The 452473-nt window shown below is 63.8% G+C and carries 425 protein-coding genes, 4 tRNA genes and 16 pseudogenes (2 of these 445 cut by a window edge); 273 read left to right on the top strand and 172 right to left on the bottom strand.

What is annotated here, in order from left to right:
- Positions 1-4233 carry the 5' portion of a DUF3320 domain-containing protein gene (locus tag ACVJ19_RS05450; RefSeq protein WP_453955140.1) on the bottom strand. The gene continues 1707 nt to the left of window position 1, outside the view, so the window shows 4233 of its 5940 coding nt (coding positions 1-4233); its start codon is at positions 4231-4233; the stop codon falls past the left edge of the window.
- 700 nt (positions 4234-4933) lie between these two features.
- On the opposite strand from ACVJ19_RS05450, the gene ACVJ19_RS05445 reads away from it, so the two are divergent.
- Positions 4934-6265: a tyrosine-type recombinase/integrase gene (locus ACVJ19_RS05445; RefSeq protein ID WP_014492323.1), complete on the top strand. Its 1332-nt coding sequence runs from the start codon at positions 4934-4936 to the stop codon at positions 6263-6265.
- Here the strand turns inward: ACVJ19_RS05445 and ACVJ19_RS05440 are convergent.
- Entirely contained in the window at positions 6210-6575 is a 366-nt protein-coding gene (locus ACVJ19_RS05440; RefSeq protein ID WP_014492324.1) for a hypothetical protein, read from the bottom strand. The two genes, ACVJ19_RS05445 and ACVJ19_RS05440, sit on opposite strands and share 56 nt — an antisense overlap.
- A gap of 318 nt (positions 6576-6893) precedes the next feature.
- Between ACVJ19_RS05440 and ACVJ19_RS05435 the strand changes: the two genes are divergently transcribed.
- The 8 genes from ACVJ19_RS05435 to ACVJ19_RS05400 all read left to right on the top strand — a co-directional run bounded on the left by ACVJ19_RS05435 (position 6894) and on the right by ACVJ19_RS05400 (position 11285).
- Positions 6894-7265, top strand: coding sequence for a hypothetical protein (locus ACVJ19_RS05435; RefSeq protein ID WP_014492325.1), 372 nt, complete (start codon positions 6894-6896; stop codon positions 7263-7265).
- Complete coding sequence (locus ACVJ19_RS05430; protein ID WP_354269432.1) at positions 7228-7698, top strand: hypothetical protein; 471 nt, start codon at positions 7228-7230, stop codon at positions 7696-7698. The genes ACVJ19_RS05435 and ACVJ19_RS05430 overlap by 38 nt, the downstream gene beginning before the upstream one ends.
- Before the next feature lie 74 nt (positions 7699-7772).
- Entirely contained in the window at positions 7773-8882 is a 1110-nt protein-coding gene (locus ACVJ19_RS05425; protein ID WP_354268734.1) for an IS630 family transposase, read from the top strand.
- A gap of 49 nt (positions 8883-8931) precedes the next feature.
- Positions 8932-9141 carry a hypothetical protein gene (locus ACVJ19_RS05420; RefSeq protein ID WP_014492327.1) on the top strand — a complete coding sequence of 70 codons (210 nt, stop codon included), beginning with the start codon at positions 8932-8934 and terminating at the stop codon, positions 9139-9141.
- Positions 9142-9429: 288 nt separating this feature from the next.
- Positions 9430-9615 carry a hypothetical protein gene (locus tag ACVJ19_RS05415; RefSeq protein ID WP_018641664.1) on the top strand — a complete coding sequence of 62 codons (186 nt, stop codon included), beginning with the start codon at positions 9430-9432 and terminating at the stop codon, positions 9613-9615.
- 222 nt (positions 9616-9837) lie between these two features.
- Positions 9838-10281, top strand: a complete 444-nt coding sequence (ybgC, locus tag ACVJ19_RS05410) for a tol-pal system-associated acyl-CoA thioesterase (RefSeq protein WP_011089947.1) — start codon at positions 9838-9840, stop codon at positions 10279-10281.
- A gap of 53 nt (positions 10282-10334) precedes the next feature.
- The gene (locus ACVJ19_RS05405; RefSeq protein ID WP_453949928.1) at positions 10335-10739 is read left to right on the top strand and encodes a YbgC/FadM family acyl-CoA thioesterase; all 405 of its coding nucleotides are present in this window, start codon (positions 10335-10337) and stop codon (positions 10737-10739) included.
- 78 nt (positions 10740-10817) lie between these two features.
- Positions 10818-11285, top strand: a complete 468-nt coding sequence (locus ACVJ19_RS05400) for a nuclear transport factor 2 family protein (protein ID WP_271503989.1) — start codon at positions 10818-10820, stop codon at positions 11283-11285.
- Positions 11286-11405: 120 nt separating this feature from the next.
- On the opposite strand, the gene ACVJ19_RS05395 is transcribed toward ACVJ19_RS05400, so the two are convergent.
- Both ACVJ19_RS05395 and ACVJ19_RS05390 read right to left on the bottom strand, forming a co-directional pair.
- Positions 11406-12125, bottom strand: a complete 720-nt coding sequence (locus tag ACVJ19_RS05395; RefSeq protein WP_453949929.1) for a type 1 glutamine amidotransferase — start codon at positions 12123-12125, stop codon at positions 11406-11408.
- Between the two features lie 29 nt (positions 12126-12154).
- Positions 12155-13081: a LysR family transcriptional regulator gene (locus tag ACVJ19_RS05390; RefSeq protein ID WP_453949930.1), complete on the bottom strand. Its 927-nt coding sequence runs from the start codon at positions 13079-13081 to the stop codon at positions 12155-12157.
- 151 nt (positions 13082-13232) lie between these two features.
- Here ACVJ19_RS05390 and ACVJ19_RS05385 point away from each other — a divergent pair, with 151 nt between their 5' ends.
- The 9 genes from ACVJ19_RS05385 to ACVJ19_RS05345 all read left to right on the top strand — a co-directional run bounded on the left by ACVJ19_RS05385 (position 13233) and on the right by ACVJ19_RS05345 (position 22226).
- Complete coding sequence (locus tag ACVJ19_RS05385; protein WP_453949932.1) at positions 13233-14189, top strand: N-carbamoyl-D-amino-acid hydrolase; 957 nt, start codon at positions 13233-13235, stop codon at positions 14187-14189.
- Positions 14190-14239: 50 nt separating this feature from the next.
- The gene (locus ACVJ19_RS05380; protein ID WP_453949934.1) at positions 14240-15067 is read left to right on the top strand and encodes an ABC transporter substrate-binding protein; all 828 of its coding nucleotides are present in this window, start codon (positions 14240-14242) and stop codon (positions 15065-15067) included.
- The gene (locus tag ACVJ19_RS05375) at positions 15064-15921 is read left to right on the top strand and encodes an amino acid ABC transporter permease (protein WP_453949935.1); all 858 of its coding nucleotides are present in this window, start codon (positions 15064-15066) and stop codon (positions 15919-15921) included. Before ACVJ19_RS05380 ends, ACVJ19_RS05375 begins: the two co-directional genes overlap by 4 nt.
- Entirely contained in the window at positions 15918-16682 is a 765-nt protein-coding gene (locus ACVJ19_RS05370) for an amino acid ABC transporter ATP-binding protein (protein ID WP_453949936.1), read from the top strand. Before ACVJ19_RS05375 ends, ACVJ19_RS05370 begins: the two co-directional genes overlap by 4 nt.
- 16 nt (positions 16683-16698) lie before the next feature.
- Positions 16699-17514, top strand: a complete 816-nt coding sequence (locus tag ACVJ19_RS05365) for an ABC transporter substrate-binding protein (protein WP_453949937.1) — start codon at positions 16699-16701, stop codon at positions 17512-17514.
- The gene (locus tag ACVJ19_RS05360) at positions 17501-18385 is read left to right on the top strand and encodes a polysaccharide deacetylase family protein (protein ID WP_453949938.1); all 885 of its coding nucleotides are present in this window, start codon (positions 17501-17503) and stop codon (positions 18383-18385) included. Before ACVJ19_RS05365 ends, ACVJ19_RS05360 begins: the two co-directional genes overlap by 14 nt.
- Before the next feature lie 8 nt (positions 18386-18393).
- Complete coding sequence (locus tag ACVJ19_RS05355) at positions 18394-19050, top strand: aspartate/glutamate racemase family protein (protein WP_453949939.1); 657 nt, start codon at positions 18394-18396, stop codon at positions 19048-19050.
- A 222-nt stretch (positions 19051-19272) separates the two neighbouring features.
- Complete coding sequence (locus ACVJ19_RS05350; RefSeq protein ID WP_453949940.1) at positions 19273-20856, top strand: ABC transporter substrate-binding protein; 1584 nt, start codon at positions 19273-19275, stop codon at positions 20854-20856.
- Positions 20853-22226, top strand: a complete 1374-nt coding sequence (locus ACVJ19_RS05345) for an amidohydrolase family protein (protein ID WP_453949941.1) — start codon at positions 20853-20855, stop codon at positions 22224-22226. The genes ACVJ19_RS05350 and ACVJ19_RS05345 overlap by 4 nt, the downstream gene beginning before the upstream one ends.
- A gap of 237 nt (positions 22227-22463) precedes the next feature.
- On the opposite strand, the gene ACVJ19_RS05340 is transcribed toward ACVJ19_RS05345, so the two are convergent.
- Complete coding sequence (locus ACVJ19_RS05340; protein ID WP_453949943.1) at positions 22464-23363, bottom strand: LysR substrate-binding domain-containing protein; 900 nt, start codon at positions 23361-23363, stop codon at positions 22464-22466.
- Positions 23364-23638: 275 nt separating this feature from the next.
- Between ACVJ19_RS05340 and ACVJ19_RS05335 the strand changes: the two genes are divergently transcribed.
- The 10 genes and pseudogenes from ACVJ19_RS05335 (at position 23639) to ACVJ19_RS05290 (ending at position 33560) form a co-directional block, all read left to right on the top strand.
- Positions 23639-24673 (top strand): ABC transporter substrate-binding protein, encoded by a 1035-nt coding sequence (locus ACVJ19_RS05335; protein ID WP_453949944.1) that lies wholly within the window; start codon positions 23639-23641, stop codon positions 24671-24673.
- 23 nt (positions 24674-24696) lie between these two features.
- Positions 24697-25738 (top strand): annotated as a pseudogene (locus tag ACVJ19_RS05330) (ABC transporter ATP-binding protein).
- Positions 25735-26610, top strand: a complete 876-nt coding sequence (locus tag ACVJ19_RS05325) for an ABC transporter permease (RefSeq protein ID WP_453949946.1) — start codon at positions 25735-25737, stop codon at positions 26608-26610. Before ACVJ19_RS05330 ends, ACVJ19_RS05325 begins: the two are co-directional and overlap by 4 nt.
- Positions 26607-27413 (top strand): ABC transporter permease, encoded by an 807-nt coding sequence (locus ACVJ19_RS05320; RefSeq protein WP_453949947.1) that lies wholly within the window; start codon positions 26607-26609, stop codon positions 27411-27413. The genes ACVJ19_RS05325 and ACVJ19_RS05320 overlap by 4 nt, the downstream gene beginning before the upstream one ends.
- 8 nt (positions 27414-27421) lie before the next feature.
- Positions 27422-28558: an NAD(P)/FAD-dependent oxidoreductase gene (locus ACVJ19_RS05315; protein WP_453949948.1), complete on the top strand. Its 1137-nt coding sequence runs from the start codon at positions 27422-27424 to the stop codon at positions 28556-28558.
- Between the two features lie 27 nt (positions 28559-28585).
- A complete protein-coding gene (locus tag ACVJ19_RS05310) occupies positions 28586-28882 on the top strand; it encodes a (2Fe-2S)-binding protein (RefSeq protein WP_018641635.1) in 297 nt (98 codons plus the stop codon).
- Entirely contained in the window at positions 28879-30297 is a 1419-nt protein-coding gene (locus ACVJ19_RS05305; RefSeq protein WP_453949949.1) for an FAD/NAD(P)-dependent oxidoreductase, read from the top strand. The genes ACVJ19_RS05310 and ACVJ19_RS05305 overlap by 4 nt, the downstream gene beginning before the upstream one ends.
- The gene (locus ACVJ19_RS05300) at positions 30294-31415 is read left to right on the top strand and encodes an NAD(P)/FAD-dependent oxidoreductase (protein ID WP_453949950.1); all 1122 of its coding nucleotides are present in this window, start codon (positions 30294-30296) and stop codon (positions 31413-31415) included. Before ACVJ19_RS05305 ends, ACVJ19_RS05300 begins: the two co-directional genes overlap by 4 nt.
- A gap of 12 nt (positions 31416-31427) precedes the next feature.
- Positions 31428-31775, top strand: a complete 348-nt coding sequence (locus tag ACVJ19_RS05295) for a RidA family protein (protein ID WP_314962422.1) — start codon at positions 31428-31430, stop codon at positions 31773-31775.
- A gap of 171 nt (positions 31776-31946) precedes the next feature.
- Positions 31947-33560: an ABC-F family ATP-binding cassette domain-containing protein gene (locus ACVJ19_RS05290; protein WP_453949951.1), complete on the top strand. Its 1614-nt coding sequence runs from the start codon at positions 31947-31949 to the stop codon at positions 33558-33560.
- A 141-nt stretch (positions 33561-33701) separates the two neighbouring features.
- Here the strand turns inward: ACVJ19_RS05290 and ACVJ19_RS05285 are convergent, their stop codons facing one another.
- Positions 33702-35030 (bottom strand): dicarboxylate/amino acid:cation symporter, encoded by a 1329-nt coding sequence (locus ACVJ19_RS05285; protein WP_456739357.1) that lies wholly within the window; start codon positions 35028-35030, stop codon positions 33702-33704.
- 125 nt (positions 35031-35155) lie between these two features.
- Here ACVJ19_RS05285 and ACVJ19_RS05280 point away from each other — a divergent pair, with 125 nt between their 5' ends.
- The 9 genes and pseudogenes from ACVJ19_RS05280 (at position 35156) to ACVJ19_RS05240 (ending at position 47638) form a co-directional block, all read left to right on the top strand.
- Positions 35156-36475 (top strand): solute carrier family 23 protein, encoded by a 1320-nt coding sequence (locus tag ACVJ19_RS05280; RefSeq protein WP_453949952.1) that lies wholly within the window; start codon positions 35156-35158, stop codon positions 36473-36475.
- Between the two features lie 245 nt (positions 36476-36720).
- Entirely contained in the window at positions 36721-37557 is an 837-nt protein-coding gene (locus ACVJ19_RS05275; protein ID WP_453949953.1) for an SDR family oxidoreductase, read from the top strand.
- A 132-nt stretch (positions 37558-37689) separates the two neighbouring features.
- Entirely contained in the window at positions 37690-39489 is a 1800-nt protein-coding gene (locus tag ACVJ19_RS05270) for a cation:proton antiporter domain-containing protein (protein ID WP_453949954.1), read from the top strand.
- A 75-nt stretch (positions 39490-39564) separates the two neighbouring features.
- Positions 39565-40386 carry an NAD-dependent protein deacetylase gene (locus tag ACVJ19_RS05265; protein WP_453949955.1) on the top strand — a complete coding sequence of 274 codons (822 nt, stop codon included), beginning with the start codon at positions 39565-39567 and terminating at the stop codon, positions 40384-40386.
- A 142-nt stretch (positions 40387-40528) separates the two neighbouring features.
- Complete coding sequence (locus tag ACVJ19_RS05260) at positions 40529-42613, top strand: hydantoinase/oxoprolinase family protein (RefSeq protein WP_453949956.1); 2085 nt, start codon at positions 40529-40531, stop codon at positions 42611-42613.
- A gap of 2 nt (positions 42614-42615) precedes the next feature.
- Positions 42616-44274, top strand: a complete 1659-nt coding sequence (locus ACVJ19_RS05255; protein WP_453949958.1) for a hydantoinase B/oxoprolinase family protein — start codon at positions 42616-42618, stop codon at positions 44272-44274.
- A 393-nt stretch (positions 44275-44667) separates the two neighbouring features.
- Positions 44668-46387 (top strand): annotated as a pseudogene (locus ACVJ19_RS05250) (outer membrane protein assembly factor BamB family protein).
- Positions 46388-46476: 89 nt separating this feature from the next.
- Positions 46477-46818, top strand: coding sequence for a c-type cytochrome (locus ACVJ19_RS05245; RefSeq protein WP_453949960.1), 342 nt, complete (start codon positions 46477-46479; stop codon positions 46816-46818).
- Positions 46819-46870: 52 nt separating this feature from the next.
- Positions 46871-47638, top strand: a complete 768-nt coding sequence (locus tag ACVJ19_RS05240) for a substrate-binding periplasmic protein (protein WP_453949961.1) — start codon at positions 46871-46873, stop codon at positions 47636-47638.
- Between the two features lie 214 nt (positions 47639-47852).
- Here ACVJ19_RS05240 and ACVJ19_RS05235 read toward each other — a convergent pair whose 3' ends face one another.
- A complete protein-coding gene (locus tag ACVJ19_RS05235; protein WP_453949963.1) occupies positions 47853-48497 on the bottom strand; it encodes a glutathione binding-like protein in 645 nt (214 codons plus the stop codon).
- A gap of 105 nt (positions 48498-48602) precedes the next feature.
- Between ACVJ19_RS05235 and ACVJ19_RS05230 the strand changes: the two genes are divergently transcribed.
- On the top strand, positions 48603-49265 hold the full coding sequence (locus ACVJ19_RS05230; protein ID WP_453949964.1) for a TetR/AcrR family transcriptional regulator: 663 nt from the start codon (positions 48603-48605) through the stop codon (positions 49263-49265).
- 191 nt (positions 49266-49456) lie between these two features.
- Here ACVJ19_RS05230 and ACVJ19_RS05225 read toward each other — a convergent pair whose 3' ends face one another.
- Positions 49457-51424, bottom strand: a complete 1968-nt coding sequence (locus ACVJ19_RS05225) for a cache domain-containing protein (protein WP_453949966.1) — start codon at positions 51422-51424, stop codon at positions 49457-49459.
- A 365-nt stretch (positions 51425-51789) separates the two neighbouring features.
- On the opposite strand from ACVJ19_RS05225, the gene ACVJ19_RS05220 reads away from it, so the two are divergent.
- A complete protein-coding gene (locus ACVJ19_RS05220) occupies positions 51790-52893 on the top strand; it encodes an IS4 family transposase (RefSeq protein ID WP_453947895.1) in 1104 nt (367 codons plus the stop codon).
- A gap of 224 nt (positions 52894-53117) precedes the next feature.
- Here ACVJ19_RS05220 and ACVJ19_RS05215 read toward each other — a convergent pair whose 3' ends face one another.
- Entirely contained in the window at positions 53118-54083 is a 966-nt protein-coding gene (locus tag ACVJ19_RS05215; RefSeq protein WP_453949967.1) for a 2-hydroxyacid dehydrogenase, read from the bottom strand.
- A gap of 144 nt (positions 54084-54227) precedes the next feature.
- Between ACVJ19_RS05215 and ACVJ19_RS05210 the strand changes: the two genes are divergently transcribed.
- The 4 genes from ACVJ19_RS05210 (at position 54228) to ACVJ19_RS05195 (ending at position 57056) form a co-directional block, all read left to right on the top strand.
- Positions 54228-54596, top strand: coding sequence for a YciI family protein (locus ACVJ19_RS05210; protein WP_453949968.1), 369 nt, complete (start codon positions 54228-54230; stop codon positions 54594-54596).
- Positions 54593-55879 carry an RNA polymerase sigma factor gene (locus ACVJ19_RS05205; protein ID WP_453949969.1) on the top strand — a complete coding sequence of 429 codons (1287 nt, stop codon included), beginning with the start codon at positions 54593-54595 and terminating at the stop codon, positions 55877-55879. Before ACVJ19_RS05210 ends, ACVJ19_RS05205 begins: the two co-directional genes overlap by 4 nt.
- Before the next feature lie 189 nt (positions 55880-56068).
- Positions 56069-56608: an SRPBCC family protein gene (locus ACVJ19_RS05200; RefSeq protein ID WP_453949970.1), complete on the top strand. Its 540-nt coding sequence runs from the start codon at positions 56069-56071 to the stop codon at positions 56606-56608.
- Positions 56609-56642: 34 nt separating this feature from the next.
- Positions 56643-57056: a VOC family protein gene (locus ACVJ19_RS05195; RefSeq protein ID WP_453949971.1), complete on the top strand. Its 414-nt coding sequence runs from the start codon at positions 56643-56645 to the stop codon at positions 57054-57056.
- A 106-nt stretch (positions 57057-57162) separates the two neighbouring features.
- Here the strand turns inward: ACVJ19_RS05195 and ACVJ19_RS05190 are convergent, their stop codons facing one another.
- From ACVJ19_RS05190 to ACVJ19_RS05175, 4 genes are all read right to left on the bottom strand, one after another.
- Positions 57163-57513, bottom strand: a complete 351-nt coding sequence (locus ACVJ19_RS05190) for a hypothetical protein (RefSeq protein ID WP_453949972.1) — start codon at positions 57511-57513, stop codon at positions 57163-57165.
- 427 nt (positions 57514-57940) lie between these two features.
- Entirely contained in the window at positions 57941-58426 is a 486-nt protein-coding gene (locus ACVJ19_RS05185; RefSeq protein WP_453949973.1) for a hypothetical protein, read from the bottom strand.
- A gap of 114 nt (positions 58427-58540) precedes the next feature.
- Positions 58541-58978, bottom strand: a complete 438-nt coding sequence (locus tag ACVJ19_RS05180; protein WP_453949974.1) for a hypothetical protein — start codon at positions 58976-58978, stop codon at positions 58541-58543.
- 162 nt (positions 58979-59140) lie between these two features.
- On the bottom strand, positions 59141-59929 hold the full coding sequence (locus tag ACVJ19_RS05175) for an SDR family NAD(P)-dependent oxidoreductase (RefSeq protein ID WP_453949975.1): 789 nt from the start codon (positions 59927-59929) through the stop codon (positions 59141-59143).
- 342 nt (positions 59930-60271) lie between these two features.
- Between ACVJ19_RS05175 and ACVJ19_RS05170 the strand changes: the two genes are divergently transcribed.
- The 8 genes from ACVJ19_RS05170 (at position 60272) to ACVJ19_RS05135 (ending at position 65694) form a co-directional block, all read left to right on the top strand.
- Positions 60272-60637: a nuclear transport factor 2 family protein gene (locus ACVJ19_RS05170; RefSeq protein WP_453949976.1), complete on the top strand. Its 366-nt coding sequence runs from the start codon at positions 60272-60274 to the stop codon at positions 60635-60637.
- Between the two features lie 87 nt (positions 60638-60724).
- The gene (locus ACVJ19_RS05165; RefSeq protein WP_453949977.1) at positions 60725-61378 is read left to right on the top strand and encodes a glutathione S-transferase family protein; all 654 of its coding nucleotides are present in this window, start codon (positions 60725-60727) and stop codon (positions 61376-61378) included.
- A gap of 158 nt (positions 61379-61536) precedes the next feature.
- Positions 61537-61941 (top strand): YciI family protein, encoded by a 405-nt coding sequence (locus ACVJ19_RS05160; RefSeq protein ID WP_453949979.1) that lies wholly within the window; start codon positions 61537-61539, stop codon positions 61939-61941.
- A 60-nt stretch (positions 61942-62001) separates the two neighbouring features.
- On the top strand, positions 62002-62367 hold the full coding sequence (locus tag ACVJ19_RS05155; RefSeq protein WP_453949980.1) for a hypothetical protein: 366 nt from the start codon (positions 62002-62004) through the stop codon (positions 62365-62367).
- A 193-nt stretch (positions 62368-62560) separates the two neighbouring features.
- The gene (locus tag ACVJ19_RS05150; RefSeq protein ID WP_453949981.1) at positions 62561-63310 is read left to right on the top strand and encodes a TetR/AcrR family transcriptional regulator; all 750 of its coding nucleotides are present in this window, start codon (positions 62561-62563) and stop codon (positions 63308-63310) included.
- Positions 63311-63431: 121 nt separating this feature from the next.
- Positions 63432-63923 carry a DUF2852 domain-containing protein gene (locus ACVJ19_RS05145; RefSeq protein WP_453949982.1) on the top strand — a complete coding sequence of 164 codons (492 nt, stop codon included), beginning with the start codon at positions 63432-63434 and terminating at the stop codon, positions 63921-63923.
- A 268-nt stretch (positions 63924-64191) separates the two neighbouring features.
- Positions 64192-64959 (top strand): serine O-acetyltransferase, encoded by a 768-nt coding sequence (locus ACVJ19_RS05140; protein ID WP_453949984.1) that lies wholly within the window; start codon positions 64192-64194, stop codon positions 64957-64959.
- A 24-nt stretch (positions 64960-64983) separates the two neighbouring features.
- Positions 64984-65694, top strand: a complete 711-nt coding sequence (locus tag ACVJ19_RS05135; RefSeq protein ID WP_453949985.1) for an SDR family NAD(P)-dependent oxidoreductase — start codon at positions 64984-64986, stop codon at positions 65692-65694.
- A 16-nt stretch (positions 65695-65710) separates the two neighbouring features.
- On the opposite strand, the gene ACVJ19_RS05130 is transcribed toward ACVJ19_RS05135, so the two are convergent.
- From ACVJ19_RS05130 to ggt, 3 genes are all read right to left on the bottom strand, one after another.
- The gene (locus ACVJ19_RS05130) at positions 65711-65998 is read right to left on the bottom strand and encodes a hypothetical protein (RefSeq protein WP_453949988.1); all 288 of its coding nucleotides are present in this window, start codon (positions 65996-65998) and stop codon (positions 65711-65713) included.
- Between the two features lie 276 nt (positions 65999-66274).
- Complete coding sequence (locus tag ACVJ19_RS05125) at positions 66275-66793, bottom strand: DUF2231 domain-containing protein (RefSeq protein ID WP_453949989.1); 519 nt, start codon at positions 66791-66793, stop codon at positions 66275-66277.
- A 293-nt stretch (positions 66794-67086) separates the two neighbouring features.
- Positions 67087-68823 carry a gamma-glutamyltransferase gene (gene ggt, locus ACVJ19_RS05120; protein WP_453949991.1) on the bottom strand — a complete coding sequence of 579 codons (1737 nt, stop codon included), beginning with the start codon at positions 68821-68823 and terminating at the stop codon, positions 67087-67089.
- Between the two features lie 732 nt (positions 68824-69555).
- Between ggt and tolQ the strand changes: the two genes are divergently transcribed.
- The 8 genes and pseudogenes from tolQ to pdeM all read left to right on the top strand — a co-directional run bounded on the left by tolQ (position 69556) and on the right by pdeM (position 78679).
- Positions 69556-70272, top strand: coding sequence for a protein TolQ (gene tolQ / locus ACVJ19_RS05115; protein WP_018641591.1), 717 nt, complete (start codon positions 69556-69558; stop codon positions 70270-70272).
- A gap of 145 nt (positions 70273-70417) precedes the next feature.
- The gene (gene tolR, locus ACVJ19_RS05110; RefSeq protein WP_453949992.1) at positions 70418-70870 is read left to right on the top strand and encodes a protein TolR; all 453 of its coding nucleotides are present in this window, start codon (positions 70418-70420) and stop codon (positions 70868-70870) included.
- A 4-nt stretch (positions 70871-70874) separates the two neighbouring features.
- The gene (locus tag ACVJ19_RS05105) at positions 70875-71834 is read left to right on the top strand and encodes a protein TolA (protein WP_453949993.1); all 960 of its coding nucleotides are present in this window, start codon (positions 70875-70877) and stop codon (positions 71832-71834) included.
- Positions 71835-71875: 41 nt separating this feature from the next.
- Positions 71876-73225, top strand: coding sequence for a Tol-Pal system beta propeller repeat protein TolB (gene tolB, locus ACVJ19_RS05100; RefSeq protein ID WP_453955141.1), 1350 nt, complete (start codon positions 71876-71878; stop codon positions 73223-73225).
- Positions 73226-73476: 251 nt separating this feature from the next.
- Positions 73477-73863 (top strand): annotated as a pseudogene (locus ACVJ19_RS05095) (class I SAM-dependent DNA methyltransferase); the annotation flags it as partial.
- A gap of 116 nt (positions 73864-73979) precedes the next feature.
- Positions 73980-75209: an ABC transporter substrate-binding protein gene (locus tag ACVJ19_RS05090; RefSeq protein WP_453948264.1), complete on the top strand. Its 1230-nt coding sequence runs from the start codon at positions 73980-73982 to the stop codon at positions 75207-75209.
- A gap of 161 nt (positions 75210-75370) precedes the next feature.
- A pseudogene (locus tag ACVJ19_RS05085) lies at positions 75371-77954 on the top strand (ligase-associated DNA damage response DEXH box helicase).
- A gap of 53 nt (positions 77955-78007) precedes the next feature.
- On the top strand, positions 78008-78679 hold the full coding sequence (pdeM, locus tag ACVJ19_RS05080) for a ligase-associated DNA damage response endonuclease PdeM (RefSeq protein WP_453948262.1): 672 nt from the start codon (positions 78008-78010) through the stop codon (positions 78677-78679).
- Positions 78680-78980: 301 nt separating this feature from the next.
- On the opposite strand, the gene ACVJ19_RS05075 is transcribed toward pdeM, so the two are convergent.
- A complete protein-coding gene (locus ACVJ19_RS05075) occupies positions 78981-79844 on the bottom strand; it encodes a LysR family transcriptional regulator (RefSeq protein WP_453955076.1) in 864 nt (287 codons plus the stop codon).
- A gap of 110 nt (positions 79845-79954) precedes the next feature.
- Between ACVJ19_RS05075 and ACVJ19_RS05070 the strand changes: the two genes are divergently transcribed.
- Positions 79955-80866 carry a DMT family transporter gene (locus ACVJ19_RS05070; RefSeq protein WP_453948261.1) on the top strand — a complete coding sequence of 304 codons (912 nt, stop codon included), beginning with the start codon at positions 79955-79957 and terminating at the stop codon, positions 80864-80866.
- Positions 80867-81040: 174 nt separating this feature from the next.
- On the opposite strand, the gene ACVJ19_RS05065 is transcribed toward ACVJ19_RS05070, so the two are convergent.
- Together ACVJ19_RS05065 and ACVJ19_RS05060 are read right to left on the bottom strand one after the other, a co-directional pair.
- Positions 81041-81808 (bottom strand): TIGR02186 family protein, encoded by a 768-nt coding sequence (locus ACVJ19_RS05065; protein WP_453948260.1) that lies wholly within the window; start codon positions 81806-81808, stop codon positions 81041-81043.
- Entirely contained in the window at positions 81808-82725 is a 918-nt protein-coding gene (locus ACVJ19_RS05060) for a sulfite exporter TauE/SafE family protein (protein WP_453948259.1), read from the bottom strand. The genes ACVJ19_RS05065 and ACVJ19_RS05060 overlap by 1 nt, the downstream gene beginning before the upstream one ends.
- 261 nt (positions 82726-82986) lie before the next feature.
- Between ACVJ19_RS05060 and ACVJ19_RS05055 the strand changes: the two genes are divergently transcribed.
- Complete coding sequence (locus tag ACVJ19_RS05055; protein ID WP_453948258.1) at positions 82987-84288, top strand: LssY C-terminal domain-containing protein; 1302 nt, start codon at positions 82987-82989, stop codon at positions 84286-84288.
- 40 nt (positions 84289-84328) lie between these two features.
- Here ACVJ19_RS05055 and ACVJ19_RS05050 read toward each other — a convergent pair whose 3' ends face one another.
- Both ACVJ19_RS05050 and ACVJ19_RS05045 read right to left on the bottom strand, forming a co-directional pair.
- On the bottom strand, positions 84329-87763 hold the full coding sequence (locus tag ACVJ19_RS05050; protein ID WP_453948257.1) for a hypothetical protein: 3435 nt from the start codon (positions 87761-87763) through the stop codon (positions 84329-84331).
- 357 nt (positions 87764-88120) lie between these two features.
- Positions 88121-88711 (bottom strand): PadR family transcriptional regulator, encoded by a 591-nt coding sequence (locus tag ACVJ19_RS05045; RefSeq protein WP_456739356.1) that lies wholly within the window; start codon positions 88709-88711, stop codon positions 88121-88123.
- Positions 88712-88918: 207 nt separating this feature from the next.
- On the opposite strand from ACVJ19_RS05045, the gene ACVJ19_RS05040 reads away from it, so the two are divergent.
- The 5 genes from ACVJ19_RS05040 (at position 88919) to ACVJ19_RS05020 (ending at position 95063) form a co-directional block, all read left to right on the top strand.
- Complete coding sequence (locus ACVJ19_RS05040) at positions 88919-89305, top strand: nuclear transport factor 2 family protein (RefSeq protein WP_453948256.1); 387 nt, start codon at positions 88919-88921, stop codon at positions 89303-89305.
- A 40-nt stretch (positions 89306-89345) separates the two neighbouring features.
- Positions 89346-91136, top strand: coding sequence for an acyl-CoA dehydrogenase C-terminal domain-containing protein (locus ACVJ19_RS05035; protein ID WP_453948255.1), 1791 nt, complete (start codon positions 89346-89348; stop codon positions 91134-91136).
- 9 nt (positions 91137-91145) lie between these two features.
- The gene (locus ACVJ19_RS05030) at positions 91146-91433 is read left to right on the top strand and encodes a hypothetical protein (protein WP_453948254.1); all 288 of its coding nucleotides are present in this window, start codon (positions 91146-91148) and stop codon (positions 91431-91433) included.
- A 49-nt stretch (positions 91434-91482) separates the two neighbouring features.
- Positions 91483-92691, top strand: coding sequence for an acetyl-CoA C-acetyltransferase (locus ACVJ19_RS05025; protein WP_260386835.1), 1209 nt, complete (start codon positions 91483-91485; stop codon positions 92689-92691).
- A gap of 155 nt (positions 92692-92846) precedes the next feature.
- Complete coding sequence (locus ACVJ19_RS05020; protein ID WP_453948253.1) at positions 92847-95063, top strand: FAD-dependent oxidoreductase; 2217 nt, start codon at positions 92847-92849, stop codon at positions 95061-95063.
- A 350-nt stretch (positions 95064-95413) separates the two neighbouring features.
- On the opposite strand, the gene ACVJ19_RS05015 is transcribed toward ACVJ19_RS05020, so the two are convergent.
- From ACVJ19_RS05015 to gstA, 4 genes are all read right to left on the bottom strand, one after another.
- Entirely contained in the window at positions 95414-96448 is a 1035-nt protein-coding gene (locus ACVJ19_RS05015; RefSeq protein WP_453948252.1) for an IS110 family RNA-guided transposase, read from the bottom strand.
- Positions 96449-97035: 587 nt separating this feature from the next.
- On the bottom strand, positions 97036-97344 hold the full coding sequence (locus ACVJ19_RS05010) for a hypothetical protein (protein WP_453948251.1): 309 nt from the start codon (positions 97342-97344) through the stop codon (positions 97036-97038).
- A 196-nt stretch (positions 97345-97540) separates the two neighbouring features.
- Positions 97541-97885, bottom strand: a complete 345-nt coding sequence (locus tag ACVJ19_RS05005; protein ID WP_453948250.1) for a hypothetical protein — start codon at positions 97883-97885, stop codon at positions 97541-97543.
- A gap of 114 nt (positions 97886-97999) precedes the next feature.
- Positions 98000-98614 (bottom strand): glutathione transferase GstA, encoded by a 615-nt coding sequence (gene gstA / locus ACVJ19_RS05000; protein ID WP_453948249.1) that lies wholly within the window; start codon positions 98612-98614, stop codon positions 98000-98002.
- Positions 98615-98740: 126 nt separating this feature from the next.
- On the opposite strand from gstA, the gene ACVJ19_RS04995 reads away from it, so the two are divergent.
- The 3 genes and pseudogenes from ACVJ19_RS04995 (at position 98741) to ACVJ19_RS04985 (ending at position 101388) form a co-directional block, all read left to right on the top strand.
- Positions 98741-99238 carry a MarR family winged helix-turn-helix transcriptional regulator gene (locus ACVJ19_RS04995; RefSeq protein WP_018644966.1) on the top strand — a complete coding sequence of 166 codons (498 nt, stop codon included), beginning with the start codon at positions 98741-98743 and terminating at the stop codon, positions 99236-99238.
- A 99-nt stretch (positions 99239-99337) separates the two neighbouring features.
- Complete coding sequence (locus tag ACVJ19_RS04990) at positions 99338-100708, top strand: glutamate--cysteine ligase (RefSeq protein WP_453948248.1); 1371 nt, start codon at positions 99338-99340, stop codon at positions 100706-100708.
- A 112-nt stretch (positions 100709-100820) separates the two neighbouring features.
- Positions 100821-101388, top strand: a pseudogene (locus ACVJ19_RS04985) (PAN domain-containing protein).
- Positions 101389-101512: 124 nt separating this feature from the next.
- Here the strand turns inward: ACVJ19_RS04985 and ACVJ19_RS04980 are convergent.
- Positions 101513-101899, bottom strand: a pseudogene (locus ACVJ19_RS04980) (nucleotidyltransferase family protein); the annotation flags it as partial.
- Between the two features lie 90 nt (positions 101900-101989).
- Here ACVJ19_RS04980 and tnpA point away from each other — a divergent pair.
- Genes tnpA through ACVJ19_RS04960 form a run of 4 tightly spaced genes read left to right on the top strand, consistent with a single transcriptional unit; the run spans position 101990 to position 105013 of the window.
- The gene (gene tnpA / locus ACVJ19_RS04975; RefSeq protein WP_424578819.1) at positions 101990-102412 is read left to right on the top strand and encodes an IS66-like element accessory protein TnpA; all 423 of its coding nucleotides are present in this window, start codon (positions 101990-101992) and stop codon (positions 102410-102412) included.
- The gene (tnpB, locus tag ACVJ19_RS04970) at positions 102409-102765 is read left to right on the top strand and encodes an IS66 family insertion sequence element accessory protein TnpB (RefSeq protein ID WP_018273742.1); all 357 of its coding nucleotides are present in this window, start codon (positions 102409-102411) and stop codon (positions 102763-102765) included. The genes tnpA and tnpB overlap by 4 nt, the downstream gene beginning before the upstream one ends.
- A gap of 50 nt (positions 102766-102815) precedes the next feature.
- The gene (gene tnpC / locus ACVJ19_RS04965) at positions 102816-104366 is read left to right on the top strand and encodes an IS66 family transposase (RefSeq protein WP_035681142.1); all 1551 of its coding nucleotides are present in this window, start codon (positions 102816-102818) and stop codon (positions 104364-104366) included.
- Positions 104363-105013 carry a UPF0149 family protein gene (locus ACVJ19_RS04960; protein WP_063712394.1) on the top strand — a complete coding sequence of 217 codons (651 nt, stop codon included), beginning with the start codon at positions 104363-104365 and terminating at the stop codon, positions 105011-105013. The genes tnpC and ACVJ19_RS04960 overlap by 4 nt, the downstream gene beginning before the upstream one ends.
- Positions 105014-105062: 49 nt before the next feature.
- Here the strand turns inward: ACVJ19_RS04960 and ACVJ19_RS04955 are convergent.
- The 4 genes and pseudogenes from ACVJ19_RS04955 to ACVJ19_RS04940 form a co-directional block, all read right to left on the bottom strand.
- Positions 105063-105248, bottom strand: a pseudogene (locus tag ACVJ19_RS04955) (nucleotidyltransferase family protein); the annotation flags it as partial.
- A gap of 120 nt (positions 105249-105368) precedes the next feature.
- Positions 105369-106145 (bottom strand): signal peptidase I, encoded by a 777-nt coding sequence (gene lepB, locus ACVJ19_RS04950; protein WP_271583129.1) that lies wholly within the window; start codon positions 106143-106145, stop codon positions 105369-105371.
- Positions 106142-107569, bottom strand: a complete 1428-nt coding sequence (gene tldD / locus ACVJ19_RS04945) for a metalloprotease TldD (RefSeq protein WP_453948246.1) — start codon at positions 107567-107569, stop codon at positions 106142-106144. The genes lepB and tldD overlap by 4 nt, the downstream gene beginning before the upstream one ends.
- Before the next feature lie 328 nt (positions 107570-107897).
- Positions 107898-108434 (bottom strand): invasion associated locus B family protein, encoded by a 537-nt coding sequence (locus ACVJ19_RS04940; protein ID WP_453948245.1) that lies wholly within the window; start codon positions 108432-108434, stop codon positions 107898-107900.
- Positions 108435-108881: 447 nt separating this feature from the next.
- On the opposite strand from ACVJ19_RS04940, the gene coxB reads away from it, so the two are divergent.
- From coxB to ACVJ19_RS04895, 9 genes are all read left to right on the top strand, one after another.
- Entirely contained in the window at positions 108882-109721 is an 840-nt protein-coding gene (coxB, locus tag ACVJ19_RS04935) for a cytochrome c oxidase subunit II (RefSeq protein WP_453948244.1), read from the top strand.
- A gap of 89 nt (positions 109722-109810) precedes the next feature.
- Complete coding sequence (gene ctaD, locus ACVJ19_RS04930; RefSeq protein WP_453948243.1) at positions 109811-111439, top strand: cytochrome c oxidase subunit I; 1629 nt, start codon at positions 109811-109813, stop codon at positions 111437-111439.
- A 61-nt stretch (positions 111440-111500) separates the two neighbouring features.
- Entirely contained in the window at positions 111501-112445 is a 945-nt protein-coding gene (locus ACVJ19_RS04925) for a heme o synthase (RefSeq protein ID WP_453948242.1), read from the top strand.
- A gap of 7 nt (positions 112446-112452) precedes the next feature.
- Positions 112453-112617, top strand: coding sequence for a hypothetical protein (locus tag ACVJ19_RS04920; protein ID WP_018644977.1), 165 nt, complete (start codon positions 112453-112455; stop codon positions 112615-112617).
- A 5-nt stretch (positions 112618-112622) separates the two neighbouring features.
- Positions 112623-113273: a cytochrome c oxidase assembly protein gene (locus ACVJ19_RS04915; RefSeq protein WP_453948241.1), complete on the top strand. Its 651-nt coding sequence runs from the start codon at positions 112623-112625 to the stop codon at positions 113271-113273.
- Positions 113274-113351: 78 nt separating this feature from the next.
- Entirely contained in the window at positions 113352-114248 is an 897-nt protein-coding gene (locus tag ACVJ19_RS04910) for a cytochrome c oxidase subunit 3 (RefSeq protein ID WP_453948240.1), read from the top strand.
- Between the two features lie 96 nt (positions 114249-114344).
- Positions 114345-114743, top strand: a complete 399-nt coding sequence (locus ACVJ19_RS04905; protein WP_453948238.1) for a DUF983 domain-containing protein — start codon at positions 114345-114347, stop codon at positions 114741-114743.
- Positions 114740-115492 carry an SURF1 family protein gene (locus tag ACVJ19_RS04900; protein ID WP_453948237.1) on the top strand — a complete coding sequence of 251 codons (753 nt, stop codon included), beginning with the start codon at positions 114740-114742 and terminating at the stop codon, positions 115490-115492. The genes ACVJ19_RS04905 and ACVJ19_RS04900 overlap by 4 nt, the downstream gene beginning before the upstream one ends.
- 119 nt (positions 115493-115611) lie before the next feature.
- Entirely contained in the window at positions 115612-115980 is a 369-nt protein-coding gene (locus ACVJ19_RS04895) for a nuclear transport factor 2 family protein (protein WP_260386818.1), read from the top strand.
- Between the two features lie 7 nt (positions 115981-115987).
- Here ACVJ19_RS04895 and ACVJ19_RS04890 read toward each other — a convergent pair whose 3' ends face one another.
- Positions 115988-117322 (bottom strand): ATP-binding protein, encoded by a 1335-nt coding sequence (locus ACVJ19_RS04890; RefSeq protein ID WP_453948236.1) that lies wholly within the window; start codon positions 117320-117322, stop codon positions 115988-115990.
- A gap of 86 nt (positions 117323-117408) precedes the next feature.
- Here ACVJ19_RS04890 and ACVJ19_RS04885 point away from each other — a divergent pair, with 86 nt between their 5' ends.
- The 6 genes from ACVJ19_RS04885 (at position 117409) to ACVJ19_RS04860 (ending at position 124580) form a co-directional block, all read left to right on the top strand.
- Positions 117409-118053, top strand: a complete 645-nt coding sequence (locus tag ACVJ19_RS04885) for a response regulator transcription factor (protein ID WP_453948235.1) — start codon at positions 117409-117411, stop codon at positions 118051-118053.
- Positions 118054-118876: 823 nt separating this feature from the next.
- A complete protein-coding gene (gene ltrA, locus ACVJ19_RS04880) occupies positions 118877-120253 on the top strand; it encodes a group II intron reverse transcriptase/maturase (protein ID WP_028144467.1) in 1377 nt (458 codons plus the stop codon).
- A gap of 222 nt (positions 120254-120475) precedes the next feature.
- Positions 120476-121894 (top strand): threonine synthase, encoded by a 1419-nt coding sequence (gene thrC, locus ACVJ19_RS04875; protein ID WP_453948234.1) that lies wholly within the window; start codon positions 120476-120478, stop codon positions 121892-121894.
- Entirely contained in the window at positions 121891-123180 is a 1290-nt protein-coding gene (locus ACVJ19_RS04870; RefSeq protein ID WP_453948233.1) for a M16 family metallopeptidase, read from the top strand. Before thrC ends, ACVJ19_RS04870 begins: the two co-directional genes overlap by 4 nt.
- Positions 123181-123219: 39 nt before the next feature.
- Positions 123220-123807: a GNAT family N-acetyltransferase gene (locus ACVJ19_RS04865; protein WP_100177964.1), complete on the top strand. Its 588-nt coding sequence runs from the start codon at positions 123220-123222 to the stop codon at positions 123805-123807.
- 119 nt (positions 123808-123926) lie between these two features.
- A complete protein-coding gene (locus ACVJ19_RS04860; RefSeq protein WP_453948232.1) occupies positions 123927-124580 on the top strand; it encodes a hypothetical protein in 654 nt (217 codons plus the stop codon).
- Between the two features lie 58 nt (positions 124581-124638).
- Here ACVJ19_RS04860 and dapE read toward each other — a convergent pair whose 3' ends face one another.
- From dapE to rpmH, 13 genes are all read right to left on the bottom strand, one after another.
- Entirely contained in the window at positions 124639-125805 is a 1167-nt protein-coding gene (dapE, locus tag ACVJ19_RS04855) for a succinyl-diaminopimelate desuccinylase (protein ID WP_453948231.1), read from the bottom strand.
- Positions 125720-126079 (bottom strand): hypothetical protein, encoded by a 360-nt coding sequence (locus ACVJ19_RS04850; protein ID WP_453948229.1) that lies wholly within the window; start codon positions 126077-126079, stop codon positions 125720-125722. Before ACVJ19_RS04850 ends, dapE begins: the two co-directional genes overlap by 86 nt.
- A 332-nt stretch (positions 126080-126411) precedes the next feature.
- On the bottom strand, positions 126412-127257 hold the full coding sequence (gene dapD / locus ACVJ19_RS04845; protein ID WP_453948228.1) for a 2,3,4,5-tetrahydropyridine-2,6-dicarboxylate N-succinyltransferase: 846 nt from the start codon (positions 127255-127257) through the stop codon (positions 126412-126414).
- Between the two features lie 243 nt (positions 127258-127500).
- A complete protein-coding gene (locus ACVJ19_RS04840) occupies positions 127501-128193 on the bottom strand; it encodes a pyrimidine 5'-nucleotidase (RefSeq protein ID WP_453948227.1) in 693 nt (230 codons plus the stop codon).
- Positions 128194-128538: 345 nt separating this feature from the next.
- Positions 128539-129579 carry an IS110 family RNA-guided transposase gene (locus tag ACVJ19_RS04835; protein WP_453948226.1) on the bottom strand — a complete coding sequence of 347 codons (1041 nt, stop codon included), beginning with the start codon at positions 129577-129579 and terminating at the stop codon, positions 128539-128541.
- Positions 129580-129919: 340 nt separating this feature from the next.
- On the bottom strand, positions 129920-131023 hold the full coding sequence (locus ACVJ19_RS04830) for an IS4 family transposase (protein WP_453947895.1): 1104 nt from the start codon (positions 131021-131023) through the stop codon (positions 129920-129922).
- A gap of 114 nt (positions 131024-131137) precedes the next feature.
- The gene (locus ACVJ19_RS04825; RefSeq protein ID WP_453955075.1) at positions 131138-132124 is read right to left on the bottom strand and encodes a DUF1036 domain-containing protein; all 987 of its coding nucleotides are present in this window, start codon (positions 132122-132124) and stop codon (positions 131138-131140) included.
- Positions 132125-132333: 209 nt separating this feature from the next.
- Positions 132334-133221 carry an acetylglutamate kinase gene (gene argB, locus ACVJ19_RS04820; RefSeq protein WP_211413000.1) on the bottom strand — a complete coding sequence of 296 codons (888 nt, stop codon included), beginning with the start codon at positions 133219-133221 and terminating at the stop codon, positions 132334-132336.
- Between the two features lie 219 nt (positions 133222-133440).
- Positions 133441-133809, bottom strand: coding sequence for a DUF423 domain-containing protein (locus tag ACVJ19_RS04815; RefSeq protein ID WP_453948225.1), 369 nt, complete (start codon positions 133807-133809; stop codon positions 133441-133443).
- A complete protein-coding gene (gene yihA, locus ACVJ19_RS04810; protein ID WP_453948224.1) occupies positions 133809-134462 on the bottom strand; it encodes a ribosome biogenesis GTP-binding protein YihA/YsxC in 654 nt (217 codons plus the stop codon). The genes ACVJ19_RS04815 and yihA overlap by 1 nt, the downstream gene beginning before the upstream one ends.
- Before the next feature lie 111 nt (positions 134463-134573).
- On the bottom strand, positions 134574-136424 hold the full coding sequence (gene yidC / locus ACVJ19_RS04805) for a membrane protein insertase YidC (RefSeq protein WP_456739355.1): 1851 nt from the start codon (positions 136422-136424) through the stop codon (positions 134574-134576).
- A gap of 16 nt (positions 136425-136440) precedes the next feature.
- Positions 136441-136848, bottom strand: coding sequence for a ribonuclease P protein component (gene rnpA, locus ACVJ19_RS04800; RefSeq protein ID WP_453948223.1), 408 nt, complete (start codon positions 136846-136848; stop codon positions 136441-136443).
- A 27-nt stretch (positions 136849-136875) separates the two neighbouring features.
- A complete protein-coding gene (gene rpmH / locus ACVJ19_RS04795) occupies positions 136876-137010 on the bottom strand; it encodes a 50S ribosomal protein L34 (RefSeq protein WP_008542748.1) in 135 nt (44 codons plus the stop codon).
- A 364-nt stretch (positions 137011-137374) separates the two neighbouring features.
- On the opposite strand from rpmH, the gene ACVJ19_RS04790 reads away from it, so the two are divergent.
- The 3 genes from ACVJ19_RS04790 to ACVJ19_RS04780 all read left to right on the top strand — a co-directional run bounded on the left by ACVJ19_RS04790 (position 137375) and on the right by ACVJ19_RS04780 (position 139712).
- Entirely contained in the window at positions 137375-138874 is a 1500-nt protein-coding gene (locus ACVJ19_RS04790; protein WP_453948222.1) for an ATP-binding protein, read from the top strand.
- A 251-nt stretch (positions 138875-139125) separates the two neighbouring features.
- A tRNA-Arg gene (locus ACVJ19_RS04785) sits at positions 139126-139202 on the top strand.
- A gap of 126 nt (positions 139203-139328) precedes the next feature.
- The gene (locus ACVJ19_RS04780) at positions 139329-139712 is read left to right on the top strand and encodes a hypothetical protein (protein ID WP_028160146.1); all 384 of its coding nucleotides are present in this window, start codon (positions 139329-139331) and stop codon (positions 139710-139712) included.
- A 51-nt stretch (positions 139713-139763) separates the two neighbouring features.
- On the opposite strand, the pseudogene ACVJ19_RS04775 reads toward ACVJ19_RS04780, so the two are convergent.
- The 4 genes and pseudogenes from ACVJ19_RS04775 to ACVJ19_RS04760 all read right to left on the bottom strand — a co-directional run.
- Positions 139764-140837 (bottom strand): annotated as a pseudogene (locus tag ACVJ19_RS04775) (recombinase family protein); the annotation flags it as partial.
- A gap of 98 nt (positions 140838-140935) precedes the next feature.
- Entirely contained in the window at positions 140936-141148 is a 213-nt protein-coding gene (locus ACVJ19_RS04770) for a hypothetical protein (protein ID WP_155256169.1), read from the bottom strand.
- Between the two features lie 49 nt (positions 141149-141197).
- Complete coding sequence (mobF, locus tag ACVJ19_RS04765; RefSeq protein ID WP_304491843.1) at positions 141198-143846, bottom strand: MobF family relaxase; 2649 nt, start codon at positions 143844-143846, stop codon at positions 141198-141200.
- A 556-nt stretch (positions 143847-144402) separates the two neighbouring features.
- Complete coding sequence (locus ACVJ19_RS04760) at positions 144403-144939, bottom strand: DNA methyltransferase (protein ID WP_453948221.1); 537 nt, start codon at positions 144937-144939, stop codon at positions 144403-144405.
- Positions 144940-145393: 454 nt separating this feature from the next.
- Here ACVJ19_RS04760 and ACVJ19_RS04755 point away from each other — a divergent pair, with 454 nt between their 5' ends.
- Complete coding sequence (locus ACVJ19_RS04755) at positions 145394-145945, top strand: GFA family protein (RefSeq protein ID WP_453955074.1); 552 nt, start codon at positions 145394-145396, stop codon at positions 145943-145945.
- 138 nt (positions 145946-146083) lie between these two features.
- On the opposite strand, the gene ACVJ19_RS04750 is transcribed toward ACVJ19_RS04755, so the two are convergent.
- The 5 genes from ACVJ19_RS04750 to ACVJ19_RS04730 form a co-directional block, all read right to left on the bottom strand.
- The gene (locus tag ACVJ19_RS04750; RefSeq protein ID WP_155256171.1) at positions 146084-146479 is read right to left on the bottom strand and encodes a hypothetical protein; all 396 of its coding nucleotides are present in this window, start codon (positions 146477-146479) and stop codon (positions 146084-146086) included.
- 196 nt (positions 146480-146675) lie between these two features.
- Positions 146676-148385: a type IV secretion system DNA-binding domain-containing protein gene (locus ACVJ19_RS04745; protein WP_196236593.1), complete on the bottom strand. Its 1710-nt coding sequence runs from the start codon at positions 148383-148385 to the stop codon at positions 146676-146678.
- Between the two features lie 8 nt (positions 148386-148393).
- Positions 148394-149068, bottom strand: coding sequence for a hypothetical protein (locus ACVJ19_RS04740; RefSeq protein WP_028160157.1), 675 nt, complete (start codon positions 149066-149068; stop codon positions 148394-148396).
- The gene (locus ACVJ19_RS04735; RefSeq protein WP_453948220.1) at positions 149061-149957 is read right to left on the bottom strand and encodes a hypothetical protein; all 897 of its coding nucleotides are present in this window, start codon (positions 149955-149957) and stop codon (positions 149061-149063) included. Before ACVJ19_RS04735 ends, ACVJ19_RS04740 begins: the two co-directional genes overlap by 8 nt.
- A 312-nt stretch (positions 149958-150269) precedes the next feature.
- Positions 150270-151832 (bottom strand): hypothetical protein, encoded by a 1563-nt coding sequence (locus tag ACVJ19_RS04730; protein WP_456739354.1) that lies wholly within the window; start codon positions 151830-151832, stop codon positions 150270-150272.
- A 434-nt stretch (positions 151833-152266) separates the two neighbouring features.
- On the opposite strand from ACVJ19_RS04730, the gene ACVJ19_RS04725 reads away from it, so the two are divergent.
- On the top strand, positions 152267-152581 hold the full coding sequence (locus ACVJ19_RS04725; RefSeq protein WP_453948218.1) for a hypothetical protein: 315 nt from the start codon (positions 152267-152269) through the stop codon (positions 152579-152581).
- A gap of 253 nt (positions 152582-152834) precedes the next feature.
- On the opposite strand, the gene ACVJ19_RS04720 is transcribed toward ACVJ19_RS04725, so the two are convergent.
- Together ACVJ19_RS04720 and ACVJ19_RS04715 are read right to left on the bottom strand one after the other, a co-directional pair.
- Complete coding sequence (locus tag ACVJ19_RS04720) at positions 152835-154316, bottom strand: DUF3987 domain-containing protein (protein WP_028160161.1); 1482 nt, start codon at positions 154314-154316, stop codon at positions 152835-152837.
- 1343 nt (positions 154317-155659) lie between these two features.
- Positions 155660-156025: a hypothetical protein gene (locus ACVJ19_RS04715; protein ID WP_028160162.1), complete on the bottom strand. Its 366-nt coding sequence runs from the start codon at positions 156023-156025 to the stop codon at positions 155660-155662.
- A gap of 89 nt (positions 156026-156114) precedes the next feature.
- On the opposite strand from ACVJ19_RS04715, the gene ACVJ19_RS04710 reads away from it, so the two are divergent.
- From ACVJ19_RS04710 to ACVJ19_RS04675, 8 genes are all read left to right on the top strand, one after another.
- Entirely contained in the window at positions 156115-157716 is a 1602-nt protein-coding gene (locus ACVJ19_RS04710; RefSeq protein ID WP_259181255.1) for a recombinase family protein, read from the top strand.
- Positions 157716-158600, top strand: a complete 885-nt coding sequence (locus ACVJ19_RS04705) for a ParB/RepB/Spo0J family partition protein (protein WP_049826508.1) — start codon at positions 157716-157718, stop codon at positions 158598-158600. The genes ACVJ19_RS04710 and ACVJ19_RS04705 overlap by 1 nt, the downstream gene beginning before the upstream one ends.
- Positions 158600-159499: a plasmid partitioning protein RepB C-terminal domain-containing protein gene (locus ACVJ19_RS04700; RefSeq protein ID WP_028160165.1), complete on the top strand. Its 900-nt coding sequence runs from the start codon at positions 158600-158602 to the stop codon at positions 159497-159499. The genes ACVJ19_RS04705 and ACVJ19_RS04700 overlap by 1 nt, the downstream gene beginning before the upstream one ends.
- Before the next feature lie 628 nt (positions 159500-160127).
- The gene (locus ACVJ19_RS04695; protein WP_453948217.1) at positions 160128-162137 is read left to right on the top strand and encodes a ParB/RepB/Spo0J family partition protein; all 2010 of its coding nucleotides are present in this window, start codon (positions 160128-160130) and stop codon (positions 162135-162137) included.
- A gap of 682 nt (positions 162138-162819) precedes the next feature.
- Positions 162820-163131: a DUF736 domain-containing protein gene (locus tag ACVJ19_RS04690; protein ID WP_028160167.1), complete on the top strand. Its 312-nt coding sequence runs from the start codon at positions 162820-162822 to the stop codon at positions 163129-163131.
- Positions 163132-163498: 367 nt separating this feature from the next.
- Positions 163499-164695 (top strand): hypothetical protein, encoded by a 1197-nt coding sequence (locus tag ACVJ19_RS04685; RefSeq protein WP_028160168.1) that lies wholly within the window; start codon positions 163499-163501, stop codon positions 164693-164695.
- Between the two features lie 1308 nt (positions 164696-166003).
- Positions 166004-166483 (top strand): phasin family protein, encoded by a 480-nt coding sequence (locus ACVJ19_RS04680; RefSeq protein WP_208084300.1) that lies wholly within the window; start codon positions 166004-166006, stop codon positions 166481-166483.
- Positions 166484-166812: 329 nt separating this feature from the next.
- Positions 166813-167127: a hypothetical protein gene (locus ACVJ19_RS04675; RefSeq protein ID WP_080751929.1), complete on the top strand. Its 315-nt coding sequence runs from the start codon at positions 166813-166815 to the stop codon at positions 167125-167127.
- Positions 167128-167533: 406 nt separating this feature from the next.
- Here ACVJ19_RS04675 and ACVJ19_RS04670 read toward each other — a convergent pair whose 3' ends face one another.
- On the bottom strand, positions 167534-167824 hold the full coding sequence (locus ACVJ19_RS04670) for a DUF1488 domain-containing protein (RefSeq protein WP_453948216.1): 291 nt from the start codon (positions 167822-167824) through the stop codon (positions 167534-167536).
- Between the two features lie 860 nt (positions 167825-168684).
- On the opposite strand from ACVJ19_RS04670, the gene ACVJ19_RS04665 reads away from it, so the two are divergent.
- The 3 genes from ACVJ19_RS04665 to ACVJ19_RS04655 all read left to right on the top strand — a co-directional run bounded on the left by ACVJ19_RS04665 (position 168685) and on the right by ACVJ19_RS04655 (position 171092).
- Complete coding sequence (locus tag ACVJ19_RS04665; protein WP_041955390.1) at positions 168685-169068, top strand: response regulator; 384 nt, start codon at positions 168685-168687, stop codon at positions 169066-169068.
- A gap of 98 nt (positions 169069-169166) precedes the next feature.
- The gene (locus ACVJ19_RS04660) at positions 169167-169943 is read left to right on the top strand and encodes a sensor histidine kinase (protein ID WP_453948215.1); all 777 of its coding nucleotides are present in this window, start codon (positions 169167-169169) and stop codon (positions 169941-169943) included.
- A gap of 159 nt (positions 169944-170102) precedes the next feature.
- The gene (locus tag ACVJ19_RS04655; RefSeq protein ID WP_453948214.1) at positions 170103-171092 is read left to right on the top strand and encodes an integrase core domain-containing protein; all 990 of its coding nucleotides are present in this window, start codon (positions 170103-170105) and stop codon (positions 171090-171092) included.
- Positions 171093-171281: 189 nt separating this feature from the next.
- Here the strand turns inward: ACVJ19_RS04655 and ACVJ19_RS04650 are convergent, their stop codons facing one another.
- Complete coding sequence (locus tag ACVJ19_RS04650; RefSeq protein ID WP_092218763.1) at positions 171282-171587, bottom strand: GlsB/YeaQ/YmgE family stress response membrane protein; 306 nt, start codon at positions 171585-171587, stop codon at positions 171282-171284.
- Positions 171588-171805: 218 nt separating this feature from the next.
- Positions 171806-172069, bottom strand: coding sequence for a hypothetical protein (locus ACVJ19_RS04645; RefSeq protein WP_092218765.1), 264 nt, complete (start codon positions 172067-172069; stop codon positions 171806-171808).
- Positions 172070-172148: 79 nt separating this feature from the next.
- On the opposite strand from ACVJ19_RS04645, the gene ACVJ19_RS04640 reads away from it, so the two are divergent.
- The 4 genes from ACVJ19_RS04640 (at position 172149) to ACVJ19_RS04625 (ending at position 176682) form a co-directional block, all read left to right on the top strand.
- Positions 172149-172667: a hypothetical protein gene (locus ACVJ19_RS04640; protein ID WP_041955320.1), complete on the top strand. Its 519-nt coding sequence runs from the start codon at positions 172149-172151 to the stop codon at positions 172665-172667.
- Between the two features lie 1005 nt (positions 172668-173672).
- A complete protein-coding gene (locus tag ACVJ19_RS04635) occupies positions 173673-174047 on the top strand; it encodes a CsbD family protein (protein WP_038954960.1) in 375 nt (124 codons plus the stop codon).
- A 65-nt stretch (positions 174048-174112) separates the two neighbouring features.
- Positions 174113-174361, top strand: a complete 249-nt coding sequence (locus ACVJ19_RS04630) for a hypothetical protein (RefSeq protein WP_018643669.1) — start codon at positions 174113-174115, stop codon at positions 174359-174361.
- 524 nt (positions 174362-174885) lie between these two features.
- Complete coding sequence (locus ACVJ19_RS04625) at positions 174886-176682, top strand: Spy/CpxP family protein refolding chaperone (RefSeq protein WP_453948213.1); 1797 nt, start codon at positions 174886-174888, stop codon at positions 176680-176682.
- A 74-nt stretch (positions 176683-176756) separates the two neighbouring features.
- Here ACVJ19_RS04625 and ACVJ19_RS04620 read toward each other — a convergent pair.
- From ACVJ19_RS04620 to ACVJ19_RS04610, 3 genes and pseudogenes are all read right to left on the bottom strand, one after another.
- Positions 176757-178360: pseudogene (locus ACVJ19_RS04620) on the bottom strand (ABC transporter ATP-binding protein/permease); the annotation flags it as partial.
- A 136-nt stretch (positions 178361-178496) separates the two neighbouring features.
- Positions 178497-179219, bottom strand: coding sequence for a Crp/Fnr family transcriptional regulator (locus tag ACVJ19_RS04615; RefSeq protein WP_453948212.1), 723 nt, complete (start codon positions 179217-179219; stop codon positions 178497-178499).
- An 821-nt stretch (positions 179220-180040) separates the two neighbouring features.
- Positions 180041-180571: a PRC-barrel domain-containing protein gene (locus ACVJ19_RS04610; protein ID WP_271500640.1), complete on the bottom strand. Its 531-nt coding sequence runs from the start codon at positions 180569-180571 to the stop codon at positions 180041-180043.
- Between the two features lie 431 nt (positions 180572-181002).
- On the opposite strand from ACVJ19_RS04610, the gene ACVJ19_RS04605 reads away from it, so the two are divergent.
- The 6 genes and pseudogenes from ACVJ19_RS04605 (at position 181003) to ACVJ19_RS04580 (ending at position 184181) form a co-directional block, all read left to right on the top strand.
- The gene (locus ACVJ19_RS04605) at positions 181003-181353 is read left to right on the top strand and encodes a phasin family protein (protein WP_038954963.1); all 351 of its coding nucleotides are present in this window, start codon (positions 181003-181005) and stop codon (positions 181351-181353) included.
- Positions 181354-181478: 125 nt separating this feature from the next.
- Entirely contained in the window at positions 181479-181721 is a 243-nt protein-coding gene (locus ACVJ19_RS04600; RefSeq protein WP_354268619.1) for a hypothetical protein, read from the top strand.
- A 279-nt stretch (positions 181722-182000) separates the two neighbouring features.
- A pseudogene (locus tag ACVJ19_RS04595) lies at positions 182001-182078 on the top strand (hypothetical protein); the annotation flags it as partial.
- Between the two features lie 100 nt (positions 182079-182178).
- Entirely contained in the window at positions 182179-182406 is a 228-nt protein-coding gene (locus ACVJ19_RS04590) for an exopolysaccharide biosynthesis protein (protein WP_161533471.1), read from the top strand.
- A 285-nt stretch (positions 182407-182691) separates the two neighbouring features.
- The gene (locus ACVJ19_RS04585; protein ID WP_020607910.1) at positions 182692-182871 is read left to right on the top strand and encodes a hypothetical protein; all 180 of its coding nucleotides are present in this window, start codon (positions 182692-182694) and stop codon (positions 182869-182871) included.
- A 554-nt stretch (positions 182872-183425) separates the two neighbouring features.
- A complete protein-coding gene (locus tag ACVJ19_RS04580; protein WP_453948211.1) occupies positions 183426-184181 on the top strand; it encodes a DUF1236 domain-containing protein in 756 nt (251 codons plus the stop codon).
- A 443-nt stretch (positions 184182-184624) separates the two neighbouring features.
- On the opposite strand, the gene ACVJ19_RS04575 is transcribed toward ACVJ19_RS04580, so the two are convergent.
- Entirely contained in the window at positions 184625-184867 is a 243-nt protein-coding gene (locus ACVJ19_RS04575; protein ID WP_453948210.1) for a hypothetical protein, read from the bottom strand.
- A gap of 247 nt (positions 184868-185114) precedes the next feature.
- Between ACVJ19_RS04575 and ACVJ19_RS04570 the strand changes: the two genes are divergently transcribed.
- Positions 185115-186269, top strand: a complete 1155-nt coding sequence (locus ACVJ19_RS04570) for an AI-2E family transporter (protein WP_020607911.1) — start codon at positions 185115-185117, stop codon at positions 186267-186269.
- A 731-nt stretch (positions 186270-187000) separates the two neighbouring features.
- Here the strand turns inward: ACVJ19_RS04570 and ACVJ19_RS04565 are convergent.
- The 3 genes from ACVJ19_RS04565 to ACVJ19_RS04555 form a co-directional block, all read right to left on the bottom strand.
- Complete coding sequence (locus ACVJ19_RS04565) at positions 187001-187201, bottom strand: hypothetical protein (protein ID WP_453948209.1); 201 nt, start codon at positions 187199-187201, stop codon at positions 187001-187003.
- A gap of 384 nt (positions 187202-187585) precedes the next feature.
- Complete coding sequence (locus ACVJ19_RS04560) at positions 187586-188263, bottom strand: Crp/Fnr family transcriptional regulator (protein WP_453948208.1); 678 nt, start codon at positions 188261-188263, stop codon at positions 187586-187588.
- Positions 188264-188815: 552 nt separating this feature from the next.
- Positions 188816-189019 carry a hypothetical protein gene (locus tag ACVJ19_RS04555; RefSeq protein ID WP_453948207.1) on the bottom strand — a complete coding sequence of 68 codons (204 nt, stop codon included), beginning with the start codon at positions 189017-189019 and terminating at the stop codon, positions 188816-188818.
- Between the two features lie 591 nt (positions 189020-189610).
- Between ACVJ19_RS04555 and ACVJ19_RS04550 the strand changes: the two genes are divergently transcribed.
- Positions 189611-190132, top strand: coding sequence for a hypothetical protein (locus ACVJ19_RS04550; protein ID WP_453948206.1), 522 nt, complete (start codon positions 189611-189613; stop codon positions 190130-190132).
- A gap of 13 nt (positions 190133-190145) precedes the next feature.
- Positions 190146-190517, top strand: coding sequence for a hypothetical protein (locus tag ACVJ19_RS04545; RefSeq protein WP_018643682.1), 372 nt, complete (start codon positions 190146-190148; stop codon positions 190515-190517).
- A gap of 41 nt (positions 190518-190558) precedes the next feature.
- On the opposite strand, the gene ACVJ19_RS04540 is transcribed toward ACVJ19_RS04545, so the two are convergent.
- Positions 190559-190789: a hypothetical protein gene (locus ACVJ19_RS04540; RefSeq protein WP_453948205.1), complete on the bottom strand. Its 231-nt coding sequence runs from the start codon at positions 190787-190789 to the stop codon at positions 190559-190561.
- An 83-nt stretch (positions 190790-190872) separates the two neighbouring features.
- Between ACVJ19_RS04540 and ACVJ19_RS04535 the strand changes: the two genes are divergently transcribed.
- Complete coding sequence (locus ACVJ19_RS04535; RefSeq protein WP_018643684.1) at positions 190873-191118, top strand: DUF2061 domain-containing protein; 246 nt, start codon at positions 190873-190875, stop codon at positions 191116-191118.
- A gap of 1353 nt (positions 191119-192471) precedes the next feature.
- Here the strand turns inward: ACVJ19_RS04535 and ACVJ19_RS04530 are convergent.
- Entirely contained in the window at positions 192472-193617 is a 1146-nt protein-coding gene (locus ACVJ19_RS04530; RefSeq protein ID WP_456739520.1) for an alpha,alpha-trehalose-phosphate synthase (UDP-forming), read from the bottom strand.
- 486 nt (positions 193618-194103) lie between these two features.
- On the bottom strand, positions 194104-194352 hold the full coding sequence (locus ACVJ19_RS04525; protein ID WP_453948204.1) for a hypothetical protein: 249 nt from the start codon (positions 194350-194352) through the stop codon (positions 194104-194106).
- 209 nt (positions 194353-194561) lie between these two features.
- Between ACVJ19_RS04525 and ACVJ19_RS04520 the strand changes: the two genes are divergently transcribed.
- On the top strand, positions 194562-194837 hold the full coding sequence (locus ACVJ19_RS04520) for a hypothetical protein (protein WP_018648614.1): 276 nt from the start codon (positions 194562-194564) through the stop codon (positions 194835-194837).
- Between the two features lie 28 nt (positions 194838-194865).
- Here ACVJ19_RS04520 and ACVJ19_RS04515 read toward each other — a convergent pair.
- Positions 194866-195203: pseudogene (locus tag ACVJ19_RS04515) on the bottom strand (IS701 family transposase); the annotation flags it as partial.
- Positions 195204-195389: 186 nt separating this feature from the next.
- On the opposite strand from ACVJ19_RS04515, the gene ACVJ19_RS04510 reads away from it, so the two are divergent.
- The 3 genes from ACVJ19_RS04510 to groL all read left to right on the top strand — a co-directional run bounded on the left by ACVJ19_RS04510 (position 195390) and on the right by groL (position 198094).
- A complete protein-coding gene (locus tag ACVJ19_RS04510) occupies positions 195390-195659 on the top strand; it encodes a hypothetical protein (RefSeq protein ID WP_092216775.1) in 270 nt (89 codons plus the stop codon).
- Between the two features lie 340 nt (positions 195660-195999).
- Complete coding sequence (locus ACVJ19_RS04505; RefSeq protein ID WP_453948203.1) at positions 196000-196314, top strand: co-chaperone GroES; 315 nt, start codon at positions 196000-196002, stop codon at positions 196312-196314.
- A 139-nt stretch (positions 196315-196453) separates the two neighbouring features.
- A complete protein-coding gene (gene groL, locus ACVJ19_RS04500; protein WP_453948202.1) occupies positions 196454-198094 on the top strand; it encodes a chaperonin GroEL in 1641 nt (546 codons plus the stop codon).
- Between the two features lie 607 nt (positions 198095-198701).
- On the opposite strand, the gene ACVJ19_RS04495 is transcribed toward groL, so the two are convergent.
- The 4 genes and pseudogenes from ACVJ19_RS04495 to ACVJ19_RS04480 all read right to left on the bottom strand — a co-directional run bounded on the left by ACVJ19_RS04495 (position 198702) and on the right by ACVJ19_RS04480 (position 202034).
- Positions 198702-198866, bottom strand: a complete 165-nt coding sequence (locus tag ACVJ19_RS04495) for a DUF3309 family protein (protein WP_018646276.1) — start codon at positions 198864-198866, stop codon at positions 198702-198704.
- Positions 198867-199362: 496 nt separating this feature from the next.
- On the bottom strand, positions 199363-199722 hold the full coding sequence (locus ACVJ19_RS04490) for a hypothetical protein (protein WP_453948201.1): 360 nt from the start codon (positions 199720-199722) through the stop codon (positions 199363-199365).
- A 964-nt stretch (positions 199723-200686) separates the two neighbouring features.
- Positions 200687-201551, bottom strand: a pseudogene (locus tag ACVJ19_RS04485) (transglutaminase family protein).
- Positions 201552-201833: 282 nt separating this feature from the next.
- A complete protein-coding gene (locus tag ACVJ19_RS04480; RefSeq protein WP_453955322.1) occupies positions 201834-202034 on the bottom strand; it encodes a hypothetical protein in 201 nt (66 codons plus the stop codon).
- Between ACVJ19_RS04480 and ppk2 the strand changes: the two genes are divergently transcribed.
- Positions 201945-202634, top strand: coding sequence for a polyphosphate kinase 2 (gene ppk2 / locus ACVJ19_RS04475; RefSeq protein WP_453948199.1), 690 nt, complete (start codon positions 201945-201947; stop codon positions 202632-202634). The genes ACVJ19_RS04480 and ppk2 overlap by 90 nt on opposite strands.
- Positions 202635-202652: 18 nt before the next feature.
- Here ppk2 and ACVJ19_RS04470 read toward each other — a convergent pair whose 3' ends face one another.
- The 3 genes from ACVJ19_RS04470 to ACVJ19_RS04460 form a co-directional block, all read right to left on the bottom strand.
- Complete coding sequence (locus ACVJ19_RS04470) at positions 202653-202847, bottom strand: hypothetical protein (protein WP_038935057.1); 195 nt, start codon at positions 202845-202847, stop codon at positions 202653-202655.
- Between the two features lie 604 nt (positions 202848-203451).
- On the bottom strand, positions 203452-204420 hold the full coding sequence (locus ACVJ19_RS04465) for a hypothetical protein (protein ID WP_456739353.1): 969 nt from the start codon (positions 204418-204420) through the stop codon (positions 203452-203454).
- A gap of 49 nt (positions 204421-204469) precedes the next feature.
- Positions 204470-207322 (bottom strand): penicillin-binding protein 1A, encoded by a 2853-nt coding sequence (locus tag ACVJ19_RS04460; RefSeq protein ID WP_453955073.1) that lies wholly within the window; start codon positions 207320-207322, stop codon positions 204470-204472.
- Between the two features lie 181 nt (positions 207323-207503).
- On the opposite strand from ACVJ19_RS04460, the gene ACVJ19_RS04455 reads away from it, so the two are divergent.
- Complete coding sequence (locus tag ACVJ19_RS04455) at positions 207504-208082, top strand: hypothetical protein (RefSeq protein ID WP_453948197.1); 579 nt, start codon at positions 207504-207506, stop codon at positions 208080-208082.
- A 1054-nt stretch (positions 208083-209136) separates the two neighbouring features.
- On the top strand, positions 209137-209982 hold the full coding sequence (locus ACVJ19_RS04450) for a class I SAM-dependent methyltransferase (RefSeq protein WP_453948196.1): 846 nt from the start codon (positions 209137-209139) through the stop codon (positions 209980-209982).
- A gap of 351 nt (positions 209983-210333) precedes the next feature.
- Here the strand turns inward: ACVJ19_RS04450 and ACVJ19_RS04445 are convergent, their stop codons facing one another.
- Positions 210334-210636, bottom strand: a complete 303-nt coding sequence (locus ACVJ19_RS04445) for a LysR substrate-binding domain-containing protein (protein ID WP_453948195.1) — start codon at positions 210634-210636, stop codon at positions 210334-210336.
- Between the two features lie 807 nt (positions 210637-211443).
- On the opposite strand from ACVJ19_RS04445, the gene ACVJ19_RS04440 reads away from it, so the two are divergent.
- Entirely contained in the window at positions 211444-211674 is a 231-nt protein-coding gene (locus ACVJ19_RS04440; RefSeq protein ID WP_018646781.1) for a hypothetical protein, read from the top strand.
- Between the two features lie 195 nt (positions 211675-211869).
- On the opposite strand, the gene ACVJ19_RS04435 is transcribed toward ACVJ19_RS04440, so the two are convergent.
- From ACVJ19_RS04435 to ACVJ19_RS04425, 3 genes are all read right to left on the bottom strand, one after another.
- Entirely contained in the window at positions 211870-212190 is a 321-nt protein-coding gene (locus ACVJ19_RS04435; RefSeq protein ID WP_453948194.1) for a hypothetical protein, read from the bottom strand.
- A 54-nt stretch (positions 212191-212244) separates the two neighbouring features.
- A complete protein-coding gene (locus ACVJ19_RS04430; protein ID WP_453955072.1) occupies positions 212245-217068 on the bottom strand; it encodes an NAD-glutamate dehydrogenase in 4824 nt (1607 codons plus the stop codon).
- Between the two features lie 288 nt (positions 217069-217356).
- The gene (locus tag ACVJ19_RS04425) at positions 217357-219654 is read right to left on the bottom strand and encodes an MHYT domain-containing protein (RefSeq protein WP_453948193.1); all 2298 of its coding nucleotides are present in this window, start codon (positions 219652-219654) and stop codon (positions 217357-217359) included.
- A gap of 389 nt (positions 219655-220043) precedes the next feature.
- On the opposite strand from ACVJ19_RS04425, the gene ACVJ19_RS04420 reads away from it, so the two are divergent.
- Positions 220044-220946, top strand: a complete 903-nt coding sequence (locus ACVJ19_RS04420; protein WP_453948192.1) for a hypothetical protein — start codon at positions 220044-220046, stop codon at positions 220944-220946.
- Positions 220947-220994: 48 nt separating this feature from the next.
- Here ACVJ19_RS04420 and ACVJ19_RS04415 read toward each other — a convergent pair whose 3' ends face one another.
- Positions 220995-221348, bottom strand: coding sequence for a hypothetical protein (locus tag ACVJ19_RS04415; protein WP_453948191.1), 354 nt, complete (start codon positions 221346-221348; stop codon positions 220995-220997).
- A 74-nt stretch (positions 221349-221422) separates the two neighbouring features.
- Positions 221423-222199: an IclR family transcriptional regulator gene (locus ACVJ19_RS04410; protein ID WP_453948190.1), complete on the bottom strand. Its 777-nt coding sequence runs from the start codon at positions 222197-222199 to the stop codon at positions 221423-221425.
- Between the two features lie 198 nt (positions 222200-222397).
- On the opposite strand from ACVJ19_RS04410, the gene ACVJ19_RS04405 reads away from it, so the two are divergent.
- The 3 genes from ACVJ19_RS04405 to ACVJ19_RS04395 are packed head-to-tail and all read left to right on the top strand — an operon-like array spanning position 222398 to position 226337.
- The gene (locus ACVJ19_RS04405; protein ID WP_453948189.1) at positions 222398-223189 is read left to right on the top strand and encodes an enoyl-CoA hydratase/isomerase family protein; all 792 of its coding nucleotides are present in this window, start codon (positions 222398-222400) and stop codon (positions 223187-223189) included.
- A 3-nt stretch (positions 223190-223192) separates the two neighbouring features.
- Positions 223193-225280 (top strand): acetate--CoA ligase family protein, encoded by a 2088-nt coding sequence (locus ACVJ19_RS04400; RefSeq protein ID WP_453948188.1) that lies wholly within the window; start codon positions 223193-223195, stop codon positions 225278-225280.
- A gap of 22 nt (positions 225281-225302) precedes the next feature.
- Positions 225303-226337 (top strand): tripartite tricarboxylate transporter substrate binding protein, encoded by a 1035-nt coding sequence (locus ACVJ19_RS04395; RefSeq protein ID WP_453948187.1) that lies wholly within the window; start codon positions 225303-225305, stop codon positions 226335-226337.
- A gap of 59 nt (positions 226338-226396) precedes the next feature.
- On the opposite strand, the gene ACVJ19_RS04390 is transcribed toward ACVJ19_RS04395, so the two are convergent.
- Positions 226397-227641 carry a WD40 repeat domain-containing protein gene (locus ACVJ19_RS04390; protein ID WP_453948186.1) on the bottom strand — a complete coding sequence of 415 codons (1245 nt, stop codon included), beginning with the start codon at positions 227639-227641 and terminating at the stop codon, positions 226397-226399.
- 218 nt (positions 227642-227859) lie between these two features.
- Positions 227860-228651: a phytanoyl-CoA dioxygenase family protein gene (locus ACVJ19_RS04385; RefSeq protein ID WP_453948185.1), complete on the bottom strand. Its 792-nt coding sequence runs from the start codon at positions 228649-228651 to the stop codon at positions 227860-227862.
- A 310-nt stretch (positions 228652-228961) separates the two neighbouring features.
- Between ACVJ19_RS04385 and ACVJ19_RS04380 the strand changes: the two genes are divergently transcribed.
- Together ACVJ19_RS04380 and ACVJ19_RS04375 are read left to right on the top strand one after the other, a co-directional pair.
- Positions 228962-229627 carry a class I SAM-dependent methyltransferase gene (locus ACVJ19_RS04380; RefSeq protein ID WP_453948184.1) on the top strand — a complete coding sequence of 222 codons (666 nt, stop codon included), beginning with the start codon at positions 228962-228964 and terminating at the stop codon, positions 229625-229627.
- 13 nt (positions 229628-229640) lie between these two features.
- A complete protein-coding gene (locus ACVJ19_RS04375; protein ID WP_453948183.1) occupies positions 229641-230684 on the top strand; it encodes a zinc-binding dehydrogenase in 1044 nt (347 codons plus the stop codon).
- A 306-nt stretch (positions 230685-230990) separates the two neighbouring features.
- On the opposite strand, the gene ACVJ19_RS04370 is transcribed toward ACVJ19_RS04375, so the two are convergent.
- On the bottom strand, positions 230991-231434 hold the full coding sequence (locus tag ACVJ19_RS04370; RefSeq protein ID WP_453948182.1) for a DUF2846 domain-containing protein: 444 nt from the start codon (positions 231432-231434) through the stop codon (positions 230991-230993).
- A gap of 241 nt (positions 231435-231675) precedes the next feature.
- On the opposite strand from ACVJ19_RS04370, the gene ACVJ19_RS04365 reads away from it, so the two are divergent.
- The gene (locus tag ACVJ19_RS04365; RefSeq protein WP_453948181.1) at positions 231676-232188 is read left to right on the top strand and encodes a hypothetical protein; all 513 of its coding nucleotides are present in this window, start codon (positions 231676-231678) and stop codon (positions 232186-232188) included.
- 78 nt (positions 232189-232266) lie between these two features.
- Here ACVJ19_RS04365 and ACVJ19_RS04360 read toward each other — a convergent pair whose 3' ends face one another.
- The 4 genes from ACVJ19_RS04360 to ACVJ19_RS04345 all read right to left on the bottom strand — a co-directional run bounded on the left by ACVJ19_RS04360 (position 232267) and on the right by ACVJ19_RS04345 (position 235159).
- Positions 232267-232548 carry a helix-turn-helix domain-containing protein gene (locus tag ACVJ19_RS04360; protein ID WP_271505497.1) on the bottom strand — a complete coding sequence of 94 codons (282 nt, stop codon included), beginning with the start codon at positions 232546-232548 and terminating at the stop codon, positions 232267-232269.
- Positions 232549-232613: 65 nt separating this feature from the next.
- Positions 232614-232919 (bottom strand): type II toxin-antitoxin system RelE/ParE family toxin, encoded by a 306-nt coding sequence (locus tag ACVJ19_RS04355; RefSeq protein ID WP_453955071.1) that lies wholly within the window; start codon positions 232917-232919, stop codon positions 232614-232616.
- A gap of 89 nt (positions 232920-233008) precedes the next feature.
- Entirely contained in the window at positions 233009-234031 is a 1023-nt protein-coding gene (locus tag ACVJ19_RS04350) for an LLM class flavin-dependent oxidoreductase (RefSeq protein WP_453948180.1), read from the bottom strand.
- A gap of 9 nt (positions 234032-234040) precedes the next feature.
- A complete protein-coding gene (locus ACVJ19_RS04345; RefSeq protein ID WP_453948179.1) occupies positions 234041-235159 on the bottom strand; it encodes an AraC family transcriptional regulator ligand-binding domain-containing protein in 1119 nt (372 codons plus the stop codon).
- A 187-nt stretch (positions 235160-235346) separates the two neighbouring features.
- On the opposite strand from ACVJ19_RS04345, the gene ACVJ19_RS04340 reads away from it, so the two are divergent.
- The gene (locus ACVJ19_RS04340; RefSeq protein ID WP_453948178.1) at positions 235347-235694 is read left to right on the top strand and encodes a hypothetical protein; all 348 of its coding nucleotides are present in this window, start codon (positions 235347-235349) and stop codon (positions 235692-235694) included.
- Positions 235695-235746: 52 nt separating this feature from the next.
- On the opposite strand, the gene ACVJ19_RS04335 is transcribed toward ACVJ19_RS04340, so the two are convergent.
- The 4 genes from ACVJ19_RS04335 to ACVJ19_RS04320 are packed head-to-tail and all read right to left on the bottom strand — an operon-like array spanning position 235747 to position 237499.
- Positions 235747-236430: a class I SAM-dependent methyltransferase gene (locus tag ACVJ19_RS04335; protein WP_453948177.1), complete on the bottom strand. Its 684-nt coding sequence runs from the start codon at positions 236428-236430 to the stop codon at positions 235747-235749.
- 26 nt (positions 236431-236456) lie between these two features.
- Positions 236457-236915 carry an Rrf2 family transcriptional regulator gene (locus ACVJ19_RS04330; RefSeq protein ID WP_453948176.1) on the bottom strand — a complete coding sequence of 153 codons (459 nt, stop codon included), beginning with the start codon at positions 236913-236915 and terminating at the stop codon, positions 236457-236459.
- Between the two features lie 13 nt (positions 236916-236928).
- Positions 236929-237132: a hypothetical protein gene (locus ACVJ19_RS04325; RefSeq protein ID WP_453948175.1), complete on the bottom strand. Its 204-nt coding sequence runs from the start codon at positions 237130-237132 to the stop codon at positions 236929-236931.
- 1 nt (position 237133) lies between these two features.
- Positions 237134-237499 (bottom strand): hypothetical protein, encoded by a 366-nt coding sequence (locus ACVJ19_RS04320; RefSeq protein WP_453948174.1) that lies wholly within the window; start codon positions 237497-237499, stop codon positions 237134-237136.
- Between ACVJ19_RS04320 and ACVJ19_RS04315 the strand changes: the two genes are divergently transcribed.
- Positions 237459-238544, top strand: coding sequence for a ClC family H(+)/Cl(-) exchange transporter (locus ACVJ19_RS04315; RefSeq protein ID WP_453948173.1), 1086 nt, complete (start codon positions 237459-237461; stop codon positions 238542-238544). The genes ACVJ19_RS04320 and ACVJ19_RS04315 overlap by 41 nt on opposite strands.
- Before the next feature lie 350 nt (positions 238545-238894).
- Positions 238895-239752 carry an HD domain-containing protein gene (locus ACVJ19_RS04310; RefSeq protein ID WP_453948172.1) on the top strand — a complete coding sequence of 286 codons (858 nt, stop codon included), beginning with the start codon at positions 238895-238897 and terminating at the stop codon, positions 239750-239752.
- A 257-nt stretch (positions 239753-240009) separates the two neighbouring features.
- Here ACVJ19_RS04310 and ACVJ19_RS04305 read toward each other — a convergent pair whose 3' ends face one another.
- Complete coding sequence (locus ACVJ19_RS04305; RefSeq protein WP_453948171.1) at positions 240010-240474, bottom strand: MaoC/PaaZ C-terminal domain-containing protein; 465 nt, start codon at positions 240472-240474, stop codon at positions 240010-240012.
- A 291-nt stretch (positions 240475-240765) separates the two neighbouring features.
- Positions 240766-241065 carry a hypothetical protein gene (locus ACVJ19_RS04300; protein WP_018642713.1) on the bottom strand — a complete coding sequence of 100 codons (300 nt, stop codon included), beginning with the start codon at positions 241063-241065 and terminating at the stop codon, positions 240766-240768.
- Between the two features lie 526 nt (positions 241066-241591).
- On the opposite strand from ACVJ19_RS04300, the gene ACVJ19_RS04295 reads away from it, so the two are divergent.
- Complete coding sequence (locus ACVJ19_RS04295; protein ID WP_453948170.1) at positions 241592-242257, top strand: pyridoxamine 5'-phosphate oxidase family protein; 666 nt, start codon at positions 241592-241594, stop codon at positions 242255-242257.
- A gap of 306 nt (positions 242258-242563) precedes the next feature.
- Here the strand turns inward: ACVJ19_RS04295 and ACVJ19_RS04290 are convergent, their stop codons facing one another.
- Entirely contained in the window at positions 242564-243073 is a 510-nt protein-coding gene (locus ACVJ19_RS04290; RefSeq protein WP_453948169.1) for a lipocalin-like domain-containing protein, read from the bottom strand.
- Between the two features lie 752 nt (positions 243074-243825).
- On the bottom strand, positions 243826-245847 hold the full coding sequence (locus ACVJ19_RS04285) for a YgiQ family radical SAM protein (RefSeq protein ID WP_453948168.1): 2022 nt from the start codon (positions 245845-245847) through the stop codon (positions 243826-243828).
- Positions 245848-246040: 193 nt separating this feature from the next.
- Between ACVJ19_RS04285 and ACVJ19_RS04280 the strand changes: the two genes are divergently transcribed.
- Together ACVJ19_RS04280 and ACVJ19_RS04275 are read left to right on the top strand one after the other, a co-directional pair.
- Positions 246041-246226, top strand: coding sequence for a hypothetical protein (locus tag ACVJ19_RS04280; protein WP_453948167.1), 186 nt, complete (start codon positions 246041-246043; stop codon positions 246224-246226).
- Positions 246227-246406: 180 nt separating this feature from the next.
- Complete coding sequence (locus tag ACVJ19_RS04275; RefSeq protein ID WP_453948166.1) at positions 246407-246571, top strand: hypothetical protein; 165 nt, start codon at positions 246407-246409, stop codon at positions 246569-246571.
- Positions 246572-246577: 6 nt separating this feature from the next.
- On the opposite strand, the gene ACVJ19_RS04270 is transcribed toward ACVJ19_RS04275, so the two are convergent.
- Both ACVJ19_RS04270 and ACVJ19_RS04265 read right to left on the bottom strand, forming a co-directional pair.
- Positions 246578-247258 carry a GntR family transcriptional regulator gene (locus ACVJ19_RS04270; RefSeq protein ID WP_453948165.1) on the bottom strand — a complete coding sequence of 227 codons (681 nt, stop codon included), beginning with the start codon at positions 247256-247258 and terminating at the stop codon, positions 246578-246580.
- 12 nt (positions 247259-247270) lie between these two features.
- A complete protein-coding gene (locus tag ACVJ19_RS04265; RefSeq protein WP_453948164.1) occupies positions 247271-248683 on the bottom strand; it encodes an FAD-binding oxidoreductase in 1413 nt (470 codons plus the stop codon).
- 178 nt (positions 248684-248861) lie between these two features.
- Here ACVJ19_RS04265 and ACVJ19_RS04260 point away from each other — a divergent pair, with 178 nt between their 5' ends.
- From ACVJ19_RS04260 to ACVJ19_RS04220, 9 genes and pseudogenes are all read left to right on the top strand, one after another.
- Entirely contained in the window at positions 248862-249746 is an 885-nt protein-coding gene (locus ACVJ19_RS04260; RefSeq protein ID WP_453948163.1) for a dihydrodipicolinate synthase family protein, read from the top strand.
- Between the two features lie 203 nt (positions 249747-249949).
- Positions 249950-252287: pseudogene (locus ACVJ19_RS04255) on the top strand (TonB-dependent siderophore receptor).
- A 2-nt stretch (positions 252288-252289) separates the two neighbouring features.
- Positions 252290-253486, top strand: a complete 1197-nt coding sequence (locus tag ACVJ19_RS04250) for a PepSY-associated TM helix domain-containing protein (RefSeq protein ID WP_453948161.1) — start codon at positions 252290-252292, stop codon at positions 253484-253486.
- Positions 253487-253594: 108 nt separating this feature from the next.
- The gene (locus ACVJ19_RS04245) at positions 253595-254905 is read left to right on the top strand and encodes a DUF1963 domain-containing protein (protein WP_453948159.1); all 1311 of its coding nucleotides are present in this window, start codon (positions 253595-253597) and stop codon (positions 254903-254905) included.
- A 96-nt stretch (positions 254906-255001) separates the two neighbouring features.
- A complete protein-coding gene (locus ACVJ19_RS04240) occupies positions 255002-256234 on the top strand; it encodes a rhodanese-like domain-containing protein (protein ID WP_453948157.1) in 1233 nt (410 codons plus the stop codon).
- A gap of 323 nt (positions 256235-256557) precedes the next feature.
- Entirely contained in the window at positions 256558-257802 is a 1245-nt protein-coding gene (gene serA / locus ACVJ19_RS04235) for a phosphoglycerate dehydrogenase (protein ID WP_453948156.1), read from the top strand.
- A gap of 110 nt (positions 257803-257912) precedes the next feature.
- Complete coding sequence (locus ACVJ19_RS04230; RefSeq protein WP_453948155.1) at positions 257913-258932, top strand: patatin-like phospholipase family protein; 1020 nt, start codon at positions 257913-257915, stop codon at positions 258930-258932.
- Between the two features lie 3 nt (positions 258933-258935).
- The gene (locus tag ACVJ19_RS04225) at positions 258936-260390 is read left to right on the top strand and encodes a GntP family permease (protein WP_453948154.1); all 1455 of its coding nucleotides are present in this window, start codon (positions 258936-258938) and stop codon (positions 260388-260390) included.
- A 146-nt stretch (positions 260391-260536) separates the two neighbouring features.
- Positions 260537-262144, top strand: coding sequence for a tannase/feruloyl esterase family alpha/beta hydrolase (locus ACVJ19_RS04220; RefSeq protein WP_453948153.1), 1608 nt, complete (start codon positions 260537-260539; stop codon positions 262142-262144).
- A 178-nt stretch (positions 262145-262322) separates the two neighbouring features.
- Here ACVJ19_RS04220 and ACVJ19_RS04215 read toward each other — a convergent pair whose 3' ends face one another.
- Together ACVJ19_RS04215 and ACVJ19_RS04210 are read right to left on the bottom strand one after the other, a co-directional pair.
- On the bottom strand, positions 262323-263945 hold the full coding sequence (locus ACVJ19_RS04215) for a DHA2 family efflux MFS transporter permease subunit (RefSeq protein ID WP_453948152.1): 1623 nt from the start codon (positions 263943-263945) through the stop codon (positions 262323-262325).
- Positions 263887-265137, bottom strand: coding sequence for an HlyD family secretion protein (locus ACVJ19_RS04210; RefSeq protein ID WP_453948151.1), 1251 nt, complete (start codon positions 265135-265137; stop codon positions 263887-263889). The genes ACVJ19_RS04215 and ACVJ19_RS04210 overlap by 59 nt, the downstream gene beginning before the upstream one ends.
- Positions 265138-265227: 90 nt before the next feature.
- Here ACVJ19_RS04210 and ACVJ19_RS04205 point away from each other — a divergent pair, with 90 nt between their 5' ends.
- The 7 genes from ACVJ19_RS04205 (at position 265228) to ACVJ19_RS04175 (ending at position 272914) form a co-directional block, all read left to right on the top strand.
- Positions 265228-265887, top strand: a complete 660-nt coding sequence (locus ACVJ19_RS04205; RefSeq protein ID WP_453948150.1) for a TetR/AcrR family transcriptional regulator — start codon at positions 265228-265230, stop codon at positions 265885-265887.
- Positions 265888-265932: 45 nt separating this feature from the next.
- On the top strand, positions 265933-266382 hold the full coding sequence (locus tag ACVJ19_RS04200; protein ID WP_453948149.1) for a MarR family winged helix-turn-helix transcriptional regulator: 450 nt from the start codon (positions 265933-265935) through the stop codon (positions 266380-266382).
- A gap of 10 nt (positions 266383-266392) precedes the next feature.
- The gene (locus ACVJ19_RS04195) at positions 266393-267163 is read left to right on the top strand and encodes an enoyl-CoA hydratase (RefSeq protein WP_453948147.1); all 771 of its coding nucleotides are present in this window, start codon (positions 266393-266395) and stop codon (positions 267161-267163) included.
- Between the two features lie 122 nt (positions 267164-267285).
- Positions 267286-269367, top strand: coding sequence for a methyl-accepting chemotaxis protein (locus ACVJ19_RS04190; protein ID WP_453948146.1), 2082 nt, complete (start codon positions 267286-267288; stop codon positions 269365-269367).
- Between the two features lie 121 nt (positions 269368-269488).
- Positions 269489-270427, top strand: coding sequence for a dihydrodipicolinate synthase family protein (locus ACVJ19_RS04185; RefSeq protein ID WP_453948145.1), 939 nt, complete (start codon positions 269489-269491; stop codon positions 270425-270427).
- 415 nt (positions 270428-270842) lie between these two features.
- The gene (locus tag ACVJ19_RS04180) at positions 270843-272243 is read left to right on the top strand and encodes a selenium-binding protein SBP56-related protein (RefSeq protein ID WP_453948144.1); all 1401 of its coding nucleotides are present in this window, start codon (positions 270843-270845) and stop codon (positions 272241-272243) included.
- Positions 272244-272326: 83 nt separating this feature from the next.
- Positions 272327-272914, top strand: a complete 588-nt coding sequence (locus tag ACVJ19_RS04175; RefSeq protein WP_453948143.1) for a hypothetical protein — start codon at positions 272327-272329, stop codon at positions 272912-272914.
- On the opposite strand, the gene ACVJ19_RS04170 is transcribed toward ACVJ19_RS04175, so the two are convergent.
- Genes ACVJ19_RS04170 through ACVJ19_RS04160 form a run of 3 tightly spaced genes read right to left on the bottom strand, consistent with a single transcriptional unit; the run spans position 272898 to position 275494 of the window.
- Positions 272898-273623, bottom strand: a complete 726-nt coding sequence (locus tag ACVJ19_RS04170) for a DUF1045 domain-containing protein (RefSeq protein WP_453948142.1) — start codon at positions 273621-273623, stop codon at positions 272898-272900. The genes ACVJ19_RS04175 and ACVJ19_RS04170 overlap by 17 nt on opposite strands.
- Before the next feature lie 18 nt (positions 273624-273641).
- Positions 273642-274835 carry an alpha-D-ribose 1-methylphosphonate 5-triphosphate diphosphatase gene (locus ACVJ19_RS04165; protein WP_453948141.1) on the bottom strand — a complete coding sequence of 398 codons (1194 nt, stop codon included), beginning with the start codon at positions 274833-274835 and terminating at the stop codon, positions 273642-273644.
- Complete coding sequence (locus ACVJ19_RS04160) at positions 274832-275494, bottom strand: chloramphenicol acetyltransferase (protein WP_453948140.1); 663 nt, start codon at positions 275492-275494, stop codon at positions 274832-274834. Before ACVJ19_RS04160 ends, ACVJ19_RS04165 begins: the two co-directional genes overlap by 4 nt.
- A gap of 174 nt (positions 275495-275668) precedes the next feature.
- Between ACVJ19_RS04160 and phnC the strand changes: the two genes are divergently transcribed.
- The 4 genes from phnC to phnE (ACVJ19_RS04140) all read left to right on the top strand — a co-directional run bounded on the left by phnC (position 275669) and on the right by phnE (ACVJ19_RS04140) (position 279287).
- Complete coding sequence (phnC, locus tag ACVJ19_RS04155) at positions 275669-276478, top strand: phosphonate ABC transporter ATP-binding protein (RefSeq protein ID WP_453948139.1); 810 nt, start codon at positions 275669-275671, stop codon at positions 276476-276478.
- 66 nt (positions 276479-276544) lie between these two features.
- A complete protein-coding gene (gene phnD / locus ACVJ19_RS04150; protein WP_453948138.1) occupies positions 276545-277480 on the top strand; it encodes a phosphonate ABC transporter substrate-binding protein in 936 nt (311 codons plus the stop codon).
- Positions 277481-277557: 77 nt separating this feature from the next.
- On the top strand, positions 277558-278442 hold the full coding sequence (gene phnE, locus ACVJ19_RS04145; protein WP_453948137.1) for a phosphonate ABC transporter, permease protein PhnE: 885 nt from the start codon (positions 277558-277560) through the stop codon (positions 278440-278442).
- A 29-nt stretch (positions 278443-278471) separates the two neighbouring features.
- Positions 278472-279287: a phosphonate ABC transporter, permease protein PhnE gene (phnE, locus tag ACVJ19_RS04140; RefSeq protein ID WP_453955070.1), complete on the top strand. Its 816-nt coding sequence runs from the start codon at positions 278472-278474 to the stop codon at positions 279285-279287.
- A gap of 163 nt (positions 279288-279450) precedes the next feature.
- Here the strand turns inward: phnE (ACVJ19_RS04140) and phnF are convergent, their stop codons facing one another.
- Complete coding sequence (gene phnF / locus ACVJ19_RS04135) at positions 279451-280182, bottom strand: phosphonate metabolism transcriptional regulator PhnF (protein ID WP_453948136.1); 732 nt, start codon at positions 280180-280182, stop codon at positions 279451-279453.
- Positions 280183-280352: 170 nt separating this feature from the next.
- On the opposite strand from phnF, the gene phnG reads away from it, so the two are divergent.
- The 11 genes from phnG (at position 280353) to ACVJ19_RS04080 (ending at position 289052) form a co-directional block, all read left to right on the top strand.
- Positions 280353-280766, top strand: coding sequence for a phosphonate C-P lyase system protein PhnG (gene phnG / locus ACVJ19_RS04130; RefSeq protein ID WP_453955068.1), 414 nt, complete (start codon positions 280353-280355; stop codon positions 280764-280766).
- A gap of 4 nt (positions 280767-280770) precedes the next feature.
- Positions 280771-281379, top strand: a complete 609-nt coding sequence (phnH, locus tag ACVJ19_RS04125) for a phosphonate C-P lyase system protein PhnH (protein WP_456739352.1) — start codon at positions 280771-280773, stop codon at positions 281377-281379.
- A 4-nt stretch (positions 281380-281383) separates the two neighbouring features.
- On the top strand, positions 281384-282487 hold the full coding sequence (locus ACVJ19_RS04120; protein ID WP_453948135.1) for a carbon-phosphorus lyase complex subunit PhnI: 1104 nt from the start codon (positions 281384-281386) through the stop codon (positions 282485-282487).
- Positions 282484-283380 (top strand): alpha-D-ribose 1-methylphosphonate 5-phosphate C-P-lyase PhnJ, encoded by an 897-nt coding sequence (locus ACVJ19_RS04115; protein ID WP_453948134.1) that lies wholly within the window; start codon positions 282484-282486, stop codon positions 283378-283380. Before ACVJ19_RS04120 ends, ACVJ19_RS04115 begins: the two co-directional genes overlap by 4 nt.
- A complete protein-coding gene (phnK, locus tag ACVJ19_RS04110) occupies positions 283373-284170 on the top strand; it encodes a phosphonate C-P lyase system protein PhnK (RefSeq protein ID WP_453948133.1) in 798 nt (265 codons plus the stop codon). Before ACVJ19_RS04115 ends, phnK begins: the two co-directional genes overlap by 8 nt.
- 8 nt (positions 284171-284178) lie before the next feature.
- The gene (gene phnL, locus ACVJ19_RS04105; RefSeq protein ID WP_453948132.1) at positions 284179-284877 is read left to right on the top strand and encodes a phosphonate C-P lyase system protein PhnL; all 699 of its coding nucleotides are present in this window, start codon (positions 284179-284181) and stop codon (positions 284875-284877) included.
- A gap of 5 nt (positions 284878-284882) precedes the next feature.
- Positions 284883-286040: an alpha-D-ribose 1-methylphosphonate 5-triphosphate diphosphatase gene (locus ACVJ19_RS04100; protein WP_453948131.1), complete on the top strand. Its 1158-nt coding sequence runs from the start codon at positions 284883-284885 to the stop codon at positions 286038-286040.
- Positions 286037-286633, top strand: a complete 597-nt coding sequence (phnN, locus tag ACVJ19_RS04095) for a phosphonate metabolism protein/1,5-bisphosphokinase (PRPP-forming) PhnN (RefSeq protein ID WP_453948130.1) — start codon at positions 286037-286039, stop codon at positions 286631-286633. Before ACVJ19_RS04100 ends, phnN begins: the two co-directional genes overlap by 4 nt.
- Positions 286634-286657: 24 nt before the next feature.
- On the top strand, positions 286658-287269 hold the full coding sequence (locus ACVJ19_RS04090) for a pyridoxamine 5'-phosphate oxidase family protein (RefSeq protein WP_453948129.1): 612 nt from the start codon (positions 286658-286660) through the stop codon (positions 287267-287269).
- A gap of 586 nt (positions 287270-287855) precedes the next feature.
- Positions 287856-288077: a hypothetical protein gene (locus tag ACVJ19_RS04085; protein WP_453948128.1), complete on the top strand. Its 222-nt coding sequence runs from the start codon at positions 287856-287858 to the stop codon at positions 288075-288077.
- A gap of 21 nt (positions 288078-288098) precedes the next feature.
- Positions 288099-289052, top strand: coding sequence for an aliphatic sulfonate ABC transporter substrate-binding protein (locus ACVJ19_RS04080; RefSeq protein ID WP_453948127.1), 954 nt, complete (start codon positions 288099-288101; stop codon positions 289050-289052).
- Positions 289053-289278: 226 nt separating this feature from the next.
- On the opposite strand, the gene ACVJ19_RS04075 is transcribed toward ACVJ19_RS04080, so the two are convergent.
- The 4 genes from ACVJ19_RS04075 to ACVJ19_RS04060 all read right to left on the bottom strand — a co-directional run bounded on the left by ACVJ19_RS04075 (position 289279) and on the right by ACVJ19_RS04060 (position 292989).
- On the bottom strand, positions 289279-289782 hold the full coding sequence (locus ACVJ19_RS04075; RefSeq protein WP_453948126.1) for a DUF6496 domain-containing protein: 504 nt from the start codon (positions 289780-289782) through the stop codon (positions 289279-289281).
- Positions 289783-289850: 68 nt separating this feature from the next.
- Positions 289851-290633, bottom strand: coding sequence for an alpha/beta fold hydrolase (locus tag ACVJ19_RS04070; RefSeq protein ID WP_453948125.1), 783 nt, complete (start codon positions 290631-290633; stop codon positions 289851-289853).
- A 4-nt stretch (positions 290634-290637) separates the two neighbouring features.
- Complete coding sequence (locus ACVJ19_RS04065; RefSeq protein ID WP_453948124.1) at positions 290638-291933, bottom strand: O-acetylhomoserine aminocarboxypropyltransferase; 1296 nt, start codon at positions 291931-291933, stop codon at positions 290638-290640.
- Between the two features lie 264 nt (positions 291934-292197).
- Positions 292198-292989 carry an IclR family transcriptional regulator gene (locus tag ACVJ19_RS04060; protein ID WP_453948123.1) on the bottom strand — a complete coding sequence of 264 codons (792 nt, stop codon included), beginning with the start codon at positions 292987-292989 and terminating at the stop codon, positions 292198-292200.
- Between the two features lie 132 nt (positions 292990-293121).
- Between ACVJ19_RS04060 and ACVJ19_RS04055 the strand changes: the two genes are divergently transcribed.
- Genes ACVJ19_RS04055 through ACVJ19_RS04030 form a run of 6 tightly spaced genes read left to right on the top strand, consistent with a single transcriptional unit; the run spans position 293122 to position 297739 of the window.
- Positions 293122-294087 (top strand): Bug family tripartite tricarboxylate transporter substrate binding protein, encoded by a 966-nt coding sequence (locus ACVJ19_RS04055; protein WP_453948122.1) that lies wholly within the window; start codon positions 293122-293124, stop codon positions 294085-294087.
- A gap of 3 nt (positions 294088-294090) precedes the next feature.
- Positions 294091-294708, top strand: coding sequence for a flavin reductase family protein (locus ACVJ19_RS04050; protein WP_453948121.1), 618 nt, complete (start codon positions 294091-294093; stop codon positions 294706-294708).
- 55 nt (positions 294709-294763) lie between these two features.
- Positions 294764-295624: a fumarylacetoacetate hydrolase family protein gene (locus tag ACVJ19_RS04045; protein ID WP_453948120.1), complete on the top strand. Its 861-nt coding sequence runs from the start codon at positions 294764-294766 to the stop codon at positions 295622-295624.
- A gap of 2 nt (positions 295625-295626) precedes the next feature.
- Complete coding sequence (gene hpaH, locus ACVJ19_RS04040; RefSeq protein WP_453948119.1) at positions 295627-296430, top strand: 2-oxo-hept-4-ene-1,7-dioate hydratase; 804 nt, start codon at positions 295627-295629, stop codon at positions 296428-296430.
- Positions 296431-296455: 25 nt separating this feature from the next.
- A complete protein-coding gene (locus tag ACVJ19_RS04035) occupies positions 296456-296851 on the top strand; it encodes a RidA family protein (protein WP_453948118.1) in 396 nt (131 codons plus the stop codon).
- Positions 296852-296863: 12 nt separating this feature from the next.
- Positions 296864-297739 carry an amidohydrolase family protein gene (locus tag ACVJ19_RS04030; RefSeq protein ID WP_453948117.1) on the top strand — a complete coding sequence of 292 codons (876 nt, stop codon included), beginning with the start codon at positions 296864-296866 and terminating at the stop codon, positions 297737-297739.
- A 170-nt stretch (positions 297740-297909) separates the two neighbouring features.
- Here the strand turns inward: ACVJ19_RS04030 and ACVJ19_RS04025 are convergent, their stop codons facing one another.
- Entirely contained in the window at positions 297910-298917 is a 1008-nt protein-coding gene (locus ACVJ19_RS04025) for an LLM class flavin-dependent oxidoreductase (RefSeq protein ID WP_453948116.1), read from the bottom strand.
- A 318-nt stretch (positions 298918-299235) separates the two neighbouring features.
- On the opposite strand from ACVJ19_RS04025, the gene ACVJ19_RS04020 reads away from it, so the two are divergent.
- The 9 genes from ACVJ19_RS04020 (at position 299236) to ACVJ19_RS03980 (ending at position 306132) form a co-directional block, all read left to right on the top strand.
- Positions 299236-299739, top strand: coding sequence for a Twin-arginine translocation pathway signal (locus tag ACVJ19_RS04020; RefSeq protein WP_453948115.1), 504 nt, complete (start codon positions 299236-299238; stop codon positions 299737-299739).
- Positions 299740-299752: 13 nt separating this feature from the next.
- The gene (locus tag ACVJ19_RS04015; RefSeq protein ID WP_453948114.1) at positions 299753-300391 is read left to right on the top strand and encodes a ferric reductase-like transmembrane domain-containing protein; all 639 of its coding nucleotides are present in this window, start codon (positions 299753-299755) and stop codon (positions 300389-300391) included.
- A gap of 100 nt (positions 300392-300491) precedes the next feature.
- Positions 300492-301259, top strand: coding sequence for a class I SAM-dependent methyltransferase (locus tag ACVJ19_RS04010; RefSeq protein ID WP_453948113.1), 768 nt, complete (start codon positions 300492-300494; stop codon positions 301257-301259).
- A 163-nt stretch (positions 301260-301422) separates the two neighbouring features.
- Entirely contained in the window at positions 301423-301893 is a 471-nt protein-coding gene (locus ACVJ19_RS04005) for a Crp/Fnr family transcriptional regulator (protein ID WP_453948112.1), read from the top strand.
- A 602-nt stretch (positions 301894-302495) separates the two neighbouring features.
- Positions 302496-302792, top strand: a complete 297-nt coding sequence (locus tag ACVJ19_RS04000; protein ID WP_453948111.1) for a hypothetical protein — start codon at positions 302496-302498, stop codon at positions 302790-302792.
- A gap of 324 nt (positions 302793-303116) precedes the next feature.
- Positions 303117-304445 carry a hypothetical protein gene (locus tag ACVJ19_RS03995; protein WP_453948110.1) on the top strand — a complete coding sequence of 443 codons (1329 nt, stop codon included), beginning with the start codon at positions 303117-303119 and terminating at the stop codon, positions 304443-304445.
- A gap of 3 nt (positions 304446-304448) precedes the next feature.
- Positions 304449-304730, top strand: coding sequence for a hypothetical protein (locus ACVJ19_RS03990; protein WP_453948109.1), 282 nt, complete (start codon positions 304449-304451; stop codon positions 304728-304730).
- 79 nt (positions 304731-304809) lie between these two features.
- Positions 304810-305358, top strand: coding sequence for a hypothetical protein (locus ACVJ19_RS03985; RefSeq protein ID WP_453948108.1), 549 nt, complete (start codon positions 304810-304812; stop codon positions 305356-305358).
- Positions 305359-305370: 12 nt separating this feature from the next.
- Positions 305371-306132 (top strand): metalloprotease, encoded by a 762-nt coding sequence (locus ACVJ19_RS03980; RefSeq protein ID WP_453948107.1) that lies wholly within the window; start codon positions 305371-305373, stop codon positions 306130-306132.
- A 784-nt stretch (positions 306133-306916) separates the two neighbouring features.
- Here ACVJ19_RS03980 and ACVJ19_RS03975 read toward each other — a convergent pair.
- The 4 genes from ACVJ19_RS03975 to ACVJ19_RS03960 form a co-directional block, all read right to left on the bottom strand.
- Positions 306917-307885: an IS110 family RNA-guided transposase gene (locus tag ACVJ19_RS03975; RefSeq protein ID WP_453948106.1), complete on the bottom strand. Its 969-nt coding sequence runs from the start codon at positions 307883-307885 to the stop codon at positions 306917-306919.
- A 456-nt stretch (positions 307886-308341) separates the two neighbouring features.
- The gene (locus ACVJ19_RS03970; protein ID WP_038952271.1) at positions 308342-309610 is read right to left on the bottom strand and encodes an IS256 family transposase; all 1269 of its coding nucleotides are present in this window, start codon (positions 309608-309610) and stop codon (positions 308342-308344) included.
- Between the two features lie 1256 nt (positions 309611-310866).
- Positions 310867-311223 carry a PRC-barrel domain-containing protein gene (locus tag ACVJ19_RS03965; protein ID WP_271579190.1) on the bottom strand — a complete coding sequence of 119 codons (357 nt, stop codon included), beginning with the start codon at positions 311221-311223 and terminating at the stop codon, positions 310867-310869.
- 380 nt (positions 311224-311603) lie between these two features.
- Positions 311604-311804 carry a hypothetical protein gene (locus ACVJ19_RS03960; RefSeq protein ID WP_453948105.1) on the bottom strand — a complete coding sequence of 67 codons (201 nt, stop codon included), beginning with the start codon at positions 311802-311804 and terminating at the stop codon, positions 311604-311606.
- Positions 311805-312343: 539 nt separating this feature from the next.
- On the opposite strand from ACVJ19_RS03960, the gene ACVJ19_RS03955 reads away from it, so the two are divergent.
- The 3 genes from ACVJ19_RS03955 to ACVJ19_RS03945 all read left to right on the top strand — a co-directional run bounded on the left by ACVJ19_RS03955 (position 312344) and on the right by ACVJ19_RS03945 (position 314377).
- The gene (locus ACVJ19_RS03955; protein WP_453948104.1) at positions 312344-312544 is read left to right on the top strand and encodes a hypothetical protein; all 201 of its coding nucleotides are present in this window, start codon (positions 312344-312346) and stop codon (positions 312542-312544) included.
- A gap of 18 nt (positions 312545-312562) precedes the next feature.
- Positions 312563-312979, top strand: a complete 417-nt coding sequence (locus ACVJ19_RS03950) for a hypothetical protein (RefSeq protein WP_271579188.1) — start codon at positions 312563-312565, stop codon at positions 312977-312979.
- 558 nt (positions 312980-313537) lie between these two features.
- The gene (locus ACVJ19_RS03945) at positions 313538-314377 is read left to right on the top strand and encodes a sensor histidine kinase (protein WP_453948103.1); all 840 of its coding nucleotides are present in this window, start codon (positions 313538-313540) and stop codon (positions 314375-314377) included.
- Between the two features lie 602 nt (positions 314378-314979).
- On the opposite strand, the gene ACVJ19_RS03940 is transcribed toward ACVJ19_RS03945, so the two are convergent.
- Positions 314980-315552, bottom strand: a complete 573-nt coding sequence (locus ACVJ19_RS03940; protein ID WP_271579186.1) for a LabA-like NYN domain-containing protein — start codon at positions 315550-315552, stop codon at positions 314980-314982.
- A 543-nt stretch (positions 315553-316095) separates the two neighbouring features.
- On the bottom strand, positions 316096-316284 hold the full coding sequence (locus ACVJ19_RS03935; protein WP_038960217.1) for a hypothetical protein: 189 nt from the start codon (positions 316282-316284) through the stop codon (positions 316096-316098).
- A 99-nt stretch (positions 316285-316383) separates the two neighbouring features.
- On the opposite strand from ACVJ19_RS03935, the gene ACVJ19_RS03930 reads away from it, so the two are divergent.
- Complete coding sequence (locus ACVJ19_RS03930) at positions 316384-316746, top strand: PRC-barrel domain-containing protein (RefSeq protein WP_271579185.1); 363 nt, start codon at positions 316384-316386, stop codon at positions 316744-316746.
- 76 nt (positions 316747-316822) lie between these two features.
- The gene (locus ACVJ19_RS03925) at positions 316823-317200 is read left to right on the top strand and encodes a response regulator (RefSeq protein ID WP_271579184.1); all 378 of its coding nucleotides are present in this window, start codon (positions 316823-316825) and stop codon (positions 317198-317200) included.
- Positions 317201-317275: 75 nt separating this feature from the next.
- On the opposite strand, the gene ACVJ19_RS03920 is transcribed toward ACVJ19_RS03925, so the two are convergent.
- Positions 317276-317572, bottom strand: a complete 297-nt coding sequence (locus ACVJ19_RS03920; protein WP_271579183.1) for a hypothetical protein — start codon at positions 317570-317572, stop codon at positions 317276-317278.
- An 829-nt stretch (positions 317573-318401) separates the two neighbouring features.
- Here ACVJ19_RS03920 and ACVJ19_RS03915 point away from each other — a divergent pair.
- Complete coding sequence (locus tag ACVJ19_RS03915; RefSeq protein WP_271579182.1) at positions 318402-318569, top strand: hypothetical protein; 168 nt, start codon at positions 318402-318404, stop codon at positions 318567-318569.
- 18 nt (positions 318570-318587) lie between these two features.
- Here ACVJ19_RS03915 and ACVJ19_RS03910 read toward each other — a convergent pair whose 3' ends face one another.
- Complete coding sequence (locus tag ACVJ19_RS03910) at positions 318588-318836, bottom strand: hypothetical protein (RefSeq protein WP_271579181.1); 249 nt, start codon at positions 318834-318836, stop codon at positions 318588-318590.
- Positions 318829-319059, bottom strand: coding sequence for a hypothetical protein (locus ACVJ19_RS03905; RefSeq protein WP_453948102.1), 231 nt, complete (start codon positions 319057-319059; stop codon positions 318829-318831). The genes ACVJ19_RS03910 and ACVJ19_RS03905 overlap by 8 nt, the downstream gene beginning before the upstream one ends.
- Positions 319060-319269: 210 nt before the next feature.
- Between ACVJ19_RS03905 and ku the strand changes: the two genes are divergently transcribed.
- The 3 genes from ku to ACVJ19_RS03890 are packed head-to-tail and all read left to right on the top strand — an operon-like array spanning position 319270 to position 321091.
- Complete coding sequence (ku, locus tag ACVJ19_RS03900) at positions 319270-320196, top strand: non-homologous end joining protein Ku (RefSeq protein WP_271579179.1); 927 nt, start codon at positions 319270-319272, stop codon at positions 320194-320196.
- A gap of 20 nt (positions 320197-320216) precedes the next feature.
- Positions 320217-320462 carry a hypothetical protein gene (locus tag ACVJ19_RS03895; protein WP_271579178.1) on the top strand — a complete coding sequence of 82 codons (246 nt, stop codon included), beginning with the start codon at positions 320217-320219 and terminating at the stop codon, positions 320460-320462.
- A 17-nt stretch (positions 320463-320479) separates the two neighbouring features.
- Positions 320480-321091, top strand: coding sequence for a cell envelope biogenesis protein TolA (locus tag ACVJ19_RS03890; RefSeq protein ID WP_453948101.1), 612 nt, complete (start codon positions 320480-320482; stop codon positions 321089-321091).
- A gap of 129 nt (positions 321092-321220) precedes the next feature.
- Here ACVJ19_RS03890 and ACVJ19_RS03885 read toward each other — a convergent pair whose 3' ends face one another.
- The 3 genes from ACVJ19_RS03885 to ACVJ19_RS03875 all read right to left on the bottom strand — a co-directional run bounded on the left by ACVJ19_RS03885 (position 321221) and on the right by ACVJ19_RS03875 (position 322662).
- Positions 321221-321547, bottom strand: coding sequence for a hypothetical protein (locus tag ACVJ19_RS03885; protein ID WP_271579176.1), 327 nt, complete (start codon positions 321545-321547; stop codon positions 321221-321223).
- Positions 321548-321629: 82 nt separating this feature from the next.
- Positions 321630-322118, bottom strand: coding sequence for an Hsp20/alpha crystallin family protein (locus ACVJ19_RS03880; RefSeq protein WP_453948100.1), 489 nt, complete (start codon positions 322116-322118; stop codon positions 321630-321632).
- Positions 322119-322200: 82 nt separating this feature from the next.
- Positions 322201-322662: an Hsp20 family protein gene (locus tag ACVJ19_RS03875; protein ID WP_271579174.1), complete on the bottom strand. Its 462-nt coding sequence runs from the start codon at positions 322660-322662 to the stop codon at positions 322201-322203.
- A 381-nt stretch (positions 322663-323043) separates the two neighbouring features.
- On the opposite strand from ACVJ19_RS03875, the gene ACVJ19_RS03870 reads away from it, so the two are divergent.
- Together ACVJ19_RS03870 and ACVJ19_RS03865 are read left to right on the top strand one after the other, a co-directional pair.
- On the top strand, positions 323044-323268 hold the full coding sequence (locus ACVJ19_RS03870; RefSeq protein ID WP_271579173.1) for a hypothetical protein: 225 nt from the start codon (positions 323044-323046) through the stop codon (positions 323266-323268).
- Entirely contained in the window at positions 323265-323474 is a 210-nt protein-coding gene (locus ACVJ19_RS03865) for a hypothetical protein (RefSeq protein ID WP_271579172.1), read from the top strand. Before ACVJ19_RS03870 ends, ACVJ19_RS03865 begins: the two co-directional genes overlap by 4 nt.
- Positions 323475-323478: 4 nt before the next feature.
- Here the strand turns inward: ACVJ19_RS03865 and ligD are convergent, their stop codons facing one another.
- Positions 323479-324399, bottom strand: coding sequence for a non-homologous end-joining DNA ligase (gene ligD, locus ACVJ19_RS03860; protein ID WP_453948099.1), 921 nt, complete (start codon positions 324397-324399; stop codon positions 323479-323481).
- 110 nt (positions 324400-324509) lie between these two features.
- Between ligD and ACVJ19_RS03855 the strand changes: the two genes are divergently transcribed.
- A complete protein-coding gene (locus tag ACVJ19_RS03855; RefSeq protein WP_271579170.1) occupies positions 324510-324695 on the top strand; it encodes a DUF3606 domain-containing protein in 186 nt (61 codons plus the stop codon).
- Positions 324696-324710: 15 nt separating this feature from the next.
- On the opposite strand, the gene ACVJ19_RS03850 is transcribed toward ACVJ19_RS03855, so the two are convergent.
- On the bottom strand, positions 324711-325607 hold the full coding sequence (locus tag ACVJ19_RS03850) for a 3'-5' exonuclease (RefSeq protein ID WP_453948098.1): 897 nt from the start codon (positions 325605-325607) through the stop codon (positions 324711-324713).
- A gap of 367 nt (positions 325608-325974) precedes the next feature.
- On the opposite strand from ACVJ19_RS03850, the gene ACVJ19_RS03845 reads away from it, so the two are divergent.
- Positions 325975-326241 (top strand): hypothetical protein, encoded by a 267-nt coding sequence (locus tag ACVJ19_RS03845; RefSeq protein ID WP_271579168.1) that lies wholly within the window; start codon positions 325975-325977, stop codon positions 326239-326241.
- Positions 326242-326268: 27 nt separating this feature from the next.
- On the opposite strand, the gene ACVJ19_RS03840 is transcribed toward ACVJ19_RS03845, so the two are convergent.
- A complete protein-coding gene (locus tag ACVJ19_RS03840) occupies positions 326269-326535 on the bottom strand; it encodes a hypothetical protein (protein ID WP_271579167.1) in 267 nt (88 codons plus the stop codon).
- Positions 326536-326649: 114 nt separating this feature from the next.
- A complete protein-coding gene (locus ACVJ19_RS03835; protein ID WP_456739519.1) occupies positions 326650-327096 on the bottom strand; it encodes a 5'-nucleotidase in 447 nt (148 codons plus the stop codon).
- Positions 327097-327402: 306 nt separating this feature from the next.
- Between ACVJ19_RS03835 and ACVJ19_RS03830 the strand changes: the two genes are divergently transcribed.
- The 5 genes and pseudogenes from ACVJ19_RS03830 (at position 327403) to ACVJ19_RS03810 (ending at position 332705) form a co-directional block, all read left to right on the top strand.
- Complete coding sequence (locus ACVJ19_RS03830) at positions 327403-327771, top strand: hypothetical protein (RefSeq protein ID WP_453948096.1); 369 nt, start codon at positions 327403-327405, stop codon at positions 327769-327771.
- A 958-nt stretch (positions 327772-328729) separates the two neighbouring features.
- Positions 328730-329650: pseudogene (locus ACVJ19_RS03825) on the top strand (IS110 family RNA-guided transposase); the annotation flags it as partial.
- 264 nt (positions 329651-329914) lie between these two features.
- Positions 329915-330631, top strand: a complete 717-nt coding sequence (locus tag ACVJ19_RS03820) for an SOS response-associated peptidase (protein ID WP_453955067.1) — start codon at positions 329915-329917, stop codon at positions 330629-330631.
- Positions 330632-330641: 10 nt separating this feature from the next.
- Positions 330642-331685, top strand: a complete 1044-nt coding sequence (locus ACVJ19_RS03815; protein WP_453948095.1) for a 5'-nucleotidase — start codon at positions 330642-330644, stop codon at positions 331683-331685.
- Between the two features lie 741 nt (positions 331686-332426).
- Positions 332427-332705: an excisionase gene (locus ACVJ19_RS03810; protein ID WP_453948094.1), complete on the top strand. Its 279-nt coding sequence runs from the start codon at positions 332427-332429 to the stop codon at positions 332703-332705.
- Between the two features lie 224 nt (positions 332706-332929).
- Here the strand turns inward: ACVJ19_RS03810 and ACVJ19_RS03805 are convergent, their stop codons facing one another.
- Both ACVJ19_RS03805 and ACVJ19_RS03800 read right to left on the bottom strand, forming a co-directional pair.
- Positions 332930-334555 carry a hypothetical protein gene (locus ACVJ19_RS03805; RefSeq protein ID WP_453948093.1) on the bottom strand — a complete coding sequence of 542 codons (1626 nt, stop codon included), beginning with the start codon at positions 334553-334555 and terminating at the stop codon, positions 332930-332932.
- Between the two features lie 94 nt (positions 334556-334649).
- A tRNA-Thr gene (locus ACVJ19_RS03800) sits at positions 334650-334724 on the bottom strand.
- Between the two features lie 316 nt (positions 334725-335040).
- On the opposite strand from ACVJ19_RS03800, the gene ACVJ19_RS03795 reads away from it, so the two are divergent.
- From ACVJ19_RS03795 to ACVJ19_RS03785, 3 genes are all read left to right on the top strand, one after another.
- On the top strand, positions 335041-335253 hold the full coding sequence (locus ACVJ19_RS03795; protein ID WP_453948092.1) for a hypothetical protein: 213 nt from the start codon (positions 335041-335043) through the stop codon (positions 335251-335253).
- Between the two features lie 38 nt (positions 335254-335291).
- Positions 335292-336995: an FAD-dependent oxidoreductase gene (locus ACVJ19_RS03790; protein WP_453955066.1), complete on the top strand. Its 1704-nt coding sequence runs from the start codon at positions 335292-335294 to the stop codon at positions 336993-336995.
- A 223-nt stretch (positions 336996-337218) separates the two neighbouring features.
- Positions 337219-337527, top strand: coding sequence for an EthD family reductase (locus tag ACVJ19_RS03785; protein WP_035706504.1), 309 nt, complete (start codon positions 337219-337221; stop codon positions 337525-337527).
- 372 nt (positions 337528-337899) lie between these two features.
- Here the strand turns inward: ACVJ19_RS03785 and ACVJ19_RS03780 are convergent, their stop codons facing one another.
- Entirely contained in the window at positions 337900-338928 is a 1029-nt protein-coding gene (locus ACVJ19_RS03780) for an IS110 family RNA-guided transposase (protein ID WP_453948091.1), read from the bottom strand.
- A gap of 320 nt (positions 338929-339248) precedes the next feature.
- On the opposite strand from ACVJ19_RS03780, the gene ACVJ19_RS03775 reads away from it, so the two are divergent.
- Together ACVJ19_RS03775 and ACVJ19_RS03770 are read left to right on the top strand one after the other, a co-directional pair.
- Positions 339249-339755 (top strand): hypothetical protein, encoded by a 507-nt coding sequence (locus ACVJ19_RS03775; RefSeq protein ID WP_453948090.1) that lies wholly within the window; start codon positions 339249-339251, stop codon positions 339753-339755.
- A gap of 143 nt (positions 339756-339898) precedes the next feature.
- Positions 339899-340723: an alpha/beta fold hydrolase gene (locus tag ACVJ19_RS03770; protein WP_453948089.1), complete on the top strand. Its 825-nt coding sequence runs from the start codon at positions 339899-339901 to the stop codon at positions 340721-340723.
- A 196-nt stretch (positions 340724-340919) separates the two neighbouring features.
- On the opposite strand, the gene ACVJ19_RS03765 is transcribed toward ACVJ19_RS03770, so the two are convergent.
- Positions 340920-341561, bottom strand: coding sequence for a TetR/AcrR family transcriptional regulator (locus ACVJ19_RS03765; protein WP_453948088.1), 642 nt, complete (start codon positions 341559-341561; stop codon positions 340920-340922).
- A gap of 88 nt (positions 341562-341649) precedes the next feature.
- Here ACVJ19_RS03765 and ACVJ19_RS03760 point away from each other — a divergent pair, with 88 nt between their 5' ends.
- From ACVJ19_RS03760 to ACVJ19_RS03710, 11 genes are all read left to right on the top strand, one after another.
- A complete protein-coding gene (locus ACVJ19_RS03760; protein ID WP_453948087.1) occupies positions 341650-342588 on the top strand; it encodes an SDR family oxidoreductase in 939 nt (312 codons plus the stop codon).
- A gap of 26 nt (positions 342589-342614) precedes the next feature.
- Positions 342615-343274, top strand: a complete 660-nt coding sequence (locus tag ACVJ19_RS03755) for an NAD-dependent epimerase/dehydratase family protein (RefSeq protein ID WP_453948086.1) — start codon at positions 342615-342617, stop codon at positions 343272-343274.
- 81 nt (positions 343275-343355) lie between these two features.
- Complete coding sequence (locus ACVJ19_RS03750; RefSeq protein WP_453948085.1) at positions 343356-343805, top strand: DUF2948 family protein; 450 nt, start codon at positions 343356-343358, stop codon at positions 343803-343805.
- A gap of 117 nt (positions 343806-343922) precedes the next feature.
- Complete coding sequence (gene hisD / locus ACVJ19_RS03745) at positions 343923-345218, top strand: histidinol dehydrogenase (RefSeq protein WP_453948084.1); 1296 nt, start codon at positions 343923-343925, stop codon at positions 345216-345218.
- Positions 345215-345709, top strand: a complete 495-nt coding sequence (locus ACVJ19_RS03740; RefSeq protein ID WP_453948083.1) for a UPF0262 family protein — start codon at positions 345215-345217, stop codon at positions 345707-345709. Before hisD ends, ACVJ19_RS03740 begins: the two co-directional genes overlap by 4 nt.
- Before the next feature lie 5 nt (positions 345710-345714).
- Entirely contained in the window at positions 345715-346182 is a 468-nt protein-coding gene (locus ACVJ19_RS03735) for an arsenate-mycothiol transferase ArsC (protein ID WP_080135151.1), read from the top strand.
- Between the two features lie 154 nt (positions 346183-346336).
- Complete coding sequence (locus ACVJ19_RS03730) at positions 346337-346966, top strand: Maf-like protein (RefSeq protein ID WP_453948082.1); 630 nt, start codon at positions 346337-346339, stop codon at positions 346964-346966.
- Between the two features lie 155 nt (positions 346967-347121).
- Positions 347122-347304 carry a DNA gyrase inhibitor YacG gene (gene yacG, locus ACVJ19_RS03725; RefSeq protein WP_080135149.1) on the top strand — a complete coding sequence of 61 codons (183 nt, stop codon included), beginning with the start codon at positions 347122-347124 and terminating at the stop codon, positions 347302-347304.
- 186 nt (positions 347305-347490) lie between these two features.
- Positions 347491-347566 (top strand) — tRNA-Phe (locus ACVJ19_RS03720).
- A 232-nt stretch (positions 347567-347798) separates the two neighbouring features.
- Positions 347799-348431, top strand: coding sequence for a DUF1326 domain-containing protein (locus ACVJ19_RS03715; RefSeq protein WP_453948081.1), 633 nt, complete (start codon positions 347799-347801; stop codon positions 348429-348431).
- 54 nt (positions 348432-348485) lie between these two features.
- Positions 348486-349262: a DUF2182 domain-containing protein gene (locus ACVJ19_RS03710; RefSeq protein ID WP_453948080.1), complete on the top strand. Its 777-nt coding sequence runs from the start codon at positions 348486-348488 to the stop codon at positions 349260-349262.
- A 336-nt stretch (positions 349263-349598) separates the two neighbouring features.
- On the opposite strand, the gene ACVJ19_RS03705 is transcribed toward ACVJ19_RS03710, so the two are convergent.
- Complete coding sequence (locus tag ACVJ19_RS03705) at positions 349599-352088, bottom strand: bifunctional diguanylate cyclase/phosphodiesterase (RefSeq protein WP_453948079.1); 2490 nt, start codon at positions 352086-352088, stop codon at positions 349599-349601.
- Between the two features lie 388 nt (positions 352089-352476).
- Here ACVJ19_RS03705 and ACVJ19_RS03700 point away from each other — a divergent pair, with 388 nt between their 5' ends.
- The gene (locus ACVJ19_RS03700; RefSeq protein WP_453955065.1) at positions 352477-353280 is read left to right on the top strand and encodes a substrate-binding domain-containing protein; all 804 of its coding nucleotides are present in this window, start codon (positions 352477-352479) and stop codon (positions 353278-353280) included.
- A 47-nt stretch (positions 353281-353327) separates the two neighbouring features.
- Here the strand turns inward: ACVJ19_RS03700 and ACVJ19_RS03695 are convergent, their stop codons facing one another.
- Positions 353328-354338, bottom strand: coding sequence for a 2Fe-2S iron-sulfur cluster-binding protein (locus ACVJ19_RS03695; protein WP_453948078.1), 1011 nt, complete (start codon positions 354336-354338; stop codon positions 353328-353330).
- A 54-nt stretch (positions 354339-354392) separates the two neighbouring features.
- Entirely contained in the window at positions 354393-356135 is a 1743-nt protein-coding gene (locus tag ACVJ19_RS03690) for an ethylbenzene dehydrogenase-related protein (protein ID WP_453955063.1), read from the bottom strand.
- A 580-nt stretch (positions 356136-356715) separates the two neighbouring features.
- Here ACVJ19_RS03690 and ACVJ19_RS03685 point away from each other — a divergent pair.
- The gene (locus tag ACVJ19_RS03685; protein ID WP_453948077.1) at positions 356716-356961 is read left to right on the top strand and encodes a hypothetical protein; all 246 of its coding nucleotides are present in this window, start codon (positions 356716-356718) and stop codon (positions 356959-356961) included.
- A 159-nt stretch (positions 356962-357120) separates the two neighbouring features.
- Positions 357121-358440: an aminotransferase class V-fold PLP-dependent enzyme gene (locus ACVJ19_RS03680; RefSeq protein WP_453948076.1), complete on the top strand. Its 1320-nt coding sequence runs from the start codon at positions 357121-357123 to the stop codon at positions 358438-358440.
- 89 nt (positions 358441-358529) lie between these two features.
- On the opposite strand, the gene ACVJ19_RS03675 is transcribed toward ACVJ19_RS03680, so the two are convergent.
- Complete coding sequence (locus ACVJ19_RS03675) at positions 358530-360650, bottom strand: ATP-binding protein (protein WP_453948075.1); 2121 nt, start codon at positions 360648-360650, stop codon at positions 358530-358532.
- Positions 360651-360786: 136 nt separating this feature from the next.
- Between ACVJ19_RS03675 and ACVJ19_RS03670 the strand changes: the two genes are divergently transcribed.
- The 3 genes and pseudogenes from ACVJ19_RS03670 (at position 360787) to ACVJ19_RS03660 (ending at position 363467) form a co-directional block, all read left to right on the top strand.
- A complete protein-coding gene (locus ACVJ19_RS03670; protein WP_453948074.1) occupies positions 360787-361458 on the top strand; it encodes an FABP family protein in 672 nt (223 codons plus the stop codon).
- Positions 361459-361477: 19 nt separating this feature from the next.
- Positions 361478-362188, top strand: coding sequence for a RibD family protein (locus ACVJ19_RS03665; RefSeq protein ID WP_453948073.1), 711 nt, complete (start codon positions 361478-361480; stop codon positions 362186-362188).
- A 9-nt stretch (positions 362189-362197) separates the two neighbouring features.
- A pseudogene (locus ACVJ19_RS03660) lies at positions 362198-363467 on the top strand (flavin monoamine oxidase family protein).
- 48 nt (positions 363468-363515) lie between these two features.
- On the opposite strand, the gene ACVJ19_RS03655 reads toward ACVJ19_RS03660, so the two are convergent.
- The 7 genes from ACVJ19_RS03655 to ACVJ19_RS03625 form a co-directional block, all read right to left on the bottom strand.
- The gene (locus tag ACVJ19_RS03655) at positions 363516-363818 is read right to left on the bottom strand and encodes a hypothetical protein (protein WP_453948072.1); all 303 of its coding nucleotides are present in this window, start codon (positions 363816-363818) and stop codon (positions 363516-363518) included.
- Positions 363819-363979: 161 nt separating this feature from the next.
- Entirely contained in the window at positions 363980-364549 is a 570-nt protein-coding gene (locus ACVJ19_RS03650; RefSeq protein WP_453948071.1) for a cysteine hydrolase family protein, read from the bottom strand.
- A 294-nt stretch (positions 364550-364843) separates the two neighbouring features.
- Positions 364844-365191, bottom strand: coding sequence for a DUF3088 domain-containing protein (locus ACVJ19_RS03645; protein WP_453948070.1), 348 nt, complete (start codon positions 365189-365191; stop codon positions 364844-364846).
- A gap of 21 nt (positions 365192-365212) precedes the next feature.
- Entirely contained in the window at positions 365213-367069 is a 1857-nt protein-coding gene (locus ACVJ19_RS03640) for a sensor histidine kinase (RefSeq protein ID WP_453948069.1), read from the bottom strand.
- A 142-nt stretch (positions 367070-367211) separates the two neighbouring features.
- Positions 367212-367802 (bottom strand): hypothetical protein, encoded by a 591-nt coding sequence (locus tag ACVJ19_RS03635; RefSeq protein ID WP_453948068.1) that lies wholly within the window; start codon positions 367800-367802, stop codon positions 367212-367214.
- Positions 367803-368025: 223 nt separating this feature from the next.
- Positions 368026-369339 (bottom strand): tetratricopeptide repeat protein, encoded by a 1314-nt coding sequence (locus ACVJ19_RS03630; RefSeq protein ID WP_453948067.1) that lies wholly within the window; start codon positions 369337-369339, stop codon positions 368026-368028.
- Positions 369340-369354: 15 nt separating this feature from the next.
- The gene (locus tag ACVJ19_RS03625; protein ID WP_453948066.1) at positions 369355-370365 is read right to left on the bottom strand and encodes an aldo/keto reductase; all 1011 of its coding nucleotides are present in this window, start codon (positions 370363-370365) and stop codon (positions 369355-369357) included.
- A gap of 286 nt (positions 370366-370651) precedes the next feature.
- Between ACVJ19_RS03625 and ACVJ19_RS03620 the strand changes: the two genes are divergently transcribed.
- Positions 370652-371692, top strand: a complete 1041-nt coding sequence (locus tag ACVJ19_RS03620; RefSeq protein WP_453948065.1) for an IS110 family RNA-guided transposase — start codon at positions 370652-370654, stop codon at positions 371690-371692.
- 330 nt (positions 371693-372022) lie between these two features.
- On the opposite strand, the pseudogene ACVJ19_RS03615 reads toward ACVJ19_RS03620, so the two are convergent.
- Positions 372023-372447: pseudogene (locus ACVJ19_RS03615) on the bottom strand (PaaI family thioesterase).
- A gap of 67 nt (positions 372448-372514) precedes the next feature.
- On the opposite strand from ACVJ19_RS03615, the gene ACVJ19_RS03610 reads away from it, so the two are divergent.
- Complete coding sequence (locus tag ACVJ19_RS03610) at positions 372515-373147, top strand: NUDIX hydrolase (protein ID WP_453948064.1); 633 nt, start codon at positions 372515-372517, stop codon at positions 373145-373147.
- Between the two features lie 56 nt (positions 373148-373203).
- Complete coding sequence (locus tag ACVJ19_RS03605; protein ID WP_453948063.1) at positions 373204-374418, top strand: hypothetical protein; 1215 nt, start codon at positions 373204-373206, stop codon at positions 374416-374418.
- A 189-nt stretch (positions 374419-374607) separates the two neighbouring features.
- Here the strand turns inward: ACVJ19_RS03605 and ACVJ19_RS03600 are convergent, their stop codons facing one another.
- Positions 374608-374910 carry a hypothetical protein gene (locus tag ACVJ19_RS03600; RefSeq protein ID WP_453948062.1) on the bottom strand — a complete coding sequence of 101 codons (303 nt, stop codon included), beginning with the start codon at positions 374908-374910 and terminating at the stop codon, positions 374608-374610.
- A 194-nt stretch (positions 374911-375104) separates the two neighbouring features.
- On the opposite strand from ACVJ19_RS03600, the gene ACVJ19_RS03595 reads away from it, so the two are divergent.
- The 5 genes from ACVJ19_RS03595 to ACVJ19_RS03575 all read left to right on the top strand — a co-directional run bounded on the left by ACVJ19_RS03595 (position 375105) and on the right by ACVJ19_RS03575 (position 380437).
- The gene (locus ACVJ19_RS03595; RefSeq protein WP_453948061.1) at positions 375105-375584 is read left to right on the top strand and encodes a hypothetical protein; all 480 of its coding nucleotides are present in this window, start codon (positions 375105-375107) and stop codon (positions 375582-375584) included.
- A 382-nt stretch (positions 375585-375966) separates the two neighbouring features.
- A complete protein-coding gene (locus ACVJ19_RS03590; RefSeq protein WP_453948060.1) occupies positions 375967-376914 on the top strand; it encodes a TAXI family TRAP transporter solute-binding subunit in 948 nt (315 codons plus the stop codon).
- Positions 376915-377130: 216 nt separating this feature from the next.
- The gene (locus ACVJ19_RS03585) at positions 377131-379239 is read left to right on the top strand and encodes a TRAP transporter permease (RefSeq protein WP_453948059.1); all 2109 of its coding nucleotides are present in this window, start codon (positions 377131-377133) and stop codon (positions 379237-379239) included.
- Complete coding sequence (locus tag ACVJ19_RS03580; protein WP_453948058.1) at positions 379200-379619, top strand: DUF1850 domain-containing protein; 420 nt, start codon at positions 379200-379202, stop codon at positions 379617-379619. Before ACVJ19_RS03585 ends, ACVJ19_RS03580 begins: the two co-directional genes overlap by 40 nt.
- A gap of 11 nt (positions 379620-379630) precedes the next feature.
- A complete protein-coding gene (locus ACVJ19_RS03575) occupies positions 379631-380437 on the top strand; it encodes an SDR family NAD(P)-dependent oxidoreductase (protein WP_453955062.1) in 807 nt (268 codons plus the stop codon).
- Positions 380438-380657: 220 nt separating this feature from the next.
- On the opposite strand, the gene ACVJ19_RS03570 is transcribed toward ACVJ19_RS03575, so the two are convergent.
- Together ACVJ19_RS03570 and ACVJ19_RS03565 are read right to left on the bottom strand one after the other, a co-directional pair.
- Positions 380658-381428: a hypothetical protein gene (locus ACVJ19_RS03570; RefSeq protein ID WP_453948057.1), complete on the bottom strand. Its 771-nt coding sequence runs from the start codon at positions 381426-381428 to the stop codon at positions 380658-380660.
- Positions 381429-381680: 252 nt separating this feature from the next.
- Positions 381681-383258, bottom strand: a complete 1578-nt coding sequence (locus ACVJ19_RS03565) for a cation:proton antiporter (protein WP_453948056.1) — start codon at positions 383256-383258, stop codon at positions 381681-381683.
- A gap of 81 nt (positions 383259-383339) precedes the next feature.
- Between ACVJ19_RS03565 and ACVJ19_RS03560 the strand changes: the two genes are divergently transcribed.
- From ACVJ19_RS03560 to ACVJ19_RS03540, 5 genes are all read left to right on the top strand, one after another.
- The gene (locus tag ACVJ19_RS03560) at positions 383340-384104 is read left to right on the top strand and encodes a tetratricopeptide repeat protein (RefSeq protein ID WP_453948055.1); all 765 of its coding nucleotides are present in this window, start codon (positions 383340-383342) and stop codon (positions 384102-384104) included.
- A gap of 110 nt (positions 384105-384214) precedes the next feature.
- A complete protein-coding gene (locus tag ACVJ19_RS03555) occupies positions 384215-385597 on the top strand; it encodes a tetratricopeptide repeat protein (protein WP_453948054.1) in 1383 nt (460 codons plus the stop codon).
- 344 nt (positions 385598-385941) lie between these two features.
- A complete protein-coding gene (locus tag ACVJ19_RS03550) occupies positions 385942-387864 on the top strand; it encodes a propionyl-CoA synthetase (protein WP_453948053.1) in 1923 nt (640 codons plus the stop codon).
- Positions 387865-388019: 155 nt separating this feature from the next.
- Positions 388020-388289 (top strand): hypothetical protein, encoded by a 270-nt coding sequence (locus ACVJ19_RS03545; RefSeq protein WP_453948052.1) that lies wholly within the window; start codon positions 388020-388022, stop codon positions 388287-388289.
- A 190-nt stretch (positions 388290-388479) separates the two neighbouring features.
- Entirely contained in the window at positions 388480-389226 is a 747-nt protein-coding gene (locus ACVJ19_RS03540) for an OmpW/AlkL family protein (RefSeq protein WP_453948051.1), read from the top strand.
- 37 nt (positions 389227-389263) lie between these two features.
- Here ACVJ19_RS03540 and ACVJ19_RS03535 read toward each other — a convergent pair whose 3' ends face one another.
- On the bottom strand, positions 389264-390220 hold the full coding sequence (locus ACVJ19_RS03535; RefSeq protein WP_453948050.1) for an IS481 family transposase: 957 nt from the start codon (positions 390218-390220) through the stop codon (positions 389264-389266).
- Positions 390221-390408: 188 nt separating this feature from the next.
- Positions 390409-391104, bottom strand: coding sequence for a DUF1013 domain-containing protein (locus ACVJ19_RS03530; protein WP_453948049.1), 696 nt, complete (start codon positions 391102-391104; stop codon positions 390409-390411).
- 254 nt (positions 391105-391358) lie between these two features.
- Here ACVJ19_RS03530 and ispH point away from each other — a divergent pair, with 254 nt between their 5' ends.
- The 3 genes from ispH to rnhA are packed head-to-tail and all read left to right on the top strand — an operon-like array spanning position 391359 to position 393778.
- The gene (gene ispH / locus ACVJ19_RS03525) at positions 391359-392327 is read left to right on the top strand and encodes a 4-hydroxy-3-methylbut-2-enyl diphosphate reductase (RefSeq protein ID WP_453948048.1); all 969 of its coding nucleotides are present in this window, start codon (positions 391359-391361) and stop codon (positions 392325-392327) included.
- Positions 392328-392333: 6 nt separating this feature from the next.
- On the top strand, positions 392334-393317 hold the full coding sequence (locus ACVJ19_RS03520) for a homoserine kinase (RefSeq protein ID WP_453948047.1): 984 nt from the start codon (positions 392334-392336) through the stop codon (positions 393315-393317).
- Complete coding sequence (gene rnhA, locus ACVJ19_RS03515) at positions 393314-393778, top strand: ribonuclease HI (protein ID WP_453948046.1); 465 nt, start codon at positions 393314-393316, stop codon at positions 393776-393778. The genes ACVJ19_RS03520 and rnhA overlap by 4 nt, the downstream gene beginning before the upstream one ends.
- Before the next feature lie 208 nt (positions 393779-393986).
- Here rnhA and ACVJ19_RS03510 read toward each other — a convergent pair whose 3' ends face one another.
- The 6 genes from ACVJ19_RS03510 to ACVJ19_RS03485 all read right to left on the bottom strand — a co-directional run bounded on the left by ACVJ19_RS03510 (position 393987) and on the right by ACVJ19_RS03485 (position 401628).
- Positions 393987-394472: a peroxiredoxin gene (locus ACVJ19_RS03510; protein ID WP_011084135.1), complete on the bottom strand. Its 486-nt coding sequence runs from the start codon at positions 394470-394472 to the stop codon at positions 393987-393989.
- Between the two features lie 108 nt (positions 394473-394580).
- Positions 394581-395135, bottom strand: coding sequence for a DUF924 family protein (locus ACVJ19_RS03505; RefSeq protein WP_453955061.1), 555 nt, complete (start codon positions 395133-395135; stop codon positions 394581-394583).
- 18 nt (positions 395136-395153) lie between these two features.
- Positions 395154-396839, bottom strand: coding sequence for a long-chain-fatty-acid--CoA ligase (locus tag ACVJ19_RS03500; RefSeq protein WP_453948045.1), 1686 nt, complete (start codon positions 396837-396839; stop codon positions 395154-395156).
- A gap of 191 nt (positions 396840-397030) precedes the next feature.
- On the bottom strand, positions 397031-398506 hold the full coding sequence (locus ACVJ19_RS03495) for a D-alanyl-D-alanine carboxypeptidase family protein (RefSeq protein WP_453948044.1): 1476 nt from the start codon (positions 398504-398506) through the stop codon (positions 397031-397033).
- Positions 398507-398696: 190 nt separating this feature from the next.
- Entirely contained in the window at positions 398697-400493 is a 1797-nt protein-coding gene (locus ACVJ19_RS03490) for a glucan ABC transporter ATP-binding protein/ permease (protein WP_453948043.1), read from the bottom strand.
- 85 nt (positions 400494-400578) lie between these two features.
- On the bottom strand, positions 400579-401628 hold the full coding sequence (locus ACVJ19_RS03485; protein ID WP_453948042.1) for an ABC transporter substrate-binding protein: 1050 nt from the start codon (positions 401626-401628) through the stop codon (positions 400579-400581).
- 225 nt (positions 401629-401853) lie between these two features.
- Between ACVJ19_RS03485 and ACVJ19_RS03480 the strand changes: the two genes are divergently transcribed.
- From ACVJ19_RS03480 to ACVJ19_RS03450, 7 genes are all read left to right on the top strand, one after another.
- The gene (locus ACVJ19_RS03480; RefSeq protein WP_453948041.1) at positions 401854-402228 is read left to right on the top strand and encodes a hypothetical protein; all 375 of its coding nucleotides are present in this window, start codon (positions 401854-401856) and stop codon (positions 402226-402228) included.
- 129 nt (positions 402229-402357) lie between these two features.
- Positions 402358-402762, top strand: a complete 405-nt coding sequence (gene hisE / locus ACVJ19_RS03475) for a phosphoribosyl-ATP diphosphatase (protein WP_453948040.1) — start codon at positions 402358-402360, stop codon at positions 402760-402762.
- 36 nt (positions 402763-402798) lie between these two features.
- Positions 402799-403401, top strand: a complete 603-nt coding sequence (locus ACVJ19_RS03470; RefSeq protein ID WP_453948039.1) for a YqaA family protein — start codon at positions 402799-402801, stop codon at positions 403399-403401.
- 154 nt (positions 403402-403555) lie between these two features.
- Entirely contained in the window at positions 403556-404095 is a 540-nt protein-coding gene (locus ACVJ19_RS03465; RefSeq protein WP_453948038.1) for a hypothetical protein, read from the top strand.
- Between the two features lie 36 nt (positions 404096-404131).
- Positions 404132-405532 (top strand): aspartate ammonia-lyase, encoded by a 1401-nt coding sequence (locus tag ACVJ19_RS03460; RefSeq protein ID WP_453948037.1) that lies wholly within the window; start codon positions 404132-404134, stop codon positions 405530-405532.
- Positions 405533-405717: 185 nt separating this feature from the next.
- Positions 405718-406686, top strand: a complete 969-nt coding sequence (locus ACVJ19_RS03455; protein WP_453948036.1) for an NAD(P)H-dependent flavin oxidoreductase — start codon at positions 405718-405720, stop codon at positions 406684-406686.
- 213 nt (positions 406687-406899) lie between these two features.
- Entirely contained in the window at positions 406900-407679 is a 780-nt protein-coding gene (locus ACVJ19_RS03450) for a thioesterase family protein (RefSeq protein WP_453948035.1), read from the top strand.
- 364 nt (positions 407680-408043) lie between these two features.
- On the opposite strand, the gene ACVJ19_RS03445 is transcribed toward ACVJ19_RS03450, so the two are convergent.
- Positions 408044-409606, bottom strand: a complete 1563-nt coding sequence (locus tag ACVJ19_RS03445) for an AMP-binding protein (protein ID WP_453948034.1) — start codon at positions 409604-409606, stop codon at positions 408044-408046.
- Positions 409607-409714: 108 nt separating this feature from the next.
- Between ACVJ19_RS03445 and ACVJ19_RS03440 the strand changes: the two genes are divergently transcribed.
- The 4 genes from ACVJ19_RS03440 to ACVJ19_RS03425 all read left to right on the top strand — a co-directional run bounded on the left by ACVJ19_RS03440 (position 409715) and on the right by ACVJ19_RS03425 (position 412687).
- Complete coding sequence (locus tag ACVJ19_RS03440; protein ID WP_453948033.1) at positions 409715-410680, top strand: NAD(P)H-dependent flavin oxidoreductase; 966 nt, start codon at positions 409715-409717, stop codon at positions 410678-410680.
- A gap of 156 nt (positions 410681-410836) precedes the next feature.
- Complete coding sequence (locus tag ACVJ19_RS03435) at positions 410837-411085, top strand: hypothetical protein (protein ID WP_453948032.1); 249 nt, start codon at positions 410837-410839, stop codon at positions 411083-411085.
- A 133-nt stretch (positions 411086-411218) separates the two neighbouring features.
- On the top strand, positions 411219-411932 hold the full coding sequence (locus ACVJ19_RS03430) for a hypothetical protein (RefSeq protein ID WP_453948031.1): 714 nt from the start codon (positions 411219-411221) through the stop codon (positions 411930-411932).
- A gap of 89 nt (positions 411933-412021) precedes the next feature.
- Positions 412022-412687: a hypothetical protein gene (locus ACVJ19_RS03425; RefSeq protein WP_453948030.1), complete on the top strand. Its 666-nt coding sequence runs from the start codon at positions 412022-412024 to the stop codon at positions 412685-412687.
- Between the two features lie 3 nt (positions 412688-412690).
- Here ACVJ19_RS03425 and ACVJ19_RS03420 read toward each other — a convergent pair whose 3' ends face one another.
- Together ACVJ19_RS03420 and ACVJ19_RS03415 are read right to left on the bottom strand one after the other, a co-directional pair.
- Positions 412691-414271 carry a GMC family oxidoreductase gene (locus tag ACVJ19_RS03420; RefSeq protein ID WP_453948029.1) on the bottom strand — a complete coding sequence of 527 codons (1581 nt, stop codon included), beginning with the start codon at positions 414269-414271 and terminating at the stop codon, positions 412691-412693.
- Between the two features lie 181 nt (positions 414272-414452).
- On the bottom strand, positions 414453-414677 hold the full coding sequence (locus ACVJ19_RS03415) for a cysteine rich repeat-containing protein (RefSeq protein WP_212341155.1): 225 nt from the start codon (positions 414675-414677) through the stop codon (positions 414453-414455).
- Positions 414678-414912: 235 nt separating this feature from the next.
- On the opposite strand from ACVJ19_RS03415, the gene ACVJ19_RS03410 reads away from it, so the two are divergent.
- Positions 414913-415203: a hypothetical protein gene (locus ACVJ19_RS03410; RefSeq protein ID WP_453948028.1), complete on the top strand. Its 291-nt coding sequence runs from the start codon at positions 414913-414915 to the stop codon at positions 415201-415203.
- A gap of 135 nt (positions 415204-415338) precedes the next feature.
- Here the strand turns inward: ACVJ19_RS03410 and ACVJ19_RS03405 are convergent, their stop codons facing one another.
- The 3 genes from ACVJ19_RS03405 to ACVJ19_RS03395 form a co-directional block, all read right to left on the bottom strand.
- Positions 415339-417279 carry a sensor histidine kinase gene (locus ACVJ19_RS03405; RefSeq protein WP_453948027.1) on the bottom strand — a complete coding sequence of 647 codons (1941 nt, stop codon included), beginning with the start codon at positions 417277-417279 and terminating at the stop codon, positions 415339-415341.
- Positions 417276-417959 (bottom strand): response regulator, encoded by a 684-nt coding sequence (locus tag ACVJ19_RS03400; protein ID WP_211402892.1) that lies wholly within the window; start codon positions 417957-417959, stop codon positions 417276-417278. The genes ACVJ19_RS03405 and ACVJ19_RS03400 overlap by 4 nt, the downstream gene beginning before the upstream one ends.
- Before the next feature lie 88 nt (positions 417960-418047).
- Positions 418048-418281: a hypothetical protein gene (locus ACVJ19_RS03395; protein ID WP_453948026.1), complete on the bottom strand. Its 234-nt coding sequence runs from the start codon at positions 418279-418281 to the stop codon at positions 418048-418050.
- An 81-nt stretch (positions 418282-418362) separates the two neighbouring features.
- On the opposite strand from ACVJ19_RS03395, the gene ACVJ19_RS03390 reads away from it, so the two are divergent.
- The gene (locus tag ACVJ19_RS03390; protein ID WP_453948025.1) at positions 418363-418866 is read left to right on the top strand and encodes a DUF6314 family protein; all 504 of its coding nucleotides are present in this window, start codon (positions 418363-418365) and stop codon (positions 418864-418866) included.
- 27 nt (positions 418867-418893) lie between these two features.
- Here the strand turns inward: ACVJ19_RS03390 and ACVJ19_RS03385 are convergent, their stop codons facing one another.
- Both ACVJ19_RS03385 and ACVJ19_RS03380 read right to left on the bottom strand, forming a co-directional pair.
- Positions 418894-419196: a hypothetical protein gene (locus tag ACVJ19_RS03385; RefSeq protein WP_453948024.1), complete on the bottom strand. Its 303-nt coding sequence runs from the start codon at positions 419194-419196 to the stop codon at positions 418894-418896.
- 193 nt (positions 419197-419389) lie between these two features.
- Positions 419390-419474, bottom strand: a tRNA-Leu gene (locus tag ACVJ19_RS03380).
- A gap of 159 nt (positions 419475-419633) precedes the next feature.
- On the opposite strand from ACVJ19_RS03380, the gene ACVJ19_RS03375 reads away from it, so the two are divergent.
- Positions 419634-420185: a disulfide bond formation protein B gene (locus tag ACVJ19_RS03375; protein WP_453948023.1), complete on the top strand. Its 552-nt coding sequence runs from the start codon at positions 419634-419636 to the stop codon at positions 420183-420185.
- A 115-nt stretch (positions 420186-420300) separates the two neighbouring features.
- On the opposite strand, the gene ACVJ19_RS03370 is transcribed toward ACVJ19_RS03375, so the two are convergent.
- Together ACVJ19_RS03370 and ACVJ19_RS03365 are read right to left on the bottom strand one after the other, a co-directional pair.
- Positions 420301-421386, bottom strand: coding sequence for an AbrB family transcriptional regulator (locus ACVJ19_RS03370; RefSeq protein ID WP_453948022.1), 1086 nt, complete (start codon positions 421384-421386; stop codon positions 420301-420303).
- Between the two features lie 102 nt (positions 421387-421488).
- Positions 421489-421773, bottom strand: a complete 285-nt coding sequence (locus tag ACVJ19_RS03365) for a PsiF family protein (protein WP_453948021.1) — start codon at positions 421771-421773, stop codon at positions 421489-421491.
- Between the two features lie 223 nt (positions 421774-421996).
- Here ACVJ19_RS03365 and ACVJ19_RS03360 point away from each other — a divergent pair, with 223 nt between their 5' ends.
- On the top strand, positions 421997-422488 hold the full coding sequence (locus ACVJ19_RS03360) for a hypothetical protein (RefSeq protein WP_453948020.1): 492 nt from the start codon (positions 421997-421999) through the stop codon (positions 422486-422488).
- Positions 422489-422539: 51 nt separating this feature from the next.
- On the opposite strand, the gene ACVJ19_RS03355 is transcribed toward ACVJ19_RS03360, so the two are convergent.
- Positions 422540-423088: a TetR/AcrR family transcriptional regulator gene (locus ACVJ19_RS03355; RefSeq protein ID WP_453948019.1), complete on the bottom strand. Its 549-nt coding sequence runs from the start codon at positions 423086-423088 to the stop codon at positions 422540-422542.
- 99 nt (positions 423089-423187) lie between these two features.
- Here ACVJ19_RS03355 and ACVJ19_RS03350 point away from each other — a divergent pair, with 99 nt between their 5' ends.
- From ACVJ19_RS03350 to ACVJ19_RS03330, 5 genes are all read left to right on the top strand, one after another.
- Complete coding sequence (locus ACVJ19_RS03350) at positions 423188-423616, top strand: acyl-CoA thioesterase (RefSeq protein ID WP_453948018.1); 429 nt, start codon at positions 423188-423190, stop codon at positions 423614-423616.
- Between the two features lie 3 nt (positions 423617-423619).
- Complete coding sequence (locus tag ACVJ19_RS03345) at positions 423620-424096, top strand: PaaI family thioesterase (RefSeq protein WP_453948017.1); 477 nt, start codon at positions 423620-423622, stop codon at positions 424094-424096.
- A 44-nt stretch (positions 424097-424140) separates the two neighbouring features.
- Positions 424141-424524 carry a CidA/LrgA family protein gene (locus ACVJ19_RS03340; protein ID WP_453948016.1) on the top strand — a complete coding sequence of 128 codons (384 nt, stop codon included), beginning with the start codon at positions 424141-424143 and terminating at the stop codon, positions 424522-424524.
- Entirely contained in the window at positions 424521-425240 is a 720-nt protein-coding gene (locus ACVJ19_RS03335) for an LrgB family protein (protein WP_453948015.1), read from the top strand. The genes ACVJ19_RS03340 and ACVJ19_RS03335 overlap by 4 nt, the downstream gene beginning before the upstream one ends.
- Positions 425241-425328: 88 nt before the next feature.
- Positions 425329-425991, top strand: coding sequence for a DsbA family protein (locus ACVJ19_RS03330; RefSeq protein WP_453948014.1), 663 nt, complete (start codon positions 425329-425331; stop codon positions 425989-425991).
- A gap of 94 nt (positions 425992-426085) precedes the next feature.
- Here the strand turns inward: ACVJ19_RS03330 and ACVJ19_RS03325 are convergent, their stop codons facing one another.
- The 4 genes from ACVJ19_RS03325 to ACVJ19_RS03310 all read right to left on the bottom strand — a co-directional run bounded on the left by ACVJ19_RS03325 (position 426086) and on the right by ACVJ19_RS03310 (position 430069).
- Positions 426086-426292 carry a hypothetical protein gene (locus tag ACVJ19_RS03325; RefSeq protein WP_026312539.1) on the bottom strand — a complete coding sequence of 69 codons (207 nt, stop codon included), beginning with the start codon at positions 426290-426292 and terminating at the stop codon, positions 426086-426088.
- An 82-nt stretch (positions 426293-426374) separates the two neighbouring features.
- Positions 426375-427445, bottom strand: coding sequence for a carboxylesterase family protein (locus ACVJ19_RS03320; protein WP_453948013.1), 1071 nt, complete (start codon positions 427443-427445; stop codon positions 426375-426377).
- 51 nt (positions 427446-427496) lie between these two features.
- Positions 427497-428984, bottom strand: coding sequence for a hypothetical protein (locus tag ACVJ19_RS03315; protein ID WP_453948012.1), 1488 nt, complete (start codon positions 428982-428984; stop codon positions 427497-427499).
- A gap of 113 nt (positions 428985-429097) precedes the next feature.
- Positions 429098-430069 (bottom strand): S1C family serine protease, encoded by a 972-nt coding sequence (locus tag ACVJ19_RS03310; RefSeq protein WP_453948011.1) that lies wholly within the window; start codon positions 430067-430069, stop codon positions 429098-429100.
- A gap of 288 nt (positions 430070-430357) precedes the next feature.
- On the opposite strand from ACVJ19_RS03310, the gene ACVJ19_RS03305 reads away from it, so the two are divergent.
- From ACVJ19_RS03305 to ACVJ19_RS03265, 9 genes are all read left to right on the top strand, one after another.
- Complete coding sequence (locus tag ACVJ19_RS03305; RefSeq protein ID WP_453948010.1) at positions 430358-431776, top strand: M20 family metallopeptidase; 1419 nt, start codon at positions 430358-430360, stop codon at positions 431774-431776.
- Positions 431777-432038: 262 nt separating this feature from the next.
- Entirely contained in the window at positions 432039-433829 is a 1791-nt protein-coding gene (locus tag ACVJ19_RS03300; RefSeq protein WP_453948009.1) for a peptide ABC transporter substrate-binding protein, read from the top strand.
- 29 nt (positions 433830-433858) lie between these two features.
- Positions 433859-434818 (top strand): ABC transporter permease, encoded by a 960-nt coding sequence (locus ACVJ19_RS03295; protein WP_453948008.1) that lies wholly within the window; start codon positions 433859-433861, stop codon positions 434816-434818.
- Positions 434784-435701 carry an ABC transporter permease gene (locus tag ACVJ19_RS03290; RefSeq protein ID WP_453948007.1) on the top strand — a complete coding sequence of 306 codons (918 nt, stop codon included), beginning with the start codon at positions 434784-434786 and terminating at the stop codon, positions 435699-435701. Before ACVJ19_RS03295 ends, ACVJ19_RS03290 begins: the two co-directional genes overlap by 35 nt.
- Positions 435701-436696 carry an ABC transporter ATP-binding protein gene (locus tag ACVJ19_RS03285; protein ID WP_453948006.1) on the top strand — a complete coding sequence of 332 codons (996 nt, stop codon included), beginning with the start codon at positions 435701-435703 and terminating at the stop codon, positions 436694-436696. The genes ACVJ19_RS03290 and ACVJ19_RS03285 overlap by 1 nt, the downstream gene beginning before the upstream one ends.
- On the top strand, positions 436693-437661 hold the full coding sequence (locus ACVJ19_RS03280) for an ABC transporter ATP-binding protein (protein WP_453948005.1): 969 nt from the start codon (positions 436693-436695) through the stop codon (positions 437659-437661). The genes ACVJ19_RS03285 and ACVJ19_RS03280 overlap by 4 nt, the downstream gene beginning before the upstream one ends.
- Positions 437662-437884: 223 nt before the next feature.
- Complete coding sequence (locus tag ACVJ19_RS03275; protein WP_453948004.1) at positions 437885-439021, top strand: TRAP transporter substrate-binding protein; 1137 nt, start codon at positions 437885-437887, stop codon at positions 439019-439021.
- A 113-nt stretch (positions 439022-439134) separates the two neighbouring features.
- Positions 439135-439803, top strand: coding sequence for a TRAP transporter small permease subunit (locus tag ACVJ19_RS03270; protein ID WP_453948003.1), 669 nt, complete (start codon positions 439135-439137; stop codon positions 439801-439803).
- On the top strand, positions 439800-441683 hold the full coding sequence (locus ACVJ19_RS03265; protein ID WP_453948002.1) for a TRAP transporter large permease: 1884 nt from the start codon (positions 439800-439802) through the stop codon (positions 441681-441683). Before ACVJ19_RS03270 ends, ACVJ19_RS03265 begins: the two co-directional genes overlap by 4 nt.
- A 466-nt stretch (positions 441684-442149) precedes the next feature.
- Here ACVJ19_RS03265 and ACVJ19_RS03260 read toward each other — a convergent pair whose 3' ends face one another.
- Positions 442150-443187: a helix-turn-helix domain-containing protein gene (locus tag ACVJ19_RS03260; protein WP_453948001.1), complete on the bottom strand. Its 1038-nt coding sequence runs from the start codon at positions 443185-443187 to the stop codon at positions 442150-442152.
- 333 nt (positions 443188-443520) lie between these two features.
- Between ACVJ19_RS03260 and ACVJ19_RS03255 the strand changes: the two genes are divergently transcribed.
- Positions 443521-446973 carry an autotransporter domain-containing protein gene (locus tag ACVJ19_RS03255; RefSeq protein ID WP_453948000.1) on the top strand — a complete coding sequence of 1151 codons (3453 nt, stop codon included), beginning with the start codon at positions 443521-443523 and terminating at the stop codon, positions 446971-446973.
- Positions 446974-446986: 13 nt separating this feature from the next.
- Here ACVJ19_RS03255 and ACVJ19_RS03250 read toward each other — a convergent pair whose 3' ends face one another.
- The 3 genes from ACVJ19_RS03250 to ACVJ19_RS03240 form a co-directional block, all read right to left on the bottom strand.
- Complete coding sequence (locus ACVJ19_RS03250) at positions 446987-448891, bottom strand: sensor domain-containing diguanylate cyclase (protein WP_453947999.1); 1905 nt, start codon at positions 448889-448891, stop codon at positions 446987-446989.
- A 176-nt stretch (positions 448892-449067) separates the two neighbouring features.
- A complete protein-coding gene (locus ACVJ19_RS03245; RefSeq protein WP_080135072.1) occupies positions 449068-449289 on the bottom strand; it encodes a dodecin in 222 nt (73 codons plus the stop codon).
- Between the two features lie 160 nt (positions 449290-449449).
- Entirely contained in the window at positions 449450-450712 is a 1263-nt protein-coding gene (locus tag ACVJ19_RS03240) for a glycosyltransferase family 87 protein (RefSeq protein ID WP_453947998.1), read from the bottom strand.
- Positions 450713-451038: 326 nt separating this feature from the next.
- Here ACVJ19_RS03240 and ACVJ19_RS03235 point away from each other — a divergent pair, with 326 nt between their 5' ends.
- Both ACVJ19_RS03235 and ACVJ19_RS03230 read left to right on the top strand, forming a co-directional pair.
- Positions 451039-452040, top strand: coding sequence for a glycoside hydrolase family 16 protein (locus ACVJ19_RS03235; RefSeq protein WP_453947997.1), 1002 nt, complete (start codon positions 451039-451041; stop codon positions 452038-452040).
- A gap of 2 nt (positions 452041-452042) precedes the next feature.
- On the top strand, positions 452043-452473 hold the beginning of the coding sequence (locus tag ACVJ19_RS03230) for a GH1 family beta-glucosidase (protein ID WP_453947996.1). Its footprint extends 1030 nt past the window's final position; the window shows 431 of its 1461 coding nt (coding positions 1-431); the start codon lies at positions 452043-452045; its stop codon lies beyond the right edge, outside the window.

Genomic DNA, 452473 nt, shown 5'->3' with positions numbered 1-452473 from the left:
TTCGTGACGGCTTCGGTAATGCCAGCGCAGATGACGAACCGGCAGCCCGGAGGCTTTTGCTTCGTCGAGAATGCTTTCGAGGTCGCGGTCGTGCTCCGGTATGCCGCCGTCGCCGTCGTCGGCGCGGCCGAAGAAGTTGGTCGGTGGCAGCTGCTTGGGGTCACCGACGATGATGGTCTGCTTACCGCGCGCGATGGCGCCAACGGCATCCCAGGTGGCGATCTGGGACGCTTCGTCGAAGATCACGACATCGAACAGCGCCTGATCGGGCGGCAGATATTGCGCGATCGAGAGCGGCGACATCATCACGCAAGGCGCCAGCTTGCTGAATGTCCCCGGCATGGCCGCGACCATCTCTCGGATCGAGCGGCTTGGCCGCTGCAGACCCATCTGATGACGCAGCTGACCGAGCTCCGACTGCCGGGAGACGGCTTCGGAAGACGGCAGGCCGTGCGCCAGCGCGCTGACGATTCGGGCGCTGGCATGGCTGCGTACGAGATCATCAATGGCCCTGAAGTCGATGATGGCGTTTTCGTGCTCGAAGCGCCGAAAATTGCGCAGCTCGGGGCTCTCGTCGATAGCCAACGGCAGCCACCAGCGCGCATAGCCTAGCCGGAATGCCGCAACGCTCCGATCCGGGGGCACTGCGTTGTTCTCGATATCTTCAACCAGGGGACCGAGCCCGCGGGCCATCGCGCGTTTTCGAACCGCGCACCAGGACGACCAGTCGCGAAAGAGCGAGCGCGCTTGCTCGAGATCGTCCATCTGCCGGGCCACGCTGCCGAGGAAGTCGTCGCTTTCGCCGTTGAGTGGCAAACCGGCAATGGCCTCGAATGCGTGGATCGCCTCCTGGAGGTCCTGATAACGTGCCAGATATTCCTTGGCGGCTGACAGCTGCGGTTGGTTGATTTGTCCCTTGAGACCGCCCGCAATACTGGCCGCGACCCTTTGGACGTCGCCGGCAAACTCGCCCAGCTGCACCAGCGAAGTGCGAAGCCGCTCCGCTTTCTGCATGTGGCTGGCCAGCGCCTTGCAGTCCGTATCGAGGCCTGCGAAGCGGAGCGAGGTCTGTGCGACCGCATTGTTGTCAATCGAGCGATGCGTCGCCTGCATTTGGCGAAGCAGCGTTAGGTCGGTGTTCGGGTTGGCTGTCTTGGTTCCGGCATACGATCCGAGCAGGCGCCGGACGCGCCGCGCGGATAGCCAGGACTTAGGCCAGATGGCAGCATTGGCTTCGTGCCAGTCGCGCTCGATATCGGCCAGTGGCATGCGAGCCACGACATCAGGAGCGTAACGTGCGGACAGGCCGGTTTCGTTCTGGCGATAGGTCGCGATTGCGGCATCGAGTTCGGCCAGCGCGCGCGTCAGCATTGCGAAGTCGCGATGCAGGATGACCGTTAGATCCTCGCCTGCCGAGGCGACAAGGTCGCGGGCGAGATCGGCGAAATATCTCAATCCGTCGACGCGGCAGTCGTGCAGGTCTTGAAGACCAAGACGGGGGCTTACCGCAATCAAGGCTGCCTTTGTCGCTGTCGCCGCATGCCTTAGCTCTCGCGCCGCGGCGATCAGCCTTTCCTGCCAGCCATTACTCCATTCGTCGACATGAACGAGGCGCAGGATGGGACGGATCGTGACGGCGGCATATGTTCGTCCAAGACGATCGGCGAGGTCTTCCAACTCGGCATAGCTGGCGGCATCGTGGGTGTCCTTGCTAGGCCACTGAAAGCCCGGCGCATGATCGTCGTGCCCCGATGTGGCGATCCCGATCGCTATGTAAGGCGTCAATTCGTTGGACGATTTGTGGTGCAAGGCGGCGACATATGAATTCAATTCGTCGCGCCGGACTTGCAAGCGGTCGTTGAGCGTGACCCATTGCGATCCGGTCTGCGGGCCGCGCTTCTCCCATGAATTCTTCAACTGATTGAAGAAGTGTTTGCGATCTGCTTTGTTCGAATGCAATTCGAGGCAATGATCGCCGAGGCCGTGCTCGCGCAGACGGCGATGAACGACATCGAGAGCGGCGGTTTTTTCCGCGACGAACAGCACCGTCTTGCGCCCGGCAAGGCACATTGCGATCATGTTGGCGATCGTCTGGCTCTTGCCGGTGCCGGGCGGTCCAACGATCACAAAATCCCGCCCCTGCGCGGCGGCGAGACTAGCTGCGACCTGCGAAGAATCTGCTGGCAGCGGCATGACGAGGTCGGCGCAAGAATAGTTGCGATCGATATCGATCTCGTTGGGGAACGGTTGGTCGGCTCCATCGAATGCGCGCTCGGGATTGTCGATCAGATGCTTGACGACGCGATTCTGCCGCAGCCCTGCGACGCGATCGGTGAGATCCTTCCACATCAGGTATTTGGCGAAAGAAAAGGTCGATAGGGCTATATCGTCAGCAACCTCAAAGCCGGGCACGTCACGCACCGCCCGGCGCATATGCGTCAGCAGCTGTGCGACATCGATGCCATTGTCGTCTGCCGGCAGACCGTCGCGAAAGTCCGGCAGGTTGAGGTCGAAGTCCTTCTTCAGGAATTGCAATAGGGTAGCGTTGAGACGCGGTTCGTCCTCGTGAAACTTGAGGCGAAAGCGATCGGATGCGCCCGATCGCTCAAGCTTGACGGGCAGTAGAAGAATTGGTGCACGATAAACCCGTTGGTCGGTCGGTGTCTTTTTCCATTTGAGAATACCAACGGCGAGAAAGAGCGTATTGGTGCCGCCTTCGGCTAGATCGCTTTTGGCAGAGCGAAAGAGTTCAGTCAGGCGTGCGGACAGGTCCTTGGCATCGAGCATCGACGAGAGTTCGTCGCGCTGCAGCGCCTCCGCAGCAAAGATCTGGTGTAGATCCTGGCCGCGACGCTCGCGGTGTAGCGAGGCATCGCGTTCACCCAGCGGATTCTGTTGCGGAAGGGAAATCAGTTTGATAGCGGCGCCATCCGCCAAACGATCTTCGAGATAGGCGACGTCGGGGCAGACAAACGGAACCGATCGCTTGCCTTCTGTGAAGTTGAGCAGGCGGTTGCGCAGCGACAGATCAAGCAGGCGCGATTGCCAGCGTTCGATGCGGCCCGCTGCGGTGGTCGGCTTCACGTCCACGATGTCGGCCGGCGCGAGAATGTCGGGCTCCGCCGGCAGCGGGATGTCCTCGAATGTGCCGCCATCTTCGGTAGCGGTCGCCACGCGGGCTTCATGAGACGCTAGCGGCATGATGCCCGACGACCGCGATCGGGCGATATCGATTGCGGCTGAGAAGGGCTGCGCAGCGTCATCGCCTAATTTGGCCTCGCCGTTCTTCTTGGCCTGTTCGAACATCATGGGCGGTTTATGCGTGACCCCGGTGGTCTCGAACACCACAAGCTCGCGCGCCGCAATACCCTTGCGTAGCTCGGTGACATCGTCCTCCACCGTCTTGGGGAGCGTACGCTTAACCAGCCAAACGCCGACCAGACTATGCCCATTCAGTAACACGGTCACCGCGTTCAGCCCGACCGCCTCCAGCGCCGCGGCGAAGAGCAATGTAGTATCGAGGCAGGTCGCGATGGTATCTTGAACGATCTTGCTCGGCCCGCGGACTTTTTGCCCGCGTGATTCGAAACTCGCAGGTGGCTCCGCATAATGGAGGCCAAGTCCAGCGACCGCCGAGTAGATGGCTGCTGCCAACATATAAGCGCGCTTTGGATCGTTGCTCTGATAGCCGTCGAGCGCCGACGAATGTCCGTGTGCGGCAAGCCGTTCCGCCGCAGATTTCAGAATGCGGAAGATAGCTGGATCGTTCGGCATGACGAAGGCTGGAAGTAGCTGCGCCATGTCTGACACGCCGCCCCATTCGTCTCGGGCCAGAAGGCGGACCGGAACGACCGTCTCGGTGAGCAATTCTTCGCCTCGGATTAGGCGGAGTTGGATATCGCCGCTCTCGGCTTCGTCGAGGTTCGCGAGATAAGCAGGATCCAGATCGATGCGGCGGTCGGTCAGGGCGATCTCGTCGCCTGCTAGCAACCGGTCGATCGTCCAAGTCTTAGGCCTGAGGAATGGAGGGCTGGCGCTGAACTCAAGCCTGAGGCGCTCGAGTGCATCTGTGGTCGGATTCCGAATGGCGATACTTCTGACAACGGGGAAGGAGTTTTGGTGCGATGCAAACGTAAATTTGGTCGCAAGATCGGCGATCACGGCGATCTTGGGTTCTTCCGGTGTCTCAATCGAAATTTCGTTCGCCGAACCATCCAAGTGTGAGCCGCTCATTGCCCCGCCCAGCCAAGCCTTCAATGAAAACCTTTCTGATATTATAGGCTTGATCGCAAGCTGAGATTCAACTTTTACGAGCTGAAGCACGCTGCGCGCGAAATTGTCGTAACCCGAACAGCGCTAGTGCCACCACGGTCTATCTTCTATTGGGCTCCGATATCGCGGCGAATCGTAGGAAGAGGCCGGCGCGTGTGCCATGCCTCCTCCCGACCATGCCATCATGCCCCTGTTTTGCCCGACGGAGCAAGAAAAATTCGGAAAATTCGTAACCCCTTGATCCGACTGAGGTCGGCTACTGTGCATGGGGTTGTTTTCGACGTTTTTGATTTGGACGGTTCCGAACAGCCGTCAGGCCTGGATGTTCGTCCGCAACCGGCAGGAGTTCAGGAGGATGGATGGTGGGCGCACAAGGGATCGAACCTTGGACCTCTCCCGTGTGAACCACAATCTGTAGACCCGAGCTAACCAAATCCGGCCATAGTTGAGGTGTAAAAACTCCTTAAATTAATGAGAGTTATGGCCTACTGCGGCTATAAGAGCCCATACCTGACCTTACTACATTTTGTATGCCCCCGTTGTGCCCGCCGCGGATATTCCCTTGGGGCACACAAACGGGGGAGGTCTGAGACCCGGTTCTGTTCGAGGCTCACCGCCCTTCTTGCGGGGCACACTGGGGCACAGAGAGAGGGAAGGAATCATGACGGAGCCGGCCAACCAGCTGACACTCACCGATGCGGTGATCCGCAACGCAACGCTGCCGCCGGGTAAGGCGCAGCATTATCTCCACGACGACAAGCTGCCCGGCCTCGCCTTGCGCATGCGCGCCACCGGCGGCCGGACCTGGGTCTACCTCTTCACCAAGCCGGGGGTGAGGGGGACCCAGCGCAAGACCCTCGGCGCGTGGCCCAAATATAATGAGAAGGCCGCCCGCAAGGCCGCCACCATCGCCGCAGGCGAAGTCGTCAAGGGCTTGGACCCGAACGACGCGAAGCGCGAGGCGAGGCGGCAACAGGCAGCCGAGAAGCAGCGCACCACGCTCGCGACCCTCATTGTTGAAGATGGTCCTTACCAGACGTCTATGACCGAACGTCAAGTCGTCAACTGGAAGCCAGCAATGTCGGCGCTGCGGCGCGGGCTCAAGGATCACGCCGAGAGCGGCGTGGGGGACCTGACGCGACGGCAGATCATGGCTGCGGTCGATAAGATTGCCAAGACCGGCAAGCGTGGTGCAGCCAAGGACTTGCGCAAGCACGTGCATACTTTGCTCGAATGGTGCGTCGGTGAGGGCTATGTCGAGCACAACGTGCTCGCCGGCTATCGCGCGCCCAAGGAAACCCGCGCGCAAAGGGTCGGACGCCGAACGAAGGGCCGCGCGCTGACCGATGAGGAAATCATCAAAGTCTGGGATGCATCCGGCAAGCTCGGGGCTTTTGGTCTCCTGGCTCGCATGTGCCTGCTCGGTGGCCCGCGCCGCAGCGAGCCTACCATGATCGAGTGGCGAAAGCACATCATGGATGACCGTATCACCTTCGATGCGGCGTGGACCAAGATGGGCCTGCACCACGACGTGCCGCGCACCCACCTCGCAAACGAGGTGCTCGCGGCCGCCAAACACTTCCAGCGCGCAACGTCCGACTATGTCTTCCCGTCACCAAAGACCGGCGGCCAGATGTCCGGGTTCACCAAGATGGTCAACCGCCTGGTCAAGGAAGCGGGTGTTGCCAAGTTTACCATGCATGACCTAAGGCGCAGCTTACGAACCGTCATGTCTCGCTGCGGCTACGACAACGAAATCCAGCGGCTGTGTGTCGGGCAAAGGCCAAGCGGAATCGATCAGGTCTACAATCACGACGAACAGTGGATCATCCGCAAAATGGCGTTCGAAGCGGCTCACGACTACATTGCGGAGTTGGTCGGCGCGAAACGGGTCGGCAAAATCGTGCGCCTGCAGCGGACGAATCCGCTTGACCCGATCAAGGCCGAGCTCCTCGGCCGTCTCCGTGAGCATTATGCGGCTGAGGCATCTTAGTGGTCTTATCGCACTTGGCCAGATAGTCGCGTACCGCATCGACACGATAGAGGGGGCGGCCATCGACGTAGCGCCATTTCAGCGGGTGGCTCGGATTGCGCCGCCACTGCTCCAACGCGCCGGGCGTACGCCGGATGACCGCGGCCGCCTCAAATGCCGTCAAATTAGAGCTGCCCGGCAGCGTATCGATATCGAACGTCGCGGGCGGCGGCATGCCACGGTTCTTGCGACGGCGATTCGCCCGCGGTATTTTGCTGGAACCTGCCGACCCAAATGCCTCGATCCCAATCTTTTCGTCTTTGCCGCGCATGCCTCCGCCCCGAACCATGATCGGTCTGGGCAATAAGATCGTAGGCTGCTCCGGCAAGAAAGAAACCAAGTGCGCAGGTATGGTTGCTGGGTAGCTGTGGCGTACAAATAGGACGAACCGGTTCCAGCCCGGCAGACCTTCGGCCTCATAACCTGAAGGTCATAGGTTCAAATCTATCCCCGCAACCAAATTTCTGATGTAATACAACGGGTTGGGCGAAAGCCTAACCCTTTAATTTTTCGTAAATGGCCTAGCACGCGCCTAGCACAAAATTCGACTTTTTGGTTCCCTGCGCTAAAATGCACGTGGAGGTGCATGATGGCCAGGCACGAGCTTCTAGGTGGTCTGATTCAGGTATACCGGCGAAACGGCCGGTATTGGCACTGTTCGGCCTCCATCGACGGCCGCCAACACCGCAGCACGACCGGAGAGGAAGATCTCTCCCTCGCCAAGCAGTTTGCGGAGGACTCGTTTATCGGTCTTCGTGGGAAGGCGCGGGAGGGGCTGTTGGTGAATGAGAAGACCTTTCGCCAAGCCGCTGACCAATTCCTGAAAGAGTATGAGGTGATCACCGAGGGCCAGCGCAGCGAGCGCTGGGTCCAGGGTTACGAGATCAGGCTTCGCCTGCACCTGTTGCCGTTCTTCAGGCAAGGTGCAGGAATATCGCCTACACCGGATCGCAACGTCTAAGACCGGCAAGGCGCCCGCGCGCAGCACTATCCACGACGAGGTCGTGACGTTGCGGCAGGTGTTGAAGACTGCCATTCGCCATGAATGGCTCGCGCGCCTGCCGGACTTCTCTCCTCCTTATAAGACTTCGGGGAAGGTGGTGCATCGGCCGTGGTTCAGCCCCGAGGAATACAAGCAGCTCTACGAAACCACGCGGGCGCACGCGAAGGCCAGCCAGATCCACCACCGTTGGAGTGCCGAGCAATTGCATGATTACGTCCTGTTCTTGGCCAACACCGGCTTGCGGCCGGATGAGGCCAAGAACCTCCAGCATCGCGACGTGACCATTGTTGAGGACGAACGTAGCGGCGAGCGCATCCTGGAAATCGAGGTGCGCGGCAAGCGGGGCGTCGGCTACTGCAAGAGCATGCCGAGCGCGGTGCGACCCCTATGAGCGGCTGCTAGTCATCTGGAACGCAAGTTCGTCACATTAGTTGATAGCTCGAATCTTTGTAGAGGAGAGCGCTTGTGGGGAATGCAGGAGTGAGAGGCCGGCCGATCGCGTCGTTAGTGCTCAGTCCGCAGGAGCGCACGTACCTAGAGAGGCAAGTTCGTCGTCATCGTGTTGCACGGTCGCTATCTGAGCGATGCCGCGCGATCCTGCGATGTGCGGATGGCCTGCCAAGCAAGTCTGTGGCTGCCGAACTCGGCATCCATGAACACACCGTTGGCAAGTGGCGCCGTCGATTTTTGAAGGATCGCTGTGATGGCCTGCTTGACGAAGCCCGCCCTGGCCGCCCTCGCACCATCGATGACGATCAGGTTGCTGAGGTAATCGAGCGGACATTGCGTACGACGCCGGCCGACGCGACGCACTGGTCGATCCGCTCGATGGCTGCGGAAACTGGCTTTTCCCACACCACGATCCGCCGAATGTGGTCGGCGTTCGGCTTGCAGCCGCACCGTAGCCAGACATTCAAGTTGTCGAGCGATCCGCTGTTCGTCGACAAGGTACGCGACATCGTCGGCCTTTACCTGTCCCCGCCGAACCGAGCCCTTGTCCTCAGTATCGATGAGAAAAGCCAGATTCAGGCACTCGATCGCGAGCAGCCGGTCTTGCCTATGATGCCCGGCATACCGGAGCGTCGTACGCACAGCTATGTGCGGCATGGTACGACCACGCTGTTTGCCGCGCTCGATGTCGCCTCGGGGTTCGTCATCGGCAAATGCTACAAGCGCCACCGGGCAGTCGAGTTCTTGAAGTTTTTAAAAGAGATCGATGCTCAAGTTCCTGAAGGCCTCGATGTCCATATCGTCATGGACAACTATGCCACCCACAAGACACCCAGGATCAAAGCGTGGCTCGCCCGTCGGCCGCATTATCATGTCCACTTCACGCCGACTTCCGCGTCATGGATCAATCAGGTCGAACGTTGGTTCGCTGAGCTCACCCGAAAGCAGATCCAGCGAGGTGTTCACACCTCCGTCAGGCAGCTCGAGGCTGACATCCGTACCTTCATCGACCTGCACAACAAAAATCCCAAGCCCTTCAAATGGACCAAGTCCGCAGACCAGATTTTGGCTTCCGTCAAACGCTTCTGCCACAAAGCCCAGCAAACTTTATGTGGCGAACTTTAGATTCACGTGACTAGGCCGCGCGAAATACGTGAAGCAGGGCAGAGCGCGGGTGCTGGCGAAGCTGCCGCCCTCTAACGAGCCGCCGCAGTTGCCCAAGCCGACCGACCACGTGTTTCCGGGCAATCACATCAAGATGTTCAATGCCCTGCTTGATAGGAGCGAGTTGAAGCTGGATCGGGATGGCAATCGGCGGACCGCATACAGCCTGCGGCATACCTACATCTGCATGCGCCTGATGGAAGGGGCGGACAGCTACTAGATAGCGAAGAACTGCCGAACCTCAGTGGAGATGATCGAGAAGTTCTATGCGGCGCACATCAAGAACAGGCTCGATGCTTCCGCCATCAATGTGCGTCAGGCCAAGCCCGCTCCTCGCAGGCAGTTGAGTGAGGTCTTCTGCTTTTGTCGCCTTGTAGACCCTTCTGGACCAAGATCGGCGCGCGGCCTGGCAACAGGACGGCAAGGGCTTCAACATCCAGTTGAGCTGCCTGCCATTGAACGGCCGCCTCGTGGTTCGCGAACCCAAGGCCGACGCGGAGGCGGGGCAATGAGCCCAGCCGCCACGCGGGGCTACGACGTCGGCTTCAAAAGCTGGATGACATACGAAACCCTCGTGCTCGCCAGCAGCGAGCACGAGGCCATCGCCAAGGGCAAGGCCATTTACGGCCTCGCCGGCCTCGGCGATTTTTCGTTCAGCGATTGCGGCGAAGGACTGGCTCGCCTAGGTTCATGAGCCGGAGGCGCATTCATGAACGTCGTCCTCAAGCCGGGTACGCGTTGACGATAGATCTCCGACATATTCATCCGAAGTCGATGGCAGCAGCGCGACGCCTGCCGCATTCAGGCGGTTGCCTCAGCTTCCGGCAGCAGGAGCCAAGCTCAAGACGATTGCTCAGAAAACCGCCTCTGTGCAAGACAATGGGTCCCTGTACGCGCAATAAGAGGAAACCGCGCTGTGACACTCTCTCTTGACGGCGAAATTCGAGACGGACGGCATTACATGCAGGTCCGCGTCTATTTCGAAGATACCGATTCCGGCCAGATTGTTTATCACGCGAATTTTTTGCGTTTCATGGAACGTGGCAGAACGAATTACTTGCGCCTGCTCGGCACCAATCAGCAAGCGCTGCTCGAGGAAACGCGGAACGATGCGCCGGGCTTCGCCTTCGTTGTCCGTTCGATGACAATCGATTTTCTAAAACCGGCAGTCTTGGACGACCTGCTTGACATTGTCACGGTCCCGCAAGAGGTGAGAGGCGCGTCGATTGCCTTGCTGCAGGAGTGCAGGCGCGGGGGTGATCTCTTGGTCTCGGCGCGTGTACGGGTCGCGTTTATCTCAGGCGGAAAAGCGCAGCGCATCCCAAAGGCTCTGAGGCTTGCTATGGAAGAGCACAGATAAATCTGCCTTTCGTTCACGCTTTAACGCTCCAGCGACCCAATGAAATCAATGCGTTGGCCTTTTGTTGCGATATCGTCAAGTCAGAGTTTTCCGGCATCGTCTATCACGCCAACTATCTGCGCTACATGGAGCGCGGGCGGACCAATCATCTCAGGCTGATGGGCGCCGAGCAGCAGGCGCTGTTTGACCAGCCGGAGACGGAAGGCGCCGGTTTCGCTTTCGTCGTGCGCTCGATGCATCTCGACTTCCTCAAGCCCGCGCGGATGGACGACGTGCTCGACGTCGTGACCTGGCCGATCGCGGTGAAGGGCGCCTCCATCATGCTGGCGCAGGAGGTCAGGCGGGCTGAGGACGTTCTGGTCAAGGCCGAGGTGCGGGTCGCCTTCATCAGCGGCGGCCGCGCCCAGCCGATCCCGAAATCGATCCGCGCCTTGATGAAGGCCGATCTGGTTTCGTGATCGTCCGATAGGGCATGGCCTCTCGACTCCGCGGCATCCCGGCGTAGATTGCCGCTCCCGCCAACCGATGAGGCCACCATGTCGCGCCCGCCGCTTCCGCCCTTTACCCGAGAAACCGCCGCGCAGAAGGCGCGCATGGCCGAGGACGCCTGGAATTCACGCGATCCGGTGCGGGTCTCGCTCGCCTATACCGAGGACAGCCGCTGGCGTAACCGCTCCGAGGTGTTTCAGGGCCGCGAGGCCATCGTCGCCTTCCTCACCCGCAAATGGGAGAAGGAGCAGGATTACCGCCTGATCAAGGATCTCTGGGCCTTCGACGGCAACCGCATCGCGGTGCGCTTCCAGTACGAATGGCACGATGCAAGCGGCCAGTGGTACCGCTCCTACGGCAACGAGCAGTGGGAGTTCGACGAGCACGGCCTGATGAAGCGCCGCGAGGCCTCGATCAACGACATCGCGATCGCGGAGAAGGACCGCCGCTTTCATTGGGCAGCGCCCGGGCCGCGGCCGGCCGATGTGCCGGGGCTGGGGACTGATCCGTTCTGAGCCGCGCAAGCAACTCTCAATCCTCATGGTGAGGAGCCGCGAAGCGGCGTCTCGAACCATGCAGGCCCTGCTGCTGCATCCGGGCCTTCATCCTTCGAGACGCGCGCGAGAGCGCACTCCTCAGGATGAGGGGAGAGATTTGCGCGCCAAAAATCGCGTAATCGCCCCACCGAGCTTCGCGTTGTCCATCGGCTCGGCCAGCGACGCCCGCGCAGTGGCCACGACATCCTCCGGCGCCTTGCCGTCGCGCAGGTCGCAGCACACTTGCGCGAACTCTACATCGAACTCCGGATGCGGCTGCACGGTCAGCGTTGCGCCGTTGGCATAGAGCAGGCCGGCATGCGGGGTGAACTCGGAGGAGAGAATCGTCAGCGCGTCGTTTGGCGGTTCGATCACCTGGTCCTGATGTGAGGCGGCGATGGCGACTGCGTCGCCGTCGACGACGCCGTTCTCCGGCAACACCTGATAGACGTGTCGGCCGATACCCCAGCCCTTCTCGGATTTGCGCACGGTGCCGCCGAGCGCTTGCGCAATCAGCTGATGGCCGAAGCAGACGCCGACCATCGGTGTCTTGCTGGTGTAGGCTTTGCGGACGAAGTCCTCGAGCGGCGCGATCCAGTCGAGCCCGTCATAGACGCCGGCGGCTGCGCCCGTGATCAGCACCGCCTCGAGCTTGCCGGGATCGGGAAGCGCATCGCCGTTGGGGATGCTGACGACCTCGACCGTCGTCGCCGGATCCTCGGTGCGGATCATCCGTTCGAACATGTCCGGAAACGAGCCGTGGTGCTCGCGATATTTTGCCGGGACCTGTCCGGTCTCGATGATGGTGATGCGTGCCATGTGCCCCCCGGGTAAAAAGGTTGCGAAGCTCAGTCGCTTTCTGCCCCATGTTGCTGGTGTGGCGCTGTGCGCTCCAGCAGCGCGCTTTCCTTGCGCACTTCGTTGAGGAAGGCCTTGGCGAGGCGCGACAGTGGCTCGGCCTCCGACCACAGCATATAGGCGACCGCGTGGGTCGTTGGCGTGAACGGCCGCACGACGAGGCCGCTGCCGCCGTTCTGCCGCGGCGAGAACGGGTCGACCACGGCGGCGCCGACGCCGGCAGCTGCCAGCACGCAGGCCGTGTTGCAGTAACGCACCTCGACGGTCGGCTGGAATGGCGCGCCGGCGCGGGCAAAACTGTCGCGCACGGCCTCGCCGAGCCGCGTGCCGCGCTCGAGCCCGATGAAGGGCAGGCCGGACAGGTCCGCGGCCGAGATCGCCGGCCGGTCGGCAAGCGGGTGCTGCGGCGGCAGCACGCAGACCATCTCGCCGGTATGCACCACCTCATGCGCGATGCCGGGATGATGCGTCAGGCCGAGCGCGAAGCCGAGCTCGGCGACGCGGCTGAGCACGCCCTCGATGATGCCCTCATAGCGCCGTACGTCGAAGAACACGCGCGTCTCCGGGCGGCGGCGCAAAAAGGCTGACAGCGCGGAGGGAATGATGCTGTAGGCGAGCGGCGGCGTCGCCACGATCGCGAGATGCCCGGAGCGGTTCTCGCGCAGATCGCGCACGCGGCTCTCGAGCTTGGCGTGCAACGCGAAGATCGCCTCGCTCTCCTTGTAGAGCGCCATCGCTTCCGCGGTCGGAAACAGGCGGTTGTTGACGCGCTCGAACAGCGCAAAGCCCGCCTGCGCTTCCATCGTCTTCAGCGCGTTGCTGACCGCGGGCTGCGACAACGCCAGTTCGTCCGCCGCCGCCACCGTGGTGCGGTGGCGGATGACGGCGCGGAGGATCTCGAGCTGGCGCAGGTTCATATCACTGCCGGTTATACTCAGGGCCAAAACATCATAGCAGAACGAATTGATTTTGCAGCCCCGCTCACCCGTAATGACAGCGGATTTGCGCGTCGCATCAAAGGGTTCGTTCGCCCAATGAGGCAGCACTGCGCACAGATTGGAGGCAATCTTGGTTCGTGTCCTTCGCGCCGCCGCCGCCCAGATGGGGCCGACGCAAAAAGCAGATTCGCGCGAGCAAACGCTGGCGCGGATGCTGGCGCTGCTGGAGGAGGCCGCGGGCCGCGGTGCCAGCCTCGTGGTGTTTCCGGAGCTTGCCTTCACCACCTTCTTCCCGCGCTGGCTGCTCGAGGGCGAGGCGCTCGACCAGTATTTCGAGCGCGGCATGCCGAACCCGGCGGTGGCAAAGCTGTTCGACCGCGCGCGTGCGCTCCGCGTCGGCTTCTATGTCGGCTATGCCGAGCTGACGCCGGACGGCCGCCGCTACAATTGCGCCGTCCTGGTCGATCGCGACGGCGAGATCCTCGGTCGCTATCGCAAGGTGCACCTGCCGGGCTCGGTCGAGCCGCGCGAGGGCGCACGCTACCAGCAGCTCGAGAAGCGCTATTTCGAATATGGCGACCTCGGCTTTCCCGCCTTCCGCGCCGGCTCGGCCTGGGCTCACGCCATCATGGGCATGATGATCTGCAACGATCGCCGCTGGCCGGAATCCTGGCGCGTGCTCGGCCTGCAGGGCGTCGAGCTCGTCTGCATCGGCTACAACTCGGCGGCCTACGATCCGAACGGCGGCACCACCGAAGACGGCGCCTTGCGCACCTTCCACTCGACCCTGGTGACGCAGGCCAACGCCTACATGAACGCGACCTGGGCGATCTCGGTGGCAAAGGCAGGCCAAGAGGATGGCTCCGGGCTGATCGGCGGTTCCTGCATCGTCGATCCCAACGGACGCATCGTCGCGCAGGCCCAGACGCTGACCGACGAGGTGATCGTCGCCGACCTCGATCTCGATCTCTGCCGCCAGGGCAAGGACAAGATGTTCAACTTCGCCGCCCACCGGCGGCCGGAGCAATACAGAGTGATCACCGAGCGCGCCGGCGTGATCGAGCCGGCCGTTCTCGACGCCGACTGACAAGTGGCACGGCGCTGGCAAAGGTAGCTGACATGGGCAAAGGAGCTGACATGACACGCCTCTCATTTTCTCTCGCTGTTGCCGCGCTGGCTGCGGTGACCTCCGCGCGAGCCGCAGAGTTGCCGGCGGAGATCAAGCAGGCGGGCACGCTCAAGCTCACGGTCAACTCGACCTACGCGCCGATGGAATATCGCGATCCCGCGACCAACGAGCTGGTCGGGCTCGACATCGACCTGGCCAATGAGCTCGCCAAGCGGCTCGGCGGCCTCAAGATCGTCTGGAGCGAGACGCCGTTCGCCGAGTTGATCCCGTCACTTCAGACCAAGCGCGCTGACTTCATCATCTCCGGCATCTCGGACCGCGCCTCACGGCGCGAGACCGCCGATTTCGTCGATTACCTCGCGACCGGTCCGCAGTTCTTCGTGATGGCGGACAACGCCGCCAAGGACGCGACCGATCTGTGCGGCAAGAAGGTCGGCACCACCCGCAGCACCAGCTTCCCGGTCGAGATCGAGAAGTGGAGCAAGCAGAATTGCGAGCCGGCCGGCAAGCCGGCGATCCAGTACGTTCCGGGCGAGAACTCGATCGACGTCCGCAACCAGCTCAAGCAGGGCCGCATCGATGCCGCCGTGCAGGGCAGCGAGACGCTGCCCTATGCGCAATCCCAGGAGCCCGGCAAATACCGCATCGTCGGCGAGGCCTTCGCCAAGGGCTATCAAGGCATCATGTTCCGCAAGGACGATGCGGCCTTGCGCGAGGTCGTGACCGAGAAGCTCGCCGCCATGATCGCCGACGGTTCCTACAAGGCCATCCTCGACAAATGGGGCCTGGGCGCGAACGCGGTGGCCCAGCCCATGCTGAACGCGGCGCCGCAATGAAGCCGGCGCCGGCACTCGCGGAGGGGTTTCCCGATCTGTCGGGAATGCGGATCGCGCGTGAGCCGCACTGGTTTCGCTGGATCAGCGCGGCGCTCATCATTCTGGTGCTGGCGGCGATCGTGCGCGCGTTTGCGAACGGCCAGATCGAGTGGTCCTATGTCAGCCGCTTCCTGACCGTGAAGGCCATCCTCGAAGGCATCGTCAACACCATGGTGATGGCGGTGCTGGCGATGATGCTCGGCATCTTTCTCGGCATCGTCGTCGCGATCATGCGACTGTCGCCCAATCCGGTGCTGAAGTCGGTGGCCGCCGGCTACACCTGGCTGTTCCGCGGCACCCCGCTGATCCTGCAACTGCTGCTGTGGTTCAACCTCGCGCTGGTGTTTCCGACCATCGGCATTCCCGGCCTGTGGAGCGCGCGCGCCGTCGACGTCATGACGCCATTTCTCGCCGCGCTGCTCGGGCTCGGCATCAACCAGGGCGCCTACACATCCGAAGTGATGCGCGCCGGCATGCTGTCGGTCGACGTCGGGCAATATGAGGCGGCGCAGGCGATCGGCATGGGACGGCTTCGCGCGCTGCGCCGGATCGTGCTGCCGCAGGCGATGCGGGTGGTAATCCCGCCGCTCGGCAACGAGTTCATCGGCATGGTGAAGGCCACCTCGCTCGCGAGCGTCATCCAGTATCCGGAACTGCTGCACAACGCCGAGAACATCTACTACGCCAATTCCCGCGTCATCGAGCTCCTGATCGTCGCCGGGCTCTGGTACCTGCTCGTGGTGTCGATCCTGACACCGCTGCAGATGCTGCTCGAACGCCGTTTTGCACGCGGCACATTACGGCTGGCGCGATGACAAAACCCCTCGTCGCGATCCGCTCCGTCAGCAAGAGTTTTGGAGAGTTCCAGGCTCTCAGAGGCGTCTCGCTCGACGTCTGGCCCGGCGAGGTGATGTGCCTGATCGGCGCCTCCGGCTCAGGCAAGACCACGCTGCTCCGCTGCATCAACCAGCTCGCCATGATCGATGCCGGCGGCATCTGGCTCGACGGTGAGTTGCTGGGCGTGCGCGAGCACGGTGGGAAGCTTCATCGCCTCTCCGAGCGCGAGATCGGGCGGCAGCGTCTGAAGACCGGCATGGTGTTCCAGCGCTTCAACCTGTTTCCGCACAAGACGGCGCTCGAGAACATCACCGAAGGCCCGACCCAGGTGCAGGGGCGTAAGCTAGATAAGGTGCGCGCGGAGGCGCTCGAACTGCTCCGTCGCGTCGGGCTGGCGGCCAAGGCGGACTCCTATCCGGCACAACTCTCCGGCGGCCAGCAGCAGCGCGTCGCGATCGCGCGGGCGCTCGCCATGAAGCCGATGCTGATGCTGTTCGACGAGCCCACCAGCGCGCTCGATCCCGAGCTCGTCGGCGAGGTGCTCGCGGTGATGAAGGAGCTGGCCAAGAGCGGCATGACCATGATGGTGGTGACGCACGAGCTCGGCTTCGCGCGCGAGGTCGCCGACCGCGTCGTCTACATGGACCATGGCGCAATCGTCGAGCAGGGCCGCGCGTCCGACGTGTTGGGCGCGCCGCGCGAGGAGCGCACCAAGGCATTTCTTTCGGCAGTGATCTGACATCGGGGGTGTGGTGATGAAGAGACTCTTGCTTGCGGCGGCGTTCCTGGGCGCCATGAGCGCATCGGTGATGGCGATCGAGCTGCCGCCGGAGATCGTCAAACGCGGCAGCCTCAAGGTGGCGGTGGTGCCGAACTATCCGCCGATGGAGTTCCGCGATCCCGCCACCAATGCGCTGTCCGGATTCGACATCGACCTCGGCGAGGCGATCGGCCGCAAGCTCGGCGTCAAGATCGAATGGACCGAGACCAGCTTTGCCGAATTCATGCCGTCGATTTCGACGGGGCGGGTGGATGCCATCCTGTCCGGCTTCACCGACTATGCGAGCCGGCACGAGATCGCGTCCTTCGTCGATTATCTGCGCAGCGGTCCAAAATTCTTCGTGCAGCAGTCCCGTGCGTCCGAGTTCAAGGACATGGCTGCGCTGTGCGGCAAGAAGGTCGGCGCCAGCCGCCGGACGATGTTTCCGGCAGAGATCGACAAGTGGAGCCAGAAGAACTGCGGCAGCAATCCGATCCAGTTCGTCGGTACCGACGGTTCGGCAGATGCGCGCACGCAGCTCAGGCAGGGCCGTATCGACGCCGCCGTGCAGGGCAACGAGACGCTGCCTTATCTGATGGACCTCGAGCCGGGCACCTATGCGCCGGTCGGCGATCCCTTCGCGACGCAGTTCACCGGCATCGCGCTGCCGGTCAAGGAAAAGGCACTTCAGCAGGCCATTCTCGAGGCCGTCGATGCGCTGATCGCCGACGGCACCTATCGTACCCTGCTCGCCAAGTGGAAACTCAACGACAACGGATTAGAGAAGGCGACCATCAATGCTGGACAGTAAGGCACTCAAGAGCATCCCGCTCGTCCCGGCCAACACCGCCGATCCCGCGCCCGAATATCCCTGGCCGAAGCCGTACAAGTCGGCGATGTTCCTGTCGTTCGACGTGGACGCGGAGAGTGCGTGGACCAGCAAGGACGCGGTGCATGCGCAGCGGCTCATCACCATGAGCTATGGCGGCTACGAGGCGCGCGTCGGCACGCCGAAGCTGCTGGAACTGCTCGACCAGCTCGATCTCAAGGCGACGTTCTTCGTCACGGGTTGGTCGGTCGATGCGCACCCTGCGATGGCCGAATCGATTCTGAAGGCCGGCCACGAGATCGGCCATCACGGCTATCACCATCTGCTGCCCGATCCCGGCGATCCCTGGATCGAGGAGGAGCTGGAGCGCGGTTTCGAGGCGCTGAAGCGCCGGCTTGGCGTCAAGCCGACCGGCTATCGCGCGCCTTACGGCGAGTTCACCGAGGAGCTGCGTGTCGCGCTGGTGCGCCACGGCATCGTCTACACGTCCTCGTTCCGCGACGACGTCAGGCCCTATCGTCATCGTCTTGCCGACGGCAAGCCCGGCACGATCGAGCTGCCGGTCACCGCGAGCTATGACGACTGGATGCACGGCCTCTCCGCGCGCTTCAGCCCGCGCTCGATCTTCCCCAAGGAGCATGTGCTCTCGATGTGGAAGGACGAGCTGGATGAAGTCCGCGACTGGGGCGCGATGGTGACGACGGTGCTGCATCCGCAGTGCAGCGGCCGTCCGATGCGGCTGCGGCTGCTGCGCGAGTTCCTGACTTACGCAAAATCGTACCCGGATGTCTGGATCACCACGGGCGAGAAGATCGCGGAAAACTTCCTGCGCCACGAAGCGGCCAACCGCTGAGCCGTGCCATGACCCGTCGCCGCATCCTCGTCATCAACCCCAACTCCGCGGCGTCGGTGACGGCGGCGATCGACGACGCGGTCGCGCCGCTGCGCATCACCGGCGGGCCGGAGATCGAGGTCGTGGGTCTTGCCGAGGGCCCGCCGGGCATCAGCTCGCAGCGCGACGCCGACAGCGTCGTCATGCCGCTGGTCAACCGCGTGTCGCACGACGATGCGGATGCCTTCGTGCTGGCCTGCTTCAGCGATCCCGGCCTGCACGCGGTGCGCGAGGCCGCTAGTGGACGCCCCGTGCTGGGCATCGCCGAATGCGGCATCTTTCGTGCGCTGATGCTGGGCGAACGCTTTGGCGTCATCGCGCTGTCGCCGTCGAGCATCCGCCGCCAGCAGCGCATGGCGCGGGTGATGGGCGTCGATAGCCGCTATGCCGGAAGCTGGTCGGTCGGCGCGAGCGCAGCGGAGACGGCAGGCGCAGACATCCGCGGCCGCTTGATCGATGCCGGGCGTGCACTGGTCACCCAATGCCGCGCCGATGTCGTGGTGATGGGCTGCGCCGGCATGGCTTCGCATCGCGCGGCGATCGCGGAGGCGATCGGCGTGCCCGTGGTCGAGCCGGCGCAGCAGGCGGTCGCGGCCGCGATCGGCGCGGTCTTGCTCGGCAGGTAGGCGGCAAGTCATGAACCTCGGCTTTTCCCACATCGCTGGCGGCGCACTCGCTGCAACCTCTCCCGCTTGCGGGAGAGGTCGCGCCGCAGGCGCGGGTGAGGGCTCTCTCCTCTTGGGGCCCTCGCTTGCGGATGCACCCTCTCCCCGACCCTCCCCCGCAAGCGGGGGAGGGAGCGCAGCGACGCTGCGGCTGCATATCACGTCCCTTAGGAGCCTCTCGTAATGTCCATCTCCCGCCGTTCGCTCCTCAAGGCTGCTGCCACAGTGCCGGCGCTGTCGCTGCCGGGCATCGTCCGCGCCGAATCTCAATCCACCCTGCGCTTCATTCCCGTCATCGACCTTGCCTTCGTCGATCCCATCTACTCGACCGCCCAGGTGTCGCGAAACCACGGCTTCATGGTCTACGACACGCTCTATGGCATGAGCTCATCGCTGCAGGTCTCGCCGCAGATGCTGTCGGGCCACGCTATCTCCGGCGACCAGCTCCAGTGGGACCTCAGCTTGCGCGACGGCCTGTTCTGGCATGACGGCGAACGCGTTCTGGCCCGCGACTGCGTCGCGAGCATCCGGCGCTGGGCGGCGCGCGACGGCTTTGGCGGCGAGCTGATGGAGGCGACCGCGGAGCTGTCGGCCGCCGACGACCGCACCATCCGCTTCCGTCTCAAGCGACCGTTCCCGCTGCTGCCGCAGGCGCTCGGCAAGGCCGCGATCAACGCCTGCTTCATGATGCCGGAGCGGCTGGCGAGCCAGGACCCGTTCAAGCCGCTCACCGAGGTCATCGGCAGCGGCCCGTTCCGCTATCTCGCCGACGAGCGCGTGCAGGGCGCGCGCAACGCCTATGCCAGGTTCGAGCGCTACCAGCCGCGCACCGACGGTAAGCCGGATTGGACCGCGGGTCCGAAGGTCGTGCACTACGACCGCGTGGTCTGGACCACCACGCCCGATGCCGGCACCGGCGTTGCCGCGCTCCAGACCGGCGAGCAGGACTGGCAGGAAACCACGCCGCATGATCTCTTGCCGGTGATCAAGGCCGCTGGCGACATCGAGACACGCATCCTCGATCCCCGCGGTTATGCCTGCATGCTGCGCCTCAATCATCTGCAGCCGCCGTTCGACAATCCCGCCGTGCGCCGCGCGCTGCTGGGCGCGATCGACCAGTCCGCGTTCATGACCGCGGTCGCCGGCACCGATCCGGCCTTCCAGGTTTCACCGATCGGCTATTTTGCCCCAGGGACGCCGATGGCGAGCGACGTCGGCCTCGGCGTGTTCCGCGGGCCCCGCGACTACGCCAAGGTCAAGGCTGATCTGAAGGCCGCCGGCTACAACGGCGAGAAGATCGTGCTGCTCGTCCCCACCAACTCGCTCGCGCAGAAGCCGCTCGGCGAAATCGCGGTGGACTCACTGCGCAAAGCCGGCATGAATGTCGAATATGCCGGGCTCGATTTTGCGGTCGTGCTGCAGCGCCAGCTGAAGAAAGATCCGATCGGGCAGGGCGGCTGGAGCGCGGCGGTCGGCAATTGGCAGGGCATCGACTGGCTCAACCCGGCGGGCAACACCAACATCCGCGGCGAAGGCAAGGTTGCTGGCTGGTATGCGAGCGAGAAGATGGGAGGCTTACGCAGCCAGTGGCTGGCGGCCTCCGAGCTCGCCGAGCAGCAGCGCATCTGCCGCGAGATCCAGGCGGTCGCGTTCGAGGAAATCCCCTATATTCCGATCGGCCTGTACAAGCAGCCGACCGCCTATCGCAAAGCCATCACCGGCATTCTCGACGGCACCGCCGTGTTCTGGAACGTACGCCCCGCATGAGCACCACAGCAATTTTCGGCAGCTATGTGCTGTCACGGAAAAACGGCGCGCAGGACGTGCTGCGCGACCATTGGGTCCTGGTCGAAGGCAAGAGGATCGCGGCGATCACACGTGACAAGCCGCGTGCGGATCAGGTCTACGATCGACCTGGCCGCTTCGTGCTGCCGGGCCTGTTGAATCTGCACAATCACTGCTTCTCGGAAGCGGTGGCGCGCAGCCACAGTGAGGACGGCAACGGCCGCAAGAACAACCAGAGCATCGTCTATACGGTGCTATTGCCGCTGACCAAGCGCGGCGCCGATATCTTGTCGGCGGAAGAGCGCATGGCGGTCGCGCGGCTCGGCATCCTCCAGCTTCTGAAGGGTGGCGCCACCACGGTGATGGAGCCGTTCCGCAATTCGATTCCGGAGATGTTCGACGCCGCGGAGGAAATGGGCATCCGCTTCTACGGCGCGCCCTATCTGTTCTCGACGTCGGATGCCAAGGCTGGCCCCGACGGTGTGGTCCGCTATTCCGGCGATGATGGCACCGCCGACATGGCGACATGGGATGCGCTTTACCAGCGCTGGAACAATCGCGGCGACGGTCGCATCAGTCTTGCGATGAGCCCGCATGCCACCGATACCTGCGGTCCTGATCTGCTGCAGGCCTGCGCCGCGCGGGCGCGCGAGCTTGGCGTGCCCATCACGACGCATATGGCGCAGAGCCGCGCCGAGGTCGAGACCATCGGCAAGCGCTATGGCGGCCGCACGCCGGCGCAATACCTGGACTGGCTCGGACTGCTTGCGCCCGACCTGATGGCGGCCCACTGCATGTTCAGTAGCGACGATGATCTCAAGCTGATGGCCGCGCGCGGCATGACCGTTCTCAATTGCCCGCGCGTGTTCGCGCGTGCCGGCATCACCGCCGCCTTTAGCCGCTTCGCCGAGCATGGCGTGCGGACTGTAGTCGGCACCGACGGCTACAACATGGATTTGCTCGGCGAGCTCAACGCCGCCTCGCTGATCTCCAAGGTCACCTCGGCGCGCGCCGATGTCGCGAACTCGCCGGAGCTGATCGAGGCGAACACGGCAGTCGCGGCCGACGTCATCAAGCGGCCGGATCTCGGCCGGATCGAGCCGGGTGCGACCGCCGATCTCACCGTGGTCGATCTCACCCATCCGCATCTTCAGCCGCTGTTCGACCCGCGCCGCGCGCTGATCGCGCTCGCCAACCGCGCCAATATCGACCAGGTCATGGTCGACGGCCGCGTGCTGGTCGATGAGGGACGCTATCTCGGCGCGGATGAGGCGGCGATCACGGCGGCCGGCACTGCCGCGATCGGCAAGATCTGGGATCTGCCGGAGGCGCAGGCGGCGTTCAACGGCTGAGCGTCGCCGCTTGGATTCGCGAGTCGGATAGGCGGTCACGCGCGGCAACGCCGTGCCCGGCCCCTCACCCGGATTGCACCGGACAATGCTTCGCATCGCCGGAGCAATCCGACCTCTCCCCGCAGAAGGGCGGAGAGAGGTTGAGAGTGAGGGACGCGCCGCTCTCTCGCTCCCTCGCCCCGTTCTTACGGGGAGAGGGTGGGGTGAGGGGCTGCCTCCGCGATTGAAACCCTCAATCTAATCCTCAAACTCCAGCAGCGCCTTGCGCATGGTCTCCACCAGATCCAGCGCCACCGGCGACGGACTGCGCTGCGCCGGAAACACCGCGGAGAATTCGAAGTCGATGCGCGGCATGAAGCGACGCACGACGACGCCGCGCGTTGCAAATTCCTGCGCGGTGAAGGGATCGCAGATCGAGACCCCGAGCCCCGACGACACCATGCCGCACATGATCTCCGACAGCGTGGTCTCGACCCTGAGCACGCGGCGGACATCATGACGGTGGAAGACCTGATCGACGAGATGCCGGCTCGATGATCCCGCCGACAGCGAGATGAAGGTCTCGCCCTCGAAATCGCGCGGCTCCAGCACCTCCTTCTCGGCCAGGCGATGGCCGGTCGGCAGCACCGCGCCGCGCGCCAATGCCGGCAGCCGTTGGCTCGGCAGGCCGGAATGCGCGATCGGCACTTCGGCAAAGCCGATGTCGCATTGGTTGTTCAGCACCCAGTCGACCACGATCGGCGAGATCACGCCGAAGAAGGCGAGGTTGAGATTCGGCCGCTCCATCAGGAAATGTCCAGCGAGCCGCGGCAGATATCCATTCGCCAGCGCCGGCAGCGCGGCGATGCGCAACGAGCCGGTGCGGCGTCCCCGGATTTCCTCGGCCGCCGCCGTGATGCGTTCGAGGCCGACAAAGGAGCGCTCGACCTCGGTATAGAGGGCCATGGCCGCGGCGGTCGGCACGAGACCGGTGCCGCGCCGCTCGAACAGCTCCATCTTCAGCAGCGCCTGGACGTCGCGCAGCAGCCGGCTCACCGCCGGCTGCGTCACCGCCATCAGCTTGGCGGCCTCGGTGACGCTGCCGGTCAGCATCGTCGCCCGGAAGGCCTCCACCTGCCGCGAATTGATCCGCGCCATCCCAGATTCCAATCATAACATTTCGGCATGCAAAGGGTGCCATTATTCATTGGACGATGGAAGTATAGGTTGCGATCTTTTTAATCAGGACTGGAGACAGCCCGCTTTTTCGGCAGATTGGAGGGGTTCAAACCTCCAGATCGCGCCAAAATCCGCCGAATGGGGGCCGGAGCCCTAATCGGAAACGGATTGGCGCGGAAGGAGATGCGGAAGGCGCTTCAGCCAGCGAGACTCGTCGGCACGTCACCTCATTCCGGTATTGGAGATCGGTCCATATGAAGACTCTTCGCCTCCTGACAGCGGTCAGCATCGCGGCGCTCATTGCCGCCCCGTCGGTCGCCTCGGCCCAGCAGAAAACGCTCTATGTCGCCGGCTACGGCGGCTCGTTCGAGAAGACCATCCGCGACGAGGTGATCCCGGCCTTCGAGAAGGAGAATGGCGTCAAGGTTGAATACGTCGCCGGCAACTCCACCGACACGCTGGCGAAACTCCAGGCGCAGAAGGGCAACCAGCAGATCGACGTCGCCATCGTCGACGACGGCCCGATGTACCAGGCGATCCAGCTCGGCTTCTGCGGCAAGCTCGATGGCCTGCCGGCCGATCTCTACGACACCGCGCGCTTCAAGGACGATCGCGCCGTCGCGATCGGCATTGTCGCCACCGGCCTGATGTACAACACCAAGGTGTTCAAAGAGAAAGGCTGGGCGCCGCCGACCTCGTGGAACGATTTGAAGGATGCGAAATACGCCAAGCAGCTCGTGATCCCGCCGATCAACAACACCTATGGTCTCGAAGCGCTGGTGATGCTGTCGAAGATGAATGGCGGCGGCGAGACCAACGTCGATTCCGGCTTCAAGATCTTCAAGGAGCAGATCAATCCGAACGTGCTGGCCTATGAGCCGTCGCCGGGCAAGATGACCGAGCTGTTCCAGTCGGGCCAGGCCGTGATCGCGGTGTGGGGCACCGGCCGGGTGCAGAGCTTTGCCAATACCGGCTTCCCCGTCGACTTCGTCTATCCGAAGGAAGGCGCGGCGACGCTGTTGACCACCGCATGCCCGATCACCAAGCCGAATGCCTCGCCGCTCGCTGCGAGCTTCGTCAAGATGCTGCTGGATCCCAAGATCCAGCTCGTGATGCTGAAGGACTATGGCTACGGCCCGGTGCTGAAGTCGCTGGTGATCCCGCCGGAGCTCGGCAAGATGGCGCCGATCGGCGAGCGCGCGGCGAAGCTCTACAATCCGGACTGGACCGTGATCAACGAGAAGCGCGAGGAGTGGACCAAGCGCTGGAATCGCGAGGTCGAACGCTGATCGGTCGCAGCGGAGACAGCGTCATGGCCTATCTCGAGCTCGATCGGGTCGCAAAGCAGTTCGGCGCACAGACTGTGGTCGAGGACTTCAGCCTGTCGGTGGGGAAGGGGGAGTTCATCTCCTTCCTCGGCCCGTCCGGCTGCGGCAAGACCACGACATTGCAGATGATCGCGGGCTTCCTCGATCCGACGCGCGGCGCGATCCGCCTCGAGGGTAAGGATCTGACCGCGATCCATCCGGCCAAGCGTGGCCTCGGCATCGTGTTCCAGAGCTACGCGCTGTTTCCGCACATGACCGCGGCGGAGAACGTCGCGTTCGGCCTCGAGATGCGTGGCGTGCCGCGCACTGAAAGGGCCGAGCGCGTCCGCGCCGCGCTCGCGATGGTGGGGCCTCGCCGGTTATGAGGACCGCCATCCGCGCCGCATGTCCGGCGGCCAGCAGCAGCGCGTGGCGCTGGCGCGGGCGCTCGTGATCAAGCCGAGCGTGCTGCTGCTCGACGAGCCGCTGTCCAATCTCGACGCGAAATTGCGCGAGGAGATGCAGATCGAGCTGCGCCAGATCCAGCGCACCGTCGGCACCACCACCATCCTCGTCACCCACGACCAGAACGAGGCGATGTCGCTGTCCGACCGCATCGTGGTGATGAGCCAGGGCAAGATCGAGCAGATCGGCACGCCGCAGGAGACCTATGAGAAGCCGGCCTCGGCCTTCGTCTCGCAGTTTTTGGGCAAGACCAACGACTTTGCCGGGACGATCGACCGAACCGTCGTGCCGACGCAGCTGGTGGCGGGCTCCTGGCGCGCGCCGGCGCCGGCCGGGCTCGGCGGTCCCGTGACCGTCAGCGTTCGCCCCGAAAGAATCGGCTTTGGCGATACAGGGCTGAGCGCAAAAATCATCACGCGCATCTTCCAGGGCAATCACTGGCTGTTCCAGTGTGACAGCGAATGTGGCCCGGCGATCGTGATCCGTCAGAACGACGGAAAAGCGCAGCCTGCCGAAGGCGACGCCGTTCGCCTGACCTGGCGCTCCGAGGACATGAGCGTGCGCGCGAGGGCCGGCGCATGAGCGCGGCGGCCGAGGAGCGCAGTGCACGTGCGCCGTGGGCGCTGACGGCGCCCGCCTTGATGCTGTTCGTCGGCGTGCTGCTGATCCCGCTGGCGATGACGGTGATGCTGTCGTTCCACGATTGGGGCCAGTACAAGGGCATCGAGCCGGTCTTCATCCTCAAGAACTGGCACGAGATCGCGACCGATCCCTATTACGCCGAAATGTTCTGGCGGACGTTTCGGATAGCGATCCTGACCACGCTGCTCACCGCATTGCTCGGCGCGCCCGAAGCCTACATCCTCAACCGCATGAGCGGCCGCTGGAAGAGCTTCTTCCTGCTCGTCATCCTCGGGCCGCTGCTGATCTCCGTCGTCGCGCGCACGCTCGGCTGGGCGCTGCTGTTCGGCGGCAACAACGGCCTCGTCAACAAGCTCTTGATGTCGCTTGGTGCGATCCGTTCGCCCATTCCCTTCATGTTCACCGAAACCGGCATGGTCATCGCGCTCGCACATGTGATGATGCCGTTCATGGTGCTGTCGGTGTGGGCGGCGCTGCAGCGGCTCGATCCGCAGATCGAGAACGCCGCGATGTCGCTGGGTGCAGGACCTTTCACCATCATCCGCCGCATCATCATGCCGCAGATCCTACCGGGCGTGCTGTCGGGCGCGATCATCGTGTTCTCGCTCTCGGCCAGCGCCTTTGCGACGCCCGCAATCATCGGCGGCCGCCGGCTCAAGGTCGCGGCGACGCTCGCCTATGACGAATTCCTCAACACGCTGAACTGGCCGCTGGGGGCTGCGGTCGCGACGCTGCTGCTGGTCGCGCTGGTGCTGATCGTCGTCGGCAGCAACGCGCTGATTGAGCGCCGCTATGCCGAGGTGTTTCGATGAGACAAAACGGCCCGCTCGCGCTGATCTTCCATACGATCTTCGTCATCGTGATGGTGGCGCCGATCCTGGTGGTCTGCCTCGTCGCCTTCACGCCCGAAGGCTTTCTGTCGCTGCCGACCAACGGCTTTTCGCTGCGCTGGTTCAGGACCATCGCGAACTACCCCGAATTCATCCATGCCTTCTGGGTCAGCCTCGGGCTAGGCGCGCTGTCCTCCCTCGTGGCGCTCTTGTTCGCCGTGCCCGCGGCGCTGGCGATCGCGCGCTATCGCTTCCGCGGCCGCGATATGCTTGCGGCGCTGTTCCTGTCGCCACTGATGATCCCGCATGTCGTGCTCGGCATCGCTTTCCTGCGCTTCTTCACCTCGGCCGGCCTCGGCGGCAGCTTCGCGGCGCTGATCATCGCCCACGTCATCATCGTGTTTCCGTTCGCGCTGCGGCTGACTTTGGCTGCCGCGACCGGCATGGACCGCACCGTCGAGATGGCCGCTGTCTCGCTCGGCGCCGGCGGCTGGACGTTGTTCCGCCGCGTGACCTTGCCGCTGATCCTGCCCGGCGTCATCAGCGGCTGGGCGCTCGCCTTCATCCAATCCTTCGACGATCTCACCATGACCGTCTTTCTCGCGGCGCCCGGCACCGAGACGTTGCCGGTGCGCATGTTCCTTTACATCCAGGACAACATCGATCCGCTGGTGACGTCGGTTTCGGCCTGCGTGATTGCGATCACCATGACCGCCCTCATTCTGCTCGACCGCTTCTACGGGCTCGACCGCGTGCTCGCCGGCAAGGGCGATACGGGACGATAGGAGAACTCATGCCAGGAGAATACGACGTCGCCGTCGTCGGCGGCGGACTGCTCGGCTCCGCCATTGCCTGGGGCCTCGGCCGGCTCGGCAAGAGCGTCGCCGTGCTCGACGAAGGCGATATCACCAAGCGCGCCTCGCGCGCGAACTTTGCGCTGGTGTGGGTGCAGAGCAAGGGGCTCGGCATGCCCGCCTATACGGTGTGGACCGTGCAGGCATCGCAGGCGTGGGGACGGCTTGCGTCCGAGCTGAAGCAGCAGACGGGGCTCGACGTTTCGCTGCAGCAGAACGGCGGCTTCCATCTCACGCTCGGCGAGGACGAATTCGGCCAGCGCACCGAGCTCGTCAAGCGCATGCACAACCAGACCGGTGCGGCCGACTACAAGATGGAGATGCTGCGGCCCTCCGAGGTCAAGAAGGCGCTGCCGCTGATCGGGCCCGAGGTCTCCGGCGGCAGCTATTGCCCGCTCGACGGCCACGTCAATTCGCTGCGCACATTCCGCGCGTTCCACACGGGCTTCAAGGCGTTCGGCATCGACTATTTTCCGGAGCGTCCGGTCTCGGCGATCAGCAAGAGCGGCGGCGAGTTCCGCCTGACGACGCCCAAGGGCGAGCTGCGCGCCGCCAAGATCGTGCTTGCCGCCGGCAACGCCAACCAGACGCTGGCGCCGATGGTCGGCCTCTACGCGCCGATGGGGCCGACCCGCGGCCAGGTGGTCGTGACCGAGCGCACCATGCCCTTCCTGCCGCATCCGCTGACCACGATCCGCCAGACCGACGAGGGCACGGTGATGATCGGCGACAGCAAGGAGGACGAGCTCGACGATCGCACGCTGAAGCCTTCGATCAGCGGCGTCATGGCCGATCGCGCGCAGCGGATGTTCCCGCATTTGTCGCGGCTCAACGTGGTCAGGAGCTGGTCCGGCATTCGCGTCATGCCGCAGGACGGCTTTCCGATCTACGACCAGTCGGAGACGCATCCAGGCGCCTTCGTCGCCTGCTGCCATTCCGGCGTGACGCTCGCCTCCAACCATGCCTTCGAGATCGCGCGCATGGTGGCGCAGGGCGCGCTCGAGCCCGAGCTGGTCGGTGCGTTCTCGGCCAGCCGCTTTGGTAGCGCGGGCGCTGCGAACAGCAGCGGGTACTAGAGATATCAAGGAGCCAAGAGGCATCCCATGTTTAGACGATCCGAACAGGACAAACGCCCTCAGGTGCAGATCTTCGTCGACGGCGTTGCCGTTGCGGCGCGCCAGGGCGACACCGTTTCCGCCGCGCTATTGGCATCCGGCCAGGATGCACGGCGTTCCACCGCGGTGAGCGGCGCACCGCGTCTGCCCTATTGCATGATGGGCGTGTGCTTCGACTGCCTCGTCACCATCGACGGCGTCGGCAATCGCCAAGGCTGCCTCGTGCCTGTCGCTGAGGGCATGCAGATCGAAATCCAGAAGGGCAAGCGGGAGATCGGAAGATGACTGGGGCTCCCAAGCGCGAAGACTATGACGTCGTGGTGATCGGCGCCGGGCCTGCCGGCCTTGCCGCCGCCGCGACCTCCGCCGAAGCCGGCCTGTCGACGCTGCTGCTCGACGAGAACATCGGTCCCGGCGGGCAGGTGTTTCGCGCCATCTCATCGACGCCGGTCACCGAGCGCAACCAGCTCGGGGCCGACTATTGGGTCGGTGCCGATCTCGTGCAGTCGCTGCGCGCAAGCAAGGCGGAAGTCATCCAGCGTGCGACGGTCTGGAGCCTCGACCGCAATCTCGACATCGCCGTCTCGATCGGCGGCGCGTCCGCCTTCGTCAAGGCCAAGCGCGTGATCCTTGCGACCGGCGCGCTGGAGCGGCCGTTCCCGATTCCCGGCTGGACGCTGCCGGGCGTGATGACCGCGGGCGCGGCGCAGACCATGCTGAAGTCGTCAGCGCTGGTGCCGGACGGGCGCACGGTGATTGCAGGGCAGGGACCGCTGCTCTGGCTGCTCGCCGCGCAGATTTTGCGGCTTGGCGGCCGCATCGATCGCATTCTCGACACCACCGAGCGCGGCAACTACTTCGCCGCGCTGCCCCACGCCTTCGCGTTCCTGACCTCGCCCTATTTCGCCAAGGGCCTCTCCATGATGCGTGAGGTGAAGGCGAAGGTGCAGGTCGTCTCGGGCGTCACCGAGCTTGCGGCCTCCGGTGATGGTCAGCTCGCAAGCGTGAGCTATGTCGCCGGCGGCAAGCGCGAGACCATTCCTGCGGATCTCCTGCTGCTGCATCAGGGCGTCGTGCCCAACGTTAATCTGGCGATGGCGGCTGGCGTCGAGCATCGCTGGGACGATCTGCAATTGTGCTGGTCGCCGGTGCTGGATGCGAGCGGCAATTCGTCGGTCGCCGGCATCGCGATCGCCGGCGATGGCGCCGGCATCGGCGGTGCCAATGCCGCCGTGGTGCGCGGTCGCATCGCCGCGCGCGCCGCGGTGGAGGCACTGGCGCCCGCGGCTGCCGCAAAACTTCCAGCAATGGCAACGCTCCGCTCCGATCTCGCCAAGGCCGAGCGTGGCCGCCTGTTCCTCGACACGCTGTTCCGCCCAGCGCCGCAGTTCCGTATTCCCAAGGGCGACACCATCGTCTGCCGCTGCGAGGAGGTGACGGCCAAGGACGTTCTCGACTCCGTCGCGATCGGCGCGACCGGGCCGAACCAGCTCAAGGCCTATCGCCGCACCGGCATGGGCCCGTGCCAGGGCCGGCTCTGCGGCCTCACCGTCACCGAGCTGATGGCGCAGGCGCGGGGCAAGAGCCCGCAGGAGATCGGCTATTACCGGCTGCGTGCGCCGGTCAAGCCGATCACGCTCGCCGAGCTCGCCGCCGTTCCGAAGAGCGAGGCTGACGTCAAGGCCGTGGTGCGCGGATGACCCGGAATGTGGATGCGATCGTCATTGGCGGCGGCATCCACGGGTGCTCGACCACGCTGCATCTGTGCCTCGCCGGCCTGAAGCCGGTGCTGATCGAGAAGGACTATGCCGGCCGCCACGCCTCCGGCGTCAATGCCGGCGGCGTCCGTCAGCTCGCCCGGCACATTCCCGAGATCCCACTCTCGATCCGTTCGATGGGCATCTGGGAGAAGATCACCGATCTCCTCGACGACGATTGCAGCTTCGAGAGCTACGGCCAGGTGCTGGTCGCCGAGAACGAGGACGAACTCGCCGTCTGCCGCGCGCGCGTCGCCGAGCTCAATGCGCTCGGCTTCACCCATGAGGAGCTGATCGACGCCGCCGAATTGCGCCGGCTGGTGCCCGCGGTGGCCGAGACCTGCCCCGGCGGCGTGGTCTCGCGCCGTGACGGAGCGGCCAATCCGGCGCAGACGACGACGGCGTTCCGGCGCAAGGCCGAGCAGCTCGGCGCCACCGTGCGCGAGGGCATGGCCGCCGCCAACATCCGCTACAGCGACGGCCTCTGGCACGTCGATGCGGGTTCGGAAAGCTTTGCCGCGCCGGTGCTGGTCAATGCCGCCGGCGCCTGGGCCGGCAAGATCGCGGCCGATCTCGGCGAGCCGGTGCCGGTTGAGACCGTGGCGCCGATGCTGATGATCACCTCGCGCGTGCCGCACTTCATCGACCCCGTCGTGATCCTGCGCGGGCGAAAGCTCTCCTTCAAGCAGTTCAAGAACGGCACCGTGCTGATCGGCGGCGGCCATCTGGCCACGCCGTACCAGGATCGCAACGAGACGGTGCTCGACTGGAAGAGCCTTGCGACCAGCGCGCAGACCGTGTTCGAGCTGTTCCCGGTGATGCGCAGCGCGACCATCGTCCGCGCCTGGGCCGGCATCGAGGCGAAGATGAAGGACGATATTCCCGTGTTCGGGCCGAGCTCGCGTCACAAGGGCCTCTATCACCAGTTCGGCTTCTCGCTGCACGGTTTTCAGCTCGGTCCCGGTGCCGGCGCCGTCATGGCGGAGCTGATCGTCAACGGCGGCACCCAGACCCGCGTCGGCGATCTCGGCATCGACCGCTTCCATCCTTCCACGCTCTAAGAAGAGGACATCATGAGCATCACCCGCAGCATCCGCACGCCCATCATGCACCGCGCGGTCGAAGCCAACGGCTTCGTCTTCGTCGGCGGCACCATCGCCGACGACACCAGCGTTTCCATGGGCGACCAGACCCGCAACATCCTCGGCAAGATCGCCGGCTATCTGAAGGAGGCCGGCACCGACAAGAGCCGCGTCGTCAGCGCCTCGATCTTCGTCACGGATCTCTCCAGGAAGAAGGAGATGGATGCGGCCTGGACCGAGTTCTTCGGCGACAATCTGCCGACCCGCGCGACCGTCGGCGTCGCCGATCTCGGCGGCGGCGCACTGATCGAGGTGGTGGTCACCGCGCTCAAGGGTTGATCGCGCACGGCGACGAAGGACGACAGCGCCTCTCGCGCTGTTGTCTCCTCGCGCCGTGCCTTGATCTCGCCCTTCGATGGGACTACTTAAGGAGTTCCTCAACCAGGATATTCGCAGCCATGGATTTCACCCCGACCGCAACGCTCATCCGCCTTGCCCCCGGGGAATTCCATGCCTGCTTCAATCATCCTGTCGAACCTGTCGCTGTCCACGCCTGACGGCCGTCCTGTTCTCTCCAACATTGATCTGACATTCGCGGCCGAGCGGATCGGTCTCGTCGGCCGTAACGGCGTCGGCAAGACGACGTTGCTTGCGTCGATCTCAGGGGAACATGCCCCCCAATCCGGGCGCGTTCTGGTCAACGGCACCATCGGCCTGCTGCGCCAGGACGTGCAGATCCTCAACGGCGCGACCGTGGCCGATCTGTTCGGTGTGCGGCCGGCGCTGGAGCTGCTGCGCCGCGCCGAGCGGGGCGATGCCTCAGCCGACGACATCGCTGCGATCGACTGGACGCTCGAAGCGCGGCTCGAGGCAGCCCTGGCGCGGGTCGGGTTCGATCTGGCTCCCGATACGGAGCTCGCCTGCCTGTCCGGCGGCCAGATCACGCGGGTTCGCCTCGCGGCGCTGGTGTTCGCCGAGCCCGACTTCCTCCTGCTGGACGAGCCCACGAACAATCTCGACCGGGACGGACGCAAGGCCGTGACCGATCTCCTCGCCGCCTGGCGCGGCGGAGCGATCGTCGTCAGCCACGATCGGGATCTGCTCGATACGATGGATGCGATCGTCGAGCTGACGTCGCTCGGCGCCACGCGATACGGCGGCAATTGGAGCAGTTTTCGCGCACAGAAGGCCGTCGAGCTCGCGGCCGTGAGGCACGACCTCGCGCATGCCGAAAAGCGCCTGTCCGAGATCGACGACAAGGCGCAGGAGGCAGCCGAGAGGAAAGCGCGCAAGGACAGTGGTGGGAAGAAGAAGCGAGCCAAGGGCGACATGCCACGCATCCTCGCCGGCGCGCGCAGGGATCGCAGCGAAGACACCGGCGGCAAGGCCGCGCTGATCGCCGAGCGGCGGCGTGCAGAGGCGCTCGAGGCTATCGATACGGCGCGCCGGCGCATCGAGATTCTCCAGCCGCTGTCGGTCAAGCTGCCTGCGACTGGCCTGCCGGCGGGCAGGGAGGTGCTTTCGCTCGACCGGATCAGCGCGGGCTATCGGCCGGAGCGGCCGGTCTTGCGCGATCTTTCACTTGCCATTGTCGGACCGGAACGGGTCGCGCTGGTCGGCCCGAATGGTTCCGGCAAGACGACGCTGCTTAAACTCGTCGCGGGCGAGCTGCGCCCGCTCTCGGGCACCGTGAGGGTCAGGCCGGACTTCGCGTTGTTCGACCAGAAGGTCAGCCTGCTCGATCCCGCGATCTCGATCCTGGAGAATTTTGGACGTCTCAATCCGAAGGCGGGCGCGAATGAATGCCATGCCGCGCTGGCGCGGTTCATGTTTCGCGCCGATGCTGCCTTGCAGATCGTCGGACATCTCAGCGGCGGGCAGATGTTTCGCGCCGGCCTTGCCTGTGTGCTGGGCGGGCAAATGCCGCCGTCTCTGCTGATCCTGGACGAGCCGACCAACCATCTGGACATCGAGTCCATCGAGGCCGTTGAAGCAGGCTTGAGAGCATATGACGGCGCGTTGCTTGTCGTCAGTCATGACGAGGCATTCTTGCAGGCGATCGGAATTACGTGGCGGCTTGATCTCGCCGCCGAAGGTGATTCCAAAGGCCCGTCATCCGAATAATAAAAACCCGACGCGCTGCCCCCAGCGCGTCGGGTGGAAAAATAACTATCAATCAGTGATCCCAACACCACTGTTGTGACGCGTATCGCGCCAAATTTCTACTCCGGGAAACTACCGCGGCGGAACCGGACTGTTGTGGCCTCATGCGTTGCCGCCCGGCTCCAGCGCCTCACCGATCTCCAGCGGATGCGCCATGGTCTCGTGCAGCGCCTCGCGGTCGAGCTCGCCTTCGGAGATGCTGATGACGACGCAGGCGACGCCATTGCCGATCAGATTGGTCAGCGCGCGGCACTCGCTCATGAACTTGTCGATGCCGACCAGGATCGCGATCGACTGGATCGGGATGTCAGGGACGATCGATAGCGTCGCGGCGAGCGTGATGAAGCCGGCGCCGGTCACGCCGGAGGCGCCCTTGGAGGTGATCATGGCGATGCCCAAAATGCCGAGCTCCTGCCAGATGGTGAGATGGGTGTTGGTCGCCTGTGCCAAAAACAGCGTCGCCAGCGTCATGTAGATGTTGGTGCCGTCGAGGTTGAAGCTGTAGCCGGTCGGGATCACGAGGCCGACCACCGAGCGCGAGGCGCCGAGGTGCTCCATCTTCTGGATCATCTGCGGCAGCACCGTCTCCGAGGATGAGGTGCCGAGCACGATCAGGAGCTCGTCCTTGATGTAGGCGATGAAGCGCAGGATCGAGAAGCCGGCGAGCCGCGCGATCGCACCGAGCACGATCAGCACGAACAGGATGCTGGTCAGATAGAACGTGCCGATCAGGGCGGCGAGATTGAGCAGCGAGCCAAGGCCGTAGGCGCCGACGGTGAACGCCATCGCGCCGAAGGCGCCGATCGGCGCGACCCGCACGATGATGCGGATGATGCCGAAGAACATCTTGGCCGCCTTGTCGATCGCCTCCGCAATGGGCTCGCCGGCCTTGCCGAGGAAGGCGATGGCGAAGCCTGACAGAATCGAGATCAGCAGCACCTGGAGCAGGTCGCCGCGCGCGATCGCGCCGAGATAGCTGTCGGGAATGATCGCCATCAGATGGGCGACGATGCCCTCTTCCTTGGCCTTGGTGACGTAGGTCGCGACCGAGCTCGGGTCGATCGTCGCGGGGTCGATGTTGAAGCCGTGTCCGGGCTGGAGGATCTCGCCGACCAGCAGACCGACTGCGAGCGCGACGGTCGAGACCGTCTCGAAATAGATCAGCGACTTCAGCCCGACCCGGCCGACCCGCTTGAGATCGCCCATCGAGGAGATGCCGTGCACCACGGTGCAGAAGATGACAGGCGCGATCATCATCTTGATCAGCGCGATGAAGCCGTCGCCGAGCGGCTTCAAGGCCTTGCCGAGATCGGGATAGAAATAGCCGATGAGCACGCCGAGCACGATCGCGATCAGCACCTGGACGTAAAGGATCTTGTACCAGGGCTGGTGCCGGCGGTGGACGGCTGGCTGGATCGCAATCTGTGTCATAAAGTGAGCCCTGGAACGTATTGATCTTGCATGATTTGCATCATGTGATGGGCGCCGCAGAAGCGACAATCACATTTTTGTCGGATCGCACGAACATCGATCGTTGCACCGCAACTGGGGGAAACATGACGATCGCAACAGGCTCGGACGAGCAGGCACAGGGCTATTTTCCACGTTGGAAACTCAAGACGTCGGGCGTGATCATGCCGGAGGAGCGGCTGTCATGGGGCCAGACCATCATCTCCGGTCTCCAGCATTGCGTTGCGATGTCGGGCGCTACGATCATCGCGCCGCTGCTGATGGGGTTCGATCCCAATGTTGCGGTCCTGTTCTCCGGCGTCGGCACGCTGATCTTCTTCGTCATCGTCGCCGGACGCGTGCCGAGCTATCTCGGCTCGAGCTTCGCCTTCATCGCCGTCGTCATCGCGGCCACCGGCTATGCCGGGCAGGGGCCGAACCCGAACATCTCCGTTGCGCTCGGCGGCATCATCGGGGCCGGCGTACTGTACGGCCTGATTTCGCTGATCGTGATGTGGTCCGGTGTCGGCTGGATCGAAAGGCTGCTGCCGCCGGCCGTCACCGGTGCTGTCGTCGCCGCGATCGGCCTCAACCTTGCGCCGGTGGCGGTCAAGGCGGTGAGCGCCAATGCGTTCGACACCTGGATCGGGCTCGCGACCGTTCTGATCATCGGCGTAGTTGCCGTGGCGGCTCCAGGCCTGTGGCGCCGCCTGCCGATCATCCTCGGCGCGATCGGCGGATATCTCCTGTACCTGCTGTTCGCGAATGGCCTTGGCTTCGGCAAGCCGATCGACTTCGCCCAGCTTGCGGCCGCGCCGTGGCTCGGCCTGCCGAACTTCACGACGCCGACCTTTCAGGCCGATGCAATCTTTCTGATTGCGCCGGTTGCGGTCATTCTCGTCGCCGAGAACCTCGGGCACATCAAGGCCGTCGGCGCCATGACGGGCCGGAGCCTCGATGCGTATCTCGGCCGTGCCCTGTTCGCCGACAGCCTCGCGACGATCGTGGCGGCCTGCGGCGGCGGCACCGGCGTCACCACCTATGCCGAGAACATCGGCGTCATGGCGGCGACGAAGGTCTACTCGACCCTGCTGTTTGCGTTTGCGGCCGCGGTGTCGATCCTGCTCGGCTTCTCGCCGAAATTCGGCGCGCTGATCCTGTCGATCCCGGGTCCCGTCATCGGCGGCCTCTCGATCGTGCTGTTCGGATTGATTGCGGCGATGGCGGGCCGGATCTGGGTCGAGAACAAGGTCGACTTCGCAAACCCTGCGAATCTCATCACCGTCGCCGTGGCGCTGACCGCGGGCGCCGGCGACCTCACGCTCAAATTCGGCGCATTCACGATCGGCGGGATCGGCACCGCGACCTTCGGCGCGATCATCCTCTACCAGATTCTGACCTCGCCGCTGGCGCGGCGCGCGGAGTGAATCCCAGCAATGCGCCACACATACGAGCGTCATGCCCCGCGAAGGCGGGGCATCCAGTACGCCGCAGCTTTTCGGTTCGATCACGAGCGTCACGGCGTACTGGATCGCCCGCCCCAGTGCGCAAGCGCGCACAAGGCGGGCGATGACGGCGGAGAATGGGGCTTTAGCCCGCCTAGCAGCACTGCGTCAGCGGGATGGAACAAAACGGCGGTTCCATCCATGATGACGCATCCCGGAGAGAACACATGCCGCAAACCGAACGCTCAACCTCTTTTCCCTCCCGCCTCGTCGGCCAATACGCCCTCGTGACCGGCGCCTCGCAAGGCATCGGCCGCGCCGTCGCCATCCGGCTGGCGCAGGAGGGCGCGACTGTCGCCATCAACTATTTCGATCACCCTGGGAGGGCCGAGGAGACGCTCGCCCTGGCGCGATCGGCATCGAGCGACCGTGGCCACGGCAGGCTCGATCACATCATCGTCAAGGCCGACGTCGGCAATGAGCAGGAGATCGCCGCGATGTTCGAGACGGTTTTGGCGCGCTTCAAGCGCCTCGACTGTCTCGTCAACAATGCCGGCTTCCAGCGGGAATCGCCGAGCGATGCGCTCGACGTCGAAACCTATCGCCGCATCATCGACGTCAATCTCAACGGCGCGGTGCTCTGCGCGCAGAAGGCGCTGGCGCATTTCGTCGCGCGCGGCGGAGGCGGCAGCATCATCAACTGCTCCAGCGTCCACCAGATCATCCCGAAGCCGGGCTATCTCGCGTATTCCATCAGCAAGAGTGGTATGGCCGGTCTGACGCGGACGCTGGCGCTGGAGTTCGCCGGTCGCGGCATCCGCGTCAATGCGGTCGGTCCCGGCGCGATCGACACGCCGATCAACGCAGCCTGGACCGGGGATCCCGAAAAGCGCGCAGTCGTCACCAGCCACATTCCCATGGGCCGCGTCGGCACGCCGGAGGAGATCGCCGCCGTGTTCGCCTTCCTCGCCTCGGATGATGCCAGCTATATCACCGGGCAGACCATCTATGCCTGCGGAGGTGTGACGCTGTTTCCGGAGTTTCGCGAGAATTGGGCGAGCTGAACGTCAGCTTCGGACCACGCGTGCCCCGCGCGGGGATAGACGGGCAGGGCCGGTTGGGAGACTGCGGCGCCGTGTGCTATCGACCGTGAACGACGCTGCCGGTATTGGCAGGCGCCGACACATGACGGGCTCGTGACCACAACCATCAACATCAATGCCTACAGCGACGCGCTGGTGGTCCTCGGGACGGCCGGCGTCGTGGTGCCGATTGTCCGCCGTTGGGGCATCAATCCCGTGCTGGGCTATCTCGGTGCCGGCGCCATTCTCGGTCCGCTCGGGCTCGGCTCGGTCGTAAAGGACCTCCCGTTCCTGTACTGGTTCACGGTCACGGACGCGCAGAACGTCGAGGGGATTGCCAATCTCGGCATCGTGTTCCTGCTATTTCTGATCGGGCTCGAGCTGTCTTTCCGCCGGCTCGTCACGATGCGGCGGCTGGTGTTCGGGCTTGGCGGCCTGCAGGTGCTGGCGACGTCCGCCATGATTTTCGGCGCGACGCTTCTCGCCGGGCAGGGCTCCGATACGGCCGTCATCCTCGGCGCGAGCCTTGCGCTGTCCTCGACGGCGATCGTGCTCGAGCTGCTGTCCGCTGAGAGGCGGCTTTCCACCACTGCCGGGCGCGCCAGCTTCTCGGTGCTGCTGGCCCAGGACCTTGCAGTGGTGCCCATTCTGGTATTCGTCTCGGTGCTCGGCGCAGGCAGCGGCGGCTCCGTTGTGGCGCACATCTCCAGCGCGGTCCTAAAGGCCGCGCTGGCGGTCGCTGTCCTCACGCTGCTCGGACGGCTGCTGATGCGTCCGCTCTTCCAGATGGTTGCCGGCACCCATTCGACGGAGTTGTTTGTCGCTGCGACCTTGTTCGTCATCGTCGGCGCGGGGCTTGCCGCGCACCAGGCCGGTCTGTCGATGGCGCTCGGAGCATTCGTTGCAGGACTGATGCTCGCGGAAACGGAGTATGGCAAGGCCATCGAGGCCGCCGTCGAGCCGTTCAAGGGCCTGCTGCTCGGCATCTTCTTCTTCACCGTCGGCATGGCCATCGACTTCCGTGTGTTCATGCGCGAGCCTGGTTGGCTGCTGGCCGCCGTGATCGGCATTCTCGCCGGCAAGGCGATCGTGCTCATCATCCTGGGCCGCCTCTTCAGGCTCTCATGGCCGGCGGCAATCGAGATCGGATTCCTGCTGGGCCCCGTCGGCGAATTCGCGTTCGTCAGCATCGGAATGGCGGCGGCCGGCGGGCTGATCGAGCCTCGCGTGTCGAGCTTTGCTGTCGCCATCACCGCCGTGACGATGGCATTGACGCCGCTTCTGGGCATGCTCGGACGACGATTGGCCGCGAAGCTGGGTCCCGAGCGCACGCCCGATCCCGAACTGGCGGTTCGGCCACCCGGCGACCGGGCGCAAGCCATCGTGGTCGGCTACGGCCGCGTTGGAAAAGTCGTCTGTTCGCTGCTGACCAGCCATGGCCTGGACTACATCGCGGTCGATCATGAGGCCGTCAGCGTGGCGCGCGACCGCCGCGACGGTCACAAGGTCTACTTCGGTGATGCCACGGAACCGGGCTTCCTCGAAGCTTGCGGCCTGATGCAGACGACCGGAGTGATCATCACCATCCAGTCGCGAACAGCGATCGATGCCGTCGTCGAGCGAATCCGCGCGGTGCGACCGGATGTGCTGATCGTTTCACGCGCGAGGGACGCCGATCATGCCCGCCACCTCTATGCGATCGGCGCAACCGATGCGGTGCCGGAAACCATCGAGGCAAGCTTGCAGCTTTCCGAAGCCGCGCTGGTCGGCCTCGGAGTCGCGGCCGGGCAAGCGATCGCCTCGGTGCACGAGAAGCGGGACGAATTTCGGCTGACGCTGCAGCAAGCCGCTCGCAAGGCAGGACAAGAGAAGCCTCGTCCGCTCGATCGCACGGGGCGCCGGTCCCCGCGATAGCCGCCAGCCCGGCGGCCGTGCGCTGCGGACTGTCGTGATCTGGCGAAACACGCCCGCACGAACTACATTTGCGCCATGACGAATGCATCGCTTGCAAACCCTCCGCTCCAGGATTTCGTCGGCCGGCACGAAAATCTGTTCGTGCTGACCGGCGCCGGCTGCAGCACCAATTCGGGCATTCCCGATTACCGCGACAGAAACGGCAACTGGAAGCGGACCCAGCCGGTCAATTTCCAGGCCTTCATGTCGGACGAGCCCACGCGCCAGCGCTATTGGGCGCGCAGCCTGATCGGCTGGCGGCGGTTCGGCCAGGCGAAGCCGAACGATGCGCACCGCGCGCTGGCCCGGCTCGAAGCGGATGGCCGCTGCGGCATGCTGCTGACCCAGAACGTCGACCGGTTGCATCAATCCGCCGGCCACCGGCAGGTGATCGATTTGCATGGCCGGCTCGATCTCGTCCGCTGCATGGGCTGCGGGACGAAGACGCCGCGGAGCGAATTCCAGGATGCGCTCGGCCGCGTGAACGCGGAGTGGTTGACGCTCGATGCCGCCGATGCGCCGGACGGCGACGCCGATCTGGAGCACGCGGAGTTCTCGTCGTTCAAGGTACCTCCTTGCGAAGCCTGCGGCGGCATCCTCAAGCCCGACGTGGTGTTCTTCGGCGAGAACGTGCCGCGCGACGTGGTCGCCGCGGCGCAGGACCATCTGGCGCAGGCCGACGCCATGCTGATCGTCGGTTCGTCATTGATGGTCTATTCCGGATTTCGCTTCGTGCAGGCGGCCGCGAAACGGCAGATTCCGATCGCCGCGGTCAATCTCGGGCGTACCCGCGCCGACGATCTCCTGACGCTGAAGGTCGAGGAGCGCTGCGAAGCGGCGCTTGCATTCCTGCTCTGATCGCGCAGGCGCCGAACACGCCTTGCCTATTGCACAGGTGCCGCGCAGAATGGCCGGGAACAGCGTTGCCGGCATGCCTCATGGCACGGAAATTGCTGCGTTTTTTGGACCCTGTCTTGACGATCAGCACGGAGAATTTGGAATGCTTGAGGGAGCCGAGGTGCGGCTTGCCGTGGATATCGGTGGCACGTTCACCGACATCGTGCTGGACGTGGGCGAGGTGCGCAAGACGCGCAAGGTGCTGACCACGCCGCAGCGCCCCGAGCAGGCGGTGCTGGACGGCATGCGTCTCATCCTCGCCGATGCGCGCGCCCATATCAGCGATATCGACGTCTTCATTCACGGCACCACGCTCGCGACCAACGCGATCATCGAGCGCCGCGGCGCCAGGACGGCGCTGATCGCGACCGACGGCTTTCGCGACGTGCTCGATATCGGCACCGAGAGCCGCTACGACCAGTACGATCTCAGCATCGACAAGCCGAAGCCGCTGGCGCCGCGCAGCCTCCGCTTTACCGTACCCGAGCGCATCGACGCCCACGGCACCGTCCGCCTCCCGCTGGACGAAGCCTCGGTGCGCGCACTCGCGCCGAAATTGCAAGAGCTGGGCGTCGAGAGCGTCGCGATCGCCTTCCTGCACTCCTATGCCAATCCCGAGCACGAGCGCCGCGCGGCCGCGATCATTGCAGAAGAGATGCCGGGCATTTCGGTGACGGTGTCATCGGCCGTGTGCCCCGAGATCCGCGAATATGAGCGCACCTCCACGGCGGTCGCCAACGCCTATGTGCAGCCGCTGATCGACGGCTATCTCGCCCGCATGGCCGATGCCTTGCAGGTCGAGCAGTTTCGCGGCGCGATCTATCTCGTCACGTCGGGCGGCGGCGTCACCTCGATCGAGACGGCGCGGCGCTTTCCCGTGCGTCTCGTCGAATCCGGTCCTGCCGGCGGCGCAATCTTCGCGGCGCAGATCGCGGCACGGCTAGGGGAGAGCAAGGTGCTGTCCTTCGACATGGGCGGCACCACGGCAAAAATCTGCCTGATCGAAAAGTACCAGCCCGAGACCTCGCGCGTGTTCGAGGTCGATCGCGCCGCGCGCTTCCTCAAGGGCTCCGGCCTGCCGGTGCGCATCCCCGTGATCGAGATGGTCGAGATCGGCGCAGGCGGCGGCTCGATCGCCCATGTCGATGCGATGAAGCGCGTTACCGTCGGCCCGGAGAGTGCCTCGTCGGAGCCGGGCCCCGCCTGTTACGGTCGCGGCGGCCAGCGTCCGGCCGTGACGGATGCGGACGTCGCGCTCGGCATGATCGATCCCGATGCCTTTGCGGGCGGCACGATCAAGCTCGACCCGGAGCTGTCGAAACAGGCGCTGCTGCGCGATGTCGGCGAGGCGCTCGGCCTGTCGGCGGAAACCGCGGCCTATGCCGTGCACGAGGTCGTTTGCGAGAACATGGCGAGCGCGGCGCGCGTGCATGCGGTCGAGCGCGGCGCCGTGGTCGGCCAGCACACGCTGATCGCCTTCGGCGGTGCGGCGCCGCTGCATGCGGCGCGCGTTGCCGAGAAGATCGGCGTCTCCCGCGTGATCGTGCCGTCGAATGCCGGCGTCGGATCGGCGGTCGGATTCTTGGCGGCCCCCATCGCCTACGAGCTGGTGCGCAGCCGTCACGTCCGGCTCGACGATTTCGACACCAAGGCTGTCTCCGATCTCCTACAGGAGATGGCGAACGAGGCGCGTGCGCTGGTCGAACCTGGTGCTGCCGGCGCGCCGGTGCGCGAGCGCCGCGCCGCCTTCATGCGCTATGTCGGCCAGGGCCACGAGATCACCGTCGAGCTGCCGAACCGGCCGCTGACCTCGGCCGATCTCGCCGGCCTGCGCCAGAACTTCGAGACCGACTATTCGGCGATGTTCGAGCGTCCGATCCCGGGCGCGGCGATCGAGGTGTTGAGCTGGTCGGTGCTTGCCACCACCGAGGCGCGTAATCCGCCGGCCGTTGCGGCGGTCGCGCGCAAGCCCGCGGCCAAGGCATCCGGCAGCCGCAAGTTCTTCGACGGCAGGGCCGGCGAGGTGATCGAGATCCCGCTCTATCGTCGCGAGGACATGGCGCCGGGCGCGACCATCGCGGGCCCCGCCGTGATCGCGGAGGACGAGACCTCGACCTTCGTCTCCACCAGTTTTGACGCGCATATCGACGGTGCCGGCAGCATCGTCATGGAACGAAAGGCGGCCTGATCATGAGCAAGGCAAGCGGCGCGAGCCTGATCGACCTTCAGATCATGTGGCACCGGCTGATCGCCGTGGTCGAGGAGCAGGCGCAGGTGCTTTTGCGCACCGCGTTCAGCCCGATCGTGCGCGAATGCGGCGACCTCTCGGCCGGCGTGTTCGACCTCAAGGGGCGGATGCTGGCGCAGGCGGTGACCGGCACGCCCGGCCACGTCAACTCGATGGCGGAATCGGTCAAGCACTTCATCGATCACTTCCCGATCGCGACGATGAAGGAGGGCGACGCCTACATCACCAACGATCCCTGGATGGGCACCGGTCATCTCAACGACTTCGTCGTCACCACGCCGTGCTTCAAGGACGGCAAGGTCGTCGCGCTGTTCTCCTGCACCAGCCATCTGATGGACATCGGCGGCATCGGGTTCGGGCCTGATGCCACCGACGTGTTCATGGAGGGGCTCTACATCCCCATGCTGAAGCTGATCGACCAGGGCGTCGTCAACGAGACGCTGATGGCGATGATCCGCACCAATACGCGCCTGCCGATCGATACCGAGGGCGACACCTATTCGCTGGCCGGTTGCAACGACGTCGGCTGCGAGCGCCTGGTCGAGATGATGACCGAGTTCGGCATCGACACGCTCGACGAGCTCGGCGATTACATCTGCCACCGCTCGCGCGAGGCGGTGCTGGCCGAGATCGCAAAGCTGCCGAAGGGAAGCTGGCGCAATACGATGGTGGTCGACGGCTATGACGCGCCGGTCACGCTGGCCGCGACGCTGACGATCTCGGACAAGGGCATTCACGTCGATTTCGACGGCACCTCGGCCGCGTCGAAATTCGGCATCAACGTGCCCCTGTCCTACACCACGGCCTACACCGTGTTCGGCCTCGGCTGCGTCGTCGCCGCGCAGATCCCCAACAATGCCGGCTCGCTCTCGCCGCTGACGGTGTCGGCGCCCGCGGGTGCGATCCTCAATGCGCCGAAACCGGCGCCGGTCGCCTCGCGCCACATCATCGGCCAGATGCTGCCCGACGTCGTGTTCGGCTGCCTGCGCCAGATCATTCCCGAGCGCGTGCCGGCGGAGGGCACTTCGTGCCTATGGAATCTCGTCGTCCGCGGCGAGACCCGCTCGGGCGCCGGTGGTAATTATGGGTTCTCGATGGCGGTGACCTCCAATGGCGGCACCGGCGCGCGTTTCGGCAAGGACGGCCTCTCCGCCACCGCCTATCCCAGCGGCGTGCGCGGCACGCCGGTCGAGATCGCGGAGACGCAGACGCCGCTGATCTTCTGGCGCAAGGAGCTGCGTCCGGATTCCGGCGGCGCGGGGCGCACCCGCGGCGGGCTCGGCCAGATCATCGAGGTCGGCAGCGGTGTCGATGCGCCGTTCGACATCCTCGCGGCGTTCGATCGTATCGATCATCCGCCGCGCGGCCGCGATGGCGGCCAGAACGGCGAGGCCGGCTATGTCGGCCTCAAGTCCGGCAAGAAGCTGCGTGGCAAAGGTTTTCAGCAGGTGCCGCCGGACGACCGGCTGGTGGTGATGACACCCGGCGGCGCCGGCATCGGTGATCCCGGGGAGCGCGATCGTGCGGCCGTCAAGGACGACATCGCGAGAGGTCTCGTGTCTTCGGAGAACGCGGTCAAGGTTTACGGGTACGCGCGTTGACGCCAACGCACCGATCGGCTTCGTGCTGCTGCTGACGCTGCGGCCGGACATCGTCACGATCCTGCCGCGTATGCTTTACGGATAGCCGTTTCGGTCCGGTGGAGATCGAACGGTCAGCGCTGCTGTCGTTTCAATTTGCCCCCGCGCCAATTCGCCCCCCGCGCGCATTCCGTCTTTGCACGTTTCGTGATCCGTCGTACGCTGTGCGAGCAGACGTGCAACAGCAATCACGGCAGTGAACGTGGCTCCCTTGGCGACATGCGCCGAGAGAGGGGGCATCTGTTGGCAGCTCATGTCCGATGGAGGACAGTCGACGCGTACTGAACTGCAAACATTCCTCGCAGCGGCGTTCACGAGACGCAATCAATAAACACCAAGCGGGAGGAAGTGCATATGAGGAAGCAGTGGCTCAACTCGGGCTTGCCTGTTCTCGCCGTTGCGGCATTCGCGGCGTCGGCGGCGCTGGCCCAAGCCGTGGATACGGCCCGGATCGAGGCCGCCGGCCAGAACGACTGGCTCACCTATCACGGTTCATACAAATCCCATCACTATAGCCCGCTCGCGCAGATCAACGCGAACAACGTCGGCAATCTGAGCGTAGCCTGGATGCACATTCCAGGACGATCGACGCGCGGCCTGCAGTCGATGCCGCTCGTCGCCGACGGCGTACTGTACTACTCGGGTTCCTACAGCCGTGTCTTCGCGCTGAACGGTGCGACGGGCGAGGTCAACTGGTCGTTCTTTCCGGAACTGGATGAAGCGCTCATCAGCCGGCAGACCCACTCTCCCCTACAATCGCGGCGTAGCTCTCGGCGAAGGCAAGGTCTTCGTCGGCACGATGGATGGTCGTGTCTTCGGGCTGGATGCGAAGACCGGAAAAGTCCTCTGGGAGACCAGGCTGATCGACTCGCAGAAGCTCACGGTCGGCTTCACCGGCGCGCCGCTTTACGCGAAGGGCAGCGTGATCATCGGCGCGCAAGGCGGCGAATGGCCGGGCCGCGGCCCGATCTTCGCTCTTGACGCCACCACCGGAAAGAAGAAGTGGGAGTTCCTGACGGTCGCGGGTACCGACGAAGCCATGAAGACCTGGGGCAACGATTCCTGGCGCACCGGCGGCGGTGGCGGCTGGATGCCGGGCACCTACGATTCCGAGACCAACACCATCCTGTGGGGCACCGCAAATCCGGCGCCGCTCTACGACTGGTCGGGCGCCGACTACAAGACGCAGGGCGCGCGTCCCGGCGACAATCTCTACACGAGTTCGGTGATCGGCCTCGACATCGATTCCGGCAAGCTGAAATTCTACCATCAGGAACTCCCGCACGATGCCTGGGACTTCGACAGCGCCGTCGGCGAGTTCGTGATGCTCGAGCGAGACGGCCAGAAATACGTGGTTCATCCGAACAAGGGCGGCTTCGTCTTCGTCTACGACCGCAATCTCGGCGTGAAGAACGTCTGGCGGCTGGTCGAGAACATCAACTTCGTCAAGGATATCGATCCCAAGACCGGCGCGTTGATCGGCCGTCGCGATTTCCCGGTCGGAAAGGTCACCGAACCGCCGCTGTGTCCGTTCATTGGCGGCGGCATCAGCTGGAACGCCGGCTCGTACAGCCCGAAGACCGGTCTCTACTACAAGATCGGCCAGGAATGGTGCATGACGCTCGATATCCAGAAGACGACGCCGGTCACCGCGCCGCAGGTTCAGCTCAACATCGGCGCCGATTTCAAGATGGCGCCGCCTCCGGGCGGTGAGATCTATGGACACCTCGACGCGCGCGACCCCATCACGGGGGCAAAGAAATGGGAGGTTCGCTACCCCGAGCCGCCGCTCGGGAGCGTGCTGTCGACCGGCGGCAATCTGGTGTTCGTGCCTGATTCCCGCGGCGTCCTTCACGCCTACGATGCGGAAACCGGGGCCGAGCTGTGGAAGCACAACAATGGCACCGGCCACCAGGGCGGCATCGTCAGCTACTCCACGGGCGGCAAGCAATATATCGCCGTGACAGCGGGCTTTGGTGGCATGCTGGCGGACGAATATGCGCCGAACTTCGGCGGCGTCTACAAGAGCATGCCGCGTGACGACGGCGCGCTCATCGTCTTCAGCCTGAAATAGCCTGCCGCAAACATCGGTCATGGAGCGGGCGCTGGGCCCCTCCGTGACCGGTCGAAGCGGCCGTGCGTGATTTCAGGAATGGAGCGGACGTGTTGAGACTGCATTTGAAGACGATTCCTGCGGCACTGGGCGCCTCGCTGCTGTGCGCCGTGACGGCGCAAGGGCAATCCGCCACGCCTGCGCCGGAGAACGGGACGTTCGAGGTCGAACAGGTGTTCGCGGGGACCTGCGGCTTCTGTCACTCCGACGGCGGCCGGGCGCCCGGCAAGGGGCCGCAACTGATGAACTCGCCGCGCGACGACGACTTCCTTCGCAGCCGTATCAAGCACGGCAAGCAGGGCGCGATGCCGGCATTCGACGGCGCCTTCACCGACGCCCAGATCGACCAGATCCTCAAATACATCCGCGCCTTGAAGCCGCGCGAGGGTTGAACCGCCAGGACCCGATTCATCAAGACCCGATCCATCCGGATGAGAACACGGAATGAAGGCATCCGTCCCGGCCATCGTCGCTGCCGCCATCGTTCTGTCGGGACCCGCGCAGGCGCGAACCCTTGAGGCGATCCGTTCGAGCGGCGTGATCGGGCTGTGCGCGCATCCCAATTCGCTTCCCTTTGCGCGCAAGGCCGGCGATCCGCCCGGCTTTCAGGTCGAGTTCGGTCGGGTGCTGGCACGCGAGCTCGGTGTCTCGCTGAGGCTCGACTGGATCATCACGCAATATCAGATGCGCAGCGCCGGCTGTGACATCCTTCTGGACGTCATCGCGGACCGCGAAGCGCAGGGCGAAACCCGCCTGAGGATCTCGAAACCGTATTATCGCACGGGCGTCGCGCTCGCGGTGCCGTCATCCAGCACGCTCACCTCGTTCGGGAGCCTCAACGAGGCGACCAGGGTGGGCGTGCAGGTTGGATCGATCGCAGCCATGATCATCGGTCAACGACGCGTGCCGACCTCGACCTTCGGCTTCGAGAGCGACAGCCTAGAGGCCGTGTCGAACCATGAGATCGATGCCGCCGCCGTCACGCCCACCGCGGCGAGCTATTTCAACCTGACGCATCCGGACAAGGCGCTTCGGATCCTGGATCGCGACGAGAGCGTCGTCGATCTCAACTGGAACGTCGCCGTCGGCATGATCCGTCCGGACGATGCGTTGCGCGAAGCCATCGACGGAGCAGTGGAGCGGCTGCGAAGCGACGGCACGATCGACCGGATCTACGGCCGCTACGGGATCGTGCTGCAGGCGCCGAGATAATCGAGCACGACGGAACGGCTTTGGTTGGATCGATTGCCGCGGCTCGTTCACCTCTCCCGCTTGCGGGAGAGGTCGCGCCGAAGGCGCGGGTGAGGGCTTTCTCCTCGTGGGGATTGTCCCGTTGGAGAAGCACCCTCTCCCCAACCCTCTCCCGCAAGCGGGAGAGGGAGCGCACCTCCGTCGTTGCAGCGATCGAGCCTCATTTCATCGCGCTTCAGGCCGCCGCCTTCTTCCGCGCGAGCTCGGCCTTGTACAGCTCGAACTCCTCCGCAATCGCCTTGGCAACCGAAGGCCGCTGACGCAGGCGCTCGTAATACGCCTTCACGTTCGGCCATTTCGCGAGCTCGATCGGCGGCGTCGCCATGGTCCAGTTGATGACCGTGACGAGATAGGCATCGGCCACGCTGAAGTGGTCGAGCAGGAACTCGCGACCCTTCAGGTAGTCGTCGAGATAGTCGAGCCGCGACAGGTTCTTCTCCAGCACATAGGCTTTCGCTTCCTGCGGCGCCTTGCGATCCAGCACGGGGATGAACAGGCCCTTGTGCAGCTCGGTGCCGATGAAGCAGAGCCATTGGTGCAGCCGGGTGCGCTCGATACCTGCCGTGGCGCCGAGGCCGGATTGCGGAAAACGGTCCGCGACATATTGCAGGATCGCGGCGTTCTCGGTCAGCACCACGCCTTCGTCGGTGCGCAGCGTCGGCACGAGGCCGATCGGGTTGACGGTGCGGAAGTCGGAGCCGTCGTTCAGCACGGTCTTGGTCGGCGGATCGACTTCGAGATAATTCGCCTCGGCGCCGGCTTCATACAATGCGACGCGCGTCGCCATCGAACAGGCGAGCGGCGAGAAATAGAGATCCATCTGTAGCCTCCTTGGGCATTCCTCTTTGGGTGTCGCTCAACCTGGCCAGATTGATTTTTGTACCATCTTGCATAATATATCCGCGGTCAAGGATTATTTTGCGAAATGGTACAAAAATCAAAGCCGCCAGCTGCTGCCAATCAGCCCGAGCGCCGCGGCGAACCTAAGCGCCGCGGCCGTCCCCGCGCCTACGAGCCCGACATCGCGCTCGGCAAGGCGCTCGATCTGTTCCGCAAGCAGGGTTTCGCGGCCACCTCGCTCGACGATCTCAGCGAAGCGACCGGTATGAACCGGCCGAGCCTCTACGGCGCATTCGGCGACAAGCGCGAGCTCTACATCAAGAGCTACCAGCGCTATCGCGAGGAGGCGGCCTCCTCCATGGTCGAGATCTTTCGCCAGGAGATGCCGCTGCGCCAGCGGCTGGAGCGCATCTACGCTTCTGCGCTCGACATCTATCTGTCCGGCGACACCGGCCCCCGCGGCTGCTTCACGGTCGTCACCGCGGCCTCCGAGGCCGTCGGCGATCCCGAGATCCGCGCCATGGTGCTCGACGGCCTCACCGGGCTCGACAAGGCGTTTGCAAGCTGCTTCCGCCGCGCCAGGGAGAAAGGCGAGTTGCTGGAGAGCGCCGATCCGGTCGCCCTGGCGCAGCTCGCCTCCGCCACCATCCACACCATCGCCATCCGCTCGCGCGCCCGCGTCCCGCGCAAGGAGCTCGAGGCGATCGTGAAGGGCGCGATCGATGTGATGGTGGGGGCGGGACGATAGTGAGTATGTGGCGCAAGCCCCCTCCCCAACGTCGTCCTGGACAAGCGCAGCGAAGCGGAGCGCAGATCCAGGACCCATAACCACCGAATTTGGTTTGGCGAAGACTCGGGGTGACCGGCTCGCGCCGCAACTTCTCCCTGGGGTAATGGGTCCTGGCTTTCGCCAGGACGACATCTAATTTGCAGCCCCGCTTACGCCGCGCGGATCTGCGCCAGGAACCGGTCGACCTCATCCCGCAGCCGCTGCGACTGCTTCGACAGCTCGATCGCCGAGCCCAGCACTTCCTCGGCCGCCGTGCCGGTGGCTGCGATGCCGTCGGTGACACCTGCGATGTTCTGGGAGACCTCGCCGGTGCGGGCCGCGGCCTGCTGGACGTTCTGTGCGATCTCCTGCGTCGCCGTGCCCTGCTGCCCGACGGCAGCGGCGATCGCCGCGGAGATTTCGTCGACCTGCTGAATCGTCGTGCAGATCGACTGGATGCCGTCAACCGCGCCTGATGTCTCGCCCTGCACGGCCGTCACCTGCGCGCCAATCTCCTCCGTCGCTTTCGCGGTCTGGGTCGCAAGTGCCTTCACTTCGGAGGCGACCACGGCGAAGCCGCGGCCGGCTTCGCCCGCGCGCGCCGCTTCGATCGTCGCATTCAGCGCGAGAAGATTGGTCTGGCCCGCAATGCCGTTGATGAAGGAGACGACGTCGCCGATCTTCTGCGCGGCATCGGCGAGGCTCTGCACGCGCGCGTTCGACTGCCTTCCGTCGCTGGCGGCCTTGCCGACCACCTCGGTCGCATGCGCCAGCCGCCGGCTGATCTCGGTCATCGATGACGACAATTCTTCCGCGGCCGCCGCCACCGTCTGCACGTTCTCCGAAGCGAGGGCCGAGGCCGACGATACCGTGCGGGTCTGCTCACGCGACTGCGCGACGATGGCCGACATCGAGCGCGCGGTGTGCTCCATCTCGACCGCCGCGGCGGACACCGTGGTGACGACGTCGCGGATGCTGGCCTCGAAATTGTCGGCGAGCGCGGCAAAGGCGCGCCGCTTCTCAGCTTCCGACTGCGCCTTGGCCTCGAGCTGCTCGGCCTGGAGTTTCGCAAAATTCACCGCGTTGTCGCGGAACACCGCAACCGCCTTCACCATCGCGCCGACCTCGTCGTTCGCCTTGCTGACGGGCACGTCAACATCGAGACGTCCGTCCGCGAGCTCGCGCATCACTGACGTGATCGACAGGATCGGCCGCGAGATGCTGCGGGCGATGAGATAGCCGACGATCGCGGCGAGCACGAGCCCCAGCGCGGCGATGCCGATCGAAAGCCACCAGGCGCGGTCGGCGGAAGCCTCGTAATCGGCATTGTCCATCACCAGCTCGACCGCGCCGAGCGGCTTTCCGGAAAAGTCCTTGATCGGCCCGAGCAGCGCGGCGACCGGCACGTTGTCGAGCTTGGCCTGCCGCACCGTAAAATCGCCGCCGGTGGCGCGGCCGTAATCGGCCGCGTCGAAGAAGCTCTTGCCCTTCAGCGTGCCGCCGAACAGCTTGAAATTCGAGCCGTCGGCGAGGTGGAAGGCGACGTCCACATGGCGGTTGGTCCTGAAGTCGTCGAAGAAGGGCTGGCCGAAGCTCAGGCCGAATTCGACGGTGCCGAGATGCTTGGCCCCTTGCACGATCGGCACCACGCCGCGGATGCCGAGCCCCGCCACGCCGCCCTCGAGCCCGACCACGACCTTGCGGTCCTGGTTGGCGGCGACGACGGTCTTGCGGAAGCCGGAGAGGTCGTCGCCGAATTTCGCCGGCTGATGCACGCGCAGGAAAGAGGTCGCCGGCGGTACGTGGAACTGGAATTGGTCGACGCCGTAGTCGGACTTGATGGCGGCAAACACCGGCCCGAACAGACGCACCAGCGCCTCGCGGTCCTGCTTCGCCATCGCCTCCTGCGTCGCCGGCATGGCCGCCACCACGGCGCTCATCGCGGCGGCGCGATGCGACTCCTCCGCGATGCGCGATAGCAGGGCATCGTAATGGCTGCGCAGCTCGCGCTGGTCGGCGCGGTCGATGATCCCTGCGATGATCCACATCGCGCCCAGCACCGCGATCAGCGCGGTCGCCGCCGCCGTCGCCGCCAGCGCAACCGTGATCCGCATCCTGAGGCCGAGGCTCGCGCGCATGTCCGACTCGTTCTTTGAGCGTTGGTTAAGAACGCCTATCAATTTCTCGCTAAGAGAGGGTGAACGGGGCGGGCGCGCGGGTTGGTTGTGGGGGGCGGGCTGCCCGCCAAAATACCGGTGTCGTCCCGGCCCCCGTGCGCAATTGCGCACTAGGCCGGGACGACACAGGATTTGTGGGGCGAATTATCTCCCCAACGTCGTCCTGGCGAAAGCCAGGACCCATAGCCACCGAATCTGGTTTGGCGAAGACTCGGAGTTGCCGCCGTCGCGCCGCAACTCCTCCCTGGGGTAATGGGTCCTGGCGTTCGCCCATGGGCGCTAAAATAGGATTTGCGCATTGGATTGGCTTGTGATTCCAAATTGGGATGGCACACGAATCGCTTGTGAACGAGGACTGGGCGCGTGTTGTCGCCCGGCTTGGCGGCGCCGAAGCGCTCAACGTTAGCGCGCGCGAGACGAAGGCGTTTGTCCGCCCGCGGGAAATCAGCAATGCGGTGGATTTGCTGCGCTTGATCCTGGCGTATTGCCTTGGCGAGCGAGGTCTGCGGTTGACGGCGGCATGGGCCACGTCGGTGGGCCTTGTCGATATCTCCAACGTGGCTCTGTTGTATCGGTTGCGTCAGTGCGGAGATTGGCTGGCGAAGTTGATAGGCCAAGCACTGGCGAGCGGTGCGCCGAAGGCGAGCCACGGCCGCCTGATCCGCATTGTTGACGCCACGACGGTCCCGAAGGCTGGGACGAGCGGCAGGAACAAGAACGCGGTGTGGCGCATACACAGCGCGTTCGATCTTCCGCAGGAGCGCTTTGGTCACTTCGAGCTGACCGATCAGCGAGCGGGCGAGACGCTGGACCGGATACCGGTGATTGCCGGCGAAATCCGTCTTGGCGACCGCGCTTATCTGCAACCGGAGCGCATGGCACGTCTCGTCGATGCCGGCGCGGACTTCGTGATCCGGTCCGGCTGGAAGAGCGCGCGTTGGGTTGATGCCAAAGGTGGTCTGGTCGATCTGACGGCCGAACTGCGCAAGGCTTCGGCATGTGGCCTGATCGATCGACCGATCTGGATAAAACGCAAGTCTGGCGCACCGCTGCTCGCTCTGCGTCTGGTTGCCGTCAAGAAGCCGGCGCAAGCGGCCGCGGTCGCACGACGCAAGGCGCGCCGAACGGCCCAAAAGGGAGGCCACCAGCTCTCCAGGCAAACACTTGACGCTGCAGATTGGGTGATCCTGGTGACCTCGCTCGCACCGGAGGACTTCTCAACGAGCGATGTCCTTGCCCTCTATCGGCTGCGATGGCGCATTGAACTCGGCTTCAAGCGGCTCAAGAGTTTGATTGGCCTGAAGGGCCCTCCCGGAACTGACGAGCGGTCCGCCAGGCCCCACATCCTCGCTCATCTGCTGATCATTCTCCTGCTCGAGCCACTCGTCGACGAACTCGAGGACTCTCCCCGCTTGGCCGAGGCCGCCTGACCCGTCCAGGGACCTGGCGTCTGCTCCGCCAACTCGTCGCCTCGCTCCGACAAGCAATCATGCCCCAACCCGCGATTGCTTGCCTGCGCAGACTTCGCTCCACGCTCGGACGGCATCTACACGAACCACCAAGACGAAAACGTCGCTATCAAGCAATGCAACTATTTTAGCGCCCATGGGCGTTCGCCAGGACGACACCGGAGGTGTGGCGGCCGCGTGTGGCCCTAATACCCCCTGACCCGATCCACCACATTCTCCAGCGCGCCACCCGCCTCGAATCTCGCGATCTGCTCGGCGACGTAGGCCGAGATCGCTTCCGCGTCGGTGTCGGCGGCGTTGTGCGGGGTCAGCAGCACCTTGGGATGGGTCCAGAACCGGCTGTCCTTCGGCTGCGGCTCCTGCACGAAGACGTCGAGCGAGGCGGCGCCGAGCGTGCCGTCATCGAGGCAGGCGAGGATGTCGGCTTCGTTCTGCAGGCCACCGCGGCCGGCATTGATCAGCACCGGCGCGCCGAGCGGGCTGGTGCGGTTGAGCTTTGTGAAGACGTCGCGGTTGAGGATGCCGTGCGTGTCTGATGTCAGCGGCAACAGGCTGACGAGGATGTCGGTTGTGCGCAGGAACGCGTCCATCCCTGCAGTGCCATGGAAGCATTCGATGCCCTCGATCGTGCGCGGGCTGCGGCTCCAGCCGGTGACGCGGAAGCCGAGCCGCCGCAGCACGTCGGCCGCGTCCGCGCCGAGGGTGCCGAGCCCCATCACGCCGACGGTGACGGCGCTCGCCGGCCACTGATATTTCGGCTCCCAGCGCTTGGTGCGCTGCGAGTCCCGCATGTACAGCTCCTGGCGGTGGTGCATCAGCACGTGCAGCACGACATATTCGGTCATGCGGTTGGTCAGGTCAGGCACGGCGACCCGGACCAGCGGCACGTCGGGCAGGCTCTTGTCGGCCATCAGCGCATCGACACCGGCGCCGAGATTGAAGATGGCCCGAAGATTGGGGAACGAGCCGAGATCGCCCGGCACCGGCTTCCACACCGCCGCATAGTGCACCTCGGCCGGATCGAGGGAGGCATCGGGCAGCAGCACCACGCGGCGGCCGCCGCAGACCGAATCGAACCGGGCCTTCCAGCGCTCCGGCAGCCAGTTCTGCTGCGTGCTGTTGATCAGGACGGCCAATGTGCCCAGGGTCATTCGAAGTGCCTCATAAGGTTCCGCTTTTGAAGGCCCTCCTTGGCACGATCTGCCGGATTTTTCTTGCAAAATTTTTCCGCAGCCCTGTCGGGGCAAGGCATAGTGGATCGTCTTCAGAACAAGAGGCCAGGGAAGGTGCTGCCCATGCTTTATGCGATTCTTTGCTATCACGATGAGGACTTCGTCGGCTCCTGGAGCAAGGAGCAGGACGAGGCCGTGATGAAGAAGCTCGCCGTGGTGCAGGACAAGCTCACCCAGCAGGGCCGGCTCGGGCCGGTGGCGCGGCTGCTGCCGACCACGGCGGCTGCGACCCTGCGCAAGGAGGACCCTCCGCTGGTGCTCGATGGTCCCTATGCCGAGACCAAGGAGCAATTGCTCGGCTTCTACATCGTCGATTGCAAGAACCTCGACGACGCGCTCGACGTCGCGCGCGAGCTGGGCGCGGCCAATCCCGGCGGCGCCTATGAGGTGCGTCCCGTCGGCGTGTTCCGGCCCGGAGGAAACCTGACGTGAGCGAGACCGAAACCGCCTGGATCGAGACTGCGCTGACCTCGGCGCGACCCCAGGCGGTGGGCGCGCTGCTGCGCTATTTCCGCGATCTCGACACCGCCGAGGAAGCCTTCCAGAACGCCTGCCTGCGCGCGCTGAAAACCTGGCCGCAGAACGGGCCGCCGCGCGATCCCGCCGCATGGCTGATCATGGTCGGCCGCAACGTCGCGATCGACGAAGTGCGCCGGACCCGCAAGCAGCAGCCGCTACCCGAGGACGACCAGGCGATCTCCGATCTCGACGACGCCGAGGGCGCGCTCGCCGAACGGCTCGACGGCTCGCATTATCGCGACGACATCCTGCGGCTGATGTTCATCTGCTGCCATCCGCAGCTGCCGGCGACGCAGCAGATCGCGCTTGCGCTGCGCATCGTTTCGGGCCTCACCGTGAAGCAGATCGCACGCGCCTTCCTGGTCTCGGACGCGGCGATGGAGCAGCGCATCACCCGCGCCAAGGCGAAGGTTGCCGAGGCGGGGACGCCGTTCGAGGCACCCGGCGCCGTCGAGCGCTCCGAGCGGCTCGCTGGCGTCGCGGCGATGATCTACCTGATCTTCAACGAGGGCTATTCGGCGAGCGGCGATACCGCCGAGATCAGGAAGCCGCTGTGCGAGGAGGCGATCCGGCTGGCGCGGCTGCTGCTGCGGCTGTTCCAGAGCGAGCCTGAAATCATGGGGCTCACGGCGCTGATCCTGTTGCAGCATGCCCGCAGCGCCGCGCGCTTTGCAGCGGATGGCTCGCTGATCCTGCTCGACGACCAGGACCGTACGCTGTGGAATGGCGCCATGATCGCGGAAGGCCTCGCCTTGATCGACAAGGCGATGCGCCATCGCCGCAGCGGGCCGTACCAGATCCAGGCCGCGATCGCCGCGCTGCATGCGCGCGCGTCGATGCCGGAGGAGACCGACTGGGCCCAGATCGACCTGCTCTATGGCGCGCTCGAGGTGATGCAGCCTTCGCCCGTGGTGACGCTCAACCGCGCCGTCGCTGTCTCCAAGGTGCGCGGGCCGCAGGCCGCGCTCGACCTGATCGAGCCGCTGGCGCCGAAACTCGCCAACTACTTCCATTTCTATGGCGTGCGCGGCGCCTTCCTGATGCAGCTCGGTCGCAATGACGAAGCTCGAATCGCCTTCGACCGCGCCATCGCGCTGGCCAACACCTCCGCCGAAGCCGCCCACATCCGCATGCATCTCGACCGGCTGATCCGAGATAGCCAGCCGAAGTCAAAGGAAAGCGCGAAGGCGAAGTGACGGCGATTCTCGTCATTCCGGGGCGATGCGAAGCATCGAGCCCGGAAACTCGAGATTCTCAGGTGCGCAATTGCGCACCAGAGTTCGGTCCTGCGGACCGCCCCGGAATGACGGGCAAGAAAATCTCACTTGCTCTTGTCGGCCCCCGCCGTTCCCCTTCGTCTTATTCCCGTATCCAGGGAGCCATTCATGCTGAAAGTCTTTTCCATCATCGCCATCGTGCTCGCCGTCGGTATCGCCGGTGTCCTCGTCTTCGCGCTGACAAAACCCGACACCTTCCGCGTCGAGCGCAGCCTCGCCCTGAAGGCACCGGCCGAGGCGATCTATCCGCTGGTTGCCGATTTCCATCGCTGGACCAGCTGGTCGCCCTATGAGGGGCGCGATCCCGCGATGAAGCGAACCTTTGCCGGAACTGCGGCAGGAAAGGGCGCGACCTATGCTTGGGACGGCAACAACAATGTCGGCGCCGGCCATATGGAGATCCTCGAGGCGAGCTCGCCGTCAAAGCTCCGCATCAAGCTCGATTTCGAGCGGCCCTTCGAGGGCCACAACACCGCCGAGTTCACCTTTGTGCCGCAAGGCGATGCCACTCTGGTCACATGGGCGATGTATGGTCCGGCCCCGTTCCTGTCCAAGGTGATGCAGGTCTTCATCAACATGGACAGCATGATCGGCAAGGATTTCGAAGCCGGCCTTGCGAGCCTGAAAAAGCTCACCGAGAAACAATGAGCCTCACTGCCCAGGGAAGAAGAGGAGAGAAACCATGCTCAATCCCTATCTGTTCTATCAGGACACCTGCGAAGCGGCATTCACCTATTACGCCAAGGTGCTCGGCGGCAAGATCGACGCGATGCTGCGTTCCTCGGACGCGCCGCCGGATATGCCCGCCGCACCCGGCCGCGAGAACATGATCATGCATGCGCGGATGACGTTGCCCGGCGGAGCCGTGCTGATGGCTTCCGATACGCCGCCCGAGCATTTTCACAAGCCGCAAGGCTTCTCGATCTCGCTGACGATCGCTGATGTCGCGGACGCCGAGCGCAAGTTCAACGCGCTCGCTGAGGGTGGGGCGGTCACCATGCCCTTCAGCAAGACCTTCTGGGCCAAGGGCTTTGGCATGTGCGTCGACAGGTTCGGCATTCCCTGGATGGTGAACTGTCCCGCAGAAGGAATGTGACAGCCACGATCAGTTGAAATACCGGGGGGCGCGCCTCTCTCGATGATTGCGGGTGAGGGGCGCGCCCAGGCCGGGCACGTCATGCGCCGATCGGCCTACGCGCCTCTCAGCGGATCGATCCGGTCACGTCTTCGCCAGGCGGCGAGGGTTGAACACAGCGGGGGCAGATCACAAGCTTGGTGCCGAGCTGCTTGTCGTTCTCCGCTTCGATCTCGTCGTGGACCGCCCACCACGCCTCGGAGTACGGACGCAAGGTGGCGAGCACCCTTTCCCGCTCCTGATTGGGATTGTCCTGCGCTGGCAGGGGAGTGGCGGCGCGCCGCTTTGTGGCGTGAGTGCGATTCGGGTTCTGGCCGAGGCCGTCCCATGCGATCGGACGACGCTCCTGCGCCGGTGCGTCCGCGCATCCCATGAGCGCTGCGCAAAAAGTGAGCAAGAAGAAGCCGTGTCGCATCATGCCGGGCCTTTGGAGCGGTACGCGACACGCAAATTCCGCGTGGGAAGTATTGCATCGCGCCAGTTAAATGGAACTTAAGGGAAACGACGTGGCCGGCACGGCCGAATAAGGAATCATGCTCTCGCATCACATTGCGAGAGCAGTGAGGCCGCTTCGTGGAAAGGTGCGGCCCGCATCGCACAATAACTGGCGCAATAATAGGCTGTGAACTCAGCGTCAAAATCGCTAATCATTCCTTCATAAATTCTACAAACTGGGATGGGCGTGACTTGGAAGGGAGCGACCGATGGCAGCGGCGCTACAGATCAACTTTGCACTCTGGGGTATGCTCATCTGCGCAAGCATGGAAATGGCGCAGATGATCCAGAGGTTCTATTAGAACCGACGCAGCGTGAGACCGGCGCAATGCCGTCGGCGCGCTTGCCCGTCAGCTCACGAGCAATGCGATGAGCGTGAAGCTGACACTTGCGATGACAAGCATCGAGACGATGTAGTTGCGCGGTCGCGCCGTCCGGGATGGCACCGGTCGCGGCGGCGCGATGCCGTGCCAAGCAGATGGCGACGGCGCGTCTGCACCCGAGCCGACATATTTCACATAGAGCTCGAGCAGCCGCAGCTCGGATGCGAGGTCCATCAGGCCCTCGCGGTCGCGACGTGACAGCAATTCGAACTCGACGGTTTCCTCGGAGCTCAGCGGGCCGAGGACGATTCGCCCCTGGTCCGACAGGCGGTAGCGGAAATCGATGGGGTGCATAGGGTGCGACGCGCTTGAAAATGAGCAATCTTGAAAAAGCAAAATCATTCCAGTCTGTGACCGCTGCTGAGATTGTGATGCCGCCGCGGCCTCAGTCTGGCCATATTCATCATAGACCGCCGAGAAAGGGGCTGCAAACCGCGTAAATTGTGCAGCCATTGCAAAGCGGTTGAGCGGATTCAGGGGCCGCGGAGGGGGAATTTCGCCGAACTGCCTAATCGCCGCACAGTGGCGGACGGATCGCAATCACACGGCGCTCGCGCCGCCCAGGCGTCACCGGCAGCGCGGATAGATTGCGGCGAGATCGCGCCCCTTCAGCAGCAGTAACCGCGAGGTGAGACCGCCGCGGCGGCTGATCCAGTCGCGCACCGGCCCGGGATAGGCAGCAAGCACTGCTTCGGATGCCTCCGGCTCGGCATAGATGCGCCCGCGCCGGTCGATCGAACGCGCGGCGTGGAAGCCGAGCACGGCGCGCCTCGTGACGCAGATGCGCTCGCCCGGCACGATGCTCAGCACCAGCGTGCAGGCCGACAGGCAGGGACCGTCGATCACCACGCGCTCGCCGGTCTCGCGCACCTTCTCGAACAGATCGAGGAACGGCCCGACCTGTCCGCCCGGTGACTGGATGATGCGGATTTCGGCGGCCGCGGGCGTGGCGGCGAGCAGGGCGGATGCGAGGATCAGGGCCTTGAGCGAGGTGACGCGTCGCATGAACTCTCCACCAACTCGGTTTCGTAGGGTGGGTTAGCCTACGGCTGCGCGAAGCGCAGTCCGTTGGCGTAACCCACCATCTTTCCCGCCGCGTGAAAAGAGGTGGGTTACGCCCGGCGCCTGCGCTTCGCGCGCCGCAGTGCTAACCCACCCTACAAGGTTCTACCCGTTCCGCCTTTGCCCGCGCAGCGTCGGCAGGCCGATGCCGGCTGCATCGAAGCCGCCATCGACGGCCAAAATTTGGCCGGTGATGTAGCTCGCGCTGCCTGAGCACAGGAAATAGATCGCTTCGGCGAGCTCCTCCTCCAGGCCGTAGCGGTTGAGTGGAATGGCGTCGTGATAATCGGCGCGGATCTCTTTGGTATGCACCTGCTTGGCCATCGCGGTGTCGACCGGCCCGGGCGCGACCGCATTGACGCGGATGTTGAGCGAGGCGAGTTCGACCGCCAGCTGCTTCGTCAAATGGGCGAGGCCAGCCTTGCTGGTGCCGTAGGCCGAGCGCAGCGTCGAGGCGCGCACCGCCGAGATCGACGTGATGTTGACGATGGCGCCGCCATCGCTGTCGCGCATCAGGGGCACCGCGGCCTTGGTGCAGAGGAACGGGCCGGTGAGGTTGACCTCGAGCACGCGGCGCCAGTCGGCATCCGACGTCTCCATCAGCGGCGCGAACACGGCGATGCCGGCATTGTTGACGAGCGCGTCCAGCCGGCCGAACCGCCGCTCGATCGCCGTCATCGCGGCGCCGACCGCCACCGCGTCGGAGACGTCGCAGGTCAGCGCCAGCGTCGCCTCGTCCTGGCCGATCTCCGCGACCGCGCGGCCGAGCAGCTCGCCCTCGATATCGAGCAGCGCCACGCGCCAGCCCTCGCCAAGAAACTTCTTCGCGGTCGCAAGCCCGATGCCGCGCGCGGCTCCGGTGACGAGGGCGACTTTTTGCGGGGCTTGCGGCATGGGCTGGTCTGTCCTGTGTAAAGGGGGGCACACGTGAGTGCGGGCTCCTTATTACTGCGCTTTGGTCCCGGCGAGAAAGGCTTATGCCAATGGAGCTGCGTTCTCGCGCTCGAACAGTCGCCCCGTCCGCCGTCGCGATGCTCTGCCCCTCGACCGCGGCGGTGACCACCGCAAGGCCACGCCCGGCTTCCCCGCGCGTTGAGGTCGAAGATTGAATTATCGGTGATCCGGATCCAGATTTCCCTTACTTTTCGCGTCGTGTTGCCGCAGTCCGCGCGCGTTGTCGGCGCGGCCGGTCGGGAATCGTCTTGCATCAGGGGATGCTTGCCGCGGAGATAATCGATGCCTGATGACCATGAGCGCATGATCCGGAACCTGTTTGCCGCCTATCTCGCCAACGACCGGCAACGGGTGAGCGATGCGCTCGCCAACGACTTCCGCTTCACCAGCCCGTTCGACGACGACCTCGACAAGGCGGCCTATTTCGAACGCTGCTGGAGGAACACGGGCTGGATCGCGCGGCATGACATCGAGCGGATCTTCGTCCGGGGCGATGAGGCCTTTGTCACCTATTGCTGCTTGGCAACGGATGGCAGGAGCTTTCGCAATACCGAGTTCTTCACCTTCGCCGGCGGCAAGGTCCGGCGCATCGAGGTCTATTTCGGCGCCGCCCGGCAGGATGGCCGGTTCCTGCCGCAGCCGCGCTAGCGCGGCGCGATGATCTCCCAAATAGCTTTTGTCACCATGTCGGTCCTATAAGACCTCGTTCGTCTTGAAGGGATATCAGGAGGAGCCATGTCGCTGACACTGCATTTCCATCCGCTATCGTCGTTTTGCTGGAAGGTGCTGATCGCGCTCTACGAGAACGGCGTGTCGTTCACGCCGAACCCGGTGGACCTGGCCAATCCCGCCGAGCGTGAGGCCTTTCTGAAGCTGTGGCCGATCGGCAAGTTCCCGGTGCTGGTGGATGCCGTGCGGCGCGAGACGGTGCCGGAGTCGAGCATCATCATCGAATACCTCGATCGCCACTATGCCGGCCCCACGCCCCTGATACCGACGGACCCGGACCTCGCGCTGCGGACCCGTCTATGCGACCGCCTCTACGATCTCTACGTCCACCTGCCGATGCAGCAGATCGTTGGCGATCGGCTGCGGCCGCACGACAAGAGGGATCGGTTGGCTGTGGAAGCGGCGCGAGGTCGCATACGCTCCGCCTACACAATGCTCGATCAGCGGATGGCGACCGGACCTTACGCGACGGGTGAGGCCTTCACGATCGCGGACTGCTCGGCGCTGCCCGCCTTGTTCTATGCCAACAAGGTCGAGCCGATCGGCGCTGACCGCCCCAATATCTCCAGCTATCTCGAGCGGCTGAAAGTACGCCCATCTGTGATGCGGGTCTTGAGAGAAGCCGAGCCCTATTTCGGGATGTTCCCCGAGGAGGGGTGAGATTTCCCGCTGCTGCCCGGCCGCCAGTCCTTTCCGCGTCGGGGACCCCCGCAAAGATTTTTTCTGCGGCATGTCGGTTCCCCGGGCGTTCATTCGTCTTGATGAGGAGGGCGGGGCGGCTCGCCGCCGCTCTCCCGACAGTGAAAGCAAGGAACACCATGCGATTCATGATGTTGATGATTCCGCTCGGCTACGAGAGCGCCCCGGCGGACGTCCAACTCGATCCCGAGCGCGTCGCCGCGATGATGCGCTACAACGAGGCGCTGAAGGATGCCGGCGTGCTGATCACGCTGGACGGTCTGCATCCGCCGTCGATGGGCGTGCGCGTGTCGTTTGCGACCGGCGAGCCTGTTGTGACCGACGGTCCCTTCACTGAAGCCAAGGAAGTTCTGGGCGGCTACTGGATGATCGAGGTCGCTTCGCGCGCCGAGGCGATCGCCTGGGCCAAGAAGTGCCCGGCCTCGCCGAACGAAATCATCGAGATCCGCCAAGTGCAGGAGATGAGCGACTTTCCGCCGGAAGTGCAGGCGGCCGCCGCCGGCTTCGACGATCTGAAGAAGTAGTCATCGCGGTCGCGAAGACATCGCGGCCGTCGTCCAGCGATCAACAAGGGAGAAGAACCGATGAGCACCGAACACAAATTCCTTGCCGTCTATCTCGGCAGCATGAGCGGCGAAAAAATGAAGGCCTGGCAGGCGATGCCCGAGGCGGAGCGGAAGGCCAAAGAGCGCGAGGGCATGGCCGCCTGGCACGGCTGGGTCGAGAAGCACAAGGACGTCATCGTCGAGCTGGGCGGCCCGCTCGGCAAGACCCGCAGGATCGACGCAAGCGGCATCACCGAGATCAGCAACGCGCTGACCGGCTTCACGGTGGTGCGGGCCGCCTCGCAGGAGGAGGCTGCAAAGCTGTTCGAGAACCATCCGCATTTTGCGATCTTCCCGGGCGAGGCGATCGAGGTCATGCCCGTGCTGGCGATTCCGCAGATGTAGCCTCGACCAGTTGGCCGTCATTCCGGGGCGGTCCGTAGGACCGATCCCGGAATCTCGAGATTCTCAGGTGCGCAAGTGCGCACCATAGTTCGGCTCCTTGAGCCGCCCCGGAATGACTGCGGAAAATACGGGGTTAATCACGCGCGATTCCCGCTAGTGACCTTCACGCCCGGCTCATGTAAAAGCCGTTCACATGAGCTGGCGCAAGGAGCGCCGCGCCGAGCGCGGCTATCACCACGGCAATCTGAAGGAAGCCCTGTTGCAGGCCGCCCTCGGGCTGATCGCCGAGAAGGGGGCGGCCGGCTTCACCTTCGCCGATGCCGCGCGCATGGCCGGCGTCAGCGCGGCGGCGCCCTACCGGCATTTCCGCGATCGCGACGAACTGCTGTCCTCGATCGCCCAGCGCGGCTTCGAGCAGTTCGAGGCGCGGCTGACCGCGGCCTGGGACGACGGCCGTCCCGATACGGTCACCGCGTTCGAGCGCGTCGGCAGGGCCTATCTCGCCTTCGCCCGCGAGGAGCCGGCCTTCTACAACGCGATGTTCGAATCGGGCCTGCCGGTCGATGCCAATCCGGCGCTGCAGGCCGCCAGCGAACGCGCCTTCAACATCATCCGCGCCGCGGCCGAGCGGCTTGCCGCGCTGGCTCCGCCCGGCACGCCGCGCCCGCCGGCGATGATGATGGCGCTGCACATCTGGTCGATGGCGCATGGCGTGGCCTCGCTGTTCTCGCGTGGCGACGCCGCGCGGCGAAAGCTGCCGATGTCGCCGGACGAGCTGCTCGAGGCCGAGGTGCTGATCTATCTGCGCGGGCTCGGCTTCCCGACCGATCGCCGACCGCCGGCCAAGGGCGCCGAGCCGCCGCCGGTGCCGCCGGAGGCCTCCTCCGGTTCTGGCGTGCCGCCCGGCGGCGCTCCAGGTGGTCCCTGGGGCAAGCCGAAATAAAGTTGCGCAAATAATTCCGCGGCCCTGTCAGGCGGCCAGCTTGACAAAATCGCGGGATGGTCTAGCTATGTAAATGTTATTTACATTCACAACGGCGCTGGTGCCGTGATGGAGATGGGAAATGGCCTACACCGCTGATGTCAATCGATGGCGCGGCCCTTCGGACCAATACCAACAGTACGAGCGTCCCCGCATGCTCGACACACCCTGGCATCCCGGCTGGATCGCCGTGACCATCCTCGGCTTCATCATCTGGTGGCCGATCGGACTTGCCCTTCTCTTTTTCACACTCGGGAGCAGAAGAATGTCGTGCTGGAGCAACCAGGATCGCTGGCAGAACAAGATGGAGCGGATGCAGTACAAGATGGACCGCATGCGCGACCGCATGGAGCGCCGCGGCTTCGGCTTTGGCTTCGGCCCGCCGTCCTCCGGCAACCGCGCCTTCGACGAGTACCGCAGTGAGACGCTGCGCCGGCTCGAGGAGGAGCAGGTCGAGTTCAAGAACTTCCTCGACCGTCTGCGTCACGCCAAGGACAAGGAAGAGTTCGACCAGTTCATGGCGCAGCACAAGACGCGTCCGACCCCTCCGCCGACCGATCAGCAGCAAGGCTGATCTGAAGGTTCGCACCTCTCAAAGCCTTCAGGCGCATGCCCCCAAAGTCCTGATGGCCCCGAGCCGCCCGTCTGCGCAACCCGCAGGCGGGCGGTTTGGTTTTTCATCTCTCCCCGCAGCGGGCGGCTGGCTGTATGCGCTCGGCCTGCGCAGGCGGGCGCAGTCAGGCCGCGGCCCCGAGCGGCGTTACGTCCCCCCGGCATCACTGGCGCCTTGATCCGGACCGCCTATATTCGCCGTCACAAGCGCGGGCGGAGCGGAGGCGACGATGGCGGAAGCTGCGATCATGGCGAGCGACAGCCTCTGGCGGAGGATCCGCGGCGAGGCGCAGCGCGCGATCGCTGCCGATCCCGTGTTCGGCAATGCTGTTGCCGGCGTCATTCTCGCTCATGACGATCTTGCCGCAGCCCTGGCCGATCTGATCGGGCAGCGACTTGGCAGCGGCGCCACTGAGCGCGCGCGCTTCACGTCCTTTGCCCGCGACGCCTTTCGCAGCCAGCCGGATCTGATCGAGACCGCTGCCTGCGACTTGCAGGCCATCGCATTTCGCGATCCCGCCATCGCCGAGCTGCTGCCGCCCTTGCTCCACTACAAGGGCTACGTCGCGCTGCAGGCCTGGCGCGTCTCGCACTGGCTCTGGCATCGCGGCCACATCGATGCGGCGCTGCTGTTTCAGAACGAGGCGTCGAACGTCTTGCAGGTCAGCATCCATCCGGCCGCCAGCATCGGATCGGGGGTCTATCTCGACCACGCCACGGGCATCGTCATCGGCGCCAACGTCGTCATCGGCGACGAGGTCACCATCCTGCAGAACGTCAGCATCGGCCGTCGCAGCGAGCTGCCGCCGCGCTCACCTCGCATCGGCCGCGGCGTCTACATCGGCGGCGGTGCGACCATCCTCGGCGACATCAGCGTCGGCGATTTCGCCAAGATCGGCGCGGACACGCTTCTGACGTCGGACGTGCCCGCCGGCTGCACCGCGGTCGGCAACCCCGCGCGATTGACCAACTGCCCCGAGCCCGCATCAGTGGCCTGATCCCATCACGCTTCGGAGACACCCATGAAGACGGCAATCGTGATCGGCGTCGGCCCGGACCGCGGGCTCGGGGCCCGGCTCTGCAAGCGCTTTGCGGCCGACGGACTCAAGGTGATCGTGGCGGGCCGGACGCTGTCGGCGTTGCAGGCCGTTGCGGACGACATCACCAGGGCGGGCGGCGCGGCTGCGCCCATCGTCGCGGACGCGACCAGCGAGCGTGACATCGTCGCTCTGTTCGATGCCGCCGGCGAAGACCTCGATCTCGCCATCTACAACGCCGGCAACAACACGCCCGGCAAGATCATCGACATGGACGCCGACTATTTCGAAAAGGCCTGGCGCGTCGTGTGCTTCGGCGGATTCCTGTTCGGCCGCGAGGCGGTCCGCCGCATGGTGCCGAAGAAAACCGGCACGCTGCTCTTCACCGGCGCCAGCGCCTCGCTCCGCGGCCGCTCCGGCTACGGTGCCTTCAACTCGTCAAAGGCCGGCCTGCGCACACTGGCGCAGGCGATGGCGAAGGAATATGCGGGCGACGGCATCCATGTCGGCCATGTCGTGGTCGACGGTGCCATCGCCGGCGACAAGATCTTCTCGCGCTTTCCGGACGCGGCCGGCCGCGAGGACAGCCTGATCGACATCGAAGGCATCGTCGACGCCTTCGCCTTCCTCTACCGCCAGCCCGAACGCGCCTGGTCGTTCGAGCTCGATGTGCGGACCTCGAAGGAGAAGTGGTAGGTCGCGGTCCGACGGATCAGGCGGCAGCCTTGTTCTTGATGGCGCCAATGATCGCGGTGAGTATCGCCCCGCCGGCGCCACCGGCGACAATCTGTGACACGACGCCGCCAACGCTGAGATTTCCTGATTGCGCCGCGGCCATGACGGACGGAAGCAACAACGTCACGATCTGGCCGAGCACGCCACCGCCGACCAGACCGGAAATGACGTTTCCAGCCATTCCGAGATCAAATGTCGGCGAAGACTTGCCCGCGCCAATTCCACCAAGCGCGCCTGAGACGAGGTTGATCAGAATCTGCTCCATGGGGATCTCCCGTATGACGGGCAGCTCATCAGCCACTACCATCGGTTGACGAGCGGCCCATCCGGCACTCTCAGGCGGTTTGCGGACAAAAACAATAGAGCTGTGTCGCCGATCGCAAGGGGAAATTCCGTCGCGCGTGGCACAAACTGCATAACGATGCTTCCGACTCCGCCCTTGCCAAATTTCGGATTCGGCGTGTGTGATGCGTCCCGCTCGAAATGCGCCGCGAGAACGCCAACCCGAGCCCGATCAGCGGCCTGCGGCGTCATCACGCCATCAGGCGGCGCGGCGATGGCTCTCGCCGCCATGTTGCGGCTCGACCGGCTCCGAGCTCGTCTGGCCCGGAGCGTCCAACACCGCAACGTGATGGCGATAGACCATCGCCCAGCCCTTCCATCCCGTGAATAGCAGGATGCCGACGACGATCAGCGACAGCACCACGCCCCAGGGCTTGATCGCGGCCTCGCTGCCTTGCGCATAGCGCAGATAGAAGTTGATCAGCGCCAGCACGACGGCCGCAAGATTGCCGACCATGTGGTACCAGGCATCGCTGAGACGGCGGATGCGCGGCTCGCTCAGGAAATCGGTAAAGCCGGCCGCGGCGGCAGCCAGCGCCATGACGATGCCGGCGCCGATCAGCCACATTGCGGCCCTGGCCCAGAAGCCGTCGCCGGTTCCAATGAAGGCGAGATCGGCGATGGGTGCGCCGACCAGGAACGCCACGGGGAACGGGATGATCATGGGGTGGAGCGGATGGTCGCCGATGGCGGCCGTCGTCTTGGGGTTGATGCTCATGGCAATGCCTCGCCGAAAGTGATTTTCCGGACAATTTTTGGGGCGAGGGGAGGTTCCTCCGGTCGTACCGTGCACGCGGAACTCTCGTGCCCGGACGCAGCGCAGCGTCCCTTCGACGATGCGCTGCAGAGCCGGGGCCCCTCTCGCCTCAGGTCGCGCAGTGCTCCTGTAGGGTGGGCAAAGCGACTTGTCCGCCATAGCTCGAAGAGCGACGGCGGAAGCGTGCCCACCGCGACCGCATCTACAGAAGCGGTGGGCACGGCGCTTCGCGCCTTTGCCCACCCTACGAGGTCTCAATACCCGGCCGCCAGCCCGCTGTTGCGGCGCGGATCGTTCGCACCGTAGTAACGATTGTTGCCGACCTGCTTGCCGTCAAGCGACGGCGCGCCGACGATGATGACCGCGAGATGGTTCGCAGGTTGCGGCGGCCCGAATTTGTGGCCCATGCCCTCCAGAATCTTGCGCGTGTCCGGCGATAGCGCGTAGTTCTCGACATTGGTCAGGTCAGGCAGCCACTGCTGGTGGATGCGCGGCATGTCGACGGCTTCCTGCGCGTTCATGCCGTAGTCGATGGCGTTGATCATGGTTTGCAGCACGGCCGTGATGATGCGGCTGCCGCCGGGCGTGCCCACCACCATCACCGGCTTGCCGTCCTTGCTGACGATGGTCGGGCTCATCGAGGAGAGCGGCCGCTTGCCGGGCGCGATGGCGTTGGCCTCACCCTGCACCAGGCCATACAGGTTCGGAACGCCAACCTTGGCGGTGAAATCATCCATTTCATCATTGAGCAGCACGCCGGTCTTTGCAGCCGTCACCTTGGCGCCGAACCAGTCGTTCAGCGTGTAGGTGACAGACACGGCGTTGCCGTCCTTGTCCGCGATTGAATAGTGCGTGGTGTTGCTGCCCTCGTGCGGCGCGACGCCCGGCTTGATGTCCTTGGACACGCCGGCCTTGTTCGGGTCGATCACGGCGCGGATCTTGGCCGCGTAAGCCTTGTCGAGCAGGCGGTCGAGCGGATTCGTCACGAAGTCGGGATCGCCGAGATAGCTGTTGCGGTCGACGTAAGCGTGCCGCATCGCTTCGATCTGCACGTGCATGGCAGCTGCGGAGTGATAGCCCAGCTCCTTGAGCGGATAGCCTTCCAGGATATTCAGGATTTCGCAGATGATGACGCCGCCCGAGCTCGGCGGCGGCGCGGAAACCACGTGATAGCCGCGATAGTCGCATTCGACAGGTGCGAGCTCGCGCGTCTTGTAGCCGTCGAGGTCGTCCTGCGTCAGCAGGCCTTTGCCGGCCTGGCTGGATGCCACGATGGCGCTGCCGACCCAACCCTTATAGAAGCCGTCGGTGCCCCTGCTGCTGATCTCGCGCAGGGTTTTCGCCAGCTCGGATTGCACCAGCCTGTCGCCTACGCCGAATGGCTGGCCGTTGTTGAGGAAGATGGCGCTGGATGCCGGATCGTCCTTGAAATCGTCGGTTGCCGTGCGCAGCAGGTCGATGTCGCCCTGGTCGAGCACAAATCCCTGTTCGGCGAGCTGGATCGCGGGAACGAGCAGGTCGGCGCGCTTCATGGTGCCGTATTTTTCGCGCGCATATTCCATACCCGAGACGGACCCCGGCACGCCCACGGCCAGATGCCCCTTGGTCGAGATGCCCTTGATGACGTTGCCGTCCTTGTCGAGATACATATTGGCCGTCGCCCCCTTGGGGGCCGTCTCGCGGAAATCGAGGAAGGTCTTGCGGCCGTCGGCGAGCTGGATCGTCATGAAGCCGCCACCGCCGAGATTGCCGGCCGCCGGATAGACGACGGCAAGGGCATAGCCGACGGCCACGGCAGCATCGACGGCATTGCCGCCGCGCTTGAGTACCTCGACACCCACCTGTGTCGCCAGATGCTGTGCCGACACCACCATGCCGTTTTCCGCGGCGACCGGCGCAACCGATGCCGCGCGCGCGAGGCTGGATGTAACGAGGCAGATCGAGACGACCGCGGCGGTCATCCACCGCACATTTGTTTGTGGTTTCGGCATGGGGGGTTCCTCAGGCTGGCCGGTGATATCGGCACGTTGTTGTCCGCGAACGGACCCTATCAGCTAGCACCCGCTGAGGGAGCATGAGGATGGGGTCGAGCTGTGGAGCAAACTGCGCTCCGGTTCCCCGCGAGGGGAGGGCTATCGCAGATGGCTTCTTGGTGACGGGCACAGCAAGCGCCTCGTCCTTCGAGACGACCGCTCGGCGGTCTCCTCAGGATGAGGCTAAGCAGCATTGGCCCCGTTGAAATTGCCGCCGCGCACTCCGCCCTCATCCTGAGGGCCCGCCATCGGCGGGCGTCTCGAAGGATGGCTGCGGGCGAGCCCTACCCACGAGGGGGGCGGGAACCTGTCTCGCGCGGGGCATGCGCTCCGCCCAGATCAGCCGCCGTGCAGTGCCTCCCGCCGCGGTAAAACGGCCATCCCCCTGGGCTGCCTACCTTTCCCGCAGCCAAATTCGCCGCCGGTAACCCCGCATTAACCATCGGCGGGCTCTGGTAAGGGTGGACAGGCGTGCCCGGAGCCCGAAGTCAAGGCCTGGGGTCAAGGCCCCTTAGTTTTGACATCTTGGCAGGGAATGCAGGCGGCCGGCTTTGGACGAGCCCTGCACCCCAGATTGACAAGGCTTTGAGCGGGCTTGCCGGCCGCGCGGTTGGCGCGGCGGTTGGGGAACCGGCGGTCATTTACTGGCCGGGACAAGAGGTTGAAGATCGCCTTGAGAGGATATCGCTTATGAATCCGGCCGACGTGGCTCAGTCAGCCCTTCCGGTTGCCGCTTCCGCGGACGTGTCGCTGATCGCGCTGTTCTGGCAGGCTCACTGGATCGTGAAAGCGGTGATGCTGGGACTTCTGTCCTGCTCGGTCTGGGTCTGGGCGATCGCCATCGACAAGATCTTCCTGTTTGCCCGCACCCGCCGCTCGATGGACCGTTTCGAGCAGGCCTTCTGGTCGGGCGAGTCGATCGAGGAGCTCTATCGCACGCTCTCGGCCAAGCCGACGCATTCGATGGCGGCCTGCTTCGTGGCGGCGATGCGCGAGTGGAAGCGCTCGTTCGAGAGCCACGCCCGCTCGGTCGCGGGCCTCCAGATGCGCATCGACAAGGTCATGAACGTCTCGATCGCCCGCGAGGTCGAGCGGCTGGAACGCCGCCTTTTGGTGCTCGCCACCGTCGGCTCCGCCGGCCCATTCGTCGGCCTGTTCGGCACGGTCTGGGGCATCATGTCGAGCTTCCAGTCGATCGCGGCGTCGAAAAATACCTCTCTCGCGGTGGTCGCCCCCGGTATAGCCGAGGCGCTGTTTGCGACCGCCGTCGGCCTTATCGCCGCCATTCCTGCCACTATTTTCTACAATAAGTTCACGTCCGAGGTGAACCGGCAGGCCCAGCGGCTCGAGGGCTTCGCTGATGAATTTTCAGCCATTTTGTCCCGTCAGATCGACGAGCGGGGCTGACGGACGGCATGTATAGAGCGTTTTCGAGCGAAGTGCGTACCGGTTCGCGTAAAGAAAACGCGTCAAAACAAGGATACAGAGCCTCGCTCCGATTCCATCGGAACGGAAAGGTCTTTAGTGTGAAGGGCAATTTGGGCACGCGATCATGGCCATGAACGTTGCGAGTTCGTCCGGAGGCGGCGGGCGCCGTGGCCGGCGCAAGCCCGTCGTGGCCGAGATCAACGTCACGCCGATGGTCGACGTGATGCTGGTGCTGCTCATCATCTTCATGGTGTCGGCGCCGATGCTGACGGTCGGTGTGCCGCTCGACCTGCCGCAGACCGCGGCCAAGAGCCTCGAAAACAACGACCAGAAGCCGCTGCAGATGTCGGTCGACATCAAGGGCAAGGTGTTCATCAACGACGTCGAGGTCGCGATCAACGAGCTGGTGCCGAAGCTGAAGGCGATCACGGATGCCCGCGGCGGGCTCGAGGAGCGCATCTATCTGCGCGCCGACAAGAAGGCGGATTACGGCACGGTGGCCAAGGTGATGGGCCTGTTGTCGGGTGCCGGATTCAAGAAGCTCGCCCTCGTCACGGAAGCGGATCAGGGGTCCTAGGCCGGTGAAGGTGAACGTCGACAAGACACTCGTTGCGTCGATTGCCCTCCATGTCCTCGTGCTTGGATGGGGCCTCGTCACCTTTAGCAGCAAGGCCTACATCGCGCCGGAGGAGTCGCTCCCGGTCGACATCATCTCCACCGATCAGCTCGCCAAGATGATGGCGGGGCAGAAGACCGGCAAGAAGGAAGAGCCGAAGCCCAAGGTCGAGAAGATCGCCGAAGCCAAGCCGGAAGAGGATGCCGTCGGCAAGGTCACCGAGAAGAAAGAGCTGATCAAGACCAACTCGACCCCCGAGCCGCCGCCGAAGCCCGTCGAGAAGCCCGTCGAGAAGAAGCCCGAGCCGCCCAAGCCCGTTGCCGAGGCGAAGCCGAAGGAAGAGCCGAAGCCGCAGGAAAAGAAGCCTGATCCGGCCAAGGAAGATCCGATCGCCGAGCTCCAGAAGAAGATGGAGACCAAGAAGCCGCCGCCCAAGCCCGTCGAGCAGAAGGTCGCGGCGGTGCAGCCTCAGCAGCAGCCGAAGCCCAAGGAGCGCACCTTCGATCCCGCGCAGATCCAGCGCGACCTCGACAAGCGCGCCACGACCCGGCACGAGCTCGCAGGCTCCGCGCTGAATGCGTCGGCTTCGCTGGGAGCGGCGACCGGGACCGCCGCCAACAACGTCGCGACTTGGCGCGGTGCATTCCAGGGCGCGGTCAAGCGCTGCTTCACGCCCACCTATAACGGGCAGGACGCCGATCAATACGAAGCCGACATCGACATCCCCATGAAGATCGACGGGTCGCTCGCCTCCGAGCCCATCGTCGTCGCGGTGAGGGGACCGTCGCGGTCTATCGCCCAGGCGGTGGCGGAGAGCGCCAAGCGCGCCATCGTGCAGTGCCAGGTCTATTCCTTCATGCCGAAGCAGCAATACGAGAGCTGGAAGCTCATCCCGATGACTTTCGGCCTGAAAGACATGTTGTGACATCCGAACAAAAGAATTTTGCAATGAATGACGTCCGATCGATGAACCGCCGCCGCTTCATGACCCTGACTGGATCGACCCTCGCCATGTTCGGGAGCGGGCGTGCCTTCGCTCAAGGCCAGGACGGCCGCATCCGCATCGACCCCACCGCATTCCAGCCGATCCCGATCGCGATCACGGGCTTCGTGCCGGGCTCGCCCTCCGACGGCGACGTCGGCAACGGCGTCACCCAGGTCATCACCAACAATCTGAAGCGCTCGGGCCTGTTCGCGCCGATCGACCAGGCCGCCTTCATCGAGCGCATCAGCAACATCGACGTGGCGCCGCAATTCCAGAACTGGAAAACCATCAACGCGCAGGCCCTCGTCACCGGCCGCATGACGCGGCAGCCGGACGGCCGCCTCAAGGCCGAATTCCGCCTGTGGGACGTCGTTTCCGGCCAGCAGCTCGCGGGCCAGCAATATTTCACCTCGCCGGAATATTGGCGCCGCATCGCCCACATCATCTCCGACCAGATCTACGAGCGCATGACCGGCGAGAAGGGCTATTTCGACAGCCGCGTCGTGTTCGTGGACGAGACCGGGCCGAAGGAGCGCCGCGTCAAGCGGCTCGCGATGATGGACCAGGACGGCGCCAATGTGCGCTACCTGACCCGCGGCTCCGATCTCGTGCTGACGCCGCGCTTCTCGCCGAACTCGCAAGAGATCACCTACATGGAGTTCGGCCAGGGCGATCCGAAGGTCTATCTCTTCAACATCGAGACCGGCCAGCGCGAGATCGTCGGCAACTTCCCCGGCATGACCTTCGCGCCGCGCTTCTCGCCGGATGGCCAGCGCGTCATCATGAGCCTGCAGCAGGGCGGCAATTCCAACCTGTTCGTGATGGACCTGCGCTCGCGCTCGACCACGCGCCTCACCGACACGCCGGCGATCGACACGTCTCCGTCCTACTCGCCGGACGGCACCCGCATCTGCTTCGAGTCCGATCGTGGCGGCAGGTCGCAGATCTATGTGATGGCGGCGGGCGGAGGACAGGCGCAGCGCATCTCCTTCTCCAAGGACGACACCAACGCCAGCTATTCGACACCGGTGTGGTCGCCGAAGGGCGATTATATCGCCTTCACCAGGCAGGGCGGCGGGCAGTTCTCGATCGGCGTCATGAAGCCGGACGGCTCCGGCGAGCGTTTGCTCACCTCCGGTTTCCACAACGAGGGCCCGACCTTCTCGCCGAACGGCCGCGTGCTGATGTTCTTCCGCGATCCCGGCGGCAACGGCGGACCGTCGCTGTACTCCGTCGACATCTCCGGCCGCAACGAGCTGAAGGTGCCGACGCCGGGCTTCGCCTCCGACCCGGCATGGTCGCCGCTATTGTCCTCGACTGCTGGCCAATAAATCGCGTGTTCAGACGCGCGATGTTATCGAAAAAAAGCACCGATTTTTTCGCGTTCGGTGGGGAAAGCAAGCTTTCCTTCACCTTGTGCCCGGCAACGCTTGCCTAGTTGATTGATATTTCAGCAGAATCGAGTTCGCAATTGCCGAAAAACAACTCGACTTTAACGATGTTCCCTCAGAAAGGCTTCACCTGGGCTGGGTAAAAGTACGCGCTGAACAGGATGCGTAATTAGCCAATGCAGCTGGCCGACCAGAAGATCAAGGAGGCGCGCGCGACAAACCTCTATGCCGAGCTCGAGGTCGCCGACATGATCGAGGGCCTGCGTACCAAGAGCGACGCGAGCGCGAACCTCGTGGTCGCGGCCGATGCCTTCGTCTATCTCTCCGATCTCGCGCCGGTGCTGACTGAAGCCAAACGCGTGCTCGTATCCGGCGGCGTGCTCGCCTTCACGCTGGAGACGCATGCGGGCGATGGCATCGTGCTCGGCGAGGGCCTGCGCTATGCCCATTCGGCGGAATATGCGCGCGGTGCCATCGTGAAAGCCGGTCTCAAGCTGCTGACGCTGGAGCCGGCCTCGCCGCGCAACGAGAACAACGAGCCGGTGCGCGGCCTCGTCGTGGTCGCCGAGAAAACTTGAGTCTAGGCGCTAACACCCCCGCGATTTGAGCGTCATTGCGTCGCAAAGCCGCGACTTCTCACTTGCGAGCCGTGCTGCGTTCCCAGCACAATGCGCGCATCAGGGAGAAAACAACAATGACCAAAAATCCATCGCGGCGCGATTTCAGCGCCGGCGCGCTCGCCACCATCGCCGCATCGACATTGCCCGCGCCTTATGTCTGGGCCGCGGAGAAGAAATACGACGCCGGCGCCAGCGACACCGAGATCAAGATCGGGCAGACCGTGCCGCATTCCGGTCCTGGCTCGCTCTATGGCGTGCTCGGGCGCGTCGGCGAAGCCTATTTCCAGATGCTGAACGAGAAGGGTGGCATCAACGGGCGCAAGGTCAAGTTCCTCACCATGGACGATGCCTACAGCGCGCCGAAATGCGTCGAGGCGACGCGGCGCCTCGTGGAGCAGGAGGAGGTGCTCGCGCTGTACGGCTCGCTCGGCACCGCGCCGCAGACCGCCGTGCACAAATACCTGAACTCCAAGGGCGTGCCGCAGCTGCTGCTCAACACCGGCGCATCGAAGTGGAACAACCCGAAAGAGTTCAAATGGACGATGGCGGGCCTGCCGCTCTACCCGACCGAAGCACGCATCCTGGCGCGGCACGTCGTCAGCGTGAAGCCGAATGCGAAGATCGGCATCCTCTACCAGAACGACGATTTCGGCCGCGACTTCCTCGGTCCCTTCAAGAAGGTGCTGGCGGACGCCGGCGGCACGGCGCAGGTGATCATGGAGCAGACCTACGATCTCACCGAGCCGACCGTCGATTCCCAGCTCATCAATCTCTCGAAGTCCGGCGCCGACGTCTTCTACAACATCTCGACCGGCAAGGCGTCGTCGCAGTCGATCCGCAAAGTCGCCGAGCTCGGCTGGAAGCCGTTGCAACTTCTGTCCGCGGGCTCCACCGGCCGCTCGATCCTCAACGCCGCGGGCCTGGAGAACGCCACCGGCATCGTCGCCATCCGCTACAACAAGGAGGTCGGCCTGCCCAAATGGGAGAAGGACCCGGACGTGGTGGCGTTCGAGGAGCTGCGCAAGAAGTACACGCCGGCGATCGATCCCGACAACACCATCGCCTTTGCCGGCTACGGCCAGGCCGCGACCATGGGCGAGATCCTGCGCCGCTGCGGCGACGATCTCACCCGCGCCAACGTCTTGAAGCAGGCCTCGACGCTCGCCGGCTTCCACTCGCCCTATTTCCTCGACGGCGTCACCTACAGCTACACGCCCGAGGACTACACGCCGATGAAGACGCTCTTCATCTCCACCTTCACCGGCAAGGACTGGGACATCTCCGACAAGCCGATGTCGGAGTAGGGTCTCTCCGCAATCGAGGTGCCGTAGGGTGGGCAAAGCGAAGCGTGCCCACCTCCCTTGCGGTCCTGGATAGATGGTGGGCACGGCGCGATGCGCCTTTGCCCACCCTACGGGACCTCCCCCCCTCGACGAACCCACCCCCACGGCTTACCTCTTATGCCGTGCCGCCCCGCATCCTCAAAATCCCGGCCGAGCCGGCCACGCTGCTGCCCGACCGCTTCAATGCGTGGTTCGCGGCCCGCGGCTGGGCGCCGCGTGAGCATCAGCTCGCGCTGCTGGAAAAGGCGCGCGAGGACGCTAGCGCGCTCTTGATCGCGCCGACCGGCGCCGGCAAGACGCTGGCGGGATTTTTGCCGACGCTGGTGGAGCTTTCGACGCCGGCGGTCGAACGCAACGCCGGTTCGAAGCAAAGCCTCGTCTCCACCGGCCGCAGCGTGCAGCGCGCCGGCGGCCTGCACACCCTCTACATCTCGCCGCTCAAGGCGCTCGCCGTCGACATCGCGCGCAACCTCGAGCGTCCCGTTGCCGAGATGGGCCTGCCGATCAAGGTCGAGACCCGCACCGGCGACACGCCGGTGTCGCGGCGCCAGCGCCAGCGGCGCTACCCGCCTGATGTCCTGCTGACGACGCCGGAGCAGCTGGCGCTGCTGCTGTCCTCGGACGACGCCCCGTTCCTGTTCTCCTCGCTCAAGCGCATCGTGCTTGACGAGCTGCATGCGCTGGTGACCTCCAAGCGCGGCGACCTCCTGTCGCTCGGCCTTGCCCGGCTGTGGCGCCTCGCACCGCAGATGCGCGCAATCGGCCTGTCGGCGACGGTGGCCGAGCCGGAGCAGCTCGCGCGCGTCCTGGTGCCGCAGCCCGAAGGCAGGGAAGCGGCCGCCGACATCGTCGTCGCCGGCGGCGCCGCGCCGCCAGAGGTCGAGATGCTGGATACGCGCGAGCGGCTGCCCTGGGCCGGCCACAGCGCGCGCCATGCGCTTCCTGAAATCTACGAGCTGATCAAGGCGAACAAGACGACGCTCGTCTTCGTCAACACCCGCAGCCAGGCCGAGATGCTGTTCCAGAACCTCTGGAGCATGAACGACGACGGCCTTGCGATCGCGCTGCATCACGGCTCGCTCGACGTCGCCCAGCGCCGCAAGGTCGAGGACGCGATGTCGGCGGGACGCCTGCGCGGCGTGGTCTGCACCTCCTCGCTCGATCTCGGTGTCGACTGGGGCGACGTCGACCTCGTCGTCAATATCGGCGCGCCCAAGGGCTCCTCGCGCCTGATGCAGCGCATCGGCCGCGCCAATCACCGCCTCGACGAAGCCTCGCGCGCGGTGCTGGTGCCGGCCAACCGCTTCGAGGTGTTGGAGTGCCGCGTCGCCATCGACGCCATCGCCGAGAATGCGCAGGACACGCCGCCTTTGCGCACCGGCGCCCTCGATGTGCTCGCCCAGCACGTGCTCGGCTGCGCCTGCGGCGAGCCGTTTTTCAGCGACGAGCTCTACAGGGAGGTGCGCACCGCCGCGCCCTACGCAAACCTCTCGCGGCAGGATTTCGACGACGTCGTCGATTTCGTCGCCTCAGGCGGCTATGCGCTGAAGACCTATGAGCGCTTCGCGCGCATCAAGCAGGACAAGGAGGGCCGCTGGCGCGTCGCCAATCCCAAGGTGCGGCAGAGCTACCGCATGAATGTCGGCACCATCGTCGAGGACGACATGCTGAAGGTCCGCCTGGTGCGCTCGCGCGGTGGCGGCAAGGCAGGCGGATCGACGGGCGTGATCGCGCGCGGCGGCCGCTTGCTCGGCGAGATCGAGGAAGCCTTCATCGAAGGCCTCAGCCCCGGCGACACCTTCGTGTTCAGCGGCGGAGGTGGTGCGTTACGAAACCCTGGTCGAGGACCAGGTCTATGTCTCGCGCGCGCATGACAAGGACCCGAAGGTGCCGTCCTATATGGGCGGCAAGTTCCCGCTTTCGACCTATCTCGCCGAACGCGTGCGCCGCCTGCTCGATGACGGTCGCGCCTGGGGCGGCCTGCCGGAACAGGTGCGCGACTGGCTGTCGCTGCAGAAGGACGTCTCCCGCGTGCCCGCGGTGCGCGAGCTCCTGGTCGAGAGCTTTCCGCGCGCCAACAAGCATTATCTGGTCTGCTATCCCTTCGAGGGGCGGCTCGCGCACCAGACGCTCGGTATGCTGCTGACGCGCCGGCTCGAGCGCGCTCGCGCGCGACCGCTCGGCTTCGTCGCCAACGAATATGCGGTGGCGATCTGGGGGCTCGGCGATCTCTCCTTCATGATCCGCGACGGAAGGATCGATCTCAACGCGCTGTTCGACCCTGATATGCTCGGGGACGATCTCGAAGCCTGGCTCGCCGAATCCGCGCTGATGAAGCGCACGTTCCGCAATTGCGCGATCATCTCCGGCCTGATCGCGCGCCGGCACACCGGTGAGGAGAAGAGCCGCCGCCAGGTGCTGTTCTCGACCGACCTCGTCTACGACGTGCTGCGCAAGCACCAGGCCGATCACGTCCTGCTGCGTGCCGCGCGCGCCGATGCCGCCACCGGCCTGCTCGACCTGCGCCGCTTAGGGGACATGCTCGCCCGCATCCACGGCCGCATCACCCACCGGGAACTCGACCACGTCTCCCCGCTCGCGGTACCCGTGATGCTGGAAATCGGCCGCGAGTCAGTTTATGGCGAAGCTGCAGACGAGCTCCTGGCCGAAGCCGCCGACGAGCTCGTCAAGGAAGCGATGGGATAGCAGCAGGTTTCGACGTGACGGCAGGCGCGCTGGTTTCAGGAGATGGCGAGGACATGCGCGTTTCCACGGTCACCATCAGCGATGTGACCTTCGCGGCCGATCTCTCCGGCGCGCTGTTCTGGGACGAGCAGCGCCTGCTCGTCGTCTCCGACCTGCATCTGGAGAAAGGCTCGAGCTTCGCCACGCGCGGCGTGCTGTTGCCGCCCTACGATACCGTCGCGACCTTGAGCCGGCTCGCTGCTGTCATCTCCCGCCATGATCCCCGGGTTGTCATCGCGCTCGGCGACAGCTTTCACGATCGCGCTGCGCATGAGCGCCTGTCGGCCGAGGACCGCGACACTGTGGCCGCACTCCAGACCGGCCGCGACTGGATCTGGATCTCGGGCAATCACGATCCGATGCTGCCGCGCGATCTCGGCGGCACCATCGCCGACGAAGTCGCGATCGGCCCGATCACCTTCCGCCACGAGCCGACCGGCGCGCATGGCGAGATCGCCGGCCATCTGCATCCCAAGGCCCGAATCTCCGCGCGCGGCCGCTCGATGGAACGCCGCTGCTTCGCCAGTGACGGGATGCGCGCCGTGATGCCGGCCTTCGGCGCCTATGCCGGCGGCCTCAGCATCCGCGACGCCGCGTTCGCTAGGATCTTCCCGAAGAACGGCTTCGTCGCCCACCTGCTCGGCGACCGCCGCGTCCACGCCATCGCCGCCTCGCGGTGTTATTGATCCGAATGCTCTCGCCCTGCGGCCATCCTTCGAGACGCCCGCTTTAGGCGGGCTCCTCAGGATGAGGACGGAGCGCGTGGCAGCAGTTTCAACGGGCACGCCGCTAGTTAGCCTCATCCTGAGGAGACCGCGGAGCGGTCGTCTCGAAGGACGAGGCGTTTGCTCGAGCACCTCGTAGGGTGGGCAAAGCGTAGCGTGCCCACCACCTGCCAATTGCCGAAGGATGGTAGGCACGGCGCTGCGCGCTTTTGCCCACCCTACGAATACCTTCCGTGTGGCAACGGCATACGATCGCAACGGCTCACGCCGCCTTCGCCTGCACGTTCTCGCAGAACTCTGCCAGCCGGTCCGCGAGCCGCAGCGTCGCGGGGCTCGCGCTGGGCGAGGCCATCAGCGCCACTTCCGTCTTGTTGATCGGTGCGAAGCCGTCCTTCGCGGTCAGCACGCGGTGATCGGACTGGATCGACATCTCGGACAAAATGCTCAGCCCCATGCCGGCGGCGACCGCGGCCTGGATGCCGGCGAGGCTCGATGACGAATAGGACATGTGCCAGGCGCGGCCGGCGGTCTCCAGCGCGTGAATGGCGCCGGCGCGGTAGAGGCAGCCGGTCGGAAAGCCGATCAGCGGCACCGATGGCGCGTCGACGTCGATCGGATGGCTCTTGCTGGTGACCCAGTGCACCCGCTCCGGCCACACCGCGATCGCGCCCTTCTCGCCGGCCGCGCGCTTGTAGAGGGCGAGATCGAGCTCGCCGCGTTCGAGATCGCGGGCGAGGTTCTTGCTCTGGTCGGCGCGCACGTCGAGCCGCAGGCTAGGGTGCGAGCGCGAGAACGTGCCCAGTAGTTTCGCCAGCCGGTACGCCGCAAAATCCTCGGGGATGCCGAGCCGGATCGCGCCTTCGCCGCCGGGCTGGCGCAGCACGTCGCGCGCCTCCTCCGCAAGCGACAGCAGCCGCCGCGCATAGGACAGCAGCCGCTCGCCGGCCTCGGTGGGGCGCACGTCCTTGCCGTCGCGGTGCAGCAGCACCTGGCCGACATCCTCCTCCAGCCGCTTGATCTGCTGGCTCACGGTCGATTGCGTGCGGTGGACGCGCTCACCGGCGCGGGTGAAGCCGCCGGCCTCGACCACCGAGACGAAGCTGCGCAGAAGCTCCAGGTCGAGCATGGGCACATCCATTCGAAAATCCACTGATTGGAAGTTAATCATTTAATTTCCAAATGACAAGCGGCGTCCCTAGATCGAGGGCCAGAAGAAAAACATCCGAGAATGCCCTCATGTCGCTCGCCACCTCGCTTCCCGCAGCCCCCAGCCGCTTCAACACCTTGCCGCTCGCCATCGGCCTGTTCTGCCTGCTCTGGAGCTATGCCTTCGTCGCCGGCAAGATCGGCGTCACCCATTGCCCGCCGCTGATTCTGCTCGCCGCGCGCTTCTCGCTCGCCGGCATTCTGATCCTCGGCGCCACGCTGATCCGTGGCGAGGCGTGGTCGCTGTCCTGGCGCGATGCCGCGATCTTCGCCGTGCTCGGCATCGCCAACAACGCGCTCTATCTCGGGCTCGGCTACACCGGCCTGCAATCGGTCTCCGCCGGTCTCGGCGGCCTGATCGTCTCGGCCAATCCGGTATTCACGGCGGCGCTCGCCACGCTGCTGCTCGGCGAAGGCATGACCTGGCGCAAGGCGGCCGGCCTGCTGCTCGGCATCATCGGCGTGACGGCGATCGTCTGGCATCGCCTGTCGGTCGGCACCGACCAGCTTCACGGCATCGTCTTCACGCTGGCCTCGCTGGCCTCGATCGTCGCGGGGACGATTTTGTTCAAGCTGCTGGCGCCGAAGGGATCGCTGTGGATCGGCAACGGCGTGCAGAACCTCGCCGCCGGCATCGTGCTGACGCCGGTCGCGCTCACCTTCGCCGATATCCACGCGATCGACTATACGCTCAGCCTGATCGGCGCCTTCGCCTTCCTCGTGCTCGGCGGCTCGATCCTCGCCTACTGGCTCTGGTTTCATCTGCTGAAAGTGTGCGGCGCCACCGCCGCCAGCGCCTATCACTTCCTGATGCCGCCGCTCGGCATGCTGTTCGCGTACATCGTGCTCGGCGAGCACGTCGAGGCGCGCGATTTGCTCGGCATCATCCCGGTCGCGCTCGGCATTTATCTCGTGACGCGGCCGGCGAAGGCGGCGTCGTAGGTGCCTCAACGTCGTCCTGGCGAAAGCCAGGACCCATTCCCCCAAGGAGCAGTTTGGCGCGTAGCGGTAACCCCGAGTCCCCGCAATCACGACGGCCGGTGGTTATGGGTCCTGGCTTTCGCCAGGACGACTCGGACAGATAGTTTCGCGCCTTCGCAATGACGGAGTACGCGGCTAGTCTTTCCTGAAAACAATCGACGCCATCCATCCCGTCATCAGCGCCATCGCCGCGGTGGCGAGGCCGTAGATCAGCCCGTTCTGCCGCGCCGTCGTCGCGACGAACTGCTCGAAGCCGACCTTGACGATCTCGAAGGCGGTCTCGGTCTTGGTGACCAGCGCGCCGTTCGCAAACAGCTTGATCTCGACCTCATAGGTGCCGATCGGCACCTCCGCCGGCAGCGGAATGCCGGTTCGGAACAGGGTCGGTGTCAGGAACGTCACCGCGCTCGGGTCTTCGCGATAGAGGCCGCGCTGGGTGCGCAGGCGGATGAAGGCCGAGCGGAACGCATCGTTCGGCACCACGTCGGCAAAGTCGCCGCTGACCCGCTGGGTCAGCAGCACGTTGTTGAGGCCGATCTGCTGCCGCCGCGCGATCTCGGGCGAGGTAATGGCGTCGAAGGGACGGTTGGCGAACAGGGCCAGATAGGTAGGCACCTGCAGGAACTGCCGGTAGTCGGTGTTGATCCAGATCCCGAAGGTGCGTTCCTTGCGCCGCGTCACCATGTCGGCGCGCGGGCCGATCACGGTGACCACGAGATCGTAGGCGGTACGGTCCGCGGGCGTGGTCGCGTCCTTCTCGACCGAGCCGAACAGCACCAGCTCCTCGCCGGAATAGTTCGGCGTCACCGTGACGCGATGGTTGGAGACCGACACGATCAGCCGCTCGGCGCGCGCGACTGATCCGAGCAGCAGGACGAGAAGGAGGGCGAGGAGTGTGCGCATCAGGTGCTCACTCCCAGCTCACGGATGGTGAAGAGATCCGCAGGTTCGATCACGAGCTCGATCGCGAAGCGGACGCCGACCGAGAGGATGAGCAAGCCGAGCAGCAGCCGCAGCTGCTCGCCGCGGATCTTCTGGCCGGCGCGTGCCCCGAACTGCGCGCCGGTAACGCCGCCAACCATCAGGATCAGCGCCAGCACGGCATCGACCAGGTGATTGGTCACCGCGTGCAGCATGGTCGCGACCAGCATGGTGACGAGGGTGAGGACCATCGATGTCCCGATCACCGTCGAGGTCGGCACCCTGAGCAGATAGATCATGATCGGCACCAGGATGAAGCCGCCGCCGATGCCCATGATGGCGCCGATGAAGCCGATCATGGTGCCGACGATCAGCACGGGGATCACCGAGAGATAGATCTTGGAGCGCTTGAACCGCATCTTCAGCGGCAGGCCGTGGATCCAGTTGTGCGTGCGCCGCGGCGGCACCGCGCCGCGCCGGGTCCGCATCAACGCGCGCAGGCCCTCGGAGAACATCAGGCTGCCGACGGTGGTGAGCAGCACGACGTAGGACAGCGCGATCATCAGATCGAGCTGGCCGAGCGCGCGAAGCTGCGTGAAGGTCCATACGCCGAGCGCCGTCCCGGTTACGCCGCCGGATAAAAGGACGCTCGCCAGCGCCGGATCGATCGCGCGCCGCCGCCAATAGGTCAGCGCGCCGGAAAACGAGGAGGCCGCGATGTGGCTCGCCACGGAAGCGACCGCGACCGCCGGCGTAATGCCGATGAAGATCAGCAGCGGCGTCATCAGGAAGCCGCCGCCGATGCCGAACATGCCGGAGACGAAGCCGACCGCCGCGCCCATCGCCAGCACCAGGAAGACGTTGACCGGAAGATCGGCGATCGGGAGGTAGAGCTGCATCGAGCCTGGTCCGGCGGACGATCGAAGACTGCGGAATGCTCGCGCAGGACGAGCGATTGCCGCGTTCCTCACATAGCCGAAAACGCCGCGCCGCGGGACAACGAATTGAACACGGCGCAGCGTTTTTCGCAACAAACCTGTGGGTCCGAAACGTTGATGCAGATCAACAGCCGAGCATCGTCAGCCCGGGACGATAACCGAGGTAGAGGGACGTGAACGCAGCCTGATCCGCATCGTCCTGACGAAAGGCCGGGTGACAAGATGAACGAGAATGTCGTCGCTCTTCTCAACCCCATCAAGACGATCAGGGCGCACAAGATCCTGAGTGTCGCGTTTTTGGCTCTCGCGCTGACGTTGATAGCGGTCGTCAACTCATTTCGGTTTTCACCAGATCCGAGCGGAGATGCAAGTTTCATCAACCGCGCCCAGCAGAAGTCCGTACCGGGAATCAAGGTGAGTGCGAGCGCACTCGGAGCGGATGAGAGCGAAAGGAGCTTTGGTGAAAATCTGGCCGGCTACAATATTCAACCCGTCTGGCTGTCGATCGAGAACGAGACCGATGAGGCATTGGCGCTTCTCCCGGTCACCATGGATCCCGATTATTATTCTGCCTATGAGGTCTCCTACAGATTCCACGGCGCTCTGTCATGGTTCGCCAACCGCGCCCGTGACGAATTCTTTCTCAAGCGCCAGATGCCGAGCGACCTTGCGCCGCACAGCAAGACGACAGGCTTCGTCTACGGGGTTCTGGATGCCGGCATCAAATATGCGCATATCATGATCGTCGGGAAGAACCGCGTGGAGAGCTTCGACCTTGCGCTGTTGGTTCCAGGGCCGCCGTTTGTCGGCACCAATATTCGGGCCGAGAAAGTCTATCCCGGCACGAAGATCGAGGAACTCGATCTTTCGTCATTGCGGGAGAGATTTGCAAACTTCGCCTGCTGTACTAAAGGGCCTGAGGGGAAACGTGATGGTGATCCGCTCAATCTCGTCATCATCGAAAGCAAGCAAGACCCCATCGTCCCTCTTATTGCCCGCGGATGGCACCTTGCCAGACAGCTCGATTTTGCAAGCGCGATCGATACCGCGCGCGCTTTCCTGCTTCGAGATCCGTATCAGACGTCGCCCGTGAGCCCGCTTTACGTGTTCGGCCGCAGGGAAGACGTCGTCGTTCAGAAAGCCCGGTCCACCATCAATGAGCGCATTCACGCCCGATTTTGGCTGACGCCGTACACCTTCGATAATCGAAGGGTGTGGGTCGGCCATGTGAGCCGGGATATTGGTGTCCGCCTGACCGACCAGACATGGAATTTGACCACGCACAAGATTGCGCCCGACGTCGATTTCGATCGGGCCTATTTTCTTCAGGATCTCATCATGTCCGGATTCAGCGAGCGATTCGGTTACGTCAATGGCGTCGGAGCCGCACCACCATCCGCGCCGCGTGCAAATCTGACAGGCGACCCCTATTACACCGATGGATTGCGCGCCGTCATATTCCTGTCGAATCAAATAACGCCGCTCGGCAAGATCGACAGGCTTGCCTGGGAAACGCCGCCGTAGTGCGAGGGACCCTGTTCGCGGAGCGCTATCGCATCGCGCTTCAGTGCGCCGCCGAGGCCGAGCGCTTGGCGGCGACCGGCTTCGGCGCCGGCTTCGCGTTTGCCTGCGGCGCGCTGTCCCAGCCGCCGTTCGGCGTTGCGACGTTGACGGCATCGTCGGGCTGGGGCTCGGCGCTGAAAGTCTGGATCGCGAGCTTGGCGGCGGCGAGCGATTGCGGGTCGAGGCGCTTCGCGACGTCGTCGCGCTTGCCGGCGGCATCCGCATCGCCCTGCGCGGCCGCGAGGCTGAACCATTTGTAGGATTCGGCGAGGTTCTGCTCGACGCCGATGCCGCGGGCATAGAGGATGCCGAGGTTGAACTGGCTGTCGGCGACGCCGCGATCGGCGGCTTTCCGGAACCACTGCGCCGCGCTCTTGTAATTGGCGCCGCGTCCGCCGCCATCGGCATCGAGCACGGCGAGATTGTGCATCGCCTTGGCGTTGCCGCGCTCGGCGGCTTGCGTGTAGTAGCGGCGGGCGATATCGGCGTCCTTCTTCACGCCAAGGCCCTTTTCATAGAGCGTGCCGAGGCGGAAGGTGGCGGGCACCACGCCGGCCTGCGCCGCGCGATCGTACCACTTCGCCGCTTCATCGTAATTGGTGGCGACGCCCTTGCCTTCGGCAAAGCGCAGGCCGATCTCGTAGGCCGCGGTCGGATCGCCCTTGATCGCAGCGGTGCGCAGGGCCGGACCGCCGATACCGTCGGGCAGCTTCTCGCTCGGCGGCACCTGGACAAGGCCGAGCCGGGCGCGGCTGCTGCCCGACAGCGCGCCGGTGACGTCGCTGCTCGCAGCAGGCGGTGGCACTGCCGCGGCGGGCGCCTGCGGGATCTCAACCGAGGCCGAGCTGCCGGAATTGGGAGTGGGCGCCGGCGCGGCGTTGTTCTGCGATTGCCGTCCGATCGGCGTCGGCGAGGTCATCGACGGCGTGATCTGTTCGGGCGCGGCCGGCTTGGTCTCGACCGGCGGCGGTGGTGCGGCCTGCGGTGCTGGCTGGCTCGGAATATCCTGCATCGCCTGCGGCGCCGGCGGCGCGCTGCTGCCCTCGAGCAGGTTCATCGCCATCTTGAAGGTGCCGAGCACGATCACGACCACGCTCGCGCCGACCAGCAGCGAGCGGATCTTTGAGGTGATGGTCGAGCCGCCTTCCTGGCCCTTCTCCTTGGCGCGGGCGATCGCGGCCTTGGCGCCACGTGCCGGCTTCTCGGGCGGCTGCGCGGCGGCAGCTTGCGCAGCGCGGCGCGCGGCGGCGATGAAGCTGGACGACGACACCGGCTCCTTCGGAGGCGCGGGAATTTCGCTGATCGCACTCTCGGACGCCGCGATGCGCTCCGACGGCGTGGCGGCGCGGCCGCCCGGCCGTGTGCCCGGCTCGAGCGGATGATCCGGCGGCAGCTCCGGCGCGATCGCGGCGCGCGCGGGCGCCGTATGCGGCTCCAGGATCTCGCTGATCGCGCGCGGCGGAACAGGCGGCGGCATCGGCGGCGGCGCGGCGGGCGCAGCGGCATGGAATTCGCGCGGTGCGGCGACGAAAGCGGCCTGCGCCGCTTGTGCGGCGGCGGGATTGGGCAGCTCCGGCTTCGGATCGTATTTCGGCGGCTGTGCTTGCGGCCGCGGGTCGCGCGCCACCGGCGCAGGCTCCATCGGCGCGGCCATTGGCATCGACACCGGCATCGGCTGCGGCGCAGGGGGCGGCGGCGCGCTGCGCACCGCGCGCAGATCGCCCTCGATCATGGAGAGACGATCGACGACGTGGCCCAGCGCGCTGTGCACGGCGTCAAGCGAGTCCTGGGTGCTGCGGTTGGTCTCGGCCTGGCTGAAGCGGATGTCGGAGAGCTCGCGCTTGACGAGATCGACCACGCCGGAATCGACAGGCGGTGCGGAGCTGCGGCTCTCGGCGAGCGCCGAATAGGTCGCCTGCTGGCGTTCCAGGTGCCTGAGGATGTCGTGCAGGCCGTCCTCGACGCGGCTCAAGTTTCCGTTGCGCGGATCGGCGGCGGCCTCGATCCGCTCCAGGAGATACGAGACGCGCTGTTCGAGATGCGCGAAGGTCGAGGCGGAATCGTTGCCGACCTGCATGCGGTCGAAGCGGTCCGACAGCGCGCGGATCGCGGCTTCCAGATGCTCGGTGCTTTCGGAGGGCTGCGGCCGCTCGCGGGTTTCCAGCGCCGCGGTGAGCGCGGCGATGCGCTGCTCCAGCACCGCAAAGCTGTCGCTGTGGCCGGAGGCGCGGGTGATCTGGTCGACCTTGGACGACAGCAACTGCACGTCCTCGGACAGCCGAGCCAGCGCCTCGTTGGAGGCGACGTTGGAGACGATGCCGCGCAGCGCCGCGATCGCGCCTTCGAGCTGGCGCACCGTCGAGGGATCGTCATTGGCGCGCAGGATCAGGTCGAGCTTGGCGCCGAGATTGCGGATCGCCTCGTCATAGCCGGTGAGTTGCTCGGCCGGCGTCAGCGTCCGCAGCACTTGCTTGATGTCGGACAGCGCGCGCTCGATGCCTGACAGCACCTGGCCGTCGGTGCCGTTGGAGCGGGTCTCGTCGATGCGCCGATGCAGCGAGCGGATCTCGTTCTCGATCGATTCGATCGCGCGCCGCGGCATCGCCTCGGTGATGGCGGTGCGAATTTCCGCAAGCTCGCTGCGGAAGGCATTGATCGCCTGCTCGGTGTTGTCAGGCCGCTGCAGCGCTTCGATCTGGCTCGTGATCTTGAGCAGATGCCGTTCGAGCGCCGAGAAATCCGGCCCTGCTTGCGGTGGCGGCGGAGCGTAGGCAGGCGCGGGCGGCGCCATTGGTGCCATGGTCGGCGCGTAAGGTGCTGCGGGTGCAATCGACGGCGCTGAGCGCGACGGCATCTGCCTGGGCGCAAAGCCGTCGAGCTCGCTCTGGCGCGCAGTGATCTCGGCGACCGCGACGTCGAACGAGGCGGGGCTCAAGGGAGGTGAGCTGCGATAGACCTGTGCGGCCGCGCGCTCGACTGCATCGGCCTGGCGCTGGCGCGTTTCAACGGGCGATGAGGCAGGGGCTGGCCGCGGCGCCTGCTGTTGCTGCGGACGGGAGATTTGCGACAGGCGCGCGTCGAGCCGCGAGATCGCGTCGTTGAGCTGGCGCGCGACGCCGTGCTCGCGCGAGACGTCTCTTTCACGAGAAGAGTCTTGGCGCGGGGCGGGCTTTGAAATCCGTTCGATCTGCTGGGTGATCGCGTCGAGCCGCTGGTGGATGTCGGCGACTTCGCGGCTCTCCTGACTCGGCATGTGTTGCGGACGTTGATCGTGACGCTGGTCGTAAGGTCCGCGAAAGTTCGGCGGAGCAGTCTCGCCGAGCGTGGAGTTGAGCCAATCATTGAGCGACATGCCCGCACGACGCGCAGCAGCTTCGGCCCGCTCCCTCACGGATGGATCGATGCCGTCAACACTCCACGATACGCGCGAATTCATGACTCTGTCCGGTTCCGACTCCGACGCCCCACCCGGCGCCTCCAGCCTCCCCACGCGTGCCGGTTGCAAAGACAATCGAATTTGGCGCGGGTCGTCTGCCTCGAAAACCGACTTTTTCCTGTTACGGTAAATAACGGGTTAAGGAATGCGGCGCGGGTGTCTTAAAGTTGGGCGGCGGGAACTTGGGGACGAACTTGGTCGCCACGTAACCGGTGCGCTCCCTCCCCCGCTTGCGGGGGAGGGTTGGGGAGAGGGTATCTCCGCAGCAAGACTCCCCAAGAGGAGAGAGCCCTCACCCGCGCCTTCGGCGCGACCTCTCCCGCAAGCGGGAGAGGTGACCGGCACTGCCTATGCCCCTCAGCCCTTGCCCTCGCGCTTGCCATCCTCGATCGGCACCACCGTGCCCTTGCCGCTCATCGCCGACAACGCCTCGAGCGCCTCTTCGCAGAAATCGGCCACCATCTGCTCGTGCCGGGCGCCGAGCTGGAGCAGCAGCAAATTGCCGAGGTCGAGCCGGCCTTCCGCCGTGCCGTCCGGAAAGCGCTTCTTCAGGATGCGCTCGTAGTTGGCGTGGCGGTCGCGGTGGTGCTCCAGGCGGGCCATCAAATCGGTCCGCATCGGCTCGATGTCGATGCTGTCGAGTGCATGCAGCCGGACCAGGAGGTCATCCTTGATCGAGGGCGGTGTGCTCGGCCGCGCGGCCCAGTGCCGCAGCGCTGTTCGCCCTTCCGGAGTGAGCGTATAGATGAGTTTATTGGGCTTGCCTGTTTGCACGACCTCGCGGCCCTGGATGTAACCGCGGTCGCGCAGCTTGGAGAGCTCGCGGTAGATCTGCTGGTGGTCGGCCTTCCAGAAGAAGCCGATCGAGGAATCGAACGTCTTGGCGAGCTCGTAGCCCGTCATCGGCCGTTCCGTCAGGCATGCGAGGATTGCGTCGCCCAGTGCCATGACACCAGCTTCCTTTTTTCGAGGTCCCGACCAATTGACTTGACTTTATGCGCATTGGTGCATATGCGTCAATGTGCATATGAGGTAGCCGAAGGTCGGGCTCAATATCCGACCCAAAAACCCAGCGAAATCAACCTCCTCGCTACTGTGCATGGGGTTGTTTTCGAGCTTTTTGCCATGGCCTTGATCTAGGGAGGCAACCTGACAATGACCGGCCTCGATTCCTGGTACGCCTTCATGAAGTCCCATGATGCGAAAGCGCTCTGGGACCTGCTGCATCCTGACGCCGTGTTCGAGAGCCCCGTCGTGCATTCGCCCCAGCGCGGCCGCGACATCACCTTCAAATACCTCTCCAGCGCCGAGAAGGTGCTCGGCGGCCCGGGCTTCACCTATGTCGGCGAGTGGAAGAGCGCCAATGGCGCCGTGCTCGAATTCAAGAATGTCATCGACGGCATCGAGATCAACGGTGTCGACATCATCACCTTCGATGCCGAAGGACGCATCACCCATTTCAAGGTGATGGTGCGTCCGCTCAAGGCCATCAACATGCTGCACCGCCTGATGGCGGAGCAGTTGGCCGCCGCCCAATCCTAAGCCAACATCATCACTTCAGACCGCCTGCCGGGAGACCACCATGCCGATCTACAAAGCCCCCGTCGAAGACGTGAACTTCCTGCTCAACGACGTCTTCCAGATCGACCGCTACGACAACCTCGCCGGCTTTTCCGATGCGTCGAGCGACGTGCGCGATGCGATCCTGGGCGAAGCGGCCAAGCTCTCCGAAGAAGTGCTGCAGCCGCTCAACCGCGTCGGCGATATCGAGGGCTGCAAGCGCGCGGACGACGGCAGCGTCACCACGCCGAAGGGTTTTAAGGACGCCTTCAAGCAAGTGGCCGAGGGCGGCTGGCTCGGCCTGTCGGCTCCGACCGAGTTCGGCGGCCAGGGCCTGCCGGTGACGCTCTCGCAAGCGGTCAACGAATTCCAGATCTCCGCCAACATGGCGTTCTCGATGTATGGCGGCCTCACCATGGGCGCGACCGCAGCGCTTCTCGTGCACGGCACGCCCGAGCAGAAGAAGACCTACGTGCCGAAGATGGTGGCGGGCGAATGGACCGGCACCATGAACCTCACCGAGCCGCATTGCGGCACCGACCTCGGCATGCTCCGCACCAAGGCGGTGCGGCAGGCCGACGGCAGCTTCAAGATATCAGGCACCAAGATCTTCATCTCGGCCGGCGAGCACGACCTCGCCCCCAACATCATCCATCTCGTGCTCGCCCGCATCGAAGGCGCACCCGCCGGCATCAAGGGCGTGTCGCTGTTCGTCGTGCCAAAGTTTCTGGTCAATGCCGACGGTTCGGTCGGGCAGCGCAACGGCGTCGTCTGCGGCTCGATCGAGCACAAGATGGGCATCCACGGCAATTCGACCTGCGTGATGAACTACGACAACGCCACCGGCTGGCTGATCGGCGAAGAGAACAAGGGCATGCAGGGCATGTTCGTGATGATGAACGAGGCCCGGCTCGGCGTCGCCGTGCAGGGTCTCGCGCAGTCTGAAGTGGCCTATCAGAACGCGGTCGCCTACGCCCGCGAGCGCATCCAGGGCCGCGCGCTCACCGGCGCCAAGGCGCCGGACAAGCAGGCCGACCCGATCATCGTGCATCCCGACGTGCGCCGCACGCTGCTCTCGATCCGCGCCTTCAACGAGGCCGCGCGCGCCTTCGTGATGTGGACCGCGCTGAAAAGCGACGTCGCCCACCGCTCGGAGGACCCGAAGGACCGCCAGGCCGCCGACGACCACATGGGCCTGATGACGCCGGTGCTGAAGGGTTTCCTCACCGACTACGGTTTCGCCAACGCGGTGCAGGCGCAGCAGATGTATGGCGGCCACGGCTACATCGCTGAGCAGGGCATGGAGCAGTTCGTGCGCGATGCGCGTATCGCCATGATCTATGAAGGCGCCAACGGCATCCAGGCGCTCGACCTCGTCGGCCGCAAGCTGCCGCGCGACGGCGGCCGCGCCATCATGGCCTTCTTCGGCGAGGTCATGGCCTTCGCCAAGGAGAACGGCGGCGACGAGGCGATGAAGCCGTTCATCACCCCGCTCTCGGCCTCGCTCGGCCATCTCCAGCAGGCGACGACCTGGCTGATGCAGAATGCGATGATGAAGCCGGACAATGCGGGTGCTGCCGCTACCGATTACCTGCACCTCTTCGGCTTCGTCGCGCTCGGCTACATGTGGGCGAAGATGGCGAAGGTCACGAACGCCAAGATTGCCGAGAGCGGGGCGACGCCCTATCTCTCGACCAAGCTCGTCACCGGCCGCTTCTTCATGGAGCGCATGCTGCCGGAGACCGCGGCCAATCTCGCGCGCATCCAGTCCGGCTGCGCCACCATCATGGAACTGCCGGCGGAAGCGTTCTGAGGAGTTTCGATGTCTGCAGCAGACGCGATCGTTGCGGAGTTTCGCGCCTTCGGCGCCGGGCTCCGCCGCGACAAATTCTGCGCGCGCTCTGCCCTCGACATCGTCGACCGCTGCGAGTCTCGCGGCGTCGGCATCCTCGGCATCGAGGCTTTCTACCTCACGGACACCACGACCGTCCCTCAACTCGATCACATCCTCGACCTGAGTTCGGGGATGAAGGCTTACGACACCGCGCGGCAATTCCTTCGCCACGGCGAAGGGCTGCCGCTGTTCTACGAATTCACGTTCCAGGATTGATCCCGATCGCGTCGCGGTCGTCACCAATAACTGCAATCAGGAGGCTCCCATGGCAGATGCCTATATCTACGATCACGTCCGCACCCCGCGCGGCCGCGGCAAGCCGGACGGCGCGCTGCACGAAGTGACCGCGCTGGCGCTCGCCACCGTGCCGCTGAAGGCGCTGAAGGACCGCAACAACCTGCCGGAAGACTCGGTCGACGACGTTGTGCTCGGTGTGGTCGATCCGGTCGGCGAAGCCGGCTCCGACATCGCGCGCTTCGCCGCGCTGAAAGCCGGCCTCGGCGAAGCCGTGCCCGGCGTGCAGATCAGCCGCTTCTGCGCCTCCGGCCTCGACGCCGTGAATTTCGCAGCCGCCCAGGTGATGAGCGGCCAGCATGAGCTGGTGATCGGCGGCGGCGCCGAATCGATGAGCCGCGTCGGCATCGGCGCCTCCGGCGGCGCCTGGCCGATGGACCCCTCGATGGCGGTGCCGGCCTATTTCATGCCGCAGGGCGTCTCGGCCGATCTGATCGCGACCAAGTACGGTTTCTCGCGCGATGACGTCGACGCCTATGCGGTGCAGAGCCAGCAGCGCGCGGGCAAGGCCTGGGACGAGGGCCGCTTCAACAAGTCGGTCGTGCCGGTGAAGGACATCAACGGCCTCACCATCCTCGCCAAGGACGAGCACATGCGTCCCTCGACGACGATGCAGTCGCTGGCGCAGCTGCAGCCGTCGTTCACGATGATGGCGCAGATGGGCGGCTTCGACGGCGTCGCGGTGCAGTCGCATCCGGAGATCGAGCGCGTCAACTACGTGCACCATGCCGGCAATTCGTCAGGCATCGTCGACGGCGCCGGCGCCGTGTTGCTCGGCAGCAAGGAGGCGGGTGCCAAATACGGCCTGAAGCCGCGCGCAAAAATCCGCGCCTTCGCCAACATCGGCTCGGAGCCGGCGATGATGCTGACCGGTCCGGTCGACGTCACCGAGAAGCTGTTCGCGCGTTCCGGCATGAAGAAGTCGGACATCGACCTGTTCGAGCTCAACGAGGCCTTTGCCTCGGTCGTGCTGCGCTACATCCAGGCTTTCGACATCGACAATGCCAAGATCAACGTCAACGGCGGCGCCATCGCGCTCGGCCATCCGTTAGGGGCGACCGGCGCGATGATCCTCGGCACCGTGCTCGACGAGCTCGAGCGCACCAACAAGTCCACCGCCCTGGTCACGCTTTGCATCGGCGGCGGCATGGGCACCGCGACCATCATCGAGCGGGTGTAACGAGCTGCCGTAGGGTGGGTTAGCGAAGCGTAACCCACCTCTTCTGTTTCCGCAGAGGAAGACAGTGGTGGGTTACGCCTTCGGCTAACCCACCCTACGAGATCACCATCAACCGCCGCGCCTGAGATCGGCTGCGGCACCGAGGAGCAACCAACATGTCGTACAAGAACTTCAAGGTTGAGACCGATTCCGACGGCATCGCGCTCGTTACCTGGGACATCCCGGGCCGTTCGATGAACGTGCTTGATGAGACCTCGACCAGCGAGCTCGACGCGATCGTCAAGGCGACCACCGCAGATGCGGCTGTGAAGGGCGTCGTCATCACCTCGGCGAAAGAGGCGTTCTGCGCCGGCGCCGACCTGTCCATGCTCGAGGGCATGAACCAGGCCTACGCAAAAGTGTTCAAGGAGCAGGGCGAGACCGCCGCGAACCAGATGCTGTTCGACCAGAGCCGCCGCTTCTCGCAGGTGCTGCGCTCGATCGAAACATCCGGCAAGCCGTGGGCGGCGGCGATCAACGGCCTCGCGCTCGGCGGCGGTTTCGAGATCACACTGTGCTGCCACTATCGTGTGGCGGCAGAGAATCCCAAGACCCGCCTCGGCCTGCCCGAGGTCAAGGTCGGCCTGTTCCCCGGCGCCGGTGGCACGCAGCGCGTGCCGCGCCTGGTGCCGCCACAGGACGCCATGACCATCCTGCTCAAGGGCGATCCTGTCACGGTCGAGAAGGCCAAGGCGCTGAACCTGATCCACGCCATCGTTCCCGCCGCCGACCTCGTCAAGGCCGCGAAGGAGTGGATCAAAGGCGGCGGCAAGGCCGTCGCGCCCTGGGATGAGAAGGGCTTCAAGCTGCCCGGCGGTCCGGTGTTCTCCAAGGCCGGCATGATGATGTTCCCGGCCGGCAATGCGATCTATCGCCGCGAGACCTACGACAACTATCCGGCCGCGCGCGCCATCATGAGCTGCGTCTATGAAGGCCTGCAGTTGCCGATCGACGCCGCGCTGCGGGTCGAGTCGCGCTACTTCACCTCGGTGCTGCGCTCGAAGGAAGCGGCTGCGATGATCCGCAGCCTGTTCCTGTCGATGCAGGAGCTCAACAAGGGCGCGCGCCGTCCGAAAGACGTGCCGGCCACCAAGGTGAAGAAGATCGCGGTGATCGGCGCCGGCTTCATGGGCGCGAGCGTCGGCTACGTCTCGGCCCGCGCCGGCCTCGACGTCGTCCTGATCGACCGCGACCAGGAGAGCGCCGACAAGGGCAAGGCGCATGCGCAGAAGGTGATCGAGGACCAGATCAAGAAGGGCCGCGCCAAGCCTGATGATGCCGAGAAGCTGCTCGCGCGCATCACGCCGACTGCCGACTATGCGGCGCTGAAGGACGTCGATCTCGTGATCGAGGCCGTGTTCGAGGACCGCAAGGTCAAGGCAGAGACCTTTGCCAAGGCGCAGGAATATCTGAAGCCCGACGTGATCTTCGCGTCGAATACCTCGACGCTGCCGATCACCTCTCTTGCTGAATCCTTCAAGGACCAGGGCAAGTTCGTCGGCATCCACTTCTTCTCGCCGGTCGAGAAGATGATGCTGGTCGAGATCATCCTCGGCAAGAACACCGGCGACGTCGCGCTCGCCACCGCGCTCGACTACGTCCGCCAGATCGGCAAGACGCCGATCGTCGTGAACGACTCTCGCGGCTTCTTCGCCAATCGCTGCGTCGGCCGCTATGTCGCCGAAGGCAACGAGATGTTCCTCGAGGGCGTGCCGCCGGCGATGATCGAGAACTGCGCCAAGATGGCCGGCATGCCGGTCGGCCCGCTCTCGCTCTCGGACGAAGTCGCGCTCGATCTCGGCCTCAAGATCATGAAGGCGACCGAAGCCGATCTCGGCCCCAATGCCATCAATCCCGATCAGAAGAAGCTGATGGTGGAGATGGTCGAGAAGCAGGGCCGTCTCGGCCGCAAGAACAGCAAGGGCTTCTACGACTATCCCGAGAAGGGCAAGGGTCAGAAGAGCCTGTGGCCGGGTCTCTCCGCGCTGCAGCCGAAGCAGCTCGACCCCGACACGCTCGATATCGAGGAATTGAAGCAGCGCTTCCTGGTGGTGCAGGCGGTGGAAGCCGCGCGTACGGTGGAGGACAACGTCATCACCGATCCGCGCGAGGCCGATGTCGGCTCGATCCTCGGCTTCGGCTTCGCCCCGTTCACCGGCGGCACGCTGTCCTATATCGATTTCATGGGCACCAAGAAGTTCGTCGAGCTCTGCCACAAGCTGGAAGCGAAGTACGGCTCGCGCTTTACCCCGCCGAAGCTGCTCGAGGAGATGGCTGCGAAGGGCGAAACCTTCTATGGGCGGTTCGCGCCGAAGAAGGCGGCAGCTGCCTGATCGTTTGACTTCGTAGCCCGGATGGAGCGCAGCGCAATCCGGGGCCGTCCTTGCGTGGCGAACACTGATCCCGGATTGCGCTTCGCTCCATCCGGGCTTCTGTAACGGGCCTTGGTTAGTCAATCCCTTTTTGCGTGATCCGATCGCTGGGCACTTGCTTCTGTACGGGATCGGCGCGGAGGCCGTCGCCTGATGGGGTGCATGAGGAGCCGGCCGGCCAATCTACGGAAGCGTGGTTGTGATCCACTTCCCGGATGGCGGCCTGACCGGATCCATCGTCCCAGCGAAGGGACCTCGCGCGGACGAGCCTGGTGTCGTGGCCCGCCCGGAACCGATCGATACTCCTTAGCTCAGCTTGTCGTGGCTTTGGCCATCGGGTTGAACGGCGTGGCGTCGGCGAGCATGCGATGCAGGATCACCGCGAGTTTGCGCGCGAGCGCCACCTTGGCCTTGCGCATGCCTGCGCGCCGGGCGATCCGCATCGCCCAGCCCTTGAGCGCCGCGCAATTCCTGACCGGCTTGGTCAGCATCACGTGGGCCGCCTGGTAGAGCGCCTCGCGCACGGAGGCATCGCCGATCTTGCTGATGCGGCCGGTGTAGTCGGTTTCCCCCGATTGGTACTTCTTCGGGGTGAGGCCAAAATGCGCCCCCGTCGCCTTCGATGAGCGGAAGCGCTTCGGGTCGTCGACCGCCGAGGCGTAGGTCAGCGCCACGATCGGGCCAACGGACGGCGTCGTCATCAGGAGGCGGGCTTGAGGGTGCGATCTGGCGAGCCTGGCGACCTGCTTGTCCAGGCTGTTGAACTCGCGCCGCAGCACGCCATGAGCTTCGAGCAGCGCCTGCGCCACCACTTCAAGGCCTGGATGGCCTGCAACGAGCTCCCGGATGCGCTCGGCGAAGGTGCGCTCGGTGGTCTTGCCGACCTTCAGCCCAAAGCCGCGAAGCACGCCGCGCAGGCTGTTCTCGATGTCGTGCAGCTTGGATTGCAGCAGCTTGCGGGCCGTCAGAATGGCGCGCGTCTCCTGCGCCGCGACCGACTTGCAATGCACCGGCCGGAACCAGCCGAGCCGCATCAGCTGGGCGATCCCGCGCGCATCGTTGCGGTCCGACTTGACTGGCATCGCCTTGAAGGCATCGCGAACGTGACGCGTCTCCAGAAGCTCAACCGCAAGCCCTGCCTCCCGCAGAGCCGCGTAGAGCCATTGCGACAACGGGCCTGCCTCCAGGCCGATCCGCTCCAGCGGCAAGGCCAGCGACCGGAACCAGGCGATCAGGGCCTCCGGCTCGCTCGCAACCTTCGTCTCGCGCAAAATCTTGCCTGTCCCATCGACAAGGCAGACGCTCGAGCATTCCAATGACACGTCGATTCCTGCATAGTGATACATGGTCGTCCCTTAATGATGCTTGGAGCGGGCTTGCCCGACTCCGTTGAACACCATCAGTTTGAGGGACGACCGCCTTCCAACCAACAGGCCGCTCGCGAGCGCGCTTCCAAATCGCGCCGTAGCGAGCGGGCGGCCGGCCCGTTACCCCATCTACCCGACGACAAAAAGGCCGGATCATCGATCCGGCCTTTTTCTTTTGCGCATCCTCACGGTTGCATCAGATTTGTTCCAGGTTGTGGAACCGCTCACAGATTTTGGATAGGAACCGTGGCAGAGTCCCCGCTGCCGCGGTGTCGCGCAATTGTCATAGGCGCGTCAAAGCGGCGCCGTTCTTTTGCTCGGTCCTGGCACTAGTCTTGCTGCGGGTCAGGGTCGCGAATCGCGTTGGGACACTTGCCGATCTCCTCGGCAAGCCGAAGACGAAAAGAAAGTTGTCCTTGATGAACTCCTTGGTGCTGCGGAAGACCGCGCTCGGTCGCGATCTTGCCGCGAAATATGCTGTTGCGTCCGCAACTGGTCGAATCTCATCGCAGCAGAAACCGGCGCGCCTGCGCCGCAAGGGCCCGGCGCTCTGGGCCGCGTTGGCGCTACTTGTGCTGGCGGCGGATTTTTTGCTGGCCTATCTCGCCTGGATCGCCGTCGACCTCGTCATGCGGTGAGACCGCGCGAGCGTGCAGCAGATATGATGCCGCGAAATAGGCGAGCTGGGAGACGGCAAGGCAGATGGCAATGACGGCCACGCCCCCCATCATTCCGAAATCGTACACGCGAAGAATGATCGCCGAGACAACCGCGATCAACGGCGAGATCATGACCAGCGCCCAGATCCTGAAAACGCGACCGGTCGCAATTCCCAGCAACGCACTTGCAACGATCAGGACGATGGCAATCGTCAACTTCGACTCCGGTCAGAGTGCAAATTATCTGCAATAAATTGCGTCAAGCTCGCGCGCTTTGCGGGGGCTGACAAGACAGCACCACTTACATTTGGCGAACAGTAGTTCATAAGTCTAGTCAAGGTACGATGATCCGGCGGAACAGGCTCGCGCCGTACTGCGCAAATCAAAGGGCCGGATCGTTGATCCGGCCCTTTTACTTGCGGTCTCCGAACGGCGAGAACGCGCGGCCCGATACCGCATCGTCGGCCAGGCTGGCCTTCCAGGTGCCTTCGTCGCCGCGGCCAATGCTGACCGCGAAACGCCAGCCATTCTGGTTGGTGAAGGCGATGCCCGTTCCGCCCTTCACTTTGGCGTAGCTGCACGGATATTCGGTCGGCCGGTCCGGAAAGACGATCTTTCCTTCCTTGCTCTCGAACACGGCCGAGGTGATCTGCGGATGGACCATGAAGATGCAGCTGCGCTCCGGCGAGACCGGCGTCGACAAGCCGAGCATCGCGAGCGGCGCGCCGGCGGCGGTCATGAGGACGATCAAGTTCATGGGGGCAACAGTCTCGCGGAGATGATCCTTCGACGTCGCTGCCGACCAAATGGTTCACAATGAAGAAAGGCCGGATCCTCGATCCGGCCTTCGCTTGCTGCGTCTCGCGAGCGGCTACTTCGCCTGCGCGAGGCCTTCCTTCTTCAGCGCCTCCTGCACCTGCGGTCGCGCCGCGACGCGGGTCTTGTAGGCGGCAAGGTGCGGCATCGCGGTGAAGTCGAACTTCATCCGGTCGGCCCAGGTCAGCATCGTGAACAGATAGCCGTCGGCCACCGTGAACTGCTTGCCCATGAGGTAGTCGCGGCCGGCGAGCTGGCTGTCGATGTATTTCAGCTTGCCCATGACGCGATCCTTGAAGAACGCCTTGGCCTCGTCGTTCAGGGCGGGGGCGAACAGCGCGCCAAAACTCTTGTGCACCTCGGAGGTGAGGAAGTTCAGCCATTCGAGCAGCTTGTAGCGCTCGGCGCTGCCATGGGCCGGCGCCAGCGCCTTGGCGGACGCCTGATCGGCGATCATCTGGACAATCACCGGGCCTTCGGTCACGATCTCGCCGCTGTCGAGGCCCAGCGCAGGGACCTGGCCCTTGGGGTTCAGCTTCAGATAGTCCTCACCATTTTCGAGCTTCTTGGCCCGGATATCGACCTTGACCAGCTCATAGGGCAGGCCGGCTTCCAGGAGCGCGATGTGGGGGGACAGGGAGCAGGCGCCGGGCGAATAATAGAGCTTCATGGAATTTCCTCCTCTTGACGCTTGGCTACGGCGAAGGAACGCCTACATGCACCTGCATGCAATAGTCAAGATTGATGCAGGTGCATCGAGTGAGGTAAGAGACGGGCGACGAGCTTGAGCGGGACCATGAAACGCAAACCATCGACCGAGGCAACCTCCGCCTGGATCCGCCTGATGCGGGTGCAGAGCCGCGTGCTCGACTGCGTCGAGCAGGACCTGAAGAAGGCGGGCTTCCCGCCGCTGGCCTGGTATGACGCGCTGCTCGAGCTGTCGCGTGCCCCCTCGGGCGAGCTGCGGCCGGTGGAACTCGAACGTCAGATGCTGATCCCGCAATACTCCACCTCGCGCCTGATCGACCGCCTGGTCGACGAGGGGCTCGCCTCCCGGCGCGAATGCAAGATCGACAAGCGCGGCCAGTTCGTGGAGATCACGGAGGCCGGCCGCGAACTGCAGAAGCGGATGTGGGGCGCCTATTCCGCCGCAATCGAGAAATATGTCGGCTCAAAGCTGTCCGATGCCGACGCCGTCAAGCTCAGCGGCCTGCTCGACCGGCTGGGCTGCTCGTGCGGCGAGATGAAGCTGCCGCCCGTCGCCAACGTCAACGAAAGCACGCCGTCGCGATGATCGCGCGGCAAACCAGCACGTCCGCGCACCCCGTGGTTCGCGGACGATCCCCTTCACCCCGCGCGCATTCGGTCGAAGCGCCTTTGATTAGAGTTTGATATGGCGCGAGACCAGATCGATATGACGCCGCTGCAGTCACGTGACGAGCTCGTCGCGTGGTTCGAGGCCGGCTGCAAGGACCCGTCCGAATTCCGCATGGGCACCGAGCACGAGAAGACGCCGTTCACGCTCGAAGGCCACCGCCCGGTGCCCTATGAGGGCGCGCGCGGCATCGGCGCGCTGCTCGAAGGCATGAAGCTCCTGCTCGGCTGGGAGCCGATCATGGAGAGGGGCAACATCATCGGCCTCTACGACGTCACCGGCGGCGGCGCGATCTCGCTCGAACCGGGCGGACAGTTCGAGCTCTCCGGCGCGCCGGTCGAGAACGTGCACCAGACCCAGAGCGAGCTGATGGCGCACCTCGCCCAGGTGCGCGAGATCGCGACGCCGCTCGGCATCGGCTTCCTCGGCCTCGGCATGACGCCGTCTTGGTCGCGTGCCGACATCCCGGTGATGCCCAAGGGCCGCTACAAGATCATGACCAATTACATGCCGAAGGTCGGCCAGTACGGCCTCGACATGATGTACCGGACCTGCACGGTGCAGACCAATCTCGACTTCTCCTCCGAAGCCGACATGGTCAAGAAGCTGCGCGTGTCGCTCGCGCTCCAGCCGGTCGCAACCGCCTTGTTCGCCAACTCGCCGTTCACCGAAGGCAGGCCGAACGGCTTCCTCTCCTTCCGCTCCGAGATCTGGCGCGACACCGACAATGCCCGTTCGGGCATGATGCCGTGGGCGTTCGAGGACGGCATGGGTTTTGAGCGCTATGTCGACTACGCGCTCGACGTGCCCATGTATTTCGTCAAGCGCGGCGAGGAGTACATCGACGTCTCGGGCTCCTCCTTCCGCGCCTTCTTCGACGGCCGTAACAACAACCTTCCGGGCGAGCGTCCGACGCTGTCGGACTGGGCCAACCATCTCTCGACGATCTTCCCGGAAGTGCGGTTGAAGCGCTATCTCGAGATGCGCGGCTCCGACGGCGGGCCGTGGGGCCGCCTGCCGGCGCTGCCGGCCTTCTGGGTCGGGCTGCTCTATGACGATGTGTCGCTCGATGCCGCCTGGGACATGGTGAAGCACTGGAGCGCGCATGAGCGCCAGGCCCTGCGCGACGACGTGCCGCGCTTCGGCTTCAAGTCGCGGATCAAGGACCGCTATCTGTTCGAGATCGCCAAGGACTGCCTCGTTCTGGCACATGCAGGCCTGCGCCGCCGCGGCCGGATCGACCAGCTCGGACGCGACGAGACCCGTCATCTCGAGCCGCTCGACCGCATCATCGATTCCGGCCGGACGCCGGCCGAGGAATTGCTCGAGAAGTTCAACGGTCCCTGGAAGGGCTCGGTGGAACCGGCCTACGCGGAATACGCGTTCTAATTCGATACGCGACGACCAGGCTTTCGGCCGTTCATCGCCCATACAGGTTTGCGGCGATCAAATGATCGGCTGAAAAAACCTGAGCGTCGTCAATAACTCGAAAGCTGTTCCGATGGGGAAGGGCCGCCTGTCCGGGGGCGTCATGGCAAGCGTTGTGGCAGGCGTCACGCTGCTTTCGATCGCGTTTGCTGGCGTGCTGGCGCATGCCCAGACGGCGTTCGACCGGCCCGGCGGGGACTATTTCAGCACGCCGGTCACCTCGGGTGACCCCGAGGATTGCGCGCTGCTGTGCGAGCGCGACCGCAAGTGCCGCTCCTGGAGCTTCAGCTATCCCGACATCGACGGTGCCGCGGCGGGTGTGCTGGCTCAAGAACACCGTGCCGCCGCGCGTGCCCGGGAGTTGCTGCATCTCCGGCGTCCGGGGCGCCGGCGTGATCGAGCCGCGCGTCGAAGGCGTGGAAACGTCGATCGACCGCCCCGGTGGCGATTTGCGCAATTTCGAGCTCAAGGACGGCGAGAGCGAAGAGGCCTGCAAGGCCGCCTGCGTCGCCGACAACAAATGCCGTGCCTTCACCTACGCCCGCCCCGGCTATACCGGCCGCGAGGCGCGCTGCTTCCTGAAGAAGGAAATCAAGCCGCCTCGCCGCAAGGCGGGATTTACGTCGGGCGTGGTGCGGTAGCCGGAGCTCTTTCCACCGTCATTGCTGTCGTAGGGTGGGCAAAGGCGCAAAGCGCCGTGCCCACGATCTTTCAACTATTGCAAGAGGTGGTGGGCACGCTTCGCTTTGCCCACCCTACGAGATCTCACTTCGCTGCAACCACCGTGATCTCGGGCCACAACTCCTTCCAGCGCGCGGCTTTCACCGCGTAATTCGTCGCGGAAAAATTCGGTCCCGGATTCGGCCGCGCGATCAGCCCTGCGACATCGCCAAAGCCATGCGGCGCATAGACCTCGTAGCCATCGCCGGCGCGCCTGATCCCGACTTGCGTGTTCTGCGTGAGGAAACGGTCGATGCCCTCGATCGAGCATGTCAGGGGCGGATAGGGCAGGCCGTGCTTGCCGGGATACCACAGATGCACGCGCGCCTGGTTGCGGATCTCGACCTTGACGCCGAGATGTCCGAGCCGCGCCTGCAGCTTGCGGATCACCCCGTCCTCCGCCTCCCACGAGTTATCAGGATCGAAATAGAACGATAGCGGTACGACGACCCCACCTCGTTTAGGTGGACGGGATGAGCGAGACTCGCGCGTGGATTTGACAACGCGAGGGACGCTCGTTCCATGCATCAAGACAGACATCAAGACGGGCATGATGCCGCCTCCTATCAGCGGATCGAGGTGATCACAGGGGAGAGGCGACGGCGCAGTTGGAGCGATGCGGAGAAGGCGCGGATCGTGGCCGAGAGTGCCGATCCGGAGACGAGCATTTCCGAGGTGGCTCGACGCAACGGGGTGAACCGGGGACTGCTCAGTGTGTGGCGGCGCCAGGCGCGGCTCGCGTCGAGCGAAGCGCCGCAGTTCGTGCAAGTCAGGCTCCAGGCCGCCGTCGAGGCGCAGCCGAACGCGATCGATAAGGCGCATGTTCTGACGGATCCGGCCGAGCGGATCGAGGTGATGATCGCGGGCGCGACGGTGCGCGTGCCCGTCGGCGTCGACGCCGCGACGCTGGAGCGCGTGCTGGCGGCGGTGAGATCGACGCGATGATCTCTTTCGGTCCAATGGTCCGTGTGTTCGTCGCGACGCAGCCGATTGACTTTCGTAAAGGCGTTCATGGCCTTGTCGCGCTGGTAGCGGAGGGATTAGGCGGCAAGCCCTACAGCGGTGACGTTTATGTCTTCCGATCGAAGCGATCGGATCGTTTGAAGCTACTGGTTTTTGACGGCTCGGGAATGGTTCTAGCGACGAAGTGGCTGGAGAATGGGGGCTTTGCCTGGCCACCTGTTCGCGAGGGTACGATGCCGGTGACGGGGGCGCAACTGGCGATGCTGATTGAAGGTCTTGCGGAGTGGTCGCGTGTGGTCCCGAAGGTGACGAAGCGGCCGACGAAGGTTGCCTGAAGCGTCTTGTTTTGCTGGCGATTGCGAGTGCGTTCGTGTAGCTCTGCGATATGGCGCTTCGCCCCGAAGATCTCCCCTCTGACCCTGCGGCTCTTGCCGAGATGGTGCTGGCTTTCGAAGGCGAGAACGATGATCTGCGCGCAGAGATCGCCACGTTGAAGAGCCTGATCTTCGGCGCACGATCGGAGCGCGCGGCGATCGTCTGCGCCGAACAGATCGCGTTTGATCTGGAACGGACCGCCGGCTCACAGCTCCCGGCCAATGACGACAAACCGGACGCGCCGCGGCCGGAGCGGCGCAAAGCGAAGCGCAACATCGGCGCGCTGCCGGCGCATCTGCCTCGGGTCGAGCGGGTGATCGAGCCGGCGTCCACGCTGTGCCCGTGCTGCACGGGTCAGATGCATCGGATCGGCGAGGAGAGCAGCGAAGCGCTCGATCGGGTTCCCGCGTGGCTGCGCGTGCTCCGCACGATCCGTCCAAAATACGCCTGCCGCTCCTGTGAGGGCCCGATTGTCCAGGCCCCGGCACCGGCGCGGCTCGTCGAGGGCGGCATGGCAACGACGGCGCTGATCGCGCATATCGCCGCGGCCAAATATGCCTGGCAATCGACGCTCTATCGCCAGACGCAGATCCTGGCGGGTCAGGGTGTCGTCGTCGACCGTCAGACGCTGGCGCGCTGGATGGGGAGCGCGGCGTGGCTGGTCAGGGGCCTCTACGATCTGCAACTGAAGACTATGCACGGCTTCGAGCGGCTGTTCTGCGACGAGACGCCGATGCCAGTGCTCGATCCGGGACGCGGCCGCACGAGGATCTGCCAGTTCTGGGCGCACGCGACGGACGATCGGGCGTGGAAGGGGCCGGCGCCGCCGGCGGTCGCCTACGTGTTCGCAGGTGGTCGCGGCAAAAAGGAGATCGTGGCGCAGTTAGCCGGCTTCGAAGGCGTGCTGCAAGTCGACGGCTATGCCGCCTACGCCTCGCTGGCGGGCGATGCGATGATGTCGGGCCAGATCCAGCTGGCGTATTGTCTCGTTCACGCGCGCCGCAACTTCGTGAGGGTGCACAAGACGACGAACTCACCCTTCGCCGCGGAGGTCATCGAGCGCATTGCGGCCGTCTACGCGATCGAGGAGAGGATCCGCGGTCTCGATGCTGGGGAACGCCGCGCGACGCGACAGGCCGAGACGAAGCCGCTGATGGAGGCGTTGAGGGCCCGTCTGATCGCGGTGAAGGACGGGATCTCCCGCCGCTCGACGCTCATCAAGGCGATCGACTACATGCTCGAACGCTGGCAGGGCCTGACGACGTTCCTGGATGACGGGCGGCTCGAGCCGGACACCAACACGGTCGAACGATCGATCAGGCCAATTGCGATCGGAAAAAAGAACTCGTTGTTCAGTGGTGACGAAGGCGGGGGCGAGACCTGGGCGATACTCGCTTCGCTTCTTAACACAGCGAAATTGAATGGCCTCGACCCCGAGGCGTATCTCGTCGACGTTCTCGATCGCATGGTGAGCGGCGCCACGAAGACCAACCAGCTTCACGAACTTCTGGCCTGGAACTGGAAGGCCGCACGCGAAGCCGAAAAGCGGGCCGTGGCATGACGAAGCCGAAGCAAGGGCGGGGAACGCGAAAAGCACGCAAGACGACGATGGCGGACTATGCCATGTCGTTCGAACGGCTCGGGCAATGGATCAGCAAGCGCGCCAGGTCGCCGACGCTTCGGCATCCGCGGGCGACGTCGCTCTCCATGCTCGATGGCGCGGTGGCCGCGGTCGTCGCCGGGCCGGTCTCGATGGCGTCCGAGGAATGGGTGTGCCCGCTCCTCGGCGTAGATCCCGACGCCTTCAATCACGACACCGAGGAGTTCTCGGCAATCGCCGCCACGCTGATGCGCCACAACGCTATCAGCGAGACGCTGTCGACGAGACCGGAGAGCTTCGAGCCGCTGTTCGTGCGATCACCGGACGGCGAAGTCGACCCGCAGCCCTGGTGCATGGGCTTCTACGCCGTCATGAAGCTTCGGCTTCTCGTCTGGTCGCGGCTTCTCCCCCCGAATGGAACCGAACACCTTATGCTGCGGCCGATCTTGGTCCATTGCATCGACGACGCCGGTCGACCCTTGCTACCCCCGGCCCGGCGCACGCTGGGAACGCAGCCCATCATCCAAAACGCCTGGCGCAACATTCCAGCAACCGTCGAGGCCCTCCGGCAGTTCTGGATGCCTATACGCTTCAAGCGCGGTGCGTAGGCCGTCCGCACCAAGTCCGTGGCTCCGTGGGCCTCTCGTACCGTTTACAATAGAACGCGTCGTAGTCGGCGATGCCGTGATCGATGGCGCGGCCCGTGAGCACGTTCCACACCGTCTGCACCAGGCATCCCGAGACCAGCCAGGCATCCGGCAGCGTGAGACGATGCAGCTCGTCGATGATCGCTGCGTTGATCGGATTGCGCAGGGCGAGAGCGAGAAATTCGTCGCGGGTCATCGGAAATCGTAGGGTGGGCAAAGGCGCGCTCTTTGCGCGTCGTGCCCACCATCCCTCCACCTTGCGACAGACGTGGTGGGCACGCTTCCGCTTTGCCCACCCTACGATCTACGATCCCGCTCAATGCACGGCGGTGAAGAACCGCGCGAGCCTGAAGCCGGACAGCCAGGTCCACACCGGCTGGCTGCGCATGCCGAGGTCCCAGGAGCCGACCACGGCGTCGGCGCGCCCGATCAGATTGTCGACCGGCAGGAGCCCGACACCGCCGGAGCGCAGCGGCACGCGGCTGTCGGCGGAGTTGTCCCTGTTGTCGCCGAGGACGAAGAGATGTCCCGCCGGCACCGTCACCTCAGGCGTGTTGTCGAGGGGACCGTTGTCACGCATCTTGAAGATCAGGTGCGAGACGCCGTTCGGCAGCGTCTCGACATAGCGATAGGCCGGCTCGGTGCCGCCATTGTCGTCCTCGGCGGAGCCGACGCCGTCCGGCTTCAACTCGGCGGGGCGGTCGTTGATGAAGAGCTGGCCCTGTCGCATCTGGATGCGGTCGCCGGGCAGGCCGACGACGCGCTTGACCCAGGCCTGCGAGCGATCGCCAGGCCAGCGGAACACCACGACGTCGCCCTGCTTCGGCGTCTCCGCGAAGACGCGGCCGCTCTCGGGCAGGTTGATCTGGATCGGCAGCGACGAGGTGCCGTAGCCATAGGGGAATTTCGAGGCGAGCAGCGCATCGCCGATCAGCAGCGTCGGCTCCATCGAACCCGACGGCACGTAGAACGGCTCGGCGAGCGCGCCCTTGGCGATGAACACGGCGACAACAATGCCGGCGAGCTGAACGATCTGCCCGCCCCAGCCGCTGCTCTTGCGCTTGGCCGGCGCAGTTACTTTTTCAACGCTCATGCGCCTGTTCCACCCACGGTGATGCGTTCCATCAGAAGCGACGGCTGGCCGACGCCGACAGGCACGCCCTGGCCGTTCTTGCCGCAGGTGCCGATGCCGGTGTCGAGCGCGAGGTCGTTGCCGATCATGCGGATGCGATGCAGGTCGGTCGGCCCGTTGCCGATCAGCATTGCGCCCTTCAGGGGCGCGCCGATCTTGCCGTTCTCGATCTTGTAGGCCTCGGTGCACTGGAACACGTATTTGCCCGAGGTGATGTCGACCTGGCCGCCGCCGAAATTCGCGGCGAACACGCCGTTCTTCACGGAGGCGAGGATCTCCGCCGGATCGCGGTCGCCCGCGAGCATGTAGGTGTTGGTCATGCGCGGCATCGGCACATGGGCGTAACCTTGGCGACGGCCGTTGCCGGTCGGCTTCATGTTCATCAGCCGTGCGTTCTGGCGGTCCTGCATGTAGCCGACCAGGATGCCGTCCTCGATCAGCACGGTGCGGTTGGTCGGCGTGCCCTCGTCGTCGATCGAGAGCGAGCCGCGGCGCGAGGCAATGGTGCCGTCGTCGACCACGGTGACGCCCTTGGCCGCGACCTGCTGGCCCATCAGGCCGGCGAACGCAGACGTTTTCTTGCGGTTGAAGTCGCCCTCGAGGCCATGGCCGACCGCTTCATGCAGCATCACGCCGGGCCAGCCGGCGCCGAGCACGACGTCCATCTCGCCGGCCGGAGCCGGAATGGACTCGAGGTTCACCCGCGCCTCGCGCAGGGCGCCGTCGGCGGCGTCGCGCCAGTTCTTGCTCTCGATGAATTCGGCATAGCCGGCGCGGCCGCCATAGCCCTTGCTGCCGCTCTCCTGGCGGTCGCCCTGGCCGGCGACGACGGAGATGTTGACGCGCACCAGCGGGCGGATGTCGCGATAGCTCTCGCCGTCGGGCCGCAGGATCTCGACGACCTGCCAGGTCGCACCGAGACTCACACTGACCTGCCGTACTCTTGGATCCTTGTCGCGCAAATAGGCGTCGATCTCGGCGAGCAGTTTTACTTTGGTCTCGAAGCCGGGCGCATCCAGCGGATTGTCGTCACTATAGAGCCGCACGTTGGTATGCGCCGGCGGGGCCGCAAAGCTGCCCGAGTAGCCGCCGCGCACGGCCGCGACCGCGTCGGCGGCGCGAATCAGCGCCGGCAGCGACACGTCGGAGGAATGCGCGTAACCCACCGCGTCGTCCTTGACGGCGCGAAGCCCAAAACCCTGCGAGGTGTCGTAGGTCGCCTGCTTCAGCCGCCCATTGTCGAACATCAGCGCTTCGGTCTGGCTGTATTCCAGGAACAGTTCACCGTCATCGGCGCCGGCGAGCCCGCGCGCGACCTCGTTGCGAACCTGGTCGCGGTCGAGATTGGCACGGTCGAGCAGGGAGGTTGTGGCGGGGTTGGTCATCGATCACCCATTGTCGGAGAGATGTCGGGCAAGATAATGGCTTCCGAACCGTTCGGCGAGAGGGCGGGCCGTCACATTACCGAAACGACATGATTGAAATCATTGCCATATCCGAAGCGCGGATCGAAAGCTTCGGTCCATCACCACCCCCGCGCAACGGCGGAGCCGTTGTCGCTGGAGGTGCTCGCCTGTTCAGCGAGCCTCGAAGGGCGACGGCCCGGCTGGCAGCTCGGCCGTTCATCCTTCGAGGCTCCTTCGGCAGCGCGATTGCGCTGCCGAACTCGCGCCTCAGGATGACGGGATTGAGAATGTGCGACCGGATACCGCTCTACGGCAACTTGTCATAGCCCTCGCCGAGCCCGTTCAGGCTGAGCGGGAAGCCGATGCCTTCTTCCGGGGTCTCGAAGATGATGAAGGTGGCGGTCTTGGCGTTGCGGAGCTGGCCGAGCAGCTTGTCGTCCATCACGACCTCGGCGACGCAGCCATTGGGCAGGCAGCGGACGAAGCCGGCGCGGCCGACGTCCTGGTTGTCGAGCTTCAGCCCGAGGCCGGAGGGCAGGAGGACGCCGAGCGGGGCGACCACCCGCATCAGGCGGCTCTTCTGGTCGGCGGTCTTGAGCACGATCACGGTCAGGCCGGCATTGGAGCGGTCTTCGGCCACCACGCTCTGGATCAGGGCGCATTGCTCGGTCTGGGCGCCCGGCGGGGTGTCGCAGCGGATCTGCCAGTCGCCATGGACGGAGCGCACCGCGCCCTGCGCATGGGCGAGGTCCGGGAGCGCCAGGAGAACGACCGCAGCCAGCAGGGCTGCCAGCGCCGTGAGGCCGCCGTTAGCCTGCCTTGCCATGCATCTCGAAAGCCCCATCGGGGTCGGTCCCTCTGCTCGCTTGGGTCGCTTGCGCGGGTGGACTGATACGGAAATGACGGCGTCTTGAAGGCAATTCCCAAGCAAATTCCGCGCCGCCGAGGCCGCCGCCGCCGGCACGAATCAGGTTCCTGTGCGGCCGTTCGCAAGTGCCTACAGCGGGCAATTCCGCTGTCAAGCCGCGGCATCCCGGGAAACGGTATTTTTGTCTGATCTTACTAGGAAATATCTTGCGGGTGATCGCTGGCAGACGGGGCTCAAGACTGCATTGCGATGGATCAAGAATTATGGTTTGAGAGGCTTGATTTCGGCGTTCTAGCGATCTGGCCCCAATTCCTCTTAGAGGTATTCTTGAGCGGCGGTTTGTCAGACGGACGGATCGAATAAGCGTTTCCCGGAAACAGGGGAATGCACTTGGGGTGATTTCGTAAGGGGAGCGCGAACGGCATGAGGATGTCGATGGGCCGGGTAGGCCGGCATTTGCTGGGATTGGCCGTTGCTGGCCTGACGCTGGCGACGGGCGGCGCGGCATTCGCCGAGCTTGGGCAGCCGGCGCCGTGGGAGTGGACGCTCCAGCAGTCCGGCTCGCCGGTGATGGACAACATCGTCTGGTTCCACAACTTCCTGTTCGTGCTGATCACGCTGATCACGCTGTTCGTTCTGGCGCTGCTGGTGGTCGTGGTCATCAAGTTCAACGCGAGGGCCAATCCGGTGCCGTCGCGGACCACCCACAACACGCTGATCGAGGTGGCGTGGACGCTGGTTCCGGTGCTGATCCTGGTCGGCATCTCGGTGCCGTCGTTCCGCCTCTTGTTCCTGGAGCTCGACATTCCGAAGGCGGACCTGACCATCAAGGCGACCGGCAAGCAGTGGTACTGGTCCTACGCCTATCCCGACAACGGCAAGTTCGAGTTCGACTCGCTGATGGCCCAGGACAAGCAGCCCCGCCTGCTCGGCGTCGACAACGAGATGGTGGTGCCGGTCAACAAGGTGATTCGTGTTCAGGTGACCGGTGCAGACGTCATCCACGCCTTCGCGCTGCCGGCGTTCGGCGTCAAGATCGACGCCATTCCGGGGCGGCTGAATGAGACCTGGTTCAAGGCCGCCAAGACCGGCATGTTCTACGGCCAGTGCTCTGAGCTCTGCGGCAAGGATCACGCCTTCATGCCGATCGCGATCCGCGTGGTCAGCGACCAGGAGTTCGCCTCCTGGGTCGAGACGGCGAAGAAGAAGTTCGCGAGCGGCGGCACCAGCACCTACGCCTCCGCGGCCGGCCCGACGCAGTAAGCGCCGGGTCAAGGCTCGAGGGGACCGAAAGCGAGATAAAAGGGCGGGACCTCCAAAGGTCCGATTGGGACGCAAGGCAGGATTTGAAAATGGCAACGAGCGCAGCGGCACACGGCGATCACGCGCAAGACCACGGACATGACCACGAGCACGCCCATCCGACCGGATGGCGGCGCTACGTCTATTCGACCAACCACAAGGACATCGGCACGATGTACCTGATCTTCGCGGTCATCGCCGGCGTCATCGGCGCCGCGATGTCGATCGCGATCCGGGCCGAGCTGATGTATCCGGGCGTGCAGATCTTCCACGAGACGCACACCTACAACGTCTTCGTGACGTCCCACGGCCTGATCATGATCTTCTTCATGGTCATGCCCGCGATGATCGGCGGCTTCGGCAACTGGTTCGTGCCGCTGATGATCGGCGCGCCTGATATGGCGTTCCCGCGCATGAACAACATCTCGTTCTGGCTGCTGCCCGCCTCCTTCGCGCTGCTCTTGATGTCGACCTTCGTCGAGGGCGAGCCCGGCGCCAACGGCGTCGGCGCCGGCTGGACCATGTACGTTCCGCTGTCGAGCTCCGGCCATCCGGGCCCGGCCGTCGACTTCGCGATCCTGTCGCTGCATCTGGCGGGCGCCTCGTCGATCCTCGGCGCCATCAACTTCATCACCACGATCTTCAACATGCGCGCGCCGGGCATGACCCTGCACAAGATGCCGCTGTTCGTGTGGTCGATCCTGGTGACGGTGTTCCTGCTGCTGCTGTCACTGCCGGTGCTTGCCGGTGCGATCACCATGCTGCTCACCGACCGCAATTTCGGCACGACGTTCTTCGCGCCCGACGGCGGCGGCGACCCCGTGCTGTTCCAGCACCTGTTCTGGTTCTTCGGTCACCCCGAAGTGTACATCCTGATCCTGCCCGGCTTCGGCATGATCAGCCAGATCGTCTCGACCTTCTCGCGCAAGCCCGTGTTCGGCTATCTCGGCATGGCCTACGCCATGGTCGCGATCGGCGGCATCGGCTTCGTGGTGTGGGCGCACCACATGTACACGGTCGGCATGTCCTCGGCGACGCAGGCCTATTTCGTCGCCGCCACGATGGTCATCGCGGTTCCGACCGGCGTGAAGATCTTCTCCTGGATCGCCACGATGTGGGGCGGCTCGATCGAATTCCGCGCGCCCATGATCTGGGCGGTGGGCTTCATCTTCCTGTTCACGGTCGGCGGCGTCACCGGCGTCGTGCTGGCGAACGCCGGCGTCGACCGCGTGCTGCAGGAGACCTACTACGTCGTCGCGCACTTCCACTACGTGCTGTCGCTCGGTGCGGTGTTCGCGATCTTCGCCGGCTGGTACTACTGGTTCCCGAAGATGTCGGGCTACATGTACAACGAGACTCTGGCGAAGGCGCACTTCTGGGTCACCTTCATCGGCGTCAACCTGGTGTTCTTCCCGCAGCACTTCCTCGGGCTGTCGGGCATGCCGCGCCGCTACGTCGACTATCCCGACGCCTTCGCCGGCTGGAACCTGGTCTCCTCGCTCGGCTCCTACATCTCCGGCTTCGGCGTGCTGATCTTCCTCTACTGCGTGATCGACGCCTTCATGAAGAAGGTGCCGGCGGGCGACAATCCCTGGGGTGCGGGCGCGACCACGCTGGAGTGGACGCTGCCCTCGCCGCCGCCCTTCCACCAGTTCGAAGTGCTGCCCCGCGTGCAGTAATCGATCTCCCGCGGCGCCCGTGACGGGCGCCGCGGCTCTATAACGAAGCGAGTTGAATTAAGTGTCCGTCCTCGACCACCACGCCGCCGACATCGATCCCCATATCTCCGAAGCGGAGGTGGGCGACTACATCGCGTTGCTCAAGCCGCGGGTGATGTCGCTGGTGATCTTCACCGCGCTGGTCGGGATGGCGATGGCGCCAGGGAATTTCCACCCGGTGCTCGCCATCACCTCGCTGCTCTGTATCGCCGTCGGTGCCGGTGCCTCCGGCGCGCTCAACATGGCGCTCGAAGGCGACATCGACGCCAAGATGTCGCGCACGGCGAACCGGCCGATCCCGCGCGGCCGTATCACCCGCCCCGAGGCGATGGCATTCGGCATGACGCTCGCCTTCTTCTCGGTGATGACGCTCGGCATCCTCGTCAACTGGATCGCGGGCGCGCTGCTCGCCTTCACCATCTTCTTCTACGTCGTGATCTACACGATGTGGCTGAAGCGCTGGACCGCGCAGAACATCGTGATCGGCGGCGCCGCCGGTGCGCTGCCGCCGGTGGTGGCCTGGGCCGCGGTCACGGGCACCGTCGACGTCGAGCCGCTGCTGCTGTTCGCCATCATCTTCTTCTGGACCCCGCCGCATTTCTGGGCGCTGGCGCTGTTCCGCTCCGACGATTACGCGCGCGCCGGCATTCCGATGCTGCCCAACGTCGCCGGCCCCGACGCGACGCGTCTGCAGATCCTGCTCTACACCCTCGTGCTGATCGCGGTTGCGGCGGCGCCCTGGGCGCTCGGCTATTTCGACGCCGTCTACGGTGTGGTCTCGCTGATCCTCGGCGCCGGCATGCTGGTGCTCGCCATCAACGTCTATATGCGCCGCGAGCGCAGCCAGTCGTTGCGTGCGACCCGCAAACTGTTTGCTTTCTCGATCCTGTATCTGTTCGCGCTGTTTGCGACCCTGCTGGCCGAGGTCGTGTATCGGGCGCTTGCTCCGATGGTTGGGGGCGCATGAGGCAGGAATGGCTGACAAACCTGAGCCAGATGGAATCGTCCTCACCGAGGCGCAGAAGAAGAGCCGTCGTCAGCGCTCCATTGCCATTGCTCTGGCGCTCGGCGTGCTCGTGGTGCTGTTCTTCGCCGTCACCATGGTCAAGGGACCGGCAGTGCTAGTCCGGCCGATGTAGGAAACATGGATCACGAGCCGACCATATCGCGGGATGTCAGCGCCAAGCCGGCCAACAGCCGTGCCAAGGGCCGCGGGCTGGGTCGTGATGTGGTGGTTGCGTCCATCTGCGGCGGCGTGGTCGCGCTGATGGTCGGCGCCTCCTATGCGGCGGTGCCGTTCTACAACTGGTTCTGCCGCGCCACCGGCTTCAACGGCACGACGCAAGTGGCGACCTCCGCGCCGGCCACCGGTCCGATTGCGCGAAAGATTTCGGTGCGCTTCGATTCCAATGTCGCGCCCGGCCTGCCCTGGAAGTTCGAGCCGGAGCAGAACGAGATCGAGGTCAATATCGGCCAGGTCGTGACCGTCTTCTACACCGTGACCAACCAGGCCGCGCGCACCACCGCAGGGCAAGCCGCCTACAACGTCGCGCCGCTGACGGTCGGCTCCTACTTCCAGAAGATCAACTGCTTCTGCTTCACCGAGCAGACCATGGCGCCGGGCGAGAAGCGCGAGATGCCGGTCGTGTTCTACGTCGATCCCTCGATCGCCGACGATCGCGAGAACGACGGGCTGAACACGATCACGCTGTCCTACACCTTCTATCCGGTGAAGGATCCGGTGGTGAAGCCGCTGGCATCGGGCGAAGCCGACAGACGCAAGGGAAATCTCTGACCGCCGGGCTCACGCCCGGAAGGTTGGACACAAGGGGATAAGTGCCTGATAGGCACGGGATTGAGGAGAGAGACGGAAATGGCTACGGCGCAAGGCAAGCATCACGACTATCACCTCGTCGATCCCTCTCCCTGGCCGGCGGTCGGCTCGCTCTCGGCCTTCATCATGGCGGTCGGCGCGATCGCCTGGATGCATCACATGTTCGCGGCCGCCCCGATCGTGTTCGGCGTCGGCACCGTCGGCGTGCTCTACACCATGGCAAGCTGGTGGGGTGACGTGATCAAGGAAGCCCAGTACAAGGGCGACCACACCCGCGTGGTGCAGCTGCATCACCGCTACGGCATGATCCTGTTCATCGCCTCCGAGGTGATGTTCTTCGTGGCCTGGTTCTGGGCCTATTTCAACGCCGCGCTGTTTCCGGCCGACGCCGTCCACGCCACCCGTGACGCCGTGTTCGGCTGCGGCCTCGGCACCCAGGCCGGCGCCTGCGCGGTGCCCGGCACCTGGCCGCCCAAGGGCATCGAGACCTTCGATCCCTGGCACTTGCCGCTCCTCAACACGCTGATCCTGCTGACGTCGGGCACCACCGTGACCTGGGCCCACCACGCGCTGCTCGAGAACGACCGCCAGGGCCTGAAATACGGCCTGATCCTCACCGTCGTGCTCGGCGCGCTCTTCACCTGCGTGCAGGCCTATGAGTACAGCCACGCGGCGTTCTCCTTCGCCGGCAACGTCTATGGCGCGACCTTCTTCATGGCGACCGGCTTCCACGGCTTCCACGTGCTGGTCGGCACCATCTTCCTGATCGTGTGCCTTGCGCGCGCCTATGCCGGCCACTTCACGCCGAAGCAGCACCTCGGCTTCGAATTCGCCGCCTGGTACTGGCACTTCGTCGACGTGGTCTGGCTGTTTCTGTTCCTCGCCATCTACGTGTGGGGACACGGTGCCGAGACCATGGCTCACGGCGCGCACTGAGCTGTGATGGATTGATTGGAAAGGGCGGCCGCGGGGCCGCCCTTTCGCTTTTCGGCCACGGCAAGTATCCGCCGAAACTGTGATAGAGTCCGCGACATGAACGACACCGGCACATCCAGGCCCGAGACCACCGTCCTGCAAAGCGCGATGCGCGGGCTTGCCTGCAAATGTCCGCGCTGCGGCCAGGGCAAGCTCTATGCTGGCTTCCTGACGCTCGCGCCTTCCTGCGACCGCTGTGGTCTCGACTATGCCTTCATCGACACCGGCGACGGTCCAGCGATCTTCATCATCATGCTGGCCGGCGGCATCGTTGTCGCGTGCGCGCTGATCGTCGAGGTCAAGTATCAGCCGCCGTACTGGCTGCATGCGGTGCTGTGGCTGCCGCTGATCCTCGCCACCACGCTGCTGCCGCTACGCGCGATGAAGTCGCTGCTGATCGCGCTGCAATTCCACCACAAGGCGGCACCGGGCCGGCTGATCGACCGCGCGAAATGAGAGAGACTGCGCGCAAGCCTCGCGTGGCCGGCTTCGCGCTGTTCACGCTGTTCCTGACCGCCGTCTTCCTCGGGCTCGGCTTCTGGCAATTGCAGCGCCGGACCGCCAAGCACGAGCTCGTCGCTGCGCTCACTGAACGCCTCGCCGACGCGCCGATCGCGCTGCCGCCGCCTTCGCAATGGGCCGCGCTGAATCCCGCCCGCGATGAATTCCGCCGGATCAGCTTCACCGCGACCTATGCCCCGCTGCCTGACGCGATGGTCTATTCGTCCGGCTCGGCCGTGCGCAAGGACGCTTCAGGTCCCGGCACCTGGGCCTTCCTGCCGGCGCGGCTCCCGACCGGCGAGATGGTGGTGATCGATGCGGGCTTCGTCGAGAACACGATGCAGGACCGCGGAGTCGAGGACCGTGCGGTGAAGAAGCTCGTCACCGGGCAGGCGGTCGCGCTCACCGGCTATCTCCGCTTCCCCGAGGCACCTGGCTGGATGACGCCGGCGGAGAACCGCGACAAGCGGCTCTGGTTCGTGCGCGATCATCTCGCGATCGCAAGCGCGCTCGGCTGGGGTGCGGTGGCGCCGTTCTATGTCGACCTGGAGCAGCCGGCGCCGGAAAACGGAATTCCGCGCCCCGGTGCGCTCGACGTGCATCTGAAGGACGATCACCTGCAATACGCCGTCACCTGGTTCACGCTCGCAGGAGCGGTGCTGATCGCGTTCGGCGTTTGGGTGAGAGCGCGGCGCGAAAGTTAACGACGCCCGTAGGTTCCCGGACGGAACCCGGAATCGTCCGGGGTTTATTATTCAGTGTGGATTCACGAGTGTGATCCTAAGCCGCGTTCGAGTTTGTCGCGGCAGACAGGGAATGCGGCGTGAGCGATTTCGATCAGATGGGAATTGTCGTCGACTGGGTGGATGCCTGCAGGAGCGGCGACCTTGCGATGTTGCTCGACCTCTATGCGGACGATGCGGAGGTCGAGTGCACGTGCAACGGCACGCAGCATTATCATCGCGGCCGGCGCGAGCTCGAAAGCTACTGGGGGTCGCGGCTCAGCGCCTATCTGGCGGCGGGGTTCGGGCTGGAGGAGATCGAGCCGGCGCCGAATGGCGTCGATCTCGAATATTCCGTCGCCGGCGCACTGCGTATTCACGCCTCGTTTCGCTTCAGCCCCGAAGGCAAGATCTACAGCACGCTGTGCACGCCCTCGCGGCAGAACGCGCATGACGGCTGCGCGTGCTGATTTGGCGTCACGCGGGCGCGTCTCGCGCCTTCTCTGCGGGCAAGTGGCAGCGTACATAGGTGCGGTCGTCCGCGCGCAACAATGACAGCGACCCGCTGAGCGCGCGCACGCGCTCATGCATGCCGGTCAGGCCGCGGCCGAACAAATTGCCCTCGGGAAATCCGCCGCCGTCGTCGGAGACCTCGATGACGAGCGCGTCGCCGACGATAGCCGCCTGCACATCGGCATTGCTCGCTCCGGCATGGCGCAGCACGTTGGTCAGCGCCTCCTGGATCACGCGATAGACGGTCTGGGCCAGCGGTCCGTCGATCGCGTTGAGACCGGAATCAATCGTGGCCGTCAGGCCGATATCAGGTGCCTGCTTGCGGAAGTTCCGAAGCAGCGTCTGCACGCTCGTCTCCAGCCCCAGTTCCTCGATGTAGAGCGGGCGCAGCCGGTCGAGGATTCGGCGGTTGGTGTGCTGCAGCGCCTCGACCGATTGCAGCACCTCCTCCGCCGAATTGCCGAGATTTCCTGCCGGTGGGGAGGCCTCGATCAGCGAGATCGTGCCGGCGCGGATGCTGAACAGCAGCGGGCCGAGCTCGTCGTGCAGCTCGCGTGCGAGATCGCGCCGCTCGTCGTCCTGGAGCGACACCAGGCGGTGCAACAGGTCGCGATTGTCCTGGCTCAATTGTGCGAGCGTTGCGGCCAGGGCGTTCGCCGCCTCGCAGCTGCGCCGGATCTCCGGCGGTCCTCCGACCGGGATCGGCGTCGCGTAGTCGCCGCGCCGCATTCGCGTCAGTCCTTCGCCGAGATATTGCAGCGGGCGCACCACCGATCCCGCGAAGAGATAGGCGATGGTGCCGGTGAGCACCATCAGCACGACGACAAGGCTGGTCAACGCGAGGAAGCCGATCCACTTCTCGAACAGGTCGGCCGACAGGTCCGGCACGAACACGATGTCGCCGACATGCCTGCCGTCAATGACCACGGGCGACGCAGCGTCGAGGTCCGGCATGGTCAAGAGGTTGAGAAACCACCGCGGAACCGCCCGGAGGTTGCGTAGACCGTCCTTCACGGAGGGAAGGGGACCCGCCTCCATTGCGCGGAATTGGATATCGGAGGAGGTGTCCAGGGACTGGACAAAGGCCTCAAGCGTCTTCTGCGGATCGTCCGAAGCGCGCAGGGTGTTGTTGAGCGCGGCGGCGATCGTTTTGGTCGAACGTCGAGCCGGCTCGTTCTCGTCGGCCAGTTGACCGGTTGCAAATATCTGCAGCAATATGCCGCCCAGGACCAGCGCCGCGAGAAAACCTGCGCCGAGCGGAAGAAACAGTTGCGTCCTGAAGGAAAGTCGTTGCCACATTAGGTCAATTCTAACGCGCATCGGCGTGATTTGCTCTTTCCATTTGTTCCCGCCGGTCTATGAGTCGAAAAACAAGAGAGCGCGCGATGCAAGATATTGCCAAGCCGGCGACCCGGATTCTCATTGTCGACGACCACCCCGTGGTGCTGTCCGGCTGCCGCACCCTGTTTGCCTCCGACCATTCGATCCGGATCGAAGAGGCCAGCGACGCCAAATCCGGTCACCGTGCCTATGTCAGCAAGCGGCCCGACGTCACCGTGATCGACATCAGCCTGCCCGATGTCTCCGGCTTCGAGCTTATGCGACGCATACGCAAGGACGATCCCGAGGCCAAGATCATCATGTTCAGCATGAACGACGATCCGGCCTTCGTGGTGCGGGCGGTCGAGCTTGGGGCCCAGGGCTATGTCTCCAAGGGCGACGATCCCCGGATCCTGCTGAAAGCGGTGCGAAAGGTGGTCGCGGGCGACAATTTCATCTCGCCGCAGCTCGCGGAGGCCGTGACGTTCTCCGGTGCCGCGATCAAGGCCAATCCGGCCTCGCAGATGACGCCGCGAGAGCTGGAGATCCTCCGCCTGCTCGGGCGTGGCGACAAGATCGTCGAGGTCGCCGAGGCGCTCGGCATCTCCTACAAGACCGTCGCCAACACCACCTCGCTGCTCAAGCAGAAGCTTGGCGCCAAGAACCATTCCGACCTGATCCGGATCGCGGTGGAAATCGGGATGAGCTGACCTGCCGCCAGCGACCGAACCGGCTGCTCCAGGATGCAGCGGTTCGGCCGACGGATCGGCGCCTCCGCCGACCGGGCAATGCATGGCCGGCAGCGGACGCCATCCGCCGACACAATGGGCCGAAGCGGCGTTCGTTCCAGTCTTGATCGGAAGTTCAGGAAATACCGGCAAAATACCTTCTTGATCTGCTCGCCTCTGGAGCAGCGGCATTCGCGCGCAGCGGGAGAAACAGGAACATTTGCCAGCATGCGCGGTTTTGGCTCTTGACGATTTCGTGACAGGCGACGAAAGCTTTCGCCAACAGTTTTAGCGGGCAGGCGTCCCGGACGAGCCAAACCGGTCTGCACATATCAACGACAGACCTTCCAAGAGAGGGCTGCGGCATCGCCGCAGCCCTTTTCGTTGTGTGCCGAGTATGAGCGACAGCTTGGAGGTGGAAGTCCTCTATCCAGCCTGATGGCGGCGAAGGATTAGCGAAGCGCAAGGGCGTCATCGTGAGGTGGGGTCTGAAGAAAGCGTGGAGCAAAGCCGCGGCCCGATGGACAAACACCGGATAACGAGGCCTACCCGGCCGGACGAGCGAGCAATTGATCGCGAAGTCCAAGGTCATCAAAGGTCGGGGTGGTAAATTCGGCGGGCGTGCGGTGAAGGCGGTCGGTCTTACCTCGGGAGGTCTGCGCTGTGTCTCGGCAACGAGACTGAGACCGTCGCAAGACGGCCTGACCGCAGCGCAGAAGTCAGCCGAGGGCGTAGTAGGCGGCAGCGCGCCGCTGAAGGCCTGAACGGTGGAAGTGGTCAGTAGAGCGGCGATCTCGTGCGAGCCATGCGGCAGAAGAATCAGGTCGAGCTGAACTTGAGCCCCGGAGCGGAGGGTGAAGCCCGAAGCGCCGGCGCCCGAGAGCCTGAAGCGCGTGCGGCGGAAGTCTGTCTCGAACGCCCGGCGGTCGCAGGACCGTCGATGGAAGACGTTGTCGAGAGTGAGAATCTGAAGGCAGCGTTGGCGCAAGTAAAGCGCAACAAGGGCGCGGCGGGCGTCGACGGGATGACCGTCGGCGAGCTGTCAGCCCACCTGAAGGAGCACTGGCCTGCGATCCGAGCCCAGTTGCTTGACGGCACCTACAAGCCACAGCCGGTGCGGCGGGTGGAGATACCGAAGGCGTCGGGCGGCCTGCGGCCGCTCGGCATTCCGACGGTGCTCGACCGCTTGATCCAGCAGGCGGTGATGCAGGTGCTGCAGGCGGATTGGGATAGGACGTTCGCCGAGACGAGCTTCGGCTTTCGGCCGGGGCGCTCGGCACATCGGGCGGTGGAACGGGCGCAGGCGTACATTGCGGCCGGCCACAGCATCGTGGTGGACATCGACCTGGAGAAGTTCTTTGACCGGGTCAACCACGACATCCTGATGGGACTGGTTGCCAAGCGGGTTGCTGACAAGCGCATCCTGAAGCTCATCCGCGCCTTCCTGAATGCGGGTGTGTTGGAAGGAGGGCTGGTCAGTCCGACGGAAGAGGGCACGCCGCAGGGCGGTCCGCTCTCGCCGCTGTTGTCGAACCTGATGCTGGATGTGCTGGACAAGGAACTGGAGAAGCGCGGCCACCGCTTCGTGCGTTACGCCGACGACTGCAACATCTACGTGCGCAGTCAGCGGGCGGGCGAACGGGTGCTGGCTGGCGTCGAGAGGTTCCTCGAAAAGCGCCTCAAGCTCAAGATCAACAAAGCGAAGAGCGCGGTTGCCAAACCGAGTGTTCGCAAGTTCCTGGGCTTCAGCTTCACCGGCGGGCAAGAACCGCGGCGGCGCATCGCGCCGCAGGCACTCGCCCGCTTCAAGGCGAAGGTTCGGGAGCTCACGCGACGCACGCGTGGTCGATGCCTCGTGCAGATCGCCAAAGAACTGTCGACCTACCTGATTGGGTGGCACGGCTACTTCGGCTTCTGTCAAACCCCGTCGGTGTTGCGCGTGCTTGACCAGTGGATCAGGCGACGGTTGCGCGCCGTTGCCTGGAAGCAATGGAAGTATGGACCCGCTCGCTTTGCCGAGTTGCGACGCCGCGGCGTCGGCCGGGATCTGGCGGCGCAAACCGCCGGCAGCCCACGTGGCCCTTGGCGGCTCGCGAACAGCCCCGCGCTCACCATTGCTCTGCCAAACGGCTTCTTTGCCTCACTCGGCTTGGCTTCCGTCGCGGCACGGCGACCCGCATAATCCGCTGAACCGCCGGATACGGACCCGTATGTCCGGTGGTGTGGGAGGGGCGGAGCCGCGAGGCTTCCCCCTATCCCGATTGAATGGCCCAGGCGGGAAGCGGTTTCCCGACGCCGCAAAACACTTTATGGTGGCCCGAAGCCTCTGGCTGTTGACAAGTAATTTCGTAAAATCAAAGGCTTACGGATCTGGCTCAGGCTTGTCCGGCCTTTGGAGGGCAGTTTGACTCGTTATATCTCGACCCGGGGCGAGGCCCCTGAACTCGGCTTCTGCGACGTGATGCTGACCGGGCTTGCCCGTGACGGCGGCCTGTATGTACCGGCGACGTGGCCCCAGCTCCCGGCCGAGACCGTCGCCGGCTTCTTCGGCCGCCCCTATTGGGAGGTCGCGGTCGACGTGATCCGTCCCTTCGCCGCCGGCGAGATCTCCGATGCCGAGCTCGGCCGCATGGCGAACGAGGCCTATGCCACCTTCCGCCATCCCGCCGTGGTGCCGCTGCGCCAGATGTCGCCGCACCAGTTCGTGCTGGAGCTGTTCCACGGTCCGACGCTGGCCTTCAAGGACGTGGCGATGCAGCTGATCTCGCGGCTGATGGACCACGTGCTCGCCAAGCGCGGCCAGCGCACCACCATCGTGGTCGCCACCTCCGGCGACACCGGCGGTGCCGCGGTCGAGGCCTTCGCGGGCCTTGAGAACGTCGATCTCATCGTGCTGTTTCCGCACGGCCGCATCTCGGAAGTGCAGCAGCGGATGATGACGACGACGGGCGCGGCCAACGTCCATGCGCTCGCCATCGAAGGCACCTTCGACGACTGCCAGGCGCTCGTGAAGGGCATGTTCAACAACCATCGCTTCCGCGATGCGACCTCGCTCTCCGGGGTCAACTCCATCAACTGGGCGCGCATCGTCGCCCAGGTGGTCTACTACTTCACCTCCGCCGTCGCCGTCGGTGCGCCGGCGCGCGCGGTGGATTTCGTGGTGCCGACCGGCAATTTCGGCGACATCTTCGCCGGCTATGTCGCCAAGCGCATGGGCCTGCCGGTGCGCACCCTGCGCATCGCCGCCAACGTCAACGACATCCTGGCGCGCACGCTGAAGACCGGCATCTACGAGGTGCGCGAGGTGCACGCCACGGCGTCGCCGTCGATGGACATCCAGATCTCCTCGAATTTCGAGCGGCTGCTGTTCGAGGCCGGCCGGCGCGATGCCGCCGGCGTGCGCCGTCTGATGGATTCGCTGAAGCAGTCCGGGCGCTTCGTGCTGCCTGACGCGACGCTGGCCGCGATCCGCGAGGAGTTCGACGCCGGGCGCGCCGACGAGACCGAGACTGCGGCTGCGATCCGCGCCGCCTGGCGCGAGGCGGGCGAGCTGGTCGACCCCCATACCGCGGTGGCGCTCGCTGTCGCCGACCGCGACACCACCGACACCAGGGTGCCCAGCATCGTGCTCTCCACCGCCCATCCGGCCAAATTCCCCGACGCGGTCGAAGCGGCCTGCGGCCAGCGGCCGCAACTGCCGGCCTGGCTCGACGGTCTCATGACCAAATCCGAACACATGAAGGTGATGAAGAACGATCAGGCCGAGGTTGAGCGGTTCGTGCTGTCGGTCAGCCGCGCCGCAAAACAGGGAGTTGCCGGATGAGCGTCGAGATTTCCAAGCTTGCGTCCGGCCTCACCGTCGTCACCGACAAGATGTCCCATCTCGAGACCGCTGCGCTCGGCGTCTGGGCCGGCGTCGGCGGACGCGACGAGAAGCCGAACGAGCACGGCATCTCGCATCTGCTGGAGCACATGGCGTTCAAGGGCACGACGAAGCGCTCCTCGCGCGAGATCGTCGAGGAGATCGAGGCGGTCGGCGGCGACCTCAATGCCGGCACCTCGACCGAGACCACGTCCTATTATGCGCGGGTGCTGAAGGCCGACGTGCCGCTCGCGCTCGACGTGCTCGCCGACATCCTGGCCAATCCCGCCTTCGAGCCGGACGAACTGGAGCGCGAGAAGAACGTCATCGTGCAGGAGATCGGCGCCGCGCAGGACACGCCCGACGACGTCGTGTTCGAGCATCTCAACGAGCTCTGCTATCCCGACCAGCCGATGGGGCGTTCGCTGCTCGGCACTGCCAAGACGCTGCGCAGCTTCAACCGCGACATGCTGCGCGGCTATCTCTCGACGCATTATCGCGGTCCCGACATGGTGGTGGCGGCCGCCGGTGCAGTCGACCACAGCCAGGTGGTCGCCGAGGTCGAGAAGCGCTTTGCGAGTTTCGAGGCGACGCCGGGCCCGAAGCCGCAACCCGCCCAGTTCGGCAAGGGCGGCGCCAAGGTGGTGCATCGCGAGCTCGAGCAGGCGCATCTGACGCTGGCGCTGGAGGGCGTCCCGCAGAACGACGTGTCGCTTTTTTCGCTCCAGGTTTTCACCAACGTCCTCGGCGGCGGAATGTCGTCGCGGCTGTTCCAGGAGGTGCGCGAGAAGCGTGGCCTCTGCTACTCGATCTACTCGTTCCATGCGCCCTATACCGACACCGGCTTCTTCGGCCTCTACACGGGTACCGATCCGGCCGACGCGCCGGAGATGATGGAGGTCGTGGTCGACATCATGAACGAGTCCGTGGAGACGCTGACCGAGGCCGAGATCGCGCGCGCCAAGGCGCAGATGAAGGCGGGGCTCCTGATGGCGCTGGAGAGCTGCTCGTCGCGTGCCGAGCAGCTCGCCCGGCACGTGCTCGCCTATGGCCGGCCGCAGACGGTGCAGGAACTGGTGGCCCGGATCGACGCCGTCAGCGTCGAATCGACCCGGGACGCGGCGCGTGCGCTGCTTTCGCGCAGCCGCCCTGCGGTTGTCGCATTGGGCAGCGGCAGGGGTCTGGACACGGCGGTGTCTTTTGCGGAAGGATTGACCCGGGCACGTGCCAGGGCGCGGCTGCATTAGGAGGCCCGCTACGGCGCCATTGCCCCCGGAAGCATCACCATGGCCCTCTTTCGCCTGCCATCCAGTGGACCCGCCGCCCTCGCTCCGCGCGGCAACGGGCTGTTGCTGCGCGCGCCGCAGATGTCGGATTTCCTGCAATGGGCTCACCTGCGCGAGACCAGCCGCGACTATCTCACGCCCTGGGAGCCGATCTGGCCCTCGGACGATCTGACCCGCTCCGGCTTCCGCCGCCGCCTGCGCCGCTATTCCGAGGACATCGCCGCGGACCGCTCCTACCCCTTCCTGATCTTCCGTGAGCTCGACGGCGCCATGGTCGGCGGTATCACGCTCGCCAATGTCCGGCGCGGCATCGTGCAGGCCGGCACCATCGGCTATTGGATCGGCCAGCCCCATGCCCATCGCGGCTACATGACGGCGGCGCTGCGGGTGCTGCTGCCGACGCTGTTCGGCGAGCTCAATCTGCACCGGGTCGAGGCCGCCTGCATCCCCACCAATGCGCCGTCGATCCGGGTGCTGGAGAAGTGCGGCTTCTCCCGCGAGGGCCTCGCACGCCGCTATCTCTGCATCAACGGGGTCTGGCAGGACCACCTGCTGTTCGGCCTGCTGCACGAGGATTTCCGCGGCTGAGCCGCCCGACGCGTGCGGCCCAAATCCCCTCTTTTGCTGCCTTGGGTTCGCCGATTTTGGCGATATAACCCGCAAGGCTGGCCGATCGGCCGGAACATTGTCATGGAGTACGGGCGTTGATGGTGAAGGAGCTTCGGTCTTCGCGGAATGTGTCGCGGCGGGGGACGGCGGTCGCGCTGGTGTTATCGGTCGCGCTCGCTTCCGTCTCGCCGGTGGCGGCCCAGTCGTTGAGCGACCGCTTCAAGAGCCTGTTCGGCGGCAAGTCCGACGAGCCGGCCGAACCCAAGCCGGCGCCCGCGCCCGGCCAGCCGGCGGCTGACGACGATGTCGATTGCCCGCAGGTCACGGTGCGTGCCGGAGCCTCCACCTACGCGGTCGGCGCCGGCGGCAAGCCGGCCACCGGCAATGAGGTGCGCTTCCAGGCCACGATCACCAAGATGGCGCGCGAATGCATCCGCAACGGAGGTGATATCACGGCCCGGATCGGCATCCAGGGCCGTGTCATCGCCGGTCCTGCCGGTGCGCCTGCTACGGTCGATGTACCCTTGCGCGTCGCAGTGGTGCAGGGCGGCGTCGGCGAGAAGGTGATCGCCTCGAAGGCCTACCGGACCACGGTCGGGATGTCGGAGGGCGGCAGCGTGCCCTTCACCTTCATCGTCGAGGATCTGGCCTATCCGGTGCCGTCGGCTGCGACCGCCGATTCCTACATCTTCTACGTCGGCTTCGACCCGCAGGCGCTCTCGCCCGAGCCGAAGGCGCGGAAGAAGAAGTAGGCGCGGCAAACGCTACGCCACGGAGCGCGAGGCGGCGGAGCGTAAGGGCGCGTGCGTCCTACGCGAAATACCGCGTCAGTATTCCGCGATACACCTTCGTCAGCTTCTCCAGATCCGTGACCGGCACGCGCTCGTCGACCTGGTGCATGGTCTGGCCGACCAGGCCGAATTCGATCACCGGGCAATAGCCCGAGATGAAGCGCGCATCCGACGTGCCGCCCGAGGTCGACAGCTCGGGCTTGCGTCCCGTCACCTCCTCGATCGCGGACACCGCGAGATCGGTGAAGGGGCCGGGCTTGGTCACGAACACGTTGGAGTTCGACGGCTCCCAGACGATGCGGGCCTTGATGCGGTTGCCGCAGGCTTTTGCGAGCCGCGTCTCGACCAGCTCGCGCAGGGATGCCTGGGTGTGGTTGTCGTTGTAGCGGATGTTGAATTTTGCGCGGGCCTCGCCGGGGATGACGTTGTAGGCCTTGTTGCCGACGTCCACTGACGTGAATTCGAGATTGGACGCTTGGAACTGCGCGCTGCCATGGTCGAGCGGCTCGTCGGAGATCGCCACGATCAGCCGCGAAATGTCGGGCACCGGATTGGCCGCGCGGTGCGGATAGGCGACATGACCCTGCACGCCGTCGACGACGAGCGTGCCGGATTGCGAGCCGCGGCGGCCGACCTTGATTGTGTCGCCGAGCGTCTCGACATTGGAGGGCTCGCCCAGCACGCAATGGTCGAATTTCTCGCCGCGCTCCGCTGCCCATTTCAGCAGCTTGATGGTGCCGTTGATGGAGACGTCTTCCTCGTCGCCCGTGATCAGGAACGAGATCGAGCCAGCACCGTCGCTGCGCGGCTTGCCGTCATTGGCCGCGAGATGCTCCAGCACCGCGGCGACCGAGCAGGCGATGCCGCCCTTCATGTCGACCGCGCCGCGGCCGTGCAGGACGCCGTCCTTCACCTCGCCGGAGAACGCGCCGACGCTCCAGGCGCTCTCGTCGCCCGGCGGCACCACGTCGGTGTGGCCGGCAAATGTGATGTGCGGGCCTTCGGTGCCGATCCGCGCATAGAGATTGTCGACGTCGGCGGTACCGGGCTCGCTGAAGGTCACGCGGTGGCAGGTGAAACCGGCCGCGCCAAGGGCTTTTTCAAGCACCCCCAGCGCGCCGGCATCGGCCGGGGTTACCGAGGGGCAACGGATGAGATCGCGGGCAATCGACAGAGCATCGGTCATGCGCCCCGCTTAACATGCATGCCGCCGGGTGGGCTAGCGCTGGGCGACACCAATTCGAGCTCGCTTTGCTGGTCCCATTTTTTGCAGGGGAGGGGCTGTCCCCGGTCTTGGCCAACGGATCAGGACCGAACCGGTTGGGCCCTTTGGTGCCACGCAGGAAGCCGGTTTCGAGGAAACCCGAGATGGACAGGACGATGCTGGCCAGCGCGACCGGCAGCATCCAATAAGTGTCCGGAAGACGCTCTGCGAACTGCTTGAAGAGACCCGGCAGCACGAAGTACGCGAGGAGCCACCACGCGGACTTGTCGCGGTCATGCAGCCGGCGCGGCCAATGCGGCCGTCGAAGCGGAAGAGGTACCAGGTCCAGTCCATGCCAAAGGTTCCGGGCGGGAGGGGGCGCCCGGAAATTGGTCGCGATGGAAGGAGGGAGGGTTCGATAGGCGCCGCGAGGGCCTCTTTCACCTCTCCCCGCTTGCGGGGAGAGGTCGGATCGCTCTTGCGATCCGGGTGAGGGGGTACAGGTCTCGCGGCAATCTCATCCGCGGAGAGAGGCCCCTCACCCCAACCCTCTCCCCGTAAGAACGGGGAGAGGGGGAGGAGAGAGTCTTAATCCCGCAGCAGTTCGTTGATGCTGGTCTTCGAGCGCGTGCGCTCGTCGACGCGCTTGACGATGACGGCGCAGGCGGTGCTCGGGCCGATCTGGCCGTTCTTCATCGGCTTGCCGGGCAGCGCGCCGGGGACCACCACGGAATATTCGGGCACTTCGCCCATGAAGACCTCGCCGGTCTCGCGGTCGACGATCTTGGTCGATGCGCCCAGGAACACGCCCATCGCCAGCACCGCGCCCTTGCGCACGATCACGCCTTCGGCGACCTCAGAGCGCGCGCCGATGAAGCAGTCGTCCTCGATGATGACGGGTTCGGCCTGCAGCGGCTCGAGCACGCCGCCGATGCCGGCGCCGCCGGAGATGTGCACGCGCTTGCCGATCTGCGCGCAGGAACCAACCGTGGCCCAGGTGTCGACCATGGTGCTCTCATCGACATAGGCGCCGAGATTGACGAAGGACGGCATCAGCACGACGTTCTTGGCGATGAAGGCCGAGCGGCGGACGACGGCGCCCGGCACCGCGCGAAAACCGGCATCGCGAAAGCGGTTCGGGCCCCAGCCCTCGAACTTCGAGGGCACCTTGTCCCACCAACTCGCCTTGCCGGGACCGCCACCAATGACGTCCATGTCGTTGAGGCGGAACGACAGCAGCACGGCCTTCTTCAGCCACTGATTGACCTTCCACTTGCCGTCAGTGCCGCGCTCGGCGACGCGCGCCTCGCCCTTGTCCAGGGTCTCCAGCGCCTGGTCCACGGCCTCGCGCACCTCGCCCTTGGTCGAGGTCGAGATGCCGTCACGCGCGTCGAAGGCGCTGTTGATGGTGGATTCGAGGGCGGACAGGGACATCGGGATTTCCTCTTCAGATCGGGAATTTTGATGGGATTAGGCGCTTTTTCGGGATTTGGCGGGGCGGAGTCAAGGCTCCGGCGTCGTCCTTTGCACCGTCGTCCTGGACAAGCGAACGAAGTGAGCGCTGATCCAGGACCCATTACCACAACCGGGAGTTTGGCGAAGACTCGTGGTTGCCTGGTTCGCGCTACAACCTCTCCCTGGGGTAATGGGTCCTGGCTTTCGCCAGGACGACGGCAGCTATCGTGGCGACAGCCCGCCCAAAAACCCCGCCAGATCGTCCGTGACATGGTCGACATGGGCCGCGTCCCGGCCCTCCAGCTCCCAATCCTCGCGCACCACCTCTTTCGTCCCGTCCGGCACCACAAGCACGGTGGTCATGCCGAGCTCATGGGGAACGGTGAGGTTGCGGGCGAGGTCCTCGAACATGGCGGCGCGTGTCGGATCGACCGAATGGTCCACGAGGAATTTCCGGTAGGTCTGCGGCGCCGGCTTCGGCTCGAACTCGGCAGCGATGATGTCGAACACGCCGTCGAAATGGCTGGCGAAGCCGAGCCGCGCCAGCACCGCATCGACATGGTCGACCGAGCCGTTGGTCAGGATCAGTTTTCGTCCCGGCAGCTTGGCGATGGCGGCACCGAGCTGCGGGTTCGGCTCCAGCGGCGAGTGGTCGATCTTGTGGACGTAAGCGAGGTAGTCGTCGGCGCGCACGCCATGCAGGGTCATCATGCCGCGCATGGTGGTGCCGAAGCGGCGGTAATAGTCCTTTTGGATATTGCGCGCCTCTGCGGGCGTCACGTTCAGCCAGTTGCACACGAACTCCCCGATCCGCGCATCGACCTGCTGCCACAGATTGACGTGATGCGGATACAGCGTGTTGTCGAGGTCGAACACCCAGGTGTCGACATGGGTGAAGGTGCGGGGGGAGGTCATTGCGGCTCTCTATCCTTCAAACGCAATCGTCGCCCAATCCTCCGTCGTCGTCCCGGACAAGCGTAAGCGCAGATCCGGGACCCATATGTGGACGGCCCCCGTGGCACAAGAGGCTTGGCGGTCTGATCGGATCGCTTGCATCCATATGTCCGGCCTGTTGGTGCGGTTGATTTGAACCGCTGGCCAAGATGGTTTCCGCGACGCGAGCTCCAATCAACCACGCGACCTGGGTTCGGCCGATGGGTCCCACGGGATGTCTCGCACCTCGGATCGATCGATCCTACCATCTACTCCTCTTGCAGCTCCGGCTCGGCCGGTCGGGCGAACCCGATCGGCTGATCTGTCTTAGGCGGCAGCCGCGGATGCAGCCCGCATCCGAGCGCCGTCGTATCTCTCCCCCGTCACCATCAGCTTCCAGGCGATGCGGGCATTCTTGTTGGCGAGCGCCACGGCTGCGAGCTTGGGCGGCTTGCGCTTGAGCAGGGCCAACAGCCAAGGTGACGGATGACCGCGGCCGCACATGGCCTGCTTGATCACGGCGGTCGCTCCCGCCACCAGGACGCTGCGCAGCCGCTCGTCTCCAGCACGGGTGATCTTGCCGAGACGGGTTTTGCCGGCAGTGGAATGGTCTTTCGGAGTCAGCCCAATCCAGGCCGCATAATGCCTTGCGGAGCTGAACGCGTGCGGATCCGGCGTCTTCATGATCAGCTCAGGCGCACCGATCGGCCCGATCCCTTGAATCTCTGCAAGGCGCCGGCTGTCCGGGTTGGCACGGTGCCAGGCCTTCAGCCTGGCTTCGATTGTCTTCAGTTCCTCCTGTAACTGCGCGTACTGGCGGCCCTGCTGCGCCAACAGATCGCGCGCCAGTTCCGGCACGCTTTCGTCTTGCGCGATCTGCGCCAACAGCGGCTCGACCTGGCTGAGCCCCTTGGCCGCCGTGATCCCGAACTCAGCCGCATAGCCGCGGATCATGTTGCTAAGCTGGGTGCGCCGGGCGATCATCTGCTCGCGCAAGCCCGTCAGCATCAACGCGGCCTGCTGCTCGGCACTCTTCACCAGCACGAACCGCATCGTCGGCCGGCTCATCGCCTCGCACAGGGCCTCAGCGTCGCGCCCGTCGTTCTTGTTGCGCTTGACATAGGGCTTCACGTGCTGTGGCGCCATCAACTTCACTTCGTGGCCCAGCTTGCCCAGCTCCCGCGCCCAGTAATGCGCCGCCCCGCAGGCCTCCATCCCCACCTGCGTCGCCGGCAGCTTGGCAAAAAACTCCAGCATCTGCTTGCGCGTCAGCCGCTTGCGCAGCACTGGCCGCTCCGCCGCGTCCACCCCATGCAGTTGAAAAATATGCTTCGACGTATCGATCCCAATTCGGATAATCTCGCTCACGGACGGCTCCCTTGTCTGAGATTTGCAACAACCTCATTCTGGCACACTGATGCCGTAGGGGGCCGTCCACCCCATCAACCACAGGGAGGAGTTTGGCGAAGACCGACAGCTGCCATCTCGCCCCCTCATTCAATCCTGTGGCTATGGGTCCCGGCCTTCGCCCATGGGCGCTAAAATAGTTGCATTGCTTGATAGCGACGTTTTCGTCTTGGTGGTTCGTGTAGATGCCGTCCGAGCGTGGAGCGAAGTCTGCGCAGGCAAGCAATCGCGGGTTGGGGCATGATTGCTTGTCGGAGCGAGGCGACGAGTTGGCGGAGCAGACGCCAGGTCCCTGGACGGGTCAGGCGGCCTCGGCCAAGCGGGGAGAGTCCTCGAGTTCGTCGACGAGTGGCTCGAGCAGGAGAATGATCAGCAGATGAGCGAGGATGTGGGGCCTGGCGGACCGCTCGTCAGTTCCGGGAGGGCCCTTCAGGCCAATCAAACTCTTGAGCCGCTTGAAGCCGAGTTCAATGCGCCATCGCAGCCGATAGAGGGCAAGGACATCGCTCGTTGAGAAGTCCTCCGGTGCGAGCGAGGTCACCAGGATCACCCAATCTGCAGCGTCAAGTGTTTGCCTGGAGAGCTGGTGGCCTCCCTTTTGGGCCGTTCGGCGCGCCTTGCGTCGTGCGACCGCGGCCGCTTGCGCCGGCTTCTTGACGGCAACCAGACGCAGAGCGAGCAGCGGTGCGCCAGACTTGCGTTTTATCCAGATCGGTCGATCGATCAGGCCACATGCCGAAGCCTTGCGCAGTTCGGCCGTCAGATCGACCAGACCACCTTTGGCATCAACCCAACGCGCGCTCTTCCAGCCGGACCGGATCACGAAGTCCGCGCCGGCATCGACGAGACGTGCCATGCGCTCCGGTTGCAGATAAGCGCGGTCGCCAAGACGGATTTCGCCGGCAATCACCGGTATCCGGTCCAGCGTCTCGCCCGCTCGCTGATCGGTCAGCTCGAAGTGACCAAAGCGCTCCTGCGGAAGATCGAACGCGCTGTGTATGCGCCACACCGCGTTCTTGTTCCTGCCGCTCGTCCCAGCCTTCGGGACCGTCGTGGCGTCAACAATGCGGATCAGGCGGCCGTGGCTCGCCTTCGGCGCACCGCTCGCCAGTGCTTGGCCTATCAACTTCGCCAGCCAATCTCCGCACTGACGCAACCGATACAACAGAGCCACGTTGGAGATATCGACAAGGCCCACCGACGTGGCCCATGCCGCCGTCAACCGCAGACCTCGCTCGCCAAGGCAATACGCCAGGATCAAGCGCAGCAAATCCACCGCATTGCTGATTTCCCGCGGGCGGACAAACGCCTTCGTCTCGCGCGCGCTAACGTTGAGCGCTTCGGCGCCGCCAAGCCGGGCGACAACACGCGCCCAGTCCTCGTTCACAAGCGATTCGTGTGCCATCCCAATTTGGAATCACAAGCCAATCCAATGCGCAAATCCTATTTTAGCGCCCATGGGCCTTCGCCGGGACGACGGCGGAGTTTGTGGCGCGCATTCGGGTCAAATCATCAAAACTCACGGCACCGCAAATCGCAGCGTCTTGCCGCCGCTCGACATGTCCACAGCGCCAAAGCCCGCCGCCGCAAATCCGCGCGCGGTGCAATCGGTGTGCTCGTTAGTCTCGAACTTGGTCTCGCGCGTGCAGAGCTGCTTCTCGCCGCCCCAGTTCAGCGGCTTGTCCTTCTGCTTGATCACGCGGTTGTCGGCATCGATCGCCTCGGCGAAGCTGAAGATCTGCTTCGGCTGGCCGGTCACGTCGGGGTGCAGGCACTTGCCGGGGTCGATGCGGTACCAGCCGCGGCTGGTCACGGACTTGCCGTCGTCGGTGGCGATCGCCGCCATCACCTTGTGCGGCGTGTCGTTGCACCAGGTCAGGCCGTTTGCCGAGGGCGTCTGCGTCGCATCGACCATGGTCTTGAAGAAATTTTGCGACGACGCCGCGTCGGAGGACAGTCCGCGGCTCTTCAGGAACGCGGCAAGGGCTGCTTGCGTCTTCGGTCCGTCGACGCCGTCGATGGCGCCGACGTCGTAGCCGATGATCACCAGCAGCCGCTGGATGCCGGCGAGCCGCGCCTGCTCGTCGTCATATTCGGAATCCTCGGCAAGATACGTGACCAGATTGCCGTCGTCGCCCTGCGTCGGCGTCACCTGCGTAAAGGGGACCTGCGTCTGGCCGCTGCGGCATTGTCGTGCGGCCGCGATGACGAAATTGTCCTGCGCCACGCACAGCATGTCGCGGCCGTTCTGCGGGATCGGGGAGGCCCCATAGATGCCGAGCGCGCGGGCGTTGAGCAGGATGCGGTCGGCGGCCAGCGTGCCCTGCACCACCACGCGGCAGGTGGCGGGATCGATCCTGAACCAGCCGCGCGTCGCGGTGGCCGCCTTGTCGTCGATGCCGATCGCGGCCTCGACGACATAGGACATGCGGTTGCAGATCTTGAGATCGGCGAAGGCCGGCGCCGAGGAGAAGAAGAACGAGATGGCGGCGGCCGGCAGTGTCATCAGGAAGCGGGTGAGGGCCGAGCGGCGGTGTTTCACCCCCGTCATTCCGGGGCGATGCGAAGCATCGAACCCGGAATCTCGAGATTCTCCGGTGCGCAATTGCGCACCGTAGTTCGCCCTACGGGCGCCCCGGAATGACTGTCCAAGGCGAGAGGCATGGATGCCCCGGATCGGTCCAGGCATGACGCCGTTCCTTGTCCGGTCGTCTCTCACTTGTGGATCAGCGTTCCCGTGCCCTGGTTGGTGAAGAGCTCGAGCAGCACCGCGTGCTGCATCTTGCCGTCGATGATGACGACGCCCTCGACGCCCTGCTCGAGCGCGTAGATACAGGTCTCGACCTTCGGGATCATGCCGCCGGAGATGGTGCCGTCGGCGATCAGTTTTCGCGCGTCTTTCACCGACAATTGCGGGATCAGCTTCTTCGACTTGTCGAGCACGCCCGGCACGTCGGTGAGCAGCAGCAGGCGCTTGGCCTTCAGCGCGCCCGCCACCGCACCGGCAAAGGTGTCGGCGTTGATGTTCAGCGTCTGGCCTTCCTTGGAGGTCGCGAGCGGCGCCAGCACCGGGATCAGCTCGTAGCCGATCAGCTGGTTGAGCAGGGTGAGGTCGACCTTCTCGGGGTCGCCGACGAAGCCGAGATCGACCGCCTTCTCGATGTGCGAGTCCGGATCGACGATGGTGCGCGTCGTCTTCGACGCCTTCACCATGTTGCCGTCCTTGCCGGACAAGCCCACGGCCTTGCCGCCGGCCTCGTTGATGTAGCCGACGATCTGCTTGTTGACCGAGCCGGCCAGCACCATCTCGACGATCTCGATGGTCGCAGCGTCGGTGATGCGCAGGCCAGCTGCGAATTCCGAGACGATGCCGAGGCGCTTGAGCATGGTCGCGATCTGCGGCCCGCCGCCGTGCACGACCACCGGATTGATCGCGGTCTGCTCGAGCAGCACGATGTCGCGGGCAAAATTCTTCGCGGTCTCCTCGTCGCCCATGGCATGGCCGCCATATTTGATGACGATGGTTTCCTCGTCATACTGCTGCATGTGCGGCAGCGCTTCGGACAGGATGCGGGCCTGGTCGAGCGGGGAGATGTCGGTCATGTCAAGGTCTCGCTGGCGGGACTGTCGGTGCGCGTTCTATCCGATTGGCGGGGGCAGCGCAAAGTGTCATCCGGGCCGCTCTCGTGCCCCGGACGCAGCGCAGCGCTTCTTCAGCGGTGCGGCTGAGCCGGGGCCCACACCTCCAGGATTTGTGGCGTCAACTGGGTCCCGGCTCTGCGTCGCGTCATTTCATGCCGCGCCGCGTCCGGGACACGAGCGCTACTTTTTCGCCGCCACCACCGCGGCCAGCGTCACCGCCAGCCAGCTCGCAATCATCACCGTCCCGCCGGTCGGTGCCGCCATGGGAAACAGCGATTGCCCGGCATATTGCCGCAAGGTGAGGTCGCCCGCGAACAGCGCGGCGCCGATCACGAAGCCGCATGCCGCGATGATCTCAATTCCGCCGTGCAGAAGGCCGCGCGCGAGCAGTCCGATCACCGCGAGTATGGCGGTTGCATGAAACAGCAGCATGGCGCTTGCGGAGGCAAGCCGGCCAGCGTCCGCGCCATGGGCGGAGGCCGCAGCCAGCGCGACGCCGGCGGCGCCCATCAGGCCGGCAAGCCCAATCAGCAGGCGGTGTGCCATCATCACGAGCTCCGCTCTTCCAGCAGCTTCGCCATCGCGGCACGCAGCTCGGCCATGCCGGTCGCGCTGCGTGAGGAGGTCGCGAGCACGTTCGGGAATGCGGCCGGATGCTTGGCCAGCGCCGCCTCGGTCTCGGCGATGCGCGATTGCAGTTCGGAGGCCTTCACCTGGTCGGCCTTGGTCAGCACGATCTGGTAGCTGACGGCGGAGCGATCGAGCGTCTTCAGGATCTCGAGATCGACGTCCTTGAGGCCATGCCGCGCGTCGATCAGCACGTAGACGCGCGCGAGGCTGGCGCGGCCGAGCAGGAATGTGTGGATCAGCTCGGTCCAGGACGCCACCTGGCTCTTCGGCGCCTTGGCATAGCCATAGCCGGGCATGTCAACGAGGCGCAGGTCCTTCTTCCCGGGGACCTCGAAGAAGATCAGCTCCTGGGTGCGGCCCGGCGTGTGCGAGGTGCGCGCCAGCGCGTTGCGTCCCGTGAGCGCGTTGATCAGGCTGGACTTGCCGACATTGGAGCGGCCGGCAAAGGCGATCTCGAGCCCTTCCATCGGCGGCAGCGTCTGGATCGAGGGCGAGGCCCAGATGAACTGCCAGTCGCGTGCGAACAGCTTTCGCCCGGCCTCGATCAGCTTCGCATCTTTGTCGTCGGTCATGCGAAGCTCTTTGCTTGCACCGTCATTCCGGGATGGTCCGAAGGACCAGACCCGGAATCTCGAGATTCCGGGTTCGATGCTTCGCATCGCCCCGGAATGACGGATTAAGACTTACGTCGCCTTCTTCGCGAACGTCGCCTTGAGATTGTCGAACAGCTCCACCTTCACGCCGTTGCGGCGCATGATGTAGCTCTGCTGGACCACCGAGAGCAGGTTGTTCCAGGCCCAGTAGATCACGAGACCCGCCGGGAAGCCTGCCAGCATGAAGGTGAAGATCAGCGGCATCCAGTTGAAGATGAGCTGCTGCGTCGGATCCGGCGGCGTCGGGTTCAGCTTCATCTGGAACCACATCGTGATGCCCATGATGATCGGCCAGATGCCGAGCGCGAGGTAATGGCCGAACACGGGAATCGTCGTCGGATCGAACGGGATCAGCCCGAACAGGTTGAACAGATTGGTCGGATCCGGCGCCGAGAGGTCATGGATCCAGCCGTAGAACTTCGCGTGCCGCATCTCGATGGTGACGAACAGCACCTTGTAGAGCGAGAAGAACACCGGGATCTGGATCACCACGGGAAGACAGCCGGCGACCGGGTTGATCTTCTCCTTGCGGTAGATCTCCATCATCTCCTGCTGCTGCTTCACCTTGTCGTCGGGATAGCGCTCCTTGAGCGCCTGAAGCTGCGGCTGGATCGACTTCATCTTCGCCATCGAGGCGTAGGACTTGTTCGCCAGCGGGAAGAACAGGAGCTTCACGATCACGGTCACGAGCAGGATCGAGATGCCGAAGTTGCCGAAGAAGCGATAGAAGAAGTCGAGGCCGAGGAACATCGGCTTGGTGATGAAGTAGAACCAGCCCCAGTCGATCATCAGATCGAAATGGTTGAGGCCGAGCTCCTTGTTGTAGCCGCCGAGGCCGGCGAACGGGAACACGCCGACCACGCCGGCTTCCTTGGCGCCGGCGAACAGCCGCGCATTCGCGGTCGCGGTGCCGCCGATCGCGACGGTGACGGGGTCGAGCAGATAGTCGGTCTGGTAGGTGTGCAGGTTGCCGGACGGGTTCGACGAGAAGCGCGCTTGCAGCTGCGCATTGGTATCGGGCAGCAGCGCCGAGGCCCAGTACTTGTCGGTGATGCCGAGCCAGCCATTGGTGACCTTGAAGTCCACCTTCTTGGTTTCGTCGATCTTCTTGTAGGCGTATTCCTGCAGGCCCTGGTCGCCGAGATAGCCGATCAGGCCTTCATGCAGGATGTAATAGCCCGAGACCTGCGGGGCGCCGTGGCGCGAGATCAGCGCGAACGGATAGAGCGTGACCGGCGCGTTGCCGACGTTGCTCACCTCGTCCTTGATGGTGAAGAGATAGTGGTCGTCGACCGAGATGGTGCGGCGGAAGGTGAGGCCATCGCCATTGTCCCATTTCAGCACCACCGGGCTCGTCGGCGTCAGGCTGCCGCTGCCCTCCTGCTGCCAGACGGTCTGGGCATCCGGCATCTTCGCCGTCACGCCCGTCGCCGCCACCCAGCCGAACTCGGCGTAATAGGGCTCCGCCGTGCCCGAAGGCGAATAGAGGATGATCGGCGGCGACTTCGGGTCGACCGTTTCGCGGAATTGCACCAGCGCGATGTCGTCGATGCGGCCGCCCTTCAGCGAGATGCTGCCGGCGATCCGCGGGGTGTCGATCTTGACGCGCGGGCTGGCCGCGATCGCGGCGTCGCGGGCAACGACCGGCTGGGCCTGCTGGCTCGCGCCCGGCGTCGACGGCTGCGCAGCGCCGCCGGCTTGCGGCGCGCTGCCCGGCGTTGCGGACGCGGTCGGCTGCGGCGTGGTCTTCTGGAGCTCGGCCTGCGCCTGCTGCTGGGCGCGCTGCTTCTCCATCTGCGGCACGTTGTAGAAATATTGCCAGGCGATCAGGACGAGGCCCGACAGAATGACGGCGAGGATGGTATTGCGATTGTCGGTCATCTCTAATGTCTCGTCATCAATCCGGTTTGCGGCTGGCAGGGGCAGCGCCCGGCTTTTCGCCGCGCCCCTTCGCAGATCCCTTGTCGGATCCCCTGGCGATATGCCGCGCGGGCTTCGAGAAGGCTATGCGCAGATCGTCGAGCATGGTGGCGAAGTCGCGCGAGAGCGCGTCCCTCCGGCCGACCAGTACATAGTCATGGTGGGGCTGCATCGACACCGGATCGAGCCGCTTCACCATTTCGCGAAGCCGGCGCCGGATGCGATTGCGCTCGGGGGCGTTACCGTTCTTTTTGGTGACGGTGAAACCGATCCGGATCGGGCCAAGATCGTCGCGGCGGCGGCTTTGCAGGACAAACGCGGGACTATTCGCCCGCGCGCCATTGGCAACGGCGAGGAAATCCGCCCGCTGCCTCAGCCGATCCATGATGAAATCCCAAAAAGGGGGTCCGGCTCAGGCGCTCAGACGCTTACGGCCGCGGGCGCGGCGGGCGGCGAGAACCTTGCGGCCGCCGGCAGTGGCGAGGCGGGCACGGAAGCCGTGACGGCGCTTGCGCACCAGTTTGCTGGGTTGATAAGTCCGCTTCACGGGTTTTTCTCCGCTGACCGGGCAATTTGCCTGTAGAATTGATGGTAAAGTCCGGAAGATGCGGCCCAAAACGGGCCCTTTTCGGCCCCAAGAGAGCCGCTCCCGGCGTCACACCGGGTCATCGCGGACAATTCGCGCGGCTTATAAGGGAGCGCCTTGTTTTCGTCAACGCCGCACAAGCGCACGATTCCGGTGAATATCGCTGTTTGTGCGGGGTTTTTAACCCGTGAGGTAGCGACTCGCCCGATCAGCACCTACATCCCACCTCGGCATATTAGCGATCCGTAATTTGACCGGGCCGGGGGCGGGCCGCATCCTTCATCCGCCAGATCGTTCACCGGGCAAGTCAGCGAGGGCGAATTTCGTGGCAGAGACCGACCTCCAGCCGATCCAGGATACGGATCAGCAGGACCCGTCCGCGGCGCGGCCGCGCGGGGCTGCCGGGCTTGGGTTGTCGGGCAAGCTGCTGCTGCTCACCGTTCCACTGGTGATGATCGCCGCGATCCTGCTCTACGTGCCCGCCATCGCCAACTTCTGGGTCAACCGGCTCAACGACCGCGTCGCGGCCGCCAACACGGCGGCGCTGGTGCTCGACGCCGCGCCGCTCGGCATGGTCCCCGATTCGCTGTCGCGCGAGATCCTGAAGAGCATCAATGCCCGCGCCGTCGCCATCAAGATGGGTCAGCAGCGCCGGCTGCTCGCCAGCGACAATCTGCCTGCTACGATTGAGCATGACGTCGATTTGCGCGACATGACCGCGTGGGACGCGATCACCGGCTCGTTCCAGATGATGCTGGAGACCGGCAACCAGGCCATCCGCATCGTCGGCCCCGGCGTCGGCAATGCCCAGTTCGTCGAGATCGTGACCGACGAATTGCCGCTGCGGCAGTCGATGTACCGCTTCTCCCGCAATGTCGTCGTGGTCGCGCTGATCATCGGCGTCCTGACCGCGGGCCTCGTCTATCTCGCGCTCCACTATCTCTTCGTGCGGCCGATGCGGCGGCTGACCGCGAGCCTGGTCGGTTTCCACGAGAACCCTGAAAGTTCGGCCGGAATCATCGTGCCGAGCCAGCGCAGCGACGAGATCGGCGTCGCCGAGCGCGAATTGTCGGACATGCAGCGCGACCTGATGTCGATGCTGAATCAGAAGAGCCGGCTCGCCGCGCTCGGCCTCGCGGTGTCCAAGATCAACCACGATCTGCGCAACCTGCTGGCTTCGGCCCAGCTCCTGTCGGACCAGCTCGCCAGCGTGCCGGATCCGCGGGTGCAGCGCTTTGCGCCAAAACTCGTGCGCTCGCTCGAGCGCGCCATCGCCTTCTGCCAGTCGACGCTGTCCTATGGCCGCGCCCAGGAGGCTGCGCCCGACCGCCGCATGATCCTGATCGAGCCTGTGGTGCTGGAGGTGCGCGAGACCGCCGGCCTTGCCTCGGACGCCTCGATCGCCTGGGTCGCCGCGATCGAGCGCGGCCTCGCGGTCGATGCCGACCCCGACCAGCTGTTCCGCGTGCTGCTCAACCTCGTCCGCAACGCCGCCCAGGCGCTGGAAAGCCACGCCTCCGGCGACGGCGGGGCGCAGCAGATCCGGATCACGGGTAAACGCGAGGGCGCCGTCGCCATCCTGGAGGTCTCCGATACCGGCCCCGGCGTGCCCCAGAAGACCCGGGAGCACCTGTTCGAGGCGTTCCAGACCTCCGGTCGCCCCGGCGGCAGCGGCCTTGGCCTTGCGATCGCCGCCGAGCTCGTCCGCGCCCATGGCGGCGACATTCACCTCGTCGAAGGCACCATCGGCGCCACCTTCCGGATCGTCATCCCCGATCGCCCCGTGGAACTCCTCTCCATCCGCAACGAGCGGCAGAGGGCGTAGGTCGGCCAGCGGCCGAGTAGCGACGTCATTCCGGGGCGGCGCAAAGCGCCGAACCCGGAATCCCGAGGTTATACGCGCGAGATTCCGGGTTCTCGCTTCGCGAGCCCCGGAATGACCGGGTGGAGATCGTCATCTCCCTGCAAAATCTCCCCATCCCGGCGCTTGCCAATCGGGGCAAGAGCGGTTAGTCAGAGCGCTCTTTCGCACCCCTCCGGCGCTGTCCGGAGGCTGCCTGACTGTTCGCGAAAAACGCGCCCGTAGCTCAGCTGGATAGAGCATCAGACTACGAATCTGAGGGTCGGACGTTCGAATCGTTCCGGGCGCGCCATTTGCGTACAAAACCACGAACTTTTCCGTTCTCGGTCTGTTTGCCGGCAATGGCGGCCTGGAGGATATCCTTGCTGCCGACGATCCGGATGGCCTTATCATCGACCTCGATGGCGTCGATGATCGAGTGAATGTAGCCCTTCCGGGTGTTGGTGTCCGCGGTGTCGAGCTTTTCATTCATCAGCCGCGCGAACGCGTCGATCTTCCCTGTATCGATGGCGGCTGCGGTGCCGCATTGGGCGCGGGCATGATCGAGCGCCGCCTTGGCGCGCTCCCGCTGCGATTTGAGGGCGGCGGTGCGTTCCCGCAGGATGTCATCAAGTTCGACGATGCCGTCTTCAATCGAACGGTAAAGGCGCTTGAGGCGATCTTCGGCATCGCTGAGTTCCCGCTGCAGATCGAGCAGCCTGCGGTCCGCAGACTCACTCTTCGCGGTCTGCCGTTCCATCAGCGACTTCAGGAGATCGGCAATTCGGTCGGGGGCCAGGACGCGCTGTTTGAAGTTGGTTAGAACGATCTCGTCCAGCGTCCCCGCGGGAATATGCCGGCCCTTGCAGACGGTCTTTCCCTTCTGATGCGCGCCGGCGCAGGAGTAGTACGAGTACGACCGGCCTTGCCGGTTGGTGGTGCCGGTACGAGTCATTCCGCAGCCGCAGGATGCGCAGACAGCGATACCCGTGAGCAGCGAAGGACCGTTGACCACGCGCGGCGGCGTGCTCTTCGGGTTGCTCTTGGCCAGTTTCGCCTGGCCCCTGTCGAAATCCGCCTGCTCGATCAGGGCGGGCACCGGAATCTGGATGACCGTCGACGGGTCGTACTTGCGTCCGTCACGGGAACTGCGCACGCCGTATGGCCATCGGCCGGTCGCATAGCAGCTGTTGGTCAGGATATTGTGGACTGGTCCGACGCCGAAGGTGGCACCGCGCCGGGTGCGGTAGCCGTGGGTATTGAGCCATTTCGTGGTTTCCTTCACGCCGAGCGGGCCGGTTGTGCCATCCCCGTCCAGATAGAGCTTGAAGATGAGCCGAACGGTTTCGGCTTCGACGGGATCCTTATCCAGCTTCTTCTTGATCTTCTGACCGCGCCGCTCCGCTTCAACGATCTTGTAGCCGAGCGGCGGCGTTGCGCCATTCCAGAATCCCTGCCGCGCCGACTCTCGCATGGCTCTCGATGTATTTTTGGATATTTCCCGCGAGGTGTGCTCGTCGAAGGCCCCGATAATCTGTCTGACCAGGATCTGACTGGGATCGTCTCCGGTGGGCTGCGTGACCGAGACCACCTCGACGTCGTGCTTGCGTAACTTCCGGATCGTCAACTCCATCTCGGCGACGTTGCGGAAGAATCGATTGAATGCATAGAAGACGATCGCGTCGTACGGATGATCCGGTGCGCAGGCGCGGTCGATCATCTCCTGCAGCACGGGCCTGCGATCGTCGGTCGCGGTCTTCGCTTCGACGAATTCATCGACGATCAAATAGTTGTTCTGATCGCAAAAGCCCGCCGTGATTTTTTGCTGACTCGGGATGCTGGCCTCGGTGGTCAGTTGCCGGCCCGTGGATACCCGATAATAGGTGGCGACGCGCTTCGATGCGTCTAGCTGCTTCGGGATCGAGTTGCGGAAAACGTGCTTGTTCATGCGAAATATCTGCGGTTGGTTTGCAGTGAATACGAGCCTGTCGGATAGATTCTGCGCAGCTCGCGAGGCGTTCTGTCAACGAAAATCCGACTGCGAAATCAGCTATCTTTCGCGTCATTGCTGAGCAGGTCCAGCAGCTCATCGCCGAGCAGAATCTCGATCGCGCGCAGCTCCTTGTCCGAGATCGGCAGCGGTTCGGGCATCTCAAACGCCACCTGAAAATCCACTGCCTGCGGCTGGCGGCGTCCGCGGGTCCTTCTTGTCGAGGGCAGCGTCCGCGTGTCCGGCTGATCGAGGGTTCGATCGGCCACACTCGCGTCCTTTTCTCGCGTCTCCCGCAGCGCGCGAGCGTTTGCCCTCCTAGAGCTCATTGCTGAGCTCTCGCTTCTTGCGATGCTGGCGATCGCGGTCGCTCGCCACCTCGGCTTGTGTAAACTCGGATGGTTCGATCGTGCTGGTCTTGACACTCTCGCGGGAGAGCACCTTCAGTAGGAGGGCGCGACGCTCCGCGGCGGTGACGTCTCTCTGTCGGGTCTCACGCGGGCGGGCGGCTTTGATATGGGCGTCGATCCCGGCGCGGTCGATGACCAGCGACAGAGCTCCGCGGGCCCGGCTGGCGGCGACGTAGAGCGCATTCCGGTCGTAACGGGGATCGATCACGGCCGTGCAGCTCTCGGCCGTCAATCCTTGCGACTGATAGACCGTCGTTGCGTAGTCATGAGAGAGGCGGGCGTGGCCATGCTCGTCGGCGACACCCCGCGTCGAGAAGGAGACGCGGTGCCGGCCGATGCGGGCGGTGATGTTGGCGTGGTCACGGCCGTCCTGCTCAATATGTTCAATCTTGCCGCAGGTGCCGTTGATGATCCGGTGACCGGCCAATTCGGTCCGGCGGCCGAACCTGATGCGGTCCCCGACAGCGAGGCGCAAGGCATAGGGATCGCCCGATGTCGAGGATGCCGTGACCGAAATGTCCCGTCCTAGCAACTGACCGGCTGTGCGCAGGCGCCTGCGGATCTCGGCATTGAGGCCGCGTACCGTGGCGTTGGAGCGTGCGATCAGGAGATGGTCCTTGCCGGGGCGCTCCTGCCGGGCGGCGAACCAGCGGTCCACGGCCGTTTGGATGGTCGGCTTTTGGCCGTCGGTCTCGACAACGCAGTCTTGCGCTTCCAGAATCTTGAAGGCGGCATCCACGCGGCGGTGCGCAAGATGCTCGACGGCGCGGCGCATCTTTGGGTCGCGCTGCCGAACCACCTTCTGGAGCACGGCGCTCTCGGTCGAAAGTCGGACAAGTTCAAGTCCGGCGGACGCGGCGATCGGCTTCAGTTGGCTGGAATCGCCACAAAGCACCACCTTCGCCTGGCCCGTGATCAGGCCGGCGGGCGTAGATTCGCAAGTTGCAGCGTCGCGCGTGGCTTCCTTGAGGATGGCATGAGTGGCCTTGGCCCCGAGCAAGCCAACTTCGTCGACGATCAGCACGGTCTTGGGATCGAGAAAGCGGCCGCCAGTGCGGGCGATGGCGAGCCAGGAGTCGATGGCGCGAGCCTCGACTTGCAATTCTTCAGCGAGCATTTCGGCGGTGCGCCAGGAGGCCGCCGCCGCGATGACGCGGTGTCCGTCCTCCTTGAACTGGGCCACCAGCGGTTTGAGTGAATATGTCTTTGCCGTTCCGGCTTTGCCCTGGAGTAACGCCAGGGCGCGCCCTTCTGCCAGTGTGTTAGCGGCGGCAGCCTGTTCACCTGACAGGCCGGCCGCGACTGCCTTCTCGTTCAGCGCGACAAGCTCAGGGCCAGACCAACGCCGATTCGCGAGCTGCTTTGCGAGATCAATCGTCTCACGTTCCAGGCGGACCATCTCCGGTGTCGAGTAGACCGGCTCCTTGAGTTGATCTTTCCTGATTTCGACGATCCGGCCGCTCGCGATGAGCCGATCGACGCGCTGCATCAGATGCGCAGGATCGGCCGCGGTCCCGACATGGGCGGTCGCAACAGCACGGATCACATCGATCCGCGAAAACGTCGCCTCATGCTCGGTGAGCACTTCGGGAATTTTCGCGAGTGCAGCTTCGAATGTCTCATCGCGGCCGCCGTAATCGAGGTTCGGGACCCCGCGCAAATTCTCGACGCAGAGCCCGGGGACGAGGCCCAGCTCGACAGCCTTGCCCTGCCAGAGTTCGAAGCGATCGGTACCATCATCACGCTGCTTGCTGCGACGGGTCGACAGCGTGGCTGCCGCTGCGACTGCAGGTGCGGAGGCAGAGTCTTGACCACTCTCGGCGAGCTCGTCCTCGATTTGATTCCTGCGGCTGGAGAAGAATTTTCGGACTTCGGGATCAAAACCCACCTCGAAGCTGCCATGCTTTCCGATCTCCTGAATGGCGAAACCGAGCTTGCGCAGTTCGTAGGCGGTATGGGCTGCATGGATCGATCCCAGGCAGGTCTTGATCTGTCCCAGACGCGTGTCGATGCAGCCGATCGTCAAATCGTCCCGCATGGCCAGGTTGAACAGGACGGAATGAGTATGGAGTTGGGGGTCCGAGAAAACCGATCCATCTAGGTGCGGTGCCGGCCGCGCCGTATCGTGGGTAAACAGGGCACCGGTCAGTCTGACGTGCCGGCGGTCGAGCCCGTCGCGGCCTCGGCGCGCATAAGTCCCTTCTTCTTCGAGAACCTCCAACGCGCGATGGACGCCCGTAAGGTGGACGTCGAGGATGGCCTGACGAAGCGCCAGATCCGTCGTGAGCGCGTAGGCGAGGCTCACGCTCTTGGATGGCGAGAAAGTGAAGTCGACGCCTTCGACCTTGCGGCTGCCTGTCGTCAGCAGCCAACGCCCCTCCTGATCGAGGCCCGCGTGGAGCTGAGCAAAACGCTCGATGTCGACGGCCCCACCATGCGTCAGGTCAAACTGCGAGCCACGGGCGAACCACGTTGCCGCGATCTGCCGTTCGCCGCCGTGATAATAATCCCGGGCGTAGTACGTCGCGGCGGTGCCGATTTGGAGCGATGCAACCATGCGGGAAGCATCCCGGAGATCGGGCGCCGATTGGTCCCACGACCCCCCACAAAATCCGCACACTCAAAAAGAGAGCCGCCCGAAGGCGGCTCTCGATGATCCGTTTAGGCACATGATGTGCGCGGGAGGGGGCGATGGATAGGCATTAATGAGAATATCGCCGAGCCCGAGCACGGCGGCGCGGATAGAAAGGGTAGTCCCCCACAGATTGTACTATAGCGATCCGCGACAAGTCGCGCGTTGATGTACCGCCAAATCCTTAGAGTAGACTTCGTTGCACAGACATGCCGCATGCGAACCGGCTCACAGTGGCATCATGGCAATGGTCGCTGATGAAGAGCGACGCGCGATCTCAGACCGCACCAAGGATGCGCTTGCAGCGGCCAAGAGGCGGGGTGTGGCGCTCGGTGGTGCGCAAAGCTCTCACGTGCAGCGAGAAAGGCTGCCGGGACGCACAAAGTGGCGAGTGCCAACGACCGGGCTGCGGACCTCGCCCACATCATCCGCGACTTGCAATCGACCGGCATAAGCTCCCTTAACGGTATCGCGAAGGCGCTCACCGAGCGGCGCGTCCCCACCCCTCGCGGCTCGACGGATTGGTCCGCGGTACAGGTTGCCCGAACGGTGGCCAGACTTTAGTGGCCTGTCGGGGTCTCGGCCGCCGCGATATTTTTATTCTTGCGCCTCTAGCTCCCTTGGTGAACCAAAGGAGCGTCTCGTGTCGTCCGCTGAATCTCTTTGTCGCGTGGGCGCCGTGCCCGAAGGTCCACACGATTCTATTGCGCAGCAGCAATTTCGGCTCACGACGGAAGATCTGGTAAACGACAGCGTCCAGCGGAATTATCGCTCCGTTTGCGACATGGTTGCCGACTTGCCAGCAAATGCTGCCGCCATCCTTCAGCGCTCGGGTTAGCAACGGCAGCAGCCGCTCATGATCCCGTTCAAATCCATCGATACTGCTCGACCGGTCGTATTCTTTGCCGATGAAATAGGGCGGAGAACATACGAAAAGATCAACGGAAGGCCACGGCGCCTCAATGGAGCGATCGGACAACGCAATCTCGACGTCGTCGGCAATGGCTTTGGCTTTCAATCGCTCCCACGCTGCACCCGCATTGGTATCAAGGCGCGTCAGCCTTCCGGTAAGGCGCACCTCGTCGAAATCAATCTCGATGATGGTCGGGGGTGCGCTTGTCAGGTCGCTTCTCCCCTAAGCTTTTGGATAATCCCGCGTAAACCGTTGGCACGGCGAATAAGCTCTTCAAGTTGTTTGTCGATGGCTGCGTGAGTGCCTGGGTCAGCAGCACCAATCTCGACGTCGCGCAACCGATTATTTATCTGAGTAATGGTGCGTAGGGCTGCAGTGCCGCCTTTGAGTCCTCGCTCTGATTCAGCGATGGCTTTGCTGACATCGATGAGAGCCTCGACTGCTTCTTCGCGAGTTCTTGGATCCTTGAATGCGGCGATGAGGGGTTACCGCCCGCCACAGCGCTGATACACAAGCATCATTGACGACGCGAAAAACCTCAATACTTTCAGTAAAGAACGTGCTCGTCGGCACAGTTCAATCCTATCCAGCAGCGCCATCCCGGACAAGCGTGCCAGGACTCCAAAGAGCGCACTCACGCAGTGGTGCTGCAAAACAATCCTGTTTCACCTTTCCAACCGGCCTGCATCAAGATCGTCGCGATTGGTGCAGATGTCGCGTTCAGCCTCGACCGGCGCATGTCGTCGTCTACGACTGTGCGGATTGCCAGACATTTTTAGGTACCGCATCTCGTGTCGTGGTGGCCACTGTGCTGGGTAAGTTCCGCCTGACCCGAGGCGAACCGAAGAGCTACGTCGAGACTGCGCGAACGGCAAACTCGCGGGCAGACGTTTGTGGGGTATGCGGGAGCCCAATTTATTCGGCCCCGCCGGGGCCGCAGCCCAAGGTTGTTGCCCTGGGGGTTGGAACGCTTCTTCAGTGCGCAGAGCTGATTCCATCCCACCAATTCTGGTGCCGTTCTTCGGTGCGTTGGCTGCCTCAGCTTGGCTCGGTCGACGGGTTCGCGACGCAGCCGGTCTCTTACGTCACCGGTGGGTTTGTCCCAGAATGACAGCTGCTGGGCTATAACTGATCCGTAGCATGAGCATCGCTGCCTGTCTTGCGTCAGGAAAAGTGGATAATTTCGGTTATTTGAGTGCATCAAGCTGCTGCGCTCCGTCCTCCTTTGACCAGCCGGAAGCGGGCTCGTCTATCGGCAGCCGTCGGCTCTTTCTATCGGTTCGACGTCGGCTAAAGCGACCAGACACATCTGCGGCTCAGCGTCTGGCGGTGATGCTTGGAGTGCGGCACTGTCGACCGCACCGACGATCGCCGGCTCGGCCCGACGCACGCGGGCGAGCTCTTCCATCATTTCGAGTGCGATGACGCCGCGTGGCGTCAGGCGCCAACCGAAAGAATACCGCCGAACAAACCCGGCGCCGAAGATGTCAAGTTTTGGAAAGGTCGCGGCGAGGTCGCGACTGCGATTGGACCAGTCCGGCCCGCTGGTGGCACGAATCGCTAGGCAGCGCTTCAGCTCCTCGTGCCGGCACACCCCGTTGGGGTGGCCGGCGAGAACCTTCATGACCGAAACCGCGAAATTCACCACGCCACCCGCACATCACGCGCTGCCTGCGATAGATGATTCCGCAACCCAGCGCGAGAGTCCATCGGCTGCAGGCTTGCTGGCACGGCCGCAATCATTGGATCCCGGAGATCGCGCACCGATTGGTCCCACGACCCCCCACAAAATCCGCAAACTCAAAAAGAGAGCCGCCCGGAGGCGGCTCTCGATTGACTGTTCAGGCCTGCGGTTTGCGCGGAAGCCAGCGATGCATGGGCCAATCGACGATGGGAATGTCGGCGAGGCCGAGCACGGCGGCCCGGATGAAGGGACGTCCCCACAGGTCGAATTTCAGGCCGAGGTCGGACTGATATTCGGAGACTGTGATCGGCGGAATAGTCCACTCCTGTGGACGCTGATCGGCGTGCGCGGGGATGCGAGCGTCGCGAACCGTGCGCTGTGCGACCCATTCTTTGGCGACGCGCTGCGCGCTTTCCCCGGGTGCCAGGCCGCACACGATCTGCAGTCCGAAGTTTTCCCGGAACGCTTCCGATTCTTTGAGCTGCGCCGGGCTTTGCACCGTGACGATCGTGCGCACGCCGCGCGACCGTCCCAGCGCCGCCAGATCAGTGATAGCCGGGCTCTTGTCGATGCCGATCCGCGAGACCTCGTCCAGGAACAACCAGATGCGCCAGTCATGCTCATCCTGGACGTCGCCGCCCAAAATGGTCCCAGCCAGGATGCGCAGCACGAGCTTGACGAAGGCTGCCGAACGGTCGCGCCGCTGGAGGTTGTAGCGCAGGATGATCGGCCGGCGCCATTGTCCGGCGACGGCCCAGGCGCGAAGCGACCGAGGCCGCGCCCCGTCCTGCTCCAACTTGGCGAAGCGGCGGGCGGTGGCACCAACATGCGCGATGAGGTTGAATTGGAGGGACAAGATAAAATTCGCCGGCTCCTCGCCGCGCGTCATGATCATGCCGGCGACATCAGGGGCGACTTTGCGGATCATGTGCTCCAGCTCACCCGGCGGCTTTGACAGCATGTCGTGCAGATCACGCCAACCCCATCGCTGTCCACGTTCCGATTGCAGGTGCTGGACGATCGCGCTCAGGATCAGTCGCGATCCCTCCGCCCAGACCGGATCCCGGGAATCCGGGATCAGGCTTGCTGCGAACTCGTCGGCGTCGGCATCATCCAGCAGGTCTCGACCGATCGCCCACACGATCGAATTTGCTCCCGCGAGATCGAAGACAAGCGGCCGGTATTTTGCGAACCGCGCGGCCAGCTGTCCCTTGACGTCGAGGGCCAGGACGCGATCGCGGCGCCCCAGCGCCTGACGCATCAGGCCTTCCGCGATCACGGACTTGCCTGATCCCGGCGGCCCCATCAGCAAAACGCCTTCCTTTTCGGTGACGAGGGGCAAGCGCGTCCCCGGTGCCAGGAAGATGCCTTCGCCAGTTTGCCGGCGCAGCGGCTGGAAAGTCGCATTCAGATAACCGGCTCCCGAGGGACCCCACAGCGGCCGCGGCCCATTGACGTGAAGCGCTGCGATACATTTCGGGCTGGCGTCACGCACGCGTCGGAATACCGATCGTGCCGCGGCGACCCCGATCGCGCAGGCCACCGCAAGCCGGAGAACGAAGGGCATGACGAGATCGCCCGGTGGCATCGCGTCAATGAGGGCGGCCATGAGGCGCAGCGGATATTCCGCGAGTTCGCCGATCCTGGTCGTCGCCAGATGAGGGACCTTAGCCTGCTGGATGAGCGCCCAGAGATCGGAGAGGTGCACGGTGACTGCTGCGTCGTAGGGATGCCACCACACCAGCGGCGGGATCAGCGTACAGAAGGCGACGCTCATCGCCAGCAGCACGGCGAGGAACGTCATGCTGCCAAAGAGGCGCGCGCTGGCGAGCGAGGGGCGCGGTTCGGTCGGATGGGGCTTCATCATGATGCAGGTCACCTGAGGTTGATGCCAGAGCGGCGCGGGACTTGGATCCGCGCCGCTTGGGGCAGGAAGGATTCGGTGCCGAAGGAGGGATTTGCCGCGGCCAAAACGACGAGCGGCAAACGGAGCTCGTAGGCAGCCTTCGACAGGCTCAGGCCCGTCGAACCGACGACGTAGGTGCAATCGCCGGTCCAGGCGTCGAGCCTGCCGCAGATGCGCGGCAGCGACGGCTGAGCCGTCAACTCGGGCAGGACGCGCTCGACGAACGGGGCCGAGGCGATGAGGAGGCTGCCGATCACCGCCGCGACAGACGTCTTGCGGACGCATTCCCACCACAAGGGCTGGCGACGGCGGAGCCGGGTCAACCACGACACGCTCTCTTCCGGCATGTTGCGCGCGGTGCGGACCGGGCGAGCAGGATCTTGGGGGACGGGCGAGCCACCCCCCTGAACGCGGATGATCCGCGAGCGTTCGGCCAACAGGGCCATCCCGCGCGGGCCGAGCCGCGCGATCACCCAGCCGGGCACGCGCCGGAGCTGATGGAACGGCATCGCGGCCAACCGCTCGACGATTTCGCGGCGCCCGGCTTCCCCGCGCACGCGCAACTCGCGCAGGCGGCGCAGCCAGGCATCGAAATCGTCGTCGGGACGGGGCTGCTGTTGCAGGTCGTTGGGCTGATCAGGCATCGTGGCCCCCCTGATCAGCAGTCATCAGCGCCTCGAGACCACTCCACATGATCTCGAGCCAGTTCGCGACGTCGCCCTGCAAGACCGCGGCGATCGCGCGCGATACGTTGAGACGCCTGGCGATGTCGGTGTCATCGGCGTTGACGATCTCGATGAACGTCATGCCGAGCTGTTCGAACGGCACGAGCGCGCCGGCCGCGGCCGCCGGCATCTGCAGGATGCGGCGGCCGTCCAGGAAGGGCACCACCGCCGCGCGCCAGACCTCGTCGGAGGAGGAGCCTGGAAAGAACCGGAACCGGCCGCCGCGCTCGTTCAGGACAGCGACGATCTCAGCCGAGGGGCATGCGGTTGCGAGCGCCTTGCCGAGGGCGGCGCTCTGACCCATCGCCGCGAAATCGGCCACGAACACCAGCCAGACCACGACCTGCACACCAGTGTTGCGCAGATACGCGTCCAGCCGGGCCTTGCCGATGTACTCGACCGTCGCCGCAGCCGACGGCCCGCCGCCGACGTCGACGACGACCGGCACGCCGTCTGCGAGCGAGGCGTCGATCGCAGCCGACAGCGGCTCCATCGCGGTCATCGCAGCCAGCGGATCGCTCCGCATCTCCTCGGCGCCGGGCAGGTGTACGACCGACACCAGATCGGCGTAGAGCCTGGGCAGCAGGGCTGTGCGATCGATCTGCACGATGCGGACGCCGCCGCCCGTCAGACGATGCTTGTCGATCAGCAGCCGCGCAAGGGTCGACTTTCCAATCCCGCCTTTGGGGCCGATGACGAGATGAATGACGGGACCTGTCCCGGCCCGCTCTTCGGCTTTGCGCGCGTCCTCGACGAGCCTGACAGCCTTGCGCTGCTGGCGCTTTTCCTTGCGATCCTGATCGTTCATTGCAGTCCTCTTTCTTGGTGGAAGGAACTGCGAAAGGATCAGACTTGGCGTGCCGATTGGTCCTCCGACCCCCCAGGAAAATGGTCGGCGCGCGTAAAATACCGCTTCTCCTGGGAAGACCGCTTGGCAAAGTCGCTATCGTGGAGCGATTGGCATCGGCGCCATGGCAATGCTGTTGCCGCCGTTAGGCACCATCGTCATGCGAGGGCATGCAGGCGCTTCTCGTAACGCCTCTCAGTGATCTGGTCATTTCAAAGGGACAGCAGAGCGCTCAGGGGAGCTCTGCCAGCAACGCCTCGGACGTTGAATTCGTTATTTTAGCTCGGTCACTCCATTGCGCGTGACCAGACATGCTTCGAGAATTGCCGTTATTCGGGCCAAAATCGGATCGTCCTTGTCATACAGACAATCAAGCAAATCCTTCATCCCTTTGACAGTAACATCGGCCCATCGAGTGCCGCCAAATTCGTTTGTTGGATATGATTTCCTGAGGAGTTCAACGCTCAGCGCACTCACCCTGGAGGGAGTTCCGCTGGTGCGACGACGCCAATCCGGCGCGTAGAACACCCCTTCATAATATTGATGCTCGCATTCCTGCGCAGTTTCGCTCATGCGATAAAAGCCATGCGTCTTCAGGAATATCGCGTCATCGAGCAATCTCGACTCCGTCTTGGCGCGTTCTCGAATCAAATCGCACCAACGCTCCATGGTAGCGGCATGATCCCTGAGAACGACAATCCGCTCGCGCAACCTGACGATCCTAAGCGCAATACGGGATACGGCGCTCGGGACTTCCTGCTCGAGATCGTCGTCCTCGCGAGTCAGAGCTTTGTCGTTTAGTATTTCCAGAATATCGATGCCGACGAAGAGTTCAACGTTATCCATTTCATAGAACTCCGCTCCAATCTGCTTCGTCCATTCGATCGCGCGTTTGAGAAGCCGGATCAATGCTGCTTCGAACTTGCGACCCGTCGGCTCCTCAAGCAACCGCTCTCGGTCGTGGAGCGAGAGCCTCTTGTGACGCGTTTCGAACAGCCAGCCGGCTTCGAGCGCCGCACAGACGAATCTGTAGAACGGCGCTGGATTTCTGAAATCAGTTATCGTGTGATTCGGTTGTACGTCCTTGTCGAGGTGCTCTGTTCCGAACTCTAGTCTGAGTTCCCTCTCTGCTGCCCGCGCGTTCTCGGCAAGGTTCGTAATCGAAGCCGTATCCATCGCTTCCACCAGAGCTTCAATCGGTACGTCCCGCCGCAATCCGTTTGAACTCTCTAACAATCGTCGTGCGGTCTCCGGGAATAGCCGCCGCGCAACCGCCGAGAGGCCATACCCGGCGATCGAAGAGTCGCGTGCCATTTGCGCCGAGGCTCTCTTGATCAAGATCGTATCGAGAGGCGAATCGTCGTGTCCCCAGATCACCGCTTGTTTGAATTCTCCATCTACAACCGTCCGCGACCCGCGCTCGCACAATGGTGCGAACAGCGCCTTGCGAACCGAGGACGGGCCCAAGATTGCTTCGCAGGCACTTTTCGATACTTCCGTCCTCTGCCGTGGACGTCCACGCTTCGTCTTTCCTGGCCCACGCTGCTTGGCGATGGAATCGAGGATGTCAGCGACGTCCCTTAGTTCAGTTAGGATGCGGCTCCTCTCTTGAGAAGGCTCGAAGAGTTTTCTTCCCTTGGCGCGACGCTCCTTTGACAACTGCGGACGGTCTGCTGTCCATTCGTCGATGTTACGGAATAGAGTGAGGTATGCCTCCTGAAAGTCGCTGGCTGCAGCAGCAGGATCACGAGCATGAAACTTTTTGTAGAATCGCTCAGCCTCACGTGAGAGCTGAGACATGATCTCCGGTCCGGTAAGGCCTTGCTCTTCGGGCACCTCAGCGGTTCCCTCGTTGATGGTTTTCGTTGACCGTCTGTGGCGTTCGGAATCGCAGCTTGCGGATCGCGCCGGCGTCAGCCGGGATGCCGGGCGCAAATCGATCGGACGGATGTTCTAGGCCATTCAACGATTGCGTCATGGCCGCATTTCCAAGGTGAACCGCTTGCGGGCAAGGCCGGAATGGGGATGAGGATGATCGCCGAAACCGACGCAAACTCCTTGCGGCATCCACGGTATGCGCCTTGTTTGCCTCATCAATCGTCCAATTCGACCGCACGCGGGCGCGTCTTCAGAAGTTCGGCAAGCCGGTCTGAGCGCGAAGCCGGCGATGGAGTGGGAACTGTGCCGCTAGCGCTCTTAATAATTGGTTTGTGGCTAAGCTCGAGTTTCTCACCGGCGCAGGCGTGTCTCGCTACGCCTCCGCGCACCTCATGACCACCTCGTTCGGCGGTAAGCCGAGCATACTCGGTCCGCAGGTTGTGCGCCGCGATCGCCTGGCCGGCTTTGTCGCGAGCGCCGGCTTGGGTCAGGCGCGCAGCGATCTGCCCCCAGGTCAGGCCGCGACCGCGCAAGGCGTCGAAATCAGTCAGGCAAGAACGCACCGCTCGGCGCAGCGGGATACGCTCCGCCTCGGTCCCGAGCCTATCCACAATCGCCTGAATGTGCTTACCAATGTCCATGTCGCTAGATGTGAGGCTAAAGGTGACCGCGCGGCTGATGCGTTTGCGTTACTCTCCTGCAAGTAAGAGCAGTCATCATCAGGCGCTGGTAGGTGGCCGATACTGCCAAAAAGCGATGCAACAATCTCGGCGCTGACTGAACCTGCGGCGCGGACCGCTTCGTCCTTTGCTTCTCGGATGAACGGTCCAGAACCGGAATTCATGTCGCGAAGAACGCTTGTTCGCCGGATCCTTCGTGCTGGCCGGATTCGATCACGACGTGGGTTGTCTTGCCCGAAGCGGGACGCGGCGATGGGTGGTCCCCATCGCCGCTTCTCGGCTACGCCGTCAGAAGGGCCGGATGCACGCGCCAGTTCTGTGCGGGCCGGCCCAGACCGGCCCGCTCGGCCGGCTGGAGGAGGCCGCGCAGCTGCAGTTCGCGCAAGGCATCCTGGATCACGCCGGCATCGCGCAGCGGCGACCCGCGCCCGCGCAAGATGTCCTCGCGAGCGTTGATCGCCGCCTTACCCAGCCGGCGCAGATGCCGGGCGAGCTGGGTGGCGGGGGCCTCCTCCTTGTCACGCGTCACCGTGAGCGTGCGTTCGGCCATCGGCAGGAAAAACTCGGCCATCAAGCCGACCGCGCGCTCGGCATCCTCGCCGGAGACCGCAACCGGCAGCACGCCCTTGCTGACCGCTTCGACGATCGCGAACACCGCGCTGATGCGCCGCGCCTGCTGGGGACCACGGACGTAGACGTCGCGCAGGCGGTCGCCGAGATCGTCGAGACCAGCGGTGAAGGTGCGGCTGGCGCGGTCGAGCACGGCGCGCGCCTCGTCCGACAGCGCGATCGTGTCGTAATACTGGCCGGACGCGTCGCTGCCGCCCGAGCGGACCAGGTCGACCGACAGCTTGCGCAGGAGATCCGCGGGCCCGGCCTCGCTGGGCAGCTCGTGGATGGGCGCCGCATCGGGGTAGGTCCACAGGAAGCGGGCACACAGCCCATCCCCTTGCGTGATGTGACCGACCGACTGCGGATGGACCGCGGCCAGGACCGTCAGCAGGAGCGCCGGCACCACGATGAAGCCGGCCTTCAGTTTGACCGGGTAGCGCGGCCCGTCGAAAGCCTGCAGCAGGATCGTGCGGCCGCGGTGACCTTGGCCGGCCATCAACCCCGTGAGCACGCCACGGAATTCGGCCGACAGCAGCGTGCGGCCGCGCGCGTCGTGCTGCAGTTCGTCGATGAAGCCCGCGCCCGTGGCGTCGCACAGGACCAGCGGGGGCCCGGAAGCGGCTTCGTCCTCATCCAGATCGGCCGGGACGGCGCCGCTCCGCAGGATGCGCTGCATCGCGATCGAGGTCTGCCGCGCCTGATGCGCCGACAGCTCCTGCGCGCCCGCCGAGGAGCGCGGGGTGTTCGCGCCGTGGGCCATGATCGCGGCTTCCGCCTGCTGAAGCGCGTCCTGGGCGATCTCGATCACGGTGCTGCGGCCGGTACCCGGCCGGCCCACCATCGCCACAAACAACGCGAGCGGCTCCGTTTTCACCGATGTCAGTCCGATCCGCCAGCGATTGCCGATCGCGCCGGAGAGGGTGGCGAGCACGGTGGGGCCGACGTAGGCGACGCTGAGATGCTGCGTGTCCGAGAAACCGCGGACCAGGGCCTCGATGGTCGGGGTGAGGTGCTGCAGCGGGAACACCGGCGCCGGCGTCAACTGCTGCTGCATGAACGTCAGATCGGCCGCGGCCCAGTTCGCGCCGATCGCGTCTGCGTTGGGCGGGGCATCGACCTCCGCCTTGGTCGTGGTGCGCTTCTTCGCCATGATGATGCCTTCCGTTTGAGACCCACGGCTTGTGGGCGGCATCCGATCTACAGGCTCTCGAAACCCGATTGGTCCCCCGACCCCCCACATAATCCAACGTCCCCCGCTCGAGCCGCACGATCGTGCCTGGATATGAGCCAATGTGGGCTGCGACAGGTGGCGGGATACGAGGGTCTGCTCAAGAGAAGGCTAGAAAACCCTCGGCAAGACGCTGTCGGCAGCCTGCACTGCTTTCCACGCAACATCGTGCTCATCGTGACATAGCCAAGACCGGAAACCACGCTGCGGCGGTAGTCGCTATATAACGCTCCCAGCCAATGAAGTGCTGTCAGGATGGCAGCCCGACGAAATGACAAAATGACAATACTCAGGATGCGGTGAGGCCACCCAGAGGGCCGTGGCCTGACAAATGACAAAAATACCAGGAGCAGGATTGAAGGCCGAACCCATCACCCGGCTGCGGTCGCCACGTGCTTCTGATCATCCGCATCTGACAGGTGCGGCTGTGTTCCGACAGGGAGCACGAACTCCGTGTTGCGGACGGCGCCGCGACGTTGGCGGTGATGCGGTCGAGCTGGTTGATCGCGGGCCGTTGGTGGGACCGCAGATCTGGCCTGATCGAAGCCCACCAAAGGCTCCTTCGTCAGCCCGTGTGAGCAACCTCGCCTGACGAAATGACAGAATGCCAAAATCGCGAGCTATTCGTCGGAGCACGACCTATCTCCAGTAACGATCGTGAGACCCACCGGACGTGCAACGTTAAAACGGCTCTTGGACGTCGGAGGCACCGGCCAACGAATTTTGGCATTTTGTCATTTCGTCGGGCTGGGCGGTTGGAATCCGCAAGGCTGCTCGGTGTCGCAAGGAAACAAGTTTTCGTCGGGGGCGGTTTTCGGTCCCGGTCTCAAGGTTACCTTGGGGTGAACGCACTTGCGCCGGCAAATTCACGAAATTTGAGAGCGCGCCAAACACCTTCCTTGGTTGCGCCAATGACCCGCGGGCCTCCTTCGGCTCGCACGTTATCCGACGAATTGACGAAATGACAAAAGTAATGGCCGATCATGGGCCTCTGGTACTGAGCCGAGTCGGTCCCAGAAAGTCTCGAGTCGCGTCGATCAGAAGCGACGTCAGGCCAGATTGACCGCCGCCGGCGCACAATTCTTGTACCCTCTTCTCCGGACCAGAAAAAGTGACGGAGCTCTCGTGACACGCCGACCTGCATCTCGCTCAACAGTTCGAGGCTCAGCGAACTGTTGACGTTCTCCGTAACGGCATTCTCGTGGACTTGTTAGGGTTAACGTAAGAGAACGACGTGGCATTCAGTCTGTGGCGTGGGAGCGAAATTACCTCCCGTCTTCCATGAGATCTCTAAAGATGCGAAGCGACTTGTTCATTTCGTCGCAGATGATCCGCAATTTCGGTTTGGCGATGTTCCGATCTCTCTCCGTGAGCGTCAAGATCGCCTCAAAGACATCATCCGAATAATAGGCGAGCAATAGTAAGTGCTCGCCTCGTGGACCACAGGTACCTTCGAGCCAGTTCTTGATGGTTCTTTCGCCGGCGCCGGTCCATTGCCGGATCTTTTTCATCATGTGGGGTGTCGATCGCGCCTCCTTCTTCAGAGCATCTCTCACAGCCCGCGCATAAACCAATCGGGGCGCATTATCGCCGCTCCCGTTGCGAAAAATTCTGCCCTTCTTCGGCAACATTCTTCCAAATCCTTCCAGTTAGATGACCAAACCGGATAGCGATGGACTCTTAGATATCCCTGGAGCTTGCAGCCACAGCCAAGCCAAACATGGTCACCGCCGTGGAACCCAAGGAAACGTCGAAATCTCCTTCAGTAAGTCATCGACGGGACGACCTGTCGTCCAGATTGCCGTTGCGCGCTGCCCAATATGTGCGCATGTCCACGGAGCACCAGCGCTATTCGACGGAAAACCAGTCGGACGCAATCGGCCGTTACGCTCTGGAGCGCGGCTTCGAAATCGTTCGTACATATGAGGACGCCGGCCGCAGCGGGTTAAACATCGACGGACGGCAAGGCCTGCAAAAGTTGCTCGCAGATATCGAAGGACGAAGGGCCGATTTTTCGGTTGTCCTTGTCTACGATGTTAGTCGCTGGGGACGGTTTCCGGACTCGGACGAAGCGGCCTTCTATGAATATCGCTGCCGCGCTGCAGGCGTGAACGTCATTTACTGCGCCGAGCAATTCGAGAACGACGGCAGTATCGGGTCGGATGTCCAGAAGGTCGTGAAGCGACGTATGGCGGCCGAATATAGCCGCGAGCTCTCCGTCAAGGTATTCGCCGGCCAAAAGCGTCTCATCGAGTTGGGCTTTCGCCAAGGTGGCCCCCCGGGCTTTGGTCTGAGACGCCAACTCGTCGACGAGCGGGGAAACTCAAAGGGCCTCCTGGATCGCCAGCAGCATAAGAGCATTCAGACTGACCGCGTCATCTTGGTCCCTGGCCCGAGCGAAGAAGCTCAAACCGTAACCCGTATCTATCGGGACTTCGTCGATGGGCAACTCAACGAATCCGAGATCGCCGATAGGTTGAACAGGCAGGGAATTCGGACCGATCTGGGACGCCTCTGGACACGTGGCACGGTTCATCAGGTACTCATCAACGAGAAATACATCGGCCACAACGTCTGGAACCGTGGCTCATTCAAACTAAAGCAAAGGCGCGTTCGAAATGGTCCGGAGGCGTGGATCAGGGCCGATAACGTCTTCGAACCGATCGTTGACCGGACCCTATACGACACAGCGCAGGCGATTATCGAAGCTCGCTGCCGCCGCATGACCGACGCGGAAATGCTGGAACTGCTCCGTCGCATCTTGGACCGAAAGGGCGCTCTGTCCGGTTTGCTGATCGATGAGACCGACGACTGTCCATCGAGCGGCTCATTTCAGCGACGCTTTGGTAGCCTGGTGCGGGCCTACCAATTGGTGGGATATACCCCCGAAAGGGACTACGCATACATCGGTATAAATCGAGCACTTCGAAGGTTGCACCCGACCGTGATTGCGGAGGTGATCGATGGGTTGAAGCGCTTTGGCGGACGCGTCAGCCGGGATGAATCGAGCGAGCTATTGATCGTCAACGACGAGTTTTCCGTTTCCGCCGTCATCGCGCGCTGCCGCGAAACGGCGGCCGGAAAACTTCGGTGGCGAGTCCGCCTGGAGCGAAGCCTGCTGCCCGACATCACAGTCGCCGTTCGGATGGACGGATCGAACATCGCGGCTCGCGACTATCTCATCTTGCCGACGGTGTACATGGACGAGCCGGTGCTGCGCCTCCACGAGTACAACGGCATTTCGATCGATTCTTACCTCTTCGATACCTTGGAACCTCTATTCGAGATGGCTGAAAGAATTTCCCTGAAGGAGGTGGCGTGATGACCGATGGAATTCCACTCACAGTTCAACTGATCCCGATATCACTGATTTCGATCGTCAATCCCCGCGTGCGCAACAGGAAGAGCTTTCGGGAGCTTGTGGAGAATATCGCCGCACTCGGGCTCAAGAAGCCAATTACGGTGACATGCAGGGAAGACGAGCAACGCGTCAGATACGATCTGGTGTGCGGTCAGGGGAGGCTGGAAGCGTTTGTCGAGCTTGGGGAATTGGAAATTCCGGCGTTCGTCATCGAAGGGAGCGTGGAAGATTGCATGATCAAGAGCTTGGTCGAGAATTGTGCCAGGCGTCAACATCAGGCCATCGATCTGCTGCACGACATCGGCGGCATGAAGCAGCGGGGCTACTCCGATCCGGAGATCGCCAAGAAGACCGGATTGTCTCTTGAGTATGTTCGGGGTGTAGGCCGGCTGCTGGCCCAAGGAGAGCAGCGTCTCCTGCGAGCCGTCGAAGTTGGTCATATTCCGGTAAGTGTTGCCGTCCAGATCGCGGACGCCGACGACGTTGGTATCCAAGAGGCCCTGCATCAGGCGTATGAGAAGAATCTCCTCCGTGGTCGCAAATTGCTCATCGCAAAGCGCATCGTGGAAAGCCGTCGCCGACGTGGACGAGGGATAAGAGGCGCGGTCGAGAAGGGCGCAAAGCTTTCGTCCCGTTCGTTGGTTCGAGCATATCGGGAAGATACGGATCGGAAGCGCCTTCTCATTCGCAGGGCCGATGCCACCCGGAATCGTCTCATCTTCATCGCGCATGCAATGCACGAACTCCTTGGAGACGAAAAGTTTGTTGCCCTCTTGAAATCGGAGAAGCTCGATACGCTGCCAAAGAAGCTGTTGACCCGCATGGAACGAGGGAGTGTTGCGTGATGATGCGCAAACCCGACAGACGACCCATCGTCATGGCGTTTGAGCGTGAGCGGGTAACGATCGCGAGCAGCTCGATTCAACCATTGCGCCTGATCAGCGACGCGATCAAGAAGACGCCGAAATATAGCCAGATCCAGTCGTCCGTACGTGAAATCGGGCTCGTCGAACCCCTTATCGTGGCGCGCGATCGCGGCGAGAAGGGAAAATACCTTCTTCTCGATGGGCACCTTCGCTTGGCTGTCCTTCAGGAACTCGGTATCACCGAGACCTCATGTCTGATCGCTACCGACGATGAGGCATACACTTACAATAAGAGAGTTAGCCGCATCGCGATCGTTCAGGAACGTAATATGATCCTGGGAGCGATCAAGCGAGGTGTATCGGAGGAGCGAATAGCGAAGGTACTCAACGTCAACGTCTCCCATGTTCGGCTGAAGAAGCGCTTGCTCGATGGGATCTGCCCCGAAGCGGTTGAATTGCTGAAGGACAAGCACGTCCCCATCGCGACATTCACGGAGCTGCGGAAGCTGCTGCCGATGCGCCAGATCGAAGCGGCACAACTGATGGTGACGATGAACAAGTATTCCAGCACTTACGCAAAATCTATTGTCGGGGCAACGCCTCAGGCGCAACTGGTCGACGCCACCAAGCCGAAGCAAATCGACGGCCTCACGGATGAGCAGATGGTGTTGATGGAGCAGGAGTCAGCCAATTTGGATCGCGAATTCCGTCTCATGGAGCAATCATACGGTTCCGATCATCTGGATCTTGTCGTTGCGACCGGTTACCTGCATCGACTGATCGAGAACGCGCGCATTGTTCGATATCTCGCCCAGCACACGCCCGAACTCCTGGCGGAGTTTCAGAAGATAGCCGAGCAGCAGAAATCTGCCGCATGAGATTTTCGAAGACCGAGCATTTGACCCTAACGTCGATGCTGCACGCCTTCACTTTCTCTCATTTGGAGATCAATGCGAGGATCGTGAAGCCTGATTCCGACATTCGCACGCCATTCCGTGTCCTTCGCCGGAGGCACTCGGTCCCGGGTCCCGCCGCGTTCCGCGTCGGCGCTATGCTGACCCTCCTGCGGGTGCCTTTTTAACCGGTCTCGGGACTGCAGTCGGTCCCGCGTCCCGCCAAGAGGCGGCGCTATGCTGACGCTCTTGCGGCTGCCTTTCTTGCTGGTCTTGCCGGACGATGGCTTCATTACCACAAGGACGAGTGTCTTCGTTTCCAACTGGCTAATGGGCTCCGCCCCTCGCGCACGCCAGGGTGAAGCGCCGGCTCATGCCGGCGCCGACCCGGGCGGTCTCCCCGGTCTTCCGCGCTGTCCGCAGACGACGAACCATCGCGGGCCTGCCCATTCGCTCGTGCAGACCCGCTTCCAGGAAGCGGCCCTATCGGGCGGGCGATCCCCCTCCGCCCTGGTCGCCCTGGCACTTGCTACCCCCGGTCTCGCCGACGGGCAGGGGCGCAGGCGCGGAGTGCGCGCTTTGCGCCCCTGAAAACAGCAAGGAGAGATCGATCATGTCGGCCAAGCAGGTAAAGACCATCCCCGAGAGCGGAACGGAGGTATTCATTCCGCTGAGCAAGCTCAAGAAGTCCCCGAAGAATGCACGCAAGACGCCGCATAGCGAGGCGGCTATCGAGACCTATGCGGCGAGCATTGCCGCCAAGGGCATTTTGCAAAATCTGGTCGTTGAACCCGAATATGACGCAAAACGGACCGCGACGGGATTTTACTTCGTGACCATCGGCGAAGGCAGGCGGCTCGCCCAGCTTCTGCGGGTGAAGCGGAAGGAGATCAAGAAGACTGAGCCGATCCGCTGCATCGTCGATACCGCAAACGATCCCCACGAAATCAGCCTCGACGAAAATGTCACCCGCGAGGACATGCACCCCGCCGACCAGTTCGAGGCCTTCAAGAAGTTGGCCGACGAGCGCGGTTTTGGCGCCGAAGAAATCGCCGCACGCTTCGGCGTGTCGGCCCACGTGGTGCGGCAGCGGCTGCGGTTGGGCGCGGTTTCCCCCAAACTGATGCAGATCTATCGTGATGGCGACCTGACCCTCGAACAGTTGTCGGCTTTTGCCATCACGGAAGATCACGCCCGGCAGGAAGCCGTCCATGAGCGGTTGTCCTACAGCCGCGATGCCAGCACCATCCGTCGCCTCCTTACCGAAGCCCACGTCCCAGCCACTGACCGCCGCGCGCGGTTCATCGGTATCGAGGCCTATGCCGAGGCGGGCGGCGCTCTCCTGCGCGATCTCTTCACCGAGGATCGCGGCGGTTACTTCGAGGACGTGGCACTGCTCGATCTGCTGGTCACTGCAAAACTCGGGAGCGCTGCCGATGCCGCGCGGGAGGCGGAGGGGTGGAAATGGACCGAAGCCCACCTTGATTTCCCGCATGCGCACGGCATGCGGCGGACCTACCCGCATCCAGTCGCGCTTTTGGCGGAGGATCAGGCGGCCCTCGATTCGGCGCAAGCCGAGTTTGACCGACTGACCGAGCAGTACCAGACGGCCGAGGAACTTCCCGACGATGTTGACGCTCACTTCGGAGAACTTGAAGCCGAGATCGAGCGGCTGGAGGCCAAACGGCTGGCTTACGATCCCGACGATGTCGCGCGAGGCGGTGCGTTCGTGATCCTCAATCATGACGGCACGATCCGAATCGAGCGTGGGTTTGTCCGGCGGGAGGACGAAAGGCCCCGAGCGGAAACGGTGCAGAGAGGTGAGGATGAGACGGCGGGCGAAGCCGTCGGCACTGCCGATCAACCGCTCCGGGATGGAACTGATGTAGGGGATGGCGACAGCGCCACCAGTGAGGAAGAAGACGATCGTCCGGTGTCTGACGTTCTCGTCCGTGACCTCACCGCGCATCGGACCCTGGGTCTGCGCCTCAACCTCGGCGAAGAGCCGGAGGTCGCCGTGGTCGCGGTCACGCACGCGCTGGCCGCGCAAATCTTCTATCTCGGTGCCGATGCGCATGTCGTCGGTATCCAGCCGATCAGGACCCATTTGGCTGCGCATGCGGAGGGGATCGAAGATACCCCGGCCGGCAAGGCGTGGACTGATCGCCACGCCAACTGGGCGCGGCAGATGCCGCGCGACGTCGCGGGCCTCTGGACCTTCGTGGCCGAGCTTGATCACGACAGCCGGATGGCGCTGTTCGCCCATTGTGTCGCGCTGACCGTCAATGCGGTCAAGCTGCCGTGGGAGCGCAAGCCCCGCGCCGTGGCAACCGCTGACCATCTGGCTGTGGCCGTCGCCCTCGACATGACCGCCTATTGGCGGCCGACCGCGCGAAGCTATCTCGGCCGCGTTACAAAAGCGCGCATTCTGGAGGCGGTCTGTGAAGGTGTGAGCGGCGAGGCCGCCGAGCGAATTGCGGACATGAAGAAGGTCGACATGGCGGAGGCTGCGGAGCAGTTGCTCGCCGGGACCGGCTGGCTGCCAACTTGGCTGCGCACGGCCAAGTCCCAAGAGCAAGCCGGCTCGCAGGGTACAGACGCATATCCGGAAGCTGCCGAGTGAGCTTGGAGACCGGGCCGCTTACGCCGCCCGGTCAGATTGCCGAAAAATTCCGCCGCGCGCCTTGGCAGGCGCGCGGCGGTTCAACAGATGCAAAGCTGCGGCTCTCGCACGCAGATCACCTCGACGACGGATTCCGGATTCTCCCGGTCAATGCCGACAGGCCCGAACACAGGGCGGTCCTTAGCCTTACACCAACGATGCGTGGATCGGCGCCGGGTCTCTAACGTGACTGCTACCATCTCTTGTCGGCGCTTCCTCGGCCACGTTGCCAATTGCGTAGCGCAAGAATGCGAAATCTGCCGCAAAGCTTCTTCTCGCGCGTCGTTATCGCCCTTGATTGCGTGATTCAATGTCTTGACCGAGCCGAAGTCTGTGGTCGGCTTGAATGCCGGTAGCCATAGTGGTCTCCGTCTGTCCGTTTGTGGCCAGCGAGCCACGCAGCCTCGAATGGACGGATCAGGCCCGAGGGGCGGCAAGAGCCTCGATCGCCTTCCCGCAACGGCTTCGCCTGCTTCTTTCCCCTGCCGCGAAGGGGGCGGCATTCCTCGCGAGACAAACAAGCAGTCTATCGCCGTCCTCCGCTGTGCTTCGGGCCAAACGGCTGCGGGCCGATCGCTCCCCGGGCCAAGGACCGCCATCGAGGCCGCGATGGGCGCGGCCCGAGCAACAAACGGAGATCACCATGGCTACCATCGGCACCTTCACCACTTCGGACACCGGCTATGTCGGCTCGATTAAGACGCTGACGCTCAACATCAAGGCAAAACTTGTCGCTTCCGAGCGAGAGAACGAGAAGGCACCGGATTTCCGGATCTTCGCTGGCGCCATCGAATTCGGCGCCGCCTGGAAGAAGACCGCCCGCGAGACCGATCGCGAATATCTCTCGGTCAAGCTCGATGATCCGAGCTTTCCGGCGCCGATCTACGCCTCGCTGGTGAAAGTCGAAGGCGACGACGGCTTCACCCTGATCTGGTCGCGCCGCAGCGCCGACTGACCTTTCCGGATCATCCGCCCCGCCTCTTCGGAGGCGGGGCTTTTTGCATGGTGGTTGCTGCTTGCAGGGAGGCAGGAAGAGCATTTTTCTTGAAAGAGAATCGCTAAGGGCTCCGCCCTCGCGCAGGCAAGGGTGAAGCACCTGACGGTGCCGGCCGGACCGTATCCCCGGTCTTCCGCGCCATAGATATTCACGACGACGATTGCCGTCTGGGCGCGTGCAGACGCGCGCTCGTCGTGCGCGCCCCTGTCGGGCGGGTGATCCCCCTCCGCCTCCGGCCGCCCTTGCCCTTGCTACCCCAGGTCTCGCCGACGGGCAGGGTTGCAGCGCAGCGCTGCGCTTCAACCTCAGCCCTAGGAGAAACGATATGAACATCATGACCTTGCCGCAAACCGATCAGCCGGCGATGGCCGGCTTTCGCGTGGATGTCTCGCGAGGCCAGCGGATCGGCCGAGTATCGTCGGAATGGTTTGCGCGCCCCGACGACGAACGCTATCTGAATTTGCCCGACCTCTATGATGCTGTGCGCGGACGCGCCGAGCGCGCACAGGCGCGAACGGTGGAAAGCCGCGCCATCCGTGTGGAGGCCAGCGGCGACCACTCGGAGCGGCTATCCCTGATGGTGCCCGGACGTGACGAGCCGGTGGTGCCGACCCATTGGAGCTTCGGCCAATTATGTACGCTGGTCGGGGCGCCCACCTCCTATCTGCGGCAGCTTCCCGCAGCCCTCTCCGGCATCAACCTGCAGCACGGTCTGTTCTCGCACCGCGCCGAATTGGTGAAAACACTGGAAGCCGATCACGGGCACATCCAGCTTCGTGCCGTCACCGGTCCGGATTATGGCCGCATCTGGGATTACGAGCTTGTCGCCGCCGTCATGAAGATCGCGGGGAACGGCACCGGCGATACAAGGTGGAAGGTGCCGGGCGTGCTGGATTGGGCATCCATGACCCACAATCCCTTTGTCGACGTGACCAAGGAGACGACGACCCTGTACGCCAGCGACCGCGATGTGTTCCTGTTTCTAGTCGATGATACCAATCCGATCGAGGCCGGGCGGTTGGCGAATGGATCGCCGGATTTGTATTTTCGCGGCTTCTACTGCTGGAACAGCGAAGTCGGCAGCAAGACGCTTGGCATTGCGAGCTTCTACCTCCGCGCCGTCTGCATGAACCGCAATCTCTGGGGCGTGGAGAATTTCGAGGAGGTCACCATTCGGCATTCGAAGTTTGCGGCGCAGCGGTTTGCATATGAGGCGGAACCCGCCTTGACGAGCTTTGCCAATTCCTCGCCCGCGCCGTTCGTCGCCGGCATCAAGGCAGCGCGGCAGCGGATCGTTGCCCGCACAGACGAGGATCGGGAAGGCTTTCTTCGCAAGAGCGGCTTTACCAAATCCGATACGACGAAGATTATCGAAACAATCTTCGGCGAGGAAAACCGCAAACCGGAGAGCCTGTTTGATTTCGTGCAGGGGATCACGGCGGTCGCGCGGACTAAATCGCATCAGGACGCGCGGCTTGAGTTGGAAGGAAGGGCAAAGCGCCTGATGGAACGGGCGATCTGAGGAACTAGCCGCGCAATCAAGGTTGGTTGCGCGGCAGGATCTCAACGTTGTTCATGGGTCGCCGCCGATCCGGCAAGCCGGATCGGCGGCGTTGACGCGTGGCCCGCGTCCGGGCTCGCCGGGCCCAACAGCCCGGCTCGCGAAACTTCTCGCTTGGACACCTGTCATATTTTGAACTCTTGCAGAGCCGATCGTCTAAATCGCGAAAAGTTAGCAAATTTAGCGTTGCGACTGTACACGAAGCACGAAGCCGACTTGGTGAACGGTTGACTCGGAAGTTTGACGATGACACGCATGCTCGATCATGAGCCGATCTTCAGGTCGTCTCCATCGAAGATCCGACCGTCCTCGCGCAGCACAAGACCGCGCTCAACCCATATCTGGCTGATTGCGGCGGCTCGGCCATGAGGCCGGATCGTTGTCGCCAGCCGCCAGTTCCGGGTTCGCTTTCGCCCTGTGACGGACATTCGGTTTGCATTCGAAACGTTGACGACGATCATGACGTTAAGACTTTCGGGTTCGTCACTAATGCGACCCTCACTCACTTACGCGGGCAAGAGTTCGCAGCGAAGTGCGTTGCGTGCTGATGACATATGGGCGATGCCTTCGGCCCGCGCTCTACTCGTCGCTTCGCTCCTCACCGAGCCACCCTACGGGTGTCTCGGCCCTTCGGGTAACGATCGCTATCGCACACGCTCGCAAACAGTGGGACTTCGCAAGTCACCTGCTAAGTCGCTGCAGCATTTTCTCAATAAATCCGGCGACCGGATACGCCACACAGAGCTCCGCCATGGCGGATGAGACCCGATCCAGATCCACGACGACGGAACACACGTTATCTTGCTTGTGACCACGCCCAGCCAGCGGACCAACACCGGTAGCAGAGAATCCGCTGTTCGTTCGAGCGCAACAAAGTGCAGCAAAATGCAATGCTGCGAAAAGTTGCTACCACACCTGTGCATTGGGATGCGGATATCAGATTACCGGTTATAGACGCTACTCTCGATCGTCGCGCCGCCGACTTCGCTGCTGACTGCATTTCGGGTCGTCCAGGCGAAGGTCGTGTTGAGCGCCCTGCATAAGCGTGGCGAGACTCACGCAGGCGATGACAAGAGATGGCCTACGCCGGGCGGCCGTCAAGTGAACGGAACCACCGAAAGCCAGCCGCCGCTCAGCTCCCAAAGAGCAGCGGCGCTCATGCGAATTGCATGGGAACCCACATCAAGCTGCGCTTGGAACGTTAAGCTCGATCGCATGTTCTCTTCAGACGAAGGACCGTTGTGGTCGCCAATCGTCCCGGAGTGTCAGATGAGCAAACGTAAACTGGCAACGGCGTCAAAGCACGCCCGCAGCCCGAAGATGGCCGCGCGGGCCCAACGGACCACGCGGGCTATTGTAAGGAGCCCGAAAGACAATCCTCTCCGCCCTGTCGCGGCAGGCTCAACTGAGCCGCCTCCTGAGCTTCACAACGACTCAACACAGGAAGCTATCCTTGTTGAGAATCCGGCGACTGCCTTACAAGATGACTTCACACAGATGATGAGGGATGACGATTCAAAGAAAGGATTCGAGTCCTCTTCAGCCACGGCGAACGTGCAGGCTTATCAAGCAAAGATTCTGGAAATGGCTCAAGCCAACATGCAATTTGCTTCTGAATTCGCCCAGAGGCTTCTGGCGATCAGATCGCCCTTTGAATTTTTCAGCGTCATTTCAGAATTCACGAGCAAGCGGATCGCCATGTTCGGCAAGTATTCGAGAGAAATGTCTGAAGTAATTACTAGGCGATGAAAGCCTAAGGCCCCGGTGTGTTTTGGCCTCACGATGCAGGTCGAGCGCACGCTACAATGAGATAAGCGACATCCTGGTTGATTTTGGCTTAATCCCGGAAGCCCTCTAAAGCGATAGACGCACTTCTCCGCCGCGGGCGCCAGGATCACTTTGGCAGTCCCATCGCTCTCTTGCAGGCGCAGATGGCAAAGCGCGCGAGATGCCATGATCGCTCCTCAACCTCTGCTCCCCGGTTTGCATCCTGCGTTTGACAATCACAGCTGGGCTTTTGGAACCATTCTGTCGCGAGCCGATTGGCTTACTGACACAATCACTTTTGGAGAAATGCTATGAAATTTATCGCACTCACTATGGCAGCCGCGGCAGGTACGCTTCTTGTGACCGCTGCTTCAGCTGCCCCGCTTTCTGCCAATGTATCAGTTGCACCGGAGAGCAACGTTCAAAACGTTCGTATGGTCTGCAATGAAGACGGTCGCTGCTGGCGCGAACGTGGTGAACGCCGTGTTATCATCCGCGACGGGCGCGATGCTTACGGATATGCTCCTCGCGAGCGTTACATCGAGCGCCGCGGCTATGAAGACCGTGGCGGCATCGGCTTCAGTGCTCCCGGCGTGAGCGTTGGAATCGGGACCGACCGCTACTGAGAGACGACGAGATACCTTGTGAAAATGGCCGTGGTGTAGTCCGCGGCTTTTTCATTGGGACTCATCCTCAAATGGCATAGATCGAATGCTTCGATCGGCGTCTGGTGTGATCTATCCCGACTTTCCCAGGCGAGGAGCGTTCGTCCCTCGCAACCGTTCCGCAAACCAAAACGCCCCGATCGCGACAAACGCGAGAAGGAAAATTCCTCCACACGATAGGAATGTAACTGCAAAACTTGTGTCCATGACATTCTCCCAAGAGAGATGATTGGGTGCAGTCTCGATTCGACTCCGCCGCTATCCTGGTGTGCCGCGATTTTTCAGGTGGCCAGATCGAAGGGCCGACGTTTCGCCGTTCGTCGAGCAGTTTCGCTGATCAGGCCGAGCTTGCGGAAGCAGGATCGGTTCAAAAATTTGCGGCGACCAGATCGTAAGAGCCCCTGCTGCCGCGGACGTACATCTTAGCAGCGGCGGCGCATATCAAGTCACGATTGAAATCGAACGCGTGCAGAAAATCCGACTCACCGTAACCGGTATCTGGTTGAATTCGCTTCAGCGCATCTTCGTTTATGAAAAACGATGCCTCAATAGCGCTGTCGTGTCCCCAAAATCGTACGGCACGCCGCGTGCGGTCATATGAACGGCTATGGTTGGGAAACTCGATCATGTTGTCGGGGCCGATCAGTTGTCGGAGCACGAGACCTCCGTGCCGGCTGCACGCGATTTGCGTCGCGGCATATTCGATGGCGTCCGATCCTGTCTCCGGCGCACTCGCGTGCAACGGGTCGATACGCTGACAAGGTATACGGTAGCCAAAGCTTGGCGCGAAGCGCGAAGGGAGGGACGTTGGAGCGATCCGGTTGCGCCAACCTCTAACTGGGTATGCTGGAAGCGGATTACAACCCCGCTCGATCCCGCCACAGCAAATAGTCGCGCCTGGCCTCGTTATTCTGCGGATCGGCACTATATCTTGGATATCACCGCGCGCCCCTCGGCTGTTATCGGTGACTGAGAGCAGTGTGCTCCCGCCGCGACCTAGAGGCGGTTACTATGTCAAATATCTCCAAATTCAGCGTTCGCGAGTGGTTAGTGCCTCCGGTACTGCTGCCGATCTTCTTTGTGCTGCTGATCGCTGCTGCGATGCTTATTCAGTGGTAGTTCCCCTCGTTGGGCCCGCGCCGTCTGCTGAAGCCAACCGCTCATTCCGGCCAGTCAAGCGAGTCCAATCGTCGTTAGCTTGCAAGCTGAACATCCGGGCGGCAGACGCCCTGGATGGAGCCCGCAAGATGCCGCCGGGAGACGAGCGCGCGGAGGCAATGAAAAAGGCTACGATCCTGGAGAACGCCGCTGAAATGCTCGAGCATTTCAGCCGCAGGGTCGGCGTGCCGGCAAAATGACGGTTGAGGGCTAGTTTCTTCCCCCGCTCCACCGTTCACGCCCAAACTCGGGCACTTAGGAAAAGAGCTCCTGGGCATGGATCGTAGGAGCACCGAGATGCTTGTCCCAGATCGATCGCTCGTTTCAGTCAACACCCGTTTTCCCGTGGATGCCTATCCGATGGTACCCGATCTTTCACGCAGTCCGGCCGTCGTTCTCGTCGTAGAGGACGAGATGATGCTCCGCATGCGCGCGGTCGACATGGTGGAAGACGCCGGTTACACGCCGGTTGAAGCTCTGGATACCGACGAAGCCGTCGCAATCCTCGAATCCAGGTCCGACATCGCGCTCATATGCACCGACATTCAATTGCCCGGCAGCATGGACGGCCTGAGTCTTGCGCATACCGTGCATAAGCGTTGGCCGGCGATCAAGATCATCCTGGTGTCGGGACAATTGAACCCATCGAGCATCGATCTTCCCCCCTGTAGCAGATTTTTCGGCAAACCACTCCAAGCCTGGCAAGTCATAGCCCAGATGCGCAGCATGATAGGCCACGCCTGAATCTCGTGGTTCTTGGCGCCGGATGCCGCCAGACCTTTCAATGCCAACGCCCGGCCGAAATCAAGTGCGGTACCCCGCCCAAGGTGATACAGTTGCAAATGCTTGAAGTCGATCTCCGCACAGACAGGCGTCCGGGCGGCGCAGAATTCCACCAGGACTTTCTGGCGGCAGAGAATGTCAGCCTGCGGTTACTCCTGGCGCAGGCTGAGATCAATACGAGGAGCCTGCTTGCCAAGGCCGGTATCGATGCCAAAGAGCGCGAGGCATCCGACAAGCTGCAGAAGCTGATCCTCGAAGAACTGCATCACCGCATCAAGAACACGCTCGCGACCGTCGCCGCAATCGTCTCCCAGAGCCTGCGCAACCTGCAGGGGGGCGAGCACGCGCAACACGCCATCGAGGGCCGGCTTTTGGCACTCGGCCGGGCCCACGATCTCCTTCTGCAGGCAAAATGGTCCAGCGCCGATCTTGGCACGGTCGTCCGCAGCGCCATCGAAGCCTTCGACAATCCCGCCGAGTCGAAATTCTCGATCACGGGACCCGATATCCGGATGACGTCGGCTGCCGTCATCGCCGTCGCGATGACGCTCAATGAGCTCTGCACGAACACCACGAAGTTTGGCGCCCTGTCGGTCCCGGAGGGGCGCGTCGACCTCGTCTGGACGGTAGACCAACCGACACAGCGCTTGCACCTCACCTGGACCGAAAAGAACGGTGCGGTTGTCCAGCCGCCCGCCAAGCGCAGCTTCGGAACACGGCTGATCGAGACGCTTGGCAAGCAGCTCCAGGGCAATGTGCAATTAGCCTATGCGTCGACGGGTTTCTCGTACACGTTCGACGTACCGATAGCTTTTTTGAGCTCCCCGCCGGCATAGCCAGCGCGCATGTGGTCACGTGAGTGGATCAGTATTTTACGTGAGTTGATCAGTATTTCTCTTCGTCCCTTTTTGTTGGGCGCCTTCGAGGCGTGGAGCTCGCAGCTGTGCATGTTCACTAATTCGCTGATTGGATCGCTCCAGCGGAGGAACGATCCGATGCGAGACAACAGCTATGACCGAACGGTTGAGCGCAACTATCTGCACAAGTGGCGTTTTCTGATTTCGGAGTATGAGGCGGTGAAGGCTGGCCGATCGCCGCTGTTCAAGCGGGTCGGCGACTTCTACCGGCACCACGGGACCTGCTCGCAGACGTTCCGCAAATATTACAATCGCTATCTGCAGAGCGGCGAGGACGCGGATCTGCTGCCGCGGCGGCGCGGCCCGAAGTGGCGGGAACGGCGCGAGCTGGAAGGGATCGAGGCGGAGATCGTCGCCCATCGCAAGCGGGGGATGAACCGTTATGAGATTCATGCCGTCTTGCGCGAAACGCGCGACACGGTACCTTCGCCGATCACGATCTACCGGGTGCTGAAACACTACCGCCTGAACCACCGCACGCCGGCGATGCGTGAGGAGAAACGCCATATCATCAAGGACAAGCTCGGGGAGCTGGGCCACGTCGATCTGCATCAATTGCCGCGCGATATGTTCCTCGCGCCACCCCCGGTCACGGCCTACATCATCAGCCTGATCGACAGCTGCTCGCGTCTGGCCTGGGCCGAGGTCCTGACATCCAAGAAGGCGCTGCCGGTCATGTTCAAGACCCTGAAGATGATCAACACCCTCAACGTCACCTATGGGCTCGTCTTCCAGGAAATCCTGTCCGACAACGGCGCCGAGTTCGCCGCCCGCACCAAGCCGGGCGAGCATCCGTTCGAGGCCATGCTGCTCGAGCTCGGCATCAAACACCGCTACACCAGGCCCTATCGGCCGCAGACCAACGGCAAGGTCGAACGCTTCTGGCGTACCCTCGATGACGACGTCATCGACGGCGCGACCTTCGACAACCTCGACCACTTCGCCAATGAACTGTTCGAGTACCTCGTCTACTACAACAACCACAGACCCCATCAGGCCTTGGCGGGACAAACTCCCAAGGCCTTCGCCGCTACCAAGACCACCGCGATCCAATCAGCGAATTATTGAACATCGACAGCAACGACCAAAGCAAAGCCGTCGTTGAAGGGGTCTCCCATTCGCGGGACCCACGCGGGATCCTGGGAGCCGGCGCATTGCCGATTATGCAGCGTGCTGCATCACTCAGAGCGGATCCACAGTCGCGGGGCCGGTAGCCAGGTCACAGCGGGCGGTCGCGAGTCACTCTGCGGGAATGCGTTACCATCGCCGACCCCAATTGCCGCCCCACCTACTTCCCCATCCGCTGCCACCTCGAAGCAGCCGCACGATGAGCAGCAGCAATATCGCTCCGATGGTGGCGTTGACGATCGCGCTGATCATCCCGCTACCGAGATGGATGCCTAGCTGAGGTAACAACCAGCTTCCGATAAAGGCGCCCAAAATCCCGACAATGAGGTCACCGATAATTCCAAAACCGGTCCCCTGGACGATTTGACCAGCCAACCAGCCCGCAACGAGACCGACAAACAGTATGACCAGCAGGCCTTCGCTCGACATATTCATTGTGACACCTCGGCATTCTGGTTTGGACGCAGTATTGCAAGCTGATCCGCCTGGTGTCTGTGCAAATTTGATCAGCTTGTTGGAATATTGGCTTTGGCGCCAGGTATGCCCTCACGCCATCGGCCTCGTCGCAATTGGTTGAGCTCGCCTGTCAGGGTAACAGGCAGTCCACCACTCCTTTGGTCGCAGGTAGAGGCACGCGCGGTCGATTTGAAGTCTCATTTCGAACCGTTTTCTGACTCGCGAGCTGCACTGACAAGGCGCGCCTCGAGTTTCGCGCCATTCCCGTGCAGGCACGAGCCGCTGAAGTGAGGCCAAGTCTGCTTTGCGCAGCCCGTGTCGACAACATGAATATCGCGCCGGTTGCTCTTCTGGAGGGCGGCCGACTGCCCAGGTTCGACCTCTGGGGCATATACAGACAGTACGAACAAGGCGGCGGCAATGAAGGCGGAAATTGCGACGGCCGAGAGCGTTTTGATCATTGGTTGCGGTCGTGTCATTCGCTGCTTTGGCTCGTGAACTTAATGATGATTCGCGCTTTGGTTCGTTGGAGAATCTAGCTTGAGCCGTATATTCAAACCCTTTGTGCTTCTGATCGCCGCCATCTACTTCCTGGTGGACGCCGTCTTTTTCACTCTCTTCAAACCTGTCCTTCGCCGGATGGCGGATTGCTGGGTATTCGAAAGCTTGCGAGCGTGGATTGTGTCGCTTCGCCCATATCCTACTCTGGCGCTGTTCATCGTGCCGGTCATTTTGCTCGAACCTGTTAAGCCTGTTGCGGCTTACCTGACGGCGACAGGCCACGTCGTTGACGGGCTTATGGTCCTCATCGTTGGCGAGCTTCTCAAGCTCCTGCTTATTGAGCGTCTCTTCAGCGTTAGCCGCGATAAGCTTATGTCAATTCCTGTTTTCGCCTGGTGCTACGACAGGTTTTGTCAAGGCCAGGACTGGGTCGCATCCCTGCAGGCATGGCAACTCATGCGTCGTTGGAGCTCCAATGCCAAGCACGCTGTTCAAAGATATGTCCTTGAATTTAAGGCTGCGCAGAAGCGAAAGAGGCTTTTTTGGCGAGCGCGCTGAACGTCGGCGCACGGCTGAGCAAATAGCGCCGCCAGATGTTTGTTGAAAACTATTCTCTTCTGACAGGTTGTGTCGTCGCCCAGATCCCCATCTAGGGACCGTGTTGGGATCTAAACCGGAGCCCGTAGCCCGGAAGAAATCCACTTCATCGAATGGGTTTCGCTGACGACTTTATCGACGTGATGGCAATTGACGCCCTGAAACGTACGAATCTCGAATCCGATCCGAGAGGGCTTAATGTGCGTCAGGGTCATTGGACCCAAGCATTGGGGGCAGGTATGGGGCTGAACTGCTATGCGGCTTGGGTCGAACAAGACTGCTAAGGATGACATGATGCTCACCTAAACTCAGGCGGGAGCGTTACAGAACTCTCAGTCACCGATAGATGCCGTGATGGGGGCGGTGATGGAGGCACCATGGAATCATCGCTATCCCGGCGCCGTTCTATTTTGCTCACTTTCGAAAAGTTAACGAATTAGGACCCGGGAAAGCACAACGCCACCAAGCCCAATAATGCTTGGTGGCGTTGGATTAGGTCCGGACAGCGCAATCCCCCGGTGACCACCAAAACAGCAGATATGCACTGCGATCGTCTGTTCAAAATTGCTCACTTTCAAATTAGATCATTGCCATTTTTAAGACTAGGCCACTGTCGTCTGAAACAGGCCAGCACCTACCGTCCCGAGCCGTCCTGATCAGGACACTCGCAATTTGAAATTTTGACAGTGAGCAAAAGTGAGCAAGCGCCGCTGCGGCTGCAAACGGAAACCGCAGCCATTCTGTGAGTTCTCTCAAGATCCAGACGGCGCTGGGCCGTGCGGGGATCGACAGCCCATGCATCGCAACAGTTTTCTGATACTCGATCGCCTCGTCGGCGAGCAGCAAGTGTGGAATGGTGAGAGCTTAGATCAGACCACATTTGCAAGCCGGTCTTCTGTGCGCGCAGGAACGTAGCCTGATCTTGTCAGTTAGCGCTCCGAGACTTCATCTTAGGAAGTGTTAGCTATGGAGAACGATCGAATTGCCGGCTCGGCGAAGGACTTCGCCGGTAGGGTCGAGGGCACCGTCGGCGATATCGCCGGCGACGCAAAGACCCAGGCAGCAGGCCGCATCCGCGAGGCGACAGGCACCGCGCAGAACCTGTATGGCCAGGCCAAGGATGCAGCGCGGGAAGCTACGGATGCCGCCGTCAACTACGCCAAGGACGCTTATGAGAACAGCGGTGATACTTTCCGTGACGGCTCGCAAGCGATCGCGAAGAAGGTGCAGGACAATCCCCTCGGTTCGATGTTGATCGCGGGCGGGATCGGCTTTGCGTTGGGGCTATTGCTGACGCGCCCGCCGCACCATCCGCCGCAGCGCGGGCGACAACGGCTATGACGGCCATATCGGAGCTATTCACGCTTTTTGATTGATTGGCTGTTTGTTGACTTGGAGATGAGATCGTGAGTGATGACATCCCGCTGGCCCCTTTCGCCCATGAAAGCTTGGATTCCGTTCCAGAACCGAAATCCACCATCGCGGAAGTCTCCGAAGCTGTGAAGGGGGCAGTCCATCGAGTTAGCGGCGCGATAGAAGCGGGTCGAAAGCCAGGGATGCCGTTGAGCATCTTGAGCAATATCGCGCGCGAAGCGCCACTTGGTTCGCTGTTAGTCGCGTTCCTGTTGGGCGTTGCCGTCGCACGCCGGCGATGATGGGTTTGGGGGCGCGCTAACCGTCCCAGGCTATACAGATCTGAGGACTCCTCGGTAGCTGCTTAGAGCAGGTGCCCGATAGCCGCCCGCAATGGCCGAGAAGGGTCCTGTGCCATGGTCACCTCCTTGGTGAGGGCGGTAGGCTAAGTGCGCTTAGAGCACGCCGCCGGTCAAAATTGACCACACTGTCCGGCTTTAAATTTCAGACCCCCTGGATTTAAACTGGGGGCGCGGGGGGTACAGCATCCGCACCCGATAATCATCTTCGAAAGAAGCTGGCACTCTTCCTGATTGCCGGTCGTGTTCGATAACATCAGAATTGGGTCCAATTTAATGCAGATCAATCTGCGCGACCTTGTATCGCGCGGTAGGGCAGGAACTTTTGCTGGCTGACCCTATTTGTCCCGATGTCGGGCGCACAACGATTGGTGAATATCAACGCGCCGCGAGGCAAAACCCCCGCACAATGCCACCGCCAGTTTGTTTGCGCTGCGATCAGTATAGTCGTAGCGGAGAATTCTTTCATGAAAAGCGTTTTGAAGCTGACTGCAATGCTGGGGCTTGCAGTGTTGATGATGATCCCGTTGAGCGCAAATGCTCAGGAACAGAAGCACGAAAACAACAAAGGAGCGCCGGCGGCGCGTTCAGCCCCAGCTGTCGCGCCGCCGCCACAGCGGCAGGCCGCGCCGCAAAGTCAGGCCGCTCCGCAACGCGAGGCCGTGCCGCAACGCCAGACCGCACCGCAACGTGAAGTCGCACCGCAACGCCAGGCCGCGCCGCAACGGCAGGCCGCGCCGCAACGCGAGGCCGCGCCGCAACGGCAGGCCGTACCGCAACGTGAAGCCGCGCCGCAACGCCAGGCCGCACCGCAACGCGAGGCCGCTCCACAAGGCCATGCGCCGCAAAGGGCCGCAGCTCCAACGCGTCAAGCAACGCCACGCATCATCAACAGTCCGCGGGACAATGCACCCGCCCGAACAGCAACTCCGCCGACCACCCACAACGCCGCGCCCAAGGCCGCCGTATCCGCTACGCCAACGCGCGAGCAGCTGCGCCGCCAGCAACGCGAGGAGCTCACGCTGCGCCAACAGGAAACCCGTGAACTGCGAAAGCTCCCGACTGCGCAACGCGCGCAGAAGCAGCAGGAAATCAATCAGCAGCGTGAGCAGCGCGTGCAGCAGCGGCTGCAACCTAACGGCCATGCTCAGCCGAATGCATTGGTTCAACCCAATGAGCAAGCGCAGCGCGGCGAGCGTCGTAACGGTGTCGCTGTTACACCGCAGGCAGCCCAGCAAGGCCGCTTCGCTGCGCGTTTCGCGGCACGGGCGCAAGGTGCCAATTTCCGTGCGGACACGGCTGCGCTCGCCCCACGCCGGGCCTGGAGCCTCGGCCTGCGCGCGGCCTTCGTGCCGTGGCACGGGCCCGTGTTCTGGCCCTATGCCTATTCGGACGTATTCGATTACGCATTCTGGCCCTCTGGCTATGATGACGGTTACTTTGCCTATGCCTACGATGATTTCTTCGACGGCGTGTTCTGGGGCCAAGCCGGTCTGCCGCCTGAGTACAGCTATGCCTATGCGCCGCCAAACGGACGCCAAGCCCGATCGACTTCTTCCACCGTGGAAGAACCGTGCACGCAGCCTGGCACGGGCATCACTGCTTGGCCGCTCGCAGAAATCAATAGCAAGGTCGGCTTGAATACCGAGCAGAAGCAGCTTCTCGACCAGGTGCGAAGCTCGGGCCAGAGAGCCGCCAGCGTGTTCAAAGCCTCATGCCCCGCGAAAAACGCCTTCGCGATGACGCCACCCAGTCGCCTACAGGCGATGACGTTGCGGCTAACAGCCACGCTCGAAGCAGTGCAGACGGTCCGCCCGGCGATGGAGAAGTTCTATAGCTCGTTGAACGATGAGCAGAAGGAGCGCCTAAACGAAATTGGGCCGAAGCAGAAGAGCAACGCCGAGGCCAACCAGACATCGGCGCGGGACGGCAAGAGCTGCAGCGAACCGAAAGCCGGGCTTGCTAATCTGCCGATCGAGCGGATCGAGGACGCGGTCAAGCCGACCAATGCGCAGGAAGATGGTTTGAAGCACCTTGAGAAGGCCACTGCCAAGGCTGTCTCGATCATGCAAGCCGCCTGCCCCGAGGACACGCCAATCACTCCGCCCGGCCGGTTGGAGGCGATGGAGAAGCGCCTGCAGGCCATGATCGATGCAGCTAATACGGTGAAGCCTGCGCTCAACGACTTTTATGGGTCACTGAGCAGCGAGCAAAAGGCGCGTTTCAACCGCATCGGCGGCGAACTCGCGCAATCCGGCAACTAGTTGGGCCTCACGTTGAGTTGAAAATAGATAGGCGGCCCTTGTGGCCGCCTCTTTGTTTGCCCGGTGAGCCGCTTTCACCTTTGCAGCGGCGGCTTGCGATGACGGAGGAAGCGACCGAGCAGCCGACGCCTGCCCTTGTGCGGGATGAGATCGACGTCGCTGACGAGTTTCGCGCCACCCTTGCGCCGTTCCAGCACTATCTTGCGGCTGTGGAAGGCTTCAAGCTCGGTGCGATGGGCGACGCTGACCACGGTGGCCATGGGCAGCTCCTTGGTCATCAGCTCCATCATCTTGTCCTGGCTCTTTTCATCGAGTGCAGAGGTCGCTTCGTCCAGCACGATGATATCTGGCTTGTGCAGAAACAGCCGCGCGAAGGCGAGCCGCTGCTTTTCACCTCCTGATAGCGTCTGGTCCCACGGCGCCTCTTCCTCAATCTTGTCCTTGAGATGACTGAGGCCGACCTTGTCGAGCGCTTCGCCGATCTGTTCCACCGTCCAGTCCTCGGCGGCGGCCGGGTAGGCAGCGGCGCGCCGCAGCGTGCCCAACGGCACATAGGTTTTTGCGGCAGCATGAACAGGCGGCGATCTGGATGGAAATTGACGCTGCCGCCGCCCCACGGCTACAGCCCCGCGATCGCACGCACCAATGTGCTTTTGCCGGTGCCGGTTTCGCCGGCCACCAGCAGGCGTTCGCCGGCTTCGATCACGACTTCCGCCTCGCCGACCACGGCGGTGCCGTCGTCGAGGGTCACCGAAAGATCGTTGAGACTGAGAATGGCGTCGCCTTCGGTCTCGCCGCGCTTGATGCGGCCGATGCCGTCGCCACGCTCGGCGCGCTCGAGGCCGTCCAGGGACATCATCAGCGAGGCGATGCGCCGCGCGCAGGCGTTCCAGTCCGACAGCCCCGGATAATTGTCGACCAGCCAACCAAACGCGCTCTGCACGATGGTGAAGGCGGAGGCCGCCTGCATCATCTGTCCCAGCGTCATCAGCAGCAGCGGCACCACCGGTGCGATCAGGCTCGATCCCTGCGAAACCAGCGTGGTGCGCATGTGCTGGCCGGCGAGCCGCGCCCATTGCCTCAGCACCTTGATAAAGGTCTTGTCAATGCCGTCGCGCTCTTCCTCCTCACCGCCGAGCAGCGCTATGCTCTCGCCGTTCTCGCGCACGCGGGTCAGCGTGTAGCGATACTCGGCCTCGGCCTGATTCTTGTCTTCGGAGACTTGCACGAAGCCGCGCCCGATCGTCATGATCGAGCCTGAGGCAATCGCCGCGTAGAACACCGCCGCAATCACGAGGAAGCCAGGAATGGTGATGGTCGATCCCGCGATCGTGACCGTCAGCGCGCCGCCGGGTCCAGAGCACTACGATGAAGGTGGTCGCCCGACAGGAATGCCGAGGTGACGCCGGCGGCGAAATCCACCGGCGCATCAGTGGCGACGCGCAGATCCTCGGCGGATGCGGTATTCTGGATTCTGATGGTCGCCGCTGACGAGATTGAGCTGATAATAGCGGCCATTGGTCAGCCAGCGCGACACCACGGAATTGGCTAACCACGCCCGCCAGCGGCGCTGGATGCCCATACGCGTGAATACTTGCGCAACGCCGAGCAGGACGCTGCCGATGGCGAGCGGAAAGAACACCGCGGTCAAATAAAACACGGTGGCGGAATCGCGCTTCACATCGGCTCACGAGAGAGGCGAGTTCGGTTGAGGGCATTCGTGTCGTTCTGACCTGGGACCGCAGATTTCCTGTCTACCCCGGTAACGGGCATCTTCAGAGCGAGACGGCACGCAGTACAAATCGATTTAGACTTTAGCTTATTGAATCATCCCGCTCAATCTCGGGCTTTTCACGCAAAACGGCGTTCAACAGCGAATTATGAACCTCAATCTTTCCATTGTAGCTGATGAGCCCAAGTTTGCGGAATTTATTCATAAAGTAGCTCACGCGGGATCGGGTCGTTCCGATCATCTCAGCCAATGTTTCCTGGCTGATATCCAATAGAATAGGCTGAAGTACTCCTTCCTTTCCGAAATGCGCGAGCAGAAGAAGAAGGCGCGCGAGCCGCTTCTCGCTTGAATTAAAAAGCTGGTCGATCAAGTCCTCTTCAACTCGGCTGTTCCGTGTCAAGAGATACGCCATGAACAGCTCGGAAAATTTCGGCTCGGAACGAAGGGCGGCGATCATCGCTTCTTTGGTTATTGAGGTGATCACACATTCTTCCATCGCCGTCGTCGTCGCGATCCGCAACGGTTGGCCATTGAGGCACCCCTCGCCGAAAAACTGGCCCGGTTCTAGAATCCCGACTACCGCTTCCTTACCTTGCTCCGATAGGACAGTAAGCTTGACCCTTCCCTTTTGAATATAGAAGACCCTGTCCGCCGCGTCTCCTTGCTCGAAGACGTGCTGGTTTCTCTCCAATTTCAAGATCGTTTTGCCAGCTCCTACCTTGGCGAGAAAGGCTTTGGGGTCGAACCCTTCGTCGGCAAGCTTGGCCACAGGAGCCTCCTTTGCTCCGGACATGCGCGCCAGCATTATAGCGGTTCCAACACCAAAATGAAGCGGCTGCTTACGCAGTCACCACTGTCGTTGGCCAGCCGTCCTTGATCTCTGCTTTGGGCGGTAGCGGATCTTCGAAATTTTCCCGTGGCCAGAAACTCCGGCGCAGTGCAACACTATGTGTTACGCCCTTTTGCGAAGTCTCGACACTAGGCGAAACCGGCGACGACCCGTATGGCTCAGTCTTACCATTGACCGCTGTTGCGCTACCGAACGACATTACTGACCTCTCCAAGCTGCCCGATCGCGCGTAGCTCGTCCTTCGTTTTCAAGAGAGCAGCGATCTCGGTGTCTGACGTGGCCAAGGCGCTGGGCGTCCGCCACGTGCTGGAGGCAGCGTACGCAAGGCGGGCAATCGGGTCCGGGTCACCGCGCCATTGATCGATTCGAGACGATTTCGAGCGCCGTGTCGAAGGACTCCGCAAGGCCGGAGCTAACAGTCTGACACGCTTGCCCATTGACGAGTCCCGACGATGAGCCGCGCCCACGATCTTCTGCCGCGGACCCGCACTTGTGCGATCACCGTTCCCCCTCAAGGTGTAAGCCGCGCGCCGTCTACGGCCCGCACGCCTTTCAAGCGATTACCGTGGAAACGGTCACTACACTGAATTAGCATTCCGCGATTCGCGGTGGTCGTAAGGGGTGGTCGTAAGGAGTGTGCCAGATGGCCCGCATTCTGATTCAGGCGCCATCGAAGGAGTTTTGATCGCCAAGGCGCGAACCCACCTAGAACGCCGGCCCCCCTTTTGCCCGGGTTGAAGTGTCGCATCCCGTCAAAAAACGCCGTATGTCGAGAGTTAGTACTTAAACTCCGGCATGGCCTTCAATTCGTCCTTGGTCGCGTTATACACCGCGTGATCGGGATACCAACGCGTACTGGCGCTGGTTGTGGTGGTTGTCGTGGTGGTTGTTGCGGCACCGGTGGTGGTTCGCGTGGTGCTGTCTGGAGCGGGAGTGGTTGCAGGCGCATTCGCCGGTGCGGACGTTGTTGACGAAGTTGTCGAGGTCACCGGCTGGTCAACCCACTTCAGCTTATCGAAGGCGACCGCCACGTAGTGTTCGCCCAGGCCGAGAACGCCGCCCACACCCAGAATGACATTGGCCACCTTGCCTGACCTATCCAAAATCACGTCGTGGATGTCGCCGATCTTCTCGTTGGCTTCATTGTACACATCGACGCCGGCGAGCTTGGACGCGCGCCATTCACCCTGCTTGTGCGTGGTAGCGCTGGTTGTCGAAGCCGCTTGGTTTGTGGCTGTTTGCGCCGCCGCCGCGCCGGTCATCGACGCGATAGCCAGGAATGCTATTGCAAGACATTTGGAAATCATGATGTTCCTCCATTGTTTTGGGGGAACAATAACGCGGTTTGACTTTGGTTCCAGCGACGGAACAGTAAATCATCTCCCCGCGGCAAGGTCTCAGAGAGGCGGTGGACACCCGCGCTCAAACATTGCGCTACTCATTCGATCACCTCGTCGGCGCGAGAGTAGCATGAGTTGCGGCCTTCTCGACACCCGCGCGGCAGATAATCAGCCGGTTTGCCCAAATCACATTCTGCACCTTAAGGTGCGTTTCGCTCGTTGGCATTGCGGCGGAGTCGACTGCGATCGCTCGGCGCTACCCGGCAAACTGCGCCTGGTGATCATCGTACGAACATACAAGCACCGCCTAATTAAAAGCGAGAACTGAGATTCCGAAGCAACCATTGGTGGCGCGCGGCATTGGTCCACTGTTAAACAAACAAGGGAAAGTTCAAAAAATGTCGAACGCAAATCAGATTCATTCGAATCAAAATTTCGAGCACCAGCAGAATAGTAACGAACAAATCGATACAGGGACTGCGTCATCTAACGCCTTCCTGGCGATTGCCACTGCTTACGGTGACTACACGAAAAAGTCGTTTGAAGACACGAAACTGTTCGTTGAGAAGCTCTCTGGCGTGAAGTCGCTCGACAAGGCGATTGAAGTTCAAACCGAATTCGCCAAGACGGCCTACGAGACGTTCGTTACGGAGTCACAGAAGATTGGCGGACTGTACAGCGATCTTGCCAAGCAGTCCTACAAGCCATTCGGTGATCTTGTTGCAAAGATGACCTCGACAAATCGATAAATCGTTCCCCGCGGTGTGTCAGAGCACAAATACCCTGCTCATCGCGAGGTTTTTTCCGATCATCACTTAATCCGTCTAATCCTGGCAGCTGAGAGCTTGCGCTCGCGTTTGCTACGAGGAGCATTATGTCCAATCCTCCGCTTTTCCAAGAGTTGTCCTTTGATCCAGAGCAGGTAACCGCCGCGAATCAGGCCTACGACCTGGCATGTCGAACACTTCAGAATATCGGTCAGTTGGAGGTAGATCGCGAAATTATTGCCAAGGGTATTTTGCAGGCTGCAGGCAGCGGCGAGCGGGACGCCAACAAACTATGTGAACGTGCTATCCTTGGATTGACCCCGGTGGACTATCGGCAGCATGGCACTTAAAACAACCAACGGAGCGACCGGTTTCGGCTTCGAGACGGAGACATCGGCCTGCCAATCAAGAGGCCAGGAGACGCTATTCTGATGTCGAGCTGCCAGCTGACCCGATAGGGCTTGTTACTACCTCCGCCGTGCTGCAGCGGACCATTTCACCTTGGGCTGGCTGATGCACGGCCTTCGCAAGCGATCCTTCGGAATCATCATGATCCTGCTCGCGCTGGTCGCGCTCGCACCGGGCTCTCGATCGTAGCTGGCCTGCTACTCACGATTCCCGCGTTCCAGATGATCGCGGGCAAACCCGCTCCGGTCTTTCCAGGCCGCATCGCCACTCGTTCCTTGCCGACGAAACACCTCGCTGCTGTGGTGCAGCGATCCTTACCGGTGCTCAGATATCTTGAGAAGGTGGTTCATCCACGGCGGCGCAACCGTTGGAGGCAACCAAGCGCCTGGTCGGCTCGTCGTGGTACTGAGCGCTACTCTGGTCTTCATTCCAATACCCCTGAGCAACGTCGTCCCCGCTTTGGTGATTGCCTTGATCTCCCTTGCCTATCTCGAGGAGGATGGGGTCCTGTCTCTCGATCGCCTTGCTGGCCGCCGCCATTTGTGCGGTCGCGACGGCGGTAGTTTGGCAGACGGTCGTCGGCGCAAAATGGATCATCGATCTCTGGTAGCGACCTGTCGCTGGTAACGAACCGTGCGATGCCGCTTGTTGGCCGCGCCAACAATACTCGCGTCGCTTCTGTCCGGAGACCGTTTGAAGCCGCAAACAAAGGCGTCAGCGCTGCTTCGCTCGACCACACGACCAGCGGAGCTACGGGACCGAAGCGGGAAAGAATAGCCTTGCTGGCGGGAGAAACCTTTCCTTCGGATCGATGTTGTCATTCCAGCAACAGAACCGGGCGACTGGCAGTTGCTCGAAAAGCCGCTCGGCGTAATGCCCGGGCGGCTTTTTCCTTTAACGTGGGAGGGTGCAATGCCAAATGATAAGCCCCTCAAGCCCGACGACTTTCCGGTTGAGGTTGAGGGCGACGAATTAATGACTGCGGACGGCAAGCCAATCGCCAAGGCGAAAACGCCAGACATCGCAGAGGATATCGCGGACCGTCTCAACGAAGACGATTGCCGTAAAGAGCAGGACAGATGGTCGGCTTGATTTTGCTTGTGGTCGCGTCGAAGCATGCCGCTTCATCGCCAGTTCGAAAACCGTTGTGTCTCCCCCTCCCGCAGATCGCCGGGTTTGGTACCCTACAGAATTCTGTTGAAATGATACGCAGCCACCGCCAGGTGCGTGCAGGTTCGCTCCGTATCGGATTCTCCTTGTCGCTTCACGCAGGCTTGCACCGACGGCAAGATCAGCCTTTCGGTTTTAACCTGAACGTTCCTGATATGGCGTTGCTCATGCGGGTCTATATTTGGCCAGATCGCTCTTTGCTAGTACGCCCATTCCTTTCCGGCCTTTCCGGGTGGGTCCGAGCGAGAGCAGAGAGGTTTCCTCGTTGCTTGGCGCCTGGTCGAGCCCAAGAAATGACTTAGCGCACACAGGGGTTGAAGGTTCTGGCGACAGCCCAGTGATCGACGCGATCACTCGCATTACTTCCCAATACATCTCCCAACCCAAGATAGAAGCGGAACTATAGGCTGTTGGGGCCGTTCCACTCTATGGCCGACCTTCGTCGGCATGGATTCAATTTGAATTGGAAAAATCAGATGAGAAAGTCATTAATGGTGTCTGTGGCCGTTGCGGCCTTGTTGGCCACGACCGGGCTTGCGACAGCTCAAGGCGTTAATCAAGGAGCAGCGAAGGAATCTCCGACTGTCACTTCGCCTAAAGGTGATACTGCGGCGCCGATGAATGCACCCGCAAAGGGCGCCGAGACCGCTACACCCGGCGCTGGGTCAAAAGAAGCGGCGCCTCAACATGCGCAGGGCAAGCCGGATGCAAAAACGACCGGCGACATGAAAGCTGATGGCAAGTCGAAGGCTTCAGAGTCAATTACTCCGACCACCACTTCGAAGGACATGAAAAATCCGACCGCCGAAACGAAGTCGCCTTCTGACAGCAAGGCGACGAGCGACATGAAAGCCGACAGCAAGGCGAAATCACCTGATTCGACCACCACCTCAAAGGACTTGAAATCTCCGACTGCCGAGACCAGGCCTTCGACACCCGACAGTAGGACGACCGGCAATGCCGCAACCTCGGCGACATCAGCGCCTCCCGCCGAAAAGCGCACCCAGATAACCTCGGCGATCAAGCAGGAGAAGGTTGAGGAAGTTACAAACGTGAACTTCAACCTCTCAATCGGAACGGCTGTCCCGGCGGGTGTCCGCTATCATCCGATGCCAGCACGTATCGTGGAAATCTATCCGGAATGGCGTGGATACGATTTCATCCTTGTGCACGGCAACTACATCATTCTTCGCCCGCGCACCCACGAGATCGTTTACATCATCGAAGGTTAGGCGAACTCGCCAAGCACACGACAAGCAGCTACAAAAAACCAGAGGGGGGCTTAAGAGCCGTCCTCATTTTCTGAGCCAGCGGCCGCGGAAGGTCCTATTTGTCCTCTTCGAGTCTTTTTTCGAAAGCGAGCAATGTTGACCAGGCGTACCTTTGAATGCGCAAAGTGCAGGCACGACGAAACCGTCCTCATTGCCATTTAAGTGGGCTTCACGGTCCGCTTTATTGCGCTTCTACAGAGCAGGGCAAGAGTTCCATCGCTAGAATTCATGATGGTGATGCCGCAGCCGCGGAAGCGATTGCGGCTGACCGCATGATGCCGCGAGGAGCTCGGTCCGAAGCGGACACAACCCGTTTCGCCGGCTCGATCGTCGCAAGGGTTATTGGTGAACCGCATCCAGCGCAGCCGGCACGATCTTGTGGAAAGTTGGGATTGGAGCTTTCCCTATTTCACTTGGGAAGGCGAAGGACGATCAGTGAGCAGCGTTGCTCCTTCCCATGTATGGGCGTTCAGCCAATCATTGTTCTTGAACAGGGCTCGAAGTGATAAGGCTATCTGTCGCCGCTGATTGCGCTCAGCCCCCGGCGGGAACGAGCGGGCATAGCGCAACATATCGCGCCTTATCTGGATAAACTCCTCAATGCTGTGACGCTGCTCGAAGGTTGGCAACCGGTGGACGGAAGACATGATGCTCCCCTGACGTTATCGGCGAGAGCGCTACCGGACTCTCAGTCACCGAAAGCTGCCACTGACGGGGCGGTGATGAGGTAGTTTGTACCCCGGCGGCGATGACTACTGGTCAATATTGCTCAGTTCTCGAATTTGTTCCTCTGTAGGTTTGTTACGCCCGCGCTCTTCCGGACGAACTCGTTCGCTGAAAGGGATTATGATTGACGCCGGAAGCGATCATACGCTCACATTCAGAGGGAAAGCCATGGTTGCCGCCATACCGCCAACACAGTGTCCTTCCTTCCCGCTGGATGTTGATCGGCCGGAGCCACATGCCGCTGCGACGGAGGCCGCCGACGAGGCGGAGATGCCGCTGCCATCCGATCCGCAGACGTTCTTTCTCGGTGGTTTGTTCGCGTTGGGCGTCCTGGCGGCACTCTATGTGGCAAGCTCGATCATCCTTCCTGTCGTGGTCGCCCTAGTGCTCAATCTCCTGCTTCAACCCGCCGTTCGCCTCTTGGGGCGTTTGCATCTACCCCGCGCTGTCGGAGCGCTCTTCACCGTCTTCCTGGTGATTGGAGCGCTTGTCGGTACGGTGGCAGCGTTGTCGGTACCGGCCACGACCTGGGCCGAGCGGCTACCCGAGGGCATCCCCCGCCTGGAGGCACACCTGCGGGTTATAAGCGCGCCGATCCAGGCGTTGCAAAAGGTAATCCAACAGGCCGAGCAGGCTGCAGACGCGCCGCCTGGCCGGGGTTCGATTGTTTCGGTTCGCCGCGATCTGGGCATAACGGGCGTACTTTTCGCTGGCACGCGCTCCGTACTCGACGGCCTGTTTACGACTGTCTTGGTGCTCTATTTTCTCTTGGTAGCGGGCAATATATTCCTTCGACGCACCGTTGAGATCCTGCCGACATTCAACAACAAGCGACAAGCCGTCGATATCGCTCAGCAGGTCCAGGAGGACATATCGGGCTATCTGGTGACAATCACGGCCATGAATGCCGCCGTCGGTGTCACGACGGCGGCCGCGATGTATCTTTGCGGCCTGGGAGACCCCTTGTTGTGGGGCACCACAGCCTTCCTGCTCAACTACATTCCAATTTTGGGACCGCTTGTCGGGGTATGCATCTTCGTGCTGGTCGGAATGCTGAGCTTCGAAAGCTTATGGTGGGCTTTGCTGCCGCCGGTCCTCTACTTTGGCATTCATCTCGTCGAAGGTGAAACAGTGACGCCCATGCTGCTGGCGCGGCGCTTCACGCTGAATCCGGTATTGATCATCCTGTCGCTGGTGTTCTGGTTTTGGATGTGGGGCGTGCTTGGCGCGATCCTGGCCGTCCCGATGCTGGCTATTCTAAAGATCATCTGTGACAGGTTGCGCCCGCTCAAGGCCTTGGGGCACTTCCTCGAAGGGGAATAGCGGCATTACCGCTGGTTCGCATGACCCGTAGCAACCGAAATGTGGGTGACGACTTTGGGCTGACGGTTTTTGAGAACGGTGGCTGCCTCGGAGCGCGCCCTACATTGATGACCGGGATGACGCGATCGGAGAACCATCCGCCGTCCAGTCGATTCGCCGTATTGGATGCGGTTTACGTGTGCGCGAAGGCGATCAGACCTACGATAAAGTGACGAAATTCCCGAACAACTGCCCACACGTACGCTTGCCGTGAAGTCATTCGAAGGAAATGATGGTCGATAACCGGTTAGTCGACGGTCTTCAGATCGAACCAGTCGTAGAAGAGTGGTGGCTCGCGCCGTCGAATGTCGACTATGCATATTCACTTTGCGGCAGCTGGTTGCTACGTCGCAAGAGTGGAGAGGACCGGTGACCTTGAGGTTTCCGCCAGCAAGGTCCCGTCGGAGAGCTATTGAACGAACTCGGTAGCAACGAGTTGTCCCTGATGCCTAAACGCAAATCACCATCCACGGGCGCAATGAGCGTGCAGCCTGTCGAACATAGCTCTACAGCGCCAACCCAGCTGGCTATGGCGCCAACAGTCGGCGAGCAACACAGGACGCCACTTCCGAAAGAACAACAAGCAAGGGCGGATGCAGTCCGCACCGCGAACGCAAGAATGATGCGGCGCAATTCCCTGCGGACGCAGCGTCAAGCGCAGAAGGGCTAGTGCAGGCCGACAGGTTGCCTGTTCAGTTGCTGGAATCGATCGCCCGGTCCAGGTCGCGAAGGTACGATAGTCCCTGCACCGTCAAGCGGTGCTGGTCTTGTTCGCCGCCGATGTACAATTTCATCAGATGCTTGGAAAGACATTCACGGGCGCCCTTCGTCTCGGAGCGGTCCGCAAGGACGCCGTATATGCTTAGCGCGCGATCAACGGGGACGATGTTCATTGGATTAACTCATGGGACCGTTTCAGCTCTGAGAAGGTAAGGTTCGCTGCTTCGTATCGTTCCAAGAAATAGCCCGTCTCATGATGCGATTTTGAGCGCGAAGTGATTGCGCCCCCTCGCTCTGTGATGCACAAACGCCGCCAGGCGGAAATGATCCCCTGACGGCGTTGCATGAGGCTGAATGCTAAATCCCTTTCACGAGAGCTGGTCCGGGACTTCGGAAAAGGATCAACCGACCAAAAGCGGCTTGACCTTCTGCCGGAACCAATGTCGTCGGCGCAACTTGGTGACGGGCGACCGGATGCATGTGCCCCCACGCATCCGATGAAATGACGGCCTCAGTGCGCCCCCCACGCTCTGGGGCCGTTCCTTGGGACGGTTCTACTAGTCGCGCTCTCTCAGCAGGGGCTTCTCATGCAAGACCGCACTCAACAGCGAATTGTGGACCTCAATGTGCCCATTATAGCTGATGAGGCCCAGCCTGCGAAACTTGTTCATGAAATAGCTGACCCGGGATCGCGTGGTCCCGATCATTTCAGCCAATGTTTCCTGACTGATGTTCACGCTGATCGGCTGCGGGCTACCTTCCTTGCCGAAATTCGCGAGCAGCAACAGCAGCCGAGCAAGCCGCCGCTCACTCGAATTGAATAGCTGGTCGATCAGGTCCTCCTCAATCCGACTGTTCCGGGTCAGGAGGTATGACATGAATAGCTCTGAAAATTTCGGCTCGTCACGAATAGCCGACATCATGGCTTCCTTGGTGATCGACGTGATGACGCAATCTTCCATCGCTGTTGTCGTCGCGATGCGTAACGGGTGACCATTCATGCATCCTTCGCCAAAGAACTGGCCGGGCTCCAGAATTGCGATGACCGCTTCCTTGCCCTGCTCAGACACGACCGTTAGCTTGACTTTGCCGCTTTGAATGTAAAAAACGGTGTCCGCGACGTCGCCTTGCTGGAACACATGTTGGTTCTTGGGAAGTTCGAGAATCGTTTTCCCCGCGCCCACTTTGGCGAGAAACGTTTTGGGGTCAAACATGTCCTTGGTTGGCTTCGCCACGGGAGCCTCCTTTGACTCAACGAATTTGCTCGATTTCGGTTGGCTGCCAAGCGCCAAGCCTTTCGAACCGAGCGGCGAGCTGCTGCTTTAGCCAACTGATCACCTGCGGGGCTTGCCCCGTTTCGCAGATATTACCCCCTGATTGCCCGCAGTTCTACGGAGAAGGCCCGCCTTTTTGAGCCCCTCGGTTCGCTGTGCGCCGGGCGACATCGCCCGCGCTTCCTCAAGCGCGTCAATCGCTCTCGCGTGCAGGCTGCGGCTGTCACTCACCAGATCAGTTGTGACCGTAACCATGTGAGCATGATCGCACTTGGCGCACTCAAGTGTGCGGATATCGAAGCCGGACGGCCCAGCTCAACACGCTCCAAATGCATCCTTGCGTTGCAGTTTTGACAATGCGGTTGCTGGCTGGGCGAGGAGTGAAACGCGGGACGAGGAATAAGTCTTTGCCATCAACCGTCCACCTGTGCACGTCTACCCAACCCCGAGATCGGCGTGGGAAGGCAGTTTGCCATTCCGAGTTGAGGACGCGTCCTATGTCTTGGATCGCGGTCAGCCGGTCACTTTCGGTACGCCGTTGGGCTTTTTCGGTATCAGCCATTTCCTCATGTCAGCGGCAAAGCCAAGTTGTTCGGCTTTTCTGATGGCTTCGGATCGCATCGATCCGGCCGGCAACTTCTCTGCCCGTGCCAGAGCCTCAGATGCCCGGGCAGCCCAATCGTGACTACCGAGATCGTTGCGCGGCAGCTCTGTCATGTCATGATCTTTACTGCGGCCCTCGCAGGTGACTGTGTTCCCAATCGACAGCACCGGACTTCATCGGGTCGGCGGCTATCTGCGCCTCATGAAAATCGGCGCACCTGATGCAACGCAGGGTCCAGTGCTCGAACCCAGCATGGGCCACCGCAATGTTTCGCACCTCTGTACGCGACTGCCATTTGGGACAACGAGGCTGCGCCGCCGCGCGAGGTGATAGGGTCTTTGCTTGTGATCGGGCAAACTTGCCCCCTGTGGGACAGGCGGGCGCACTATCCAGCTCTCTGTCACCGATGGGTGCCAACGGTCGGGGGGGATCACAGCAATATCGACTCGGAGCGCGGCCCGCTGGTCAATATTGCTCACTCATGAGAATTTGACGGGATGATTGTAATCAGCTGTAGCGGCAAGCCTCTTTGAGAGACACGAGTGTTAGACGCCAACCATTGCCAACTAGCGCGGTCTTTTCGTGCCAGTTTATTTGTGCCCTGGGCTCGCTATTCGAACCTTTGGTCCCCATATCTATGTATGTCTGACCAACCATCGAGGTTGGTCGGAATGGGCCGAGACTTTCAACGAAAGGGGCCCGGCATGTTTAAATCTCAGCAATATCGTGCAAAGGCAGCCGAGTACGGCGAACTGATTAAGCGTTCGATCGGTCCGGCTGAGATCCGTAAATTTCAACAACTGCAGGACCGACTTGCCTCGCTCGCGGATAACGAGCAGGGTCTGGCGGACGACTATGACAATGCAGTGCACGTTGCGGAGCAGGACGGATCGAGCGGCGCAGCACTTGCGGCCGAAGAAGAGCTCGTTTTGCGTTGTCTCGGCGCGGCCATCATCATGCAATGGAACGCCCTGCCGACGACGCTGCGGCGAGAGATCTTCGACACCGCCGGGTCGGTCGGCAAGTTATTGGAGACGGCGGCGCTCCGCGGGCAAATCGCCCGATTTCTGCATAAGCACAAGGATGATGCCGGTCGTCGCGGCAAATTGCCTGTGACAGAAGACACGCCTAGCGATGTGAGAACGGTCGCTCTGGCTCTGTCACGGTGGGACAACGAGGGAGGCGCAGTCCGCGACCTGGCTGCCGATGAAAATAGACGTCAATAACAGGAGGACTCCCATGTCATTTACACAGTTTCGAGTTGATGACGGACCACACACCATGGACGGGCTACGGCTTTTTGCTCTGGATGGAAATGAACGGGTCGAGGCGTTCATGGGCCGGAAGGTGATGGACGTTTGGGCGGAGTCTGTCGAGCATCGTGGAGGACGACAAAGTCTGTTCCGCGATCAATACAATGCGCTTGGCAGGCTGAACCTTGCCGCACTTCAGCGGATTGTGAGCGCGAAATACCAGCGAGGCGCCGCATTCAACCGCCAGCATCCTTTTGTCGAGGTTCTATTCTCTGACATTACGGAAAGCGGCGAGGCTTTGGATCTAAGTGAACTCGTTCGGGAGGCGTTGCCGCCAGCATTTCATAGACTGGCCTGAGACCTGGATCACGAGAGTCCCGCGACTGGAGTCATGTGCGCTCAGTACCACAATCGTAGAAGAATGACCTGCGCTTGGCGATAAGCAGAGCCGCGAAACCACAGCTCGGTCGTGGCGGCAAGATCCTGGAGGATCAGTACAATACAGTCTCGACTCACAGTACATTCAACAACAATTCGGGGAACAAGATCGATATCGACCCCGACAAAAGTGCCCAATGCGATCCGGAATGCCTCCTCGGTGGCAGCTCTCTTGATCAGCAGGATGGCCATCGTCGCCGAGCCGAAGCTCCGGCCGCCGGCGGACACATGGCGCCCGAGAATGTGGATGCCGACGCCGGGACCGGGAGGAACCGATGTTCATTCGGGTACGAGATTCCCATTTTCGCTCTATCGTCAAGGCCGTCAGTTGGAGGATTACCGGTAGTATCGACACCTTTGTGCTGAGTTTCATCTTCACGGGCAGCGTAAAGGTTGCAGGCTCGATCGCCGGCGCTGAAGCGATCACGAAAATGATCCTCTACTATCTTCACGAAAGAGCCTGGTCCGTCATTCTCTGGGACCAGCGAGGTCCTACCGGTGGCGAGTCCAGCTCAACCTGATTCGCGCTTCGGCTCACTGCGCAAGAGCGACTTCGGCCTATTTAGCGGTTGGAGGAGCGAGCGTCGACCGACATAGGTAAGTTCTGCAAAGCGTAGAACAGGAAGATTGCGGTTAAATTCTCTCTCTCGCGCGTCGACACCGCCTGCGCCTGCCCCGATAGGCGATCTTTCTGTAGGCCTCGTTGGTGCTCTCTCGCAAAGCGATCAAAGTGAGCAGCTGTGTATTGAGATCCTTTGAAATGGATTGGAGGTAAAAAAGCTTATCGTCGAGTGACTGCATCGATCCGCCAACCCCCATTTTGGCGAAATATGACCTGAAACTCTTACAGCTGCTGGTCAATATTGACCACCCCCGGATCAATAGATAGCCGTTTTGGTCGCGGGAAGGTCAATTGGTTTCATCTTCCGCAACGAGGTGACCCAAAGCGGGAGTTATTCATCAGGTGCAGAATCGGCGTAGCGTGCTGGCATGCTCGAGCGGATTGCTTGTCCGAGCGCTACCCAAAGACGGCGACGCACCGAAGTCATCGCTTCCGCAAGTCAGTGCCGGCGGTGAGCCCCGGGGGCGGAGGGGCACGTCCTGAGTCTTTAGAATATTGCCCAAGTTAGGACAGGCAATACTCTCAAACGGCTGGAACGATTGATCTTGGGACTTCTTGGTCCTCCGCAATCGGAGATCTTATCTTCGAGAACCAAGCCCACTGACCGGTCGACATTTTGCCCCAATGCCCGGCGGAAGGCTTAGCGGCCTCAGATGCCCCCGCACTGAGGCCGTTGCCTTGGCCGAGGCGAAGGTGTTCACGTGGTGCGCAAAACGACTTGACGAACTGCTTCAGGAACATCGCGAGCAGCCTGTGCCTTGACTAGCGGATCCGGTCGAACTTGGCGTCGCCTCGAAGGTGTCAGCGCTACAAGTGCCCTCTAACTGACAACCTCTGGGCTGGCTTTTGCGCCCGAAGTTCTCGCAACCGCTCCTGATCTTCGGGACCTAGGTGCACTTTGTGGCTTTGCTCGTTGGTCATTCGTTGCATCCACGGTTAAGAGGGGTATGACGATCCGGTACAGGCCGCTTTGGGATGGGAAGCAGGAGAAGTGTACTACGTTGACGCGAAAGCGGAGAACTGTGGGCGACTTGCCTTTGGTCTACCTGGTTCAGCGCGACGATGAAGCGGATGCAAGTGGTCCCGTCACTCGTGGATCATTTCCGCCGGGGAGATGATCTCGAAGTAACACCTTATCGGCGGACTGGGGCAACCTCGTTGACGAACGAGATTATCGCGACTTGCTGCACCGATGCTACGTTCCGGACGACATCCCAAGTTAGCGGCTGAGAGCGCCAAGAAAACTCTCGCGCTACGCCGCAATGCTATTGCGGCGTAGTACCGCCATCATGGTTCGCCAACGCTCGCATCGCTCCCCAAGTGGCATCCCCAGCGCTGTCTGCAATGCTTCGGCGACGGCGTCGGGGTCATACGGGTTGGCGATCTCGGCAGCGTCGAGTTCATAGGCCGCGCCGGCGAAGGGTGAGAGAATGAGCACGCCGGGGTCATCGGGGTCCTGTGCAGCGACATACTCCTTGGCAACCAGGTTCATTCCGTCGCGCAACGGAGTGACGAGAGCGACGCGACTGAGCCGAAAGAAGCCAGCGAGCGAGCGCTGCGAAAAGCTCCTGTTCAAATACTGGATCGGTGCCCAATCGAGTTCCGCGAAGCGACCGGCCACGTCGCCTGCCAGCGCACCGAGCCTCTGCCGCAGCGCACGGTATTCAGGAACGTCGCTGCGCGTTGCAGTGGCGATCTGCAGGAAGCGGACGTGGTTGCGGTACGCGGGATAGCCGTCGAGAAAGGCGGCGAACGCTTTGAACCGGTGCTCGAGTCCCTTACTGTAATCGAGCCGGTCAACCCCAATGATGAGCTTGCGTCCCCGGAGACTCTCCTGCAGCCGGCGTGCCGTTCGGGATTTCACAGCGCGACCGGCCATGTCGGCGATGGCTTCAGTATCGATACCAATCGGGAAGGCGCCGGCGCGTAGATCCCGATCGAAGGCGTGAACGGGGCCATCGGACGAAACCTTGCCGCCTGCGCGGCGAAGGATGGCGTCATGGAAGGCGGTCAAATCCTCCACCGTCTGGAAGCCGACGAGATCGTAAGCGCACAGTGATTTCAGCAGGTCGCTGTAGTGAGGAAGGGTCGCCAGCACCCCCAACGACGGAAACGGCGTATGCAAGAAGAACCCGATCCGTTGTGTGGCCCCGGCGCGGCGAAGTTCCTCGGCCATCGGGATCAGATGGTAGTCATGCACCCAGACGAGGTCACTCGGCCTGAGCAGCGGCGCGAGGGCATCGGCGAGCAGGGCGTTCACCCGTCGATAGGCGGCCAAGTCCCGGCGGGTAAAGTTCATGAGGTCAAGGCGATAGTGGAATAAGGGCCACAGTGCCGCGTTGGAGAAGCCGCTGTAGTAGCCGTCATGGTCCGCGCGGGTAAGATCGACGGTAGCGATGTCACTCCCTCGGTCTCAAAAACGTTCGGCTCTGGTGTTGTTCCTCCAAGCTTGCCACTCCACCCGAACCATAAGCCTCCAGCCCGATGCAGAGCGTCGACGAGGCCGGTCACAAGCCCGCCGCTGCGCTGCGCAGCTTCCCCCGGCAAGGCGACACGGTTGGAGACGATGACCAAGCGGCTCAAGCGGGTTCCCTCCGCACTGTCAGGGTTGCGTCAAGCCCAGCCGCCAAAAGATCTCGGCGAACACGGCACCGCAAATGATCGAGCGGTGACATCCGCCGGAGCCCACATTCGCCTCGGTTCTCACGCGAAAATCCACAAGTCCTTCTACCGGAACCGATGGTCCCGTCATCAGGCAATCTGGGCGCTTGAGGTCGGGCGCGACGCATGGACATTGAGCTGCAAGATCAGGGTGTTACTTGTAAAATACATAAATCCTCTCGCAGTAGATACTCTAGCGACGAGCTGGATTGTTGGGCGCTGTCTAAAGCTGATCTTCGCCAGGATTGCGTCGGCAGACGCCCCGGGTGTGCCTTTCGATCTCAGCCAGTGCGGCGTCGAGCGAGGCGTGCGGCCCTTGCTGTATGCCGGCCATAGTTTCCGAGGCGTGGCCCCCCGGATAGATCATGAATTGACGGGGAGCGCTTTCCGTGATGCGCCCCATCGAGCGGCCGAGCAGGTCCGTCAGCTGCCAAACCGTGCCTCCCTCTGCGGGTGTAACGATCACATCCATGGTGAACCTTGAGTCTGTACGCCGCGCGAACAAACCGTTGCAATAACCGATGGGCGAACTACCGAGTTCCGCGGCCGCGGCATTCTCGGTACTGGAAGGATTGGCGCTTCGGATCGCCCCGCGATCGAGCGAATGGCGCTTAATGCCGACATGTGCGACTATATAGAATGGTCAAAAAGAAAGGTCGAAGGCCAACGTCGGGAGAAGAAATGGCAACCGCTCTCGACCGTTGGGACGAGGAAGGCGGAGCGCAGGAGTTGGCGTGGCCTTTACCCTATGAGGCCAGCGATTTGCGCGATGTGGAGCGCAGAGTCCTGGAATGTCTGGGTGCCGCCCTTGTCAGCGAATGGAATGATCTGCCTACTGACGTCCAGCGCAGGCTCTTCGAGCACGCGGCCTCGGGCAAATCGCACGACGCCACCGTGTTGAAGACGCGGATCGCCCGTTTCCTGCACGATCATAAAGGCGCTTCGGGTGGGCGCTAACACGACTTTGGCAGATTTGTTCACGCCTTGCTCTTCGCTGACCTGTGTTCTGCAGTATCCGTATCGCGGATCTGATGGCTGAAGAATGAGAGCGACGATGGCGGGACGCGCGGCTGGCAGGTTGGGCTGAGGTGGTGGCCGTCGATTCATTTTTGCGCCCCGTCTTGGCAATGCGGAAGTGCTGCAAGAAGGCGTAAGCAATCATCGTCATAAGAGCGTGACGATGAAGACCGTGCCAGAACCGTCCCATCGCGCCATGACGGTTGTAGCCAACCGCCGCAAGTCTATCTCGGCTGGTAGATTTGCGAGATAGCATTTCTTCTCTCCGAGTCGCGATGCTTGCCGATCGCCAACTCGCATTTTTTCACTTGGCATCAGCAAGCATTTCGTCCGCCGGCATCTATACAAATCCGCGATGTGTATTGCCTTGTGTTTGGTGACTTCGCAGCCATCTCATGATAAAGAGATAGCTAATCTCGGCACAGAAAGCACTGTAAACGGATTGCTTCACTATCGCGCCGATGCAAAGCCGTTTCTGAAGGATAGCCGATCATGACCATGCGCTCCCGACGCGAAACGGTCACCTTCAAGCATCCCTTCCGGATCAAGGGCATCGACCGCCTCCTGCCTCCGGGTGCCTACGAGGTCATCACCGATGAGGAGATGATCGAAGGATTGTCGTTCGAGGCGTTTCGCCGGGTTGCCACTATGATCACGGTGCCGGCGGCGCCGCCGCGCACTTCAACGGTGGAGAGGATTTCCATCAACCCGGTCGATTTGGCTGACGCTCAGCGCATTGATGCCGAAGCGCCTCGCGAGTGACGAGCCACTCGATCTCGACAAGCACCGCTGAATGGCTGCACAAGAAGCGACCGACGTCCGGCGTATTCTGGCGCACGTCGAGAACAACGCAATGCCCCTGCGCGATGGGAAGCTTTCTTAAATTTGATGACGCGGCGTCCAACGACTTTCGCACCACACAGCTGGCCTTCACCGGATCCTTAGCCGCCGCGGTCTTGGCAGCTATTTCGTGATGCTCTGAGCGAATATCGTTTCGGGACGGTCTTGTACGTCCCCTTGCGGCGGCTTATGTGCTGATTAGCACTCGCTGGCCACGACTGCCATTTCGTCCAAAGCAACAACAAGAAAACAGGAGGGCAGCATGAAATTCCGTCCGCTTCACGACCGCGTTGCGGTCAAGCGTATCGAAGCCGAAGAGAAGACCACTGGCGGCATCATCATTCCGGACAGCGCCAACGAAAAACCTTCGCAGGGCGAGATCACGGCGGTTGGCCCAGGCGGCCGCGACGAATCCGGCAAGCTGCCCATCGATCTCAAGGTTGGCGACCGCGTCCTGTTCGGCAAGTGGTCAGGTACGGAGATCGAGCTCGATGATCAGGAAGTACTGATCATGAAGGAAAGCGACATTATGGGCGTTCTCACCGAGCTGCCCGCCGCCAAGAAGAAGGTCGCCTAAGCGCCAGTCTGTTTTCCTTATCCCAAGCAGCCAGCGTCTCGAAGGAGAAGGATAAGGCCCGCAAGTTGAACTCACGTCCCTAAAGAGCTCGCCGAGTCGCGCGGTCTTTCGGATTTGACAGTTGAAAACGGAGATCATGATGTCGGCCAAAGAAGTTAAGTTCGGCGTCGACGCCCGCGACAGGATGTTGCGCGGTGTTGAAATTCTCAACAATGCGGTTAAGGTCACGCTCGGGCCCAAGGGCCGGAACGTCGTGCTCGACAAGTCGTTCGGCGCCCCCCGCATCACCAAAGACGGCGTCACTGTCGCCAAGGAGATCGAGCTTGAGGACAAGTTCGAGAACATGGGCGCGCAGATGGTGCGAGAAGTTGCCTCCAAATCGGCAGATGCAGCTGGCGATGGCACCACCACCGCGACCGTGCTCGCGGCTGCGATCGTCCGTGAAGGCGCGAAGGCGGTTGCCGCCGGTATGAACCCGATGGACCTGAAGCGCGGTATCGACCTCGCGGTGGAAGCCGTGGTCGCCGATCTCGTGAAGAACTCCAAGAAGGTCACCTCGAACGAGGAGATCGCCCAGGTCGGCACCATCTCGGCCAACGGCGACGCGGAGATCGGCAAGTTCCTCTCCGACGCCATGAAGAAGGTCGGCAACGAGGGCGTCATCACGGTTGAAGAAGCCAAGTCGCTCGAGACCGAACTCGAGGTCGTCGAAGGGATGCAATTCGACCGCGGCTACATCTCGCCGTACTTCGTCACCAACGCCGAAAAAATGCGCGCCGAAATGGAAGACGCCTACGTCCTCATCCACGAAAAGAAGCTATCTCAGTTGAATGAACTGCTTCCGCTGCTGGAAGCCGTCGTCCAGAGTGGCAAGCCGCTTGTGATTATCGCGGAAGACGTCGAGGGCGAAGCGCTCGCGACCCTGGTCGTGAACCGCCTCCGCGGCGGTCTGAAGGTCGCGGCCGTGAAGGCTCCGGGCTTCGGCGATCGCCGCAAGGCCATGCTGCAGGACATCGCGATCCTGACCGGCGGCCAGGCGATCTCGGAAGATCTGGGCATCAAGCTCGAGAACGTCACGCTCAACATGCTCGGTCGCGCCAAGAAGGTGATGATCGACAAGGAGAACACCACCATCGTCAGCGGCGCCGGCAAGAAGGCCGACATAGAGGCGCGGGTGGCGCAGATCAAGGCGCAGATCGAGGAGACCTCCTCGGACTATGACCGTGAAAAGCTGCAGGAGCGTCTTGCCAAACTCGCGGGCGGCGTCGCGGTGATCCGCGTCGGCGGCGCGACCGAGGTCGAGGTGAAGGAGCGCAAGGATCGCGTTGATGACGCGATGCATGCGACCCGCGCGGCCGTCGAGGAAGGCATCCTGCCGGGCGGCGGCGTCGCCCTGCTGCGTGCTTCCGAGCATCTCAAGGGGCTGCGCACCAAGAACGATGACCAGAAGACCGGCGTCGAGATCGTGCGCAAGGCGCTGTCTGCGCCGGCCCGCCAGATCGCGATCAACGCTGGCGAGGACGGCTCCGTCATCGTCGGCAAGATACTGGAGAAGGATCAGTATGGCTACGGCTTTGACTCCCAGTCCGGCGAGTACGGCAACCTGGTCACCAAGGGCATCATCGACCCGACCAAGGTCGTTCGTGTGGCGATTCAGAACGCGGCTTCTGTTGCGGCGCTCCTGATCACTACCGAAGCCATGGTGGCCGAATTGCCAAAGAAGAACGCCGGCGGTGGCGGCATGCCTCAAGGTGGCGGCATGGGTGGTATGGATTTTTAAGTCCTACTCGTTCAGAGCTCAACAATAGCGAAGGCCCGGCAGAGATGCTTGGGCCTTTTTTGCAGGAACCAGCAAAAAGCGGCCGCCGAGAAGCGTGATGAATTCTCGCCGTTTCACGGATTTCCGTGAGGACGCCTTGTGCAATATCTCAAAATCAGCACTTTGCATTGCAGCCGGGTGGCGGGTGAGAATTGTTACCAAACCAGTCAGGACGCACCCCACCGTTACTGGATTTTGGGAAGTGCATAGCTCCGCCCTGGTTGGTCGCCCCCGTGATTAGACCGAAGACCGCGATCATCTGGGACGCGGGGATCATGAGTAGCAGGCCGGCTACGATCGAGACACCCGGTGCAATAGCGACCACAGCGAGCAGCAGCATAATAGGGCCGAAGGAGTGTTGTGTAGGCGACCCATCAGCCAGCCCAGGGTAAAGCGATCTTGCCGGTGCCTCGTCGTGCAGCCGCTGCAGCAGGACCGAGGCAGGCACAAACACCCCTTCATCGGCGGGCATTGTCGGCTTCAGCTGGTCGGGGCTCGTTGGGACCCGGTACGCCGGGGACAGGATATTTTGGGAGGCGCCCGGTCGACACAGCCGACCCTGCGAGGGTCAGAGCCGACCCAGAAGTAGCAATACGACGAGGATGACCAGGATGGTACCGATGACCCCCATCCCACCGTGGCCATAGCCGTAGCCGTAGCCGCCGAAGCGGCCGCTGAAGCCACCAAGCAGGAAGATGATGAGGAGGATGATGAGGATAAGTCCGATCGACATTGTCCGACTCCTTTGGTGGGACCTTGTGGATATTGGGTCTCACGGTAGTCCGAGTTGAGTGCGCGATCTTCAAGCTTCCGGCGACGACTGTCGGCGGCATCACTGGGCAAGTGCTGTGCTACTTCTTCTCGATTGAAATGCCACCCGGCGCGGCGGACGCGGAGCAGGAGGCAGTTTGAGCTTGAGAGAGGCAGCCTTGGTATTGTTTGGCTCGTGGTCGGCGGTGCCCGTGGCGTTGCCGGGACGAGTCAGTCGCTTCGGGATTGCTGGTCGAGCCGATAGACCCGCCCCGCGCTCGCGCCTTTAGCTCCCTGGCGCAAGTTTTGTCTGTCTTGCGATTCGCCGACTCCTGCAAAAGTCCGCAGGAGGGGCCGATGCAGTTGACCGGATCACAAGGGCGCAGCCGCGCCATCGCGCTCCAGTGCGCTCGAGCGCGCGTTGAGTGGGCATGGTCTGTGACAGAGGTTGCCACGCCCAAACAGCGTCGCTCGTGCGCTCAATACGGGGCGTAGTATTGGCGGCGATAGGGATACGGGCCGCCGTAGTAGCCTGGCGCATAGTAGCCCGGCGCGTAGCCCGGCCCGTAATAGCTACCACCGTAGGCTCCATAAGCGGCGGCTCCAGCCGCGGCACCCAGGATGCCAAGGCCAATTGCGGCCCCCGGAGCGCCGTAGTAGCCGCGACCGCGGTAGTGGCGTCGGTAGTAGATTTCTGTCACCCCGGACGAAGAAGCCGCTTGTGTCAGAAGAGTCGTGCTCGGCGAGATCGGAGCTGCCCCCGAAGGCAGCACCGAGCCGAGCATCGCCGCACCGAAGAGCGCGACCGCAATCGCGTATTTCATTGTCTGCTGGTTCATGGTCGTATCCTCTCGAACTTGGAGCATCTCAAGCGGGAAGTCGATTGCGTGCCGCTGGCCGATAAAGAACCTCGACCCAGGGTGCTCGAAGCGCTGGTGGGGGCGGATCCGAGGATTCGTGGTTCTAAGCGAACTCACTGACCCGCCTCTGTACTCGCGCCGCGACTTAGCCGATTACTTGGCGCAAGTTTTGTCCGCCTTCAAAGCGGCTTCTGCCGAGGCCTTTGTCGTGTGAGCGGCGCCGACAACCTTCATGCTGCCGCCGGTAGCAGGCTGGCTCTCGACAATCTGACACTTCATGGTCGCAGTATCCTGAGCCAGATAGAACGAGGAGGGCGATTGGCCAACGGTTTTGCCAGTCTCCGCCGCGAATGACGGAGAAGCGAATACGAGAACAGCGACTGTCGCTAATAGAATTCTTTTCATAGTATCCACCAATTCTTATGCGTCCGGAATCGGACAAAGAATGAACAGGGCATGCCGACAAGAGTTCCAGCTATCGCCGATTTGTTTGTTGCGTGTGGATCCGTGTGGATCAGTGACAGCCCCGAAAGTCTGTCGACAGGTTGTGCAGCGGGAATCAATTGGCTATAGCTGCGGCCCTCGCAAACATTCTCTCAATCACCGATGGATGCCGAGAGCAGGGCGGCGAGAAGTATTGTGCCGCAACGCAGCGCGAGCTCATGGTCAAAATTGCTCATTCAAGAAAATTTAACGAAAGGGAATTTGCCATCAGATTAGGACGGCATCACTCATCGCAATGTCACTCTTTGGCCCAAGCCGAACGGCAACACTCGCTGAAGGATCGCCGCTAGGCAGAATGGAATTGGGCGATTGCACTGACGAGTAGGCGCAATAGGCGATGCCCATCATGAGCAGGAGCCTGAAGGCCCTTCTAGAAAACGTGAGGGCCTTGAAGCTGAACGACTGATCAGAAAGGCTGCCGAAGGTCCAATGCGTCGATCTATGATGTGACAAGAACTTCTACGGACATCCCGGCGAAGGCGCCGATGCTGCCGACGAAGCTGCCGGACACCGGAATCGTCTGCCGGATGTCGCGCGCGACCGCGACCGGGATCAGATTGAAGCCGCCGAGGCTACGATTCGTCGGGTCGAAAGTGATCCAGCCCGCGCCCGGTACGAAGACCTCGGCCCACGCATGGGTTGATCCCGCATCGCTCGATCCGACGCTCTGTTGCTCTGGATTGTAAAGATAGCCGGAGACGATCCTGGCTCCAAACCCGAGCATGCGTGCTGCTTCGGTGAACAGCACCGCGAAATCCCGGCATGAGCCCCAGCCACGATTTAATGTTTCTACCGGCGTTTGGGTACCCTCATCCTCACTGGCTCTGGTACCGGACAGCTTCCGAAACGCCGACGCTCAGGTCCTTTAGCAGCGACAGCGTATCAGTCCGACCTCCTCGAACGAACATTTGTGCCCAATTTCGTAGGACCCCCGCCGTGTCCGAGTACTGGGGGAGAGCCAGGGCGCCGAGATCGGTCCAATCGTCATCAGAATAGCGGAATGGGTAAGACATGGCCGAGACAGCGATATCGAACACCGGCCATGCAACCGCGTCGAGCTGAAGCTCCGCGACGCTGGCGATCACCAGGTTGGAGGCTGTCATCTGAAACGTGGCCGTCGCGATTGCATTGCCAAACACATCGTGCGCCCAGGTCAAGGCCGCATGCGGCGTCATCGTGACGTTGCTCGAAATCAAGCGGAGCTCGCGGCTTTCGCGCGGACGAAGCATCAAGCGGTGCGGCAACAGGTGCACGTGTTCGTTGAATCGATAAGTCGTCGTGTGAAGAACCTTCAGCATAATCAACGAAAGCTCCGATCGGGGCGGTCTCTGGCCAGGCCCCTTATCCGGTGGTCCCCTCGGGAAGTATGGCCGAGTTGAAGATGCCCATGCAAATGTCGACCCAGACGACCGAAACCGGACGAGGCACCGTGCAAGAACGCTGCGATTCATTCATACGGGTATGTTAACGGGTGTCGATGTGCAAGCACAACATCAGTTCGCGGTGCGATAGGATCCGACAAGTGTGACGTGCTGCAAATGTGTGGACAGCCTCGTGTCGCGCGACATTCCTGCATAGTGAGGCGACTAGGAGGGATCGAACCATGAAGAACCGGCCACCACTTCCGCAACATTTGAGTCGCCATAGGTATCACGCGCTGCCGGCTGCAAATCGAGCTCGTCAAGCTGCAGCGCTGCGTGATTGAGCGCGGCCAGCGTATCCTTGTCATCGTCGAAGGTCGCGACGCCGCCGGCAAGGATGGCACAATCAAGTCGATTGTCGAACATCTAAGCCCGCGTGATACCCGCGTCGTAGCGCTGGGGCCGCCGAGCAATCGGGAACGGTGTTCATGGTACTTCCAGCGTCACGTTTCGCACTTGCCCGCGGCAGGAGAGATCGTGCTGTTCAATCGCATTTGGTACAACCGTGCTGGAGTTGAGCGTGTCATGGGCTTTTGCACCAAGGAGGAAACCGAGGAATTCCTCGAGACCGTGCCGGGTTTCGAAGCAATGATTGAGCGTTCGGGGATCACCCTGCTCAAGTACTATCTTGATATTTCGAAACAGGAGCAGAAGCGACGGCTCGCCGACCGCCAAAGGGATCCCCTGAAGCAATGGAAGATGAGCCCCATCGATGCCAAGGCGCAGAAGCTTTGGAAAGCTTATTCCGAAGCACGGGACAAGATGCTGGAGCGGACGCACACCGTCACCTCGCCCTGGACCGTGGTCCGCGGCGGTGACAAGGAACATGCGCGGCTTAATATCATTCGCGATGTGCTGTGGCGGCTGAACTATCCGGGAAAGCACCGTCGTCTCCGCAGACCCGATCCGGCGGTCGTTTTTCCTTACGATAAAGCCTGCTATGAGCGCGGCCTGATCGAGGCTTAGGTGGCTTACCTTGATGCCTCAGTTTGCATCGAGCGAAATTCTGTAGCCTGCATTTTCGAGAGCGGCGAGGACAGCTGTTGCGATAGTCTTGCATTCGTTGGGCTCTTTGTAAGTTTTCGGCCACACCGTCCCGTTTCCCGCGTCTGGAAAATCAACGAAAGCTGATTGAATAGCGCGTTCGATGATCCGTTGGAGCTTCTCATCCCGTATCATTGCCTTGTCTCCCGCTCTCGACGATCGTCAATACCGCCAGTTTACCTAGAGCCGTTGCGGCGCGCCGCCAATGCGCTCGAGCGCAAAAAAACCTGTTTGAAGGAGCAAAACGTATTCTCGTTCCTCCGATGATCAGCGCAGGCGAGCGTAGCTCTCACCGATTTGCGACGCTCAAGCCAGGCCTCTTTGCGGCTGGCGACGTGGGTGGGGGACGGCGTCTATCGGCAGGCTGTCACGCCGGTCTCGGCTGCATGACGGCACTTGAGGCCACTCGCTTTCTCTTGGCCCAATGTCCTTCCAGCCGGCGCGCTTGTCCTATTGAAGATAGGCTCAACCCTTAAGCAAGGTATGGATGAATTATACAGTAATTTCAATTACATACGAGTTCGCAGTTTTGTTCTGAGTGGCGCGCCAACTGCACGATATTCCGCGATATTTTTGAGATGGGAGTCCCGATCGGGAGTGCCCAGCCTCTTGATCGACTGATCTTGCAAGCGGCGGCGGGCAGGAATCTTGCCCTGGCTCGGAGACTGTTTGCCAGTTTTCGGGGGGGCAGACGCCTGTCGACTGCAAACGCGATTTGTCGTTGCCGCACACGATCCACTCATTCCCGCTCCATCATGTTGGCGATCGCCTTGATGCGGCTTCTGGCGTATTTCGGCAGGCCGGCGCTCAGCGAATCGCCGCTGTTGAAGGAGCTCTTGCCCATGAGCAGTTGCGCGGGCACGAGGTTTCGCAGAACGGGTGTATTGCTGTATTCCCTTTGCTTGTTCAGCACGTCGTTCCTGACCGCAATCAGGATGTAGACCGTTGCGATGGCGGCTTCCCGCTCGGTCGGATGCTGTTGCAGAACCGCAAGCAGCTTGCCGAACTGGATGACCTGGTTCACCCAAAAGATGTTCTGCTCGAGCGCGCTGGTGACTGTGGAGTCGAGCCCTGTCAGCGTCGGCAGCTCGGCAAGGCGCGGCTGCGTGACCAACATGATCTCACTCTGGAACTCGATGAAATCCGGAATCGGTTTTTTGCTCTCCTCGCGCAGCTTGTTGGCAAGCTGAATGCCCGCCGGAATTTTCCCTTCGAACATGTAGCGGGACCGCACGCAGATCGCGTTCGCGTCCTCGCACCAGCGGCGATCCGGCGGACGGTTGTGCGCGGCGCCCGCGTCTTTGTTGGGAACATCGTCGCCCGCACTGATCGGCCAGTGCTTGACTGCCGGATCGATCTGCTCAAGGAACGCGACATTCGCATACCGTGACAGATCCAATGCCGCTGCCGGTCTTGGAAGTCGAAACCGCGCCTCCGCCTGGTAGACCGAGAGCTTCAGCTTCGTTTGCTGGTTGAGCGTGGGCTCAACGAAGCTCGGAAAGAGCGAGAGGAAGCGCCGCTGAACCGGACGTGAGCGGGCCCAATCGTCGAAAGGAATGAGCTCAGTCGAGGAATCGGCGAGCTTGTCGTTGCGTTGGTCGGCGAAGATGACGGTGCGCGGTTTGATCTGTGCGATCGGGACGCTGGTGGCTGCGGGCACCTCCTCCAGCTGGAATTCCTGCGCGGCTGCACCCGCGCAAGCGGCCACGCAGGCGACGATGAGGACAGCGGTACGGTGGAGCCTCATGGGTCAATGCTCAATTCAGCCGCCGCCAGAAATAATCGGGATCGACTCGGAGCGGCGGTCGCGGGAGGCGGTCCTCGTCATCGGGAGGTCCGCGCCAGGAGGGATATTCGTGCGGACCAAGACGCCAGGTCGGGAAAGGAAAGGGCGGCCGGTTATCGCCGTAATGGCGGTTGTCGTAGGACCACTGCTCGAATGGTCCGTCGTCTTCGTTACGACCGCCACGATAGGCGTAGCTTTCTGCGCGCGAGACGATCCGAAATTGCGTATCATCGATTCTGCCCGACGGATCCCTCTTGAGATACTCGGTGAAAGCGCGGCCGGAGCCGGCCGGTGAGGGATCGCCGGTATGGGGATCGATCGACAGAGTAACGAGCTGACGCATTGCTTCGCGCGAAGGGCCGTTCAATGCCATCTTGGGAGCGTGCAGCTCCCAGGCTGCCTGCACGATCGGCTCGAACATCGGCAGCGCCACTTTTGATCCGGTCTGGCCGCGGCCAAGGGAGCGGCGCCCGCCATCGCTGTTGTCGTAGCCGACCCAGATGGCGATGGTAACGTCATTTGTGAAACCGACGAACCAGGCGTCGACCGCATTATCGGTGGTACCAGTCTTGCCGCCGACAAAGGGAGAAAGATGCTTCACCACGCGCGCGGTTCCGCGCGCGAGCACGCCCTGCAGCATTGATTTCAATTGGTAAAACGATGCGCGGTCGGCGGAGCCGATCCAGTCCACCGCACGCGGATCGTGCTGGTAGATTGGTCGGCCGTCCTGTTCGATCGTTTCGATCGCATGGGGCCGGGGCCGGGCACCCTCGTTGGCGATCGCTGCATAGAACGCCGCAAGGTCGATGAGCCGCACGGTTTGGGCACCGAGCACGAACGGGTAATAGCGCATGCAGTCCTTGTAGAGCTGCGCTTCCATCGCGAGCTCGCAGACCCGGTCGAGGCCTCGCTCGGCACTGTCGTCGAGACCGGACGCGAGCAGCTGCACGGTGGCGAGATTGCGGGAGTTTTCCAGCGCACGCCGCAGTGTAATGGCGCCCAAGGCGCCGCCGTCATAGTTCTTCGGCGACCAGAAATCGCCCCCGCGCGCGCCGATCGGTGTCAGCGTAATGGGTTCGTCCATCACCAGCGTGTTGGGCTGCAATCCCTTACGAAGGGCGGCGAGATAGGTCAGCGGCTTCAAGGTGGAGCCGGGTTGGCGCATGCTCTGGACGACGCGGTTGAGCTGGCTTGCCGGATACGAAAAGCCCCCCGCCATCGCGAGAATGCGGCCGGTTTCGTTCCCGAGTACGAGCGCCGCTCCCTGCACGGTTGGTCGAATACGCAGATCGGCACCCGCCGCTTCCTTGCCCTTGGCTTCGCGCAGTTGCACGTAGACCACATCGTACGGCTTGAGGCCGCGCTGGATCGCGGCGCTCCAGGTGTTCAGCGGCAGGATTCTTCCGTCGGTCAGTCCGACGTTGATCGCGTGGCCACGCTTGCCTCGCGCATTCTCCAGGACGACCGCCGATTCCCAGTGAACGTCGTAGAGAGGTAGCCGCGTCGCCTTCAACGCCGCGAGCCAAGCCGGTTCCATGGCCTTCAGGTCTGCCGCAATACGACGGACGGCATCGGAAATGTTCGCCTCGGGTCCCTCAAATTTGTAGCGGCCGGTGTTCAGCTCGTACCGCGCGAGGCCCTCCTGCAATGTCGCTTCGACTACGCGCTGCAAGGCAGAGTTGATGGTCGAGCGCACCGTGTAGGAGGAGTCGGTGAGAGTATCGAGGCCCGCGGCCAACTTTGCCTCGCGGGCGATGTGGTCGACGAAGTGAAAGCCGAAGTCCCGTCGCGTCGGCAGATACCCGACCAGCTGCGGCAATATTGCTTTCGCCGCGGCGGCGTCGATCATGGCGTCGTCCCGCATGCGACCGAGCACGTAGGCAAGTCGCTCGCGCGCGCGCTCGGGGTGGTGGTCGGGATTGAAGTAGTTCGGTCCCTTGGCGAGCCCGGCGAGGAGGGCGCCCTCGACGGTGGAGAGCGCCTTGGCCGGCTTGTCGAAATAGCTGCGCGCCGCCATCTCGATGCCCCAGGCTCCGCGACCGAGATAAATCGAGTTGAGATAGAGCTCGAGGATTTCCGCCTTGGTCAGGGCGCGCTCCATCCGCGAGGCAACGATCATTTCGCGCAGTTTTCTTTCGTAAGTGATGTCGTTGCCTACCAGCAGGTTCTTGGCGACCTGCTGCGTGATGGTCGAGCCGCCCTGCGGCCGGCCCCGGTGCGTGAAGTTGCCGATGAAGGCGCGGACCAGTCCGCGCTCGTCAATGCCGGCGTGTTGGAAGAAGCGCTTGTCCTCGGCGGCGACAAATGCGTTGCGCACCGCTTCCGGGATATCCGCAAGCTTGACCGAGATGCGGCGGTTGTTCGGCGCGTAGATCTCAGCAAGGCGCTCGCTCTTGTTGTCGAGGACTACGCTGGTGCCGGAAAGCCTGAGGTGCTTAAGCTGCGTCGCGTCGGGCAGATCCTTGACCGCGCTGTTGTAGAAGGCGATGACCTGACCAAGATCGACCGGAGACTCTTCCACATTTTCGACCTTGCAGAACTGCCTATAGGCCACATGGAGATCGGTCAGATTCAGTCCTTTGAGCGCCTTGATCTCGCTGTTCAACGCCTCCTTGTTATCCATGGCAGTGGCAATCAGATCGTCCAGGTTGATGTCCTCGATGTCGAAAGCCTTGTGCATGTGGGCGCAGCCGGCACTCAAAAGCTGCGCCACCTCGAAGCGGTCGTGCACCGCATCGAACTCCGTCTTGACCCCATCCGGCCGGGTAGTGACCTGGCTGAAGGCAAGCGCCGTGGCGAAGATCTTGATGAGTATCGAGTCCATGACCGGCCGACGGTCGAAAAAACCGCCTCCGTAAGGTCGTAGAACAATAACAAACAAGACCGTGTTGAGGAAAAAGTTCCTGGGGTGACGCCGCCCCGCGTCTTCATGATGGCTCCGACCTGGCCGCGGAACCAACGCCGAGGCCCGTGCGTTTTAGAAAGACCGAATTGGCAGCGCACTCATGAATGCCCCTCTTCCAGTCGTGCTTGCCGTGGCGCTTCTCAGCGTAGCCGTCGCCACGATGCCTGCGGATGCTGCTCCTCGAAAAAAGAACACCCGGACACTTGCCGCAGTCTCCCCTGCAGCCAACGTTGCTCAGCCGCCCACGGACAGATTTTTGGCCTGCGACGTCCGGGTGCGAGATTATCTTCGCGAAGGCGGAGCGGTGGCACGGGTGACGAAGATCGAAGTGGACGATGCCCGACTGCAGTTGAACATCCATCATGAGTACGGGGAGGCGGGAAAGTCGTCTCGAAAATACCTCCGCGGGGACACTGAAGAAGAAATGCGCAAAAATCTGCGCGGGATATTGGATGAATTCGCTGCGGCTGCGAAGGCGGCAACGGCTGGCCGCGCTTGGTATGTGGTCGCTGCTCGCAAGGTCATGCCGGACCCCCGCGATGGTTCGAGCGAGACCACGAATCCGTGGACGGCCGTTGTTCTCGCGGATTTCGAGGGAAAATGCAGACCTATCACGTTCTATCAGTCTGTCGATCGGACCAAGCTCGATCCTGAACTGAGCAAGAAATTGGATGAGTGAAGCTTTGCGCTTGAATTGATCTGCAGTCGTAGCGACCAATGTCGCCAATCAAGCGTCGCCGTTGCAGCGCCTTTCGTGGCTTACCGGATCCTTGTCACCACGTCGGGGCGGTTTTTCTCAAGCCAGGCGACGGCCTCGGGTCCATCGACGACGCACTCGAAGGTTTCCCAGGTCGGGTCCTCCAGGGATTCCGATTGCAGTCGCTTCGCCGCATACTCGACGAGATCGTGCAGGCCTTCGTATCCTCGTCGGTGCTCGAGGGACTCCGCAATCGCCTTGCTGGTCCATCCTGTTGGGCCAAATCGATGATGCTCGGAGCATCAGCCTCGCTGAACCACGGCGTGGCATCGAACTCGATGCAGCGGACATTGTCGGCGGTATGGCAAGTGGCGTGGATCATTGGATTCCTCCGTCCTGCGCTAAAGCATGATCCGGACCTGGAGGGCCGCGTTCGCGCAAAGTGCGAAGCGGTTTTCCGGAAAGATCATGCGCAAACAACAACCTGAAGCGCGATGACGATTCATCCAAATCTCATCGCGCTTTGGCATTGCACGTCTCGCACCGCTGCTTGCACGCCCTGAGCCTTTGACCAGGTCCCCCAGTAGGTTCGCGGCCACCATCAGCTTCGCGAGCGTCAGGCCGCCGGCGACAATCTCCTCGACCGTACGGCGGATGCGCGTCGCCTCGGGATGAGCTGAACGATGGCGCTCGGAACGTTGATTTTGAATGCTTTCTCGGTTCGAACGGCACCAAGCCGCCTAATACGGTGCCGCTGCAGTGCCATCCAAAACAATGTGCAGACAAACACTTACGAGCCCCGACGGCCCGGAGCGACACCGTCGCTTTTATCTAGCCGTCCTAATCGGTCGAGATCCACACCCAACTCCCGGCCGGTAAGGTCGGGTATTGTCGATAGCGGACCAGAAGGCGGACATGGCAATGCCTACGCGAATGACCCCGTTGCGGACATTTCAGCCTTGCGTTCGATCTGAGATATCGTGCAGCCTGTGAGGATAACTCCATCGGCCTTTTTTAGAACCAGGACATTCGCCAAATGCCAGCGCCTACGCCAAACCCCCGTGGAGGAGAGTTTTGGAACAGCACCATGGGTCACTCATGGGTTTCGCAGCAAGCAGTGATCAGTGACGTCTTCACGTCGGTCACGAGCGTCAGCTTAGATGCCGCGGCAGCAAAGCCGGGCGAGCATGTGATCGATATCGGATGCGGCACCGGCGACACACTGTTGGCCTTTGCTAAGGTTGTTGGACCGTCAGGCGCTGTGTTGGGCGTCGACGTCTCGGTCCCGATGCTTGACTTCGCCAAGCATCGTGCCGCCGAGGCGACACTTAGCAACACAGCCTTTGCACTGGCCGACGCGACGAGCTACGCCTTTGAACCGCGCTGGGCGGATCTAGTTTATTCGCGATTCGGCGTGATGTTCTTCGATGACCCTATCAGGGCCTTCACGAATATCCGCAGCGGCATGAAGACAGGCGGGCGGCTGGTGTTCGTCTGTTTTCGGACCATGCCGGAGAGTCCGTGGTTTCGCGTGCCGATCGAGGCTGCACGGCCGCATGTGCCGCCTCAGCCGCCGGTGGATCCATTGGCACCGGGAATGTTTTCGCTCGCGCGCGAGGACCGCCTACGTGGCATCCTGACTGAGGCTGGGTTTCGCGAGGTGGCACTCGAGGCGACCAACGTGCCGATTCACGGTAAGGACACCACGCAAAGCATGGCATTCATCACGCAGGCTGGCCCGTTGTCTGCGCTCCTCGAAAATGCCTCGGGCGAGCAACGTATACGCGCCACAGAAGCGGTTCGCAACGCGCTCGCCGCAAATATCGGAGCAGACGGGCGCGGCCTGCATGTGGCTCTGTGGCTTGTGTCGGCGGTAGCCTAGCGAAGCCAATCCGCCTCAAAAGCAGCTTTGCCAAGTCTGCTCGTGGCCCATCACGTCGATCCCGCGACTGGTCGACAGGGCCGCTATCGAAGGGTAACCGGACCACTAGCGAAATCGGGCAAGACAGCCGCCCATGAGGCGTAGCGCAAGATCGTAGTCCGTCACTGGTTATCCGGCCGGGTCGTCTCGGCGGCCGCTGCCTCATAGCGCCACGGCGAAAGAATAGTGCCCATCTTCATCGACCGTGGCGCGCCATTTTTATCTTGCTTCTGAGCGGTCGGTAGGTCGGCAGCACTCTCCTCGGATGCGGCGTCCGCTTGCCTTGAGCGAGGACGACCAGTCTGCTGCCTCTCAGTCCCGGACTGTCGTAGCGCTGCGCCGATCGAGTGGATCGAACGGAAAGTCGGCGGGCACCAGAACTTCGCGGTGATCCGCCATCACCTTGTCGATGAAGGCGACAGCGGCTCGCACCCGCGGGCTACGCCTCAGGTCCTCATGATAGACAAGCCAAAGCGTCAGGGGCGCCATGGCGTGCGGGACGCGCACCCGCCGCAGCGCAGGGTCGCGCTCAGCCGCGAAACAGGGCAACAGACCGCAGCCAACTCCGCCTTGTACCGCCGTTATAAGTGCCTGCATCGTGTTCGAGCGCAGCACCACTCGGTCGCGAGCCCAGCGGAGCAGAGGTTGCGGGTGTCACTCTGGTGATCAGTGCGCTCGTCCTGAACAGCTTTCAACCGACGGCGCGAGCAATTCCGGGATGATCGAAAAGGCCGCTATCGAAGGTATCCGAACCGCCCCGGGACAGCCGGTCGCGGTAGGCGCCTTTGGGGCAAGCCGGCCCTTCACCATCGGGACGCGCTCGACGAACTGGGCAAACTTGGTTATCGCGTCAGCCGGCGGGCATGGTTCCCCCTGGTGCTGTTTAGGACCTTGGTTCCCTCTGGTGCTGTTTAGGACCTTTAGGGCGCAGCGAGCGTTGAGGCAATAGCGCCGGGGCAGGACCGCGAACCCCGGAGTTCGGATCATGAGCACGATCCCTGCTGACCTTGAAAGAAAGTTCGAACAACGGTGGGCTGCCAGATTGGCGCGGTCCATTCCACCGCCATTTGCGCGCCCCGCCTGTCCGATGTGCAAGGCCCAGATGATGCTCGTCAGCATCGAGCCAGAAAGCCCAAGCGTGGACTTGCACATGTTTCGATGCGCTGTCTGCAATCACGTACTTACGACCTTCGCAGCGCATGAAGATCCCAGGCATTCCAAGGGCCGCTGGCTTCAAGGCGATTTGCGCCCACCGAAGTAACCCGCGCTGCAAGTCGTGACCGAAGGCGAGACGCCGCGGCTGCCGGAAGGTTTCAGGGTCGAGTTCGACAAGGATGGTTGGCGGACTCGCATGAGGCGGCGATATCCTCAATGCATCCGCCGCTCTGACTGATCTTCACTAATCCGCCGGCCGGCTATGGCATGACCATGTCCGATGACTGGACCAAACGAGCGACGAACATCCTTCGAGAACTTCATGCTGCTGAGACGGAGCTAATCGGCAGGGGTGTTATCCTGACCGACGGCAAGGCGGGGACGATTGATCGCGTCTTCCTTGACGAGGTGCACGGGCTCCGGATCTCGATCGGTGGCCACGACGGCAAGTGGCCGATTTCGACTGTGAAGCTTCTAGACTCCGGTTTCACCAGATAGCGCAGGCTGGCCGCGGCAACGACCGATCGAGGCTGGGGGGCGGTCGCAGATTAGTCGCTGGAGCGAGTAATCGGCCGTCGCATCACAGCGCTACAGCGAAACAATAGTGCCCATCTTCATCGGCCGTGGCGCGCCATTTCCGCTTCGCTTGCGACGCCGCCAATCAATAGTGGCCTTTGCCGCGCTTCCTGTGGCTTACGGGATCCCTGCCACGACGTTGGGCCGGTTCTGCCTGAGCCAGGCGATGGCCTCGGGTCCATCGACGACGCATTCGAAGGTTTCCCAGGTTGGATCCTCCAGGGATTCCGACTGCAGTCGCTTCGCCGCATAATCGACGAGGTCGTGCAGGCCTTCGTATCCTCGTCGGTGCTCGAGCGACTCTGCAATCGCCTTGCTGGTCCATCCTCGTTGGGCCAAATCGATGATGCTCGGAGCATCAGCCTCGCTGAACCACGGCGTGGCATCGAACTCGATGCAGCGGACATTGTCGGCGGTATGGCAAGTGGCGTGGATCATTGGATTCCTCCGTCCGCTAGCATTGCACGTCACGCATCGCGTGCTCGCACGCCCTCAGCCTTTGACCAGGTCCCCCAGCAGGTTCGCCGCCACCATCAGCTTGGCGAGCGTCAGGCCGCCGGCGGCAATCTCCTCGACCGCACGGCGGATGCGCGTCGCCTCGGGATGAGCAGCAAGCCAGGTCTCCGCAGCCTGCTGACCGGATTGGCCGATCGTCAGCATGTCTGCGGCCAGGCGTCTTTCGGCAGCCGCGATCAGGTCGACGGCGCGGTCGATGGCGAGGCGCTCGTAATGATCGCGTGCCGGCACGTTGCGCGCAGCGGCGGTGATGCGGTCGAGACGGAAATTGGCCTCGGCGGCAAAGAACGTCGCGGCGGCATCATCGATGCTGCGGCTGGTGCGCTCGGCGACCGTCACGATGTCAGGCGCCGAGACCAGGGCGTCGAGATCGGCCAGGTCGCCGGCGAGTCCGGTCGGGACGCCGGCATCGATCAGGTCCTGCCGGCGCTTGCTGCGCGCGGCCTGGAAGTCTGGTGGCAGGGCTTTGCCGAGCGAGGCTGCGACCTCACGGACGGCAGGACCAAACCGGGCGATGACCGCGCTCAGACCGTCCTTGAAATCGACATTGCGCACGTACCAGACCATGCGGGAGAGCAGGAGATCCTGGATCGCCGCGTAGAGGCCGAGCTGCAACTGTCCGTCGATGAGGGTGTCGAGTGCGTCGATCCCGTCATTGAGCCGTCTGAGCTCGTAGATCGCGTCCACCGCCACCTGGGCCATGACGATGGTCGAGATATCGGCGTCGGTCTCGTCGGTCAGGCGCACGATGCAGGCCGGGCCCCCGCGGTTGATCACGGCATTGACGAGACTGGTCGCGATGATCTCGCGTCGGAGTCGATGGAGCTCGACCGCGGCCGGGAACTTGTCGAGAATTTCGCGCGGAAAATACAGGGACAGTCTGCGGGCGAGATAAGGATCATCAGGCACGCCGGTTTCGAGCAGGTCACTGTAGAGCGTCAGCTTGGCGTAGGCGAGAAGCACGGCAAGCTCGGGCCGTGTCAGGGACTGCCCGCGCCTGGTCCGTTCGGCGATCGCGGCGTCGTCAGGCAGGAATTCGACGGCGCGGCTGAGCAGGCTGCGTTGCTCGAGCGACTGCATCAGGCGCGTGAGGAAGCCGGTCTCGGCCATGCCCTTGCGTTCGGCGAGCGAGAGCGCCAGCGTCTGCAGATAGTTGTTGCGCAGGACCAGCGTGCCGACCTCGCCGGTCATCGCGGCAAGCAGGGTGTTGCGGTCAGCGGGGCTGAGGCGTCCCTCGCGCTCGGGGCGCGCCAATGCGATCTTGATGTTGACCTCGACGTCGGACGTATTCACGCCGGCCGAATTGTCGATCGCGTCGGTGTTGAGCTTGACGCCCTTCTGCGCCGCTTCGATGCGCCCGCGCTGGGTGACGCCGAGATTGGCGCCTTCGCCGATCACCCTGGCGCGAACGTCGGTCCCGCTGATGCGGATCGGATCGTTGGCGCGGTCGCCGGCCTGATCGTCGCTCTCCGCCGACGACCGGACATAGGTGCCGATGCCGCCGAACCACAACAAGTCCGCGCGCGCCTTCAGGATCGCTGTCATCACCTCGAAGGGCGTTGCCTGCTCCTTGTCGAGATCGAGCAGGGTGCGCACGTCCGGCGCGAGCGGGATCGCCTTGAGTGAGCGCGAGAACACGCCGCCACCTTCCGAGATCAGCGATTTGTTGTAGTCCTGCCAGCTCGATCGCGGCAGGTCGAACAGGCGCTTGCGCTCGGTGAAGCTGAGCGCCGGGTCGGGGGAGGGATCGATGAAGATGTCGCGGTGATCGAACGCCGCAACGAGCTTCGTCGCCGGCGAGAGCAGCATGCCGTTGCCGAAGACGTCGCCGGACATGTCGCCGACGCCGACCACGGTGAAAGGCATGGTCTGAATGTCGGTGCCGAGCTCGCGGAAGTGGCGCTTGACGGCCTCCCAGGCGCCGCGCGCCGTGATCCCCATCTTCTTGTGGTCGTAGCCCTGGCTGCCGCCGGAGGCGAAGGCGTCGCCGAGCCAATGGTTCTTCTCGGCCGAGATCGCGTTGGCGACGTCGGAGAAGGTGGCGGTGCCCTTGTCGGCGGCGACGACCAGATAGGGATCGTCGCCGTCATGCCGCACGGTCAAGTCGGGCGGCACCACGATGTCGCCGTCGAGATTGTCGGTGAGTTCGAGCAGCGAGCGCACGAAGATGCGATAGGCTTCGGTGCCCTCCGCGAGCCACGCCTCGCGATCTGAGGGCGGCGGCAGGCGCTTGGGCACGAAGCCGCCCTTGGCGCCGACCGGCACGATCACGGCGTTCTTGACCTGCTGCGCTTTCACGAGGCCGAGGATCTCGGTGCGGAAATCCTGCGGCCGATCGGACCAGCGCAAGCCACCGCGCGCAACCTTGCCGAAGCGCAGGTGAATGCCTTCGACACGCGGTGAATAGACGAAAATCTCGTAGAGCGGTCGGGGAGGGGGCAGATCCTCGATCTTGCGCGCGTCGAACTTGAAGGAGATCACCGGGCGCGGATGTCCATCCTCGCCGATCTGCCACAGATTGGTGCGGATGGTCGCCTGCACCAGATTGGTGAAACGCCGCAGGATGCGGTCTTCGTCGAGCGAGGCGACGGATTTGAGCTGCTCCTCGATCTCGGCAAGGAGAGTTATCTCGCGCGCCGAACGCTCGCGATCGGTCAGGACGAGGCGCGGATCGCGGCGGGCCTGGAACAGCGCGACGAGGTTGGCTGTGATCGCGGCGTTCTTGCGCAAGGTCTCCCACATGTAGTCCTGGGTGAACGGTGCTCGGATCTGGTGCAAATAGCGCGACAGCGCCCGGATGGTCGAGACTTCCCGCCAGCCCAGGGCCGTGCGCAGGATCAAGGCATTGTAGCCGTCGGATTCGGCGCGATCGGTGACCACCGCCATGATCGAGGCCTCCAGGCGATGGCTGAAGTCCCGGCTGATCTCGATCGGCTGGCCGTCGCTGGTCTCGATCGTCATGTCGTGCAGCCAGACCGGCTCGGGCCTGTTGCCGGGCACGATCTGATAGGTGCGTTCGTTGACCACGCGCAGGCCGTGATTTTCGATCACCGGCACGCGGTAGGACAGCGACAGCGGCGCGGCATCCGAAAACACCTTCAGGCCGAAGCGCCTGGGATCATCCTCCTCGAAGCGGTGAACCGAAATCGTCACCGGGCGGGCCGGCGTGAGCTTCTCGACGGTGGCGATATCGGCGATCGCCTGTTCTGCCGTGGAAGCCTCGGTACAGCCGCCGCTGAAGGCCTGGGCGTAGCGATTTGCGAGCATGCGCGCCCGCATGCCGTCGGTCGACGCAGCCAGCGCGGCCTTCAGCTTGTCGGCCCAGGTCGCAGCAATGGTGCTGATCCCGGCTTCCAGCGCGGCGCGCTCGACGGCGGGAGTCTTACCTTCATAGCGTCCGATGATGTAGTGGACGCGCGCCAATGCTCCTTCGGGGAAGGACACGTAGGAGGCCGACAATGTCCCCTTGTAGCTCTGTGCCAGGAAGGCGCCGACGCGCATGCGCACGTCGGTGTCGTATTTGTCGCGCGGAATGAAAACGAGGATGGAAACGAAGCGATCGAACTTGTCGACCCGCGCCAGCGCGCGGACGCGGGGACGCTCATAGAGGATCAGGATCTCCATGACGAAATCGAAGAGGGTATCGACGTCGATCTGGAATAGTTCGTCGCGCGGATATTCCTCGAGAATATGCTGGAGAGCCTTGCCGGAATGGCTGTTCGGGTCGAAGCCGGCGCGCTGGAGCACCCGCGATACCTTGTGGCGGACATAGGGGATCTGTCGTGCCGAGCGCGTATAGGCACCCGAGGTGAACAGGCCGACGACTCGCAATTCACCCTCGAGCCGGCCGTCGGGCGTATAGAGCTTGATGCCGACATAATCCATCCGGATGCGGCGATGAACCCGGCTGCTCACATTGGCCTTGATGACGATGAGCAGGGTCGGCTCGCGCATGAACTCGCGAATCTCCGGCGTCATCACTACCATTTCGCCGCCGCGGCGCAGGACCTTCACATCGGGATCGCGGAGGATACCGAGGCCCTCGGCGGTCGTGATGTCGTCCGACGCATCGCGGCCGGGCGAGAAGCGATATTCGCGCACGCCGAGAAAGGTGAAATTGTCCGCGCACAGCCATTGCAGGAACTGGTTGGCCTCGGCGACCTCGTCGATCGGCAGCGGCGGCGGATTGGACGAGAACGTCTTGATCGCGTCCTCGACGCGGTCGCGCATGGCGCGCCAGTCGACGACGCAGGCGCGCACGTCGCTCAACGTCCTGGTGAGGCCGCTAATCAGCCTCTCGCGGTCCGCGTCGGCGTCCAGGCGGGTGATGTGGAGGTGAATCAGGCTCTCTCGCGCGCCCTTTGCCCCTTCCGGCAGTGCCTCGCCGTAGAAGCGCAGGAGCTTGCCCTGGTCATCGCGCTCCACCGCGATGATGGGGTGAGCGACGAGGGTGACTTCGATGCCCTGCTCGGTGAGCTCCGCCATGGTGGAATCGAACAGGAAGGGCATGTTGTCGTTGAGGATTTCGAGCACGGAGATCTCGCGCCCGTCCGGCATCAGCGGATTGACGACGCGGATATCGGCGCGCCCCGCCGTGCGCCGCTGCACATGCTCCCAGGCTTGCTCGGCCAGGAAGGCAAGCGAGGAGGCATCGTGACCGGCGAGATCCTCGACATTGGTGAAGGCGAACAGAAGCTCGGCAAAGCTTTGGGGGGCCTTGCCCGGCTGCACGCTTCCGGCTGCCTCGCGGATCAGAGTTGCCCGGGCCTTGTCGTCACGCCATGCCATAGCGTCCTCCATGTCCCAGCCGACGAACCGCAATGACGGCCGGGCGTTGTTCTTGGAGTGCGCCTCTTCGAGCGCATCTTCTCGACCGCGTTTCAATCGCCTCGGCGAAATCTTCGGTCTTGCGGCCTTCACGATACTAGCATCCCGAAGCCGCCATGGCGCGCAGAGTTATGAGGCGTGCTTAAGGCCGAAGTCGGCGGCGAGCATCGCTGCGCCGTGAGCGCTTGCAAAATCACAAGGAGTTTCAATTGTGTAGGAGTTCGTGGTTTTCTGAATGGCGCGCCATTCATCATCAGGCAATCATGCGCTCTTCGGCCGGAACGCGACGACGGATCCGGCCGGCTCTTCCTCGCCCATCGCCGCCTCGATGGCCTTGGCAAGTGCGGCCTGGTCGAACGGCTTTGCCAGGCGCGGCAGGCTGGATCGCGTGTCGCTCGGGAGGTCCGCGTATCCCGTGCTGAGGAGGATGATCGTCTCCGGGCGCTCCGCAGCGATGGCGCTGGCAAGCTGCAGGCCGGTCATGCCGGGCATGGCGTAGTCGGTCACGACCAGGTCGATGGTGCGCGTGCGGCGGAGCAAAGCCAGTGCCTCGTCGCCGGAACGCGCCTCGACCACGATGTGCCCGAGATCCTCCAGCATCGCTGCCGTGTTCTCGAGCACCAGGAGGTCGTCGTCGACGACGAGCACGGAAAGCTGCCGGCTGGGCCGGGCTGCGGCTGCCGGAGCCGCCGTACGCAGGTCCGGCACCGCGGTCTCCTCGGCGGCGATCGGCAGCCAGATGTCGGCCGTCGTGCCCTCTCCGGGACGGCTCTTCAAGACGAGCCTGCCGCCGGACTGCTCGGCAAGTCCGTGGACCATCGACAGGCCGAGCCCGGTGCCTTTGCCGACGCCCTTGGTCGTGAAGAACGGCTCCTGGGCGTGCTTGAGGATCTCGTCGCTCATGCCGCAGCCCGTGTCGCTCACCGAGAGCGCGACATAGCCGCCGCGCGAAAGGCCGGCTTCGCCCGGCTCCTCGCGCGCGGCGATGGTGATCTGGCCGCCGTCCGGCATCGCGTCGCGCGCGTTGACCGCCAGGTTGAGGATCGCCAGTTCGAGCTGGTTCGCGTCGACCTTCACCTTCGGCAGGTGCATCGGGAACCGCGTCTCGACATGAATTCCGGCCTCGAATTTCAGCAATGACGCCATGCCGCGCACCAACTCGCTGATGTCGACGACCGCCGGCCTGAGATCCTGCTTGCGCGCGAAAGCGAGCATGCGCTGGGTCAGGGAGGCGCCGCGCACCGCGCCTTGCATCGCGTTCTCCACCAGGCGCAGGATCTTCGGATCGTCCGTCGGCAGGCGCTTCTTCAGAAGCTCGAGGCTGCCGAGAACGGCCGCGAGCAGGTTGTTGAAGTCGTGGGCCACGCCGCCGGTGAGCTGGCCGATGGTCTCCATCTTCTGCGACATCATGAGGGCTTCGCGCGCGCGATCCAGCGCTTCCTGCGCCCGTCTCCGTTCGCTGACGTCGCGCACGATCTTCGCAAAGCCGGCGATCGCGCCGCTTTCGTTCCGGACCGCGACGATCGTTGCCTCCGCCCAGAAGCGGCTGCTGTCCTTGCGCACCCGCCAGCCTTCGATGGCGGACTTCCCGTCCCGCCCGGCTTCAACGAGCGCGCGCGCGGGCGCCCCGGCCACGCAATCTTCCTCGGTGTGAAAAATGGTGTAGCTCGTCCCGACGATGTCGTCGCCATAGCCCATCAGCCGGCGCGCGCCGAGATTCCAGTTGCCCACGCGGCCGTCCGGATCGAGCATGAAGATCGCGTGGTCCGCGATACCTTCGACAAGCAGCCGGAAACGTTCCTCGCTGCGCCTCAGTGCAGCGGCCTCGCGTTGGGCGCGCTCCGCCGATGCCCTGTCATAGACGGCAGCCGCGATGCCGATGCTCAGGATCAGGATGGTGATGCCGGCGAGCAGGAACGCGAGCGGCGCCTGACCGACGCCGAGATGTCCTGCCGGCCGGGCCATGGCGCTCGTCCGCAGGAACATGGCGCCTTCCATCGCGGCGTAGTGCATGCCGGAGACCGCAAGGCCCATCACCAGGCCGGCGAACAGCCGCTGGACCGCGTTGGTGTTGCGAAAGGCGAGCCAGAGCGCCACGATCGAGGCGCTGATCGCGATCAGGATCGAGAGCACGACCCATCGGGGATCGTATTGGATGAGGGCCGCCATCCGCATCGCGGCCATGCCGGTATAGTGCATGCCGGAGATGCCAAGTCCCATCGCGAAGCCGGATGCGAGCAGCGCCTGCGGGCGCCGTCCGACAACGGCAAAGGCGGCCGCGGCGACGACGATCGGAATGACAAGCGAGAGCAGCGTCAGGAATGGATCGTACGAGATCTCGATTCCAGGCAGGCTGAAGGCCAGCATGCCGACGAAATGCATCGACCAGATGCCGCCGCCCATGGCGATCGCAGCGGCGACCAGCCAGGATCGGCGGGCCCTTCCCGAAGCAGCTCGCATTCGGGTCGCCAGGTCCAGCGCCGTATAGGAGGCAAGGGCCGCGATCAGAATCGACAACGCGACCAGAACGGGATCGTGAGAAGCCGCATGATGATGCATTTCGGCCAACGCTAGCCGAAGTTGCGTTCGGGCTTACGCATGAAGTCCTCCCCCGACACCGAAATCGTCCGCGGCACCAGGATGGGCGCCGCAGGCATCCACGACGTTCGAATCGGCTGCCATGGTGCACGCAATCCTGCGGTGCCGCCACTCTCATGGCGTCATCGCTCCGGCCCGCGGGAACCAACCGTCATGCCGGCAGCAGGCCGGCCGCGCGCCAGCTGTCGACCAAGGCGTCGCACTGGGGGCGGAAAATCTGTGCCGACGACCATCGTGCCATTGGGTGCCTTACAAAATGATGAGGAATTTCAATTGTATATGAGTTCATGTTTCTATTCTGAATGGCGCGCCATTTGCGGCAGTAACCATTTGCGATAGTAAGTTGCCCCATGCGTACTATCGACCGTCTGCTCTCCTGCCTCGTTCTGTTCCTTGCAATCGCGGCCGTTCCGGTGCTTCCCGTGCGCGCGGCCGAAACGTGCCCGTTCATCAGCGCCCAGCAGCTCGCCGGCGCGATGCCGGCGCTCAAATGGTCGCTGATTTCAAATCAGGACGGCCGCGGCTGTATCTACCAGGCCGGGCGCGGCGACACGATGATGTTGAGCGTGTTCCGCAATCCCGACAAGGACCGCGCCAGGGAATTGTACGCGACCTTCGTCAAGACGCTCGGCGAGCGCATGCCGCTCAACGTAGTCGCGGGGATCGGCGACGAAGGCCAGGGCGGAACGAGCGCCGCCGGCGCGGAGCGCCAGGAGGCCTCGGTCGTCGCCTTGTCCGGCGATTACATTCTGCAGATCACCGTCTATCCGATCGGCCGGCGTGCCGACGATGCGCTGCTCGGACCGCTCACCGAAGCCGCGCGCGTCGCCATCGCCGGCGTGAGCAAGAGCAGCGAGCGGTTCGGCAATTGCGAGTGGCTCACGGCCGCCGATGCCGACGGCTTCCTCGACAAGAGCACGTTGACGGTGCAGCGGACCGGAGCGGGCAGCTGCATGATGTTCGATCGCGAGGCCAACACCATGACCGTCGCGGTGATCGAGATCTCGCGCAACACCGTCATCGGCATGATGAAGCGCACGGGCCCGTGCAAGCACGTGGCGATCCCCGAGCTCGGCAGTGAAGCGTTCGGCGAGCATTCCTGTACCAAGGGCAACGGCAACGCCGTCAACATCTTTGTCTGGAAGAACGGCAGGCAGGCCTCGATCCTGTTCGCGCCGGTCAAGCCGCATCCCGAGTCCGGCTCGGTCGAGCGCCTGAAGGCGGTCGCCGGGCGAGTCTATGGAAAACTGTAACGGCGCTGTGTGATATTGCCGGCGCAGGCGCGCGGCAGGCACGCTTCGCTACCGGGCGCGGGTCAGCTCCACGCCATCGACGACCATCTTCCATGTCCCCGCCTCCTGGTGAGGCGGCGTCGACACCTCGAATGTCGTGGACAGGAATGGAATTCCGACGACGAAATTATCGCCCTCGAACCGCCGCAGCGGCGCATTGATCGTGGTCGTGACCTCGCCGATCGCGGTGCCGTCCGTGACGCGCTTGTAGCGGACGATCCCCTCCCTGGTCAGCTCGACGTCCATCGCCGGCGCGTGCCATTCGCCGACATAAGCGGCCTTGTCCTCCGGCACCGGCTGTCCGCACGCGGACAGCAGCGGCAGGGCCGCAACGAGAACCACCAGGGACGTTCGCTTTCTCATGTTTCGCTCGACAGCAGCAGGCACCACGGAGATAGGGTAGCGCCCCTCTTCGTCGGCCATTGCGTCATTCGGGTTCACCTGCCCGCCAGCACCTCCTTGCATTTGGCCGCGAAGGCGTTGAGGTACGCGCCAATCTCGCTCGCCAGCGCATCGGACCGGTCGACATTCTGCAGGCTCATGTTGAGTGCGTAGACCGGAAGCCCCTCCAGCACGATGGGCGTTGCGACGGCGAGAACGGCGGGCTGCCACGACACGGCGCAATAGCCGTCGCGTTCGACGGCGCTGATCGATCGCCTGACGTCCGCAAGCAGCGCCTTGGTGGCCGCAGTGCTGCGCCGCTTGAACAGTCTCAGTAACCGCTCGCGCTCGGTCTCGGCAATGCCGGCGAGGTAAGCGCGACCGAGCGACGTCAGCTCCATCGGCACTTGCTGCCCGGCGACCACGTTGCGCAGCGCCGCGCGCGGGCTGTAGCGGATCGATTCGAGATAAACCATCATAGTCCGATCCGCGGTCGCGAGCCCGACGTTGAGCCGGCGCTTCGCCGATTCCGCCCGCATCATGGGGCCGATCGCGTTGAGCACGGGTGATCCCGTCCGCATGGCGTGGCCGATGCTGATGACCGACGCGGCAAGGCGGTAGGTCCGCTCAGTGCGGACATCGTCGAGCATCCCGGAATTGACCAGCGTTCGCGTCAGCCGGCTGACCGTCGATCGCGGCAATCCGGTTCGTTCCGCAATCTCGCCGTTGCCCAGCGTGTCGACGCCGGGCCGGAACGCCCGGAGGATTTCGATGCCTCTTTCGAGCGACCGGTTGCCATCGACCCCGCCCGCATATCTGCGCACCTGCGCCACATCCAGCCTCCTCCGGCATTTCCACTAAGTGGAATTAAGGGGATGTTTGGGCGGGTGCAAGCCGCTATAGGCAACGAGAAAGAAGAATGTCCGGCTGCGTACGGCTCAACGAGGAAACGGCACGGCCTGAAACCGGCATTCGGGAGCCCGCGCGGATCGCCTCGCGGTGATCGATCGACTCCAACCACGGAGCTTGCCATGTCCTATCAGCTCATCGAATTTTCCGTCGAGGCCGGTGTCGCGACGATTGCGTTCAACCGGCCGGAACGGCGCAACGCGATGAGCGACGAGATGCGCTCCGAATTCACAGGCGCGCTCGAAACCGTGTCCCGCGACAAGGCGATCAAGGCTCTGGTGCTGACCGGGCGCGGCAATGCCTTCTGCGCCGGCGGCGACATCAGCGGAATGAAGCGGCGGCTCGAGGCGCCGCAGGGCGAAGTCGCATTCAACGGATGGAGCCGTCAGCAGGGCGTGCATCACGTGCAGTCGCTCCTGCTTGGCTTGCCGAAACCGACCATCGCCGCCGTCAACGGCGCCGCGGCGGGGCTCGGTGCCGACACTGCGCTTGCCTGCGACTTCGTCATGGGCACGGAACGATCGAAGTTCACCTGGTCCTACATCAAGCGCGGTTTGATACCCGACGGCGGCGGCCTGTATTTCCTGCCGCGCCGGGTCGGGCTTCCCAGGGCAAAGGAGCTGATCTTCACCGGGCGCGTCGTCGAAGCCGACGAAGCGCTCGCGCTCGGCATCGTCGATCGCAAGGTGGCCTCGACCGAGCTGGTCTCGGCCGCGCAGGCCTGGGCGGCCGAACTGGCTCAGGGCTCGCCCACCGCGCTGGCGCTGAGCAAGAAGATCCTGAATGAGACCTTCGAGCATTCCGCGCACGACATCTTCAATCTCGGCAGCCAGGCGCAGGCCATCTGCTACACCAGCGAGGAGCATCGCGACGCCGTGACGGCCTTCCTCGCGCAATCCGCGTCGAAGGATTGAGCGATGAATGCGATCGAACGCCTGATCCGGCCGCGCAGCATCGCCGTCATCGGCGCATCCGCGGACCCGAGCAAGACGTCGGGGCGGCCGGTGTCCTATCTGCAGAAGCATGGCTTTGCGGGTGCGATCTATCCCGTCAATCCGAAGGTCGGAGAAATCGGCGGTCTGACCTGCTACGCCGACATCGCGTCGCTGCCTGATGTACCTGATGTCGGCATTGTCCTGCTCGGCGCGGAACGCGCCCACGTCGCGGTGCGCGAATTGTCCGAGCGCGGCGCCGCCGCGGCGATCGTTCTCGCCAGCGGCTTTGCTGAGACCGGGGCGGAAGGCGCCGCGCGTCAGCAGCAGCTGATGCAAGCCGCCGGATACATGCGCCTTCTCGGGCCGAACACGATCGGCCTCGTCAATCTCACCGACAATATCGTGCTGTCGGCATCCGGCGCGCTGGCGATGGATCACTTCCCGGCAGGACCGATCGGACTGGTCTCGCAGAGCGGAGGCATTCTCGGCGCCGTCTTATCGCGCGCTGCGGCGCGCGGGGTAGGGCTGTCCAAGCTGGTGTCGACCAGCAACGAAGCCGATCTCGAGCTCGCCGACTTCATCGACTTCCTCGCCGACGACGGCGCGACCAAAGTCATTGCGCTCTATATCGAGGCGATCCGCAATCCATCTCGCTTCCGGGAGGCGGTGCTTAGGGCGCGGCGCGCCGGCAAACCCGTCGTCGCCTTCAAGATCGGGCGATCGGAGGCGGGTGCAAAGGCGGCCGTCTCCCACACGGGGGCGCTTGCGGGCTCCGACCGCATGTATGACGCCCTGTTCAGACAGCTCGGCGTGATCCGCGCGAGAACGTTCGAAGACCTGCTCGACATTCCCGCAGCCCTTGCGGCGGGACGGAAGCTTTCCGGCAGGCGCGTGGCGATCCTCACCTCGACCGGCGGCGCCGGCACTATCGTGTCCGACAGCCTGGGAGTCGCAGGCTTCGTGACACCCGCCCCCGACGCGGAAACGGCCGCGCAATTGCGCGCCTTGCAGTCGGGATCGCATGCCATGCTCGATCGCAATCCGATCGACGTGACCCTGGCCGGCCTGCAGCCGGATCTGCTGCGCGCCGCAATCCGCATCCTGCTCGCCAGTCCCTCCTACGATGCGCTGGCCGTCATTGCCGGCTCGTCAGCCGTGGGATCGCCGGCCCTGATGGCCGATGCCATCCACGACTGCCTGCCGCTCAGCGACAAGCCCGTCATTGCCTATGTGAGTCCCTACGCGCCCGACGTGGTCTCCGTCCTAACCCGGCGAGGCGTCCCGGCCTACACGTCCGCCGAGAGCTGTGCCAATGCACTCGACGGGCTCTTGCAGGCCGGATTGCCGGAGCAGGTCCAGACATCCGGTTCGATCGAGGCGACGGTCGACATCAGCGACTTGCCGGCGGGGCCGCTGGATGAAGCACAGGCCAAGGCGTTGTTCGCCCGCTTTGGTATTCCCATCGCTGCAGAGAAGGTGGTCGCAGCGGCGAGCGAAGCGGAACGGGCGGCGCGCGACTTCGGCGGCCGCGTCGTGCTCAAGATTCTCTCGCGCGAGATCGCGCACAAGAGCGACGTCGGCGGCGTCGCGGTCAACCTGACGACCGAAACGATTGCCGGCCGTCTGAAAGCGATGGCTGACGAGGTCGCGCTCAGGGCCGGGAAGCGACCCGAACGGTTTCTGGTCCAGGAGATGATCTCAGGCTGCGTTGAAATCATTCTCGGCATGCATCGTGACCCTCTGGGGACAGCAATCCTCCTCGGAATGGGCGGCGTCGCCGCCGAGCTGTTCAAGGACACGACGATGCGTCTGCTTCCGCCGGAAGGCGGCCTCGGCCTGGCCGAGGCTCGCGCGATGGCGCGCGATCTCGTCACATGGCCGCTGCTGGACGGTTTTCGAGGCCGGCCGAAATGCGATGTCGAAGCCCTTGCCGCAACGATCGTCGCTTTTTCGCAGATGGTTGCGCAGCTCGGCGACCGCCTCGTCGAGGCCGAGATCAATCCGGTCTTCGTGCTGCCGGCGGGTCAGGGCGTGAAGGCGGCCGACGGATTGGTCGTTCTCAATGTCTGAACAAAATCGGATGGAGCTCCAGATGGCCATTGGCGAAATCATCAATCACGACGGCGCGCGCGGGAAGGGTTTTGCCGTGCGGCGCCGGCTGAACCTCGCCATCCTCGGCTGCGCCGTCTTGCCGGTCGTCGCGGGGCTTGGAGTGGTGCCGGCACGGGCCGAATATCCCGAAAAGATCATCAGGATCGTGGTGCCCTTCGCGGCCGGTGGCGGGACCGACATCATCGCGCGGACGACAGCGCAGGACATCCAGGCGGACCTCGGCAAATCCGTCATCATCGAGAACAAGCCGGGCGCCGGGACCATCATCGGAACCCAGACGGTGGCCACCAGCGACCCTGACGGCTATTCGCTGCTGATGGCGACCTTCGCGCACGCGGTCAACCCGAGCCTGTACAACAAGCTGCCGTTCGATCCGCACAAGGATTTTGCGGCGGTCTCGCTGATCGCGCGCTCCTTCAACATCGTCGTCGTCAACCCGGCCTCGAAGATCAACTCGATCGCCGATCTGATCGCCGAGGCCAAAGCCAATCCGGGCAAGCTCAATTTCGGGACGTTCGGCACCGGCACCTCGGCTCATCTCGCCGGCGAGCTGTTCAATTCCATGGCGAAGGTCAAGATGACGGCGGTGCCCTACAAGGGCGCGGCGCCTGCGATCAGCGATCTCCTCGGCGGGCAGATCGACGTGATGTTCACCACCGTGGCAAGCGCAGCCTCGCTGGTGGCTGCGGGTCAGCTCCGGGCGCTGGCTGTGACATCCGCCGAGCGCTCGGCCGCGTTCCCGCAATTGCCCACCGTCGCCGAGGCCGGGGTGCCCGGCTACGCCGCCGAGTCCTGGTACGGATTGTACGCTCCGGCCAAAACCCCTGCTCCGGTGATTGCGCGCCTGAGTCAGGCGGTCGCAAAGGCCGTTAAGTCCGGTGCCTTCAAGCAGCTTGAGGCCAACGAAGGCCTCATCATGGTCGGCAGCGCTCCGGAAGAGCTCGATCGCTATGTCCGGCAGGAGGAGGAACGCTGGCGCAAGCTGGTCAAGGACGCGAACATCGAGGTGCAATAGCAGGCATCAGGATATTGTCGTGTGGAAGCCCGTCTGTCTTGCGTCTCCAGGACGCGGCCCTAGCGGGGCGGGCTCACGTCCTTGCCGAGCCGGCGGTAGAAGCTTCCGGTGTCGATCTCCCAGATGCGGCCGTCCGAGCCGAGGTGGCCGGTCACGAGATATTTGCCGTCCGGGCTCACGTCGGCGGCATGAAAGTTGTCGCTGAAGGGCCCGAACTGGCGGATGCGCTTGCCCGTCGCGATGTCGGTCAGCATCGCGTGCGTCACCCCGCCGATGATCGCCTTGCCGTCGGCCGTGAAATTCAGGTTGCGCCCCGCAAAATAGGGGTGCGCCGGGATGCGCGTAACCGGCTTCTTGTTCGCGACGTCGTAGACGAGGATCAGCGCGTCGACGTCGACGGCAAGCAGCCGTCCGTCGCGCGACAACGCGATCGAGCCCGGCTGGCTGTCATGGTCGGTCGCCGTTCTTGCGTCGAACGACCATACCGGCTTGCCGGTCTCGAGCTCAAGAACCTGCACACGAATGTGGCCGGGCCGCCCCGGCAGAGCGATCGCGAGCAGCCCGGCATCATCCGAGATGGCGAAGTGAGGGTAGCCTTCCCGGGTGCCCGGCACGCGGTAGCGCTCGGATTTCGCCTTCACATCATGGGCGACGATGTCGCTGCCCTGTCCCCCGAGGATCACGAGTCCCTTGCTCGACGTGACCATGGGCGGCGGCACCTCCTCCCGAGGGTCGGGCCGGAAGGGAATGTCCGCGATTGTCCCGCCGGTCGCGACATCGAAGATACGGATCGGATGACCGTCCGCCGCGACGACGATCGAACGGTCGTCGAGGAAACGCGCGGCGCGCGGCACGCCCTGGTAGATGGCCGGCTTGCTTGCCGGCAACGCGGCGACGTCGATGCGCTTCACCGTCTTGCCGGTGGCAAACTCCCAGATGCGTACCGTCTTGTCGGCACTTGCCGTGACGATGAATTTGCCGTCCGCGCTCCAGCGCGCGTCGTTGATCCCGTCGCGGTGCGTTGCCGCGTCGGAGGGATCAGCCGTGTCGAACACAGGCTTCGTCGGCAGCTCGATCTGCTCGCAGGTGATGTCGATATCCCATTTGGCAGACCGCTCCTGGTATTCGCCGCCCTGCTCCTTCATCTTCGCGATGAGCTTTTCGCGATCCTTCGGATCGGCGCAGACGGGACGCAAGGCAAGCCTGGCGGCCTCGTCCGCGCCTTGAAGCCATTGCGCGCCGACAGGATTGCCGATGATGGCCGACACGAGAGCGATGGCCAGCACAGGAGCGGGAAGGCGCATCCGAAATCTCCATCGGAGCTCACGATTGGTCCCCGGCGAAATGCTAGTTCATTGGCGACCTCTCGGCCAGCGGGACGTAGCATCGCCCCGGTTCGTCGGAGTGGGTCTGCGAGAGCGAACGAAGCATGGGATCGAACAGCGCATGTCGCGCATGACATATTCGCGTCGTGGCGAGACAATATGGCCGGGACCGCCGAGCGGCCCCGGATGTCGTCCGACTAGAACGCCAGCCCACAAGCCTGCCGGATGGCGATTTGAACCGGCGAAGGTGGTAGCGCCGGATCAAACTCACCCTTCGGCAGCAGCGGAGGCTGTGCCATGAAGCGCGGCCGTTTCCCTCGGTGGGGTTGTGCGGCATGAACAAGGAACGGATGGCACAGATAGACGCTGCCTGCCGCGCCAGTCGCCGGTTCAATCTCGCAATTCCTCGTCGAGGCGTAGTCCTCGGCAGAGAGTTGCCGGAGTGATGCGCCTGCGTCGCCATAGGGCAGCAGCTCCCGCGCGATGGTCGCATGTGAGCCTTTCCGGATCCTCGTGGGTGCATCATCCGGGCCGACATCCGAGAACAGGAAGAGCATCAGCAATGCGCGTCCGCTGCTCTTCACATTGGCACGCCACTCCATGAAATCCGGATTGGCGGTGCCAAAGCTCACGTCCACATGCCAGCCATCGTCACCAGGGGATTCCGATGAGGGGAAGCGGATCGGAAAGGTTCCGAGGCCCCTGGGCGCAAGCCAGCGCCCTTCGCCGACGAGTTGATCATAGGCCCTGTGCAGGGGCGGTGCGTTCGCGGCTTCAATGAATGGGGGCGAAGCCTTGGACGCCACCCGAACAACGGGCTCGTTCCAGTGTTCGGGTTCGTCTGGCGACAGACCAATATCCGCCCACAGCTCGTCCCTGCATCGCTTTGCCAGCCGGGTGCTGAAGGCATTCTCGATCTTGACGAAACCGTCGTCGATGAAGTTCTGGACCTGACGAGGCGACAGGCCAACCTGTTCGGTCTTGGGCATTGCACATTCTCCGTTCGGGTGCCGCGTCGCGGAGCCGTTTGATCTGATCGGCGCGGACGCGCCGGAACGACTTTCTGCCGTTCAGATCAGCGGGAAGAATGTGGACATGAACATCATGGTGCGAACGTATACCGGGGCGGACGGTGGAATCAAGATGTGCTCGACATACGGCGCCCTCGCACGATCTCCACGTCATTGATCTGAAGCAATGATGATCTCGACCAGAAATGCTAAGATGAATCGTTCACGACGCGAGGCTCCTCAAGGCTAGTCGAGACATTCTCAGCGCGTGATGGAATCCGAGGGCTCAATGGGACGACTGCTGAATATTGTGACGCCACTGCATACTGCGACCAAGCGCGACTACATGGGCCGCATGAACGACGACAAGATCGGCTGCTCGTTGAAGGCGCGGGAATATGAGGCCGATTACTGGGATGGCGACCGCCGCTTCGGCTATGGCGGCTACCGCTTCATCGAGGGACGCTGGGCGCCGGTCGCCAAAGCGCTGATCGAGACATATGGCCTGAAGGACGGGTCGAGCGTGCTCGACGTCGGCTGCGGCAAGGGGTTTCTGCTGTACGAGATGCAGAAGATCGTGCCGGGCCTGAAGGTCACGGGCTTCGATATCTCAAAGCATGGTCTTGCACATTCGCACGAGCAGGTGCGGCCGTATCTGTTCAACTATCGCGCCCAGGACGTCTATCCCTATGGTGACGACAGTTTCGACCTCGTCATCTCGCTCGGCACCCTGCACAATCTCAGGCTCTATGAGCTCGACGCGGCGCTGAAGGAAATCGAGCGGGTCGGCAAGAACAAATACATCATGGTCGAGGGCTACCGGAACGTCGCCGAGCTGCACAACCTCGAATGCTGGGCGCTGACGGCGGAGTCCATCCTGCACACCTCGGAATGGATCTGGCTGTACGAAAAGCTCGGCTACACCGGCGATTACGAATTCATCTGTTTCGAGTGACCGGGCGCGCCTGATGGATATCAAGACCGCCAAGGCTGCGATTCTCGTCGAATCGGGCAAGCCGCTGATCGTCGACGAGTTCACCCTGCCGGATAGGCTCGAGCACGGCCAGGTGCTTGCGCATGTGCACACCTCGAGCATCTGCGGCGCACAGATCAACGAGATCGACGCCGTCAAGGGCGTCGACAAGTTCCTGCCGCACCTGCTCGGGCACGAAGCGCTCGCGACCATCGTCGAAACCGGGCCCGGCGTCGTCTCCTGCAAAGAGGGCGACACCGTCGTCATGCACTGGCGGCCGGGCAAGGGCATCCAGTCCAACACGCCGGTCTATTCCTGGCGCGGCAAGCGGCTCAACGCGGGCTGGGTCACCACCTTCAACGAATATGCCGTGGTGTCGGAAAACCGCGTCACGCCGGTTCCCGCCTCGATCGACCGCACCAGCGCGCCGCTGCTCGGCTGCGCGGTGACGACCGCACTCGGCGTCGTCAACAACGACGCGCAGATCGCCATCGGCGAAGCCGTCGTCGTGTTCGGCGTCGGCGGCGTCGGCCTGAACATCGTGCAATTTGCCGCGATGGTCGGCGCTCATCCGGTTATTGCGATCGACCGCCTCGACAACAAGCTGGAGATGGCGAGGCAGTTCGGCGCCACCCACACCATCAACTCCGACGTGGTGAAGGATGTCGCCGCCGCGGTTCGCGCCATCACGGGGGTCGAGGGGCCCGACAAGGTCGTCGAGACCACCGGCGTCAGGAAACTGATCGAGCTCGCCTATGAGGTCACCGCGAAGAAAGGCCGCTGCATCCTCGTCGGCGTTCCCCGCGAGAAGGTCGAGATCTACACGCTGCCCCTGCATTTCGAGAAGGTGCTGAAGGGCTCGGAAGGTGGGCAATGCCAGCCGGCGCGCGATATCCCGCGCCTCGTTCGCCTCGACGAGGCCGGCAAGGTCAGTTACCGCGGCATCGTCACCCACGAGTTCGCGCTCGATGACATCGACGACGCGCTGGATCTGATGCGCAGCGGCGAATCCGGGCGAATCCTGCTGAACGTCAGCTGAGCACTGCGGCCGTCCGATCCAGAACGTCGGCAACGAGGACGAGGGCGTCGTCGGTGTGCTCGGCGGTAACACCAGTCGCGGTGGAGCAACAGACCAATTGCGACCGCCACCGCGGCCGTGAATATCGAGAACACGATCGGCGCCGTCGCCAGCGTCGCGACCGTGTAACGATTCAGCGCCATCAGCCAAAAGGCCAGAATCACGCAGGCGAGCGCCACGACCGGAAGAACGGCGTAGCGGCCGAGGCGCAGGATGATGTTCAGGACAAGGCGTCTCATCCGCGCTGTGACGGCGGAATGATGCGAATCACGCCTTGCCGCACGAGCCGCTGCTCTGATGCAGGTTGGCGACGTCGGCGCGGCCCTGGCCTTCGGTGACCTGGATCAGCGTGATCGCGCCTGGCGTCACGATCCCCATCTGCGGCTGGGCGGAGAGATAGGTCGTGGTGCCGGCGCGCAGGTCGACGCTCACCTTCTCGCTGCCTTGTCCGAACAGATTGCTGCTCAGCGGCAGATTGTTGACGGCGACCTCGTGGCGGCCCGGCGGCAGATCGCACGACACGAACCCCGCGGCCTGGCTGCCGCCAATCACGCGGCCATCGACCGCATAGTTGGGCATGACCGCAAATCCTAGCGCCGACGAGCGATAGACCACCAGCCGCGCGGTGTTTGACTTGACGTTATCAGTCAGTGCCGCACTGCCCATCGGCCCCGATGCGCAGCCCGCAAGCAGCGTGGCCACGACGAACATCCCCACACACAAACGCATTGTCGCCCCAAATTCCAACTTCCCCGGGGGCATCATTGGCCGGGGTGGTGGGCGAAGTCAATCGCGACTTCAGGTCGAATGGCGGCAGCTCACGCCGCCACCATTCGAAGCATATCGGACAGTTCGCTTGCGCTCACGTCGCGGCGAGCGCCGGGCGATCAACGTCGGAGCCGGTTCGGAAGGGTGGGCTTGGCCGCAACGGGCTAACTGATATTGTAGCTACATGGCAGTTGATGCGCACTTCCTGGGAGCCTTGATCGAGGACGAACTGACGACACTGTCCGACGCCCGGGTCGTCGCTCATGTGATGAAAATGCTCGTCGTGCCATGTGCCGTGCTCCGCAACTGGGGCTATGGCGTGCATGGCCAACAGTATCCGTGTTGGATCGTCCTTGACGATCCGGCTCATTCCTTCAGTGCGATTGCTTTTTGCGAATTCGGCTTTGGGCCGAAGTGCCCTTGGGGGCTCATCAGTTCCGGCGACGCCCCTGGCGACATGCCCATGGGCATGGACTCCGGATGGTTTCCTTCTTTCCTCGACGCCTACTTCGAATCCCGGGCGGCGACTGAACTCCCCATCTGGCGGATTATGAAGGAGGAGCCTGATCGAACGCTTGTCCCGCTGAGTCGTGAGGGGACATGGGGGAGCACGTGGGAGCGTATCAACCAGCTGCGAAGCGCAGATCCGGGCGGTCGCTACCATTGCCGCCATGGCATCACTTATCGAGGAAGCTAGCTAGGCCGGTAAGGGTGTCGCGAAGTATCGGCGGCGACGGCTGTGTGATGTCATGCCGACCGTGCGCAGAACACCAGATCAGGCCGCCGATAGGCGCACGCGGAACTTGCTGCCGGTTGCTTCGGCATAGCGCAACAGTGTCTTCGTACTCGGCAGCGTTTGTCCGCTCTCGAGCCTGGCGATCGTGGACTGACTTGTGCCCATGCGGGCGGCCAGTTCGGACTGCGAGAGGCCAGCGCGGACGCGAGCCCTCAGCAGCTCGGCGGCGATCTCGAATTCCGGGGCGAGCGCGTCATACTCGGCCTTGACCTTTGGGTTGGCCAAAAGGCGAGCCTTGAGCTTCTCGAACGGGATTGTCATGTGACGTCCTTTTCAATTGCGCACAATCGCGCATGACGGATCAACCGGTTGTTCGAACGGGATCGTCATGTGATCTCATTGGCTCTCCGTAACGCCAGCTCGATCTCGGCACGCGGGGTCTTTTGCGTCTTCTTTATGAATGCGCGCACGACGATGACTCTTCGGCCGATTGCGGTGACGTAGAGGGCGCGGCCAATTCCGTCGCGCCCCGTCAGCCGCAATTCCCACAGCTTCCCTTCAAGGTGCTTGACGTGCGGTTCGCCCAGGCTTTCCAGCCCAGCCGATGTGATGCGTTCCGCAAGCCGCAGCAAACGCGCCTGCATGTCGGCCGGAAGGGCGGCGACCTCCGCGACAACGGTTTCGTTGAGGATCTCAAATCGCCAGGGCTCGGTCCCATGCTATCTCAATTTTGAGATATATGCAAGAGACGAGAGGGCATGGACGTGTTTCGCCTCGCGAATCACCGCCACCCCAGCGCCGGCGCGACGTGCTTCAGGATCGCCTCGATCGCATGCGCGCAATAGGCTACGCCCAACTGGTTCGGAATGGTCAGCAGCAACGTATCCGCCTCTGCAATGGCCTCGTCCTGCCGCAGTTGCTCGACCAGCACATCGGGCTCGGCCGCATAACTCCGGCCGAAGATCGCACGCGTGCGCGGGTCGATGAAGCCGATCTGGTCTTCGCCTCCGCGCTCGCCGCCGAAATAGGCGCGATCCCGATCGTCCATCAGTGCGAAGATGCTGCGGCTGACGGACACGCGCGGCTCGCGGCTGTGGCCGGCTTCCTTCCAGGCGGCACGATAGCTACGAATTTGTGCCGCCTGCTGCACGTGAAAGGCTTCGCCGGTCTCGTCGTTCTTCAATGTCGAGCTTTGCAGGTTCATGCCGAGCTTCGCCGCCCACACCGCGGTGGCGTTCGAGCCGGCGCCCCACCAGATCCGTTCGCGCAGGCCTTGCGAATGCGGCTCGATGCGCAACAGCCCCGGCGGATTGGGAAACATCGGCTGCGGATTGGGCTCGGCAAAACCGTCGCCGCGCAAGAGGTCGAGGAAGACCTCGGCATGGCGCCGGCCCATGTCGGCATCACTCTGGCCCTCGGCCGGCCGGTAGCCGAAATAGCGCCAGCCGTCGATCACCTGCTCGGGCGAGCCGCGGCTGATGCCGAGCTGCAGCCGTCCGCCGGCGATGAGGTCGGCACTGCCTGCGTCCTCCACCATGTAGAGCGGGTTCTCGTAGCGCATGTCGATCACGGCGGTGCCGATCTCGATCCTGCTGGTCCTCGCACCGACGGCCGCAAGCAGCGGAAAGGGCGAGGCCAGCTGCCGCGCGAAGTGGTGCACGCGGAAATACGCACCGTCCGCGCCGAGCTGTTCCGCCGCAACGGCAAGCTCGATCGATTGCAGCAGCGTGTCGCTAGCAGAGCGGGTCTGCGATTGCGGCGAGGGCGTCCAGTGCCCGAAGGAGAGGAATCCGATTTTCTTCATGGAGGCAATTTAGGGATGGTCGCGGCGATTTGCGATGGGCCTCTCGGAGGAAACCTGCTCACGAGCTGGCCCGTCGCCTGCGTCGTGGTCCCGTTCGGGGGTGTCCAGGGCGCGCCATTGCCTTGGCGTCATTCCGGTCCAGCGCTTGAAGGCGTGGGTGAATGCGCTGACTTCTCCGTAGCCGAGCAGCCAGGCGGTTTGCGAAATAGGCAGTTGATCGTTCTTCAGATAGCTCTTGGCGAGGTCGATCTTCATCTCGTCGAGGATGCCGCTGAAGGTCAATCCCTCCAGAGCGAGGCGCCGCACCAGCGTGCGATGGCTCATGCCCAGGCGGCGGGCGATCTCTTCGACCCGTGCCTCACGATGCGGGAGCAATGGGGCGATTGCATTCTCGACGCTCGATCTGAGCGAGACGCCGCCGGATTTCCGGTGTGCGAGTGCCTGCTCGCAATACGTCACCAGCAGATCGTTCAGATAGTGGTCAGCAGTTTCGATCCGCATCGGCCCCACGGATACCGGGAAAGCGATCTCGTCGACATCGGACCCGAACTCGATCTCGCACCCCAGGAACGACCTGACCTCGGTGGGCGTCGTTCGACGGCGATGCACCATTTTGAGCCGGCTCGGGATCAGGCGGCGATTGGTCAGGACGCGGTTCATGCGAATGATTGAGGTCAGCCAGAATTCGATCTGGTGCCGATCCGAGCGCCGTTCCACACCGACATATTTCAGCGTGATCGTCATCTCTTTCGCGGCGAATCGCAGCGCAATCCCCTCGTTGGCGAGACGGCAATAGCGCTCGGCCTTTGCGAAGGCTTCCGCAATCGTCCCGGAGGATGCGGCCACGTAATAGAGCAAGCCAATTTCACGAAGGTCGAAGTCCCGTGCCAGGTGGAAGCCGAGGCTGTCGTCCTGCAACGCCTCGGCCCCAAGTTCCAGAAACCTGATCTGGCTCTCGGCGCTCAGGCGCGCCTTGCGATCCTCGATCTGCTTGAGAGTCAAGCCAGCCCTGGACAACAGACTGTCCGCCTCGATGCAGGCGTCCTGCAGGCGTGCCCATACCAGGCGGGCGATTCCGCCGGTCGCACTGGGCATTGTTTCAAAATGGGGCGAATGGGCAGCCGGCACACCGAACCCTTTCGTCGTTGCCGCTGCGGGCCTCGTTCTTCGGGCTCGCCGATCGTGATGGCGGCATGAAAAATCAACTTATTGGCTCACGATAACAAGAAACCGGGGGTCGCGTGACTTAAATCGCGTGTCTGCCCTGAGACTGGTCTTGCGTTCTCGGGGCAGCCCCTTTTCCCCGAAAGCTACGATGGCCTTGATGTCCAGCAGTGACGGCGTCGCGCCGCCCATCAACGTGAAGATTTTACGAGGTTACGGAACGTTGCTCGGAATTCCTCATATCGCCCATGGCTCCCGGACGGTTGCGCTCGAGCGGGTCGGGGATTGCGAGATCAGCATGTTTGAAGCGCTTGGGGCGGGCTCGCCCGAGAGCCCGTTGTTCTGGATGGAGCTGTTCGACCTCAGCGTTCATGCGTCGCTCGACAGTCGCGGCCGTCACAACATGCGCGATGCGGTCGCAGCGTTCGAGGACTTTGCTTCGCGAGCGAGCCGTTTGGCGGAAGCGCCGCTTTGTGCAGACAGCGAAACGGTAGGCTGACAATCGTCGCGCAGACCGCCAGCTCCCGGCAAAGCCGTGCAGCTGATTTGCCTCACGCGTACGCCACCCAGCCGCGGAAGGCGAAGCCGGTGTAGAACAGCGTCGGCTCGGAGAAACCGGCCTCGCGCAAGATCACCTCGTCCTGCGCGGGCGCCAGAATCTGCAGATGGTTGCTGACGGCATCCTGTGCGGCCGCGGCCTGCTCCGGCTCGACGCCGGATGCGGCCAGGAATGCTGAGTACCGCGCCAGCCACAGCGGACGTTCCTTCTCCCCGTCGGGCGCGCTCAGATGCGCGACCACGAACGGTGCGCGCGGTTTGAGCCGGCGGCGGACCTCCGAGGCGATCCGGCGTCGTTCGGCGACATCGACGAAGTGAAGGGTCAGCAGGCAGGTCGCGCCGTCGAACGGTCCCTCCGGGGCGTCATCGATATAGCCTTGGTGAAAACGCGCACGTGGTGCGAGCTCTCCAAGAGTCTGCCCGGCCAGCGCCAGCATTGGCCCAGACGGGTCGACGCCGTCGAAGCGCCAACCGGGATGCGCCTGCGCAAAGGCTTTGAGCTCCAGGCCGCCGCCGGCGCCGAGAACGAGCACCTGCCCATCGCTGGGGACACTTTCGGCCAGCAGAATGGACGCCATGGACTGCATGGCGTCATAGCCCGGCACGAACCGCCGCGGCCCTTCGGTATATCGAGCCACGAATTGCGGATCCGAGAATGCAGCTTGAATGTCGGTCATGATGTTGTCCCCGTGAATGGAGCCGTTCACCCGCCATGCGCGCCGATGTCGTGAATCTTTCGAGACCCGAGCCGCTTGCGCAGGTCCTCGCCGAGCATCGCCAGCGTCACCTCGCCGAGGCGCGACAGCAGCAGCGCTTCAGCATCGGCAAAGGCCTGATCGAGCGCGGCATTGACGGCCTGCTCGACGAGGCAGCCCGGCGCTTCCGTGCGGTTGCCCATGGCCAGCAGCGATGGACTGCCGAGCGCGGCATAGACGTCGCGCAGCGTCACCTTCGAAAGGTCGCAAGCGAGCGTCCAGCCGCCGCCATGTCCTTTCTCGGAGTGGACGTAACCGAGGTCCCGCAGGCCCGCCATGATGCGGCGGATCACCACTGGGTTCGTGTCCATGGCCTTCGCCAGCGTCTCGGACGTGAACGGCCCAGCCTGCTGCGCCATATGCAGCAGCACGTGGAGGACGCCGGATAGTCGGGAGTCTCGCCTCATGTAACTCTATATGTTACATGATGGCGCTGAGGTCAAGCGGTTTGCGCCCTCGCTGATCGTGGAAGAGGCGCGGGTCGAGCGCGGCGTTACGGTGCACGTCCGTGGGGATCGATTGCGACGTCCAATCGCCGATCTGCGGCGCCGGGTCTTGGTTCGACGCATCTTGACGTGGGGTGAGGTCCTGGCGTGTCGGTCGGAGAGGCAGTTCTTCGGTCAAGTCAGAACATTTTTTCGGGACATTCGCCGGTGATTTCGGCAAAGATTGCCGCTTGCGAAGGCCTCGGGATCATCGACCAGCTGTGGACCATAACCCTGACGACGAGCGGCAAGTCGCGGACGAACGTCGCAGCCTGTTGGGGCTCGCGGCGATGGCTCTCATCGTAGGCGCAGCGACTGGATGTGTCGGGGCGATCTTCCGGCTTTTGCTCGTGCGTGCGGATGGTCTGCGCGATGCGATGATCGCCTGGGCCCATGGCCACGCAATCTGGGGGTTCTTGAACCGTCGTCGGCGCTTGCGCCGTCGCAGCCCTGGTTGCCGCGTGGATGGTGCGGCAATTCTCGCCACACGCTTCGGGCAGCGGCATTCCGCATGTCGAAGCTGTCCTGCGTGAAGAGATCCCACCGGCTCCGTTTGGTCTGGTGCCGGTGAAGTTCTTCGGCGGAATACTGGCGATCGGCTCCGGACTGGCGCTGGGCCGTGAGGGGCCGACCGTCCAGATGGGCGCCGGTATCGCGGTTTTCGCCGCGCGCCTCTGCCGGCTCTGTTGGGCGGATGCCCGGGTGCTGCTCGCGGCTGGCGCCGGCGCCGGCCTTGCAACGGCCTTCAATGCGCCGATTGCCGGGCTCGTGTTTGTGCTGGAGGAACTGGTGCAGAGGTTCGAGCACCGTGTTGCCGTCGCTGCCCTTGCAGCGCTGGCAACGGCGATCCCGGTCGCACGGCTGCTGCTCGGTGACGCGCCCGACTTCCAGGTCGCGCCGCTGAGCTATCCCGGGGCTGAATCCGCCCCGCTGTTCCTGGCTCTGGGTGGCATCGCGGGTCTGCTGGCCATCGCATACAATCGCACCCTGCTCGCGACCATCGCAGTTCGCGATCGATTTGGACGGCTGCCGATCGAGCTCCGCGCCGGATTGATCGGCGCAAGCGTCGGCATATTGGCCTGGTTCGCGCCCGAACTGGTCGGTGGCGGAGATCAGATCACGCAGCGCGCGTTGATCGGCCACGAGAATGCGGGGATCCTGGGGTTCGCATTCCTGATCCGATTCGGGCTCGGCGCTCTCTCATACGCGGCCGGCACGCCCGGCGGGCTGTTCGCACCCTTGCTCGTGCTGGGAGCCCAGTCCGGGTTGCTGTTCGGAGAGGCTTGCCGCGTTGCGTTCCCGGCGCTCTCGATCCAGCCGGAAGCATTTGCATTGGTGGGCATGGCCGCTCTCTTCACCGGCGTCGTGCGCGCGCCGGTAACCGGCATCGTTCTCGTCGCCGAAATGACCGGTAACGTGACGATGCTGCTGCCGATGCTGGGCGCCTGCTTCATGGCGATGCTGCTACCCATGCTGCTGGGCAATGCACCGATCTACGATTCCCTGCGCGAGCATACGCTGCGCCTGGAGCGGCAAATCAGACAGAGATGAGATCGGTGTCGTCCCCGACTACGCCGATGCGCGCAAGCGAGGGCGTCGGACCTCTTGATCGGAAACTCTGTTCGTGAGCCGCGTTTCACGTCCGCATCGCGACAAATTCCGCCTGACGCCTCGATGTCGGCCGTGAGGGGTAAACCGGAGGCCCCTTTGACCGGAGCGAACGGACGCGATTGACCCTCAGCGGAAGTCGCTACTGGGCACACGCGTAGTCCGGCGTCGCTGCTGTTGATCTAAGTCAATTATCACCCATCCTTTGGCTTCACACTATTAAGGTCGTCCTCTCCCTCCCGATCCTGCAGAAAGCCTCCTGAAGGTTCGGCGACCAAAGTGAGAGATTGCTCATGATAACGATCCCGGAACTGACGTCCCAGGCGCTCGGTGCGTTCCTGATCTCGGAGACAAGCGGTCGCTTCGGCTCGTCCCACGCCAGCTTGCCGGAATTGCTGCCCTATGCAGCAAAGCTGGCCCTGGAATGCATTGGTAACAGCGATGCACTCTACCACAACGTCGAGCACACCTTGTTGGTCACGCTGGTGGGGCACGACATCCTGATCGGGCGCTCCCTTCTTAGGCCAACGACGGCTGGCGACTATGCTCACTTCATCCTGGCGTGCCTGCTTCACGACATTGGCTACGTTCGGGGAATAGTTCACGGAGACCAGGACGGTGCCTATGTGGTTGATGGTACCGGCCGAACGGTTGAGTTACCGATCGGCTCCTCCGATGCAGCGCTTGCGCCCTATCATGTCGACCGCTCAAAATTATTCGCCGTGGAGCGTCTTGACGCAGTTGACGAAATTGACGCCGCTCGCGTTGCCCAAACCATCGAATACACTCGTTTTCCTTATGCAGATGCATCAGCGAACGAACTCAAGGATGATCTTGACGAAGAGGAAGGTTTGTTGCTTCGCGCCGCCGACCTGATCGGTCAGCTCGGCGATCCGAACTACATGAAGAAATCAAATGCGCTGTTCTACGAGTTCGAGGAGATAGGCCTCAACAAATCGCTCGGATACACCACGCCCGCGGACGTGGTGTACAAATATCCTCAGTTCTACTGGACCAAGGTCGCACCGCACATCCAAACCGCCATCCGCTATTTGAATGTAACATCGAGCGGAAGACAATGGATCAGCAGTCTCTATGGCAATGTCCTTCGCGCTGAGCGCGAGGTCGGACTTTCTGGTCCGGAGCTGTAGGCGAATACTGTGATTTCGGGTTGATCCCGTTCAATTCTCGGACGCTCAGGACTGACGATAGCTGACATAGCCGGTGGCTCCAGTCGCGTCCCGGTGTTCGGCGCGTCTGCTCCTGCCCGAATGCGAAGTTCGGGCGACGTCCTCGGTTGTCGGCTTATCGGGGTAGACCGGAAGCAACCGGCCGACCTTCCAAACGGCGCTCATGACCCACAAGAGACATCGGAGCGAAACCAACCGACGGCACCTTGTAGAACGGCTTACGCCGATACTTTCGCGTCCGGTCGCCTCGCAACGAGGATGGTGCCGATGCATTGCAAGGCGATTTCGTTTCTTTGATTACGTAATCGGATTTGATTGCGCACGATACCGCGATCAGGTTTCGTTTTTGATTCCAGCTTCTCCAAGATAATCGCTTCGAGATTAAGTTCATCTCCTGGGCGTACCGGGTTCGGCAACCTCAGGTCATCCCAGCCCATTCCGGCGAGGACATGGAGAGGCCGAGGCTGGAGTTTGGGCGTAAGCGAGATGAAGACTGCAAACGTGTGGGCGCCCGATGCGGTTAATCCACCAAAAATTGAACGTGCTGCTGCCTCCTCATCGATGTGGCGCGGTATAGGATCGTATTGCTTGGCGAACTGAATAATCTCTTCCTTCGAGACCAAATAAGGACCCGCCTTTCTGGCGGTACCAATTTCGGCGTCTTCGAAATATATACGGGTCATTGGTCAATCCTGTGCGAGCGGACTAAACTATAGGGATGGCAAACGCCAGCATAGTCTCGGTGCCGCTCAAGGTTAGCACGTCCGGTTCTGGCCCGTGGCTGACTTCCGCTCTTGGCTTCGCACTGCCCGCTTTCGAGAGCTGAGCGGTATATCGTCGTGGAGCTGTCCAGGGCAGCCTTTGACCCGAAGCGACATTGGTCGCCGAGGGCGCCCAAAATTGAAAAAAGGCCGCTGGCAATATGTCCAGCGGCCTCCGCGCTTAACGTGGTTTGCCGCCGGGTGGCGCCCGGACTAGAGATCGATGCTAACAGCGATGTTACGGCCCTGTAGTTCGGCAATCTTCAACCCGTCAGCCATCACCTGCGCGAACTCCGGGTCCTTTGCCACGGCCTCCTGCACTTTGCCGTAGACCTCCCAATTGGCGTAGCGCGTCGTAACCAGCAACTCTCCTGCCCAATGGCCAGTGTGGAAACGGGACAGCCGAAGAAATTCGGCGCCGTGTTTTTCGAAGATTTTCTTTGCCCGCCCGACAACCTTGGTCATTTCCTCGGGCTTGTCGGTTTTGAAGCGAGTGAATTGAACGATCGGCATGGGACTACCTCCTTAGCGATGTAAAATGTCCAAGAGGCATGTATCGAGTGACCTTTGGGAGCGAACCCCAATGTAATCTCGATGAAGGTTTGTCTTCATCGATTGATTTTGGTTCAGGGTTCGCAAGAGACAGTAACGCTGCCGCATCTCGGCTCACATCGTTACTGGCTAAAACCGGTGGGCCGATATCAAGACCTGAGCTGTTCGGGCGTGTAGAGCAGCTCACCTCACGCGAGGACTTGCCGATGACATCGAATTCCGTCCCATTCGGCTGTCCGCTCAGTAGGACATAGCTAGACTTGCTCACGCTGAGTTCTTCGCATTTTGACCCATTGCGCCCTGTTTGCGGTGCGCAAGGAAAATCCGAAGTTAGGGCCGAACCAGAAGTCGTCGGTTAAGCTCAAACTTGACCCGCACCTGACATCCATGGTCAGTTTTTGCTGTGGGGCGCAATCCTAGTTCGAAGGTGTGGTAAGTTGTAGTCATTCGCCCGAGGGCATCGCTCAGTAGCGAGGAGAAATATCAGATGAGCCGATTGTATGGACCTGTCCACCGTTCATTGCAGGACCGTTTCGACACACGGCGGCTTGCCGACAATGTCGAAGCGCGCGTGGTGCTCACCGAAGTCTCGCCCGAGCATAAGGCGTTCATTGAAAGCCGCGACATGTTCTTCCTGTCTACCATTGATCATCAGGGCCGACCAACCGTGTCCTATAAGGGCGGCGATCCCGGGTTTGTTCGTGTTATCAATAGTAAGACCGTCGTCTTTCCTTGTTACGATGGTAACGGCATGTTCTATTCTACGGGTAATTTGCTTGGAAATCCGCAGGTCGGCATGCTCTTTATCAACTTTGAGAAGCCGCATCGTCTACGCCTGCAAGGCATCGCCAGTATTGACGATAACGATCCTCTGCTGTCGGAGTACGCTGAGGCGCAACTGGTCGTCCGGGTGAGCGTGACTGAAATTTTTCGTAACTGCCCACGCTATGTACACCGATACCAAAAGATACAACCGTCAGAATTTGTGCCTCGCTCGACATGCGAAACGCCTTTGGCCCCCTGGAAGCGTGTCGATGATATACAGGCCTCTTTACCCGCGAAGGACCGCGCTCGCGTCGAGCGAGAAGGCAATCTGCTCTCGCGAGCAGAATATGAAAAGTACCTCAGTGACGTTGGGAGCCGCGAGACTTAGGCCGCGTGACTGACGATACGAGAACGTTGGGCACGACCGCCGATGAGATGATCGAGTAAAGGCATTTTGCTGCACTGCATGAGTCCGAAAATGGCCCTTAGCCGGAGTCGATTGAGCGCTTGTCATATCGGCTGTCAGGGGCAAACCGGACGCCGATCCAACTTGGCCTCCACCGCTGCTTATGACCCAGTTCGGACATCGTGTGCGGACCCACTCATTCGACACTTCGGGGTACCGAGGCTTGGCTTGCCGGTCGGGGGGCCGAGTTCTGAAACCAATGCCCGTGGCGACGGATTGACCAAAAGATCACTGGGCTGCGCTTGTCGCGCGTTTCAGAGTTACCACAGCAGTTCCCCCACCGGATGCTGGTGTAGGATTCTTATACGTGAGCTCATCGCCGTTGATCTCGATGAAACGCTTCTGATTCGTATTGTCCCACGCGGGAAAGCTGCCGCCGATAATATGTAAGGATATTGAATGTTCAGATTCATTGACTTTGTAGTCGCCAAACATCACGATTATCCCCTCCAGAGCAGCTTTGCTTTGCCCGGCAGTCGGAAAGTCGCGGCGGGCAAATTTTGATCGTCTCGGACGCATGAGATTGATTGAGAAGTGATCTGCTGCATCGAACATGAAATATCCTTTCGGATCGGAACCAAATACTTCGGTTGTTTTCCCGGTCCTTTCATTCACGTTTACAAATGAAATGACGCTCCAAGTGCCTACCAGCTGCTGTTTGAGCGGCTCTGCGGCTCCCGCGGATAACGTGGCGCATGTAAGAGCTGCGGCTATCGAAATTGACAATAGTGCTTTCATGGTGCTCCCTCCGGTTTTCAGGAACGTTCCATCTATGATGAGTTCTGGGCTGGCCGCCCAGCTTAGTCAGAGCCTCGAAATCATTGTATGGGGCACTCGTCAGTCAGTGGGGCAATTCATCCCACAATACCGCACCGACGGCCAGTACGGGATTGAGCAATCGGCAAAAACGCTACGGCCCACGATCACGTCGGCGATCCCGCGGAAGCCGTCGAGCGAGAAGGCCGGGGCCTGTGGGGTAAGAAACAGCGGTCGTTGGAGCGTTCGGCATGCCGAGCGTTACTTGCGATCGCGAGAAAGCCGGCAACGTGGGTCCGGTTCTGGCCCCTTGCTGACTTCCGGAGGCGAACCGGTCATGTCCGGTTTCGAAGTTAGAACGGTCATGGCCTGCTTCAGGGGCTGATCGATTGATGAGTGCACGCGCTGGCGCATCCGGAGTCACTGGGGACGACCGCAGGGTGCTGATTGCCAGGAAGCATCCCCTCCAACGCGTTCAACGGGCGCGGAACAGCCTAGGCGTCGGACGCAGTGTGAAGCTCGAGGATATCGATGCCGGGCTCGCTCTATCCCACATGCCCGATCATGCCATCATGCGCCTGTTTTGCCCGACGGCGCAACGATTGTTGGCCCGACGGGTCAAACGTCTTCGCAGGACGTCTAAACCATTGATCCCGCTAGGGCCGGCTACTGTGCATGGGGTTGTTTTCGAATATGTTTGTTTGGGAGGCGGGAAAGCATCCGGCTCTCGCCCGCTACTTCATCACCCGCAGGCCCTTGGTCGTGAACCGCTGCGTCTTGCCGCCGGGGCGAACGGGGCGCTTGGTGCCGGCGGCCTTGCCGGTGCCGGGCGGCTGGTGCGCGGGGACCAACTGGTGGGGCTGTGAGCCGATCAGATCGCGGCGGCCCATCTCGATCAAGGCCTCGCGCAGCACCGGCCAGTTGTCGGGGTCGTGGTAGCGCAAAAACGCCTTGTGCAGGCGGCGCTGGCGCAGGCCCTTGATCGCGTCGACCTTGTCGCTGCCGCCGTGGCGCACGCCGCGCAGGGGATTGACGCCGGTGTGGTACATCGCGGTCGCGGTCGCCATCGGCGAGGGCAGGAAGGTCTGCACCTGGTCGGCGCGATAGCGGTTCTTCTTCAGCCACAGCGCGAGGTTCATCATGTCCTCGTCGGTCGTGCCCGGATGCGCCGCGATGAAATAGGGGATCAGGTAATATTTCTTGCCGGCCCGCTCCGCCGCTTCATCGAACATCCGCTTGAACTTGTTGTAGGCGCCGATGCCCGGCTTCATCATCTTGTCGAGCGGGCCGCGCTCGGTATGTTCGGGTGCGATCTTGAGGTAGCCGCCGACGTGATGGGTGACGAGCTCCTTGATGTATTCGGGGCTCTCGACCGCGAGGTCGTAGCGCACGCCCGAGGCGACCATCACCTTCTTGATGCCCTTGGTCTCGCGCACCTTGCGATAGAGCCGGATCAGATCGTCATGCGAGGTGTTGAGGTTCGGGCAGATCTCCGGGAAGACACAGGACGGCCGGCGGCACGCGGCCTCGACCTTCGGATCCTTGCACGCCATCCGGTACATGTTGGCGGTGGGGCCGCCGATGTCGGAGATCACGCCGGTGAAGCCCGGCGTCTTGTCGCGGATGCGTTCGATCTCGCGCAGGATCGAGCCTTCCGAACGGTTCTGGATGATGCGACCCTCGTGCTCGGTGATCGAGCAGAAGGTGCAGCCGCCAAAGCAGCCGCGCATGATCGTCACCGAGAATTTGATCATTTCCCAGGCGGGGATGCGTGCGTCGCCATAGGACGGGTGCGGCGCGCGCGCGTAGGGCAGATCGTAGACCGCGTCCATCTCCTCGGTGGTGAGCGGGATCGGCGGCGGGTTGAGCCAGAGATCGCGATCGCCATGACGCTGCACCAGCGGCCGCGCATTGCCGGGATTGCTCTCCCGGTGCAGCACGCGTGAGGCGCGCGCATAGGCTTCCTTGTCCTGTTCGACCTGCTCCAGCGCCGGCAGCCGGATCACGGTCGCGCCCTTTTGGCGCGTTGCGCCCTCGTCGGCGGAATCGAGATCGTCGGCGTGCAGCTCCGCGTAATCCGCAGGGACCTTGCGGAACAGCGCGACGCCCCTGATGTCGTCGAGCTCGCGCGGCGCTTCGCCGGCCGCGAGCCGCTGCGCGACTTCGACGACGGCGCGCTCGGCATTGCCGTAGAGCAACAGGTCCGCCTTGGCGTCGGCCAGCACCGAGCGGCGCACCTTGTCGGACCAGTAGTCGTAATGCGCGATCCGGCGCAGCGAGGCCTCGATACCGCCGAGCACGATCGGTACATCCTTGAACGCCTCGCGGCAGCGCTGGGCGTAGACGACGGTGCAGCGGTCCGGCCGCTTGCCGCCCTCGCCGCCGGCTGTATAGGCATCGTCGCTGCGGATGCGCCGATCCGCGGTGTAGCGGTTCACCATGGAGTCCATGTTGCCGCCGGTGACGCCGAAGAACACCTTTGGCTTGCCGAGTGCCCTGAACGGCTCGGCCGAATGCCAGTCCGGCTGCGCGATGATGCCGACCCGGAAGCCCTGCGCCTCGAGCAGGCGGCCGATGATGGCCATGCCGAAGCTGGGATGATCGACATAGGCATCCCCGGTCACCAGCACGATGTCGCAGGCATCCCAGCCGAGCGCATCCATCTCGGCACGGCTCATCGGGAGGAACGGCGCGGGCTTGCGCGGCCGGGCCTGGGCCATCAGGGGCTTTTCGGCGGTGATGATCTGGGTGTCCATGGCGCCTACGCATAGGACCCCGGGCCCGCGAATACAACCGGCCGCTATGCCGCCTTCGCGGATTAAGGTTCCCGGTGACGCGAAATTCAGCAGCACGAGCCGCGCGGACGGCCCGGTTCGGCTGTGTGACGCCGTCCACATACCCGCCGGCCGCGCCGCGTCATCCTGCTCCCGGTTTCAAGGGAGAGGTCCCATGTTTCTGATCGACGCGTTGCTGATCCTGGCGATGTTGTTCTTCCTGCTTCTGCCGGTCACCGATCATAGGACGGTGCACATGAGGCTCTGCATGTTCTTCGCGTTGGTGGCTGTGTTCGCGGTCTCGATCACCCACACCCCCATCGCGCCGGTGCAACTTGCAGGCATCGTCCTGACGCATTGAGCGGCGGAATGGTCACATCTGCCAGCATTGTGGTTCACTCGCAGGAACCAACCGCCTTCGCGAACATTCTGACCCTGGCGCCCGCGCGAGCCCCCGCTCGCGCGCGCCTCGACAATCCCGGCGCCAGCGCCGCTGGCCGGATTTCTGCCCCGATGCTCGCTTCGGGGCGATGGGGGACTTGTGAGCACGGTCATAGAGAACTTGCTGGCGCGAAAGCAGAAGCTCGTGGAGGAACTCGAGAGGGCGCAGGTCGTCGAGGACCGCGACAGGATCGAGCACCAGCTCGAGCAGATCAACACCGCGCTGGACTTCCTGGACAGGCCGGGATCGAGGGACGGGCGGTAGCCGCGCTCAATCGGCCTTCAGTGCGTCCACTTTCAAGGCCTTTGCATAGACCACGCCCGAATTGGTGATGTGCGTGGTCATCAGCTGTTCGAAAGCGGTGAACTCGCCGCGCGCGAACAGGTCGAGCAACTTGCGGTGCTCGTCGAAGGAGGTGCGGGTGCGCACGTCGATCGGTGAGGTCAAATTGGTGCGGAGCGCGGCGACGCGGCCTGAGACGAGCTGGTAGGATTCGAGGAGATAGCGGTTGCCGCAATGGGCGAACAGCGCCTCGTGGAAGGCGGCATCGGCGCGGCCATAGGCGATGTTGTCCCTGGCCGCGACGGCAGGCTCCATGGCCGCGATCGCATCGTTCATCGCGACGATCGCACTGTTGCAATCATGGCGAAAGGCGAGCTCGGCCGCCTTGGGCTCGAGCGCGATGCGGAAGGTGCAGAGCGCGGTGATGTCCTCGGCGCTCGGGGTGAACACGAAGCTGCCGACCTGCGGACGGATCACCACGAGTCCCTGCGCCTGCAATTGGCCCATGGCCTCGCGCACCGGCGTACGGCTGACCCCGAAGGAATTTGCCACCATCTCTTCCGAGATCGTCGCGCCGAGCGCGAATTCGCCGTCGATGATGGCCTGGCGCAGCCGCTGCATCACCCGCTGCGACAGCGATTTCGGCGTATCGAGCTTGAGCGATCGCATGCGCGCTTCCACTCAGATCACCTTGCCGGGATTGAGCAGATGATCGGGATCGAGCGCCGCTTTCAGGGTGCGCATCAGCGCGATTTCGGCCTCGCTCCTCGCATGCCCAAGCCACTTCTTCTTCAGCGTGCCGATGCCGTGCTCGGCGGAGACGCTGCCGCCCATCTCGCGGACCAGGCCGTAGATGATCGCGTCCATCTCCTCCTTGGGCTGCTGCTCGACGGAGAGGCCGGTGACCCAGGAGACCAGATGCAGATTGCCATCGCCGATATGGCCGTAATAGACGCTCTCGCAGCCCTTGATGCCGGAAGCCAAGCCCGCCTTGCAGCGCGTGACGAACTCGTCCATCCGCGCCACCGCAAGGCCGATGTCGTAGGAGATGTGCGGGCCCAGCACCTGGCCGAACTCGGCGCAGATGTCGCGCACGCGCCAGAAGGCTTGCGTCTGCGCCAGCGATTGCGCCACCGCGGCGTCGGCCAGCAGCCCGCGCTCCATCAGCTCTTCGAGCCAGCTCTGGAAGCGCGGCGCATCGACGCTCTCGTCGGTGCCTTGCGCTTCCACCAGCACGTAGAGACCGTGGTTTGCTTCGACCGGCGGCTTCACGCCGGCGCGCGTCGTGATCACGTCCCAGTAATCCGGCCACATCACCTCGAACGCCGACAGCAGCGGGCCGAGCCCCGATCGCGCGGCATCGAGCAGCGCGATCACTGCCGCATAATCCTTCAGCGCACAGAGCGCCGCCATGGTCGAGCGCGGCTTCGGAAACAGTTTTAGCACCACGCGGGTGATGATCCCGAGCGTGCCTTCCGAGCCGATGAAGAGATGCTTCAGATCGTAGCCGGCATTGTTCTTCATCAGCTTGTTGAGATTGGTGATGATGGTGCCGTCGGGCAGCACCGCCTCGAGGCCAAGCACCAGCTCGCGCGTCATGCCGTAGCGGATCACGCGGTTGCCGCCGGCATTGGTGGAGAGATTGCCGCCGATGGCGCAGGAGCCGCGCGAGCCGAGGTCGAGCGGAAAGAAGAAGCCGGCTTCATCGGCGGCCTTCTGGATCGTCTCCAGCGGCGTGCCCGCCTTCACCGTCATCGTCATCGACGCGCGATCGATCTCCTCGATGCCGGTCATGCGCTCCAGCGAGATCGCGACCCAGCCGGCTTCCGGCGAAGCGCCGCGGCACAGCCCGGTCAAGCCGCCCTGCGGCACGAACGGCAGGCGCGCCTGCCGGCAGGCCAGAACCGCATCGGCAACGCCTTGCGCATCGAGCGGGCGGATCACCGCGCGCGGCGTCTGCGGCAGGCTCGCGCTCCAGTCGTTGCAGTTGCGCGCCGGCACATCCGCGCCAACAAGCACTGCGGCTGCGCCGAGCCTGTCGCGCAAGGCGCCGAGCAATTGGTCGGGATGTTCAATGGGGGTCACCATGTTCATGCGAGACCTCCTTTAGATTCGGCTGCGCCTCATGCGCGCCGTGTCGGGGAAAGGGTTTGCGTCCGTCTTGTATGTAAGGTACAAGATGAAAAGTAAAGCAAAAACGTGGCTCCGTCCGGCAGAGAAGATCGTTAGGGATCAGAGGCTTAGTCGGCGGGCCGCAGCAAAGGGTGGTGTGATGACGGAGGCGATTCGCGGGTTCTGGGTGGCGTCGGCGACGCCGCTGGCGAACGACGGCAGCGTGGACTCCGCAAAGCTTGCGGCGCACGCGAAGCAGCTGTTCAGCAAAGGCGTCGACGGCGTCGTGCTGTTCGGCACCACCGGCGAGGGCACCTCGTTCAATGCTGCCGAGCGCATCGCGACGATCGAAGCCTTGCTCAAGGCAGGCGTCGCTGCTGACCGCATCGGCATCGGCGGCGGCTTTCCCGCCATCACCGACAGCATCGCACTGACGCGCGCTGTGCTCGGCCTCGGCCTGCGCCACGTGTTGCTGTTGCCGCCCTATTTCGACCGCAACGTCACGCCCGAGGGCATCGAGGATGCCTTCGCCGCGATCATCGACGGCGTCGCCGACGATCGCCTGCGCGCCTCGCTCTATCACATCCCGCAGGTCTCGGGCGTTGCCATCCCGACGACAGTCGCCGCAAGCCTGCGCAAGCGCTTCGGCAAGCTGATTGCCGGCCTGAAGGACTCCAGCGGCGACTTCAAGCAGTTCCAGGCCTTCCGCGCCGCCGCGCCCGAACTCGCCATCACCGTCGGCAACGAAGCCGATATCACCCGCGCCATCGCCGCTGGCGGTGCCGGCACCATCTGCGGCATGGCCAATGTCGTGCCCGAGCTGGTCAAGGGCATGGTTGACGGCAAGGACGTCGAAGCGCGCATGCAGGCCGCGATCGATGTCGTGGTGAAGACGCCATCCCTGGTCGCGACGCTGAAGGCGATCCTCGCGACGCAGACGGGCGATGCAGGCTGGCTGCGCGTGCGCCCGCCGCTCCGCGCCTTGTCCGACGGCAGCACGTTCAAGCGGAAGCTCGACGAGTTGATCGCTCCCGCCATCGCGTGAGATCAGGCAATATTGCGACACGCTTGCTGCGAATTCTCGCGCAGCGTGTCGCGATTTCTGTGCGATCAATCGGAGATTGACGTTCGGCGCTCCTCCGCGCTTAGAACGATTCAACACTAGAGCGATTCAAGCTCGGCTACGGTTCTCTTCGATCGCAGCGACTGTTACAGGCGCACACTTCAACGTTCTTGACTTGAAGTGGAATGAAAGTGCGTGCCTTCGTGGATGGCCAGCGCGACAGCGGTCATCAAACTCGTGCCGGCAAGAGCCGTGCAGGTCTTCTTATCGGTGCAGCGGTAATGCTCATCGAATATCCCTCCCAACACGGCGAGCGCGCAGGCGCAATCGGCTCTGCCGCCGGTGACGGTGGAAGCCCCGGTGCCACGGCCGAAACCGGCACGTGCATCGGAGGGGTCTCCACGCCGCACGCAAGCCGCCGTGCGCCAGCGCAGTCGCAATGCCACGGCCGCGCCTGCGGTGCCGACGCTCTCGGAGCGCGCTGCCGCGGAAGCCGCTGCACAACAGGCCGCCAAGCTCGGTTACCGCGCGATGCCGAGTTCGACCACACTGCGCAGCGGCGCCTCGCCGCTCGATACGTCGCAGGCCGTCAACATCGTGCCCGAGCAGGTGTTGAAGGATCAGCTCCCGCGCAACATCGACGATGCGCTGATCAACATCTCCGGCATCACCCAGACCAATACGCTCGCCGGCAGTCAGGACGCGGTGATCCGCCGCGGCTTCGGCGACAACCGCGACGGCTCGATCATGCGCAACGGCATGCCGCTGGTGCAGGGGCGCAGCCTCAATGCCGCGGTCGAGAGTGTCGAGGTGCTGAAGGGGCCGGCCTCGCTGCTCTACGGCATCATGGACCCCGGCGGCATCGTCAACACCATCAGCAAGCGTCCGGAGCTCTATCAGCACGGTTCGGTCACGCTGCTCGGCTCGGCCTTCAGTGCCTCCAAGACCGGCGCCGACGGCCTGCTCGACGTCACCGGCCCGATCGGCGACCAGGGCCTTGCCTATCGCTTCATCGGCTACGGCGTCAGCGAGGATTACTGGCGCAATTTCGGCCGTCATCGCGAGATGCTGGTCGCGCCGTCGCTGGCCTGGTACGGCCAGGACACCACGGTGCAGCTCAACTACGAGCACCGCGAGTTCATCTATCCGTTCGATCGCGGCACCGCGTTCAATCCGGCAACGAAAGCGCCGCTGGCAGTTCCTGCCGACCGCCGGCTCGATGAACCCTTCAACAATACGTGGGGCACATCCGACCTGATGCAAGCGTCGGTCGAGCACCGCTTCAACCAGGATTGGAAGCTTTACGCCGGCTACAGCTACAACACCGAAACCTTCAGCGCCAACCAGCTCCGCATCACCAGCATCGACTTCACCACCGGCGCCGAGAAGCGCAGCAATGACGGCACGGGAAGCTCGCTCAGCAACGTCAGCTATGGAACGTCCTACGTTTCAGGCAGCTTCTGGCTCGGCAACATGCGCAATGACGTGGTGTTCGGCGGCGACGGTCAGTATCGGACGATTTACCGCGACATCCTGATCCGGCAGGCAACGCCTACCTTCAATGTCTACAATCCCGTTTATGGGCTGATAGGTCCGGGCACGACGGCCTCGAACACCGACAGCGCCCAGACCGACAAGCTCGGTCAGTGGTCGCTGTTCTTCCAGGACACGCTGCATCTCACTGAGCGGTTCGCGCTGGTCGGCGGCGTGCGCTACTTGGACTACGACCAGATCGCCGGGCGCGGAAAGCCGTTCGTCACCAATACCAACGTGTCCCAGGACAAGGTGCTTCCGCTCGGCGGCGCCATCTTCAAGCTGACCGACGAGATCTCGCTCTATGCGAGCTACACTGAATCGCTGAAGCCGAACTCGACCATTGCGCCGATCGGCGTCGTAATTGACTCGAACGTCGCACCGGAAGAGGGCGTGTCGTACGAGACTGGCGTGAAGTTCGATTTTAACAAGCGCATCTCCGGCACGCTGGCCGTCTACGATCTCGACAAGAAGAACGTGCAGACGACGAAGACGAACAGCGCGAACGTAGTTGAACTCCACACCGTCGGCCGTGCCCACTCCCGCGGCGTCGAGCTGGACGTCACCGGCAGGCTCACCGACAGCTGGGCCCTGATCGGCAGCTACGGCTATACCGACGCGCGGGTGACGGCGTCCGAGGACCCGACGCTCTATGGCAGAAAGCTGCAGAACGTCGCGCTGAACACGGCCTCGCTCTATCTGGTCTACGACTTCGGCACGGCATTGCCGGGCCAGCTCCGGCTCGGAGGTGGCGCGCGCTATGTCGGCGACCGCCCCGGCGATTCGACGAATACTTTCTTCTTGCCGTCCTATGTCGTCGCGGACATTTTCGCGACTTACGAGACCAAGTACGAGCAGTTCCCGGTCGTCTACCAGTTCAACGTCAAGAATCTGTTCGACACGGTCTACTATCCCTCCGCCGTCAACAATCTTAACGTCGCCATCGGCGATGCCCGACGCTTCTCGCTGTCGGCGACGGTGAAGTTCTAGCCATGGCAGCGCGGCTCGGGCACACCATCAAGGTCGCTCTGCTCCAGGTCCATTCCATCGCGGGCCTGGTGCTCGCGCTGCTGCTTGCTCTGATCGCGCTGACCGGCGCGGTCATGAGCTTTGAGGACGAGATCGTCGATCATCTCAACGCCGGCATCATGCAAGTCGCACCGCGCGAGATGCCGGCGCTGATGCCGGACGAGCTGGTTGCCCGGCTGAAGGCGGGACAGGACGTCGGCCAGGTCTCGGCCATCATGCTGTCGAGCGACCCTGCCGCCGCCGTGCGGGTCCGCTTCGCGCGCGACGAGCAGGGCACGCGGCCGAATTCGCTCTATGTCGACCCCTATGACGCGCGCGTCCTGGGCGCGCCGCGCGCCGAAGAATTCTTCGCGACCGTGCGCAAGCTGCATCGCTGGCTGCTGATCCCTGGTGATGCCAAGGGCTGGGGCCGCCAGATCACTGGTGTCGCCGCGCTCGGCCTGATCGTCATGCTGGTCTCGGGTCTCGTGCTGCGCTGGCCACGCCGCGCGGGCAGCGTGAAGATGTGGCTCAAGCCCAATCTCGGGCTCAGCGGGCGCGGGCTGCATCGCTCACTGCATGCGGTCATCGGCACCTGGGTTCTTCCGGTCTATCTGGTGATGACGCTCACGGGCCTATGGTACTCGTTCGACTGGTACAAGGACGGCGTCGTCTGGTTGCTGTCGCGCCCCGAGGTCAGTGCTGCGAAGATGCAGCCCAAGATGCCCGCGAAGGCTCCGCGGGTGGCGGCCCGATCCGAGCCGGCCCAGCCGATCGGATTCGACCAGGCCTGGACGACGTTCCGGCGCGAGGAGGGCGACCGCTTTGCCAGGGCTCTGCTGACGCTGCCGCCCAGCCCCGGCACCGCGATAAGGATCCGGTCGTGGGGGAAGGATTCGACGCTCGACACCACGCGCGACGAATTCCGCATCGATGCCGTCACCGGCCAGCTGGTCTCTGCGGAGCGTTACGCCGACAAGACGCTCGGCGAGAAGATCATCGCGAATGTGCTCGATATCCATCGTGGCGCGGTCCTGGGCTGGCCCGGCAAGCTCGCGTTCATGATCGCCGCGGCCCTGATGCCGCTGTTCTCGGTCACCGGCATTTTGCTCTATCTTTCGCGCCGCAAGCTGCGGCGCCCCGCGCAGCCGCCGCTGGGGCGGCTCGTTCCGGGCGAGTGAAGGCGATGCGCTAGCCATCGCGCCACGCGCCGCAACGAAGCTTACGCACACAGCCGACCGGAGTGACTTGTCTGGGGCCTCGCCAAATGGTTCGATGGCGAAGCTCAAGTGAAAGTTGTGGTGATCTCGATGGCGCGATCCGAGCGAGACGAAATCGAACAAACGGCGCGGCCTGCTGTTCTTGTCAGACGCAGTGATCTGCCCGTGCCGCTCACGTACCCGGCGCGGAGCTTCTTCGGCGGACTTCCCAAGTTGCCGCCGCAACTTGATTGGCCGACCGCAGAGGTCAGGGTATATCGAGAGTTAGAAACGGTTGCGCTGACATTCGTGGCTCAAATTGACTTGGCTGAAGTGCCTGGAGCCGGCTGGTCGCCGCTTCCGACGCGTGGCACCCTTTATTTCTTCTGTAGTTCGGTGTTTTGCGGCGAAGGCCATCCACCTTGTCGCGTACTTTATAGCCCGACGGACGGTGGCGCGTATCCTGACCGCGCGCCACCGCCCGATCTGATGCCGCTGGCAGGCACCAATGGTGACTACCAAGTCAAATGGCTCGATCCCAATCCCGATTTTCATTCCAAGGTCGAGTTCAAGTATCCCGTCTCCTTCCGGCTATTCCGCGACTTCTACTTCTGGGAGGACTCCGTCGGAGGTGAGCTTATGGTCGAAGAATTGTGTAAGGCGCTCGGTCCGGGAGAGCCGCATGAGAACGATCTGCTTCAATTCCGAGGGGTGGCCAAATACGAGAAAGACGAGGACTGGCCCTTCAACTGGCTTCTGATCACCTACGTGGTCCGATCGGTGTTGTCCCACGTCCAAGCCGATCTGACCGGTGGATACTACGGCAAGCCGCTCACCGACGAGGCAACCATGGAATTGAAGCGCCTTCGCGCTGGTGCAATCGGGTGGCTCGAGCGCTGCCGGGGGCTGACACCAATGGATGACGTTGATCCGGAAACAAAAGCGAGCTTCAGATCCTGGTGGTTCGACGTTGCGCATGCCTACAAGGAGCTGGACGGGAAGGTGCCCACATATGTGGGTAGAATCGCGGACGACCTCGGCAACGCCATCAACCATACGATCCGTTGCATGGCGACTCAGGACGTCGATATCTCCGACCACGCGCCGTCCAGCTACGTCACGAATCTGGCGCGGCAGAATCACTGGAAGACGCCAACCGAGCGCGACGGCAAGTACCGCCACTTCAATACCGCGCTTCATCAAATGCTGGGATACGGCAGCACCTGGCAAGAGGCAACCGAGGTGCATTTGGAAGACATGCTGTTGCTTCAGATGGAAGGCGATCTTGCCTTTCTCAATTGGCACTCCGATATCGGCGGTGTGCTTCATTTTTGGATCGATCGGGATGCTCTTGCCCAGCGCGACTTCTCGCAGGTCGCCGCAACGTTCGAGTGCGACTAGCTTGATCTCTGCGCGATTGTCCTGTTCTTCGATATCACTGGCCAACACTGCCGCAATGGTTCAAAAGCTCCTGGCCCTGTTCTCAAGGTCCATGCCATGAAGCTCCCCACCGTCACCCCCGCCGATATCCGCCGCGCGCTGCTGTTGCGCGAGGAGATTGCGTTGCTCGATCTCAGGCATGAGGCTGGCTTCGCCACCGGTCATCCGCTGTTCGCCGCCAATCTGGCCGCGGACCGGATTGAAATCGAAGCCGAGGTGCGGCTGCCGCGCAAGGACGTGGCGATCGTGCTCTATGATGGCGGCGAGGGACTGGTCGAGACCGGCGCCGAACGCCTTGCGGCGCTCGCCTACAGCAATATCAGCGCGCTGGACGGCGGGCTGAAGGCCTGGCGCGATGCGAGCTATCAAATGTTCGAGGACGTCAATTCCTATTCCAAGGCGTTCGGCGAGCTGGTCGAGGCGCGCCGGCATACGCCCTCGCTCAGCGCCGACGAGGTGGCAAAGCTCATCGCCGAGAAGGCCAACATCGCCATCCTCGACGTCCGCCGCTTCGACGAGTATGCCACGATGAATATTCCGGACTCGGTCAGTGTGCCCGGCGCGGAGCTGGTGCTGCGGGCAGGCCGCGCCGCGCCCGATCCCGAAACCACCATCATCGTCAATTGCGCTGGGCGTACGCGCTCGATCATCGGCACGCAGTCGTTGATCAATGCCGGCGTGCCGAACAAGGTGCGGGCGCTGCGCAACGGCACGATCGGCTGGACGCTGGCGCGGCATACGCTCAACCACGGCGCCGACCGGCGCGGCGCGATCGGATCGTTCGAAAGCGGTCCCGCCAACGCCCGCGACGTTGCCTATCGCGCCGGCGTTCGCCACATCGGCGCGGGCGAGATGGCGGCGCTGCTCGCAGACGCCGATCGCACCCTGTACCGTTTCGACGTGCGCGACGCCGAGGAATATGCGGCCGGGCATCTGCCGGGCTTCCGTCATTATCCGGGCGGCCAGCTGGTCCAGGAGACCGACATGGCCGCACCGGTACGCGGCGCGCGCATTGTCCTGACCGACGACAAAAGCGTGCGCGGCGACATGACCGCGTCCTGGCTCGCGCAGATGGGCTGGGAGGTCTATGTGCGCGAGGGCGGCTATGACGGCACGCTGGACGTCGGCCCGCCGCTGGTGCTGCCGAAACCCGACCCGGCGCATCGCTACCGCCGTCCCTATGAGGGCACCGACGTCGCGCAAGCCGCGATGCAGGCCTATCTCGATTGGGAGTACGGTCTCGTCGAGCAGCTCCGCCTTGACGGGACGCACGGGTTTTATGTGATTTGATGGCGCTACCAAGCGGTAAAATCTGTCCGTCGTCCTGGACAAGCGAGCGCTTGGCAACGCGTAGCGTTGTCCAATAGCGAGCGCCGATCCAGGACCCATACCACCGCTTCGTGTTGTTGAAGAACGCTGTGGCCCGATGTGCTGCAATCAGAGGCGCTTGGGGTAATGGGTCCTGGCCTTCGCCAGGACGACACCGGGAATGGAGCCCCAAGGCTGGCCTTACCGCCGCGCCCCGCCATCTTCTCCCCGTATCCAAACCCTATTGTGCTCGGCCTCGTTCGCGGTCTAAGAGCTGCGGCAAAGCCGCCATTTCAGGAGATTCTATGTCAGCCCCAGGCCAAAGCCCTGAGCGGAGCGCGAAGGCGCTTCTGCTCGAGGGCGTCAATGACAGCGCTGTGGACCTGTTCAGGAGCGCGGGTTTCACCAATGTCGAGCGGCTGACCAAGGCGCTGGACGGCGAGGACCTGCGCCGGGCGCTCAAGGGCGTGTCGCTGCTCGGCATCCGCTCGCGCACCCAGATCACCGACGAGGTGCTCGCCGCCGCCGATCAGCTCCTCGCGGTCGGCTGCTTCAGCGTCGGCACCAACCAGGTCGATCTGCTGGCGGCGCGCAAGCGCGGTATTCCCGTGTTCAATGCGCCGTTCTCAAACACGCGCAGCGTTGCCGAGCTCGTGATCGGCGAGATCGTGATGCTGCTGCGGCAGATCTTTCCGCGCTCGGTATCCGCCCATGACGGCGGCTGGGACAAGTCTGCCGCCGGCAGCCGCGAGGTGCGTGGCCGCACCCTCGGCATCGTCGGCTACGGCAATATCGGCTCGCAGCTCTCGACGCTGGCCGAAGCCATGGGCATGCGCGTGATCTTCTACGATCGCACCGACAAGCTGCGCCACGGCAACACCGAGCCGGTCGAGAAGCTCGAAGAGCTCTTGGCGCAGAGCGACGTCGTCAGCCTGCACGTGCCGGAGACGCCGGAGACCGCGGGCATGATCGGCGAGAAGGAGCTGCGGGCGATGAGGCCGGGCTCGTTCCTGATCAACAACAGCCGCGGCACCGTGGTCGATCTCGATGCGCTCGCGGCTGCGTTGCGCGACGGCCACATCGCCGGCGCGGCGATCGACGTGTTTCCGGTCGAGCCGTCCTCGAATTCGGAGCGATTCAGGAGCCCGGTGCAGGGCCTTAACAACGTTATCCTCACGCCGCATGTCGGAGGCTCGACCGAGGAGGCGCAGGAGCGTATCGGCGGCGAGGTCGCGCGCAAGCTGGTCGACTATTTCATCACCGGTTCGACCATGGGCGCGGTGAATTTCCCGGAGGTGCAGTTGCACCTGCGCCCCTCCGGCGCGCGCTTCAGCCATGTCCATCGCAACGTGCCCGGCATGCTGCGGCGGCTGAACGAGGTCTTCCTCCAGCGCGACATCAACATCGCCGCGCAATATCTGGAGACCGCCGGCGACCTCGGCTACGTCGTGCTCGACGCCGATCTCGGCGGCCAGGATTCGAGCGAACTGCTCCAGCAGATCCGCGCCCTCGACGGCACGGTCGGCGCAAGGCTGGTATTCGAGCACTAAACGACTCCACGTTCCGGTTGCATCTTGTGGCAACTGCTCTCACACTGTCGTCAAATTCGACGTGGTCAAAAGCGCGTCGAATTTGAGCTTCAGTTGCGTGAGTGTCCGCCATGGAACGCGACGCCGTACTGATTGATCTCGCGCTGCAGGGCGGCGGTTCGCACGGCGCCTTCTCCTGGGGTGTGCTCGACCGCCTCCTGGAAGAGAAATGGCTGGAGATCGCCGCAATCTCCGGAACCTCCGCAGGCGCGATGAATGCGGCGGTGCTGGCGGACGGCTGGACCGCCGGCGGCGCCGAGGGCGCGCGTGAGGCGCTCGACCAATACTGGCGCCGTGTCTCGAAGGCCGCGGCCTTCAGCCCGCTGCAACGCTCGCCGCTCGACCGCTTGATGGGGCGCTGGACCCTCGACACGTCGCCCTTCTACATCCTCACCGATTTGATGTCGCGTGTGCTGTCGCCCTACGATCTCAATCCGACCGGCTACAATCCGCTGCGCGCGGTGCTGGCCGAGAGCATCGATTTCGAACGCCTCGTCCGCTCGCCGATCCAGCTGTTCATCACCGCGACGCGGGTGCGCACCGGGCGCGGTCGTATCTTCCGCAACGCGGAGATCACGGCGGATGTGCTGCTGGCATCGGCCTGCCTGCCGACCATGTTCCGCGCGATCGAGATCGACGGCGAGCCCTATTGGGACGGCGGCTTCGCCGGCAACCCGACGATCACGCCGCTGGTCCGCGAAAGCGACGCGCACGACACCATTCTCGTCCAGATCAATCCGACCGAGCGGCTGGAGGAACCGCGGACGGCGGCCGAAATCCTCAACCGGCTCAACGAAATCTCCTTCAACTCGCCGCTGATGAAGGAGTTGCGCATGATCGCGCTGCTGCGCCAGGCCGCCGACCCCGGCAGCGGCGAGGGCGCGCGCTGGGCGAAGATGCGGACGCACCGGATCAAGAGCGACATGCTGGCGAAGTTCGGGGCGTCCTCGAAGCTCAACGCGGAGTGGGAGTTCGTCTCGATGCTGCGCGCCGAGGGGCGCATGGCCGCGGACGCCTTCCTCGCCGAGCATGGTGCCGACATCGGGCGGCGATCGACCGCCGATCTCGACGTCCTCCTGTCGGAGTGCTGAGGCATGGGTCTCCTCGGCCTCCTCGTCGGGCTCGGTCTGCTCGTCCTGTTCGCCTTCCGCGGCTGGAGCGTCCTGCTGCTCGCGCCGTTCGCCGCACTCGTTGCCGCGCTGTTCGGCGGCGAGCCGTTGCTCGCGAACCTGACCCAGGTGTTCATGGTGAACGCAGCGGGATTTCTGGCGCAGTTCTTCCCGATCTTTCTGCTCGGCGCCGTCTTCGGCAAGTTGATGGATGACAGCGGCGCGGTGACCTCGGTCGCCGGCTTCATGGCGGAGCGCCTCGGCGAGCGGCGCGTGATCCTGGCGGTCGTGCTCGCCGGCGCGCTGGTCACCTATGGCGGCGTCAGCCTGTTCGTTGCGTTCTTCGTCATCGTTCCCATGGCCCGTTCGCTGTTTCGCGCGGCTGCGATTCCGCGTCGCCTGATCCCGGCCGCGATCGTGCTGGGAACGTCGACCTTCACCATGTCGGGCTTGCCGGGCACGCCGTCGATCCAGAATGCGATCCCGATGCCGTTCTTCGGCACGACGCCGTTCGCAGCGCCGGGTCTCGGCATCGTCGCCTCCCTCATCATGCTCGGCACAGGATTGTGGTGGCTGCATCGCGCCGAAGCAGCAGCGCGCCGCGCCGGAGAAGGCTACGGCGACGACGTCGAGGACTCGGCCGAGCGCGCCGCCGCCGACGAGCTCGTGCGCGAGCGCGCGACGACCGCCCGCGAGTTCGATCCGGCGGAGCTGCAGCACGGTCAGCGCAGCGACCGGCCTTCGCCGGTGCTGAACGCCATCGCGCCGCTGGTCGTCGTCGTGACCGTGAATCTGGTGATGTCGCTCGTGGTGCTGCCGCGGCTCGATGTCAGCTATCTCGCCGAGCAACGCTTTGGTGATACCACGCTTGCAGCTGTTGCAGGCGTGTGGTCGGTCGCGGTTGCGCTGGCGGCGGCCATCGCCACCACCATCGCGCTGAACTGGGCGCGCCTGCCGGCGCTGCGCCGGACCATGGACGCCGGGGCCAATGCGTCGGTCCTGCCGGCCTTCAGCGTCGCCAGCCTCGTCGGCTTCGGCGCCGTCGTCGCATCGTTGCCGGCATTCACGATCGTGCGCGACTGGGTGCTGGCGATCGAGGGCGGACCGCTGGTCTCGCTCGCCGTCGCGACCAACATCCTGGCCGCGCTGACCGGGTCGGCATCGGGCGGCCTGACCATCGCCCTCGACGCTCTTGGCCCGACCTATGTCGAACTTGCGACGCGTAACGGCATCGACCTTGCGTTGATGCATCGCGTGGCGGTGATCGGGGCGGGCACGCTGGACATCCTGCCGCACAATGGTGCGGTGGTCAGCCTGCTCGCGATCTGCGGCCTGACCCATCGCGACAGCTATGTCGACATCGTCATGGTGGGCATCGTGACCTCGCTCCTGGCGCTGGCGGCGGTGATTGTCCTGGGCAGTGCGCTGGGGTCGTTCTGACGGAAAGCCGTCGTCAGCGATTGACGGACGGGCGAAGGTTGCATTGAATGCAGCCAACTTTTGAACGCAACAGAAGAAGCCGGGGGGAAACGATGAAGCGACGCAGGGCGAAGCTATGCGCATGGCTCGTGGGCACGGCGGCTGCAATGAGCGCGAGCGGCGCGTCGGCGCTGACGCTGGCGGAGGATGCCGAGACGGTCTGCAAGGGGCTGGTCGGCGGCACTGATGCCGTGAAAATCGATGCCGCGACGTTTCAGTCCCCATCGCCTCTCGCCGTTGCCGAGCGCGGCCCGACGCCGTCGGGACGGATCACGCCCGCCAATCCCGGCTTCTGCAAGGTGCTCGGCCATATCGACCCGGTCGATCCCAAGGCGCCGCCAATCAAATTCCAGGTCAACCTGCCGATCGAATGGAACGGGCGCTCGGTGCAATATGGCGGCGGCGGCTTCAATGGCGTGCTGATCAGCGGCCTTGCGCTGCCGCCGGCCTATCCGTTCGACAAGCCGTCGCCGCTCGCACGCGGCTTCGTCACCTATGGCACCGACTCAGGTCACGAGACAAAGCCGGGCGAGCTGCCGCAGTTGTTCGCATTGAATGACGAAGCCTTCGAGAATTTTGCCCACCGCGCCTACAAGAAGGTGCGCGACGCAGCCGTGACGCTGATGGAGCGCGCTTACGGCAAGAAGCCCGAGAAGATGTATTTCATGGGCTCGTCCGAGGGCGGTCGCGAAGGCCTGACCATGGCCCAGCGTTACCCCGACGATTTCGACGGCATCTTCGCCCGCGTGCCCGTGATCAACTGGGTCGGTCTGCAGCATGCCGGCATGCGTTCGGGTCTTGCGACCATGGGCGAGGGCTGGATCAATCCGGCGCAGGTGAAGCTCGTCGGCGAGGCCGTGCGCGCGGCGTGCGACAAGGCTGACGGCTCCGACGATGCGCTGGTGCAGGATCCCGTCTCTTGCAAGGCGGCGTTCAAGGTCGAGAGGCTTCGTTGTGAGGCCGGCAAGAGTGGCGATCAGTGCCTCACCGATCCGCAGATCAAGGCGATCAACACGCTGCACGCGACCTACAAATTTCCGTTCGTGCTCGCCAACGGCCTCGACGACTATCCGGGCTGGGGCGTCTCGGGTGAGGACACGCCGGCGGCCGGCCCGACCGGCGGTTGGACCGCGTGGTGGCTCGGCACCGCGCCGCCGGCGCAACCGCCCGCGCCCAACAACGGCATCGCCTGGATCTACGGCGCCGGCGGCATCCAATATGTGTTCGCGCGCGATCCCAAGCTCGACGTCACCACCTACAAACCCGAGGACCACAAGGCGCGGCTGCTCGAGGTCTCGAAGTTGATGGACTCGACTAATCCCGATCTCAGCCGCTTCCGCGAGCGCAAGGGCAAGCTGATCATCCTTGAGCACATGGCCGACTATGCCCAAAGCCCCTATGCCGGCATCCGCTATTTCGAGAATGTCGAGCGCTTGATGGGTACGGCGACGACGGCGCAGTTCGCGCGGCTCTACACCGCGCCCGGCGTCGATCATGTCGGCTCGGGGGCGCCAGCCAATGTCGACATGCTCAGCGTGCTGGCTGACTGGGTCGAGAAGGACCAGACGCCGGGCGACCTCGAAGCGACCGAGCAGAAGGTCGAAGCGCCCGCGTTCCCTGTCGTCCGCGCGCTGCCACTGTGCCGCTGGCCGGCCTGGCCGCACTACAAGGCGGGGTCGGTGACGGAGGCGTCGAGCTATTTCTGCGCGCAGTGACTTTACCTCTCCCCGCTTGCGGGGAGAGGTCGGATTGCATCGAAGATGCAATCCGGGTGAGGGGGTACCGGTCCCACGGTCATCTCATGTGTGGAGAGAAGCCCTCACCCCAACCCTCTCAGCGCGAGCGAAGCTCGTCGCGCCCCCGTAAGAACGGGGAGAGGGAGAAGAAGCGCGCCTAATGCGCGCCGCCCCCGCCGGCCGCTTTCACCCGCCGCGTCAGCAGCACCGCGATCGCGGCGAGCACCAGCACGACGCCGATCACCGCAAAAGTGTCGGAATAGCCCATCACCAGCGCCTGGCGCTTCACCGTCTTGCCGAGCGCGATGATGGCCTGCTCGCGCGCGGCGTTGGGGTCGGGGACGCCGTGGGCCATGAAATAGTCCGTCATCTGCGCGATGCGGCTGCGGACCTCCTCGCGGCCGAGCGTGACGGAATGACCGATGATGTTGGAGTGGAATTGCTCGCGCTTGGTGACGATGGTGGCGAGCACCGCGGTGCCGATGGCGCCGCCGAGGTTGCGCATCATGTTGGAGATGCCGGAGGCGGCGGCCGCATCCTGCGGCGCGACGCTGCCGAGGCTGAGCGCCGAAAGCGGCGCGAGCGTCAGCGCCTGGCCGACCGCACGCACGATGTTGGGCACCAGGAACTGATCGCCGGAATAATCGAGCGACATCTGGATGTTCATGAAGGAGCTCGCGGCGAACAGCAGCAGGCCCATGGTCGCGACGTAGCGGCCGTCGAACCGCTGCATCAACTTGGGCACCAGCGGAATCAGCAGAAGCTGCGGCAGCCCGGTCCAGGCCAGCACGTTGCCGATCTGCTCGGCATTGTAGCCCTGCACCTGGCCGAGATAGGCCGGCAGCAGATAGACCGAGCCGAACAGCGCGAAGCCCAGGAACACCGCCGCGATCGTGCCGATACCGAAATTCCACTGCGTCAACAGGCGCAGGCGCAGCAGCGGCTTCTCCACCATCAGCTCGTTGGCGATGAACAGCGACAGGCTGATCGCGGCGATGACCGCGAGCCGCACGATGAAGGGCGAGCCGAACCAGTCGTCCTTGTTGCCTTCTTCCAGCACGGCCTGCAGCGAAGCGAGGCCGATCGCCATGGTCGCTATGCCGAACCAGTCGCCCTCGCGCAGCAAAGCGAGGTTCAGCGGCTGGCGCTCCAGCGTGAAGAACAGCGTGGTCACCATCACCGCGGTCGGCAGCACGTTGACGAAGAAGATGGTCTGCCAGCCGTAATTCTCGGTGAGGTAGCCGCCGATGGTCGGGCCGATCGCGGGCGCGAAGGTCACGGCGAGCGAGAACATGGCAAGGCCGATCGGCTGCTGGCCCTTCGGCAGCCTGGTGAAGACCAGCGTGAACGCCATCGGAATCAGCACGCCGCCGAAGAAGCCCTGAAGACCGCGCATCGCGATCATCGACGGCAAATCGTGGGTAAAGGCGCAGGCGACCGAGAAGGCCGCGAACAGGCTCGCGAAACTCAGAATGATGTTGCGGAACGAGAACACCCGGGACAGATAGTCGGTCAACGGAATGACGATGATCTCGCCGATCAGATAGGACGTCGAGATCCAGGATCCGTTGTCGGCGCCGGTGCCGATGCCGCCCTCGATGTTGAGCAGCGAGGCGTTGGTGATCTGGATGTTCAGGATCGCCATGAAGGCGCCGATCATCGCCGCGAACACGGCGATCCAGATCGTGGCGCTGGCGCGATTTGGGTCGGTAGCGACGCCCTCAGGCGTCGCTACCGGAATTGCTTGTGCTGGCGTCGAGATTGAGAGGCTGTTTGACATGGCACGACCCTCCGGAAACAGGTTTTGCTTTGGGCGTCGCTGCCGCCTGGGCGGTCGGCGCTGAGCGCGTTGCGATCGTCGGGATCACGGACATGCCGGGCCGCAGCGCGATCGCAAGCGCGGTCTCCGTATCCAGCACGATCTTCACGGGAATGCGCTGCACGATCTTGGTGAAATTGCCCGTGGCGTTGTCGGGCGGCAGCAGCGCGAACTCCTGGCCGCTGGCCGGCGCGATGGAATCGACGTGACCATGCACGAGCTGGCCCGGGAACGTGTCGACCTCGATCTCGACTTGCTGTCCGGCGCGGACATGGGTGAGCTGGGTCTCCTTGAAATTGGCGACCACATAGGCGCCCGTGGCCGGCACGATCGACATCAACTGCGTGCCCGCCTGCACGAACTGGCCGACGCGCAAGGTGCGGTTGCCGACCACGCCGTCGATCGGCGAAACGATGGTGGTGTAACCGAGATTGAGCTCCGCCTGCTGCTGGACCGCGGCTGCGCGCGCGGCGGCGGCCCTGGCTTGCACGATCTCGGCCTTGAGGAGGTCGACCTGCTTCTGTGCGGAGATGAGGTTGGCATTGTCGCGTGCGATCGCGGCGTCCGCGCCGGCATCGCGCGCCTGCGCCTGCTGCGCGTTCTGCACGCTGCCATAGCCGGTCCTGGCGAGATCCGTGTAGCGCTTGTTCTCCTGCTGCGCGAAGGTCTTCGCGGCGGTGTCGACATCGATGGTCGCCTTCGCGGCAGCGATCACCGCTTCCTGAACCTCGAGTTGGGCCTGCTTGCTCGTCACCGTCGCGTTCGCGGCGGCGACGTCGGCCCTGGCTTGATCGAGCGCGACGCGGAAGTCGCGATCGTCGATCCGGGCCAGCACCTGGCCTGCCTTCACATGCTCGTTATCGCCGACCTGCACCCGGTCGAGATAGCCGCTGACCTTCGGCGCAATGGTGGTGTTGTCGGCCTTCACATAGGCGTCATCGGTGGAGACGAGGAAGCGGCCGTCCGTCCAGTAATCGTAGCCGTACCAGCTCGCGCCGGCGAGCGCGACGACGGCCACTCCCGCCAGCAACAGCTTGCGAAGGTTCAGCTTTCGGCGCGGGGCGGGGACCGGCGCGGTGGGCAGGATGCCTTCGGGCGCGCTCGTCGGCACCACTATAGTTTCACTCTTGGACGGATTGGTATGCACGGTCATGGCCGGCTCCCTGAATTAGGAAACTTGACGATTTCCAAAATAGGACTAGCTTGAGGACTGTCAATGGAATGACAGACGTCATTTAAAAACATGGCTCAGGCAAAATCATCAGGTGAAAGCCGTCCGCGCGGGCGACCGCCGGTCCGCAGCGACGAGGAGACGAAGAGCATCGTCTTCGAGGCGGCGCGACACGCCTTTGCCGGCGATGGCTATGCCGCGACCAGCACGGAAGAGCTGGCGCGTGCCGCCGGCATCTCCACCAAGACTCTTTATCGCCTGTTTCCCGGTAAGGCCGCTTTGTTCGAGGCGATGTGCGCCGACCGGCTCGAGCGGCTGCTCTCCGCCGTCGATCTTCAGGCGAGCGACGACGTCGACATCGAAACCGGCTTGCGCGCCGCGCTGCTCGCCTGCGCCGATCTCGCGCTCGATTCCGAAGTCGTGGCATTGCAGCGCATGGTGCTGCAGGAATCGGCTGCGTTTCCCGATCTCGCCGCGACCTTCTACAAGAACGGCATATCCCGCACGGTCACGGCCCTCGCAGGCTGGCTGCGTGCCCAGGTGAAGAAGAAGCGCATTGTGATCGATGATGCGGAGGAAGCCGCGGGCATGCTGATCGGCATGGTCGCATCGGCGCCGCAGCGGGCCGCGATCTATGGCGGGGTGGCGTTGCCGTCACGCCAGCAGATCGAGCGCCGGGTGCAGACCTGCGCGGCCCTGTTCCTCGACGGCTGCCGCGCCGCGTCGGCCTAGCGGCCCCGATTTGACAATCCGGATCTGTGTGGCTATATATTTCGCATGCGAAATAATGAGGCCGCAGCAAAACATCATCGACTGATCTACCTGCTGAACGTTGCGCAACGCCGGTTGCAGCGCTGGATGGCCGCGCAGCCCGAGAGCGAAGTGACGCCGGCGCAGGCCGGGCTGCTGTTCATCCTCGGCAGGCAGGACGGCATCTTGATGGGCGAGGCGGGCGCGGCGCTCGACATGGGACCGGCCGGCATTTCCGGGCTGGTCGATCGCACGGCAGCCGCGAGGCTGGTCGAGCGCCGGGCCGACCGCGAGGACGGACGCGCCTTTCGCGTCTGGCTGACGCCGAAGGGACGCACCGTGCTGGCGCAGGCCAAGACCTCGGCTGCGGAAGTGAATGCGGCGCTGACGGAGGGATTTACAGCTGCGGAGATCGACATCGTCGCGCGCTGGCTGACCAGCATTCAGGACAAGTTTCCAAGAGACCAAGAGGATTAAGGAGAGAGCAATGACCGAGCATGTCAGGATCGAGAACAACCGCGGAATTCTCACCCTCACGCTGGCGCGCCCCGACAAGAAGAACGCGCTGACCGACGCGATGTACGGCAAGCTCGCCGACACCATCGAGTCCGCCGAGTTCGATCCGTCCGCCCGCGTGATCCTGATCCGCGGCGAAGGCGACATGTTCACCGCCGGCAACGATGTCGGCGAATTCGCGGCCGTCGCATCCGGCAAGTCGGAAGGCAGCCGCAACGTCGTCCGCTTCATCCAGTCGTTGGCGCGCTGCACCCGGCCGCTGGTCGCCGCCGTGCAGGGCCGCGCCGTCGGCGTCGGCACCACGATGCTGCTGCATTGCGACCTCGTCGTGCTCGCCGACAATGCGCAATTGTCGACGCCCTTCGTCAGCCTCGCGCTGGTGCCGGAAGCCGCCTCCAGCCTGTTGATGCCCGCGCGCATCGGCTATGCGCGCGCCTATGAGATGTTCGCGCTCGGGGAGACCGTGCCGGCCAAGGCCGCACTGGAATGGGGCCTCGCCAACCGCGTCGTGCCGCTCGACGAGCTCGATGCGGAGGCGCTCGCGCTGGCACAGCGGCTCGCCCGCCAGCCGGCCGGCGCGCTCATCGCCACCAAGAAGCTGATGCGCAATGGCGAGGTGCTGGTGGCGCAGATGCAGGCCGAAGGCGAGCAGTTCGCGCAGCGCCTGCGCACCGCCGAGGCGCGCGAGGCGTTCACGGCGTTCGCCGAGCGCCGTCCGCCGGATTTCACCAGGGTTGCGTAATGGAACCCCGGCCTGGCGCAGGCGCGGCAGGCCGGAAAGCTGGTGTTTGACTACAACCTTAACGAAACATTGGCATGTCGCGATGCAAGGTGGCCTTCATTGAAGCGCAGGCCCCCTGACTCATGGCAATTTTTAAGAAATCGGTAAGCTCGCTTCTTTTGACGTTGATGGCCCTGCTGGCGGTCGGCGCACTGGCCAGCACCGCGATCCAGATGGTCGGCGCCTTCGGCCGCTATAGCGACAGCCTGGAAACGGCCCGCCTTGCCGCCGCGGACAAGGCAATCTTCCATGGCGTGCTCGCATTGCGCAACAATCGCGGCGATGCCCAGAGCGCCATCCTCGGCGAGGACGATCCCAGGGCCAAACTCGCCGAAGCCGAGAAAGCCGAGCAGGCCGGCTATGACGGCATCATCGCCGCGCTCGCGACTGTCGATTTCGCGCGCCGCGACGAGCTCGCCGGCACGCTGAAGCAGCGCTGGAACGACGCCGCGCCGCAGTTCCAACTGTTCTACGACGAAGCCAAGCGCCCGCGCGCCGAGCGCAAGATCGAGCGGACCAGTTCCTGGTACGATTCCGTCACCAAGGTCATCGAAACCGCGAACCTCGCCTCGACCGCCGTGTCGAACCGCGCCTGGATGAACGATCCCTACATCGCCCGCATGATCCAGGTCCGCCGCTTCGCCTGGCAGGTGCGCGATCGCTACGGCATCCATTGCTCGTCGCTTCGCTCGAACGTCAACAGCAACAGGCCGCTCGACGACGCCCAGAAGCGGTCGGTGGCGCAGTGGGATGGCACGATCACCTCCGGTTGGGCTGGCATGGCCGAGTTACTCGCTGCGCCCGATGTCACGGCGGAGCTGGTGACGGCGGCGTCGGACGCGAAGGCCAAGACCGACGGCGCCCTGAAGCAGATCGGCGATCTCACCAGGAATTTCGACGGTAGCGGCAAGCCCGCGATGTCCGCTTCGGAGTGGAATACGTTTTGCCAGTCGCCGTTCCCGCTCATCGTCGGGGTCGCGACCAAGGCCCTCGACCAGTCGATCGCGCGCGCGGAGACGATCCAGGCCAAGGCCCTCACCAATCTCGTGGTGCAATCGCTCGCGTTCCTGCTGGCGCTGGCGGTGACCCTGGCCGGCGTCTATGTGGTGCGCAGTCGCCTGATGCGCCCGGTGCGCGCCATCCTCGATGCCATCGCCCGGATCGGTGCGCGTGACTACGCGACGCCGGTTCCGCAATCCCGGTATCCCGACGAGTTCGGCACCATGGCCGCGGCGCTCGAAAGCCTGCGCGACAGCGCGGCGACCGCGGAGCGTCTCGGCCAGGAACGCGAATCGCAGCAGGCGCTGCAGCTCGCCCGCTCCGGCACGGTGGATGCGGCGTGCCGCAGCTTCGACGACACCGTGCAGGCCGTCATTCACAGCGTTGCGGCGTCGGCGAAGGAGCTTGATGTGACGGCAACCGGCGTGCGCTCGCTGGTTGCGGAATCGAGCAGCCAGACCGCGGCGGTGTCCTCGGCGGCCGAGCAGGCCACCAACAATCTCGAGACCATCGCGGCCGCGACCGAGGAGCTCTCCGCCTCCGTCGGCGAGATCTCCGCGCAGGTGCAGTCGAGCGCCCGCGAGGCCCGCGAGGCCGTCTCGCAGGCCGAGCGGACCAACGCCACGGTCGAGATCCTCGACCAGACCGCGAGCCGCATCAGCGAAGTCGTGAAGATGATCCACGCCATCGCCGGCCAGACCAACCTGCTGGCGCTGAACGCGACCATCGAGGCCGCGCGTGCGGGCGAAGCCGGCCGCGGCTTCGCCGTGGTCGCCGGCGAGGTGAAGAGCCTCGCCGCGCAGACCGCAACGGCGACCGAAGAAATCTCCCGCCAGGTCGAGGAGATCCAGGGCGCGACCGGCCAGGCGGTGACCGCGATCCGCAACATCGGCGGCGCCATCAGCGGCATCGACGAGAAGATGACTGCGATTGCCGCCGCCGTCGAGCAGCAGCGCGCAGCCACAACCGAGATCTCGCGCAATTTCCAGCAGGCCGCGCAAGGCACCCGCGAGGTCACCGACACCATCGGCAGCGTCGCCAGGCTCAACCAGGAGACCGGCAATGCCGGCACGGTGCTGTCGGAATCCGTGAAGAAGATGTCGGCCGATGCCGATCGTCTCCGCGTCGCGGTCGAAGGCTTCCTCGGCGCGGTGAAGACCGCGTGACTTCGCTCATCCTCCATCCCTGACGTAGCGTGGGCATTGCCGCCGGTGCGCGCGGCGGGTACATGTGTGCCGCCGCCGTATGCGGCGACAGACGCAAGACACATCAGGGATGGAGAGTTCGATGCCGGTCAACCCACACAAGGCCCAGCGCCCCTATCGCGGCGTGTTCCCGGTCGCGCCCACCATCTTCGACGAGCGAGGCGAGCTCGACCTCGAAGGCCAGCGTCGCTGCATCGACTTCATGATCGACGCCGGCTCGCACGGTCTCTGCATCCTCGCCAATTTCTCCGAGCAGTTCGTGCTCACCGATGCTGAGCGCGAAACCGTGATGCATGCGGTGCTGGAACATGTTGCGGGCCGGGTTCCCGTCATCGTCACCACCACCCATTTCAGCTCGGCCGTCTGCGCCGCGCGCAGCAAGCAGGCCGAAGCCGCCGGCGCCGCCATGGTGATGGTGATGCCGCCCTATCATGGCGCGACCTTCCGGGTCCCGGAGAAGGGCATCGTCGAATTCTTCAAGGTGCTCTCAGGCGCGATCAACATTCCCATCATGATCCAGGATGCGCCGGTCGCCGGCACGCCGCTGTCGGTCGAGCTGCTGGCGCGGTTGGCGCGCGAATTTTCCAACGTCCGCTATTTCAAGATCGAGGTTCCCGGCGCCGCTTCAAAGCTCCGCAGCCTGATCGAAGCGGGCGGCAAGGACATCGAGGGACCCTGGGATGGCGAGGAGGCGATCACGCTGCTCGCCGACCTCGACGCCGGCGCCACCGGCGCCATGACCGGCGGCGGCTATCCCGACGGCATCCGCCAGATCATCGATCCCTATTTCGCCGGCGACCGCGAAAAGGCGAAAGCCGCCTATGAACGCTGGCTGCCGCTGATCAACTACGAGAACCGCCAATGCGGCCTGAGCGCGTGCAAGGTGATGATGCAGGCCGGCGGCGTGATCAAGTCGGACGCGGTGCGCCATCCGCTGCAGCCGCTGCATCCGGCAACGCGGGCCGGGCTATTGGAGCTCGCCAAGGAGCGCGATGCGCTGGCGCTGCGGTGGGGGAAGTAGGGCCACATACCCCGCAGCCGTAGGGTGGGCAAAGCGAAGCGTGCCCACCACCTGTTGCCATCGCGTAAAGTGGTGGGCACGGCGCTCCGCGCCTTTGCCCACCCTACGAAGGCTGAAGGCGACGCCCCGCCTCGGCTAATGCGCTACTGTCGTCCCGTCCCCCCGTGAGCAATTTGCGCACCAGGCCGGGACGACACTGTGGAGGAGGTGCGCGCTCGCCTCATCTCATCGGCCTATATCGGCTGAAGGCGTCGAATTGGCACGTTTCCGCCAGTTTCCCCCGGCCCGGCGATCAAGTATCGTACGCTCGCCGACCAAGCCCACGGAGCATCTCGAGACATCGCGTAACAGTTCTTCATTATGCCGCTATCCCGAGCCAGGTTGGCGTGAACCGACAGAACAGGGAGGCAGTGCCATGACGATGAGGCCGGATCCCACCTTTCACGCATCGCCCAAGCTTGCGATGGAAGCACCTGCGGAGAACTTTGCCTACACCTTGCTGCTCAGTCCGGATTTTTCAAAGCCGGACGCTCTCGCGGTCATCGACGTCAAGCCGGGATCGCCGAGCTATAGCCAGATCGTCCACACCGTGACGATGCCAAATAAGGGCGATGAGTTTCATCATTTCGGCTGGAATGCCTGCTCCTCCGCACTGTCGCCGCTTGCCGGACACGCCTTCATCGAGCGGCGCTATCTCATCATCCCCGGGCTGCGCTCGTCGCGGATCTACATCATCGATACCAAGCCCGATCCGACCAAAGCCAAGATCCACAAGATCATCGAACCGGAGGAGGTCTTCAAGAAGACCGGCTACTCGCGGCCGCACACCATCCATTGCGGGCCGGACGGCATTTATGTGAGCACGCTGGGCGGCGGCGGCAAGGACGGCACCAACGGACCTCCAGGCGTCTTCATCATGGATTGCGAGACGTTCGAGGTCCTTGGACGATGGGAGATCGACCGTGGCCCGCAGACACTGCATTATGATTTCTGGTGGAATCTGCCGCGCGACTACATGGTGACCAGCGAATGGGCATTGCCGCCGCAGTTCGAGAACGGGATCGTCCCAGAGGATCTGCTGTCGAATAAATATGGCCATCGTCTCCACTTCTGGGACCTTCGCGCCCGTCGCAACGTCCAGACCATCGACCTCGGCGCCAATCATCAGATGGCGCTGGAGGTGCGGCCGGCGCACGATCCGGTTCGCGAGTACGGCTTCGTCGGCGTCGTGGTCGACACCACCAACCTCGAAGCATCGATCTGGACCTGGTGGCGCGAGGGTGGAAAATTCCATGCCGAGAAGACGGCGACGATCCCTCCCGAACCCGCACCAAAGGAGAATCTCCCGCCGCTGCTGCAGGGATTTGGCGCGGTGCCGCCGCTGGTGACGGACATCGACCTGTCGATGGACGACCGGTTTCTCTATGTCTCGTGCTGGGGCACGGGTGAATTGCGCCAGTACGACGTCAGTGATCCGCGCAAACCGAAGCTTGCGGGCTCCGTCCACATCGGCGGCATCGCGCGCCGCACGCCCCATCCGAACGGCAAGGCCTTTGCGGCGGGTCCGCAGATGGCCGAGATCAGCCGCGACGGCCGGCGCGTGTACTGGACCAATTCGCTCTATTCCACCTGGGACGACCAGTTCTATCCCGATGGGGTTCCGGGCGTGGAAGTCATGGCCAATGTCGGTCGCAACGGCGGCCTCGAGCTCGACAAGGACTATTTCGTGAGCTTCCCCGACGGATATCGTGCGCACCAGATCAGGCTCGAGGGCGGCGACTGTTCGACGGACTCCTTTTGCTACCCGTCGGTCTAGATGGGACGCATGCGAGCCCGGCGCTTGGCTGGCTGTGGCTCGCGCTTGTTGCGAGCGGTCTTTACCACGGGATCAATCCGGGAATGGGATGGCCGCTCGCCGTTTCGGCCGGGCTCATGGACAAGAGCCCGCGCGCGCTCTTCCGCGCGTTGTGGGCCCTGTCGGCCGGGCACCTGCTGGCAACACTCCTCGTGCTGCTGCCATTCGCGTTCCTGCTCGTGCTGGCCGCGTGGCAGCGTCCGATCCAGATCGGTGCGAGCCTTCTCGTCATCGGCTTTGGCATCTATCGGCTGATCGACCGGCGTCATCCGCGCGCGCTGGCACGAATTCCGCCGACCCAATTGGCGCTCTGGTCATTTGCCGTCGCCATTGCTCACGGCGCCGCCTTGATGCTGGTGCCGATCTATCTCGGGATCTGCCAGGCCTTCGAGCTCGATGCCGGCCATGAGGCGGCGGGCGCGCTGATGAAGGCAAATCTCGGGATGGCGGTGCTGGTGTCGCTGGTGCACGTGACCGCCATGGTCGGCGCCGGCGGGTGTCTGGCGTGGTTGGTTTACCGCCATCTGGGATTGAGATTCGTCTCGCGAAGCTGGTTCAATCTGGATGCAGTCTGGGCGACCAGCCTCGTTCTGGTCGGCGCGGTAGCGCTCGCTTTCAATCTTGCGAGCTGACGCTGAGGTCCATCCGCGCCAAAGCCCATTCGCCGATGATACGGAATCTTGCCTTGGCATCATCCTGTTTGAACAGCGCAATGCGGTCGACCGTCAGCGCATGGAGCTTAAGCTCCGTAAACCGCCCCCGCAGCATCTGCAGAATCGGCCCGCGTCGCTCCGCATCGAGCCGCCCCGTCAGCGTCATGTGGAAGCGGAATTCTTCCATCACGTAAGGATAGCCCCAGCGGTCGAGATAATCGCGCTGCCGTTCGCTCAGCTTCTCGGGCCTGCGCCGCGCGCGATCGTCCGCCGTCAGCGGCGCGCGGAAGGCGTCGAAATCGCGGACGCTATCGGCGGCGAGCTCCTGAAGCGCTTCGACCGGCTCGGCCGGAATGACGGCGATGAAACCGCTGATGGCATCGACGACGGGGCGGATCACCGGAAGGGGCCGCGCCCTGCCGGCGAAGGCTGCGCAGGCGGCCATCAGTTCGGCTTCGGTCTTGTCGGACGCCAGCGCCATCGGCGCCTTCAGCGTGCCGTGAAAGCCGTATTTGCGGGGATCGGCACTGACATCGCGCCAGTCCGGCGCAATTTGCAGCGCCTCGCGCGGAAACGGCAGCTCGTCACCGGTATAGGCGTCGTAGCCGAGCAGTTCGGCGCCGAAGCGGGAGAGGGCGTTGTCGATGCCTGCGGCAAAATAGATCGCGTAGCGGGGGAAACCTGTCATCGCCTCAGCATAACCAATTTATGCCGCCGCGACAGCATCGCGCGGCGCTGCCATTGCTGCGAGCAGCCGCGTCGCATCGGTGAGGTGCACGAGCTTTCCGCCTGATATCACCGCAATGATCCGCGGCCGCAACGGCGCGCTGTTGTCGACGAGCAGAATATCGGCGCGGCGTCCTTGCGCGAGCTGGCCGCGATCGGTCAGGCCGGTCGCGCGTGCCGGGCCGGCCGAGACCAGATCCCAGGCCTTCGTCAGCGGCAGCACGCCGTCGGCGGCGAGGCGGAAGGCGGCGAGCAGCTGTGCGGGATAATAATAGTCCGAGGCCAGTACCGAGCAGAGCCCTTTGGCGATCATGTCGGATGCCCTGGTCCAGCCGGTGTGGCTGCCGCCGCGCACGACGTTCGGCGCGCCGTAGACGATGGCGTCGCCATGGCTTGCTGCTGCGCGCGCCGTCTCCTCGTTGATCGGAAACTCCGCGATCATCGCGCCCAGCTCGCGAAATTCCTGGCGCATGGCCGGCGTGGCATCGTCGTGCGAGAGCATCAGCACCTCGGCCGCGCGGGCGGCCGCGGCAAGCCGCGACACCGACGCCGGCACGTCAGCGGCGCGCGAGACCACGCGATCGACCAGCTTGTCAAAATCCTCGCTCGACAGCCCCGTGCGCTCCACCATGCGGTTGCGCTTGCGCGGCTTGGCCATGTCGGCAACGGTGCCGTCCATGTGGTCGTTGAAGGCGAACAGATCGACGCGGCCCTCGCTGAGCCACTGTGCGATCTCGTCCTCGGCGTCGAGATTGTAGGTCTCGTGCCGCAGGTGGAAGCGGGTGTCGGCGGCGAATTGCGGGCGCTGCCGATCGATCGCCTCCATCAGGCCGCGCGCGTTGTCGGCGCTGCGCAGGCCCGGCTCCCACGAGCAGGTCGTGGCGTGAAACACGGTGGTGATGCCGTTGCTGATGGCCTGGCGGTCGCTGTCGGCGAGCGCGACGTCGATCGGGAAGTCGACGCCGGCGCGCGGCATCATCTGCCGCTCGAAGGCATCGCCGTGCAGGTCGACGATGCCGGGCAGCACCAGCAGGTTGCGCGCATCAATCGCGAGCCGCGCGCGGCCGCGAGAAGCGTCCAACTCCGCGATATCCGGCCCGGACACTGCCAAGGACGTTTCAACGAGTTCGGTGCCGATCAGGGCCCGGCCGCCTTCAAGGAAAATGTCTGTCACGCGATTGCGCTTTTCTTGCTGTCGCGAGGGGAACTTGTCCGTGCTTCATACGTGGCGAGGAAATCTTCAATCCCGAGCCTGCGGAAATGGGGCAGGGCTTCACGCAACTTGTCGTGATCCCAGTCCCACCAGGCGAGCCGCGCAAGCCGTCCGGCGATCTCCTCCGAGAACCGCCGCCGCACGATGCGCGCCGGATTGCCGGCGACGATGGTGTAGGCCGGCACGTCCTTGGTGACGATGGCGCCGGCTGCGATCACCGCACCGGTGCCGATGTTGCGGCCCGGCAGTACGATCGCGCCATGGCCGATCCAGACATCGTGGCCGATATGAACGTGATACTGGCGCCGCCAGTCGAAGAACTCGGTGTCGTCGCTCTCGCCTTCGAAATAGGCGCTGGAGCGATAGGTGAAGTGGGCCTGCGTCGCGCGGTGCATCGGGTGATTGCCCGGGTTGATGCGCGTCATCGCCGCGATCGAGCAGAACTTTCCGATCGTGGTGTAGGTGATCTGCGCGTCGTTCACGACATAGGAGTAATCGCCCATCGTAACCTCGTGCAGGATGGTGCGCGCGCCGACCTCGGTGTAGGCGCCGAGTTTGGTCTCATGGAGCTTCGCGGAAGCGTCGATGGTCGGTTGGACCGAAAGCACCTTGCCGGCCATGTTGCGTCCGAACGTTCGAGGGCAGGCAATCCTCTTCGAGTGGCTTGATGACAATGTCATGACATGACGATGACAGGGGATGATGTGTGTAGGATCGCCGCACCGCAACGCGCGTGTCACACAAGTGTCAAGCGCCGGCGTTAGCGGTTGGCTCCAGCTATTCTGGAGCCCTGCATGCTGGTGGTTGAAGGTCTGACGTGCCGCTTTGGCGCAAAAGCCGCGGTGGACGACGCTTCGTTTCAAATCTCCCCCGGCGGTTTCGTCGGTGTGATCGGACGATCCGGCGCCGGCAAGTCGACGCTGCTCCGGACCATCAACCGCCTGGTGACGCCGACGCAGGGGCGCATCCTGTTCGACGGCATCGACGTCACCGCGTTGCGCGGCAAGGAGCTGCGGCAGTGGCGCGCCCGCTCGGCGATGATCTTCCAGCAGTTCAACCTGGTCGGCCGGCTCGACGTCCTCACCAACGTCCTGATGGGGCGTCTCGCCACCATGCCGGCTTGGCGCTCGCTGTCGCAGATCTGGCCCGAGCACGACAAGGCGCTGGCGATGTCCGCGCTCGAGCAGTTCGACATTGCCTCGCTCGCGGCCCAGCGCGCCGACCAGCTCTCCGGCGGCCAGCAGCAGCGCGTGGCGATCGCCCGCGCGCTGGTGCAGCAGCCCGACATCATCCTCGCCGACGAGCCGATCGCCTCGCTCGATCCGCGCAACACCAAGATCGTTATGGATGCGCTTTTGCGCATCAACAAGCACTTCGGCATCACCGTGCTCTGCAACCTGCATTCGCTCGATCTCGCCCGCACCTATTGCGACCGCCTGATCGGCATGGCCGCCGGCCGCGTGGTGTTCGATGGCGCGCCGTCCGCGCTGACCGATCACGTTGCGCGCGAGCTCTACGATCTCGAAGCCGCCGACGTCATGGGTGGCATGCCTGTCCCGGCGCCCGAGGGCGTGCCGGCGCTCGGAACCGCCGCGGCCGCCTGAGCCACGGCGCACCTGTTCAGTTGCCAGTTTTTGCGTCAACCGACCCCAACCGATGAAGAGGGTATCATGATCACTCGCAGATTAATCATTGCCGGCGCAGCCGCGCTCGCCTTCACCGCCTCCGCGTCCGCCGAAGACTGGAAGGCCAAATATCCCGAGCTGACCTTCGCCGTCGTTCCGGCCGAGAACGCCTCCGGCGTCACCGAGCGGTGGGCGCCGTTCGTGAGCTATCTCTCCAAGGAACTGGGCGTGAAGGTCACGCTGCGCATCGCCAACGACTACGCCGCCGTCATCGAGGGCCAGCGCGCCGGCAACATCCACATCGCCAGCTACGGCTCGGCCTCGTTCGCCCGCGCCCGCCTCACCGGCGTCAAGACCGACGCCTTCGCCAACGACATCAACGCCGACGGCTCGACCGGCTACTATTCGGTGTTCTTCGTCAAGGCGAGCAGCGCCTACAAGAAGGTCGATGACCTCAAGGGCAAGAACCTCGGTCTCGTCGACCCGAACTCGACCTCTGGCAACAACGTGCCGCGCTTCGAGCTCGACAAGATGGGCATCCCGGATGCCGACACCTATTTCAGCAAGGTCGTCTTTACCGGCAGCCACGAGAACGCGATGCTGGCGCTGGCGCAGGGCACGGTCGACGTTGCCGCCAACCAGTGGACCAGCGACGACGACTCCACGCTGGCGCAGATGCTGATCAAGGGCATGCTGAAGAATGCCGACGGCTCGGCGATGAAGAAGGGCGATTTCCGCATCATCCACAAGTCGGCGCCGATCATCAACGGCCCCTATGCCTACAATTCCGACCTGCCGGAAGACGCCAAGGCTGCCATCGCCAAGGCGTTCTTCGACGCGCCGGCCAAGGACAAGGCCGCGTTCGACCGTCTCTCCGACGGCCAGAAGAAGGGTTTCCATCCCGCCACCACCAAGGACTGGGATGGCACGATCGAGTTGATCAAGTTCGTCGATGCGCTGCGTAAGAAGAAGGCGTCCTGAGCTTTCAGGACGAGCTACTCGAGCCGGGTCGATGGACCCGGCTCTTTCTCTTTTGAGCGGACACTCTCCCCGATCCTATGACCGTCGCGGTTTCGATTCTGCCCGAGCAGCAACTGGCTGCGCTGAACGCTGCTTATAATCAGGCGGTCGCGCGCAGGCGGCTTCGTCTCCTGCTCGGCGTTGCGGTATTCGCCGCCGCGCTGCTTCTCGCCGCGATCGGCGCGGAAGTGAATCTGCGCACGCTGTTCACCTATTTCGGCAACTTCGTCAGTTATTTCGATCGCATCCTCACGCTCGACAACGGCCAGCGCGTCTGGACCGATATCGGCGAATGGCTGTGGGGCTGGCGCAAATGGCTGAAGATGTTGGGCGAGACCGTGCTGATCAGCTATGTCGGCACGCTGATCGGCGCGACTTTCGCTTTCGCGCTCAACTTCTTCGCGGCCGAGAACACTTCACCCGCGCCCTGGCTGCGCTTCACGGTGCGGCGTCTGCTCGAATTCGCCCGCACCGTGCCTGGCATCGTGTTCGCACTGGTCTTCGTGATCGCGTTCGGGCTTGGCCCGATGGCCGGCGTGCTCGCGATTGCAATCCACTCCACCGGCGCACTGGGAAAACTGTTCTCGGAGATCGTCGAGAATGCCGACATGAAGCCGGTCGAAGGCATCCGCTCGACCGGGGCCAGCTGGCTCTCCTGCATGCGGTTCGCCATCGTGCCGCAGGTCACGGCCGGCTATGCCAGCTACGCGCTGCTGCGCTTCGAGATCAATGTCCGCGAAGCCTCCGTGATGGGCTTTGTCGGCGCCGGCGGCATCGGCCAGGAGCTCGTCGTCGCCATCCGCAAGTTCTACTATTCGGACGTCAGCGCCATCCTGCTCACCATCATCGTCACGGTCTTCATCATCGACATCACCACCGGCTGGCTGCGCGGCCGCCTGTTCGGCAAGGAGGCGCGGACGTGACGGGGCCGCAGCAGGTCGATACGCGCGAGATGCGCGCGCGCTACCCTGACGTATTCGACCGGCCGGCCTCGGCGCGGCTCGCAACGCCCGCGATGATCGTCGCGGCATTCGCGATCCTCACTTACGGCCTCGTCGACCTCGATTTTTCGCCGTCGCGCTTCTTCGCAGGCCTCAGCCAGCTCGGCTGGATCGGCCTGATGATGATCCCGCCGGATCCCGGCTCATCGCTGGCGGTCTATCTGAAGGCGCTTGGCGAGACGCTGTCGATCGCGCTGCTCGGCACCACGCTGGCTGCTGTCTTCGCGCTTCCAATCAGCCTGCTGGCGGCGCGCAACATCGTGCCGTCCAACATTCTGCGCTTCCCGATCCGCCGCTTTCTCGATTCGATCCGCGGCGTCGACACGCTGATCTGGGCGCTGGTGTGGATCAACGTCGTCGGCCTCGGCCCGTTCGCCGGCGTGCTCGCCATCGCCGTGTCGGATTTCGGTGCGTTCGGCAAACTGTTCTCGGAGGCGATCGAGGGCGCCGACCAGAAACAGGTCGAGGGCATCCGCGCCTCCGGCGGCAGCGCGCTGCACGAGATCCGCTTCGGCCTGTTGCCGCAGGTCCTGCCCGTGATCGCCGGCCAGGTGCTCTACTTCATCGAATCGAACACGCGCTCGGCCACCATCATCGGCATCGTCGGTGCCGGCGGCATCGGCCTCCAGCTCGCCGAGCAGATCCGCGTGCTGGAATGGCAGAAAGTGTCGTTCCTGATCCTGATGATCCTGGTCGCCGTCGCCGCGATCGATTTCATTTCGGGCAAGCTGCGGTTTGCGATCATTGGGAGGCGTGCTGTCGCGTAATTTTCTTCGCCTCTCCCCGCCTGCGGGGAGAGGCCGGATTGCATCAAAGATGCAATCCGGGTGAGGGGGACCCTCCGCGAGTCCGCCTCTCACCGTGATTGCGGAGGCAGCCCCTCACCCCAACCCTCTCCCCGTAAGAACGGGGAGAGGGAGAACAGGCAGCTCACCCGTTCTCCACCAAAAACTCCACCCGCTCCGCGGCGAACCGCGAATGCTTGGTCACCAGCGGCGTGCCGGCGAGATCGTGGTCGGTGGCGTCGACCACCAGGATCGGCCGACCCAGCGGCAGATCGAGCCGCGCGGCATCGGTGGCATCGACGATGCCGGCGGTGATCCGGGTTGCGCCGCGGCGATAGTCGCGGACGCCAAAATGCTCGAGCAACTTCGTCATCGAGCGCGTTGCGGCGAATACCTCGCCTGCGCCCGGAAACAGTTCCGCCGATAGCCAGGTGGTGGAGACGCAGATCGGCGTGCGATCGGCGAGGCGGATCGCTTCGATCCGCACCAGGGGCGCGCCGGTCTTCAGTCCCAGCTCCCGGGCCAGCTCCCGCGTCGCGACGTCACCGGTCGCCTCGATCAGCCGGCCATGCGGCTCACGACCCTCGGCGCCGACGATTTCGGAGAAGCGCGTGCGCGAGCGCAAGGGATAAGCGAGCTTCTGCGCCTCGACATAGGTTCCGCTGCCGCGTTCGGCGCGCACCAGGCCGCGCTCGGCAAGCGCGGCCAGCGCGCGGCGCACGGTGTGGCGGTTCACCCGATAGGTTTCGGCGATCTCCATCTCGCCCGGCAGCTTGTCGCCGGCCGCAAAGCGGCCGTCGGCAATGCCGCGCTCGATGCCGTCGGCAACGAGGCGCCACAAAGCGACGCCCGAAGAGGCTGTGTCCTGCATGCTCATGTCGTCGGTCAGCCTAGCCCGAAAATCACATCTTTGTCACGAAACAGTCATGGCGCGTCCGTATGAAGTTGTCTATTATCATAGACAACTTGGATTCGGCAAGTTCTGTCGAAAGCTCGGTAGATCAGGTGACCCAGCACAATACCCAGCAAGCCCAGCGCAAGGCCGCGATGGCCGTGCTGGCGCACGCGGAGGCGGGCGAGATCGCCGCTCGCCTCCGCGATCTCGTTCTGCCGGCTCATCAGGATCTGCGTGCGCCGGAGAACGGCCTCGTGATGCTGCGCGGCCGGGTCGGCGGCGACGGTGCGCCGTTCAATCTCGGCGAAGCCACGGTGTCGCGTGCGGCGGTGAGGCTCGCGAGCGGCGAGGTCGGCTTCGGCTACACGCTCGGGCGCAACAGTGAGAAGGCGCGGCTGATCGCGCTGTGCGATGCGCTGGTGCAGTCCCGCGATTTCGGCGGGCTGGTCGAGCGCAGCGTTATCGCGCCGTTGCGCGAGCAGCTTATGGTCAGGCGGAAGCGGGCGGCGGAAGAGGCCGCCGCGACGAAGGTTGATTTCTACACCATGGTGCGCGGTGAGGGGTGAGATCATGACCACGATTGCGGAATTGCCGCCGGGTTTCGCCGACAAGGTCTTGTCGGCGCAATCGACCTTTCGCTCGGTCATGGACGCGATGGCGCGGCCGGGCTCGGTCCAGCGCATCGTGCCGATGACGGGAGCGCCCGGCATGATGATGCGCGGCACGGCGGCGATCGCGCTGACGCTCTTCGACCATGACACGCCGCTCTGGCTCGATGCGCGGATGTCGGAAAGCTCGGACGTGACGAAGTGGCTGAAGTTCCACACCGGTGCGCCGGTCGTGCAGGACTCCTCGATCGCCTCGTTCGCGCTTATCAGCGACGGTGGTGCGCTGCCTTCGCTCGAGCGCTTCGCGCTCGGTACCAGCGAATATCCGGATCGTTCGACCACGGTGATCATTCAGGTCGACAGCCTCAGCTCCGGGCGCAGCTTCGAGCTGCGCGGCCCCGGCATCGATGGGGTCGCGACGCTGCAGGCGTCGATCAAGCCTTTCGACCTGTTCGAGCGCCTGCGTATGAACGAAGCACTGTTTCCGCGCGGCATCGACGTGGTGCTGGTCGCAGATGACGCCGTGGTTGCGATCCCGCGCACCACGCGCGTCGTGAACAAGGGAAGCTAGTCGCATGTATGTCGCAGTCAAAGGCGGCGAACGCGCCATCGAGAACGCCCATCTCCTGCTCGCAAATGCGCGGCGCGGCGACCAAAGCGTTCCGGAAGTCACGCTCAACCAGATCGCGGAGCAGCTTGGCCTTGCCGTCGACCGCGTCATGAGCGAGGGCTCGCTCTATGATCGCGAACTCGCGGCCCTTGCGATCAAGCAGGCGCGCGGCGACCTGATCGAGGCGATCTTTCTGGTCCGCGCCTTCCGCGCCACCCTGCCGCGCTTCGGCGCGAGCGAGCCGGTCGACACTGGCGCGATGCGCGTGCAGCGGCGGGTGTCCTCGACCTTCAAGGACATTCCGGGCGGCCAGATCCTCGGGCCGACCTTCGACTACACGCACCGCCTGCTCGATCCCTCGCTCGCCGAAGGTTTTGTGCCGGAGACGCCGGCGACGGCTGAAGCTTCCGCTGCGCCGACGCCGCGCGTGACGGACATCCTCGGCCGTGACGGGCTGATCGAATCCTCGCCGGAAGCCGAGGACGGCGCCAGCGTCGGCGATCTCACCCGCGAGCCGCTGAATTTCCCGGCCGACCGTGACCTGCGCCTGCAAAACCTCGCGCGCGGTGATGAAGGTTTTCTTCTTGCGATGGGCTATTCCACCCAACGCGGCTACGGCCGCAACCATCCCTTTGTCGGCGAGATCCGCTTCGGCGAGGTCGAGGTCGAATTCGCGGCGGAAGACGTCGGCTTCGCCGTGCCGCTCGGCGCGATCGAGCTCACCGAGTGCCAGATGGTCAACCAGTTCAAGGGTTCTGCCACGGAAGCGCCGTGCTTCACCCGAGGCTATGGCCTCGCCTTCGGCCAGAGCGAGCGCAAGACCATGTCGATGGCGCTGGTCGATCGCGCGCTCCGCGCCCGCGAGCTCGGCGAGGAGGCGCTGGCCCCGGCGCAAGATGAAGAATTCGTGATGTCGCATTCGGACAACGTCCAGGCGACCGGCTTCGTCGAGCACCTGAAGCTGCCGCATTACGTCGATTTCCAGTCCGAGCTCGGCCTCTTGCGCAAGCTGCGCAAGGAATTCGCCGAGGCCAATACGCCCGATGCCATGAAGGAGGCCGCGGAATGAACGCGCCCGCCTACAACTTCGCCTATCTCGACGAGCAGACCAAGCGGATGATCCGCCGCGCGATCCTCAAGGCGATCGCGATCCCCGGCTATCAGGTGCCGTTCGCCAGCCGCGAGATGCCCATGCCTTACGGCTGGGGCACCGGCGGCGTGCAGGTCACCGCAGCGATCCTCGGGCCCCAGGACGTGCTGAAGGTCATCGACCAGGGTTCTGACGACACCACCAATGCGATCTCGATCCGCAAATTCTTCGCCAAGACCGCCGGCGTTGCCACGACGACGGCGACTGACGAGGCGACCGTGATCCAGACCCGTCACCGCATCCCGGAGACGTCGCTGCACGAAAACCAGGTGCTGGTCTATCAGGTGCCGATCCCGGAGCCGCTGCGATTCCTCGAGCCGCGCGAGACCGAGACGCGGCGCATGCATGCGCTCGCCGAATACGGGCTGATGCATGTCAAGCTCTACGAGGACATCGCCCGCTTTGGCCACATCGCGACCGCCTACGCCTATCCGGTGAAGGTGAATGCGCGCTACGTGATGGATCCGTCGCCGACGCCGAAATTCGACAATCCCAAGATGGACAATTGCCCGGCGCTGCAATTGTTCGGCGCCGGCCGCGAAAAGCGCATCTATGCGATCCCGCCTTACACCCAGGTGGTGTCGCTCGATTTCGAGGATCACCCGTTCGAGCCCTACCGCTTCAACGCGCCCTGCGCGCTGTGCGGGGCGGAGAACTCCTATCTCGACGAGATCGTGACCGACGACAAAGGCGGGCGGATGTTCGTCTGCTCGGACACCGATTATTGCGAGGGCCGCCAGGCCGCTGGCCATCACGGCAGCCTCAGTGCTGCGCCGTACAAGGAGAAGGCGCAGGAGGCGTCGAATGGCTGATCCCGATGTACTCGACAACGACGAGCCGCTGCTGGTCGCAAAATCCCTCGGCAAGTCGTTCGGCCGCATCGCCGCGTGCGGCGACGTGTCGTTCTCGCTCTATCCCGGCGAGGTGCTGGCGATTGTCGGTGAATCCGGTTCCGGCAAATCCACGCTGCTGCAAATGCTGTCGGGCCAGCTCGCCCCGACCGCGGGCCACGTCTCCTACCGGATGCGTGACGGCATCACCCGCGATCTCACGACGCTGGGCGAGGCCGAGCGCCGCTTCCTGTTCCGCACCGATTGGGGTTTTGTCCACCAGGATCCCGCGCAGGGCCTGCGCATGGCGGTCTCCGCCGGCGCCAATGTCGGCGAGCGGCTGATGGCGGTCGGGTGGAATCACTATGGCCGCATCCGCGACACCGCGTCCGACTGGCTCACCCGCGTCGAGATCGACACCGCGCGCATCGACGATGCGCCGCGCACCTATTCCGGCGGCATGCGCCAGCGTCTCCAGATCGCCCGCAACCTCGTCACCGAGCCGCGGCTGGTGTTCATGGACGAGCCGACCGGCGGACTCGATGTCTCCGTGCAGGCGCGCCTGCTCGACCTGTTGCGCAGCCTGGTCGCCGAGCTGAACCTCGCCGTGATCATCGTCACCCACGATCTCGCGGTCGCACGCCTGTTGTCGCACCGCGTGATGGTGATGAAGGGCGGCCGCGTCATCGAGACCGGTCTCACCGACCAGGTGCTCGACGATCCCCGCGAGCCCTATACTCAGCTCCTCGTCTCCTCGATTCTGCCGCCATGAGTCTTCCAATGACCGCCATGATCGACATCGCCGATGCCGGCAAGACCTTTACGATGCACCTGCAGGGCGGCATCGAGCTGCCCGTCGTCAGCGGCGTGACCTTTCACGTCAATCCCGGCGAATGCGTCGTGCTCTCCGGACCATCCGGTGCCGGCAAATCGTCGATCCTGAAGATGATCTTCGGCAATTACCGCTGCGATAGCGGCCGCATCGGCATCCGCCATCGCGGCGCGGTGGTCGATCTCGCCACCGCCGAGCCGCGGCAGGTGCTCAACATCCGCCGCTCCACCATCGGCTATGTCAGCCAGTTTTTGCGGGCAGTGCCGCGGGTTGCAACCATCGACGTTGTCGCCGAGCCGCTGATCGTGAACGGTATGGCCCGGGCCGAAGCGCAGGCGCGTGCTGGCGCGTTACTGCATCGCCTCAACATCCCTGAAAGACTCTGGCAGCTTCCGCCCGCCACCTTCTCCGGCGGCGAGCAGCAGCGCGTGAATATCGCGCGCGGCTTCATCTCGGAGCTGCCGATCCTGCTGCTCGACGAGCCGACCGCTTCGCTCGATGCCGCCAATCGCGCCGTCGTGGTCGAGCTGGTCGCCGAGAAGAAACGCCATGGCGTCGCCATGGTCGCCATTGTCCATGACGACGAAATCCGTCATCTGATTGCCGACCGTATCGTTGACGTCACCAGCTTCGCCGCCGCGGCCTGAAGGAAATGGAAATGAAGCCGAAGGACACATTGATTGCCAACGCTAGGATCGTCCTGGCCGACCGGGTGATCGAACAGGGCTGGCTCGCGCTTGCCGATGGACGCATCGCCGAGATCGGCGATGGAACTGCGCCCGTGGGTGCTGAGGATGCCGGCGGCGATTTGATCATGCCCGGTCTGATCGAACTCCACACCGACCATCTCGAAGCGCACTACGTGCCGCGGCCAAAGGTGTTCTGGAATCCGGTCGCCGCCGTGATCTCCTATGACGGCCAGCTCGCGACGTCAGGCATCACCACCGTGTTCGATTCGCTCCGGGTCTGGCGCGAGGACGGCGCCGAGGAAGTCGATGGCCGCGCCGGCGTGCTCGCCGCCGCCATCACCACCGCGCGCGAGGCCAGTCTGCTGCGCGCCGACCACTTCCTGCACCTGCGCTGCGAAATCCCGATGCCGAGCGTGGTCGAGGAGGCCAGGGAGCTGATCGACCGTCCCGACGTCAAGCTGATGTCGCTGATGGACCACACGCCGGGCCAGCGCCAGTTCCGCGACGAGGTCAAGCTGCGCGACTATTATCGCGGCAAGGGCGGCGGCAAGACCGACACCGAGCTCGACGAGCTGTTCGCAAAGCGCTTTGAATATCAGAGACTCTATGCCGCGGCCAACATGCGCGAGATCGTGGCGCTGGCGCATCAGTACAAGATCCCGCTGGCGAGCCACGACGACACCACCGAGGAGAACGTCGCGGACGCCGTGCGCGACCGCGTTTCGGTGGCGGAATTCCCGACCACGCTGGAGGCCGCGCGCGGCCTGCACCAGGCCGGCATCGACATCCTGATGGGCGCGCCGAACGTGGTGCGCGGGGGCTCGCACTCCGGCAATATCGCCGCGGTCGATCTCGCCCGCGAAGGCCTGCTCGACATCCTGTCGTCGGACTACATCCCATCCAGCCTGCTGATGGCCGCGCTGCAATTGCCGGAGCATGTGCCCGCGATCAGCCTTCCGGCGGCGGTTCGCACCGTGACGAAAGCGCCGGCCGAGGCGGTCGGCCTCACCGACCGCGGCGAGGTCGCGACCGGCAAGCGCGCCGATCTGATCCGCGTGCATGTTGCAGGTCACGTTCCCGTGGTCCGCAGCGTCTGGCGTGAAGGACACCGCGTCGCATGAGCGAGATGATGACCACGGCGCAGGGCGAGGCGGGTGCGATCGGCCCCGGCCGGCTCGTGCTCGTGGTCGGTCCCAGCGGAGCCGGCAAGGACACGCTGTTGCGGCTGGCGCAAGCGGCCTGCAGCGACGATCACGACATCGTCTTCCCGCGCCGTGTCGTGACGCGCGCGTCGTCGGCCGATGAAGACAATATCGCGGTGAGCCCCGACGAATTCCGCCGCGCGCGCGAGCACGGCGATTTCGCCGTGCACTGGGACGCGCACGGGCATTCCTATGCGCTGCCGCTCGAGATCAACGACGACATCCGCGCCGGTCGTGCGGTCGTCGCCAACGTCTCGCGCACCGTGATCGGCGCGCTGCGCCAAAGCTACGCAAACGTTGTCGTGCTCGCGATCACCGCGCCGCCGGACGTGCTGGCCCAGCGCCTTGCCGCGCGCGCCCGGCAAAGCGACGGCAACATCGCGGAACGGCTGTCGCGCAGCGTCGATAGCGCGTCGGCCAATGCCGATGTCACCATCCTCAATGCGGGCAGCGCGGAGTATCACAGCCGCCAGCTCGTGCGCGTGATCAGGAATGAAGGCTGGCACGAATAGCTGGCGCAACAAGGAGAGTGCGGAATGACGGTGATCGAAACGGTCGAACAGCTTGAGGCCATCTACGGCGCCACCAATGACGCCTCGACCGTGAAAGTCGCCGACCACGTCACGCCACTCTACCGCATCTTCATCGAGAAGGCGCCGTTCGCCGCGCTCGCCACCATCGGGCCCGAGGGCATCGACTGCTCGCCGCGCGGCGATCTGCCCGGCTTCGTCCGCATCCACGATCCCAAGACGCTGATGCTGCCGGACCGCCGCGGCAACAACCGGGTCGATTCCCTGCGCAACATCGTGCGCGATCCGCGCGTGTCGCTGATGTTCCTGATCCCCGGCTCCGGCAACGCCGTCCGCGCAAACGGCCGCGCGCATCTCTCGATTGATCCGGAGCTGTTGGCCTCGTTCAAGGTCGAGGGCAAGGCGCCGCGCAGCGTGATGGTGATGAATGTCGAGGAAATCTACTTCCAGTGCGCCCGCGCCATCGTCCGCTCCGATCTCTGGAACCCCGACAAGCGCGTCGATCCGAAGAATCTGCCGACGCCCGGCCAGATCCTCGCCGAGATGAGCCAGAACAAGGTCGGTGGCGCGGAGTACGACCGCATCTGGCCCGAGCGCGCTGCTGCGACGATGTGGTGATCGTGCGCGCTCTCTCGTCTCCCTCGCCCTGCGCTCTCGTCCGCCGAGGCCCGCCTTCGGGCGAAGGCGGATGCGGGGAGAGGCGAAGAGTTTGTAGGGTGGGTTAGCCTTGCGGCTGCGCGAAGCGCAGGCCGCTGGCGTAACCCACCTCTTTTGTCTCCGCGGATAAAGACAATGGTGGGTTACGCCGAGCGGACGCGCTTTGCGCATCCACTCAGCTAACCCACCCTACAAGAGCCCGGGATGTCGTCGCAGCCGACGACCGTTGGCCAAGCGAGATGAATCCGTCTGTCAGTGCTTGCGGCGGGAGAAACGCCCCAGCGCGCGCGCCGCAAATATGGATAGCCATTTCATTGACCAATCGTGCCAACCGCTCGATATTCGGAGCGTTGAAACTGCTCCTCGAGCCCAAACCGCACCATGAGAACCGATCGCCAGCGCAATTCCAACGACATGCATGCGTGCATGACGCGGCGCTGTTTCTCGGCGGCAACGGGCGCCTGTTGTTGTTGCTGACCGCCTCCTAGCAGCACCTCGCACCGCAAATCCCAAGACAGGAACGCCGAATCCCGGCGAACGAGCAGTCATGTCCCAGACCCAATCCAACGCCTACATCATCGAGATCCAGGATCGCGCCGCCGGCATCATCACGAGAGATGATCGCGGCTTCCGCTTCTTCTCTTCCGAGCGCCTGTTCGACAGCCTCGAAGGCCGCCAGTTCCGCTCGGCCCGCGAGGCCGAGCGCGCCGCCCGTGCCGTGTTCTCCGAGCGTAGCCGTCGCGCGAGCTCGCAACTCTTCGCCAACTGATCCCACCGAAAGGACCGCGTCATGATCACCCGACGACACATCCTTGCAACGACGCTGTTGCTCGCGACCACCCTGGCTACACCCGCGCGCGCCGAGGACAAGCCGGCGGAAATCCGCATCGGCACGCAGAAGGGCGGTTTCTTCCCGGCGGTGCGTCAGCGCCAGACGCTCGAGAATGCCTTCAAGCCACTGGGCATCGAGATCAAGTGGGTCGATTTCCAGTTCGGTCCGCCGTTGCTGGAAGCCATCAATGTCGGCAGCGTCGATTTCGGTTATGTCGGCGACTCCCCGCCGATCTTCGCGCAGGCCGGCGGCGCCAAGATCCGCTACGTCGCCGCGGTGAAGTCGGACGGCAACACCCAGGCGATCATCGTGCCGAAGGACTCAGCCATCAAGACGCTGGCCGATCTCAAGGGCAAGCGCGTCGCCTTCGGCAAGGGATCGAGCGCGCATAATCTCCTCGTCGCGGCGCTCGAAAAGGCCGGCCTGTCCTGGTCCGACATCACGCCGGCGCCGCTCGCGCCGGCGGATGCGACGGCCGCCTTCGTCAAGGGCTCGGTCGATGCCTGGTCGATCTGGGATCCGTATCTCGCGCTCGCCGAATTGAAAGAGCACGCGCGCGTGATCGCCTTCGACAAGGACGTGCACAAGCCGAATGCTTTCTACATCGCCAATACGGATTTCGTGGAGAAGTATCCGGCGCTGGTCGCGAAGCTCAACACGACCTTCGCGTCCGAAGGCGTCTGGGCCAACGAACACCACGAGGACGTCGCCAAAGCGCAGGCAGACGCGACCGGCGTTGACATCGAGGCCGTCAGGCGTTTCGTGGATCGCTCCAACTTCCGTGTCGTGCCGCTGGATATCGAGGTGGTCAGGAGCCAGCAAGCGGTCGCCGACCGATTCGCAAAGCTCGGCCTGATCCCGAAGCCGGTCAACGTCTCCGACATCGTCTGGAAATGGACGCCGGGCTCCTGAGCCCTGCTAACGCATATTATTTCGCGGCGGCAGTCTGTGCGCGCGTCTCGTCCTTCGAGACGGCGCTGACGCGCCTCCTCAGGATGAGGCTAAGCAGCATCGGTGCCCTTCAAATTTCTGCCACGTACTCCGCCCTCATCCTGAGGAGCCCGCCAAAGCGGGCGTCTCGAAGGATGGGCCGCGGGGAAGCCGCTTCTTATGCGGTCGTCTCGAGCTAGCCGTCCGATCAGCCTTTGCGGCGCGCCCTGGTGCGTGCCGCCTTCTTTGCGGCGGCGGAGCGGACCTTCGATCCCTTGGTGTGGCTCGCTTTCCGCGCGGCGGCCGAGCGGGACGCGGCGGTTCGGCGGCTTGCAGCCCGCTTGGCCTGCTTCGACAGCGCGCCGCGCGATGCCGTGGAGCGCGGCTCCTTCTTCAGGACGTTCTCGACGGCGCGCGACACTTTCGGCCGACGCTTCGGCGTGCGTTTGCCCTGGCCGACCTCGTAAGCGTATTTGGCGCTTCGGCGCGTCGCCTTCTTGGTGCGTCCCTTGCGCGGTGGCGGCAGATCGACACCGGCGCGACGCGCCTCGGAGAGGCCGATCGCGATGGCCTGCTTGGTCGAGCGCGCGCCGTGCTTGCCCTTCCTGATCCTGTCGATCTCGTCCTTGACGAATTCGCCGGCCTGCGTGCTGGCCGACTTGCCGGCGCGCTTGTCCTGCCTGGCTTTACGAATGACTTCCTGTCTTGGCATGGTCGAGTTCCCCTTCTTGATTCAGAGGGATGTCTGACCGCAACGCGCAAGGCAGGAGATCGATCCGCTTAGTTCTTCAGCGCCGCCAGCAACTCGTCCGGCCGTTCGGCCATGATCATGTGGCCGGCGCCGGGCACCACGACGGTCTTCGCATGCGGGATCGCGGCCGCAAGCGCCTTGCCCGCCTTCGCCGGCGTCATCATGTCCCGCTCGCCCAGGATCAGCGTCGTCGGCACCTTCACGCTTGCCGCGGCGGCAAGGGCATTCGCGTAAGCATTGCAAGCCGACAAGTCCCTGAACAGGACACCCGGCTCGCAAGCCTTCAGCACCGCCTGCGCGCCGCCATGCATCCACAGCCCCGGCGCGAGGCTGCCGCCGAGTTCCGCGCTAAAGCCGAGGCCCCAGATCGAGACCATGTCGTTGGCATCCTGCGAGTTGGCCTCTGCGGCCTTCAGCAGATCCGGGCCGACCGTCATGGTCGCGGCGGTGCCGATCAGGCTCAGCGCCGACACCTTGTCGGGATGCCGTGCGGCGGTCTCCAGCGAGATCAGCGATCCCATGGAGTGACCGATCAGATGCGCCTTCGCAGCTCCGGCCGCATCGAGCAGCGCCGACGTCCAGTCGGCCATCTCCGCGATGGTCGAGAACGAGGGCCCTGCCGAACGGCCGTGGCCGGGCAGGTCGGGCGCCAGCACGGCAAAGCCGTGATGGGCGAACCAGCGCGTGTGCAGCGCCCAGGTCGAATGATCGAAGCCGGCGCCATGGATGAAGACCACGGTAGGCAGGGACTTGTCGAAGTCGCGGCCGCCGTTTGCGACAAACACATCAGTGCCGTTGACGGAAAGCTTCATGATGTCAGGCCTTTTGCGAGATGCGCAGCGCTTGGTTGAGATCGTCGATAATGTCGGAGGCGGTCTCGATGCCGACCGAGAGCCGCACCAGTTCCTCGCCGACGCCGGCCGCCTTGAGCTGCTCGGCGTCCATCTGCTGATGCGTGGTCGAGGCGGGATGGATCACCAGCGTCTTGGCATCGCCGACATTGGCGAGGTGGCTGATCATGCGCAGCGATTCGATGAACTTGCGTCCCGCGGGCCGGCCGCCCTTGATGCCGAAGGACACGATCGAGCCGGCGCCGCGCGGCAGCAGCGTCTTGGCGAGCTGATAGTCCGTGTGGTCCTCAAGCGAGGGATGCAGCACCCAGTCGACGGCCTTGTTGGACTTCAGCGCTTCCAGCACGAGATGCGTGTTCTGCATGTGCCGGTCCATGCGCACGCCCAGGGTCTCCACGCCCTGCAACAGCTGGAACGCATTGGTCGGCGACAGGCAGGCGCCGAAATCGCGCAGGCCCTCGGTGCGGGCGCGCATGATGAAGGCGGCGGTACCGAACTGCTCGTCGAAGACGATGCCGTGATAGCCGCCATAGGGCTCGGTCAGCACGCCGAATTTTCCGGAGCCGCGCCAGTCGAACCGGCCGCCGTCGACGATGGCGCCGCCGATCGCGATGCCGTGGCCGCCGATCCATTTGGTCGCCGAATGCATGACGATGTCGGCCCCTAACTCGATCGGGCGGCTGAGATATGGCGTGGCAAAGGTATTGTCGATCAGCAGCGGAATCTTTGCTTCATGCGCGATCGCCGCGACCTTGGGGATGTCCAGCACCTCGAGCCCGGGATTGCCGATGGTCTCGCCGATCACGAGCTTCGTGTTCGGCTTGATCGCGGCGCGGAACGCGTCGAGATCGCGCGGCTTGACGAAGGTCGTCGTGATGCCGAAGCGCGGCAGCGTATGCGCCAAGAGGTTGATGGTGCCGCCATAGAGCGAGCTCGACGCCACGATGTGGTCGCCGGCATTGAGCAGCGTCGCGATGGCCAGGTGCATCGCCGCCTGGCCGCTCGCTGTGCAGATCGCGCCGACGCCGCCTTCCAGCGCCGCGAGCCGCTCCTCCAGCACGCCCGTGGTCGGATTGGAGATGCGCGTATAGATGTGGCCGGCGCGCTCCAGGTTGAACAGCGCGGCGGCGTGGTCGGAATCCTGGAACACGTAGGACGTGGTCTGGTAAATCGGCACCGCACGGGCGCCGGTTGTGGGATCCGGATGCTGGCCCGCATGCAGGCTCAGGGTCTCGAAGGCAGGCGGCTTTGGCGCGGGCATGCGTGGCCTCGTTGGTCGGTCGGTAAGGGTGGCCGTTGTGCCATAAAAACGCGTGCGAAGTCAGCCATTGACAGTGCAGGGTTTGAAGCGAGCTCCAGCCGCGCCGACGGTGCGCTCCCTCGCCCCGTTCTTACGGGGAGAGGGTCGGGGTGAGGGGCTCTATCCGCGAAGACAGTGACAGCGAGCTCGCGGAGACTCCCCCTCACCCGGAATTCAAGCTTCGCTCGAATTCCGGCCTCTCCCCGCAGGCGGGGAGAGGCGAAGCTAACCCCCAATCGCCTGCTCGATGATCCGCGCTTCCCGCAACAAAATCTCCGCGACCTCCTGCTCGCGGCGGGGGCCGAGCCTCGTGCGAACGGCGGAGACGGTCATCGCCGCGGCGGGTTGCCCGTCCGGAGTCTTGATCCAGGTCGAGATCGATTTCGTGCCCTGCACCAGGCCGATCTCTCTCATGCCGTATCCCAGCCGTCGCGCGGCGGTGACCTCGCCGAGCACCGTCGCGGCGTCGGTCCGGTAGGCCTCGAAGCGCTTCTCGTTGGCCGCGACGATTTTTCGCGCCTCCTGCGCCGGCATCGCGGCGAGGATGGCGACGCCCGCGCTGGAGACGCCGAGCGGCCGGCGCGCGCCGACCTCGATCGACAGCACCTGGATCGGATAGACGCCGATCCTGCGGTCGACGCACAGCGTGTCGTTGCCGGTGCGCACAGTCAGGAACAGCGTGTCGCCGATCGCGGCGGATGCACGTTGCAGCGAGGGATTGGCGGCGATCAGCAGCCGCGACGGCCGCGGCCGTGCCAGCGCGAGCTCCGGCACCTGGTTGCCGATCGCGTAGCGGCCGGTGCGCTCGTGCCGCTCCACGATGCCTTCCTCGATCAGCACGTGGACGATGCGGTGCACGGTCGGACGGGTGAGGCCGGTGGTCCGTACCACCTCGGCCAGTGGCACACCGTCCTCGCGGCCTGCGGCAAGAATACGCAGCACCGCGAGCGCGCGCCGGATCGCCTGCGCGCCCTGCCGCGGTTCCATGGCGTTGCGGGTCGATCTGGTTCTGTCCATAATGTGGACGAGAACGCCACAATTCACTCGACAGGTAAAGTGCGCATCTGGAGATTGCGCCGCGATCGGGATGCCGTGCGCGACGTCAGCGGCACTCGATACTGGAATTGGAAGTGCTGCTGGGAGGTTAACATGAGATTAATCTGGATTGCCATCGCTGCTGCAGCCGCGATGCTGGCAGGGCCCGCCTCTGGCCAGCAATGGCCCGCCCGCAGCGTCAAGCTGATCGTGCCTTATCCCGCCGGCGGCAATGTCGACAGCGCCGCGCGCATCATCGCCGACAAGCTCCAGGAGAAGCTCGGCCAGCCCTTCATCATCGAGAACAAGGCCGGCGCCGGCGGCATGATCGCGGGCGAGGCCTTCGCGAAATCCGCGCCCGACGGCTACACGCTGTTCGTCGGCGCCAACGGCCCGGTGCTGTTCGCGACCGAGATCAACAAGCGCGACGCCTATAACTGGAAGAAGGACTTCCTGCCGATCTCGACCATCTCGATGACGCCGCTGGTGCTCGAGGTGCATCCGTCGGTGCAGGCCAGCAACTTCAAGGAATTCATCGACCTCGCCAAGCGCGAGCCCGGCAAGCTGACCATGGCCTCGCCCGGTCCCGGCACCACCAACCATCTGCTCAGCGAGCTGATGCAGTCGAACCTCGATTTGCAATGGGTGACCGCGCACTACCGCGGCAATGCGCCGGCGGTCAACGATCTGCTCGGCGGCCAGGTGCAGTTCGCATTCGACCAGCTCACGGTCAGCCTCCAGCACATCAAGGCCGGCCTGTTCCGCGCGCTGGCCGTCACCAGCCCGCATCGCCTGAAGTCGCTGCCTGACGTGCCGACCTTCGCCGAGCTCGGCTACAAGGACTTTGACGGCCAGACCTTTACCGGCCTGTTCGCGCCCGCGGGCACGCCCGCGCCGGTCGTCGAGAAGCTCCACGAGACCCTGATCGCGATTCTGAAAGACCCCGGCGTCGTCGACAAATTCGAAAAACTCGGCGGCGAAGCCACGGCGATGACGCCGGACGAGTTCAGGGCTTACCTGGAGCGCGAGGACGCCAAGTGGATTCCGGTCGTGCGCAAGGCCAACATCAGGGCTGAATGACCGATGCGGATCGACCCCACCGAGCTCGGCGCCGAGCGCATCTACCGCCTGATGACCGGCATCGTGGTGCCGCGTCCGATCGCGTGGGTCACGAGCCTGTCAAGCAAGGGCGTGCTCAACCTCGCCCCCTTCAGCGCCTTCACCTTCGTCTCGCAGAAGCCGCCGATGCTCGCCATCAGCGTCGGCCGCAAGGGAAGTGACTACAAGGATACCGCGCACAACATCCTCGACACCGAGGAATATGTCATCCACATCGCCGATACGCCGCTGATGAATGCGGTGCATGACAGCTCGATCGAGCATCCGCCTGAAGTCAGCGAGGTCGAGCATCTCGGGCTGGAGACGCTACCCTGCGAGCGCATCAAAGTGCGGCGGCTTGCGGCAGCGCCCGTCGCGATGGAGTGCCGCTTCCGCCAGTGTCTCGAATTCGGCCATGCCAAGAGCCGACTCATCGTCGGCGAGGTCGTGATGTTCCATTTGCGCGACGGCCTCGTCAACGACGGCAAGGTCGAGACCAAGGCGCTCGACCCGATCGCGCGCATCGGCGGGCCGCGCTACGCGCGCCTCGGCGAGATCGTCACGCTCAACACCGTTTTCCAGACTCCCAAATCGAAAGACTGAGTGCGCGGGCCGGTCGTTCCGCCCAGCCGCCTCAAGATCATCGGAGGAAATCACAATGCGACTCCTGAGCTATCTCCTGGACGGCGAGCCGCGCTATGGCGCGGCTGTCGAAGGCGGCGTGGTCGATCTGACCAGGCGCATCGGACGCGGCTATTCGGACCTGAAGGCGCTGATCGCGGCCAACGCACTCGCCGACGCGAAGGACGCGGTCGCCGGACAAAAGCCGGACTATGCGCTGGACAAGCTCGTCCTGCTGCCGCCGGTGCTGGCGCCGGAAAAGCTCTGGTGCATCGGCGTCAACTACGCCGAGCGCAATGCAGAATATAAAGACAATTCCGACCTGCCCAAATATCCCAGCCTGTTCGTGCGCAGCATGTCCTCGATGACCGGCTCCGGCCAGCCGCTGGAGAAGCCGAAAGTCTCCGAGCAGCTCGACTATGAAGGCGAGCTCGTCATCGTGATCGGGCAGGGCGGCCGTCACATTCCGCGCGAACAGGCGTGGTCGCACATCTTCGGCATGACCCTGTGCAACGAAGGCACGATCCGTGACTGGCTGCGCCACGGCAAGTTCAACGTCACGCAAGGCAAGAATTTCGATCGCTCCGGCAGCATCGGCCCGTGGATCGTCACGGCGGACGAGCTCGATCCGCGCGGGCCGCACGACATCGTCACGCGCGTCAACGGCGAGGTGCGGCAGCAGGACACCACCGAGCGGCTGATGTTCCCGTTCGATTTCATCGTCTCCTATCTCTCCACCTTCGCCACGCTGAAGCCCGGCGACATGATCGTCACGGGCACGCCGACCGGCGCGGGCGCGCGCTTCGATCCGCCGCGCTGGCTCAAGGTCGGCGACGTCGTCGAGGTCGAGTCGAGCCGCATCGGCGTGCTCAGCAACACCGTGGCCGCGGAGCAATAATCATGCTGGATGCCGCCACGATCGACCGCCTTGCCGCGCGGCTAGACGAAGCCGAGCGCACCAAGGCGCTGATCCCGATGTTCTCGAAGGAATATCCGGATTTCAGCATCGAGGATGCCTACGCCGTCCAGCGCACCTGGACAAAACTTCAGCTCGGCCGCGGCCGCGTCATCAAGGGCCACAAGATCGGCCTGACCTCGAAAGCGATGCAGAACGCGGTCGGCATCACCGAGCCCGATTACGGCGTGCTGTTCGCCGACATGTTCTATGCCGATGCCACGCCGATCCCGTTCGACCGCTTCCATGCGCCGCGGATCGAGGTCGAGCTTGCCTTCGTGCTGAAGGCGCCGCTGCGCGGTCCCGACTGCACCATCTTCGACGTGCTCAACGCCACCGATTACGTCACACCCGCGCTGGAAATCCTGGAGACGCGCATGCACCGCGTCGACCCAGAGACGGGCAAGACGCGCAAGGTGATGGATACGATCTCGGACAACGCGGCCAACGCCGCGCTGGTGCTCGGCGGCCGGCCGATCCGCCCGATGGATGCGGATCTGCGCTGGATCGGCGCGCTCCTGTTCCGCAACGGCGAGGTCGAGGAGACCGGGCTTGCCGCCGGCGTGCTCAACCATCCCGCCAACGGCATCGCCTGGCTCGCCAACCGCCTCGCGCCGCATGACGAGTATCTCGCGGCCGGCGAGGTGGTGCTGGCGGGATCGTTCACGCGTCCGGTCGACATCCGCCGCGGCGACACCTTCCATGCCGACTACGGCGCCTTCGGCTCGGTGTCGTGCCAGTTCGTCTGAAGCAACAACAAGCAGGGAGCGCACTATGACGGGTCAAACGCGGCGCAGGAGCATTCACATCGGCGGCTTCAAGCACGTCAACCCGATCCCGAACGCCTGCCGCATCGGCAATCTCGTGATGTCGGGCGTCATCCTCGGCCGCGATCCCGCGACCAATGCGATGCCGGAGAGCCTCGACGCGCAATGCGCGAACATGTTCGCGCATATGAAGGCAACGGTCGAAGCCGCCGGCGGCACCACCGACGACATCATCAAGATGACAGTGTGGCTGAAGGACCGCTCGCAGCGCGGCCCCGTCAATGTCGAGTGGCTGAAGATGTTTCCGGATGAGCATTCGCGCCCGGCCCGCCACGCGCTGCCGATGGACAACATGGATGGCGGCGCGCTGGTGCAGTGCGACTTCACCGCCGTGATCGACTGAGGAGTTTTGCGCATGCCGACCTATCTGCCGTTCGATCCCAATCCGCGCCGCCCGGTCAAGGCGCCGCCGCCGAAGACCATCGACAGCCAGTTCCACGTGCTGGGGCCGATCGACAAATATCCGGAGCGCCCGGGCGCGGCGTACCGGATGCCGACCGCGACCTGGGAAGCGGCGCTGCGCATGCACAAGACGCTCGGCATCGAGCGCGGCATCATCGTGCAGACCACGACCTATGGCGCCGATCATGCCGTCGTGCTCGACGGCCTCGCCGCGATGGGGCCGAACTATCGCGGCTGCGCCAACGCGCTGGTGTTCGCGGAGGCGAGCGACTCGTATCTATCCAGGCTGCACGATGCCGGCGTGCGCGGCGCGCGCTTCAGTTTCCGCCAGGAGCTCGGCGCCGTGCTATCCGATGCCGATTTCGCCCGCGCCATCGCCCGCATTCGCGAGCTCGGCTGGTACGTCAAGATCCAGCCGGAGAAGGACGGCATCGTCTCCAGCGTCGCCAAATACGAGAACCTCGACGTGCCCGTGCTGATCGACCACATGGCGCGTCCTGACCCCGAGGCCGGCAGGAGCGATCCGAATTTGCGCAAGATGCTGGAGCTGCTCGGGAAGGGCAATTTCTGGGTCATGCTGTCGCTCGGCGAGAAGACCTCGAAGGCCGGCCCGCCCTATGACGACGTGATCCCGATCGCGCGCGCCTATATCGAGGCGGCCCCCGACCGCTGCGTCTGGGCCAGCGACTGGCCGCATCCGGTCTCGGTCAAGCAGCCGCCGAACGACGCCGATTTGCTCGAGCTGATGTACCGCTACGCCGCCGACCAGGCCGAACTGGAAAAGATCCTGGTGCATAATCCGGCCAAGCTGTTCGGGTTTGCGGATTAGAGACTTGCAGCTTGCCGCGAACGCGGTGCCCTCCCTCTCCCGCTTGCGGGAGAGGGTCGGGGTGAGGGCTCTTTCCTCTTGGGGGCTCTCGATTGCGGAGACACCCTCTCCCCAACCCTCCCCCGCAGGCGGGGGAGGGAGCGCATCTCCATCGGGGCACTAGATCGCGCTCACACCCCCGGCTGCTTCGCCAACCGGTCCCTTACCTCGGCCGCGATTTCGAACGAGCGCAGCCGCGCGGCGTGATCGTAGATCTGCCCCGTCGTCATCAGTTCGTTCGCGCCGGTCTCGGCGATTAGCGCCTTCAATTTCTCCTCGACGACCTCAGGCGTGCCGACCGCGGAGCAGGACAGCGACTGGCCGACGCCGGCTTTCTCGGCCGGAGACCATAGCGCGTCCATGTCGTCGACCGGCGGCGGCAGTGGGCCCGGCGTGCCGCGGCGCAGGTTGATGAACTGCTGCTGCAGCGAGGAGAACATGCGCTGCGCCTCCGCATCGCTGTCGGCGGCGAACACGTTGACGCCGACCATCGCATAGGGCTTGTCGAGCTGCACTGAGGGCTCGAAACGCGCGCGATATTCGCGCAGCGCCGGCATCATCATCTGCGGCGCGAAATGCGAGGCAAACGCGAAGGGCAGGCCGAGCATGGCCGCAAGCTGCGCGCCAAACGTGCTCGAGCCCAGGATCCAGAGCGGCACCCTGGTCCCCATGCCGGGCACGGCGCGGATCGCCTGGTTCGGCTGCACGTCGCCGAGCAGCGCCTGCAATTCCAGCACGTCATGTGGAAAATTCTCGGACGTGGTGGCGAGATCGCGCCGCAGCGCCCGCGCCGTGAACTGGTCGGTGCCCGGCGCGCGCCCGAGCCCGAGATCGATCCGCCCGGGATAGAGCGAGTCCAGCGTGCCGAACTGCTCGGCGATGACCAGCGGCGAATGGTTCGGCAGCATGATCCCGCCGGACCCGACGCGGATCGTCTTGGTGCCCCCTGCGACATGTCCGATCACCACCGACGTCGCCGCACTCGCGATGCCTGTCATGTTGTGATGCTCGGCCAGCCAGAAGCGCTTGAAGCCCCACTTCTCCGCATGTTGGGCGAGATCGAGCGAATTGCGGAACGCCTGCGCGGCGTCGCCACCTTGGCGAATGGGAGCGAGGTCGAGCACGGAGAAGGGGATCATGGAGGGGGTACCGGGGGAGGAGGTCTGGGCGATCAAGGCTCACATGTAGTGTCAGCGCGCAGGATGGGTAGAGCACTTGCGAAACCCATCATGTCTCGTCGTCGAACAAGGCCTCGATGGGTTTCGCTTCCGCCTTCGCCCTTTGAGCTACGGCGGACAAGTCGCTCTGCCCATCCTGCGAAGCTGTCCGACTGGCCCGCATCTCCATTCACAACCCTGTTATTGCAACCTGTGGCGCCCTTGGTCTCAACTGGGCGTCTGGCGCCGGTTGTTGTATCCTCCGTGGAGCAATTGTACGCCTCGTCAGGAGGAAGCTACATGACCATTGTCGTACTCAACCGCCGCAACCTCCTCGCCGCGGGCGGCTCCGTTCTCGCAACCGGAATTCTGGCCGTCGGCGTTCCCGGGCTCCTGTTGCCGGCTCGCGCGGACGGCCTCGCACCGACCGAGTCGATGTCGGGCGGAGCGAACAACTACCGCAGGGGCGCGGCGATCGTGGAGCGCATCGGCAAGGGCGGCTTCTGGATGAGCGGAACCGTGCGCCGTGCCGGCGATGGCGCTCCGCTGGCCGGGCAGCGCATCCAGATCTGGGCGCACACGGTCGAAGGTCAGGAGCACGAGCCGCAGAGCCACGGCGCCACGCTCACCGACAAGGACGGCAAGTTCCGGCTCGAGATGCCGCAGATCATTCCGATCTTCGGCCAGCCGCATGGTCACCTCGCCTATGACAGCGGTGAGTTCAAGACCGTGTTCCTGCGGCCGGTGATGCGGAGCGCGAAGGAGACCAGCCTCGAGGCGCACTTCGTCCTGCAGCCGGCCTGACCCGGGCTAACGAATGACGGGATGGAAATTGGCCCGGGTGATCCTGATCTGGGCCGCTCTTGCGTTGGCCATCGGCGTGCCGATCGCCGCTGCTGCGGCAAGCGAGCAGCTCGCATGGCGCGGTCCGGTCTATATCCTCGCCGGATTCGCCGGCATCGTCGCGCTGGGCCTCGTGCTTGTTCAGCCCCTGCTGATCGGCGGCTACCTGCCGGGATTATCGGCCTATCGCGGACGTCGCGTCCATCACTGGATCGGCGGCGCGCTCGCTCTGGCGATCGTGATCCATGTCGCCGGTCTCTGGATCACCAGTCCCCCCGATATGATCGACGCCCTGACCTTCTCATCGCCGACGCCGTTCTCGCCCTTTGGCGTGATCGCGATGTGGGCCATCTTCGCGGTTGCAGTTCTGGCTCTGCTGCGCCGGCGATGGGGTCTGCGCCCGCGAACTTGGCGCTTCCTTCATATGCCGCTCGCGATCGTCATCGTCGCAGGCAGCGTGGTTCATTGCCTGCTGATCGAGGGGACGATGGAGACGGTCTCGAAGGCGGCCCTGTGTGCGCTCGTCCTCGCGGCAACAGTGAAAGTCATGATCGACCTGCAGGTGTGGCGAAAGCGACGGGCGCTACGCGGCGAGAGCATTGCGCGGCAGTAGGCCGGCCGGACCGGGGCAGATCCGAGGCTTTCCCAATCCCATCCTTTGTGCGCAAAATAGCGCGCGCCAAGGATCGTCATCGGGCGGGGAGGATCTGGGAATGGCAGAGCAGACAATTCACTTCAACGACGGTGCCGCCTACGAGCAGATGATGGGAATCTGGAGCCGGTCCGCCGGCCAGATATTCCTTGATTGGCTGGCGCCTCCTGCCGGCTTGCGGTGGATCGACATCGGATGCGGCAACGGGGCCTTCACTGAACTCCTGGTCGAGCGATGCAGCCCCGTCGAGGTCCAGGGCATCGATCCCTCGGCAGAGCAGCTCGCTTTTGCACGCACGCGACCTGCGGCGCGCGTGGCAAAGTTTCGCCAGGGTGATGCCATGGCACTCCCTTTCGCCGACGGCAGCTTCGATGCGGCTGTGATGGCCCTGGTTCTCGTGTTCGTTCTGGATCCCGCCAAGGGCGTCAGCGAAATGGCGCGAGTCGTTGTCCCCGGCGGTGCGGTCGTGACGTATATGTGGGACATGTTTGGCGGCTTTCCGCTCGATCCAATCTACGGCGAGATGAAGGCAATGGGCATTGCGGCAACTCGCCCGCCACGGCTGGACGCCTCTCGCATGGAAGCGTTGCGAGACCTGTGGGCCGGAGCAGGCCTCGAGGACGTGCAAACACGCGAGATTACGGTGCAGCGGACTTATTCAAGTTTCGACGAGTTCTGGGCAATCAATCTGAAGTCTCCTTCGCTTCGGCCTGCCGTTGCAGCGATGAAACCCGCAGTACGTCGAGACGCTCATCGCGCGGGCGCGCGCGCGGCTGCCGGCGGATGCCGATGGTCGCATCACCTGCAGTGCGCGCGCACACGCGATTAGGGGACGCCGGCCCAAATAGCGTTCAGTGCGGAGGATGGGCCGGGCACTTGCGAAACCCAACCTCCGAGCATCTCGCGCAGCACTTGTTTGAACACGTTGGTCGTCGTCAGCGCCAATGTATGCTCTGCTTGCCGCAAGTAGCGGTGGGGCGTATCCTTGCGCGATGACTGTCACGGCCCCCGATCTGAAAGCGTTCCTGCTGGCGACGCCGTTCTTCGGCGGTCTTCCGGATCCAAGCCTCGACCTCCTGATCTCGATGCTGGTCGAGTGCCGCTTCGATGCCGGAGCAACCGTCGTGGCCGAGGGCGAGCCGGGACGCTCGATGTTCATCGTCAAATCCGGCCGGCTGGCGGTGAGCAAACGCACGAATTCAGGGAGCGTCGTCCCGATTTCCCGTCTGGAGCCCGGTGATTTCTTCGGCGAGATGACGCTGATCGAAATGCAAAATCGCTCGGCCACGGTGGTCACGGAGAGCCCGACCGTGCTGTACGAGCTGACGGCCCGAAAACTCTATGCCTGCTACAAGACCGATATCCACGCCTATGTGATCGTCCTGCAGAACATCAATCGCGAGCTGTGCCGACGCCTGCGCCGCTCCGACGATCGGTTTGCCGGGCAACGGGCGGGTGGATAGCAATTGATCACGCGTCGGATGGGTAGGGCACTTGCGAAACCCGTCGTGCTTCGTGATCGCGCGTAAGGAACTGATGGGTTTCGCTTCGCTCTACCATCCTACGAGCTACGAGCTTGCGAACCCATCATGCTTCGTCACCGGCAAGGCCTCGACGGGTTTCGCTTCGCTCCGCCCGTCCAGCGAGCTGGACGTCACGACTTGTCGTGTGCGTACTTCTCCAGGAGCAGCCGATTATATTCGTCTCTCACGGCTCTCCTCGAAACATGCCCTTTTCGGTCTTTGGCAATCTTCAGAAGATCAGGATCAGTCGGTGCCCGTGATCTCCGCCTGAATCTCGCAAAGAGTGGGGGCGTAGGCGCCGACGTTCTTCCAAACAGCCCGTCAAACCATCCCATTGTGTCCTCCCGGACAGGACCGCGAGATATGACACTATCACCATGAATTTGGAGGGCAAACGGACAGTGCGACGCAGTTCAAATGTCGGGGGGCCGACCACGGTTCTGGCTCGCCGACGAGCTGCAACTCCTTGCTTCGCCGGTCCGCGCAATATATCCTAGGTTGCGGTGCAGGAGACGCATTGGAGACACGTTGGAGACACGTTGATGCGCGCCAGTTCTCTGATCCTCGCCTTGGTTATGCAAACCGCCGTGACGGTATCTCTGGCGCAGGACGCCAGTAAAGCCGTGGACGTCAATGGATCTGTCAGAAAGCCGATTCCGGAAGAGGACAAGGACTTCGTGGCGGAATTCGAAAGTGCTCTAAGGAAATTTCCAAGGGCCGCCGCTCGCTACAGACTGACGGACTTCGGCCAGAATCCGGTATGGAGCTGCCCATGGGATTGTCAGGGCTGGCCTGATGGTTTCGTTGATTGCAGACCGGTTTGTGAAGCTCAACGATAGCACCATTCCGTTCAGCGCGTGGGATGGGCAGTCCGTAGGAGGGTAGAGCACTTGCGAAACCCATCATGCTTCACGTTGGCGCAGGCATTCTATGGGTTTCGCTTCGCTCTACCCATCCGACGGGCTGGTGCGATCGGGCACTGCGTCGCTGCGGCTCCCACGCTGTACGCGCGCCTCGCCGGGAATCGTGTTTGCCGGCGACACTGTCGTGATGGCGGGCTCGCCAACGAGCGTCCAGCCGATTGCCGTCGCCGGCCGCTAATTTCTGGAATTGTTGGAATTGGGAGTGGCAACTACAACGAGTTTCATGTTTAGTGGCACCTATTGTTTGAAGTCGTGTTTTGCGAACGAAGCGACATCCCCAACAGGATTGGTTGTCGATGCAGCGTCGTCGCGTGCGAGCAGCCGGCAGGGCAGGCCGGGCTCGCTGCAAATGTTTTGGCAAGGCGTCGCAGCCGCAAGCTGCCCGCGCCGCGTGATGGAAATAGAGATTGGGTGATGGGCGATCCTCCTGTCGACGTGCCTCCCCCGGCAAACGACGTGCCTCCCTCGGCGAAGAGGGGCTACAAGGCCTGGATTGCGGTTGGCCTCATCGTCGTGGCAGGCGCGACCTTCGCTGCGGTCCGTTGGGCGGGCTCTGGCGAGCAGCCCAAGCTGTCGGTGGCGAAGCAGTGGAATGAGGCCATCGCGAAACTCGGCTTCGAGCCGGTCTATCCGCCGGTAGAGGACATCCAGGTCGGCGATGTCTTTGCGATGATCACCGACGACGCAGTCAGCGATTCTGCGACGGATGAACCGTTTGCGGGCCGCTCAATCAAATTGCTGCATCTCGATCTGACCACGGAAATCGAGGACGCCTATCGGAAAGTCTATCAATTTCCCGACACGAATACGCGGCCCGACCACGACGGACAGATCTGGCCCCAGGCGAGCTCCAGCGATTCGTTGTTCAAGCCTCCCGCAACCCGGACGGCCCTTCCGCTCGTGCTGTTCCCGCGCTTCACCATCACCAATGTGAAGCGGGCAAGCGGTAGCGCAAGCGCAATGTCCCAGTTGTTCAATGGTGCGTTTGGCGCCGACGCCAGCTCGACCGAAACGGTCGAGGTCAGGTTTTCAGCGACCGAAACCTACGGCGTTCCGGCGGTGCCCGCGGAGCTTCGGCTGATCGAGTTTTGTCAGGCCGCCGCAACGAAAGCGTTCTGCTCGCAGCAGGGAATGCGCAAGCAGCTTTCGATCCTCATCGGGAAGAGGATCGACGACAAGGTGAAAGACCGGAAGACGGGAATCGAACGGCCGCGCTTTTCGGTGGAGCTTGCACTCGTGAGCCGTGTCTTCCTGGCGCGTTCGATTCAAACCAGTATGGGCGAAGACGGCGGGACGCGCGGAAATATCGGGGTGAACCAGCAGGCCGTATTGCCGGCGATTGCAGCGCAGCCGGGCGCGCCGGCTGCAGACGCGGGTGGCAACCGTGCCGAGCCCAACGGCAAACCGCTGCCACCCACTCCGGCGCCGCAGGCCGGCACGAACAGCGCGCCGGGCGGGGCCATCGCCTTCGAGCGCCGTGCGACCTCGAATGTGCTGTTGCCGGATACGTTGCTGCCCCGCCCGGTCGTGGTCGGTTTCAAGAGCGTTCGTTTCAGCCCCGTGGAGTGAAGGATGCCCACACGCAAAATGCTGATGTTCACCGGTTTACTGCTGATCGCGTTTCCGCTGCCTCGGGCCGAGCTTTTGAGCCGTACCGCCGAGGACTGCAAGTGCGATCTGAATGAGCTTGGCTGCAGGATCATGTGTTCTGGCATTGGCTCGGGCCGGGGAACGGGAGGCGGGTCGAGCACATTCGACGTTGCTCCCGGCGCCAATCGCCAGCTCCCGGAGCGGCCGATCGTCGTGCCGCGGACGGAGACCGATATCAGGAACCCGTCCGGACCGAACAAGTAATCGGCCGATCGGCCGATCGGCCGATCGAGATGCAAATCGTGAATTTCGAGCTTTGCCGTCGTACCGCGAGTGTCAGAGGATGCAGATGATTTTGAAGGGATCGATCCGGTTCTTGATCGCGGCCGCGTTGGCCTGCCTGCTTCAGGCGCCGGTGACGCGGACGGCGTCAGCGCAGGCGGACCCCCGCCAAATCCTGGGGGCCGTCATCCTGCAATTGCAGACGGGTACGCCGAATCCGACTTGGTATGGTCCTCAGCTTTGGCAGACGATTGCCATGCAGACGGGCAACAGCGGCGTCTACCCGCAGCTGGTCCAGCTTGGGCAGGTGACCAATGTCGTCGTGAGCGGGCAGACCCAGCTTCCCGCAGGACCGGTCTACTCCATGGTCGCGCAGCATCAGCAGGGCTACTCGACCTGGCTGCTCGGCATCAGCCTCTATACCAACCGGATCGAATACGCGAACTTCAACCTCGGCAGCTCCACGCCGCAGTCGCTGCCGGCCCAACCCGTGCCGCTTCCCCAAACCTCTGCTCCGACCCCCGGAAGTGCGCCAAATCCGCCAACGAATCCCCCGCCTCCGGTGGACAGAGCCTCCGAGGCTTGCAGGAAGTTTCCAAATCTTTGCTAGGGAGACATGCAAATGCTGACACGGAGATGTTGCATCGCCGGCTGCGGTCTTCTTCTCTTCGACATCGCCGGTGCGAAGGCAGCAGGAAGACGCCACGATCCGATCTATGGCTGCAGCCTGCCGACCAGCGAAGCCGACACCATCCTCGGTAACCAACAGGATGCGCGAAGCAATACCGGCGATGTGCCGATGATCCTCACGTCAGGTGACAAGGACTTCGACTTTGCGCTCGCGCAGACCTTGAATAGGATCTCCGATTGCCTGAATGTCACCCCCAGCTTCGCATATTACGACGACTATGATTGGCCGAATGCGCTCGCATCCGACAAGATAAGCGTGGCGGGCACCGACGGCACGGTTCTGTTCGGAAAGCGCCTGCTGAAGAAATTGATGGCAAGCGCCGAGGCGCCGGATGCCGCAGTCGCCGGCGTCTGCGCCCACGAATTCGGACACATCCTCCAGTACAAGCTGCATCTGGACAAGACTCTCCGCGCCGGGCAGTCCACCGTCAAACGGGTTGAATTGAACGCGGATTTCTTTGCCGGTTATTTCGCGGGCGTTCGCAAGTGGGAGCGGCCGAGCTTCAACGCCGCCGTCATCGCCCTGACGCAGTTCAAATCGGGCGACGACATGGTTGACGACAAGTCCCATCACGGCACGCCGGAGGAGCGGGGCAAGGCGATCGTGAAGGGATATCAAACCGGGCATGATGACAGAAAGCCGTTGCTGGACGCTATCCAGATCGGTTTGAAGTATGTCATGGACAACTTCTGACGCCGCCGACCCGTCGGGCAAAACACCCCCTCACCAAGGCGGGACCAGCTTGTAGGATGGGTAGAGCACTTGCGAAACCCATCATGCTTCGTCATCAAGGCAGGCCTTGATGGGTTTCGCTTCGCTCTACCCATCCTAGCTACGCCACTGCGTCCATCGCGTCTAATTGCAAGAAGTCACCGGGTGATGTTGGCCATTGAAGGGGCCGACGAACACCTTCTGTCCCTTCTTGCATTGCACGCGGCATTCGTCGGCTGCCGCAGTACATTTCTTCAAGTTTCTGTCACCGTCAGCGGCCGGACCGCTGGAAATGCACGTGTTCCTCCATTGGCTGCAGCTATCTGCAGAGGCCGGTGCTGCCACGAGAAGGGTTGCGAGAATGATGCCGGCCGATATTGCAAAACAAAGTCTCATTTTTCCTCCCAGCTTATCAGTCAGGAATTGTCGGCGGCGGACGATGCCCGGTCAATCCGTCGTGGTCTGGTAACACCCGGTGTTGTGGAAAACGGCGCGAGGCGTCTGCTCGTTATCGCGCCCGTTCGATCCGTTGGTCAAAACACCCATCCCCCGCCAAACCCGCAGCAACCATTAAAGGGCGGGCTGTGTTTTGTGCCCGTTCGGATCGTCGGCGCCTGCCATGATGACGCCGTGCTCGCGTCCGTCAAGGCGTGGCCTGGCGGCAGATCATGTGAGGTTCGGGCGGGCGACGGCCATCCTTGACGGACGCTGCGCGCGACGTCATGAGGGGCTGTAGGTCGGGACGAAGAAACGCGTCCCGGTCGAACTAAGAAACCGAGAACGATCGCACCGGCGGTTCGCCGCACCACGGTGTGCCGCGAGCCACCACCGTGTTGGCGAAGATGAGCATCTTCCTGGCGCAGGCAACGAGCGCGCGCTTGTGTTCCTTTCCGGCTGCGGTCAGCCGTTGGTAGAGCTGGATGAGCTGCGGATTCCATCGAAACGATGCCGCCAGTGAAGCCGTATAAAGGGCGCGCCGCAGCCGCTTTCGTCCGCCCTCGATATGCCGAACCCCGAGCTGGTCGCCGCTATCGTCGTCATAGGGCGCAAGCCCGGCGAGAGCGACAGCTTGCTCCCGCGTGATCCGGCCGATCTCAGGCAGACGCACCAGGATGGCCACGGCGGTCGGCAGCCCGATGCCGTCGACGCTGTGGATCAGTGCAAGCCTCTTGGCAAGGTCGGGATGCTTGCGGATCGAGGCGACCAGAGCCTTGAGTGCGGCCTTCTCGCGTTGCTCGAGGCGAGTGATATCCTCGTGCCAGAGCTTGTTGATCGCTACATTACGACAGCTCTCGATCCGGTTCTTGAGGCGCGCGATATCCTCGCCGATCTGATCGATCATGGTCAGTTGCTCGGCGAACGGCAACAACCGAGGATCGGGGGCGGCATGGATCTTCCGCACCGCTGCGGTGCAAGCTGCAATGAGCGCGGCATCGATCTTGTCGTTCTTGGCGCGTCGCAAGAGGAATTTGGCATAGGCCCGGACCTGAGCCGGCTGAAACACCACAACCACAAACCGCTTGCGCCGCAGTTCGGTGACGACAGGCTGTTCGTAACCGCCGCTCGCCTCGATGCCGATGCGTTTGACGCGATGTTGTCGCAGCCACGCCAACAAAGCCTCGTGGCCTTCCGGCGTGTTCTTCACTTGCAACTGCTCGCGGCAGCCCTCAATCGCCGCATCGAGCTTCCGTTTGCCGGTATCGATCCCGGCACAGATCGTGGTATGCTTGGCCATCTTCGTCGATCCCTCCCTTGTGATGCGAACCTCAAAGTTCGTTCAACCATTCGGGTCCCGATGAAGTGCCGATCGCGATCTCGCTACGTCAGACAGCCCTCAAGGCTTCGATGGGTACCGATCCGATCGAACGGCGACCCAGCTCGGGCGGCCACCCGGGCTGGGCCATTCCTCACGGAACGGCTCAATATACGCGATCGGGCTAATACAAGGATGGGTAGAGCACTTGCGAACCACATCATGCTTTATCGCCGATCAAAGCTCTGATGGGTTTCGCTTCGCTCTACAAAGGCTGGTGCGGCTAGAGCAACGCCATTGAGTGCAGCGAGTTTCTATGAAAGCCGAAGGCAACCAAGCCGGAAAGAAGCAGCACAGTCCCAGTCACGATCAGGCAAAACGCAAACACTATCGGAGCCTCTGGTTGAGCTATGGCTGATTTTGGGTGACGCGGCCTGATCAGGCGGCGTGGCTTTCAGTGTTCGGAATGACTTCGATTCCGTCGATGAACTTTACACCGGCGATGACTTTCGGCAACTGGTTCGTGCTCTTCAATCGCCGCCAGGTCTTCGATGCGGCGTCGATGAGCTTGAACACCATCAGCTTCGCAGTTTGTTGCGACAGCGATCCCTTGGTCCGCACCGTTCGGTGGCGCACCGTGGCGAAGACGCTCTCGATCGGGTTCGAGCTGCGTAGGTGGATCCAGTGCTCAGCAGGGAAGTCGAAGAAGGCGAGCAGCGCATGGCGATCCTTGATCAGGCACTCCACCGCACGTCCGTATTTGACGTGGTATTTCTCGACGAAGACGTCGATCGCGGTTTCAGCTTCGGCCCGGTGTGGGGCCAGATAGATGTTCCGCAGGTCGTTCTTCATGGGGCCCTGCACGGATTTGGCGACCTTGTCGAGTACGTTGCTCACTTTATGGCACCAGCATCGTTGGTGCCGCGTGCCGGGAAAGGCCTCGTCCAGTGCCTTCCAGAAGCCGAGGGCGCCGTCGCCGATGGCGAGTTGCGGGGCAATCCGTAACCCGCGTTGCCGCAGGTCGATCAGGAGTTCGCGCCAGCTCTGCGCGCTCTCGCGCACGCCGACCTGGAAGCCGATCAGCTCCTTCTTGCCTTCCGGCGTGGTGCCAATCAGCACCAGCATGCATTCGCTGTGATCTTCCATGCGGGCCTGCAGGTACACGCCATCGGCCCAGATGTAGACATAGCGACGCGCCGACAGATCGCGTCTCTGCCAGCGTTCGTACTCGACCTGCCAATCGGCCTTCAGGCCGGCGATCACCGAAGGCGACAGGTTCGGCGCATCCTTGCCGAGCAGCGCCGAGAGCGCCTCCTGGAAGTCGCCGGTCGAGATGCCGCGCAAATAGAGGACCGGGATCAAGGCATCCAGGCTCTTCGTCCGCCGCGCCCATAGCGGCAGGATTGCCGAACTGAAGCGGAGGCGGTCGCCTGGCCCGCTCGCTCCGCGGTCGCGGACCTTGGGACGAGCGACCTCCACCGGACCGATGCCGGTCGCAATCTCGCGCACCGGACCGTGCCCATGTCGGACCAGGCGCGCTCGACCGTCGGGCAGCGTCAGATTGGCCGTGCTGGCCAGAAACGCGCCAACCTCGATCTCGATCGCCCTGGCAAGCAGGTCCCGCGCGCCGGCACGAACGATATCGGTCAGTGGATCATCAACCGCGGACGGCTGACGGAAAGCAAGAACATTGGTAGTCTCGGTCATGGCGTATCGCTCTCCTCGAGAGGTTCTGGCAGGCTCGTCACCCGCCTCGATACGCCGCCTTCCTCACACCGTCATCACCCAGATTCCGCCATAGCTCCCTCTGGTTCGTCATGAATGACAACGACGATAATAGATAAAATTTTACCGACAATCGAAAGGAAGAATTAACCTTACTTGCGCGGCCCAACGGGGAGGAGCCTCGGCATCAGGTCTTTGGGACGTGTCGGCGGGCTTGTGTTCTCCATGCACGTCAATCTGCCCGTCGGGCAAAACACCCGCCTCACAACCAAAACCCGTCAACCCCCTCCCGCGAAAATATTCCACTTTACCGAAATTCGGATTTACGGCAGTATCCCGCCATCCCGGTCCCCGGAGAGGGGCGATCGTACGTCGTAACGAACGTGGATCGGGGTGCGGTGGACGCGGCAGCGTCGGGCACGCGAAGGCGGGACCAGGGCGAGATGAACCTCGTGAGGTCTTGCTCCGTGCGGACGGACGGCGCCAAAGTCCGGCGAAGCTACTAAAGCGAAGCCGGGCCGACGCGTACGGCAAAACCATGTGGTCCTGACCGTCGTTGCTACGGTCAAGCCTTGCGGAGATGGATCGAGGCTCAACCGGGCCTGGAGGCATCGTCAATTCGCGAGGTGACGGAGGCCAGAAGGAACTCGGCTCCGGGGAGAGCAGGCATAAGCCGTCAAACCATCGCGCAGGGAAGGCCGGGTGTTTTCCGGCCCACCTGTTGTCCCGCCTGCGCATTTGCGTGTGCAAATCTTCGCGCAGCGGATCATGGGTGCCAGCCGGCACCCGGTCTTCCCTGCGCCCTCTTCACAGAAGAGGGTCAAGGAAAACAGCAAAACTCGGGCGTCAGATGCCGCGAGAACGCTGCGTCATGCGTGATTGAACCGAAGAGAATGGTGCTGCCAGACAGGATTGAACTGTTACAACAATCCCATCAGCTGCTGATTTTATTGGAATTTTCGGCCCGGTGATCTATTTTTGTGTGGCACCCTTGAGGGGCGCCGCGCGCCAATGTTTAACACATTTCGTCGCCACGGAGGAAGTCCTGTTAGCCGCAGAGGCGCTGACCAGTCTGCTTATTCGATAGTTGTTGCGCTCTTACGGTATAGCCTGGTCGCCGCGACCGCGGGCGCACCGCCGTTGAGCTTCAGGTAGATCCTCTACACGGCACGCCGGGAGCTTGAAATCCGGGTATTCCGTCGGTGCGAACTCAACGAGACCGTCGACCGCCAGCAGGGCTAGAAGCCGGAATAGTAGTCGTTCACCGCTCTCGCTCGCGTCGGGTCGTCCCAATTCCAGTCGTTGTCGTTGCCGTACCTCGGCGCACCCTGGAGCCTGTCGACTGTGAGATTGGTTCGGTAGCCGCCGAGACCTGTGTCGTATTTCAAGGATTGCCATGGCAGCGGGTAGTGATCGTCTCCGATCCCCAGGAAGCCGCCGAAGCCGAGAACCGCGTACGATACCCGGCCGCTAACCTTGTCGATCATGACGCGCTCGATTGAGCCGATCTTTTGAGCGTCGGCGCCATAGACGGCGGTGCCTTCGACCTTGTCGCTACCGATCAGCGTTCCCGTTTCACGTCTTTCCGTTTCCATCGTCGTCCTCCTCCTGGAAAGATTGATGCAAGACAAGTGAGATCGGCAGGTGCTCGTTCCTCCGATTTCCCGGCTGGCCGCCGACCTGTTCGCCGCACCGGCGGGAGCACCGCGCTGGCGCGCCGGTGCTCACGATATTCGACGCTGAAACCATCGCGTCCCTGCGCGCGGTCCTCTCCGGCGCGCCGTAAGTCGTCAGAGATCAGCCCGTTTCGCCCGGAGGTCGGTTGTATCCTACGGTCCCAGCAGAAATTGCAGCACCACGACGCAAGCCCCCGCAAGGAGGCAGGAAATGGCTTCCAGGGTCCAATCCGGTCTCGAACTTCCGCCGGCTGCGCGCCCGATGAAGTCCATCGTTTTTCTCAATCGAGCCTCGTCAATCATCGGGTGGATCGCTCCAGAAACGTTATGCCGGCGCATGTGAGCTCATCGACGTCGACCTCCCACTTTTCCCAAGTGCGCTGCAGATGCCGCTCAAGCAAACACCTGCGTTCATCGGCCGGATGAACATCGCCGTGCACGGCCCGATAGAATGTCCACGCCGCATCGACGGCATGGCGCAGTGCAAGGTCGGCCACCATCGACAACCGTCCAGCAACCTGGACCCTATCGGAATTCAAACCCCTTCTGGTGGTGGAAGTTTCTGAGTTTTACCGGTCATGCGCCTCGTCGAAAGTCGAAGGTCCTCGCAAGGAGGTTTTAGGAACGTCGAGCCCTCCTGCAGGATTGGTTTGTGTTTGGAGCCTCGACAATGAACAGCCCCGATCACGATGCCCTGTATCGCGCGGTCGTGGACGCTCGACGAATTCTCAGCGAGGATCAACTCGGCTGTTTGGATCCTGTGCAGACTTTGCGCCGGCTCCAGGCCGTACTCGACAGCGACGAGTTGGTGCACGCTCTCGACCGCTCGAACCTCCAACCGGTGTCTCGGCTACAGCGCTAAAGCGATCTGTGCCACGGCACGAAAGGTCGAGGATCATCCTGAGGCCGTTCTCGCCAGTCGCATTTTCTCGCTCTTGCCAAGTCCAAGCGAGGATGTAGAATTCATGAGATTTTATAACATTCTTGAATTCGACGTCGCAGCGACTGCGTTACGATAGGTTTTCTTCTGGGGTCTCCCATGCTCGATCCTGCTACCACCGCGCTATGGCGCGCGGTCCTGGATGAGGTCTGCGAAACTGTTTCCCAGACCGAGACCGGCGCCCGTACCCACGTGGCTTCGAAAATCCTGGAAGCCGCGTCCAGAGGCGAGACGTCTGCGGACCACCTCAAGCAGGTCGGCCGCCAAGCCCTCTCCCAAGCGCCGACCATGTGGCGCTGACCGGCCGCGGAGGCACGGGTGAATTTCCAGGTCACGGTGCTGAAAATCCTGGTGAGCTACCCGGATGGATTTGCCGTGATGGCCGACCTCAAGCGCGACATGGCGATCCTGGCGACGAGCGGACGTGACTGGGCCGAACGCACCAAGCGGTTGGCGGCGCGCGTGCCCGACCTCGACATCTTTTCGCAAGGTCTCGTCGAGAGGCTCAAGGGCGGCTGGCGCATCACCGACAAGGGGCGCACGGTTCTCGAGATCATGGAGCCGCGGTCGGCTGCCGCGCCGGCTACCGAGCCGCCTCCCATCCGGGCGACCAGTGCCTCGACGCCTGCGGCGACACCGGCGGCATCTCCGGTCGCGACGGGCCGACGCAAGCGGGACCGGAAGCGGCATCGACGCGATCTGGTCGCAGCGCGGGCAAGGGCCAAGGCCTCGTAACGGAGCCGTGCTCCCGGCCGCCGGTGCTCGGCGGGGGCAGCATTGCAGTATCCCAACGGTCGGTCGGGACGACTCGGAGGAACGAGCCCGGTAGGACCGGGTTGATCCTTCGGGTCCACGCGCAATTGCGCGGACTGCGTGGCTCCGCCCCCAAAGTCCCCGAGAAACCCAAGGCGGGCTGCGCCCACGCAACGCGTGCGACGATCTCATGATGGGAGGGCTGAGTCACGGCCCGTCGGGAGGGGTCTTCAAGAAATCCGCTCCGTGAGCTCCTTGCCTCGACCCGCCACGAAGCCCGACGGAAGCGATCGGTCCCGGCAGCGAAGAGCACGCCGAGGCTGTGCTGATATACATCCGGAGCTGTAGACCCGAACACACCAAGTCTCGTTCCGCGGCCCTTTTGCCTCCCAAGGCGGAACGTCGTGCGAACCGGTCGGTTTCAGGTACATGCATAGACTCTATCCGCTAATTCTGGAGCACCGGCTTCCCGCCGTCGTCCGCTACTGCATCTCAGCCTGCATCATGGTGGTCTGCTCGGTGCTGCAGATGGGATTGCAGATGCAGACCGGCTCCTCCGGCTACTTCCTGCTGCTGCCGGGCGTGTTCCTCTCGGGCCTTCTCTTCGACCGCGGCTCCGGAATCTTCGCGGCGGTGATCGCCGTCGGCGTGGGCGCCTACCTCAGCTACGCAGGCACCTACGGCGTCAACTATTTCGCGCCGAACGTTCTGTTCGCGATCACGGCCGCAGGCACCGCGGCCGTCGCCGAATTCCAGCGCGCCGAGCTTGAGCGCGTCATGCAGGCGGACAAGACGAAGACCGTCCTGCTGCAGGAATTGGCGCACCGGACGAAGAACAACCTGGCAGTGCTCAGCGCGATGATCCGGCTGGAGGCGAGGAATGGAGGCCCCGAGGCCGCCTCCGCGCTGGAGGCTACGGCGCGCCGCCTGCACGTCATGGCGGAGGTCTACGATCATCTTTCCCTCAAGCAGGACTCACGCCTCGTCAACATGCGGTACTTTCTCAACAACGTCGTCGAAAAAGTCTTCGAATCCTTGGCGCCTTCCGGGCCCGTCGCGTTTCAAGTGGTCTGCGACGAGGTATATCTGCCGAGCCAACAGGCGCTCGCCGTCGGCATCATTGCGAACGAGCTCGTCACGAATGCGCTGAAGTATGCCTTTCCCGGCGATAAGCCAGGGCAGGTCGCGGTCACACTCTCGACCAGTGACGGCATCGAGCTATCCGTCTGCGACAACGGCGTCGGCCTCCGCAGCGAGGCCGATCCCGGCGGCCTGGGCTCGCGGATCGTCCTGCTGCTGACTCAGCAGCTCGACGGGCAGCTCGCGTACGAACGGCTCGAATCCGGCCTGCGCGTGCGGCTGCGCGCGCAGCCTCGTTAGCTACCGGAAGCCATGTGTTCCACCGCGTACATGACAGGCGGTCATGCGGAGGCTTGGAAGTCGCAAGGACTGCCGCTCCGTATCCTCATCGAGACGCCGTTCGCGCCCGCGCAACTGCCTACGGCAATCCCGCAGCTTCCGAACATCGGTGCGCGGCCCGGCGGACACCAGGCGACAGTGTGCAAGGATCTCACTCAAGGCGATCAGTGCAGCGCGAAAATCGCGATCATCACCAGGCCTGCCCCGGTCACGCACCAGCAGGACAGTTCAAGTATTCGCATGAAACGGCCCCCGAGGGCCCTGCCCGAGACGAGGATACATCGGGAACCCGGCCCCGGAAACATTTTCCGCCCCTCGTGAATTGAGGATGGGGCCACGTTGGACGCGGGTCTTGTCATGCCCCTTATGCCGATAGGCGACGTCTTCCTCACGGTCGTGATCATGACCACCGCCTTCATAGCCGAGGTCGTCTTTTTTGCCCTTCTCGGGATGTTCTGATGCCGAAGCCGCTGGCGCGAACTCCGGCCGCACCGATTTCCCGTCGGGACGGCGCCGACGTGGCGGTGTAGCGCGGATCAAATCCGAGGGAGCGACGAAGGCGACTATGCGGTCGACACCGTCCCGCGCTCGCGCGGGCCAGAACGCTCGGAAGGATCGCGGCCGACCTTGGAACGGAGCTCGACGAGGTCGATGAAGACATCCGCCTGGCGGCGGAGTTCGTCCGCGATCATCGGTGGCTGGCTGGCGATGGTCGAGACCACCGTGATGCGGACACCGCGGCGCTGCAACGCCTCAACCAACGGTCGGAAATCGCCGTCGCCCGAGAACAGCACAATCTGGTCTACATGCCCGGCGAGCTCCATGGCATCGACCGCCAGTTCGATGTCCATGTTGCCCTTCACCTTGCGGCGGCCATAGGCGTCAACGAATTCCTTCGTAGCCTTGGTGACCACGGTGTAGCCGTTGTAGTCGAGCCAGTCGATAAGCGGTCGGATCGAGGAATATTCCTGATCCTCCACGACCGCCGTGTAGTAGAAGGCGCGCAGCAGCGTGGCGCGGCCCTGGAATTCCTGCAGAAGGCGCTTGTAGTCGATATCGAATCCCAATGTCTTGGCGGTGGCGTACAGATTGGCGCCATCGATGAAAAGCGCGATCTTGTCGGGGGCGGATGACATTCGGGCGCCGCCGTAAATTTGAGCGATGCGGAGGGACGCGCTGCACAAGCTCAGGTCACCGAAATGGCTTATGGTGAGCTGGCTAGGCTCACAATATCGCTTTCGTCCGGAAATTTGAGCCTCAACGCTAGAGGCTACCTCCAACTGTTCCAGCGTTCAAATCTTTTCCTCTAAGCGGTCTCTGTGCAGCTCACTGCCGATTGAACCTGCGGCCAGATGGCAAGACAGATTACAATGGAAGTCCCCCTGACGGTTTGAGGGTGGCGATGGCAGACCACTTCGCTGTTTTCGAGACCCACTTGAGAAAGCGCGGCCGAAGATGGGCGTGGTACTTGTGCACGGCCGACGGCCGCTTGCTGATCCAGAGTTCGGAAGCCAGCCGGCCCGCCGCCAGATACAGGGCCAACCGGGCACTGTTTCAGATGCTGCTCGGCGCCGGTGCCGGATCGGTCCGGCTTTGTGATTCGGATAAGAGTCGGCGTCGCTTGGGTCGCAGCCGTTCAGATAGCTGAACGGGGCCAGCCTTAGCTGGCCGAATCGCGGTTACGCGGCCGCCGTTCGGCCCGCGTCAGTGATCCTGTATTCGATATCGCCGGATGGAAGCGGTTCGGTTTCCACGAGACCCAACTCCACCAGCCGTGCCACGATCTCATGGTCGAACATCGGCGGGCTGACCCAGGATTCGCCGAGCAGCTTCCTCAAAAATTCGCGCTCCAGATCGGTCAGTTCCATCCCGAACTCCGCTCGCCCAGAACAATGCCACCGAGGCTTTGCCAGGAACGGAGCCATCGTCCTCCCGTTGACTCCAGAAGACAACACCGGGAGATCAACATGGCCTTGGAAGATCGCGAGACTTTCAGCCTGATCGGAAGCGACAAGGTCGAGGGCACGAATGTCTACGGGGCCGACGGCGAAAAGGTCGGCTACATCGAACGCGTCATGATCGACAAGGTCAGCGGCAAGGTATCGTACGCGGTGCTCAGCTTCGGCGGCCTGCTCGGCATCGGCGACGATCACTATCCGCTGCCCTGGCAGGCGCTGAAGTACGACACCAACCTCGGCGGCTACGTCACCGGCATCACCCAGGACCAGCTCCGCAGCGCTCCCAAATACGCTGACGAGAGCAGTTGGAATTGGAGCGACCCCGCGACCGCACGCTCCGTGAACGCCTACTACGGTGTGCCGGTGGCTTGAGCGGCGCGCCACTCGCGGCCGAACGCACCCGCTGTCACGGGAGAGGATCGGCCCCGGTCGCAAAGGAGACTTGAAAGTGAGCAATGCCCTTCGTGTTCTCGTGGTCGAGGATGAAGCTCTGATCTGCAGCTTCATCGAGGACGCCTTATCGGACGGCGGTTTCGAGGCCTGCTCGGTCCATTCGGGAGAGGCGGCGATGTCCACCTTTCGGGACGGCCGGGCGCAGTGTCGGGCACTGCTGACGGACGTCAACCTGGGTGATGGCATCAGCGGATGGGAGCTGGCGCGGCAGATCAGAGAAATCACGCCTGGCTTTCCTGTGGTCTACATGACGAGCGCCAGCGCGCCAGACTGGAAATCGCAAGGCGTCGATGGCAGCCTCCTGATTGAGAAGCCCTTTGCGCCGGCGCAATTGGCTACCGCCGTCTCGCAGCTACTGGATACCCGGGCCTAGGGTCGAACCGGGATCGTTGCGAGACTCCGATCCTTCGATCAAGCCCGCAATGGTCGGCGGAGGATCTGCAGATCGTCAGCGTGGTGGCGATGCCTTGGCCCTGCATGCGGCCGCAGCGCGAGCCACCGCCATCCAATCCCGTAGCAGGCCTTTGTCCTCCTTCGAAAAAGACGCGCGCCGCTTGAGATCCTCCAGCGTCTCGCCGGGATGGCATCGCTCGAAATCCGCGCGGATCAGGGACTCGAGGTAGGTCCGGTCCCAAGCGCCTGAATCGAGATACTGGCGTGAATCGGTCCTCATGATTGTCTCTCGGCGCACGCAGTCGAAGGCGCCCGGATGCGGCACAACGGCAAGGGCGATTGTTTGGTTCACGAAGGGGTCTGCCCGTGTCGACGGTGACGGACGTCGTCAAGGCACCGATCGGGTCAAGTGAGAGGCGCGCTCAACCCGCTAAGGACGAGGAGGAGTGAGGCTCTCAAGCCTCGCCCGGTCCGGGTATGGCGGTGGCCGGCGAGACGCGGAGCGGCGGCAACGGATGCTCGGCGGAGCGGGACACCGGAGAAGGCTTGCCACCCTTGGCTTCGTATCGCTCCGCCAGCCCCAGCAATCGCCGCCTGATGAAGGGGCGGCTCCGCCGGCCAACTCGCGCACGCGATAGGCCATCGCCCGGCAGAATTCCTGCTCCAGCGCCATGACGCGTCACTCCATCAACATCAACGCTACCGACGGATAAAGTTGATGACATCTGCGGCGGCAGCGTCAAGTGGCGTCGTTCGCCGTGGCGTGCTCCGCGATTTCCCTTGAGCGGGCGCTCGTTGCGGCACTAAGCTGGTCGCGGCAGGAAAATTCAGATGTCCGAGCTGCACCTGATCCGGAAGCGGTGTCCGCACTGCGGGAAGGCGATGAAGCTTGTCCCCGACGAGACGGGCCGAGGCGGCGAGCGATACATCTGCTCCGCCTGCGAGGAGGATCCGCTGCACGACCCCGCCGCCCAAAAATGGGCCGACAGCCCGCTGCGCCCGCCAGCTAGGTAGCTTCCGAGGAATCCGGCCCTGGCGCCGAGGCCGGTAGTCGTCTTCCATTCAGGGTCTGTGGCCATCCAGCCTGCGGTGGGCCCGTTGCCGGCGACAGGACTGGCGGGATCGTCGCCGGCACACCAACTTCCTTGAAAGATGCAGCTGCAGAACAAGGGAAGGGCGCTATGTCGACCGTCGCGAAGTTGCTTGCGCGGAAGGAACGACTCCTGGCGCAACTGGAGAGCGATCCTGGGCCGAACGAGCGCGAGGAAATCGAAAGGCTGCTCGCGCAGATCGAGACCGCACTGAGCTTGCTCGAACCGGGAGATGCCGTCGGTCGGAGTGACGAGTGACTCTACTTTTGCAGTCGGTCAGAGTGTGCTCAGATCGTCCGGAACGTCCCCGAACTTCCGGATCAGCTTCGCGTCGCCGAAGTCCCCGGTCGCGGGATCCCCGCTGCGGCTGAACGCGACAGCGCCGGCGTGTCCGGGCTTGCGCGACAGCGCCTCGGCCCGCATGACCGCGGCATTGGCGCTGAAGCACTCCGTCGCCTCGCCGGCGGCGACGCCGTCGTCGGAGAAAACGAACGGTAGAGCGACATAGTAGGTCACTTCAGCCATTTGCCTCGTCCTTGCGTTCCCGAGACGGCCGAGCCCGTCCGCGGGCGTAGCCCGTGGACACCTTCGTCCGGAGCGCCTCGAGCTGCTGCTTCAGAAAGTCGTTCGCAACCAGGAGCGCCTTCACCATCTTCCTTGCGTCGCCGCCGTAGGCTTCGATCGGCTGGTCGGCGGCCAGTTCGAGATCGCCCTCGCCTGGCGCGGCTATTTCGGGCGCAGCGGGCAAGTCAAATGTTCCTAGTTTGTTCGCTAGCGGCGCTGTCGATTGAATTCGGCCCGGATTCCCCGGGCATCGGCAGGCGCTTGAGCTAGAGCAAGGAAAAACAAGCCCAAGGAACGGTTCGCGAAAATGAAGGAGGTTCGACCGTCGACTGTCGGAACCGGACCGCCCCGTTCGTCTTGAATCCAAGCCGTCCCAACCGGAGTTCTGCGTATCATGGCCCCGCGCGCCAACTGGAAGGGCTTCCTACGTCTGTCCCTCGTCACCTGTCCGGTCGCGCTTTACCCCGCCACCTCGGAGAGCGAGAAGATCAGCTTCAATCAGCTCAACCGGGCGACCGGCCACCGTATCAAGTACCTGAAGGTCGACGCCGACACCGGCGACGAGGTGTCCAACGAGGACATCGTCAAGGGCTACGAACTCGACAAGGGCCAGTACATCGAGGTCACCAAGGAAGAGCTTGAGGAGATCGCCCTTGAGTCGACGCGGACGATCGAGATCGACGAGTTCGTCGACAAGTCCGACATCGATCCGCGATATCTGATCCGGCCCTACTACCTGCGTCCCGACGGCAAAGTCGGCCACGACGCCTTCGCCGTGATCCGCGAGACCATCCGGGAGATGGACAAGGTCGCGATCGGCCGGGTGGTACTGACCAACCGCGAGCACATCATCGCGCTCGAACCGATGGACAAGGGACTCGTCGGCACACTGTTGCGCTATCCATACGAGGTCCGCAATGAGGCGGAATACTTCGACGAGATCCAGGACGTGAAGGTCACCAAAGACATGCTCGATCTCGCCAGGCACATCGTCGAGAAGAAGTCTGGCCACTTCGATCCCGAGAAGTTCGAGGACCACTACGAGACCGCGCTGATCGACCTCATCAACCAGAAGCGCTCCGGCAAACCGATCACGCCCAAGGAGCGGCCGCGGGCGGGCAACGTCGTCGACCTAATGGAGGCGCTGCGGCGCAGCGTCGGTGAGGAGGCCGCGCCAGCGAAGGCGGCCAAGCCGGCCAAGAAGCCGAAGAAGGTATCAGCTGGCCAGAAGGAAATGCTGATGTCGATCACCGGGAAGAAGCTGGCGAAGGAAACGGCCGCCAAGAAGCCCTCGGCCAAGCCGCAGCGGAAGTCGGCCTGACCCCATCGTAGGAGAGCCGCATGGATATGAAAGAAGCTTCGGCAATGACGGAAGCCTCCGGGTTGACGGACACTCAGGGCGGCATCGAGCGGGCATCGGAAGCTGGGCCGAGCGACCGGGCGGAGCCGCGAGTATTTCAAAGGCACTCACCCCAATCGGACATGGCGGTGCGCTGGGCCGACCAGTTGCGCGAGTTGACCATGAAAGCCCCCCTGCAGTCGCTCTTCGTCGCGTTCCTGCTCGGGGTGTGGGTCGCGCGGCGCTAGGCGAGCCTGCACGCTTCATGGCAAGGAAGCTCAAGACATTTCAGACGTCGCTGGGCTTCTACGATTTGGCGGTCGCGGCACCGTCGATGAAGGCTGCGCTCGAGGCCTGGGGCGCCGGCAGCAATCTCTTCCATCAGGGTTTTGCCAGCGAGACGGATGATCCCGATGTGGTCGCTGCGGCCATGTCTAAGCCGGGAGTGGTGCTCAAGCGGCCGGCGGGGTCGTCCGGGCATTTTGCCGAGCACTCCGATCTACCAATCGATCTAGGGTCCGGCGAGAACCGAACTCAGCGTGAAACGCGTCGGCCTAAGCCGGCGAAGCGAACCGCTCCCAAGATCAGCGAGCGGGAAGCCCGAAAGGCCACAGCCGAATTCGAGAAGGAGCACAAGCGCCGCGATGGTGAGCGCCGGCGAGAAGAGGCCGCCATGGCCAAGGGGCGCGAGCGGCGGGAGAACGCGGTCGCAAAGGCTCAGGCCGCCCTTGATGACGCGAAGGCCGAGCACGACGCGACAACGAGCGCCATCGAAGCGGAGCGCGCGGCTTTGGACATGCGGGCCGAGGACGAGGAGGTCCGCTGGGAGAAGCGGAAGGAAAAGCTCGAGGCCGCCCTGCGCCGGGTGCGGGATTAGCGTCAGAGTGTCGCCTCCGCTCGCTGCGCGGGCCGGTCTCCAACTCGCTCATGAAAGCAATCAACGGTACGGCCCACGCCGCGGAAGCATGCCCCAGCAGAACCATCGTCACGACAGCCTGCGTGAGCATCATCCGGACCTCCGCTGCGCGGCGGCCCAGGGCCGCCGCAGCCGCATGGGGACGCCGCCGGGTCGGGGCGGATCGTCGTCGCCGTCGAGCCCACGCAGAGCCGCGAGGATGTCGGCGAGCCGGATCGTGTGGCCCATGCCGGGAATCTCTCGCAAAGCGGGACAGGATTCGACGGCGAACATGTCGGACGCCCATGACGACAGGATGATCCGCTTCTCCGGTACGGAGAGTTCGTCGTCATTCAGGACGTCCTCCGGAGACGCATAGTGCGCTGCCGGATGGAAGAACGGATTGAGATTGCCGGTGTTCGTGTTGGCGTTGGTCATCGATTGCCTCCCTTTACGCTCCTTTCGTCGGGACGGGTTTCGGTGAGTTTGGGCGGCGGCGATCCGCCGCCCGTGATGGTCTTTACTGCGTGTTGATCGCGATGCGCTTGACGCCCGCTCGCGGGTTCTCTGACTTGGGGACCGAGATCGTCAGGACGCCGTTCTTGAACGAGGCCTCGGCCTTGTCCTCCTCGACGTCCTCGAGTGCGATCTGCCGCTGGAACGAGCCGTAGTAGCGCTCGGTGAAGTATCTGCCTTCGTCGTTGCGCTCGCTCTTCTTCTCGCCGCGGATGGTCAGCACCCCGTTCGCGATTTCGATCTGGACGTCCTTCTCCGTCATGCCGGGAAGCTCGGCTGAGATCGTCAGCGCCTTGTCGGTCTCGCTGAGCTCGATCTTGGGCCAACCGAATTGCCCTTCCATGAGCGGCGACAGGCCCGTCCCGCCGAAGCCGCGGAAGACATCGTCGAACAGCCGGTTCATTTCGCGATGCAGCGTCATGAACGGATCGGTGCCGCGCGCCGGCGCGAGTTCCTGGTTTCTCGACCAGGGAATGAGATCACGAACTGCCATATTTTTCTCCTTCGTTGCATGAGGCAGGGAGCGCGGCCGCGCTTGCGCGCGCCGCGTTCCACTGTCGAACCTCGATCAGGCGTCAGGCCGCCTTCTTCTGCTCGATCTGCGAGGCGGGAGAGGCGCCGCTTCCAATCTGGATCCGGCGCGGCTTCATGGCTTCCGGCACCTCGCGGACGAGATCGATGATCAGCAGTCCGTCGCGGAAGGAGGCTTCCTTCACCTGAACGTAGTCGGCGAGGTTGAACACGCGCCGGAAAGGACGCGCGGCGATGCCCCGGTACAGGTATTCGCCGGCCGCTTCTTCGGGCTTCCTGCCCTCGATCGTGAGCGCATTCTGCTCGGCTGTCACGGCGATGTCATCGGCTTCGAAGCCGGCGACGGCGACCGAGATCCGGTAGTGATCCTCGCTGGTGCGTTCGATGTTGTACGGGGGATAGTGGTCTTCGCTCGCCTGGCGGAGCGTGCTGTCGACGAGGTCGGCCAGGTGGTCGAAGCCGATGGTGGAGCGCCACAGGGGCGCGAAGTCAAAGGTGGTCCTCATAACCAAGTCCTCCAAAGAGCAAGATGGATACAAGGAGCGCAAGGCTGGAGTCAGAGCGGGTCTGGCACCCGGCCCGGCGCCCGCGCCGGACCCGTGAAGGCGCCCGGCACACCGCTCTCGCGGCGAAAAATGACTTAGAAAAACGAGAAGTCGTTTCAAGGGGCGGATCGAAAAAAATCCATGCGGCGCTCGGTCGCGGTGCAGAGCTGTCGACCATTGCGGCACCGCAAACGCCGTTGGGTGATCCGACCAAGGATTTGGGCGTTCTACCGCCGCCGGAATCTTGACTCCGGTATCGCCCCGAATATTTTTGTGTCGGGAAATTCGCTTCCCGCTTTTCAACATCAAGAAGGACCGTGACGACCGTCAGGAGAGACGACGATGCTCGACGAAGACTTTGCCCGCATTCGTGCGCACCGCAACAACATCCACCGCTATCGACGGCTGCTCCAGACGAAGCTGTCGGAGCTGGAACGTCAGTTCATCGAACGACGCCTCGCCGAAGAGCAGACTGCGCTCGATGCTTTGGCCCTCGACACTTTCCCCGTCGCATTCGCGCTTCCGAAAGGCCAGTCAGATTCCGCAAGGATAGGGGCCGAGGGATGAGCGACGTCCGCGAGCTCCTTATCCGCGGCAGCGAAAAGGTCATCGGACACTATCGCCTGCTGCTGGCGAGCGTCAAAACCGAGAGCGAGCGCCAGCTCTATCGGAGCCGGATCGAACGTGAGCAGCGGCTGCTGGCCGAGTTACAGGGTGGATTCCCCGATCGGTCCGCCGCGTATGATGTGGCGCAGGAAAGGGGGGCTGCGTGACGTCTCAAAGGTCCTCGCGCAGCCCCTTGAAGAACGGGTGCCGCACCTTCCCCTCGGCCGACTTTGCCCGATACTCGACCTCGGCGAGCAGCTTCGGCTCGACCCAGATGCCTTTGTGGGCGATCCGCTTCGAATACGGCTGGGTCTTCCGGATCAGCGGCTTCAACCGCTTCTGCAGGTCGGAGGCGGAGACCTTGTCGAAGCCGTGGTCGACTTTGCCTGCGTAGACAAGGTGCTCTCCCTTTCGCCGCCCGAGATAGATGCCGTCCCATTTCCCCTCGTCGAGCGCGAAGCCCGCGATGGTCAGCGTTTCCCGCTGCGCGCAGGTCTTTTTGACCCAGTTGTTGCCACGGCCGCTGGCATACACGCTGTCGCGAACTTTCGAGATGACGCCCTCCAGGCCGATCTTGCAGGCGTGCGCGAACATCTCGTGACCCTCGATCTCGAAGCTTTCGCTGAACTGGATCCCCGTGCCTGAGACGATCTTCTTGAGCTCGGTCTTGCGCTGGAAGAGCGGCAGTTTCCGCAAGTCGCGACCATTCAGATACAGGAGATCGAAAGCGACCAGGACGATGTTGGTGGACCTTCCTTTCAGCTCGTTCTGCAAGACCGAGAAGTCAGTGGTGCCGTCGGCGGCTGGGACCACGACCTCGCCGTCGACGATCGCCGATGCGGCTTTGATGTGCCAGGCATCGGCGGCGACCTTCTTGAAGCGATGGGTCCAGTCGTGACCGCGCCGGGTGAGGACTTTGACGGCCTCGTTCGCCAGATGTACCTGGACGCGATAGCCGTCGAATTTGATTTCGTGAATCCACCGCGCTCCGGACGGCACCTTCTCGATCGATGATGCCAAGGCCGGTTCTACGAATCCGGGGAATGGCGCCTTGACGCCGATATCGGCCGGCTTCCTACGCGCAAACGCCACGAACGAACTCCACGCAACAAACGTGATTCAAGGTGGCACATGCGGAATCGTTCCGGAACCAGTGAATCCTTGTGACGTTGCTTCGGCATCGTTCAATGAAGGAGCCGACCATGGCAAAGGCAGCGAAGAAGAGCGCGCGAGGACGCAAGCAGGACCGGGCCCGCGTCGCCGGCGGGCAGAAGTACGAAGTCGGTTACGAAGCCAAGAAGACCGGCCGCTCGGCCTCCGCCGTCAAGAAGGCGGTCAAGAAGGTCGGCAACGCCCGCAAGCGGGTCGAGAAGCATCTCGGGCGGTAAGCCAGCAAGGCCGCCTCAGATCCGGTTGGAAAACCGTGTGAACGCGGTCAGCCTCTGCACGCTAGGCTCGACGTCCTGCATGTAGATCTGGGTCCGCAGGAACGCGATCTCATCGTCGAGACCGGTCTCATCGACGTCTATGAACCAGGACTTGGGTCGCCCGTCGCTGCCGTCATTCCAGCGGTAGCCCCTGCGCTTCAAGGAATCCTTGAGCTCGAATGCGGTCTGCTCCGCCCAGACCCGCATAGTCGGCCTGCGAGCGGTCTCCAGCAGCAGCGCCAGTGCCGACGAGCCCATCGTCGGCAATTCGAAAGCGAGTACCTCCAATAGGGCGTGGCAGTCGTCGATGGCGCGGTGCGCATGGTGGAAATAGCCCGCGCCGTTCAACAGATAGCCGAGTTGGGCGCCCGCGAAACCATGTTTGCGCCAGTCGATCTCGCTCATGCTGCAACCCCAAGCTTTGTGCTCGAACACGGGCCAGTAGCGCTCCGCGAACTTCCGGTCGAAACTACTGTTATGCGCGATCGTGATGACTGCCCCGTCGACAAAGGCATTCACAGATGCCTTGTCGATCCGGTGACCGGCCACCATCTCGTCGGTGATGCCGGTGAGTGCCGTCACTTCCGCGGAAATCGGCGCACTCGGCTCGTTGAAGGCGGAGAACGTTTCGCCGACGCCGAGGATGCGACCATCGGCCGAGTATTCGAATTTGACCATCCCGAGCTCGATGATCTCGTCTCTGGCGTGATCGAGGCCGGTCGTCTCGGTGTCCAGCAGGATGCCGGTCCTGCAATCCCGCCCGATGATTGGCTGGGATGCGGCCCGCGGCACCAGGCGCCGCAGCACCCGGTAGTCGGCCGACCGGCTCAAGGCCTCGGCCATGGCTGCCAGATCGTTCGGGTCGTGAAGCATCGATTCTCAGGGATTTCGGCTCTCCAAGGACCGGTGTGCCATAAGAAAGGTCCACAAGGTACCGGAAAAACAAGCGATTCACGACGTTTTCGGCCCATGCCGATCCGATCGAGGCCGGATCCGCTCCGTCGACGTCGCTTCATCCGGATTCATATGGTGCGGTCGCCAATCGCGGCCGCGAGCTCCCGATACAATTTGCGCAAGCACCCCTAAGGCTTTCTCCCGGAGAAGGTTCTCGCGCAACGTTGCGGATAATCTGATGCGGCGCAGCAAACGCTAGGGGGTCTGGTCGAAATACCTGGGTGATCCCCTTGCTGGTGCCGCGAAATGGTGTATTTCCAGCGCCCCACAAACTGGAGATTTCCCAATGACCACCTCCGCTGAGATTCGGGCCTTCCTCGAAGAACCGGCCTGCCTTGCAACAATTATGGCCGCAGTCAGGATCGAGCGCTCTCCATTGCACGCCCTCGACACCCTGATCACCGACCGGTTCGGTGAGCTGTCGCATGGCATGCGCCGACTGTTTGGCAAAGAGGTTCGCGTGGTGGTCGAGGAGATCGGCGGCCATCACGAGCGGACGGGAGCGCGAGCAGTAAAGCCGCAAATTAAGGCCCCATCGACCTATGCCGCCTGAGCGGGATAGTAGGACGTTGCTGGGCTTCTACTCCTCGGCCGGGCACTCAGGGCAGGTGTCCCCGATGGAGTCCAGTATGTCGCGCAGCTCCGCAATTGCACCTTCGGAGGAGATGCCCGCTGGTGGATCGCGCCGTGCGACCTCGAAGGCTCGCTCGCGAGCATGCGGATCGGCCCGGTCCTTCGCCCAGCCGTGCTCCTCGCATTCGTGGATGGCGCCTGCCTCCTGCAGCACGTCGATTGCCCACCCGCGCAGCGTGCGGATCGCCGGTCGCCGTTCCTTCGTCATCAGCATCGAGATCCCTCCTGCCGGGACGAATCCCTCTGTCCTTCCCCTCGTTCCGGGCGGTTAGCACGGGTCAGGGATTCGCAAACAGCAGGTCTCGGGCTTGTCCACGTGTTCCGCAGCTCAGAACCCCGCGGGGATTATCGGCTCGTCGGGATCATGTGGACCGGGAACGTGGCCGGAGGGAACGACCTGAGATGCGCCGAGGACGTGCTTTTCCTGGTCGTCGAAGAAAATATGCGCCCCCAGGGCCTTCAGTATTGGACCCTTAGGTCGTACGCCCACGAAATGCGCTTCGTCGGCTGGCGTTCCCCAATCACGGAGCGTGTGTACCACGCGGGCATGGGCAGGCGCGTTGCGCGCCGTGACAATGGCAACTCGCACTCTGCTGACGCCCCGGTCGTTCATGAAGATTTGCCGGAGGATCGAGAGCTTTCTCAGGAATTTGCCGAATGGACCGCCGGACATCGGCGTTCTCGCGTTCTCTCGTTCATGCTTCAGGAAAGCCTGCAGGCCGTGAAGCTTGAAGACTTCATCGGATTTCCGCGCTGAACACAACGGCGTCCCCATCAAAGGCGATACGAACTTCGTCGCCCGGATCCTCTGGGCGAGCGTCGGGGGCCGTGCCGAGTTTCGCTGCGGCGGCCCCGGCAGCCGAAAGGTGCATCCGAATACATCCAGGCCTCGAGCCGCGTCGGTCGCGGCAAGGGCACGCCGGGACTGGTCGTCACCAACTACAATCCGTTCAAGCCGCGGGACCGATCGCACTTCGAGAGCTTTCGCTCGTTTCATGAGAACGCATACAAGTTCGTCGAGGCGACGAGCGTTACGCCCTTCTCGATTCCCGTCTGCGAGCGGGCGATCCATGCGCTTGCCGTGTCCCTGGCGCGTTTCCGTTACCCCGAACTGCGCGAGAACCCCACGCGAGGCGTCGCCGCCAGGCGCGCGGACATCGTCCGCACGATCGTCGAGAGGATCAAGGTCGTGGCGCCCGACGAACTTGTCCGTGCCACGGCGATCCTCGATCGCTTCCTGAACGACTGGGAACGCAGGAAGCCTCAATCCTACGGAGGCATCGGTGGCCAGCAGGACGATCCGTTGCTTTGGCCCGCAGGAAAGCCGATCCGACCCGATATCGCGTATCTCGGTCCACGTCTGAAGCAGACTCCCTCTTCCATGCGAAACGTCGATGCGGAATGCGTTGCCGTTCCGATTCAAGCCTACGGACCGGAGGAGACGCCGTGAAGCCAGCCTGGAAATCGAAGAAGGGCGCGTTCGGCGCCAAGAAGACGCCGCCGCCGGCGCGACCGGTTCGCCGCGCCCAGCTGATAGCGCCTTTCGGCATCGGATCGATGAACGATTTCCGCAACGACGAGGCCCTGATGTGTGCAGGCCTCGACGAATGGTTTCCGACCCTGCCGGAGCAGGCTCTCCGGATCCAGGAGGAGCGGCTTCCTGCCTGCGTTCGCGCGGGGTCCGGCGATCGGATCGACACAAGACGACCAGCCCCTTGCGCGCAGCGCCGGCAAGCGACCGCAGATCGTCGTCGTCCAGATCCACGGCACTCGCGACCAGTACGTCCGGAGCGCGATTCCCGGCTCTCGTCGCCGCATCGAAGCCGGAAGATCTCAACGTTTCCGCAATCCGAACCGACGTCCTTCCAGTTTTCGAGCAGGCACCGATTCTTCCGCGTGACACCCTCGATAAGGTCGAGCTTTCGATGAAGCGGCTCGCGGATGGCGATCGTGCCGAGGTCGTGTCGGCGTGTTCGGCGTTGGCGGAAGAATACAGAAAATGGATCGCGGAGCAGGAAAAGAAGATCGCGGCGGACGGTTTGCTTACGCCGGAGCTTAAGGAGACGGCCGAGCGTCATATGGAAATATGCCGCGAATGCCTCGCGAGGATCGAGTCCGGCACGACGATCCTCGCGAAAGACGACATGGCGCTCGATGCGTTCCGCCTTATGAACAGGGCGATGCGCGAGCAGCGCGATCATTACGAACTTTCGGTGAGGGGGCGACAGTGGGAAGAAGGCTCCTCAGGGTTGCCCTCGGCGAAGCCTGACTACGTGCAGCCAGTTTACTCGGACACCAAGTGGCGTCCTTTCCAGCTTGCGTTCATCCTGATGAATATCCGCGGGTTCGCCGAGCCTGGGCACGCCGACCGCAAGGTCGTCGACGTCATCTGGTTTCCAACCGGAGCCGAGATGATCCGCTACTTCGAGCGCCTTCCGCCGGTCCTCGTCGCCATCGAGTCCTGCGGCAGTTCGCATCACTGGGCGCGCCTGCTGCAGTCGTTTGGTCATGAAGTGAAGCTGATCCCGCCCCAATATGTGAAGGCTTTCGTAAAGCGCGGCAAGAACGACGCGGCTGATGCCGAGGCGCTGTGCGAGGCGGTCACCCGGCCGAGTATGCGGTTTGTACCGGTGAAGTCAAAAGAACGGCAAGCGGCCTGCATGTTGATGACCGTGCGGGAACGCCTGGTCAGCGTGAAGTCCCAGCTTTCTAATGCCTTCAGGAGTTATGCGGCTGAGTTTGGCATCGTTGGCCCCGCCGGTCGGCAGAACGTCACGGCTCTTATCAAGCGGGTGCTCGAGGATGACAACTTACCGGAAATGGCGCGGGATCTCTTCCGCCTTCAAGCGGAGGAGTATGCCGCGGTCGAAGCCCGCCTGGCAAAGATCGAAGCCAAGCTGATGAAGTGGCATCGTGAGGATGATGTCAGCAGGCGGATCGCGACGATTCCCGGCGTCGGTCCGATTGGGTCGTCCATGCTAAGCATGAAGGCGCCCCCGCCGGAGACGTTCAGATCAGGCCGCGACTTCGCGGCTTGGCTCGGACTGACACCCAAGGATCACTCAACTGGCGGCCGGCAACGATATGGCGGTATCACAAAGGCCGGAGATTCAATGCTCCGATCGACGTTGATTGTCGGCGCGACCGCGCTGCTGAGGCACATTCGAAAGGGCCGTCATAAGCCGACACCCTGGCTCACTTCGCTGCTGGAGCGAAAGCCGCCGAAGTTGGTCGCGGTGGCCTTAGCCAACAAGTTCGCCCGTATCGCCTGGCGCTTGATGATATCGGGTGGCGTGTACAACCGGCCGGTAGCCGCCATGCCCATCTGATCTGAACTCGGTGTACCGGTCGAGATTGCTCGCCGGATAACCCACGAACTTGCAGGACGCAGTAGATGGAAGGACCGATCGGTCGATACGCGCGAGCTTCCGTAGATTACACTGGCATCACGAATGTCGCCTATGTGCTTGGAGCGTGCGTAGCGAACACCATCTTGGCCAGCGGGCTTTGTCCGCGCAAACAGGCCGGACATCTGATAGCAAGCGATCTGGCCAGAAGTCTGCTATAATCCTGACAAGCGGGGGGCCGTCCACATCTGCAATCTCTACTCGATCACCACCAACCAAGCCGCCATTAGCGCACTGTTCCGTGTCGTCAACCGGTACATCGGCAATCTCGCCCCGATGCCAGGCGTGTTTCCGGATTATCAGGCGCCGATCGTGCGCAGCGGCCCTGCGGGCCGGGAGCTCGCGACCGCCCGCTGGGGCATGCCCTCGTCGCAGAAGGCGCTCATGGACGCGACGAAGAAGCGGGCCGAGAAGCTAGAGGCCAAGGGCAAGACCGTCGATTTCAAGGAATTGCTTCGGATGGAGCCGGATTCCGGAACTACCAACATCCGCAACGTGAAGAGCAAACACTGGACCCAGTGGCTGGGTCCGGAACACCGCTGCATAGTGCCGTTCAACAGCTTCAGCGAATTCAACAAGGCCGAGGGCGGCGACATCTGGTTCGCGCTTGACGAGAGCCGCCCGCTCCTCTGCTTCGCGGGCATGTGGACCAACTGGACATCTGTCAGGAAGGTCAAAGAAGGCGAGACCACAAACGATCTCTACGCGTTCCTGACGACGGAGCCCAACGCCGAAGTCGGCGCCATTCATCCGAAGGCGATGCCGGTGATCCTGACGACGCCCGACGAGGTAGAAACCTGGATGACCGCGCCCGCCGAGGGAGCTCTGAAGCTGCAGCGCCCCCTTCCGGATGGCACGCTCCGGATCGTCGCCCGAGGTGCAAAGGAAGATAAGGTCGGCTAGACGAGGCCTTATGACCGACATACGCGAGAACCTCAGATCACAACCGCTGCGGATTGGCATTTCGACCCGCGCCCTCTTCAATCTCGAAGAGGAGCACGCCGTTTTCGAGAACGAAGGGGTAATGGCTTACTCGGCGTTGCAGCTCGAGCGAGAGGACGCCCTCATCGCGAAAGGGCCAGGCTTTGAAGTCGTGGAGAGACTTCTGCGACTGAACGAGCCAGATCAAAAGCCATACGTAGAGGTGTTCCTTCTCTCGCGGAATTCACCCGACCTCTCCCTTCGGGCGTTCAATTCGATCGACCGATACGGGCTCGGGATAAAGGCCGGCAGCTTCACCAGCGGGCGGTCGCTCGGCCCTTTCATCTCCGCTTGGGAATTGGATCTCTTTCTCTCCAACGAGATCACTGACGTGAGGGCGGCAATAGATGGCCTGCGCGGCAAGGCCAACTTCATGCACGGACAGTATGGTGGAGTCGGCCAAAACCTGACCACCGTCGCTCTGGCCTCGGGAAAGAAGTTGACCGTGAACGCCGCTGCGGCAGAGTCCTTCAAGGGCTTCGTCGATGAGCTTGAAGCGTCTGGCTACAAGATCAGATCGATCGGTGGCTTCGATATGCGGGGCAAGCGCAAGGGCGGAGGTTGGTCGCAGCACGCCTATGGTAATGCGATCGACATCAACCCCGGTAAGAACGCTCAGGACGGCACAGGCCGAACGGACATGCCAGCGAACGTTCGCGACATGGCGGCCAAGTACGGCCTGTCGTGGGGGGGCGACTGGTCCAGGGCGTACAACGATCCGATGCACTTCGAGTGGAACGGAACGCAGCCTTGGAAGAATGTCCCGACGCCGACTGAAGCGGTCAAGAACGTTCCCGCCGCTCCGCGTTCCGGTGTCCCGATGAGGGGCGACTTTGGCGGCGGTAGCCGCGGCAGCGTCGCGATCCACATCAACGGCAACAGCCACGATCCGGAAGCACTCGCAACGCTGGTCCAGCGCCGCGTCGACGAGTCGATGAACTGGCGCACCCACGATAGCGAGTCCGAATACACTTGACATCGACGAGAGCCGGCCCTCTAGGCCGGCTCTCGTTCAGCGTAGTGAAATATTTCCACGTTTCGCTTGAATGCAAACGACTGCGGCTTGATATGCAAACACTGTTCAGTCACAGAACTAACTCGCGGATATTCGAGTCCAGGAAACTCAGCCATGAGCCAACAAAGTGACGACGGAAAGTTGGGTGGCGTCCACACGTTCGACGAAGTTTGCAATAAGCTTAGGCTCAGCAGGCAGTCACTTTCCGATTTGATCCGGGGTACGAACTTCTACTCACGCAAGGGCCGCGTCTATCGCTTCTCCGACGCCGATATCGCGGCGATCTGGGCAAGCATGCGACCCGCCTCTGCAATTGAAGTTCGACTTCCCAGGTCGGTAGGTTCTCGCAAGGTGGCAAGATCTTCAAACCAACTCAAACTTCTGACTGGGAAACCACGAAAAAGGCCCGGACCGGAGGTCGCAACAGCTTCGCACCTTGCGAACTTGTTGACGGGAAGGCCTCGCAGGAAACCCGAATAGCGCACGACTGTGGATGCCGAGAAGAGCCGGCAGTTCGGCTGCCCATGAACAGCTCTCCAAATGCCAAGCTAAGAATAAGTTCCAGGACTGCTGTAAAGGTGAGGAATGTCTACGACTGACCGAAGCTCTAGGACCCCGTTCAAAGTCGATATCGACAACATCACACCGACAACGCCTCTCAGGCTTGAGACTGCTGCGAGGATTGCATTTCCGGATGGATCGATGACGTTGCGCGGCCTGCGTCGTGAGGCTGCTCGTGGCCGACTTGCTATCGAGGTCATTGCGGGTAAACACTACACGACATTATCCGATATTGAGGACATGAGACGCCTGTGTCGCGTGCAGACGAAAGCAGCTGGCGCCAAAAGTTCGCAACGTGCGGGTTTGTCATCGTCTGAAATCATAAGGAAGATTGCCGGCACCTCGCCGGCGGAAGAGACAAGGTCTCTTCTGCAGGCTCGACTCAGCCAAAGGCTACTGAAGAAGCGCAAGCAGTCCTGACGGCGCGCTGGCTACTTCGTAACTTGGTACATCCGACCAGCGGCGGAAACGTCTTCGTCCCGGGTAGGCCGGTACTGCCAAGATCACCTCCTGTATCATCGCATTGGCTTCAGACGGAGCGAACGAGCACGCGCCCCCGCTTGGGCCGACACAAAATGAAGCAATGGAACGATGGAAGACCTGCGGGACGCCAAATCACACGAACGATACACGCCTTTTTGACTTCATGCAGTTCTCGCAATCCGCGGAATAGCGTTGATGACGCGGGCCATGGCGATTACCGACACGTCACCGTAGTCCTCGCCCGATGTTCGGGCCGCGTGGCCTTGAATGGCGTCAACGACTCTCGGATCGAACCCAAGGTTGCGGCTAACGGACTTAAGACGGTGCCTCCATGCGTGGTTAGGCTGAACCCGTTCGTCGGTTACCACTGTCCGCACGAACTCAACAACACGTTTGTAACTGCCTTTCGCGAACAGGGGGCCATCTCCCGAGCCGGCGACGAAACGCAGTAATCCAAGCTGAATCAGGTGCGGATGGATCGGAACCAGCCTGTAAGTCCCCGTCTTGATGCTGCCAGCGAGTGGATTGAGGTCAAAGACATGGTGGCCCGACTCGTCGCGAATATCTTCCTTGCGAAGCTGTAGCGCTTCCGCAATCCGACAGCCGGTGTAGCAGGCGATCAGAGGTGCCCACCGCTTAGCGGCGGCAGTTCTCGCGTCTTCTTTCGGCTTTTGTACATATGCGAGGCAGGCGGCGAAGATCGCGCTGGCCTCCTGGTCCGTGAAGCCTTTCGACCGGGTCCGGATTTTCTTTTCAGCTTTGACCTTGATCGCATCGGCCGGGTTGTTCGTCAGCTTCCGATTGTCCACAGCCCAGCTAAAGACAGATTTGATCCCCGGCAAATCACCGTCCTTCAGAGTCTTGGCTGTTACGACCTTCAGACGGGCATCCTTGAACGCGAGCATGTCCTGTTCCGTCACACGGCTTGCATCGTCATGGCCAAGATGCTTAACCAGTCGATCGAAGGCGCCCTTGTAAGTGTCGTAGGTGTTCTCACTACGACCGGTCGCCTTGGCCTCAGCCCACCACAGGTCGAGTAAGCCGGTGAGGGTCTGCCGTGGCTTGATCGCCGCCACGCTTTCCACCGGCGGGAAACGTAGCGCCTTCGGATCGGGACTATAGTCACCCTCCGCGTTGCGCCGTAGCTGCCAGCCGGCGTCGAGGCTGGCTGTTCCAACGAGGCGCACGAAGCGCCGCCGATCGTTCGAGTTCAGGTGAATGCGCTGGCGGATCAGCACCCAATCCGCGAGCAGGCCGAACCGATCTTCTAGTGCGTCATGCTGATGGGCTGGGAAGGCGTTGACAGCCTCAGTCAGATCACCGGTCCCAAACAACTCGATCGCGGTGTTCGCCTCGTCCGGCATCAGCGCCGCTGCGGGTGGATTCCTAATGCGACCTTCGAGCGCCGCGCGGCTGAGAGCCTTGTGATACATCCACGCATCAGGCTCACCGGGATTGTCGCGGTGAATCTCCTGGTAGAGCCGGTACGTTTCTCCGCTCAGCGCAACCATATCTTTGTGACTGAGGCTGATGGGAGCTGCTTCAGTGAGATCGAAGAGCCGGCGAAGATGGTCCAAGGCGTTTGCCTGCCGTGCCTCGGCAATGGTTCTGTCGTCTGTCCCGAGGCTAAACGCGACGTCGCTTCCGATCGTCACCGTCCGGACGAATGGATAGTCGTCGGGCGTGCTGATGCTGAGCAACACGCGCTTGCCGCGTAGTCGATCGACGATCTTGGTGGGAACACGAATTCGGAATTGAGGAACGGTCGAGCCGGCACGCTGGGACATTGAGAACTTCAGAGAAACCATTGGTCTGTGTGGCACTTTCGTGTGGCACTCAGGACCGAAATTTCAAGAAAATCAATGTTCCCAGCAGGATAGATGGTGCTGCCAGACAGGATTGAACTGTCGACCTCTCCATTACCAATGGAGTGCTCTACCACTGAGCTACGGCAGCATGTGCTGGGATCAGAATCGGCCGCCACAGGGGCCTACCAAGCGGGCCGATATCTGCCACAAGCCCCCCTCCTGTGCAAGCTTGCAAGCCCGGTCAAAACGAGAAAATCGGCTCGATATCGGGGCCAAAATGCCCGTTTTCGCTCGAAACGACCGACTCTCCGCCGATTCGGGGGCCGATATCCCCGCCCAACTGGCCAGTTGGCCCAGGGCCCGGATTCGATCCATTTCGAGTTTCGCACGATCGGATCGAGCTCGCCTCTTGAGCTGCCATGTTCGTTGGGCATGTTATGGCCGATCGCTGCGATGGACCTTTGATGACTGACCGAAACGACAAGAGCGCGAGCCAGGACTTAAAACAGGATTCGAAGCAGGGCCGGGTGTCCCGGGACGACCGGCTGAAATCGGCGCTGCGCGAAAACCTGAAGCGGCGGAAGCTGCAGGCGCGCGAGCGCGCCGCCATCGCCGAGCCCTCGCAGAACGACGATCGTTCCCTAAATGAGGGGACCGCCGGTAAGTCCGGCGAGTGAGACCGGCAGCTAGATTTTTGGAATGAGCGGGAATGACGATGGCGCAGGACGAGGTGCAACGAACCGACAGGGAGGCGCAGATGGCGCAGTTCACGCGTCCCGAGCAGACCTTTCCGACGCTGACACAAGTCGAGATCGAGCGCCTGCGCCATTTCGGCGAGCTCAGGCACTACAGGGACGGCGAGCTGCTGTTCGAGACCGGCAAGCCCGGGCCGGGCATGTTCGTGGTGCTGGCGGGCCACGTCGCCATCACCCAGCGCGACGGTCTCGGTCACGTCACCCCGGTGATCGATCAGGGGCCGGGGCAGTTTCTGGCCGAACTCGGCCAGCTCTCGGGCCGGCCGGCGCTGGTCGACGGCCGCGCCGAAGGCGAGGTCGAGGTGCTCCTGGTCCCGCCGGACCGGCTGCGCGCGCTGCTGGTAGCCGAAGCCGAGCTTGGCGAGCGCATCATGCGCGCGCTGATCCTGCGCCGGGTCAATCTGATCCAGGGCGGCATCGGCGGCCCCGTGCTGATCGGGCCGTCGAACTCCGCCGGCGTGGTGCGCCTGCAGGGCTTTCTCACCCGCAACGGCCAGCCGCATCATCTGCTCGATCCCGACAGCGAGCATGACGCCGCCGAACTGATCGCGCGCTATTCGCCGAAGCCGGAGGATTGGCCGCTCGTCGTCACGGCCGGCGGCACGGTGCTGCGCAATCCCAGCGAGACCGAGCTCGGCCGCGCCATCGGCATGATCGGCGGTGCCAAGGACAATCGCATCTACGACGTCGCGATCGTCGGCTGCGGACCGGCAGGCCTCGCGACTGCGGTCTACGCGGCCTCCGAAGGCCTCTCGGTCGCGGTCGTCGACACCCGCGCCTTCGGCGGCCAGGCCGGCGCCAGCGCGCGCATCGAGAATTATCTGGGGTTTCCGACCGGCATCTCCGGCCAGGCGCTGGCGGGCCGCGCCTTCACCCAGGCGCAGAAGTTCGGCGCCGACATCATGATTCCAATGTCGGTGAGCTCGCTGGATTGCTCGCGCGCCAACGGCACCTTTGCGCTGGCGCTGGATTGCGGCGACACCTTGCGCTCGCGCGCGGTGGTGGTCGCGAGCGGCGCGCGCTATCGCCGCCCCGACATCGCAAATCTCGACAAGTTCGAGGGCCGCGGCGTCTGGTACTGGGCCTCGCCCGTGGAGGCGCGGCTCTGTGCCGGTGAGGAGGTGGCGTTGGTCGGTGCCGGCAATTCGGCGGGCCAGGCCGCCGTGTTCCTGTCGGGCCATGCGAAGCGCGTGCTGATGATCATCCGCGGCGGCGGCCTTGGTGCCAGCATGTCGCGCTATCTCATCGAGCGCATCGAAGCGACGCCGAACATCGAACTGATGTTCAACACCGAGATCACCGCGCTCGAAGGCGACGACTCGCTGCTGCGGCGCGTCCGCTGGAAGAGCCGGCTGTCGGATGACGAGGATTCCGCCGACATCCGCAATCTCTTCCTGTTCGTCGGCGCCGATCCCGCCACGAGCTGGCTCCACGGCTGCGGCGTGACGCTCGATCGCGGTGGTTTCGTCGTAACGGGCGCGCAGTCCGAGCTGAACCAGGGCAAGCTGGTGGCGCCGCTCGAGACCTCCGTGCCCGGCGTCTACGCCGTCGGCGACGTCCGCTCGGGCTCCGTCAAGCGCGTCGGCGGCGCCATCGGCGAAGGCGCCCAGGTCGTGGCCTCCCTGCACGGCTATCTCGGCGACGCCGCAAAACCGGCGCTTTAGTCAAGGAGAAGACAAGGAGATGGCAAGTCGAATCCGGCTTGCCATCATGCCGGCAACTACAGACTATCCCCCTCATCCTGAGGAGCGCGCCTGAGCGCGCGTCTCGAAGGATGAAGGCCCGGATGTATCGGGGCCTGCATGGTTCGAGACGGCGCTAACGCGCCTCCTCACCATGAGGATCGAAAGCTGAACGAGCGAACAAAAGATTCAACGGGAGAACTAAATGGCTGAAATCGTCGTGCTGTACAAAACACCCAAGGATGCCGCGGCCTTCGACAAGTACTATGCCGAGACGCACATTCCGCTCGCCAAGAAGCTCCCCGGCCTGAAGAAATACGCCGTCAGCAAGGGACCGGTCGCATCTCCCGCAGGTCCTTCCGGAATCCATCTCGTCGCCATTCTCACCTTCGACAGCGTCGCCGACATCCAGGCGGCATTCGCCAGTCCGGAAGGCAAGGCGACCGGCGCCGACGTGCCGAAATTCGCCAGCGGCGGCGCCGACCTCTTGATCTTCGACACCAAGGACGTGTGAGGGATCGATTCAACTTTCGTCGAAAGCCGAAAGGCCCGTAGCCCGGATGGAGCGAAGCGCAATCCGGGGCCGCTATCGCTTGTGGCACGATTCCCGGATTGCGCTTCGCTCCATCCGGGCTTCTGTAACGGGCCTTGGTTAGTCAATCCCTTTTTGCGTCGTCCGCTCGCTGGGCACTTGCTTCTGTACGGGATCGGCGCGGAGGCCGTCACCTGATGGGGTGCATGAGGAGCCGGCCGGCCAATCTACGGAAGCGTGGTTGTGAGCCGACTTCCCGGATGGCGGCCTGACCGGATCCATCGTCCCAGCGGAGGGACTTCGCTCGGGGAGAGCCTGGTGTGTGGCCCGCCCAGAACCGATTGCTGCTCCTGGCTAGATGGCCTTGGCCATCGGGTTGAACGGTTTGGCGTCGGCGAGCATGCGATGCAGGATCACGGCGAGCTTGCGAGCCAGCGCCACCTTGGCCTTGCGCATGCCTGCGCGCTTGGCGATGCGCATCGCCCAGCTCTTCAATGCCGAGCAATTCTTGACCGGCTTGGTCAGCATCGCGTGAGCTGCCTGATAGAGCGCCTCGCGCACCGATGCATCGCCGATCTTGCTGATGCGGCCGGTGTAATTGGTTTCTCCCGACTGGTATTTCTTCGGCGTGAGCCCAAAGTGTGCGCCTGTGGCCTTCGAGGAACGGAAGCGCTTCGGGTCGTCGATCGCCGCGGCATAGGTGAGCGCCACGATCGGACCAACGGATGGCGTTGTCATCAGGAGCTTGGCGGATGGCTGCGCTCTGGCGAGCTTCTGGGTGTGCTTGTCCAGGCCCTTGAACTCCCGCAGCAGCACGGCATGGGCTTGGAGCAGCGCCGCCGCCACCAACTCCAGTCCGGGATGGCCGGTAACGAGCTCGCGGATGCGTCCGGCGAACGTGCGCTCGGTGGTCGCGCCGACCTTCAGGCCAAAACCGCGAAGTACGCCGCGCAGGCTGTTCTCGACATCGCGCAGCTTGGATTGCAGCAGCTTGCGCGCCGTCAGGATGGCGCGGGTCTCCTGCGCCGCGACCGACTTGCAGTGCACCGGCCGGAACCAGCCGAGCCGCATCAACTGCGCGATCCTGCGGGCATCGTTGCGATCCGTCTTCACCGGCATCGATTTGAAGGCCTCCCGAACGTGCCGCGTCTCCAGAAGCTCGACCGCAAGTCCTGCCTCCCGCAGACCCGCATACAGCCATTGCGATAACGGGCCCGCCTCCAGCCCAATCCGCTCGAGCCTCAACCCCAGCGAACGGAACCAGGCGATCAAAGCTTCCGGCTCGCTTGCAACCCTTGCCTCGCGCAAAATCTTGCCTGTCCCATCGACAAGGCAGACGCTCGAGCATTCCAAAGACACGTCAATTCCTGCATACTGATCCATGGTCGTCCCTTAATGATGCTTGGAGCGGGCTTGCCCGACTCCGTTGAACACCATCAGTTTGAGGGACGACCGCCTTCCAACCAACAGGCCGCTCGCGAGCGCGCTTCCAAATCGCGCCGTAGCGAGCGGGCGGCCGGCCCGTTACCCCATCTACAAACGAACAACTGCTGTCGTTTGTGACGGCGCTGCAAAAAATTCAGCCATGCGTTTGTCGATTCGCACGATGACGCATGGCTGTGCGCAAGCCTGTGACATTGCGTGTGTAGCCATCCAATGAGGGCCGTAATACCATCTCGCGGTTTCCCCATGGAGAGAGTGAGATGTTTGGATTGAGCCTGCCCGCCCTCACGCTGATCCATGTCGTCATCAGCCTGATCGCGATCGTCGCCGGCCTCGTCGTGATGTTCGGCCTGCTCGGCTCGAAATCGATGCCCGGCCTCACCGCGATCTTCCTGCTGTTCACCATCCTCACCAGCGCCACCGGCTTCCTGTTTCCGTTCAAGGAGCTGCTGCCCTCGCATATCATCGGCATCATCTCGCTGGTGCTGCTCGCGATCGCCTGCTTCGCGCTCTACGGCATGAAGCTCTCTGGCGTCTGGCGTCCGGTCTACATCGTGACCGCGATGATCTCGCTCTATTTCAACGTCTTCGTGCTGGTGATCCAGTCGTTCCTGAAGGTGCCGGCGCTCGCCGCGCTCGCGCCCGCGGTGCCGCCGGCGCCGCCCTCGGGGCCGGTGTTCGCCGTGGTGCAGGGCATCGTGCTGGTGTTTTTCGTCGTGCTGACGATCGGTGCCTGGCGGCGCTACAAGCCGATGGCGTTTGCCTGAACGTTTGCGCAAGCGACGCATTCACCCGTCATTCCGGGGCATCGCGCAGCGATGAACCCGGAATCTCGCGCAACAATCTCTGGATTCCGGGTTCGCGCTGACGCGCGCCCCGGAATGACTCGAACTTAAAGAGGAGCCCTGCAATGCCCACCATCACCACCAAGGACGGCGTCGAGATCTTTTACAAGGATTGGGGCTCGGGGCAGCCGATCGTGTTCAGCCATGGCTGGCCGCTGTCGTCGGACGATTGGGACGCGCAGATGATGTATTTCGTTACGCGCGGCTATCGCGTCATCGCCCATGATCGCCGCGGCCACGGCCGCTCGGCGCAGGTCGCCGACGGTCACGACATGGATCATTATGCCGACGATCTCGCCGCGCTCACCGCGCATCTCGACCTCAAGAACGCCATCCATGTCGGCCATTCCACCGGCGGCGGCGAGGTCGTGCACTACATCGCGCGTCACGGCGAGAGCCGCGTCGCGAAGGCTGCGATCCTGTCGGCGGTGCCGCCGCTGATGGTGCAGACCGCGGCCAATCCCGGCGGCCTGCCGAAGAGCGTGTTCGACGATTTCCAGGCCCAGCTCGCCGCCGGCCGCTCGGCATTTTATCGCGACATCGCGGCGGGCCCGTTCTACGGCTACAATCGCCCCGGCGCGAAGCCGTCGGAAGCGGTGATCGAGAACTGGTGGCGCCAGGGCATGATGGGCGGCGCGAAAGCGCATTACGACGGCATCGTCGCGTTCTCGCAGACCGACTTCACCGAGGACCTGAAGAAGATCAACGTCCCCGTGCTGGTGATGCACGGCGACGACGATCAGATCGTGCCCTATGCCGACTCGGCGCCGCTGTCGGCCAAGCTGCTCAAGAAGGGCATCCTGAAGACCTACAAGGGTTTTCCGCACGGCATGCCGACGACGCATGCCGAGACCATCAACGCCGACCTGCTGGCGTTTTTCAGGGAGTGAGGCCGCGAGACAGGTGAGGGGTCTCTCTCCGCGAGTCCGGAATCGTAGGGTGGGCAAAGGCGCACTTGCGCCGTGCCCACCATCGATCCAGCTCTGCAACAGAGGCGGTGGGACGCTTCGCTTTGCCCACCCTACGATGTTCGCGATTGAATTCGCCGATCGCCCCCCTCTCACAAGGGGAGAAGGAAGAGAACACTCACTTCAATATCGCCCTGATCGCATCGAAGGTGCGCTTCACGAAAGCCTCCGGCTTTTCGCGCGTGCCTTCGCCGATCCAGCTCTCGCCACCGACGCGCATCGCGCCGGTGGCGATCATTGCGACGAGGCGCGCCTTCAACTGGTCCGATTTGTTTCTCGCACGCCGTGCCAGCCCGTCCGCAAGCGCGCGCTCGAGCTTTTCGTATTTGAGCTGGTCGCGGGCGTGCAGCGCGGGGTTGTCGCGCTTGAGCCGCGACATCGCCGCCGCTTCCGCGGGATCGATCCGCTTGACCGCCGCTGCGATTGCGTTCTCCGCCGCCGTCAGCATGGATTCGTCCGCAGGCCGTGCGAGGATCTCGGTGACCAGCGCGGCCGCGGCGTCTTCCTGCCAGGCGGCGACGACGTCCTCCTTGGAGGCGAAATAGTGGAAGAAGCTGCGGCGCGAGACATCGGCAGCCGCCGCGATGTCGTCGATGGTCGTGGCCTCGAAGCCGCGCTCCAGGAACAGCGCCATCGCCGCACGGGTCAGCCGCTCGCGGGTCGCCTGCTGCTTGCGCTGGCGCAGGCCGGCAGAAGGCGGCGATTTTGCGGCCGCTGACAATGGCTTGGCGCCTTTCCTGGCGGACTTCGAAGCCTTCAAATTATTTCACCTCTTGCATAATTGCACTTAGTGCACATTTAGACCGGTCGCAGGCCTTTTCCACCCCTGACAGCCCCGGAGTTACGGCATGGCCGACTGGACCACGGCAGACATTCTCTCCCTCAGCGGCAAGACCGCGGTCGTGACCGGCGCGACCGGCGGGCTCGGTTACGAGACCGCGATGGCGCTGGCGGGCGCCGGTGCCATTGTCATACTCACCGGACGCAGCGACGCAAAGGGCCTGCGGGCGATCGAGGGGATTTGCGAGCGGTTTCCCAACGCGTTGATCGCCTATGAGCATCTCGATCTCGCCAGCCTGTCCTCGGTCGCCGATTTCGCCAGGCGCTTTGCCGCCGGCAACGAGCAGCTCGATCTCCTCGTCAACAATGCCGGCGTGATGGCGCTGCCGAAGCGGCAGAAGACCGAGGACGGTTTCGAGATGCAGTTCGGCACCAACTATCTCGGCCATTACGCGCTGACGGCGCGCCTGCTGCCGCAGCTTCGCCGGGCCAAGGCACCGCGTGTCGTCAATCTCTCCAGCCTTGCGCACCGCTCCGGCGCGATCAATTTTGACGATCTGCAAGCCAAGCATTCCTATCGTCCCTGGCGAGCCTATTGCCAGTCCAAGCTGGCGATGCTGATGTTTGCACTGGAGTTGCAGCGCCGGAGTCTCGCCGCGGGCTGGGGGGTGACGAGCCTCGCCGCGCATCCCGGCTACGCGCGGACTGATCTCATTTCGAACGGGCCGGGCGCCAACACGTTCCAGTGGCGGGTCGGCCGGTTGCTCCAGCCGTTGATGAGCCAGTCTGCGACTGAGGGCGCGCTGCCCACCCTGTTCGCCGCGACCGCGCCCGGTGCCGAGCCCGGCGGCTATTACGGTCCGAACGGATTCTACGAATTGAAGGGCCCGCCGGCGCCCGCGCGGATCACGCCGCAGGCGAAGGATTTTGCTGCGGCCGCCATGTTGTGGGATGTCTCGGCGACGCTGACCGGTGTATCCTTCGACGAGATCGCGGTCGCTGCATGAGCCGCGACATCGTTGGGGACGTCGCGATGCGAGTCATCATCTTCGGCGCGACCGGCATGGTCGGGCAGGGTGTGCTGCGCGAGTGCCTGATCGATCCCGGCATCGAGCGCGTGCTCGTGGTCGGCCGCAGCCCGACCGGTGTGCATGACGCCAAGCTCGCCGAGATCATCCACGATGATTTCCTGAATTATTCAGCGATCGAAGCCCAGCTCACCGGCTACGATGCCTGCTTTTTCTGCCTCGGCGTCTCCTCGATCGGCATGAGCGAGGAGCGCTACCGTCATCTCACCTACGACCTCACGCTTGCGGGTGCCACCACGCTGGCGAGGCTCAATCCGCAGATGACCTTCACCTATGTCACCGGCGCCGGAACCGATTCCACCGAGCAGGGCTCGCGGATGTGGGCTCGGGTCAAGGGCAAGACCGAGAACGATCTCTTCAAGCTGCCATTCAAGGGCGCCTACATGTTCCGGCCCGGCGCGATCCAGCCGCTGCACGGCGCCCGTTCCAAGACCGCCTGGGTGCAGGCGGTGTATACCGCAACCTGGCCGCTCTGGTCGGTGCTGCGCCGGATATCGCCTTCGCTCGTCACCTCGACCGAGCAGATCGGCCGCGCCATGATCCATGTTGCCCGGGAAGGGTATCCGCGGAAGGTGCTGGAAATGGAGGATATCAATAGCATCTAGCCGGCCGGCCCGTTAGTTGTGAGGAAATTTCGGCGCCTGCGCGCGTTGAGCCCCGTCCGCCCTGAAGGAGAAGCGCCGGCGATGTCTCCCCAGCTCAAAATGATCGCGCTCGATGCCGACGATCTCGCCGTGATCTCGGCCCATGTCCAGGACGCCCGTGTGCAGGCCTCGGACATCATCTGGCGGCAGAGCGAGAAGCGCCTTGTGGTCGGCATGAGCCGGCTGGACTGGGAGCAGACCCTGGACGGCGCGACCGAGCCGCGTCGGCTGGTCGCCGCGCTCCGCTTCGATCGCGTGCTCGCCTGCAAGTCGCGCAACATCGACCTGGGCGCGCTGGACAAGGTTCTGGACCTCGTCGGCATCGAGTTTCACCCCCAGGACGGCCGTGTCGAAGAGCCCGGCGGCAGCGCCCTCCTGCTGTTCGCCCAGGGCGGCGCCATCCGTCTCGACGTCGAATGCCTGGAATGCGAGCTGACGGATCTGGGTACGGACGACCTGGGAACGGGCGTGGAGGTCGAGGGGGAGGGGTGAGGTGGCATGCCAACAGGGGCGGGGCCCCAAGGGTTGACGCCGCTTCCCCGCCGCGCCATTGAGCAGGGGCCCGGGTGAGCCAATCCGCCCCAAAGACCAGCCGGAAGCCAAGCCAAAATGCCCGTCCGTCTCGACCGCAGCAGCGCCGATTTTGACCAGCGATTCGCGGCCTTCCTCGCCGCCAAGCGCGAGGTTTCGGCCGACGTGGAGGCTGCCGCGCGCGCCATCGTCGACGACGTGGCAAGGCGTGGCGACGCAGCCCTGCTCGAGGCCACCGCAAAGTTCGACCGGTTGAAGCTGGATGCATCCGGCCTGCGCGTCGCCGCTGCCGAGATCGAGACGGCCGTGAAGGCCTGCGATGCGGCGACGCTGGATGCGCTCAAGCTCGCGCGCGACCGCATCGAGACCTACCACAGCCGCCAGCTGCCGAAGGACGAGCGCTTCACCGATCCGCTCGGCGTCGAGCTCGGCTGGCGCTACACAGCGATCGAATCCGCCGGTCTCTACGTGCCCGGCGGCACCGCGGCCTATCCGTCCTCGGTGCTGATGAATGCGGTGCCTGCAAAGGTCGCCGGCGTCTCGCGCCTCGTGATGGTGGTGCCCTCGCCGGACGGCAAGCTCAATCCGCTGGTGCTGGCGGCAGCCCAACTCGGCGGCGTCACCGAGATCTACCGCGTCGGCGGTGCGCAGGCCGTGGCCGCGCTCGCGCACGGCACCGCGACCATCGCGCCGGTTGCCAAGATCGTCGGCCCCGGCAACGCCTATGTCGCCGCCGCCAAGCGGCTGGTGTTCGGCAAGGTCGGCATCGACATGATCGCCGGCCCCTCCGAGGTGCTGGTCATTGCCGACGACACCGGCAATGCCGACTGGATCGCCGCCGATTTGCTGGCGCAGGCCGAGCACGATGCCAGCGCGCAATCGATCCTGATCACGGATTCCGCGCGGCTTGCCGCCGACGTCGAAAGGGCCGTGGAAGCGCAGCTGAAGACGCTGCCGCGCGCGGCGATCGCAGGCAGCTCGTGGGCGGATTTCGGCGCCATCATCATGGTGAAGAACCTCGCCGACGCCATCCCGCTTGCGGACGCGATCGCGGCCGAGCATCTCGAGATCATGACTGTCGATCCCGATGCGCTCGCCGCAAAGATCCGCAATGCCGGCGCGGTGTTCATCGGGGCCCATACGCCTGAGGCGATCGGCGACTATGTCGGCGGCTCCAACCACGTGCTGCCGACGGCGCGCTCGGCGCGGTTCTCCTCAGGCCTGTCGGTGCACGACTTCATGAAGCGCACCTCGATCCTGAAATGCGGCCCGGATCAGCTCCGCGCGCTGGGACCTGCCGCGATGACGCTCGGCAAGGCGGAGGGGCTGGACGCTCATTCGCGCTCGATTGGATTGCGCCTCAATCTGTCATGACAAAGCCGCCCGAACAGGACGACTCCAACAATCGCATCGTCGCGGTCACCCTCGACGAGGACTCGATCGGCCGCTCCGGGCCGGACATCGAGCACGAGCGCGCGATCGCGATCTACGATCTGATCGAGCAGAACCTGTTCGCGCCTGACGGTGCGGGGCAGGGCCCGTTCACGCTGCATATCGGCATCACCGGCAACCGCCTGATGTTCGACATCCGCCGCGAGGACGGATCGCCCGTGGTCGCGCATCTGCTGTCGCTGACGCCGTTCCGGCGGATCGTGAAGGATTATTTCATGATCTGCGACAGCTACTACCAGGCGATCCGCACCGCGACCCCGGACAAGATCGAGGCCATCGACATGGGCCGCCGCGGCATCCATGACGAGGGATCGCGCACGCTGCAGGAGCGGCTGAAGGGCAAGGTGCGGGTCGATTTCGAGACCTCGCGCCGGCTGTTCACGCTCATTACCGTCCTTCATTGGAAGGGCTAAGCGCGATGGCGGGTCCGCCACGGGCACGCGATCCGCAATCGGTGCTGTTCGCCTGCGCGATGAACAGCGTGCGCTCGCCGATGGCCGAGAGCCTGCTGCAGCACATGTTTCCGCAGGGCCTCTATGTGAAGTCGGCCGGCGCCAGGAAGGGTGAGCTCGATCCGTTCGCGGTCGCCGTGATGGGCGAGCTCGGCCAGGATATCTCCACCCACAAGCCGCAGACCTTCGAGGAGCTGGAGGACTGGGAGGGGCTGAATTTCGATCTCATCATCACGCTCTCGCCCGAGGCGCACCACAAGGCGCTGGAGCTGACCCGCACGCTCGCCGCCGATGTCGAATACTGGCCGACGCAGGATCCCACCACCATCGAGGGCAGCCGCGACCAGAAGCTCGCTGCCTATCGCGAGGTCTGCGACCAGCTCCTGCTGCGCATCCGCCGGCGATTTGCGAAGGTCGGCGCGGCGAGCGGGTAGCATCCGGCGGGCGTAACACCTGCGTCACAGACTGAGGGCACAGCGATGTCGGACACCTCGAATCAGCAAAGTCCGGGTTCCCGGGTTGTGAAATCAGCCCCCTTCCGATAGGTTCCGCGCGCAATTCACCCCTGCCTCATCCCCAAATCACCTGATGCTCGGCCGCCCCAAATTCGTACTTGCCTCCGGTTCGCCGCGACGCCTGTCGCTGCTCAACCAGGCCGGCATCGAGCCGGACGCGCTCCGGCCGGCCGACGTCGACGAGACGCCGAGGCGAGGTGAGCTGCCGCGCGCCTGCGCCAATCGGCTCGCGCGGGCCAAGGCCGATGCGGCACTCAAATCGGTGCAGCTCGACGACGAGCTGCGCGGCGCCTTCATCCTCTCCGCCGACACCGTGGTGGCGGTCGGCCGCCGCATCCTGCCCAAGGCCAATCTGGTGGACGAAGCCGCGCAGTGCCTGCGGCTGCTGTCGGGCCGCAACCACCGCGTCTACACCGCGATCTGCCTCGTCACGCCGCGCGAGGCCTTCCGCCAGCGCCTGGTCGAGACCCGCGTCCGCTTCAAGCGCCTGTCGGAAGACGACATCCAGGCCTATATCGGCTCCGGCGAATGGCGCGGCAAAGCCGGCGGCTACGCCGTGCAGGGCATCGCCGGCTCCTTCGTGGTCAAGATGGTCGGCTCCTACAGCAACGTCGTCGGCCTGCCGCTCTACGAGACCACGACGCTGCTCGGCGGCGAGGGTTTCCCGACCCGCTTCGGCTGGCTCAACTCCACTGCGGTGTGAGCGCCAGGGTCGCGCCGACAAAAACCTCGAAAACAACCCCATGCACAGTAGAATGGCCCGGCCGGATCCGAACGGCGGCGCATGTGCCGTTGCTCCGTGAACCCCTTCGCCGACAGGCGCTTGAACTCCCTCACCCCGTGTAAGCTGCGCATCTCATGGACGACCAGGTCAAAAAGCCCGCCGGGCCGCTCAAAACCTGCCCGATCTGCGGCAAGCCGCAGGCGCAGGCCACCCGCCCATTCTGCTCCTCGCGCTGCCGCGACGTCGATCTGAACCGCTGGCTGAAAGGCTCCTACGTCATCCCCGGCCGCGATGACGAGGTGGATGACGTCGAATAATTAAGTTTTTTCAATGTGTTATAAGTTCCATCGACGTGCCGCACCCGAGCCGCGGCAAGCCCGCCCGAGCTTGTGCACAGCCGGGCCGCCCCCGGCGAAGCCTCTTGGCGAAGCCGGGTGGACAGGCAGCTCTCGGCCCACTATAAACCGCCCGCTCGATGGGCTTTGGCCCCTCTCTTGGAGCACGCCCAGGTAGCTCAGTTGGTAGAGCATGCGACTGAAAATCGCAGTGTCGGTGGTTCGATTCCGCCCCTGGGCACCATCCCTCTGATTTTCGGGCTTCCACCAACCCGGCTGCCGTTTCCGCCGCGTGGGTTCGCTGTACGTGCCAGGTCGCGGCTGATATGCTTTTCGCCATCAGGACGGCAAATGGCAGTGCGTCAACAGATTCCCTTGCGATGCCGGCCTTCTGATCGGATTTCGATCCCGCTCGCACCTTTTTGACGTCGACCTATCGAACGGCTGCCTCGTCCCCTCACATTGGGAGATGTGCCATGGCTGCATCGGATTGGCGTCTCGAAGGCGAATGGATCAAGAATTGTACTTGCGCGTTTGGCTGCCCATGCGACTTCAATGCCCTGCCGACCCAGGGCTATTGCAAGGGGTTGGTCGGCATGCGGATCACCAAGGGACATTTCGAGGGGACCAACCTCGATGGCCTGTGCTTCGCGGCCACCGTCGATTTCCCGGGAGCGCTGCATGAAGGCAACGGCAAAATGCAGCCGATCATCGATGAGCGCGCAACGGCGGAACAGCGCCAGGCGCTGTTTGACATCTTCTCCGGCAAGCATTCCGCCGAGGGCACGCTGTTCCAGATCATCAGCCTGATCGTGACCACCGTCCACGATCCCGTCTTTGCGCCGTTCGAATTTTCCTTCGACAAGGACGGACGCGTCGCCAAGCTCGTCGCCAAGGGCGTGTTGGAGACGGAGGTCGAACCGATCAAGAATCCGGTGACGGGTGCTCCTCATCGCATTCAGGTGGTGGTGCCCGAGGGTTTCGAGCACAGGGCTGCCGAGGTCGCGTCCGCCAACATCCGCTCGACGGGGGCGATCAGTTTCGAGACCAAAGGCACGCACAGCTCGCTTGCGACCGTCGTGCAGACACCCGAGGGCGTCGCAGCCTGATGCTGCGCCGAAGTCGAGCCATCGATTGGCGACATCCGCTTCCGGGGAAAGCCGATGAGCGGGCATTTGGCGCTTGAACACCTGCTTAAGCGCGACCGCCTGATCGTGGTGGTCGGGACCGCCGCGGTGGTGGCGCTGGCCTGGACGTATCTGGCGAGCGGGGCCGGCATGGACACCGAGATGATGGCCGACATGCCGGACATGGCGCCAATGCCGTGGACGCCACTCTATGCCGTGCTGCTGTTCGCGATGTGGTGGGTGATGATGATCGCGATGATGGTGCCGAGCGCGGCGCCCACCGTCCTGTTGTATGCGACCGTCAAGCGCAGGCGGGAGACATCTGGCGCCGCGATGGAGGTCTGGATCTTTCTCGCCGGCTACCTCCTGGCATGGGCCGGGTTCAGTCTCGTTGCGGTCCTGGCGCAGTGGGCGCTCGAACGCACCTGGCTCCTGTCGATGGCGATGGCAAGTACGAGCGCCATTCTGGGCGGCACTCTTCTTTTGGCCGCGGGGCTCTATCAGTTCACGCCACTCAAGGGCGCCTGTCTTCGCTACTGTCAAAGCCCGCTGCTGTTCCTGAGCAGGTACTGGCAAGTCGGCAGAAGCGGAGCATTCCGCATGGGACTTCGCCACGGCAGCTATTGCGTCGGCTGCTGCTGGTTCTTAATGGCATTGCTGTTCGTCAGCGGCGTGATGAATTTGCTCTGGATCATCGCCATCGCACTCTATGTCGCCTGCGAGAAACTGCTTCCGTTCGGCCGAAGCCTGAGCTATGCGGCGGGCGTGACCCTCATCCTGTTCGGCACGATCGTTCTTGCGCGCACGGTGTGAAGCGTGTTCGCTTGCGTCAAGCTCGAGCCATTGCAGCGCACGGTCCGCGTGCAAATTTCGGCCATTCAATACAAACAACTAACAATCCCTCGCGGAGGAAGCTCCATCTGAGATGAGGGGCATACGGCTGATGGCGCTCAACATTCGAGCGCCCGGCCCCATCAAGACCAAATCAGAAAATCATATCGATATTTCAATTATATAGTAGTTCGCAGTTTTATTCTGAGTGGCGCACCATTTTCCCACCATTCAGTATAAAACCGCGAGCCATTGCAGAGCTCCCGCAGGCCTATTCGGTCCCCGATCGGCATCTGCGGCGGTGTCGTCGCCAATGCCTCAGCGGATCGCAGCCTGCCGCTCCGCGCCGTGTCGCCTGGGCGCCACTTCGACCGCCGACGCCAAAAGGCTCGGCTGGAGCAGGACGGTGAACTCTTCGAGCGATACCGGCGGAGAGAAAATATAACCTTGCGCCATGGTCGCGCCGTTTTCGGCCGCGAACCGAAGGTCTTCGGCCGTTTCGATGCCTTCTACGACCGTTTCGAACCCCAATTCGTCCGCAAGTCCGAGCGCCAGGCGAAGGATCGTCTGCTTCTCGCGGTCTTCCGCGACACCCGCGACGAGCGTGCGATCGAGCTTCACGGCGTCGAAGGGGAGCCTCGCCATCGTCGAAAGATTCGAATAGCCGGCTCCGAAATCGTCCATTGCGAAGCGTATGCCCAATTGCCTGAGCAGGCTTATTCTCTCGCGTACGACATCGGGATTGCGCATCGCGACCGACTCTGTGATCTCGATCTCGAGGTGTGGCGGCGGGAAGTCGGCCTCGCGAACGGTCGTGACGATGTCCTTGATGAACAGCGGGTCCTCGATTTCCGTCGCCGCGACATTTACGGCGAGCACGAGGTTCGAGCCGGCCCGGATCAAGCCCCCGATTTCGGCGAGCGCGCGCCTGAGCACGAAGCGGTCGATCTCCATGATGAGGCCGATCTCTTCCGCGATCTTGATGAAGCGCTGAGGAGGAATGTTGCCCTCCTTCGGATGATGCCAGCGCGCCAGCGCCTCCACCCCCAGGATGCGGCCATCCACGCAGGACACCTTGGGCTGGTAATGGACGACGAGCTCTTCATTGCGGATCGCCAAGGCGAGATCGGTTTCGAGCGCATGCCGGGCACGCGCGACCTCTGCGAGATCTGGAGTGAAGAACGCGTGGGTATTGCGTCCCGAGCTCTTCGCGACGTACATCGCAAGGTCGGCGCGGATCAGGAGATCGTCATAGGTTGTGCCGTGGGTGGGCCAGATCGCAACGCCGATGCTGACGCCGATGGTCGCATGGTTGCTCTGGAGCTTGAAGGAAACCTGCAGCGTCTCGATCATCTCGCGGGCACAGAGGCTCGCGGCCTCGACCGTCTTCACCCCAGCGATGATGGCGACGAACTCGTCGCCCCCGACCCGGGCGAGCAGACTTTTGCCGGCAGCGACCTTGGACGTCAGCAAATTGCTCAAGCGCTCGGCCACCATCCTGAGCAGCTCGTCGCCAGCCTTGTGCCCGAAAGTGTCGTTGATGGATTTGAAGCCATCGAGGTCGAGGAAGAACAGCGCTCCGTCTTCTTCAGCGTCGATGAACGCCGGCGCATCGAGGCGCATCTTCTCCCGATTGGGAATGCGGCTCACCGTATCGTAGAAAGCGAGCTGACGAATTCTTCGCGTGCTGGCCCGCAAATGCGTCAGCATTCGCTCGAATGCGAGGCCGAGGCCGCGAACCTCGCCGATGCCCGTTGCGCGGAACGGAACGTCGAGATTGCCTCCCGCGATTTCCTGGGCGGTCTTGGCGAGCGCCGAAAGTCCTTTCGTGAGGTGCCTTACGGCGGCCAATAGCGCGACGACCAAGGCACCGAGCGCCAGCGCCGCGGATGCCAGGAACTGCCACATCAGCGAACGGGTATGGGCGGCGCCGATCTGGAACATCTGATCGCGTGTCGTCGTCACGAGCGATGCTCTCGCGAACGTACACACCTTGAGCGTCGCCTCATATTCGACACAGCGCGCGACGTAGTTGCCGTCATCCGAGCGCTGCAGCCCGCCCAAACGCGTCCTGGCGCTGCTAAATTTCACCCCTCCAGGCCCCGCGGAAGACACGATCTCGTTGTCACCCGTGATGATGACCACGCCGGCATTAGCTAGCGAAGTGAAGTTCTCGAGAGTCCGCTCCGTGCGCCCGAGCGGTCGGATGGCGACAAGCGCGCCGATGAGGTCGCCGAAGTCGTCGAACACGGGCTCGATTGCGGTGTGCGCTATAGTGTGGCGCTGGGCCAGGCCGAGCGCTGACAATTCACCCAATTTGAGCTCATAGGTGCCTTCCTCACCCCGCGGGTGCGAGCGGCTATTGTCCTTGAGGATCGACCTGAGATTGACAGAGAGGTCGGTCCCCTCGATCGCCCCGTTCAGAGCGAGGAGGTCGAGGGGCGTGTTGGCACCGATCACGCGGCCGGTTTCGTCGAACGCGATCAGCCTTTCGAAGCCGGAGGTCGAAGCAACGATGCTGAGCAGCTCGCGGATAGTGACATCGTTGTTCGAGGCGACCGCCTTGGCGACATCGGCGCGCTGAGCGATCTGACGCAGGCGTGATGCGGTTTCCGCGCCGAGGACCTCGATTCGCGCTCGCGCCAACTGCGCCTCGCCGTCGAGGCGATGAGCGAGCTGGTCTTCTGAGAGTTCGCCCAGTGCCGCAGCCTGCTGCCTCAGTTGCTGCTGCAGGCGTAGCGCCGTCAAGCCACCGATGAGGCCGAGCCCGAGTACGCCGGTCGCGAGCACGACGGCAACAAGGCGCATGGCGATAGACGAGGGGAAACCTGGAATCCCGGACGGAACGGCCCAACGACGCCAGCGGGGCGGCGCCCTCGATGCCTTCGCCATATCGGTGTCGGTCGCCACCACTGCCAGCACCCTGAACTTGCGGGGACCGATCAATGTCGCTCGCTAAGGCCCCCACTGACTTGTCTTCCAGGCGCCGAATTTAGGCGAGTGAAACCCTCTAAATCGTCTATTTGTCATCTATTTGTGGCTAGTTAATTACCAATTGGTTTTTCGAAACCATCAGATTGTGTGCTTTCACTTTCTGTTCGCCACACTGATGATTCCAAAAGGCGCGGCGTTGCGACAACAGAAGGTTTAGGTTTCTTTGCCAGATTGTGCACCTCGTGGTTCGAAGGGGTCTGCAATGGCATTTTCGAGGATAATGGCAGCCCTTTTGGGCCTTTGCCTTGCGGGGATGAATGCCGCTGGCGCCGAACCACGCAGGCTCGACATCGTCGGGACCGGAGACGGTATCGATGTCCTGCGCGCCATCGCCGCGAGCTTCATGCAACAGGAAGGATCGGCACAGGTCGAGGTCCCGCCGAGCATCGGTTCTGGCGGAGGCATCGCGGCCGTGGGGTCCGGTAAGGCGATCCTGGGGCGCGTCGCACGCCGCCTGACCGACGCCGAAGCGGCTTCCGGCATCGTCTACAAGGCGATCGCCCGCCTGCCTTCGGCTTTCATCGTCCATCCCGGCTGCGGAGTGAGTGCCGTCACAAGCGCTCAGCTCGTTGCGATCTATTCGGGCCGCCTTGCGAATTGGAAGGAGCTGGGCGGCGCCGATATGCGCATCCGCGTCGTGCGGCGCGAGGACCAGGACAGCACACTCACCGTGCTACGGGCCAGCATGCCCGGCTGGCGTGATCTCGAGATCACCGAGAAATCGAAGATGGCAACGACCACACAGGAAGCGATCGAGACGGTTCGCGATGTTCAAGGCGCGATCGGCTTCGGTCCTTTCTCGCGGCCGTTGGAACAGGGGCTCACGGTGCTTCGCGTGGACGGTCACTACCCGACGGACGCGGATTATCCCTCGAGCGTGGTGCTGGCGCTTATCTATTTAAATACGTTGCAGGATCCGGATGCGCTGGCCTTTCTACGCTTTGCCGCTGCGCAGAAGGCAGCCGACGTCATCACCAGCCTCGGTAGTCTGCCCGTCAAGCCGTGAGGCGCCGGGGCTCGGCGGCCGCCAGAGCTGCTGAACTCGGCATCGGCTCACAGACCGGGGCGATGAGGCTGCTCCCGGCTTCGCCATAGACGGGTAACTTTGTCGATCAGCGATGGGGTTTGAGAGCTCGGCAGGAAAGGATCGGCGTAGCATTGCGCATTGGCCGAGCGCGCCTTGTTCTTCACGATCTCGACGAGACCAACCGGGCCGGCGACGTAGACCGTATCCTCCAGCCCAAGCAGGGGCAGGTAGTGCGATGGGCGCCCGGGCCTGATCGGCAGGGTAGACCCGACCTCCGTCGTCGCAATGACCTCGCGGACACCGTCGTCGATCAGCCACTGCAACGAGGGAAGCATATAGAGATTATCGGCATCCCGGCTGCCGGCGACGACCGCCATCTCGCGGTTGCGCTGGGTCGAGCGCGCCGAGCGGGCGAGCGCCCAGATCGGGGCCCAGCCTGCTCCGCCGGCGACCAGCACCAGCGGCCCCTGGCCCTGTCGTAGATAGGCTTGTCCAAAGGGGCCTTGCACATGCGCCGCATGGCCGGGCCTGATGGCTTTGCCGAGCTGCCCCGACACGGTACCGTCAGGCAGGCACCGGATGTGGAAGACGAGTTCGACTTGCTTGAAGGAACCATCGAGCCTGAAGGTCGGGCTGAACTCCCGCGCAGGATAGCCGGAAAACTTGACGCGCACATATTGTCCCGGCCGAAACTCGAGCGGCGCCGAGGTCGTCAGCACGACTTCGGCGATCTCCGACGAGAGCTGGTTGATCTCGGTGACGGCGCCCGGCCGCTTCACCGGTAGCGGCAATTCTTCGAATTCGATCTCAGCATCGCCTGCGACCGCTGCCTGGCAGGCGAGCACAGTGCGGCCATGGCCCGAGCCGCCGTCATCGACCGAGCCCGAAACGACCGTCACCCGGCAGCTCTGACATTGTCCCGATCTGCAGTCGTGTGGAACGAGTATCGAGCCGCCGAGCGCCGCGTCGATCAGGCTTTCGCCGGCGCGGGCTTCGACGAGCTTGCCGTTGATGACGAGCCGACAATGCCTCTTCATCGCGAGGCCTCTGGGAGTGGCCTCCGGTCGAGCACGTCGCCGATCATGAGAGCCCTATTTCTGCGACACGACACGCACCGGGCGGTTATGGCTCGCATGCCGCGTCTGTGCATGGTCGAAGACGGCGACCCACATGTAGAGATCGCGGCCTGGCACGAAGGCTTTGTCATATCTGCCATCGCTTTTCATGTTGCGCGTCAGCTCGAGCGTCCAATGTCCGTTGCTCCATTTTGAAACTCCGGCGACATTGGCTCGCTCTCCTTCGGTGTCGCCGGCAATAATCACGCCGGGCAGGACCGTGCCGACGGGAATCCTCGCGTCGGCCTCTGGAGTGTAGGGTTCGCTCTCCGAGTCGAACATGTACCAGCGGCCGTTCTCGTCGTCGCTGCTGTTGGGATCAAGATCGAATTTGCCGAGGGCTGCGACTTGCGCCTTCCAGTCCTTGGGAAGCCGCAGAACCGTGACGGGCCCTTTGTCGTTCCGGTGGATGAACTTGAAGTTATACGAATAAAGAGTGCGGCCAGGCTTATTCCAATAGCCGCCCTGATAGCGGGCATCGTAATTCTGCTCGTCCAGGGTCGGGGCGTAGGGCGGGCCGATATATTGGCTGTCGACACGCCCGAGCATGCCCCCGCGCGACGCCTTCCACTGCCACATGTCTATGTAGCTGCCATCCGTCGTGAAGTGGAAGCCCCGGCCGTTGATCGGCATCGGTTTGCCGGGCAGCGGGTTGGCGCCGAGACCCGTCGCGCCTGCGCCGCCGAGCGATGGATTGTCCGAGAAAATGACCGCCAGCTTATCCTCGTAGAACTCGGCGGCGTCTTGCAGACCCGCACGCTCGTCGAGGGCGTGCCAGCCATCCTCTTGCTTGATGATCGGAACGCGGCGGAGGGAGCGCGTGGGATCCTCCCAGCGGAAGGCAAAATAGATCTTCTGCCCGTCGTGCAGGGCGCGCACCTCCACGAGCGATTCGCCCGATCCGCCGAGATTGGCACCCTGCTGCGTGCGAATGAAGACGGGGAGCGCGCGCGACCAGGCGGGATCGCCCATGGCGCCGTCGAGCTTCGGCGCGGCGCTCACCCGCGCGACGACGAGCGTATCGCGCGTCGCCCAGTCGAGCCCGGCGACGCCGCACGCGACTATCACCCCGATTGCAGCGGCGACGAGAAGAGGCCTCGGCCGCACGGCCTTCGTGATCGCGAGCGGCGTCGGCCGAAACACACGGAAAATCTGCTGCCAGCCGCCATAGAGATAATGCGCGGCGACATGCGCGAAGATGTAGACGAGCGCGACGAAGGCGGCGGTCGAGTGGAGATAAGCCCACCAGCCGCCATAGCCGAGATACATCATGACGCCCGTCCCCGTGAGGAAGATCACGAGCGCATAGACGAACCAGTGCAGGATGACGTTGACGGCTCCCCACTTGAGGCGAGCCGGGGCGCGCATCGCGAGGATCCGCGTCTTCTTCGGGCTGTTGCGCTCGACGAGGCCGCTGCGCGCGAGGTAGACGACGTAGGCCGTCCCGCAGAAGAAGACGGCGAGCCCCGCGAGGAAATGCCAGGAAAAGATCTCGCCCTGCGGCAGGACCGGAGCGAGCCATTTCGAGAAGGGGGCGTGCAGCGCGTCCGCTGCGATGCGTATGCCGGTAACGAGGCTTACGACAAACGCGATCGCGGTCGCCCAATGGAGGGTTATCGTCCCGACATCGGTGCGTGGCGGGCTTTCTCGAGTCTTTGTTTGAGCGAGGCGTTTCTCGGTCAAGGCATCGGCGTTCGTTCGAGCGGCGACATCGTTCATTGCATAAAGCTTACCCGCGGTAAACCAGCAGTTGCGCCAGAAAGGCTGCGAAGCATTGGGGATTTGGCGAGATGGGCGTGGTCGCCGAAGAAACCAAGACGGCCGGCAACGATCATTATCCCAATCAAGGCGGTCGGCCAACGAGCCGCCCCTGGGGCATACGCCAGTCTCGAAGTCTGGTCTCTAACCCTGCTTGGCTCTGGTGCTGGGCAGCTCAGAGCGCGGCCGTTGCGCGGGTCGCCAAGCCGCGTCCATCATAAACTCGGCGGAAATCGTTGGGAGGACGTAGGTAGCCGACGCTCCCACGAAACTTGAATTTATATAGCAATTTCAATTATATAAGAGTTCGACTGGCGCACATCCAGCCGGTTCGCTGAATTTCCCCAATCCTCATCGAAGCGCCGAACGACGGCCGCGAGCTCCGCCTCGCTTGCGCGTTCACAGGTTCACGCTGACAACCGGAGCACCGCGCAGCTCACTCCCGAACCAGCTCTCGCCCGGCCATTCCTGGCACTCTGCTTGCTCAGTCAGGACCTAAGCCAGGCCTTGGCGAGAAGGCCGTTTCAGGTTGAGGCAAGTCATGCAGGAAGTGTCCCGTTCTGGTGCTGGTGAACTCCAGCTCGATGCGTTGATCGCGGATTTGTGGTGGCGTGTTCGGCTGCTGAACACCGACATTATCGAGGAAGAAGCGAAAACCGGGGTGTTCGACGTGAAGCAGCCGACCTATCCGCTGCTCGCGGCCAATCTTCGCGCGCGGCGCGACAATCTGGTGTCGACGATCGGCGTGCTCGAGCAGCGTGCGAGATCGATGTCGCAAGCGGCTTGAGCGCGGTCTTCGGTTGAGGGCGGCGATCAACCGCCCTCATTCCCGCGACCGCCTGCGCGATACACGCACAGCCCCTGCCGGGCACCGTCGGCATCATCGGATTGTCATCGCCCAGTCAATGAATGCTGCTCCTTTCGCCGCGCTTCGCGGAGAGTGGACATGCATCTGATCAAGACAATTTCTTCCGACCGTCGGTCGATCCTGAAGGGACTCGCGGCCGCAGCCGTCGCGCCGCTGGCGGCGCCGGTTCATGCCGCCGAGGGCTTGCCGGCGCAACCGACCGGACCTGCGGCCGCAATCGCCACCGACAAGGCCTATTGGACGGCCGTGAAGGGGCTCTATGCCGTGACGCCTGACGTCGTCAACCTGGAGAACGGCTTCTGGGGCATCATGGCCGAGCCGGTGCGGCGCGAGTTCATCCGCCTCTCCGACATGGTCAACTACCAGAACACCTATTACGCGCGGCAGCGGGCGGGCGCGGATTTCGAGGCCGTGCGGGCCAAGGTGGCGGCGGCGGTTGGAGCTGCGCCCGAGGAAATCGCGCTCACCCGCGGTGCGACCGAAGCGTTGCAGCTGCTCATCGGCGGCTACAACAGGCTGAAGCCCGGCGACAGCGTGCTCTACGCCGATCTCGACTACGATTCGATGCAATATGCCATGAATGTGCTGAAGGCGCGCCGCGGTGTCGATGTGGTCAAGTTCGACGTCCCGGAGCCGGCCACCCGTCAGGGCGTGCTCGACGCCTATGCCCGCGCCCTCGAAGCGAATCCGAAGACCAGGCTGCTCCTCCTCACCCATGTAAGCCATCGCACCGGCCTCATCATGCCGGTCACCGAGATCGCCCGCATGGCCAGGGCGAAGGGCATCGACGTCATCCTCGACGCCGCTCATTCCTGGGGACAGATGGACTTCAGGGTGAGCGAGCTCGAGGTCGATTTCGTCGGCTTCAACCTGCACAAATGGATCGGCGCGCCGGTCGGCGTCGGCTTCCTCTACATCAAGAAAGACCGCCTCGCCGCCGTCGATCGCGACCTCGGTGACGAGGATTTCCCGGAAACCGACATCCGCTCGCGCGTGCACACCGGCACGGTCAATTTCGCGACGGTGCTGACGGTGCCCACGGCCATCGAGCTCCATCAGCAGATTGGTGCTGCGGCGAAACAGGCCCGCCTGCGCTACTTGCGCGACTACTGGGTCAGTCGTAGCAGGGGCTTCAAGGACCTCGAGATCCTGACGCCGGACGAGGCGGGCCTCTACGGTGCGATCACGTCCTTCCGCCTCGCCGGCAAGACGAGCAAGGCCGACAACGATGCCATCGTGGCGAAGCTCAGGGACACCTACAAGGTCCTGACGGTTCGCCGGGCGGGCATCGCCAAGGGCCAATGCATCCGCGTGACGCCGGCGCTCTACACCGAGGAGGCCGATCTCGACCGCTTCGTCGAGGCGCTTGCGGCCATCACGGGGACGAAGGCGGGCTGAACCCGCGTGATTGCTCCGGCGCCTGCGTGCCTCTTTCGCTGATGCGGGCTGGCTCATGCTCTCCGATGACGCCAGCCCCCTTCGCGGCCCTACTGCGCCACCTTGGTGAGGTTCGCAAGACTCGCCGCCAGTTCGTCGCTCCGGAATGGCTTTGTCAGCCGCGACAAATCCGGCGTGATGCCTTCGTTGTTTGCGTAGCCTGAGACGACGAGGATCTGGAGCTCGGGATACTGGCTGCGCAGTGCGCGGCCGAGATCCGTTCCACTCATGCCCGGCATCAAATGGTCAGTCACGAGCAGGTTCGGCCGAAGGCCCTCCCTGACGCGTTGAAGGGCGTCTTCCGCCGAGCCCGCCTCGACGACGCTGTAGCCGAGCTCGCTCAGCATCTCGGCGGTGCTCATGCGCACCAGCGGTTCGTCATCCACGAGAAGCGCCGTGCCGGCGGCAAGCGGCTGCAGTTTCGGCTGAGGGGCGATGTCGATCGCGCCCGCGGTCACCTGGCTCACCGGCAGCCATAGCTCCACCGTCGTCCCGGCCCCCACGGCACTCCTGATCGTGAGCGCGCCGCCGAGCTGGGACGCAAGGCCGTGGACCATCGAAAGCCCGAGACCGGTGCCTTGTCCAACACCCTTGGTCGAGAAGAACGGCTCGACGGCGTGTGCCAGTGTCTCCTCGTCCATGCCAATCCCGGTGTCGGCGACCGAGATGCAGACATAGGTTCCCGGTGTCAGTCCCGATGCGTGTACGCGCTCAACGGTGCGGGCCTTGGCCGAGATGCGCAACTTGCCGCCGTCGGGCATGGCATCCCGTGCATTCACGCTGAGGTTCAGGATCGCCATCTCGACCTGATTGGGATCGGCCATCGCCTCGGGAAGCCCTTCCGGCGCATCCACCGTCACCTGTATCTGCGGTCCGGTTGTGCTCGAGATCAGGTCGCCCATCTCGGCAACGAGCCGGCCGATATCGACCGGCACGGCCTGCAGCGGTTGCCGGCGCGCAAAGGCGAGAAGGCGCTGAACCAGCGTCTTGGCGCGCTCGGCCGCCTGCGCTGCGCCGGCGATCAGGCGGTGCTCGCGCTCGCCGCCGATGCCCCTGCGCTGGAACATGTCGAGCAGGCCGACGATCGGTGTGAGAAGGTTGTTGAAGTCGTGCGCGACGCCGCCGGTGAGCTGGCCCATGGCCTCCATCTTCTGGGCCTGACGCAGCGCCTCCTCCGCCTGTGCGAGGCGCGCCTGCTCCTCCAGGCGATCGGTCACGTCCATCCCGGTCAGGAATGCACCGATCCGCGTGCCATCCGGCGCGCGCAACGCCTCAAACTTCATCTCGTAGACGCGGCGCTCGAAGCGGGGATCGCCGAATTCCTCGATCGTGGTGAAGGCTTCGCCGCCCAGCGCGCGGCTCCAGATCGCCGTGGCCGCAGCGAGATGCTCCGGCCGGTCGGCGAGGAATTCGTGCAGGGAATCGCCGACCTTCGGCCACTTGCCGAAGATGCGCTGATAGGCATCGGCGCAGGACGCGTTGATGGCGAGCCAGCGGTAATCGAGATCGAGCGCCTGAATCTGCCCGTCGGTGGTTTCCACGATCGTGGCAAGCAGGTGCCGCTCGGCGGTGCGTTCGGCGACGCGCTGCTCGAGCGTGGCATTGAGCTCCCTGTAGCGCGCTTCGCTGGCCCGCAGCTGGGTCTCGCCGCGAACACGCTCGGTCGTCTCGGAGACGATGCAGAGCACGCCGCCGACCGAGCCATCGTCATCCGGTATGGCCGAATAGGAGACGTCCCAGTAACTCGTCTCGCCGTAGCCGTGACGCTCGACGTAGAACGGGCGATCCTTTGCGGTGAATGTTGTCCTCGTCCGGCGGACGCCGGCCAGCAGCGGTTCGAGATCGTCCCACAGCTCGCCCCAATTCTCGATCGCCGGGCGGCCGAGGGCGCGGGGATGATTGGCGCCGATGCCCGGCGCATAGGCATCATTGTAGAGCGCGACAAAATCGGGCCCCCAGAACAGAACGATCTGGGCCTGCGCCGCCAGCAGCATGCCGATCGTCGTCTTGAGGGCCTGCGACCAACGATGAGGGGGGCCGAGCGGCGAGTCCGACCAGTCGAGGGCGCGCATCATCGCGCCCAGCTCGCCGCCGTCGGCGAGGAAGCTTGCATCAGTTGACTGCCGAGCGGCTTTCTCAGACAGCACCGGACTCCCCGCGACGCGTGACATGGGCGTCCTTGCCCAACCGAGCCCGGATTCCGGGGACTCGACGGCCGACAACGTCCGGCACGGCTTCTGGTTCCGTCCTGGTAGTTTTGCGCCGGCCTTGTGCTATTGCTGCCTCCCGCAACGACGCGAGGTCCCCATGCTCCCCATTCCCGCCGACATCTTCACCGAGCCCGAGGACGTCTCGCCCGACGCCCTCGCCAATCTCGGCCCGCTTCGCCGTCTTGCCGGCACGTGGCAGGCGGACAAGGGCATCGACGTCAATCCGAAGGCGGAGGGGCCGGAGCGACGCACCTTCATCGAGCGCATCCGCATGGACCCGATCGATCCGCAGGCCAACGGCCCGCAGCTGTTCTATGGCTTGCGCTATCACATCCACATCAACACGCCGGAGGAAGACATCACCTTCCACGACCAGGTCGGCTACTGGCTGTGGGAGCCCGCGACCGGGCTGATCATGCAGACGCTGGCGATCCCGCGCGGGCAGGTGCTGCTGGCGTCCGGAAAAGCCGGACCTGACGACAAGAAGATCTCCGTCACGGCCAGGCGCGGCGATACCGCTTACGGGATCTGCTCGACCGACTTCCTGGAACAGGCCTTCCGCACCGATTCCTACCGCTGCGACATCACCTTCAACGACGACGGAAGCTGGACCTATCTGATCCAGACCGAGTTGTTCGTGCGCGGCGCGCCGTTCAATCATCACGACACCAACACGCTCCAGCTCATCGCGCCGCCCAAGCTCAATCCGCTCGCGGTGATCGTCAACGATCGCGCCAAAGCCGATGGCGGCAGCGGAACGGCGGCGTGAGCGTCATCCGGAGATTTGCATGAAGCCGTATGTCATCTGCCTGATGCATTCGAGCCTCGATGGCCGCACGCATCCCAGCCGCTGGCGTCCGAAGGGCGCGGGCACGGACTGGTTCGAGAAGATCCACGAGGAGCTCGGCGGCGATGCCTGGGTGATCGGCCGCGTCACCGGCTCGGAGTTCGCCAAGGGCAAGCCCTATCCGGCGATGTCGGGCGAAAAGCTTCCGCGCGAAAACTGGTTTGCGCGGCGCGATGCGAAGACTTATGGCGTCGTGCTCGATGCGCAGGGCAAGATCGGCTGGGGCCGTTCCGACATCGGCGGCGATCCGATCGTGGTGGTGCTGACCGAGAGCGTGCCGGATTCGCATCTCGCGGGGCTGCGCGGCGAGGGCGTGTCCTACATCTTCGCCGGTAAGTCCGATATCGACCTGGCGCTGGCGCTCGACATCCTCAACCGCGAGTTAGGAGTGAAACGGCTGCTGGTGGAAGGCGGCGGCGTCGCCAATGGCGCGTTCCTGCGCGCCGGTTTGATCGACGAGTTCAACCTGATCCTGAGCCCCGCGGTGGACGGCGCCAGCGGCGCGCCCTTCGTGTTCGATTCGATCGCAGCGGACAGCGACAAGCGCGCGCCTCTCACAGCGATGACGCTGGAGAGCGTGCGGGAGCTCGGCGGCGGCGTCCTGCTGCTGCGTTATCTGATCAAGAACGATCCGCAAGGCGTGGCCGGGTAAAGCGCCGTCATGCAGGACATGTCGGAACACATTGTCATCGTCGGCGCGGGTGCGGCCGGCCTGATGGCGGCACGCGCGCTCGCGCGCGCCGGCAAGAGGGTGACCATCCTCGAAGCACGCGAGCGCTGCGGCGGCCGCATCCATCCTCTGCTCGTATCGGAGTTCGGCTATCCCGCCGATGGCGGCGCCGAATTCGTTCATGGCGAGGCGCCGGTCACGCGCGCCCTGCTGCGCGAGGCGGGGCTGCCGGTTCAGGAGATCGCAGGCACGCAATGGAGCTTTGACGGCACAGGGCTCTCGCGCGAGGAGCGCCACGATCCGCATGAGGCGGAGCTGCAAGCCGTGCTCGGGGCGTTGCAGGACGATCTCACCGTCGCCGATTTCCTGCGCCGGTACTTTGCCGGACCAAAATACGAGCGGCTGCGCTATTCCATCGAGCGCATGGTCGAGGGCTACGATGCGGCCGATCCGGCCCGCGCCTCGATCCTGGCGCTGCGCGAGGAATGGATGGACGGCGGGCACCACGCCCAGGCGCGCATCGTCGGCGGTTACGGTGCGCTGATCGAATTCCTGGCGGCCGAGTGCCGCGGGCATGGCGCCGCGATCCGCTTCGGCTGCGTGGTGTCGGCCATCGCTAGAGAGGGCAACGCCCTCGTCGTGCGTTGCGTCAATGGCGAGGCGCACGCATGCGATCGCGTGATCGTCACCGTTCCGCTGCCGTTGTTGCGCGACATCGCTCTGCCCGTGGCTGCGGACGAAGGCCGCTGCTGCCGACGACATCGGCTACGGCGGCGTGATAAAAATCCTGCTGCGCTTCGCGCGGCCATGGTGGCGCGAGCGCAAGCCTGACCTCGCCGACATGACGTTCCTGCTGTCGGACCAGGCCATTCCGGTGTGGTGGACGCGCTATCCGGACCAGCACCCCGTGCTCACCGGCTGGTTCGGCGGTCCGCGGACGGCGGAGCTGTCGCATCTCGATTCGCAAGGGCTGATCGACACGGGACTGGATTCGCTCGCCACGATCTTCGGCCTGGCCCGCGCGGATGTCGCGCGCGAGCTCGTCGCGGCCGCGGCCACCAACTGGACGCATGACCCCTTCGCCCGCGGTGCCTATTCCTGGGCGACGCCGCGCACGCGCGAGGCGCAGGCGATCCTCGCGCGTGCCGACGGTGCCGTGCTGTTCTCCGGCGAAGCGCTCTATCGCGGACGCGACATGGGTACGGTCGAGGCCGCGCTGGCGAGCGGGCTGGCCACGGCGGAGATGATGTTGCGCGGATGAAAAAGGCCCGCGGATTCGCGGGCCTTTCGTTCGTCCGTGCCGGCCAATTTACCAGCGGCTGCCGCCAAAGCCGAACGTGACGCTGGGGCCGCCGCCGTAATAGCCGTACGGTCCGCCGCCATAATAGCCGTGGTGCCGCGGGTAGTAGCCGTAGCTCCGGTAGTGCGGACGATAATATCCGTGGTGGTGATGGCGCCAGTGATGATGGCGGTAGCCATGATGGTGCCGGTGCTGCGCGCTGATGTCGGTCGGCGCGTTCTGCTTCGCGCTCGTGGTGTTGGCCGCGTTCGCCGCCGATCCGCCGGCAAGCGCCGCGGCACCGACGGCCATCACGGCAATGAGATACTTCATGTCGTCACTCCAGTTGAATGTCGTGTGACAACACATGGGTGCTGGCTGCGTTCCGGCCAGTGCGGGCGTCGAAACGACGCAGCGCGACATCTGACTCGCAGTGACGATCACGCGTCGTGAGATTTATTGTCGCATCATCCGCGTTGATCGCATTGTTGCCATCACTTCGCCGCGAATGATGCGATCACCTCGCCTGTCGTGACGATGCGTGCGAATTCCTCGTTGAGATTCGACAGCGTCATCGCGTGGATCTCTTCGGCGGAACGCGCATCGCCGTCGGGCCCGACCCGATCGAACGTCCAGGTCGCATCGCGCACCAGGCGCGCATCGAAGCCGAGATTGCCGGCCATCCGCGTCGTCGTCTCGACGCAATGATTGGTGGTGGCGCCGCAGATGACGAGCGTGGTGATGCCCGCTTCGCGCAGGCGCGTCTCGAGGTCCGTGCCGATGAAGGCGCTGTTGACGCGCTTGACGATCACAGGCTCGCCACCCTGTTCACGTGCCTCGTCCTTGACAGCATAGCCGGAGCGCGAGGGCAGGAACGACGAGTGCGGCTTCGTGCCCTCGTGGCGGATGTGGAAGATCGGCGCGCGATTGGTCCGGAACGCCGCAAGCAGTTCGGCGATGCGCGCCACCGCATCCGGATTGTTGCGCCGCTTGCCGGCCGCTTCCCACTCGTCGAAGGCGCGTTGGACGTCGACGACGATGAGGGCGGGAAGGGAGGCGGGCATGGTGGGACCTTCTGGCGTTCGTTGAGCCGACTATGCGCGGCGATCGGGAGGGCGCAATGCCAATCTTCCCTCGTTTCGCGACAGCTCTCGTGCCCCGGACGCAGCGCAGCGTCCCTTCGACGGTGCGCTGCAGAGCCGGGGCCTATACTTCGAAGAGCGGCGGTGTGGCATGGGTCCCGGCTCTGCGGAGCAGCGCTATAGCGCGTCGAAGACGCGCGTGAACGCGCTTAAGGCGCTGCGCCGCGTCCGGGACACGCGAGTAGGGCACGCGCACGTGGGCTTCAAACTTCCTCCTTACGGATGCGGGTCGGGAAAGCCGTGGCGTTCGGAGAGCGCGGCGAGGATTGCGTCCTTGTCGGCGATGAAGGCGCGGCCCTGATGGCTGCCGGTCTGGTGCCGCGACGTCGCGCCGTCCGCCAGCACGAGCAGCGGCAGCGACTGGTTCTCCTCGCCGACCAGTGCGATCACGGATTGCCGCGGCCGCGGCCAGTCGATGCGCTCGACGTCGAGCTTCTCGGCCAGCTGCGGAAACGAGGCGAGCACCCCCTCCATCAGCGCGCAATGCCAGCAGTAGAAGCGTTGGCCCGGATAGGCGGGGTCCTCGAAGCCGGGGCGCAGCAGGAACAGGCGGTCGCGTGTCATGGGTCGCTCCGAAGTTGGTCGCTATCCCGGCGCTGCCAGCGGCAGGCTGACGTGAAAGACGGCGCCGCCTGACGGCGCGTTTTCGGCCCAGATGCGGCCGCCATGCGCCTGGACGATGGTATGCGCGATCGAGAGGCCTATGCCCATGCCTTGCGCCTTGGTCGTGAAGAACGGCTTGAAGATCTCGGTCGCTTTCTCCGCGAGGATGCCGTGACCTGCGTCGGCAATGGAGACGAGGGCAAGGTTGCCGTCGGCGAGACTGGTTCGTCCGACGACGCGGCGCCGCTCGTCCGGAAGTTCGGCCACGGCCTCCATGCCGTTCACGACGATGTTCAGGATCGCCTGCTGGAGCTGCACCTTGTCGCCTTTGACGCGGATGTCCGCGGGCGACGGCTGCGTCACGAGCTCGACATCGTGGGTCAGGGCCTGCACGGAGAGGAATCGAAACACCTCGCCGACCGTGGCATTGAGGTCGAGCTCGCGCCGTTCGGTCGAGTCTCGCTTCAGAAATGTGCGCAGCCGGCCAATGACTTCGGCGGCCCGCTGATCGTCGCGGCGGATGTGGTCCAATATGTCCCTGACTTCGCCGAGGTCGGGCGCCGGATTCTGCAAAATCCGCTGAGCCGTCTCGGCATTGATCATAATGGCGGCGAGCGGCTGGTTCAGCTCGTGCGCGAGCGAGACGGACATCTCGCCCGCGGTCGCGCGGCGGTTCATGTGGGCGAGCTCCGACATGCGCTGGCGTGCCTCGACCTCGGCCACGAAGCGCAGACGGCGCTCGCGCAGCAGAATGGTGATCATCAGCGCCTGCACCAGCACCACGCCCGCGACGATGATGGAGTGCCAGTAATACTGCTCCCAGAAGCTCGGTTGGCGGAAACGCACCTCGCTGCCGGGGGGCAGATTGGCTTCGTCCACATTCCAGCGTTTCAGCTGCCGCCAGTCGAAGATCGGCTTCACGTTGTTGCCGCTGAAGGGAACGATGCTCGACGGCGCTTCGCCGTCGAGGATCCGCATCGCGACCTCGCCGGCTTCCCGGCCGATGATCTCGGGCTGCAGCAGGAAGCCGCCCACGCCCGATCGCCCGAGGAACGTGTCTGATGTGATGATGATCGGGCGGTTCGCACTCTCGGCGACGCGTGCGAGCGCCGAGGCGGGGGAATAATAGGTGCCCTCGCCGTCGGAATACATCGCCGAGGTCAGGATCGCGGAGCGGGCGGGCAGGGAGGCGACGTGACTGCGGACCTCACGCAGCACGGTGCCGGACAGATCGGTGACTTCGAGATCGGGCATCTCGGCCGCGAAGTCCTGCTTCCAACGTCCGTATGTCAGCGGATTTTTCCAGGCATCGCCCACGAGGACGACATGGGTCAGGTCGGGAACGACGGCGCGCGCTGCGGTCAAGAGCTGCGCCGGCCTCACCCTTGCGAACACGGCCGTCGTGTTGGGCAGGAACAGCGCGCGCGTCTCGGGCAGGTCAGGCACGAAGCCGTACACGACGGGCGCGGCGGGCCAGATGTCCTGCTTGCGCGCTTGAAGGAATTTCGCCGATGTCACGCCGATCGAAACGATGACGTCGATCGGCCGCTGCGCATATTTGGTCTTGAGATGACCGACCAGACTCTCTTCGTAGTCCGGTCCCGGGAAGCGGGCGAGATCGAGGCTTTCGCCGTAGATCACCGTGTGACCCTTGCCGTTCTGCTTTGCGGCCGCGCGGATACCGGCAAAGATCTCGGAATAGAAGGGCGAGCGAAAATCGTCTTCTTCCAGCACCAGGATCGAACGCTGCCGCGGGCCGTCGGCTGCAATGCATTCACGCGAAAGGCTTGCAAGCAGGCAGACGATCAGGATGCGCACGAGCCCGGTGATCATACGCATTGCTGGACTCTCGGCCCCGGCTCCAGTTGCAATCGGGCTTCCTCGATGAGGACGCGCGCGAGAGCATACCCGCCAGACCCGGAGTTTCAAACGGAAGGATGCGCGTCCGCTCTGCCGACGAGCAGGACGAGACGAAGTGCCGCTACTTGAACGGGTCCTGGATCGACGGCGACGATTGCCGGATGCGGCGCACGCTCACCGGCGTACCGTCGGAGACGAACAGCAGTTCATATCGACGTCCCTCGCTGTCGGTCGCGGAGCAGGTCACGTCGTTCACCTTCCTGGCAGCGAAGTTACCAGTCTGACGGCACACGCCGGTGGAGGCCTGTTCGGCGGGCACCGGCAGGCCGTCGACCTTGGGCCGGTCCTTGGAGTTGAGCAGCATGCGGTCGATCGGCAGCTCGTAGGAATTGTCGTCGGCGCGCTTGCCGTTCTCGCCGGAGAACGACACGACGTGGTTCTCGTCGGTGGGATCATCGACGGCGACCGCGAAATTGACCCGGCCCTTGTCGCCATGGGCGTAAGCGACCGTCTTGCAGGCGAAGGTGCGGCCCGCGACCTTCAGCGTCTTGCACTGGCCGGACATCAGCGCCAGCAGGTCGATCAGGGCGTTCTGCTGCGCCGGCGGATTGTTGACCGGAATGGGCTTGGAATCCTCGGCGAAACAAGGACTTGCCCAGGCTGCAAGGGAGGCGGCGAGGGTTGCTGTGAGGACCGGTCGGCGGAGGCGCATCGTCAGGCTCGTATGCCAGGGGACGCTGGAAATCGGGACCATGGAAAGCGGGACCGCGGCAAAGGTCCGTTCCATAACCATCGAACCGCAAATTGGTTGCGATCCCGTTCGCGCTACCGACACAGTCTGGAATACCACCGCACCACCCTTGGCGATTCGTCCAAATCGCCCCACCGTCCCGGCGGGCACTTGCCGTCAGGCCGGTGTTTTTTTCGTGGCGGAGCTAAGCCATCGCCGCCTGCCAGCGCGTGTCGCGCAGCGAGGGGCGGCGGTGCAGGCGGGCGTCGAGCAAGGTGCGCGCGCGGGAGAGCTCGCCGCTGCGCATCAACGCGACGATGAAGGTGTCCTCGATCAGCTCGCGCTGGGCGTGGCTGCCACCGATGCGGACGACCTCGCCAAGGACGGGCGCGAGCATTTGTGCGCAGGCCGCATAGTCCTCATCGGCAAAGGCGGTCAGCGCGCGGCAGATCGCCGGGACCACGGGACCGGCGGGCAGCTTGCCCTCGGTGAGACGTTGCTCGATGACAGCAAGCCGCGCCGCCAGCGCCTCGTTGTTTTGCGTTGCCGCAGCGAACAGCGCCATGTGGACGTCGGCGAACGGCAGGCTCGATTTCGGAAACAGTTTTTGCGCGGCGGTGTCGGCTTCCAGCCACAGTGCCTTCGGCACGGCGTGGCCGTACGTTGACAGGCGCCAGAGCAGCGAGGCGCCGTCGGTGATGACGTTCAGCGGCGGCGCCTGCGTGGCCGAAGGCTGAAGCACGTCGGCATAGATGTTGAGCGCGCGTGCCGCATCGCCATGCTCCAGCGCGCCGAGCGCCTGATGCCAGAGGATATGGCCGTGCAGAATCCCGGCACGGCTGTAAGAGGGGATCCATTCGTCGACGAGACGGTCGGCTTCCTCGATGGAGCCGTCCTCGAACATCGCATGCAGCACCGCATGCGCGGCGTGGGCGTTGGCGCGGCGGAGGTTGAAGCCGCGCTCGGTGACGGCGCGGCCGCGCGCGACGTCGCCGTTCTCGGTCATCGCCCAGCCGGACATGGTGAGAAACCACCAATCCTCGCCATAGTGCCGCGCGACGCGCTCACACAGCTCATGCCGCGCGCGGTCGTGATCGGACATGCCGGAGAAGGCGAACAGGCCGAAGGCGCCGAGCGGCAGTGACAGCACCACGGCATCGCGCGGCCACGCCTCGACGTGCTTTGACATCGCTGCGATGGCTTCGGGCAGCCGGCCCTCGATCGCCAGCGCCAGCGTCTCGACATGCGAGCGCTCGCGCTCCGTGCCGCGCCTGGCAACGAGCTCGCGCGCGGTCGCCGCCTTCTGCCGCGCGAGGTCGCCCTGCTGGTAGAAGGCGTGCACGCGGGCGCGGGCGATATGGGGAAGCGCAAAGTCCGGGTCAGTCGCAATCGCGCGCTCCAGCGTCTCCGCCGTACCGGTCCAGCCCGCGAGCAAGAGGTCGACGCCCTCGCGATAGGCGGATGCCGCCGCATCGGATGCGGTGGAGAGCGGAAGGCCGTAGCGGTCCTCATGCGGCATCGTCGTCTCCCGCTGCTAGCCCGTCCGCGCGCGGCGGCCCTCGATCGGATAGGCCGGGTCGTTGTAGCCCGGCGTCGAGGGGTGGCCCGGTGTCACCAGGCGGTCGATCAGGGCCTCGTCCTCCGCGGTGAAGCGATAGTCGAGTGCGCGGATGTAGTCGTCCCACTGCTGCTCGGTGCGGGGGCCGGCGATGATGGAGGTCACGAACGCCGAGTTCAGCACCCAGGCGACCGCGAACTCGCCGGCGGTGATGCCTTTCTTCTCGGCGTGAGCCTTGATCTCCTGCGCGAGCTGCAGCGATTCCGGCCGCCACTCGGTCTGCATCATGCGGGTGTCGTTGCGGCCGGCGCGCGTCTCCTTGTCCGGGGCAGCATCCGGCTTGTACTTGCCGGTGAGCACGCCGCGCGCCAGCGGGCTGTAGGGCACGATGCCGAGGCCGTAATAGGAGCAGGCCGGAAAGTGCTCGACCTCGGGCATGCGGTTCATCGCGTTGTAATAGGGCTGGCTCACCGCGGGCCGATCGATGCCAAGCCGGTCGCAGATGTTGCAGATCTCGGCGACGCGCCAGGCGCGGTAGTTCGAGACGCCGAAATAGCGCACCTTGCCGGCGCGGATCAAATCGCCCATCGCGCGCACCGTCTCCTCCAGCGGCGTCGCATGGTCTTCCTTGTGCAGATAGTAGATGTCGATGTGGTCGGTGCCGAGGCGCATCAAGCTTTCGTCGGCGGCCTGCATCACCCAGCGCCGCGACAGGCCCACCCGATTTGGATCATCTCCCATGGGATTGGCGAGTTTTGTGGCGAGCACCCAGCCGTGACGATTGCCGGCGATGGCACGTCCCACGACCTCTTCGGATGCGCCTTTCGAATAGGCGTCCGCGGTGTCGATGAAATTGATGCCTGCACCGTGTGCCTTGTCGATGATCCGCTTCGATGCGGCCTCATCGGTCGGCCCGCCGAACATCATGGTGCCCAGACAGATCGGCGAGACTTTCAGGCCGGTGCGGCCGAGCTGGCGGTATTGCATGGGTGGGTCCTTGATATTTTAACGGAGGGCAGCATAGCCAGCTACCGCCGTCATTGCGAGCGCAGCGAAGCAATCCAGCAATGCCATCACCTCTCGTCGTCCCGGACAAGCGCGCCACAAGCGCGCGCAGATCCGGGACCCATAACCACAGGATTGCGTTTGGCGAAGACTCGGAGTCAGCAGTTCGCCCCATAACCTCTCCCTGTGGTTGATGGGGTGGACGGCCCCCTACGGCATCAGTGTGCCAGAATGAGGTTGTTGCAAATCTCAGACAAGGGAGCCGTCCGTGAGCGAGATTATCCGAATTGGGATCGATACGTCGAAGCATATTTTTCAACTGCATGGGGTGGACGCGGCGGAGCGGCCAGTGCTGCGCAAGCGGCTGACGCGCAAGCAGATGCTGGAGTTTTTTGCCAAGCTGCCGGCGACGCAGGTGGGGATGGAGGCCTGCGGGGCGGCGCATTACTGGGCGCGGGAGCTGGGCAAGCTGGGCCACGAAGTGAAGTTGATGGCGCCACAGCACGTGAAGCCCTATGTCAAGCGCAACAAGAACGACGGGCGCGACGCTGAGGCCCTGTGCGAGGCGATGAGCCGGCCGACGATGCGGTTCGTGCTGGTGAAGAGTGCCGAGCAGCAGGCCGCGTTGATGCTGACGGGCTTGCGCGAGCAGATGATCGCCCGGCGCACCCAGCTTAGCAACATGATCCGCGGCTATGCGGCTGAGTTCGGGATCACGGCGGCCAAGGGGCTCAGCCAGGTCGAGCCGCTGTTGGCGCAGATCGCGCAAGACGAAAGCGTGCCGGACCTGGCGCGCGATCTGTTGGCGCAGCAGGGCCGCCAGTACGCGCAGTTACAGGAGGAACTGAAGACAATCGAAGCCAGGCTGAAGGCCTGGCACCGTGCCAACCCGGACAGCCGGCGCCTTGCAGAGATTCAAGGGATCGGGCCGATCGGTGCGCCTGAGCTGATCATGAAGACGCCGGATCCGCACGCGTTCAGCTCCGCAAGGCATTATGCGGCCTGGATTGGGCTGACTCCGAAAGACCATTCCACTGCCGGCAAAACCCGTCTCGGCAAGATCACCCGTGCTGGAGACGAGCGGCTGCGCAGCGTCCTGGTGGCGGGAGCGACCGCCGTGATCAAGCAGGCCATGTGCGGCCGCGGTCACCCGTCACCTTGGCTGTTGGCCCTGCTCAAGCGCAAGCCGCCCAAGCTCGCAGCCGTGGCGCTCGCCAACAAGAATGCCCGCATCGCCTGGAAGCTGATGGTGACGGGGGAGAGATACGACGGCGCTCGGATGCGGGCTGCATCCGCGGCTGCCGCCTAAGGGAGATCAGCCGATCGGGTTCGCCCGACCGGCCGAGCCGGAGCTGCAAGAGGAGTAGATGGTAGGATCGATCGATCCGAGGTGCGAGACATCCCGTGGGACCCATCGGCCGAACCCAGGTCGCGTGGTTGATTGGAGCTCGCGTCGCGGAAACCATCTTGGCCAGCGGTTCAAATCAACCGCACCAACAGGCCGGACATATGGATGCAAGCGATCCGATCAGACCGCCAAGCCTCTTGTGCCACGGGGGCCGTCCACATATGGGTCCCGGCCTTCGCCGGGACGACGGCGGAGTGTGTGGTGGCTGCGGTGGCAGCCTGACCGCTTCGCCTACGCCGGCCCCTTCAAGATCTTGAACACGCCATTGGCCATCACGATGCAGCGGTCGTCCACCGTGACCTCGGTGCTCATGAAGATCAGGCTGCGGGTCGAGCGCACCACGCGGGGGCGGGAGATCAGGATGTCGCCGATCTGGCCGGCCTCGACGAAATGGGTGTCGAGCTGCACCGTCGCCATGAATTCCTTGCCGGAGGTGTAGCGGGCGGTCATGCCGCAGGTGCGGCGGCGAAGGTCATCATCACGCCGCCCTGGACCATGCCGCGGCGATTGTGGTGCTTGTCTTCGGTCGCGAGTGCGAATTCGTATTGGCCGTCGACCTCGCGCTCCCACAACGGGCCGATCAGGTGCATGAAGCCCGTGGTCTCCAGGATGCTCCAGCCCTCTGATTTGAGCCTTGCGGCGGCCTTGTTGGTCATCTCGTCGTCCATTCCTCTGCGGGCCTTCGATCTCATTTCATCGGGGCCGGACGTGGTGTAGTCAAGCATGATGAGACCGTTCGACGATGCCACACGACGGAATATCGCGGCTGCCTGCGCGGCCTTCACGCGGTTGCCGGAAGACGATGACGCTGCACCGGTGCTGAAGCGCGCCGCGGTGGCGGTCGCGCTGACGGCATCAGGCGAGGGCGGCGACACCGCGTTCCTGCTGACGCTGCGCGCATCGCACTTGCGCGCCCATCGCGGCCAATGGGCGCTGCCGGGCGGACGCTGCGATGCCGGCGAGACGCCGGTCGAGGCGGCGCTGCGCGAGCTCGACGAGGAGCTCGGCCTTCGTCTCACCGGCGCCGATGTGCTCGGCACGCTCGATGACTATCCGACCCGGTCCGGCTATCTGATCACCCCGGTCGTGATCTGGGCTTCGGACCGTGCCACGATCCGTCCGAACCCGGACGAGGTCGCCTCGGTCCATCGCATCGCCCTTGCCACGATCGAGCGCGAAGACGCCTTCGACTTCATCGCGATCCCCGAAAGCGCGCGCCGGGTGATCCGCTTCCATCATCAGGCAAGCCTGATCCACGCGCCGACCGCGGCGCTGATCTACCAGTTCCGCGAGGTGCTGGCGGGGCGGCAAACCCGCGTGGCCGAGCTGGAACAGCCGGTGTTCGCCTGGAAGTGACGATGGTAAACGGCGCGTTAACGTGACGGTTACCGGATGCCTGCTAAGAGGGCAGCATGCATCGATCGATTCGAAAAAGCCTGGTGGCGGTTCCAGTCGCGTTTCTCCTGCTCGCGCCCGCCGCGTACGGCGGCGAGGCCGACGCGCTGCCGCCGTCCGTCGCCAATGCCAACGCCCAGTTGCTGTCGCAGTTTTTCGCGCAAGGTGGCGCCTCGCCCGCCGTGCTCGAATATCGCCGCAAGCTCGCCGAGTATCAGGCGGCGCGCGCCGCTTTCGATGCCGAGGCGGGCGCCTATTGGAGCCAGATCTCCGAGAAGCGGAAGACCCGCAACGCCAAGCGGCGCAGCGGGCAGCAGATCACGCTCGACGATTACGTGCTGGAGCATCCGCCGCTCTATACCGGGCCGAAGCGTCCGGTGAATCCGGAGCCGGAGGAAACGCCGGATCGACCGACCAAGAAGCCGATTCCCGTGGTCGCCGATTTGCTGCGCGCGGCGCAGGAGCTGTACCAGTTCACGCCGCAGCGGCCGTCGAGCGAGGTCGAATTCAAGCGCGTCTATGCGCGCTACGCGCTCGCCTCCGGGTTGACGCGCGAGCAGGCGGTGCGGGTCTATTCGTTCGAGACCGGCGGCACCGGCAGCTACGACGTGCAGGCGGGCATCGAGCATGGCGGCAAGCGCGCGATCTCGACCGCGATGGGATACAACCAGCTGCTCACCACCAACAGCGTCGAGCTGCTGGCCGAGCAGGGCCATGAATTCATTCGCGCGCTCTCCGACAAGGTGGCGCGGACATCGGGGCCGGCGCGCCAGGCGCTCGAGCACAAGCTCGCCGTGCTCAGGAAGATGGTGGCGCATGCGAAATCGGTGCCCGACACCTGGTCGGAGCACGAGAAGATCGGCAACACCGCGCAGGGCTGGGCCATGCATGCGATGGTGCTCGACGTCGATATCGGGCCGATGCTGCAGACCCACAAGCTGCTCACCTCGGTGCTGTTCGCGCGTGCCAAGGGTTACAGCCGTCCGCTCACCGCGGCCGAGCTCGAGATGATGAACCTCACCGGCGACGGCACCGGCCTCGACATGGTGACGATGCCGCAGGCGATGCGCGAGCAGGTGCCGACCTCGAACTTCTTCCAGCGCGGCGGCTACGAGCGCAACCCGGTCGCGATCCGCCACAACACGGTGGCGAAGCTGCTCGCGGTGACGGATGAGCGGATGGATTCAAACAGCAGCAAAGCCGGCGCAAGGGAGCTGGCGGCGGCGTTTTAGGTGTCGGTGTCGTCCCGGACAAGCGAGCTGCCGTAGGGTGGGCAAAGCGACTTGTCCGCCATAGCTCGAAGAGCGACGGCGGAAGCGTGCCCACCATTTCGATCAGAACGCGGTGCTAGATGGTGGGCACGGCGCTAACGCGCCTTTGCCCACCCTACGGCAGCTTCGTTTGTGGCGGGAGCCGCACCCCTACTGATCCGGCCCGAACTTGAACTTGCCGTCGCCTTCCAGATACGGACCACTGCGCATGTAGAGCTGGCCGTTATGGCCGATGAAGAACAGCGTGCCCTTGGGCACCTTCTTGGCGCCCTTCAAGAGCTCGCCGGCGTTGCTGGTGCCCATCTTGTAGGAATAGGTCTTGCCGTCCCTGTCATAGGCGTAGCCCGTGTCGGGCTTGAGCTCCCAGGGCGTCGGCCCGGTTTGCGCCAATGCGGGCGCTGAGAGTGCCGCGAGCGCGGCTGCGATTGCAAATGTCTTCGTTGAAAATGCCATGTTTCCATCCTCCCCATCCTTGGGGCGCCTTCTTGAACAAATCACGAACGGTATTTTCTGGTCAATTCGCGAAAGCGCCGCGGCGCATCACGTCTCGCCCAGCAGTTTGTGATTTTCCCTTCGTCCCCTCGCGACTATGTTCCGCTTTCCGTCTAGAACGCAATTCGACAAAAATATTGGTGGGGATGATTCGAATGAACCATGTCATTAGATCCTGCTCGGCTGCCGCGCTGCTGCTCACGGCGCTGGCGCCGGCTGCCCGGGCCGATGATTACCAGCTCAGCCACAACCAGCGGATTTCCTGCAGCCGCGGCCTTGCCCCGGGCAAGCTGAACACGGCGACCTGCAAGTCCTACACCTATCTCTTCAACACCAAGACCTCGGAATATTTCCGCTGCCAGGTCTCGCTGGCGCTGACGCGGGACAACAAGGAGGTCATCAACGTCCAGACCGACGGCGGCTGCACCAAGAAGCCGCGCATCTTCGAAACGGACGGCAAGTATGATTTCGACGCCACCGAGACCGAGCCGCCGAACACCAACTCGTTCTTCGGTCCCGGCGGCTACTCGGTCTGGGCCGCCGACGTCACCGCGCAGAAGGTGCGCGGCTGCATCATCATCTCCTCCGGCCTCGGCTCCGACATCTCCAAGTGCCTGGACATGACGTTCCAGTAGGGGGCGCCAGCGACGGTGCGCTCCCTCCCCCGCTTGCGGGGGAGGTTGGGGAGAGGGTGTCGCCGCAACGGGACAATCCCCTAGAGGAGAAAGCCCTCACCCGGCGCCATAGCCGATGCAAAGCATCGGCGTTCTTAAGGGACGGCGGCCAAGGGCCGCCTATGCCGACCTCTCCCGCAAGCGGGAGAGGTGAGCGAGCCCGCGGCGCGAGCGATTGAACCTCACGCAGGTCCACCTCCTGCGCCACCTCGCCGCACCTGCCCGGTTCCCAAAAGTCCAGCCGGAACGGCCGTTTACCGCAGTGCTGTTTTGCCTTTTGGATGGGTTGACCCGCATGCCTCGTCCGGCCAATTTCGCCGCCGGTTTGGGGAGTACAAAAATCATGAAACGGACGTTTTTCGGCGTGGCCGCGGCTCTGGCTCTGGCGGCGTCGACACCTTGCGCGCATGCGCAATCCTTCATCAACGTGCTGACCGGCGGCACCTCGGGCGTCTACTATCCGCTCGGGGTCGCGATCGGAAAGATCTACGGCGACAAGATTCCGAACGTGAAGACGCAGGTGCAGGCCACCAAGGCGTCGGTCGAGAATTTGATCCTGCTGCAGCAGGGCCGCGGCGAACTGGCGTTCACGCTGGGTGACTCGCTGAAAGCGGCCTGGGACGGCGAGGAGGAGGCGGGCTTCAAGAGCAAGCTGGACAAGCTCCGGACCATCGGCGCGATCTATCCGAACTACATCCAGATCGTCGCCACCGCCGAGAGCGGCATCAAGACGCTCGCAGACCTCAAGGGCAAGAGCCTGTCGGTCGGCGCGCCGAAGTCGGGCACCGAGCTGAACTCGCGCGCGATCCTGGCCGCTGCCGGCATGGGCTACAAGGATCTCGGCAAGGTGGAATATCTGCCGTTCGCCGAATCCGTCGACCTCATGAAGAATCGTCAGCTGGGTGCGACCCTGCAATCGGCTGGCCTCGGCGTCGCTTCGCTGAAGGACCTCTCGACCTCGAGCCCGATCACTGTGGTGTCGGTGCCGAAGGAGACCGTCGACAAGATCGGCCCGCCCTTCATCTCGGCGACCATTCCCGCCAACACCTATACCGGCCAGGACAAGGACGTGCCGACCGCGGCCGTGGTCAACTATCTCGTGACCAGCTCGGCGGTGTCGGACGATCTCGCCTATCAGATGACCAAGCTGGTCTTCGAGTCGCTGCCGGAATTGCAGAATGCGCACGCGGCCGGCAAGGAGATCAAGCTCGAGACGGCCGCCAATGGCAGCCCGGTTCCGCTGCATCCCGGCGCGATCCGCTATTACAAGGAAAAAGGGCTGATCAAGTAATTCTCTCTTCCTTGTCATTCCGGGGCGATGCGAAGCATCGAACTATGGTGCGCAATTGCGCACCTGAGAATCTCGAGATTCCGGGTTCGATGCTGTCGCATCGCCCCGGAACGACGGAGTGAGGGTGGGTGTTCGGGCATAGGCGAGCGGAAGCGACGTCGTCCTTCAGACGGCTATGCCCGGGCACGACGAATTTCAGGGCGCGGGGACATATCGATGTTACAGGCTGAGGGCACTCAAGAGCCCATCAAGGTCGAGTTCGACAATTTCGAGCACGGTTTTCCGGAAGGATTCGGCCCGGGCTGGTGGGGCCAGCTCGCCTACTGGATCGGCATCGCCTTCGCCACCTTCCAGCTCTATGTCGCCGCCTTCAACTATCTGCCGAGCCAGGTGGTGCGCGGCGTCCATGTTGGCTTCCTCGTTCTGCTCACCTTCGGCCTGATCGCCAATTTCACGGCGAAGAGCAATTTCGGCCGTGCGCTGGGCTGGGTGATCGGCGCCGCCGGTTTCTTCTGCGGGCTCTACCAGTGGATCTTCTACGCCGATCTGATCGCGCGCGACGGCGATCCGACCAGGCTCGATCTCGTGGTCGGCACGCTGCTCGCGGTGCTGATCTTCGAGGGCACGCGGCGCCTGATGGGCGCGGCGCTGCCGCTGATGTGCGGCGCGTGCCTCGTCTACTGGTTCTTCGGGCAATATCTGCCGTCGCCGCTCAACCATCGCGGCTATGATTTCGACCAGATCGTCACGCATCTGTCGTTCGGCACCGAAGGTTTCTACGGCGTACCGATCTACGTCTCGGCGACCTACATCTTTCTGTTCATCCTGTTCGGCTCGTTCCTGGAGCGCGCCGGCATGATCCAGCTGTTCACCGACGTCTCGCTCGGCCTGTTCGGCCGCACCCGCGGCGGACCCGCCAAGGTCGCGGTGTTCGCCTCGGGCATGATGGGCACGATCTCCGGCTCCGGCGTCGCCAACGTCGTCACCGTCGGCCAGTTCACGATTCCCTTGATGATCAAGTTCGGCTACCGCCGCGCCTTCGCCGCCGGCGTCGAGGCCACGGCCTCGATGGGCGGCCAGATCATGCCGCCGGTGATGGGCGCGGTCGCCTTCATCATGGCCGAGACGCTTGGCGTGCAATATTCGGAGATCGTCAAGGCGGCCGCGATTCCGGCGATCCTCTATTTCGCGTCGGCGTTCTGGATGGTGCACCTCGAAGCCGGCAAGCACGGCCTCGTCGGCATGAAGCGCTCGGAGATCCCGAGCGCCTGGAAGGCACTGGTGACGCGCTGGTACCTCGTGCTGCCGCTCGCCGCGCTCGTCTACATGCTGTTCGAAGGCTTTACGCCGCTCTATGCCGGCAGCATGGGCCTGGCGCTGACTGTGACGCTGATCCTCGGCACGGCCATCACGACGGGCGCCTCCTCGATGGTGATCCGCACCATCTTCTGGGTCGGACTCGCCCTGGTCGTCGCGGCGCTGTCGCGCGACGGTCTCCAGATCGTGCCGGTCGCGACCGTCGTGGTCGGGCTCGTCGTGATCACGGCGTTCGTGCGCGGCGGGTTCAAGGCGTTGCGCGAGTGCCGCGATGCGCTGGCCGAGAGTGCCAAGTCGGCGATCACGGTCGGCATGGCCTGCGCCATCGTCGGCGTCATCATCGGCATGATGTCGCAGACCGGCGTCGGCACCATTTTTGGTAGCTGGGTGATCGGTCTCGGCGAGAAGAGCCTGTTCCTGGCGCTGGTCATGACCATGGTGCTCTCGATCCTGCTCGGCACGGGCATTCCGACCATCCCGACCTACATCATCACCGCCGCGCTGGCCGCGCCGGCGCTGGCAAAACTCGGCGTGCCGCTGATCGCGAGCCACATGTTTGCGTTCTATTACGGCATCATGGCCGACCTCTCGCCGCCGGTGGCGCTCGCCGCGCTCGCGGCGGCGCCGATCGCCAAGGAGAATCCGGACAAGATCGGCTGGGAGGCGATGCGCATCGCGCTCGCCGGCTATGTCATCCCCTTCATCTTCGTCTATTCGCCGGCCCTGATGCTGCAGGCCGGCGATCCCATGGCGGCTAAGCTTGGTTTCTACGGCGCGGTGGCGCTCGCGACCGTCAAGGCGCTGGTGGCGATCGGCCTGTTCGGCATGGTCGCGATCGGCTTCCTGTTCACGAAGCTGACGATCGTCGAACGCGTCGTCGCGCTCGGCGCCGCGTTCTGCCTGCTCGGCGACTTCGCGTTCAGCGACACCGCCGGCTTCATGCTCTCTGCCGCGCTTCTGCTGTGGCAGTGGCGGCAGCGGCCGGCGGCGCCGGTCGAGGCGGTGTGAGCCTCTGCTTCGCAACCGCCGGCGGCGTGAAGGCGCTGGCGCTGTCCGCGTTCACGCTTGCATGGACGCATTCGATCGCGAAGGTCGAGTGGCAGGAAGACTGGCGGGTGACGCCTGCCGGCCTCGAACTGGTGCAGGCCCGCGTCAAGGGCACCGGTCCCGGCATGGAGCCGCCGCCGGAGGCGCGGCTGGTCGACGGCTGGTTTCGATGGCAGCCGCAGCGTGCGCCGATGCCGGAGGTGGTGCTTGGCAATTCCGGCGTGGCCGGCGAATGGCGGCTATGCCATGAGGGGACGTGTCGGACGTTGTCGGAGATTGTCGGCCATCCCATTGGTGCTAACGTCACGAAAATGAGCATCTGCGAACAACAAGAGAAATAAGGGAGATCATGATGGATCGGCTCAAGGGCAAGGTTGCGATGGTGGTGGGGGCCGGCTCGATCGGACCGGGCTGGGGCAACGGCAAGGCAACCGCGGTGACCTTCGCGCGCGAGGGCGCGCAGGTGTTTTGCGTCGATCGCAATGGCGCCGCGGCCGAAGAGACCGCGAAGATCATCGCCGGCGAGGGCGGCAAGGCGACGGCGTTCACTGCCGACGTCTCGCGTTCTGCCGAGATCGAGGCGATGGTCGCTGCGTGCCTGAAGGCGTATGGCCGCATCGACGTGCTCGACAACAATGTCGGCATCGCCGAGATGGGCAGCGTGGTCGAGGTCACCGAGGAGAGCTGGGACCGCGTCTTCAGCGTCAACCTCAAGAGCGCCTATTTCGCCATGAAGCACGTCATCCCTGTGATGGTGAAGCAGGGCGGCGGCTCGATCATCAACATCTCCTCGATCGCCTCGATCCGCCACATGGGCATCTCCTACGTCACCTACGGCACCTCGAAGGCGGCGATGAACCAGATGACGCGCACCACGGCGATCGAGTTCGCGCGCCATCATGTGCGCGTGAACGCGATCCTGCCCGGCCTGATGAAGACGCCGATGGTCGAGCACTCCGCGGGCCTAGCTGCCAGCTACGCCAAGGGCGATGTCGAAGCAATGTGGCGCGCCCGCGATGCGCAGGTGCCGATGGGCCACATGGGCGACGCCTTCGACGTCGCCAACGCCGCGCTATTCCTGGCATCGGACGAGTCGAAATATGTGACGGGGATCGAGCTGGTGGTGGATGGCGGGATCACGTGCAAGGCGGGGGCGTAGCTTCAACCTCCGCTGTCGTCCCGGACAAGCGCGCCACAAGCGCGCGCCGATCCGGGACCCATACTCCCAGGATGAAGTTGTTCTGCCAAACGTTAACTCCGAGTCCTCGTAACCACATCTGCTTGTGGTTATGGGTCCCGGATCGGCGCTCCGCTCCAGTCAACGCAGCGCGTTGTCTGGAGCTGTGCTTGTCCGGGACGACAGCGGAGTATGGGGTGGCCTACTGCGCCAGCGCAAGAATCCCGCCGGCGAAGGAATGCCATGCGGCCGTCTCGCTGATCGGCCAGTTCAGCACCTTCACCGCCAGCAGCGCGAGTGTGCCGGTGATGTAGACCGGATGCACGCGGCCCTCGGCGCGCCAGTCGCGCACCATGGCGACGACGAGCAGCAGTGCGGCGACCACGGCAGGGGCGATCGTCACGGGCACCGGCGGCGGGCCGGGCGGTCCAGGAGGCGCGAGGAAGGTCAGAAACCAGCGCGCGATCGCGGCGTCGAGGATTGAAACCGCGGCCAGCAGCATCAGGCGCTTGTGAATTTCCGGCCTGCGTGTGTTCATGATGGCGAGCACGAACACCACGGCGAAGAACGCGATCCCGCTCATCGGCACGATCGAGAACGCGATACCGGCGTCTTTCTGCCCGAGCGCGGCGGAATGCTGCATCACATGCACGGAGGCGAGGAAGCCGAAGATCGTCATCGCGGTGGCGAGCGATACGCCGGCGATGCCGAGCGAACGGTGATTGACCACGCGGCCCGAGGCTGCGAGCCAGGTCTGGAGCACGAAATAGAGCGACCAGGTGAAGAACAAGAGTCCGTGAAAATGAATCACGGGACTTGCGGAGAATGTCCGCTGCGCGAGCGGCACCCAATAGGTCGGCGCGAAACCAAGAAAGGCCGTCGCCGCGCAGGCCAGGGCCATCTGGAAATAAAAATATCGTGCAGGCGACGCATCACGCGCGCGTACACGACGGTCGTCGATCAGGGTTGTCATCAAGGATGTGTCTGGAGGGGCAGCGTTTGGTTCAAACGCCGAGACGCCGTGTGACTTGGCCGACGTTGCCGAGCGCCCCAAACACGCCGTTGTCCCGGACAAGCGTCAGCGCCGATCCGGGACCCATAACCACAGGATTGTGTTTGGCGAAGACTTCGGAGTTGCCAGCCTCGTGCCAGAACCACATCCTGTGGTTATGGATCCCGGATCGGCGCGCGCTTTGGGCGCGCTTGTCCGGGACGACAGCGGAGTTCAACCGCCCGCGCTCAATTCTGCGCGATCGAGCTCCTCCTCGAGCCGGTGAAACGCGTCGTCGCCGATCACCTCGGTGGCACGCAGATCGAAGATCGATTTTCGCGCGGCCTCGATGGCGCGGCGGCGCAGGGGATCGGCGGGCAACTCGCCGTTGGCGATGCCGCCGTTCGGGTCGGTCTCGGTCTGCATCAGGATGGCGCGATATTCGAGCCGCAGGATTTCCGCCTCCTCCGATGGATCGCTTTCGATCGCATCGAGCGCGGCGCGATAGGCGACGGCGCGACCGCGCGCGACCTCGATACCGACGGGATCGTCGTCCTTGAGGCCGAAGGCGAGGATCAGCGGCCGCAGCGTCAGGCCCTGGATGATGAGCGATCCCAGCACCACGGCAAAAGCGATGAAGACGATGAAGTCGCGATAGGGAAAATTCTCCGGCAGGGCAAAGGCGGTGGCGAGCGTGACGAGGCCGCGCATGCCGCACCAGGAGATGATGAGGCCGCCTTTCGGCGAGGCCACCTGCTTCGGATCCTTGGGATGGTAGAGGCCATACGCGATCAGCACGCGCAGCGTCGTGCGGTAGAACGTCACCCAGAACAGGCGTACCAGGACCACGGTGAGCAGGATCCAGGCGGCGGCGATGCAATATTCCCAGCGCACGTCGGCATCGAGCCGCGTCCAGATCGGCCGCATCTGCATGCCGATCAGCATGAAGGCGAGCACGTTGAGCACGAACACCGTCGTCTCCCACACCGCGTAGGACGGCACCCGCAGCCGTGCCGGCATCCGCGCCGGTGCGGTGCGCGCGAGGGCAATGGCGTAGATCACGATCGTGAGGATGCCGGATAGGCCGAGATGCTCGGCGGCGATCCAGATCATGAAGGTGGTGGCGAACTGAACGATGATCGCGCTAGGGGCTTCCGTCACGCGCTCCATGATGGGCGCAATGAGGCGGGCTGCGACAAGGCCGGCGATGACACTGCCGACCAGCGCCAGCGCCATGGTCGGCGCGACCTGGCTCCAGGTCAGATGCTCGGTTGCGACCGCGCCGACGGCGATGCGATAGATCAGAAGCGCGCTCGCATCATTGAGCAGGCTTTCGCCCTCCAGCACCTTCACCATGCGGTGGGGCAGCTTCACCTGGCTCAGGATCGCGACCGCGGCCGCGGCATCCGGCGGCGCCACGATGGCGCCGAGTGCAACCGCAGCGGCCCAGGGCATGTCGGGCATCAACCGGTGCGCGACGAAGGCGACGCCGGCCGTGGTCAGGCCGACTGCGGCGACGACCAGGGTGGAGACGGGAACCCAGTTGTTGCGCAAATCCCGCAGCGAGGTGTCGAAGGCGGCGTCGAGCAGGACCGGTGCGACAAAAAGCGCCAAGGCCAGGTCCGGCTCCAGCGCCCAGGTCGGGCTCGACGGCACGAAGGCGATCAGGGCGCCGCCGATGGCGAGAAAGGTCGGGTAGGGGACCTTGATCCGCCGCGCCAGCGCCGATAAGGCAACGGCGCCGAGCAGCAGTGCGATGATCCATTCGAATGTCGACACGATAGTCCCCGAGACCGATCTGAGCGGCGCCACAAGCTAGCACCAATCCGGCCGTATGATGGATAATGCGGCCCCAAGGCAAGAGTGAAGCAAGACCTTCCGACTGCAACAAGCATGCGTTTTCAAAAACTCATCCAATGGTCAGCTGCCGCGGCGCTCTCGGCGCTTCCGATCGGCGCGGTCCATGCTGCGACCGGCGGCGAGCCGGCGGCCGTCACGCAGGTCGATATCGCGCCTTGCCTCGCGGCGACGGCGGCCGACGACATGGACAAGGCAACTTCCGCCTGCGCGGCCGTGATCGACAACGAGAAGACGGTGAAGGCGGACCTGGTCAAGGCATTGATCGCGCGCGGTGCGCTTTATGCGCGGCACGACCAGATCGATCGTGCGATCGCCGACGACAGCCGCGCTCTTTTGCTCGATCCCACGCTCGCGGACATCTTCAACGCCCGCGGCGAGCTCTGGCTGAAGAAGGGCGACAAGCCCAAGGCCGTGCAGGATTTCGGTGCCGCGCTCAAGATCGATCCGAACCACGAGAAGGCCAAGGCCAATCACAAGGCGATGGCGCGCGAGCTCGAGCGCATCGGCGCGCAGATGGCGGTCGCCGGCAAGCCCAGCTTCAACTGTGCCCGCGCGGCCCGGGCCGTGGAGAAGGCGATCTGCGGCAATCGTGAGCTCGCCGATCTCGACCGGGAGATCTATGGATCCCATCTGCGCGCTGTCCGCGAGGCCCAGAGCCCGACGGAGGCGCGCAAGATCCAGCGCGAGCAGGACGCCTTCATCGCCCGCCGTAACGCCGAATTCGGGCGGCCGGGATACGATCTGAAAAAGGCGATGCAGGAGCGCCTGCAGCAGATCAACGGCGTGGACGGATATTGACGGGACCTTCGGCGTGAGGGAGGGCAGGCTCGTTCCGGCACGCCCGATTTGAACCCATTCCTTGCCAGCCGCGACAACGGTGAGAACCCGACGTCACGGAGCCCTATGCCATGTGCGGCACGCATTCTTCCGCGCAAATGCCCTCGCTTGCCAAGATCTCGCTTCGCGCCTTCTTCCTCGGCGCGGCTATGAGCCTGACCCTCGTCGGTGCGGCTTCCGCCGCCACCGATTGCATGCCGGGCAGCAAGGCTGCTCCCGCGGAGCTGATCTCCGCGTGCAGCGCGATCATCGACCAGACGGCAAATCCGGCCTCTGAACGCTCCATGGCGCTCGTCGCTCGCGCCGAAGCCAATGCGCGAACCTCTGGAGGCCAGCCGCAGGCGCTGCGCGATCTGGACCGCGCCATCGCCCTCGACGGCAAGAACGCAAAGGCCTGGCGCGTGCGCGGCGACCTCTTGCGTGAGGCCGGCGGCGACCTCAATCGGGCCGCGGCGGATCTGACCAAGGCGATCGAGCTCGATCCACAGGATGCGGAATCCTACGAGCTGCGCGGCGTCGTCTACACCAACCAGCATCGCTTCGACCGCGCCATTGCAGACTACGACCGGGCCATCAAGCTCAAGGCGGATTCCGCCCAGGCCTGGTCCGACCGCGGCGCGACCTTCTATCTGCGCGGCGACTACGACAAGGCCGTCGCTGACCTCAGCGAGGCGCTGCGGCTCGATCCGAACCGGGCGCGCAGTTACACCAACCGCGGCGCCGCCTACAAGAAGCTCGGCGAGCTCGACAAGGCGATCGCAGACGACAGCGAGGCGATCCGGCTCGATCCAAAGGTGCCGGAATATTTCGACAACCGCGGTCTCACCTATGCCGCGATGAAGGAGTACGACAAGGCGATCGCCGATTACGATCAGGCGATCCGTCTCGAGCAGCGGGTGAACTTCCTGACCAACCGCGGCGACTCCTACCAGTTCAAGGGCGAACTCGGTGCTGCGCTGTCGGACTACAACGACGCGCTGAAACTCGATCCGAATTTTGCAAAGACCTACAACAACCGCGCCGTGCTCTACAAGAAGATGGGCGAGCGCAAGAAGGCGCTGGCCGACTACGAGGCGACGTTGCGGCTCGATCCCGCCAATGAGAACGCGCTCAACGGCCGCCGCGCGATGATTGCCGAGATCGCAAAATTCGGCGGCGAGCCGGCCCGTGTGCTGAATGCCGCCGCCAGCGACCCGTCGTTCGACTGCGCCTCCGCCAAGCGCGAGGTCGAGAAGGTGATCTGCGCCGATCCGCAGCTCGGCGTGCTCGACCGCCAGATCGCCGAGGCCTATGAGCGCGTGCTGAAATCCGCGAGCAATCGCTCGGCGGATGGCCTGCGTAAGTCCCAGCGCGATTTCCTCGTCACGCGTGATGCGAGCTTCCGTCGCCCCGGCTATGATCTGAAGAAGGTCATGCAGGAGCGGTTACAGAAGCTGAACGCGATGGAGAGCTGAGAGTAGCGCGTCCTTCGCCTCTCCCCGCGTGCGGGGAGAGGCCGGAATTTGCGACAGCAAATTCCGGGTGAGGGGGACTCTCCGCGAACTCATCTCTCACCGTCGTTGCCGATGCAGCCCCTCACCCCAACCCTCTCCCCGTAAGAACGGGGCGAGGGAGCGCACCGCCGATGCCGCCAGCAGCGCGCCTCCTCCAAAAAGCCCATCCTTTTCGGCTTGAACCGCGGCCCGTTCCCGGGAAAATAGCCCTCAAGCAAGGCCGGCAATTGATCCTGGTCATGGCGGGGCGCCTGTCCTGCCACAAGGGTCCGGGACCAGGCCATAAAGGGAACGGGAGCGCGGGAATGAACGCCCAGGGAAACGTCGACGGGAAGAGCCGTTATCACGAGGTCCATGCGCGCTCGCTGGCCGACCCCGAGGGCTTCTGGGGCGAGGCGGCCAGGGAGATCGACTGGATCGAGCCACCGAAGACGATCTTCGATCCCTCGCAAGGACCCTATGGCCGCTGGTTTACCGGCGGCGTGGTCAACACCTGCTACAACGCGCTTGATCGCCATGTCGAACGTGGCCGCGCCGGCCAGGTCGCGCTGATCCATGATTCGCCGCTCACGGGCTCGATCACCAAGCTCACCTATGCCGAACTCCTGGGCGAGGTGCAGGCACTGGGCGCCATCATGCAGGATTTCGGCGTCGCCAAGGGCGACCGCGTCATCCTCTACATGCCGATGGTGCCGGAGGCGGTGGTCGCGATGCTCGCCTGCGCGCGCATCGGCGCGGTGCATTCGGTGGTGTTCGGCGGCTTTGCCGCAAAAGAGCTCGCCACCCGCATCGACGATGCGCAGCCCAAGCTGATCCTGTCGGCGAGCTGCGGCATCGAGCCCGGCCGGATCGTGCAGTACAAGCCGCTGCTCGACGAGGCGATCAAGCTTGCCGGCAGCAAGCCGAAGGCCTGTATCGTGCTGCAACGTCCGCAGCTCACCTGTGACCTGACGCCGGGCCGCGATTACGATTGGGCAAGCTTGCGCCGCAAGGCCATCAACGACGGCAAGAAGGCACCTTGCGCGCCTGTTGCCGCCACCGATCCGCTCTACATCCTCTACACCTCGGGCACCACGGGCATTCCCAAGGGCGTCGTGCGCGACAATGGCGGCCATCTGGTTGCGGTGAAATGGTCGATGTTCAACCTCTACGGCGTCAAGCCGGGCGAGGTGTGGTGGTGCGCCTCCGACATCGGCTGGGTGGTCGGCCACAGCTACATCATCTACGGCCCGCTGCTGCATGGCGCGACCTCGATCATGTACGAGGGCAAGCCGATCGGCACGCCCGATGCCGGCGCGTTTTGGCGCGTCATCAGCGAGCACAAGGCGGTCGCGCTGTTCACCGCGCCGACCGCGTTCCGCGCGATCCGGAAAGAGGATCCGGACGGGAAGTTCATCCGGCAATATGACCTCTCGACATTCCGCACGCTGTTCCTCGCCGGCGAGCGCGCCGATCCGCCGACGGTGGAATGGGCGGAAGCGCAGCTCAAGGTGCCTGTCATCGACCATTGGTGGCAGACCGAGACCGGCTGGTGCATCGCCGGCAATCCGGTCGGTCTTGGCGTGCTGCCGGTGAAGCATGGCTCGCCGACGGTGCCGATGCCGGGTTACCAGGTCGACGTCGTCGATGAGGCCGCAAAGCCCGTCGGTCCCAACACCATGGGCTCGATCGTCATCAAGCTGCCGATGCCGCCGGGTTGCCTGCCGACGCTGTGGAATCAGGATGCACGCTTCAAGGAAGCCTACTTGAGCGAATTCCCCGGCTACTACAAAACCTCCGACGCCGGCTACAAGGACGAGGACGGCTATGTCTTCGTCATGGGCCGCACCGACGACATCATCAACGTCGCCGGCCATCGCCTCTCGACCGGCGGCATGGAGGAGATCCTGGCTTCGCATCCGGATGTGGCCGAATGCGCCGTGCTCGGCGTCAAGGACGCGATCAAGGGCGAGGTGCCCTGCGGCTTCCTGGTGCTCAAGGCCGGCGTGAAGCGCGCCCCCGCCGAGATCGAGAAGGAGATCATCGCGCTGGTGCGCGACAAGCTCGGCCCGGTCGCCGCCTTCAAGCTCGCCATCACCGTCGGCCGGCTGCCCAAGACGCGCTCCGGCAAGATTTTGCGCGGCACGATCAAGAAGATCGCCGACGGCGAGGCGTGGACCATGCCGGCGACGATCGAGGATCCCAAGGTGCTGGACGAGATCGGCGAGGCGCTGAAGGGGCGGGTGTGAGGTTTCGAACCGTCATTCCGGGGCGATGCGAAGCATCGAACCCGGAATCTCGAGATTCCGGGTTCGATCCTGCGGACCGCCCCGGAATGACGGTGTTACCGACTTACAATCTCCTCATTCCGCGCTAAACAGAGCCGGTCAACAAGGGACCCTCGATGCCACTTGCCACCGCGCCGCGCCTGCTCGCAGCCGTAACTCTCGCCATCGCTCTCTCCGCCTGCTCGGCGCGCTACCAGACGCCGGTGGCGGTGGGCGGCGACGATGACGACGCGGTGTGCCAGAGCCGCGGCTACGCGCAGGGCTCGCCGGAATACGTGGCCTGCCGCAAGGACCGCGACGTCCAGCGCAACGCCGCCACCGCCCGCGCCGACCGCCGCCAGCGCGATCTCGGCGAGTACATGCTGAACAATCCCCAGCGGCCGTGATGTGGCGTGCGGCATTATCCTGCCGCGCCACTGCTGCGCATTCGCATCGCTCGTGACACATCTGCAACGCCACGGCCAAATCGTGTCGCGTTTGTCCTGATTTGATCGGCGTCAAATCCTTCACCATCCCCTTTCTGCTCTGACGCTCATGTCGCGCAACGAGGCGCGCATGTGGCTGAAGGGGAATGACATGAACGGAACGATAAGAAACTTGGCGCGGCTTGCGACGTTTGGCGCGATGCTCGCGGGGACCTTTGCATCAGTGCAGGCCGCGGATCTGCCGGTCTACAAGAAGGCGCCGCCGCCGGTGGAGGCGTTCAATCCCTGGATGGTGCGTCTGCGCGTGCTCGGCGTGTTGCCGGATGCCGGCGGCTCCACCGTCAATGTCGCGGGCGTGCCCTCGCTATCGTCGCCGAATTCCGGCCTCTCGATCAGCGACCAGGTCGTGCCCGAGCTCGACATCAGCTATTTCTTCACGAAGAACATCGCGGCCGAATTGATCCTCGGCGTGACCAGGCACTCGATCAGCGGCACCGGCTCGCTCGCGAACCTGCCGATCGGCAAGACCACGCTGCTGCCACCGACGCTGACGCTGCAATATCACTTCGACAATTTCGGCGCGTTCAAGCCCTATGTCGGTGCCGGCGTGAACTACACCGTGTTCTTCAACAATTCCGCCGCCAACGTGCCGGCTGCCATCGCCGGACCGCCCGCGATCGTCGCCGCCACCACGAACCTGCACGTCAGCAACGCATGGGGTGGTGCGGTGCAGTTCGGCTTCGACTACATGCTCGACCGGCACTGGGGCCTCAACGTCGACGTCAAGAAGCTCTGGCTGCGGCCGGATTACTCGGCGACCGTCAGCGGCCTGCCGGTCACCGGCACTGCGCATATCGATCCGTGGCTGGTCGGTGCCGGCGTGACGTACAAGTTTTGATCTTATGTGTCGTCCCGGCCTAGTGCGCAATTGCGCACTAGGTGTGGAGCCTCAAGAGGTTGTCCTCGGTCAAACCGAGCCTGCTGATCGGCGTTTGAGATTTTATACCACCGTGGGGCCGGTGCCAGTTGTATTGGTGCAGCCAGAACGGCAGCTCTTGGGCGCGCCGATCTGATGTTGGATAGGCTTTGGCATAAGCCCATTCGCGAAGCGCGGTTTGGATGAAGCGCTCGGCCTTGCCGTTTGTTCTGGGTGTATAGGGCTTGGTGCGAATATGCTTGATGCCGAGGTCCCGGCAAGCGTCGCGGAAGGCGAAGGACTGGTAGCAACTGCCATTGTCGGTCATGACGCGCGTGACGGTGACGCCGAGGCTTTTGTAATAAGCCACAGCCGCCTTGAGAAAAGGAACAGCACTGTCCGCGGTCTCGTCGGGCTTGATCTCGGAGAACGCGACGCGGGAATGGTCGTCAATGCAGACGTGGACGAAATCCCAACCAGCGCCACGGCTCTTGTTCGGACCACTCGGATCGCCGGTGATGCGGTGGCCCACACGCTCGAAACGCCCGAGCTTTTTGATGTCGATGTGGAGCATCTCGCCGGGCGTCTCGCGCTCATAGCGGCGCTCCGGTTCGGCCGGCTCCAGGTCGCGTATCCGGTTTAATCCCAAACGGCGCAGGATGCGGCTGACGGTGGCCGGTGACACCTCGACCTCGGCAGCGATCTGTTTGCCGGTGTGGCGCTGCCGGCGCAACGCCTCCACAGCGGTGCACGTGGCGACCGGGGTTTGGCTTGGCGATGAAAGGGGCCTGGAGGAGCGATCACGCAATCCCTCCACACCTTCCGCGCGGAACCGCTTGACCCATTTGGCGACCGTCTTCGGCGTCGTATTGAACAGGTCGGCCGCGCCAGCTTGGCTCAGCCCGCCTTGCACCACGCTTCGGACCATCGCCTCTCGACCTTTGGGCGTCAAAGGCGCATTCTTGTGCACGTTCATCTGGTCTCTCCTTGGAACACTGAAGCTTCGCAACCTCAGCTTCCTCGGTTCAGACCAGATGGACAACCTCCTGAGAGACCACAACTAGGCCGGGACGACGCCGGAGGGAGACGCGCAAAAACAAAAAACGCGGCAGGTTTTCCTGCCGCGTTTTGCTTTGCATTCGATCGTGAGCGAAGAACGGAGCCTTACTCCTCCTCGTCCTCCTGCTTCTTGCCGCCGAGCGTCTTCAGCTTGGCGAACACGGCGTCGACGTTGAGGTCGTCGCTCGATCGCTCGGCCGGCTCGTACTCGTCCTTCTTGGTGGTCTCGGAGGCCGGCAGCAGGGTGGCGCCGCCATAGGCCGCGTCGATCGGCTTTTCCTTGGCCGCGCGCTGGACCTCGAAATCCAGCTCGATCTGCGAGCAGAGGCCGAGCGTCACCGGGTCGATCGGGGTCAGCGACGAGGTGTTCCAGTGGGTGCGGTCGCGCACGCTGGCGATCGTGCTCTTGGTGGTGCCGACGAGGCGCATGATCTGGGCGTCCTTGAGCTCCGCATGGTTGCGCAGCAGCCAGAGGATGGCGCTCGGGCGCTCATGGCGGCGCGAGACCGGGGTGTAGCGCGGGCCCTTGCGCTTGGGCTGCGGCGGCAGCACCACCTTGCTCTCCTGCAGGCGGAGCCGGTAGTCCGGGTTCTTCTCGCCCTTCTCGATCTCCTCGCGGGTGAGCTGGCCGTTGGAGAGGGGGTCCATGCCCTTGATGCCCTGCGCGGCGTCGCCGTCGGCAATCGCCCGCACCTCGAGGGGATGCATCTTGGTGAAATCGGCGACCTGGTCGAAGGTCAGCGCGGTGTTGTCGAGCAGCCAGACGGCGGTCGCCTTGGGCATCAGAGGTGCGTTGCTCATGGCAAATCTCCTTTGTGCTTCGCCCACCCCTCTGGAGGCGAAACCGGTGGTCATCAGCGATGACAGGGAATTCGCGCTATATAAGCCCGGAGGGGCTAGCCACGCAATGGTTCTGCTATAGATAGTGCCTTGACAGCGCCCGAAAGGGGGCCCAATTCCCTCTGCAGTCCCGTAAGCCCGTACCTAAGCCCTATTCATCCATCCGACCGCTTCCCGCCCCTTTTGGCGAGGTGATTCGGTCCCGAGATCGCCCAATGTCAGCCAAACCAGACCTCAAGATCGTGCTTTGTTCTCCCCGCGGCTTCTGTGCCGGGGTGGTCCGGGCGATCGACACCGTGGAACGGGCGCTCGATAAGTACGGCGCCCCCGTCTATGTTCGCCATGAGATTGTGCACAACAAATACGTCGTCGACGGGTTGAAGAAGAAGGGCGCCATCTTCGTCGAGGAACTGGCTGAAATCCCGGAAAATACCACCGCGCCGGTGGTGTTCTCGGCCCATGGCGTGCCGAAATCGGTTCCGGCCGACGCCCAGTCCCGCAACCTGTTCTCACTGGATGCGACCTGCCCGCTGGTGACCAAGGTGCACCGCGAGGCCGCGATCCACTTCAAGCGCGGCCGCGAGATCTTCCTGATCGGCCATTCCCATCACCCCGAGGTGGTCGGCACGCTCGGCCAGCTTCCGCCCGGCGCCGTGACCCTGATCGAGACCGCCGACGACGCCAAGACCATCAGTCCGAAGGACCCTGACAACCTCGCCTTCGTGACCCAGACCACGCTGTCGATCGACGACACCGCGGAGATCGTCGCGCTGCTCAAGGAGCGCTTCCCGAACATCAACGGTCCGCACAAGGAAGACATCTGCTACGCCACCACCAACCGCCAGCTCGCGGTGAAGAAAGTGGCGCCGGTGGTGGACGCGCTGATCGTTGTCGGTGCCCCTAATTCGTCGAACTCGCAGCGCCTGCGCGAGGTCGCCGAGCGCGAGGGCTGCAGGATCGCGGTGCTGGCGCAGCGCGCCACCGACATCGACTGGACCAAGTTCGGCAACATCGCGAGCCTCGGCATCACCGCGGGCGCCTCCGCGCCGGAAGTGATCGTCGAGGAGATCATGGACGCCTTCGCCGAGCGCTACACGCTGCACGTGGAGACGGTCTCGGCCGCGGAAGAGAACGAGTTCTTCCCGCTGCCGCGTCAGGTGCGCCCCGAAGCTGCCGCCGAGTAGACCTTTATGGCGGTCTACACCGACGTCGCCGCCGACGAGCTTGCGGATTTCCTGAGGCAATACGATCTCGGCGAACTGCTCTCCTACAAGGGCATCGCCGAGGGCGTCGAAAACTCCAACTTCCTGTTGCACACCAGCCAGGGGTCGTTCATCCTCACGCTCTACGAAAAGCGCGTGGCGAAGGACGATCTGCCGTTCTTCCTCGCGCTGATGACGCATCTGGCCGAGCACGGCGTCAATTGCCCGCTGCCGGTGAAGGGACGCGACGGCGAGGCGCTGCGCGAGCTGGCGGGGCGGCCGGCCGCGATCATCACCTTTCTCGAAGGCGTCTGGCCGCGCAAGCCGAACGCGGCCCATTGCGCCGGAGTCGGCGAGGGGCTGGCCAGGATGCATCTGGCCGGTGCGAACTTCGCGATCAACCGCGCTAACGCACTTTCGGTTGCGGGCTGGCGGCCTCTGTTCGACGCGGCGTCAAGCCGGGCCGACGAGGTGCAGCCGGGCCTGCGTGCGTTTCTCGCCGCCGAGCTCGATCATCTCTCGAGCGGGATCTGGCCGACCAACCTGCCCGAGGGCGTGATCCACGCCGACCTCTTCAACGACAACGTCTTCTTCCTCGGCGACAAGCTTTCCGGGATCATCGACTTCACCTTCGCCTGCAACGACATGCTGGCCTATGACGTCGCGATCTGCCTCAACGCCTGGTGCTTCGAGCCCGATCACTCCTTCAACGTCACCAAGGCCCGCGCCTTCCTCAACGCCTATGGCCGCGTGCGCAAGCTGTCGGAGGCGGAAGAGGCCGCGCTGCCGCTGCTGGCGCGCGGCGCCGCGATCCGCTTCCTGCTGACGCGGCTGGTGGACTGGCTCAACGTGCCGCCCGGTGCGCTGGTCAAGCCGAAGGATCCGCAGGAATATGTTCGCAAGCTGCGCTTCCATCAGAGCGTGACGAGCGTGCGCGACTACGGGCTGATGCCGTCGGGGCTGGTAGCGTGAGCGAGCTCCCCAATGTCACCATCTATACCGACGGCGCCTGTTCGGGAAATCCCGGGCCGGGCGGCTGGGGCGCGATCCTGAAGTTCGGCGACAAGGAAAAGGAGCTGAACGGCGGCCAGCCGCACACCACCAACAACCAGATGGAGCTGATGGCGGCGATCTCCGCGCTCGAAGCGCTGAAGAAGCCGTGCACGGTCGATCTCTACACCGACAGCCAGTATGTCCGGCAGGGCATCACCGGCTGGATCTTCGGCTGGAAGCGCAACGGCTGGCGCACCGCCGACAAGAAGCCGGTGAAGAATGTCGAGCTATGGCAGCGGCTGGATGCCGCGCTGAAGCAGCACGAGGTTCGCTGGCACTGGGTCAAGGGCCACGCCGGCCACCCCGAGAACGAGCGCGCGGATCAGCTGGCGCGTGACGGGATCGCGAAAGCGCGGTTGCAGCAGCGGGTGGGGGAGTAGCAGTTTGCTTCGTCATTCCGGGGCGGTGCAAAGCACCGAACCCGGAATCTCGAGATTCCGGGTTCTGCGAGGCGCCCCGGAATGACATCAATCTCAGTTTCGTAGGGTGGGCAAAGCGAAGCGTGCCCACGACTTTTCTCAATCGAGGAAAGATGGTGGGCACGGCGCTGACGCGCCTTTGCCCACCCTACGGCACTTCCGCCGTGGCTCAGAGCTGCCCGAGCAGCGTATCGCCGCCGGAGACCTCGACCTTGCCGGGCATGGCCTCGAGGTTCAGCTTCTTCACCACGCCGTCCTCGACCAGCATCGAATAGCGCTTGGAGCGGATGCCGAGGCCGTTGGCGGAGGCGTCCAGCTCCATGCCGATCGCCTTGGTGAAGTCGGCATTGCCGTCGGCGAGGAAGACCGCCTCGTCGCGCTGGTCGGTGTCGCGCTTCCAGGCGTTCATGACGAAGGCGTCGTTGACCGAGATGATGGCGATGGTGTCGACGCCCTTGTCCTTGATGGCGTAGGCGTTGAGGAAGATGCTCGGCAGATGCATCTTGTGGCAGGTGCCGGTGTAGGCGCCGGGCACGGCGAACAGCGCCACCTTCTTGCCCTTGAAGATATCGTCGGTGGTCTTCACCTGCGGGCCTTCCGCCGTCATCACGCGGAATTTCGCCTCGGGCAGCTTGTCGCCAGTCTGGATCGCCATCGTCAGTCTCCCTGAAAATCGGTCCCGCTTTTTAGACCGGGCGGCGGGCCTGCACAATATTGCCGGCGGGGAAAGCGGCAGGGGCCGTGGCCCTTCACCGTGATGTCATCAGCCCGCAAATCCGCCGCCGTCGAGGAAGGCCTGTTCTTCCTCGGTGGTGTCGCGGCCGAGGAGGTGGTTGCGGTGGGGGAAGCGGCCGAACCGCTGGATGATGTCGGCGTGTACCTGCGCGTATTTCTGGTTCTCGGTATTGTCGGTGTTCGCAAACAGCGCGATGCAGTGCAGCTGGTCGGGCAGGTGCTCGGAATGCATGAAGGGCAAATAGAGAAATTCGAGCAGGATGGGGTCGATCCTGCGATCAACGCCCCGATCGATCGCGCGGCGGGCAACGTCGCGCGCCATCGCGTCGCTCGCAAAGGCTTGCCGAGTGCCGCGAAACATGTTGCGGGGAAACTGGTCGAGCACGATGACGAGCGCCAGCGCGCCGTCGTCGCTCGCCTCCCAGGATGCCAGCTCGCCGGCGGCAGCCTTCTGCCATAACGCAAGAAAGCGGCGCCGAATCTCTGCATCGAAGACATCGTCGCACTCGTACCAGCGCTCGCTTCCGGCTTCGCGCCAGAAGGCGAGAATGCCGGCCGGTTCGATGTCGGCGATACCAGTCACAGGCAAAAGCGGAGCGGCTTACGCCGCCTCCGCCTTCTTCTCGTCGCGGAGTTGCCGGCGCAGGATCTTGCCGACATTGGTCTTCGGCAGGTCGGTGCGGAATTCGATGTGCTTGGGCACCTTGTAGCCGGTGAGCTGCTCCTGGCAGAACTTGATCACGTCCTCGGCGGTGAGGTTCGGATCCTTCTTCACCACGAACGCCTTCACCGCCTCGCCCGATTTGGAATCGGGAATGCCGATCACGGCGCATTCGAGCACGCCCGGGTGGCTCGCGATCACTTCCTCGATCTCGTTGGGATAGACGTTGAAGCCGGACACCAGGATCATGTCCTTCTTGCGGTCCACGATCTTGGTGTAGCCTTTCTCGTCCATCACGCCGATGTCGCCGGTGCGGAAATAGCCGTCCGCCGTCATCACCTTCGCGGTCTCTTCCGGCCTGTTCCAGTAGCCCGACATCACCTGCGGGCCCTTGGCGCAGATCTCGCCCGGCTGGCCGAGCGGCACTTCGTTGCCGTCATCGTCGCGGATCGAGATGTAAGTCGACGGAACGGGAATGCCGATCGACCCCGAGAACTCGGTCGTGGTCGCGGGGTTGCAGGTCAGCGTCGGCGAGGTCTCCGACAGGCCGTAGCCCTCGGCGATGAAGCAGCCAGTGATCGCCTTCCACTGCTCGGCCACCGGGCGCTGCACGGCCATGCCACCGCCGTTGGAGATCTTCAGCTTGGAGAAGTCGAGCTTCTTGAAGTCAGGATGGTGCATCAGGCCGTTGTAGAGCGTGTTGACGGCCGGGAAGCTGTTGACCTGGTATTTTGCCAGCTCCTTGACGAAGCCCGCGATGTCGCGCGGGTTCGGGATCAGCAGATTGCAGCCGCCCGCGCGCACCGCGAGCAGGTAGCAGGCCGTCAGCGCGAAGATGTGATAGAGCGGCAGCGCGCAGACGATCATCAGCTGCTCGACATGCGGCGGCTGCGCCAGCGCCGGCTGGAGCCAGGCATCGTTCTGAAGCACGTTGGCGACGATGTTGCGGTGGAGCAGGGTCGCGCCCTTGGAGACGCCGGTGGTGCCGCCGGTATATTGCAGGAAGGCGACGTCGCCCGGCGACAGTTTTGGTTTGTTGAAGGCCAGAGAGCGGCCGGACGACAGCGCGTCGTTGAACGACACCGCGCCCGGCAACGACCAGGCCGGCACCATCTTCTTGACGCGGCGGACGACGAGATTGACGATCACGCCCTTGAAGCCGAGCAGGTCGCCCATGCTGGCGACGATGACGTGCTTCACCGACGTCCTGGCGATCACCTGCTCGACGGTGTGCGCAAAATTCTCCAGCACGATGATGGCTTCGGCGCCGGAATCCTTGAGCTGATGCTCGAGCTCGCGCGGGGTGTAGAGCGGATTGACGTTGACGACGGCAAAGCCGGCGCGCAGCACCGCGGCGGTTGCCACCGGATATTGCAGCACGTTCGGCATCATGATGGCGACGCGGGCGCCGCGCTGGAGTCCGCGACCCTGCAAGTAGGCGGCGAGCGCGACGGACATCTGATCGAGGTCGCGATAGCTGATCGACTTGTCCATGCAGATGAACGCCTTGCGGTCGGCGAACTTGGTGAAGCTCTCCTCCAGCAGATCGACCAGCGATGCGTATTGCGTCGGCTCGATATCAGCAGGCACGCCGGGCGGATATTGCTTGAGCCAGATGCGCTCCATGGAAACTCCCCTCATTGTCCAGAGCCCGTTGTGTCTCGGGCTTGCCTCGTTGCCGCCAGTATCGAGCCTGCCGGAACGGGTGGCAAGCCGTCGTGGCTTAGGGCAAAGGTCGGAGAGTGGCTACTGGAATCCTCGCAAACCGCGCTTCCCGCAGGTGCGAAGCGCGGGCGGCGCTTTAATTCCGAAGGGCGTTAACTGTTGTTGGCCGGCTTGGCGGGAGGCTTGGTCGCGGCCTTGGGCTTGGCGGGCTTCGCTGCCTGGTCGCCATTCGCCGCGGGCTTTGCCGCCGCATCAGGCTTGGCTGCGGCATGCTTGGTCCCAGCCGGCTTGGCTGCGGTCTTGCCATCGCTCTTGCTGCCGTTCTTGGCGTCAGCCGGCTTGGCATCCGGCTTTGCCGCCGCCGTCTTGGCGTCCTTCGGCTTGTCGGCGGGCTTGTCGGCTGCGTCCGGCTTCTTGGCGACGCGCGACTTCTTGCCACGCGGCTTTGGCGTGGCCTGCTGGTCGGCATCGGCCGCGACCGCTGCGATCAGGGCCGTGCCGGTGCGGGTCGGACCGGTATAGACCAGCACGGGTTCGGTTGCCGCCGGCGCCGAGGCCATCAGCTCGGAGGCCTTCATCAGGGGCGGCTGGAGGCCAGCGGTGAAGAAGGTGACTTGGGCTTCGCCGCCGGTGGCCGAGGCCGATCCGGACGTGCCGCCATTGCCATTGGCCGCAATCAGGGCATCGTCGTCGTCGCTGGCCGGCCGCTTGCGGTGGGGCCCGCACATCTCGTCGCGAAGGTTCGGCGGCGAGGCGTCGACCGGCACGAGATTGTCGACGGCGCCGAGCGAGGGACGCAGCCAGGTGAGATTGTCCTGAGCAAAGCCGCGCTCGAGCAGCTGCGCCGCCTTCACCGCGCGCGCGGTGCCGGAATTGGCGCCCAGCACCACCGCGATCAGCCGGCGGCCGTTGCGCGTCGCCGAGGCGACGAGGTTGTAGCCGGAGGCGCAGATGAAGCCGGTCTTGAAACCGTCGGCGCCGGGATAGCGGCCGATCAGCTTGTTGAAATTGCCGGTGGTGCGCTTGCCGAAGCGGATCGCCGGGATGTGCACGAAGTATTCGTATTCCGGCAGGTCGCGCAGGAACGCGCGCGCCAGGATTCCGAGATCGCGCGCGGACGTGATCTGGCCGTCGGCGGGCAGGCCGTTCGGATTGACGTAGCTCGTCTGCGTCATGCCGAGCTTCTTCGCGGTGTCGTTCATGATCGCGGAGAAGCCGTCGATCGAACCGCCGACGCCTTCGGCGAGCACCACGGCCATGTCGTTCGCCGACTTGACCATCATCATCTTCAGCGCGTTGTCGACGGTGAGCTGCGTTCCCGGGCGGAACCCCATCTTCGAGGGCGATTGCGAGGCGGCCGTCGGCGACACCGTGAGCAGCGTGTCGAGCGTGAGCCTGCCGTCCTTCACCGCCTTCAGCGTCACATAGGCTGTCATGATCTTGGTGACGGAGGCCGGATACCAGGGAATGGTCGCGTTGTCTGCCTGCAGCACCTTGCCGCTGTCCGCTTCGATCAGCAGCAGCGCTTCTGCGCTCGCGGCGCGCGGCGCGAGCAACGCGGCGCATGCGAGGATCGCGGCGAACAGGTTGAACAGGGAATTGCGAAGCAGCGGGCGAAGGGCGTGCACTATCCGATTCCGGTCCTGGGAGATCCGCCGGTTCCGGACGGTTCTCGTGATCTGAGTTTCGGGTTCTGAAATCCGGCGCCGCCGCTTGCGGCGTCGCAAACCTATACCGGCTCGTGCGTCGAGAATAGGGGCCTCGGGCGGGTATTCCGCAAGGAAGTAGGCCGAATTTCGACGGTCCTGTGGGGACTTGCTAGGGGGATTTGACGGCTGTCGCGGCAGCCTCGGCGGCCGTCACGCTGGCCCGTGCAGTCTCCTGAACCATGAACTGGGCCTTGGCCATCTCGGCAAAATGGCCGCCTTTGGCCACGAGTTCATCGAAAGTTCCGGTTTCGATCACCCGCCCGTTCTCGAACACCAGGATCCGCGTGGCGTTGCGGATGGTGGAGAGGCGATGGGCGATCACGAAGGTGGTGCGGCCCTTCATCACTTCGTCGAGAGCGGCGTTCACCTTGACCTCGGTGACGGCATCGAGCGCGGAGGTAGCTTCGTCCAGGATCAGGATCGGCGGGTCCTTCAGCAGCGCGCGGGCAATCGACAGCCGCTGCCGCTCGCCGCCGGAGAGCATGCGGCCACGCTCGCCGGCATTGGTCGCGAAGCCGCCGCTGCGCTCGATGAAGTCGAGCGCCTGTGCGCGCTCGGCTGCCTTGCGCATCTCGGCCTCGGTCGCGTCCGGCTTGCCGACACGTAAGTTTTCCTCGATCGAGCGGTTGAACAGCAGCGCTTCCTGGAACACGACGCCGATGTTCCGCCGCAGCGACGTCAGCGTCACGCCGCGCACGTCCATGCCGTCGATCTTGATGAAGCCGGATTGCGGATCGAAGGCGCGATGCAGCAGCGCGATCGCGGTGGATTTGCCGGCGCCGGTCGGGCCGACCAGCGCGATGGTCTCGCCGGGCAGCGCGGTGAAGGTGAGGTCCTCGATCGCCGGCCGCTTGCCGTCATAGGAGAAGGTGACGTCGTGGAACTCGACGAGGCCGGAGAGCCTGCCGGCATCGATCGCGTCGGGCCGATCGTGGACGGCCGGCACGGCGTCGAGCACACCAAAGAACTCGCGCAGGCGCGGCGCTTCCATGAAGACGCTGTTGATGAAGCTCACGACCTGCTCGAGCTTCTGGATCAGCATCGTCGCGAAGCTCACGAACATCACGATCTCGCCGACCGAGGTGAGCCCCTGGTCGTGAAGGGCGATGCCGAGGGTGAAGATCGCGAGCACCGTGATGGTGGTGGAGGCGCGCGTGATGACGGTGACGAGCGCCCACCAGGACAGCACCGGCATCTGCGCCGCGAGCAGATCGTCGGCGACGGAGCGCAGCCCCTTCACCTCGGATTCGACGCGAACGAAACTCTGCACCAGCGCGACATTGCCGAGCGCGTCGGAGGCGCGGGCGGAGAGCTCGCTGTAGTGCTCCTCGACCTCCATCTGCATGCCGAAGGTCTTGCGCACCACGAAGGTCGTCAGCGCGGTGAAGACGACGCAGAGCACGAACAGCAGGATCGCGAGCCGCCAGTTCAGGTAGAGCGACAGCGGCAACAGCACCACGACCGAGAGGATCGCGGCAAAGTGCTCGCGGAAGAAGCCGAGCCACAGCCGCCACAGCGCATCGGTGCCGTTGAGCATCACCTTCATCAGCCGGCCCGAATGGGTGCCGGAGTGGAAGGTCAGCGGCAGTTGCAGGATGTGCTCGAAATAGTCGGTCAGCACCGCTTGGCGCTGACGGTGCGAGAGCCGGTCGGCTTGCAGGGCCACGAGTGCGCTACAGCCGATGGTGAACAGGCCGAACGCCACCCAGGCGGCCAGGAACGGCCAGGCCGAGCTCGACCCGGCCACGGTCTTGCCCGAGAGCACATCGACGATCCGGCCGAACAGCACGGGTTCGGCGAACTGCGAGGCCGCGAGCAGGAGATTGGCGACCGCCAGCAGCCAGCCGAGCCGCGCCTCCTTGCCGAGCAGCTCGAGAACGCGGGAATAGAGACGGAGCATGGACATGCGGACTGGCAACTCGGGCAGCTGATGGAGCCCGTATTCTAAGCCGGGATCACCCGCGAGATACAGCGGAAGCTATCGGTTTTGCTCAATTGATGAGCCGGCTCTCGACCGGCGGCAGGAACCGGTCATCGAAGATGTCGCCCGCCGCCGGACGTTTGCGGAATTTGAAGTCCTGGGCGATCTGGTCGATCGAGCGCTCCAGGCGCGCCGGATCGATGCCGCCGAGGCCGTTGCGCTTGACCTCGTCGGTCAGGATGTTGTCGACGAGCACGGTGCGCAGGCGCTCCAGCTCGAGCTCGCGGTCGCCATCGTCGATGCGGCTTGCAGCCTCGTCCGCCGCACGCGCCGGCTCTTTGACCGTTGCGTTGATGCCGGCGATCAGTGCGCGGACGAAACCCTTCACGGCGTCCGGCTTCGCCGCGGCGAACGCGGGATTGGCCACCACGGCAAAGCCATAGACTTCGCAGCCATAGTCGGCATAACGCAGCACGACGAGATCGCCGCCGGGCACGCCGCGGTCGCGCAGGTTCACCGCCGACAGATGGCTGAAGCCGGCGACGGCATCGACCTGTCCTGCGGACAGGATCGGCTCGCGCACCGCGGCACCGATCTTGTGGAATTTCACGCGCGAAGCGTTGATGTTGTTCTGCTGCGCCAGCGCCGGCCACAGCCGCATCGACAGGTCACCGTCGGCGACGCCGACGGTCTTGCCGTCGAGGTCGGGCAGGAGATGGATGCCGCGGCTCCTGCGCGCGACGATCGCGTAGGGTGCGTGGTTGAACAGCACGAACACCGCCTTGACCGGCGCCGCATCGTCCTTGTCGCGAAAGCGGACCAGTTCGTTGATGTCGACCAGCGCGAGCTCGCTGTCGCCCTTGGCGACACGCGCAAGCGCCTCCGGCGATCCGGGCGCGATGTTGAAGGACACGTTGAGATGCTCGGCGCCGAACTTGCCGTCTTTCGCGGCAAGGAAGAATGGTGCCATGCTGGCATCGATCGGACGGTCGAAGGTGAAGTGGATCGCTGTGGATGCGGTGGGGCTCTCGGCCGCTGTGACCTCGCGCGCGGTCAACGCGGCGAGCGAGATAGCAAGGGCCAGCAGGCCGCGAAGGGCGATCGTCTTGAATCCTGGCATCAATTGCGCCGGTCCCGCATTGTTGTGGTTTGTGACGCTCGCAGCGCCGGCCGGCGAGGACCGTGCGCGCGCCAACATGAACGGCGGATGAGCGGCGGTTGCGTCACGATCACGCAACCCCGTTCAGCTTGTGTTGGGGTTGGGGAACCCAACATGGAGGCGGGTGTTTGAAAGACATGAGCCTGTCTCAAGGCACCATTCAAGGTCCCAAGGAGGGTCCAGGACATGTTTGACAGATTTTCGAGCCTTACCGGCCGTAAAGCCGTCCTCGCGACGGCTGCGGTGCTGGCGCTGACCGCGGTCGCTCCGACGGCCTCCTACGCAGGCGGCCGCCACTGGCGTGGCGGTGGTGGCGGTGCTGCGGCCGCCGCGGCTTTCGCAGCCATTGGCACCGGTCTCGCCATCGCTGCGACCCGTGACGCCTACGCCTATGATTACGGTCCGGGGCCGGGCTACGGCTATTATGGCGGTCCCGTCTACTACAGTGCCCCGGCCTACGGCCCCTATTACGGCCCGGGCCCGAACTACCAGTATCAGCGCTACGGCGGCACCGCGCCCTCGGAGCTCTGTGGCCAAGGCTACTTCACGAACTGCTACTAGGCCTGCCGGCCCCTTGGCTACCAAAGGTTGACCAAAACAGGCCGTCGCGCTTGTCGCGCCGGCCTGTTTTTTGCTTTTATCGTCGGGCGTTAACGCGCTCGCCATTGGTTTAGAGTAGTTTTGAGTACCATGAGTGATTCGCTTGAGCGGCTATATCTGGCTGTGCTCGCGGCCAAGGATCTTGATCCGGCAACATCGCGTACGGCCCGGCTGTTTCAGCGCGGCCCCTCCAAAATGGCGAAGAAACTGGCCGAGGAGGCCATCGAAGTCGTCATCGATGCCGTCAATGGCGACAGCGAGGCCGTGATCCGCGAGAGCGCCGACCTGCTGTACAATCTGACCGTGCTCTGGGCCTCGGCCGGCGTGCGCCCCGAGGATGTCTGGCGCGAGATGACGCGGCGGGAAGACATGCTCGGCATCGCCGAGAAGTTGCCGAAATCGGCCATGAAGCTGCCCAAAGTTGCGTCACCGCGTATCTCCGCACGGCGGCCAATTGCCGCGCTCGAGAGCCGCGCCGCGCGCAAGCGCCATTAAAAGCTTCACAAAACTCGCGATGGACAAATCCGTCCCATGGTGCTTCATCGCGGCGCCATGCTGAAACGTATCTACGACTGGTGCATCGACGCCGCCCACAAGCCCTACGCGCTCTGGATCATGGGAGCCGTGAGTTTTGCAGAAAGCTCCTTCTTTCCGGTCCCGCCGGATGTGATGCTGATCCCGATGTCGCTGGCGCGCCCGCAGCGCGCCTGGGTCTATGCCACGGTCTGTACGATCACATCGGTGCTCGGCGGCCTGCTTGGCTACGCCATCGGCGCGCTGCTGTTCGACTCGGTCGGTCACTGGCTGATCCAGGTCTATGGCCTTGGCGACAAGGTCGATGCCTTCCGCGCCTCCTATGCGGAATGGGGCGCGGTGATCATCCTGCTCAAGGGGCTGACGCCGATCCCCTACAAGCTCGTCACCATCACCTCGGGTTTCGCCGGCTATAATCTCATTCTCTTCACCCTGTGCTCGATCGTCGCGCGCGGCGGACGCTTCTTCATCGTGGCGATCCTGCTCAACCGCTATGGCGACTGGATCCGGCACAAGCTCGAGGAGCATCTCGGATTGTGGGTGACGATCGGCGCCGTCGTGCTGGTGCTGGGCTTCGTGGTGGCGGTCAAGCTGATCTAGAGCATGATCCGGACCCGAAGGGCCGCGCCAGCGCAAAGTGCGAAGCGGTTTTCCCTCGCGACAAACGCGGAACGCGTTTGCCCGGAGATCATGCTCAACCAATAGACCACCTCCGCGCTTTGCCGCTGCGCCGGCTTCGGCTACGATTGCCGCCATGATGGTTCGATCCGGCAATCCGGCCGCGCGGCTCGGGACGCTGATATCAGCAGTGGTGCTGATCCTGGTCGGTGCCGGCGGGGCGGGATGGCCGCAATCTCGGCCGCCGTCGCTCGGCGTCCAGGAGCAGGGGCCGCAGGCCGCGCCGCCGCCGTCGACGCCCGCTTCATCGGCGCCGCCGGCAGCTGAGGAGAATCCCGGGCTGATCAACGAAATGGGCAAGCTGTTCGACAAGCTGCCCTCGATCCTGCCGCCGATCAAAAGCCCGAGCGAAACCATGAACGACCTGTCGCGGCTGACCAAGGCCTCGACCATGGTGTCGGGGCGCGTGGTCTGCCCGGTCTCGTCGAACGGCGCGCCCGACTGCAAGCAGGCCGCCGACCAGCTCTGCCAGGGCAAGGGTTACAAGGAAGGCAAGAGCCTCAACGCCGATTCCGCCGAGAAATGCTCGGCCAAGGTTCTTATCCCGGGCAGGCAACGCAAACCGGACGACTGCCGCACCGATGCTTTCGTGACCAGCGCGCTGTGCCAGAACTGACGTGAGGACCTCGCGCGCATGCAACAAGGAGCGCCCATGAGCCGCACGGAGCAGGATTTCCTCGGACAGCGTGAGATCGCCGACGACATCTACTACGGCGTCCAGACCATCCGCGGGAAGGAGAACTTCCACATCACCGGCATTCCCATGAACCAGGAGCCTTACTTCGTGAAGGCGCTCGGTTACGTGAAGAAGGCCGCCGCCATGGCCAATCGCGACCTCGGCGCGATCGACGCCAAGGTGGCCGACGCGATCATCCTCGGCTGCGACCGCGTCATCGCCGGCGACATGATGGACCAGTTCGTCACCGACTTCATCCAGGGCGGCGCCGGCACATCGACCAACATGAACGCCAACGAGGTGATCGCCAACCTCGCGCTGGAATCGCTCGGCTTTGCCAAGGGCGACTATCAGCACGTCAGCCCCAACGATCATGTCAATTACGGCCAGTCCACCAACGACACCTATCCGACCGCCTTTCGCCTCGCGCTGATCCTGCGGCTCGAGAGCTACATGACGGCGCTGCGGCAGCTCCAGGAAGCCTTCTTCGCCAAGGGCCGCGAGTTCGACCGCGTGCTGAAGATGGGCCGCACGCATCTCCAGGACGCGGTGCCGATGTCGCTCGGCGCCGAATTCCGGGGGTGGGGCACCACGATCGGCGAGGAGGTCGATCGCATCTCCGAGGCGCGGGCGCTGCTGCGTGAGATCAATCTCGGCGCCACCGCGATCGGCACCTCCGTCACCGCGGCGGTCGGCTATCCAAAACTCGCGGTCCGGCATCTGAGCGCGCTCACTGGCATCGACTTCATTCTCGCCGGCGACCTCGTCGAGGCGACCTCGGACACCGGCGCCTATGTGCAGCTCTCCGGCGTGCTGAAGCGCACCGCGAGCAAGCTGACGAAGATCTGCAACGACATCCGCCTGCTCGCCTCCGGCCCGCGCGCCGGCTTCAACGAGATCAACCTGCCGCAGCTTCAGCCGGGCTCCTCGATCATGCCGGGCAAGGTCAATCCGGTCATTCCTGAGGTCGTCAACCAGACCAGCTTCCTCGTCATCGGCCTCGACACCACGGTGACGCTCGCCGCCTCCGCCGGTCAGCTCCAGCTCAACGTGATGGAGCCGGTGATCTCGTTCGCGCTGTTCTTCTCGATCCGCACCATGGAGCGCGCGGTCAACAGCCTGCGCGAGAACTGCGTCGTCGGCATCACCGCCAACGAGGACCACACCCGCAACATGGTGCTGAACTCGCTCGGTATCGTCACGGTGCTGAAGCCGCTGCTCGGCTACAAGCAATGCGCCGAGATCGCGCGCGAGGGCTACAAGAGCGGCAAGTCGCTGCACCAGATCGTCGTCACCGAGCGCAAGCTGCTGACGCAGGAGAAGTGGGACGAGATGTTCTCGTTCGAGCGGCTGATCAACCCGGACTTGATCGGGTGATTTCTCATCGTCATTCCGGGCTCGCGCTTCGCGCGCCCTGGAATGACGGAGAGGTATTCCGCTGCTTGGAATTGCGGTCGCCGCATCCGCTGCGGCGCCAAAACGCAATACTTGACAGTGGAAAGATTGCCTTGTTGGTATGGCTCCCAACCTTCGTTTGACCGCCAGAAGAGGATCGTTCCGCAATGTCCATGCCTGCCCTGTTCAAGGGGCGCCTGTCGATCCCCGTGATCGGCTCGCCGCTCTTCATCATCTCGGTGCCCGATCTCGTGATCGCGCAGTGCAAGGCGGGTGTGGTCGGCTCGTTTCCGGCGCTGAACGCGCGGCCGCCGGAGTTGCTCGACGAATGGCTGGCGCGGATCACCGAAGAGCTCGCGGCCTATGATCGCGCGCATCCCGACAAGCCGTCGGCGCCGTTCGCGGTCAACCAGATCGTGCACAAGTCGAACAACCGGCTCGACCACGACATGCAGCTCTGCGCCAAGTACAAGGTGCCGATGATCATCTCTTCGCTCGGCGCGCGCGAGGAGCTGAATCAGGCCGTGCACGGCTGGGGCGGCATCGTCTTCCACGACGTGATCAACCAGAAATTCGCACACAAGGCGATCGAGAAGGGCGCCGACGGCCTGATCCTCGTCGCGGCCGGCGCCGGCGGCCATGCCGGCACGATCTCGCCGCTGGCTTTCGTTGCCGAGACACGAAAGTGGTTCGACGGCCCGATCGCGCTGTCGGGCGCCATCGGCAACGGCAAGGCGATCCGCGCCGCGCGCATCCTCGGTGCCGACTTCGCCTATATCGGCTCGGCCTTCATCGCGACCAAGGAGGCCAATGCGGTCGAGAAGTACAAGGAGATGATCGCGGGCTCGACGGCCGACGACATCGTCTATTCCAACCTCTTCACCGGCGTGCACGGCAACTATCTGAAGCCCTCGATCCTCGCGGCCGGCATGGATCCGGAAAACCTGCCGACGTCCGATCCCTCCAAGATGAATTTCGGCACCGACGCCTCGGGCGAGCGCGCCAAGCCGAAGGCGTGGAAGGAGATCTGGGGCTCGGGCCAGGGCATCGGCAGCATCGAGGGCATCATCCCCGCCGCCGAGCTGATCGCGCGCTTCAAGAAGGAATACGACGAAGCGATCGATCCGCCGTTGTGAGGACTGTCGTCCCGGTTCTTTCTTTCGTCGTCCTGGACAAGCGAGCGGAGCGAGCGCTGATCCAGGACCCATAACCACAGGGCGTAGTTTGGCGAAGGCTCGCGGTTACCGATCTCGCGCAGCAACTTCTCCCTGGGGTAATGGGTCCTGGCTTTCGCCAGGACGACACCGTCATTGGGACTCCGAGCATCTCAGCCAACAGAGATCTGCACCATGACCCCCATCTACCGCGTCGACGGCAACAGCGTCGTCACCAGCCCGGACGCCGCCGGTCCCTGGGACCGGCGCATGCAGCACGGCTCGGCGCCGGCATCGCTGGTGACATGGGCGGCCGAGCGCATCCCGACGCCTGCCCTGATGGACATCGCGCGCGTCACCATCGATCTGATGCGGCCGGTCCCGGTGGCGCCGCTCACGATTGCGACCGAAGTGCTGCGCGAGGGCCGCAAGATCCAGCTCTGCGAAATCAAGTTGCTCGCCGACGGCGTGCAGGTGGTCGGCGCCACCGTGCTCAAGGTCAGGCGCCAGGCGCAGGCGCTGCCGGACGAGGTCAAGGAGCTGCCGGTCACGCTGCCGTCGCCGGAGGACTCGCTGGTGGAGGACGGTCACGCCGCCACCAGTCCGTTCGTGCGGTCGGTCTCGATGCGCGCCGCGCGCGGCCGCTTCGGCCAGGCCGGTGCCGGCGCGATCTGGTTTCGCGTAGACCATCCGCTGATCGAGGGCGAAGCGATCTCGCAGGCCATGCGCGCCGTGGTCGCCGCCGACTTCTCCAACGGCACCGCCTCGACGCTCGATTTCCGCGCCTGGACCTACATCAACGCCGATCTCACCGTGAGCTTTGCGCGCCAGCCGGTCGGCGAGTGGATCCTGCTCGACGGCGACTCCTGGATCGGCCCTGACGGCGCGGGCCTTGCGATGTCCCGGCTTGCCGACCGGCAGGGCTATTTCGGCCGCGCCGTGCAGAGCCTCGTAATCGAGAAGCGGGGAGCGTGACGGCTTTCGCCGTGCTCAGGCCGGGAGCCAATTGAATGGCAGCTTCCGCCGCCGCGGAAGGGATGCCCTGGTCGCGAACCTCTTCTTGTCCGGAGGCCTCTTGTTCGACGCCAGCGTCCTGCCAGTTCAAATGCCGTAGAAGATCTTGATCTCCCACAGCACGACAACAATAGCCGTGATCAACGTGACCGCAGCCAACGCACTTTCCAAGGAAGCGACTCTCATTTGATACTCCGCTTCCCAGCCCCATCAGCGGTCTAGGTGATTCCCTGATTCGTGGGCAATCGCGCGGGCATCGCCGCGGCATACTCCGCTGCGCGCTGTGGTGCCGGGGCCACAACGACACCGTAGAATTCCGGGGTATTTACCCCACCATCCGGTCCCGCCCGCTCCAGAAGCCTGCACGGAGTACCTTCTTGTCGACCTTGCCGACGCCGGTCATCGGCAGCTGCTTGACGAACTGGATCTGCTTCGGCGCATGCGCCGAGCCTTTTTTCGTCTTCACGAGGTTGATCAGCTCGTCCGGATCAGGCTTTACGCCTTCACGCGGCACGACGACGGCGGTAACGGCTTCGCCCCATTTCTCGTCGGGGATACCGACGACCGCGACCATCGCGACATCCGTATGCTGCGACAGCACGTCCTCGACCTCGCGCGGGAAGATGTTGAAGCCGCCGGAGATGATCATATCCTTCTTCGGGTCGAGGATGAACATGTAGCCGCGCTCGTCCTTGCGCGCGATGTCGCCGGTGTGGACCCAGCCGTTCTTCAGCGTCTCGGCGGTGATGTCCGGCCGCTTCCAGTACTCCGCCATCGCATGCGGGGCACGCACGCAGATCTCGCCGGCCTCGCCGGTCGTCACCTCCTGGTCGTCGTCGTCGAGGAGCTTGACCTCGCAGGCCGCGATCGGAAAGCCGCAGGACAGGAACAGCTCCGGCGTCCTGGGATCATGCTCCGCCTTGCGCAGCACCGAGATCGGATAGCATTCGGTCTGCCCGTAAAGCTGCGAGAACACCGGGCCGATGCGCTCGATGCCTTCGAGCAGCCGGCTCGGCGACATCGCCGAGGCGCCGTAGAGCACGAGCTCGAGCGAGGACAGGTCGCTCCTGCCCAACGCGGGGTGGTCGAGCAGCACATAGATCATGGTGGGCACGAACAGCGTGAAGTTGATGCGCTCGCGCGCGATCGTCGCCAGCACGGCCTCGGGATCGAAGCCTTTAAGCATGTGCACGGTGCCGCCGCGCATCAGGGTCGGAAGCACCTTCGTGCCGGCGACATGGCTGATCGGCGCGACCGCGAGATAGCGCGCTCCTTCCGGAATTTCGAAATCGGCGAGGATCGCGGCGGCGCCCCCGGCATTTTCGCGGTGGTAGCGCAGCGCGCCCTTGGATTTGCCCGTCGTGCCGCCGGTGTAGTTCAGCGTGGAGAGGTCGTCAGGGCCGGCGAGGCATCGCGCGCTGAAATGGCCTTCGATCTCGATCGCCTGCAGCAGGTCGACGCCATAATCGGCCGGTCCCATGGTGAAGACCGCCTTGAGCCGGCCCGCGCTCGCGGCGAGCTCGCCGCCGCGATCGCGGAACGCGGCCGCATCGACCACCAGCACCTCGGCTTCGGAATCCTCGAGCTGGAACAGCTGGTCTCCTCGCGATCCCAAAGGATGCAGCCAGGTGATGCAGAGCCGCGACAATTGCGCAGCGACACCCGCGCACCAGGTGTCGGCGCGGTTCGCAGTGAGGAAGGCGACGCGCGCGCCGGGCTGCAATCCCAGCCGCATGAACACGCCCTGGATGCGCCCGATCAGGTCGATCGTGCCCTGGTAGCTCAGCGATCCGTCCGGCCAGGCGAAAGCGGTGCGGCCGGGATAGCGCGACAGTGCCCGTAGCGTCTGCGCACAAGTCGGCGACGATGCGTGGAGCGGATCGGACATATGTTTCCTCGTTGCTTTGTCATCGGCTTCTGGCGTGCCAATGTTTACCGTAACGCTAGCACAGGGAATGCGGGAGGAAACGACAAAGCCCGCGCGATGGAGGCATGCGTGAGATCAGAGCGACTGCAACGTTTCGGCGATCGTCTCACCCTGCCGCTGATCGCCGCGCCGATGTTTCTGGTGTCGGGTGTCGAACTCATGGTCGCGGCCTGCCAGAGCGGTGTGATCGGCAGCTTCCCCACTGCGAATTGCCGCAGCACGGAACAACTCGATGCGTGGCTCGGCGAGATCGAAACACGGCTGCGACAGCATGAAGATCAGAGCGGCCGCAAGGCAGCGCCGCTGTGCCCGAACCTGATCGTGCACCGCTCCAATGCGCGACTGGAGCAGGATCTCGCCGTGCTGCTGCGGCACAAGCCGGAGATCGTCATCACCTCGGTCGGCTCGCCGTCGCCAGTGCTGAAGCCGCTGCACGACGCCGGTGCGCTGGTGCTGGCGGACGTTGCCTCGATCCGCCATGCCGAGCGCGCAGCGGAAGCGGGCGCCGATGGGCTGGTGTTGCTCACCGCAGGCGCGGGCGGGCAGACCGGCTGGCTCAATCCGTTCGCCTTCGTCCGCGCGGTGCGTGCGTTCTACGACGGCATCATCGTGCTCGCGGGCGGCATCAGCGATGGCCGCGCGCTGCATGCGGCCGAAGTGCTCGGCTGCGATCTCGGCTATATGGGCACAAAATTCATCGCGACGCGCGAGAGCATGGCCGATGATCGTTACAAGCGGATGCTGGTCGAGAGCAGCGCCGACGACATCCTGCTCACCACCGCGTTCACGGGCCTCCAGACCAGCATGCTGAAGCCGTCGATCGTCGCTGCGGGTCTCGATCCCGACGACCTGCCGGCGCGTGGCGCGATCGACATCGCAGAGGATATCGACGTTGCCGCGCGCGAGAGCCGGCCAAAGCGCTGGCGCGACATCTGGAGCGGCGGTCACTCGACGTCGGGCGTCACCGATGTGCTCTCGGCCAGCGATCTCGTCGCGCGGACGATCGCGGAATACCGCGAGGCAAGCGGGCGGTGAGACTCTTCGCCTCTCCCCGTGTGCGGGAAGAGGTCGGATCGCATCGTCCACAGTTAATTCGCATACCTCAAAACCACCTCATTTAACGGCGGATTAACCATCGCCCGCCAAGAATCCCTCTCAAGGCCGCCAATCAGGGACCGAGAGGGACAGGCGATGGACTTCGATTTTCTCAACACCAAGAGGGCGGCATCGCTGGACGAGATCCGCGTCCGCGTCGCCCATGCGCTGGCCCGCCACCCGCTGTGCCGCAATGTGCGCTTCGACATCGTCAGCGTCCCCCGCACCCGCCGGGGCGGCAACTGGACGGTCACGCTGCAATCGGTCGAGCCGCGCGCCGTCTGGGAGGCCTCCGAGATCGTCGCCGACATCCAGGACGCCTATGATCTGGCGGCAGCCGCTTGATTTCCTTGAGGTTTCCGGCGGTGTCGCCGCAGTCCGCGCGATTGCCGCTGCGATGGCACGGTTAAGCCTTAATTATCGCCCAGTTTCCGGGCAGTGATCACGTGGACTTGAAGTTGTGGGCGCGGAGGGACGTTTGTCCAAAGCCATCACCATCGTTGTGCTGACCTGTTTCCTCGTCCTTGGCGCCGCCACCACCGCCATCCTCGGCCGTGACAGCGTGCCCAGCGTCAGCGCTGAGATGATCACCGAACCTCCGCCCGCGAAGCCGCTTGCCACCAATCGGGCCGCCAAGGCCGATCGTCTGGTTCCGACGCTCGCTTTGGCCTCGGCCGCGATCGAGCCGGTCCAGGTCCCCGCCGACAAGCTCGCGCAGGCTCCGCTCATGACCGAGCCGCTGCGCCAGGCCTTTGCCGCCGCGACGCCGTCCGATTTCCCGATGCCAAAGGCCAATGCGCATGAGGCGCCCGCGGCGGCGGAAGTTCCCGCCGTCGAGGTCCCGGTCAAGCCGAAAGTCGCCGCCAAGCCGCAGCCGCAGAAATCCTATTCGTTGCTTTCCGACGTTCAGATTTCGGGCATCAAAGATCGCCTGAAGCTGTCGTCGTCGCAGGAATATTACTGGCCTTCCGTCGAGACTGCGCTGCGCAACGTCGCGCGCAGGATCCAGGCGAACAAGTTGTCGAATCCGAACGCGCCGCCCAGCGCCCAGATCGATCCGAATTGCGACGAGGTGCAGCAGTTGAAGTCGGCCGCGATGCCGCTGTTGTTCCAGCTGCGCGACGACCAGAAGGAAGAAGTGCGCAAGCTCGCCCGCCTCATCGGGCTCGAGAAGGTCGCGCAGCAGATCTGATACGCGCGGTTTCCTGTTTGGGGAACCGCAGCCATCAGGAACATCCGGCAATCCCCACGCGTTGCCCGCCCCAAAGAGGGAGTGGACAAATGCGCGCCTCGACAGCCTATTTCGTCGGTGCCGGAACGATTGTTGTCGCTATTGCCATTGGCCTCGGCGGCGGCATCGTCGCCGGCAACATCATGAATCCGATCGCGCCCAAGCAGGGGCCGGATACCAGCAAGATGGCGCAGCGCGCGGAAGCCGCCAGCGCATCAGCCCAGACCAATGCGCCGTCCGAGCGCGTGCAATATCTCACCGGCTCGCAGGCCTTCGGCACGATCATTGCTGCGCCGGCCCAGGCCGAAGCAAAGCCTGAAGCCGCAAAGCCCGACACGCAGACCACTCAGGCGAACGCTGAATCGCAGGCGCCGCCGTCCGCCAAGCCGGCTGACACAACGCCTCTGCAGCCTGTCAGGTCCACCGAGCAGCAACAGGCATCTACAGAGCCTGCGTCCCCGCCCGACAACGCCTATGCCAAGGCCAGGGATTCCGACCTGAAGCGTGCCGCGTCCGAGCGACGCCGAGCCGAGCGCCGCGAGCGCTGGGCGGAGCGTCACCGCTACGACTCCCGCGAGCCGCGCGGCATGCGCGACCGTACCGATTGGGACGACGTGGCACGCAACATCCGCGAAGATTCCGATACACGCGATTATGCGGGCCGACCGCGCAGCGGTTTTCCGCAGATCAGGTTGTTCGGGCCTGACGACGACTAGCGCTTAACCGAGGATCGCCGCCGCCGCGCATTCGGCAATCAGGATCGTCGGCGTCTGGATGTTGCCTGAGATCATCATCGGGATCACCGAGGCGTCGGCGACATGCAGGCCGTCGATACCGCGCACCTGCAGCCGCTGCGGATCGACGACGGCCAGATCGTCCGTGCCCATGCGGCAGGTCGAGGCGGCATGATAGAGCGTCGTGCAATGGCCGCGGATGTAGTCGGCGATCTCGGCGTCGGTTACCGCTTCCGCGCTCGGCGTGATCTCGCCCTCGATCATCTCCTTCAGCGGCGATTGCGCGGCGATGCGGCGGTTGATGCGCACGCCTTCGATCATTGTTGCGATGTCGCTGCCGCTCGCATCCGATGCGAAATAGCCAGGGTCGATCGCGGGATGTTCGATCGGATCGGCCGAGCGCAGTGTGATCCGGCCGCGGCTGTGCGGCCGTTGCAAGGTCGCATGCAGGGTGATGCCCGGCCTGGACGACAGGAAGCGGACATAGTCGCGGTGCGGGCTGATCGCGCCGTAGAGCTGCAGGTCAGGCGCGACGTCGGCGCGGCTCTTCACATGTGCGCCGGCGGCCACCCAGGGCGAGGTGCGCGGACCGCTGCGGCTGGCTTTCCACTCGGCAAGGCTTGCGGCCAGGCTCTCCTCCGTCCAGGCGCCGACGCCGATCTTCTCCCTCGTGTAGAAGGTGATGGGAATGTTGATGTGGTCCTGGAGATCCCTGCCGACGCCTGCGAGCTCGTGCACGACGTCCACGCCGACCGCCTTCAATTCGTCGGCCGGGCCGACGCCCGACAGCAGCAGTTGCTGCGCCGAGCCGATGGCGCCGGAGGCAAGCACCACCTCGGTGGTGGCGAAGGCGCTCTTCGGCTGCCCGTTCTCGAGATATTCGACGCCGATCGCGCGGGAGCGCTCGATGATGATGCGGGTGACAAGCGCGCCTGTCTTCAGCGTGAGATTGGCGCGCGCCAGCGCCGGGCGCAAATAAGCCTTGCCGGTGCCGAAACGCTCGCCGTCCTTGATGACGAACTGGAAGAAGCCTGCCCCTTCCTGGGTGGCGCCGTTGAAGTCGGGATTGTGCGGCAGCCCCGCGGCCTGCGCTGCCTCCAGCCATTTCAGCTCGTTCGGGTCGACATGGGGAACGTCCGCCACCTGCAGCGGTCCGCGCGTGCCGTGGAAGGGGTCGTCGACAAAGCGCGCATTGCTCTCGAAGGCGATGAATTTCGGCAGCACGTCGCGCCAGGCCCAGCCCACGCAGCCAGCCTTTTCCCAGCCGTCGTAGTCGGACGGCAGGCCGCGGATATAGATCATCGCGTTCATCGCACCTGAGCCGCCGATCATTTTTCCGCGCGGCCAGAAGATGCGCCGGCCGCGGCAGCCCGCTTGCGGTTCGGTGTAATAGCCCCAGTCGACCGCTGTGTTGAACATCGTCGGCCAGTCCGATGGAATGTCGGACGCGAGCGGTGCAGCCCGGCCGGCTTCCAGCACCAGAACCTTGCGATGTGGATCGGCTGACAGCCGGTTGGCCAGCACACAGCCGGCCGAGCCGGCGCCCACGATGATGGTGTCGTACATTGAGGGGCACTCCGAAGACATTCACGTCGCGGAGTGCTTGCAAGAATTGTGCTTTGGAACAGAGCGCGTCATTCCGGGATGCGTGCGCAGCACGCAGGCCCGGAATCCATTTACCCGCAGTGACCGTAGCGCGATGGATTCCGGGCTCGCGCCGTTGGCGCGCCCCGGAATGACCGCTAGGTCAACCCCCGTGCGATTCCACGACCTTGCGGCAGCCGTCCGAGAGCTTCGACTTGTTCTCGCGCAGGCAGGCGTTCATCTGCGGCGGCTTGCCGATGTGCTCGGCGCAGAACTTGCTGGCGTCACTGCGGCAGGCCATCTGCTCCTGTGGCGTCGGGCCGGATTGCGCTGCGGCGGGCAGGGCGGTGGCGGCAAGCAGCAGCGCGGCAAGAGCTGAAATCTTCATAAAGCACCTCTTTGGGATTGTCGGTGGACCCGTTCGGGATCAAGCGGGCCGGACCATCTCGCGAAGGGCAGGTGCCGGTCCATGCCATGTTCATGGCATCGGCTCGTCGCCTCGGCTGCCGCACCCCCATCTTCATGGCATGTATCCGCGCGCCGTCTTTTGCCATTCAGACTGCACGTCGGCTGCGAGACCCGGTGAATTGCATCGGGCGCCGAACGGGAAGCAGGAGAGCAAGATGTCGAAAAGAGCGGGAGCGCTGAGCGCCGGGCTGACGGTCATGGTGCTGGCGGGTGCGGCGATGGTGTCGCTGGGCGCGAGCCCGGCGCAGGCCGTGGTCTATTGCAAGACCGTCGGCGTGCCCAAGGGCTGCGTGGTGCGGCCGACGGCGGCGGTGGTGGTTGCACCGGGAGCCCCGGTTGCGGCGGCTGCGATCGCGACACCCGGTGTCGGTGCGCCCGGCGTCGGCGTACGTGCCGGCACACCGATGAATCGCGGCGGTCCGGTCAATCGTGTCGGCGTGCGCTGACGGTCTCGTTTCATTGAGTTGATTGCATCATTTCGGGCAAAGGAGCCTTGCGGACGACCCCCCATCCTCCGCAGGCAAAACACTCCGGCCCGTTCCCTCTCTCCGCGCGCCCCACACGTTCGGGGAGGGGGTTTTTCAGCCGCCGGCGGCGTCGCTGTCGGGAAAGACCTGCGGCAATTGCAGCCGCACCCGCGTGCCCGAGGCGTCCGAGCTGAGATCGAGCACCGCGCCACAGCGCGCGGCGCGGCTTCTCATGTTGCGCAAGCCCCGTGCGGTCTGGCTCGTGCCGTTGCCCGAAGGCGCAAAACCGCGGCCGTCGTCGGTCACGCTGATCACGCCATACGGTCCCCGGCCTCCGTCGAGCGTCTCGATGGTGACCGCGATGTTGCGGGCCTGCGCGTGCTTGACGGCATTGGTCACGGCCTCGTCGAGGATGCGCACGATCTGGATCACGTGCCATGGACGCAGCTCGGGATGCAGCGGCAGGCCCTGCGGCGTCGCCACGCGCCAGTCGAGCGCGATGTCGTGCGGCCGCAATTGCGCCGTCGCGCGCTCGCGCCAGGAGCCGAGCGCGAGCATGAGGTCGCCGCCGATGTCGTCCATGGAGTCGATGACGAGGCGCAGATCCTTCAGCGCGGCGCGGGCGGCGTCGGTGATGGTCGCGCCCTCATGTCCGCGCTCGGAGAGCGCGACGATGCTGACGAGCTGGCCGCCGAGGCCGTCATGAAGGTCGCGCATCAGCCTTGTGCGCTCATTGGCGAGCGCGGCCGCGCGGGCGCGCTCCTCCTCGCGGGCAAAGCTCGCCTTCAGCCGCTCCTCGGCCTCGCGCACGCGCGTCACGAGCTGGCCGGCAAAGCTGTCGACCTGGTTCAGCGCGCGGGCGAAGCGCCAGGTCAGCCCGGCGCCGATCGCGACCAGCATCGCCGAATAGGACAGCCGCGTGACGAAGATGCGCTCGTCCGGCACGATCTCGAATACCGAGAGCATGTCGTGAAACCAGCAGGTCAGCACGATCGTCACGGCGCAGCCGAAGGTGAAGCTCGCCGCATCCTGCCGCTTGATCACCGCCTTGGTCACGATGAATGCGAGCAGCATCAGGCACAGGCCGACCGTCGGCACGCCGAGAAACAGGAAGGTGATGCGCGGCACCGGCTGGCCGGCGAAAAGCCCGACGACCAGGATGATCAGGCCCGGCGCGAACAGCAGCAGGCCGTAGCGCGGCCAGCGCCAGCCGAAGAACAGCACCGCGAACACCACGACCAGCGCGCTTTCGATCGGCGCGGACGCCAGCAATATGGCGGCGAGCCGCGGATAGGGCGCCGGCGGCACCGGCGGCGGCACGAAGGCTTGCACCGCGCCGACCAGCATGCCAGCGGCCAGCACGCCATAGACCGGCTCGCGGCGCCGCATCAGCCACATGATGGCGAGGATCACGGCGAGCAGCGATTGCCAGGCGGAAAACACCACCGGCAGGGTGACGAACAGCAGCGCCCGGGTCTCGTAGGCCGGCCGCAAGCTCGCGTCCGGCCCGACATAGACGCTGTCGAGGAATCCCTTCAGCGGGCCCCATACGAACAGCCGCACCGTGAGCTGGTTCGCTCCGTCATGCAGCAGCGATGACGGGATCAGCGCGATCGCAGGCGTGTTGCGGTCGGGCCGGTTGGCCGTATCGTCGCGCCGCGAATCCATCACCACGACGCCGTTGACTGCGACCTCGACGCCATTGCTGAAACGCGGCAGGAACACCGACCATGCCGTCGCCGCGTCACCGCTCCTGAAGTTGAAAGTGCCGTTGTAGAGCGGTGGATCGCCAAGTGAATAGCGCGACGATGTGTAGTGCGGCAGCGTCACCGGCTGCGCCGCGCCGTTCTCCCGCAGGGTGAATTCGGACACGGCATAATCGTCGGGGTCGTCCGGCGGCACCAGCCGCAGCGCGAGCATGGTGCCGATCACGATCAGCGCCTGCAGCAGCAGATAGGGAATGAGCCGCGACAGCCGCAGCTGCAGCCGTGCGCGCGTCGTGACGGTCGTCCTGGCCGTGGTCTTGATGGTGGTCTTCGCCGCGATCTCGCTCACAGCTTGATCAGGCCCTGCTGCACCGCCTCGAACACCGCTTCGCTGCGCGTGTGCACCTCGAGCTTGCGATAGATGTTCTTGATGTGCCCGGGCACGGTCTGCCTGGACAGGCCGAGATGGCTCGCGATCTCGGCGTAGCTGAAGCCTTTTGCGATGCCCCAGAGGATGTCGATCTCGCGTGGGGTCAGCTTTGCCGTATTGAGCACGGGACCCGGCGACGGTTCGGCCGAGCTCTGCGCGGCACCTTGCGTCCGGCGCACGATGAAACGGGCGATCGAGGCCGAGATCGGCGAATGGCCGGCGACCAGATCGCGCACGGTGGTGGCGATATCGGTGGGGAAGGCGTCCTTGAGCAGGTAGCCGGTGGCGCCGACGGTGATCGCCGAGATCACGCTCTCCTCGTCGCCGAGCGCCGAGATCACCATGATCTCGGTGTCGGGAAAGCGCTGCCGGATCTCGCGGATCAGCTCGACGCCATGGCCGTCGGGAAGCCTGAGATCGGTGAGCAGCACGCGCGGTGCCGCCTCGGCCAGCGCGGAGCGGGCCTCTGCCAGCGTGCCGGCGCTGCGCACCTCGTAGCCGGCCTTGACCAGCGCGTCCTGGAGCCGCCAGCAGGTTGGCGCATCATCCTCGACGAGGAGGATGGTGATGGCTTCACCCGTCTCGCCCTGTTCGCTCATGTTCATGGTCCCGCACCGCGTGTCCCCCGCGGCGCGAGGCCAAGCTTAGCCGCAGCGTCAGGCGCGCGACACCCATAATCATGGGGGCCTAGAGAACGTCCACCCGCGGCGGCGGATAACGCCGCGCCAGCGCCGACAGCGGCAGATGCCGTTCGTCCGAGGGTAACTCCAGATAGGCCAGCACCAGCGGCCGCTTCCAGTCGCCGATGCCGAAATCCATCGCCATCCATTTCTGTGGCTCGGGACCTTCGAGGCCCCGGACCCAGACGAAATAGCGGGGGAGGTCGCCGGCGTCCGCATCCGTCGTGCGTCTTCTGGCCATCAAAGCTGCTCGCTGCATCACCATCCGTTGCGGTAGGATATAGGTATCGGTTCGCTGAAGTCGAACTCCCGGCTGCGGCTCATGCAGGTCCGGACCGGTTGGTTAACGCGCGGGCCTGAAGATATGAATGAAGCCACGATCGATCGCTGGGGTGAAGCCTCTGAAGTCACGAAAAAGCTGGTCGGCTCGTGGTCCTTCAACCGGGTCATCGAAGGCCAGGCCACGATGCAGGGTATCGCGACCTTCACGCCACTCGACAGGGAGCGGTTGGCCTATCGCGAGCAGGGACAACTGAAGCTCGCAAACGGCACCACGGTGCAGGCCGAACGCGAATACGTCTTCAGCAACAGCGACGGAGGATTCAAGGTCTTCTTCAAGGAAGATCCGCCGCGGCTGTTTCACGAAATTTCACTGTCCGCGTCTTCCGGAGGAGAGCTGAGCGGACATGCGCGCCATCTCTGCAGGCGCGACGAATATCGGTCGGCCTACATGTTCCTGCCGGACGGAACGTTCGTCGTCCGTCATGTGGCGTCGGGTCCAGGCAAGGACTACACGATGAACACGACCTACACGCGTCTGTCGTGATCAAGCCGGCGGGATGGCAGGGCCGCCTCACTGCCAGAGCTGGCTCTCCGCCACGCGGTTGATGTCGGCAAGCCTGCGGTCGGCGTCGCCGCGCAGATCGATGCTCGCGACCAGCGCCAGCAGGCGGTGATAGGCGCTGTCGGCGATCTCGACCGGCAACGGGGCCTCGTCATAGGCCTCGACGTAGCTGCCCACGAGGCTGCTCAACAGCCGGCACAGGCCGCGTTGGGCGGGATCGTCCCGGCCGAGCGTCTCGAGTTTCTGCTGAAATGTCCGGAAGGTTCGCAGGCCGTGGTGCTGTTCGGAAAGCCACGCGTGCAGGTCGTTCATGTGAGCTCCTTCGAGTTACGGAAGAAGCTACCGGTTTATACAGTGCGGAGGGGAGGATGGCTAGGGAGGGGGAGAGATCAGCTTTGCTGAGACAGTCCGCCTTCGCCAAGGCTTCGGCGGGACAGCCCTTGCCGCTTCGCTACGATGGCGCGGAGCTCGGCTCGCCCAGCCGTAGCTGCGAAGCAGCGAAGGCTGGTGCCCCTGGCCGGAATCGAACCAGCACTCCTTGCGGAACTCGATTTTGAGTCGAGCGCGTCTACCAGTTCCGCCACAGGGGCCCTCGGTCGGCCCCTCCAGGGAGGGCGTCGCGAAGCCGGCGGACTATAGCCATGGACAAGGCGGGGTCAACCCGCGCCAAAGTGATCCCGGTCGTTCTCGACAGCCGCATGGGCTGGAGCTAGAGGCATAGCAGCGCGACCGATCGCAAAGAGGCTGCCGTGACGACCCAGAGTGCCGCAATACCTGCGTTCAAGCCGGCGGCCACGCGCCCCGCGCTGGTCGCCTCGGTTGTGGTGACCCTGATCGCGGCAGCTACCATCGCAGGCGCCTGGTTCTTCCAGCTCGTGCTGGAAATGCTGCCCTGTCCGCTGTGCCTGGAGCAGCGCTACGCCTATTACCTCGCGATCCCGGTCGGGGCGCTGACGGCGCTTGCGGCGCGCGCCGGCGCGCCGCGGCCGCTGCTGCTCGCAGGCCTCGCGATCCTCGCGCTGGCGACCCTCGCCAACGCCGGCCTCGGCACCTACCACTCCGGCGTCGAATGGGGGTTCTGGAAGGGCCCGACCGATTGCTCCGGTCCCGTCGTCAATCTCGGCAGCGCCGCTGATCTGCTGTCGAAGCTCGACACGGTGAAGGTGGTGCGCTGCGACGAGGTGCAGTGGCGCTTCCTGGGCCTCTCGCTCGCCGGCTACAACGCGCTGATCTCGCTCCTGATGGCCGCGATCGCCGCGTGGGGATTTGCGCGGACGGCGAAGCGCTCGCAACTGCCGTAGGGTGGGCAAAGGCGCGCTCTTCGCGCGCCGTGCCCACCATTCTTGGTGATATCGCTGAAGCATGGTGGGCACGGCGCTAACGCGCCTTTGCCCACCCTACGAGAGCAGTGCTCGCTCAATCATCCACATCGTCCTGCGTGCGTCCGAACAGGTGCACGATGCCCGGCGTTGCGATCGTGACGAACACGAAACGCGACAGATGATGGGCGCCGACGAAGATCGGGTCGATATGCAGCGTCAGGGCCAGGGCCAGCATCGCGTCCATGGCCCCCGGCGCGAAGGCGACGACGACGTCGGAGAACTTCACCTGCGTGGTGAGCGCGACGATGCCGACGAAGATCGCGGAGACGGCGATGGCCACGGCGAACGAGCCCAGCGCCGCATTGATGTGGCCGGCGAGCGTCTTGATCCGCATCCGCGCGAAACGGCTGCCGATCAGCGCGCCAATGCCGACCAGCGCCACGCCGCGCACCCAATCCGGCAATCCGCCCTCGACCCAGCCCGCGCCATGCAGCACGCTGGAGCCGATCATGGCGCCGAACATCCAGCTTGCCGGAAACTTGACCAGCCGCAGCAGGAGCGCCGCAGCCAGCGAGGCCGCGACCAGCTCCAGGAGGCCGAGCGGCGAGGCGATCGTCGTCGTCAGCGACGGGGCGGCCGAAGGCGCGACGCCCGCGAGTGCCAGCACCATCGGCAGCGCGGCGGTGAGGATGATGACGCGCATGGTCTGCACCACCGCGATGCCGGGCAGGTCGGCGCCCCGCTCGACGGCCAGAATCGTGATCTGCGACAGCGCGCCGGGGCTGCCGGCGAGGAAGGCCGAGGTGCGGTCCCAGCCATGGATGCGCTGGAGGTAGTAGCTCGAGCCAAAGGTCGAGCAGAAAGTGGCGAGCGCGAGCAGCCCGATGGTGAGGGGATAGGCGCTGACCTGCTGGATCAAATGGCGCGAGACGACCGAGCCCAGCGAGATGCCGAGCAGCACGAGCACGGTCTGGGTCAGGATCGGCGGCAGCGTCAGCTGACGGCCGGCGATTGCGGCGATCCCGACCGCGATCATCGAGCCCGAGATCAATCCGCCGGGAAGGCCCGCGAAGAGAAATACGAGACCGCCGGCGGTGCCGATGGCGAGCGTCTCCACCGTGCTCAGGATCTTGGCACGGCTCGGCCATTCGAACGGCAGGGAGGCGGTGATTTGCTTCACGCCACCTTATCGCAAATCAGTGAGAGGCGCACAATTGCGGCTACGTCATGCCGCAATGCGCGACGCCTCTCCCTGATGATCGCGAACCGTATTGTGACGGATTTACTTCTTGTCGGCGGCAGGGGCAGCGGGCGCAGCGGTGCCGGCCTTCGCTTCCTTCATGCACTCGCGGCGAAATTTCTTGCGCTCCTTGCCCTTCAGTCCCTTGGCGTCCGCCTGCTTGGAGCATTCGAGCGACTCGGCCGAACGCTCCTTCGGCGCCGCCTTCTTGTCGGCGGTGGCAGCGGCATCGGTCTTGGCGGCCGGCGCGGTGGCCTGCGCGAAGGCGGTGCCGGAGGCGAGCAGGGAAACCAGGACGGCGGCGGCGAGGCGAGAGGCGAGGGTCATGATGTTGCACTCTTCTTGCGAGAATTGCGAAGGGCTGGAACGTCGGCTTGCGATGCTGAACGCGACATGAATGATTTGAACGGTGCGATCACTATATTTTTGCGGCGAAAGCCATCGCTTCCTTGTCGCGGGCCGGCGGCACGCTAGGATAGCAATCCTCGTTTCACTTCCCCCAAGGGAAGCTCAAGGGAAGCTCAAGGGAAGACCAAGGAGGAGATCAGGGATGACCAATCAGACAAAACTGCTGTGTGCGATTGTGGCGTCGGGTGTCGTGGCATTGATGGCCGCCGCACCGGCGCAGGCGCTGACTTCGCAGGAGTGCAGCGCGAAATATCAGGCAGCCAAGAAGGACGGCTCGCTCGGCACCATGAAGTGGAACGACTTCCGCAAGGCCCAGTGTGGTGCCGATGCGACGCCTGCTGCCGCGCCGACCGCGGCTGCTCCAGCCGCACCTGCCGCTCCGGCCGAACCGAAGCAGGCCAAGAAGGAGGCGGCTCCCGCTGCGGCGCCGAGCCTGCCGGCCGGTCCCGCGATCTATCCGAACGCGGTCGACCCGAAATACGCCAAGGAGCCCGCCGGCAAGGCGCGCCTGCACACCTGCGTCGACCAGTACAATGCCAACAAGACCACCAATGGCAATGGCGGCTTGAAGTGGATCCAGAAGGGCGGCGGCTATTACAGCGAATGCACCAAGAAGCTGAAGGGCGCCGCCTGAGCTTCGACGTAACGGGATGCGATGGCCGGAGCAAAGCTCCGGCCATCTTGCTTAGTCGAGCAGCTTCTCGGCCGACTTCGCCACGAGCTGCGAACGCTTGCGCGGACCGCGCTCGACGAACAGCAGGCTCTGGCCGAAGATGAAGCAATAAAACAGGAAGGCCTGCGCCTCGGCAGCCTCGGCGTCGAGGCCGGTCGCGCGATAGAGCTCGGCAACGTGCTTGAGCCGCGCTGCATCCACGCTCGCCACTGCCGCGGCGGCGGTCTCGTCCGAGCGGGCCCATTGCCGGATCGCAAGCTCGATCGCCATTCCCTCCGGATTGAGCCGCTCGGAATAGAGCTGGATCATGGCCTTCAGCCGTTCGCGGGGCGCTTCGCCATCGAGGCTCGTCTGCTGCGCGATCGACGCCGCGCGCCCCTCGCGCCAGCGTTCCAGCATGGCCTCGAGCAGCGCGGCGCGATCGGCGAAGCGGCGATAGAAGCCGCCCTTGGTGACGCCGAGATTCTTGGCGAGCACCTCGACCCTGACACCCTCGACCCCCGAGCGGGCGAGCTCGGCGAACCCCGCCTCGACCCAGACATCGCCCTTGCCGTCGCTCATGAAGGAAGCCTCACCGGTTCTTGATACGGTGCCGTATTGCTAACGTAGAACAGGCCTGATACGCTACCGTATCAAAAATCAAAGGGCAGGAGGATGGCGATGGAGCGGGAGGCGACCTATCGCGGTACGGTTTATCCGTGGCAATGCGACCATGTCGGCCACATGAATATCATGTGGTATGTCGGCAAGTTCGACGAGGCCAACTGGAATCTGTTCGCCCGCCTCGGCCTGACGCCGAGTTACCTGCGCAGCTCGGGTCGCGGCATGGCCGCGGTCCAGCAGAACATCGCCTACAAGCGCGAGCTGCTCGCCGGCGACATCGTCGAGATCCGCAGTCACCTGCTCGAGGTCGGCGACAAGTCGATCCGCTTCCGGCACGATATGAGGAACGCCGAGAGCGGGGAGATCGCCGCGACCTGCGAGATCACGGGCGTGCATCTGGACCGTCAGCTCCGCAAGTCCGCGCCGTTCGCCGATGCCATCCGAGAAGCGGCCTTGAGGCATCTTGCCGAACCAGCCGAGGTCTGAACCATGGCCGCCTTCGAGCCGAAAAACCCGGGCTATCGCGCGGCTTCTATCGCCATGTTCGATCGCCAGCCGGCAATGCGCACGCTCGGCATCGTGATCGTCCGTCTCGCGCCGGGCGAGGTCGAGTTGGCGATGCTGCATGCGCCGGCCTTCACACAGCAGAACGGTTTCATCCATGCCGGCATCATCACGGCCGGGCTCGACAACGCCTGCGGCGTTGCGGCCTTCAGCTTGATGCCGCCGGAGGCCGATATTCTCACCGTCGAATTCAAGACCACGCTGCTCGCGCCCGCCCGCGGCGAGCGTTTCGTCTTCAAGGCCGAGGTGGTCAAGCCCGGCCGTACACTCACCTTCTGCGAGGCAAATGCCTTCGCCGAGCATGACGGCAAGACCACGCTGATCGCCACGATGACCGGGACATTGATGGCGATGCTGCCTCGCATTGCGACTTCGCATGAACCGCGCGCGTCCCGCGCATAGCGGCGATTGACAAGCCTGTCGGCGCGTCCCTTGATGCGAACGCCATGCTTGCAAGTCTCGGTCTCATCCTGCTCTGCCAGTTGATCGGCGAAGCCGTCGTGCGCGGCCTCGGCCTGCCATTGCCGGGACCCGTGCTCGGATTGCTGCTGCTCCTGATCCTGTTGCTCGCCCGCGACCGCTTCGCGCTGCTTGCGCGCGGGCCGCTGCGCGATGGCGGCATCGAGACGGCGAGCAAGGGCCTTCTGGCCCATCTCTCGCTGCTCTTCGTGCCGGCCGGCGTCGGCGTCGTGCAGAAGCTCGACATCCTCGCCTCTCACGGCATCGCCATCGTCGTCGTGCTCGCGCTGTCCGTGGTCGTCACGCTGCTTGCGACCGTGCTGACCTTCCGCCTCGTCAGCCGGCTGTTGAGGCAACAGGACGCGCGATGAACGACAACCCGTTCTCGCTCTGGGTCTATCTCTCGCAGTCACCGCTGCTGTGGCTGACCGTGACCCTGCTGGTCTATGCAAGCACGGATGCGGTGTCGCTGGCGACGCGGCGCCATCCGCTCGCCAATCCCGTGCTGCATGCGACGTGGATCATCGGTGCGTTCCTGCTCCTGACCGGCACCTCCTACACGACCTATTTCGCCGGCGCGCAGTTCGTGCACTTCCTGCTGGGACCGGCGACCGTTGCCCTTGCCGTACCGCTCTACGAGAACCGCAAGCGCGTGGTCACGTCGATCGTGCCGATGCTGGTGGCGCTGATCGCAGGCTCGGTCACGGCGGTGTCGGTGGTGCTGCTGGCCGAACTTGCCGGACTGCCGCGCGATGTCGTGCTGTCGCTGGCGCCGAAATCCGTCACCGCCGGCGTCGCCATGGGCATCGCCGAATCACTGCATGCCGATCCTTCGCTGGCGGCGGTCGCCGTGATCCTCACCGGCATCATGGGCGCGATCATCGTGACGCCGCTGATGAACCGCACCGGCATCACCGATTACCGGGCCCGCGGCTTTGCTGCGGGTCTTGCCGCGCACGGCATCGGCACGGCGCGGGCGTTCCAGGTCGACGAGATCGCCGGCGTCTTCTCCGGCATCGCCATGAGTCTCAACGCATTGGTGACCTCGTTCCTGGTCCCCTTGGCGATCACGCTGCTGGTGCGATGACATCGTCGCCGTGACACTCTATATGGTCGGTAACAATTCCCGGTCCTAAGCCGTATTTGCCGAAGATGGGACCGAAACGGGACGAGATATGACTGGATTTGGGAATAAGGGCCGCCTGGTGCCGACCCGGCGCGCGGCGCTGACGCTGATCGGGGCCGGCGCCCTCGCGGCGGGCCGCATCACCTCGGCGATGGCAGACGCCACCGACGACGAGGTGCTCACCGAAACCAAGGTGCTGCGCGATCCCGATACGCCCGTCGCCGGCAATCCCGACGGCAACATTACGATCGTCGAATGGTCCGACTACAATTGTCCCTATTGCCGCAAGCTCGAGCCTGAGCTGCGCCAGGTGGTCCAGGACGACGGCAAGGTGAGGCTGGTGATGAAGGACTGGCCCATCCTCGGGCCGGTCTCCGTCACGGCAGCGCGCACCGCGCTCGCGGCCAAATTCCAGGACAAGTACCATCAGGCCCATGACGCCATGATGGGCGTCTCTTCGCGCCTGACCGAGCCGCGCATCAACGAGCTGCTCGCGGCCGCCGGCGTCGACATGGACCGGTTGAAGCGCGATCTCACCGGCCATGCCAAGGACATCGACGCCATCCTCAAGCGCAACAACGAGCAGGCCGAGGCTTTTGGTTTCCGCGGCACCCCGTCCTTCATCGTCGGCAAGTACCGTGTGCCCGGCGTGCTCAGCATGACCGAGTTCGAGCAGGTCATCGCCGATGCCCGCAAAGCCAAGATGAACTGACGCGCATCGTTGATCGCAGCCAACATGAAGGCGCCGCCGCGGACCCGCGACGGCGCCTTGTTCATGTCGCTCGGACGAGATTACTTGGACGAGATCACTTGGACGAGATCCGGACCCAGTCCTTGTGCGCGCGATCGCGCAGCGCATCCCAATCGGCCTTCGCGACATCCCAGTTCACGATGGTGCGATTAGTGGTCGCGACCTCGCCATTGGCGACCGACGAGGTCTGCATGGAGTCGTAGACGTAGACGCCGCCCGCAAGCAGCAGCGCGCCCAGGATCATTCCGAAAAAAGTTCTCATAGCAAGCCTCCGGTGTCGCGCCGATAACGTCGGCACGGCGCGATGGTTCCGCGGCCATGCGGCGCATCTAAGGAGAGGTTGTTCATTTTCCATTCAGCCATTGCACCAGCTCCGCGTTGATCTCGCGCGGATAGGTGTGGCTGAGGTCGTCGATCTCGCGGTAGGTGACGTCAGCGCCGGCGGCGGAGAGCGCGGCCTGGGTCTGCCGCGCGGTCTGCACCGGAAACATCCAGTCGAGCTTGCCGTGGGTGATGAACATGGGCAGGCCCCGCATTCGGTCGGCGTCGGCCATCTCCGCCATCAGCGGATGGAAGGTCGCTGACACCGGCGCAAGATGGGTGAAGGGTGAGGCGCCGTCGAGGCCGGTGACATAGCAGAAGGTGCCGCCATCGCTCATGCCGGTCAGCAGCATGCGCGAGGCGTCGATGGTCCAGCGGCTGCGCACCGTCTCGAGGATGCGCATCAGGTTGGGCGTATCGGCGTCGTCACCCATCAGTGCCCAGGTCGGACCGGTCGCTGTTGGCGCCACCAGGATCGCGCCAAGACTGCGCGCGTCGCGCAGCCAGCTCCACAGGAAGCCGCGGCCGTTGCCGCTGCCGCCATGCAGCGCCATCACCAGCGGCATGGCACGATCAGGCGTGTAATATTCGGGGACATAGACCGAGAAGCCGCCGCGGCTGCCGGGCTCGTTGTGGTCGTGGAAGATGCCGGTATCTTCGCTCGCGCCGGCTTCGAGCCGCGACAACAGGTCCGCATTGTCGCGATTGGCAGCGTTGAGAAAGAAGCTGCTCACCGGTGGAAACTGTGCAGCCAGCGGATAAAGCGCCTCCTGCGCGCGCGGTACATGGCGCAGCGCGCGAAACACGGCGACGAGATCGCCATTGCCGCGCTCGACATCGCGGATGCCGGCAAAGGCGGCGAGCGTCTCGTTGCAGCCGCGGTCGAGTCGTTCGCGCAGGCCGGCGAATTGCTCCGGCCATTCGCCGATCGCGGCGTGTGATGCCCGCAGCGTCTCGTCCGGCGTGCCGATCGCGTTCATCACTGACGCGAAGGCCGGCGGATGCAAATGCCGCGCGAAGAAGCCGAGTCCTTCAAGCGCATTGAGCAGCGGCGGCAGTACGGCCACGATGTCGTCGATGACGATCTCGGTCATTGCTCCTCCGTCGCCCGCACCGCCGGTCCGGTCGGGAGCGGAGCGCGGGGCCTACTTCTTCGCGTACTTGTTCTCTTGGGTCTTAAATCCCAGGTAGGTCGAATTAACAATGCCCATCAGCAACAGAAGGTTCGTGTCGAACTCGACGAAGATGAAATTGGCGACGACGTTCCAGGTGAAGATGATGGCGAGGATGGCGGTCCAGCCAATCATCTGGATCCTGTGCAATTTGGGTCCGTCTTCATCTGACAGCAGGTCGGTCCAGAAGCCTTGTGACTTGAACCTCTCTCTCGGGTTCTTGGGATCATCGTCCCTGTCCAGGATAACGGCCGCCAGTCCGGTCACGCTGTTGATGCCAAGGAGGATGAGGATCGCTTCGGTGATGACGTTTCGATAGATCCCCAACGTGAGCCAGATGAAGATGAAACCCGCCGTCGATAGCCAGAGCCACAACGCCATCTGGGTGCGGCCGAGGCTGAACGTCCCCCCGGCTTCGTTCTTCGTTGTGCTGTCTCGGCAGGTCTGCAACGCTGCATTGGCGTCGTTCGCGGCCGCGGTCAGATCTGCATCGCCTGGTGCCTGTGCCAATGCGGCCTTCGCGATCTTGACCCTCTGCTCGGCGATCTGAAGGTAGGTGAGCGAATGATCGCGCAGAATGCTCGACTGGGCCGCAAAGATGGCGAACCCCGCAAAGAGCAGCGCCACCGAGGTGGCGCCTAGGGCGAGAAGTCGTGTCCAATACAGCCGAAAATCGATCGTCCCTTTATCCTCAGCTTCGGGTGAGTTGCTCTGTGATCGTGATAGCCCGATTTTGAGCGTCATCAATCCGGAGTTTGTCTTGCTTGCGACCAAGGAGCGCCAGAACTTGGCGGCGTCGGATGCCGCATCCGGCGTCTCTCCGAGCTCGAAGGCGAGAGCCTGCGCTGTCGGCGTGGATGACGCCCTGAGCGTCATTGGTGAACGGCGTCCGTTCAGGAACAACGTAACCTCGACTGTAGGTCGCGGCTGATTTTGTGCGGCCTTGGCGGCAGCCAGGTCAACGTTGGCTGCCTCGATCTTCTTCTGAATCTCGGGTTTGGTCTTATCATCGGCGCCATCGAGCTGCTTCTTCAGCTCCGCGATCTTTTTCTCGTCGTCGTCGACATCTTTCTTCAGCTTGTTTTCGCCAGCCTGTGACGCGACGCCGGCGACGACGACGCAGAGCCGGCTGCCGAACGTCACCGTGCGGGGAAAGACATTCACGACGCGAAGTTTGCCGTTAGCGTCGTCGGGCTCCGCGAGTGTTATCACACGGGGATCCTTTGGGTCTTTCAGAGCGGCGTTTTCAATCGTGCAGAAATCGTCCGCAGGGGCTTGAGCGGCCGTTCCGGACCTCAGCCAAGATAGGTCGAACGCAATACCCGCCAGGCAAAGTGCAAGCGCGACAACACCGAGTAGCGTCAGAATAGCAGCGATCGTCCGGGCGGGCCCGCGCAGCATGGTAATCACCCCAAAATAATGTCTTTGAAAAATAAAAACGTGCGGAGTTGCAGCTTGCAATGGAACATCCTAAAATTGCAAGCGCCCATTCGCCGCAGTCAGCCCGCCCTGCGGGCTGCGCGGAAATTGTCGACGCGGGCTTGTTGGTGCGGTGCGGCTCGCTCTTGCCGGCCTCAGTGCAGCTTCGGCGCCTTCAAAAGCTTGAAGCGGTCGGTCGAGGTCACCGTGACGTCGAACGTCACGCCTTCATGGTGCACGGTCAGCGGCACGTCGACGCCGGCGGCGCCGAGCGCCCACATCTTTCTGTAGAAGGCGGTCTGGCTCGTGACCTTGTCGCCGTTGACGGCGAGGATGACGTCGCCGGTCTTGAGCTCGGCGCGCGCGGCCGGGCCGTTGGCGGAGATCCCGATCACCACCACACGGTTGTCGATCTCGGTCGAGTAGAGCCCGAGCCAGGGCCGGGACGGCTTGTTGACGCGGCCGAACTTGCGCAAGTCCTCCAGGATCGGCTTCAAGAGGTCGATCGGCACGATCATGTTGACGTGCTCGGCCTTGCCGTCGCGCTCACGCTCGAGCTGGAGCGAGCCGATGCCGATCAGCTCGCCGCGCTCGTTGAGCAAGCCGGTGCCGCCCCAGTTCGGGTGTGCGGGATAGGTGAAGACGGCTTCATCCAGGAGATATTCCCAGTAGCCGGCGAATTCCTGCTTGGCCACGATCTGGCTTGCAACCGATCGCGTGCGGCCGCCGGCGCCGCCGACCACGACGCGGTCGCCGATGCGGGTATCGGCCGAGTTGCCGAGCGGCAGGGGCTCGACGTCGAGCTCACCGAGTGCCTGCACGAGCCCGAAGCCGGTGACGGAATCGAATCCAAGCGCATGCCCCTCGACGACGCGTCCGTCGGCGAGGTGCAGCCACACCGATTCCGCCTCGGTGATGAGATAGCCAATGGTCAGCACCAGCCCGTCGTCGATCACGACGCCGTTGCCGGCGCGTTCGGTGCCCAGCGTCTCGGCGCTGAATGCGTCCGGCGGGACGATGGCGTGCAGGCCGACGACGGAAGCGAGCGCGCGGTCGAGATCGAATCCGTAATCGCTCGCACGCGGCTGATTGGCCGGCGGCACTCTCCATTCGGTCAGGGCGGGCATGGAGTTCTCCTGGCTGAGTGCATCGCGCCGCCGTTGGCGCGGGACGACGTGCGAAGCACGGATAATTTAGGCCGGAGAGGGCCGTCTTGAAAGCCTCGCTCCTCAACAATTCCGGAGAACACCGCATGAAATCTTTGAAACGCACGGAAACGCCTCGTGCACAGGAGGCGGGCAACCGTGCGATCCGGCACCGGCCGCATGGCTGCTGTCCGGCGAGGCGCTAGGCGGGCTGCAATGAAGCTGCTAACCATTGCCGCTTCGTTTGACCAAGGGATCACGGACCGAAGCATGGATAACCGCAGCGACATCTGGCGTGGCATCGACACGATCAAGGCGCGTTTCATCGACCTCAGCGACAAGGTCTGGGGCACGCCCGAGGTGTGCTACACCGAGGCGCGGTCCGCCGCCGAACATCTCGCCGAGCTGCGTCATCAGGGCTTCCGTATCACCGAGAACGTCGCCGGCATCCCGACCGCGCTGATGGGGGAATGGGGCGAGGGCGGACCGGTTATCGCCTTCATGGGTGAATACGATGCGCTGCCTGGCCTCAGCCAGGAGGCGGGCGTTGCGGAACACCGTCCGATCGAAGCCGGCGGCCATGGCCATGGCTGCGGTCACAACCTGCTTGGCTCCGCCGCGCTGCTCGCCGCCACCGCCGTGAAGGACTGGCTCGCCGAGAACAAGGTGCCCGGCCGCGTGCGCTATTACGGCTGCCCGGCCGAAGAAGGCGGCGCGGCAAAGGCCTTCATGGTGCGCTCCGGCGCGTTCGAGGACGCCGACATCGCCATCACCTGGCATCCGCACAGCTTCTGGGAAGTGGCGGTGACGCCGTCGCTCGCGAACACCCGCGCCGACTTCACCTTCACCGGCCGCACCTCGCATGCGGCGGCCTCGCCGCATCTCGGCCGTTCCGCGCTCGATGCGGTGGAACTGATGAATGTCGGCGTGAACTACATGCGCGAGCACATGCCGAGCGATGCGCGCGTGCACTACGCGCTGCTCGATACCGGCGGCATCGCGCCCAACGTGGTGCAGGCGCATGCGCGGGTGCGCTACTCGATCCGCGCCCGCGATCTTCCCGGCATGAACGAGCTGGTCGAACGCGTGTCCAAGATCGCGCAGGGGGCTGCGCTGATGACCGAGACCAAGGTCGAGATGAAGATCATCTCCGCGGTCTCCAACATCCTGCCGAACGCGCCGCTCGAGCAGGCGCTGCATCGGGTCATGGAAGAGCTCGGACCGCCGCATTTCGACGATGCGGACAAGGGCTTTGCCACCCAGATCCGCGCGACGCTGAGCGACAAGGACATCTCCTCGGTCTACTACGCGATCGGCATGGAGCCGACCGATCGGCCGCTGGCCGACTTCCTGGTGCCGCTCGATGCCAAGCGCAACCCGCTCGTCGGCTCGACCGACGTCGGCGACGTCAGCTGGGTGGTGCCGACCGTGCAGGTTCACGCACCCACGGTTGCAATCGGCACACCCTTCCACACCTGGCAGGTGGTGGCGCAGGGCAAGAGCGCGCACGCGCACAAGGCCATGGTGCAGGCGGCCAAGGCGATGGCCGGGCTCGGCATTAAGGCGCTGACGGATCCCGAACTGATCAAGGCCGCCAAAGCCGACCTTCAGAAGCGCACGGCCAAGACACCTTACGTCTGTCCGCTGCCGGACCACGTCGCGCCCCCGCTCGATATGTCCGTGGCGTAGAATTCCGTCTCGATACTTCGTCTGATCGGGCGAACAAATTTTCCGCAGTGCAGCGCGGTTTCCGGCGCGTTTCGGCGCCGGATTGCCGAACGCTTGGGCTGCGGAACAAGGTTTTGCCCAACGGACAGCCAGAAGACCGTTTGCATACACACGGTCCCAGTTGACGTGCCCCCTAATCGGTGTGCCATCTACCGCCAGCCAAACCCGGCGGTCGCGTCGTGCGGCCGCCTGCATCCATACGGGAACCAGACGGGGGACAACCATGCTGGATAAAGAACTGCGTTCGATGATCGGTCAGGTGAAGGACGGGCGGATGGATCGCCGCGCCTTCATCAAGCGCCTCGCCGCGGTCGGTCTCACCGCCCCCCTGGCCAACCAGATCCTGGCGCTTGGCGGCGTCGCCATGGCCGAGGGTGCTTCCACCTACAAGCCGACCAAGCGCGGCGGCGGCGGTGCGCTGAAGCTGCTGTGGTGGCAGGGCCCGACCCTGCTCAACCCGCACTTCGCCACCGGCACCAAGGACCAGGACGGCTCGCGCCTTTTCTACGAGCCGCTCGCCTGCTGGGATCCGGACGGCAACATGAAGCTGGTTCTGGCGTCCGAAATTCCCTCGACCCAGAACGGCCTGCTCGCCGCCGACGGCAAGTCGGTGACGTGGAAGCTGAAGCCCGGCGTGAAGTGGCATGACGGCAAGCCGTTCTCCGCCGACGACGTCGTCTTCACCTGGGAGTACATCATCGATCCCGCGACGGCCGCCGTCACCGTGGCGACCTATCGTGACATCACGGTCGAGAAGGTGGACGACCTGACGGTCCGTCTCACCTTCAAGAAGCCGACGCCGTTCTGGGCGGATGCCTTCGTCGGCGCAACCGGACAGGTTCTGCCCAAGCACCTGTTCGCCGAGTACAAGGGCTCCAGGTCGCGCGAAGCGCCGAACAACCTCGCGCCCGTCGGCACCGGCCCCTACAAATTCATCGAGTTCAAGCCCGGCGATCTCATCCGCGGTGAGATCAACAAAGACTATCACATGCCGAACCGGCCCTATTTCGACACGCTTGAGATGAAGGGCGGCGGCGACGCCGTCTCGGCGGCGCGTGCGGTGATCCAGACCGGCGAGTATGATTTCGGCTGGAACATCCAGGTCGAGGACGACGTGCTGTTGCGCCTGGAGAAGGGCGGCAAGGGCAAGACCATCTACGCCGTCGGCGGCGACACCGAGTTCATCGCGCTCAACTTCACCGATCCCAACACCGAGGTCGACGGCGAACGCTCCTCGATGAAGACCAAGCATCCGCTGTTCTCCGATCCCGCCGTGCGTAAGGCGCTGTCGCTGCTAGTCGATCGTGATTCCATCAAGAAGGCGATCTACGGCCGCGCCGGCCGCACCACCGCGAACTTCCTCAACGGTCCGGAAAAGTTCGTCTCCAAGAACACCTCCTGGGAGTTCAGTGTCGAGAAGGCCTCGAAGATTCTGGACGATGCCGGCTGGAAGCCGGGCGCGGACGGCATCCGCGAGAAGGACGGCAAGAAGCTCAAGCTGCTGTACCAGACCTCGATCAACGGCCCGCGTCAGAAGACGCAGGCGATCGTCAAGCAGGCCTGCCAGAAGGCGGGCATCGACGTCGAGCTGAAGTCGGTCGTGGCCTCGGTGTTCTTCTCGTCGGACGTCGCCAATCCCGACACCTACGCGAAGTTCTATGCCGACATCGAGATGTTCCAGATCCCGATGAGCCAGCCGGATCCGGCCCAGCACATGCGCCGCTATCATTCGAGCAATGTTGCCACCAAGGAGAACAAGTGGCAGGGCACGAACTACCCGCGCTTTGTCAACAAGGACTACGACGCAGCGATCGACGCTGCGGACGGCGAGATGGATCCGGTCAAGCGCGTGGCGCTCTACATCAAGGCCAACGACATCCTGTTCCAGGAGACCGTTTTCATTCCGGCGCAGCACCGGCTCAAGGTGGAAGCGGCCTCGAACACGCTCCGCCCGGTGATCTCGGGCTGGGCCAACGAAACCGACAATCTGTTCGACTGGTACCGCGAGGAATGATCCCCCAGCTCTAGACGGGGCCTTCCCTCATGAGTCAATACGTCCTGCGTCGCCTCCTGATCGCGATTCCGAGCCTGCTCGGAATCTCGGTCGTGCTGTTCGTCGTGCTTGCGCTCGCCCCCGGCGACCCGTTCTCTGAACTGGCGACGAATCCGAACGTGCCGCCCGAAGTGCAAGCCGCACTCCGGGCCAAGTTCGGTCTCGACGATCCGATCCACCTTCGTTACCTGCACTGGCTCAACGCCATGCTGCACGGGGACTGGGGTTTCTCCTTCGTCAGCCGGATGGACGTCGACACGCTGATCCTCCAGCGCCTGCCGGCCACGCTTTACGTGATCGGTTCGGCACAGATCCTGGCTCTGCTGATCGCGATCCCGGTCGGGGTCTATGCCGCGACGAAGCCCTATTCGCTGTTCGATCAGATCGCCAACACGCTCGCTTTCGTCGGCTTCTCGCTGCCGACCTTCTTCACCGGCATCCTGTTCATCCTGATCTTCTCGGTCACGCTGGACTGGCTGCCCTTCGTCTACACCACCGACATCAAGGGCACCGGCATCCACTGGGTGCTGGAGATGATCCGTCAGGCCATCATGCCGGTGGCGGTGCTCGGCCTGTTCCAGGCGGCGTCGATGACGCGCTTCGTGCGCTCGGCGATGCTCGACGTCATCAGGCTCGACTACGTCACCACAGCGCGGGCCAAGGGCCTCGGCCAGGCCACGGTGATCATCAAGCACGTGATGCGCAACGCCATGATCCCCGTGGTCACGCTGATCGCGTTGCAGATGCCTGCGGTGTTCGGCGGCGCCATCGTCACCGAGCAGATCTTCCGCATCCCCGGCATCGGCTCGCTGCTGATCTCCTCCATCCTTTCCAACGACACGCCGGTGGTGATGGCCGTCACCTTCGTCTTCGCGTGCCTCGTGGTGCTGTTCAACCTCATCGCGGACGTCCTTTATGGCTGGCTTGACCCTCGCATCTCCCTCCGCTGAGCGGGGCGTCTACTCGCCCTGGCGCGAGACGTGGCGGCGCTACAGCCGCCACAAGCTCGCCGTCGTCAGCGCCTTCCTGCTCCTCATTCTGGTGCTCGCCGTCGTGCTTGGGCCCTTCGTGTGGCGTGTGAAGATCAACGACATCGACATCGTCGCGGGCATGCAGGGACCCTCGCTCGCCCATCCCTTCGGGACCGACGATCTCGGCCAGGACATTCTGGCGCGCATGATCTATGGCGGCCGCATCTCGCTCGCGGTGGGGCTCGCCGCGATGCTGGTCTCGGTCTTCATCGGTACGCTGATCGGCGCGCTCGCCGGCATGTCGCGCGGTGCGCTCGGGCACGGATTGATGTGGCTCACCGACCTTTTCCTGTCGTTGCCGCAACTGCCGCTGCTGCTCCTGCTCATTTATCTCTTTCGCGACGGGCTGAAGCAGGTGTTTGGTCCCGAAGGCGGTATCTTCATCCTGATCGTGCTCGTGATCGGAGGCTTGCGCTGGATGCCGGTGGCGCGGCTCGTGCGCGCGCAGTTCCTGTCGATCCGCGAGAAGGAGTTCGTCGAGGCAGCGCGCGCGCTCGGCGCCAGCCCGGTGCGGCAGGTGGTGCGCCACATCCTGCCCAATGCGGTCGGCCCGGTGATCATTGCCGGCACCATTGACGTCGCCGCCGCCATCATCGCGGAATCGACGCTGTCCTTCCTCGGTCTCGGCTTTCCGCCCGACACTCCGACCTGGGGACGACTGCTGTATGACGCCAAGGACTTTCTCGACATCGGTCCGCACTGGGCGCTGTTTCCGGGCGGCGCAATCTTCATCGCGGTGGTCGCCATCAACTTCATCGGTGATGGCCTGCGTGACGCGCTCGATGCGCGACGGGTGATCTGATGGCGCCGCTGCTCGAGATCAAGGGCCTGAAAACCCACTTCTCCACCGACGACGGCATCCTCCAGGCCGTCGACGGCGTCGATATCTCCATCAACAAGGGCGAGACGCTCTGCGTCGTCGGCGAATCCGGCTGCGGCAAGACCGTGACCGCGATGTCGATCCTGAAGCTGATCGCGATGCCGCCGGGCCGCATCGCGGCAGGCCAGATCATCTTCGAAGGCCGCGATCTCGTGCCGCTGACCAGCAATCAGCTCGACGAGGTCAGGGCCAAGGAGATCGGCTTCATCTTCCAGGAGCCGATGACCTCGCTCAATCCGGTGCTCACGATCGGCGAGCAGATCGCCGAGAGCCTGCGGCGGCACGAAGCGGTGACCAAGAAGCAGGCGCTCGAGCGCACCATCGAGATGCTGAAGCTGGTGCAGATCCCCAACGCCGAAGGCCGCGTGCACAATTATCCGCACCAGTTCTCCGGCGGCATGCGTCAGCGCGTGATGATCGCGATGGCGCTCGCCTGCAAGCCGAAGCTGATCATCGCCGACGAGCCCACCACGGCGCTCGACGTCACCATCCAGGCGCAGATCCTCGACCTGTTGCAGGACATGAAGGAGCGCTTCGGCATGGCGGTGATGCTGATCACCCATGCCATGGGCGTCGTCGCCGAGACCGCGCAGCGCGTCGTGGTGATGTATGCCGGCAAGGTGGTGGAGGAAGCGCCCGTCGACGATCTCTTCGGCGATCCCCGCCATCCCTATACGCAAGGGTTGATCCGCTCGATCCCGCGCATCGATCTCGACAGCGAGCACAAGACGCGGCTGGAGGCGATCGGCGGTTCGGTGCCGATCCTGATCAATCCGCCGGTCGGCTGCCGCTTTGCGCCGCGCTGCAAGTTCGCGATGAACGTCTGCACCGAGAAGGAGCCGCTGCTGCGCGAGGTCTCGCCCGGCCATCGCATGGCCTGTCACCTGGGAGATACGCAGTTGGGAGCCGCGTCATGAGCGAACCTTTGCTCCGCGTCAGCGGCCTGAAGAAACATTTCCCTGTGCTCGGCGGCCTGCTGTCGCGCCAGGTCGGCACCGTCTACGCGGTCGACGGCGTGTCGTTCTCGGTCAATCGCGGCGAGACGCTCGGCCTCGTCGGCGAATCCGGCTGCGGCAAGTCCACCACGGGCCGCTGCGTGCTGCGCCTGATCGAGCCGACCGACGGCGAGGTCACCTTCGACGGCCAGGACGTGCGCAAGCTCGGCGGTACCGACCTGCGCGCGATGCGGCGGAACATGCAGCTGGTGTTCCAGGATCCGTTCGCCTCGCTCAATCCGCGCATGACGGTCGGCGCCATCCTCGGCGAGGCCTTCACCATCCACAATCTGGCCTCGTCCGCCAAGGAGCGCGAGGAGCGCGTCGCGGGCCTCTTGGTCAAGGTCGGCCTGAAGGCCGAGCACATGCGGCGCTATCCGCACGAATTCTCCGGCGGCCAGCGCCAGCGCATCGTGATCGCACGCGCGCTTGCGGTCGAGCCGAAGCTGATCGTCTGCGACGAGCCGGTCTCCGCGCTCGACGTTTCGATCCAGGCGCAGGTCATCAACCTCCTGGAAGACCTCCAGGCCGAGCTGAACCTGACCTATCTCTTCGTCGCGCACGACCTCTCGGTGGTCGAGCACATCTCCGACCGCGTCGCGGTGATGTATCTCGGCCGCATCGTCGAGCTCGCCAAGGCCAGCGACCTCTACCGCAATCCGCAGCATCCCTACACCAAGGCGCTGCTATCGGCGGTGCCGGTGCCCGATCCAAAACTCAAGCGCGAGCGCATCCGTCTCAAGGGCGACGTGCCGAGCCCGATGAAGCCGCCGTCCGGCTGCCACTTCCACACCCGCTGTCCGATCGCCCAGCCGCGCTGCGCCGAAAGCGCGCCCGAGCTGAAAGAAGGGGCGGGCGGGCACTTCGTGTCGTGTCATCTGGCGTAATGGTGCGGCGCGTCATGCGCAGCAGGCGCCCTTTACGCTGCCGCTCAATTTAATCCGACAGCGGGGAATAATTCGAACCGGCGAGTTGGCGGCGTCCTGCACGTCCTCCGCGTCGTAGCGTCGCATCGTCAGGAACTTTCTTGCCAAAGTCCGGCGCAAGTCCTTGTCTTCTCCTTACAAAAAAAGGGGCGATCCGTCACGGATCGCGCTGAGGGAGGACATCATGACCAAGACGAGCAAGGACGGCGCGTCGACGCGCCGCCGTTTTCTGAAGGCTGCTGCAGCCGGAGCGGCCGCCACTGTCGCCGCGCCAACCGTCGCCCTGGCGCAGGGGCCGATCAGCATGCGTTGGCAGAGCACCTGGCCGGCCAAGGACATCTTCCACGAATACGCGCTCGACTACGCCAAGAAGGTCAACGACATGACCGGCGGCGACCTCAAGATCGAGGTGCTTCCCGCCGGCGCTGTGGTGCCGGCCTTCGGCCTGCTGGATGCGGTGTCGAAGGGCACGCTCGACGGCGGGCACGGCGTGCTGGTCTATCACTACGGCAAGCAGAATGCCCTGGCGCTGTGGGGTTCGGGCCCGGGCTATGCGATGGACGCCAACATGCTGCTCGCCTGGCACAAGTACGGTGGCGGCAAGGAGCTTCTGGAAAAGCTCTACGCCTCGATCGGCGCCAATGTCGTCTCGTTCCCATATGGGCCGATGCCGACCCAGCCGCTTGGCTGGTTCAAGAAGCCGGTCACCAAGGCGGAGGACCTCCAGGGCGTCAAGTTCCGGACCGTCGGCATCTCGATCGACGTGTTCACCGGCCTCGGCGCCGCCGTCAACGCGCTGCCGGGCGGCGAAATCGTCTCGGCGATGGACCGCGGTCTGCTCGACGCGGCCGAGTTTAATAACGCAACGTCGGATCGCATCCTCGGCTTCGCCGACGTTTCCAAGATCTGCATGCTGCAGAGCTATCACCAGAACGCCGAGCAGTTCGAGATCATGTTCAACAAGGACAAGTACAACGCGCTGCCTGACAAGATAAAGGCGATCATCGCGGTCGCCACTGAGGCGGCAGGCCAGGACATGGCGTGGAAGGCGATCGACCGCTACTCCAAGGACTACGAAGAGCTGCAGACCAAGGACAAGGTCAAGTTCTACAAGACACCGGACTCGATCTTGCAGAAGCAGCTCGATATCTACGACCAGGTCGTCGAGAAGAAGTCAGCCGAAAACCCGCTGTTCAAGGAGATTGTTGCATCGCAAATGGCCTTCGCCAAGCGGGCGACGCAGTGGGAACAGGATACCTTGGTGAACCGTCGCATGGCCTATAACCACTACTTCGGCCCCAACGCCAAGAAGAAGTCCTGACGCCCAATAATTCGCACGAGTAATGCATCATCCGGGATAGCCTTCCCGGATGATGGTTTCTATTGTCGGCAACCCTGTTCCGACGCCCTATTCAAGCAGCGGCCCGAACTCTCATGAACGCGCGGCGTTTTCTGCACACGATCGACGGCATCAGCACCTGGTTTGGCAAGGCTGCCGCGTGGCTGATCATCGGGCTGATGGCGCTGGTCTGCGCCGAAGTGTTCAAGCGCTACATCCTCAACATGCCGACGGCGTGGATCTTCGACGCCTCCAACATGCTGTACGGCACGCTGTTCATGCTCGCCGGCGCCTATACACTGGCGCAGAACGGTCACGTCCGCGGCGACTTCCTGTACTCTTCGATGCCGCCACGCAGGCAGGCCCTGCTCGATCTGGCGCTGTACATCGTGTTCTTCCTGCCCGGCATCGCGGCGCTGGTCTACTCCGGTTGGGATTACGCTTCGCATTCATACCGCATCAACGAGCATTCCAATGTGACCGCCGACGGACCGCCGGTCTGGCAGTTCAAATTCATGATCCCGCTGGCGGGAGCGCTGTTGCTGCTGCAGGGCGCGGCCGAAATTGCACGCTGCATCATGTGCCTGCAAACCGGGGTATGGCCAAGCCGCCTGAAAGACGTCAGCGAAATCGACGTCGTCGAGGAGCAGTTGGCGCACAGCGAGCATGTCGATGAGGAAGCGCGCAGAGCCGCGATCGAGCATGCGCAGAACATCGAGGAGAGCGCGCGGCAGCGCGGCATGGGCGGAGATTTGCAGCGATGAGCGATCCGGCACTCGGGCTTTTGATGCTCGGCCTCATCGTGGTCGTGATCATCATGGGCTTCCCGACGGCGTTCACGCTGATGGGCCTAGGCATGTTCTTCGGCTTCTTCGCCTATTACCGCGGCGGCGAAGCCTGGGCCGACAACCACATTTTCGACCTGATGGTCCAGCGCACCTATGGCGCGATGACCAACGACGTCCTGATCTCGATCCCGCTGTTCGTGCTGATGGGCTACGTGATGGAGCGCGGCGCGCTGGTCGACAAGATGTTCTATTCGATCCAGCTCGCATTCCGGCGCGTGCCCGCCTCGCTCGCGGTCGCAACCCTGATCGTGTGCACCTTCTGGGGCATCGCTTCGGGCCTGGTCGGCGCGGTGGTGGTGCTGATGGGCGTTATCGCCTTCAACCCGATGCTGAAGGCCGGCTACGACGTCAAGCTCGCCTCCGGCGTCATCACCGCCGGCGGCACGCTCGGCATCCTGATCCCACCCTCGGTGATGATCATCGTCTATGCGGCGGTCGCCGGGCAGTCGGTGGTGAAGCTGTATGCGGCGGCGATGTTTCCGGGTTTCTTCCTGGCGCTCCTCTATCTCGTCTACGTCATCGGCTGGGCGCTGCTAAATCCGAAGATCGCGCCAAAACTTCCCGAAAGCGAAATCCGCGTTCCAGTCCGGCCGTGGGTGGCCGAGTTGCAGCAGGCCTATTCGCGCAAGATGCTGCCCGCGCTGTTTACCGCCGTGCTCGCGCCGGCAAGGGCCCTGAGCATCAGCGTCGACGGCGCGCGCCTCGGCTACACGACGCTCCTGAAGAATCTCGGCTTCGCGCTGGTGCCGCTGGTGCTGGCATTGACCACGCTGTGGGCCGTCTGGTGGTATGTCGTGATCCACCAGCAGCCCGACATTCCGACGCCGCCTGCGGCGTCGATCCAGCAGAAGCTGGACGACGCGCCGCAGCCGCTGGGCGCTGGCGCCGCTTCGCAGCCGGCGGAAGAAAAGCTGGAAGAGCTCGGCGGCGGCAGGTCAGGCGCGGCGACCAGGAACGAGCCGGAAACATTGCAGCAGATGGGCAGCTCCGAGCTGCGTGATCAGATCAAGGCCGCGCCTTCCGAGGCCGGACCACCACCGGAGTTTTATACCTATTTCGCGTTCATCGCCGCGATCTTCGGCCTGGTGCTGCTGTATTACTACTGGACCATGGAAGCCGAGCAATTCGAGGTGCTGCGGCTCTTGATCGCATCGGTGATGCCGCTCGGCATCCTCACCGTTATCGTGCTGGCCGTGATCCTGCTCGGCATCACCACAGCGACGGAGTCGGCCGCGGTCGGCGCCGCCGGCGCCTTCCTGCTCGCATTCCAGGCCAGGACGCTGGACTGGAAGCGCACCAAGGAAGCCGTGTTCCTGACCGCCAAGACCACCTCGATGGTGTGCTGGCTTTTCGTGGGCTCGGCGCTGTTCTCGGCGGTGTTCGCGATCCTCGGCGGCCAGGCGCTACTCGAAAGCTGGGTGCTCTCGCTCAACATGTCGCCGGTCCAGTTCATGATCCTGTCGCAGGCGATCATCTTCCTGCTGGGATGGCCGCTTGAATGGACCGAGATCATCGTGATCTTCGTGCCGATCTTCCTGCCGATGCTGAAGCACTTCAACATCGATCCGGTCCTGTGGGGCGTGCTGGTCTTCGTCAACCTCCAGGCCGCATTCCTGTCGCCGCCCGTGGCGATGTCGGCGTTCTATCTGAAGGGCGTGGCGCCAAAGCACGTCACGCTCAACCAGATCTTCTCCGGCATGATGCCCTACATGCTGATCGTGATCGTCTGCATGGTGTTCATGTACATTTGGCCCGGCCTGACGCTGTGGCTGCCGAACTATCTGTACGGAGGTTGAGCATCGAACGTCTCGGTGCTTCGCCGGCCTGGACTCCGGCCCCTCGAAACGAAGGCCGGCGCACCCGCGTTCGACGTTTCCATGGGCCGGCATGGATCCGCCGGCCGCCCCTTGGCCGCCCCTTGGGCGAAGGAGTAAGCGGAAAAATTCATTTCGGACTGTGAAGCATCTTACACCACATGCCTCCGATGGTGCTAGAATGGCCACGCTTCTTGCTTGAAGGAGGCCCCGATGCTGACGCCCTTCAACAGGCCGTACTGGGAACAGAGCGCCCGTGACTGGACGATGAGGCTTGGCGCGCTCATGCCCCAACCGCGGCAAAAGCCCGCCGAGCCCAAACCACAGCGGCCCCCGTGGCGGCACTTCGACGATACCCATCATTGGGACTCGACCGCGGAGGAATGGGTCCCCAATCACGACAGGTGATCGCGCCGGGGCCGAGCCTGCATGGACGCCTTCACCGGCGTTACGATGTGCGGCGTCGGGCCAACTGGTGCAGCACCGTGTCGATGGTCGGGACCGCGCCGGTGTCGCGGAGCCATGTTTCGGCCAGCTCCCTCAGCTCTCCCGGTGTCAACCCGAACTTGCGGCGGAACGCCCGGATGAAGGTGGAATCGCTGCTGAACCGCAGCTCGACGGCGAGGTCGATCAGGCGCTTGTCCTGCCAGGCCGGAGATATCATGAGCCGTAAGGCGAGGTTGAGCCGCTGCTCCCCAACATAATGCGCGAGGCCGCCGTCCGCTTCGAACAGGCGATACAGGCTCGCGCGCGAAATCTGAAACTGGCGGCACAGCTCGTCCGCGGTCAGCGCATCGGAGAGATGGCTGGCGATGTGGCGCTTGATCATCGCCAGATAGAGATGCCGCTCGGCACGTTCGACGCCGGCCGCAATGTCGGCCGTTCCGCCGGCGGCGGCCGCCATGAGATCGGCGATCGCCTCGACCGTGACCTCGACGTTGCCGGCCTCCGGCTCGGGCGGCAGGGCGAGCGCCGCGTAATGGCTCGCGAGCAGGCGCGCGTGGGGATGGTCCGACGGCAACAAGACTGCCGTCGCCGAATCCGGGTGCGCGAGCCGAGGTGCCAGCATGGCACGTTGCAGGATGATCGCCCTCAGGCGAGTGCGGCTGCCGCCGCCGCGAAGCACCGTGCGGTTCGGCTGCCCCATGTCGAGGAGAACGATGTCGCCTGGCCCCAACGTCACCTCGCGCCGGCCGGAGGAGAACCGCATCTCGCCTTCGAGACACAGGGTGATGTGATAGTGATCCATGCCCCCACGGGCGATGTGCGCGGGTGTCCGGTCGTATTCGAGATCGGTGACGCGTGAATCGACCAGCAGCGCGTTGCCGGCCATCGTCGTCACGGTGGTGATGTGGAAATCGTCTTCCGAGGTGAGCGCAATGACGTCGCAGATATCGGCCGTCATGGTGCGGAGCCGCGCGAGTGCGCCCGGTCCACGCTCGCCCTCATCCGCCGGCATGCTTTCGTTCGCGACTGCGCCGTCCACGCCATCCCCCCGATCACACCGGTCGCACGGGCGAAGGCCACACAGAGCACCGATATCGAGGCGCGTATCTAGTCATTCGGACAATGCCGGGCAACCTCGTGGAAGTGGAAAGCGTGCGTCACGAGTTGTGATGCGATTGCATCAGTGCCGGCGGGAATTGGCGGCTGAGACTCCGGGCACATCGGCGGTGCGGCGTGACTGCTAAGGCTTGTCCGTCCATTGCCACGCGCGTGCCTAGTTCTTGATCACGCGCGGCACCCCTTCGCGTTCCGAGATCGTGTTATGGCCGCCAGATTGCAGTTGTTATCGCACGCGCTTCGTGTCCCCGCCCTGATGGCGTCGGCCGTTCTGCTGCAGGTGATGGCGACAGCGGTGGCAGAGGCTCAGACGGGGCCTTTCGTCTATGTGCCCAATTCTGGCGATGGCACCGTGTCGGTCCTGGACACATCCACCGGCAATTTCGTGGGATCTCCCATCGGTGTGGGCAGTAACTCCATCGCGGCAGCGGTACGGGGTGATGAATCTATTGTCTATATCACCGATTATCAAAGCGGCACTGTTTCCGTTCTGGACACCTCGAGCAACGCGATAACCGCCACCATCGCCGTCGGGGCCTATGTCGCTGGAGTCGCGCTCACTCCCGACGGCACCCGTGCCTATGTGGCCGTTGACAATTCGGTTTCGGTGATCAACACCGCGACCAATGCGATCATCACCACCGTCAACCTCGGGGGCGGTCTCACGGGACTCGCATTAAGTCCCGACGGAACCCGCGCCTATGTAGCTAACTATGGTAACAATTCGATTTCGGTGATCAACACCGCGACCAATACGATCATCACCACCATCCCCGACGGGACAGGCCGTCCCATGGGAGTCGCAATAAGTCCCGACGGGACCCACGCTTATGTGGCGAACCAGGGCGGCAATTCGGTTTCCGTGATCGATACCGCGACCAACGCGATCAGCACGACCATCCCCGTCGGGAGCGCTCCCGCGGGAGTCGCATTAAGTCCCGACGGGACCCGCGCCTATGTAGCTAACTATGGCAGCAATTCGGTTTCGGTGATCAACACCGCGACGAATGCGATCATCACCACCATCTCCGTTGGGAGCGCTCCCTTTGGAGTCGCATTTAGTCCCGACGGGACCGTCGCCTATGTGACGAACCAAGGTGACAATTCGGTCTCCGTGATCGACACCGCGACCAACGCGGTCAATGTGACCCTTTCTTCGCCCGGCGCAGGGCCAGCTTGGCTTGGCGCCTGCTCCAACGGCAATGCGTTGTTGGCCGCCGGATCGACGTTCAAGGCAAACACGTCGGGGGCGCTGGCCTGCACGCTGGCCTCAGGGGCGAGCGGCGCCAGCGGTCCGGTGTTCACCGGCGGGACGATGCAGTTCGCCGGCGCCAATATCTCGAGCTCGCTGCCCATCACGCTGATGAGCCAGGGCGGCACTTTCGACACCGCCGGCAACGACGTCACGCTGTCCGGCACTATCAGTGGGCCAGGCGGGCTGACCAAGATCGGCCTCGGGACGCTGACGCTCTCCGGTGCAGGCAGCTATTCGGGGCCGACGGTGGTGAACGCCGGCACATTGCAGGCCGGCGCCGCAGGCGTCTTCTCGCCGAACAGCGCCTACACCGTTGCGAGTGGGGCGATACTCGATCTCAACAGCTTCAATCAGACGATTGGTTCGCTCGCCGGCGCGGGCTCCGTGACGCTCGGCTCGGCAGCGCTGACGATCGGCAATGACGGCACCAGCACGACGTTTTCGGGCAGCATTGTCGGGGCCGGCGGGCTGACAAAGATCGGCGCGGGAACGCTGACGCTCTCCGGCAACAACGCATATAGCGGCGGAACAATGATCGGCGCAGGCACGCTGCAGCTCTCGGGCGCGGGCACGCTGGGCGCCGCCACCGGTTCGACGATGGTCAACGGCGGTACGCTCGATCTCGGCGGCACGACGCAGACGCAAGCGGCGGTCAGTCTCGCCGGCGGCATGATCCAGAACGGAAATCTGAACGCGCCGATCACCTCCACCGGCGGCACCATCAACGGCATCAGCGGCACCGCGAGCCTCACGACCACGAGCGGCACGACGGTCGTGACCGGAACGAACACCTACTCTGGCGGGACGACGGTGAACGGCGGTGTGCTCGATGTCCTGGGCGCGCTTAGCGATCCGACTGTCAGCGCAGGCGGCACGCTGACCGGCAGCGGTTCGGTCGGCGACACCTTCGTCAACACCGGCGGGACGTTTGCACCGGGCAGTGGTGTGCCAGGCAGCTTCATGACCGTCAACGGCAGTCTGGCCTTTCAGTCGGGTGCGATCTATCTGGTCCAGCTCAATCCGTCGACGGCGTCCTTTGCGAACGTCACGGGCACGGCAGCGCTCGGCGGTGCCACGGTGAACGCGGTGTTCGCCAGCGGCAGCTATGTCAGCAGGACCTACACCATCCTCACGGCAAGCGGCGGCGTCTCCGGTACGTTCGATACAACCGTGGTCAACACCAACCTGCCGGCGAACTTCCACACGACGCTCAGCTACGACGGCAACAATGCCTATCTCAACCTGGTCCTGAACTTCTCCATTCCCGGCGGGCAGAGCGGTAACCAGCGGGCGGTCGGCAATGCGCTGAGCAACTTCTTCAATGCGAACGGCAGCATTCCGCTGACTTATGGCGCGCTGACGCCGGCTGGCCTGACGCAAGCCTCGGGTGAGCTCGGCGCTTCCTCGCAGCAGACGACGTTCGCCGCGATGAGCCAGTTCATGGGTCTGCTGACCGATCCCTTCATGCAGAGGAATGGTGTCTCGGACGCTGCGAGCGGCGCGAGCGGCTTCGCAGACGAGGACAGCGCCAGCGCCTACGTGGCGCGCAAGCGCACCGATGCTTTTGCCATGATCACCAAGGCGCCGCCACGCACATTCGAGCAGCGCTGGAGCGTGTGGGCCGCGGGCTTTGGCGGATCGCAGACGACGGGCGGCAATGCGATCGTCGGCTCGAACGATACGACGAGCCGCATCTTTGGGACCGCCGCCGGGGCCGATTACCGGTTCTCGGCAAATACGCTCGCCGGCTTTGCGCTGGCCGGCGGCGGGACCAATTTCAGCGTCGCCAACGGCCTCGGCTCCGGCCGCTCCGACCTGTTCCAGGCCGGCGCCTATCTGCGCCATGCGAATGGCCCAGCGTACATCTCAGCGGCGCTCGCCTATGGCTGGCAGGACATCACCACCGATCGCACCGTGACCATCGCCGGCGCTGATCGCCTGCGCGCCGAATTCGACGCCAATGCGTATTCCGGCCGCCTCGAAGGCGGCTATCGCTTCGTCGCGCCGTGGATCGGCAGCCTCGGCATCACACCCTATGGTGCCGCGCAATTCGTCACGTTCGATCTGCCGGCCTATGCCGAGCAGGTCGTCTCCGGCTCATCGGCCTTCGCGCTGAGCTACGCCGCGAAGAGCGTGACCGACACCCGCACCGAACTCGGCCTGCGCGGCGACAAATCCTTTGCGATGCAGGGCGGCGTCCTGACACTGCGCGGCCGCACCGCCTGGGCCCACGATTTCAATCCGGATCGTTCGATTGCCGCCACCTTCCAAGCGCTGCCGGGGGCTAGCTTCGTCGTCAACGGCGCGGCGCAGGCACATGACTCCGCGCTCACCACCTTGGCGGTCGAGATGAACTGGCTGAGCGGCTGGTCGGCGGCGGCGAGTTTCGAAGGCGAGTTCTCGAACGTCACGCGCAGCTATGCGGGCAAGGGCAGCGTCCGCTACGTCTGGTGAGAGGTCGCTCCCGTCATGCGCTCTTCGCGGGCCAGGGCACGACCTGGCCCGACATCACCATCCGGTCACGGCCGCTGTCCTTGGCGGCGTAGAGTGCGCGGTCAGCGGCAGCGACCAGCGTGTCGCAGTCCATCGTGGTCTCCGATGGGAGACTGGTCGCGGCACCGACGCTGGCAGTCACCAGCCGGGAGGGTGGATTTTGCGCATGCAGCATGGCGAGATCGTGCAGCGCCTGGCGAATCGCTTCACCGACCTCGGCGCAGCCGTCCGGGCCGGTGTCCGGCAGCAACACGGCGAATTCCTCGCCGCCGTAGCGCGCGGCGAGGTCGGCCGGGCGCCTGGCATAGGCGGATAGAATCCGCCCCAGCGCGCGCAGGCACCCGTCGCCCGCCACATGTCCGTAATGGTCGTTGAATTTCTTGAAATGATCGACATCGATCAGCAGCAGCGAAAGCTGCGTGCCATCGCGCCGGGCCCGCGCCCATTCCTCAGTGAGGCGTTCGTCGAAGGCACGCCGGTTGGCAAGCCCGGTGAGGCCGTCGGTCGTTGCCAGCGAGGCGAGCTTGTCCTGGAGATCCTTTTGCTCGGTGATGTCGCGCACCACCGCGACGACGCCGTCGATCGCGCCGCTGTCGGAGGCCAGGGTCACGTGCAGCGCCGCCTCCGCCCAGATCTCGCCCTTGTCGCGATGGCGCTGGCGATAGACGAACCGCGCCTCCTCGGCCTCGCCATTCTTCAGCGCGGCAATGGCTTGCTCGACGCGTTCCAGGTCCTCCGGGTGAATGCCGACCAGGGAGGACGTCCCCAGCAGCTCCTCGGCGGACCAGCCGGTGATGCGCACACATGAGGGAGAGACGTAGAGCAGCCGGTTATCCAGCCCGATCCGGGTCACCATGTCGCTGGATTGCTCCGCCAGCATGCGGAAATTGGCTTCCTTGGCGACCAGGGCCTGCGCCATGCGCTGCCCCTGCCACAGCTGACGGACCAGGTAGAAGCCGATCACCGCGATCAGCAGCACGAGGCCGAGGACGAAAGTCATGCGCGCGGTCGCGTCACGTCGCCAGGGGGCCAGCACGTCCTCCTGCGACTTGCTCGCCAGCACCATCAGGGGATAACGGCTGCTGCGCTGGTAGTAACTCAGCCGCTGCACGCCATCGAGCGGCGACTTGAAATAGTACACCGCCGCGGGGGGGCGGCTTTCCCACTGCTTGAACAGGGGCGCGTTGGACAGGTCGCGTCCGATGAAGGCGCCATTTTCGTCGCGGCTGCGCACCAGCATGATGCCGCTGTTGTTGAGCAGGGATGCCGAACCGTTCGGCCCGAAGTCGAACCGCTGGTAGAACTTTGCAAAATACGCGACGTCGATCGTGAGCAGGGCAACGCCGGCGAAGCTGCCGTCGGGACGGTTGATCCGGCGCGACGCGGTGATGATCCACTGGCCGCCGGAGCGGCTCTTGATCGGCCGTCCGATCAGCGTGCCCTTCTCCGGGGAGTCGCGGTGGTGCTGGAAGTATTCGCGGTCGCTGTTGTTGAGCTTGGAGAAGTCGACATTCTCGGTCGTGGCGAGCCAGCGGCCGGTCTCGTCGTAGACGAAGATGCCGCGGATGCGGTCCGATGATTTGCGGGTCGGCAGATAGGTCTGGAGCTTTGCGATCGTATCGGGGCCCGTTCCGTCGAGTTCGAGCCGGTGGACCAGCCCGACCAGGATCGTATCGGCGAGCTCGAACGTGTCGTCGGCGTGCTGGATCAGCGACTGCGCCAGATTGGTGACGTCGATCTCGGCGATTCTGAGATCGGCATTGCGCGTCTCCCATTCGCGCCAGACGCTCAAGCCGAGGATCGCCACGCAAATCAGCACGACGAACCCCGCCGCCCAGAGCGGAAGGCGCGTCTTGCCGAGTTCGCGGCTCGTGACCATCGGGTTTGCTCCAAATCGGGGCAAACCTCTCACTTTCGCCTTAACGGCCTGTTGCAATATCCGAGATGATTGTGCGGTCCGTAGTCAACCGGGCGGAGGTGTCGACAACTTGATCGGCACCCGTCGGCATTCGTTAACCACGCCGCGGCAGCGTAACGGCTTCATTCGGCGCCGTATCATCCCTCCAGCGTGAAGCCGACCCGCAACGTCACCTGATAGTGGCGCACGGCGTTGTTCTCGATGTGGCCGCGCGTCTGCACCACCTCGAACCATTTCATCTCGCGAACGGTCTTGGCGGCGCGGCCGATCGCGTTCTTGATCGCATCCTCGATCGAGGTCTCGGATGATCCGACCAGTTCCAGGATCTTGTAGACGTGGTCCTTCTCGGCGGTGGGCATGAGGCGTCTCCCCTTGTGCTGTGGCGGCCCCCGATACCGCTCCCGCGGTGTATCCGAAAGCGTCGGGCCTCACCTGTGAACGGGCGGCCTGGCTTCGGGTTCCCTGCTCCGCGATGGCCCGCATGCACCAGCCGAAGGCGGAGCCGCCGGTGTCTGCCAGCTAAGCGCTATCCACGGATTCGGCCCGGCACGACAGGACGAGCGGCTCTCTCTGCCGGCTCCACAGCAGTTTTAGCAGGAGAAGCAGCAGTGCCATCAGCGCGAAGCCGCCGAGCGCAGGCGCGAAATGTTGATCGGGATCGGCCTTCTGCCCGAACTGCATCGCCAGCCGCCCCGACTGCAACAGCCCATAGGCCCCCGCGAACAGGATCAGCCCGTAGATGGCGTTGCGCTCGCGCGGGCTCGCCATCCCCGTGAGATCGGGTAGCATCAGGGCGAGACCGATCCCGAGCATCGGCAAATCATAATCATAGGCATAGGGGCTGATCATCACGGAGACCATGACGGCGGTACCGAGCGCGAATGCCGGTGAGGCGCCCCGCGCCGCGCCGAGAAGGACCGCGGACAGCGCGAGCCCGGCAATTGCCGTCTGCCCCCAGAAGGCGGCGCTCGCGGGAAAGCCGGCCTTGTACAGCGCCGCATAGGTCGAGATCATGCGAAACAGCGGATAGAGACCCTGCTCAAGATAGCCGGCCGATTCCTTGATCGCTCCGAGCCAGGCGAACCAGATTTGCCATCCGAACAGGAGCGTGCAGAGCAGTGAGCTCGCCAGCACGACGGCCGCGGCCGTTCCGAGCGCAATCCAGCGCCGCGTCACCAGCAGATAGACGCCGGCGGCGATCGCAAGATGCGGCTTGATCACCATGGCGCCGAGCGCCAGGCCGGCCAGCACCTGCCGCCGCTCCACGTTGAGACAGACGAGCCCGATCAGTGCTCCCGTCAGAAAGCCGTTCTGCCCGCAGCCGATGGTGATCGCCAGTGCCGGAAACAGGATCACCAGCACCTGGGCGAAATTCGTGCCGGCGATCTTGCGGAGCGTCACGAGATAGAGCGCGAGCGTCGCGGCGGTGAACAGCAGGTAGCCGACGCCGACCGGCAGGAAGGCGAAGGGTGCGAGCAGGAGGTCGTATTGCGGCGGATAGGTCCAGGGCATGAAGCCGGTGGCGCCGCCGGCGGCCTCCATCTGCATCTTCAGCAGTGCCTCGAAGTGATAGACTTGGTCGAGGTCGCCGCGCCAGACGCGCTGCGCGACGATGTGAAACGCGTCGAAATCGGCGAGCTCGCGGTCGGTCCAGCCGCCCCAGCGGGCGAACCAGAAGGTCTTGAAAGCGACGACTGCCGCCAGCGCTGTCAGCACGAGACGCACATAGGTCGCCCGCTTCGGCGGCGAGAACTGCACCCGTTCCAGTGTTTCGGCGAGCATGGCGGCGGCAACCTCGTACCTGACGGATTGGCGACCGGCCGGGGAGGTCCGCAGATCCCTGCAAGGCTGCCATTGGAGGCTTAAGGGACGGTAACGAATGCGGAAGGATTTCGGCGGTGGAGCCGCCCCTGGCGATGTCGGGCGCGAGAATCTGCCCGGCTTCGTCATCAGTCTTGTGCCGGATGACACCGCTTCTCGGCCGATTGGCGTGCGCGGTCGAGATGTCTTTGCGAAATCGCCCGCGGGCGTCGGCTGGGTGTGCTTGCCCGTTCGGGGACAGGCACGCTAATTTCGGTGAGGTTTCCTGGCATGTTCGATGTGCGGTGATGATCGACCGTTGGACGAAGGGCGCTCTGGTCGCGATTGGTCTGTCTATCGTGCCTGCGCCCGTCGTGGCGCAGGACGATCTCGTTGACGCGCCCGGCATGGTATCGCTGCAAGTCACCACCGATCCCTCCACGATCGAGTGCCGCAGGCTGGAGACGGTCAATCCCACTTCGCTCGCGTTCCTGACGCTGCGCCGGACGTTCAACGACGATTTCAACGAGCATCCGCTCGCGACAGGTCGCTGGGTGCCGCACTATGCCGGCGGCGCGGCGTGGCCGGAGGCGCGCTACTGGGGTGGCGACGGCTCCGACTTCAAGCGCAAGACCAGCGCCAATGGCGAGCAGCAGATCTATGTCGATCCGCGCTATGCCGGTCGTGCGGCGACGCCGCTCGGGCTCGATCCGTTCAAGGTCAAGGACGGCGTGCTCTCCATCGTCGCCAGCCGCACGCCGCCGGAATTGAAGCCGGTGCTGTTCAACAACGAGTACATCTCGGGGATTCTGACGACCCAGGGCACGTTCGCGCAGAAGCACGGCTATTTCGAAATCCGCGCAAAAGTCCCGGTCGGCCATGCGGTCTGGCCGGCATTCTGGATGCTGGCCGACGACGGCGGCTGGCCGCCGGAGGTCGACGTGCTGGAAGGCCGCGGCGAGCGGCCCGGCGATCTCGTGATGACCACGCATTGGCGGATTCCGTCGACCCAGAAGATTCAGTCCTGCGGCTTCGATTTCGCGGTCCGCGATGCTTCGAACACTTTCCACAATTACGGTGTGCTGTGGGCGGAGGATCGCCTGGTCTATTTCATCGACCGCAGGCCGGTGTCCGACATCAAGGTGCCGATCGGCTTCGACGATCCCATGTATATGATCGTCAATCTGGCGATCGGATCGAAGTTCTTTCTTGGCGTGGGACCAGTCGACGGAGAATCGCCGCCGAGCGTGGCCTTCGAGATCGACAGGATATCGGTCTATCAGATCGATATGGAGCAGGCGCGGAGATAGCGATGTCAGCAGACGTCTCGCGGCGCGAATTGGCAGGGATTGCGGGTCTCGCCGTGCTTGGCGCTGCGACCGGCGCCAGGGCCGCGGAGACCAGTCCGGCTGGCCGCCATGCGCCCGCGCCTTTCCCGAAGGATTTCCTGTGGGGCACGGCGACCTCGTCCTACCAGATCGAAGGTGCCGTCAACGAGGACGGCCGCGGCAAGTCGATCTGGGACGTCTTCAGCCACACGCCCGGCAAGATCGAGGACGGCTCGACCGGCGACCGCGCCAACGAGCACTATCACCGCTACAAGGAGGACGTCGCGCTGATCAAGGCGCTCGGCGTCAAGGCCTACCGTTTCTCGATCGCCTGGCCGCGGGTGTTTCCGGATGGATCGGGCCAGCCCAATCCAAAAGGGCTCGATTTCTACAACCGCCTCGTCGACGAGCTGCT

The organism is Bradyrhizobium sp. USDA 376 (assembly GCF_054063675.1).
Note: the sequence above shows the minus strand (reverse complement) of the source record. Positions and strands in the feature narration are given on the sequence as shown.

Bases quoted from the DNA above. Each gene is read 5' to 3' on its own strand.
- ACVJ19_RS04380 (WP_453948184.1), top strand. From the start codon at position 228,962: ATGGGACGACTGCTGAATATTGTGACGCCACTGCATACTGCGACCAAG.
- ACVJ19_RS03630 (WP_453948067.1), bottom strand. From the start codon at position 369,339: ATGCCGCATGAGGACCGCTACGGCCTTCCGCTCTCCACCGCATCCGAT.
- ACVJ19_RS03645 (WP_453948070.1), bottom strand. From the start codon at position 365,191: ATGACACGCGACCGCCTGTTCCTGCTGCGCCCCGGCTTCGAGGACCCC.
- ACVJ19_RS05160 (WP_453949979.1), top strand. From the start codon at position 61,537: ATGCGATTCATGATGTTGATGATTCCGCTCGGCTACGAGAGCGCCCCG.
- ACVJ19_RS05255 (WP_453949958.1), top strand. From the start codon at position 42,616: ATGAGCAAGGCAAGCGGCGCGAGCCTGATCGACCTTCAGATCATGTGG.
- ACVJ19_RS03270 (WP_453948003.1), top strand. From the start codon at position 439,135: ATGAACGCGCGGCGTTTTCTGCACACGATCGACGGCATCAGCACCTGG.
- ACVJ19_RS05280 (WP_453949952.1), top strand. From the start codon at position 35,156: ATGACGATCGCAACAGGCTCGGACGAGCAGGCACAGGGCTATTTTCCA.
- ACVJ19_RS03810 (WP_453948094.1), top strand. From the start codon at position 332,427: ATGACGTTGCGCGGCCTGCGTCGTGAGGCTGCTCGTGGCCGACTTGCT.
- ACVJ19_RS03360 (WP_453948020.1), top strand. From the start codon at position 421,997: ATGACCAATCAGACAAAACTGCTGTGTGCGATTGTGGCGTCGGGTGTC.
- ACVJ19_RS05275 (WP_453949953.1), top strand. From the start codon at position 36,721: ATGCCGCAAACCGAACGCTCAACCTCTTTTCCCTCCCGCCTCGTCGGC.
- dapE (WP_453948231.1), bottom strand. From the start codon at position 125,805: ATGACCGATGCTCTGTCGATTGCCCGCGATCTCATCCGTTGCCCCTCG.
- ACVJ19_RS03345 (WP_453948017.1), top strand. From the start codon at position 423,620: ATGGCCGCCTTCGAGCCGAAAAACCCGGGCTATCGCGCGGCTTCTATC.
- ACVJ19_RS05045 (WP_456739356.1), bottom strand. From the start codon at position 88,711: ATGGCACTGGGCGACGCAATCCTCGCATGCCTGACGGAACGGCCGATG.
- ACVJ19_RS05005 (WP_453948250.1), bottom strand. From the start codon at position 97,885: ATGAACTTGATCGTCCTCATGACCGCCGCCGGCGCGCCGCTCGCGATG.
- ACVJ19_RS04395 (WP_453948187.1), top strand. From the start codon at position 225,303: ATGGCCATTGGCGAAATCATCAATCACGACGGCGCGCGCGGGAAGGGT.
- ACVJ19_RS05195 (WP_453949971.1), top strand. From the start codon at position 56,643: ATGCTCAATCCCTATCTGTTCTATCAGGACACCTGCGAAGCGGCATTC.
- ACVJ19_RS03570 (WP_453948057.1), bottom strand. From the start codon at position 381,428: ATGACAACCCTGATCGACGACCGTCGTGTACGCGCGCGTGATGCGTCG.
- ACVJ19_RS03600 (WP_453948062.1), bottom strand. From the start codon at position 374,910: ATGGCATTTTCAACGAAGACATTTGCAATCGCAGCCGCGCTCGCGGCA.
- ACVJ19_RS03730 (WP_453948082.1), top strand. From the start codon at position 346,337: ATGCTCGGCCGCCCCAAATTCGTACTTGCCTCCGGTTCGCCGCGACGC.
- ACVJ19_RS04665 (WP_041955390.1), top strand. From the start codon at position 168,685: ATGGTACCCGATCTTTCACGCAGTCCGGCCGTCGTTCTCGTCGTAGAG.
- ACVJ19_RS03815 (WP_453948095.1), top strand. From the start codon at position 330,642: ATGACCGACATACGCGAGAACCTCAGATCACAACCGCTGCGGATTGGC.
- ACVJ19_RS04280 (WP_453948167.1), top strand. From the start codon at position 246,041: ATGTTTCTGATCGACGCGTTGCTGATCCTGGCGATGTTGTTCTTCCTG.
- ACVJ19_RS05295 (WP_314962422.1), top strand. From the start codon at position 31,428: ATGAGCATCACCCGCAGCATCCGCACGCCCATCATGCACCGCGCGGTC.
- tnpC (WP_035681142.1), top strand. From the start codon at position 102,816: ATGGCGCTTCGCCCCGAAGATCTCCCCTCTGACCCTGCGGCTCTTGCC.
- ACVJ19_RS03965 (WP_271579190.1), bottom strand. From the start codon at position 311,223: ATGGAAACGGAAAGACGTGAAACGGGAACGCTGATCGGTAGCGACAAG.
- ACVJ19_RS04405 (WP_453948189.1), top strand. From the start codon at position 222,398: ATGTCCTATCAGCTCATCGAATTTTCCGTCGAGGCCGGTGTCGCGACG.
- ACVJ19_RS03320 (WP_453948013.1), bottom strand. From the start codon at position 427,445: ATGACCGAGATCGTCATCGACGACATCGTGGCCGTACTGCCGCCGCTG.
- ACVJ19_RS04085 (WP_453948128.1), top strand. From the start codon at position 287,856: ATGTCCCAGACCCAATCCAACGCCTACATCATCGAGATCCAGGATCGC.
- ACVJ19_RS04310 (WP_453948172.1), top strand. From the start codon at position 238,895: ATGATAACGATCCCGGAACTGACGTCCCAGGCGCTCGGTGCGTTCCTG.
- ACVJ19_RS03945 (WP_453948103.1), top strand. From the start codon at position 313,538: ATGCAGACCGGCTCCTCCGGCTACTTCCTGCTGCTGCCGGGCGTGTTC.
- ACVJ19_RS05355 (WP_453949939.1), top strand. From the start codon at position 18,394: ATGACCCGTCGCCGCATCCTCGTCATCAACCCCAACTCCGCGGCGTCG.
- ACVJ19_RS04505 (WP_453948203.1), top strand. From the start codon at position 196,000: ATGAAATTCCGTCCGCTTCACGACCGCGTTGCGGTCAAGCGTATCGAA.
- ACVJ19_RS04905 (WP_453948238.1), top strand. From the start codon at position 114,345: ATGAACGACACCGGCACATCCAGGCCCGAGACCACCGTCCTGCAAAGC.
- ACVJ19_RS03535 (WP_453948050.1), bottom strand. From the start codon at position 390,220: ATGAACGTGCACAAGAATGCGCCTTTGACGCCCAAAGGTCGAGAGGCG.
- ACVJ19_RS05210 (WP_453949968.1), top strand. From the start codon at position 54,228: ATGCTTTATGCGATTCTTTGCTATCACGATGAGGACTTCGTCGGCTCC.
- hisE (WP_453948040.1), top strand. From the start codon at position 402,358: ATGAGTGATTCGCTTGAGCGGCTATATCTGGCTGTGCTCGCGGCCAAG.
- ACVJ19_RS04160 (WP_453948140.1), bottom strand. From the start codon at position 275,494: ATGGCCGGCAAGGTGCTTTCGGTCCAACCGACCATCGACGCTTCCGCG.
- ACVJ19_RS04080 (WP_453948127.1), top strand. From the start codon at position 288,099: ATGATCACCCGACGACACATCCTTGCAACGACGCTGTTGCTCGCGACC.
- ACVJ19_RS03990 (WP_453948109.1), top strand. From the start codon at position 304,449: ATGCCCACACGCAAAATGCTGATGTTCACCGGTTTACTGCTGATCGCG.
- ACVJ19_RS04990 (WP_453948248.1), top strand. From the start codon at position 99,338: ATGGCGCGAGACCAGATCGATATGACGCCGCTGCAGTCACGTGACGAG.
- ACVJ19_RS04000 (WP_453948111.1), top strand. From the start codon at position 302,496: ATGCGCGCCAGTTCTCTGATCCTCGCCTTGGTTATGCAAACCGCCGTG.
- ACVJ19_RS03855 (WP_271579170.1), top strand. From the start codon at position 324,510: ATGGCAAAGGCAGCGAAGAAGAGCGCGCGAGGACGCAAGCAGGACCGG.
- ACVJ19_RS04060 (WP_453948123.1), bottom strand. From the start codon at position 292,989: ATGGACAGAACCAGATCGACCCGCAACGCCATGGAACCGCGGCAGGGC.
- ACVJ19_RS03695 (WP_453948078.1), bottom strand. From the start codon at position 354,338: ATGAAGAGGCATTGTCGGCTCGTCATCAACGGCAAGCTCGTCGAAGCC.
- ACVJ19_RS04565 (WP_453948209.1), bottom strand. From the start codon at position 187,201: ATGAACATCGTCCCCGTTGATCGCGCGCTAAGCATATACGGCGTCCTT.
- ACVJ19_RS03940 (WP_271579186.1), bottom strand. From the start codon at position 315,552: ATGTCATCCGCCCCCGACAAGATCGCGCTTTTCATCGATGGCGCCAAT.
- ACVJ19_RS04720 (WP_028160161.1), bottom strand. From the start codon at position 154,316: ATGGCGAAGAAGCGCACCACGACCAAGGCGGAGGTCGATGCCCCGCCC.
- ACVJ19_RS05325 (WP_453949946.1), top strand. From the start codon at position 25,735: ATGAGCGCGGCGGCCGAGGAGCGCAGTGCACGTGCGCCGTGGGCGCTG.
- ACVJ19_RS04230 (WP_453948155.1), top strand. From the start codon at position 257,913: ATGGAACGCGACGCCGTACTGATTGATCTCGCGCTGCAGGGCGGCGGT.
- ACVJ19_RS05170 (WP_453949976.1), top strand. From the start codon at position 60,272: ATGCCTGATGACCATGAGCGCATGATCCGGAACCTGTTTGCCGCCTAT.
- ACVJ19_RS05345 (WP_453949941.1), top strand. From the start codon at position 20,853: ATGAGCACCACAGCAATTTTCGGCAGCTATGTGCTGTCACGGAAAAAC.
- yacG (WP_080135149.1), top strand. From the start codon at position 347,122: ATGGACGACCAGGTCAAAAAGCCCGCCGGGCCGCTCAAAACCTGCCCG.
- ACVJ19_RS03805 (WP_453948093.1), bottom strand. From the start codon at position 334,555: ATGTCCCAGCGTGCCGGCTCGACCGTTCCTCAATTCCGAATTCGTGTT.
- ACVJ19_RS05300 (WP_453949950.1), top strand. From the start codon at position 30,294: ATGACCCGGAATGTGGATGCGATCGTCATTGGCGGCGGCATCCACGGG.
- ACVJ19_RS03895 (WP_271579178.1), top strand. From the start codon at position 320,217: ATGGATATGAAAGAAGCTTCGGCAATGACGGAAGCCTCCGGGTTGACG.
- ACVJ19_RS03445 (WP_453948034.1), bottom strand. From the start codon at position 409,606: ATGTCCGATCCGCTCCACGCATCGTCGCCGACTTGTGCGCAGACGCTA.
- ACVJ19_RS04860 (WP_453948232.1), top strand. From the start codon at position 123,927: ATGGTGAAGGAGCTTCGGTCTTCGCGGAATGTGTCGCGGCGGGGGACG.
- ACVJ19_RS03705 (WP_453948079.1), bottom strand. From the start codon at position 352,088: ATGCGCCTTGTTGCCGTCGTGCTCGCGACCGGCGTACTCGGGCTCGGC.
- phnG (WP_453955068.1), top strand. From the start codon at position 280,353: ATGGCCGTGCTGGCGCACGCGGAGGCGGGCGAGATCGCCGCTCGCCTC.
- ACVJ19_RS04425 (WP_453948193.1), bottom strand. From the start codon at position 219,654: ATGCATCATCATGCGGCTTCTCACGATCCCGTTCTGGTCGCGTTGTCG.
- ACVJ19_RS04555 (WP_453948207.1), bottom strand. From the start codon at position 189,019: ATGACAGAGCTGCCGCGCAACGATCTCGGTAGTCACGATTGGGCTGCC.
- ACVJ19_RS03385 (WP_453948024.1), bottom strand. From the start codon at position 419,196: ATGAACGACCTGCACGCGTGGCTTTCCGAACAGCACCACGGCCTGCGA.
- ACVJ19_RS04960 (WP_063712394.1), top strand. From the start codon at position 104,363: ATGACGAAGCCGAAGCAAGGGCGGGGAACGCGAAAAGCACGCAAGACG.
- ACVJ19_RS05125 (WP_453949989.1), bottom strand. From the start codon at position 66,793: ATGAGCATCAACCCCAAGACGACGGCCGCCATCGGCGACCATCCGCTC.
- ACVJ19_RS03335 (WP_453948015.1), top strand. From the start codon at position 424,521: ATGAACGACAACCCGTTCTCGCTCTGGGTCTATCTCTCGCAGTCACCG.
- ACVJ19_RS03250 (WP_453947999.1), bottom strand. From the start codon at position 448,891: ATGGTCACGAGCCGCGAACTCGGCAAGACGCGCCTTCCGCTCTGGGCG.
- ACVJ19_RS04675 (WP_080751929.1), top strand. From the start codon at position 166,813: ATGAAATTTATCGCACTCACTATGGCAGCCGCGGCAGGTACGCTTCTT.
- ACVJ19_RS05215 (WP_453949967.1), bottom strand. From the start codon at position 54,083: ATGACCCTGGGCACATTGGCCGTCCTGATCAACAGCACGCAGCAGAAC.
- ACVJ19_RS03790 (WP_453955066.1), top strand. From the start codon at position 335,292: ATGGCGCAGGACGAGGTGCAACGAACCGACAGGGAGGCGCAGATGGCG.
- ACVJ19_RS05180 (WP_453949974.1), bottom strand. From the start codon at position 58,978: ATGCGACGCGTCACCTCGCTCAAGGCCCTGATCCTCGCATCCGCCCTG.
- ACVJ19_RS05185 (WP_453949973.1), bottom strand. From the start codon at position 58,426: ATGGCTGCACAATTTACGCGGTTTGCAGCCCCTTTCTCGGCGGTCTAT.
- ACVJ19_RS04900 (WP_453948237.1), top strand. From the start codon at position 114,740: ATGAGAGAGACTGCGCGCAAGCCTCGCGTGGCCGGCTTCGCGCTGTTC.
- ACVJ19_RS04910 (WP_453948240.1), top strand. From the start codon at position 113,352: ATGGCTACGGCGCAAGGCAAGCATCACGACTATCACCTCGTCGATCCC.
- ACVJ19_RS05225 (WP_453949966.1), bottom strand. From the start codon at position 51,424: ATGCGCGCGAGCCTCGGCCTCAGGATGCGGATCACGGTTGCGCTGGCG.
- ACVJ19_RS04885 (WP_453948235.1), top strand. From the start codon at position 117,409: ATGCAAGATATTGCCAAGCCGGCGACCCGGATTCTCATTGTCGACGAC.
- ACVJ19_RS04495 (WP_018646276.1), bottom strand. From the start codon at position 198,866: ATGTCGATCGGACTTATCCTCATCATCCTCCTCATCATCTTCCTGCTT.
- ACVJ19_RS03710 (WP_453948080.1), top strand. From the start codon at position 348,486: ATGAGCGGGCATTTGGCGCTTGAACACCTGCTTAAGCGCGACCGCCTG.
- ACVJ19_RS04450 (WP_453948196.1), top strand. From the start codon at position 209,137: ATGCCAGCGCCTACGCCAAACCCCCGTGGAGGAGAGTTTTGGAACAGC.
- ACVJ19_RS04220 (WP_453948153.1), top strand. From the start codon at position 260,537: ATGAGCGCGAGCGGCGCGTCGGCGCTGACGCTGGCGGAGGATGCCGAG.
- tnpB (WP_018273742.1), top strand. From the start codon at position 102,409: ATGATCTCTTTCGGTCCAATGGTCCGTGTGTTCGTCGCGACGCAGCCG.
- ggt (WP_453949991.1), bottom strand. From the start codon at position 68,823: ATGCCGAAACCACAAACAAATGTGCGGTGGATGACCGCCGCGGTCGTC.
- ACVJ19_RS05435 (WP_014492325.1), top strand. From the start codon at position 6,894: ATGGCCAGGCACGAGCTTCTAGGTGGTCTGATTCAGGTATACCGGCGA.
- ACVJ19_RS05035 (WP_453948255.1), top strand. From the start codon at position 89,346: ATGCCGATCTACAAAGCCCCCGTCGAAGACGTGAACTTCCTGCTCAAC.
- ACVJ19_RS04210 (WP_453948151.1), bottom strand. From the start codon at position 265,137: ATGACCGTGCATACCAATCCGTCCAAGAGTGAAACTATAGTGGTGCCG.
- ACVJ19_RS03340 (WP_453948016.1), top strand. From the start codon at position 424,141: ATGCTTGCAAGTCTCGGTCTCATCCTGCTCTGCCAGTTGATCGGCGAA.
- ACVJ19_RS03470 (WP_453948039.1), top strand. From the start codon at position 402,799: ATGGTGCTTCATCGCGGCGCCATGCTGAAACGTATCTACGACTGGTGC.
- ACVJ19_RS04185 (WP_453948145.1), top strand. From the start codon at position 269,489: ATGCCGGTCAACCCACACAAGGCCCAGCGCCCCTATCGCGGCGTGTTC.
- ACVJ19_RS03545 (WP_453948052.1), top strand. From the start codon at position 388,020: ATGCCACTTGCCACCGCGCCGCGCCTGCTCGCAGCCGTAACTCTCGCC.
- tolQ (WP_018641591.1), top strand. From the start codon at position 69,556: ATGAATCCGGCCGACGTGGCTCAGTCAGCCCTTCCGGTTGCCGCTTCC.
- ACVJ19_RS04305 (WP_453948171.1), bottom strand. From the start codon at position 240,474: ATGACCCGTATATATTTCGAAGACGCCGAAATTGGTACCGCCAGAAAG.
- ACVJ19_RS03850 (WP_453948098.1), bottom strand. From the start codon at position 325,607: ATGCTTCACGACCCGAACGATCTGGCAGCCATGGCCGAGGCCTTGAGC.
- ACVJ19_RS03485 (WP_453948042.1), bottom strand. From the start codon at position 401,628: ATGCCAGGATTCAAGACGATCGCCCTTCGCGGCCTGCTGGCCCTTGCT.
- ACVJ19_RS03390 (WP_453948025.1), top strand. From the start codon at position 418,363: ATGCAGGTCCGGACCGGTTGGTTAACGCGCGGGCCTGAAGATATGAAT.
- ACVJ19_RS04575 (WP_453948210.1), bottom strand. From the start codon at position 184,867: ATGTCTTCCGTCCACCGGTTGCCAACCTTCGAGCAGCGTCACAGCATT.
- ACVJ19_RS04315 (WP_453948173.1), top strand. From the start codon at position 237,459: ATGGTGCGGCAATTCTCGCCACACGCTTCGGGCAGCGGCATTCCGCAT.
- ACVJ19_RS05190 (WP_453949972.1), bottom strand. From the start codon at position 57,513: ATGATGCGACACGGCTTCTTCTTGCTCACTTTTTGCGCAGCGCTCATG.
- ACVJ19_RS05165 (WP_453949977.1), top strand. From the start codon at position 60,725: ATGTCGCTGACACTGCATTTCCATCCGCTATCGTCGTTTTGCTGGAAG.
- ACVJ19_RS05015 (WP_453948252.1), bottom strand. From the start codon at position 96,448: ATGTATCACTATGCAGGAATCGACGTGTCATTGGAATGCTCGAGCGTC.
- ACVJ19_RS04370 (WP_453948182.1), bottom strand. From the start codon at position 231,434: ATGTTCGTCGTGGCCACGCTGCTTGCGGGCTGCGCATCGGGGCCGATG.
- ACVJ19_RS05145 (WP_453949982.1), top strand. From the start codon at position 63,432: ATGGCCTACACCGCTGATGTCAATCGATGGCGCGGCCCTTCGGACCAA.
- ACVJ19_RS04685 (WP_028160168.1), top strand. From the start codon at position 163,499: ATGAACATCATGACCTTGCCGCAAACCGATCAGCCGGCGATGGCCGGC.
- ACVJ19_RS04035 (WP_453948118.1), top strand. From the start codon at position 296,456: ATGACGGGTCAAACGCGGCGCAGGAGCATTCACATCGGCGGCTTCAAG.
- ACVJ19_RS03240 (WP_453947998.1), bottom strand. From the start codon at position 450,712: ATGCTCGCCGAAACACTGGAACGGGTGCAGTTCTCGCCGCCGAAGCGG.
- ACVJ19_RS03540 (WP_453948051.1), top strand. From the start codon at position 388,480: ATGAACGGAACGATAAGAAACTTGGCGCGGCTTGCGACGTTTGGCGCG.
- ACVJ19_RS05310 (WP_018641635.1), top strand. From the start codon at position 28,586: ATGTTTAGACGATCCGAACAGGACAAACGCCCTCAGGTGCAGATCTTC.
- ACVJ19_RS04030 (WP_453948117.1), top strand. From the start codon at position 296,864: ATGCCGACCTATCTGCCGTTCGATCCCAATCCGCGCCGCCCGGTCAAG.
- ACVJ19_RS04190 (WP_453948146.1), top strand. From the start codon at position 267,286: ATGGCAATTTTTAAGAAATCGGTAAGCTCGCTTCTTTTGACGTTGATG.
- phnD (WP_453948138.1), top strand. From the start codon at position 276,545: ATGATCACTCGCAGATTAATCATTGCCGGCGCAGCCGCGCTCGCCTTC.
- ACVJ19_RS03510 (WP_011084135.1), bottom strand. From the start codon at position 394,472: ATGGCGATCCAGACTGGCGACAAGCTGCCCGAGGCGAAATTCCGCGTG.
- ACVJ19_RS04360 (WP_271505497.1), bottom strand. From the start codon at position 232,548: ATGACAATCCCGTTCGAGAAGCTCAAGGCTCGCCTTTTGGCCAACCCA.
- ACVJ19_RS04550 (WP_453948206.1), top strand. From the start codon at position 189,611: ATGTTTAAATCTCAGCAATATCGTGCAAAGGCAGCCGAGTACGGCGAA.
- ACVJ19_RS05260 (WP_453949956.1), top strand. From the start codon at position 40,529: ATGCTTGAGGGAGCCGAGGTGCGGCTTGCCGTGGATATCGGTGGCACG.
- ACVJ19_RS03975 (WP_453948106.1), bottom strand. From the start codon at position 307,885: ATGGCCAAGCATACCACGATCTGTGCCGGGATCGATACCGGCAAACGG.
- ACVJ19_RS03500 (WP_453948045.1), bottom strand. From the start codon at position 396,839: ATGGAGCGCATCTGGCTCAAGCAATATCCGCCCGGCGTGCCTGCTGAT.
- ACVJ19_RS05335 (WP_453949944.1), top strand. From the start codon at position 23,639: ATGAAGACTCTTCGCCTCCTGACAGCGGTCAGCATCGCGGCGCTCATT.
- ACVJ19_RS04440 (WP_018646781.1), top strand. From the start codon at position 211,444: ATGACCATGTCCGATGACTGGACCAAACGAGCGACGAACATCCTTCGA.
- ACVJ19_RS03635 (WP_453948068.1), bottom strand. From the start codon at position 367,802: ATGCGCCTCCGCCGACCGGTCCTCACAGCAACCCTCGCCGCCTCCCTT.
- ACVJ19_RS04520 (WP_018648614.1), top strand. From the start codon at position 194,562: ATGGCAACCGCTCTCGACCGTTGGGACGAGGAAGGCGGAGCGCAGGAG.
- ACVJ19_RS04825 (WP_453955075.1), bottom strand. From the start codon at position 132,124: ATGACACTGCCGGCCGCCGCCATCTCGTTCTTCTTCTCCTCGGCGCCG.
- ACVJ19_RS04890 (WP_453948236.1), bottom strand. From the start codon at position 117,322: ATGTGGCAACGACTTTCCTTCAGGACGCAACTGTTTCTTCCGCTCGGC.
- ACVJ19_RS03775 (WP_453948090.1), top strand. From the start codon at position 339,249: ATGTTTGGATTGAGCCTGCCCGCCCTCACGCTGATCCATGTCGTCATC.
- tnpA (WP_424578819.1), top strand. From the start codon at position 101,990: ATGCATCAAGACAGACATCAAGACGGGCATGATGCCGCCTCCTATCAG.
- ACVJ19_RS04715 (WP_028160162.1), bottom strand. From the start codon at position 156,025: ATGTTGCCGAAGAAGGGCAGAATTTTTCGCAACGGGAGCGGCGATAAT.
- ACVJ19_RS03585 (WP_453948059.1), top strand. From the start codon at position 377,131: ATGTTACAGGCTGAGGGCACTCAAGAGCCCATCAAGGTCGAGTTCGAC.
- ACVJ19_RS03305 (WP_453948010.1), top strand. From the start codon at position 430,358: ATGGATAACCGCAGCGACATCTGGCGTGGCATCGACACGATCAAGGCG.
- ACVJ19_RS03980 (WP_453948107.1), top strand. From the start codon at position 305,371: ATGCTGACACGGAGATGTTGCATCGCCGGCTGCGGTCTTCTTCTCTTC.
- ACVJ19_RS03740 (WP_453948083.1), top strand. From the start codon at position 345,215: ATGACAAAGCCGCCCGAACAGGACGACTCCAACAATCGCATCGTCGCG.
- ACVJ19_RS03690 (WP_453955063.1), bottom strand. From the start codon at position 356,135: ATGAACGATGTCGCCGCTCGAACGAACGCCGATGCCTTGACCGAGAAA.
- ACVJ19_RS03655 (WP_453948072.1), bottom strand. From the start codon at position 363,818: ATGAAGTATCTCATTGCCGTGATGGCCGTCGGTGCCGCGGCGCTTGCC.
- ACVJ19_RS04580 (WP_453948211.1), top strand. From the start codon at position 183,426: ATGAGAAAGTCATTAATGGTGTCTGTGGCCGTTGCGGCCTTGTTGGCC.
- ACVJ19_RS03835 (WP_456739519.1), bottom strand. From the start codon at position 327,096: ATGGGGACGCCGTTGTGTTCAGCGCGGAAATCCGATGAAGTCTTCAAG.
- ACVJ19_RS04350 (WP_453948180.1), bottom strand. From the start codon at position 234,031: ATGAAGAAAATCGGATTCCTCTCCTTCGGGCACTGGACGCCCTCGCCG.
- ACVJ19_RS03670 (WP_453948074.1), top strand. From the start codon at position 360,787: ATGCTCCCCATTCCCGCCGACATCTTCACCGAGCCCGAGGACGTCTCG.
- ACVJ19_RS05365 (WP_453949937.1), top strand. From the start codon at position 16,699: ATGAAGAGACTCTTGCTTGCGGCGGCGTTCCTGGGCGCCATGAGCGCA.
- ACVJ19_RS04725 (WP_453948218.1), top strand. From the start codon at position 152,267: ATGACCACCTCGTTCGGCGGTAAGCCGAGCATACTCGGTCCGCAGGTT.
- ACVJ19_RS04490 (WP_453948201.1), bottom strand. From the start codon at position 199,722: ATGAACCAGCAGACAATGAAATACGCGATTGCGGTCGCGCTCTTCGGT.
- ACVJ19_RS05445 (WP_014492323.1), top strand. From the start codon at position 4,934: ATGACGGAGCCGGCCAACCAGCTGACACTCACCGATGCGGTGATCCGC.
- ACVJ19_RS05380 (WP_453949934.1), top strand. From the start codon at position 14,240: ATGACACGCCTCTCATTTTCTCTCGCTGTTGCCGCGCTGGCTGCGGTG.
- ACVJ19_RS04195 (WP_453948147.1), top strand. From the start codon at position 266,393: ATGACCGAGCATGTCAGGATCGAGAACAACCGCGGAATTCTCACCCTC.
- phnC (WP_453948139.1), top strand. From the start codon at position 275,669: ATGCTGGTGGTTGAAGGTCTGACGTGCCGCTTTGGCGCAAAAGCCGCG.
- ku (WP_271579179.1), top strand. From the start codon at position 319,270: ATGGCCCCGCGCGCCAACTGGAAGGGCTTCCTACGTCTGTCCCTCGTC.
- ACVJ19_RS03625 (WP_453948066.1), bottom strand. From the start codon at position 370,365: ATGCAATACCGCCAGCTCGGCCGCACCGGCCTGAAAGTCTCGCCGATC.
- ACVJ19_RS03650 (WP_453948071.1), bottom strand. From the start codon at position 364,549: ATGCCCGCCTCCCTTCCCGCCCTCATCGTCGTCGACGTCCAACGCGCC.
- ACVJ19_RS04695 (WP_453948217.1), top strand. From the start codon at position 160,128: ATGTCGGCCAAGCAGGTAAAGACCATCCCCGAGAGCGGAACGGAGGTA.
- phnF (WP_453948136.1), bottom strand. From the start codon at position 280,182: ATGAGCATGCAGGACACAGCCTCTTCGGGCGTCGCTTTGTGGCGCCTC.
- ACVJ19_RS03885 (WP_271579176.1), bottom strand. From the start codon at position 321,547: ATGACCAACGCCAACACGAACACCGGCAATCTCAATCCGTTCTTCCAT.
- ACVJ19_RS04680 (WP_208084300.1), top strand. From the start codon at position 166,004: ATGAGCAAACGTAAACTGGCAACGGCGTCAAAGCACGCCCGCAGCCCG.
- ACVJ19_RS05055 (WP_453948258.1), top strand. From the start codon at position 82,987: ATGAACGAGAATGTCGTCGCTCTTCTCAACCCCATCAAGACGATCAGG.
- ACVJ19_RS04050 (WP_453948121.1), top strand. From the start codon at position 294,091: ATGCGGATCGACCCCACCGAGCTCGGCGCCGAGCGCATCTACCGCCTG.
- ACVJ19_RS03415 (WP_212341155.1), bottom strand. From the start codon at position 414,677: ATGAAGATTTCAGCTCTTGCCGCGCTGCTGCTTGCCGCCACCGCCCTG.
- phnN (WP_453948130.1), top strand. From the start codon at position 286,037: ATGAGCGAGATGATGACCACGGCGCAGGGCGAGGCGGGTGCGATCGGC.
- ACVJ19_RS03875 (WP_271579174.1), bottom strand. From the start codon at position 322,662: ATGAGGACCACCTTTGACTTCGCGCCCCTGTGGCGCTCCACCATCGGC.
- ACVJ19_RS04285 (WP_453948168.1), bottom strand. From the start codon at position 245,847: ATGGACACCCAGATCATCACCGCCGAAAAGCCCCTGATGGCCCAGGCC.
- ACVJ19_RS04100 (WP_453948131.1), top strand. From the start codon at position 284,883: ATGGAAATGAAGCCGAAGGACACATTGATTGCCAACGCTAGGATCGTC.
- ACVJ19_RS04120 (WP_453948135.1), top strand. From the start codon at position 281,384: ATGTATGTCGCAGTCAAAGGCGGCGAACGCGCCATCGAGAACGCCCAT.
- ACVJ19_RS04300 (WP_018642713.1), bottom strand. From the start codon at position 241,065: ATGCCGATCGTTCAATTCACTCGCTTCAAAACCGACAAGCCCGAGGAA.
- ACVJ19_RS03735 (WP_080135151.1), top strand. From the start codon at position 345,715: ATGGCGGGTCCGCCACGGGCACGCGATCCGCAATCGGTGCTGTTCGCC.
- ACVJ19_RS03275 (WP_453948004.1), top strand. From the start codon at position 437,885: ATGACCAAGACGAGCAAGGACGGCGCGTCGACGCGCCGCCGTTTTCTG.
- ACVJ19_RS04075 (WP_453948126.1), bottom strand. From the start codon at position 289,782: ATGCCAAGACAGGAAGTCATTCGTAAAGCCAGGCAGGACAAGCGCGCC.
- ACVJ19_RS03435 (WP_453948032.1), top strand. From the start codon at position 410,837: ATGGACTTCGATTTTCTCAACACCAAGAGGGCGGCATCGCTGGACGAG.
- ACVJ19_RS03960 (WP_453948105.1), bottom strand. From the start codon at position 311,804: ATGGTGGCCGACCTTGCACTGCGCCATGCCGTCGATGCGGCGTGGACA.
- ACVJ19_RS04015 (WP_453948114.1), top strand. From the start codon at position 299,753: ATGACGGGATGGAAATTGGCCCGGGTGATCCTGATCTGGGCCGCTCTT.
- ACVJ19_RS04840 (WP_453948227.1), bottom strand. From the start codon at position 128,193: ATGACCTCCCCCCGCACCTTCACCCATGTCGACACCTGGGTGTTCGAC.
- ACVJ19_RS04250 (WP_453948161.1), top strand. From the start codon at position 252,290: ATGGCAGCGCGGCTCGGGCACACCATCAAGGTCGCTCTGCTCCAGGTC.
- ACVJ19_RS03280 (WP_453948005.1), top strand. From the start codon at position 436,693: ATGAGCGAACCTTTGCTCCGCGTCAGCGGCCTGAAGAAACATTTCCCT.
- ACVJ19_RS05395 (WP_453949929.1), bottom strand. From the start codon at position 12,125: ATGGCACGCATCACCATCATCGAGACCGGACAGGTCCCGGCAAAATAT.
- lepB (WP_271583129.1), bottom strand. From the start codon at position 106,145: ATGAGCGTTGAAAAAGTAACTGCGCCGGCCAAGCGCAAGAGCAGCGGC.
- ACVJ19_RS04610 (WP_271500640.1), bottom strand. From the start codon at position 180,571: ATGATTTCCAAATGTCTTGCAATAGCATTCCTGGCTATCGCGTCGATG.
- ltrA (WP_028144467.1), top strand. From the start codon at position 118,877: ATGCGGCAGAAGAATCAGGTCGAGCTGAACTTGAGCCCCGGAGCGGAG.
- rnpA (WP_453948223.1), bottom strand. From the start codon at position 136,848: ATGGATCGGCTGAGGCAGCGGGCGGATTTCCTCGCCGTTGCCAATGGC.
- ACVJ19_RS04175 (WP_453948143.1), top strand. From the start codon at position 272,327: ATGGGATGGCCGCTCGCCGTTTCGGCCGGGCTCATGGACAAGAGCCCG.
- ACVJ19_RS03400 (WP_211402892.1), bottom strand. From the start codon at position 417,959: ATGAGCGAACAGGGCGAGACGGGTGAAGCCATCACCATCCTCCTCGTC.
- ACVJ19_RS03605 (WP_453948063.1), top strand. From the start codon at position 373,204: ATGCATCGATCGATTCGAAAAAGCCTGGTGGCGGTTCCAGTCGCGTTT.
- ACVJ19_RS03450 (WP_453948035.1), top strand. From the start codon at position 406,900: ATGACCCCCATCTACCGCGTCGACGGCAACAGCGTCGTCACCAGCCCG.
- ACVJ19_RS05040 (WP_453948256.1), top strand. From the start codon at position 88,919: ATGACCGGCCTCGATTCCTGGTACGCCTTCATGAAGTCCCATGATGCG.
- ACVJ19_RS03780 (WP_453948091.1), bottom strand. From the start codon at position 338,928: ATGGATCAGTATGCAGGAATTGACGTGTCTTTGGAATGCTCGAGCGTC.
- ACVJ19_RS03460 (WP_453948037.1), top strand. From the start codon at position 404,132: ATGAGCCGCACGGAGCAGGATTTCCTCGGACAGCGTGAGATCGCCGAC.
- ACVJ19_RS04390 (WP_453948186.1), bottom strand. From the start codon at position 227,641: ATGCGCCTTCCCGCTCCTGTGCTGGCCATCGCTCTCGTGTCGGCCATC.
- ACVJ19_RS03350 (WP_453948018.1), top strand. From the start codon at position 423,188: ATGGAGCGGGAGGCGACCTATCGCGGTACGGTTTATCCGTGGCAATGC.
- ACVJ19_RS03910 (WP_271579181.1), bottom strand. From the start codon at position 318,836: ATGGCTGAAGTGACCTACTATGTCGCTCTACCGTTCGTTTTCTCCGAC.
- ACVJ19_RS04430 (WP_453955072.1), bottom strand. From the start codon at position 217,068: ATGGAGGACGCTATGGCATGGCGTGACGACAAGGCCCGGGCAACTCTG.
- ACVJ19_RS03235 (WP_453947997.1), top strand. From the start codon at position 451,039: ATGATCGACCGTTGGACGAAGGGCGCTCTGGTCGCGATTGGTCTGTCT.
- ACVJ19_RS03365 (WP_453948021.1), bottom strand. From the start codon at position 421,773: ATGACCCTCGCCTCTCGCCTCGCCGCCGCCGTCCTGGTTTCCCTGCTC.
- ACVJ19_RS03595 (WP_453948061.1), top strand. From the start codon at position 375,105: ATGAACCATGTCATTAGATCCTGCTCGGCTGCCGCGCTGCTGCTCACG.
- ACVJ19_RS03785 (WP_035706504.1), top strand. From the start codon at position 337,219: ATGGCTGAAATCGTCGTGCTGTACAAAACACCCAAGGATGCCGCGGCC.
- ACVJ19_RS04995 (WP_018644966.1), top strand. From the start codon at position 98,741: ATGAAACGCAAACCATCGACCGAGGCAACCTCCGCCTGGATCCGCCTG.
- ACVJ19_RS04690 (WP_028160167.1), top strand. From the start codon at position 162,820: ATGGCTACCATCGGCACCTTCACCACTTCGGACACCGGCTATGTCGGC.
- ACVJ19_RS05075 (WP_453955076.1), bottom strand. From the start codon at position 79,844: ATGCTCGACCTGGAGCTTCTGCGCAGCTTCGTCTCGGTGGTCGAGGCC.
- ACVJ19_RS04525 (WP_453948204.1), bottom strand. From the start codon at position 194,352: ATGGATGTGATCGTTACACCCGCAGAGGGAGGCACGGTTTGGCAGCTG.
- ACVJ19_RS05315 (WP_453949948.1), top strand. From the start codon at position 27,422: ATGCCAGGAGAATACGACGTCGCCGTCGTCGGCGGCGGACTGCTCGGC.
- phnH (WP_456739352.1), top strand. From the start codon at position 280,771: ATGACCACGATTGCGGAATTGCCGCCGGGTTTCGCCGACAAGGTCTTG.
- ACVJ19_RS04865 (WP_100177964.1), top strand. From the start codon at position 123,220: ATGGCCCTCTTTCGCCTGCCATCCAGTGGACCCGCCGCCCTCGCTCCG.
- ACVJ19_RS04635 (WP_038954960.1), top strand. From the start codon at position 173,673: ATGGAGAACGATCGAATTGCCGGCTCGGCGAAGGACTTCGCCGGTAGG.
- ACVJ19_RS05390 (WP_453949930.1), bottom strand. From the start codon at position 13,081: ATGAACCTGCGCCAGCTCGAGATCCTCCGCGCCGTCATCCGCCACCGC.
- ACVJ19_RS03665 (WP_453948073.1), top strand. From the start codon at position 361,478: ATGAAGCCGTATGTCATCTGCCTGATGCATTCGAGCCTCGATGGCCGC.
- ACVJ19_RS03490 (WP_453948043.1), bottom strand. From the start codon at position 400,493: ATGTCCATGCTCCGTCTCTATTCCCGCGTTCTCGAGCTGCTCGGCAAG.
- ACVJ19_RS04005 (WP_453948112.1), top strand. From the start codon at position 301,423: ATGACTGTCACGGCCCCCGATCTGAAAGCGTTCCTGCTGGCGACGCCG.
- ACVJ19_RS03285 (WP_453948006.1), top strand. From the start codon at position 435,701: ATGGCGCCGCTGCTCGAGATCAAGGGCCTGAAAACCCACTTCTCCACC.
- ACVJ19_RS05235 (WP_453949963.1), bottom strand. From the start codon at position 48,497: ATGGATCTCTATTTCTCGCCGCTCGCCTGTTCGATGGCGACGCGCGTC.
- ACVJ19_RS03750 (WP_453948085.1), top strand. From the start codon at position 343,356: ATGTCTCCCCAGCTCAAAATGATCGCGCTCGATGCCGACGATCTCGCC.
- ACVJ19_RS05375 (WP_453949935.1), top strand. From the start codon at position 15,064: ATGAAGCCGGCGCCGGCACTCGCGGAGGGGTTTCCCGATCTGTCGGGA.
- ACVJ19_RS04415 (WP_453948191.1), bottom strand. From the start codon at position 221,348: ATGAGAAAGCGAACGTCCCTGGTGGTTCTCGTTGCGGCCCTGCCGCTG.
- ACVJ19_RS04740 (WP_028160157.1), bottom strand. From the start codon at position 149,068: ATGCCTGATCAGCCCAACGACCTGCAACAGCAGCCCCGTCCCGACGAC.
- ACVJ19_RS03890 (WP_453948101.1), top strand. From the start codon at position 320,480: ATGGCAAGGAAGCTCAAGACATTTCAGACGTCGCTGGGCTTCTACGAT.
- ACVJ19_RS04010 (WP_453948113.1), top strand. From the start codon at position 300,492: ATGGCAGAGCAGACAATTCACTTCAACGACGGTGCCGCCTACGAGCAG.
- ACVJ19_RS04290 (WP_453948169.1), bottom strand. From the start codon at position 243,073: ATGAAAGCACTATTGTCAATTTCGATAGCCGCAGCTCTTACATGCGCC.
- ACVJ19_RS03970 (WP_038952271.1), bottom strand. From the start codon at position 309,610: ATGACCGAGACTACCAATGTTCTTGCTTTCCGTCAGCCGTCCGCGGTT.
- ACVJ19_RS05025 (WP_260386835.1), top strand. From the start codon at position 91,483: ATGGCAGATGCCTATATCTACGATCACGTCCGCACCCCGCGCGGCCGC.
- ACVJ19_RS03700 (WP_453955065.1), top strand. From the start codon at position 352,477: ATGGCATTTTCGAGGATAATGGCAGCCCTTTTGGGCCTTTGCCTTGCG.
- ACVJ19_RS04090 (WP_453948129.1), top strand. From the start codon at position 286,658: ATGACGGTGATCGAAACGGTCGAACAGCTTGAGGCCATCTACGGCGCC.
- ACVJ19_RS03425 (WP_453948030.1), top strand. From the start codon at position 412,022: ATGCGCGCCTCGACAGCCTATTTCGTCGGTGCCGGAACGATTGTTGTC.
- ACVJ19_RS04660 (WP_453948215.1), top strand. From the start codon at position 169,167: ATGCTTGAAGTCGATCTCCGCACAGACAGGCGTCCGGGCGGCGCAGAA.
- ACVJ19_RS03245 (WP_080135072.1), bottom strand. From the start codon at position 449,289: ATGCCCACCGCCGAGAAGGACCACGTCTACAAGATCCTGGAACTGGTC.
- ACVJ19_RS04020 (WP_453948115.1), top strand. From the start codon at position 299,236: ATGACCATTGTCGTACTCAACCGCCGCAACCTCCTCGCCGCGGGCGGC.
- ACVJ19_RS03530 (WP_453948049.1), bottom strand. From the start codon at position 391,104: ATGAGCAACGCACCTCTGATGCCCAAGGCGACCGCCGTCTGGCTGCTC.
- ACVJ19_RS05030 (WP_453948254.1), top strand. From the start codon at position 91,146: ATGTCTGCAGCAGACGCGATCGTTGCGGAGTTTCGCGCCTTCGGCGCC.
- ACVJ19_RS04420 (WP_453948192.1), top strand. From the start codon at position 220,044: ATGCGTACTATCGACCGTCTGCTCTCCTGCCTCGTTCTGTTCCTTGCA.
- dapD (WP_453948228.1), bottom strand. From the start codon at position 127,257: ATGTCCCTGTCCGCCCTCGAATCCACCATCAACAGCGCCTTCGACGCG.
- ACVJ19_RS04510 (WP_092216775.1), top strand. From the start codon at position 195,390: ATGACCATGCGCTCCCGACGCGAAACGGTCACCTTCAAGCATCCCTTC.
- ACVJ19_RS05285 (WP_456739357.1), bottom strand. From the start codon at position 35,030: ATGACACAGATTGCGATCCAGCCAGCCGTCCACCGCCGGCACCAGCCC.
- ACVJ19_RS04375 (WP_453948183.1), top strand. From the start codon at position 229,641: ATGGATATCAAGACCGCCAAGGCTGCGATTCTCGTCGAATCGGGCAAG.
- ACVJ19_RS03355 (WP_453948019.1), bottom strand. From the start codon at position 423,088: ATGAGCGACGGCAAGGGCGATGTCTGGGTCGAGGCGGGGTTCGCCGAG.
- groL (WP_453948202.1), top strand. From the start codon at position 196,454: ATGTCGGCCAAAGAAGTTAAGTTCGGCGTCGACGCCCGCGACAGGATG.
- ACVJ19_RS03325 (WP_026312539.1), bottom strand. From the start codon at position 426,292: ATGAGAACTTTTTTCGGAATGATCCTGGGCGCGCTGCTGCTTGCGGGC.
- ACVJ19_RS04705 (WP_049826508.1), top strand. From the start codon at position 157,716: ATGACCGATGGAATTCCACTCACAGTTCAACTGATCCCGATATCACTG.
- ACVJ19_RS05020 (WP_453948253.1), top strand. From the start codon at position 92,847: ATGTCGTACAAGAACTTCAAGGTTGAGACCGATTCCGACGGCATCGCG.
- phnK (WP_453948133.1), top strand. From the start codon at position 283,373: ATGGCTGATCCCGATGTACTCGACAACGACGAGCCGCTGCTGGTCGCA.
- ACVJ19_RS04535 (WP_018643684.1), top strand. From the start codon at position 190,873: ATGTTCATTCGGGTACGAGATTCCCATTTTCGCTCTATCGTCAAGGCC.
- ACVJ19_RS03870 (WP_271579173.1), top strand. From the start codon at position 323,044: ATGCTCGACGAAGACTTTGCCCGCATTCGTGCGCACCGCAACAACATC.
- ACVJ19_RS03590 (WP_453948060.1), top strand. From the start codon at position 375,967: ATGAAACGGACGTTTTTCGGCGTGGCCGCGGCTCTGGCTCTGGCGGCG.
- ACVJ19_RS05065 (WP_453948260.1), bottom strand. From the start codon at position 81,808: ATGCGCACACTCCTCGCCCTCCTTCTCGTCCTGCTGCTCGGATCAGTC.
- ACVJ19_RS04480 (WP_453955322.1), bottom strand. From the start codon at position 202,034: ATGTTCGACAATCGACTTGATTGTGCCATCCTTGCCGGCGGCGTCGCG.
- ACVJ19_RS04735 (WP_453948220.1), bottom strand. From the start codon at position 149,957: ATGAACGATCAGGATCGCAAGGAAAAGCGCCAGCAGCGCAAGGCTGTC.
- ACVJ19_RS04585 (WP_020607910.1), top strand. From the start codon at position 182,692: ATGCCAAATGATAAGCCCCTCAAGCCCGACGACTTTCCGGTTGAGGTT.
- ACVJ19_RS05175 (WP_453949975.1), bottom strand. From the start codon at position 59,929: ATGCCGCAAGCCCCGCAAAAAGTCGCCCTCGTCACCGGAGCCGCGCGC.
- ACVJ19_RS04340 (WP_453948178.1), top strand. From the start codon at position 235,347: ATGGCCTTGATGTCCAGCAGTGACGGCGTCGCGCCGCCCATCAACGTG.
- ACVJ19_RS03760 (WP_453948087.1), top strand. From the start codon at position 341,650: ATGGCCGACTGGACCACGGCAGACATTCTCTCCCTCAGCGGCAAGACC.
- ACVJ19_RS05135 (WP_453949985.1), top strand. From the start codon at position 64,984: ATGAAGACGGCAATCGTGATCGGCGTCGGCCCGGACCGCGGGCTCGGG.
- ACVJ19_RS04070 (WP_453948125.1), bottom strand. From the start codon at position 290,633: ATGAAGCTTTCCGTCAACGGCACTGATGTGTTTGTCGCAAACGGCGGC.
- ACVJ19_RS03795 (WP_453948092.1), top strand. From the start codon at position 335,041: ATGACTGACCGAAACGACAAGAGCGCGAGCCAGGACTTAAAACAGGAT.
- tldD (WP_453948246.1), bottom strand. From the start codon at position 107,569: ATGACCAACCCCGCCACAACCTCCCTGCTCGACCGTGCCAATCTCGAC.
- ACVJ19_RS03255 (WP_453948000.1), top strand. From the start codon at position 443,521: ATGGCGTCGGCCGTTCTGCTGCAGGTGATGGCGACAGCGGTGGCAGAG.
- ACVJ19_RS04265 (WP_453948164.1), bottom strand. From the start codon at position 248,683: ATGAACATGGTGACCCCCATTGAACATCCCGACCAATTGCTCGGCGCC.
- coxB (WP_453948244.1), top strand. From the start codon at position 108,882: ATGAGGATGTCGATGGGCCGGGTAGGCCGGCATTTGCTGGGATTGGCC.
- ACVJ19_RS05350 (WP_453949940.1), top strand. From the start codon at position 19,273: ATGTCCATCTCCCGCCGTTCGCTCCTCAAGGCTGCTGCCACAGTGCCG.
- ACVJ19_RS04745 (WP_196236593.1), bottom strand. From the start codon at position 148,385: ATGATGAAGCCCCATCCGACCGAACCGCGCCCCTCGCTCGCCAGCGCG.
- ACVJ19_RS03420 (WP_453948029.1), bottom strand. From the start codon at position 414,271: ATGTACGACACCATCATCGTGGGCGCCGGCTCGGCCGGCTGTGTGCTG.
- ACVJ19_RS03560 (WP_453948055.1), top strand. From the start codon at position 383,340: ATGCGTTTTCAAAAACTCATCCAATGGTCAGCTGCCGCGGCGCTCTCG.
- ACVJ19_RS04615 (WP_453948212.1), bottom strand. From the start codon at position 179,219: ATGCTGGCGCGCATGTCCGGAGCAAAGGAGGCTCCTGTGGCCAAGCTT.
- ACVJ19_RS03915 (WP_271579182.1), top strand. From the start codon at position 318,402: ATGTCGACCGTCGCGAAGTTGCTTGCGCGGAAGGAACGACTCCTGGCG.
- hpaH (WP_453948119.1), top strand. From the start codon at position 295,627: ATGCTGGATGCCGCCACGATCGACCGCCTTGCCGCGCGGCTAGACGAA.
- ACVJ19_RS05370 (WP_453949936.1), top strand. From the start codon at position 15,918: ATGACAAAACCCCTCGTCGCGATCCGCTCCGTCAGCAAGAGTTTTGGA.
- ACVJ19_RS05070 (WP_453948261.1), top strand. From the start codon at position 79,955: ATGTCGCTCGCCACCTCGCTTCCCGCAGCCCCCAGCCGCTTCAACACC.
- ACVJ19_RS03410 (WP_453948028.1), top strand. From the start codon at position 414,913: ATGTCGAAAAGAGCGGGAGCGCTGAGCGCCGGGCTGACGGTCATGGTG.
- ACVJ19_RS04460 (WP_453955073.1), bottom strand. From the start codon at position 207,322: ATGGACTCGATACTCATCAAGATCTTCGCCACGGCGCTTGCCTTCAGC.
- ACVJ19_RS04330 (WP_453948176.1), bottom strand. From the start codon at position 236,915: ATGAGGCGAGACTCCCGACTATCCGGCGTCCTCCACGTGCTGCTGCAT.
- ACVJ19_RS04260 (WP_453948163.1), top strand. From the start codon at position 248,862: ATGACGGAGGCGATTCGCGGGTTCTGGGTGGCGTCGGCGACGCCGCTG.
- ispH (WP_453948048.1), top strand. From the start codon at position 391,359: ATGTCAGCCAAACCAGACCTCAAGATCGTGCTTTGTTCTCCCCGCGGC.
- ACVJ19_RS03680 (WP_453948076.1), top strand. From the start codon at position 357,121: ATGCATCTGATCAAGACAATTTCTTCCGACCGTCGGTCGATCCTGAAG.
- ACVJ19_RS03330 (WP_453948014.1), top strand. From the start codon at position 425,329: ATGACTGGATTTGGGAATAAGGGCCGCCTGGTGCCGACCCGGCGCGCG.
- ACVJ19_RS04205 (WP_453948150.1), top strand. From the start codon at position 265,228: ATGGCTCAGGCAAAATCATCAGGTGAAAGCCGTCCGCGCGGGCGACCG.
- ACVJ19_RS04170 (WP_453948142.1), bottom strand. From the start codon at position 273,623: ATGACAGGTTTCCCCCGCTACGCGATCTATTTTGCCGCAGGCATCGAC.
- ACVJ19_RS03985 (WP_453948108.1), top strand. From the start codon at position 304,810: ATGCAGATGATTTTGAAGGGATCGATCCGGTTCTTGATCGCGGCCGCG.
- tolB (WP_453955141.1), top strand. From the start codon at position 71,876: ATGAACCGCCGCCGCTTCATGACCCTGACTGGATCGACCCTCGCCATG.
- ACVJ19_RS04600 (WP_354268619.1), top strand. From the start codon at position 181,479: ATGTCCAATCCTCCGCTTTTCCAAGAGTTGTCCTTTGATCCAGAGCAG.
- ACVJ19_RS05415 (WP_018641664.1), top strand. From the start codon at position 9,430: ATGAGCCCAGCCGCCACGCGGGGCTACGACGTCGGCTTCAAAAGCTGG.
- ACVJ19_RS04200 (WP_453948149.1), top strand. From the start codon at position 265,933: ATGCGAAATAATGAGGCCGCAGCAAAACATCATCGACTGATCTACCTG.
- ACVJ19_RS05290 (WP_453949951.1), top strand. From the start codon at position 31,947: ATGCCTGCTTCAATCATCCTGTCGAACCTGTCGCTGTCCACGCCTGAC.
- ACVJ19_RS04400 (WP_453948188.1), top strand. From the start codon at position 223,193: ATGAATGCGATCGAACGCCTGATCCGGCCGCGCAGCATCGCCGTCATC.
- ACVJ19_RS04540 (WP_453948205.1), bottom strand. From the start codon at position 190,789: ATGGCCATCCTGCTGATCAAGAGAGCTGCCACCGAGGAGGCATTCCGG.
- ACVJ19_RS03395 (WP_453948026.1), bottom strand. From the start codon at position 418,281: ATGGCCAGAAGACGCACGACGGATGCGGACGCCGGCGACCTCCCCCGC.
- ACVJ19_RS03845 (WP_271579168.1), top strand. From the start codon at position 325,975: ATGACCACCTCCGCTGAGATTCGGGCCTTCCTCGAAGAACCGGCCTGC.
- ACVJ19_RS04295 (WP_453948170.1), top strand. From the start codon at position 241,592: ATGAGCCGATTGTATGGACCTGTCCACCGTTCATTGCAGGACCGTTTC.
- ACVJ19_RS05305 (WP_453949949.1), top strand. From the start codon at position 28,879: ATGACTGGGGCTCCCAAGCGCGAAGACTATGACGTCGTGGTGATCGGC.
- ACVJ19_RS03310 (WP_453948011.1), bottom strand. From the start codon at position 430,069: ATGCCCGCCCTGACCGAATGGAGAGTGCCGCCGGCCAATCAGCCGCGT.
- hisD (WP_453948084.1), top strand. From the start codon at position 343,923: ATGCCCGTCCGTCTCGACCGCAGCAGCGCCGATTTTGACCAGCGATTC.
- ACVJ19_RS04115 (WP_453948134.1), top strand. From the start codon at position 282,484: ATGAACGCGCCCGCCTACAACTTCGCCTATCTCGACGAGCAGACCAAG.
- ACVJ19_RS03865 (WP_271579172.1), top strand. From the start codon at position 323,265: ATGAGCGACGTCCGCGAGCTCCTTATCCGCGGCAGCGAAAAGGTCATC.
- ACVJ19_RS04570 (WP_020607911.1), top strand. From the start codon at position 185,115: ATGGTTGCCGCCATACCGCCAACACAGTGTCCTTCCTTCCCGCTGGAT.
- ACVJ19_RS04215 (WP_453948152.1), bottom strand. From the start codon at position 263,945: ATGTCAAACAGCCTCTCAATCTCGACGCCAGCACAAGCAATTCCGGTA.
- ACVJ19_RS03610 (WP_453948064.1), top strand. From the start codon at position 372,515: ATGATGAGACCGTTCGACGATGCCACACGACGGAATATCGCGGCTGCC.
- ACVJ19_RS05200 (WP_453949970.1), top strand. From the start codon at position 56,069: ATGCTGAAAGTCTTTTCCATCATCGCCATCGTGCTCGCCGTCGGTATC.
- ACVJ19_RS04940 (WP_453948245.1), bottom strand. From the start codon at position 108,434: ATGGGGCTTTCGAGATGCATGGCAAGGCAGGCTAACGGCGGCCTCACG.
- mobF (WP_304491843.1), bottom strand. From the start codon at position 143,846: ATGGTTGCATCGCTCCAAATCGGCACCGCCGCGACGTACTACGCCCGG.
- ACVJ19_RS03880 (WP_453948100.1), bottom strand. From the start codon at position 322,118: ATGGCAGTTCGTGATCTCATTCCCTGGTCGAGAAACCAGGAACTCGCG.
- ACVJ19_RS04605 (WP_038954963.1), top strand. From the start codon at position 181,003: ATGTCGAACGCAAATCAGATTCATTCGAATCAAAATTTCGAGCACCAG.
- ACVJ19_RS04365 (WP_453948181.1), top strand. From the start codon at position 231,676: ATGGCAGTTGATGCGCACTTCCTGGGAGCCTTGATCGAGGACGAACTG.
- ACVJ19_RS04180 (WP_453948144.1), top strand. From the start codon at position 270,843: ATGACGATGAGGCCGGATCCCACCTTTCACGCATCGCCCAAGCTTGCG.
- ACVJ19_RS03265 (WP_453948002.1), top strand. From the start codon at position 439,800: ATGAGCGATCCGGCACTCGGGCTTTTGATGCTCGGCCTCATCGTGGTC.
- ACVJ19_RS04815 (WP_453948225.1), bottom strand. From the start codon at position 133,809: ATGATGGCACACCGCCTGCTGATTGGGCTTGCCGGCCTGATGGGCGCC.
- pdeM (WP_453948262.1), top strand. From the start codon at position 78,008: ATGCGCGTTTCCACGGTCACCATCAGCGATGTGACCTTCGCGGCCGAT.
- ACVJ19_RS03290 (WP_453948007.1), top strand. From the start codon at position 434,784: ATGGCTGGCTTGACCCTCGCATCTCCCTCCGCTGAGCGGGGCGTCTAC.
- ACVJ19_RS04025 (WP_453948116.1), bottom strand. From the start codon at position 298,917: ATGATCCCCTTCTCCGTGCTCGACCTCGCTCCCATTCGCCAAGGTGGC.
- ACVJ19_RS04650 (WP_092218763.1), bottom strand. From the start codon at position 171,587: ATGAATATGTCGAGCGAAGGCCTGCTGGTCATACTGTTTGTCGGTCTC.
- ACVJ19_RS04655 (WP_453948214.1), top strand. From the start codon at position 170,103: ATGCGAGACAACAGCTATGACCGAACGGTTGAGCGCAACTATCTGCAC.
- ACVJ19_RS04870 (WP_453948233.1), top strand. From the start codon at position 121,891: ATGAGCGTCGAGATTTCCAAGCTTGCGTCCGGCCTCACCGTCGTCACC.
- ACVJ19_RS04320 (WP_453948174.1), bottom strand. From the start codon at position 237,499: ATGCCGCTGCCCGAAGCGTGTGGCGAGAATTGCCGCACCATCCACGCG.
- phnE (WP_453948137.1), top strand. From the start codon at position 277,558: ATGACCGTCGCGGTTTCGATTCTGCCCGAGCAGCAACTGGCTGCGCTG.
- ACVJ19_RS04920 (WP_018644977.1), top strand. From the start codon at position 112,453: ATGGCTGACAAACCTGAGCCAGATGGAATCGTCCTCACCGAGGCGCAG.
- ACVJ19_RS05400 (WP_271503989.1), top strand. From the start codon at position 10,818: ATGTCGCGCCCGCCGCTTCCGCCCTTTACCCGAGAAACCGCCGCGCAG.
- ACVJ19_RS04270 (WP_453948165.1), bottom strand. From the start codon at position 247,258: ATGCGATCGCTCAAGCTCGATACGCCGAAATCGCTGTCGCAGCGGGTG.
- ACVJ19_RS03465 (WP_453948038.1), top strand. From the start codon at position 403,556: ATGATGGTTCGATCCGGCAATCCGGCCGCGCGGCTCGGGACGCTGATA.
- ACVJ19_RS03295 (WP_453948008.1), top strand. From the start codon at position 433,859: ATGAGTCAATACGTCCTGCGTCGCCTCCTGATCGCGATTCCGAGCCTG.
- ACVJ19_RS04545 (WP_018643682.1), top strand. From the start codon at position 190,146: ATGTCATTTACACAGTTTCGAGTTGATGACGGACCACACACCATGGAC.
- ACVJ19_RS03770 (WP_453948089.1), top strand. From the start codon at position 339,899: ATGCCCACCATCACCACCAAGGACGGCGTCGAGATCTTTTACAAGGAT.
- ACVJ19_RS04240 (WP_453948157.1), top strand. From the start codon at position 255,002: ATGAAGCTCCCCACCGTCACCCCCGCCGATATCCGCCGCGCGCTGCTG.
- ACVJ19_RS04055 (WP_453948122.1), top strand. From the start codon at position 293,122: ATGAGATTAATCTGGATTGCCATCGCTGCTGCAGCCGCGATGCTGGCA.
- ACVJ19_RS04625 (WP_453948213.1), top strand. From the start codon at position 174,886: ATGAAAAGCGTTTTGAAGCTGACTGCAATGCTGGGGCTTGCAGTGTTG.
- ACVJ19_RS05440 (WP_014492324.1), bottom strand. From the start codon at position 6,575: ATGCGCGGCAAAGACGAAAAGATTGGGATCGAGGCATTTGGGTCGGCA.
- ACVJ19_RS05140 (WP_453949984.1), top strand. From the start codon at position 64,192: ATGGCGGAAGCTGCGATCATGGCGAGCGACAGCCTCTGGCGGAGGATC.
- yihA (WP_453948224.1), bottom strand. From the start codon at position 134,462: ATGACCGACGACAAAGATGCGAAGCTGATCGAGGCCGGGCGAAAGCTG.
- yidC (WP_456739355.1), bottom strand. From the start codon at position 136,424: ATGACCGACAATCGCAATACCATCCTCGCCGTCATTCTGTCGGGCCTC.
- ACVJ19_RS04435 (WP_453948194.1), bottom strand. From the start codon at position 212,190: ATGATCCACGCCACTTGCCATACCGCCGACAATGTCCGCTGCATCGAG.
- ACVJ19_RS03840 (WP_271579167.1), bottom strand. From the start codon at position 326,535: ATGCTGATGACGAAGGAACGGCGACCGGCGATCCGCACGCTGCGCGGG.
- ACVJ19_RS03300 (WP_453948009.1), top strand. From the start codon at position 432,039: ATGCTGGATAAAGAACTGCGTTCGATGATCGGTCAGGTGAAGGACGGG.
- ACVJ19_RS04335 (WP_453948177.1), bottom strand. From the start codon at position 236,430: ATGACCGACATTCAAGCTGCATTCTCGGATCCGCAATTCGTGGCTCGA.
- ACVJ19_RS04915 (WP_453948241.1), top strand. From the start codon at position 112,623: ATGGATCACGAGCCGACCATATCGCGGGATGTCAGCGCCAAGCCGGCC.
- ACVJ19_RS03715 (WP_453948081.1), top strand. From the start codon at position 347,799: ATGGCTGCATCGGATTGGCGTCTCGAAGGCGAATGGATCAAGAATTGT.
- ACVJ19_RS04830 (WP_453947895.1), bottom strand. From the start codon at position 131,023: ATGGCACACGAATCGCTTGTGAACGAGGACTGGGCGCGTGTTGTCGCC.
- ACVJ19_RS05320 (WP_453949947.1), top strand. From the start codon at position 26,607: ATGAGACAAAACGGCCCGCTCGCGCTGATCTTCCATACGATCTTCGTC.
- phnE (WP_453955070.1), top strand. From the start codon at position 278,472: ATGCGCGCGCGCTACCCTGACGTATTCGACCGGCCGGCCTCGGCGCGG.
- phnL (WP_453948132.1), top strand. From the start codon at position 284,179: ATGACCGCCATGATCGACATCGCCGATGCCGGCAAGACCTTTACGATG.
- ACVJ19_RS03685 (WP_453948077.1), top strand. From the start codon at position 356,716: ATGCAGGAAGTGTCCCGTTCTGGTGCTGGTGAACTCCAGCTCGATGCG.
- ctaD (WP_453948243.1), top strand. From the start codon at position 109,811: ATGGCAACGAGCGCAGCGGCACACGGCGATCACGCGCAAGACCACGGA.
- ACVJ19_RS05265 (WP_453949955.1), top strand. From the start codon at position 39,565: ATGACGAATGCATCGCTTGCAAACCCTCCGCTCCAGGATTTCGTCGGC.
- ACVJ19_RS05240 (WP_453949961.1), top strand. From the start codon at position 46,871: ATGAAGGCATCCGTCCCGGCCATCGTCGCTGCCGCCATCGTTCTGTCG.
- ACVJ19_RS03455 (WP_453948036.1), top strand. From the start codon at position 405,718: ATGTCCATGCCTGCCCTGTTCAAGGGGCGCCTGTCGATCCCCGTGATC.
- ACVJ19_RS05340 (WP_453949943.1), bottom strand. From the start codon at position 23,363: ATGGCGCGGATCAATTCGCGGCAGGTGGAGGCCTTCCGGGCGACGATG.
- ACVJ19_RS04645 (WP_092218765.1), bottom strand. From the start codon at position 172,069: ATGATCAAAACGCTCTCGGCCGTCGCAATTTCCGCCTTCATTGCCGCC.
- ACVJ19_RS04700 (WP_028160165.1), top strand. From the start codon at position 158,600: ATGATGCGCAAACCCGACAGACGACCCATCGTCATGGCGTTTGAGCGT.
- ACVJ19_RS04710 (WP_259181255.1), top strand. From the start codon at position 156,115: ATGGTCACCGCCGTGGAACCCAAGGAAACGTCGAAATCTCCTTCAGTA.
- gstA (WP_453948249.1), bottom strand. From the start codon at position 98,614: ATGAAGCTCTATTATTCGCCCGGCGCCTGCTCCCTGTCCCCCCACATC.
- ACVJ19_RS03955 (WP_453948104.1), top strand. From the start codon at position 312,344: ATGCTCGATCCTGCTACCACCGCGCTATGGCGCGCGGTCCTGGATGAG.
- ACVJ19_RS05150 (WP_453949981.1), top strand. From the start codon at position 62,561: ATGAGCTGGCGCAAGGAGCGCCGCGCCGAGCGCGGCTATCACCACGGC.
- ACVJ19_RS03930 (WP_271579185.1), top strand. From the start codon at position 316,384: ATGGCCTTGGAAGATCGCGAGACTTTCAGCCTGATCGGAAGCGACAAG.
- ACVJ19_RS03520 (WP_453948047.1), top strand. From the start codon at position 392,334: ATGGCGGTCTACACCGACGTCGCCGCCGACGAGCTTGCGGATTTCCTG.
- ACVJ19_RS03755 (WP_453948086.1), top strand. From the start codon at position 342,615: ATGCGAGTCATCATCTTCGGCGCGACCGGCATGGTCGGGCAGGGTGTG.
- ACVJ19_RS05230 (WP_453949964.1), top strand. From the start codon at position 48,603: ATGGTACAAAAATCAAAGCCGCCAGCTGCTGCCAATCAGCCCGAGCGC.
- ACVJ19_RS04385 (WP_453948185.1), bottom strand. From the start codon at position 228,651: ATGCCCAAGACCGAACAGGTTGGCCTGTCGCCTCGTCAGGTCCAGAAC.
- ACVJ19_RS03555 (WP_453948054.1), top strand. From the start codon at position 384,215: ATGTGCGGCACGCATTCTTCCGCGCAAATGCCCTCGCTTGCCAAGATC.
- ACVJ19_RS04225 (WP_453948154.1), top strand. From the start codon at position 258,936: ATGGGTCTCCTCGGCCTCCTCGTCGGGCTCGGTCTGCTCGTCCTGTTC.
- tolR (WP_453949992.1), top strand. From the start codon at position 70,418: ATGGCCATGAACGTTGCGAGTTCGTCCGGAGGCGGCGGGCGCCGTGGC.
- ACVJ19_RS05050 (WP_453948257.1), bottom strand. From the start codon at position 87,763: ATGAATTCGCGCGTATCGTGGAGTGTTGACGGCATCGATCCATCCGTG.
- ACVJ19_RS05090 (WP_453948264.1), top strand. From the start codon at position 73,980: ATGACCAAAAATCCATCGCGGCGCGATTTCAGCGCCGGCGCGCTCGCC.
- ACVJ19_RS05360 (WP_453949938.1), top strand. From the start codon at position 17,501: ATGCTGGACAGTAAGGCACTCAAGAGCATCCCGCTCGTCCCGGCCAAC.
- ACVJ19_RS03640 (WP_453948069.1), bottom strand. From the start codon at position 367,069: ATGCGTATGATCACCGGGCTCGTGCGCATCCTGATCGTCTGCCTGCTT.
- ACVJ19_RS03575 (WP_453955062.1), top strand. From the start codon at position 379,631: ATGGATCGGCTCAAGGGCAAGGTTGCGATGGTGGTGGGGGCCGGCTCG.
- ACVJ19_RS05220 (WP_453947895.1), top strand. From the start codon at position 51,790: ATGGCACACGAATCGCTTGTGAACGAGGACTGGGCGCGTGTTGTCGCC.
- argB (WP_211413000.1), bottom strand. From the start codon at position 133,221: ATGACCGACATCTCCCCGCTCGACCAGGCCCGCATCCTGTCCGAAGCG.
- ACVJ19_RS04045 (WP_453948120.1), top strand. From the start codon at position 294,764: ATGCGACTCCTGAGCTATCTCCTGGACGGCGAGCCGCGCTATGGCGCG.
- ACVJ19_RS04455 (WP_453948197.1), top strand. From the start codon at position 207,504: ATGAATGCCCCTCTTCCAGTCGTGCTTGCCGTGGCGCTTCTCAGCGTA.
- ACVJ19_RS03480 (WP_453948041.1), top strand. From the start codon at position 401,854: ATGTTTGACAGATTTTCGAGCCTTACCGGCCGTAAAGCCGTCCTCGCG.
- ACVJ19_RS04470 (WP_038935057.1), bottom strand. From the start codon at position 202,847: ATGATACGGGATGAGAAGCTCCAACGGATCATCGAACGCGCTATTCAA.
- ACVJ19_RS05130 (WP_453949988.1), bottom strand. From the start codon at position 65,998: ATGGAGCAGATTCTGATCAACCTCGTCTCAGGCGCGCTTGGTGGAATT.
- ACVJ19_RS05155 (WP_453949980.1), top strand. From the start codon at position 62,002: ATGAGCACCGAACACAAATTCCTTGCCGTCTATCTCGGCAGCATGAGC.
- ACVJ19_RS05060 (WP_453948259.1), bottom strand. From the start codon at position 82,725: ATGCAGCTCTACCTCCCGATCGCCGATCTTCCGGTCAACGTCTTCCTG.
- serA (WP_453948156.1), top strand. From the start codon at position 256,558: ATGTCAGCCCCAGGCCAAAGCCCTGAGCGGAGCGCGAAGGCGCTTCTG.
- ACVJ19_RS03935 (WP_038960217.1), bottom strand. From the start codon at position 316,284: ATGGAACTGACCGATCTGGAGCGCGAATTTTTGAGGAAGCTGCTCGGC.
- ACVJ19_RS04065 (WP_453948124.1), bottom strand. From the start codon at position 291,933: ATGCCCGCGCCAAAGCCGCCTGCCTTCGAGACCCTGAGCCTGCATGCG.
- ACVJ19_RS03550 (WP_453948053.1), top strand. From the start codon at position 385,942: ATGAACGCCCAGGGAAACGTCGACGGGAAGAGCCGTTATCACGAGGTC.
- ACVJ19_RS03675 (WP_453948075.1), bottom strand. From the start codon at position 360,650: ATGTCACGCGTCGCGGGGAGTCCGGTGCTGTCTGAGAAAGCCGCTCGG.